Origin of the sequence: Paraburkholderia domus, from assembly GCF_905220705.1 — a bacterium.
GTDB classification, from domain to species: domain Bacteria; phylum Pseudomonadota; class Gammaproteobacteria; order Burkholderiales; family Burkholderiaceae; genus Paraburkholderia; species Paraburkholderia domus.
On the sequence record NZ_CAJNAT010000003.1, the window covers coordinates 1 to 461,373 of the forward strand.

The following is a 461,373-nucleotide window of genomic DNA, read 5'->3' on the forward strand; positions in this document are numbered from 1 at the left end:
AGGATCAAACTCTTCAGTTCAAACCTGTTACTGTTTTTCGGTCTCTTCCGAGACCGGTCGCTCACTCAACGTACTGACGAATGATCCTCCTGCCGAAGTGAATCCACCCCAACAGGAAAACCTTCCTTTAATACTAGTGTGAGACTTGATACTTTCGCCTCCAGCAGACCCCGAAGGATCCACCGGCGCGTCTTGCATCAAGCGCCCACACTTATCGGCTGTTAATTTTTAAAGATCGATTACGCATTCACTACCGAACCAGCGCCCGCTTCAACCACCCGGCACCGCTTCGTTCTGCGTCGCTGCATCAGCAGCAGAGAAACGAGATTATGAAGAACTTTCGCTACGTCGTCAACAGGTTTTTTAACTTTCTCAACCCGCCCACTTCGCTGAAAGCCTTGCCACTGCTGGCTCTCCCGCCTCCCGTGCCCCGGTGTCCGAAGCACGAAAGAGCGAGATTCTAGCGAGCCGGACCGTGCCTTGCAAGCGTTATCTGGAATTTATTTCAAGGGGCCTTTTCTATGCGCCCCGGTTCATCGACAACCGGCACTTTCACATCGGGGGCCAAAGCGCCCGCTGCCGGAGCGCCGATCGTCCAATCGTGCAGCACGGTATAGGCAACCGCCAGCAACGTCGGGCCGATAAATACGCCAAGGAAGCCGAAAGCAAACGCGCCGCCCAGGATACCCAGCATCACCAGAATCAGCGGCATGTCACTGCTCTTGCCGATCAGGATCGGCTTGATGACATTGTCGGACATGCCGACGACCAACACGCCCCATACGACCAGAAAGATTGCCCAACCCGTTGCGCCGCCGTGATACAGCCAGATCGCCGCGGGCAACCAGACAACAACCGGGCCGCCCGGTATCACCGACAGGAAGAACGTCGCCAGCCCAAGCAATGCCGGCGCCGGGACACCCGCAATCCAGCAACCGAAGCCGGCAAGAATGCCTTGCACAAGCGCCGTGCCGAGAATCCCGTAAACCACGCCCTTCACCGTGCTGCCCGCCAGCGTCAGCAAGTAATCGGCGCGTTCGCCAGCGATGCGCCGCATACCGGCCCTCAGCCAGGCCGCCGCGCCCTCCCCTCCGGTATAAAAGAAGAACGCGAGCACGATACTCAGCGCCAACAAACCCAGACCGTGCGTAACGGCAATCGCAGCCGCCAAAATCCACTTGCCGGCCGGCGCCGCAAGCGCACGCATTTGCGCGATCAGTTCAGAGTTGCTACTCGTTACATTCGTCCAGAACGTCTCGATATTCGAGCCAATCAGGGGGATTCGCCCCACCCACGGCGGCAAATCCGGCAAGCCGGCCTCAAAGAGCCTTTGCACCAACGCGACGATGTCGTGAACGTGCGCACCGAAAGCGAAGCCCGCATAGACGAACGGGCCAAGCACCACAACCAGAATGATGAGCACGATCAACGTCGCGGCCAGCTTTCGCCGGCCCCCGACTGCCGTGGTAAGTCGCCGGTACAAGCCCCACGAGCTGTAGCTCAGAATGGCGCCCCACAGCAGAGCGGTCGTGAAAGGCGCTAGCACCAGCAGGGAGCCGCCCACCAATATGATCAGCGCGAACACTGCCGCAAGACGTTCAATCAGTTGGTCCGATTTCACCATGAATCTCCTGTTGTGCCAGACCACAGCGACGAATAGACATACGGTTTGCCAGGCGCCCACTGAAGGCTGTCAGTATAGAAGCGAGTCAGGGCCCCCGGGCATGTCTTATATCATTCGGCCAGGACGCCACGCAACGCATCTGGCGGCACCGGCAACAGGCTTATTTTTAATGCAAAAACGTCCCAACCCATCGGGCATACTCAGCCAAATAATATGGCGGCATAGAAAAGACTAGAATATAAGGTTCTGTGCACCCCAACTTCCGGATTTATGCGCTCGCGAATCGCCAAACGTCTCCCCCCCGATGCCGACAAGCTTGTCGGTCTCTCGCTCGCGCTTTTCGCGTCGGGCAGCCGCACCGAAGACCGCTTCTGGGAAGCGAAGCTCGATGCGCTGCTGGCCAAGATCGTCCGCAACGCCAACCAGACTACGCTGGACGCCGCGCTCGATCATCTGCAGCAGAATCATCCAGATGCATACGGCGCTCTCGCCGACATGGCGGAAACACACAGCGAGTCGTTCATCGTCGAACATGAAGGCGTGCCTTACGAAGCGCTGCTGATTGCCGCGCCCGTGCTGGCCTGGACTCGCTACATGATTCCTTCCGGCTCGCTCAAAGCGGACGCGGCCGACGCGTTGCGCGCGCACCTGCAGGCGCACGTGCTCGCGGCCAATACGCGTGTCGCCATGGCGCCGTTCCTGTACAGCATCGATCAGCTACCGCGTCACCACGTCGAAACCTGGCGCATTGCCCAGCAACTCGCTCAAGCAGCGATGGCTGGCGGCAGCGTCAAACTCAACTTTGGCGAACTGCCGGAAACTTCGCCAATCCTGGCCGACCCGCGCTTTCTGCTGGCTGTGGTCGCGGCACCGGTGGGCGAACCGGCGTTTCGCTGGCAGGAAGAAGAAAACGGCAGCCGGATCGAGCGTGGCCAATGCCTCGAACAATGGGCAACGCAAGGCGGCGCCAATCTGTCGCTGGTGCTGCCCGGATGCGAATTCGAGTGTCTGCTGCCGGACGCCTATTATTCGGCCTGCCGCGACGCCGACGAACGCGTGCGCCCTCACACGGTACGTACCGCCGTGCGCTATCTGTTCGACACAATCGGCGCGGCGCCACAGGAGTTGCGCGCGGTTGTCGCGGGCTTCGGCGAGCGTCGTATCGACGAATACCGCGTCGGCTTCACGCGCCGGGGCAGCAATGATGTGATCTACGGCGTCGTGTGGCCACTTTACGGCCGCGAGAACGGCGAGCCCGGCATCGATGAAGAACCGCAGGAGACCGCTGCGTCAGACGACCCACTCGAAGAAATCGTCGCGTTGCTCAAGGAAACCGGTGTGACAGACGTGCGCCGCCACGCGGGCCGCTTCGAGCCGGAATATTGCGATGACTGCGGCGTCCCGCTCTACGCGGACCCGCTTGGCGAAATCGTCCACGCCGAAATGCCGGAGGACGCGGAACCCGCGCAACCGCATTTCCACTGACCCACCGGCGCCGGCGTCATTGCGCCGCACTGTCGACATCAGGAAGCCCCGCCGCGCGCGGGGCTTTTTTACGTCATTCCTCCTATGCCTTTTGGACAGGCCGTCAAAACGAAGGGAATTTGTCATCATAGTGCCGGTGGTGCATCGTAGTGCGCCCGGCATCCTCGCCGGGCCGCACGCATCGCGCCGCTTCGCCCGATTCATCTGGAGACATGGCATGCGATTCTCAATACTCAACTCAGACGCGGAACGACGCGACGGACTCAAAGCACTGCTGCGGCAGATCGACCGGTTAGCGCGCTTTAGCGAAGCACAGGATTGGCGTCAGGTTGAGCGTACGCTCAAGCGCCTACAGCCCGACCTCCTCGTGATCGATTGGCAGGACTGGATGTCGGTTGACGATACCCGCCGTCTGCTCAGCCACTATCCGGACCTGCGCATTGCAGTGCTGACCGACGAGGTTTCACCAACTGCCGTGCGGGACCTCATGGACGAAGGTGTGCTCGGGGTAGTTCCGCGCGAAACCGACCCGTGCCTGATCGTGCGCGCTTTCGAGATGGTTTTGCTGGGCGGTCACTATGTGCCGCCCGGAGCGTTGGCACTCGATCCGCCGCTACCGCCGGATTCCGCGATCCGCCCGTTCGATGAAAAGAGTCCGCCACCGCGCCGGACCAAACTGTCCAACGGTCTGTCGCCCCGTCAGGAGCAAATCATGCGCTGCGTCCACATGGGCAGCACCAACAAGATGATCGCGCGCACGCTCGGCATCAGTGAAGGCACCGTCAAGATCCATCTGACCAGCATATTCCAGCAACTCGGAGCGCCCAATCGCGCCGCCGCGGTCGCGCTCTACAACGGCTGGATGTCGGCTCATTTGCAAGTATTGCGCAACGATGGCGAAGGTTCGGTTCGTCCGGTAATGGGGCAAGCCGGCGCGGTGCCATTGCGGCGGCGCTTCCAGTATCCGTTGCCCGCGAACGACACGGCCGACACACAGCCAATGGCAGCCGAACCGAGCACGCCTTATGGTGACGCGCCTGACGGGCCGGCGGCGGACCAGGTCACGCAAGGTTCGGCGTAACGTCAGCCGGCGCGCGCGCCAGAATCGGAACGCGCACGTTCTGACTGCGTTCGCGCCGGCTGGCATGGAATCCGCTCACACCTTTTCTCGTCCAACGAGTAATATGAGATACATGGGTTTCCTCTACACACCGCTTCCGTTCTGGGTTGCTGTCGGTGGCTGGATCGCCACTGCGATAGTGGTCGCGCTCGCGCTGTGGAAAAATCCTTTCAAACGACTTCAGGACGGCACACTCCAGCATGTCTGGCTCGCGATCATCGTCGCGGTGTCGGTGCTGTGGGCGAGCAATGCGTGGCTCGACGACGGCACAGTCATGCATCTGCTCGGCGCCACGCTGGTCGTCACATTATTCGATTGGGCGCTGGCACTGATCGCCATGGCAATAGTCACCGGTCTCGCCGCGGTCGTCTTCGATGCCCCCTGGCAGGGTATTGCACTGACTTTCCTCGTATTCGGTGCGTTTCCTGTCGGTATCTCGACCTTGATTCAGCGCGCAAGTGTCGCGTGGTTGCCGCGTAACCTCTTCATGTTTATCTTCGGCCAGGGTTTTGTCTCACCCGCCATTGCCGTGTCGCTCACGGCGGCCGCAGCGCTCGGCGTTCACATCGCGCTCGCCGACGGTTCGATGACCGTGGTGCCGGCAGGCTACGCGTTCAGCGTGCTTCTACTAGCCACCGGCGAGGCCTGGTTCACGGGTATGTCGACGGCATTGATCGCGGTTTACCGTCCGGCATGGGTCACCACTTATGACGTGCGCCGATATCGATTGGGCGGCCCTCGCACCTGACACGGGCGCGGTATCGAGCACGTATCTGCGGCAATCGGCCGCCTCGGCACATAAAGCGACCGAGTCCACGCACCACGACAGGACAAAATATTTGTGTCAGGATTGAACTCATCCCGCTCGCCGTGCATCTTACGTGCCTCATGTCTTATTAGCGTCTAACGAACTAGATGGATCGCACCAACGTACCGCACCGATTGCTGCGGTTAGTCGGCCGGTTAGCAAGATTTGCAGCGGGTCTCTCGCTCATTTGCACTGCTCCCGCATACGCCGATCAACTCGAACAGCACAACGATCTCGTCAACAAATTTGTCAATGAAATGCATGCAGATCCGCTAGTCGCGGACTGCGCTGCTCATGGCGATTTTGTTGCAGGCACATCGACCGCCTTCGACCATGTCGAATTTCCACCCAGTTCCTTTGACAGCGCGCATGCGTCAGTCACCCCATGGAATGACTCGTTCGACGAGGGCAAGCAACGCGTCAAGGTGGACAACATCGTTACCGTCGAGGGCCTCGGTATCCGCCAGAGCGGCGGCGGAGATCCAGCCGATCTCAAGTTCCGCTGCGGCTACGTGGGCGCCCAAATGCTGGCGTTCAGTTGGAACGATCCGGTGCCGCCGGCACGTGCGCATAGCGCCGGGTCTACGGGGTCGGGAGCGTCCTCGGGCAAGCATAAGAGTGTGAAGGGCAAGCACTCCGCTAGCGGCAAAACTACGAAGAAAGCGACCGGCAAGTCCTCGAAGGCAAGCTCGGGGAAATCTTCGCGAGCGACTTCCAGCAAGTCTTCGGGCAAGTCCTCGAGCAAATCGACCACGAAGAAGTCCCCGGCGAAAAAGACTCAATAACAGGCAAGACTCACGGCCGTTTCGACTCACCCGCGCAACGGGTGATGCTGGCACCAAAAAAAAACGGGGCACACACTTTCAAAAGTGTGTGCCCCGTTTTTTATGCAGCGTCCGGTTAGGCGAACGTCTCCACGTGCCGCAAAATCGCCTGCAGCATGGCAGCGCCCAGCGACGCGCTACGTTCGCCGTTCCAACCCACCCGCTCGTCTGGCAGATTGGCGTTATCCTTGAACGGCATCTCCAGCGTCAACGACAGACAGCCGAATTCATTGCCGATGTACTTTGAAGCCAGCTTGAGCGCGTCCTCACGATACTTGCTCGCGGCGTAGCCATACTTGTCCTGGAAGTCTGGACTCGCATGCTTGAAGGCTTCGATGAACGCTTTCTGCTCTTCTCCTTGCCGCTCGGTGAAACCCGGCAGCATTTCGGAGCCGGCCACGAACACATACGGCAGCGCCTCGTCGCCGTGGATATCGAAAAAGAGGTCGCAACCGGTCGTGCGAATTGCGTCGCGCACCACCAGCACTTCAGGGCTGCGCGCGGCGTCCGGCTCCATCCATTCGCGGTTCAGGTTCGCGCCCGTCGCGTTGGTGCGCAGATTGCCGTGCACGCTGCCGTCCGGATTCATGTTCGGCACGATGTAGAACATCGCGTGATCGTAGAGCTTGCGCGCCACCGGATCGCCCGCCCAATCGCCCCAGCCCACGAGACGCTTGACGAGACCCTCGATAAACCATTCGGCCATCGTCTCGCCCGGATGCTGGCGCGCGATCAACCAGATCTTCTTTTTGGGCGTATCGCCGGTTTGCGGTGTGCCGAGCGTCAGCAGCGACATCGGCCGGCCTTCGACGGTCTTGCCCAGCTCCGTGAGCGTGGCCTGCGGCATCTGCTGAACCGCGCCGAGAAACTCCGAGTGACGTTCCTCACTATACGGCTCGAAATACGCGTAGTAGATGCGATCGAAATCCGGCGTGTGGTCGATCGTCAACACGCGGCCGTCGTAAGAAGTCGGCACGCGGAACCAATTCACCCGGTCATAGCTTGCTACCGCCTGGTAGTCGCGCCAACCCTCGGCGAACGCGCACGCTGCGGCGTTTTCGAAAGTCATCACGCAGCGCTCGCCTGCCGCGCCGGACAGTCTGAAATAGAACCACTGCGCGAACTCGGCGCGGCTGTCAGGCCGCACGCGCAGACGGATGTTGCCAGCGTCTTCGCAGGCCAGCACTTCGATCGCGCCCGCGTCGAAATTGCTCGTAATCGATAACGTCATAATGTTCTTCCCTGCTTGTGCGCGCGGCAATCGCCTAGTCAGCGATGCGGCGGCGGAATACGTAAGTGGAATCGTTCGAGGCTTCGGCGTCGAACGCGTAGCCTTCGGAGTCGAAGTCCTTCAACTGCTCGGGCTTGTCGAAGCGGTTTTCGACCGCATAGCGCGCCATCAGACCGCGCGCACGCTTTGCGTGGAAACTGATGATCTTGTAACGACCGCCCTTCCAGTCTTCAAACACCGGCGTGACGATCGGCGCTTCGAGCAGCTTGGGCTTGACTGACTTGAAGTACTCGCCCGAAGCGCAGTTGACCAGCACGCGCGACGCAGCAGCGTTCTTCTTCAGTTGCGCGTTCAAAGCCCGCGTGATCCGTTCACCCCAGAACGCATACAGATCCTTGCCGCGCGTATTGGCAAACCGCGTGCCCATTTCCAGCCGGTACGGTTGCAGCAAATCAAGCGGGCGCAGCAATCCGTAGAGACCGGAAAGCACGCGTACGTGATTCTGCGCATAATCCAGATCGGCCGACGACAGCGTCCTGGCGTTGAAGCCTTCGTACACATCGCCGTTGAACGCGAGCACCGCCTGCTTGGCGTTGTGCGTGCCAAAGCTGGGCGACCATTCTGCGTAACGCTGAAAATTAAGGTGCGCGAGCTGATCGGAAATGCTCATCAACGAACCGATCTGCTGCGGTGACAAAAGGCGCAGTCCGCCGATCAGTTCAGCCGCATCGTCGACGAAATCGGGGATCGTGTGCTTTTTGACATGCGGAGGGGTTTCGTAGTCGAGCGATTTCGCCGGCGACAGAACGATTATCATAGAGGCTTGCAGGCACGCCGTGCCTGGCGGTCAAAGACGAAAGCCAGATTGTAACGAATGCCCGGTTCCCATGCCTCACACGACGCTTTACGCGTCGTCCTCGATTCCAACGTGTGGATCGATATTCTCGTGTTCGACGATCCCCACACGCGGCCGATCCGCGCCGCGCTCGAAAGTGGTGCGCTGGCCGCGCTGATCGACGCGCGCTGCCTCGCCGAACTCACCTACGTGCTCGACTATCCGCAATTCGTGCATCGCAATGTCGACAAAGCGGCGGCGCTTGCCGTCGTCGCACGCCTTGCGCAATGGGTCGAACCCGCTGCGCCCGCGGAAGATGCCAGGCCGTTGCCCAAATGCAAAGACCGCGACGACCAGAAATTTCTCGAACTCGCGCACACCGCACAAGCCGACTGGCTGGTGTCGAAAGACCGCGCGGTATTGAAACTCGCCAAACGGATTGCGCGTGACTTCGGCTTCAAGATTGCACAGCCGGCACCGTTCGTCAGCGCCTGGATGGCAGACGGGTCAGCGCCCGTATGACCCCTGGCCGGATGGCCAACGTCGGACCGACTGCGCGCACGCCGCGCCGCGATTCCCTACAATCAGGCTTCGTCCTTTCGAACGACGCCCCCTGTCAATTTCGCCAACTCACCTGACCACGCTCCGGACAGCGCCATGAATGCACCGCACGACACGCCCATGAGTCCCTCGTTTCCGTCTCGCCTGCCGGACGTCGGCACGACGATTTTCACTGTGATGAGCGCGCTCGCCGCCGAAAAAGGCGCGGTGAACCTCGGCCAGGGCTTTCCCGACTTCGGCTGCGATCCCCGCATTGTCGACGCCGTCGCGAACGCAATGCGCGACGGCCACAATCAATACCCGCCAATGGCCGGCGCCGCCCCGTTGCGTCAGGCGATTTCGGACAAGATCGCCAACCTGTACGGCCGCCGTTACGACGCCACCAGCGAAATCACCGTGACGGCAGGCGCCACGCAGGCGTTACTGACCGCGATTCTCTGCGCCGTGCATCCGGGTGACGAAGTGATCGTAGTCGAGCCGAACTACGACAGCTACGTGCCGTCGATCGAACTGGCCGGCGGCAAGCCGGTATTCGTCACGCTCGACGCGCCCGACTACACGATCCCGTTCGACAAGCTCGCCGCCGCGATCACGCCGAAAACGCGGCTCCTGCTGATCAACACACCGCACAACCCGACGGGTACGGTCTGGCGCGCGGAAGACATGCGCAAGCTCGAAGAAATCGTGCGCGGCACCAACGTGCTGATTCTGTCGGACGAAGTATATGAGCACATGGTGTACGACAGCGCGCCGCACGAAAGCGTGGCGCGGTATCCAGAACTGGCGCAGCGCAGTTTCGTGGTGTCGAGCTTCGGCAAGACCTACCACGTCACCGGCTGGAAGGTCGGCTACGTAGCCGCACCCGCCGCGCTCACGGCTGAATTCCGCAAAGTGCACCAGTTCAACGTGTTCACGGTCAATACGCCGATGCAGGTCGGCCTCGCGGACTACATGAAGGATCCGGCACCGTATCTGGACCTCCCCGCGTTTTATCAGAAGAAACGCGACTTCTTCCGCGCCGGCCTCGCGAATTCACGCTTCAAGCTGCTGCCTTGCACAGGCACATACTTCCAGTGCGTCGACTATTCGGCGATCAGCGATTTGCCCGAAGCCGAATTTGCGCAATGGCTGACCGGCGAGATCGGTGTCGCGGCGATTCCGGTGTCTGCGTTCTATCACGAGCCACATGAATCGGGCGTGGTGCGTTTCTGCTTTGCCAAGCAGGAAGCTACCCTCGCCTCCGCGCTCGACCGGCTGGCGCGGCTCTAGGATGCCCCGCGCGATGCTGCGAACGAACCCACGTTCCTCGCCATCGCGCGCAGCAGCCCACGCGTGCGTTGCACGCCCGGGTTCATTTCAACCGCAACACCGCCACGCCTCAAGCCGGACGCGAGGCCGCGATATACGCCTTACGATCGTCGGTCACGCGCTGCGCGGCCGGCCGGGTGTTGATCGCCTTCACATAGCTTTTCCAGTCCACGCCGGCGTCGAGCAGCAAATCGCGGCCGTAGATCGTCTGCGTTGCCATGCCGACCAGCGGCAAGCTCACAAACCCTGCCGCGTCGGCGACACTGAAATGCTCACCGCGCAAATACGGCCCGAACTTCGCGATCCGCTTGAAGCCGGCAATGTGATGTTCGAGCAGCTTCTCGACGCGCCCCTTGGTCGCGTCAGTCACGGTGCCGCCGAAGAACGCCTCCTTGTAGAGATTGCGCGCGGTCAGTTCGAGATGCACATCCACGAACATGATCAACTCGCGCTCCTTGGCCGCTTCCCATGGGTCAGCAGAAAAAATCGCCTTGTCGGGAAAACGCGCGGCCAGATACTCGACAATGCTTTGCGATTCGCACAGATCGCCGTGCTCAGTCTGGATATAGGGCACCTTGCCGAGCGGAGAATGCTCGAGCATCGTTTCTTCCTGGCTCGGCATCACGAGCACTTCCTCGAACGGAATGCCGTGTTCGAGAAGCACGAACTTCACCTTGTTGTAATAGTTAGAAAGCGCGAAACCGCACAGCTTGATCATCGGGTGTCTCCTTCCTTCGGGTTGTTTGAGACCGCTCTCAAAAACAAGGCTGCGGCCTGCGATCAATCATCCAGTAAATTGCACGATCGTGCTATTCTAAAATAACCATGGAGTCGAGCATCACAATGACCTCTCGCAATTTCAGTATCGAGACTATCGGCATTGTCGGAACCGGTGCAATGGGTCGCGGCATCGCCCAGATTGCCGCACTGGCGGGCCTCACCGTGCGTCTTTACGACACAAACCCCGCTGCGATCGGGGCCGCGCGCGACTACCTTGCCGAGACTTTCGCCAAATTGACCGCCAAAGGCAAGCTCGACCAAGCCCGCTCGCTCGCCGCGCTGGCGAACGTGAGCGGCGCGCAGGTCATCGGCGATCTGGCTGATTGCGATCTGGTCGTCGAGGCGATCGTAGAAAAGCTCGATGTGAAGCAGGCCCTCTTTCGCGAACTCGAAACGGTGGTGAGCGGCCGTTGCGTGCTGGCGTCGAACACCTCGTCGTTGTCGATCACGGCGATTGCGGCTGGCTGCACGGATCCGTCACGCGTAGCCGGTTATCACTTCTTCAATCCGGTTCCGCTGATGAAGGTCGTCGAAGTAATCGACGGCCTGCGCAGCGATCCCGCCGCCGGCGACGCGCTGATGGATCTCGCGCGCCGCATGGGCCACACGCCGGTGCGCGCGAAAGACATGCCGGGCTTCATCGTCAATCATGCCGGTCGCGGCATGAATACAGAAGGCCTGCGCGTAGCGGGCGAAGGCGTTGCGAGCTTCGCGGACATCGACCGCATCATGCGCGAGCAGGCGGGCTTTCGCCTCGGGCCGTTCGAACTGCTCGACCTGACCGCGCTCGACGTATCGCATCCGGTGATGGAATCAATCTATCACCAGTTCTATGAAGAACCGCGCTTCACGCCCTCGCCGATTACGGGCACGCGGCTCGCGGGCGGCCTGATCGGCCGCAAAACGGGCGAAGGCTTCTACCGCTACGAAGACGGCAAACAGCAAGTGCCCGCAGAAGCGCCCGCGCCGACTGAACTGCCGCACAGCGTATGGGTCAGCAAGCGCTATCCGCAGGCCCATGAGGCCGTCGTGCAACTCATCGCCAAGGCCGGCGTCAAGCTCGACGAAGGCACCACGCCGGCAGCGGACTCGCTGATCGTCGTGACACCGTTCGGTCATGACGCGACCACCGCCGCTGTCGACGAAGCACTCGATGCAACACGCGTTGTCGCTATCGACGCCCTATTCCCGCTGGCCGCCGCGCAGCGACGCACACTCATGACGACGCCCGCCACCCGCCGCGCAGCACGCGAGACCGCGCACGCACTATTTGCCGCCGACGGCGTTCCCGTCACCGTGATCCGTGACTCGACTGGCTTCGTCGCGCAACGCGTCGTGGCGACCATCGTCAACATTGGCTGCGACATTGCGCAAAAACAGATCGCAACACCGAGCGATATCGACCTCGCCGTGACGCTCGGCCTCGGCTACCCACGCGGACCGCTCGCACTCGGCGACGCACTCGGCACGAAAACGATCCTCACCATCTTGCGCAATATTTTCAGCGTGCTCGGCGATCCGCGCTACCGTCCGTCGCCCTGGCTTGCAAGGCGAGCGCAACTTGGTTTGTCGCTGACACAAGGCGACGCTGCCGACACACAAACGGAGACACAACAATGAGCGCCGAACTCCTCACCTCGCGCCCGACCGAAAGCGAATCGACGCTGGTCCTCACGCTGTCGAACCCCGGCGCACGCAATGCGTTGCATCCGGACATGTATGCCGCGGGCATCGAAGCGCTCGATTCGGCGGAGCGCGATCCGTCGATCCGCGCCATCGTGATTACCGGAGCAGACAATTTCTTTTGTGCTGGCGGCAATCTGAACCGCTTGCTGGAAAACCGGGCGAAAGATCCGTCGGTGCAGGCGGAAAGTATCGATCTGCTCGGCGAATGGATTTCGGCGTTGCGTCTGTCGTCGAAGCCGGTGATCGCCGCCGTTGATGGCGCGGCTGCCGGCGCGGGATTTTCGCTCGCGCTCGCTTGCGATCTGATCGTCGCCGCGGAAGACGCCAAGTTCGTCATGTCGTATGCGCGCGTTGGTCTCACGCCCGATGGCGGCGGCTCATGGTTTCTCGCACAGGCATTGCCGCGCCAACTGGCGACCGAGGTGTTGATCGAAGGCAAACCGATCGGCGCCACGCGTCTCTTCGATCTCGGCGTCGTCAACAAACTGGCGAAGGCCGGCGCAGTGCGCGACACCGCAGTAGCCTGGGCTGATGAGCTCGGCAAGATTTCGCCGAACTCGGTCGCGCGCATCAAGGGGCTCATCGGCGCGGCCGGCGCACAGCCGCTCGCTGAACATCTGGTTGCCGAACGCGACGGCTTCGTCGCGTCCCTGCATCATCGCGACGGTCTCGAAGGGATTTCCGCGTTCCTCGAAAAACGCGCTCCGGTCTACAAGTGAACCTAAGTGAACGAAGGGACGATGCCTGAATACCAACTCCCCAAGCGCCGCCGCATCTTCCTGATGCGTCACGGCGACGTGACCTACTTCGACGACAGCGGTCGCGCGATCGACCCTGAAACCGTGCCGTTGAACGCGAACGGTCGCGAGCAGGCAAGCGCAGCAGGCCGCGTCTTCGCCGAACAGCACGTGCGGTTCGATCGGGTGATCGTGAGCGGCTTGCCACGCACGGTCGAAACCGCGCAGCGCGTATTGGCCGAGACCGGTCAGCAGATCGAACTTCAAATCGAGCCTGCATGGCAGGAAATTCGCGGCGGCAAGCTTGGCAACATTCCGCTGCAGGATATCGAAGCGGCATTTCTGGGCGTATTCGACGGCATCGTGCCGGAAAGCACGCGCTTTCTCGACGGCGAAACCATCGGCGCGTTGTTCGACCGCGTGTTGCCAGCGGTGGCGGCGTTGCGCGAGGACACATCGTGGGACACCGTATTGCTGGTGCTGCACGGCGGCGTGAATCGCGCAATTCTGTCGCACGCGCTCACCGCCGGCGGCCGCACTTTCTTCGGCCATCTGGCGCAGGCCACCGGTTGCATCAATGCGCTCGACGTCGGCACCGAGCCACGCGACTGGGTGCTGCGCGCGATCAACTATTCACCGCCGTCGCCGCTCCACCGCGACGTTCGCAACACCACGATGGAAATGCTCTACGCACAATTCATTCAATACAAGCGTAGCTGAACCCGAACTGGAGGAGACATATGGTGCAAGCCACACAGACCGGCGAACCAGAACACAAACCGGATTATTCGGCCTTCGAGGGCACGCGCCCGGTCAACGAGCGACAACGCTTCGACAGCGACGCGCTCGCCGCGTGGTTAGCCCAGCATGTCGACGGGTTTTCCGGACCGCTCACGCTAGAGCAATTCGCCGGCGGCCAGTCCAATCCCACCTTCAAACTCGTCACGCCATCACGCTCGTATGTGATGCGCGCCAAACCTGGGCCGGCCGCGAAGCTGCTGCCCTCGGCGCACGCCGTCGAACGCGAATACCGCGTGATGCACGCGCTTGCGGATACCGACGTACCTGTCGCGAACATGCTCGCCTTGTGTGACGACGAAAGCGTGATCGGCCGGGCGTTCTACGTGATGGAGTTCGTCGAAGGCCGCGTGCTGTGGGACCAGTCTTTGCCTGGCATGACGCCTGCGGAACGCACGGCGATTTACGACGAAATGAATCGCGTGATCGCCGCACTGCATAGCGTCGATGTCACAGCAATCGGTCTCGCCGACTACGGCAAACCGGGCAACTACTTCGCACGCCAGATCGGCCGCTGGAGCAAGCAGTACATCGCGTCCGAGACCGAGCCCATCGACGCAATGCAGCGCCTGATCGAATGGCTGCCGCAACATATGCCGGCGGAAACGGGCGAGCGCGCCTCGGTCGTGCATGGCGACTACCGGCTCGACAACCTGATCTTCCATCCCAACGAGCCGCGCGTACTTGCCGTACTCGACTGGGAGCTGTCGACGCTCGGCGACCCGCTCGCCGACTTCGCCTATCACTGCATGGCGTGGCACGTCGATCCGGCGCAATTCCGCGGCATTGCGGGTCTCGACTGGGCGGCCCTCGGCATTCCCGACGAAGCGCAGTACGTCGAGCGCTATTGCAAGCGCACCGGCTTCGAGATCCACGGCGACTGGAATTTCTATCTGGCGTACAACATGTTCCGCATCGCCGCGATCCTGCAGGGGATCATGAAGCGAGTGGTCGACGGCACTGCGGCCAGCGCTCAGGCACTCGATGCCGGCCGTCGTGCGAAGCCGATGGCCGAACTCGCCTGGCGCTACGCACAAAAGGTGCGCTGAACGAATCGATGCACTGAGTTGCGCTCCCGAACAAACGTCATTCGTCATCCGCGAGGTCATACATGAATTTCGATTACACCCCGAAGGTTCAGGCGCTGCGCGAGAAACTGCTCGCCTTTTTCGACGAGCACATCTATCCGAACGAGCAGGCGTTCTATGCCGAAATCGCGCGCAATCGCCAGAACGGCAATGCATGGCTGCCGACCGAACTGATCGAACAACTGAAACACAAGGCGCGCGACGCCGGCTTGTGGAACCTGTTCCTGCCTGAATCGGTACGCGGCGCCGGTCTGACGAATCTTGAGTACGCGCCGCTGTGCGAAATCATGGGCCGTGTGCCCTGGGCGCCGGAAGTGTTCAACTGCAACGCGCCCGACACCGGCAACATGGAAACGATCGAGCGCTATGGCAGCGAAGACAACAAGCGCGAATGGCTCGAACCGCTGCTGCAAGGGCACATCCGTTCGGCGTTTCTGATGACCGAGCCGGAAGTGGCGTCGTCGGACGCGACCAATATCCAGACGAGCATCGTGCGCGATGGCGACTCTTACGTGATCAATGGCCACAAGTGGTGGTCGTCCGGTGCTGGAGATCCGCGCTGCAAGGTCTACATCGTGATGGGCAAGACCGACCCTGAGGCGCCACGCCATGCGCAGCAGTCGATGATTCTGGTCCCCGCCGATGCTACGGGCATCACCGTGCACCGCCCTCTCACCGTATTCGGCTACGACGACGCGCCGCACGGCCATATGGAAATCACGCTCGAAAACGTGCGCGTGCCAGCCACTAACATGCTGCTCGGCGAAGGACGCGGCTTCGAAATTGCCCAGGGGCGCCTCGGACCGGGACGCATCCACCACTGCATGCGTTTGATCGGCCTCGCCGAGCGCGCGCTCGAACTCATGGCGAAACGCTCCATGCAACGCGTCGCTTTCGGCAAGACAGTTGCCGCGCAAGGTGTCACACAGGAGCGCATGGCCGAAGCGCGTTGCATGATCGAACAGGCGCGTCTGCTAACGCTGAAGACCGCGTACATGATGGACACGGTAGGCAACAAGGGCGCGCGCGGCGAGATCGCCATGATCAAGGTGGTCGCGCCGAATATGGCGTGCCAGGTGATCGACTGGGCGATCCAGGCACACGGCGGCGGTGGCGTCAGCGACGATTTTCCGCTTGCCTATGCGTATGCAGCCGCGCGGACGCTACGCTTCGCCGATGGCCCAGACGAAGTGCACCGCAACGCAATCGCGAAACTCGAACTGGCGCGCTATATGGATGCGGGTGCTGCGGCTCGCGTGGAGACGCCGATTACGCGGGTTTGAGCGTTTGATCGCTTGAGCGTGCGTTGGAGGTCCGCTTCGCGGTGGTCGATTGCGCCGCGAAGTCGAGACTGGCTCATGGCGGCACGGCCAGCAGCATCGTTCGATCTGTGCTCTAATTTTCGTCAACTGCGGCGCCCTTTGTGGCGCCGCTTTCACGAAACGAAGGAGCCAGGATGATCGACGTCTACAGCTGGGCAACCCCGAACGGCCATAAGGTTCACATCATGCTCGAGGAAACGGGCCTCGCGTATACCGTGCATGGCGTCGATATCGGCGCGGGCGACCAGTTCAAACCCGAGTTCCTCGCCATTAGCCCGAACAACAAGATTCCCGCGATCGTCGATTCGGAAGGTCCTAAAGACGCCAGCGGCAAGCCGTTCGCACTATTCGAATCGGGCGCGATTCTGATTTATCTCGCCGAGAAAACCGGCCAATTCCTGCCAACCGATCCGGCTGCGCGCTATGCGACGCTCCAATGGCTGATGTTCCAGATGGGCGGCCTCGGTCCAATGCTTGGGCAAACGCATCATTTCCGCATTTATGCGCCGGAGCCGATCGAGTATGCGATCAATCGTTACACGAACGAGACGCGTCGTCTGTACGGCGTGATGGACACGCAACTCGGCAAGACGCGGTACGTTGCCGGCAGTGACTACACGATCGCTGATATCGCCGCATTTCCTTGGACGCGCTCGTGGCAGAACCAGGGTATCGAACTGGATGCGTTTCCGAATGTGCGGCGGTGGCACGAAGAAATTGCCGCACGTCCGGCAGTGGTACGCGGCGTTGAAGTGCTGGCGTCGGCCCGCAAGCCGCTCATGGATGACAAGGCTAAAGAGATGCTGTTCGGTGCGACGCAGTACGCGAAGCGGTAGTCGTGCCGTCGTCCCGTGGCATCGACGCGTGTTCGCTTTGACATTGAAATTGACCGCAGCATTGGCATCCGTCAACGCGTCGACATAAAAAAGCGCGAGACGGCATCGCTGCCACTCGCGCTTTTTGCCAACCAGTTGCCTAAGAACGGTTAGAAATAGTGCCGCGTGATGAACTCCGCGACACATACCGGCCGCTCACTGCCCTGCCGCTCCAGCGTCACGTTCCACTCAACTTGCACACCGGCGTTGTCGATGTCGGTGACGGATTCAACCGCGAACCGTGCACGCAGTTGCGAGCCAACCAGCACCGGCGACGTGAACCGCACGCGATTCAATCCGTAATTGACGCCCATGCGCTGCTTGAGCGCAACCGTCTTTCCGAGCAGCGCCGGAATCAACGACAGCGTCATGAACCCATGCGCAACAGGACCACCGAACGGCGACTCACGCCGCGCCCGTTCGGGATCGACGTGAATCCACTGATGATCGCCGGTGGCTTCGGCGAAACGATCGACGCTCGACTGATCGACTGTCAGCCAGTCGCTAACGAGTGGTTCAGCGCCAACCAGCGCACGCAACGCCTCTGCATCAGCAAACGTTGCGGCAGGTACCGCGCTGCTGCCCGTCATGACGCGGCTCCCGGATCGCGTAGTCCGAATAGTCCCTTGGAGCGCACAGTGATCACCGTTTCGCCGTGCTGGTTGATGCCTTCCCACTGCGTCGAAACGATGCCGCGATCCGGCTTACTCTCCGAAACGCGCTTGTCGAGTACCGTGTTCGTCATCGTGATCGTGTCGCCGACACGCACCGGCTTCAACCAGCGAATCTCGTCGATACCGGGCGAGCCCATCGACGTGGAACCCGCAATCGCGTTGCGCACCAGCATGCCCATCATGACCGAACAGGTGTGCCAGCCGCTTGCGACCAGTCCGCGAAACGGCGACTTCGCGGCTGCAGCCTCATCCACGTGAAACGGCTGCGGATCGAACTTCTCCGCGAACTCGACAATCTCTTCGCGCGTAAAAGTATGCTTGCCGATTTCGGTAGTCGTGCCGACTACCATGTCCTCGTAACTCCGAACCATCGTCACACCTCTTTCTTATCCGATCCGACCAGTTGATCAGGCTTCCGCGGCGACAAATCCCGGCAGCGCAGCAAACCGCGCGAGATGGTGATCGACATCGCCCAATGTGGTTTCGATGATAGCAAGACGCTTGAACAGATGCGCTGCCGCCACCTCATTCGTGACGCCCATGCCGCCATGCAATTGAACCGCCTGCTGACCGACGAACCGGGCAGCCTGACCCACCCGCGCCTTCGCCGCCGAGACCGCGCGGCGACGTTCGTCGGCGTCTGCGCTCGTGTAACGCATGGCCGCGAGATAAGTGATTGAACGCGCCTGCTCGGCGTGAATCAACATCTCGACCATGCGATGCTGTAACGCCTGAAAACGCGCGATCGGCTGGCCGAACTGCTGGCGCGTCTTCGTGTACTCGGCCGTTGCGTGGTTCAGTGCATCGAGCGCGCCAACCGCTTCCGCACACAGCAAAACCGTGCCGTAGTCTGCGATGTGCTCGAGGGCCGCAGCGCCAGCGTGTTTGCCGGTGAGCTGGCGTGCCGGCGTGCCATCGAACTTGAGTGTCGCCGCGCGCTGGCCGTCGATCGTGCGGTAGTCGGTGACTTTGACGCCGGCCGCATCGCGAGCGACCACAAAGAGCGCGATCTCGCCGTTCAACCGCGCCGGAACGATCCAGTAATCCGCTTGCGCCCCGTGCAGCACAACTGACTTCGTGCCGGTCAACGTCTGCTGATCGCCCTGCCCGTTAGCAACGGTCTCGACCTCGAACAGGTCGTAGCGTGCGCGTGGCTCGTGAAATGCCACTGCAAGCTTGATCTCGCCCTGAGCCGCACGTTCGAGCAGCGACGCGTCTTCGCCCTCTCCGGTACCCGCAATCCGTAGTGCTTCGACACCCACCGCGGTCGCCCAATACGGCTCGATTACCAAAGCACGGCCAAGCTCCTGCATGACCACCAGCATATCGATCGGGCTGCCATTGAAGCCACCCTGCGCTTCCGGCACCGGCAAGGCGGTCAGGCCCAATTCAGTAAAAGCTGTCCAGTGCGCGTCCGACACACCGGATTCCGATTGCACGATTGCCTGGCGCGCTTCGAATCCGTAGCTCTTGTCCAGATAGCGACGCAGCGCGTCAGCGAATTGCTGTTGTTCGTCGTTGAAAGTGAAGTCCATGCGCCGCTCCTCAAAGTCCCAGAATCATCTGCGCGATGATGTTCTTTTGAATTTCATTCGAGCCGCCGTAAATCGACGTCTTGCGGAAGTTGAAGTAGTACGCGGCCAGCGGCGCCGCATCATCGTCACCAGCGAGGCTATGTTCGCGTTCGCCTTCGAGGAACGGCACGTCGAACGGTGCGGCCAGCGGTCCGATTGCTTCGACCATCAGTTCGGTCAGCGCTTGCTGCACTTCCGTGCCCTTGATCTTGAGCATCGAGGCTTCCGGTCCGGGCCCACGTCCGCCCGTTTCATTGGCGACCACGCGTTGCACGGTGACTTCGAGCGCCATCAGTTCGATCTCAAGACTCGCGACTTTCGCGGCGAACACAGGATCCTGCAGCAACGGCTTGCCGTTCTTCTTCTGATCGAGCGCGAGGCGCTTCAGGAATACGAGTTCGCGCTTCGATTGCCCAACGCGCGCAATACCGGTGCGCTCGTGCCCGAGCAAATACTTCGCATAGGTCCAGCCACGATTCTCTTCACCGACCAGATTTTCGACCGGCACTTTCACGTCTTCGAAAAAGACTTCGTTGACTTCGTGGTCCTCGTCGAGCGTGATAATCGGGCGCACGGTAATACCTGGCGTTTTCATGTCGATCAACAGGAACGAGATGCCCTCCTGCTTTTTCGCGCCGCTGTCGGTGCGCACGAGACAGAACATCATGTCGGCGTACTGGCCCAGCGTCGTCCAGGTTTTCTGACCGTTGACCACATAGTGATCGCCGACGCGCTCGGCACGCGTGCGCAGCGACGCCAGGTCAGAACCGGAACCCGGCTCGGAATAACCCTGACACCACCAGTCTGTACCGTCGAGAATGCGCGGCAGATAGTGACGCTTCTGCGCCTCATTGCCGTACTTCATCAACACGGGCGCCACCATCGAAACGCCGAACGGCAGCACGGACGGCGCGCCGATACGTGCGCACTCTTCGTCCCAGATATGCCGTTGGGTCGCGTCCCAGCCTGGGCCACCGAATTCTTTCGGCCACGCGATGACCGACCAGCCGCGCGTGCCGAGCAGCTTATGCCAGCCTGCGAAGTCTTCGCGGTTTAGCCGCTTGTGGTTGAGTACTTTGTCGCTCAGCTCGCGAGGCAAATTCGCTTCGAGCCAAGCGCGGATGTCGGCGCGGAACGCGTCGTCAGCGGGGGAATAGTCCAGATTCATGCGTCGTGTCTCCTGGCCGCAACCGCCCGCTGCCAGTGAGCCACTGCGCTATTGCAGCGGTTCCTTCAAAGCAGCCGGGACCGGCAGCGGCATCACTTCGATGCCTTCTTCGACCAAGGCTTTCGCGTCTTCCGGTGTCGTAACACCGCGAATATTGCGTGCAGGCGCTTCGTTGTAGTGAATGCGCCGTGCTTCCTCAGCGAAGCGGTCGCCCACGTTCTCAGTCTTTTCCAGTACCTCGCGCAAGGCACGCATAACGCGCGCCTGCATTTCTCCCGTATCCGCAGGGACTTTCGCTTCGGTCGCACCCGACAGATTCAGGCGCGGCGCGGACGGCAAACGGCTCACTTCATTCGCACCGCAGATCGGACATTCGACGAGCTTGCGGGACTGCTGCGACTCGAAGTCATCAGCCGAAGCGAACCAGCCTTCGAACCGATGGCCATGCGGACACTGTAAATCGAGGACCTTCATGTGGAATCAGGGCTTGCGTGCCAGTTTAGCGCAAAATGGAAATTTGTGAACGGTCGTTCGTAAATTTTTACGGGCGGCACGTTAACGCCAGGCGTCGCTGACAAATCGAACGCGGTGGGCGATTTTAACGCTTTGCGCAACGGACTGCCGAAGATGGCTTAATCGGCAAACGGCACACCGAACCCTTGGATGAAAGGGAACGCTGATCGTATGAGGCTCATAGGTTCGCGCGCTTGCCGCTGCGTTCCTTTTAGGCCACCAGAAATTCGAGCCGGCGGTTAAGCCGCGGTTCGAGTTCGAGCGCCTCTTTCGCGAGGTTGATCTGCTTGGCCGATTTCGCGACGTCGAATACGGCCGCCTTGATGTCATACCCGCCACGCGCATTTAGCCAGTCGAGGATGTCCGACAGATGCCACACCGACGCGCTGCCCTCGTGAACCGGCGGCGGGAAATCGACTGCATGGCTCAACATCAGCTTGCGCATGTTTTGCCGTGACACGCCCGCTACCTCAGCGGCATCCGTGAGGCCGACGAAGTCCGGCCCCGCCTCGACAAGGCGCGCAGACGGCACTGCCTGTTTGATATCTTTGAGTGCGCTGACCAGCGCTTCAAACGCCGACGCGCCTTCGCGAGCAAAAACCAGCGCAATGCGTCCCGGCTGCCCCACGCCGATAGTGGCGTCGTCGCATCCGGCTTCGCCCAGCCGCTCGACGATCCCGTCAAGATCGCAGTCCTCTGCAACGAGCCGGTATTTCAAGGTGAACACATATTCCATAATCTACTCCTGCCTTCATTCAGCTTCAGGCTTTTGCCCTTCGAACACTTTTACTGCCGGCGTGATGTGCAGTTGTCGACGATGCGCTTGAGGTGCTTTGCGTGATTGCCGGGATTTTTTGGCGTACTCCACACACTCGAAATGCAAAACTCGCCGCAACGACATTCCGCGTCGTTGTAAGGGCAGTACATCTTTCCCCAGGCGTGACCTTTGCCGCCGCCTTGGACGCGCCAGCCGTTTCTTTCCGCGTAAGCCAGCGCGGCCTCGACCTCTTTTTTGGAATGGATCCCACGGACCATCTATGCCCTCCAATTTAGGGCAAGCGCATCAGGTTGTCAAGTGACAACCTGATGCGCTTGCAACCACAACGGAATACATCTCACACCCTTCGTTATCCAAAATAAGTGTAATAACAAACCCCGTTGTCAGATGTCGATACTAGAGCGGCAACGGTCGTGGGGCGAGACTGTCAGATGGCATAGGACGGAACCCCGCTTTTCATACACGGGGGCACGCATTGAGTCGATATCGCGGCCACAATGACAAAGCCCCTGCCGGTCACAGACCAGCAGGGGCTTCTTGCAGATTGTCCAGTCGGCGCCTGACCCGCGCCCATTCCGAGTTCTGACCTGAGCGCGCTATTGCGGCTCGGCCATTGGCCAGGTACCCGACAACACCTTCTCCAGCCAGAACGTGCCGATGATGGTTTTCACGTCCGTCACCTTGCCCGTGCGTACCCATTCCAACATATCGGTGACGCTGGCGGTGAACAGTTCAAGGAATTCGCCGTCATCGAGTTTGCGCTCGCCGGCGGTCAGCCCACGCGCCAGATAAATATCGATGAATTCGGTCGAGTAGGAAATGATGGGATGAATGCGCGTCAGATAAACGTACTCACGCGCCGTATAGCCTGTCTCTTCTTGCAGCTCGCGTTTCGCGCAGGCCAGTGCACCTTCGTTCGGATCGAGCTTGCCCGCTGGGTATTCGACCATGACCTTACCCATCGGATAGCGGTACTGGCTTTCCAGCAACACGCGGCCGTCGTCGAATAGCGGAATCACCATCACGGCACCCGGATGCTGAACGTACTCGCGAGTGGCCTGCTTACCGTCCGGCAAGCGGACGGTATCGCACTTGAGCGTGAGGAACGGCCCTTGATGGATCGTTTTGCTCTCGAGACAGGTCTCGGTGAGCGTGGCGTCGTGATCGGGAAGTTCAGCCATATGCGACCTCAGGACAGCTTGGTGCGCGACGGCGGGACGCCGTCAGCGACGTTTGACGAGATACTGGAAGGTAAAGCCGGGGAACGCGAACACGACGAACAATGCGAACGTGATCGCGTAGAACTGCCACCCTTGTTCGAAGCGGTTACCCGCGCGCGCTTCCAGCAGAAATCCGAGCGCGCCGACCACAAAGTACAGCACGATCAATTCGGCAATCCGGATCCAGGCGCTCTTCTTCACCGCTTTCAACGGCAAGGCGGCGAAGAGACGCTGATTCAGAAATGGCAGGTTGGCGCCGACCAGCGCCAACAACACGATAAACCAACCCGCAGCCGACATCAGAGCAGCAGCGTGTGCTGGATAGCCTGCAGGCAGGCCTTCAACAGCGGATCCGGCACGATACCGAGCACCAGCACGGCAACACCGTTGAACGCAAGCAAAGCACGCGTGCTTGTGTCGGCGACAATCGGCGACTTGTCTTGCGGTTCGTCGAAGTACATCAGCTTGACGATACGCAGGTAGTAGAACGCACCGAACAGCGACGTGATCACGGCCAACACGGTAAGCCAGGTCAAACCGGCATTCATGGTTGCCTGCAGCACCGCGAGCTTGGCGTAGAAGCCGACTGCAGGCGGGATGCCGGCGAGCGAGAACATCATTACCATCATGACGAAAGCGAACACCGGGCTGCGTTGATTCAGGCCCTTGAAGTCTTCGAGCGTGTCCGCCTCGAAATCGCGGCGTGCCAGCAGCATGATGATGCCGAAGGTGCCCATCGTCGTAATCAGATAGACGATGCTGTAGTACATCGCCGAACCATACGCATTGGCCGCGCCGGTCGTCTTCTGATCCACCACGCCGGCCAGCAGGCCGAGCAGTACGAAGCCCATGTTCGAAATCGCCGAGTACGCGAGCATACGCTTGACGTTGCGTTGCACGATACCGGTGATGTTGCCGACAATTAGCGACAGCGCTGCCAGGATCACCAGCATTTGCTGCCACTCGACCGCCAGCGGCAGCAGACCCATCACGAGGAAGCGCAGGCCCCATGCGAATGCAGCCACCTTCGGACCGCCGCCGACCATCAGCGTCATTGCCGTCGGAGCGCCCTGATACACGTCGGGCACCCACATGTGGAACGGCACCGCACCCATCTTGAACGCCACGCCTGCCACGATGAAGATCACGCCGAACAGCAGCACGCTCGGATCGTAGTGGCTCGTGCCGATCGCCTTGAACACTTCGTTCAGGTCGAGCGAACCGGTCGCACCGTACAGCATCGAAATGCCGTACAGCAGGAAACCGGAAGCCAACGCACCGAGCACGTAGTACTTCATTGCAGCTTCGTTCGACTGCGCCGCGTCTCGACGCAGTGCAATCGCACCGTACAGCGACAGCGACATCAGTTCCAGACCGAGGTACAGCGTCAGGAAGTTGTTGCCGGAAATCATCACGAGTTGGCCGAGCAACGAGAACATGCCCAACAGGAAGAACTCGCCACGGAATAGTCCGCGATCCTCGAGGTACCGGCGCGAATAAACGATCGACACGGCATAGCCGAGCGTCACCACCGCTTTCATCACATTGGCGAACGAATCCACCACATACATGTGACCGAAGAAGTAGTGCACCTGCGGGTCGAACGCGTTCACCGCGAACCAGACGCCGGCAATCAGCGTCGAGAAGAACGCGATGAAATACGTGGTACGGCGACCGGCCTGGCCGACGAATGTGTCGTTGAGCCACGCGATCACAACGGCGAGCATCACCAGTGCGTCGGGCAACAGGGCAGTCATAGGGGCGTTTTGCATGATCTTTAAATTCCTCCGCTCTGCATTACTGTGGCAACGGCAGCTTGGACTGCGCGACGTGGGAGAGGAGGTTTTCCACGGATACGTGCATCACATCGGTAAAGGGCTTCGGATACAGGCCCATGAACAGCGTCAGTGCGGCGAGCACTGCCAGCATGAAGAATTCGCGACGATTGATGTCGAGCAGGCCCTTCACGTGATCGTTGGCGACCGCGCCGAAGTACACGCGCTTGTACATCCACAACGTGTAGGCCGCGCCGAGAATCAGCGTGACAGCCGCACCGCCTGCGATCCAGAAGTTGTACTGGACGGCAGCCAGAATCACCATGAACTCGCCGACGAAGCCGGAAGTACCCGGCAAGCCGCAATTGGCCATCGAGAACAGCATCACGAACGCCGCAAACTTCGGCATCACGTTGACGACACCGCCGTAATCGGCGATCTGACGCGAGTGCATACGGTCATACAGCACACCGATGCACAGGAACATCGCGCCCGACACGAAGCCGTGCGAGATCATCTGCACGATCGCGCCTTCCATGCCGAGCTGATTGAAGATGAAGAAACCGAGCGTTACGAAACCCATGTGCGCGATCGACGAATACGCGACCAGCTTCTTCATGTCGGCCTGCACCATCGCCACCAGGCCGATGTAGATCACAGCGATCAACGACAGCGTGATCACGACAGGCGCGAGGAAGTGGCTCGCGTCAGGTGCGATCGGCAGCGAGAAGCGCACGAAACCGTATGCACCCAGCTTAAGCATGATCGCGGCCAGCACGACCGAGCCGCCGGTCGGCGCTTCCACGTGGGCGTCAGGCAACCACGTATGAACCGGCCACATCGGCACCTTCACGGCGAAGGCCATGAAGAACGCTATGAACAGCAATATCTGCGGCGTCATGCCGATCTGCACGTTCTGCCACGTTGCCAGATCGAACGTTCCGGTCTGGATGTACAGGTACAGCAACGCGACCAGCATCAGCAGCGAGCCCATCAGCGTGTACAGGAAGAACTTGAACGCCGCATACACGCGGTTTGCCCCACCCCACACGCCGATGATGATGTACATCGGAATCAGCGTCGCTTCGAAGAACACGTAGAACAGCATGCCGTCCGCTGAACTGAACACGCCGACCATGATGCCGGACAGGATCAGGAACGCAGCAAGGTACTGCGCCACGTTCTTCGTGATGACTTCCCACGCGGAGATCACGACGATCACCGTGATCAAGGCGGTCAACACGACGAACCACATCGAGATACCGTCGACACCCAGGTGGTACGTGATATTGAAGCGCTCGATCCAGTTCGCCTTTTCGACGAACTGCAGATCGGCGGTACTCGAATCAAAACCAGTAATCAGCGGGATCGTCACGATGAAGCTGACGACCGAGCCGATCAGCGCGACCCAGCGCGCCGGGGCCGGGTTCCGGTCGGAACCGATAGCCAGGACCAGGAGACCTACGAGGATCGGTAACCAGATCGCGATACTGAGAATCGGATAAGCGTGCATTAGTGTCCCTCGCCTTATTTGCCGCCGAGCGTTACAAACAGGGTCAGGAGCCCCAACATGCCGATAATCATGGCGAACGCGTAGTGGTAGATGTAGCCGGATTGGAGGAAGCGGATCACGCCGGCAAACCAGCCGATAAAGCGTGCGCTGCCGTTGACGATGCCGTCGATAACCACGACGTCGCCTTCCTTCCAGAGACCACGGCCAATTGCCACGGCGCCCCGCGCGAACACGACTTCGTTGATCTTGTCCATGTAGTACTTGTTGTCGAGCAGCGTGTAGATCGGACCGAATGCGCGTTTGATGACAGCCGGCAGATCAGGACGAACCAGATACAGGAACCACGCCGTCACCACGCCCGCGAGCGCCAGCCAGACCGGCAAACCGGAGACGGAGTGCAGACCCATCGACGCCCAGCCCTGGAACTCTTCAGTCATCTCATGCAGCGCCGGATGGTTTTCGCCGATGAAGATCACCTTGTCGAACGCCACACCGTGCTGGAAGAAGTCGCCGAACAGCATCGGACCGACACCGATCGCGCCGATCACCACCGACGGGATCGCCAGCAGCACCAGCGGCAGCCACACCACCCACGGCGTTTCGTGCGGCTCGTGTGCGTGGTCGTCGTGACCATGGCCGTGTGCGTCATGGCCGTGACCGTCATGCGCATGCGCAGCCGCTTCGATGCCCATCGGCGACTCCGGATGCTTAGGATCGCGGAAGCGCTCCTTGCCGTGGAACACCAGGAAGTACATACGGAACGAATACAGCGCAGTGACGAACACGCTCGCCACGACCGCGAAGTATGCGAAACCCGACCCCGGCAGATGCGACAGCTTCACTGCGTCGATGATCGAATCTTTCGAATAGAAGCCTGAGAAGAACGGCGTACCAATCAGCGCCAACGAACCGACCAGTGACGTAATCCATGTGATCGGCATGTACTTGCGCAGGCCGCCCATGTTGCGGATGTCCTGATCGTGGTGCATGCCGATAATCACGGAACCCGCGCCGAGGAACAGCAACGCCTTGAAGAACGCGTGCGTCATCAAGTGGAAAATGGCGACCGAGTATGCTGATGCGCCGAGCGCAACCGTCATGTAACCGAGTTGCGACAGCGTCGAGTAAGCCACCACGCGCTTGATGTCGTTCTGGACGATTCCGAGGAAACCCATGAACAGCGCCGTGATCGCACCGATCACCATCACGAACGACAGCGCCGTGTCCGACAGCTCGAACAGCGGCGACATACGCGCGACCATGAAGATACCGGCCGTCACCATGGTTGCCGCGTGAATCAGCGCGGAGATCGGCGTCGGACCTTCCATCGAATCCGGCAGCCAGACGTGCAGCGGGAACTGCGCCGACTTACCCATTGCGCCGATGAAGAGGCAAATGCAGGCGACCGTCAGCAGGCCCCAGTCCGTGCCCGGGAAGCTTAATGCCGCGAGTTCGGTGCGCTTCGCGAAGACGTCGCCGTAGTTCATCGAACCGGCGAAAGCGAACAGCAGGCCGATGCCGAGCAGAAACCCGAAGTCGCCGATGCGGTTCACGATGAACGCTTTCATGTTCGCGTAGATCGCGCTCTCACGGGTGAAGTAGAAGCCGATCAGCAGGTACGACACCAGACCCACCGCTTCCCAGCCGAAGAACAGCTGCAGGAAGTTGTTGCTCATCACGAGCATCAGCATCGAGAAGGTGAACAGCGCGATGTACGAGAAGAAGCGCTGGTAGCCGTCGTCGTCGGCCATGTAGCCGATCGTGTAGATGTGCACCATGAGCGACACGAAGGTCACCACGCACATCATCATCGCCGTCAGCGAGTCGACCAGGAAGCCGATCTCGAACTTCGTCTTGCCGATCGTCATCCATTCATAAACGGTCGCGTTGAAGCTCGCGCCGTTCAGCACATCGAAAAAGACAATGGCCGAGAGGATGAAAGAGATCGCGACGCCGAGGATCGTGACCGAGTGCGCACCGGCTCGCCCTACCGCTTTCCCGAACAGCCCCGCAATCAGGGAGCCGGCCAGCGGTGCCAGCGGGATTGCCAGCAGCAGGTTTTCATTGAGTGTCGTTGACATAACCGCTTTACCTGAAATTAACCTTTGAGCTGATCGAGGTCCTCGACATTGATCGTGTCGAGGCTACGGAACAGGGTCACCAGAATTGCGAGTCCGATCGCCGCTTCAGCTGCTGCTACTGTCAGCACGAAGAAGACGAAGATCTGACCATGCACGTCGCCGAGATAATGCGAGAACGCGACGAAATTGGTGTTCACCGCCAGCAGCATCAGTTCGATCGCCATCAGGATGATGATGACGTTGCGGCGGTTCAGGAAAATGCCGACGATGCTGATCGCAAACAGGATCGCGCCGAGGACAAGGTAATGTGCAAGGGTCAACATGATTTCTATCTCCTGTCCGCTCAGCTGTTCTTAGCGGGTGCCGAGTCGGCCGCTGCTGCCGCTGCCGCGGCTTCTTCCGCCGCGACAGTTGCCGCGGTCTTTTCAGATGCCATCTTCACGATGCGCACGCGGTCCTGAGCACGCACCTTGACCTGTTCGCTGATGTTCTGGCGCTTGCTATCTTTCTTGTGACTCGTGGTCAGCGCAATCGCCGCGATGATCGCCACCAGCAGCACAAGGCCGGCGACTTCAAATGCGAAGATGTAGTCGGTGTAGATGATCTTGCCGATCACGCGAGTGTTCGACCAGCCGGCCATGCCGTTCGCTGCAGCGTTGTCGCGCAGCGCCGTGGCAGTCGCGCCGTAGCCGTGCCACAGGATCAGCGCGGTCTCGATCACGATAATCGCGCCCACCAGCGTGGCCATCGGCACGAAGCGTTTGAAGTCTTTGCGCAGCACGTCGATATTGATGTCCAGCATCATCACGACGAACAGGAACAGCACCATCACCGCGCCGACGTACACCAGCACCAGCAGGATTGCGAGGAACTCGGCCTCCAGCAGCATCCAGATCGCGGCTGCGTTGAAGAACGCCAGCACCAGAAACAGTGCGGACGAAACCGGGTTGCGCGAGGTGATCACCTTCAGCCCTGAAACCACCAGGAGTAGCGCGAAGATGTAGAACAGTACGGTCGTGAATTCCATGATTACCGGTTCATCGTTAGGCCATCGTCAGGCATTGTTCTTTGGCACGTGTGGCGGGTAAAAGCGGCCGAAACCGCCGAAACAACCGCACAGGTGCGCCGTGCCGCGGCGGTCAGGCCGCGGCGCTCGGCCCGACAACAGGCCGTGTTACTGCTGCATTTACTGCTTCAACTGAAGCGCTTCAACGATACGGTGCGTCGGCTGCCTTGCTCGCAGCGATCTCTGCTTCGTAGCGATCGCCCACGGCCAGCAGCATGTCCTTCGTGAAATACAGGTCGCCGCGCTTTTCGCCGTGATATTCGAGAATGTGCGTCTCGACGATCGAATCGACCGGGCAGCTCTCTTCGCAGAAACCGCAGAAGATGCACTTGGTCAGGTCGATGTCGTAACGCGTCGTGCGGCGCGTGTTGTCCGCACGGGTTTCCGATTCGATCGTGATGGCGAGCGCCGGGCACACCGCTTCGCACAGCTTGCAGGCGATGCAGCGCTCTTCGCCATTTTCATAGCGGCGCAGCGCATGCAGACCGCGGAAACGCGGCGAAATCGGGGTCTTCTCTTCCGGGAACTGCACGGTCACCTTGCGCTGGAACGTGTAACGTCCGGTCAGCGCGAGGCCTTTGAGCAGCTCCGTCAGGAAGAAGGTCTTGAAAAAGTTTTGGATTGCGGTCATGGGTTCATCCGCCCTTTATTTCCAGATATTCAACGGCGACATGATCCAGAAGCCGACCACGATGAGCCACACCACGCAAACCGGAATGAAAATCTTCCAGCCCAGACGCATGATCTGGTCATAGCGATAGCGCGGGAACGTGGCACGCGCCCAGATGAATACCGACAGCAGCAAGAAAACCTTGGCGACGAGCCAAACGATGCCCGGGACAAACGACAGGAAGCCGAACGGTGCGCTCCAGCCGCCGAGGAACAGTGTTGCAGCCAATGCCGAGATCACGATCATGTTGATGTACTCGGCGAGGAAGAACAGCGCAAACGCCATCCCCGAGTAATCGATCATGTGGCCCGCGACGATTTCCGACTCGCCTTCCACCACGTCGAACGGGTGACGGTTCGTTTCGGCGATGCCCGAGATGAAGTACACGACAAACATTGGCAAGAGCGGCAGCCAGTTCCACGACAAGAAGTTCAAGCCGTAGCCGGCAAAAATGCCGCGCTCCTGCGACGTCACGATGTCCGACAGATTCAGGCTGCCCGAGGTCATCAGCACGACGACGAGAGCGAAGCCCATCGAAATTTCGTACGACACCATTTGAGCGGCCGCGCGCATGGCACCGAGGAACGCGTACTTCGAGTTCGACGCCCAGCCGGCCAGGATCACGCCGTACACGCCGACTGACGAAATCGCGATCGCATACAAGAGACCCGCGTTGATGTCGCCGAGCACCGCGCCAGCCTGAAACGGAATCACCGCCCAGACCGCGAAGGCCGGCACCACCACCATGATCGGCGCGATCATGTAGATCCAGCGGCTTGCCTGAGCCGGCTGAATCACTTCTTTCAGCAACAGCTTCAGCACGTCGGCGATCGGCTGCAGCAAACCTGCCGGGCCGACGCGGTTCGGGCCGAGACGCACGTGCATCCAGCCGATCAGCTTACGCTCCCACAGAATCAGGTAAGCCACGCACAGCAGGATCACGACGGCCACCACCAGGATGCGCACCAGTGCCCACACCGTGGGCCATGCCACACCGAGAAGCTGGGTGCCGCCCGAGTTGATCGTATCGAACAAGCTCATTTACGCCTTCTCCACCACCAGTTCACCGAACAGGCTGCCCAGCGCTGCACCGGCAGGTGTAGCTGCCGATACGCGGACGACCGTCTCCGCAAGATTCGCGTCGCGCACGGCCGGCAACTGCACCGATTGCTCGCCCTGGCGTACGCGCACTGCGTCGCCTTCCTTCAAACCCAGTTTGTCGAACAGCGCAGCCGGCAGACCGGCCGAATTCGCTGCGCGCGCCGCTGCCGTCAGATGCAGCGACTCCGCGCGACGCACCAGCGCGTCAGCATGATAGATCGGCACGTCGGCGATACGCTCGAACTTGCCTTCCGCTGCCTTGCCGCGTGCAACCGTGGCACCCGTCTTGTTCGACAGACGCGACTTGATCTCGCCGTCGCCAAGCGCTGCCGTGCGCACTTCTTCTGAAGTGTCGAATTCGAAGCCCGGCACGCCCAGCAGGCTACCCAACACACGCAAGACCTTCCATGCCGGACGCGTGTCGCCGAGCGGGCGCACGACGCCGTTGAACGTCTGCACGGTACCTTCGGCATTGACGAACGTGCCGGCCGTTTCCGTGAACGGCGCAATCGGTAGCAGGACGTCAGCGTATTCAGCGCCCATCTGGAACGGCGACATCACGACGACCATTTCAGCCTGCTTCAGCGCGGCCAAAGCCTGCGCCGGATTGGCCGTGTCGAATTCAGGTTCGACGTTCAGCAACACATAGCCCTTGCGCGGTTGCTCGAACACTTCGCGAGCGTTCAAACCACCTTCGCCCGGCAATGCGTTCACAAGATGCGCGCCAACCGTGTTGGCGGCTTCCGTGAGGAAACCCAGCGTTGCACCGGTCGCGTCTGCGATCCATTGCGCCGCGGCGTGAATCGCTGCGAAGTCCGGATGACGGACCGCGCCGTTGCCGAGCAACACCAAGCGGTGTTCGCCGGTAGCGAGCGACTTCGCGACTTGTTTGTTGGCGTCCGTCGGCTGCGTGCCGGCGAAGGCTTCCGGCAGTGCCACGCCGTTTGCTTCCGAAACCGCGCCGGCGATGCCGGCCAGCGCGTCGAGCCATGCCGACGGCGCGGCAACGACACGCTGCGCTTGCGGGATCATCGCGTCGTCGTTGGTGGCTTGCACGAGCGTGAGCTTCGTGCCGCTCTTGGCGGCTTGACGCAGACGCGCGGCGAACAGCGGATGATCGCGGCGCAGATCCGAACCGATCACGAGCGCCGAATCCACGTTCGACAGATCGGCGATCGTCGTGCCGAGCCACGGCGCGCCGTTGACGGGTGCGGAGAAATCCGACTGACGCAGACGGAAGTCGACGTTAGGCGTACCGACCGCTTGCGCCAGCTGCTTCAACAGGAACAGTTCTTCGACGGTGCTGTGGGCGCTACCGAGAACGGCCAGCGCGTTCGCGCCGTGGTCGCCCTTGATGCCCTTCAGACCCTTGACCACATATTCGAGCGCGGTTTGCCAGTCGGTCTCGACCCACTTGCCGCCTTGCCTGAGCATCGGCAGCGTGAGACGTTCCGGGCTATTCAGGGCTTCGTACGAGAAGCGGTCCTTGTCCGAAATCCAGCATTCGTTGATGGATTCGTTTTCGAACGGCAGAACACGCATCACGCGGTTGTTCTTGACTTGCACCACAAGGTTCGCGCCGACGGAATCGTGCGGGCTCACCGACTTGCGGCGCGACAGTTCCCACGTGCGGGCGCTGTAACGGAACGGCTTGCTGGTCAATGCGCCAACCGGGCACAGATCGATCATGTTGCCCGACAGTTCGGAGTCAACCGTCTTGCCGACGAAGGACGTGATTTCCGAATGTTCACCGCGGCCCAGCATGCCGAGTTCCATCACGCCGGCCACTTCCTGGCCGAAACGGACGCAGCGCGTGCAGTGAATGCAACGCGACATTTCTTCCATCGAGATCAGCGGGCCGACGTTCTTGTGGAACACGACGCGCTTTTCTTCGCTATAGCGCGATGCCGACTTGCCGTAGCCCACGGCCAGATCCTGCAACTGACACTCACCGCCCTGATCGCAGATCGGGCAATCCAGCGGGTGGTTGATCAGCAGGAACTCCATCACGGCTTGCTGGCCCTTCACCGCTTTCTCGGACTTGGTGCGCACGATCATGCCCGCTGACACCGGCGTGGCGCATGCAGGCACGGCCTTCGGCATCTTTTCGACATCGACCAGACACATCCGGCAGTTGGCCGCAATCGACAGCTTCTTGTGATAGCAGAAGTGAGGAATGTACGTGTCGACCTTATGCGCAGCCTGGATCACCATGCTGCCTTCAGGCACCTCTACTTTCTTGCCGTCTATTTCAAGTTCAACCATGATGGTCAATCTTCCTTAACCTGTTACCGCTCAATCGTTCGCCCTGTTCATCGCCCGTTTCAGGCGATGAATCCCGCGGATGATGTGTTCTGGTGCGCTATTCAGCGTACTCAGGCAGCCACTGTTTCCGACGCCGCTGCCGCACCGGCGTGACCGCCGACGAGGCAATGCTTGTGCGCCACGTGATATTCGAATTCGTCCCAGTAGTGCTTGAGCATGCCGCGAACCGGCATGGCCGCTGCATCGCCGAGCGCGCAAATCGTGCGGCCCATGATGTTCTCAGCGACCGAGTTCAGCAGATCCAGATCTTCCGGACGGCCGAGCCCGTGTTCGATACGATGCACGACGCGATACAGCCAGCCGGTGCCTTCGCGGCACGGTGTGCACTGACCGCACGACTCTTCGTAATAGAAATACGACAGACGCAGCAGCGAACGCACCATGCAACGCGTCTCGTCCATCACGATGACCGCGCCGGAACCGAGCATCGAGCCCGCCTTGGCGATCGCGTCGTAGTCCATGTCCGTCTGCATCATCATGTCGCCCGGGATCACCGGTGCCGACGACCCGCCAGGAATCACGGCCTTGATCTTCTTGCCGCCGCGCATGCCGCCGGCCAGTTCCATCAGCGTCGCGAACGGTGTGCCGAGCGGAATTTCATAGTTGCCCGGACGTTCAACGTCGCCCGCGACCGAAAAGATCTTCGTGCCGCCGTTGTTCGGCTTGCCGATTTCCAGGTAATTCTGCGGACCGATCGCGAGCAGGAACGGCACCGCAGCGAACGTCTCGGTATTGTTGATCGTGGTCGGCTTGCCATACACGCCGAAGCTCGCCGGGAACGGCGGCTTGAAGCGCGGCTGGCCTTTCTTGCCTTCGAGCGATTCGAGCAGCGCAGTCTCTTCGCCGCAAATGTAGGCGCCGTAACCGTGGTGCGCATGCAGCTCGAACGAGAAGCCCGAACCCATGATGTTGTCGCCAAGGAACCCGGCGCGACGGGCTTCTTCCAACGCCTGCTCAAAGCGTTTGTAGACTTCCCAGATCTCGCCGTGAATATAGTTGTAGCCGACCGTGATGCCCATCGCGTACGCGCCGATGGCCATGCCTTCAATCAGCGAGTGCGGATTGAAGCGCAGGATGTCGCGGTCTTTGAACGTGCCCGGTTCGCCTTCGTCCGAATTGCAGACGAGATACTTCTGCCCCGGGAACTGACGCGGCATGAAGCTCCACTTCAGTCCGGTCGGAAAGCCCGCACCGCCACGGCCGCGCAGACCCGAAGCCTTGACGTCGGCGATCACCTGCTCAGGCGGAATCTTTTCTTCCAGAATGCGGCGCAGCTGGGCGTAACCGCCGCGCGCCACATAGTCTTCGAGATGCCAGTTATCGCCGTTCAGGCCGGCAAGAATCAGCGGTTTGATGTGACGATCGTGTAAAGACGTCATTTCGAAAGTTCCTCAAGCAGCTGGTCGATCTTCGCGCGGCTCATGAAGCTGCACATGCGATGGTTGTTCACCAGCATCACCGGCGCATCGCCGCACGAGCCCATGCACTCACCTTCTTTCAAGGTGAACTTGCCGTCAGCCGTGGTTTCGCCGAAGCCGATGCCGAGCTTCTGCTTCAGATATTCAGCGGCGCTGTCTGAGCCGCCCTCCGGGCCGAGCTGGCACGGCAGATTCGTGCAGAGCGTGATCTTGTATTTGCCGACCGGCGAGGTCTCGTACATCGTGTAGAAGGTAGCCACCTCCTGCACGGCGACCGCCGGCATGCCGAGATAGTCCGCAACGAACTGCATGAGTTCGGGCGACAGCCAACCATGCTCTTCCTGAGCAGTGGTCAACGCCGACATGACGGCGGACTGTTTCTGATCGGCGGGATACTTCGCGATCGCACGATCGATTTCTTTCAGGCCTTCAGCTGAGATCATTTTCAGACACGACTCTTTCAATTCCTACCGAACGAAAACCCGTCGCTCACATCATGCTGCGACAGACCCGGCGTTCCTTTGCTTGACGCGTGCTTCGGTGCAACCTGAAGACGCGCGCCGATGAATACGTCCTAGCGATCCACTTCGCCGAACACGATGTCCTGCGTACCGATGATCGTCACAGCGTCGGCGATCATGTGACCACGCGCCATTTCATCGAGCGTGGACAGGTGCGCATAGCCCGGCGCGCGAATCTTCAGGCGATACGGCTTGTTCGCGCCGTCCGAGATCAGATAGATACCGAACTCGCCCTTCGGATGTTCGACCGCCGCATACGCTTCGCCTTCCGGTACGTGGAAGCCTTCCGTGAAGAGCTTGAAGTGGTGAATCAAGTCTTCCATGTTCGACTTCATGCCGACACGCGACGGCGGCGCAACCTTGTGATTGTCGACCATCACCGGACCAGGATTCTTACGCAGCCACTCAATGCACTGTTTCACAATCCGCGTGGACTGGCGCATTTCTTCGACGCGAACCAGATACCGGTCATAACAATCGCCATTAACGCCGACCGGAATGTCGAAATCCATCTTGTCGTAAACTTCGTACGGCTGCTTCTTGCGCAGATCCCACTCGATACCCGAGCCGCGCAGCATCGCGCCGGTCATACCGAGGTTCAGCGCCCGTTCCGGGCTCACCACGCCGATACCGACCAGACGTTGCTTCCAGATCCGGTTGTCGGTGAGCAGCGTTTCGTATTCGTCGACGCACTTGGGGAAACGCGTAAAGAAATCGTCGATGAAGTCGAGCAGCGAACCTTGACGGTTTTCGTTCATCCTCGACAACGCCTTCGCATTGCGGATCTTCGACGCTTTGTATTGCGGCATTGCGTCAGGCAGATCGCGGTACACGCCACCCGGACGGTAGTAGGCCGCGTGCATCCGTGCACCGGACACCGCCTCGTACACGTCCATCAGGTCTTCGCGCTCACGGAACGCATACAGAAACACCGCCATCGCGCCCACGTCGAGCGCGTGTGCGCCGATCCACATCAGGTGGTTCAGCACCCGCGTGACTTCGTCGAACATGACGCGGATGTACTGCGCGCGAATCGGCACTTCGATGCCGAGCAGCTTTTCAATCGCCATCACGTAGCCGTGCTCGTTGACCATCATCGACACGTAGTCGAGACGGTCCATGTACGGCACGGACTGGATGAAGGTTTTGGTTTCCGCGAGCTTTTCAGTCGCGCGATGCAGGAGGCCGATGTGCGGATCGGCGCGCTGGATGACTTCGCCGTCGAGTTCGAGCACGAGGCGCAGCACACCGTGCGCAGCCGGGTGCTGAGGACCGAAGTTGAGCGTGTAGTTCTTGATCTCTGCCATGGCGTTCTCTTAGTGTTTCAGACCGCCATAGCGATCCTCGCGGATCACGCGCGGCGTGATTTCCCGCGGCTCGATCGTCACAGGCTGATAGACGACGCGCTTCTCTTCCGGGTCGTAACGCATTTCGACGTAGCCGGAAACAGGGAAATCTTTACGGAACGGGTGACCAATGAAACCGTAGTCGGTCAGGATGCGGCGCAGGTCCGGGTGACCCTCGAAGACGATGCCGTACAGGTCGAATGCTTCGCGCTCGTACCAGTTGGCCGAACTCCAGATATCGACGACCGACGCGACGATCGGCACTTCGTCGTCCGGCGCGAACACACGCAGACGCAAACGCCAGTTGTTCTGCACCGACAACAAATGCAGAACGGCCGCGAAACGCGGACCGTCGTATGCGCCATCGCCGTAGGTCTGATAGTCGACGCCGCACAGATCCATCAACTGCTCGAAACCGAGCGTGCGGTCGTCGCGCAGACGCGTTGCCACGTTAATGTAATCGCTCGCCTTCACGACGATCGTCAACTCACCGACTGCCTCGGTGGTGCTCAACAGGAGGCCGCCAAAGGCCGCCTCGAGGTTCGCTTTCAGGGTCTCGAGTTTGCTTGCCATATTGTGGGGGAGGCGTTGGCCTTATTGACGGGCGATTGTGTTGGTGCGACGAATCTTGGCCTGCAACTGGATCACGCCATACACCAGCGCTTCCGCCGTAGGCGGGCAACCCGGCACATAGACGTCGACCGGCACGATCCGATCGCAGCCGCGCACTACCGAATAGGAATAGTGGTAGTAGCCGCCGCCGTTCGCGCACGAGCCCATCGAAATCACCCAGCGCGGCTCGGCCATCTGGTCGTAGACCTTGCGCAGAGCCGGCGCCATCTTGTTGCACAGCGTGCCGGCGACGATCATCACGTCCGACTGACGCGGACTCGGACGAAACACCACGCCGAAACGGTCAAGGTCATAACGGGCAGCGCCCGCATGCATCATCTCTACCGCGCAGCACGCGAGACCGAACGTCATCGGCCACAACGAACCGGTGCGCGTCCAGTTGATCAGTTTGTCTGCCGTAGTGGTGACAAACCCTTCCTTCAAGACCCCTTCGATACTCATTTGCTTTCCACTCCAGACGGGGTGGCAAGCCTTGGCCACCCACGCAAACCGGCGATTAATCCATCATTCCCAGTCGAGGCCGCCCTTCTTCCAGATATAGGCGAAGCCCAACAGGAATTCGAGCAGGAAAATCATCATCGCCATGAAGCCAGGCCAGCCGATGTCGCGCAGGGCCACACCCCACGGGAACAGGAACGCGGTTTCAAGGTCGAAAATGATGAAGAGAATGGCGACGAGGTAGTAGCGCACATCGAACTTCATGCGCGCATCTTCGAATGCTTCGAAGCCGCACTCGTATGGTGCGTTTTTCTCGGTATCGGGCTTATTGGGACCGAGGATCTTGCCAATGCTGACCAGTGCTACGCCTAAACCGGTGCCCACAATGAGGAACAACAAGACGGGGAAATAGGCTGCGAGGTTCAAGACTATCCTCTATCGGTTGGTTCTGAATGCCGCCAAGAGCATAGCACTCCTGACGCGAAATCACTTCGGCAACGTACATGCCGCAAGCCCAACGCAAGCCGCGCGTCAGAAGTAAAAATGCCAGCCGAAGCGAAGCAAGCGGCTGGCATTTAGATAACATTTGGTGCCGACGGCGAGACTCGAACTCGCACAGCTTTCGCCACTACCCCCTCAAGATAGCGTGTCTACCAATTTCACCACGTCGGCACTAACTGCAATCCGGGAAAACAACTTATAAAACCCGCGAATCGCTTCAAGACTTAGATTGTAACTGGTCTAAACAGTTTGTTCAACGCACAAAAGCACTTTGAACGAAAATTTATTTCGGCACGTCTGTAGCGGGGACGGATGCAGCCGACGCCGGCAATATTGCCGAGCCACCTGCCGGCGCTGCCGCAGCGGAAGCCGCCACAGGTGCAGTCACAGCCGTGCCCAGCAAGCCCGCGGACGGTTTCGCGCGATACGCACCGAGGTACGTGAGCGTCAATGTCGTTACAAAAAACACGGCTGCGAGGACTGCCGTTGTACGCGACAAAAAGTTTGCCGAACCGGTCGCACCGAACAGGCTGCCCGATGCACCGCTACCGAATGCAGCGCCCATATCGGCGCCTTTGCCGTGTTGCAGCAAGACAAGGCCGATGACCCCGAGTGCCGACAACAACTGAACGACGATAATCAATGTTTTCAAATACAGCATCACACTCACCTGAGTCTTTATTTAACCGCGCCACACAAAGTATGCCGCGCGGGATTGGGTCATCCTCGCCGAGGCGCCCTGCTTAACCGGCGACGCTCGTCGCGGCCGCCGCTTTGCAGATCGCCAGGAAATCCTGGTCTTTCAACGACGCGCCGCCAATCAGGCCACCGTCGATATCCGGCTCGCGGAACAATTCTTCCGCGTTCTCCGGCTTCACACTGCCGCCGTACAACAACGGCACATCCGCCACCGCCGCGCCTTTTGCTGCCAGACGCGAACGCAGGAACGCATGCACTGCCTGCGCCTGGTCCGACGTCGCGCTCTTGCCAGTGCCGATCGCCCAGACCGGTTCATACGCGACAACGATACGTGCCGCGTCCTCAACCGACAGCTTCGCCAGCACTTCATCCAGTTGCGTGCCGACCACCTGTTCGGTCGAACCCGCTTCACGCTCTTCGAGCGTTTCGCCAACACACACGATCGGGGTCAAACCTGCTTCCAACGCCCGCTGCGTCTTCACCGCCACCAACTCTGAGCTTTCACGATGGTAAGCGCGGCGCTCCGAGTGCCCAACGATCGCGAGCGTGGCACCGAAATCCACCACCATCTGAGCAGCCACTTCGCCGGTATAGGCCCCATGTGCGAACGCCGAGACGTCCTGCACGCCCCACACGACCTTGCTGCCTTCCAGCAACGATTGAGTCTGCGCGAGATAAGGGCTCGGCACACAGACACCGACGCGCACATCAGCGGGCAATTCGCCCGCGCCTTGCGCCACTGCTTGCAACAGCGTTGTGTTCGCGGCGAGGCGCCCGTGCATCTTCCAGTTACCGACTACCAGCTTGGCTCGTTGTTTCGACATCGTCTCGTCGTCTCGTCTTTCGTTGGCGGCGGACTTGGCTTGCGCTTACAGCCCGCCTTTCGGATTCATGCGGCGTGCGCAAAACGCGCAATTTTACTGCGTGGGGTGGATCGGGTCAAACCGACCGTGTCAAGCGTCCTGACCCCAAGTCAATACGATCTTGCCAACGTGCGTGCTGCTTTCCATCAGCGCGTGCGCTTCGGCGGCCTGCGCGGCCGGAAACACGCGATGCACCACCGGCTTGATATGGCCATCTTCGAGGTGAGGCCACACGCGCTCTTTCAACTGCGCGGCGATCTTCGCCTTGAACTCGATCGGCCGGGGGCGCAACGTCGAACCCGTCACAGTCAAACGGCGACGCAGCACTTCATTCAGATTCAGCTCCGCCTTCGCGCCGCCCAGCAAGGCGATCAGCACGATGCGGCCGCCGTCGGCCAATGCGGTCAGCTCACGCGGCACATAACTGCCCGCCACCATGTCGAGGATCACGTCGACACCGCGATCATTCGTCAGCGACTTGATGACTTCGACGAAATCCTCAGTTTTGTAGTTGATCGCACGTTCGGCGCCGAGCGCCTCGCAGGCGCGGCACTTTTCGTCCGAGCCGGCCGTGGCGAACACGCGAAAACCCAGCGCGTGCGCGATCTGGATCGCCGTCACGCCGATGCCGCTCGAGCCCCCCTGCACCAGCAGCGTCTCGTTCGGGGCGCCTTCGCCCTTGCCGAGCTGCGCCCGGTCGAACACGTTGCTCCACACCGTGAAGAATGTTTCCGGCAGCGAAGCCGCCTCGACGTCCGACAATCCGGCGGGCACCGGCAAGCACTGCAACAGCGGCGCGGTCGCGTATTCCGCGTAACCGCCACCGGCGAGCAACGCACACACGCGGTCACCCACTTTCAAGCCGAACGGGTTGTTCTTCTCGTCGATGGCGCCGTCGACGATCTCGCCCGCCACCTCCAGCCCCGGCAGATCCGAAGCACCCGGCGGCGGCGCGTAGCCGCCCTTGCGCTGGAACACGTCCGGACGGTTGATGCCCGATGCTGCCACCTTGATCAGCACCTCGCCCGCTTTCGGCTGCGGCATCGGCCGCTCAGCCAGCTTGAGGACGTCCGGTGCGCCGAATTCGGTGATTTCGATCGCTTTCATCTGCGTCTACTCCAAGATTGGATTGCGTTGCCTACGAACGGAAATCGTCTGAGCTGCGACGAAGCGCTTCATGCAAACAGAGTACCCGCTTATGCCGGGTTGCACCTGCTTGCGTCTGTGCCTGTTTGCAACGCAATCCACCCTGCACCCTTCATGAAAAACGGCCGGCGCGCATTCGCGCTGCCGGCCGTCGCCCTGCTACCGCATTACTGCGGCGTCGGTTCGCCTTGCGGCGCGCCGCTCGAGGCGTCGTTCAGCAACGCCTTGGCCGACAAACGCACGCGGCCCTTTTCGTCCGTCTGGATGACCTTGACCTTCACTTGCTGGCCGTCCTTCAGGTAGTCGTTGATGTCCTTGATACGCTCGTTAGCGATTTCGGAGATGTGCAACAGACCGTCCTTGCCCGGCAGGATGTTCACGATCGCGCCGAAATCGAGCAGCTTAAGCACGGTACCTTCGTACACTTGGCCCACTTCGACTTCCAGCGTGATGTTCTCGATACGCTTCTTCGCTTCGGCCATCCCTTCGCTGCTCGTGCTGGCGATGGTGACGACGCCGTCGTCCGAAATATCGATCGTCGTGCCGGTTTCTTCGGTCAGCGCGCGGATCACCGAACCACCCTTGCCGATCACGTCGCGGATCTTTTCCGGATTGATCTTGATGGTGATCATGCGCGGCGCGTAGTCCGACAGCACCGTGTTCGCGCCAGACACCGCCGAGGTCATCTTGCCGAGGATGTGCATACGGCCTTCCTTCGCTTGCGCGAGAGCGACCTGCATGATTTCCTTGGTGATGCCCTGGATCTTGATGTCCATCTGCAGCGCGGTCACGCCTTGCTCGGTACCCGCGACCTTGAAGTCCATGTCGCCGAGGTGATCTTCGTCGCCGAGGATGTCGGTCAGCACGGCAAACTTGTTGCCTTCGAGGATCAGGCCCATCGCGATGCCGGCAACGTGCGCCTTCATCGGCACGCCTGCGTCCATCAGTGCGAGGCAGCCGCCGCACACCGAAGCCATCGACGACGAACCATTCGATTCGGTGATTTCCGAAACGACACGGATCGAATAGCCGAATTCGTCGGCGCTCGGCAGGCATGCAGCCAGCGCGCGCTTGGCCAGACGGCCGTGACCGATTTCACGGCGCTTCGGCGAACCGACGCGGCCCGTTTCGCCGGTCGCGAACGGAGGCATGTTGTAGTGGAGCATGAAGCGTTCGCGGTACTCGCCTTCGAGCGCGTCGATGTTCTGCTCGTCGCCCTTCGTGCCCAGCGTCGCGACCACCATCGCCTGCGTTTCGCCACGCGTGAACAGTGCCGAACCGTGCGTACGCGGCAGCACGCCGGTACGGATTTCGATCGGGCGCACAGTGCGCGTGTCGCGGCCGTCGATACGCGGCTCGCCGTTCAGGATCTGGGTACGGACGATCTTCGCTTCGATGTCGAACAGCACATTGCCGACGCTAGCCTTGTCCGCCGCAACCGTGCCGGCTGCCGCTGCTTCTTCTTCCAGCTTGGCCGACGTTGCTGCGTAAACTTCCTTCAGCTTGGTCGAACGGGCTTGCTTGTCGCGGAGTTGATAAGCGGCGAGCAGATCGGCTTGCGCCAGTTCCGACACGCGGGCGATCAGCGGCTCATTCTTGGCGGCCGGCTTCCAATCCCATTCCGGCTTGCCACCTTCGCGAACCATCTCGTGGATCACGTCGATCGCGACCTGCATTTGTTCGTGGCCGAACACCACTGCGCCGAGCATGATTTCTTCGGACAGTTGCTGCGCTTCCGATTCCACCATCAGCACCGCGCGCTCCGTACCGGCGACGATCAGGTCGAGTGCCGATTCCTTCATCTGCGGACGCGTCGGGTTCAACACGTATTCGTTGTTGATGTACGCCACGCGTGCTGCGCCAACCGGGCCGTTGAACGGCAGACCGGAGATCGCGAGCGCCGCCGACGCGCCGATCAGCGCGGGGATGTCAGCGGGAACTTCGGGGTTCAGCGACAGGACGTGGATCACGACCTGGACTTCGTTGTAGAAGCCTTCCGGGAACAGCGGACGCAGCGGACGGTCGATCAGGCGCGAAATCAGCGTTTCGCCTTCCGACGGACGGCCTTCACGGCGGAAGAAACCACCCGGAATCTTGCCTGCGGCGTAGGTCTTTTCGAGGTAATCGACAGTCAGCGGGAAAAAGTCCTGACCCGGCTTGGCGGTCTTGGCGCCGACCACGGTCGCCAGCACAACGGTGTCTTCGACGTCGACGATCACCGCGCCGCTCGCTTGACGAGCGATTTCGCCCGTTTCGAGACGAACCTTATGTTGTCCCCACTGAAATTCTTTGACGATCTTGTTGAACATAGTCATTGCTTTTCCTCTTCGTTATGCCGCGCGGACCAGAAGCGGCGCGGCAACGCCAGGACCGGCGCCACAGGGGAAGAGTAGTGTTATGCCATTCCAGAGAACCACGCCCTACGTTTATGTACGCGCGCGAACCGCTGGAATGACACAAAGCTCTGCCCTGAAGCCCGGCCGTATTTCTGCTTTTTTGCTACTTTTTTTACTGCTGTTTTCCTGCTAGCCGCCGCATGAATCGTCACGCTACCGCGACCGGCAGGCGGTGCACATCACATGAAGCGCACCGTGCAAAAACAAAATGCCTGTATCAGTGGAACTGACACAGGCATCTTGCTGAACGACTGGCCGATTACTTACGCAGACCCAGCTTCTCGATCAGTGCGCGGTAACGATCCGCGTCCTTACCCTTCAGGTAGTCGAGCAGCTTACGACGGCGGCTCACCATGCGCAGCAGACCGCGGCGGCTGTGGTGATCTTTCGTGTGTGCCTTGAAGTGAACGGTCAGTTCGTTGATACGGGTCGTGAGCAGCGCGACCTGAACTTCGGGGGAGCCGGTGTCGTTAGCTGCGCGTGCGAATTGCGCAACGACTTCGGACTTCTTGCTTGTTTCAACTGCGGACATGTCGATTTCCTTAAGAACTAGACAGGCGGTCACGGAAGAAAGGCCGTGCCGTGGGTTACCCGAGCGCACATGCCACATGACAACCATGTGGCATGCCTCACAACGGGACGCGTATTGTAGCACAGCCCAATCCGGCCGCGAACCCTACTGGCCGGGCGGGATCGTGGGCAGTTTGCGTTGGCCCGAGCGCCCGCTCTACCGCTTCATCTTGCACACGGTCGGCGGCATGGTGCGCTCGGGCGGCAAAGCCAGCACCGTACGGAAACCGTAGCCTGAACCTTCGTCATCGAACTTGACGCCCGGCGTGCCGACCCTATCCATCTCCATCACGTAAAGGGGCTGGATCAGCTGGTGATCATCGGCCCGCATCCACGAGGCGTGGAAGCCGTGGTCGAATTTGATGCCCTCCAACGCCCGGGCGACGGCTGTCGGGTCGGCACTGCCGGCGCGGTTCATCGCCGTGGCCAGGGCTTCGATCATCAATGACATGCGCAGCACCGGATAATCGTCCTGCGCGGCCGGGAAACGGGCTCGAAACGCCGCGTACCAGGCGTCGGAAGCCGCGCCGCCGACGTTCGGGTGCCAGTCGGCTACCGCGATCACATGTTTGACGCCGGCGTCACCCAGCGCGGCAGGCGCGCCGAGGCTGTTGCCGTAGAAGGTATAAAACCTGGTGTCCAGACCCTGCTCTCGCGCGGCCTTGACCAGCAGCGTCAGATCGTTACCCCAATTACCGGTGATAACCGCGTCCGCGCCGCTCGCGCGAATCTTGGCGATGTACGGCGCGAAATCCTTCACGCGGCCGATCGGATGAAATTCGTCGCCGACGACCGCAATATCCGGGCGCTTTGCGGCCAGCGCCGAACGCGCGAGACTGCTGACGTCGTGGCCGAAGCTGTAGTCCTGGTTCAGCAGATAAACCTTCTTTACGGCCTTGTCGCGCTGGATCACGTCAGCCAGCGCATCCATGCGCATGCCCGCGTGCGCGTCGAAACGGAAGTGCCAGAAGCTGCAATTGACGTTGGTCAGGGCGGGATCGTCGGCGGAATAATTGAGGAACAGTTCGCGATTGCCCGGCTCGCGGCTGTTCTGCTTGTCGATCGCGCCGATCAGCGCGGCCGCCACCGCCGAGCTGTTGCCTTGCATGATGTAACCGATGTGCCGGTCCGCGGCGGCGCGCAGTTGCACCAACGCCTCCTCGGCGCTGCCCTTGCTGTCCAGCACGACCAGCTCGAGCGGATGCGCGCCGTCGGCGAGCTTCACGCCCCCTTGTGCATTCACCTGTTCGACACCGAAGCGCAGATTGCGCTCCACCGCCGCGCCCGCGTTCGCGAACGGGCCGGACATGCCTTCGATCAGCGCCAGCTGGATCGGCGTACCCGTGGGCTTGTCTACTGGCTTGCCTGCCGGACCAGACGCCGCTTCTCCCGCGGCGTAAGCCGCCGCGGCCGCCGAAATCGCCGCCAGCGCCACGACTGCTGCTGCCGCCCGTTGCCACTTCGCCATCGTCATTACCCCGCTGGATTCGTCGAAGCGCGGATCATAGGGTGTTCCAGACGGAATAAGCAAGCCGGCGAATCCGTTACTGTGCTGCCGGCGACGCCTTGTACGAAGCGCAAATCTTTTGCTGCCGCCCGTGTCAAAATAATGCGGCTCGATGATAAAAACCGCTACTCAAATGCCATCGGAGGAATTCATGTTCAACCGCCACCCATCCACGGCGGCCTCGATCGAAGCGCCGCCTGTAGCACGCCTGCGCCGCGCCGCGCTCGCCTGCCTGAGTGCGCTCGCGCTCACGGCTACGCTCGCCGGCTGTGTCCAGCCATGGCAGCAATACAGCCAAGGCGCGGACGAATCGACCATCATCGCCCGCCTCGGCGCGCCGCGTGAAAGTTACGACCTGCCCAACGGCGGCAAGCGGCTGATGTGGCCAACCCAGCCGATGGGCGAAACCACCACCGCCGCCGACATCGACGCATCCGGCAAAATCGTCACCGTGCGCCAGGTGCTTCAGCCCAACGAGTTCTACCGGGCGGAAATCGGCAAGTGGACGAAGAGCGATGTGCTGGTGAACTTCGGCCGCCCAGTCGAAACATCGTACTTCCCGTTGATGAAGCGTGAGGTCTGGACGTATCGCTATCTGGAAGACAATGTCTGGTACATGATGTACAGCTTTTATTTCGACGATCAAGGCATTGTGCGGCTCACGCAGAAAACGCCTGACCCATTGCACGATCCGGATCGCCGCAGCCTGTTCTGAGTACACGCTCGAACCCATTGCGCATGAATTGACGAAGCCGCCTCTTCAGGCGGCTTTTTTTATTTATTGCGCATACCGGTGAGTTTTATTTTGCGTACAGCGCGGTCGATGCGGCGCGCCGCGACGGAGTAGCTTGAGTGCACGCGGCGCGTAAAACGTGCGCAGGAAAAGCAGGAAGCCCCAAGCTTTCAGGGCACGGGGCTTCTTGTCAATCAGGTTCGGCAGGCGCGCCGACAGCGCCCTGCTTTCCCACTACTCCGAACGTTGCGGATTCAACTTATCGAAGTTCGAATGCAGCTTGTTGAGTGCCGAGATATACGCCTTCGCGGAGGCCGCGACGATATCCGGATCGGTGCCCACGCCGTTGACAATGCGCCCGCTCCTCGACAGCCGCACGGTCACTTCGCCTTGCGCCTGCGTTCCGGTTGTGATCGCGTTCACCGAGTACAGCAGCAATTCCGACCCGCTCCCCACTTCCGTTTCGATCGCATTGAGCGTGGCATCCACGGGACCGTTGCCGCGTGCTTCCCCGGTCACTTCCTTGCCTTCGACCGAGAAAACGATCTTCGCGTGCGGCTGCTCGCCGGTTTCCGAATGCTGCGACAGCGAGAGGAACTTGTAGTGCTCCTTTTCCTGCGCTTCAGCCGACTCCTCCGTGACGATCGCAATGATGTCTTCGTCGAAGATTTCCGACTTGCGGTCGGCCAATTCCTTGAAGCGCGCAAACGCGGTATTCAACTCGCCCTCGCTATCGAGCGCGATACCCAGTTCCTGCAGACGCTGTTTGAATGCATTGCGGCCCGACAATTTGCCGAGCACGATCTTGTTCGCGCTCCAGCCCACATCTTCGGCACGCATAATTTCGTACGTGTCGCGCGCTTTCAGCACGCCGTCCTGATGAATACCGGAAGCATGCGCAAATGCGTTCGCGCCAACCACCGCCTTGTTCGGCTGCACGACGAAACCCGTGATCTGCGACACCAGTTTCGACGCGGGCACGATTTGCGTTGTATCGAGACCGACATCGAGGCCGAAGTAATCCTTGCGGGTCTTCACCGCCATCACGATTTCTTCGAGCGACGTATTCCCCGCGCGCTCGCCGAGACCGTTGATCGTGCACTCGACCTGACGCGCGCCGCCAATCTTCACACCGGCCAGCGAGTTCGCCACCGCCATGCCAAGGTCGTTATGGCAATGCACCGAGAACACGGCCTTATGCGAGTTCGGAATACGCTCGCGCAGCGTCTTCACGAGCTGGCCGTACAACTCCGGCACGCCATAGCCGACTGTATCCGCGATGTTGATAGTCGTCGCGCCCTCGGCGATCACCGCTTCCAGCACGCGGCACAGGAAATCCATGTCCGAACGGCTGCCGTCTTCAGGCGAGAACTCCACGTCGTCCGTGAACTTGCGGGCAAAACGCACCGCCAGCTTTGCCTGTTCGAACACCTGATCCGGCGTCATGCGCAGCTTCTTTTCCATATGCAGCGGCGACGTTGCGATGAACGTGTGGATGCGGAAATGATCGGCCGGCTTGAGCGCGTCAGCCGCGCGTTGAATGTCTTTGTCGTTCGCACGGGCCAGCGAGCAGATCGTGCTGTCCTTGATCAGGCCCGCGATGGTATGGATCGAATCGAAGTCGCCATTCGAGCTGGCCGCGAAGCCCGCTTCGATCACGTCCACCTTCATCCGTTCGAGCTGCTTCGCGATACGGATTTTCTCTTCCTTCGTCATCGACGCGCCGGGCGATTGCTCGCCGTCACGCAACGTGGTGTCGAATATGATCAGTTTGTCGGCCATGTCGGGTCTCCTGGGGCGTCGTTCAATTGGGGGATCGGATATTGGAATTCGGGTGTTTGCGCCACCGCTGGCGACGCTAAACCACAGACGAGGCAGACGGAAGGCGGAAATGATCAGCGATCAGCGCGCTAGCGCGTCTAGCGGTGCGCAGGCTTGTTGGGGCTCGTGTTGCAGCTCAAATGGGAACGTGCACGCATTCATCAAACGACTATAGCGGCATTCCCCTGATCGTGCAATTGGCACCGGACCTGCCTGCCACGCGCCGCCAGACCGGCCCCGCCAACAAAAAACGGCAGCCTCGGAAGGCTGCCGTTTTCTATGTCATTTCCATGCAAAAGCGGTGCGCAATTACCTGTCCCGCGCCACCGACCGAGCCGGATTCGCCCTGCCCCGCATCGCCTGGTAGCCCCAGAACACGTAGCCCGACAGACCGTACAGCACGAACAGGCCGAACAGCATCAGCGGCGGATCGGACGACACCAGCACGAACGCCACCACCACCAGCAGAATCACGCCGAACGGCACGCGGTGCCGCACGTCGAGCGCCTTGCCGCTATAGAACGGCGCGTTCGACACCATCGTCACACCGGCGTAGATGGTCAGCACGAAAGCGACCCACGGCAGCCACACCAGCTTGAGCGGCACGCGGTTGTCGGTGGCGAGCCACACGAAACCGGCGATCAGCGCAGCAGCAGCCGGACTGGGCATGCCTTGGAAGAAGCGCTTGTCGACCACGCCGATGTTCGCGTTGAAACGCGCGAGACGCAACGCCGCTCCTGAACAGTAGACGAACGCCGCGAGCCAGCCCCAGCGGCCGAGATCTTTCAGGATCCACTCGTACATCACGAGCGCCGGCGCCACACCGAACGACACCATGTCCGACAGGCTGTCGAACTGTTCGCCGAACGCGCTTTGCGTATGCGTCATGCGGGCGACCCGGCCGTCCATACCGTCCAGCACCATCGCCACGAAGATCGCGATCGCCGCGATTTCGAAGCGCACGTTCATCGCCTGTACCACGGCGAAGAAGCCGCAAAAGAGTGCGGCGGTGGTAAACGCGTTCGGCAGCAGGTAAATGCCGCGCTTCCTCAGGAACTGCTGACGCTGAGCGCGCCGGCTCTCGACTACCGGCGACTCCGCCACCATCGGCTTGTTACGGCGGAACGGACGCGGGAGCGGTCCGCCATTGCGGGGTCGACGCGGTTTGAATGCGGCCATTCGGAAAACCTCCTTGGTGCCGCTTTATAGTTCAGCGAGGATCGTGGACGACGCGGAAACCTTCTCGCCGATCGACACACGCGGACGGCTGCCAACCGGCAGATACACGTCGACACGCGAGCCAAAACGGATAAATCCGTAACGCTGGCCACGCGTGAGCGGCTCACCCGCACGAACGTAGCAGAGAATGCGCCGCGCGATCAAACCGGCGATCTGCACCGACGTCACGGTCTGGCCGCCGGCCATTTCGATCACCAGCGCATTACGCTCGTTTTCGAGCGAAGCCTTATCCACTGCCGCGTTCAGGTACGCGCCCGGGAAATATTCGACCTTCGAGATCGCGCCATCCACCGGCGAGCGTTGCGAGTGGACATTGAATACGTTCATGAACACGCTGATCTTCAGCGCTTCACGGTTGGCATATGGGTCATGTGCAGTTTCGACTGCGACGATACGGCCGTCTGCCGGGCACAGCACAGCGTTGGCTTGAGTCGGAATCGGCCGGGCCGGATCGCGGAAGAACTGCACCACGAAGGCCAGAATCAGCCAGAACAGCCATGCAAAGCCGAACCCCGCGAAGAATTGAACCAGTAGCGCTACGACGGCTGCGATGGCGATGAACGGCCAGCCTTCTCGCGCGATGATCGGATGAGGGTAATTCATGGATGGCTTCAGTATTTTTGGAGGGTAGCCCCCCTTCCTCGCGGAAGAAGGGCCCCCTAAGAACCGTACGTGCGAGTTTCCCCGCATACGGCTCAAATCTACAAACAAAGCCCGGTCTTAGGACCGGGCCGGCTTAGTTACCGCAATTTTACCTGCGTGCACCTGCTGATGGCAGTGCGGGTGAAGCAGAACCCTGTTCGAGAGAGCGTCCGTGCCACCATGCATCCGATACTCTAGATGATGGTCATGCCAGCCGGTCTCCTTTGTCAGGGCACAGCCACAATGCGAGCAAAGCCCGTCTTGCGACATATACAGCGAAACCCATTGCTTCCGATAACGCATTGAGTGTTCCATGCGCGCCTGTCGCAACTGTTCGCCGTACTGCTCCCACTCAGGATCAAAGGGATTGAATGCTCCTTTGACCTTTCTGTGTCGCTTAATTTCCGTACCGCTGATCTGGTACAGGCTAAGCAACCCCTTACCACCGTCGTCACGAGCTACAGGAACAGCGAACACCCAGTGTCGATTGCCCTCCGAGTGAAAGTATTTCTTCTTCACCCATTCGGCGCTCTTGTTCAGGTGCCGCCTCTTCGACCACCGCCAAAGCCTTCGGAAAATCAAAGACTCCATGCGGCTGTATGCCTCTTTGGCGACCACAGGACTGTGATACTGCGCCCAGCCCCGTAGCATCGGGTTCAGCAGTCGAATCAGATTCTCCTGCTTTACCGTCTTATGACCGCTGATCGTATCCGCCACCTTGCGATAGAACGTTTTCACGTTCTTCTTGCTCGGCTTGATGAGTAGCGTCCCCGAGTACTTACGGAAATTCCACCCCAGGAAATCGAAGCCTTGGTCAATGTGCGTGATCCGCGTTTTCTCCTCGGACAGTTGCAGACCTCGAACGGCAAGGAATGTTTCCACCCAAGGTCGAACTTCCTGCTCCAGCAACTCTTGCGAGTCACCGGTGATCACGAAGTCGTCCGCGTACCGCACCACATTGACTTTAAGCTTGTTGGCTTTTGCGATCCCAAACTTCGCACTAAGGTGCGCTAGCAGTTCTCGCTCCAGCCCGTTCAGCGTCACATTCGCCAGCGTCGGAGAGATGATCCCTCCTTGCGGCGTACCGGCCTCTGTCGCCTGAAGCTGCCCCTTGTAAATCAGGCCAGCTTTCAGCCATTTCCGGAGGATTTCCTTGTCCATCAGGACATGGGTCTCCAACCAGTTATGGCTAATATGGTCGAAGCATCCCTTGATATCCGCCTCCAGCACCCAACGGGCTGAGCCCTTCTGGGACATGGCGACGAATATCTGTGACATGGCGTCAGCCGTCGAGCGGTTTAACCTGAACCCATAAGAGTTCGGGTCGCTCGTCGATTCCGACACCGGCTCCAAGGCCAGCAGATACAAGGCTTGCATCGCCCTGTCCCGCATGGTCGGAATGCCCAGAGGGCGCTCCTTTCCATTGGCCTTGGGGATAAAGACTCTCCGTAAAGGCAGAGGCTTATATCCACGCCGCTTCAACCTGCCGACAGCAAGCCATCGGCTCTCAGGCGAGTCCCAAAGTTCGCGATCGACTCCAGCCGTTCGCGCACCCTGATTCTGCGTAACACGTCGTACCGCATACAGCTTTGCGGACAACGTGCGGGTCAACATCCGTTGCAGGGCTCTCCCCCTGCGCCAGTTGCCTTCCCGCGTCGCCTTCGCAATTCGAATCTGCATCCCTCTCACGTTCCGTTCAACCCGCCGCCAATCTACGGCGTACCAGTTGTCCGGCGCGTGGGAAAGCGCAGATCCGTCCTTTCGGACAGATACTCTCATGCTGCTCTCCTACTCGAAGAAGTGAATCCCGAGCGAAGAAGTGAATCCCGAGCGAAGAACAGATCGCCCCTTGCGGGAGCGATCTGCTCCCGCAAGGGGGTTAAAAACATATGCTGACGGTCCAGAAGCCCGACAGCAATCATCTTCCAGCTAAGGGTTAGTCAGCCATCTTGCGACGGTAGACCAGACGGAAGTCTGCCCGCTTTCGCGTGGGGTAATGTTCCAACCCCTATCCGACCCATTACAGACCGGCTTTCGCTTTCTCCGTCATCCCATACCTGCACAATCAACAGCGTCCCTCGCGGTTCGCCTGCCAGTCAAACTACGACCGGCAACCATACAGGCTTACCACGTTCCCGGCGTGTCACACGACTGACTTAGGTTCTGCCTATTCCCCGGCGGTCCGATGACGACGTAACCCGAATTTACAGCGGGTTATCCGACCGCACACCTGTTTGGTTGATGCCTGTCAGCAGCTTTGGCACCGTCCTACTTACGAGGTTTATCAGCAGTTCACTTGCATTAACCATATCAGCCAGCCTAGCCCCTCAACCCCGTTGCTGCTGGGAGTCTCCGGATGGTCATCTCGCAACCACCATCCGCCCGAACTTCCGGGGGGTACATTGTTAGAAGAGCTTCACACCCCACCATTGCCAGTGACGCATGTCTTCCTAGGCTACTGCTGGTCGTACAGCAGGTTCACTCCCCTCGCCAATGCAGCCAGCGAGGCCGAACAATGACACACCGAGCTTTTCGCTCGTATCGTTTAGCGACTCCGTTGCCCTGAGGCGCAGGAATTGCAAACATCACCCCGCCCTGTCGGCGGAGATGAAGCCGCTGACTGGGCGGGACCTGACGGTAATCAGGTCAATGCAATACGGTTGACGGCGGAATGCACCGTGTCCCGTGTTCACTACTAAGGTGTGCCCCTAAGGACACATCTACTGCTTAAAGTGCGGCTCACAAGGGAGCCGCCTGCGGAGGGCATGGTGAGTCCAGTCGAGACCTTCCTCAATAACCCTCTAGTCGATGCCCCGTAACGTGGGGCTGACGGACACGAGCGTGCGTGTCGCACGTAAAACCGTAGGATAGCAAAAGCCGCCCAGGGTTCAGCACCCTTGGACGGCTTTTTGCATTACCGGCTGCCGCGACGATGCGCCGCGCCAGTCAGAGGCTGTAAAGCTGGCTTCTTAGTTCTTCGACTGATCGACCAGCTTGTTCGCAGCGATCCACGGCATCATCGAACGCAGCTTGGCACCGACCGTTTCGATCTGGTGCTCAGCCGTCAGACGGCGGCGCGATTGCAGCGTCGGTGCGCCGGCCTTGTTTTCGATGATGAAGCTCTTCGCGTACTCGCCGGTCTGAATGTCCGTCAGCACAGCCTTCATCGCCTTCTTCGTTTCAGCCGTCACGATACGCGGACCCGTCACGTACTCGCCGTATTCAGCGTTGTTCGAGATCGAGTAGTTCATGTTCGCGATGCCGCCTTCGTAGATCAGGTCGACGATCAGCTTCAGTTCGTGCAGGCACTCGAAGTACGCCATTTCCGGCGCGTAGCCTGCTTCCACCAGCGTTTCGAAGCCGGCCTTGATCAGGTCGACCGTACCGCCGCACAGCACCGCTTGTTCGCCGAACAGGTCGGTTTCCGTTTCTTCGCGGAAGTTCGTTTCGATGATACCGGCACGGCCGCCGCCGTTCGCTGCTGCGTACGACAGCGCGATGTCACGTGCTGCGCCCGACTTGTCTTGCGCAACGGCGATCAGGTGGGGCACGCCGCCACCTTGCGAGTACGTACCGCGAACCGTGTGACCCGGCGCCTTCGGCGCGATCATGATGACGTCCAGATCCGCACGCGGGATCACTTGACCGTAGTGCACGTTGAAGCCGTGTGCGAAGGCCAGCGCTGCGCCTTGCTTGATGTTGGCGTGCACTTCCTTTGCGTAGACTTCAGCGATCTGCTCGTCCGGCAGCAGCATCATGACGACGTCTGCGCCCTTGACGGCTTCCGCCACTTCCTTGACTTGCAGGCCAGCGTTTTCAGCCTTGCTCCACGATGCGCCGCCCTTGCGCAGACCGACCGTGATGTTCACGCCGCTTTCCTTCAGGTTCAGCGCGTGAGCATGGCCTTGCGAGCCATAGCCGATGATGGTGACTTGCTTGCCCTTGATGAGGGAGAGGTCGGCGTCCTTGTCGTAGAAAACTTTCATGTCGGTTCCTTGGCTAAATTCGGTGAAATCAGTGAAATACAAATACTGCGAATGTTGTGTTGCTTGGCCGGGTTCTTAAAGGCACTACCCGGCTTCGATCGAGACGGCTAATAACGCAACTTAGAACCGCAACCCAGCTCGCGCGTCAAACCTTCAGAATGCGCTCGCCGCGGCCGATACCTGAACTGCCCGTACGGACGGTTTCGAGAATCGCAGTCGCGTCGATCCCTTCGATGAAGGCATCGAGCTTGTCGCTCGCGCCCGTCAGTTCGATCGTGTAGGTCTTTTCGGTGACGTCGATGATGCGGCCGCGGAAAATATCCGACATCCGTTTCATCTCCTCACGTTCCTTGCCGACCGCCCTCACCTTGATCAACATCAGCTCACGCTCGATGTGGGCGCCCTCGGTAAGGTCGACCACTTTCACCACCTCGATCAGGCGGTTCAGATGCTTCGTGATCTGTTCGATCACGTCGTCCGAGCCAATGGAGACGATGGTCATGCGCGACAGCGAACGGTCTTCGGTCGGAGCCACCGTCAAGGTTTCAATGTTGTAGCCGCGTGCCGAGAACAGACCCACCACGCGTGATAACGCGCCCGGTTCGTTTTCCAGCAGGACAGAAATAATGTGTCTCATGTTTCGCTTCTTCCAGATGTTTTGTCGATGTATGCGAGCGGTTTCGCGCCGCTTCGTCCGCCTTCGCCCTTTTTGAAGGCGCGCATGACGAAGCCAACGCTAAAAACCGTCGTTATAGATCTTCCGAACCCATGAGCATCTCAGTGATGCCCTTGCCGGCCTGGACCATCGGCCAGACGTTTTCGGTCGGGTCGGTCTGGAAGTCGAGAAACACCGTGCGATCCTTCAGGCGCAGCGCTTCTTTCAGCGCCGGTTCCACATCGGCCGTGCGTTCGATACGCATGCCGACGTGGCCGTACGCTTCGGCGAGCTTCACGAAATCCGGCAGCGCATCCATGTACGAATGCGAATAGCGCTTGCTGTATTCGATCTGCTGCCACTGGCGCACCATGCCCAGATAGCGGTTGTTCAGCGAAATGATCTTCACCGGAGTCTCGTACTGCTTGCAGGTCGAGAGTTCCTGGATACACATCTGGATCGAGCCTTCGCCCGTGATACAAAGCACGTCGTCGTCCGGGTGCGCCATCTTCACGCCCATCGCCGCCGGCAGGCCGAAGCCCATCGTGCCGAGGCCACCGGAGTTGATCCAGCGGCGCGGCTTGTTGAAGCGGTAGAACTGCGCCGCCCACATCTGGTGCTGGCCGACGTCGGAACACACGAAGGCATTGCCGTCGGTCAGTTCCCACGCCTTTTCCACCACGTACTGCGGCTTGATGATGTCGCTCTTGCGGTCGAACTTCAGGCAATCTTTGGCGCGCCAGGCTTCGATGTCCTTCCACCAGTCGGCGAGCGCCGCGGTGTCGGGGCCATGCTCGGCCGTTTGCAACTGCTCGATCAACTCCTTCAGCACTTCCTTCACGTCGCCGACGATCGGAATGTCGACCTTGACGCGCTTGGAGATGGAAGAAGGATCGATGTCGATATGGATGATCTTGCGCGGACGCGATGCGAAGTGCGCCGGGTCGCCGATCACACGGTCGTCGAAGCGCGCGCCGATCGCGATCAGCACGTCGCAGTGCTGCATCGCCATGTTGGCTTCGTACGTGCCGTGCATGCCGAGCATGCCGAGGAATTTTTTGTCGCTCGCGCGGTAGCCGCCCAGACCCATCAACGTGTTGGTGACGGGATAGCCGAGCAGATCGGCGAACTGGTTCAACTCACGCGATGCATCCGCGAGGATGATGCCGCCGCCGGTGTAGATGTACGGACGCTTGGCCGACAACAGCAAGGCCACGGCCTTGCGAATCTGGCCGGAGTGACCTTTCGTGACCGGGTTGTACGAGCGCAGCGAAACGGTCTTGAGCGGTTCGTACTGGCACGGCGTCTTCGACACGTCTTTCGGAATGTCGATCAGCACCGGGCCGGGACGGCCGGTTCGGGCAATGTAGAAAGCTTTCTTGACGGTAGCGGCGAGGTCGCGCACGTCCTTCACGAGGAAGTTGTGCTTCACGCAGGGACGCGTGATGCCGACCGTATCGCACTCCTGGAATGCATCCTGACCGATCGCGGCAGTCGGCACCTGGCCGCTGATGATCACCATCGGGATCGAATCCATGTAGGCCGTCGCGATACCGGTCACCGCATTGGTGACGCCGGGGCCGGAGGTCACGAGGCACACACCCACTTTGCCGGTGGAACGCGCATAGGCGTCAGCGGCATGGACTGCGGCTTGTTCGTGGCGCACGAGGACGTGCTGGAATTTGTCCTGCTTGTACAGCTCGTCGTAAATGTAGAGTACCGAGCCGCCGGGATAGCCCCAGATAAACTCGACGTCTTCGTCGGCCAGTGCCTTCATGAGCACGGTGGCGCCGATAGAGTCAGCTTGAGGATGGAGGGTCGTATCCGACGTGGAGAATTCCGCGCTGGGCATATTCATTTATTCACCTTTCGAATTTTCGGCAAAAAATTGATCGGGTGCTCTCTGCCGGGCTTGTGGCTCGGGTTCAAGCGGCGCGTCCAGTTGACAGGTGAGCTTCTTGGGCCACACCTCAATTGAGACAAGTCACTTATGTTGCGAACCAGCGACGATATCTGCAGATGTCCGCGCGGTCAAGCAAATATTGCCCTGGCGCCCTGCCCCTGAATCGCTCCATCGGCTAAAAGTGACCGAAAGCTTGTTATAGAGATGCAAGATACGGCGGGTTTCGCCCCAGCGACGCGAAAGTTTGTTAGCATCCGCGAGTTTTACGACATTTTTCGACCGATTACGCGCACGCACGCTGCGCCGACCCCCAAACGGATGGCATCAGACAAGGAACTCGCCGATTTTCTGGCGGGCGTCGAAAGGCGCGCATTCAAGCAGACGGTCTACGCCGTGCGGGACGACGACGCCTCGCTCGATATCGTGCAGGACGCGATGATCAAGCTCGCCGAAAAATATGGCGACCGTCCTCCCGCCGAACTTCCGCTGCTGTTTCAGCGTATTCTTCAGAATGCGATGCACGACTATTTTCGTCGTGCCAAAGTGCGCAATACTTGGGTTAGTCTATTCTCGTCGCTCGGCAACGCCGACGACGACGAGTTCGACCCACTCGAAACATTCGAGGCGCAACAAGGTTCAGCGGGCTCAGAAAGCAACGAACAGAAACTCGAACGCGAACAAGTCTTACAGTTAATCGACGACGAGATCCAAAAGTTACCGGCACGTCAACGGGAGGCGTTTCTCATGCGTTATTGGGAAGATATGGATGTCGCCGAGACTGCCGCCGCGATGGGCTGCTCCGAAGGCAGTGTGAAAACACACTGCTCGCGGGCCACCCACACGCTGGCGCAAGCGCTCAAGGCTAAAGGAATCACGCTATGAGCTCCCTAGAAACCAAAGAACTCGAGTTCGCCCGCCAGGTGCGCCGCGCGCTCGACGAAAACGCTGCCAGTATTTCGTCCGCCACGGTCGACCGGCTCGCCGTGGCGCGCCGCGCCGCGCTTGCTCGCAAGAAGCCCGAAACCGTGAGCGCGCCGGTGTTCGCGCCCGCCCTCGCCGGCGCCGGGATGCCGGCGGGTATGCCGCACGTCGACATGCCCCAGCGCCGCCGTTCGCCGCTGCGCCGCTTTGCGCTCGCCTGGCCGCTCGTCGCCCTGGTCGTCAGCCTCGTGGCCATCGCCTACTGGGAAGACCAGCAGCGCACCGCCGAACTCGCCGATATCGATGCAGCCATGCTAAGCGACGACTTGCCGCTCAATGCCTATCTCGACCACGGCTTCAACGCGTACCTATCACGCGCCCACTGAGCGGGAGATTCTTCGGGTGAGTTACAAGCGCGGCTTAGCCGTTGTTTTCGGATGCGCGATCGCGGCTCTCGTGTCGTTTGCCGCGACGTATCCGCGCTTTTATCCGAGCCCGTCGACCGCCAGCGCGCCTGCCGCCGGCGGTAACGCGACCGCCAAGGCGCCCGCGCCTACCCTCGCCGTCGATCTGCCGAGCCTGTCCGACAGTAATAGCCCGATGGCGTGGTCGCGCCTGACCTCGGCCGAGCATGTCGCGCTGGCTCCGTTCGCCAGCCAATGGGACTCCTTTAGCGACGAACGCAAGCGCAAGTGGATCAAAATCGCGTCGCGTTATCCGAAGTTATCGCCTGATGCGCAAAAGCGTCTGCATGATCGGATGACTGAATGGGTGCGCATGACGCCCGATCAACGACGCGTCGCACGCGAAAACTACCAGGTCTCAAAGGAATTGCCGCGCGAAACCCGCCAGAATGCCTGGAAGGCATATCAGCAGTTGCCGGAAGAACAGAAGGAGCGGCTCGCCGCGAGCGAGCGCAAGAGGCGGCCGAGCGTCGTGAGCGCACCGCCATCCGGCAAAACTGAGATCAAGGGCCTCGACCGCCTGGTCAACGCCCGGGAGCACGGCGCGAGCGGTGTCGCGGCGGTGAGCGCCGCGGCTGCCGCTTCGTTGCCGAGCCCGGCCGCCACACCGGCGATTCCCGCTGCGGGCAGCTTCGTGCCCGCCACGCCGCTGCCGGTTTCGCCGGCCGAGGCGCCGTCGATCTTCAACGGCTCCTGATCCGGGCCCGACTGTGTCCCAGCCACTCGCCACCTCGACACTACCCGCCGATTCGTCCGGCACCGCGCCCACCGTGCGCCGGCGCCTTGCCGCGCTGCTTTACGAAGCCGTGATCCTGTTTGGCGTCGTGTTCATCGCGGGCTATCTGTTCAGCACGTTGACGCAGCAGCGCAACGGCCTCACCCATCACAACATGCTCGCGGCGTGGATCGGCTTCGTGGTCGGCCTGTATTTCGTCTGGTTCTGGACCCACAGCGGCCAGACGTTGCCGATGAAAACGTGGCGCCTGCGCGTCGTCGGCGTTGATGGCGCGCCGCTGTCCACGGGCCGCGCGATCGTTCGTTACGTGCTGGCGTGGTTGTGGTTTTTACCGCCGCTTGCGCTGCATCCGTTGCTGGGCCTCGCCGTGCCGCAGACGCTGATAATCGCCGCGATCTGGTTCGCGCTGTGGGCCGCCACCGGCCGTCTCGACCCGCAGCGCCAATTCCTGCACGACCGTCTGGCCGGCACGCGCGTCATTAGCGTGGAGCGCTGACATCACGGGCCACCCGGTCATTCCCGGCACCCCTCGCTGTTTTCTCCTGCCAAGCCGCACCCGCTCCGTCCCTCTCCCGGCACAGTAATAAGAACTTCTTGTGACTGTCACGGCAGGGTCACGCGCGGCTGGCGCAATACGGGCACCGCAACTCGACGCGTGAGCCATGGACCCCAAAACGTCCGCGACTTCCCTGTTCCGCCAGACCGGCCCGAGCGTCGACCCTGTCGCGTTCCGCCCGGAACCCAACCCTAGTCACGGCTTGCCGTTGCCTGTGGCGTCACTGCCACTCGATTCGCACGCCGGACATCACGACGACGACCACGCCGAACCGCACCGCTATCGCACCATCTGGCTGTCCGACATCCACCTCGGCTCGAGCGGTTGTCAGGCGCCATATCTGCTCGACTTCCTGAGGCACAACGAGTCGGAATATCTGTACCTCGTGGGCGACATCATCGACGGCTGGCAATTGAAAAAAGGCTGGTACTGGCCGCAGGCGCACAACGACGTCGTGCAGAAGGTGCTGCGCAAAGCGCGCAAAGGCACCCAGGTCATCTACGTGCCGGGCAATCACGACGAAGCCGCGCGTCAGTTCTGCGACCTCGCGTTCGGCGACATTCACGTACGCGGCGAAGCATTCCACACGACGCTCGCCGGCAAGCGCCTATGGATCGTGCACGGCGATCTGTTCGACGGCGTGATCCAGCACGCGAAATGGCTCGCCTATCTCGGCGACACGCTCTACACGATGATCCTGATCCTGAACCGCTGGTTCAACCGGATCCGCAGCCGCCTCGGATTCCCGTACTGGTCGCTGTCGCAATACCTGAAGCATCAGGTGAAGAACGCGGTGAATTTCATCTCATCGTTCGAGCGCGTCATGACCGACGAAGCGCGCCGCCGCGGTTGCGACGGCGTGGTCTGCGGACACATTCACAAAGCAGAAATCCGCGACATCGACGGTGTGCTGTATTGCAACGACGGCGATTGGGTCGAAAGCCTGTCGGCACTCGTCGAGACGTATGAAGGCGAACTCAAAGTGATCTACTGGACCGTGATGCGCGCACCGGAAGTCGGCGTGCAAAAGGCCCGGGCGACCGCGTAGTCCCTCTCCACTTCTATTGGGCCGAAACCGATGAAGATCATGATCGTCACCGACGCATGGGAACCGCAGGTCAATGGCGTCGTGCGCACGCTGAAAAACACCACACGCGAACTCACCGCGCTCGGCCACCGCGTCGATCTGCTGACGCCGCTCGAATTCAAGACGATTCCGTGCCCAACCTATCCTGAGATTCGCCTGTCGCTGCTGCCGCGCCGCAAGCTGCACCAGCGGATTGGCGAATTCGCGCCCGACGCGCTGCACATCGCCACCGAAGGTCCTCTCGGCATGGCCGCACGCTCGTATGCGATCCGGCACAAGCTGCCGTTCACGACCGCTTATCACACGCGCTTTCCCGAATACGTGCAGGCTCGCTTCGGCATTCCGATCGCGGCCACCTACAAGTTCCTGCACTGGTTCCACAAGCCGTCTCTGGCGGTGATGGCGCCCACACCCGTGGTCAAGGCTGACCTCGAAAAATTCGGCTTCACCAACGTGGTGCTGTGGACCCGCGGCGTCGACCTCGACATCTTTCACCAGATGGACTCGAAGGTCCTCAACACCGCGCGGCCGATCTTTCTGTACGTGGGACGCGTGGCGGTCGAGAAGAACGTCGAAGCGTTTCTGAAGCTCGATCTGCCCGGCTCGAAGTGGGTTGCCGGCGAAGGCCCGGCGCTGGCCGAACTGAAGTCGCGCTATCCGCAAGCGAATTACCTGGGTGTGCTGACGCAAGCTGAACTGGCCAAGGTCTACGCGGCCGCCGACGTATTCGTGTTCCCGAGCCGCACCGATACCTTCGGGCTCGTGCTGCTCGAAGCGCTGGCCTGCGGCACGCCGGTCGCGGCGTATCCGGTGACCGGTCCGATCGACGTGCTCGGCGACGGCGGCGCGGGCGCCATGCACGAAGACTTGCGCGAGGCGTGCCTCGAAGCCCTGAAGATCGAACGCAGCCATGCCCGCGCATGGGCCGAACGCTTCTCCTGGGCAGCGGCATCCGAACAGTTCGCGGCCCATCTGAAGCCGTTGCCGCGCACGTCGTACAGCGAGGAAAGCGCCGCCGCGTGACGCGACGCGCCGAGCCGCTTATGCGAACCCGAAACTCCACCGCGGCACGCGCGTCGAGCGGCGCGCTGCACGCCGTCGATGCCGACACCGACAGCACCAACCGCGAGCCGTTCGACGATGTGAGCGAGCACGGCACGCCGAATCATGTCAATCACGCGAATGGTTTTCGCGGCATGAACGGCGCGAGCCTCGAGGGGCACGAGAGCGAAACCCACAACGAACCGCTCAGCCCCGACGATCCGTTCGCCCCGCTCCCCTTCAACCCGTACAAGGGCAATCGCGGCCTGACCCGCGCGTGGCACGCGATGAAAAATTCGCTTGCCGGGTTTCGCGTGGCAATTCGCGAGGAAAGCGCGTTTCGCCAGGAACTCACGCTCGCCGCGATCCTGATTCCATGCGGCGTGCTGGTGCCGGTCGATCCCGTGTCGCGCGTGCTGCTGCTCGGTTCGGTACTGCTGGTACTGATCGTCGAGTTGCTGAATTCGAGTGTCGAGGCGGCCATCGACCGGATTTCGCTCGAACGCCATGAGTTGTCGCGTCGCGCCAAGGATCTCGGCAGCGCGGCCGTGATGGTCGCGCTCGGCATGTGTCTGATGACGTGGGGGCTGATCGTCGGTCCGCTAGTCGTGCATTGGGTCAAAGCGTGGCTATGAGCGTAGCGATGGAATCCACCCCGCAGCACCGCCTGGCGCCGTTTTCCGGCGTCCCAAAGAATGAAAACCCTGAGTATCCGCTTGGTATAAGAACGGTCGGTTTATAATCGTCCGATAGCCTCACGGGAAACCGTTGGGGCGCTCAATATACCAACCGCGTCCGGGTGGATCACGCAGTAGCGGCACGCCGCCATGCGTCCAGCCCGGCGTAACCAGGGCCGGACGACATGGAAGCCAAACCTCCCCGCCGCACCCGCGAACGGATCCTCGAACTGTCGTTGAAGCTGTTCAACGAGATCGGCGAGCCGAACGTCACGACGACGACGATCGCCGAGGAAATGGAAATCAGTCCAGGCAACCTGTACTACCACTTCCGCAACAAAGACGACATCATCAACAGCATCTTCAGCCAGTTCGAACAGGAGATCGAAAAGCGTCTGCGTTTTCCCGACGACCACCGCGCGACCATCGACGAAATGTGGTCGTACCTGCAGTACATGGTCGATTTCACCTGGCGCTATCGCTTCCTGTATCGCGACCTGAACGATCTGCTGGCGCGCAATCGCACGCTGGAGACACATTTCAAGCAGATCATCAGCCACAAGGTGCGCTTTGCGAGCCAGTTCTGCGAGCAGCTCGTGGCCGACGGTGAAATGGTCGCCACGCCGGAAGAGTTGCACGTAATCGCCACCAACGTCGGCGTGATCGGCACGTACTGGCTGTCGTACCAGTTCGTGATGAACCCGCGCAAATACAACGAGCAGGAAACGATACGCGCGGAGCTGCATCAGGTGAGCGTGCAGATCGTGTCGCTGATGGCGCCTTATCTGCGCGGCCGCTCGCGGCAGATTTTCGACGACCTCGTCTCAGGCAAACTGCCCAAGCGCGAGTTCTACGACTACCTGCCGCCGAAAGAAGGCGCCGCGCCCCGCAACGAACCGAAGGACGTTTGAGTATGAAGTCGGTGTGTGTGTATTGCGGCTCCTCCGACGGAGCCAAACCGTTGTACGCCGAAGCCGCGCGCGCTTTCGGCCGCGCGCTGGTGCAGGCCGATCTCGCGCTGGTCTATGGCGGCGGCAAGGTGGGCCTGATGGGCGTGATCGCCGATACGGTGATGGCCGAAGGCGGCCGCGCAATCGGCGTGATTCCCGAGCTGCTGGTCAACAAGGAAGTCGGTCATAACGGCCTGACCGAGCTGCACGTGGTGCCCGACATGCATCATCGCAAGAAGATGATGGCCGACCTGTCCGACGCGTTCGTCGCGATGCCGGGCGGCGCGGGCACGCTCGAAGAGCTGTTCGAGGTCTATACGTGGGCACAACTCGGCTATCACCAGAAGCCGGTGGCACTGCTGAATATCGACGGCTTCTACGATCCGCTGATCGCGCTGCTCAAGCACACGGTAGAGGAAGGCTTCATGCGGCAAACCTATTTCGACATCCTGCAAATGGATGCCGATCCGGTCGTGCTGATCGACAAGCTGCAACGCTATCAGCCGCCTGTCAGCGACAAATGGGCCATCAAGCGCGACGCCGTTTGATGTTCGCCTGCCGCGCTTCTCCGGCCTGCTGAACACCTACCGCATGCTTCCTGCGGGCAACACACCCGAACGACGAGGTTGCAATGACGAAAACCGTTCTGATCACCGGTGGTAGCCGCGGCATCGGCCGAGCAACCGCGCGTTTGCTCGGCGCACGCGGCTGGTCGGTCGGCGTGAATTACGCACAGAACCTCGCGGCCGCACAGGAAACCGTTGCTGAAGTGGAACGCGCCGGCGGCCGTGCATTGCCGATTGCCGGCGACGTCGCCAGCGAAGCCGACGTGATCGGAATGTTCGACGCGCTTGAGCAGAAGTTCGGCCGGCTCGACGCGCTCGTCAACAATGCCGGGATTGTCGCGCCGTCGAGCCAGCTCGCGGATATGGATCTTGCGCGTCTGAAACGCATGTTCGATGTCAACGTGCTCGGCGCGTATCTGTGCGCACGCGAAGCCGCGCGCCGGATGTCGACCACCCGTGGCGGCGCGGGCGGCGTCATCGTGAATATTTCGTCGGCAGCTGCCCGTTTGGGTTCGCCGAACGAATACGTCGACTATGCCGGCTCGAAAGGCGCTGTCGACACCATGACGATCGGCCTCGCCAAGGAACTCGGCCCACAGGGCGTGCGCGTGAACGCGGTGCGCCCCGGCCTGATCGATACCGAGATCCACGCCAGCGGCGGCAAGCCCGAACGCGCCGCCCAGCTCGGCGCGACAACGCCGCTGGGCCGCCCCGGCAGCGCCGACGAAGTCGCCGAGTCGATCGTCTGGTTGCTGAGCGACGCCGCCTCGTACGTGACGGGCGCACTGCTCGACGTCACCGGCGGACGCTGAATACCGCTCTTCTGTTCTCGCGGCCGGCGATTTCAGGCGGCCGCCTTCCCCCTTCCCGACTCCCAATTCCCATCTATTTGATGAGGAATCAGCACAATCCGTCCGACTAGCGGCGATATTCCGCGCATTTTCTGTAATCGACCGTAATAAACTGGGACTACAATCGCGACGTTCGCATGCAATCGCATGCGACGCACAGCGAGAGCATAAGTCCGCGGCCCACGTCGCCGCGTACGGCGACCAGAGATCCTCATGTACGAAAACCCATCCGCGCCCTGGCGCACGGGGAACGTCGCGTCTGCGACGCCAGCGCCGGCCGGCTCCGCAGACGGTGCGCCTGGCACGCGCCCGGGCTCGGCACACGTTGCCGAAGGCGACGCGGACTGGCCCGCCAGCCACACTGCCAAAGCCGAAGGCACGGCGCCTGCAAGGCCCACCGCTCCTGCCGGTCCCACGCAGCCCACCACGCCGGCTCCCGCTTCGCGTGGCGCCCAGCGCTTGCGCGCGCTCACCGCTGCCCGTCCATTGATGTTGCTAGTCGCACTGGCGATCCTGTGCGCGTGGCTTTTGCCCGGCACCCTGGGCCACGAGCCGTGGAAACAGGACGAGACCTACACGTTCGGCATCATCCAGCACATGCTCGACACCGGCGATCTGGTCGTGCCGACCAACGCGGGCCAGCCCTTCGTCGAAAAACCGCCGATTTACGACTGGGTCGCCACGGGCCTTGCGTGGATGTTCGGCCGCTACCTGCCTTTGCATGACGCTGCACGCCTCGCGAGCGCGCTCTTCGCCGGACTGACCGTCTACTACACGGCACGCGTCGCCCGCCGCGCGGTGGCGGCGTCGAGCTGGCTGGACATGCGCGTGATCGGCACGCTTGCATTGTTCGCGAGCACGCTCGTCGTCATTAAGCACGTGCACGACATGATGACCGACGTCGCGCTGATGGCCGGCGCGGCGATCGGCTTCTGCGGACTGTTCGAACTGGTGCTGGTGCATCTGCGCGACGAAGCGCGCCTGCTGCCGGTCGACGCACGCCGCCGGCGCCACGCGATTTTCAGCGGCGCGGCGATGTTCGGCGCGGGCGTGGGCGTGTCGTTGCTGGCCAAGGGCCTGTTCGTGCCGCTTGTGTTCGGCGCCACCACCGTCGCGGTGCTGGTGCTGTATCCCGCATGCCGCACTCGCAGCTTTGCAGGGGCACTCGGCATCGCCGCGCTGGTCTGCGCGCCCTTCGCGCTGATCTGGCCGATCTGTTTCTATCTGCGCTCCGAAGCGCTCTTCAAGGTCTGGCTGTGGGACAACAATGTCGGCCGCTTCTTCGGTTTTTCGGTGGCGGAACTCGGCTCTGAAAACGAAAGCCGTCTGTTCGTGCTGCGCACCGTGCTGAGCGTCGGCTTTCCGGTTGTGCCGCTTGCGTTGGCCGCGCTCGCCGGCGGCGGGTGGCGCCGCTGGCGCGACCCGCGTGTCGCGCTGCCGGTGATTTTCGCGGGCACCGGCTTCGCCGTCCTGCAAAGCTCGGCAACGGTGCGCGAACTGTACATCCTGCCGTTCATCGCCCCGCTCGCACTGGTGGCGATGCAGGGCATCGAAAAGCTGCCGCGGCGTCTGCACGCGAGCTGGGACATCGCGAGCCGCGTGCTGTTCGGCAGCGCGGCCGCACTCGCGTGGATCATCTGGTCGATCATGAGCAGTCCGGCCGACACCCATGCGTCGCTGCACTGGCTCGGCCGCTGGTTGCCGCTCGACTGGGTGCTGCCGGTCAAGCCCGTACTGATCGCAGCCGCCCTGTTGATGACGCTCGGCTGGCTGTGGCTGCTGCCGGTCTTCAAATACACCGGCAAATGGCGCGGCGCGTTGAGCTGGTGTGCGGGTGCGATTCTCGCGTGGGGACTGGTGAGCACGCTGCTGCTACCGTGGCTCGACTATGCGAAGAGTTACCTCTCCGTGTTCGAAAATCTAGGCGCCAGCATGAATATCGAATGGAACGATGGCGATTGCATGGCCAGTACAGGCCTCGGCGAATCCGAAGCGCCGATGCTGTACTACTACAGCGGCATCGTGCATCAACCGACCGCAAATACCGCGACGACCGGGTGCACCTGGTTGATCGAACAGAGCCGCCGCGGCAATGCACGCACGCCTGCGGGCGATTGGCAGTTGTTCTGGTCAGGCGCGCGCCCAGGCGACACAGACGAATTGTTGCGGGTGTTCGTGCGGACTCCGGCGACGCCCGCGCGTGGCGAATAGCATGTAGCGTGCAAACAGCGCGTGGCCCGTGCTTGCTCGTGTTTTTTGCGCCTAGAACGACGAGCCGCGTTCTTTCAGGAAAGCCGTTTCTTCAGCCGTCGACTGACGCCCGAGCTGCGCATTGCGATGTGGAAAACGCCCGAAACGCTCGATGATTCTGGCGTGCCTCACCGCAGAGGAATAGTACGACGCACCGCCCGGCTCGGCCTTCAACTGTTTGAACAGGCGCAGCGACTCGTGCTGGCTGGCAAGCGTTTCATCGTGTTCGAACGGTAGATATGCGAACGCACGGTGATGCACGGTCGGCAATAAAAGGTCGGCGCCACTTGCGATCATCTGCTGCGCGATGCGCAGCGCTTTATGATCGGCAGCAAAAGCGCGCGGCGTACCGCGGTAGCAATTGCGAGAAAACTGATCCAGCACGATGACCAGCGCTAACGCGCCGAGCGGGGTTTCCGTCCAGCTGTCGAGGGCCCCTTCGCGCGCCGCATCGATGAGTGTCCCGAAGCGTTCCAGCAGCATTGCATCGAAGGCCCTGTCGCGCGAAAACCAGAGCTTGCGCGCTTGCCCGAAGGTTGGGGTGTTCGGGGCGCCGAACCAAGAGTCCAGGACTGCGCGCGCTTCTGAGCGCTCGGGCCCCGCTACCCTCTCAACCATTGCGATTGCGCATCCAGTCCGCCGTCTCAAAGAACGACGCCAGCAAACGCTCCCTCAACGGTTCGGAAAGCCCGACGTCTTCCATGGCCCATGCCATGCACCGCAGCCACTGATCCCGCTCGCTGGAAGCGATCGGAAACGGCATATGCCTCGCCCTCAACCTGGGATGGCCGAACCGGCTGATGTAATGATCGGGCCCACCCATCCATCCGCACAAGAACCAGAAAAACTTATCGCGAGAGCCGTCGAGCGATTCCGGATGCAAAGCCCGGATCCCGGCGAAATCCGCTTCGAGATCCATCAAGTCATAAAACCGATCGACCAGCTCGCGCACGCGCGCTTCGCCGCCCACCAGTTCGAAGGCCGTCGGCTGTGCGGCGGACACTTCATCGTTAAGATCGCTCATACCCAATCACAAAAAACAGGAAAGAAATTCACGCGTCCCGCAGCGACTGCAACGCGGGCCGCGCCAGCACATGCCGCAAGCTTAGCCAGCCACCCACGCCCGCGCAGGCGACTCCGGCTGCGATACCCGCGGGCAATAGCCACGGATCGAACGTCAGATAGAACTCGAACACGCGCGTCGCCAGCAACCAGCCGATCACCTGCGCACCGAGCGCCGCCATCAATCCCGCTAACGCACCAACCGCCACAAACTCGGCAATCTGCACCGCGCGCACCTGGCGATGCGACGCCCCCAGTGCGCGCAGCAGCGCGGATTCTCGCATGCGCTCATCGCGGGTGCCGGCCAGCGCTGCGTAGAGCACCAGCACGCCGGCCGCAAGCGTGAACGCGAACAGGAACTGCACCGCGCCGATCACCTGCTGCAACACGCGCTGCACCTGCGCCAGAATCGGACCGGTATCGATCGCCGTGAGATTCGGATAGGCGGCGATCAGCCCGTCGATGGTCGACTGTTGTTCCGACGGTAAATGGAAGCTCGTGATGAACGTCGCCGGGAAATCCTGCAAGGCGGCCGGTGGCATCAGCACGAAAAAGTTGACCTTGAACGAGCCCCAGTCGAGCTTGCGCACACTCGTCACCGGCGCATCGATTTGCAAGCCCGTCACATCGAAGCGCAGCATGTCGCCCGGCTTCACGTTGATCAACTTCGCGAGGCCCTGCTCGATCGAAATCTGCGGTGTCTTCGTGTCACCGTACCAAGTGCCGGCGGAGAGGCGGTTGTCATCGGGCAGCTCGGTCGTGTACGACAGATTGAATTCGCGGTCGACGAGACGCTTCGCATCGTCGCCCTTGAACGAATCCGGATTGACCGGCTTGCCGTTGATGGCGATCAGCCGGCCGCGCACCATTGGCGCGAGCTCCGTACCGGGCACGCCGTGCGTGCTCAGATAGTGCGTGACGGCTTCGCGCTGGTCGGGCTGGATGTCGATGATGAATTCGTTCGGCGCATCGGGCGGTGTGGATTTGCGCCAGCCGGCCACCAGGTCGTTGCGTGTCATCGCGATCAGCAACAGGCACATCAGGCCAATGCCGAGCGCGGTGATCTGCAACGCGCTCGCGCCGCTGCGCCGCTCCAGCGACGCCAACGCGTAGCGCCAGCCGATTCCCGCATTCACGCGCTCGCTGCGCACGACACGCGAAGCACCCCACAACGCCAGCCGCGCGATGCACGCAAACACCAGCAATCCGCCAGCGAAGCCACCCGCGACGATGCCGCCGAGCTTCAACTCACCGGCTGCGACGATCAGGAGTGCGGCGAACAGCACGATGCCAAGCGCGTAAGCGGCCCACGCGGTACGCCCCGCTTCGCCCCATTCGCGACGCAGCACGCGCACCGGCGGCACGCGCGTCAGCGGCAACAGCGGCGGCAAAGCGAAGCCGAGCAACAGCACCAGACCCGCCGCGATACCTTCGAGCGCCGGCCATGCGGTGGGGTACGGCAACACGACGTCGATCAGACTGCCGAGCCACGTCAACAACGCCATATGTCCCAGGTAACCGAGCGCTACGCCGAGCGCGCCGCCGATCAAACCCAACCCGACGAATTCAAGCGTGAATAACGCGCGTAGCGTGGCCTGACTGACACCAAGACAGCGCATCGCCGCGCAGCCGTCCAGATGCCGGCGCATATACCGATGTGCGGCCATCGCGATCGCCACCGCCGCGAGCAGCGCGGTGAGCAGCGAGACCAGCGTGAGGAAGTGACTCGCGCGGTCGAGCGTCTGGCGCACTTGCGGCTGGCCGTCCTGCAACGATTCGAGCGCGACGCCGCGCATCTTGCCGCCGTCCACCTTGTCATGCGCAAATTGCGCGAAGCGCGCCACCGCTGCATCCGTACCGGCAACCAGCAACCGATAGGTCACGCGGCTGCCGAAGGTGATGAGGCCGGTCGACTGGACCTCGTCGGCACGCAGCATCAAACGCGGCGAGAAATTGACGAACGAGAAACCACGGTCGAGTTCGCGCGTGATGACCGCGCCGATCGTGAAGCGGCGAGTGCCGACCTTCACGGTATCGCCGACGTGTAGCTTCAATGCGTCGAGCAGGGCCTGATCGACCCATACCGTACCCGGTGCCGGAATCGATTGTGCGGGATGGTCAGCCACGCCCGGCGCCGGAGCAATCCGCAACGCGCCGCGCAACGGATAACCGGGCGACACCGCCTTGATGGCGGCCAGCCGCGAGACCGGTTGGGTGCCGGTCGAATTGATCATGCTGGGGAAGATTGCCGTGCTGGCGGTATTCAGACCGAGCGCGCTCGCTTGCTGCGCGAACTGCGGATCGACCGGATGATCAGCACGAACGATGAAATCCGCGGCGATCATGCGCCGCGCATCACGCTCGAGCCCCTGATGCAAGCGGTCAGCCAGAAAGCCGACACTCGACAACGCCGCGACGGCGAGCACCAGCGCCAACAGCAGCATCGTCAATTCGCCGGCGCGCCAGTCGCGCGCAGTCATGCGGATGGCCTGGCGCAACAGATCCAACCTGCCCAACCGGCGCGCTGCATTGGCGCGCGCCGTGACCCTTCGCCCCGTATCGCTCAATCGTGCCTGCTCCTGGCAAACCGCGACACCATGTGCGTCGCCATCCCGCGAAAACCGCCCTGCACCCCGCGCCACAGCCGCGGCAACGCCCAGGCGGCCAGCATCAGGAAGCCCACCATCAACACCAGGAACAGGACGGGCACAAACAGCGCGAGCAACATGCCGCCGAACACGAGACCGTCTTCCGCGGTCGAGGTCACGACATTCGACACCGGTTCCGGCGACAGATTGATCAGCGCGCGCGTGCCCGCTTTCGCCAGATGCGCGGTGCCCGCCAGCGTACCGCCTGCGAGGGCCGCGACCGTCAGCAGCGCAGGATCGGCATGGCCGAGCGCGCCGGCTGCCAGCACGGCGCCGGCGGGAATACGGATAAAGGTATGAACCGCGTCCCATAACGAATCGAACGCGGGGATTTTGTCGGCGAGAAATTCAGTGACCGTCAGCACGCCCGCCACGCCGATCACCCAGGGTGAAGACAGTGCGGACAACGTATCGGGTAGATGGATGAGGCCAAGACGTGCGAACACGCCGGCCAGCAGGACTGTCAGATAGAGGCGCAGGCCGCTGCCCCATGAGAGGCCCGCAGCAAGCGAAAGTGATTCAAGCATGGCCGCCTCCAGGCGCGCTGTGCGTGCCGGGCGCTTCGACGGGCTGGAAAGGGAGTCGCCGTACCGAAGTCGTCAGACCCGCGCCAAGCCGGCCGCGCCAAAGAGGCCGCGGGCAATTTCAGGTTGGATTCTGATCTCATTATAGCCACGTTAATTCGCAGAACGCAGAGCGGTTAACAAATGACGGACTTTAATGGCGCGCGGTTCGAGCGCATGCGGACACGATAATCGGGCCCGACAACAGGGTTCAATGACCCGACGACAGCTTCAACCCGATCAAACCAATCACGATCAGCGCCGCGCTCGCCACCCGCGCGGCCGTCAGGGCCTCGCCCATCATGACGATGCCGAAGATGAACGCGCCGACCGCGCCGATCCCCGTCCAGACGGCGTAGGCCGTGCCAAGCGGCAACTGGCGCATCGCCATCGCAAGCAGAACGAAGCTGCCGAGCGCGGTCACGATCGTGAACACGGAGGGCCAGAGCCGGGTGAAACCTTCGGAGGTTTTGAGACCGGCCGCCCACGCGACTTCGAGCAAACCGGCAATCAGCAGAAGAATCCAGGACATGAGACAGCTCCATGGTCAGATGGGGCCGTCCCCGTTCGTAGCGGATGCGTAAGGTCGTCCTTACGGACTGTAATTATACCAAATTAGCATCAAACCGCGCCGACCAGCCGGTAGCCAACGCCCGTTTCCGTGACGATATGCTCCGGTTGCGCCGGGTCCCGTTCCAGTTTCCCGCGCAGATGCGCCATATAGATACGCAGATAGTGATGGCTCTCGACATGCGATGGCCCCCACACGTCGCGCAGCAATTGCCGGTGCGTCAGCACACGGCCGGCGTGGCGCACCAGCGTCGCCAGCAGGCGGTATTCAATCGGTGTGAGATGGACCGCGACGCCGTCGCGGCTCACCTGGCGCAAGGCCAGATCGACCGTCACCGCGCCGAAGCGCACCAGCGGCGATTCATTCGCGCCCCCCTGATTGCGGCGCCGCATATGCGCCCGGATCCGCGCCAGTAGTTCGGAAACACCGAACGGCTTGGTGAGGTAATCGTCCGCGCCGGCATCGAGCGCGGCGACTTTCTCGGTTTCCTGGGTACGAGCCGACAGCACGATGACCGGCAATTCGCTCCAGCCACGCAGCTCGCGAATCACGTCGAGACCGTCGGTGTCGGGCAAGCCAAGGTCGACGATGACGAGATCGGGCTTGCGCGTCGCGGCTTCGACGAGACCTTGCTTGCCGGTCTCGGCGTCGTGCACGACGATGCCCTCGCCTTCCAGCGCGGTTCGCACAAAACGGCGAATCTGCTTTTCGTCTTCAATCAGGACGACGGTGATGCTCGGGTCACTCATGGCTGGGCTTGGAAAGCGGGTTAAGAGTTGAATCGAGGTCGGACAATGCGTCGGCGCCTTCGTTTTCCAGCACATCCGGTGCTTCGGGCGGCGTTTCCACCGGCAAGGTGAACCAGAAGCGCGCGCCTTCGACGCGGCCGTCCGCGGACATCCGATTGAGCGCGCCGATTGTACCCCCGTGCGCTTCGACGATTGCGCGGCAGATCGCGAGGCCGAGACCGATGCCCGGCTTGGCCGACTCTTTCTCGCCGCGCGTGAATTTCTCGAACACACGCGCTTCCATGCCGGCCGGCAGACCCGGTCCGTTGTCGTCGACGGCGACGCGTACGAACGACTTGCCGTCCGCGTCGAGACGTTGCGCGCTAATCGTCAAGGGTGTTTCCGGCGAAGTATATTTGGCCGCGTTCTCAAACAGGTTCGAGAAGAGCCGCTCCATCAGCACGGCATCGAGGTGCAGCAGCGGCAAATCCGCGGGCAGCTTCACCTGCACCGGATGATTCGCCAGCACGCGTTTGCATGCTCGCAGCGCGGCGCCCACCGTTTCTTCGAGGAGCGTCCACTGCTGGTTCAGTTGCAGGCTGCCTGCCTGCAAGCGCGCCATGTCGAGCAGATTGGTCACGATGCCTGTCATGCGCAGCGCTTCTTCGTGGATCGCGTCGACCAGATCGTCACGGGGTTGCGCACCGGGATGCGCCTCACGCGATTGCGCCAGCATCGACGAGAAGCCGACGATCGTCGTCAAGGGCGTGCGCAGGTCGTGCGAAATCGCCGACAGCAACGAATTGCGCAAGCGCTCAGATTCCATATTGACGAGCGCATCGCGCGCAATGTCGACGTAGTGCACACGCTCGAGAGCCAGCGCGATTTGCGCCGCGAACGCATCGAGCATGCGTTGCTGCTCCGGCACATCCAGCTCGCGCTCGTCGCGCATCACGACCGCCAGCACGCCGCGCGTGCGCATCGGCGCCTTCAGCGGCAGGTACAGCGCGGCGGCGGCCGGCAGCGTATCGGTACCGTGCCCGGCGGGCTTCTGCTGATCGTAGACCCATTGGCCGACGTCGATATCGAGCATCTCGCCTTCGAGCGTGATCGTCGCGTCGGGGTCTTCGATCTTCTGCTTCACCTGATCGACGCTGTCCGGCAACAGGACCGCGACGCGCGCGCCGAACACTTCGCTCACATGCCGGCTGCCAATGCCGACGATCTGTTCGGTGGTGAGCGCCGCCGCCAGTTCGCGCGCCATGGCGTACATCGCCCCGGTGCGTTGCTCGCGGCGCCGCGCCACGCTCGCCTCGCGGCGCAGGCTCGAGGTGAGATGGCTGATGACAAGCGAGGTCAGCAGCATGCCGAAGAAGGTCAGCACGTACTGCGTATCGGACACCGACAGCGACATGCGCGGCGGCACGAAGAAAAAGTCGAACGCGGCCACGCTCATGAACGACAGCACGACGCCCGGTCCGCGCCCCAGCTTCACGGCCGTGAAGATCACGCCGAGCAGGTACAGCATGACGAGGTTGGTCAGATCGATATGGTCGATCAACTGGCTCGACAACAGCGTAATGGCCGCGCAGATCGCCAACGCGAAGCCATAGGCGCGCGGCGGTGAACGGCGTTCGCGCGCGGTGCTCAACGCCTCGCGCCACGCGTTGGCAGTCGTGCTAAGCAAGCGGCGATGCTCGGCGCCGTCACGTTCCGACGACGCGCGGATCAGCGTGAGGTCGAGATCGCCCGCGCGTTCGGCGATGCGCTCGCCGAGCGGGCGGCGCAACCAGCGCTTGAAACCGGTGCGGGCCGAAGCGCCGGCGACCAGCTTCGAGACGTTGCGAGCCTGCGCGTAACCGATCAGTGCGGCGACCGCATCGGTTCCGGCGAGCGTCGCGGTTTCAGCGCCGAGTTCGGCGGCGAGCTTCAAGGCATTCAGCGTGCGTTCGCGGCGCGCGTCAGGCAAGCGCTGCAGCGCCGGCGTTTCCACATAGACGGCGATCCAGTCGGCCTTCAGGCTGGCCGCGAGACGCGCTGCCGCGCGCACCAGCATCGGCGCTTCCGGGCCAGGGCCGACGCACACCAGCAAGCGCTCACGCGCCTGCCAGATCCGCTGGATCGAACGATCGGCACGATATTCCCGCATCTGCGCATCGACACGGTCCGCGGTACGGCGCAACGCCAGCTCGCGCAACGCAATCAGGTTGCCTTTGCGAAAGAAGTTGCGCACCGCGCGCTCGGCCTGCTGCGGCAAATACACCTTGCCGTCGCGCATCCGGTCGAGCAGCTCCTCGGCGGGCAGGTCGACCAATGTGACTTCGTCGGCGCGATCGAACACGCGGTCGGGCACCGTCTCCCAGACACGGATGCCGGTAATCTGGCCGACCACGTCGTTCAGGCTTTCGAGGTGCTGGACGTTGACCGTGGTGTAGACGTCGATGCCCGCGTCGAGCAGTTCGTAGACATCCTGCCAGCGCTTCAGATGCCGTGCGCCCTGCACATTCGAATGCGCGAGTTCGTCGACGAGAATCAGTTCCGGCTTGCGGGCGAGCGCGGCGTCGAGATCGAACTCGCCGAGCTGGCGCCCGCGATACTCGATCACCGCGAGCGGCAACACGTCGAGGCCTTCGAGCAGCGCCGCCGTTTCGCTGCGGCCATGCGTTTCGGCGATGCCGATCACCACGTCCGCGCCTTCATCGGCACGGCGCCGCGCGGCCTGCAACATCGCATAGGTCTTGCCGACGCCCGCCGACGCGCCGAAGAAAATCTTCAGCCTGCCGCGCTGACGTTTTTCTTCGTCGCGTTGCAGCTTGTCGAGCAGTTCGTCAGGATCGGGGCGGTTCATGCTCATTGGTTTTCATAGTAAAGCGAGCGGCGGTGCTTGCATGGTGGCACGGCAGGGGCAGCGCTGCAAATGGCGAAGGCGGCACCCCATGGACGCCGCCTCCTCTAACCACAGCCATCAACGGCGCCCGTCGATGCCCAGCGACGCTCAACCGTGTTTCATCTCATCCAGTGCGAGATTCAGTTGCAGCACGTTCACGCGCGGCTCACCCAGAATGCCGAACTGACGGCCGCTCGTATAACGATCGACCAGCGCCTGCACATCGTTCGTGGCGAGCTTACGCGCTTTAGCGACGCGTTCGATCTGATACGCGGCGGCCGCCGGGCTGATCTCAGGATCGAGACCGCTGCCCGAGGACGTCACCAGATCGACCGGCACCGGCTGCGACATGTCCGTGCCGGCCGCCTTCAACGCGTCGATGCGGCCTTTGATTTCGTCGGTCAGCGCCGGGTTGGTCGGGCCGAGGTTCGAACCGCCCGAATTGGTCGCGTTATACGGCATCGGGCTGGTGGCCGACAACCGGCCCCAGAAGTACTGCGGCGCATCGAACTGCTGGCCGATCAGCTTCGAGCCGACCACTTTGCCGTCCTGCTCGAGCAGGCTGCCGTTGGCCTGGTTGTTGAAGGCCGCCTGACCGACTGCAGTCATCACGGCGGGATAAGCAAGTCCGGTGACGGCGGTCAGTACCGCGAAGATCACGATCAGCGGACGGAACAGATTTTTCATGACAGGTAACTCCTTTTAAGCTGCCGCTTCTCAAACCCAGCCGAACGCGGCCAGCACCATATCGATCAGCTTGATGCCGATGAACGGCACGATGATCCCGCCCAGACCGTAGACCAGCAGATTGCGGCGCAACAGGATCGCCGCGCCCAGCGCCCGGTACTTCACGCCTTTGAGGGCCAGCGGAATCAGCAGCACGATGATCAGCGCGTTGAAAATCACCGCCGACATGATTGCCGAGGCCGGCGTGGCCAGATGCATCACATTCAGCGCGTTCAGTGCCGGATAGGTGGTCGCGAACGCAGCCGGGATGATCGCGAAGTACTTGGCGACGTCGTTGGCGATCGAGAACGTGGTGAGCGAGCCGCGCGTCATCAGCATCTGCTTGCCGATTTCGACGATCTCGATCAGCTTGGTCGGATTCGAATCGAGGTCGACCATGTTGCCGGCTTCTTTCGCGGCCTGCGTGCCGGTGTTCATCGCCACCGCGACGTCGGCCTGGGCGAGTGCCGGGGCGTCGTTGGTACCGTCGCCGGTCATCGCCACCAGACGGCCTTCGGCCTGGTGCGCGCGGATCGTGGCGAGCTTCGCTTCCGGCGTGGCTTCGGCGAGGAAATCGTCGACGCCTGCCTCTGCTGCGATCGCTGCTGCCGTCAGCCGGTTGTCGCCGGTGACCATGATGGTCTTGATGCCCATCTTGCGCAGTTCGGCGAAGCGTTCCTTGATACCGCCCTTCACCACGTCCTTCAGTTCGATCACGCCGAGCACGCGTGCGCCCTGCGCGCCTTTCTCGGCGACCACCAGCGGTGTGCTGCCGCGACGGGCAACTTCGGCCACTGCCGTGCTCACTTCGTTCGGGAAACGGCCGCCATTCGCTTCAACGTAGTTCTTCACTGCGTCAGCCGCGCCCTTGCGGATTTCGCGTCCCGGAAGATCCACGCCGCTCATCCGGGTTTGCGCCGTGAAGGCGAGGAATTCAGCGTGCAGCGAGGCCATATCGCGTTGACGGATATTGAAACGCTGCTTGGCCAGCACGACGATGCTGCGGCCTTCCGGCGTTTCGTCGGCAAGCGACGAAAGCTGAGCGGCATCGGCGAGTGCTTCTTCCGTCAAGCCCGGCGCCGGCACGAATTGCGATGCCTGGCGGTTACCGAGCGTGATCGTGCCGGTCTTGTCGAGCAGCAACACGTCGACGTCACCGGCCGCTTCCACCGCACGGCCCGAAGTCGCGATCACATTCGCCTGCATCATCCGGCTCATACCGGCCACACCGATCGCCGACAACAGCCCGCCGATGGTGGTCGGAATCAGACACACCAGCAATGCGACCAGCGCGGTAATCGTGACCACGTGGCCCGCTTTTGCCGCTTCGACCGAAAACATCGAGAACGGCAGCAGCGTCGCGGTAGCCAGCAACATCACGATGGTCAGCGCGACCAGCAGAATCGTCAGGGCGATTTCGTTCGGCGTCTTCTGACGCTTGGCGCCTTCGACCATCGCGATCATGCGGTCGAGGAAGGCTTCGCCCGGATTGGCCGTGACGCGTACGACGATCCAGTCCGACAGCACACGCGTGCCGCCCGTCACCGACGAAAAATCGCCGCCCGACTCGCGGATCACCGGTGCGGATTCGCCCGTGATCGCCGATTCGTCCACGGACGCAACACCGTCGATCACTTCACCGTCGGCCGGAATCACGTCGCCCGTTTCGACCAGCACAACATCGCCTTTACGCAGATCGGACGCCGTCAGAATGCGGATCGGCGACTTCGGATGCGGCTCGTTGAGCTTCTTGGCCATCACGTCTTTCTTCGCGCTGCGCAGCGACGCTGCCTGGGCCTTGGAACGGCCTTCGGCGAGCGCTTCCGCGAAGTTCGCGAACAGCACCGTGAACCACAGCCACAAGGTGACCGCGAGAATGAAGCCCGCGGGCGCCTCGGCCTGACCGCCGAGCGCGGCGATCCACAGAATGGTCGTCAGAATACTGCCGACGTACACGCAGAACATCACCGGATTGCGGAACTGCGTGCGCGGCGTGAGCTTCTTGAAGGAGTCCACGATCGCCGGGCGCACCAGCGCCGGGTCGAACATGGACCTGGTTGCATTATGTTCAGTCATTGAATCCTCGAATTTCCCGTTTGCGCCTATTCACTCGTTGGTCGCCTGTGTCATCCCTACGGGCCGCCTCAATGGGCGCCCATCATCATCAGATGTTCGACACCAGGTCCGAGCGCGAGCGCGGGCACATAAGTCAGCGCACCGACCAGCAGCACCGTGCCGAGCAAAAGCACGACGAACAGCGGGCCGTGAGTCGGCAGCGTGCCGCCGGTCACACCGATGCGCTTCTTCGAAGCCAGCGAACCGGCAATCGCCAGCACCGGGATGATCGTGCCGAAGCGGCCAAACCACATCGCGATCGCCGTGAGCCAGTTGTAGAACGGGGTGCTCACCGTCAGACCAGCAAACGCACTACCGTTGTTATTCGCGGCCGAGCTGAACGCGTAGAGGATTTCGGAGAAGCCGTGTGCACCGGGGTTTGCGATGCCCGCTTTGCCCGCATCGGTCAGCACCGCGATCGACGTGCCCACCAGCACCAGCAGCGGTGTGAGCAGCACCACGATCGAGACCATCTTCATCTCGTACGCTTCGATCTTCTTGCCGACGTATTCAGGCGTGCGGCCGATCATCAGGCCTGCCACGAACACGGCCAGCAGTGCGAACACAAGCATGCCGTACATACCGGAACCCACGCCGCCGAAGATCACTTCACCGAGTTGCATCAGCAGCATCGGATAGAGGCCGCCGATCGGCGTCAGCGAGTCGTGCGTATTTGCTACCGCGCCGCACGAAGCCGCCGTGGTCGCCACCGTGAAGATGCCCGACTGCGCGATACCAAAGCGCGTTTCCTTGCCTTCCGCGTTACCGCCCGACTGCAACGCATTCGCCGATTGATCGACGTGCAACGCGGCGATCGCCGGGTTGCCGCCTTGCTCCGCGCTGATCTCACCGAACACACAAACGGCAAACGCAATCGTCATAGCCGCGAGCACGGCCACGCCTTGTTTGCGGTCCGAGATCATCCGACCGAACACCAGCGCCAATGCCGCCGGAATGATCAGGATCGAGAAGATCTGCAGGAAGTTCGAGAACGGCGTCGGGTTTTCATACGGATGCGCCGAGTTGCCGTTAAAGAAGCCGCCACCGTTGGTGCCGAGCATCTTGATCGCTTCCTGCGATGCGACCGGGCCCATGGCAATGGTTTGCGTCTTCACCGGCGTATCGACGGTGACCGCATTGCCCTTGGCATCCTTCACCGGGTTGCCTTGCGCATCGAGCTTCGGTGCGGCATAGGTCGTGGTTTGCAGCGTCGGCACGTCCTGATACGACTTGAAGTTCTGGATCACGCCCTGGCTCATCAGGATCGCAGCGATGATCGCCGACATCGGCAGCAACACGTAAAGCGTCACACGTGTCAGGTCGACCCAGAAGTTGCCGATGGTTTGCGCGGTGTGACGCGCGAAACCACGAATCAGCGCGATCACCACGACGATGCCGGTAGCGGCCGAGAAGAAGTTCTGGACGGTGAAGCCGAGCATCTGCGCCAGATAGCCGACGGTCTGCTCAGGCGTGTAATCCTGCCAGTTCGTGTTGGTCACGAAGCTGACTGCCGTATTGAACGCACCGTCGACCGTCATCGGGCCGAACTGCTGCGGATTGCCCGGCAGCCAGCCTTGCACGCGCAACAGCACGTAAAGGAACAGCGCGCCGAGCGCGTTGAACGCGATCGTGGCGATCGCATAGTGCTTCCAACCCATTTCCGTCGACGGATCGACGCCCGCGATGCGATACAGCAAACGCTCGAGCGGGCCGCCGAAGCGGACCACGCGAGACGTGCCGTCCATCACATTGGTCAAATAACGGGACATCGGCACCGCGGCTGCCAGCAGCACGACGATGAAAAGGCCCGCCTGCAGGACATTGTTCGAGTTCATTCAATGTCCTCCGCGCGCAACAGCGCATAGACCAGGTACACAAACAACAGCGCGGTAGCCGCGCCCGACAACCAGAGGATCCAGTTCATGACCGAGCCCCCTGCCCACGCCGGAACTGCATCAGCTTCTCGCAGCCGGCAATCAACGCAAAGGTCAGTGCGAAAAACAGCACCATCCCCCCGACATACAGCACATCCATTTTTATTCCCCATTCACGGACTTTGGATAGGTGGAACGTTATGCCGATCCGCGTAAAGGGCTGGTCAAAGATCTGAGATGGGGTGTAAAAAACGCGTAAACGGAAAAGGCCGTTCCACCCTGAGATGGAACGGCCTTGTGCCGATGGGGTATAGGTTTGCGGTGTTTCACGCCGGCCTGGCTGCCACGCACAGGAAGCGACATGGCGCTGTGGCGTTTACACCTGCACGACGCTCCGTCCTGCGCTCATGGCATGAGCGTTTATGGCAGCAACACCGTCGAGCCCGTGGTGCGGCGCCCTTCGAGGTCCGCGTGCGCCTTCCCGACATCAGCCAACGCGTAGCGCTGATTGATACTGGTCTTCACCTTGCCCGACACCAGCACGTCGAACAACTCCGAGGACATCGCCTCGTAGTCGCTGCGCTTGGCGATATAGGTGAAGAGTGTCGGGCGCGTAAAGAACAGCGAACCGCGTCCGGCGAATTCCGACGAATCGATCGGCGGCAGCGGTCCCGATGCATTGCCGAAGCTCACGAACATACCGAGCGGCGCGAGACAGTCGAGCGAGCCCGTAAACGTGTCTTTGCCGATCGAGTCATACACCACCGGCACACCCGCACCGTTTGTGATCTCGCGCACGCGCTTGGTGAAGTTCTCGCGCGTATAAACGATCGCATGGTCGCAGCCGTGCGCCTTGGCGATCTCGGCTTTCTCATCGGAACCGACCGTGCCGATCACCGTTGCGCCGAGCGCCTTCGCCCACTGGCAAACCAGCAGCCCGACGCCGCCGGCCGCGGCCTGGATCAGGATCGTGTCGCCGGCTTTCACCGGATACGTGCGGCGCAGCAGATACTGCGCGGTCAGCCCTTGCAGCATGACGGACGCGGCCTGCTCGTCGGTCAATGCATCGGGCACCTTGACGACTTGCGCCGCCGCCAGCACACGCTCCTGGGTGTATGCGCCAGGCGGGCGCGCCACGTACGCCACGCGATCGCCCGCTTTGAGACCAGTCACGCCTGTGCCGACCGCGGTGACTTCACCCGCCGCTTCCATACCGAGGCCGCCCGGCAGCGGCAGCGGGTATAGGCCCGTGCGGAAATACACGTCGATATAGTTCAGGCCGACCGCAGTCTGCTTGATGCGAATCTCGCCCGCAGCCGGCTCGCCCACTTCGACGTCGACCCATTTCATGACCTCGGGGCCGCCGGTTTTATCGAATCGGATTGCTTTGACCATCATGCCTCCTTGTTATGGTTTCGCTTGATCGTGAAGCTACCACCTGTTCCTTCAGACCTGCTGCGTGAAGCGCAAGGTCAGCACGTCGAGAATCATTCGCGCGGTCGAAATGTTCGTGGCGCACGGGATGTTGTGAACGTCGCAGGCACGCACCAGCGCGTTGATATCCGGCTCGTGCGGCTGCGGCGTCATCGGGTCGCGCAGAAAGATCACCATGTCTACCCGCCCTTCCGCGAGCTGCGCGCCGATCTGCAGATCGCCGCCATGCGGGCCGGACAACATGCGTTCGACCGTGAGGCCATGCGCGTCGCCAATGCGCGTACCGGTCGTGCCGGTCGCGACGATCTCGCAGCGCCTGAGCGTATCGACATATTCGCCGGCCAGTTTGACGATGTCGTCTTTCTTGTGATCGTGCGCTATCAGTGCAATGCGGGTGCTCATGACGTAAGACTCCTGAAACCGTTGTGATTGTCGTTGTTGTGGTGAGGGTGAGGGTGATGCCGGTGCCGGCGCATCAAAACGCGCCCGTTCAGAACGTACCGGGGTAAGCGCCGCCGTCGATCAGCCAGTTCTGGCCGGTGATGTAGCCGGCATGCACGCTGCACAGGAACGCACAGGCGCGGCCGAATTCATCGCGATTGCCGAAACGGCCGGCGGGGATCGTCTTCATACGCTGCTTGCGCGCGTCGTCGACGGAAATGTTTTGCGCCTTGGCTTGCGCCGAGAAGGTGGTGGCGATGCGATCGGTGTCGAACAGACCCGGCAGCAGGTTGTTGATCGTCACGCCCGAGGCGGCCACCTTGCTGCGCGCCAGTCCCGCCACGAAGCCGGTCAGCCCCGAGCGCGCACCGTTAGACAGGCCGAGCACGTCGATCGGCGCCTTGACCGCCGAACTCGTGATGTTGACGATACGGCCATAGCCACGCTCGCTCATGCCGTCGATGGTCGCGCGGATCAGTTCGATCGGCGTCAGCATGTTGCTCTCCAGCGCACGAATCCAGTCTTCGTGCGTGAAGTTGCGGAAGTCGCCCGGCGGCGGGCCGCCCGCGTTGTTGACCAGAATGTCCGGCTGCGGACAGTTGGCGAGCGCCGCGGCACGGCCTTCCGGTGTAGTGATGTCGCACGCCACCGTCTTCACTTCGACGCCGTATTGCTTGCGGATCTCGGCGGCGGTCGCCTCCAGCGTCTGGGCCGTGCGCGCGACGATCGTCAGGTTGACGCCTTCGGCTGCCAGCGCTTCCGCGCAGCCGCGCCCCAAGCCCTTGCTGGCCGCGCAAACCAGCGCGGTGCGTCCTGCGATTCCCATGTCCATGTGTGTCTCCTTGTGGCGTAGTCGCGGCGCGGGGGGGCCCCGCGGATGCCCAATCGTTGCGAAGTTTCCCCCGATTCTAGAAGAATCGGTGCCGGACTGTGCCGGGCCACTGCAATCTCCGGTATCTTCCGGCGCCACTCTTTCGGTAAACTTGCGCCGTGGCGCGCCCGCCGGCCCGTTTCAGGCCGTGCGGAGCGCCAAACCGATCCCTCTAGCCGCCGCTTGCGCCCCCGCCATGACCCAGGACAGCCGTTTTCCCAATCTTTTCATCCTCGATCACCCGCTGATCCAGCACAAGCTGTCGCATATGCGGGACCGGGACACCTCAACCCGCACGTTCCGCGAACTGCTGCGCGAGATCACGCTGCTGATGGGCTACGAAATCACCCGCAATCTGCCGATGACCACGCGCCGCATCACCACGCCGCTGGTCGACATCGACGCGCCGGTGATCGCCGGCAAGAAACTGGCGATCGTGCCGGTGCTGCGTGCCGGCATCGGCATGTCGGACGGCCTGCTGGAGCTGGTGCCGTCGGCGCGCGTGGGCCACATCGGCGTGTATCGCGCCGAGGACCATCGCCCGGTCGAGTATCTGGTGCGCCTGCCGGATCTGGAAGACCGCGTGTTCATTCTGTGCGATCCGATGGTCGCGACCGGTTACTCGGCCGTGCACGCGGTGGACGTGCTCAAGCGCCGCAACGTAGCCGGCGAGAACATCATGTTCCTCGCGCTGGTGGCCGCGCCGGAAGGCGTGCAGGTGTTCCAGGACGCGCATCCGGACGTCAAGCTGTACGTCGCGTCGCTCGATTCGCACCTGAACGAGCACGCGTACATCGTGCCGGGTCTCGGCGATGCCGGCGACCGCCTGTTCGGCACGAAAAACTGACCGCGGGCTGAAGAAACCAGCGGCGGCGCGCGCAAAACGCCGCCACCGTGCAGTTTCAGAGCAGTTTCCGGCTACGCTCACCTCTGCCGCGGCCCCGCGGCGTGATAAAATTCGAATCCGCTCAAAGAGCGGCTCAACTTGCACGACCGCCCGGCGCATCGCGCCTTTACGCGGGGTCTGCCGGGACCGGCGCGGTCGGGGCGCTACTAGCTGCCCACCGACCGCACCGCCCCGCTCCAACCGCGCTGCCGACCTTCGGTCCCGCTAGCCGGGCCTGGCTGGGTGTGATCAAGCTGAAAAAGGTCTGACACCGAGCGGTCTGGCGCCGAGCGGTTCGACATCGAGGCGCAAGTTCGTCATCACGAGCGCAAGCGCCCGGCATCGCAACGACAATTGCACTATGCGTGCGCCCCACTGGCGCGCGCGATGGAGAAAGGTATGGCGGGTCATTCGAAATGGGCCAACATCAAGCATAAGAAAGCAGCGGCCGACGCCAAGCGCGGCAAGGTCTGGACGCGGCTCATCAAGGAAATTCAGGTCGCGGCCCGCATGGGCGGCGGCGACATCGACTCGAACCCGCGTTTGCGGCTCGCCGTCGAAAAGGCATATGACGCCAACATGCCGAAAGATAACGTCAACCGTGCGATCCAGCGCGGTGTGGGCGGTGTCGATGGCGCAAATTACGAAGAAATCCGCTACGAAGGCTACGGCATCGGCGGCGCGGCCGTGATCGTGGACACCATGACCGACAACCGCACCCGTACGGTGGCGGACGTGCGTCACGCGTTCTCGAAGAATGGCGGCAACATGGGCACGGACGGCTCGGTGTCGTTCATGTTCGATCACGTCGGCCAGTTCCTGTTCGCGCCCGGCACGCCGGAAGACAAGCTGATGGAAGCCGCGCTCGAAGCCGGCGCTGACGACGTCGTCACGAATGAAGACGGCAGTATCGAAGTGCTGTGCCCGCCGAACGACTTCCCGAAGGTGAAGGCCGCGCTTGAAACCGCGGGTTTCAAGGCCGAGCTCGCCGAGGTGACAATGAAACCTCAGACGGAAGTCGAATTCACGGGCGACGACGCCGTGAAAATGCAGAAGCTGCTCGACGCACTGGAAAATCTGGACGACGTGCAGGAAGTCTATACAAACGCCGCGATCGCCGACGAATGAGTGTGCCCGGCGGCGCCTCACGCGTGGATTTGCATTGAACCACGCCCGCGCCGCCGCCTGGCCCTCGCGTTGCTGCTGAGCGGGCGTTGGTCGGGTCCTGGTTCGGGCCCTTCCACACCGCCTCCACTCGGGTTCGCTATGTGCCCTGCGCCGCCGTCTGGCTGCGGGCACATTGCAAACCTCGCTGTTATTCCACGGCTGAGCGTGATGCTTCAGCCGTTTATGGTTTTTAAGTCTCGGGGATTCACATGAAGTTACTCGTCGTCGGTTCCGGCGGTCGCGAACATGCGCTCGCATGGAAGCTCGCGCAATCGCCGCGGGTCCAGCTCGTCTACGTTGCTCCCGGCAACGGCGGCACCGCCCAGGACGAGCGTCTGCGCAACATCGACATCACTGATCCGGCCGAACTCGCCGATTTCGTCGAGAAAGAACAGATCGCCTTCACGCTGGTCGGGCCGGAAGGGCCGCTCGCCGCGGGCATCGTCAATCTGTTCCGCTCGCGTGGTCTGAAGATTTTCGGGCCGAGCAAGGAAGCCGCGCAGCTCGAAAGCTCGAAAGATTTTGCCAAGGCGTTCATGAAGCGCCATGCGATCCCGACTGCCGAATACGAAACCTTCGCCGACGTCGCCGCCGCGCACGCGTATCTGGACGCCAAGGGCGCGCCGATCGTGATCAAGGCCGATGGCCTCGCCGCGGGCAAGGGGGTCGTGGTTGCGCAAACGCTGGAAGAGGCGCATGCCGCAGTCGACATGATGCTGTCGGACAACAAGCTGGGCGACGCCGGCGCGCGCGTCGTGATCGAGGAATTCCTCGTCGGCGAAGAAGCCAGCTTCATCGTGATGGTGGACGGCAAGCATGTGTTGGCGCTCGCCTCGAGCCAGGACCACAAGCGTCTGCTCGACGCCGATCAGGGTCCGAACACCGGCGGCATGGGCGCCTACTCGCCCGCACCGATCGTCACGCCGCAACTGCATGCGCGCGTGATGCGCGAAATCATCCAGCCGACCGTGCGTGGCATGGAGAAAGAAGGCATCCGCTTCACCGGCTTCCTGTACGCCGGCCTGATGATCGACGCGCAAGGCAACCCGAAGACGCTCGAATTCAACTGCCGGATGGGCGACCCGGAGACGCAACCGATCATGGCGCGCCTGAAAGGCGACTTTTCGAAGGTCGTCGAACAGGCAATCGCCGGCACGCTCGATACGATCGAACTCGAATGGGACCGTCGTACGGCGCTCGGCGTGGTGCTCGCCGCGTACAACTATCCGGAGACGCCGCGCAAGGGTGACCGGATCAGCGATATTCCGGCAGAAACCGTGGATTCGGTTACTTTCCACGCCGGCACGACGCTAGCGGACGGCAAGCTGACCACCTCGGGCGGCCGCGTTTTGTGCGTGGTCGGCCTGGCGGATTCGGTACGCAGCGCGCAATCGGTCGCGTACGAGACGATCAACCAGATCTCGTTCGACGGCATGCAATATCGCCGCGACATCGGCTACCGTGCACTGAACCGCAAGCACGACGCCAAGAACGAAGGCAAGCACTAAGCCCGCCCACTCGCCCGCGTGTGGCGCCAACGGCGCTACACTGCGGGTTTTCGCGACCGTTGCGGCGCCCACCGTACCATGTGGGCTTACCCCGGTTGACCGGCATTTCATCCGGCGCGAATGACCGTACCGCCGTGCCTTCCCAGGAACACCCTGGGTGATGGCTCGGCCCTCGCCCTTCAAGAAGAACCCGCGGCACGACGAGCGTGCCGCCCTCAGCATCTGCATTCATGACCGATTCGAGCTATGACGCACAGGCCGTGCGCAACTGGCTGCAAGGCCTGCAAACGCATATCGCGGACACGCTCGGCGCGTTCGACGGTAAGCCGTTCGCGACCGACGCATGGCAGCGCGCCCCCGGCGAGAAGCTGCGCGGCGGCGGCTGCACGCGGATTCTGGAAGGCGGCAACTTCTTCGAACGGGCTGGCATCGGCTTCTCGGACGTTTCGGGCGATACGTTGCCCGGTTCGGCGAGCGCCGCGCGTCCGCAACTGGCTGGCCGTGGTTTTGAAGCAATGGGCGTTTCGCTCGTGCTGCACCCGCACAATCCGCACTGCCCGACCGTGCATATGAACGTGCGGTTGCTGATCGCAACCAAGGCCGGCGAAGAGCCCGTGTTCTGGTTCGGCGGCGGCATGGATCTGACGCCTTACTATGGCTACGAGGAAGACGCGCAGCATTTCCATCGTGTGTGCCGCGACGCGCTGCAGCCTTATGGCGCGGACCTCTACCCGAGTTTCAAGCGCTGGTGCGACGAGTACTTCTTCCTCAAGCACCGCAACGAACCGCGTGGCATCGGCGGGATTTTCTTCGACGATTTCTCGGCGCCGGGCTTCGATCAATCGTTCGCGATGCTCAAAAGCGTCGGCGAGGGATTCCTCAAAGCGTACCTGCCGATCATCGAAAAGCGCCGCAACATTCCGTACGGCGAAGCCGAGCGGGACTTCCAGGCATACCGGCGCGGCCGCTACGTCGAGTTCAATCTGGTCTTCGACCGTGGCACACTGTTTGGGCTGCAGAGCGGCGGACGCACCGAATCGATTCTGATGTCGATGCCGCCTGTGGTGAACTGGCGCTACAACTGGCAGCCCGAACCGGGCACGCCGGAAGCGCGTCTTTATAGCGATTTTCTCGTGCCGCGCGAGTGGGTGTGAGGCTTTAAGCCCGCAGCCACTGCACGTGACCACGACAAAGGATCCTCACCTGAAGCCGAACGCTCATCCTGTCGCCCTGCCTCGCCGGATCGGACTGCTCGGCGGCACCTTCGATCCGATCCACGACGGCCACCTCGCGCTCGCGCGGCGTTTTGCCGACGTGCTGAACCTGACTGAGCTGGTGCTGCTGCCGGCCGGCCAGCCGTGGCAGAAAACGGACGTGTCGGCGGCTGAACACAGGCTGGCGATGACCCGCGCCGCCGCCGGCGCGTTAGTACTGCCGGGCGTGACCGTGCGGGTGGCGACCGACGAAATTGAACACGAAGGTCCGACGTACACCGTCAACACGCTGCAGTTGTGGCGTGAACGCGAAGGTCAGGATGCGTCGATTGCACTTCTGATCGGCGCGGATCAACTGGTGCATCTCGACACCTGGCGCGACTGGCGGCGCCTGTTCGACTTTGCTCACATCTGTGCGGCCACGCGCCCCGGATTCGACCTCGCGTCGATTCCGCCCGTGGTTGCCAAAGAAATCGACGCGCGCCGTGCCCGCGCCGACGTTCTGCAAGCCACCCCCTGCGGCCACTTGCTGATCGATACGACGCTTGCGTTCAACGTCTCGGCCACCGACATTCGCGCGCATCTGCGCGAACAGGTGACCCAGCGGCTTGCCCTCGCGGGCGGCGAACAGCAAGACCAGGCCGCGAGCCATGTCCCCACTGCGGTGTGGGACTATATTCTTCAACATCATCTGTACCACCGGTAACCCCATGGATATTCGCAAACTGCAACGCGTGATCGTCGACGCTCTCGAAGACGTCAAAGCGCAAGACATCAAGGTGTTCAACACCAGCCACCTGACCGCGCTGTTCGATCGCGTGATCGTCGCCTCCGGCACCTCGAACCGCCAGACCAAGGCGCTCGCTTCGAGCGTGCGCGAGAGCGTCAAGGAGAACGGCGGCGACATCATCAGTACCGAAGGCGAGGACATCGGCGAATGGGTGCTGGTCGATTGCGGCGACGCGATCGTGCACATCCTGCAACCGGCGCTGCGCCAGTACTACAACCTCGAAGAAATCTGGGGCGACAAGCCGGTGCGCATCAAGCTGTCGACGCCGAATCCGTTTGGCGGCGCCAGCGCGAGCGAGCTGGATGATGAGGACGAAGAGGAAGAAGCGCCGGTTGCCAAAAAGCCCGCACGCAAGACGCCGGTACGCCGCAAGTAAGCGCGCTTTGCCAGGCATAACGCTTAGTCTGCGATTGCATCCGCGACACCATCCGCGATGAAACTTCACATCCTCGCCGTCGGCCACAAGATGCCGGACTGGATCGCCACTGGCTTCGATGAATACGCGAAGCGCATGCCGCCCGAGCTGCGTATCGAGCTGCGCGAGATCAAGCCCGAGCAGCGTTCGTCGGGGCGTCCAGCGGAAAGCGTGATGGCTGCCGAGCGGCAGAAAATCGAAGCCGCGTTGCCGAAGAACGCGCGCATCGTCGCGCTCGACGAACGCGGCAAGGATTGGACCACGATGCAGCTCGCCGGCGCCCTGCCCGGCTGGCAGCAGGACGGCCGCGACGTGGCGTTTCTGATCGGCGGCGCCGACGGGCTCGATCCCGATCTGAAAGCGCGCGCCGATATGCTGCTGCGTGTCTCCAGCCTGACGCTGCCGCACGCAATGGTCCGCGTGCTGCTCGCCGAGCAGCTTTACCGCGCGTGGACCATCACGCAAAATCACCCCTATCACCGCGTGTGAGCGAACGATGCTGCTGACAGATCGTGCGTTGTTTGGTCTCGTTGGCCGCGCTGATTGACGCGCTTGCAGGCGCGTTTATCGATGCGCTTGTCGATGCGCTTATCGACGCGCTCTTCGTCCTGTCCTTCGACACGCTGATCGACGCTAGACTGACGAGCTCATCGCGCGTTCCTCGCGCATTGACGCAATCCGCCTCATCGAGACCTGTTCATGCCAACGCCTGCCGCTTCACTGCATCCATTCGTATACCTCGCTTCCCAGAGCCCACGCCGCCAGGAGCTGTTGCAACAGCTCGGCGTGCGTTTCGAATTGCTGCTGCCGCGTCCCGATGAAGATGCCGAAGCACTTGAAGTCGAGCTGCCCGGCGAGCGAGCGCGTGACTACGTGCAGCGTGTGTGCATCGCCAAGGCGCATGCCGCGCGCGCGCGTCTCGTGGCAGGCGGTCATGCCGCACGGCCGATCCTGGTTGCCGACACCACCGTCACGATCGACGACGCGATCCTCGGCAAACCCGTCGACGCCGACGACGCCGTCGCGATGCTCACGCGTCTCGCGGGGCGCGATCACGAAGTGTTGACGGCCATCGCGGTGATCGACGCGGAAGGCACGTTGCTGCCTGCTGCGCTATCCGTATCGAAGGTGCGTTTTGCTGCACTGCACGCGGACGCCGTGCGCCGCTATGCCGCAAGCGGCGAGCCGCTCGGCAAGGCGGGCGCGTATGGCGTGCAAGGACGCGCCGCGGAGTTTATCGAGCATATCGACGGGTCCTATTCAGGTATCATGGGTTTGCCACTTTTTGAAACCGCTGCCCTCCTGCGTGCAGCGCGCATCGACTTCTAAAATAACACTATGAATGAAGAAATCCTGATCAATGTCACGCCGCAGGAAACGCGCGTCGCGCTGGTCCAGCAAGGCGCCGTCCAGGAACTTCACGTCGAACGAACGCTGTCGCGGGGACGCGTCGGCAATGTCTATCTCGGCAAAGTCGTCCGCGTGTTGCCGGGCATGCAATCCGCCTTCATCGATATCGGTCTGGAGCGCGCCGCGTTCCTGCATGTAGCGGATATCTGGCATCCGCGCATTGCGGGCGAACCGCAACATCAGACGCCGCATCAGCCGATCGAAAAGATCGTCTTCGAAGGCCAGACGCTGATGGTACAAGTCGTGAAGGATCCGATCGGCACCAAAGGCGCGAGGCTCTCCACGCAAGTGAGTATCGCCGGGCGCACGCTTGTGTATCTGCCGCAGGAACCGCATATCGGCATCTCGCAGAAGATCGAGAGCGAAGCCGAACGCGAAGCCGTGCGCGCGCGTTTGACCGCTGTGCTGCCCGCCGATGAAAAAGGCGGCTACATCGTCCGCACCATCGCTGAAGATGCGACCAGCGAAGAGTTGGCCGGGGACGTTGCGTATCTGCGCAAGACGTGGGCGACGATCATCTCGCAAGGTCAGCGCATGCCGCCGACCAGCCTGCTGTATCAGGACCTGAATCTCTCGCAACGGGTGCTACGCGATTTCGTGAATGACGAGACCTCGCGTATTCAGGTCGACTCGCGCGAGACCTATCAGATGCTCGCCGACTTCGCGGCGGAGTTCACGCCGGCGGTGTCGTCGAAGCTGCATCACTACACTGGCGAACGGCCGCTCTTCGATCTGTACAACATCGAGTCGGAAATCCAGCGTGCATTGTCACGCCGGGTCGAGCTGAAGTCGGGCGGGTATCTGGTGATCGATCAGACCGAAGCAATGACGACGATCGACGTGAATACCGGCGGTTACGTCGGCGCGCGCAACTTCGACGATACGATCTTCAAGACCAACCTCGAAGCCGCGCACACGATCGCGCGGCAATTGCGGCTACGCAATCTGGGCGGTGTGATCATCATCGACTTCATCGATATGGAGAACGTCGAGCATCGCGACCAGGTGCTCGGCGAGTTGAAGAAGGCGTTGTCACGAGATCGTACGCGCGTGACCGTGAATGGTTTTTCGCAGCTTGGGCTCGTGGAGATGACGCGCAAGCGCACGCGCGAATCGTTGGCGCATGTGCTGTGCGAGCCCTGCCCGGTTTGCCAGGGTAAGGGGCAGGTCAAGACGCCGCGTACGGTGTGCTATGACGTGCTGCGCGAGATTCTGCGCGAGTCGCGACAGTTCAATCCGCGCGAGTTTCGCGTGGTGGCGTCGCAGCAGGTGATCGATCTGTTTCTTGAGGAAGAGTCGCAGCATCTGGCCATGCTGATGGATTTCATCGGCAAGCCGGTGTCGTTGCAGGTGGAGTCGAATTTGAGCCAGGAGCAGTACGATATTGTGCTGATGTGAATGGACCCAAGCCTTATACGACAAGGCTCTCACGAAGACCGACCCACGATGGTCGGTTTTTTTGTTAACGCGGGCGGCGCGATGGCCACAAGTGAGGGCGGCGGCGATCTGCTTGGCATGGTTGAGGCCGTGGCCGGTGCCGCGCTCGGCATTGACTTCGGTGCGATGACCGGTGATTGCGCCGATACGTCTACACCACTCGGCGACGCACAACCGTTCGAGTATGGCGACGATGCGCTGTCGAGCGACTCGATGGACCTTGCCGGCAACCTAACGCCCAACATGGGGCCCACTGGAAGCTGGTACACGAATCCGGGTAGTGGCCAGATGCGTACGTATGGTCAGGATGGTTTTCCGGTCGTCGACTTTGATTTCGATCACGACCATGGCCAAGGCATCCCACACGCGCATAACTGGGAGAACGGCGGCGGCCCCTTTCCACTTCGCGGTCCCGGCGTGCAGTTTTCGCCGCTACCCTGATGGTCCCGCTCAACCACTAGCCAACAATGACACCTTTACCGATCCTTGCCTTCATGGAAATCAGACATAGCTATCATGATGCAGAACTGGTCGGCTGCGCGTATTCGCGCACCGATTCCTCCCTTCTGCTCAGTTTCGAATGCACTGACGGCACGACGCCAAAACTGCTGTTTTCCGGAGTCACGGCCGTGCGTGCCAACGACTTCGGCCGACAGAACGTGGTATCGCGGCTGCTGATATCGCCGTCGCATGTGTTCACTCCTGACGAGATTCGCATCTATGTAAATTGGGCGAATAGCCAGCACGACTATCGAGCCTCGATGACAAACGAAAGTGCCCAGACGATCGCCGCGAGCGTTGCCGAAGCAAAGTCCATTCTGTTCGTATTGGAGCCGTCAGTTGGCGCCGAGGTGGTCGCGCTGTGCAGGGGCGTTCAGGAGACTGACTGAGCCCAACGCCGTGAGAGCAGCGACCCACTCATGACAATTACAGAATCACTAGAACCGTTCGGTCATTTCCACGATTGGTATCTGGATACTGTTGCGGTTGGACCGAACCACGAACCCCGCACGCTGACTCTCGGCCTGTACCTCAACGATAAGCGCGCGACAGTCACTTTCGAAGGCGTGACGTGCGTTTGCCTTGAAAACTGGGGATTGTTGAACATCGTCTACGCGATCCAGTTACTGCAGCCGGACGACAAAGACTACACACGGGCACGAAACGTTCTGGCAAAGGGAGAGCGCCTAAGCGATCGAAGCGGGGTTCATTTGGTCTACGTGTACTCCACCCTAGGCGCAGAAATTGTGATTGAGTTCGCCTCGCTGCAGATCGAGTCCAGCTGACGCGACGGTAGGCGCCGCAGAACACGACCGCCGCCGCAAGCACGTACCCGATGTTTGATCGTCCCCGCTTGCGCGAGTCGGCACCCTCTTCTCTTCCCGCAGCCGCGAGGACTACCCACGTCCCAGAAGACCTCTACCGGCCCTCAATTTCCCCGTTGACGCCACTAGAGCCAGAAGCGTATAACCATCCCACTGGATGTTAATTGGATGGCGCGCGAACGCCAAACGGAATAGAAATGGCCAATCTCAAACTCATCGACACCTCCCGCCCCAAAGGCGGTGAGACCGAAAAAATCACCGTCAACCTCGGCCCGGTCGACCTGGGCCAGATCGACTTACTCGTCGAAGAGGGTTTTTACTCGAACCGCACCGACCTGATTCGCACCGCGATCCGCAACCAGCTCGCGGTACACGCACAGGTCGTTACAGAAACGGTGACCCGGCGCGCGCTGGTGCTCGGCTTGCAACACTTCTCAAGGCAGGACCTCGAAGCCGCTCAAGCCGCGAACGAACGACTGGACATTCAAGCGCTCGGCCTCGCCAGCATCGCCGCCGATGTACCACCGGAACTCGCAGCGGCCACGATCGCATCGGTGGCGGTACTCGGCGCATTTCATGCGTCGCCCGCGGTCAAGGCAGCGCTCGCCGGCCGCATCAGGTAGCCGCGCCTCGCGTGGCTAATCCAATGGTTAAACGTGCGGATGAGCATGCGGATGAACATGTGGTTGAACCCATGAAGCTCATCGCCTGACCCAGCCACGCCCTATGCAGGTCAACGTATCAGTCTACGATCATGAAAATGAATGAAGATTTCCTGAAATCGATGAAAGAAGCCTTCGACCTGTTGCGTACGAAGGGGCCGAAGGAAGCGACCGCCGCGGTTCAGCGCGCGCTCGCGGGCGGCAAAGCCAAAGCAGGCAACGCCCAAACTCCGCACACGCCGCAGAGTGTCAACGAATGGGCACAAGCGTGGACACAGGCGCAAAGTCAGGCGCAATCACACGCCAACACCACGCCGCCCGCCCCTGCCGAGCGCACTTTCGACGCCGACACACCCGGCACCTTCAGCACCCACACCCTCAGCAACAGCGCGGGCCAACGCCAATACAAGCTCTACGTCCCCGCCGTCTACAACAACAAACCGTTGCCGCTGATCGTGATGCTGCACGGCTGCACGCAAAACGCCGACGACTTCGCCGCCGGCACGCGCATGAACGAAATGGCCGAGCGTCATGGCTTCATCGTCGTGTATCCGAATCAGTCACAAGCGGCCAATCATTCGGGATGCTGGAACTGGTTCAAGCCTGGCGACCAGCAGCGCGACCAGGGTGAACCGTCGTTGATCGCGGGCATCACGCGTGAGGTGATCGCGCGCTATCGCGTCGATCCAGCGCGGGTGTACGTGGCGGGCCTATCGGCGGGCGGCGCCATGGCGGACGTCATGCTGAAGACCTCGCCCGACCTGTACGCGGCAGCCTGCGTGCATTCCGGCCTCGCCTACGGAAGCGCGAAGGGTCTGCCGTCGGCGCTCGCCGCAATGAAGGGCGGCAAAGCGCATCGCAACCGCTCACACGTCGAACCGCTACGCCCGCTCATCGTGTTTCATGGCGATGCGGACACGACCGTGCATCCCTCGAACGCCACCGCGCTCATAGCGGGCTTCAACGCCGGCGTCACGACAGTCAGCGTGCCGCCACACCCAACAGGCACGGGGAGCGGCCAGCGCGGCTGCACGGTGCAACGACTTGTCGCGGCGAATGGCGTCGAAGCGGAGGTCTGGTCGATTCACGGCGCGGGCCACGCGTGGGCAGGCGGCAGCCAGCGCGGCTCGTACACGGATCCATCTGGCCCTGACGCGGCGGCCGAAATGCTGCGCTTCTTCTTCGCCCATCCGCGTGCGTCAGGTGCACACTGAACACCTTTCGACTGATGAATGATCGCGACGAAAATGCTGTACATCCTGCCGCAAAGGTATAAAGTGGCTCATGTTGCAGCGCAGCAAAAACACTGCGCCGCGCCGACCTGCCGTCTCACCTGAGACCTTGCCTCCGAAATCCTTTGGACGCCTGCGCCGGGTCACTTTGGAGATACCATGCACAGCCCCGCGATCGAACAAAACGCCGCCTTCGGCCAACGCACTTTCAACATCTTCACCGCCCTGCAACTCGATGGGCTGGCATGTCTGCAAAAACTCGGCGAGCTCAATCTCGCGGCACTGAAGGCCACCGTCACCGAAAGCAAAAACGCATTGTCGGCCGGCCAGCTCAACGCCGCGCCGTTCGCCGGCGCGGCCGAATTGCAGCAGCAACTGGTCCAGCGCACCTTGTCGTACGCACAGCACGTCAAGGAAATCGACGCGCAATTCACCGCGGCGTTGAACAAGGCCGGCGAATCGCTGCGTGAAGAGTTCGGTGCCAGCGTGGCTCAGTTCGGTTCGGGCTTCAGCCAGACCACGCCGTTCAGCTCGGATAGCGCATTCGGCGCAATGCAATCCGTGATGGCGTCGATGATTCATTCCGGCAACGTGCTGCAGGACAGCATCAAGCGTGCATCCAACATGGCCGGCACCGCGATCACCACGGCGGACAACGCCGCGCGCTGAGTCCCGCGCAAAAACGCGACCAGACAAAAAGGGGCCAATCGGCCCCTTTTTTTCAGTGTATTTGGATGACGCGCCGCGGCGGCTGAAGGACTGTGACTTTTCAGGTGGCAGCAGCGTTTGCAGACGTCAATCGGATCGCCAAGCGGTGCCCAAAGGCTTCAGTAAATTGCGCAACGCAGCGATGGTGATGGGTCGCGAGAACCAGAATCCTTGCGCCTCGTCGCAGCCGAGCGCTTCCAGTTGCGCTGCCTGTTCGGCTGTCTCCACGCCTTCGGCCGTCACGCGAAGCTTCAATGCATGCGCCATGGCAATAATGGCGCCGACGAGCGCCGCGCATTGCGGATCGGTACTCATGCGCATCACAAACGAGCGATCGATTTTCAGGCGGTTCAGCGGAAACCGCGTGAGATAAGCGAGACTCGAATAGCCCGTGCCGAAGTCGTCCACCGCGACTTCAACGCCTAATTCGCGCAATGCATGCAGCGTCTGCAATGCCTGCTCGGTATCGCCCAGCAGCACACCCTCGGTGATTTCCACTTCAAGGTACGAAGGGTCGAGCGCGGCATCTTCGAGCGCTCCACGAATCGTCTCGAACAGATTCTGCCGCTGGAACTGCTGCGGGGATACGTTCACCGCGATCCGTGGCAAGGTACCGGTGAGCCGCAGCAATTTGCCGGCGTCGCGGCACGCGGTACGGATCACCCACTCGCCGATCTGCTCGATCAGACCCGACTCTTCAGCGACCGGTACGAATTCGACCGGACTGATCAAACCACGCTGTGGATGATTCCAGCGCAGCAGCGTCTCCACCTGCGAGATGCGTCCATCGGCGAGCGTCACCTGCGGTTGATAAACAAGATGCAACTGCTGACGTTCGAGCGCTTCGCGCAGCATCGCCTCCAGTTCGAAGCGGCGCGCCGCCTGGCCTTCGAGTGCGGTGGAAAAGCGTCGCACTGCATGGCCGCTCACCGCCGAAGCCGCCGACAACGCCACGCCCGCGCGGCGCATCAGCGTCGGCGCATCCGCACCGTCGGCAGGATAGGCGACCATGCCGATACTCGCCGTAATGTTCAGTGCAGTGCCCGCGTAGTCGATCGATTCGGCGATGCGGCCCAGTGCCTCAGCAGCGAAAGCATCGGCCCCCGCGCCGGTTTCATTGATCAGCAACGCGAATTGCGTGCCGCCGATCGAGGCGATCGTACCGTCGTTCGGGAACAGACCGCGCAGCCGCTCACCGACAATCTGCAACACCAGTTCGGCCGCATGCAAACCGAGCGCATCGCGCAGTTTGCGCAAATGGTCAAGTTCGGCGATCAGCACGGTAAACCCATTGCCGCTGCGCTGACAGCGCGCGATCGTGAGCTCGAGGCGTTCGGTGAAAAGCGTCTGATTGGGCAGGCGGGTCACGCCGTCGTGATGCGAGACGTACCACAAGCGCGCCTCGGATTGTGCATAGCGCGTCATGTCGATGGCGATGCCGACATAGCGGGCAAACCCCGTGGCAACGCCGTCGGGATTGGCCGGCTCGGCAGCGAGCGGCGCCAACGCGAACACCACGCGAATTGGGTTACTGTTGCGCCGCACGTAGGTCCATTCGCCTTCATAGCGCGAGCTTACTGCCGACAGCGGCGGCAATTCGGCGCGTCGCCTCGCGAGTTCGGCTGGGTCGTGCAAGGATTCAAAGGTGCGCCGGCCGATCAATTCTTCGGCGGTGAAGCCGGTCAGCTTTTCGAAAGCGGCGTTGACGGAGTCGAACGTGCCGTCGGCTGTGCAGATGAACATGCCATATGGCGCCGCCGCAAGCGCGGCGTCGCGAGGGCGCGCTTCGGCGTAGGGGTGATCTTGCATCGCGCCGGCCTTTGAATTTCCTGGGTATTGAAAGCGAGTGAGCGTTTTTCCTGACGCATACGGCGCGACCGGCGAAGCCGGCAGATTCGGTCCGATCCGCCGGGTAACCGTGCGTATGATAGCGGCTTTCCTGCCGCACCCCACGCCGCCGTGGCGCGTGTTCCGCGTCGCAATCGTTTCACTCGGTGTATTCCCCGATTCCTGCGGCGGTGCGCCCGTCATCGCGCACATCATAAAGCGTTCGCTATTGCCGGGATACTCCGTGCCCCATGACTCAGTGCGCACGGGCTTTCGATGCATTCGCAAAGGGATTCGCCGGATTGACGACCGTTATATCCGTGGATATATTTTGCTCGCGATCCTTCAATAAAGAACTGCCGCCTCGCTGCATGGATCCGCTCGAAACAGGGTCTCGCTTTTCATGTCCAGGGAAATCATCGACTCGCACCTTCTCAAGGTGCTGCACACGCTTCTGACCGAATCGAGCGTGTCGCGCACGGCAACGTTACTTGGACAATCGCAGCCGACTGTCAGCGTGGCGCTGCGCAAACTGCGCGACATGACCGGCGATCCGTTGCTGGTGCGCAGCGGCAGCCGGATGGTTCTCACCGCGCATGCACTCACGCTGATCGAACCCGCGGCGCAAGCGCTGAACAATATCGCGGCCATTCTGCACCCCACCACGTCGTTCACCCCCGCCACCACCAGCCAGACCTTTCGCATCGGCTCGCCGGATTATCTCGATGCGTTTTTCGTCCCCGCAGTTGTCGATGCGTTTCATCGCGAAGCGCCCAGTGCGAAGCTCGAATTCAGGCATCTGATGATGGTGGACGGCGGTTACGAACACGGTCTGGAAAGCGGCTTTCTCGATCTGGTGATCGGCAATTGGCGCACGCCGCCGGAGCATCTGCATTTACAGCCGCTGTGCAAGGACGAACTGGTATGCCTCATGCGCAACGGCCACCCGATCAAACCGGGACGGCTTAGCAAGCCCGTCTACGAAGAAGCGGAACACCTGGCCGTGATGACCTACAACACGACGTCGTGGGGCACCGTCGATGTCGAACTCGCCCGCAACGGCCTGTCGCGCACCGTTACGACGACGCTGCCCTACTTCGGCATGGCGCCCTACGTTCTGGCGCGCTCCAATCTGCTGTTCACCACCACACGCGCACTCGCCACCCACTACACCAAGCTGCTGCCACTGCGCATCGAACCGGTTCCCGGCGAGCCGCAGGCACTCACCTACTATCAACTCTGGCACGATCGCACGCATCGCAGCGTTGCGGCGATATGGTTGCGCCGGCTGATTGCCAACGTCGCCAAAAATCTGGTTTCCTAAACGTTCGTTACCGGCACGCGCCTTCTTCAAACAGATAAAAAAACGCCGCAAGCAGAGCTTGCGGCGCGAATGCGATCATCGGATGTGTTGCAGGTGACAGGCCCTTTAAAACACCAAGCGATCACAAAGTGAGGTCGGTCAGACGGAAGATTGTTGTGGGTTAGCTAATGGCCCCCTCTGTCATGGCCTTGATCAGCGCGGCTTTGCCTTCGACCGCAGCGCCGAGTAATGCGAAGCCCAACGGGCGTTCACTGGTGGCTTGTCGGCACACGGCGCGCGCTGCGTGTTTCGCCGCGTCGCCGTCTGTTTCGAGCGACCACGCGCCCTCGCCCTCGGGTGTCACGACGACGGCGGGACTCGCGGGTGTCTTCACGGTAATCGGCATCACCGGGAAGGCGACGCGCGTCGGCTGCCCGGCCAGGGTGCGCGCGAGGGCCCGCGCGGCGTGCATGATCGGCAGGACATACGGCTGGACTTTGCCGTCGATCGCGGCACAGTCGCCGAGTGCATAGATATCCGGCGCACTCGTGCGGCACCACGCATCGGTTCGAATGCCCTGATCGATTTCAAGACCCGCAGCCGTGGCAAGCGCAGTACGCGGCGCAAGGCCGACCGCCGACACGACCAGATCCGCGTCGATTGGCTCGCCTTCGGCGAACGTCAGCCGGTAACCGTTCGATAAGCGGTCGATACGATTCACACTGCGTCCAGGATGAAAACGGATGCCGCCATCATCAAGCGCGCGAGCGAAGATCTCGCCCACGTCTTGCGGGAGCAAGCGAGCCAGCGGCGTCGCAGCAGGATCGATCAGACTGACCGCATACCCGGCGGCCGCGAGATCGTTGGCGAACTCGCAGCCGATCAGACCTGCGCCCAGAATTGCCACTGAGCGGCAACGCGTGAGCGCCAGCCTGAAGCGCGCGTAATCGCCGAGATCGTTGATCGACATCACGTCGCCTGCGCCGTCACCCGCCACCTTCAGGCGGCGTGGATCCGCGCCCGTGGCCAGCACCAGCTTGCTATAGCCAAGCAATGCGTTGTCGACAACAAGCGTGTGCTCGGCCGGCAAAATGCGCTCGACGTGCTGATGCACGCGAATCCACGCGCCCAGTTGCGCCGCCATCGCGATGGCGTCGAAACTCGCCAACGTCTGCGGCTCCTTCTTCATCGCCAGCGCATTCGACAACATCGGCTTCGAATAAAAACTGCCGTCGTCGCGGCTGATCATGACGATCGGCACCGTGCTGTCGAGCTTGCGCAATTCGCGCGCGACCGTATAGCCCGCCATGCCCGTGCCGACGATCACCACCGGCTGTCCCTTGTCCTCATGCAGAGCGGCCGTCATGCAATCACCTGCATTTCAAAGTCGTGTTTGCCGGTCGCGCAGTCCGGGCACAGCCAGTCGTCCGGTACGTCTTCCCAGCGCGTGCCCGGCGAAATACCCGCTTCCGGCAGACCCAGTGCTTCGTCATAGCGAAAGCCGCAGATCACGCATTCCCATACTTTCATGGCTTCTCTCCCGAATCACGAATCACGAATCGCACCGCAAACTAGCGCACATAGGCCTGGCCGAGGCCGATCTCGGCCAACGCTCGACGGTAGGCGCCAGACGAACGGTCGGCGAGAATCGGCGCTTCGGCCGCACGGTCGATCGGCAAATCTTCCGGGCGCTGTTGTTCGACGATCGCGCGATCTTCTTCGAACACCTGACGGTTGAATGTGTAGACGTCCTCGAGCGGCAAATCCTTGTCGAAGTTGCGTACGATCGGTACGAACAGACGCGTCTTACGCGCGGACACCGGACTCGCGGCATTCAGAATCGACAGGCGGCCGTTTTCGGGAAAGTGCACGGTCAGGCGCGCAAAGAACGGCACGTCCACTTCGAAGAAGCGGTGCCACAAATAGCCTTCAGGCGCGCGATGCTGCATCGACTTCGGGAAGTTGCTGACCGTGCTCACGTACTCCGCGTGCATGCCGCGTTCGCGCCGCTCGACCGAATACTGCGGCACCACCGGGTTATGCCGGTCGGCAAAACTGTCATGGTGAATCCACGCGAAATGCGCGACGTCGATGAAGCCTTCGGTCTGACGTCCCGCCGAAGCGTTGATGTCGATCGAGGGCGGCAAGATCTGCTGGAAGTCGGGATCGTCCCAGCCAGGAAACGCGGGCAACGGTTCTGTGCCGCCGCCAAGCGAGACCCACACGAGGCCATAGGCTTCCTGCGTCGCATACGTGACGAGATGCAAGCGGTCGGGAATCGGGCCGTCCGTTTGCGACGGAATGTGCTTGCACTTGCCGTCGTTACCGTACGCGAGGCCATGATACGGGCACACGATGTTGCCGTTATCGACCCATCCCTGGCTGAGCGGCGCGCCGCGATGCGGACAGATATCGCGTGCGCTCACCAGTTGACCGTTCGAGCGGAACACGACCAGAGGCTCGTCGAGCAGCGTCACGCTGATGGGTTTATCGGTCACGTCGGCGGCGAACGCCACCGGATGCCAGTAGCGGCTGAGAATTTCCCAGTCGTGGCTATCGAAAGTGCAATTGCGGGGTAACGCGGGGGAACGTTGGAATGTCAGCGGCGTAGCGGTGGCAGTAGCGGTGGCGGAACTCATGCATGTCTCCAAAACCTGGTGGGGGTTCGTCGCGCTCATGTCCTGTCTTGAGCGCGTGGAGAGGACGATAGCGGGATGAGGTCCGCCGACCCATCCCCTGAAGTGCATCTAGTCTATGTACGAAAAAGCATAGGCTGCCGCCGCACTGCCGGATTAATCCGCCTCGAAACGCCTACGATGCGCGCGGCAGTGCGGCTTCGATAAACACCGCGCACAGCGCTTCCATGCCTTTCGCGTCTTCTTGGTCGAAGCGTGCGACGACCGGGCTATCCACGTCCCACACGCCGATCAGCGTGCCGTCCGGTGCGACCAGCGGCACGACGATTTCCGATTGCGACGCCGAATCACAGGCGATATGACCGGGGAATTCGTGTACGTCGCGCACCACTTGCGTCTGACGGGTTTGAGCCGCCGTGCCGCACACGCCCTTGCCGAGCGCGATACGCACGCAAGCGGGCTTGCCTTGGAACGGCCCGACCACCAGTTCGCGGCCGTCGTGGAAATAGAACCCGGCCCAGTTCAGATCGCTCAGCGAATGGAACACGAACGCGGAAAAATTCGCGGCGTTGGCGATCCAATCGGTTTCGCCGGCGAGCAGCGCGCGCGCCTGGGCGACCAATTCTTCGTATTGCGCGGCTTTGGGGAGATGCGAGGCAGAGGAGACTTCGAACATGACGGCGTCCGTAACGAAAGCGGAAAGAGGAACAGCGAGGCGTGCAGTGTAAATCAAGCCGCCGTTTCCTTCACGGCACGCCCTGCTGCGCATGCTGCCCTCTTTTCGTCCGATCACGTGCCGACTGTTGGCTTTACCCAGACGTTAAGCCTGTGGGCAATGCCATGCGTCTATCGTTATTCGACGCCGATGATCACGCTTGAAGCCTTGAAGATCGCCATCGCCGCTTTGCCGCTCGCGAGGCCGAGGCGGTCGACGCTTTCATTGGTGATGATCGCAGCGATCTGCGCGCCGCCAGCGCTGATGGTCACTTCCGAATTCACTGCGCCCTTGGTCACCCCCGATACCGTACCGGCGATGCAGTTGCGTGCCGACACCTGGCTCTTCGCCACGTCGACCATCACGATCACCGACGACGCCTTGACCAGCGCGAATGCCTTCTTGCCGGCAGCAAGACCGAGCGACGTCGCGCTGCCGTGCGTGATGATCGCGACGATCTCGAGACCGTCCTGGGTGCGCAACGTTACTTCGTCGTTCACGGCACCGTGTTTGACTTCGGCGACTTCGCCGGCGAATTGATTGCGTGCGCTGGTTTGCATGTTGCTCTCCTGGTGGTGAAGCCTCGTGAAAGACCATTCGAGGCGATGTGTCGAGAGTAACGAAACGTCCGGTCTTTAGGCCTGCTTGTGCGTGAAGTGCGGTTTGGCACAGCCGCTATTGACGATTCGAACTCCAATGAAACCACATAACTGTTGTGTAGATACACTCATAACGCCGTGAAGTCACAACGCGGGCAATTGGCTTCATGCGTCCAGCATGGCGTGAAAAGTGGCGCTCATGTCCGCGAGGAGCCTGTAAGCGTGGGAACGCCCCCGCTCGTTCGTCCCGTGCAAGTGCAGCAGATATCCACCTCCCTGCCCGTCGCGCGACACCGTATCATCGTGCCCTTGGACCATCACTATCGAACTCCATGCCCGTCGCCGTTCTGCCCCGCTCTGCTACACGCTTCGCCGCCCGATTGCCGCACGTGCGCCGTGCCGCCATGCTATGCGCCGCCCTCGCAGCCGCCGCTACCCTCGCCGCCTGCAGCAACCCGTCGCCGATACGCGATACCCACACGAGCGTCGACACGGTCACGCTATTCCCGATCGCCAATTACGACCAGAACGTCGACCACTGGCTCGAACCGGACAGCCCCGGCTACGATCAGCCGTTCCTGAGCCCGGCGGATCAGCAGGCGCACTTCAGCGCCCTCTACGCGCGCTATTTCGGTACCGGCACGACCGCACCGTCGCCATGGAATTCCGCTTACGTGGCGATGCGTGTCTATCGCCAGCAAGGTGCGGACATTGTCGCGCTGCAGCAGCGCCGTATCGACAAGTTCGACAACACCGGCAAGAGCGGTGCGGCGATCGGCTACGGCGAGAATTTCCGGCCGCACGACAAGGCGTGGATCGACGCTATCGCGCAAAACATGGACGTCGAACAGTTCACGCAGGCGGCCGTCTACAAGCCCGAACGCCGCGCGATCGCCACCAGCAACCTGATGGTGCGCGAACTGCCGACCACGGACCCGTCGTTCTACGATCACCACCTGGCCGGCGAAGGCTATCCGTTCGACAATCTGCAGATCTCGGCGGTACGCCCTGGCACGCCACTGTATGTTCTGGGCAGCAGCGTCGACGGTGCGTGGCGCTACGTGCAGACGCCCGACGTGCAAGGCTGGGTGCGCAGCGACGGCGTCGGCATGACCGGCGACACCTTCGTCGACACGTGGCGCGCCGCCACCGCGAAGTCGCTGGGCGCGGTAACGGTGGCCTCGGCGCCGGTGCGCGACAGCCGCGGCGTGTTCCGTTTCGACGCGCCCGCCGGCACGCTGCTGCCGCTCGCCCCGGATAACGCCACGCGGCCCGCAACAGAGGCAATTAAAGCTGCGAGCGAAGCTTCCAACGCCCGCGCCTCGCGCAAACTCTTCGTCCCGGCGCGCGATGTGGACGGCCAGGCGATCATCCGCACCGCGCAACTGAGCGATGCGCAGATCGCCCCGATGCCGCTCGCCGCCACCCCGCGGCATCTGGCGATGCTAATGAAAACGCTGATCGGGCGGCCGTACGGCTGGGGCAATAGCGGCCTCTACAACGACTGTTCGTCGGAACTGCAAAGCATCTTCGCGACGTTTGGCGTCTGGCTGCCGCGCCATTCGTCGACGCAGATGAGCGCCGGCCGCATGATCGATCTGTCCGCGTCGACGCCGGCGCAACGGCTCGACTACCTCGCCCAGCATGGCGAACCGTTTCGCACGCTGATCTACATTGGCGGCCATGTGATGCTATACATCGGCAACACGACCCGCAACGGCATCACGGTGCCGGTGGTCTACCAGGACGTGTGGGGCTTACGCCCGGCCGACAATAGCCGGCGCGCGGTGATTGGCGGTTCGGTGATCCTGCCGCTGTTCGAACACATCCCGGAAGACGCGGCGTTGCAATCGCTCGCGGCGACCCCGACGTTCCAGATCAGCATCCTCGGTGCACCGGGCGGCGCAGCAGCGACGCCGTCGGCCCCCTCCACACCCGCCGCGCCGCCGGACGACGACAATCCGGCCGGTTGACCTACAGTCGGAAGCAGAAAACCCGGCCGGTTGAACCTGTGCGGCGACCACGCGCCGCACAGGCGTGCCCACGCCGACACCCGCACCTCACGGCGCCGCACGGGCGTGCTTAAAAATATTTTTTCCGGAGTGTCGATTCAAAGGCGATGCACTCGTCGTAACGTTGAAGGCCTGGCTCACGCAGTCGGTCTTTCAACTCACGAACCTGTTACTTCAAGGAGTCGCCGTCATGTCCAGCCCCGCTGTCAAACCGATCCCGGACGGGATGCACTCGCTGATCCCGTATCTGATTTGCGCTAACGCCGCAGACGCCATCGCGTTCTACATCAAGGCTTTCAACGCCGTCGAGCAGTATCGCCTGCCCGGACCCGGCGGCAAGGTCATGCACGCCTGCCTGAAGATCGGCGACTCCATGCTGATGCTGACCGACGAATGGCCTGATCACAACGCGCTGGGCCCGAACGCGCTGAAAGGCACGCCGGTCACGATTCACCACTATGTGGAAGATGTCGACGCCAGTTTCAAGCAGGCCGTCGAAGCCGGCGCGACCGTCGTCATGCCGCTTGCCGATATGTTCTGGGGCGACCGCTACGGCCAGTTGAAGGACCCGTTCGGCCACAGCTGGTCGCTCGCCACCCACAAGCGCGACCTGACCCCGGAACAGATTCAGCAAGGTATGCAGAATATGGAGTGCGGCCAGCAATAGGCCACGCACGCCATTCAGCACGAGGAGGACGTATGCAAAAGATTTCGCCATGCCTTTGGTTCGACGGTAACGCGGAAGAAGCCGCACGCTTCTACACGTCGGTGTTCCCCGATTCGCGCATCACCACCACGATGCACTACACGGATGCCGGCCCTGGGCGGAAGGGGGACGTGCTGTTCGTCACCTTCGAGCTGGAAGGTCAGGAGTTCGCGGCCTTGAACGGCGGCCCGCAATACAGCTTCACGCCGGCTATTTCGCTGTTCGTGCACTGCGCGTCGCAACAGGAGGTCGACGGCTATTGGACGAAGCTCCTGGACGGCGGCAAGGCGATGCAATGCGGCTGGCTTCAGGACAAGTTCGGCGTGTCGTGGCAGATCGTGCCGGACGCACTTCCCCAGATGCTGCGCGACCCGGACGCGGCGAAAGCGAGCCGCGTGATGCAAGCCATGATGAAAATGGTCAAGCTCGATATCGCGGTGCTCGAACAGGCTTACCGGGGCGGCTGACGCAATCTTTGATAGGATCGGTCTCGACCCATAAACGGCGAGACATGAACGGTGCGCGTCAACCATCAGGCTTTCTTCTGCTCGCTGTTCGTCGCGCGTCTCGCCGATCAGGTCCTGTTGTTCCTCGTGCCACTCGTCGTGTTTCAGACGACACACCAGGTGTCGTGGTCTGGTCTCGCGTTCTTTATCGAAACGCTGCCACGCTACCTGGTCTTTCCCTTCTTCGGCGCATTGTGCGACCGTATCTCGCCGCTCAAGCTGATGCGGGTGAGCCAGACCGTGCGGGCGCTGGTGTGCTTCGGCGGCGTGCTGGCTTATGCGCTGTTTGGCGGCATCGGCTGGCTGATCGCGCTCTCGGCATTGTGCGGTGTACTGACGAGCCAGGGGCTGGTCGCGCGCGAAGTGATGCTGCCGCAAATTTTCAGCACGCAGCAGTTCCAGCGCGTGCTCGCCTACTCGCAGCTGGCGGACCAGTTGGGCTTCGTACTCGGCCCGATGCTGGCCGCACTGCTGCTCGGCTTGTGGCGCTGGGAGTGGGTGGTCGGCGCAACCGGCGCGCTGTTTCTGCTTGCCGATGCAGCGTTGCTGCTATGGCAACGCACCAGCGGGTTCCGCGCCGGTGACCCACGTCCCGTTGCACCAGGCCACTGGACGATGCCCATGCGCATCGCACTTCGCCATGTTCTCGTTCTGCCCGGCCTGAAAAAAGTGGTGCTGCTCGCCGCCGCCGAAAATCTGGTGATCGGCGTGACCCTTGCGACATCAGCAGCAATGGTGACCGGTTTTCACGCGCAATCGAACCGCTACTATGCCGGCCTGCAGACTGCCGGCGCCGTGGCCACAGTGCTGATTCTTTTGACGATCGCGCGTAACACCTGGCCTGCGCAAACACTCGGCCGGGTCGCGTTCATTTCAATCTGTGCCGGTGGCGTGATCGCCGGTGCGAGTGCGGCGCCTTGGGGCTATGCGCTCGGCTTTCTGCTGATTGTCGGCTTCGACAAGATGTTCAATGTCTACATCCGCAGCGCACGGCAGAAAATCATTCCGCCCGAGGACTACGGCAAGACGACCGGCGTGGTGATCCTGTTGAACAACATGACTCAACCGCTCGCCGGTTTGCTGGTCGGCGTGTTTTCGGCGCGGGCACAAACCGGCTGGCTGATCGTGATTCTCTCGGTGGCGATGGGGTGCATCGGCGCGGCGGTATCGATCGGCTCCAAGCTGGTTCGGCGCAAACGCGCATTGGCGCTTGGGGAATGAGCTCGCGTGCTGCGTCTGAACGCCATGAAAGTGCTATCCGGCACGTCGCACCGGGAGCCTCAGGTTTTTTCAGTGGCAGAAAAAACCTGAATGGCCTCGCACACCACATCGAACTTCAGCAGTTGCGTAGGTCCAAACGCATTGCTGATAGCGACATCCGCAGCATCTCTGCCACGCGCCATCAAAACCCGCCCCGTCCGGGGCACATTATTCCGCGGATCGAATGTCTGCCAGCACCCGCCAACATACGCCTCGAACCACGCAGCGAAATCCATCGTCGCATAAGGCGGCGGCGTGCCGACATCGCTGATATATCCCGTGCAATACCGCGCCGGTATATTCATCGCCCGGCACAGCGTTACGGCCAGGTGCGCGAAATCCCGGCATACCCCTTTCCTCTCCTGCCACGCCTGCCAGGCGGTCTTGGTTGGCCGGGCGAAATCGTAGCCAAACACAATGTGGTCATGCACGTAGTTGCAAATCGCGTCCACCCGCCCGCGACCGAGCGGCATCTTGCCGAACGTCTGCCACGCAAATTCGGATAGCAAATCCGTTTCGCAATAACGGCTGCCCAACAGAAATACCAGCGAATCGTCAGGTAACGCCTCCACCGCATGCTGCTCGGTAAACGGCGGCCGCATCTCGGGCTCTGACGACACCTCGAGCACCGCGCTCGTCGACAACGCAAACCGTCCCTGCGGCGCCACGACCCGGCTGCATAAATTGCCAAAGCCGTCGCGATACTGCCTGATCGGCACCGGTGGATCGACCGCCAGCAAATCCGCGCTCAGCACTTCCTTCGCATGCGAAAAGTGCGTGTTCAACATCAACATCATCGGCGTCGGTTGCACGCACTCATAGACCAGCTCGTAGCCAACGCGCAATTTCATCACGACACCCTCTTCCAGTTGAAACGTTCAATTGACGCGTCCGGCGAGCAACCTGCGTTGCCGCTCCGGCTCACACATTCGATTTTTACAGGCCCGTTCATCCGGCTCACGCCTCACTCACCTTCGGTCACCTTCGGTCACACTCACATCGACCTGCAAACCGCGAAACGAATGCGGCGCGCCGTGCCATGTACCCCACAACGGCAATGCCTGGTAGTAGTTCCACGCCACCGCCACCCGGATCAGATGGCGATTGCCGACTATGCTATTGGTCGGATCAAAATCGACCCAGCCGGCGCCCGGCAAATAGATCTGCAGCCATGCATGCGTCGCACCGCCGCCTTGCGTCGCGTCGTGCTCGGGCACGAACAGATAACCGCTGACAAAGCGTGCCGCGAGACCGAGCGAGCGCACCGCATCCATCATCAGCACCGCGAAATCGCGGCAACTGCCGCTGCGGTTGCGCAAGGTGTCACCGGGACGGTTCACGCCCTTCTCCGTGCGGCGCACATAGAAAAACGTGCTTTTTATTTCAAGCGTCATCGCGCGCAGTAGCGCCATCGTGCCGCCTGTGCCGTTCTTGCCGCTCGCACCGCCGCCGCCCTGCACAGGAATGAAGCGGCGCGCCCATTCGTCCACGTCGCTGTCGGGATACTGGCGGCTGCGCGCGTTCACGAGATCGGACGCTTCCTCGTTGGTATACGCGAACGGCCAGTTCACCGCGTACGGTTCGAGCGCGTAGTCGGGCATCGGCGTTTCGAAATGTTCGAGCGTCGCTTCACTGTCGAAACGCAATTCGCTCGCCTTGCCCACGAAACTCGCGACCGCCACCGAGTTGTCGAACACGTCGTGCAGCCAGTGCAGCCGCGACGGCGTCGGCGTAATCGCCAACTGGGTCGTGACGAGGCGCAAGTCGTGGCTGGCGCGCGGGCGGAACATCATCCGGTGCTCGCCGAACCGCACGGGTTCCGAGTAACGGTAGACGCTGACGTGACGCACCGTGAAGCGCTTTGGCTCAGTCATCTGACAGGCCGATGGATGCAACCGGGTTCGTCCTGAGCATCACGTTCACGCTGGTAAAACTGCTGCCGCAGCGGGCGTTGAGCGCCCGGCACGGTTTGATCCTGAATGAGCCACGGCCAAAGTTCAGCGTGGTGGGATGCTGTCATCGACAAGCTTTCGATTTCAGCATACACCCGCCATATTGGTTGAAATCACTCATTTGACGGCAGCGCGGTTGCATGCGGAAGTTATCGACAGAATCTTCTGTTCGCAAATCTGGCTAAAACCGTCCCCATATGGAGTGATGCCCTGTCACACATGGCCTTGCGGGCGGCGCGTAGGGAAAATTCCGCCTCCTGCGCTCCCGCAACCCTCCGTTCCCGCGCTTTTCCCCCAGGCTGCGGCGCGGGGAAACCACCGTTCCCCCACAGAAGAGCTGACCTGCATAATCGAGATAGTTCAGTGTGGATTGGCGATAGATATAATCCGCCGTTTCAGCAATCCCACGAAGAGCCTTCATGCGAGTCGCCGTCATTAGCGCCTACTATAAAGAGCCGCTTCAGGTCTTGAGAAGATGTCACGAAAGCGTTCTTGCGCAGCCTGGTAACGTGACCCACTTTATGATCGCCGATGGATTCCCTGTCTCCGACGTTGATAGCTGGGCAGGTGTGGTCCACATCAAGATTCCCAATCACGCCGACTACGGAGATACACCTCGCGGTGTAGGTGCCGCGTGCGCGGCCGCGAATGGATTTGACGCGATCTGTTTTCTTGACGCCGACAACTGGTATGAGCCAAACCATGTCGAAACGATGCGCATGATCGTCGATGAAACGGGTGCGCAGGTAGTCACGGCGACTAGAAAGATTCTCACTGTCGACGGCCGTATGCTCGGCATCTGTAAAGAATCGAACAGCGTCGATTTCAACGACACCAACTGTTATTTCCTCACGCGCCCGACCTTTCCCGCATGCGCGGCGTGGCTATTCAAGGACGCGCGCGAAAGCATCAGCGGCGACAGGATATTCTGGAACGCCGTGCAAGCCGGTGGCTACGTGCGGTTCCACTCAATCGAGCCGACCGTCAACTACGTGAGCACGCTCGCATTTCACTATGAGATGTTCGGAGAAATTCCGCCAGACGACTCAAAGGTTATTGCAAAACTGCCGGGCCATCAGCATTTTCAGATGTTTAGTTACGCGCAATATAAGGCGATGGGCGGAGAAAGCGGCCGGTAATGGCTGTCGTGTGCACACAAAATTATCTGTTGCACCGTGCGCACTGCGGTCGTGCCGCTTCAGCTATTCCGGGAAATTGCCAGGCATCCGGCAGGCACGGGTCTGCGCGCCGCCGGACGGTTGTGATAGGGGACAGTCACGAAGCCTCAGCCCGGCTCGCCCCCCCCAATGCAACGGCCAAACGTCAGCCGGTAACGCTACACAGCACTCTGGCCAATTACTCTTCTAACGGCCTGTCGATTGGGTGCGGTGTGAAGCTCATATATTGTTTGATCTCCGGCTGCCCCACCGCAATCAGATTAAGCACGCCACCACCAAACCGACGAACAAATTCGTCGTCAATCCTGAAATCGAATTCGTCCAGCAGGACCGGCATTTCGATTGCTCCAGCCAAAACTGGAGCCAACCTCGCTGGTGAGACAGACTGCAAAATCAACTGTTGACGATCTTCGTCGTAAGTTACTACTACGGAACACGGCGGAAACTTAGTCATCGATACCCTCTGCACTCTTGATCGATCTATAACGCCCTCTGCTTGCACAGCGCGGTTGCCCGCACGCCGCCCATGTGGAAAGCAATCGCATTGCACATTTCCATTCGAGCCTCATACTGCAAGAAGCATCCGCGCCGGAGATTTACGGCGACGCGCGGCCCACGCCGCCCGACGATCGTGATAGGGGACAGTTGCACTTCGCCATCGAACATCAGCGGCGCCGCTTACGCCCCCCTCGGAGTGCCATAACCAAACGTCGATCGGATGGCACTTACCCTCTGGTAGTTACTCTTCCGACGACTAATCGATTGGGTCCGGCGTAACGGTCATGTATTGCTTGATTTCAGGCTGACCCAGTGCGATTGCATTGAGCATTGCGACTCCGAGCCGACGCGCGAACTCATCGTCAAGCCTGAAATCGAAGTCGTCTAACAGAATCGGCACTGTGAATTTTCCAGCCAGAAGCGGGGCTAGCTTGGCAGGTTCAACTAACTGCACATTCAAACGCTGACTGTCTTGGTCGTAGTTCAGAACTACGGAACGGGGTGGATCAATAGCCATCAATACCCTCTGCACTCTTGATAATCTAGAAATACCTGCTGTTTGCACAGCGCGATGCCGCGCGCGCCGCCCCTATGGAAAGCAATCGCATTGCACATTTCGATTTGAGCGTCATGCTGCGTACGGCATTCGCTCTGGAGATTTACGGCGGCGCGCGGCCCGCGCCGCCCGACGATCGTGACAGGGGACGGTTGCATTTCGCTACCGAACATCAGCGGCGCCGCTTCCGTCCCCCCTCGGAGGGCCGTAACCAAACGTCGATCAGATAACACTTACCCCCGGTTGCTACTCTTCTGACGACTTGTCGATCGGTCCTTCCGTGAACGTCATGTACTGTTTGATGTCAGGCTGCCCCAGCGCAATCGTATTCAGCATCCCGACTCCAAGCTGTCGCGCAAATTCATCGTCCAGTTTGAAATCTTGTTCATCAGCCATCACCACGCCCATTCTCCCTGCAACGAGCGGGGCAAGCCTAGTTGGATCAATGGTATGCACTATTAGCTGCTGCAGATCTTCGTTGTAGGTCAGAACCACAGAATACGGCGGATGTTTAGCCATCAGAGCCCCTACACTCTTAATAAATTTGGAATACCGTCTGCTTAAACGGTGGGGCTTCTCGCTCGCTGCCCGCCCGAAAATCGATCGCATTGCACATTTCGATTAGAGCGTCATACTGCGCGAAGCATTCGCTCTAGAGATTTCCGACGGCGCGCGGCCCGCGCCGCCGAACGGCGTTGATAAGAGGACGGTTTGCGCTTTTCCCACCGGCCTCATCGGGCTGGTTCCTGTCCCGCGGCACCATGACCAAAAGGTCGGTCGGTCATGGCGCTCAACATCCGATTAATTACTCTTCTGACGACTAGTCAATTGGGTCCTCGGTAACGCTCATGTATTTCCTGATGTCCGGTTGCCCCAGTGCAATCAGACTAAGCATCGCGGCGCCAAGCCGTCGCGCGAACGCGTCGTCAAGCCTGAAATTGTGTTCGTCCAGCAGGATCGGCACCTCGAGCGTCCCGGCCACGACCGGGCCCAATCTGGCTCGATCAATAGCTTGCACAGCAAACTCTTGACGATCTTCGATGTAGGTCAGAACCACGGAATACGGCGGATGATTAGTCATCGATACCCTCTGTACTTTTGATAGATCTGTAATGCCCTATGCTTGCACAGCGCGGCTGCTCGCACACCGCCCATGTGGAAAGCAATCGCATTGCACATTTCGATTTGAGCGTCATACTGCGCGAGGCATTCACGCTGGGGAGCTCCGGCGGCACGCGGGCCGCGCCGCCGGAAGTTGGTGATAAGCGGACAGTTTGCACTTTTCCCGTGGGCCACATTGGGGTCGTTTGCGCCCCTTCAGTGCAATGACCAAACGTCAGTCAGTCATACCACTTAACCGCTGGTCAATTACTCTCCTGACGGTCAATCGACAGGTCGTTGTGTCACGCTCATGTATTGCTTGATGTCCGGCTGACCAAGCGCAATCAGATTCAACATGGTAGCTCCAAGCCCTTGCGCGAATTCGTCATCAAGCCTGAAATCGAATTCGTCTAGCAGAATCGGTACTTCGAATTGTCCGGCTATGAGCGGAGCAAACTTAGCTCGGTCAACAGCTTGCAAGGCAAACTGTTGACGATCCTCGAGGTAGGTCAGAACCACACAATACGGCGGATGATTAGCCATCAATAACCTCTGCACTTTTGATAATCTTCGAATGCCTGCTGTTTGCACAGCGCGATGCCGCGCGCGCCGCCCCTATGGAAAGCAATCGCATTGCACATTTCCATTTGAACTTCGTACCGCGCGAAGCATTCACTCTCGTGACCCTCCCTGCCCCCACACTTAACCATTCCGCCGCCACCGCTCGCGGCTCCGAAGAGCGCGCCGTAAAGCATTGACCTCTTCGCGGAGCCAGTCAGATCCGGCACAAGGGCAGGATAAGGAACCTGCGACTGATCGCTCAGCAGCAACTCAGTTGTCTCGCCCCACTTCGGAAGTGTATCGCTCAGTTCACTACCAAACAGCTTCCCCGTGAACGTGGCTTTCCACGCCATGTAGCATTCAACGCAGAGTCCTGGTATGAAGGCATCGGCGTCAGACTGAAGTCCGGTGAGGTTAGCGGGTGGCGAAACCGGCTCATTACCCAGCTCCCAGTTGGTGAGCCACACCCCAAGTTCAGCATCGCTGATCGGCTTCCACCAGGCGCCGTTCGTTGACACTTGCGCCGTACGCGAGGACACCGTGCCGTTCGCGGCATAACGATAGTCGACGCTTAGTACGCGGGCGAGTCCGCCATTAGCAATACCTGCCGGTTCGTCATACTTGAAATTAGACACGCGACCGCGCTCGTCGTAAGCGATGCTCGCCTTACCGCTGTTGCCCGCTATCTGTGTTGCACGATTCGCGGCGTTACGCTCAAGCGTTCGCATCGCCCAACCTGACACGGCATCCTGCGTCGTTGCGATGTTGCCCTTTGCGTCATACGTGTAGGTCCAGTCTTCAATCTTCTTGCCATCCTGGGTGACAGTGGCTGACAGAAGGCGACCCACATCGTCGTAGCGTGCGCCGACTGTCATTTGACTACCCGTCCCGACCGCTTGCAGTCCCTGTTCGCCCGTCAGGTCGGTCGTTGCGCGTTCCGCATAGCCCGTGACGTTGCTTCGCGAGTCATAAACGAATGCGCGGACTTTGCCCGGTGTAGCGACCAGATGCGGACGCAACGAATTGGCATCGCTGTATTCAATCGTCGTTACCGCTTTCTTCCCGGCAACGGTCGCAGTTGCCTTCGTTGGCCGGTTGACGCTGTCCCAGGTGTACTGGACACCTCCATCGGGCGTCTGCCTCTGCTTCAGATTCCCTGCCGCATCCCACGTTCTCGATACCGCGCCGGCTGGCGTAGTAATTGTTCGAGGACGCAACGTGTCTCCGACATCAAACGAATACGTGCTGGTGCCGGACATATCGCTGAGCGTCGTCGTGCCGGAACCGTAGCTGAGCGACACATTACGTGTCGTGTCGGGATGGGTGACCGAGATTGCACGTCCGGTGGAATCATAGGTCCACGTTGCAACCCGCGAACCGGACTCGTCCTTTACGCCTGTCAAGGCGTTTGGAAAGCGGGCGTCCTCGTACAGATACTGACGAACGTGGCCATATGGTGCAGTTACCGAAGCAAGATTGCCCTTTCCGTCGTAAGCGTAGTCCGTGGGCATTCCCAAGGGATCTACCAGCGTAACGACGCGGTCGCTATTGTCATATACCAAACGAATTGAAGTCGCTGTTGCCAGTACTACGTTATCGACTGGCCACCAGGCGATCGATGACAGCCGCTGCCTGCCGTCATATGTAACCTTGCGGATCACACCCGTGCGGGTTGTTTCGGAATAGAACTTGCCGCTGGTATCCGAGTAGGCTTCCGTCGTGCCAAGCAGTTCGTCCTTCAGGTAGAAGTACCCGTCGCCAGCCTTCGTCAGGGAAAGACCAGCGGTTCCTGGCACGGCCCACGCTCCGCCAATCCACTTGAATGTCAGCGGTTGCCCGTTACCCCGATAAGCAGCGATTTTCGGCGTGCTCGCGTTAACCGCCGACAGATCAAGCCTTCGCTGCCAGTTGTTGACCCAGTAGCCGCCCATCGCCGTCTGCGTTTTATCGTAGGGCTTCGAAAGATAGGTACGGCTAAAGACAAGTGGAGACGTGTCACCGCTCGCGAAGTCAGCTTCGGAAACCATTACGTTGCCGTTCGCTGGGAACACTGGGTCTGCCACAGGACAGGAGTCGTCAGATGGATTGTCGGTCCCGTTGCACCAGGGAATAATCAGATCGGCCCTGCCCACGCAGTCGTAAGTGCCGAGGCCGATAGGGGTATTGCTTGAAACGTCGAGAGGGCACGACGGGGTTCCCCGGATCGCATGTGACTTCGGATAGAGCGCAAGACACTCCTCGTCAGTTCCCGCGCGCGCCCCGAAAGCGACCATCAACAACATGAATGCGGCCAGTAGACGGGCCAGGTTGCCTGCTGGCCCGCAAGACGGTTTGTTTATTCTCGTACGCAGCCATTTTGTCTTCTCCTCGATACTCAGCACGTCTTCTCGCATCGCCTCTTCCCAAGGTCAAAAGCAGAAGTAAACGCGCCTTCAACCGGCCTTACAACGATTCCGCAACGATCTGTAACGTTTCATGCAATTGCCCTGTTGCCACTACAAACGTCGCCTTCACTCCCCTACGTAATCCGTAGGGAATTACGCAAGAGCCCGTCAGTCATCAACGCGTCGCAATGAAAAACCCAGAACGTCAGACGCTGGATATCCGTACGTGAAAGTGATTGGACGTTGGCACGCAAATCAAGGCAGGTCGGAAGGGAAAAGACGGGGCGCGTAACACGCCGCACGAAAGGGAGATGAGTAGCGCAAGAAAGCGCTACGAGAAGAATCGCAGTACAAAGTGCGATTTCACAATATCAGACCCATGAAGAACGGGCTAAATCTCACTGGCGAAACACCCGAACGGCGACCACAAAGTTATCCCCAGTTTTTGTTGGCAAATCTGTGCATAACTATCCGGCAAAATCGGCAAGCTCTTGATGCGCTTGCTGTTTTTACCGTTACGTCGAACTTGGGCAAGCGAAGCACCTGCCCGCGTCGTGCGGTGGTTGCGGCTAACTTGTCGCGGAGTTGTGGATCAAGCGCGACTGGGACTGCACCTCGCCGACGAATCTCCGCCGCCGCCCGCCGACGTCAAGCGCATCAAGCCCATCAATCACGCACCACGCCCGCACCATGCCCGCGCCCGGCTTCCTGTGAAGCCGGCGCGGCGCGCTCTTCCTCACGCCATTGCTGCCGCGAACGCACCATTCTGCGCACGGCGAGGCGCGCCATCTTCACCCAACCCGACGGACGCGGGTCGGCAAGCATGCTGAGCGCTCGCGCGTAGTCGAGCGTTAGGCCGGGCGTCCACGCCATCGTCGCTGCGCGTTTGCGCAGTTGTGCGGCCACCCACAGTTCCGGCGTCGTGATCACGCGCAAAAACGGCCGCCAGCCGCCGAGGCTGCCCCACACGCGCGCAGACGCGCCTTCGATCGCCGCTTCCAGCGCGCGCGATACGCTGCTCGAACAATTGCGGTGCGTCAGGTTGTAGGTCGTATCCTGGCGATAGGTGTCCCAGAAGTGCCGCAGGCGCACCGGATCGTAATTGCGAATGCGCACCTGAACCGTCGACGGACACCATGCTTTCGATTCGGTTGGATAATTTGGCTGGAACACACCGGGCACGTCGTTCTCGCGCGTCGCACGCAGCAGCCGCGCGAAGTCGTCGGGCGAACGATCGATTTCGACGCCCGGATACAAGCTGATATAGACACCCTCAGGCGATTCGAGCGCGGCATGGCCGGTCGAAATCACGCCGTTACGATCCACCGCCGCGATGTAGCGATCGACGATCAACTGCCGCCGCGCTTCACCTTTAGACGAACCCACCGGCGTCCACACGTGAACGGTCAACGCGTCTTCATCGGCGGCGGGCGGGCCGTCCCATTCGACCGCGCTCAACCGACCGGGAGAGACAGCACTCGCGGCGGGGTTGGCGGCATTAGCACTTGCCTCATCCGAAGCCACCGCGGGATTCGTCGCGAGACGCCGCACGCGCATACTCAGCAAAATCATGTTCCAGCCGCCGAATATCAGGCCGAGGCCGAGACAGTACGGCACAGTGCCCACATAGTGCGTCGGATACGGCTGATAGAAGAAAACCGCCAGCGCGATTTCAATGCCGCCGCCGATCATCGCGAGCCGCCACGTGCGATACCGGACGACCTTCGCGGAGACGATCTGCAGCAGACCGTCGGCCAAAAAGAGCGTGCCGAAGATCATCGACAGAATGAAATTGCCGTGGTGATGGCCGGCGAGAATCAGCGCCGCCGCAAAGCAGAATGCGAGGCCCTTCACATAGCGCAGCGTGCGTTGCCCGCCCATGCCGGTCCAGGCGACGGCCAGCGTGGCGAGCCCTTCGAGCAGCAGCAATAACGCAAACGGTGTGATCGGGAAATAGAGCGCGCTGTCGAGCGCGTCGATGAACACCACCACACCGAGCACCAGACTCACCCAGCCGATCAACTGCAACGAGCGCCAACGCGTGCGCAGGTAATCGGTACCTAGCAGGATCATAACCAGCCGAACCATCGCAAGCCCTCCGTGATCGATGCGCCTTTCTGAACGCAATCTTATACACATTCACGGCGTCGGCGCAGCAGGATCCGGTGTAGCTTTGTTTGCGCGTGGTGCTGCATTCACGCAGCATCGCTTCGTGAATGCATGGCGCATCGACGCCACGCGATCGCAGCAAGATCCTCAGACGTACTTGTGGCGCTCGTGCCGATGCGCCTTCGACGGGCGTGTGCCGCGCTTGCTCGTGCTCGCGGCTGCATGCGATTCATCTTGCGGCGTGACGCGCGGGTTAGCGTATGAGCCGTGCTGCAAAACAGCGGGGCTTTGCATGGTTGCCGCGCCTTGTGGCGCAGCCGATGAGGTCTGTGCAGCGGGCAACGGCCCCGTTGCCGCGTCGATGACCTTCTGCAATTCGTCCTGCGCGTATGCGGGCAGCGGCGCGGGCGGATACGCCGCGTCGGCAGCCATGGCGGTGGAGGCGGCGCAAGCAACACCGAGGGAGATCATCAAGTGGGCGATTTTCATGTCGAATCCTGGTCAGGATGACGCGGCCTGCATGATTGGAAGCGTGGCGCGCGTCGATGGATCGGAAGGCTCCTGACGGCTTGCACCGTCAGCACAAACAGTGTGACGGCCGGGACATGAAGGGTAAATTTTATCAAGCCGGATTCAGATAACCATAATCCGGCTTAATAAGCGCCGGCGCGAAGCATTCTCGACGCACCGGCTTGCAGCGGATAAACGCAGCTCAAGCGAACGTCATTCAGGCAGCTGCGGCTTGCGGCATCGCCACGCCCTGCTCCCCGCCCAGCGCGTCGAGCAGATCGCACAGCATGCGGTCGAGTTCGGCCGTCATCAGCGTGACGTCGGAGTCGAAGCGCTCGTCGTCGTTCTGCGCGGTGGGATCGCTCGCTTCCTTGACGACGTCGAGCGGCGCGATGCGCTTGATCGTCAGCGAGGGCGTCAGCACGAACGACACACGATCGTTCCACGTCATCGCGAGCCGCATGCATTGCTTGCCGGCTTCGATATGACGGCGCATATCTTCGGCATCCAAAGTATGTCCGACGTAGCGCACCGTCGCGTTGCCTTCCGTCGGCGAACGCAATTCGGTGTCCTGGTCGAGCGTGAAGCCAGCCGGGCCTTCACCGGAAAGCAGCCACTCGGTCATCGCCGCAACCGGCGATTGCGTGACGCGTACGGTGCCAAGCGGCAGTTGATCGATCGACTTCACCAGCAGGCCGCGCACTTCGTCGGCAACCGCTTGCGAGCCCGCATCGATCACGAGCCAGCCATTCCTGGTATCGATCCACACGCGCGTGTCGCGACGGATGCTGAAGGCGCGCGGCAGCAGTTCGTCGGTCACCTGCTCCTTGAGTTCGCGCATCTGCTTGCGGCCGGGTTTGAAGCCCTGCTGCTCTTCAAGTTCGAGCGCGCGAGCCTTGGTCACTTGCGTGACGACCGAAGCCGGCAGCAATTTCTTTTCGGCGCGAAACACCAGCAACATCTGGCCATTGAGCGAATACACCAGCGAGTCGTTGTCGCGCGGCGATGCCCAGCCGTGACTTTGCATCTCGACGCTATTGCCCGGCGCGAACGCGTGCGGCGCGAGCCATTTCTCCATTTGTTCAGGGGTGACGGACCACGGAGCGGGAAGACGGTGCAACTGAAGGTTTTTGAACCACATGGGCGGGGTCTTGTACGGGCAAAGCGCGTCATTCTATATGACGATGGAGATGGCGAGGTCGGGCGCGTACCTCCACACTCTGCGCCGAAACGGTCGCATCGCGCGGTCCCGGCGGCCCACTGCAGGTGTCGAAGGAATTTCGCGCTACGATGCCCGTAGTGGTTTGCCGCATCAGTCTTAGGACGCGCTTTACGTTCAAATCAGCTAGACTTTTTGAAAGACGCGCGACATAGACGGAGGTGGCCATGGCCGATGAAACCGCACCCTGGCAGGTGGTGGAGTACGAGGGTTTCGAAATTCACGTGGCACCCTTCCCGAAAAACCCGCCCGACGAAACGAAGCCGTCAGCCGCGCCTGATAACCGCTACACGTACGTCGGTTACGTGTGCCATCCAGGCGCCGATCCGGCCATCCCCGGGCACGCGGTGCCGTTCCATGCGGACGGCGAAGAAAGCTTCGCCGGCAAGGACGAAGCACTTTACGAGGGAGTTCATGTGGGACGCAGCATCGTCGACGGCACGCACCCGGATTTGACGGTGCTGCCATTGGTGACGGGCGGCGTGTAACGCGCGCACGTCGGCTCGCGCGAGGCGCTTGCCGAATTTGCACCGCTACTCGCTGGGAAGCGCAGTGCAGATGTGCGCGCAAGCGCGCACATCTGCCTCAGCTGAACGCACGCTTGATGCGTGATTTGAGTAGCGCGCGCCGCAAGCGGCCGGTCCGCTCGGGTTCGCCGACCGCCTGAGCGCCCTCCACCGCAGTGCCGCGTCGCAGAAAATAACGATCGAAGGTCGCTTGCGTCATGCCCCACTTGTTCAGGAACTGACGGCGCCCATCGTTCTTGACAACCTTGCCGGTGCTCTTCTGCTGGAAGTGATAAACCAGACTGTCGCCAACGCCGAGGAACACCCGGCAACCGGCGTCCCACAACTTCATCGAAAAGTCGTTGTCGCTGCTCATGCCAGGGCTCAATTCGCTGCTATAGCCGCCGACTTTGTACCACCAGTCGCGATGCACGAGCGTTGGCGGCCACGTGGCGCCACGCCAGTCGGCGCGCACGAGTTTCGGCGTGGCGGCCACCAGCTCGTCGGCGCGGAAATTTTCCACGTCGCGACCGAAGTTCTGCACGACGACGCACGGGTTGCCGGAGTCGACCGGCTCGATCATCGTGCCGGACAGCATGAACAGATTGTCGGCCGGCATCTGCGCGAGGCGTTTGACGAGTGCATCGTCCCAGCCGGGACAGCAGTACATGTCGTCGTTCATGTAGACGATGTAGTCCTGCGTGGCGCGCGCCGCCGCGATATTGACCGCATGACAGATGCCGATGTTACCGGGCGAAGCGGTGTGTTCGATGCCCTCGTCGCGCACCCAGGCCAGCGTGCCGTCCGAACCGTCGTTCACGTGCACGATGATCTGATGCGCATGTGTGGAATGACGCCGCAGGCTCTCGATCACGAGCCGCAGGTAAGGCAGGTTGTTCCAGGTCGGGATAATGATTGAGAACATCGATTCGGTCCGTTGAGCTTGGCGTCGGGGAAGCGTCGGGGAAGCGTTGGCGGTGCAAGTGCCGGTGGGCGCTGTAAGAACCCGGAGCCGCACCGGCCGCCCAAACAGCGTCGCCAATAAGTTTTGCCGGGGATTGTACCGCCGCAGCCGACTCCTACGACAAATAGCACGGTCCGCAAGCCATGACGGCTATCTCGGAGCACGATTTTCCGTGCAAGGCCGCACGGTTTGCCGCGCTCCGCCGAGAGACAGCTAACTGTGTGCTCCGGCAAGCATTTTGCAAGGAGACGCGCGGTTATAATCGCGATCGCTCTACCGTCTTAAAAAATTCACCCAAGGATCCGGCCATAGCAACTCCGCCACCGGAACGGTAGTGTTTTTACATATTGTTGCCCTATGATTTTTGCTCCCAGTCTGGTCTGGCTCAGCACAGTCCTGCTATTTTTCGCGCCCGCAGTCAATCTCGTGTGGCGTGGCGGCACGGGCTACTGCTTTTTCGCGATTCTCGCGCTAGCGCTCGGCGCCGCCGTGGCCAACCGGCACACGCCGGGCTACTTCTCCGGTCTGCGCACCTACCGCTGGTTCACGATCGGCATGCTGGCGTTCGTCGTGGCAATCGCCGTCCAGCAGGCGGTGCTCGGTTATTGGATACCGCGTCAGTTTGACGCGTTGTCGCGCTTCGTGTTCGCCCTGCCGGTCTTTCTGCTGCTGCGGCAATTGCCGTCCCGGCATCTGCGCGTGATCGGCTGGGGGTGTGCTGCCGGCGCGCTGGCCGTGGGCATCTGGGCGCTCGTCGATCAACCCGCCGGCGGCTGGACGGATGCGAATCGTCTAAACAATTCCTATACGAATGCGATTCCGTTCGGGGACACCGCGTTGTTGCTCAGCTTTCTCTCGGTCTTCACCTTGGGCTGGGACAAGCCGCGTGACTGGCGCGTGTTGGGTCTCCGGCTGCTGGCCATGGTTGGCGGCGGCTACGCGTCGTATCTGTCGGGCAGTCGCGGCGGCTGGCTGGCCGTACCCGTGTTCGTCATCCTGCTGGGCATGCAGTATCAGTGGCACGCGCACAAGAAGCGCCTCCTGATCTCTACGCTGGCGATTGTGATCGGCGCGGGTGCGCTGCTGTCGACCGAGCGGATTCAGAAGCGCCTCGACGCAGTGACAACCGATGTTTCGATGCTGCATCAGGGCGACGACTACACGTCGTTGGGCCTGCGTTTGCAGTTGTGGAATGCATCGCGGCTGATCTTTACGCGTCATCCGGTGTACGGCATCGGCAAGGGGCGTCTGGTAGACGAACTGGGTCTGCTGGCCAAACGTGGTGAAGTGAAAAACGAGATCGTCAACGAGCGCGCCCATAGCGACTTTTTCTCGACCCTCGCTGAGATGGGCGCAATCGGCGTGATGTGCCTGCTGCTGTTCTACTACGGCATCTCCGTGTACTTCTGGCGACACCGGCTGTCGAATGATCCGGTGATTCGCGCGGCGTCCTATGCCGGTCTCGCGGTCGCGACCAGCACGGTGATTTTCGGCCTGACCATCGACGTCCTCGTGCCGATCATGGTCACGGTGCTGCTCGCGCTGCTGGTCGCTACGTTTTTAGCGGTAATCGACGCGCGCAAGCGTGAACTGGCGACGGCGCAACCGGCAGTCTCACGCGCGGGCATCCAAACCACGCCCGGCGTCAAGGCCTGATCTCAACGCGTGAACATCTCGTAGAGCGCGGCGACATGCGCGTCGACGCTTGGGTCGTAGACGAGGCTGCGCAGCGGCTCGGCGATGCGCGCGTCGCCACCCCGCACGCGCTCCACCGCAGCCTGAATCGCGCGCTCGAAACTCCCCGCCGACTGCCGCGAAAACTCGATCTTCGCCGTTCCGGTGACCGTCTCAGCCGATCCGACGTTGTCGGCGATCACAAGCGGCGTACCGCACATTACCGACTCGACCCCCACCAGACCGAACGGTTCGTACGCCGACGCCACCACGGTGAAATCGGCTGCAGCAAACAATTTCTCGATTTCCTTGCAGTACCCGACATAGCGAATCGTGTCGCTGGTTTTCGGCACTGGGCGGCCGGCCACCACCAGGCAAACCGGCAGCGTGGTCTGAGCAAAAAACGCCTCCAGCAAAGGATAGCCTTTGCGTTCGTGACTGGTCGACGAAAATACGAAGATCACGCGGTCTTCGGGCAGATCGAAATGCCGCCGCACCGCCGCTCGCTCGGCATCGTTCAGCGGCTGGAAGCGTGCCGTGTCCACCGGCGGATAGAGCACGTCGATACGCTCGGACTGCACGCCGTAAAAGCGTTGCAATTCGCGGCTCATCAATTGCGAATGCGCGACGATCGAACGCGCCTGCGAATAGACGCGGCGCTCCATGTCGATCTGCCATTGGTCGCTGCGGCGCGCGGCGCGTCCGGCGGCCTCGAGCGAGCCCGGATGCGTGCCGCCGCACAACGCGACGTCGGCATGCGTCGAGTGATTGATCGAGAAGACGCATGCCGGACGGTGCCGTTTCAGGCGTTGCTTCAGACGCCAGTCGAACGCCAGATTGCGAAGCTTGCGTGGCACCCAGCGGACATTGAGCGGTTGAGCGTCGATCCATGCTGCCTCGGGCAGCGAGCGATCGATCTCGCGGGCAAACAGCGTGGGACGCAGGCCCATCCGATGCAAGCCGGCAATCACGTCGCGCGTGTAGCGTTCGGCGCCGCCGCTATTTTTCAGCGCCTGGGCGGTCAGGGCGATGTCGGTAACAGGACGCCGGGTCGGGTCGGACAAGGAACGGTTCTCTGTGAGGCGCCCGCGCGGCAAAGGATCGTGCGGTCTGGATTTCGGGACAGCGGCAATTGTAAAGGATGGGCCCGGGACGCTACATGACGGGGCCCTCCCGTCACCGATTAGAATCTAGCCGAACCGCGCCCTACCCTTTTCCATGACCTGTCGGTTGCCACAGAAAGTGAAAACTGAGTCAGGTATGCGAAAAATTGCTGCCACGGATAATGAAAAGATCCGACCGTTCCCAAAAGAACAGACGCCTGGCGGGAATGGGCTAGAATTTCTCAGTCGCCGGAAAACTGCAAGAATTATGTAAGAAAGCGGCAAATATCCATCAAAAACCGGCCATGTCGAAAGTCTCCATCGTTGTGCCCTGCTTCAACCAGGAAGAATTCATCGCAGAAGCCCTTGAGTCTGTGTTGCGCCAGTCCTATGACGACTGGGAATGCATCATCGTGAATGACGGGTCTACTGACGGCTCTGGGGCCATCATCGAGCGGTACACAAAGACGGACCGCAGGTTCCGCGCCTTCACCAAGGAAAACGGCGGCGTCGCGGCAGCACGAAACTTCGGCTTCGCGCAGGCAAGCGGCGCGCTTTTCATGCCGCTCGATGGTGACGACAAGCTGCACCCTGATTTTCTGCGACGCGCCGTCGGGTACTTCACCGCGCAGCCCGATACCGACCTTGTCCATTGCAAGACAAAGCGATTCGGCGCAACCGGCAAGGTGTGGCGCTTGCCGGAATACAGCTACGAAAAGCTGCTGTGGCAAAACATGATCGTCAATACGGCCATGTACCGGCGCGAGGCATTTCTGCGCGTGGGCGGGTATTCGTTGGAAATGATCCACGGTTTCGAGGATTGGGAATTCTACGTGCGGCTTCTAAGCCCTCAATCCAAGGTCTGCTTTATTGATGCGCCGCTGTTCCTCTATCGCGTGAAGAACAGTTCGCGATCGACTGAACAGATGGAGTCAGGAAAGATCGAAGAGTCGCAACGCCTCATCTACGCGCGCAACAGCCCGATCTATGCGCAGTACACCGCGAACCCGATCAGTATTTTCGGGAAACGCATGAAAGACTTCGCGCCCTCCTACACAGCGCGCTACAGGCGACAGGCCCGCTATATTCATGCGGCGTACTGGGCCGTGATTGCGGGCCTGCTTGGGGTCGGCATTCTGCTTGTGTGGTAGTCAGAAGAGGCCGCCCTACACGGGCACGGGTGCGATGGCAGCTACTGCGACGGCTTATTTCCTCGCGCCGCGGGTCGTGTTACTTGCCATGCAGCGTAGTGTGGACTCACTGCATCGATTTGCCCTCGTCGACGGCGTCCTCATCCCCACGAATTTTCACGTTCTGCGGCATGACTAGCGAGCCCTCCCACTTTTCGCGTCACCCTGGCCGGGTGACGGTAACAGTGCCGGTAAAACAGTCCCTTCAGATCAATGGCCCTCTTTTCAAGACTTATGGCGTGTGACATGACCGATAGCCCGTCGACAAACCTTGCCTCCACAGCGTCGGACACCCGGCGCCCGCTGGTCTCGATCCTGCTGATCGCCTACAACCAGGAAAAGCAGATCGCCGACGCCGTGCGCAGCGCTCTCGCACAAACCTATGCACCGCTCGAAATCATCATCTCGGACGACGCCTCCAGCGACGCCACGTTCGCCGCGATCGAAGCCGCGATCGCCGGCTACCGCGGACCGCACACGGTGATCGCGCGCCGCAACGCGGTCAATCAGGGCATCAGTGCACATCTGTCGCAACTCGCGCAAATGGCTCAGGGAGACCTGCTTTTCGTTGCCGCAGGCGACGACATGTCCGCGCCTAACCGCTGCGAGCGGGTGGTCGACTTCTGGCTCTCGCGCGATCGCCGCCCCGACCTGATCGCCACCGACCTCGCGGACATGGACGAAGCCGGCAACGTCCACGAACGGATGGCGCCAACCGAACTCGACACCTATCGCAGTTTCGACGACTGGCTCGCCGGCCGTCCGTGGCTCATCGGCGCCGCGCACACATGGTCGCGGCGGCTGTTCGAACGCTTCGGACCCATGCTGCGAGGCGCCGCCGCGGAAGATCAGATCATGGTGCTGCGCGCGATCCTGTCAGGCGGGGCCGCGAGTCTGCGCGAGCCATTGGTGCGCTACCGGCGCGGCGGACTGTCGCGCAAACGCCGCTATGGATCGGTGGGTGAGTTGATTGCGCGCATGCGCCAAAGTAATCGCTATGGCCTGGCGGAACTCGCGCAGTTGCAGCGCGACGCCGAGATCGGCGGTGTGGGCGAGCGCATGCGTGCGGCGATGGCGCCCAAGCTCGCGCGCGAGCAATTCATTCACGCGATGTTCGAAGCCGGCGGCCTCGGAGAACGTATTGGGCTGCTTGTACGCAACCCAAAAGTGAAGCTCGGGTTGCGCATCCGCATGTTTTTGTACGCGACGTGTCCAGCGGTCTACGCGCCGGGAATCTGGCTCAAACGAATCGTGCGGAAAAACGGCCGCTGAAATGGCTAGAGCCGCGGAGGCACCCACGTTTGTCAGGGATTCGGGTACGAGGCGCGTGGGAGATGCCGGGATTGTCTGCTGACAGCAGCCGGTAGACGCCTGTCGTGGCGCAGCCCGGCCGCTTATGTCGACATGCGTGGAATTTGGCGAGATCCGGTCGGATTCGGGCAGGTTGAGCCGAATCGGATCCGATCAACCCGAACCCAGACTGAATCAAACTGAATTCGGGCAAATCAGGCCAAATCAGGCCGGTCAAGCCTGATCAGGCTGCGTCCTGCTGGAACTGGATGCGATGCAGATGCGCGTACAGCCCGCCTTGCGTCAGCAACTCGCGATGGCTGCCGCGCTCGACAATACGCCCTGCTTCCATCACCAGAATCCGGTCGGCGCGTTCGATGGTCGACAAACGGTGCGCGATCACGAGCGTAGTACGGCCCTTCATCAAGGTCTCCAGCGCCGCCTGCACGTGGCGTTCGGACTCGGAATCCAGCGCCGAGGTGGCTTCGTCGAGGATCAGGATCGGCGCGTCCTTGTAGATCGCTCGGGCGATAGCCAGACGCTGGCGTTGGCCGCCCGAGAGCATCATGCCGTTGTCGCCAACGAGCGTCTCGATGCCATTGGGCATCGCCTCGACGGTATCCCACAGGTTCGCCGCGCGCAGCGCCGCCTTGACCTTGTCCGGATCGGCCGTCTGCCCATAAGCGACGTTGTTGGCCACCGTGTCGTTGAACAGCACCACGTCCTGGCTCACCATCGCGATCTGGCTGCGCAGCGCATGCAGGCCGTATTCCGGCAGCGCGACGCCGTCGACCAGAATCTCGCCGCCGGTCGGATCGAAGAAGCGCGGCAGCAAATTCACCAGTGTGGTCTTGCCGCTGCCCGACGGGCCCGCCAGCGCGACCATTTCGCCCGGCGCCACTTTGAACGACACATGGTCGAGCGTGTGGCGGTTGTGCGTGGCGTTGCTGCCGTAGGTGAACGATACGTCGCGGAATTCCACTTCGCCGCGTGCCCGCTCGAGTGGCTTGCCGCCGCCCTCCGGCTCCGAAGGCTCGTCGATCAGGCCGAAAATCAGTTCACACGCCGTCATGCCGCGTTGCAGCGGCTGGTTCACGTCCATCAGATGCTTCAGCGGCGAGATGATCAGCAGCATCGACGTGACGAACGCCACAAAGCCGCCGACGGTGGTTTGATCCGACGACGACTGCACCACCGCGATCGTGATCACCACAGCGAGTGCAATCGACGCGAGGAACTGCGTCAACGGTTGCGCGAGGCCGCCGGAGACGGTCATGCGCATGGCATAGCCACGCAGACGCTTGCTCATCGCCGTGAACCGGTCCGTCTCGTACTTCTCGCCGTTGTGCACCTTGACGACCTTGTAGCCACCCACCGTCTCTTCGACGATGTACGATAGTTCGTTGGTCAGCAATTGATGCTCGCGGTTCAGGCGCCGCAACCGGCGGTTGATCTTGCCCACCAGCCAGCCGATCCCCGGCAGCAGCACCGCGACGATCAGCGTCAGGCGCCAGTTCAGATAGAACAGATAGCCGAGCAGGAAGATGACGGTCAGCGAATCGCGCACCAGCGTGACCATCACGCTCAACAGCACGTTGAGAATCTGGTTCACCTCGAAGACGATCGCGTTGATCACCGTGCTCGCGGTTTCGCGCTGGAAGAACGCCACGCTCGAGTGAATCATGCGCTCGAACATTTTCAGGCGCAGGTCGAGCAGGATCTTGTTCGACACGTAGGCGAGCAGATAGCCGGATGCGTATTGCGACACGCCGCGAACCAGCGCAAGGCCGATGACCGCGACCGGCACGAACCACTTGGCGTTGTCGCTCGCATGTGCGCCGAAACCCTTGTCCAGCAGCGGCTTGAGCAACGCGGGGATCGCCGCGTCAGTGCTGGCGCTCACAGCCATGGCAACGACCGCGCCGATCACCACCCACAGCAGCGGCTTGATATAAGGCCACAAGCGTCGAAAGACGACGGCAGGCGACGAGGCCTCTCCTGAACCGATGGGTTTGCTTAACGTTGGCTTCGCGCTCAAGGAATCCTCTGAGAATGCGGGACAGCATCCGCGCGGCGGGCGGAATGCCTGACACGCAAAATATCAAAAAAACAGCATTGTAAACGGTTGGGGATCATGGCCGGGGGTTATGGATCGGCCGGGTTATGTGGCCGGGCTGTATACTTGCGCGACCCATTCCGCCACCCTGCACCCTCCACGCAATTCAGGTATGCAAGAAACCACCCTCGGCGTCGCCATCATCACCAAAAACGCGGCGGCGCGGCTGGCCGAATGCCTGCAGGCCGTGGCCTTCGCCGATCAGATCGTCGTGATCGACGGCGGCAGCACCGACGGTACCATTGACATCGCTCGGGCGCACGGCGCGCGCGTACTCGAGCAAACCGACTGGCCGGGCTTCGGCCCGCAAAAAAACCGCGCCGTGGACGCGCTCACCACCCGTTGGATTCTCTCGCTCGACGCCGACGAGATCGTCTCGCCGGAACTGGCGGTGGCGATCCGCACGGCACTGGCCGCTCCCACCGCCGACGTATATGCGGTGGACAGGTTGTCGAGCTTTTGCGGCCACTGGATTCACCACAGCGGCTGGTATCCAGACTGGATTCCGCGCCTGTTCAAACGTGGCGCAGCGCGTTTCTCCGACGACCTCGTGCACGAGCGCCTGGTGTTCGACACGCCTTCACAGCGCCTGACCGGCAAGCTGATGCACTACTCGTACGAGGACTTCGAAGGCGTGTTGCGCAAGCTCGACGCATATTCGACAGCGGGCGCACTGCAGCGCCATGCGGCAGGCAAGCGCGGCAGTTTCGGCAAAGCGCTCGGGCGTGGCGCGTGGGCCTTCGTGCGGACCTACGTGCTGCGGCGTGGATTTCTCGACGGCCGCGCCGGATTCATGATCGCGGTGTTTAACGCGGAGACGGTGTACTACCGGTTTTTGAAGTTAGCGCGACTCGGGGAGAAGACGCAGTAGTAGCGGCGGGGTTCGTTGACTTGCCCGCGCCGCCCGCGCGGGCAAACCAGACATCAATAAACGATCTCGATCGAGCTTCCGGCAAACTCGCCGCGCAATGCCGCGAGCAGTTCATCGGTCGGCTTTACGCGCCACGCGTCGCCCAGGCGCATTTCGCCTTGCGCATTCTCGCTGCGATAGACCACCTGGACCGCGAGGCCGTTCGGAATCTGCACAGCCTGACGCTGGCCACCGCCGCCATAGCCGCCGCCGTTGCGGCCACCTCCACCACCGCCTCCATTGCCCCCACGCGACAACGCTGCCGGCGCCGGTGCAGCCTGTGGCTCGTCCTTACCCGCGCTATGCGCTTCAAGCACGCGCCGCAATGCCGACGCGTCCGCATTACCGTTCATCTGCACTTTCACGGCTTCCGCATAGCGACAGCGGGCGCGGCCAAGATCCATCACCGTATCGACCGTGAAGCGGATGCCGCCCGTGAACGCGTCGTTACGCGCCGAGCCTTGCACCACCAGCAGCTCGTCTTCCTTAAACAACTGCTTGTGCGCTTCAAAGGTCTCGTTGAAGACGGTCACTTCGCATTGACCAGTGCCGTCGTCGAGCAACGCGATCAGCATCTTGCCGCGCTGGGTCATCTGCGTGCGCAGCGACGCGATCACGCCCGCGACCAGCTTGTCGCGCCCTTCCTTCAGTTCGCCGATCTTCTGGCGCACGAAACGGCGCACTTCGTCCTTATACGCATCGAACAGATGGCCCGACAGGTAGAAGCCGAGCGCAGCCTTCTCTTCCTGCAGCTTCTTCTTTTCCGGCCATTCCGGCTCGTCGACCAGCTCGTGCCCTTGCGACGGCGCATCGCCCATGTCGAACAGGCCTGCCTGCATCGCGTTGGCGCTCGCCTGCTCGGCGGCTTCCATCGCCAGCGAGACGGAGGCGATCAGCTGCGCGCGGTTCGCGTGCAGCGTGTCGAACGCTCCGGCGCGAATCAAGGCTTCCACCGTCCGACGATTGACGATCCGGCGGTCGACCCGGTTGCAGAAGTCGAAGATGTCGATGAACGGACCTTCTTCGCGTGCGCGCAGGATTTCTTCGATTGCGTTCTGACCGCTGCCCTTGATCGCGCCGAGACCGTAGCGTATCGTTTTCGACCGCTTGCCGTCCGCTTCCGCGACCGGTTCGAAGCGATATGCGGACAGATTGACGTCGGGCGGCAGCACGGCCATCTTGTTCGTGAGGCAGTCCTCGAACAGGATCTTGACCTTGTCCGTGTCGTCCATGGCGAGCGACATATTCGCCGCCATGAATTCGGCCGGATGGTGCGCCTTCAGCCATGCCGTGAAGTACGCGAGCAAGGCATACGCGGCCGCGTGCGACTTGTTGAAGCCGTAGCCCGCGAACTTCTCCATCAAGTCGAAGATTTCGTCGGCTTTCTCGGCAGTCAGGCCATTCTTTGCGGCACCTTCGCGGAACAACGCGCGGTGCTCGGCCATTTCCTCGGCCTTCTTCTTACCCATCGCGCGACGCAGCAAGTCAGCACCGCCGAGCGAGTAACCGCCGATGATCTGCGCCATCTGCATCACCTGCTCCTGATAGACCATGATGCCGTAGGTCTCTTTCAGGATGGGCTCCACGCGCGGATCGGGATACTCGACCACTTCGCGGCCGTGCTTACGTGCACAGAAGCTCGGGATCAGGTCCATCGGGCCCGGACGGTACAACGCCACCAGCGCGATGATGTCCTCGAAGCGGTCAGGCTGGGCGTCTTTCAGCATGCCTTGCATGCCGCGGCTTTCCAGCTGGAACACGGCGACCGTATTCGCTTTCTTCAGGATCGTGAACGACGGCGCATCGTCGAGCGGGACTTGCGCGAGCGACCAGTCTTTCTTCGACGGATCGAGACGGCGGATATAGCGCTCGGCCCAGTCGAGAATCGTCAGCGTGGTCAGCCCCAAGAAGTCGAACTTCACGAGGCCGACGGCTTCGACGTCGTCCTTGTCGTACTGGCTCACGACGCCGCTTTCGTCGCCCTGCGTATAGAGCGGGCAGAAATCGGTCAACTTGCCGGGCGCGATCAGCACGCCGCCAGCGTGCATACCGACGTTACGCGTCAGGCCTTCCACGCGCTGCGCGAGTTCGAGCAGCTGATGCACTTCGTCTTCGTTGTCGAAGCGCTCCTGCAGCAGCGGCTCTTCCTTCATCGCGTCGGCGATGGTGACGTGTTTGCCCGGCTTGAACGGAATCAGCTTGGCGATACCGTCGGTAAACATGTAGCCGAGATCGAGCACGCGGCCGATATCCCGCACTGCGGCCTTCGCCGCCATCGTGCCGAAGGTGGCGATCTGCGACACAGCGTCCGCGCCGTATTTCTCCTTCACGTACTGAATCACACGGTCGCGGCCGTGCTGACAGAAGTCGATGTCGAAGTCGGGCATCGATACCCGTTCCGGATTCAGGAAACGTTCGAACAGCAGGTTGTAGCGCAGCGGATCAAGGTCAGTCACGCCAAGCGCATACGCGACCAGCGAACCCGCACCCGAGCCCCGGCCCGGACCGACCGGCACGCCGTTGTTCTTGGCCCAATTAATGAAGTCTGCAACGATCAGGAAGTAGCCCGGGAAGCCCATCTTGATGATCGTGCCGCATTCGAATTCGAGGCGCTGGTAATACGTTTCGCGCTGGGCCCCGCGCTCCGCTTCGTCCGGATACAGTTGTTCGAGACGCTTTTCGAGGCCCTCTTTCGACAATTGCACGAGGTAGTCGTCGAGCGACATACCGTCGGGCGTCGGGAAGAGCGGCAGCCTGGGCTTGCCGAGTTCGAGCGTCAGGTTGCAGCGCTTGGCGATTTCGACACTATTGGCGAGCGCCGACGGAATGTCAGCGAACAGCCCCGCCATCTCTTCTTGCGTGCGGAAATACTGCTCGGACGTAAAGCGTTTCGCACGGCGCGGATTCGCCAGAATGTCGCCTTCGGAAATACACACGCGCGCTTCGTGCGCGGTGAAATCGTCTGGCGTCGTGAACTGCATCGGGTGAGTGGCCACCACCGGCAATTTCAGCGACGCCGCAAGCGCAACCGCCTGCTGCACGTACTGCTCGCCACCGGGTTGACCACACCGTTGCAGTTCGATATAGAAACCGCCCGGGAACACCTTCGCCCAATGCAACGCATTGCGTTTGGCCGCTTCTTCATTCCCGGCGGCGAGCGCAAGGCCAATGTCGCCCTGTTGCGCACCCGATAGCGCGAGCAGGCCTTCACCCAGCCCGGATTCGAGCCAGCCGGCTTCGACTTCCGCGCGACCGCGATACTGGTTGGTGAGTGACGCCTTGCTGAGCAGCTCGCACAGATTCAGATAGCCGCGCCGGTCTTTGACCAGCAGCAGCAGACGCGAGGGCTTGTCGCGGTCGTCCGGATTGGTGATCCAGACGTCGCAGCCGGCAATGGGTTTGACCCCTTTGCCACGGGCTTCCTTGTAGAAACGGACGAGGCCGAACGCGTTGCCGAGGTCGGTAAGGGCGAGCGCACCCTGACCGTCTTTGGCCGCGGCCTTGACGATGTCGTCAAGACGCACGATGCCATCGGCAATCGAGAATTCGGAGTGGACGCGGAGATGAACGAAGCGGGGATCTGACATGGGCGACATTGTAACTCCACCCTTCCAGAGTTTTCAGGCCAAAGCCGCGCGTTAGCCGTCCGGCTTAGGAGCACAACGCGGGAACGCCATACGCCGGTGTTTTGCGGGCGATTTGCGCTGCCGCAAGAGACTGGCCATTCGGCCGAGTCCGACGAAACGCCAGCTTGAGGGATAATAGTGGTTTCGCCCTATTCGACGTGGCCGCACCGCATGGAGCCTGATGCGCGCAGTTCAATGCGCCCCATTTTCCACGCCGCGGGCACTTCTTACCGCTGGACACACATGAGTATCGTCAATCTCGCCGCGTATCATTTCGCGACAATCGAAGACACCGCCGCATGGCGCCCGCTCGTCACCGAGCGCTGCAACACGCTCGGCCTGCGCGGCACCGTCCTGCTGGCGCCGGAAGGCATCAACCTGTTCGTTGCGGGCACTCGCGAAGCCACGGACGCGTTCATCGACTACATCCGTCACGACGCGCTTTTCGAAGGCAAGTTTGCCAATCTGCAGTTCAAGGAAAGCCTGTCGGACAAGCAGCCGTTCACCCGCATGCTGGTCAAGCTCAAGCGCGAGATCATCACGATGAAAAAGCCGGCGATCCGGCCGGAGCTTGGCCGCGCGCCGTTCGTCGACGCCCCCACGCTGAAAAGCTGGCTCGACCGCGGCCATGACGACGAAGGCCGCCCCGTCGTCATGCTCGACACACGCAATGCATTCGAAGTAGACGTCGGCACGTTCGACGACGCGCTCGACTACCGTATTACGAAATTCAGCGAGTTTCCAGAAGTAATCGAGCAAAACCGCGCCGATCTCGAAGGCAAGACGGTGGTGTCGTTCTGCACCGGCGGGATTCGTTGCGAGAAGGCTGCGATTCACATGAAGGAAGTCGGTATCGAGAACGTGTACCAACTCGAAGGTGGCATCCTGAAGTATTTCGAGGAAGTCGGCGGCGCGCACTATCACGGCGACTGCTTCGTGTTCGACTACCGCACTGCGCTCAACCCGCAACTGGAGCCGACCGCGACCGTGCAATGTTTCGGCTGCCGCGCGGTGGTGACGCCGGAAGCGCAGCAATCGCCGATGTACGTGGCGGGCAAGACATGTCCCGAATGCCATCCTGACAGCAAAGCGGCCTGCGCCGCGTGACGAGAGCAATCTCACCCATTTAATCCATGACCTATCGTGGACGCTTCGCGCCGTCGCCCACCGGGCCACTGCATTCCGGCTCACTGGTGAGCGCGCTCGCAAGCTGGCTGGATGCGCGCGCGCATGGCGGTACGTGGCTTGTGCGGATCGAAGACATTGACGGACCTCGCACCGTTCCTGGCGCGGCCGAAGACATTCTGACGACCCTCGACCGTTTCGGCATGCATGCCGACGAGCCGCCCGTCTGGCAAAGCCGACGTTTTGCGCGCTATCAGACGGCGTTCGAGCAATTGAAGGCTGCCGGCTTGCTCTATCCATGCGGCTGCACGCGCAAGGAGATTGCCGACTCGCTGCTGCATATGCACGCGCGCAACACCACACTCGCCTACCCCGGCACCTGCCGCAACGGCCTGCATGGCAAACCGGCGCGCGCATGGCGCCTGCGCGTGCCCGACGGCGACGCTGCAGTGATCACATTCGAAGACCGCTGGCAGGGCAAACAGACGCAAAACCTGGCCACCGAAGTCGGCGACTTCGTGCTGAGGCGCGCCGACGACCAGTGGGCATACCAACTGGCGGTGGTGGTCGACGATACGGACGCGGGGATTACGCACATCGTGCGAGGCGCGGACCTGATGGATTCAACGGCCCGCCAGATCTACCTGCAGCGTTGCCTGGGCGTACCCACGCCGGAGTATTTGCACGTACCGGTGGTCACGAACGATCAGGGCGAAAAGCTCAGCAAGCAAAACGGCGCAACGGCGCTCGACCATGCCAAACCACTCGAAGCGCTGAGCGCAGCGGCACGGCACTTGGGACTTGAGATGAGCGGCGACAAACACGTGACGCTAGAAGGTTTCTATGCCGCCGCAACGACGGCATGGGCAGAACGCATGGGCGTCCGAGTGCAACCCAACTAGCGCCCAAAAGCGTCGAAGGCAAATCAGACAAGTCGACACCAGAGAAGCGCCGGCGGAGAGCCGGGAGCCGAAAGCGAAGAACTGTAGCCGTAGCTGTAGCCGTAGCCGTAGCCGTAGCCGTAGCCGTAGCCGTAGCCGTAGCCGTAGCCGTAGCCGTAGCCGTAGCCGTCCGCACGATAGCACCACCAAGGCGCTCGAGGTGTTTGCTCGATGGTCAAGCGGAGGGGGTTTGATGAAGTACCGCTACGGCGCGCGCAGCGCCGCTGGAAGAATGACTGCTTTGTCACCAGGGTGGAATGTGCGAGAACACAGATTCCAGATGCACCACTACCGTGACTGTGCGAGGGACCCGCTTAAGAATTAGCGGTTTGAGCCGCTTTCTTTTGCCTACTTTTCTTTGCGGCATGCAAAGAAAAGTAGGTGCCCGCCCCGCACAGGGGCGACGCTAATAAACCACTAACAAAACAAGGAAAGGCCAAAAATCCAGATCAAGGAAAGGCCAACACCACAGGCACCCAACCAAAACCCCTAAAAAAAATCACGACGACGTCGAAGACTTCCTAGGCATCCCAAACCCACCCAGCAACGCAGCCAACGGCTGTTTAGAAGAAGACTTCTGCGGAGCAGCAGCAGACGACGCAGCCGCCTCCTCACCCTTCCTCACAGAAGCCGCCGAAGGCTCATAAGGCTTGAGGAAGAAATCATCCACAGGCTGCGCGCGATGATGATGCGGCCGATCGAACGAACCCGAAGACGATGCCCCCGAGCGCCGGCGGCCGCCTCGCTCCTCACGGCCCTCTGCACGGCCATCAACGCGCTCACGCCGCGGCGGACGCTCTTCATGGTGATGCCGCACCGGCGCATCCACAACCAGACGTTGCACATCCAAAGGCCGCTTGATCAGCTTCTCGATATCGGCAAGCTGTTTCCGCTCGTTCGGGCTACAAAGCGACAAAGCATCACCGGAAGCGCCGGCGCGCCCAGTACGCCCAATCCGGTGCACATAATCTTCCGCATTGAACGGCAGATCGAAATTGATCACGGCGGGCAGTTCGGCGATATCCAAACCACGCGCGGCAACGTCAGTCGCCACCAAAGCCTCGATCTCGCCACGCTTGAACGCATCCAGTGCCTGCATCCGTTCATTCTGCGTCCGGTCACCGTGAATCGCAGTCGCGACCACGCCGTCGCGCTCCAGGCTCCGCGCCAGACGGCTTGCGCCAATCTTGCTGTTGCAGAACACGATCACCTGCTTGAGGCCGCGGTCACGAATCAACTTGACGACGGCGCCGGTCTTGTCACCCTCGGCGACCTCATAAACGATCTGCGTCACATTGGTCGCGGTCGAATTGCTGCGTGCAACTTCAATCGTCTGTGGGTCGCGCAGATACGTAGCGGCAAGCTTCTTGATTTCGCCCGAGAACGTGGCCGAAAACAGCAGCGTCTGACGTTCTTTCGGCAGCAGGTTCAGGATGCGCTGCAAATCCGGCAGGAAGCCCATGTCGAGCATCCTGTCGGCTTCGTCGAGCACGAGGATCTGCACCTGACCGAGGTTGGCAGTTTTCTGTTGCACGTGATCGAGCAGACGGCCCGGCGTGGCGATCAGAATTTCGACGCCGCGGCGCAGCTGCTCGGACTGCGGATTCATATCGACACCGCCAAACACCACGGCGCTGCGCAGCGCCGTGTGCTTTGCATACGACTGCACGTTCGCCGCCACCTGGTCAGCCAGTTCGCGGGTCGGCGTGAGGATCAGCGCGCGCACCGGATGGCGGGCGGGCGATGCGCTCGTGCTGGCCTGCGGCAGCAAGCGCTGGATGATCGGCAGCGAGAAACTCGCGGTCTTACCGGTGCCGGTTTGCGCGGCGCCCATCATGTCACGGCCGGCCAGCACGACGGGAATCGCCTGCTCCTGGATCGGCGTAGGGATGGTGTAGCCCGATTCTTTGACGGCTTTCAGAATGTCGGGCGCGAGGCCGAATTGATCAAAAGTCGCAGTGCTGGGCGTGACGGCTGTGTCGGACATGGTGGCTTTCGCTAAAAATGCGCTTGGCGCGGTGCGCGCGGCAGCGGTCGGAACCGCAGAGGGCATCAGGATGAAGGCGGAGCCACGGCGTTCCGCACGGGACCCGTCAGTACTACGGGAAAAATGCGGCCGGCTCCGGCCGGCGGAAACACCCGCCGGAAAGGCCGGTATTGTAGCACTTCAGCAAAAACACTCATGGCGCATCCGTCGGCTTTCTGCTTACGCGGGCAAAAGCCGGTGGGCTGCGGTTGGGTGCGGGCGTCGTCAAATCGTCGCAAAGCGCCCGCATGCCTCGCTGGCAGCGTAGTTCGCCTCCGCGACAGTTGCGTGACAACGGCCGCTTCCCCGCGCCGCCGCCGGAGCTCGGAAACGGTTCGGGGACCGGGCCGCCGAGGCGCAGAGGTGTGGGGCCACATCAAACGCCTCATCCGCTCCCTCGCACCCTGTCACCACGTCTCGCGCATCACCATCAAACGCATTTCGGTCATATCCTCGATCGCGTAACGTATGCCCTCGCGCCCCAGCCCGGAATCCTTCACGCCGCCATACGGCATGTTGTCCACCCGGAACGACGGCACGTCGTTGATCACCACGCCGCCCACTTCGAGCACATCCCACGCTAGGTGCGCGTGGGCGAGCGAATCGGTGAAGACGCCGGCTTGCAGGCCGAAGTCGCTATCGTTGACGGTCGCCAGCGCGGCGTCGAAATCGTCGAAACGCTCCAGAATCGCCACCGGGCCGAAGGCTTCCTTGCGATAGAGATCAGTGTCGCGCTTCACACCTTCGAGCAGCGTGGCCTCGAACATCGCGCCCTCCACCTTGCCGCCCGCGACGATCTTCGCTCCCGCCTGCACGGCGCTGTCCATCCAGCCTGCGAGGCGTTTGGACTCCGATTCGGAGATCATCGGTCCGACAAACGTCTTTTCGTCCTTCGGATCGCCCATGATCAGCGACTTCGTTTTGGCGATCAGCTTCTCGCGCAGCGCGTCGTAGACCTTCGCATGCACCAGAATCCGTTGCACGCCGATGCAACTCTGCCCCGACTGATAGAACGCACCGAACGCCAGCCGGTCGACCACATAGTCGAGCTTCTCGCCCTGATCGCCGTCGACGATCGCGGCCGCATTGCCGCCCAACTCCAGAATCACCTTCTTCTTGCCGGCCTTTTTCTTCAGTTCCCAGCCCACGGCGGGCGAACCGGTGAAGGAAAGCAGTTTGAAACGCTCATCGGTGGTGAACAGATCGGCGCCGTCGCGATGCGCCGGAAGAATCGAGAATGCGCCTTTGGGCAAATCGGTTTCAGCCAGAATCTCGCCCATGATGAGCGCGCCGACCGGCGTGCGGCTGGCCGGCTTCAACACGAACGGCACGCCCGCGGCAATTGCCGGCGCGACCTTGTGCGCGGTCAGGTTCAGCGGAAAGTTGAACGGCGAGATGAATGAACATGGACCGATCGGCACACGCTTCACATAGCCGTGATAGCCCTTGGCACGCGGCGAAATTTCCAGATTGATGATCTCTCCGTCGATGCGCACCGACTCTTCCGCCGCCACCTTGAACGTATCGATCAGACGCGTGACCTCGCCTTTCGAGTCATTGATCGGCTTGCCGGCTTCGATACACAGCGCGAGCGCCAGTTCGTCATATCGTTCGCGAAAACGCTTCACGCAGTGTTCGAGCACGGCCTGGCGCTTGAACGGCGGAAATGCACGCAACGCCGGCATCGCGTCGACCGCATAGCCGATCGCTTTGTCGATGGCTGTCGCGTCTGCCATCGCAACGCGAGTCGCCACTTCGCCGCTGAATTTATCCGTGACTTCAAGATCGGTGTTGGCGGCAACCGCAACGTTGGCGAGGTAGTACGGGTAAGTCTTGTTCAACATGACACGTTCTCCTTGATCCAAAGCCTGACAGAAGCAATGCAATCAGCAAGGGCTATGCCCCATTGCCGCTCTTAGCCCCCGCCATTCAAAGTTGTGCGCTCAGCCGCTTGATCTCGCGATTGAGGACGCGCTCGTTGTCCGAGTAGTCGATCGGCAGATCGATCACATGCACACCCGGCGTCGCGAAACACTCGCGCAGCAGCGGTGCGAATTCCGCGGCCGATTCAATGCGATGACCCTTCGCGCCGTAACTCTCTGCATACGCGACGAAATCCGGGTTGCGCAGCGTCATGCCGTAGTCCGGGAAGTTCATGTTTTCCTGCTTCCAGCGGATCATGCCGAATGCGTCGTCGCGCAAAATCAGCACCACCAGATCGAGCTTCAGACGCACGGCCGTTTCCAGCTCCTGCGAATTCATCATGAAGCCGCCGTCGCCGCACACCGCCATGACCTTGCGGTCCGGGTGCACGATCTTGGTCGCGATCGCCGACGGCAATCCGGCGCCCATCGACGCCAACGCGTTATCGAGCAGCAGCGAGTTCGGTTCGTGCGCGCGGTAGTAGCGCGCGAACCAGATCTTGTACATGCCGTTGTCCAGACACACGATGCCGTCCACCGGCGTGGTCTCATAGACGTCGTTGACAATCCGCACCGGGTACATCGGAAAACGGTCGTCATGCTGGCCTTTGACCAGGTGCGCTTCGAAGTGCTCCTTGATCTCCTTGAAGCGCGTGAAGTCCCAGTGCTCCTGACGCTCCTTGAGACTTTCCTTGAGCTGCCACACCGCGTTGGCGATATCGCCGACCACTTCGATCTGCGGGAAATACACCGTGTCGACTTCCGCGCCGAGGAAGTTGACGTGAATCACCGTCTTCTCGCCGGCGTCGCCGCTGCGCATGAAGAACGGCGGCTTCTCGATCACGTCGTGGCCGACATTGATGATGCAGTCCGCGTGGTCGATCGCGCGATGCACGAAGTCGCCGTCTGACAAAGTGGCGTTGCCTAGCCACATCGGGTGCGATTCATCGATCACGCCCTTGCCCATCTGCGTCGTGAAAAACGGAATGCCGATCTGGTCGACGAATTCGCGCAACATCTTGGTCGTGGTCTTGCGGTTGCCGCCCGCGCCGATCATCAACAGTGGATGCTTCGCTTTCGTGATCGCCTCGACCGCGCGCGCCACGGCCTTTTCCTCGGCGACGGGACGGCGGCTAAAGCTCTTCGGAATCGGATGGCCGTCGCCCTCTTCATGCGCGACGTCTTCAGGCAATTCGAGGTGCGTGGCGCCCGGCCGCTCTTCCTCTGCCTGACGGACTGCTTCGCGCACGGCGGCCGGAATGTTGGCGATCGACACGATCTGCCGCGTGTACTTGGTGAGCGGCTCCATCATCCGTACCACGTCGACGATCTGAAAATGCCCCTGTTTGCTCGACTTGATCGGCTTTTGGCCGGTCACCATCAGCATCGGCATGCCGCCCAACTGGGCATACGCAGCGGCGGTCACGAAATTGGTCGCGCCCGGGCCGAGGGTGGCCAGACACACACCGGTGCGTCCGGTCAGACGCCCATACGTGGCGGCCATGAAGCCGGCCGCCTGTTCGTGACGCGTGAGGATCAGGCGAATTTTCGAGCGGCGCAGCGATTCGAGCAGATCGAGATTTTCTTCACCGGGGATGCCGAACACGTACTCGACACCTTCAGCTTCCAGCGATTTGACGAACAGATCCGATGCTTTCATGGAGGGTCTCGCTTGATGAAACGGACGTGGGCCACGAGCCCACCCGTTGAGGTCCGGTCACGGATGATCGAAGACGACGACAAAGACGGCCAACACGACGCGAGCGGCGCGCGGCATGGCTAGACAACATAGTGGATGCCACGCGGGACAGCTTACTACTCGAATGGAAAGGATGCGCGCAGGCGGGCAGCGCCGCAAGGCAGCGGTAAAGATAAGGTGGGACAGGCGGCGGTATGTTTGAAGAAAGCCGCCGCATGATGCTCAGCGATTGATGGTGACGCAGTCGGACAGCATCGGCGGGGCATTTTCCCCGTCCGTCGCGTCGTACAGGTCGGCGCGGGGACCTTTGGTCCACCACGTGTAGCTGCCGGCTTGATATTTCGCGCCAGAGGCCGACATCGTGTTGACGAACAGCAGTTGCTGGCCCTTGACAGGCACAAGCGCAAAGCTCTGGCCGTTCGCCGTGTTCCAGTAGGTCACTTGCAAAATCTTGCCGGTCGCGCAGGTGTATTTGTGCGTCTGGCGATTCTTGGCCTGAATCTCGGCGAGCGGCAACGGCGCGGCCCATGCATTGCCGTACAGCGCCGCAAGACCCGCTGCCACAGTGACTGCAACAAACCATTTCTTCATTGGATGCCTCGATCGTTGTTGCACATCAGGCACGAGCGGTGCGCCTTGCGCTGCCGCTGTAGTTGCGGCTGTGTTGCGCGTCCGGATCGCTCGTGGACCCATCAAGAACCGGCCGCGGATTGCTTATGGATCGATCACGTCGGCGCACGCGTCGGTCGGCGCGGCGGCCACGTGCCCGACCAGCGGCACGATCTTCAACCCGGCCGACGCGATTCGGCACGGCGCAGCGGCGAGGCCACACCCTGTCAACCCGGCACACAGCGCGAGCAGCGCGCCGATTGCGCCGACACGGCCGAGCCTTCCAAGCCGCATGTTCTTGCGGGACTCCAGGGTCATCCTTACCTCTACTTCAACGAACTTCAATGAATCGGGTGTCGCGCGCGGCACGCTTGCGAGGCGCGCGAGTATTACGTTGCACATATCGATGCGCGTCACTACGGCCAGACGCTCTCCAACCTGCGTTACTTCGTGGAAACCGGCCGCACCGCCGCCGCGGCCTGCTTCGCGCGCGAACGTGCCTGCTCGATGTTCTCGCCGGTGGCCAGCGCCACACCCATGCGGCGCTTGACGAAACTCTCCGGCTTGCCGAACAGACGCAGATCCGCATTCGGTACGGCCAACGCCGCCGCGACACCTTCGAAAGCAATGCCCACTTCGTCCATGCCACCGTAAATCACCGCCGACGCGCCCGGCGCCCGCAGTGACGTATCCACCGGCAAGCCGAGAATCGCGCGCGCATGCAACTCGAACTCCGAGAAGCGTTGCGAGCACAGCGTGACCAGACCCGTATCGTGCGGACGCGGACTCACTTCCGAGAACCATACGTCATCGCCGCGCACGAAAAGTTCCACGCCGAAGAGGCCCCTGCCACCCAATGCCGCAGTGACCTTGTGCGCCACTTCGCGCGAGCGTTCCAGCGCGAGCGGGCTCATCGGCTGCGGCTGCCACGATTCGACGTAATCACCGGCCACCTGCACATGGCCGATCGGGTCGCAGAAATACGTGCTGACATCACCGCTCGCCGGGTCGATTGCACGCACGGTCAGCTGGGTGATTTCGTATTCGAAGTCGATAAAGCCTTCGACGATCACGCGGCCGTGATTCACGCGCCCGCCCGCCATCGCATATTGCCAGGCGGTTTCGACATCCGCATCGCTCTTCAACACCGACTGTCCCTTGCCCGACGACGACATCACCGGCTTCACGACGCATGGATAGCCGACCTTGGCGATGCCCGCGCGCAGTTCGTCGAGCGAATCGGCGAACGCATATGGCGAGGTCGGCAGGCCGAGTTCTTCAGCGGCCAGACGGCGAATGCCTTCGCGGTTCATCGTGAGTTGGGTGGCGCGCGCGGTCGGGATGACTTCGGCGAGGCCGTCGGTTTCGATCGCGGCGAGCGCGTCGGTTGCGATCGCCTCGATCTCGGGGACGATCAGGTGCGGGCGCTCCTGTTCGACCAGCGCGCGCAAGGCGGCGCGATCGGTCATGTCGATCACATGCGAGCGATGCGCAACCTGATGGCCCGGCGCGTTCGGATAACGGTCGACGGCGATCACTTCGACGCCCAGCCGTTGCAGCGCGATGATCACTTCCTTGCCGAGCTCGCCGGCGCCAAGCAACATGACGCGCGTGGCAGATTCAGAAAGGGGCGTGCCGATCCGTTGGCCGATCTGCATGGGGTCTCCAGATAAAAGTCGGATGAGGGTGGGATTGGGTAGAACGCGATGTTAACATGCGCACCCCGATACGCACCCGGTGCGCCAACGTCGCCGGCCCCGCGCCGCGCCTTGCTCACCGGGTCCGCGTTGCTATGTGTGCGTAAGGCGCGCCAAGGGCGCTGCGGCGCCAACCGCGGCCCACGCTGCGACGCACGTGTTTAAGTCCGCAGCACGCCGTTGCACTCGCGTGCTGCGAGCTTAGTGCGTTACCCTTACGCCTTCGCCAGTTTGAAGAGGAACGACGTCATGCTCCAAAGCTCCTCCGCGCGATGTGTTGCGCGCTTTATCCCTTATGCGCGCACGGCCATCGCCGCGTTGGGCGTCGCCGCGCTTTTCAGCGCGTGCGCCATGCCGAAGCATCCCGACTCGGAAGCCGCACCGCCCGATCCGTTCAACCCGGCCGCCACCCAGTTGCTCGACGACACCAGCTGGGTACTCACCGGCTGGAAGCAGGCCGACGGCACGGTGCGAGCCATTCCGCCGGCGGACCAGGGCACGCCGATCACCCTCGTGCTCTCCACCGACAAAGGCCAGCGCCACGCCAGCGGCTTTTCCGGGTGCAATCGCTACATGGGCTCGTATGCGCTGAAAGACGGCAAGCTGAGCTTCGGCACCCTGGGCGGCACGCGCATGGCATGCATGACGCCGGGCGGACAGATCGAAGGCGCCTATCTCAACGCGCTGACGCACATCGACCGCACCGGCGTGCAAATGCGCGCACCGCAGCAGATGCAACTGGTGCTCGATAACGGCGACACGCTCACATTCGACAGCAGCGCCAAATAAGCGCGCGCCACGCGCCGCGTGGCGACATGCCGCGTGGCAATATGCACGCTTGCTGCTGATTCATCGCAACCCTATCCTCGGATGCCTTGGCCACTGTTGGCCGCATTGCGAGGTGAAATCAAGATGAACGGCGATCGGAAATCTATCGGCCCAGCGCTCTCCATGCCGACGTACCAGGCCGCAATGACTTTGCCGATGGCGAGCACCGCGTATTTCGTGCTTCGCTATTACGCTCCGTGGGGAGACGGAGGTGCCGATGGCTGGCAAGTGCCGGTCAACTTACCCACGGTTTCGATTGAGGGCACACCGGCGCCGGTCACGATGTCAACGTGGTTTTCCTACATGAAAGATTATCTGCAGGGACAAATCACCGAGGGCTTCGACCAGCATGCGCAGTACTATGTCGCCGAAGTCTATGCCAGTACCGGGAAAGACTCGCAGATCGTATTCTCTGGGACGTTTCAACAAGCGGCCTATTACAGTGCGACGGCCTATATCGTGTATCCGTACCAGGACAAGGGGCAGATAGAAGTACTCGATCTGGATCTGACCGCTTCTCCAGCGGGGAGCAACCCCTATATAGTCGGCAACCCTAGCGTCTTTGCTTATCCTCCATCGTCACCGGGCTCGTCAGCGCCCTTGGCCCCGCCTGTGCTCTCTCTATTCGCGGATGGCAATCCACCCGCAAGGCCGGAATTCCGTTCGAAGGTGAATGCCAGAACCGGCGAAATCAGTTTGTTCCGGCCGGACCAGCAAACCTCCGTCAGCCAGATTGTCGACGAACTGGCGCCCGATGGATGCAGCAAGGCTTACCTGTACGCAACCAAAGCGGCTGAGCAGCAGGTACTGATCCTGCGCATCAAGGTGCCGACCACATTCGTTCACAATTCGAACCCGGATACGGTTTTCGGCGAATACCAATGCAGGGAGATCACGGTCGGAGCGCACACCGTCGATACCGCGATATTGGACTTCTGGACTGTCAGTAGCCGGATGCTTACCGACTACATCGATGCAGACGGTTACGCCTATGTATTTTTCGCGCCCGTCTCCTACACACAATCGAAAGTGACCGAGCAAGGCACGCCGGCCACGCGTCCGCCTGTCATGGCCTGGGGGCGATACACTGGCTATCTGCTGGGTGATCCGGACTATGCAGTCATCATCCGATACCGCGCGCCAGCGGATGCTTGGGTGGGAAACCCGCAAAATGCATTCTGCTTTGCCACGCCCGAGGAAGAGCAGCCGGTTACCGCAGCGCAATTGCAGGAATATCTGCCTGAGATCTTTGGCGATACGCTCGCCAATTTCGAGCAAGGTCAAATTGGCGCGGTGAATAAGGATCGTGATTGGCCCGCGCAGGAATGAGCGCCGACACACCGGCCTTCGCACGCCGCAATTGATGCTCGTCAGGACTGCCACTGCCTGGCTTGCAAGCAAGGCAGTCGCAGCGGCCGCGCTACGTCGATCGCGAATCATGTGCCAGCGGGCTGCCAATTGCGTCTTACCTTGCTCGCGCTTGCCTTCAAAGCGTTTTGCCTCGCCGGTTTCAGTTTAGAATCGTCGGCTTGCGTTCTTACGCGTCCGTCATTCGTTGATGTCTAGCATGCACATGGTAGTTTTCGGCTGGTTCGGCGGGTCGGCCGTCTGGTTCATTCCTCTTTTATGGCGTCTCGTGAAGTCGGTGCTGCCGGGTGGCGCAGGGTTGCGCGGCCCAGGCACGATCCGCCTATGGCTCGGCTTCGTCTGCGTGCTGGTGGCAAGCTGCACGCTCGAAGCGTCGCTGATCGGCGCGGCGGGCGTGGACGATTTCGGTCACGCGCTGGCTGGGGGCTTCGGTCATCTGCTCGGGCATATCGGTACGCCGCTCGCCGCGCTCGTCCTGCTGCTGATCAGCCTGCCCTGGCTGATCGACTTCGGCTGGCGCGACGTCGCGGTATGGGCCGACGCCGCGTTCGGCCTCGGCCTGTCGCGCGGCCTCGCTAAACGCGACGAGCAGGCACGCCGGCATCGCAGCGTCGATGACGGTTTGCCGTCGCACGTCTCGCCGTCCACCAACACGATGGCGCCCAAAACCAACGGACGTTATGCACGCCCGACAGTCTGGCGCCCACCCGCGAGCGGGCGCGCCACCGCTGTCGGCGCGGCTCCCGCCGCAGCAGCAGCCAGGGATGCAGCCGTACGCGGCGCAGGGGCAAACTGGCGCGCCGCCACTTTGAAACCGCGCAGCCCCGCAGGACCGATCGAACCGACCGTGCGCCCGGCCGCCGCAACGGCGCCGCACCAGGGGACGCGTCAAACGCCAGCGCAGACACAAGCGCCGAAGCCGGGCAAAGCGGCATGGATGCCGGCCGAACCAGTCGCGCCAGCCGGCTGGCTGCGCGATCCGTCGACCGCGCCGCGCACGCCTGCCCAGGCAGCCGGCGCGGGCGTGGCGGGATTGGCGGCAGCCGCCGCGCAAGCCTCGCATGCGACGACAGCCGTACGCATGGCCACGGGTTCGGCTAGCGGTGCGGCGTCGCATGCTGCAAGCGGCCCGAGCCGGCCATCGTCCATGCCGGGCGCCGCCAACTTTCGCTCAGCCAACAACCGGGCGACACCGGCCCGACAACCGGTCACGGCCACCTCGGGCGCAAACGCCGCACCGGCAACCGACGTGCATCGCCCGTCCCTCCGTTCATCAGCGCCCAGCTATACGCGGCCCATGGCGACCAGCGCGGACGTTACGCCGCCCGCCAGCGTGCAGGAAACGCTGCGCAGCATCGCGGAAAACGCCGCGCGCTGGACCGACATCGCCGGTGTCAGCCTCGCGCGCAGCAGCGGCGCGGAAAATACGATGGTCACGACAACTCCGCTGGGCACCGAGCCGCGGGTCGAGACTGATCAATCGGGTGTGGCTTCGCCGCGTGCCAGCGAAGTTGAAATTGCCTGGCTGCCGAACGTGAGCGCACCTTCGCTGGAAGTAGCCGAGGCTGCGCCGGACCCTGCGCCGCCGCAATCGCCAGTCGAAACGCCGCGAGTCGAAGCCGCATTTGAGGCGCCGATCGAGGAAGACAACGAGCCCGTCGTGCAATGGCCGATTGAGCCGCCGATCATCCGGACACCGTTGGCCGCGGCGCCCACATCGGCACCGGCATTGGCATTGGCATTGGCACCGGCACCGGCACCGGCGCCGGCATCGGCATCGGCATCGGCATCGGCATCGGCACCGGCACCGGCACCGGCACCGGCGGAAGTATCTGCGCAAGCAGAAGCACCAGCACCAGCACCAGCACCAGCACCAGCACCAGCACCAGCACCAGCACCAGCCGCGCAGTATGCGGCACCGGTGCCCACCCCCACGCCGTTTCAGATCTTCGCAGCCCAGCTGGAGGCGAGCAGCGCGCAAACGGACGTGTCGCCGTCCGTTGAAGACGAACTTGAGCAATTCGCAAATCAGAGCGACAGCAACGCAAACACACCCGCTGAACGCGTGCAGCCGATCGGTCAGGCCGCGGTGCCGTCGCAGGTGTCTGCATCGGACGTCGCCAACGTCGCCGTTCCCGCAGAAGCTGCGCATGCCGAAACTTTGCTCACTGAGCAGAGGCAGCCGTTTGATCAGCCTGCAGCGTATTCACCCCTAGCAGCGTCGACCGGAGCTACTACGGCTGATACAGCGGTCGTAGCGCACGTTAGCGAAATGCGCGCCGAAGAAGTGCCGTCGTCAAGCGCGACTGCCGCGTCGTCGCAAGACGCGGCGACGCGCGTCGCGCAGATCACAGCCATGCCAGCGCACACCGCGACGCCAGAGCCGGTGCATCACGCCACGCCGCCGTGGCACGTCGCGAGCACGAGTGAAGCACCCACGCCGGTCAAAGCAGCAACGATGGACGCCCCTGCCCTATCGGACGTATCGGACGTATCGGACGTATCGGACGTATCGGACGTATCGGACTTATCGGACGATTTGAATCCGTCAGCCGCCTCGGACGCTTCGACCGTCGTCGCCGCTGTGGCGCCGCAAAGCGCCGCATCGCACGCATCGAACGTGGTTCGCTTCCCGAGCTTCGCGGTTCAGGCCGCGCCGGCGGCCTCTGCCGCCATCGTCGACGAAGCCGCCAACGGGCCGGCTCACTCGCCGGGCCTGCCGGCAGCGCCGGCCGCACCGAGCATTTCGACCACCCAAACCGCACCGTCTGCAACCTACCTCGCGTCCGAACCCTCGACCGAACCCGCCGAACCCGCAGTCCAGCGCACGCCGGTGCGCGGCCAGGGCCCGGTCAACGGTTTCGAATTCCGCGCGCCGGCGGCGTCGATGGTCGAGTTGCCGACGCTCGATCTGCTCGCGCGCGCGGACACCGACGTCGAACCCGTTTCAGAAGAAAAGCTCATCGAAACCGGCCTCCTGATCGAGCAGCGTCTGCAGGAATTCAAGGTGCCGGTGACCGTGGTCGGCCATTCGGCGGGCCCGGTCATCACGCGCTTCGAAGTCGAACCCGCACTCGGCGTGCGCGGCAGTCAGATCGTCGGCCTGATGAAGGACTTGTCGCGCGGTCTCGGCCTCACGTCGATCCGCGTGGTCGAGACGATTCCCGGCAAGACCTGCATGGGCCTCGAACTGCCGAATGCCAAGCGCCAGACGATCCGCCTGTCCGAAATACTCGAAGCCAGCGTCTACCAGAACTCCCATTCGCAATTGACGCTCGCGATGGGCAAGGACATCACCGGCCATCCAGTGGTCGCCGATCTGGCGAAGGCGCCGCACATGCTGGTCGCGGGCACGACGGGTTCGGGTAAGTCCGTGGCGATCAATGCCATGATCTGCTCGCTGCTCTTCAAGGCAACGCCTGAAGAAGTGCGGCTCATCATGATCGACCCGAAGATGCTGGAACTGTCGGTGTACGAAGGCATTCCGCATCTGCTCGCGCCGGTCGTCACCGATATGAAGCTGGCGGCCAACGCGCTGAACTGGTGTGTCGGCGAAATGGAAAAGCGCTATCGGCTCATGTCCGCGGTCGGCGTGCGCAACCTGGCCGGCTTCAACCAGAAGATCCGCGATACGGAAGCCAAGGGCAAGAAGCTCGGCAACCCGTTCTCGCTGACGCCGGAAGCGCCCGAACCGCTCGCGCCGCTGCCGCTGATCGTGGTGGTGATCGACGAGCTGGCCGACCTGATGATGGTCGCGGGCAAGAAGATCGAAGAGCTGATCGCACGCCTCGCGCAGAAGGCACGCGCCGCCGGCATTCACCTGATTCTGGCGACACAGCGCCCGTCCGTGGACGTGATCACCGGCCTCATCAAGGCGAACATTCCGACGCGCGTGGCGTTCCAGGTATCGTCGAAAATCGACTCGCGCACGATTCTCGATCAGATGGGCGCCGAATCGCTGCTCGGCCAGGGCGACATGCTGTTCCTGCCGCCAGGCACGGGTTACCCGCAGCGTGTGCACGGCGCGTTTGTCGCCGATGAGGAAGTGCATCGGATCGTCGAGTATCTGAAGCAGTTCGGCGAACCGCAATACGAGGAAGGCATTCTCGACGGTCCGGCCACCGAAGGCGCGTCGCCCGATCTGTTCGGCGATTCGCCAGATGCCGAAGCCGATCCGCTTTATGACGAAGCGGTGGCCTTCGTGGTGCGCACGCGGCGTGCGTCGATCTCGTCGGTGCAGCGGCAATTGCGCATCGGCTATAACCGCGCGGCGCGGCTTGTCGAGCAGATGGAGACGGCGGGTTTGGTGTCTGCGATGGGCATCAACGGCAGCCGTGAAGTATTGGCGCCGGGGCCGGCGGAGTGAGTAGGCGGTGTTGAACTCTTGCGGGTAAAACACGGCTCGTACCGTTGCACAGTGACTGGTTCGAGCGGTTCCAGACCGCCTTAGACAAGAAGGCGCAATTGCTCGCGCCTTCTTCGTTTGATCCACTATAGGAACGTTCTACGGCGTGCTAGTCAATGATTTTGAAATCCGGGGCCGGTTGCACAATGTCACGGGCTAAGGCTGCCCGCGCAAATTCATTGACTCCAGGTGCCCCAGAGAAAACTGCGATCTCCTTAGAATCGTCACCATATGCTATCCAATCACCGGACGACGGCAAAACCACATAAGCCCATGTATTAAATGCGAGAGCATCGGCAGGGCTACCGCCCGGATCCGCTTGCAGCATCGTGCAGTAGTCGGCTTCGCTATCAGTCGGCTGAAAGATGATTGCCGGAAACTTCGAAAAATGATGGAAGAAATATCCAACCGGATCAGGACGCAAACCTACAAACGCAAAGCTGTCCCCAGTCGGATTGGTGAAGCGAAACAGGTCTCTGACAAATTGGTAGAAGTGGTGCGTGGTAACGATCGCCGAATCAAAATAGACAATCTCATGTTGCGGGGCGCACCGGAGCATGCTTACGCCCGCGGTGGCGCGTACCCACAACTCATGAAACTCAGCCGTATCGTCGACAAAAATCTGCTTTCTCATTTCACTTCAACCTTATCTTGGTTGTCTTGGCGCCGTTGATATAAACGTCAGCAGTCGGATAACCTGCGTTCGACTCGTCTCGAACAGTGTATGTTTTATCACCTTTCGTGAAAATGTCAGCCTTCCCGTCTTTACTCAATGTCTTTACGTAGCCGCTGTCGAGCAGATTCGCCTCGAACTCCGCTTTTTCAACGTCGGTCTTGATGTTGCGGATGCTATTGCGTGCGGTGATATCAGTGTATTCCGACGTAATCCGCCCCGGCGGAATCCCATCCACCTCCGTTTCCGCAGCAGGCTTACACATCTGCTTGATACGGTCCCAGTTCTCCGCCGCTTTCCTTGCTCCTTGACCGATGCCGTATTTGACAGCCGGATTATTGATGAGCCGCCAGACGAGCACGATTCCCCGTGCCGCGCCATCGATCAACCCTGCCGAGAAATGGCAACCACCACAGACAGTCGAAGCCGAAAGCGAAGAAGCACCGAGAAGCTGACGTGCGCCCTGAAGATTTGCCGGGGGCGCTATAGGCGAGTCCCCGTAGTTGTAGTTATCAATCCACTGATTGATTTCCTCATCGCCAACCGGGATATCCGTGCCGTCGTTCAAGTCGAGCAGACTGCCGTTTCTGGCAACCGTACCCGTACGTGACACGACCTGACCATCGGGCGAATACGTGAACCTGACTTTTAGAATCCGCCGGATACCGCCGTTCGCAGGACTTGCATACTCCTGGAACTTGAAGAGGTCGATACGTCCGCGCTGGTCATAGCGCAGGAAATAGTCGCCCGTTGGGTTATAGCCATACTGGATGCGGTGCGCCGCGTCGCGCGAGATAGCTTCGGAGGCGACAGGCTGATCCTCGACGGTGGCGATCGAAAACACGTTGCCAGTCGCATCGCGAGTTACGCGCCATTTTCCCGTCACTTTTCCGTCTGACGTCTGCTGGACAAATGCAACGCGGTTCGTCGCGTCGTACGTGATCCCGTAAGCCATCGTGACAGCACCTTCAGCCTTCGGCGCATCGAACCCGCTGGCCCCGGTCGCATCGCTGGTGGGCGTCTCGCCGATACCCGTCGTGTTTCCGCGAGCGTCGTAGACGAATGACTGAATCAGGTTCGGCGAAGCAATCATCGACGGACGCAAGCTCGTCGCATCGGCATAGCGAATCGTCGATATCGAAGTCCTCGACACGCTCTTAACGGTCGTCTTGATCGGACGCCCAGTTTCGTCGTAGCTGTACTCCGACGTTCCGCCGCTTGCGTCCGTATCTTTCAGCAGATTGCCCGACGCGTCCCATGCGCTGCTCGCATTACCCGCCGCCGACGTGCTAGTGGTTGGCCGCAGCACGCCGCCAATCGACGACATGTTCAACGTGGTGGTGCGCTTGCTACCGGTAATAACCGTAGAGCCGGCGTTATAGGCAAATTGCACATTGCGTGCAGAGTCAGGATGGTCGACCGCCACTGCCCGACCTTGCGAGTCATAAGTCCACGCCGCGACACGCGTGCCGACTTCGTTGATCTCGCCCGTCAGCGCATTCTTGAACCGGGAATCTTCATAGGCGTAGCGGTGTGTATAGTCATCCGGCCACGTAACGGAAACGAGATTGCCATTCGCGTCGTAACCGTACTGCGTCATTCGCCCCAAAGGATCGTTCAGGCGAGACAGACGACGCTTGTCGTCATAGTCGAGTCGAAGCGTAATGTCCTTGTTCGCGTCCGTGCCGGCAGCATGCTGAGTGATGGCGGTTAACAGACCCGATGCATCGTAGGTTGCCGTGCGGATAAACCGGGTCTTCGTCTCCTCCGACAGCAGGACCCCTTGCGCCGAGTACGACTCGACTGTCTCCGTCTGAAGATCAGTAAGCGTCCAGCCGGACGCGTTCTGCGCAAGCGCGAGACCAGTAAAGCCAGCCGTGCGCCAAGTGCCCGCCGACCAGTTGAACGTGACAGGCTCACCATTCGCGCGATACGCAATAACCTTGGATGAACCGCCGCTGTTCGCATTCGCAAGGTCAAGACTGCGCTGCCAGCTATGGAACCAGACCGGTCCCATCGAGATCGCATTCTTCGCAAGTGGTTTGGAGCGATAGGTGCGCGTGAACGACATCGGCATATCGTCGCCGCTGACGAAATCCGCTTCCGTCAGCGTGACCGCGCCATTGCCGGGATAAACCGGATCGGCTACCGGACAGCTTTGTTCTGGCTCATCCGTCGCAGGAACGGAACACCATTGGTCGATCTGCGCGATGTCGTTGATGCACGCATAGTTCCCCATGCCACCGGGTGTATTGCTGACCACGTCGAGGCGGCAGGACTTGGTACCGGGCGTTGCGCCCGAATTTGAGTACAGCGTGAAGCAGTCGGTCGCGTTTGCACCAAACGCCACCAGTAACAACATGAATGCGGCGAGGAAGCGGCACAGCATGCTGGCCGAGCCACTCTGGCATGTCCGGAATTTCATTTTTCTCCCTTTAGTTGTTCGTTTCGCCGATGAAGGCGAAAGCATTTTTAAGGAGAGTAAAATATTTTTATATACGACAATTCCGAAAAATCTGATTGCGTTGCAGTCGATCTGTGGTTCTTGGCAGGAACGAAGAGACGGCGTCGCATTGACCGTGCATGACCGAGCCACCACCACAGAGATGAGCGTGGCGATGAGAAAAAGGCGTGGATCGCTTCACGCCTTTGTTTCTCACAGGGACGCAAAGCCCCCTCAACGCTACAGCGACTACCGCATGGTTATGCGCTATGCGTCAGCATTGGTTAGCGGTGCGACAGACATGCTTGCGCTCGTTGCAGCATGTGCTATTGCTGCACTAGCAAGCAGGCCTGCGGCATGCTTCGCGGTGATACGGCTTTCAGGTACACCTTTAGCATCAAGCGCGATGACCTGATACAACTCGCGATCACGCACAAGATCACTTTTATATCCTTCGACCGTCTCTACCAGGAGTTCCAGCAATGCGCGCTGGCTTTGCCGTTCGTCGCGTGTCACGGTCGGGCATCGATAGATTGTGCTTGCCAGATTAACCAGCCGATTAAGCTGGCCAAGTTGCTGATCGCATAAGTGGAAAGTTGAAAGCGCGAGCTTCTCGTACTGAAGTGCGTCGACCGGGGGACGTGACGCAGTTTGAAGCTGTTTAGTGATTTTTGTCATGGTGCGATTTCCGGTTCGTTCCTGAATCGCCCGACACTTGCTAACAGATAGGGTGAGCGGGCACGTAGAGGGGTTAGCAGACCGGGCGTAAGACCAAGACCGGCGAGCCTTGCGGCTCCCCCTCCACGGCCCGCCCATAGAAGGCGCGCACGTTTGAGCACCACCCACTTTCGCGGGCAGTGCGGTCTTACGCTGCAGGCTGCTAAACCCGCGCCGTTTTGTCTAACGGCAGGAACAATTTACCCCATCTATTTTTCGAGACGGTCAACCGGGCAAGCTAAACGCGCGGATTATAACTAATCTTTACATTCCCCCCGACACAGTCCCAGAAGGTCATCACGCCGGGAGCGCGTACATTCAAATCACCCGCCCGCAACCCCACCTCACGAAGGCGACACCAACTTGAAATCCACCGGCGAATCGATCTCAATCCGCTTCGGATTAGCTTCGAGCAATCCGCTCTGCTGATCGCGCTTGAACACATACACCGTGCCGCTGTTCTGATTGCCGACAATCAGCCAATTGCCGGTCGGGTCGATCGCGAATTCGCGTGGCGACTTGCCGAGGCTCGACTGGTGCCCGACCTTCTTCAGATGACCGTTCGCCTGATCGACCGAGAAGATCACGATCTCGTTCGCATCGCCGCGATTGGTGGCGTACAGGAAGCGCCCGTCCGGCGACAGGTGAATGGCCGCAGCGCCTACCGCGCCCTTGAAGCCCGGTTCGTTCAGCGAGATCGTTTGCACCTGCGTGAGCTTGCCGTCGGCGTAGTTGAAGGTGCTGACCGTGGCAGCCAGTTCGCTCGTCAGATACGCATGCTTGCCGTCCGCGCCGAACACCAGGTGACGCGGGCCCGTGCCTGCTTTCTCCTGGGTGTAGCGCCAGTCGGTCGGGCCGAACAGGCCGCGGCTGCCATCCGGCGTGTAGCGGTACGAGTAAAGCTTGTCGGCACCGAGGTCTTGTGCAAACAGGTAGTGGCCGTCAGGCGAGAACACGGTGGAGTGGACGTGCGAGTTGTCCTGACGTCCCTTCACCGGACCACCGCCTTCATGGTGCACGGTGAGCACCGACGCGCCCACCTGGCCATCCGCCTGCAATGGGAACACCGCGAAGCTGCCGCCCGGATCGGCCGCCACCGAGTAGTTCGCGGTCAGCAGATATTTGCCGTCCGGCGACAGGCTCAGATAGCACGGGTCATTACCGTTCGACGAGACGTTGTTGAGAAAGGTCAACTGGCCGCTCGCGGCGTCGAAGCGAAACGCGCTGATGCCGCCGCGTTGCGTGGCCGGGCCGTTGTCGCCGGGCAATTCGTTGACCGCGTAGACGAAGCGGCGGTCACGGCTCACCACCAGGAACGACGGGTTGACCGTCTGCGCAACCGACACACGGGTCGCTTCGCCGGTCTTCGTGTCGAAGCGGTAGACGTAGATCCCCTCGCTCTTACCGCCGGTGTAAGTGCCGACCAGCATGTCATAGACGCCGTCGGCAGGGACCGGGCCGGAATCTTGCGCAAATGCATGCGAAGCAACAATCGAGACCATGAGCACGAAACCTTTTATTATCGAGCGGGCGGAGCGCAGAGGAACTGGCCGTCCGCCGCGCCATGAGGTGGATTGAGCAGCAGAAGGTGAAGGAGAGCCTGGTACCGCGCGCACGGCGACCCGGTGACTACGAAGCATATGACCTCCTGGACATCGGTTATTCGGTTGATTCGGTTGTAACGGTGTCTCTGGTCTGCCGCGCTATCGGTCGAATTGTTTTATCGAGGCAAGTATAAAAGCGTTGCGTCGGATCATGCATCGAATCCGGTCGGGCCGCGATCGGTCGGGCCGCGATCGGTCGGGCCGCGATCGGTCGGGCCGCGTCCGGCCAGCCGGATTCGGCCGGTGTGCCCCGCTGGCCGGCATATCGATGCATGTGTAGCAATTGTCCCGCCTGGCGGGCCGTCTGTTCAATCGCGTCTCACACTACGGAGTCTTCATGAACGTCACACTCAGCCTGGGCCCGCTCGTTTCGTTGATCGCCGGTATTCTGATTCTCGTCATGCCGCGCCTGTTGAACTACATCGTCGCGCTCTATCTGATCATCATCGGCATCATTGGGATCTTCGGCATGGGGTCGTCGCACTTCTAGGCGGCTGCAGTCAGCAATACGAGCAGCAAGGGACGCACGACCGGGCGCGGTGCCGGCCCGGCAACGTGTCGCACGAGCGGAGTGCCAGTGGTGGGAACGGCACGCGCGCTAATGGCGGCGGCAGTGCAACACGTGGCACATTGAAGCGGTGAAACTGCGCGACAAAGCGAAACGGCGCAACGAAGCAACGCGGCGGTGCGTGCGTAACAGATGCGCCCTAGATGCAAGACAACCGCGGAGAATCGCGAGCAATCGCGCGCCGCAAACCCGCGCAATGGGCAGTCAGCCGTTCGAAAGCTGATCCAGGCGCAAACGCCCCTGCAACGACAATCCGCCGACGGCATAATGACCGTCACCTTCCTGATGACGCCGGAAGCAGGCCCGTTCGATCAGAAAGGCCGCCGCGGCCAGCATGCCGTTGCGGCTCAGACCCAGCTGGCCATAATCGAGCGGCAACATCGAATCGTCGGCCAGTTCGCTAGCGGCGGAGAGAATCGTGATGCAATCTGATTTCGACGGGTTCAGCATCGCTTGGGTCCTCGAAAACGGCGTCTGCATGCGCCATGGGCAAGGCCGACGCATGATCCGGCGAGCGCCGCGCATCGGCATGAAAAACGATTGTAGGCAGTGATTTGACAATTACCAAATCGCGTTTTACCGCATTGCGCGCTGAACCAAAGCGCATCGCGCGAGTCCGGTAACAACAATGACCCCAAGCGCGGCGGACTTCGCCTCGCGTAAAACTGACACACTCCTCCATGCCCGCACTCATCGAAGACTACGCGCTCATCGGCGACGGCCACACGGCTGCGCTCATCTCCCTCGACGGTTCCGTCGACTGGCTTTGCTGGCCGCGCTTCGACTCCGGTGCCTGCTTCGCCGCCCTGCTCGGCACGCCCGACAACGGCCGCTGGCTGATTTCGCCGGTCTCGGATACGCCACCCAAAATCACGCGCCGCTATCGCGGCGAAACGCTGATCGTCGAAACCGATTTCGAAACGCCCGAAGGCGCGGTCACGCTGATCGACTTCATGCCGCCCGGCAACGGCTGGTCGGAGATGGTGCGGATCGTGGTCGGCAAACGCGGCACGGTGCGGATGCGGATGGAACTGGTGCTGCGCTTCGATTACGGTTTTTCGATTCCGTGGGTCGATCGCCTGAAGCACGACAGCGGCATCAAGGCAATCGTCGGCCCAGACACTGCGGTGCTACGCACGCCGGTCGACTTGCGTGGCGAGGACATGAAGACCGTTGCCGAGTTCACCGTGAGCGAAGGCGAGCGCGTGCCGTTTTCGCTGGCCTATGCGGCCTCGCACCTGCGCATACCGCCTGGCCGCGATCCGCACACGTCGCTGGCACGCACCGAGAACCATTGGCTCGAATGGTCGGCGCGCAGCACCGTCGAAGGCAAATGGGCCGCGCAGATCCGCCGCTCGCTGATTACGCTGAAGGCGCTTGCGTACGAGCCGACCGGCGGCATTGTCGCGGCACCCACCACGTCTCTGCCGGAGCAGTTGGGCGGCACGCGCAACTGGGACTACCGCTACTGCTGGCTGCGCGACGCCACCATCACGCTGCTCGCGATGATGCGCGGCGGCTACTACGACGAAGCCCGCGCATGGCGCACCTGGCTCGGCCGCGTGATGGCCGGCGCACCGGACCAGTTACAGATCATGTACGGAATCGCCGGCGAGCGACGTTTGCCCGAGTTTGAAATCGACTGGCTGCCGGGCTACCAGGATGCCAAGCCCGTGCGGATCGGCAACAACGCGGTTGGACAGCGCCAGCTCGATGTTTACGGCGAAGTAATGAACGCGCTGCATCTCGCGCGCGTCGGCGGCCTGCAGGCGGACGACACCGCATGGAATGTGCAGCGCGCGTTGCTCAGCCACCTCGACACGATCTGGCAAGAGCCGGACGAAGGTATCTGGGAAACCCGTGGCGGCCGCAAGCACTTCACCTTCTCGAAGGTGATGGCGTGGGTCGCCTACGACCGCGCCATTCGGTCGGCCGAAATGTTCAAGCTGGACGGCCCACTCGATGAATGGCGCGCAACCCGCGCGACAATCCACGCGGAAGTTTGTGCCAAGGCATGGAATCCGGCGCTCAACGCGTTCTCCCAGGCCTACGGCACCGATCAGCTCGACGCGAGCGTGCTGCTGATGCCACTGGTCGGGTTTCTCCCTCCGGCGGATCCGCGCGTCAAGGGCACGGTGGCGGCAATTGAAAGGGACCTGATGCACGACGGCTTCGTGATGCGCTACCGCACCACTGAATACGACGACGGCCTGCCGCCCGGCGAAGGCACCTTCCTCGCGTGCTCGTTCTGGATGGTGGACAACCTGGCATTGCAGGGCCGCATGGATGAAGCCATTGCCATGTACGAGAGGCTGCTCGGCCTCTGCAATGACGTCGGTCTGCTCGCGGAAGAGTATGATCCGGTCGCGAAGCGCCTGGTCGGCAACTTCCCGCAGGCGTTTTCACATGTTGCGCTGGTGCACACCGGCCTGAACCTGATGAAGCACGAACAGGCGATGGCCCAGGCGACCGGGCAGCCGCCGCATAACGGCACCACGGCAGAAGAACTTAATGCTGCGGCAACCCCCGATAGCGGTGCGGCAACATCGCCAGTACCATGATTTGATGACAGTTTGCGCGCAGCCCGCGCGCAAATTGCTGCATTGCACAAGTACGCTTTGTTCAGTATGATCGAGCAGACTGTTGGCCGAAAATCAATGTGCCTACAACCAATACGGCCTGCCGCAACGCCACACGCGTGTTTGCCAAGCCCCATGCGAACCGCCTAAAACGGAGCACCCATGCTCTACCAACTGCACGAATTCCAACGGGCGATGTTAAGCCCCCTCACCGCCTGGGCCCAGGCCGCGTCGAAATCGTTCGCGAATCCCGCCAGCCCTTTGGCCTACGTGCCCGGTGCCACAAGACTCTCAGCCGGTTACGAACTGCTCTACCGGCTTGGCAAAGATTACGAAAAGCCTGAGTTCAACCTTCATCAGATTGTCAAAGACGGTCATAACATTCCGATCATCGAACAAACGATCATCGAAAAACCGTTTTGCCGCCTGATGCGCTTCAAGCGTTTCGCAGATGACAGCGACGCTGTTACCCAATTGAAAGATGAGCCGATCGTGCTGGTGTGCGCACCGTTGTCAGGCCACCACGCTACACTCCTGCGCGATACCGTGCGCACGTTGCTGCAAGACCACAAGGTCTACCTGACCGACTGGATCGATGCACGCATGGTGCCGCTCGAAGAAGGCGAGTTTCACCTCGACGATTACATTGCCTACATTCAGGAATTCATCCGCCACATCGGTGCAAAGAATCTGCACGTGATCTCGGTATGTCAGCCCACCGTTCCGGTGCTCGCTGCCATTTCGCTTTTGGCGAGCCGCGGTGAAGACACGCCGCGCACCATGACGATGATGGGCGGCCCGATCGACGCGCGCAAGAGCCCGACCTCGGTCAACTCGCTCGCCACGCAGCACTCGTATGAATGGTTCGAGAACAACGTGATCTTCACGGTACCGCCGAACTATCCGGGCGTGGGCCGTAAGGTTTACCCGGGCTTCCTGCAACACACCGGCTTCGTCGCGATGAATCCGGAGCGTCACGCAGCCTCGCACTGGGACTACTACCAGAGCCTCCTGCGCGGCGACGAAGACGACGCGGAAGCACATCGCCGCTTCTACGACGAGTACAACGCCGTGCTCGACATGGACGCCGACTATTACCTCGACACGATCCGTGTGGTGTTCCAGGAATTCAGTCTGGCCGAAGGCACGTGGGACGTCGCAGGCGAACGGGTGCGTCCGCAGGACATCAAGAAGACCGCGCTCTTCACCATCGAAGGCGAGCTGGACGATATCTCCGGCGACGGTCAGACGTTCGCGGCACAAGAACTGTGCAGCGGCATTCCGGAGAAGAACAAGCGTCACTTCACCGCGGAAAAATGCGGCCACTACGGCATTTTCTCGGGCCGCCGCTGGCGCACCATCATCTATCCGCAACTGCGTGACTTCATCCTCGAGCACAACACGGCGCCGAAGGTAGCGAAGGAAAAAGTCGAAGCCTGAACGGCGCACGCCTGGATATAAACAACGGCCTCTTCTCCAGAGGCCGTTGTCGTTTTTGATGCTGCGTATGCCGTTGATGCGCCACCGCGCTGCAGCTTACTTCCGCAACAGATACGCAAGCAGCAACTCAGTGTTCATCTGGATGACTTCACTGCGCTCGCTCGCACTGCTGAAATCGCGACCGAGTGTCGCTTCGAGCGTGAAGCGGTTCGACACAATGTAGTAGCCCATACCTGACAGCGTCACGTAAAAGCGCAGCGGGTCGACGTTGGTACGAAACAGCCCGGCGCGTTGACCACGCTCCAGAATGCCGCCGAGTGTGGCGACGATCGGCGAGATCATTTCGCGGATGCGCGTCGACTTCTGCATGTAGCGTGCCTCATGCAGATTCTCGTTGTTGACGAGACGCAGCAACTCGGGATGATCGCGGTAGTAATCCCAAACAAAATGCGCGAGACGTGTCACTGCCTCGACCGGCGCAATGCCGTTCAGTTCGAGCGCTCGTTCCGCTTCATTGAGCGCGCTGAATGCGTGCTCGAGTACAGCCGTGAAAAGCTGCTCCTTGCTACCGAAGTAGTAATAGAGCATGCGTTCATTAGTCTCCGCGCGGCGGGCGATCTGATCGACGCGCGCGCCGAACAACCCTCCATTTGCAAACTCTTCGGCCGCCGCAAGCAGAATGCGGCGCCGCGTGCCTTCAGGATCTCTTTTGATTTTCGGCTGATTCATGGTGGCATCGTCTTCGTGAGCCGCGTTATCCGGATCGCGCCGCCGGCCTCTCCTCGGGCCTTGCACCGACAGCACTGAACGGGCTGGTTGGGGGAACACCCTTCTGCGGTCTTTCGAAAAAGCGCTTCGATTATGGCACATGGATTGCGGATGGCAATTGGGGAAATCGGCGATAATGTGCTATTTAGTTCAAGCCCAGCGCTTGCGCTTAGTTACCTCGATTCGTGCCGCCATTCACGCCTCTATTCGTGGCTGTATTTGCCTATATTGGCGCGTGTTTGCGCGCTTTCGCAGCGTTTTTGTGTTGCCCCGGCCTGCCGCGTGTTTTCCCTAATCCACGCTCGGCGAGCTGTGCAACCACGAGGCAAGCCCCAACGTCGTGACCGTGACCGATTCCAGAACACTCGCAGATCGCATCGAAGATCTGCTGCCCCAAACGCAATGCACGAAGTGCGGCTATCCCGCATGCCGTCCGTACGCCGAAGCTGTCGCCAGCGGCGAGGCCAACTACAACCAGTGTCCGCCGGGTGGCGCTGAAGGCATCGCGCGCCTCGCGGCGCTGCTCGGCCAACCCGTCATTCCGCTCAATTCGGCCAACGGTATCGAGCGGCCGCGTCCGCTGGCGGTTATCGACGAACAAGTTTGCATCGGCTGCACGTTGTGCATGCAAGCGTGTCCAGTCGATGCAATAGTTGGCGCACCGAAACAGATGCACACGGTGATCGCCGAGCTCTGTACCGGTTGCGACCTGTGTGTACCGCCCTGCCCGGTCGACTGTATCGCGATGCCGCCGGTCACGGGTGAAGCAACCGGCTGGGGCGCATGGAGCCAAGCCCAAGCCGACGCCGCGCGCGAGCGCCATAACCGGCGCGAGGCCCGCCTTGCGCGCGAACGCGAAGCTGCCGAGGCGCGTGCTGCAGCGCGGCGAGCGGTCAGCAGCACACCCGCTCAGGCGACGGAAACGGGTGCCACGGCAACGCCTGCCGCGCCCATAGCGAACGACGCCGAAGCGAAAAAACGCGCGATCATCCAGGCCGCGCTCGAGCGTGCGCGTCAGAAGAAAGATGAGTTGGCCGCCAAGGGCCAAGGCCCGCAAAACACCGAACGCGTCAGCGCCGACGTACAGGCGCAGATTGACGCCGCCGAAGCACGTCGCCGCCGTCTCGGACTTGCCGCGGACAACACCGATACGCCGCCGACGAAACGCTAACTTTTAACTTTAACCTTACGCTGCGCATGAACGCGAACAAACGCCGCGCCATCTACGAGACGCTTCAGAGTCTCAACCCGCATCCCACGACCGAGCTCGAGTACACCACACCGTTCGAACTGCTGATTGCCGTGCTGCTGTCGGCGCAAGCCACCGACGTGTCGGTGAACAAGGCGATGCGCAAGATGTTCCCGGTCGCGAACACGCCGCAGAAGGTGTTCGATCTCGGCGAAGAAGGGGTTGCCGGCTACATCAGGACGATTGGCCTGTATCGGACCAAGGCGAAGAATGTGATCGCAACCTGCCGCATTCTGCTCGACCAGTACGGCGGCGAAGTGCCGGAGGATCGCGAGGCGCTCGAAAGCTTGCCGGGGGTCGGCCGTAAAACGGCGAACGTGATCCTGAACACGGCGTTCGGTCACCCGACCATTGCCGTCGATACACATATCTTTCGGGTTGCGAATCGAACCGGGCTTGCACCAGGCAAAGACGTCCGCGCTGTCGAAGCGGCGCTGGAGAAATTCACGCCCGCCGAGTTCAAGCAGGATGCCCACCACTGGCTGATTCTGCACGGCCGTTACGTATGCAAAGCGCGCCGGCCGGAGTGCTGGCATTGCGTGATCGAGCCACTGTGCGAATTCCGGCCCAAGACGCCACCGCCAGATCTTTGAGAGCGGCGCGCCGCCAGCAAGCCACGTTGCCCCGGCGTAAAATGACGCCCTGCACGCACGCCTCAAGCGCCCCACACTAACCTCACCGCTCTCACGATGTTCAATCCCAGCCGCGACGAAGTCCGCCAATTTTTCACCGACACCTGGCGCAAGCAGCGTCAAGGCGAGATTCTGACGCCGCTCGAAGCGATCGCGGCCGACTGGATCGTCGAGCATCCGGAATATCACGCCGATCTAACCAGCACGGAAGCCGCTCAGGCTCAGGACTACTCGCCTGAACGCGGCCAGACCAACCCGTTCCTGCATCTGTCGATGCATCTGGCCATCACCGAACAGTTGTCGATCGACCAGCCGCCGGGTATCCGCGCAGCCCACGAGCGGCTCGCAGCCCGTCTCGGCTCGACCCACGAGGCGCAGCACGCGATCATGGACTGCCTCGGCGAAACCATCTGGGAAGCGCAACGCACCGGCACTCCGCCGGATACAGACGCCTACTTGCAGCGTATCGAGCAGCGCGCCACGCGCGACTGAAGGACGGCTCAAAGCCAGTCAGCGAGTTCAAGAGTTTTAAAGGTGCCGAACGGGTGCCAAACGCCCCGCCGCGATCGCGCCTGAGCCTCTCCGAGCCGCCGCACCGCGCGAATCACGGCGCCCAAAGCAAAACACCCCGCCGTTCGGTGGGGTGTTTTTCAATCTGCAAGCAAAGCCCAACGCGACGCTGTTACTTCTTCTGTACCAGACCGCCGTCCAGCGATTCGATGTAGGCCGCGATGTCTTTCATATCGCTTGGCGACAGGCTTTGCACCTGCGCCTGCATGATCGCGTTGTTGCGACCGAGGTGCGGGTTGCCGTTGCCCATCTGGTACTGGCGCAGCGCCCAGTAGACGTAGTCGGAATGCTGACCGGCGAGCTTCGGATATTCCGGGCTCACCGGATTGTTCAGGTTGGCGCCGTGGCAAGCCGCGCAGTTGTGGTTGCCGGCCAGCACCTTGCCGTTGCCGGCGTCTGCGGCGTGCGCGACGTTCGCTGCAACCAGACCGATGACTGCCGCCGACGCGCATGCAGCCTTGAACACCGTGTGGAGTGCCTGTTGGGGCTTATTCATGAATTCTCCTATCCCGCAATATATTTAGCCGAGTGACCGGTTGGGTGACCGCAGCCGATCACTTGTCGGGATTGCTCTTCGAAGAGGCATTTTGCGCCGCGTAGTAGGCAGCGATGTCGGCGATGTCCTGATCCGACAGCGACGTGGTGATCGCGCGCATCGTTTCGAAATGGCGGTCGCCCTTCTTGTAAGCGTGCATGGCGTTCTCGAGGTACGCCTGATTCTGGCCGCCGAGCATGGGCACGCGGTAGACCTCAGGGTAAGCCGTGCGGTATTCAGGGATGCCGTGGCAGCCAATACACATCGCGACCTTGCCTTGGCCCGCCTTCGCGTTGCCGACGACATCCGCTGCCTGCGCACTGGCCGCATAGCCCGCGAGCACCGACAGCGCTGCGATCACGACGTGTTTGCCGACGAATTTATTCATAGCATGTAACCTGGCTTGAGGGGAAACGGGCGCCCAAAAAGGCAACGGCCCGCGCCGTTATTCTTATAGGGTAGCCACGCAGGCCAAAAAAATCGGGCTAATTGTACCGCGACGCCGCGCCGAACGTCCACCGCGCGGGGCCAGCGGCGTATCCGGCCACCGCAAAGCCACGGCTAGCGCCATTTTGCGCCGCCGCGGCTGTTCCGCATGGCTTCGTGCCACCTGCCGCAATCCGCGCGCCTTGCCCGCGACGCCCGGCGCGCCCGCCCACCGGGCACGCCGGACGAGTTGAGGCTGCTCGCAAGCGCCGCATACCCACGCGAACCGGCGTCCGACACCGCGGGTGAAACCATACGCGAGCCTGTTTCAGGCCAACAGGCCTTCTGACTTATACTGGGTTTTTTCCCAAAAAAGAGCATCTCGCCATGCGTTTTGAAGGCTCATCGCAGTACGTCGCCACTGACGACCTCAAGCTCGCGGTCAACGCCGCGATGACGCTGAAGCGCCCGTTGCTGATCAAGGGCGAACCCGGCACCGGCAAAACGATGCTCGCCGAAGAAGTCGCCGCCGCGCTCGGCATGCCCTTGTTGCAGTGGCATATCAAGTCCACCACCAAGGCCCAGCAAGGCCTGTACGAGTACGACGCGGTCTCGCGCCTGCGCGATTCGCAACTCGGCGACGAGCGCGTCAAGGACATCCGCAACTACATCGTGAAGGGCGTGTTGTGGCAGGCGTTCGAGTCGGACGAGCAAACGGTGCTCCTGATCGACGAGATCGACAAGGCCGACATCGAATTCCCGAACGACCTGCTACGCGAACTCGACCGCATGGAGTTCTACGTGTACGAGACGCACGAGCTGATCCGCGCCAAACAGCGCCCGCTCGTGATCATCACGTCGAACAACGAGAAGGAACTGCCCGACGCGTTCCTGCGCCGCTGCTTTTTCCACTACATCAAATTCCCGGACCCGGTGACGATGCAGCAGATCGTCGAAGTGCACTACCCCGGCATCAAGAAGGAACTGCTCGCCGCGGCGATGCAGAGCTTCTTCGAGTTGCGCAACGTCGCCGGTCTGAAGAAGAAACCATCCACATCGGAACTGCTCGACTGGCTGAAGCTGCTGCTCGCCGAGGACATTCCGCCCGAAGCGCTGCGCTCGTCCGACCAGAAGCAGATCATCCCGCCGCTGCACGGCGCCTTGCTGAAGAACGAACAGGACGTGAGCCTATTCGAGCGGCTGATCTTCATGAACCGCAACAACCGTTGATGAAGGCGCCGCGCCGCACCACCGCCGCCGCCCAGGATACAGCATGCTGATCGACTTCTTCTACTCGCTGCGCGCCGCCAAACTGCCGGTGTCGGTAAAGGAATACCTGACGCTGCTCGAGGCGCTGAAAGCCAATGTGATCGCGCCGTCGCTCGACGAGTTCTACTATCTCGCGCGCATCACGCTGGTCAAAGACGAGCAGTATTTCGACAAGTTCGACCGGGCGTTCGGCGCGTATTTCAACGGCGTCGCGCAAGCCTCGGAGCTTGCCTTCGACGTCCCGCTCGACTGGCTGAAGAAGAAGCTGCAGCGCGATCTGTCGCCCGAAGAAAAAGCGCAGATCGAAGCGATGGGCGGCCTCGACAAACTGATGGAGCGCCTGAAGGAACTGTTCGACGAGCAGAAGGAGCGTCACGAAGGCGGCAACAAATGGATCGGCACGGGCGGCACCTCGCCGTTCGGTAACGGCGGTTATAACCCTGAGGGTGTACGGATCGGCGGCGACGCGGCGGGCAATCGCACGGCGGTAAAAGTGTGGGAAGCGCGCGCCTATCGCGATTACGACGACCAGGTCGAAATCGGCACGCGCAACATCAAGGTCGCATTGCGCCGCTTGCGCCGTTTCGCTCGCGAAGGCGCAGCCGAAGAACTCGATCTGCCCGACACGATCCGCAGCACCGCCGCCAACGCCGGCTGGCTCGACCTGAAGATGGTGCCGGAGCGGCACAACAAGGTGAAAGTGTTGATGCTGCTCGACGTGGGCGGCTCGATGGACGATCACATCAAGCGCACCGAAGAGCTCTTTTCCGCCGCCAAGGCCGAATTCAAGCATCTCGAGTTTTATTACTTCCACAACTGTGTGTACGACTTCCTGTGGAAGAACAACCGCCGCCGTCACGCCGAACGCATGCCGACGTGGGACGTGTTGCACAAGTTCACGCCCGACTACAAGCTGATCTTCGTCGGCGATGCGACCATGAGCCCGTACGAAGTGCTGCAACCGGGCGGGTCGGTCGAATACAACAACCCAGAAGCCGGCGCCGTGTGGCTGCGCCGTCTAGCCGATCATTTCCCGCACCACGCGTGGCTCAATCCGGAGCCGGAAGGTTTGTGGGCGTACCGGCAGTCGGTTAGCGCGATCCGCGAAGTGCTCGGCCACCGCATGTATCCGCTCACCCTCGCCGGACTCGAAACGGCGATGCGCATGCTGAGCAAATAATCAGGTCACGTTTTCACCCAACTATAAGAAAGCTGCAGCATGAATCCGTCTTCATCGCCCGAATTGTCTCCTCCCAACACACCTATCGGGCGGCTCAGACCGTTTGCCGATACGTCGTTATCCGCCATTGTCGCCGGCTTCGTCGCGATGATGACGGGCTATACGAGCTCGCTTGTGCTGATGTTCCAGGCAGGTCAGGCCGCGCATCTCACCGATGCGCAGATTTCGTCGTGGATCTGGGCGCTGTCGATCGGCATGGCCGTCTGTACGATCGGCCTCTCGCTGCGCTTTCGCGCGCCGATCGTGATTGCGTGGTCGACGCCCGGCGCGGCGCTGCTGGTGTCCTCGCTGCCGCATGTGGCCTACCCTGAGGCGATCGGCGCTTTTATCGTCTGCGCGGCGCTGCTGACGGTGGTCGGCCTGACCGGCTGGTTCGACGCGCTGATGAAAAAAATCCCGGCAGGCATCGCCTCGGCATTGCTGGCGGGGATTCTGTTCGAGATCGGCATCGAGATTTTCCGCGCAGCGCAGTTCCGGACCGCGCTCGTGCTGACGATGTTCTTCACCTATCTGGTCTTCAAACGCCTCGCGCCGCGCTATGCGATCGTGACGACGCTGATTGTCGGCACCGCTGCCGCGGGCGGCCTCGGCTTGCTCGACTTCAGCCGCTTTCATGTCGCGCTCGCGCATCCCGTGTTCACCATGCCGGCGTTTTCGGTCGCGGCGAGCATCAGCATCGGCATTCCGTTGTTTGTCGTTGCGATGGCGTCGCAGAACGTGCCGGGGATCGCCGTGCTGCGTGCGGACGGCTACACCACGCCCTCCGCGCCGCTGATTTCGACGACTGGCATCGCCTCGCTGCTGCTCGCGCCGTTCGGCTCGCACGGCATCAATCTTGCGGCAATCACGGCAGCGATCTGTACCGGTCCCGAAGCGCACGAAAACCGCGACAAGCGGTACACCGCTGCGGTCTGGTGCGGGATTTTCTATCTGATCGCCGGGATTTTCGGCGCAACCATCGCGGCGCTGTTCGCCGCCCTGCCGAAGGCGCTGGTGGTCTCGGTCGCGGCGCTCGCGCTGTTCGGCTCGATCATGAGCGGCCTGGCCAACGCGATGCAGGACCTGAAACAACGCGAAGCAGCACTGGTGACGTTCATGGTGACGGCCTCAGGCCTCACCCTGCTGTCGATCGGCTCTGCGTTCTGGGGACTGGTGGCGGGCGTGCTGACCCAGCTGGTGCTAAACGCCCGGCGCGCCTGAACCGCCGGCGAAAATTCGTCAACGGCGAACCCGTGCCGGCAGTCGGGGCCAGAAGTCGGCGCCGGCAATTGACACCGGAAATCAGTCACCCAAAATCCCCGTGAACGGATCGCCGGGCGCAAGTGTCAATACTGCATCAGGCGATCCGCCATAGAATAGAAGCATCCGGCAGCGCTTTCCGCCAAAATTCTCCAGCAACATGGCGGACAGACGCTGCAGCGTGACCCGCGGCCGCCGGAACCGTTTTTGCCCTTTCCGTCCGGTGGCGATCTCATTTCTCCTGAACCACGGCGCACGCGCGCCATGAAGGCTCGAACATGACAACCGCACTCGATCAACTCAAGCAATACACCACCGTCGTCGCCGATACCGGCGACTTCCAGCAGCTTGCCCAGTACAAGCCGCAGGACGCGACCACCAATCCGTCGCTGATTCTGAAGGCCGTCCAGAAAGACGACTACCGGCCGCTGCTCGAAAAGACCGTGAAAGCCCACGCGTCGAAGCCGGTAGCCGCAATCATCGACCAGTTGCTGATCGCGTTCGGCACCGAAATTCTCAAGATCATCCCGGGCCGTGTGTCGACCGAAGTGGATGCACGCCTGTCGTTCGACACCGAAGCGTCGATCGCCAAAGGCCGTGAACTGATCGCGCTATACAAAGACCATGGCATCGGCCGCGAACGCGTGCTGATCAAGCTGGCCTCCACGTGGGAAGGCGTCCGCGCCGCCGAAGTGCTGCAAAAAGAAGGCATCCACTGCAACATGACGCTGCTGTTCTCGCTCGCGCAAGCTGCTGCCTGTGCCGAAGCGGGCGCGCAACTGATCTCGCCGTTCGTCGGCCGTATCTACGACTGGTACAAGAAGAACGCCGGCAGTGCCTGGGACGAAGCGAAAGACGGCGGCGCCAACGATCCGGGCGTCAAATCGGTGCGCCGCATTTACGCGTACTACAAGAAGTTCGGCTACAAGACCGAAGTGATGGGCGCGAGCTTCCGCACGCCCGGCCAGATTCTGGAACTGGCTGGCTGCGACCTGCTGACCATCAGCCCGGACCTGCTGCAAAAGCTGCAGGAGAGCACCGACAAGGTCGAGCGCAAGCTGTCGCCTGAAATGGGCAACGGCGCGGACATCGAACGCGTGCCGGTCGACGAATCGTCGTTCCGTTTCCTCGTCAACGACGAAGCGATGGCAACGGAAAAGCTCGCCGAAGGCATCCGCGCGTTCGCTGCGGACGCTGTCAAGCTGGAAAAACTGATCGAAGCACTGCGTTGAGCTTCGCCTTCGCCGCTTGAGTGCGCGGTCGCGCATGTGGTCGCGTGTAGTCAAGTACGCGGCCCTGAGCCCCCGGTTCAGGGCCGCGTGCCGTTTACAGCCGCGCTTCTGATACGTGCCTGCCCCGCAGGCGCCTACGAAAGAATGTCACAATCGCTGCCCCAACAGACGACTACAATCGTCTGCACGCCCGCTCCCTCGTGGCCGTTTGCCGAAGGAACGCGGCGCCGCTAACCCATATTCCGGGAGACGACTATGTACGTTCAGCCTTACGTATTTTTCAACGGCCGCTGTGAGGAAGCGCTCAAGTATTACGGCGAGAAGCTCGGCGCCGAAGTCACATTCCAGATGCGCTACAAGGACGCACCGCCCGACGCGCAAGGCCAAATCCGCCCCGGCACCGAAGAAAAGATCATGCACGCAGCCGTCAAGCTCGGCTCGACGATCTGGATGGCGTCCGACGGCAACTGCGACCCCGCCGCAGGCCCGATGAACGGTTTCCACCTGTCGCTGACGGCCGACGACGCCGCATCGGCCGAAAAATACTTCAATGCGCTTGCCGATGGTGGACAGGTCATGATGCCGTTTCAGGCCACATTCTGGAGCAAAGGCTTCGGCATGGTGGTGGACCGCTTCGGTCTCGGCTGGATGGTGACGGTGCCGGAAGAGTAAGCCCAGCAAGCGCGACCGGTCCGGTTGCCGCAGTCGGCGCTGAAGTCGCAGTTGCAGCAGCGGCCGGTCGGGAACGAGCGTTCCGCCCTAAGCCTTCAGCAACGTGCGCGAATGCCGCTCGATGTTCCAGTTCGGCTCGGTCTCCAGCAGCAAAGCGCGCAAGCGGTCCACCTGTTCAGCAAGCCGCTGCCCGAGCCAATACGGCCCTTGCAAGTCGTGCGGCAACGCAAGCGACGCGTCGCGATGCACCTGTGCAAGCGGCGACGCGGCCGGAATGCCGAAGTGGGTCGCGCGGCCAAAACGCAGGCCACGCGCCATCGCCAGCAGAATGCCGCGCACGGCGTGCACCTCGACGCCGCACGCCTGCGCATACGCCAAGCGCGCTGCAGCATCGGCGCGCATCAGCGGACCGGTTGCCAGCAATTCCAGCGAACTGAGCACCGATCGATGCAGCCGCTGGATTTCTTCGAGCTTGGCCTGCGGCACATCGATCTCCTTCGCCACCGAAGGCATCAGCGAGCGCAACTGAACCAGCCGCTTGTTAATCGCGAGGAAGCGTTTGACCTGCTCCTCTTCGCTGATCGTCTCGCCTTCCAGCAAACGCGTATAGATCTGAGCGCAGGCGCGCAGATTGTCGGCGATCCCATAGCGCCACGAATAGGTCGCATGCAACGGCAAAGCGAACGAAAACGCCAGCGCGATCACGATGCCGATCAGCACATTCAGCGTGCGCCACAGGCCGACGTCGATCAGATTGTCGCCATGGCCCGCGACGATGCACATCGTGATCGCCGTCAGCAGACCGATGTACCCCGACGAGCCGATTGCGAACCATGCACAGATCGCCGCGACGATCGACATCAGCACATAGGTGAGCGGCAGCGAGCCGGTCAGGTTCTGCAACAGGATCAGCGCAAGGCCGATCGCCGCGCCGAGCAGCGTTCCCGCCGCCCGGTCGGCGGCCTTCTTGCGGATATTGCCGTGATGCTGCAAGCCGCCGATCACCACCAGCAGGGTCACCGACGACCAGATGCCGTGAGGGATGTCGATACCGGTGGTCGCGAGAATCGACACCAGCATGGCGAGGCCGACGCGCAAGCTATGCAGCACCTTCGCATGGCGATAGCGGTAGTACGGCGACGTGATCGCACGCACTATGCGGCTGATAGCCGAGCGGCGGCCCTTCACGGTATGGGAATCGGCAGAAGCCATGGCTGCGCGACGGACGCTTTGGAGGACGGTTCCGCTATCCTGCCCTGGACTGCCCCAGAAACACAAACGCCCGCAAACTTTAGTTTGCGGGCGTTGCCTTTCCAAGCGGGATGGGCCGGCTGACTTAGCCTTCGACCACGTCCAGATAATCTTCCGGACGGGTGCGGTCTTCGGCGCGCTGCATGCCGAACATACGCACCAGGAGGCTCACCACCACCGAGACCACCAGATTGACGATCAGCGACCACACCGCCGCGTAGCCCGGGATCGCCATGCCGAACAGGTGGATCGTGAAGATCGAGCCCGCCAGCTTCAGCGAAATCGCCATCCACGTGCCAGTGGCGATGCCGACCGCCCAGCCGATCAGGAGGCCGCGATAGTCGAGCACGCGCGTGTAGAGACCCAGCACGATAGCCGGCAGCGTCTGGATGATCCAGATGCCGCCCAGCAGTTGCAGCTGGATCGCATACGTCAACGGCAAGCCGAGAATGAACGCGACCGCGCCGACCTTGACGATCAGCGAGACCAGCTTCGCGACGTTGGTCTCCTGCTCATGCGACATGTTGCGGTTCACGAACTCCTTGTGGATGTTGCGCGTGTACAGGTTCGCTGCCGCAATCGACATGATCGCCGCCGGCACCAGCGCGCCGATACCGATCGCCGCGAACGCCACGCCGACGAACCACGACGGGAAGAAGTGCAGGAACAGCGCCGGCACTGCGAAGTTCGGGCCGAACGCCTTGAAGTACGGCGCGAATTCCGGCATGTCCTTCACGCCCGAAGCCAGAGCCATGAAGCCCAGCAGCGCGAGCAGGCCGAGCACCAGCGAGTAAGCCGGCAGCATTGCCATGTTGCGGCGGATCGTGTTACCCGACTTCGACGACAGCACCGCGGTGATCGAGTGCGGATACAGGAACAGCGCGAGCGCCGAACCCACCGCAAGCGTCGCGTACGCGCTGTAGCCGTTCAGGCTCGACACGTCCGGCGCCTTCAGCAGCAGCTTGGCCGGCGGCACGACGCTGAAGATATGGCCGAAGCCGCCCAGTTGCGGCGGAATCACGATGATCGCGGCAAAGATCACGATGTAGATCAGCACGTCCTTGACGACCGCGATCATCGCCGGCGCGCGCAGGCCCGACGTGTACGTGTAGGCCGCCAGAATCGCGAAGGCGATGATCAGCGGCAGATCGCCGACGAAGCCCTTGGTGTCGAAACCCAACGCGCCGATCACCACTTCGATACCGACCAGTTGCAGCGCGATGTACGGCATCGTAGCGACGATGCCGGTCACGGCGATCGCCAGCGCGAGCATGCGGCTGCCATAACGAGCGGAGACGAAGTCGGCCGAAGTCACGTAACCCTGACGTTTGGCGATGCTCCACAGTTTCGGGAACACGACGAACGCGAACGGATAGATCAGGATCGTGTACGGCAGCGCGAAGAAACCCGTTGCGCCCGCACCGAACACCAGCGCCGGCACAGCGATGAAGGTGTAGGCGGTGTACAGATCGCCGCCCAGCAGGAACCACGTGACGACGGTGCCGAAGCGCCGGCCGCCGAGGCCCCACTCTTCCAGATGGGCCAAGTCGCCCTTGCGCCAGTGGGCCGCGATAAAACCGAGAATGGTGACGCCGATGAAAAACAGGACGAAGACGAATGTTGCGGTGGCGTTCATTATTTTGCGCCCCCTTGCGAGCTGCCCGTCGAGCGGGTCTTGGTCTTGAAGTACACGAGCGCCGTGATGATCGCGCTGATCAGCACCCACAGGAGCTGATACCAGTAGAAGAACGGAAAATCGAACAACTGCGGTTCGACCTTGTTATATGACGGCACCCAGATCATTGCGATCCAGGGCAACAGCAGCAACCAGAGCCAGTGCTTGCTGGCTTTGTTCGCGTCGGCGTCGTGAGCCATGACGTCTCCTCTTCCCTATTATTGAAATGTTGGCCCGTGTTTTGACGGGTGGTGGATCCCACAGCGGCTGGCCGCCCCGCGGTTAGCCGCCCCGCGAGGGGTCGCCTCGCTGATGCCCACGGGCGCCCCGAAAGCTTCGAAAGAGTATAGGAGCCGCGAACGTGCGGTCAAGCAGGAACGACCCGAGGCGGGACAATGCTCTTGAGGCTGGCAGGACGGCGCTTTGACGCGGCGGGGGCAATGCTTCGACGAAGAGCAGGACCGCTCGCTGCGGCCGTAGGCCTGGGGCCGGGTGACCTATGCCTCACGCGCGCGCCCTTAAGCGGGAAGCGGACCCGCTGTGCGATGCGCGATGGGTTGGGGGCCATGAAGACCGTCGCGTGAGCGCAACGGCAACGGCCATTTTGGTCTTGCAGCAGTCGAGCCGGCTTGCCCGGCCCGACCGCTTCACTCGTCAGATCGTGAACGAACCGCCGTTCTGCCCGGTCGATTCCTGCAGACCCTTGATCCACTTGCGCGCCGGCAAACCGAGTTCAGCTTCAATTAGCTTCGCGCGTGCTTGCAGTGCCGTGAACGGCACGTCGAGCGCCGGGCCCGAGAAGGCGATCGCGATGCGGTTGCCATCGTGCACTTCCGGCAGCGCGACCACGCGGCCATCGAACGCTTCGTTGAGCCGCTTCATGTTGCGCACGAAGCTCGGATGATCGCCGAACAGGTTGATCGTCACCACGCCCACCTCGGTCAGACATGCGCGCACCGCGCGGTAAAAGCCGACGCTGTCGAGCACCGGGCCACGCGCGGTCGCATCGTAGACGTCGATTTGCAGCGCGCCGATCGTGCCGTGGTTGGCGCGGTCGTTGACGAAGTCCCATGCGTCCATTTCGTGCACGGTCAGGCGTGCATCGTCGTGCGGCAGTTCGAACATCGTGCGCGCGGCCACGACCACGGCCGGGTTCACTTCGACCGCCTCGACTTTCGCACGCTTCAGGAAGCGGTACGCGAATTTGGTCAGTGCCGCGGCGCCCAGACCGAGCTGAACGATACGCTTGGGCGTTTCGATAAACAGCAGCCAGGCCATCATCTGCTGCGCGTATTCGAGTTCGACGTGATCCGGCTTGCGCAGACGCATCGCGCCTTGCACCCATTCCGTGCCGAAATGCAGGAAGCGTACGCCGCCTTCTTCCGAGAACGTGACCGGCGCGAAACGCGGCTTGCGCGGTGCTTCGATTTGCGGTGCGTCGTGCAGGTCGTCGTCGTGTAGCGCGCGCTTTTTGCTGCGCACTACTTTCTGTTTGTTCAGCGTGTTGTTGCCGGTTTCAGCATCTTTGTTGCGGAAAGCACGTGCTTCAGCCGAGGCGCGCTTGATCAATTTCGTCATGTAAGGATGTCGCGCCAGAGACGCAATTTTTGGTCGAACGAGAGCATAGCATTCGCCGGACTCGACGAAGGCAATACGAGGGTGACGTAGCCGGCTTCGCCGATCACCGGCGCAAAGCGGCCCGCCGTCTTGCCGTTGAAGCAGACTTTGGCAAGCTTCGGCGCGTGGGCACGCAGCGAAGCGAAATCGTTGGGGCTGGCATTGCGGATGGCGGCGTCGAGACTGCCCTCGCGCTCGCATGCGGCGAGCACGTCCCACACGCCGATACCATGCGATAGCACGCGGCCCAGGCGATCTTCGTAAGAGAGTTCGGGGAGTAGCGGTTCGTCGAGCACCGTGCCGAGTAATCGCCAGAACTGATTGCGCGGATGCGCGTAATACTGCGTCACCGCGAGCGACGCCTCGCCGGGGAAGCTGCCGAGAATCAGCGTATGCGTATTCGCCGCGACGACGGGAGGGAAGCCGCGCAGCATCAGCGCTTTACCTTACTGTCCGATTCCGGAGCTTGCCCGGATTCATGCGCGCCCCGTTCGGAGAGGTGTTCTTGCTCCGCACGCGGCACACCATGGGCGCGCGACGCCGTATGCTCGAGCGGCCGGCCATGTTCCCGCACATGCGTGCGCTGCGGCGCGTGCGCGGACGCCGGGTGCGCAGATGGCATGCGCGCCGAAGCCGCCAGACGCGCCCACAGCGCGGGCAACATGCATTCAGTCACCATCAGCGGCGCACCGTGGCGCTCGAACACCGAGCGGCGCGCAACCAGCACGTGCGGCGGCATGCCATCGATTTCACGCGCCGCCAACCGGTACAGCGGATGGCGTGCAGTCAACCTGCGGCTGACCAGCGAGGATCGTGCGACGCTGCTATCGCTGTAAAGCAACTCGGCGAGCGGCCGCGTGCGTAGCCGGCGCGTGGCCTGCCACACGCCGACGCTTGCGGCCAGCGGCGCGACGCTATGCGCCGCGACAAACGGCACGCCGTCGACCGACAACACCACTTCCCGAACCCACACCGGCGCGCGCGGCACGAGGCCAAGCGCGGCGTGTTCGTCGGCCCAGGGCAGCGCGACGGCTTCGCGCGTCACACGCACGGCCACCGCGCCGAGCGTGCGCAGATGCGCGGTCAGTGATCCACCGCGGGTCAACCAGTCTTTCTGGGCGGCGCTCAAACCGGGTAAGGGCGTGACGCGCCAGTGGGCGTCGGCGGCATCGAAACGGATAGGCATGGTGTCGGATTATAACGGCGCCGTTGTCAGAGGATCGCGAGTCCCTCAGCTGCCTTCCCTTCAGGAAGTTCCATTGACAGCCATTCGGAAGCTAATCCGCTTCAATCGGATGTCGAATTCAGAGTGTTCCGATTCTCCGTGGCCAGCAACGCGCGATACAACCTTTGTGCTTTACAAAGTCGGCGGCCCGTCCGCGATCGAAGCGCGGGCCATGTGATCGGATATTGAAGGAGAAAAAAGAAACATGAGAACATTCCTGGGCGCTACCGTATGCGCAATGTCTGTGGTGATGGTGGCGGGTTGCGCAGCGCCGCTGAACCGCGATAAAGAGACATCGCTGAACAAGGCGGTCGGCATCGAAGTGACACCGGTTGCCAACGGCGTCTCCGTCAAGCTGCCCGAAGCCGCGCTGTTCGAGTTCGGCAAATCCGAAGTGCGCGGCGATGCAGCGGCGGTCATCAATCGTTCAGCCGTTCTGCTCAAGCGCAGCAAGAAACCTGTGTTGGTCGAGGGTTACACCGACAATGTCGGCACGCTCGACTATAACCAGCAGCTTTCCGAAGCACGCGCCACGGCGGTAGGTTATGCGCTCGTGGCGCGCGGCGTGGCGCTGGAGCGGATCCGGACGAAAGGCAACGCGTACAACAACCCCGTTGCCAGCAACGATACGGCCGAAGGGCGCGCGCTGAACCGGCGCACGGAAATCGTCGTGCGCGGCGAAACGATGGATACGCTGATGGGACGGAAATAGGCGTTAGCCACCCGACGCCAGAGTCAATAAAACGCCCGCGTCATGCGGGCGTTTTTACGTGTGCTTCCTTATAGGGGTGACTTCCCGGCTTCCGCGCCATTCGCGCGAACAACTATCGCGCGCCTGGCATCGCCGCCAATTGGGCCGTAACGCGCTCGACCACCGGCTCCCACGCCCCCGGACTCGGCTGCCTGAACAGATCGACAGAGTCATACCAAGGCTGCATCTCCTCATTGCCCCAACACCAGTGCGACACGTGATCGAGCATCGCCAGCACGGGGCGCCCCAATGCGCCGCCCAAATGCAAAGGCGCGCTATCGATGGTCACCACGGTATCGAGCGCGCTCACGTGCGCGGCCACGTGCGCGGCCACGTCGTCGAAACCGGCGTGGTAGTGCGCAGTCAGATCGCACACGCGATACCCCTGAGCACTCAAAGCCGCCACATCAGCGTGACGACCCGGCGTCAGCGGATGGAACACCACATTGGGTAGCGCGAGCACCGGAGCCAGCGCCGCAAGTGGAATCGACCGCTTCGCGTCGCGGCGATGGGTCGGGCTGCCCGACCAAACGAGGCCGACATGCAATCGCGCAGCCTCTCCACCACATGCGCTGACCCGCTCGCGCCATGCGGCCACGCGGCTTGCGTCGGCAGACAGATAGGCCGCACCACGCACCTGGTCAGGCCGCGAGCCAAGCACCGACGGCAGGCTCATCATCGGCAGGCCAAAGTGCGGCTTGCCGAGCGGTCCATCCTCGATGGACACACAATCCGCATATGAGCGCGCAAGCAGCGGCTGTAGCGCCCGGCGCACCGCAAGCACCAACCGGCCGCCCTCGTCGCGTACGCGCGCCGCCAGTTCGGGCACAAAACGCACCATCTGGATATCGTCGCCGTTGCCTTGTTCGCTATGCACGATCAAGGTCTTGCCGGCGAGCGGCTCGCCCGTCCAGCGCGGACACAACCGCTCCATCACGGTCACGACGTTGTTCGGTTCGCGGTCCTCACGCGTCAGACGCGCCGCGAAGTGCGGCCATGCGCTCGACCAGTCGCCGCGGCGCAACTTCAGATCGGCCAGATCGACGGCCGCTTGCGGCGCCGACGGATCGAGTGCGAGGGCTGCATGCAGCGCCGCTTCGCTGTCGGCAAAACGCGCCTGCTCGGCTAGATACATACCGATCGCGGCCAGCACATGGGCGTTGCCGGGCGCGGAGGCATCGACAGCGCGCATGGTCGCCTCCGCCGCGGCGGCGTCGTTGCACTGCCATTGCGCATGGCTCAGTTGCCAGGCGATCTCGGCATCGCCGGGATGGTGCGCCAGCACCTCGCGACAAACGCGTGCGACCGTGGACCAATCGCGGATTTCCCGGAACGCCAGCACGAGTTGCAACGGCAACGCCGGGTGGATCGCCGGATCGAGCGCATAAGCCCGCAATAGCGCCGCGCGACGCTCGGCTCTCGCGCTCTCATCAGGCAACGCCGCAAGCGCGATCGCCAACCACCAGGGGGCGCGGGCGTCTTGTGGCGCGTGCGGCTCATACGCGCGCAACATGTGCGCCGCGGCCGAATGCGCGCCACAGCGATCGATCAACCAGACGATCCATTCGACCGTCGCAGCCCACGGCTGCGCTGCTACCACGAGTTCACTATTGCGCTGCGCGGCGTCAGCGCGCCCGAGTGCGTCGGCGAACAGTGCCACGCGTGCATGACGCGCGCCGCTCCCTGCCGCCGGCGCTTGCGATGCACTGTGATATGCCGCTTCGAAACGCCCTGCGCTCGCGCACAGGTCTGCGTGCAATTGCGGCGCGCCCCCCTCTGCGACGAGTTCGAGGGCTCGTCGCTCGGCGGCGTCGAAGCCTTGTTCGCGCAAGATCGACCACAGAAGACACACGGGATCAGCAGGTTTCACCAGGTTGGAATCGGACATGGGAATACAAAGAGTTGTCGCACGCAGGGGCGCGATCGCAAAAATAAGACTCGGTGCATAAATGGCTTAAAGATTGCAAATAATCCCTTAAGCATCCGAGTTTCGATCGAGCCAGCATAAGACAAATACGTGTTTTCACATCTCACAAATCCATCTCGATTTAGTTTTGTTGAATAGATTTGCTTAGTTAACCATAATTATTTTCCGGTCGACTTCTGGCGACGCTCCAAATCGCCCGGATCAACAAAAAACCAAAAAGGAGTAAGGATTGAATACTACGAACTCGAAAGAAACTTCTGACCGCATCGCACATCTGGCCGCCATCGTATTGCGGCGTCCGGGCGCCTTGTATCAGGAGAAGGAACTGGCCGGTTCAGCGCTCGCACAACATCACACATCGAAGCAGACCAGCACGGCGATCGGCAGTCTCGCGGCAAAAGTACTGGCTGACCATCATTCCTGCATCGAGGCAAAGGAACTGGCTGGCTCCGTGCTATCGCAGGTGCGTCATTTGCATGGGCAAGCGCCCGCGCACTAGGCGCTCGCCGTTGTCCAACTGACAAAGCCGGCGCGACCTCCGCGCCGGGCAGCCCGGCGAACAGAAGAACGCACAAACGGGCAAAAAAATGCGCTGCCGAAGCAGCGCATTTTTTAACGACAAGCGTCAAAACGACGCCGATCCAAACTCAACTCAAACTCGAAAGCTCAACCCGCACGCGCCAGCAACAAAGCGTTAGTACGCTTCACGAAGCTCGCCGGATCTTCCAGCGCGCCACCCTCAGCAAGCAGCGCCTGATCGAACAGCAGATGACACCAGTCGTCGAAACTTGCGCTATCCGCGTGCAAGCCCTTCACCAGCGCATGCTCAGGATTCACTTCGAGAATCGGATGGAACGACGGCGCGTCCTGGCCTGCCGCCTTCAGCATGCGTTGCAGATAGCCGCTCATTTCGCCATCGTCAGCCACGAGGCAAGACGGCGAGTCAGTCAGGCGGAACGTCAGGCGCACGTCCTTGGCCTTGTCCTTCAGCGCTTCTTTCATCTTCTCGACGAGCGGCTTGAACTCTTCGCCGACCTTCTCCTGCGCCTGCTTTTCCTCATCATTCAACGCACCCAGATCGAGATCGCCGCGCGCGACGCTTTGCAGCGGCTTGCCGTCGAATTCGTTCAGGAACGACAGCATCCATTCATCGACGCGATCGGTCAGCAGCAGCACTTCCACGCCCTTCTTGCGGAACACTTCGAGATGCGGGCTGTGGGTCGCGGCCTGCCAGGTGTCGGCGGTCACGTAGTAGATCTTGGTCTGCTCGGGCTTCATACGCGAAACGTAGTCGGCGAGCGAAACCGTTTGCTCCGGCGATTCCGTATGGGTCGACGCAAAGCGCACGAGCTTGGCGATACGCTCGCGATTCGCGAAGTCTTCGCCGATGCCTTCCTTCAGCACCTGGCCGAATTCCTTCCAGAAGCCAGCGTACTTTTCCTTATCGGCGTCGTTCTCCGAATTGGCCAGTTCTTCGAGCATCGACAGTGAGCGCTTGGTCACGCCTTCGCGGATCGCCTTCACATCGCGGCTTTCTTGCAGGATTTCGCGCGAAACGTTCAACGGCAGATCAGCCGAATCGACCACGCCCTTCACGAAACGCAGATACCCCGGCAGCAGTTGTTCGGCGTCGTCCATGATGAACACACGCTTCACATACAGCTTCAGACCGGCGCGATGATCGCGGTTGAACATGTCGAACGGCGCTTGCGTCGGCACATACAGCAGTTGCGTGTATTCGCTGCGGCCCTCGACGCGGTTATGCGTCCATGTCAGCGGATCCTGATGATCGTGCGAGAGGTGCTGGTAGAACTGCTTGTACTGTTCTTCTGTGATGTCGTTCTTCGAACGGGTCCACAGCGCGCTCGCCTGGTTGACGGTCTCGTCCTCGTCCTTCGTGACCATCTCGCTCTTTTCGGCGTCCCACTCCTCCTTCGCCATCAGGATGGGCAGCGCGACGTGGTCCGAGTACTTCTGGATGATCGACTTCAGACGATGCGACGACAGCAATTCGTCTTCATCGGCACGCAGATGCAGCGTGATGGTGGTGCCGCGCGCAGCGCGTTCGATCTGCTCCACCGCGAAATCGCCCTCGCCCGCGCTTTCCCAGCGCACGCCTTCTGAAGCCGGCAAGCCGGCGCGGCGCGTTTCGACCGTGATCTTGTCCGCGACGATAAAGCCGGAGTAAAAGCCCACGCCGAACTGGCCGATCAGCGCCGCATCTTTCTGCTGGTCGCCGGAGAGCTTGCCGAAGAATTCCTTGGTGCCCGAGCGCGCGATCGTGCCGAGGTTGGCGATCGCTTCGTCGCGGCTCATGCCGATGCCGTTGTCGTCGAGCGTGATGGTGCGCGCGGCCTTGTCGTACGACACGCGAATCCGCAGGTTCGGATCGTTTTCGTACAGCGCGCTGTTTTCGATCGCTTCGAAGCGCAGCTTGTCGGCCGCGTCGGACGCGTTCGAAATCAGCTCGCGCAGAAAGATTTCCTTGTTGCTGTACAACGAATGGATCATCAGGTGCAGAAGTTGTTTAACTTCTGCCTGAAAGCTCATGGTTTCTTGTGCCATGGTCGGACTTCCTCTCTGTTACGAATGGGGTTCTAGTCAGGCGTGGCGCACGGCCGCGTCGCCGGGTCGTCCGCCTAAGTTGGGGCAAGCCGGCGCGGTTTCAAGAGGCGCGCCGCGCGACGCTGTCCAGATAGCGGCACAGAAACGTCGACAGCTCAGGATCGGCACAGTTGGCGATATTAAAACGCATCCATGTGCTCGGCGACTGCTGCGGAGAAAACAGGCTCCCAGGCGACAGCAGGAAACCGTCTTCGTGCCCGGCGGCCGCGAACGCGCTCGCGTCGACGCCGGTGTCGGCCCACAGGAACATGCCCGCTGCGGGTGTCAGGAACAGCTTCATACCCGTCTTCTCCAGCATCCGCACGGACTTCTCGCGCACGCCGTCGAGCCGCGCGCGCAGCCGCTCGACATGCCGGCGGTAGTGGCCCTCGGTGAGAATCTTGTAAAGCACGCGCTCGTTCAGTTCGGGGCTCGTCATGCCGACCAGCATTTTCTGATCGCTGACGGCCGTGGCCACCTCCGGCGCACACGCGATAAAACCCACGCGCAGATTGGGCGCGAGCGTTTTCGAAAAACTGCCGAGGTAAATCACGCGCTTCAACTGGTCGAGGCTCGCGAGCCGCGTGCCGGGATAGCTCGGCGGGCACAGATCGCCATAAATATCATCTTCGACGACGATGAAGTCGTACGCTTCGGCAAGCCGCAGGATACGGAACGCCTGCGCGGCCGTGAGTGACGTGCCGGTCGGATTCTGCAGCACCGAATTGATCACCAGCATTTTCGGCCGCCAGGTCTCAACCAGCGCCTCGAGCGCGTCGAGGTCCGGTCCGTCCGACGTGTACGGCATGCCGATGAGGCGCGCGCCCTGCGATGCAAAACGCCCGAACATCTGGAACCAGGCCGGATCGCCGACGATTACCGCATCGCCCGGCTTCACGTAGATCCGCGAAATCAGGTCAATTGCCTGGGTAATGCCGGAGACCATCACGATCTGATCCGGCGAAGCGCCGATTTCCAGCTCCTCAAGCCGCGTCTGCAACTGCTGGCGCAGCGGCAAAAAGCCCTGCGGCGTGCCAATTCCAAGCATCTGAGCACCGCTTTGCCGGCCGAGCGTGCGCAGCGCGTTGGTGATCAGATCACCGTCGAGCCAGCGCCCCGGCAGGTAGCCCAGGCCCGGACTGCGCTCGGGGCGCGCCCCCGTATAAAGCATATTGCGAAGCAGCCAGACAACGTCGATCGCGGCGGGCGCGGGCGCGGCGGCGGCGATCGTACGGATCTCGGGCGCCGACACCCCGCCGAGCCGTTCGCGCACATAGAAGCCGGAGCCGCGCCGCGACTCCAGATAGCCCTGCGCCACCAGCCGTTCGTAAGCCTCGACCACCGTGAAGCGCGACACACCCTTGTCCAGCGCCAGCTTGCGGATCGACGGCATGCGCATGCCGGGGCGAAACACGCGCTCCTCGATGCGGCGGCGCGCCCACTGGACGAGCTGCTCGACCAGCGTCAGCGACGCCGTATCGTGCGGGGTAGGAATCTGGGCAAGCGGGACGGACATAACGGGCTCCAACTGTACCGAACGGTATCGAATCGATTGTACCGTTACTGTGCCGGTCGCCGCCGCTACATTTAAGGCTACATTTAAGATAAGCAACGGATGATGAAGCGGCTCGGGTTGCACCGCGCCGCAGGCGAACGGCCTCGGGCAAAACCAGCCCAAACGCCATCCGTCTGGCCCGCCGACCCGGCAAACGGTTATGCTTACGACCCCGGCAACGCTGCTGCCGCACCCGGCGCGCGTTCCGGCTTACCGCAGAAACCGTTTTCCCGATCCGCCATGACTGCTCATTCGCTCCGTCTCGATCACCTCGTGATTTCCGCCCGTACCCTCGACGAGGGCACGCAGTACGTCGCCGACACACTCGGCGTCGCACCGGCCGGCGGCGGCGCGCATCCGCTGATGCGCACGCACAATCGCCTGCTGAACCTGTGGGGCGGCGTGTATCTGGAGGTAATCGCAATCGACCCGCAAGCGGCTGTTGCGACCGATGGTGCGGCACCGCGCGCCCGCCTGTTTGCCCTCGACGACCCGGCGACGCACGCGCGGCTCGAAAAAGGGCCCTACCTGTCGCACTGGGTCGCCCGGGTCGATCGGCCGAAGCGGCTTTCCGATTGGCAAACACAATATCCGCAGCGCACCGCACCGATCGTGCCAATGACGCGGGGCGATTTCAGCTGGGGGCTATCGGTGCCTGACGACGGCGCCTTCCCTGCCTGGCAAGGCGCAGGCGACGGCGTGCTGCCATCGCTGATCCAGTGGGACACGCCGCGGCATCCGTCGGCGGCCTTGCCGGAAACGGACATCGCACTGAAAGCTTTGAAAGCAACCCATCCGCAAGCCGACGCAATCGCGGCGCAATTGCATTGGTTGGGCGCGGCGCACCTGATCGCGCTCGAGCCCACGGAAGGCGCAGCGGCGCTCATCGCCGAGTTTGAAACACCCAATGGTCTACGGACCCTTAATTAAGCAGCGCGCGCGGGTCGACGACTCGCGCGATAATCGAAGTTTTGACCAGTTCCAGAGATACCAGCAGAGGAGACCATGGACCAAAGCGACTTGAAAGCCCCCACGTGGCAACTGTCCGAACGCGCACGCAAGCTCACGAGCTCGGCGATCCGCGAGATCCTGAAAGTCACGGAACGGCCCGAAGTCATTTCGTTCGCGGGCGGCCTGCCCTCGCCGGCCACATTCCCGGCCGAACGCATGCGCGAAGCAGCCGACCGCATTCTGCGCGACGCACCCGGCGCGGCACTGCAATACAGCGCGACCGAAGGCTATCTGCCGCTGCGTGAATGGATCGCGCAGCGCTACTCGGTGAACGGTGCGCAGATCCGCCCTTCGCAGGTACTGATCACGACCGGTTCGCAGCAAGCGCTCGACCTGCTAGGCAAAGTGCTGGTATGCCCGGACAGCCCGGTACTGGTTGAAACACCGACCTACCTCGGCGCGCTGCAATCGTTCTCGATGTACGAGCCGCGCTACGTGCAGGTGCCGACCGACGAGCAAGGGTTGATCCCCGAAGCGCTCACGCCCGAACTGACGGCGGGCGCGCGCCTGTTATACGCACAACCGAACTTCCAGAATCCGACGGGCCGACGCCTGCCGATCGAACGCCGCCGTGCGCTGGCAGCGTTTGCGAAGACCGCACCGTTCCCGGTGATCGAAGACGATCCCTACGGCGCGCTCGACTACGCAGGTGAACCGCTGCCCACCATGCTGTCCATGGCGCCGGATCACATCGTCCATCTCGGCTCGTTCTCGAAAGTGCTGGCGCCGGGCCTGCGGGTCGGCTACATCATCGCGCCCGAAGAACTGATCTTCAAACTCGTGCAGGCCAAGCAAGCCACTGATCTGCACACGCCGAGCTTCACGCAGCGCATCGTGTACGAAGTGATCAAGGACGGCTTCCTCGACACGCACGTGCCGACCATTCGCGAACTGTACCGCGATCAATGCGCGGCGATGCTCGCCTCGCTCGAACGCTACATGCCGGAAGGCGTAAGCTGGAACCGTCCGGAAGGCGGCATGTTCGTGTGGGTGAATCTGCCCGCGCAGATCGACAGCATGAAGCTGCTCGAAGAAGCCGTCGCGCAGAATGTCGCGTTCGTGCCAGGCGGTCCGTTCTTCGCGAACGAAGCCCAGCACAACACGCTGCGCCTGTCGTTCGTCACGGTGCCGCCGGCGAAGATCGACGAAGGCGTGTCACGTCTCGCGGCACTGATCCGCACGAAGCTCTAAGCTGTCCCGACCCGATCCGAACCACCGAATTCCCTACTGATCAAGGACGAAACATGGCTCAAACCAACGTGTACGACAAGCTCAAGGAACTGGGCATCGAACTGCCGAGCGCGGGCGCACCGGCAGCCGCTTATGTGATGAGCGCGCAAAGCGGCAACACGGTGTACCTGTCGGGCCACATCGCGAAGAAGGACGGCAAGGTCTGGACCGGCAAGCTCGGCGCCACGCTCACCACCGAAGAAGGCAAGGCCGCCGCGCGCTCGATCGCGATCGACCTGCTCGCGACGCTGCATGCGCATGTGGGCGATCTGAACCGCGTCACGCGCATCGTCAAGCTGATGAGCCTTGTCAACTCGACGCTCGAGTTCACCGAACAGCATCTGGTCACCAACGGTGCCTCCGAACTGGTCGCTGACGTGTTCGGCGAGCGCGGCAAGCATGCGCGCTCGGCATTCGGCGTGGCGCAGATTCCGCTCGGCGCATGTGTCGAGATCGAGATGATCGCCGAAGTCGAATAACGCATTCCAACAGGTTCGGCTGCCGGTTCGCCCGGCGGCTCGTCCTGAGCGTACTGAACGCGTCGCGAGGTGTCTGCCACCTGCGGCGCGTTTTGCATTTGTGGCGAGGTAGATCGTTCCTTTGTCACCAGGTAGAATCCCTGAACCCTACCAATCTGCTGGATTCGCCGGACCGCGCCCGATGCCCGCCAACACCGTTCGTTTCAAACAGATCGACGTGTTCACGTCGGTGCCCGTCAAAGGTAATCCGCTTGCAGCCGTGTTCGATGCCGAACCCGATGCCGCGGCGCTCGCCGCTTCCAGCCACGCTTGAGCGTAAAACGTCGCATCGTATGCATGTTTAATGCCCTATGCATAATAAGAGGCCTGGCACACCTGAATTCCGGATCCCGATGAAATATTCAACAACGACTGCCGGGCCGTGGCCCCAAGGCCGGCCGCATCGGTTGCGAATTCAGCCGGCCGGGACGGTCTGTTGCGCGCGCGTATACCCGATGCGCGGACCCTTCCTTAATCCAGTGGCATTCAGTAATATCGAAACGTACCCGGTGACCTGCGGACGATCACGCACGACGCCACGCTCCCTTCCCCTGCGCAGCAGTTCCGGCACCTTGGTCACCATGCAGCCACCTATGAAATCAGCGCAGTCAATGCTCGCGCAGTCGCCAAAGGCCGGCGCCAGGGAACGAGCCTCTCAATGAGCCAGTTCCGCTTCTCCGACCCGCGCGAAGCCAAACCCCGCCGCGACCCCGCTCTGTCGCGCCGCCGCGCTTTGCTCGCCATTCCCGCGCTCGGCGTGCTGGTGCTGATCCTGCTTTGGACTGTCATCTTCGCGCGCCTGTCGGTTGAAAAAGAAGCCACCAGTCGTGAAGCGATGGCCTCTGCCGCGATTCTCTCCGCTGCGCTGGAGCAGCACACGGTCAAGGCGATTCACCAGGTTGACCAGATCACCCGCTTCGTCAAATACGAGTTCGAGAAAACGCCGAATCATTTCGATCTGGCCAGCACGGTCGAAAAAGGCGTGGTACAGAGCGAGACGCTGGTGCAGGTGTCGCTGATCGACGAGCACGGCACGCTGATCGCCAACACGGCCGAGCTCAATCCCAAACATATCGATCTGTCGGACCGCGAACACTTCAAGGTCCACGAACATGAAAACGACGACCAGTTGTATATCAGCAAGCCGGTGCTCGGCCGCGTCTCCGGCCACTGGACCTTGCAGATGACGCGGCGTCTGAATCATCCCGACGGCTCGTTCGCGGGCGTCGTGGTGGTCTCCGAAGACCCGAGCTATTTCACCAGCGACTTCTATAACAACGCGGCCATCGGCCGCGAAGGCGTGATCGCGGTCATCTCCGACAACGGCACGGTGCTGGCGCGCCGCACGGGCAGCGTCGACACTGCCAGCGGCTCATTCTCGGCGAGCGGCTCGTATCCGACCTCGGAGCATGTCTCGGGCACCTACGTCGATTCGATCGATAACGTCACGCGCATCGTTTCGTATCGGCATATCGACGGCTATCCGCTCGGCGTGATAGTGGGTCTGTCGCAAGCCGAAGAATTCGCCGACTACAACCACACGCGCAATGTCTATCTGCTGATGGCGGGCTTCATTTCGCTCGCGATGCTGAGCTTCTTCGCGGTGGCCACCGGTTTGATCGGCAAGCTGCTCGGCCGCGAGCGCGAGATGACGCACCTCGTCGAATACGATCTGCTGACCGGTTTGCGCAATCGCTATGCGACGCTGCAAACACTGCGGCACGACGTGGCACAGCCTGCCAATCTCGGGCACCTCGCGATTCTCTTCATCGACCTCGACAACTTCAAGACCGTCAACGACACGCTAGGTCACAACGCCGGCGACATCGTGCTGCAGATGACGGCCTCGCGCCTCGCCGCTGCGGTTGGCGACGACGGCACGTTGAGCCGCATTGGCGGCGATGAGTTCGTCGTAGTGATCAAGGGCGACGACGTCGAGAAGCGCGCTGTCACACTCGCCGAAGCTGCTGCCGACGCGTTCGCCAAGCCTTTCGAAGTGCGCGGTAGTTCGTTCGTGTTGCATGCGAGCATCGGCATCGCGCTCTACTCAGTCGCCAACGAGAGCGAGATCGACCTGCTGAAAAAAGCCGACCTCGCCATGTACAGCGCGAAGGACGCGGGCAAGAACTGTTACCAGTTCTATTCGCCGCAGCTGTCGCACCGCGCGGACCATTTGATGAAGTGGGAACAGCAGTTGCGCGTGGCGCTCGCCGAAGGCCAACTGTTTCTCACCTATCAGCCGAAGATCGATCTGACGCGCCGTTGCATCACCGGCTTTGAAGCGCTGGTGCGCTGGAATCATCCGCAACACGGCCTGATCCCGGCCAACGAATTCATTCCCGTCGCCGAATCCACCGGACTGATCGTGCCGATCGGCGACTTCGTGATCGAGACCGCCTGCCGTCAACTGGCGTTGTGGCAGCAACAGGGCTACGACACGCTATCGCTCGCGGTGAACATCTCCGCGGTGCAGTTCTGGCGCGGCGATCTGTACGAAACCGTCTCGCACGCAATCGAAGAAAGCGGCATCTCCGCGCGCCGTCTCGAACTCGAAATCACCGAGACGGCGATGATGGAATATCCCGAACTCGTCTCGGAGAAGATCTTCGCGTTGAAGCGCCTCGGTGTGCGAATCGCGCTCGACGATTTCGGCACAGGCTATTCGTCGCTCTCTTACCTGAACCGCTTCTCGGTCGACACGCTGAAGGTGGACCGTTCGTTCATCCAGGCGATTCCCGGCGACCGCAGCGTGTGCGTGATGGTCACCGCGATCGTCAATCTGGCGCGCTCGCTCGGACTCACGGTGGTGGTCGAGGGCACCGAGACCGAAGAGCAGATCGCGTGGCTCGCCGCGCTGGGCCATATCGAGGCGCAGGGTTTCCTGTTCTCGCGTCCGGTGCCCGTCGACGCGATTCCGGCACTTCTCGAACGCTTTGGCGTATGCGGCATGAAGGGTCACCGCGCCACGCGTGAAACCGACAGCACCAGCAGCGTGTCAAGCGCCAGCACGAGCGCCAATAGCTGATACGGTCCGGCAGTGGCGCGCCTGTCACGCACGGGCGCGCCGCATACAGCGCATAAGCGCCGCCCCCGCGCATATCCAACCGCGGCATCACAAAACCAGCTACATTCACGCTGTACTGCGTCACTGCGCGATGCCGGCTGCCGGCCGCGCCAACACACACAATGATGATCTCAGAGGGCGGGCCGCCCGCGTGCCGGGGCCCGCGGCACCATGCAGACGATCACGGGCCAGGAAGCCGCCAGAAGAGGAAAACGGGAACCGCTATGGACGCTGTTTCGGGTTGTGTTCGGCCTGTCGGCGTTGTCGTGGGGTGGCCTCGCGCTGATGGCGCAACTTGAAAATCACTATGTAGAGCGCGAGGGACGGCTCTCGCGCGTGGCATTTTCCGATCTGATCGCGCTGGCCTGGATGGTGCCCGGGCCGGTGGGCTGCAATGTCGCCGTACAACTGGGGCATGCGCTGCGCGGACGCGCCGGTGCCTGGGTGGCGGGCATCGCGAGCGTGCTGCCCTTTTTTACGCTGATGACGCTGTTTGCGATCTTCTATCGCACGCCGCTCGTGCGCGCCGCCGCTTCGCAAACTTTGCTCAATCACTTCAGCGTAGTGCTGGCAACACTGATCGCGATCACCTGGTACAAGCAGACGCGCGCGCTGGTGCGCGGCAAGCTAGAATGGACCGCGGCCGTGCTCGGTTGCGTGGCGCTCTTCTATGCGCACAGTCCCGCGGCCTACGTGGTCATGCTCGGCACGGCCTTCGGCGCCGGCTGGCTGGTCAGCCCGGATCGCAATACGCGCATCGTCGTGTCGATCGGTCGCGGCGACTGGCAGATGCTGGCGGGCTTGTGCGTGCTGCTGGTGTTGTTCGTCCTGCCGTTGCCGCATCGCTATGAACTGGCGTTGCTATGGCCGCGGCTGGCCGGTGCAGGCATGACCTTGTTCGGTGGCGGCTTCTCTGCGTTACCGGTGCTCAAGACGCTGTTCGTCACACCGGCGATCGGTGTGTCGGATAACGACTTCACCTTGGCGTTTTCGCTATCCCCGTTGTCGCCGGGACCGCTGCTGAATGTGGTGCCGTTCTTCGGCTATCTGGTGGATGGCTGGGCAGGTGCGCTGATCGCCACACTCGCGCTTTTTGTGCCGTCGGGCTGCCTCGTGGTGCTGGCGCAGCGGCATCTGCATCAGTTGAAGGCCAATCCGCGTTTCGAGCACGGCATGCGGATCTTGCGGGCAGTCACCACTGCCTTTCTTGCGGTCGCCGTACTACGCATTGCCGGGCATGTGCCGTTCAAACCGGTGTATCTGTTGACGGCCCTGTTCTCCGGCATGTGCTTCGCGAAGCTCAAGGTGCCGGTGTATGTGGTGTACGGGACCGTGGCGATCGTGTGTGGGCTGTGGCTGGCCTACGGCGCCATGCCGTAGGCGTTAGTAACTCTCGCTTGATCGCCAGGCTTTTCAGAACCCGCGCGACAGCACCGCCACACCGATCGTCACCACGCCCAGCACGATATTCACCAGTACCAGACGCCGGATCGTGCCGACTGCCTGGGCGCCGTCCGGCCACTTCTGCGCCTGCACCGCGCGGCGAATACGCGGGAACACGGCGAAGCGAATGTGCCCGAAGATCAGCATCATCACAATGCCGAGGCCGGCCATGGCATGCAAGGGCCACGTGGCGTGACCGCCGCCGAATTGCATCAGCAGGAAGCCGCCGGTGACGAGAATCACCAGCACGGCTGCGGCGACCCAATTGAAGAAGCGGCCGAACACCGATTCCCACAAAGGCAAGCGCAGCTGTGGCGAGAGATCGGCAATGGCCGGGCGCAGGCAGAAATGCGCGAATACCATCCCGCCCACCCACACCGCGACCGCGAGCAAATGCAAAAAGAGCACGAGTTCGATAGCTTTGTTCATGTTGTTTTCCTCTCCCGACGACGCCATACCGCTTTGACGAATGATATTAATTGCGGCTATTGAGCGCATTCGACCGCGCGCTATGCGTGCAGTTCCATGGACTCACGACGTCTTGACATTCTTTGTAGTTCTTATTGCAACGCGCCCGATTACGCGACGGCGCTGCACCCCGGATTTTTGCAACGCGCGGCGTGCGCGTTAAAGCGCACGCCGCGTTCATGCCTGGCTCTACCCTACTTCTATTTCTTATTACGCAGCAACGGGACGCATACCGTCAAGCTTCATCTTGCTCTCAGGCGCACGCCCCTTGCGCGCCCGCTTGCCAATATGCGGCGTGAGCGTGACACCGCTCAGCTTCTCTTCATCGACACGGCCACCGCGACGCGTACCGATCAACACCACGCCCGCTTTGTTGATGGACAGCGCCTGCACCAGCGTTTCGTTGTCGTCGAGCGCCATCAGCGTGACGCCGCGTCCGCCGCCCGAAAGCGTCTTCATCTCGTCGAGGCCGAACACCAGCAGGCGTCCGCCCGAGGACAGACACGCGATATGCGTCGCATCCGGCAGCATCGGCATCGGCGCGAGCGGCGCGGCGCCCGCGTCGATCGTCATGAACGACTTGCCGGCCTTCACGCGGCTCACCATGTCGCCGACCTTGGCGACAAAGCCGAAGCCGTTGCTCGATGCAAGCAGCAATGCCTGATCGGCGGAAGCCGCGTAGTAATGCATCAGATGGCTGCCCGACTCGAGTTCGATCAGCGACGTGACCGGCACACCGTCACCCCGCCCACCCGGCAGCGTGGCAACCGCCACCGAATAGACTCGGCCATTGCTGCCCCACGCGACCAGCGTATCCGGCGTGCGGCACTGGAACGCAGCGTAGAGTCCGTCGCCGGCCTTGAACGTGAAGCCGGCCACATCCAGGCCATGGCCCTTCAGCGCGCGTACCCAGCCCTTCTGCGACACCACCACCGTAACAGGCTCGTCGACCACGCGTGCTTCGAACGTGGCGCGCTTTTCCTGCTGGATCAGCGTGCGGCGCTCGTCGCCGTATTGCTTTGCGTCGCCTTCGATTTCCTTGATGAGCAGACGCTTCATCGCCGATTCGCTGCCGAGTAATTCTTCGAGCTTGGCCTTCTCGTCGCGCAGTTCGGCCAGTTCCTTCTCGATCTTGATCTTCTCGAGCCGCGCCAACTGACGCAAACGGATTTCGAGAATGTCTTCGGTCTGCCGGTCCGACAAGCCGAACGCGGCCATCAGCGCGGCCTTCGGTTCGTCCGACTCGCGGATGATGCGGATGACTTCGTCGATATTCAAAAAGACGATCATCCGGCCTTCGAGAATATGAATCCGGTCGTCGACCTTGCTCAACCGATGACGTGTGCGGCGTGTAACCGTCGCGAAGCGGAACGCGATCCACTCGTGGATGATTTCGCTCAAGCCCTTCTGACGCGGCCGGCCATCGCCGCCCACCATCACCATATTGAGCGACGCGTTCGATTCGAGGCTCGTATGCGCGAGCAACGTGTTGACGAAATCGGTCTGATCGATGCGGCTCGACTTCGGCTCGAACACGAGACGCACCGGCGCGTCTCTGCCCGACTCGTCGCGCACCGCGTCGAGCAGTGCAAGCATGGTCTGCTTGGTCTGCAACTGTTCAGGCGTGAGCGCCTTCTTGCCGAGCTTGATCTTCGGGTTGGTCTGCTCTTCGATTTCTTCGAGCACCTTCTGCGCGGCCGTGTTCGGCGGCAGTTCGGTGATCACGAGTTGCCACTGGCCGCGTGCGAGCTCTTCGATCTTCCAGCGGGCGCGCACCTTCAGGCTGCCACGACCGCTTTCGTAGGCCGCGGAAATCTCGGCGTCGCTCGAAATGATCTGGCCGCCGCCCGGAAAGTCCGGCCCGGCGATGTGTTGCATCAACTCGGCGTGCTCGATCTTCGGATTACGGATCATCGCGACCGCCGCTGCCGCCACTTCACGCAGGTTGTGTGACGGGATTTCCGTGGCCAGCCCCACCGCAATGCCGGATGCGCCGTTCAGCAACACGAACGGCAAACGTCCGGGCAGGAGCCTCGGCTCATCGAACTCGCCGTCGTAGTTCTTCATGAAGTCGACCGTGCCCTGGTCGATCTCATCGAGCAGCAGCTTCGCGATCGGCGTCAGGCGCGCTTCGGTGTACCGCATCGCCGCTGCGCCGTCGCCGTCGCGCGAGCCGAAGTTGCCCTGGCCGTCGATCAGCGGATAGCGCATCGAGAAGTCTTGCGCGAGACGCACGAGTGCGTCGTACGCCGACTGGTCACCGTGCGGGTGGTACTTACCCAGCACGTCGCCGACCACGCGCGCCGACTTCACGGGCTTGGCGTTATCGCCGAGGCCCATGTCGTTCATGGCGTACAGGATGCGGCGCTGCACCGGCTTCTGGCCGTCGCACACATCGGGCAGCGCGCGGCCCTTGACCACGCTCACTGCGTAGTCGAGGTACTGGCGTTCCGCATAATTGCCGAGCGTCAGGAAGTCGCCTTCCGGGGGCGGCGGCTCGGTGAAAAGGTCGAGAGTGTTATCGTCGTCCATCTAGATTCCGTATCCGTGTTTGGCGTGAAGTTTCATGCGAAGGCAGAGCGTTGTTAAGAACGCTCGCTCAGATATCCGCTTCCACTTCGTTGCCCTTTTCTTCCAGCCAGCTGCGCCGCGACGCCGCTTCACCCTTGCCCATCAGCATCGTCATGCGCGCCACCGTGGCGTCATAGTCGAGTTCGCCGAGTGCCACGGGCGTCAGCCGTCGTGTATCGGGGTTCATCGTGGTGTCCCACAGCTGCTCCGCGCTCATTTCACCGAGGCCTTTGAAGCGGCTGATGGACCACTGTGTCTCGCGTACGCCGTCCTTGCGCAGCTTGTCGAGGATCGCCTCGAGTTCGCCTGCGTCGAGTGCGTAGAGTTTTTGCGCCGGCTTCTTGCCGCGCGCGGGTGCATCGACCCGGAACAACGGCGGACGCGCCACGCACACATGCCCGCGCTCGATCAACTGCGGGAAATGCTTGAAGAAGAGCGTGAGCAACAGCACCTGGATGTGCGAACCGTCGACGTCAGCGTCCGACAAGATGCAAATCTTGCCGTAGCGCAGATTCGACAGATCGACCTTGTCGTCAGGGCTATGCGGATCGACGCCGATCGCCACCGAAATGTCGTGCACTTCGTTGTTGGCGAACAGGCGGTCGCGCTCGGTTTCCCACGTGTTCAGCACCTTGCCGCGCAGCGGCAGGATCGCCTGGTATTCCTTGTCGCGGCCCATCTTCGCCGAGCCGCCCGCCGAGTCACCCTCGACGAGGAACAGTTCGTTGCGGCCGATTTCCGTCGATTCGCAATCGGTCAGCTTGCCCGGCAGAACGGCCACGCCCGAACTCTTGCGCTTCTCGACCTTCTGGCCGGCGCGGGTACGTGCCTGGGCCTGTTTGATGACGAGGTCGGCGAGTTTCTTGCCGTGCTCGACGTGCTGATTCAGCCACAGCTCCAGGGCCGGCCGCGAGAACGACGACACCAGTTTCACCGCATCACGGCTATTCAGGCGCTCCTTGATCTGACCTTGGAATTGCGGATCGAGCACCTTCGCCGACAAAACGAACGACACGCGCGCGAACACGTCTTCCGCCAGCAGCTTCACGCCCTTCGGCTGCAGATTATGCAACTCGACAAAGCTCTTCACTGCCTGGAACAGACCGTCACGCAAACCGGACTCGTGCGTACCACCGGCAGGCGTCGGAATCAGATTGACGTACGACTCGCGCATGAGCGTGCCTTCTTCGCTCCACGCGACGACCCACGTAGCGCCCTCACCTTCAGCAAACGTCTCTTCGCTGGTGCGCGCGTTTTCGACATAGCGCTCGCCTTCGAACAGCGGAATCAGCAGATCGCTGCCGTTCATACCTTCGAGCAGGTAGCCGCGCAAACCGTCTTCGTATTTCCAGCTTTGCGTTTCGCCGGTTTTCTCGTTGATCAGCGTGACTTCGACGCCGGGCAACAGCACCGCTTTCGAGCGCAGCAGACGTTGCAATTCGCCGAGCGGCAGGTTCGGCGAATCGAAATACTTCGGATTTGCCCACGCGGTGACGCGCGTACCGGACTTCTTGTCGCCTTTGGCCGCGGGGCGTACTTCAAGCTGCTTCGCGACGTCGCCGTTGGCGAAACTCAGATCGGCGATTTTGCCGTCGCGCCACACGGTGACGTCGAGGCGGGTGGACAGCGCGTTGGTGACCGACACGCCGACGCCGTGCAGGCCGCCCGAGAACGTGTAGGCGCCGCCGGCGGCTTTATCGAACTTGCCGCCCGCGTGCAGACGCGTGAAAACGATCTCGACAACCGGCACGCCTTCTTCCGGATGCATGCCGAACGGAATGCCACGGCCGTCGTCTTCGACCGAGACCGAATGGTCCGCGTGCAGCGTGACCGTGATTTGCCGGCCGTGGCCGCCAAGGGCCTCGTCCGACGCGTTGTCGATAACTTCCTGAATGATATGCAGCGGATTTTCGGTGCGGGTGTACATCCCGGGCCGTTGCTTGACCGGCTCCAGGCCCTTCAACACCTTGATCGACGCTTCGCTATACGCGGCGTTTGGCTTTTTCGTAGACATGGTTGACTCGGGTGCGTCGGTTCATCGTTGTCCACAGGTCCTGTGGACAGGTCCGTGGACAATGCGTTGAGTTTTCAAAAAAAGCGAAACGAAACAACGGGGTTAGATGAGGTGCCCGCAGTGCGGGCAAGCTGTTTTGTCGCCTGGCTTCCCATTGGCTCACTCGACGGCGGCTCGACGCCGGTTCTACAGCCCGGCAACGGCCAGCCGGTGCGAACGCCGGGGGAAGCCTGTTCGCGGGGTATTTTACTGATTTCGATACAGGCGGCAATTCACGACGTGCGGGATTGGCCATTTGGATAAGGGCCGGCGCTCGGGTGCGGCCTATTATGAGACCGCGATGAGGCTGCGCCGCAGCCCCGGCCCTTAGCCTCGACGTGACGTCGGCGCAACCTCGGATCGCGCCGACTCCGTGCGTCACTTGCGCTTGTTCTCCAGCTCGTCCCAACGTTCCAGCGCGATCAGCAGTTCCTCGTCGATCGCGGCGTAGCGCTCGGTCAGACGCGTGCCTTCCTGAGCGTCTTTCGCGAAGACCGAACCGTCTTCGAGTTGAGCGCCGATGGTTTTCTGCTCGGCTTCGAGCGCGGCAATTTTCGCCGGCAATGCCTCGAGTTCGCGCTGATCCTTGAACGACAGTTTGGCGGAACGCTGCGTATTGCGGGCCGCGCCGGTGTCTTTCGCCGCTACTTCTTTGGCCGCTTCTTTCTGCGCTTCCTGTGCCATCTGCTGCGAGCGGTCGCGCTGAATCTGCCAGTCGGTAAAGCCGCCGACATACTCGCGCCACTTGCCCGCGCCTTCCGAAGCGATCACCGAGGTCGCGACATTATCCAGAAACGCGCGATCGTGGCTGACCAGCAGGACGGTGCCGTCGTATTCGGTCAACAGTTCTTCGAGCAATTCGAGCGTCGGGATGTCGAGATCGTTGGTCGGTTCGTCGAGCACCAGCACGTTGGCCGGCCGCGCGAACAGACGCGCCAGCAGCAGGCGATTACGCTCGCCGCCCGACAGCGACTTGACCGGCGAACGCGCGCGTTCCGGCGCGAACAGGAAGTCACCCAGATAGCTCATCACGTGCTTCTTCTGGCCGTTGACTTCGACCCACTCGCTGCCCGGGCTGATCGTATCGGCGAGGCTCTTGTCCAGATCGAGCTGAGCGCGCATCTGGTCGAAGTACGCGACCTGCAGATTGGTGCCGATACGCACCGTGCCTTCGTCCGGCGGCAACTCGCCGAGGATCATCTTCAGCAGCGTGGTCTTGCCCGCACCGTTCGGACCGACGAAGCCGATCTTGTCGCCACGCATCACCGTGGCCGTGAAGTTGTCGACCACCGTGCGCGAACCGTAGCGCTTGGTGACATCAGTCAGTTCGGCGACGATCTTGCCGGACTTCTCACCTTGGCCCACGTCGAGCTTCACGTTGCCCTGCACGTTGCGGCGCTCGGCGCGTTCGTTGCGCATCTGCACGAGCCGCGCGATCCGGCCGACACTACGCGTACGGCGCGCTTCCACGCCCTTGCGAATCCACACTTCTTCCTGTGCGAGCAGCTTGTCGAACTTGGCCGCTTCGACTTGCTCGACCTCGAGCTGCTGCGCCTTCCTAGTCTGGTAGGCGCTGAAATTGCCCGGATACGACAGCAGGCGCCCGCGATCCAGTTCGACGATGCGCGTGGCGACACGGTCGAGAAACGCACGGTCGTGGGTAATGAAAAGCAGGCCCGCGCGCAGCGACACCAGCAGTTCCTCGAGCCAGCGAATGCCGTCGAAGTCCAGGTGGTTGGTCGGCTCGTCGAGCAGCAGCACATCCGGTTGCACGACCAGCGCGCGCGCCAGCGCGACGCGTTTTTGCATTCCGCCCGACAGCGAACCGACCCGCGCCTCGCCATTCAGACCGATCTGCTGCAGCGTGGTGGCCACGCGCGTACTCCAGTTCCAGGCGTCCGAATGGTCGAGCGCCGATTGCAGCGTGTTCATGCGCGACATCAGCGCGTCGTGCTCCGGGCCTTCCGGTTCGTCGGCAAGCTGATTGGCGACCGCGTCGTATTGATCCAGCAGCTCGCGGGCGTGGGTCAGGCCGGCGGCGACCGCTTCGAACACCGTGTCGTCCGTATCGAACTCCGGCTCCTGCGGCACGTAGACCGAAGTCAAGCCCTGCTGACGCGTGACGAGGCCGTCGTCAGGCTTGGTCAGATCGGCGACGATTTTCAGCAGCGACGACTTGCCCGCGCCGTTACGGCCGATCAGCCCAACGCGCTCGCCCGCTTCGAGAGAGAAATCCGCGTGATCGAGCAACGCGACGTGACCGAACGCCAGTTGGGCCCCGGTAATGGTGTAAAGCGACATGGAGAATTGGAGAAGACAGCGATGAGTCGGAACTGCTCATTGTACCGGGCGCACGGGCGGGTGCCTGTCTGCCGGAAGAGATAGGCTGAATGGCCGGCTTGCAAAATGGATACTGAGTGCGAAAACGCGGCCGGGCGGTGCGTGCACACGCCCGGCCGGCCGTTCATCCGTGCGACACGCTTACTTCACGTGCACCGTGATGGTCTTGCTCATCTCCGGGCCATACGAACGATGCGCGCCGTCGCCGAATTGCAGCGTCAGGGTGTGGTCACCCGGCGGCAGCGTCAGATCGGTTTCGGTCTGGCCTTTGCCGAAGTGAAGCGATTTGTCGTTAGCGGGGATGACTTCGCCCTTGGGAAGCGGCTTGCCGTCGATCAGCAGATGATGGTGGCCCGTGCCTTCCGTCATCGTGCCGGCTGGCGCGATCGTCATTCCTTCGACGCCAAACACCACGTGCACCGGATTGCTGACGGTTGCGCCGTCCGCCGGCTGCACGAAAGACACCCCGGCGGCCTGTGCCGCGCCCGATACGGCGAGCAGCCCGGCCAGTACCGTACCGGCCAACCATTTGTTTTTAAACATCGTTTTTCTCCTTTTTGGGAAACGAGAGTCATGCGCGGGCCATGCAGACGGCGATGGCGGCTCCAGCCGTCTGAGGCCGATCGTCGCAATGCATGCCAGGCGCCCGGCGCGCCTGTCCAAAAGATGAGCTACGGATCGAAGCATACACGCTGTGTATGACGGGGTCCGTTACGCGGATCCGGACGCGTCTCAGGCGCTTTGCGGCGATGCCACATCGGCAATTTGCGGCCCGTTTGTCAAATTCCGGTAATATTGCGGGTCGCCGCCGTGCCCAAAAAAGGGGCAGACTGGGCGGATCAATGCACTGAACCAAAGAAGAGTACGTCGTGAGCGAAGTAATTGAAGTGATTGAATATAAGAGCTGGGTCTGCCTGATTTGCGGCTGGATCTACAACGAAGAAGAAGGCCTTCCCGAAGAAGGTATCGCCCCGGGCACGCGCTTCGCCGCGATTCCGGACGACTGGCGCTGCCCGCTGTGCGATGTAGGCAAGGCGGAGTTTGCGGTGGTGGAATTCTGAGTTAGCTCGATTGAGCCGGGGGTGCGCTGGTTGATGTAGCGCGCCGGGCGGTTCGCGCGGCCCAGTGGGTGATGCCTGCTGGGCCGTTTGCTTTGTGGGACGGGCTTTGCAGCCCTCCTCGCAGCTGGGCGTGTTTGATATACTCTGCGCTCGCTGGCGAATTTGGACTCGCCGGATCCTGCTTGGGGTTGTGAGTCGGCGGGATTGCAGCGATTATTTCAGTTTGGTCCTCTCCCTGTAGTTCAATGGATAGAACAAGTGCCTCCTAAGCGCTAGATACAGGTTCGATTCCTGTCAGGGGGACCAACTAGTTTCCGAGTGTCGCCAAAGTTTTACTAGAAAGCCCCGTACTGCCTTGTGCTGCGGGGCTTTTTGCTGCCTTCGATATCGACGTTTGGCAGTGCACAACCCGGATTCCGCGAAGACATTGCCGAATGTCCCCCAGATACTTCCAAGACCACGAAACTCGCCCCTCCGCGCCGGCCTGAAAATCCAACGCCACTTGTCACGCAAGATGTATCACCGCCGTGACCGCGGCGGCATGCTTGCGAACGACGCGCAAACGCGCATCGCACCAGCCAGAGCAAGCCACGCCGTGCGGTTCGGCGCTTCGTGCTGACCCGGCAACGTTTGCGAAATGGCGCGCGGCAAGCATGGTGGAACCGGCGCACTGCGCCGGTTCCACCCTCGGTACACGAGAAATTGTTCACCGACGACCGTCCCCCAGATCAAGGATCGCCGAACATCCACAAAATCCATGCGGCATGCGAAAGCAACTTGCACGGCGGGGCCTAAAGTAATTCCAGCGGCCGCCGAAAATCAGGCATGGACAACGACGACCGCCTCCGCCCCGGCCACCCTCTTTATGAAGAAGCGATGGCCCTCGAATTGACCGTGCGCACTCTGCGTCACGCACAGGGCAAGAAGAATCCCGAAGACGTTCTCTATGGCTCACCTGCATGGGACGTCGTCAGCGAGCAGTTTGTGCGCGACCTTTATCGTGCGATGGGCGGCGATCCACACAAGTTGCCTTGAGCCTGGCTAATCACCCTTCGACTGCCACGGCCGCTTTAGGAAATCACGAAGGCCGCTTCGGAATCTCCAATCCCTTCGCCACCGCCGGACGCGCCACGAACGCAGCCAGCACCCGCTTCACATTCGAAAACTCGTCGATCCCGACCAGGTCCCCTGCTTCGTAGAAGCCGATCAGATTACGCACCCACGGGAAGGTCGCGATATCGGCGATCGAGTACTTGTCGCCCAGGATCCAGTCGCGCCCTTTGAGCTGCTGATCCAGCACGGCAAGTAGCCGCTTCGACTCGGCGATATAACGATCACGCGGGCGTTTGTCTTCGTATTCCTTGCCGGCGAACTTGTGGAAGAAACCCACCTGGCCGAACATCGGGCCGATGCCGCCCATCTGGAACATCACCCACTGGATCGCTTCATAACGGCCAGCGCCGTCCTGCGGAATCAATTTGCCCGTTTTGTCCGCCAGATAGATCAGAATCGCGCCCGATTCGAACAGCGGCAGCGGCTTGCCGTCAGGGCCGTTCGGATCGATGATCGCCGGAATCTTGTTGTTCGGATTCAGCGACAAAAACTCAGCGGACATCTGATCGTTCGTATCGAAGCGCACGAGATGCGGCTCATACGGCAGACCAGTCTCTTCGAGCATGATCGACACCTTCACGCCGTTGGGCGTCGGCAGCGAATACAGCTGAATCCGGTCCGGATGCTCGGCAGGCCATTTCTTCGTGATCGGGAAGGCGGAGAGATCGGTCATGGTGACGGTGTAACCCTTGTGCGTGAGTTGCGGCTGGAAATCGGAATCGGGAATCAGCGATCGGCCGGAAGACCGAAAAGAAAGACCCGAACGCGCGACCGCCAAATATAAACCGCCTCAGCACAACGCGTGCGAGCTCGCCTCAGTTCACCCTAACGCGAACGTGGCCACTCGACGCCCCGCCCTGCCGCACAACCTCAAGAAGGCACCAAGACTCACCATAAGTCCTTGGTCGCCGTGCCGGCGCGCAGGTTATACCCTTCGCGCCACAATGCCGCGCCGACCGTCAGCAGCAGCGTCTTCTGCTCGCCGTCGAGTTGCTCCCACGTCGCCGCCAGCCAACTCGCAAAACTCGCACAGGTAGTTTCGAGGTCGACAGGCGCTTTGCCCTCCAGGTACTGCCGTTCGAACATCGAAAGCACTTTTTCGGGTGTCATGGGCCGCCTCCTCCGTGTTGGATGCGCCAAGTCTAAAGGCGGCGCACAGCGCGCGGAGCGTTCGCGGCGTGGAACCCGGGTTACTCCCAGGCAAAAACGGCGCGGCGTCTCGCGCCTGGCCGCCCATTTCTGATGCCTGACAACTGAAGCAACTGAAGCCCGGCATCCCACGCCCCGTAACAACAGAAAAAGGCGCCGCAGCGCCTTTTTCCCGTCAAGCGACATCGCAAGCCGGCTTACGGCGCATTGTGCTTTGCTCTGTCCTTGGCATCCTCTTTGGCGTCGCCATAGGCCTTTTGCACTTTGCCGGCGCCTTGTTGAAGGTCGCCCTTGAGCTCCTTACCCGGATTATTGGTGACCTTACCGACCACTTCGTTGACCTTGCCCTTCACCTGCTCGCCTACACCCTTTACCTGGTCCTTATTCATGTTCGGCTCCGATATCTGGAATGCCGGCGCAACATTGCGCCAGTATCCCTAGGCCAGCAACGGGCGTGCCCGCGTCCGCCGCCACCGCGCTTCGCTCGATAAAGGCACTCGCAAAAATATTTCAAAAGAGCCCTAAAGTCCCGCCACACCGTGCCGTAAAGGTGCCATGGAGGGGCTATGGAACGCAGACTCAATACGCTGACAGGGTCGACCCAGGCGACGCTGATCGATCAGGACATCGCGCATATTGGGCGCGTAATGCGGCCGTCTTTACAAGGCGATTTGGGCGGACCGATTCTGCCGGCTACCTATTGGCGCACACGTCTGTACCAGTTGCTCGACAGCGGCAGCCTGTCCCATGCGCAACTGTGCGCGGTGGACAGCCTCCTGCTGCAACTCGACCGGTTCGAAACCGAACCCCAGCCTGCATGGAATGAACTGGCCCCGGCAGCCGCCGCGCTGTCCCAACCGCTGCACCCCGTGGCCGTCGGCCATCCTGTTTGACACGTTGCAAGCCTTGATGGCCAGCCTTCCGCGCCGGCCAGCCTGACCATTCCCCGCTAAAAAAAGGCCGCGAACCATGTCGCGGCCTGAACACGTCGCAACGCGGGGAATTCGCGTCACACCACAAGCCTACACGTCCAACTGTGACAGTCGCATTTAGGCGAAGGCGGTCTTGACCTGATCGGAAATTTTCTACTCGCGGTCAGCGAAAATAGGAAAAAGGGACGACCTTAGGTCATAATGTCCGCAAAAATTCCCAGCAAGGACATCCGTGACCCTCGCCGCACCGCTCGACCTGCTCAGACAGGCGCGCGCCCGCTTCACTCAACGCGAAATCGCCGCGCACGTCGGTAAGGACATCAAGACGGTACGCCGCTGGGAAAAAGGCGAAACACCGTGTCCGTCGATGCTCGAACCCGCACTGCGCGATCTGTTGCACAGTAGCGGCCGGACGAAAGCCGGCGCGGCGGCAGGCGACGCCCAGTTCCGCTTCATCGATCTGTTTGCCGGCATCGGCGGTATCCGCATGGGTTTCGAGGCGCACGGCGGCGACTGCGTATTCACAAGCGAGTGGAACGATTTCTCCACCAAGACCTATCGCGAGAACTACCCTGCCGGCGGCGAGCATGCGCTGATCGGCGATATCGTCTCGTTTCCCGCCGAAGAGGTGCCGAGCCACGACGTGCTGCTCGGCGGCTTTCCGTGTCAGCCGTTCTCGATTGCCGGCGTCAGCAAGAAAAACGCGCTGGGGCGGCCGCACGGTTTCGAGTGCACGACGCAGGGCACGTTGTTTTTCGACGTCGCGCGAATCATCGCGGCAAAGCGCCCCGCCGCGTTCCTGCTGGAAAACGTGAAGAATCTGCTTTCGCACGATAAAGGCCGCACCTTCGACGTGATCCTGCAGACCTTGCGCGACGAGCTCGGCTACGAAGTGCACTACCGCGTGGTCGACGGCCAGCATTTCACGCCGCAGCATCGGGAGCGCATCATCATCGTCGGCTTTCGCGGCAAGACGTCGTTCTCGTGGGACGATCTGCGCCTGCCGGAAAGCGGCCCGCGCCTCGGCTCGATCCTGCATCGCACGGACGGCAGCGAACCGGTGCTGGCGTGGGACCACGATCGTTTCTTCGACCACACCGCCAAACGCGTACAGCCGAAGTACACGCTCACGCCCAATCTCTGGACCTATCTGCAAAACTACGCGGCGAAGCATCGCGCAGCGGGGAACGGCTTTGGCTTCGGCATGGCTTATCCCGACAGCGTCACGCGCACGCTCTCCGCGCGTTATCACAAGGACGGCTCGGAGATTCTCGTCTATCAGGGCGAGCAGTCGCGGCCGCGGCGCCTCACGCCGCGCGAATGTGCCCGGCTGATGGGCTTTCCGGATACCTTCAGGATTCCGGTCAGCGACACACAGGCTTACCGGCAATTCGGCAACAGTGTCGTCATGCCCGTAATGCGGGAAATGGCGCGCATCATGCTGCCGCATGTGCAAACCCTGCTCGCCGAGGAAACGCACAATGGATCGAAGCAAGCCCTTTCGCTCTACTCCTGAGCGGCCTGACCCGTTACTCAGGCGCTGACGATGGTCGATATCGTCGACAGCGCAACGCGCAGCCGGATGATGTCCGGCATTCGCGGCCGCAACACGAAACCGGAAATCCTGATCCGCAGCCTGCTGCATGGCCAGGGCTTTCGTTTCCGTCTGGACGCGCGCGATCTGCCGGGGCGCCCAGACATCGTGCTGCCGCGCTACCACGCCGTCGTACTCGTGCACGGGTGCTTCTGGCACGGCCACGACTGCCATCTTTTCAAATGGCCGCAAACACGGCCCGAGTTCTGGCGCGACAAGATCGGCCGCAATCGCAGCAACGACGACAAGGTTCGAGCGGCATTGCTCGCGAGCGGCTGGCGCGTCGGGGTGGTGTGGGAATGCGCGTTGCGAGGTGCGAATCGCGATATCGACGGCGTGTTACAGCGGTTGGTCGAGTGGCTGAAGAGCGATGCGCCAAGCTTCGAGGAACGCAGCTGAAAGCTGCTTGTAGCCTGCCCGGCTCGAGCGAATAGTGGCGCCGCTGGTGATACACTCGATTGGCTAACTCGGGGTATTTTTTGCGTGCCGGCGCGGCCACAATCCGCCAGCACCCTGCAACAGTCCAATTGCAGGCCTGCAGCAAAAAGACACACCCCCGACTATCCCAGAACCACTCAAGAAGGGAGGCACACAATGGCTGATTTCCGTCTCTGGTCCGACGATTTCCCCACCAACGGCTTTATGCCGAAAGCCCACGAATACCACGACAAGGCCTTCGGCGTGGATGGCGAGAACATCTCGCCCGCGTTGCAGTGGGATGCGCCGCCGGCCGACACTCAAAGCTTCGCACTCACCGTTCACGATCCCGACGCGCCCACCGGCAGTGGCTTCTGGCACTGGGTCGTCGTCAACATTCCGGCTGACGTCCGCTCACTGCCGCGCAACGCCGGCAGGGCCGATGGCTCGCTGCTGCCGCAAGGCGCGCTGCAGGTGCGCAACGACTACGGCACGGTCGGCTTCGGCGGCGCCGCGCCGCCGCGTGGCGACAGGACGCATCGCTACATCTTCCGCCTGCATGCGCTGAAGGTGCCGCACCTGCCGATCAATGCGGACACCACCAATGCGGTGGCGCGTTTCATGACACATCTGAACGAGCTCGACTCGACCACCCACACTGGTCTGTACGAACTCAAATAACGCATGAGACGCGATGCCGGGGCGCTGTAGCAACAGCCCCGGCATCGTCGCTGCATGCCGTCTTGTCTTTCCGGGGCGGCACGCAGCGCGCGTGGTTCATCGCTGGATCGACGCGCCGCCCCACTCCAATTCCAAAAGAACGATGCACGCACAACCATCGCGCAAGGACAGTTCGATGCCGGCCGATGCCGCCTCAGCCCCACTCACTGCCGGCACATCGCTCGCGGACAGCCCCGAACAAGGCTTGCCGATTCCGCAACGCTACTGGGCGATGCTGGTTATCGCCCTCGCCCTCACGCTGGCAGTGCTCGACAGTGCGATCGCCAACGTAGCGCTGCCGACCATCGCCCGCAATCTGCATGCAAGTGCAGCCGGCTCGATCTGGGTCGTCAACGCTTACCAGCTCGCCATCACCATTTCGCTGCTGCCGCTCGCGTCGCTCGGCGATCGCATCGGCTACCGGCGCATCTATCTGGCCGGGCTGATCCTGTTCACGGTGGCGTCGTTCGGTTGCGCGCTGTCCACCTCGCTGTCGACGCTAGCGCTCGCCCGTGTGGTCCAGGGCTTCGGCGCGGCGGGCGTCATGAGCGTGAACACCGCGCTCGTGCGCATGATCTACCCGCCCGCGCAGCTCGGGCGCGGCGTTGCCATCAACGCGATGGTCGTTGCGGTATCGTCCGCGGTCGGGCCGACGGTCGCCTCAGGGGTGCTCGCCGTCGCCTCGTGGCCGTGGCTGTTCGCGATCAATGTGCCGATCGGGATTGCGGCGATCGTCGGCGGCTTCAAGGCGCTGCCGATGAATCCTGGCCACGAGTCTCCGTATGATTATCTGAGCGCGGTAATGAACGCGCTTGTATTCGGCCTGCTGATTTTCGCCGTCGACGGTCTCGGTCACGGCGAGCGCTTCGGCTTGGTTGCCGCGGAAGCACTCGGCGCGGTGGTGATCGGCTACTTCTTCGTGCGCCGTCAATTGACCCAGCCCGCACCGCTGCTGCCGATCGATTTGCTGAGGATTCCGGTGTTCGCCTTGTCGATCGGCACCTCGGTCTGTTCGTTCTGCGCGCAGATGCTGGCCTTCGTGTCGTTGCCGTTTCTGTTGCAGGACACGCTCGGCTTCTCGCAGGTCGATACCGGTTTGCTGATGACGCCGTGGCCGGCGGTGATCATCATCGCCGCGCCAATTGCCGGTGTGCTGTCAGACAAGGTGTCGTCCGGATGGCTTGGCGGCGTCGGACTCGTGGCGATGACAGCGGGCCTGCTGCTGCTCGCCACCCTCGGCGCACATCCCGAGCCCATGCAGATCGCGTGGCGCATGGCGCTGTGCGGCGCGGGCTTCGGGATTTTCCAGTCGCCCAACAACCGGACGATGTTGTCCGCCGCCCCGCGCGAGCGCAGCGGCGGCGCGAGCGGCATGCTCGGCACCGCGCGCCTCACCGGACAGACGCTCGGCGCGGCGTTGGTCGCGCTGATCTTCGGCATCGCGCCGCAGCATGGGCCGACCATCGTGCTGTATGTGGCTGCGTGCTTTTCAGCGGTCGCCGCCGTGGTCAGCACGCTGCGAGTGATGCAGCGCGTGAACGTGCAAACTGCGTGAGCGCGAGGCAGGCTTCAGCGCTTGCCGATCTGAGTGGGTTGTTGCCGGACTACGTTGCAAGCCTAAGCGCGCTACCGGCGTGAGCAGGTTATCCGCTTGAACCCGGATACAACAAGGGCGCGAAATCGCATGCTGCGGTCCGCGCCCTTTTTTAATGCTTCGGTCTTATCCAAACAATTCGACGTGATCAGCGCGCGCGGTCATTGAAGGAATCCATGCCGCCGTCGATGATGCGGCTACGACGACGATGCCGTCACGTCAGCGAGCTTTACCGCTTTGGCCGTCACTGAAGCGGCGGTCGCGACGTTGCGCAGATCGCCAAGAAACGTATCGCGCCAGACCGACAGATTGTTCTCGCGCATCGGCGCCATCATGTCCGCATGACGCGCCTGACGCTCGGCGAGCGACATCGATAGCGCGCGCTCCAGCGCCTCGGCCATCTGCGACAGATCGAACGGATTGACGACCAGCGCACCCGGCAGTTGCTCGGCCGCGCCGGCAAATTGCGACAACACGAGTACGCCCGGATCCGCCGGATCCTGCGATGCGACGTACTCCTTCGCGACCAGGTTCATCCCGTCGCGCAGCGGCGTCACATAGCCGACCTGCGATTGACGGAACAGCGCCATTAGCAGATTGCGCTCGTACTTGCGGTTCAGATACTGGATCGGCGTCCAGTCCAGTTGCGCGAACCGGCCGTTGATGCGGCCCGCTTCACCCTCCAGCGTCTGACGAATGCGCTGGTAGGTCGCCACGTCCGCGCGTGTCGGCGGCGCGATCTGCACCAGCGATACGCGTCCATGCCATCCCGGTGCATTCAGCAGCAGCCGTTCGAACGCCTGAAAGCGCTCCACCAAACCCTTCGAATAATCGAGCCGGTCGACGCTCATGATCAGCTTGCGTCCGCGCATGCCGTCACGCAGGCTGCGCACCGGCTTGCGGTCGGTGAACTGCTCGGCGGCCTTGGCGATCGCATCGGGATAGATTCCGATCGGGTACGCACCCACTTTCAGGAAGCGGTTGTAGGCGTGCACCATGCCGTCTTCGCTCGAGGTGCCGTGCTGGCCGCGCTCGATAAAGTCGACGAACGACTGCCGGTCCGCCTCGGTCTGGAAACCGATCACGTCGTAGCTGCACATCGCCTTGACCAATTCCTCGTGCGGCGGAATCGTACGAAGTACTTCCGGAACCGGAAAGGGAATATGCAGGAAGAAGCCGATTGGATTCTTCACGCCGAGCTCACGCAGACAACGCGCGAACGGCAGCAGGTGATAGTCGTGTACCCAGACGATGTCATCGGGCTTGAGCAGCTCCTTGAGCTGTTTGGCGAGCGTCGCATTGACGCGCTGATAGCCCGCGTATTCCTGGCGGTCGTAGCGCGACAGGTCGTTGCGATAGTGGAACGTCGGCCACAGTGTCGCGTTGGAGAAGCCGCGATAGTACTGGTCATAGTCGCGCTTGGTGAGGCCCACCGTCGCGTACGTCACATTGCCCTGCTTTTCGATCACCGGAGCGGACGGCTCACTGACCGTCTCGCCGCTCCAGCCGAACCAGACTCCGCCGGTTTCCTTCAACGCGTCCAGCACGCCGATCGCGAGGCCGCCTGCTGCGGGGCGGCCTTCCTGGATCGGCGCCACACGATTCGATACCACGATCAGTCTGCTCATTGGTGCTCCACCTAGTCAGTTGTTTCGTTGCATACGGATATGTGCCAAAAAGGTGCACGCAAATCGCGTGCCGCTTTTTGAGATGTCGGAAATAAAAATGTATGCAAATGTGACAAACGAGCAGAATCGCGCGATATCGAAGCACCGCGAAGAAGTTTTTTCTGCTTTGTATGACGAAACCGGAACCCTTCTTACCGGCTGTCAGACGGGTTCAAGCGTCCTGCTCCGAGCCGAGATCGCGCTGGTACTCCAGCCCTTCCTGACGCACGCCGCCCTGGTTGTGCTCGCCGTCTGGCGGCGCATTGGGCGCGATGCGATTCTGCGCTGCCGGATCCGGCGACTCCGCCGGGTCGCTCTTGCTGGTGGCCGGCCGGGAATCGCGCTTCGAGTGGCGCGCGGAACGTCGCAGTGCTGGATGTCTCATGATCGATGCCTCCAAGGGGAAGGCCGCCGCCATCGAGAGCGGCATCAATACAGTCTAGGGGTCACGGCGGTAAATTGCCGGTAAAAGATGCGCCGGCTTTGTAACAAATACATAAATTCGCCGCACCGAACTGCGGTTCAGCGCACAGAACATGTCAGAGTTGCATGCGTAGGGATTGCGAAGGCTGATGCTGCCTGGCTTGTGGCGTTTGCGTGGGCTGTGGTGGCGGATCGCCGATCGGCGGAGCAGCCGGTTCGATCGGATCCGGAGTCGGACTCGGAGTCGTGTCTGGCTCGCCAGGATCTGGCGAAGGCGGCTCGATTGGCTCGGGACGGTGAGCGTGCTTCGGGAGGGGAAGCGCGGGAGCGGTGGCGTATTCAGGCATGTTAGTTGTCCTCGTTTTGCGTTCCATTAAGTCGCAGCAAGGCCTATGCCGAATCGAAGGCGGGCGCAAAGACAAGCAGACGGTTTGGTGGACTACGCTTCGGCGCGCGTAGCGCCGCCGGAAGAATGACTGCTTTGTCACAGACGCCGAATGTGCGAGAACACAGATTCCAGATGTACCACTGTCCCTTGCAAGCCAGGGGACCCGCTTAAGAACTAGCGGTGTGAAGCGGCTTTCTTTGCTTACTTTCTTTGCCGCGGCAAAGAAAGTAAGTGCGTGCCCCGCACAGGGGCGACGCTAATAAACCAATACCAATTCAAGGAAAGGCCAACACCGCAAGCAAAAAACCCCACTTCAAGCGCCAGCGCCCCCCAACACACGCGATTCATCGGCAGCATCACCATCCTCACGCGCATCATTCCCATACTCAACGAGCCGGTTATAAAGCGTCTTCAGACTAATACCAAGAATCTCAGCAGCACGCGTCTTCACGCCACCACACTGCTCGAGCGTAGCCAGAATCAACTGCCGATCCGCTTCGGCAAGCGAAGTGCCAAACGGAATCGTGATCGCCGTACCAGCCGCAGGCTTCGACAACGTAATCTGCAACGGCACCGTCGCCGTGCTATCCGAATCCGACCCGGACATGATATGCGCGCGCTGCACATAATTCTTCAGCTCGCGGACATTGCCGGGCCACGGATACGACATCAACATGTCCTTCACCGAGGCCGGGAAATGCTTCTTCGTGCTATGGCGCTCGTTAAGTTCATCAAGGAACGCTTGCGCGAGCAACTCAACGTCTTTGCCCCGGTCGCGCAGCGGCGGCAGGCTGATCGGAAACACGTTCAGACGGTGGTACAAGTCGAGCCTCAACTTGCCTTCCAGCACCGCCTGCTCAGGATCGCGGTTGGTCGCCGCGATCAGGCGCACGTCCGTTTCGATTTCCTTTGTCGTACCGACCCGCATGAACATGCCGGTTTCCAGCACACGCAGCAATTTCACCTGCAACTCGATCGGCATTTCGGTGATTTCATCGAGGAACAGCGTGCCGCCGTTCGCGCGCTCGAAATAGCCTTTGTGCTGACGGTCCGCGCCAGTGAACGAGCCACGCTCGTGGCCAAACATCTCCGATTCGATCAGGTTCGGCGAGATCGCGCCGCAGTTCACCGCGAGGAACGCATGTTTGCGACGTAAGCTGAGTTGATGCAGCGTCTGGGCGGCGACTTCCTTGCCGGTGCCCGATTCGCCCACCAGCATGACCGAGGCCGCCGTCGGCGCAACGCGGCCGATCTGGTCGTAGACCTCCTGCATGACCGGCGAATTGCCGAGCATCAAACCAAAGCGGCCCATGCGGCGCAGCTCGCCGCGCAAGGTGCCGATTTCCGCCTTCAAGTCACCGGCGCGCGGCAGGCGCGACAGGATCGCCTTCACGCGCTGCATGTTAATCGGCTTCACCAGGTAGTCTGTGGCGCCCATCTTCAACGCATTGACCGCCGACTCCACTGTGGCGTGGCCAGTAATCACGATCACCTCCACGCCTGAGCGCGGATCAAGATCTTCAAACAGATCGACTCCACTGCCGTCGGGCAGCTTCAGGTCAGTAAAGACGACGTCCGGCATCTGCCGGACCAGTTGAATGCGCGCTTCGCGCAAATCGCCCGCAGTGGCGGTAGTCAGACCGTCTTCCCCGATGATGGCGGAAAGCGCCTCGCGGGTACCGGCATCGTCATCGACAATCAGTACGTGTGGCATCGCGTCTCGAAAACCCGAAAGCGTGAGTGGGAGAACATACAAAACCGCATGCTGAAAAAGCGGGTCGGCGGCTTGCCACTGCGCCGCGTGTGTGCCCAGATGTGAGCGCACGCTAACGTTTTTGCAACAGCGCCAAGCCACCTATTTGATTCAAAATAGCAACAATCTACCGGGATATTACCTAATATAGCGCTGCATTGTTGTCGATTCACCTATTATACGGCTTTATCGGGATAAATTTGTAATAAACGCCAGGTGCCGCTCGTCAAAGGGGAACGCTGGCGTGGCGCCATACGCGAGGTCACAATTGCAGCCCTCAGCTGCGCGGAAACGGCCATGCGCCGTCTTTGCCGTTCGGATGTGCCGAACCGTTTGCGCCATGTGCCGTGTCTGGCGTAGACGGGCCGCTGCTCGCCGCCGTCACGCTCCCGGACGGCGTCGCCACCGTGCCGCCTTCGCCTTCCCACCGGCTCAGTTCACGCACCGCCGGAACCTGCGCGGCACGGTTTCGCTGCACGTAACGCACAGCCAGAAAGCCGCCAAGGGCCATTAGCGCGCCGAAGATACCAATTTTGGGTCGTCCCATCGTGCACTCCTTGTTGTCGTCAAGCGGATCGGTGTCGAGCGTCGCGCGTTAGCGCGCGCTCAAAGCGCCAAGCAGGAAGCCGACGCCCGCGGCGATGCCGATCGAGCGCCACGGGTTGCGCCGCACGTAGCGCTCGGTATGGACTGTCGCGGTCCGGTAACGCCGCTGCGCGTTCTGCTGCGCATCGCCGAGCGCCGATTGCAGCGTTTCGACATGCGCGCCCAACCGGTCGCGCAGTGCGTCGATGCCTTCGCCCGGCACGTTGGCGGCAAGCCGCATCATCTCTTCCGAGTCCGTCAGCAGCACTCTCAGATCTTCGACAATTTTTTGGCCGCCAAGTGCAAGCTGTTGCGTGGTGTCAGTCATCATTCACTCCTGTGTCTGAAATCGGCGTTTGAGTCATATTTCCGGCGCGTCGCGAACAATCGGAGAACCGCATCCGCCGCCGGCGCGCTTTGAACAGAGTCGCTCAAAAGCACATGCATGTCGGACGGATCACGCAAACGTCATACCCGGTAAATTTGCCGCCCTCATCCAATGCCGGCACGGATTCAGGCACTTTCGACCGACCTTGCGCCGGGGCTATTTCATCGAGCGTCACATGGATTGCCGGAAGCGGCGTCAAAGTGGTTAAATCGAATTTTTATGAGATAGTGGCCGCATGGGTCTGTCTCGCGCCAGGATCTGCGCGCCGCAACACCAAACCATTTGCACAGGACTCCCCGTTTATGGCGTCAATCGACCTCGACTCGCCCACCGTCTCAGCCGGCGGCAATGCTTCGGCACAGGCGAAGCAGCGCGTCGCGGACGGCATCGCGGGACTGAAATCGTACGGGCTGCTATACGGCTCATCGCCGGTGATGCTCGATCTGTATGAACAGATCGAACGCGTCGCCAGCACCGACGCAACCGCGTTGATCATCGGCGAATCCGGCACCGGCAAGGAACTGATTGCCCGCACGATCCACGACCGAAGCAGCCGTAAGGACGCACCGTTTGTCGCCGTGAACTGCGGCGCGATTCCCGACGAACTCATCGAAGCCGAATTGTTCGGTCACGAGAAAGGCAGCTTCACCGGCTCGGTCCAAGGCCGTATCGGCTACTTCGAACATGCGAACGGCGGCACGCTGTTTCTCGACGAAATCACGGAAATGGCGCCGGTGCGCCAGGTGAAGCTCCTGCGCGCGCTCGAGACCGGCACGTTTTTTCGGGTCGGCGGCAACGAACTGATTCACGGCGACGTGCGCGTGATCGCGGCGACCAATCGTGACCCCGCGGTAGCAGTGAAGGAAAATGGTCTGCGCGAAGACCTGATGTACCGGCTCGCGGTTTTTCCGTTGCGCGCGCCGCCGCTGCGCGAACGTGAGGGCGATCGCGAACTGCTCGCGCAACACTTTCTCGCCTTGCTGAATCAGCAGGAAGGTACGAGCAAGAGCTTCAGCAAACGGTCGATCGAAACAGTGCGGACCTGGTCGTGGCCGGGCAACGTGCGCGAATTGAAGAACGCGGTGTATCGCGCATTCATTCTCGCGGAGAAGACGGTCGAGCTGCCGCATCCGCATCTCGCGTCGCGCGTGAAAAAGCCCGTAACGCAAGGCGACGCGATGAGCGTGTGGATCGGCACCCCGCTCGCGGATGCGCAAAAGCAGATCATTCTCGGCACACTCAAATATTGCGGCGGCGACAAGCGGCGCGCGGCCAAAGCGCTCGGCGTGAGTCTGAAAACGCTGTACAACCGCTTGAGCATATACGGCGGCGATGACGGGGCGGACGAAGAAACCGAGCAGTAAGCGGTGCCAGGCGCTCACGCGGTTCGTTCGGGTACGAGCGTGTTTTCTGTGTGCTCGCCATCTACTTTTGGCACTCTCCTCGTGCGCTTGCTGTCCACGCCCCGCGCTGCAGAAACGGCCGTTTCTGCATCCTTGTCATCTCATAATTAATCCCTTCGCACCACCAATCAAATCGGCACCTTCTCACCAGAAACCGATTTGACTCGCACCATCTTTTGCAATTGCTTGCACTTTCCCACTGCCAATTACAAATGGCATCCTGCAAAATGCGGCAGCGCATGGTGCAACGATGAGAAAGACGTGCTTTTCGTTCACACACGTGTTGCGCGTGTGAACGAAAAGTACTTGCAGGAGCAGAGACAGGGAAATGCAAAAAAGTATGGTGTGGGCCGAATGGGCAAAACGAACAGCCAAAGCGTCTAAAGCGGCCAAACCCGGACGTCCGAATACAACGGCGCTTGTCGCGTTGGCAGTGGCGATCTCGTCGGCGTTGAGCGGATGTAGCTCGCTCTATTCGGAAGGCGCCACCGCCGGCGCCGGTATCGCAGGCGCCGCGCTCGCGGCCAAAGTCACCAGTAATGCGGCAGTCGCTACCGGCATCGGCCTCGGCGCAGTGGCCGCAGCCCGCGCTGGCGTACAGTATTCGCAGCGCGTGGTCCACAAGGATACGCAGGACGGTATCGCCAGAATCGCCGGGCCCCTCGACGTCGGCGCAATCGCACCTTGGAGCGTGACTCACTCGGTGCCGATCGAAGACGATGAACACGGCCGCGTCACCGTGAGCCGCACGATCAGCGCCGGCACGCTCGATTGCAAGGAAATCGTGTTCTCGGTCGATCAGACCGCCACCCGGAATGTGCCGGCAAGCAGTGCGTTCTACGTCGCGTCGATCTGCCGTGACGGCGACAACTGGAAATGGGCGTCGGCCGAACCCGCTACCGAACGCTGGGGCGCGCTGCAATGAGGACGCTGTCGCTTCCGCGCCCCCGGAATAACCGCGCGCTGTCCGAGCTGCGGTTCGTCGATGGCATGTGCACCACACGGAACCCATCGGCGCTTCCCGGCAGCCGGCTGCGGCTCGTGCTGGCTGGAGCGCTATGCATCGGCGCCAGTCTGCTGACGAGCGGCTGCTCGTCGGTCGGCGCGGCGAGCGGTGCCGCGGCCGGTGTCGCGTCGGGCCTCGTGACCGCCAACCCGGCGGTCGGCATCGGCATCGGTATCGCCGTGCAGGCCGCGACCGACGAAGCGGTCGGCCGCTACATGCGCAACATGCACACCGATCAGCAGGACATGATCGCCGCGTTGGCGGGTGCGATGCCGGTCGGCGAGACTCGGCCGTGGGCGGTCAAGCACACGCTGCCGATTGAGAATGGCCACGGCCAGGTGCGCGTGACGCGCGCGTTCAGCTCGGCGCTCGCGCTGTGCAAGGATTTCGTGTTCTCAGTTCAGGACGGCGACGGCCCGGACGCGCACGAAGACTGGTATACAGCGAGCGCGTGCCGGCAGGACAAGGGCTGGAAATGGGCGTCCGCGGAACCGGCGGTCGAGCGCTGGGGCAATCTGCAATAAAAAAAGCGGCAGGGTCTCCCCTGCCGCTTTTTGCTTGAAGCGTCTTAATCAACTCGACCGGGTTTAAGACTCCACGTCTTCCAGACTGAAAATTTCCGTCTGGTCGTTGTACGAGAAAATCTCGCCATAACGGCCCCAGTTGATCACCGCGTCGAGCGTCTCTTCCGCGGCGCTGTCCGACAGAAAATCCTCCAGCTCCTGCTCGAAGCGCACACGCGGCGCACGATGCCCCGGCCGTTCGTTCAACACTTTCTTGATCCGCGCGGCGAGCGGCACGTGGCGCAGCAGGTGCTCGGCGAACATCATCTTGCGCTCCTGGGTGCCGAATTCCGAAAACACGCGTGCCGGCGGCGTCAGGAAAATATCGCCTTCGCGTATGTCGGCGAAACCCAGATGCTGCAGCACTTCGGCGACCGGGAACAGATCGTCCACCTCCAGATGCAGCGAGCGGGCGATTTCCGGCATGTCCGCGCGGCCGTGGTACGGCGCGGCGGCCAGCGTTTCGATCAGACCGGCCATCAGGTTGGTCGACACATGCGGCAGCCAGCTGTGGAGCTCGAGGCCCTTCTTGGTCGCTTCATCGGTTTGCCGCGCGGTCATCTTCGCGTAGATGTCGTCGACCAGCCGGCGGAATGCCGGGTCAAGACGGTTACGCGGATGCTTGAACGGCACCTTGATTTCGGCGATCACACGGCCCGGATTCGACGACAACACCAGAATCCGGTCGCACATGAACACCGCTTCCTCGATGTTGTGCGTGACGATCAGCACGGCCTTGATCGGCATGCGGCCTTGCGTCCACAGATCGAGCAGGTCGGTACGCAGCGTTTCGGCGGTCAGCACGTCGAGCGCGGAGAACGGCTCGTCCATCAGAAGCAGCGTGGGGTCGACCACCAGCGCGCGTGCAAAGCCGACGCGCTGGCGCATGCCGCCCGACAACTCACGCGGGTAAGCGTTTTCGAAACCGTCGAGACCGATCAGGTCGATCGCGGCGAGCGCGCGCGTGCGGCGCTCGCTCGCGCCGACACCCTGCGCTTCGAGACCCGCTTCCACGTTTTGCAGCACGGTCAGCCACGGGAACAGCGCGAAGGTCTGGAACACCATCGCCACGCCCTTGGCCGGGCCGTCGAGCGGCTTGCCCATATACGTGACTTCGCCGGCGGTCGGCTCGATCAGACCGGCGATGATGCGCAACAGCGTCGACTTGCCCGAGCCCGAACGGCCGAGCAAACCGACAATCTCGCCTTCGCGCAACGACAGATTCGCGTCGTCGAGGACGAGCAGCTCGCCCTGCGACTTGTTGAACCCACGGCACACGTCCTTGACGCGCAGAATCTCCTCACCGAGGCGCGGCGGCATCGGCGGGGTCTGGAGCGGCGCAGCGGTCATAGCAGCTTTAGGATTTTGCATCGCGTTTAGCCTTTATTTCTCAATCGAGCCGGAGCTTCGCTTCGGCGTAGGCGTACATCGGACGCCACAGCAGGCGGTTGAACAGGGTCACAAAGAGGGACATCACGGCGATGCCCACGATGATCTTCGGATAGTCGCCCGCGGCGGTGGTCTGTGCGATATAGGCGCCGAGGCCATGCGCGGCAACCTTGGTGTCGCCCCACTGGACGAATTCCGCGACGATACTTGCGTTCCACGCGCCGCCCGAGGCAGTGATGGCACCCGTCACGTAGTACGGAAAAATGCCCGGCAACATGGCCTGACGCCACCATTGCCAGCCGCGGATATGAAAGTTCTTGGCCGCTTCCCGGTAATCGTTCGGATACGAACTCGCCCCGGCAATCACGTTGAACAGGATATACCACTGGGTTCCGAGCACGATCAGCGGCGACAACCAGATATCCGGGTTCAGATGAAAGCGCACGATGACGATCACGAACACCGGAAACAGCAGGTTCGCCGGGAACGCGGCGAGGAACTGCGCGAGCGGTTGGATTTTCTCCGACAGCGCAGGCCGCAGGCCAATCAGCACGCCAATCGGCACCCAGATTACCGAAGCGATTGCGATCAACAACACCACGCGCAACAGCGTAATGAGCCCGAGTACGAACACGTGGCCAACCTCGTCGAGCGAGACGCCGGTACGGACATAGGTGAACACGCGGTACACCACATAAACCGTGGTGATCAGCACCAGCACGGCCCAGACGATGTCGCCGATGCGCGACGACTTTTCGCGCTGCGGAATCTGGAAACGCGGAGCGGAAAACGCCGGCAACTGGAAACGCACGCGCGCGGCCTTGGCGAACATCCAGCCGAGCGGCACCAGCAGACGGTGAATCAGATGGGTGCGGCGAATCAGGTCGAGCAGCCAGGATTCAGGCGCATTGCCCGAGCTGGTGGTTTCCATGCGGAATTTGTCGGCCCACGCGACCAGCGGGCGGAACAGCAATTGGTCGTAGGCAAGAATCACGACCGTCATGGCGAGGATCACCCAGCCGATCGCGTGAAGGTTCTTGTCCGAGATTGCCTGCGCCAGAAACGCGCCGATACCCGGCAGCGTGATGGTGTTGTTGCCGACCGTGATGGCTTCCGACGCGACCACGAAGAACCAGCCGCCGGACATGGACATCATCATGTTCCAGATGAGACCCGGCATCGAGAACGGCACTTCCAGCTTCCAGAAACGTTGCCATGAAGTCAAATGAAAGCCGCGCGAGACTTCGTCCAGGTCGCGCGGCACGGTGCGCAGCGACTGGTAGAAGCTGAACGTCATGTTCCAGGCCTGGCTGGTGAAGATCGCGAAGATCGCCGCCAGCTCGGCGCCGAGCACGCGGCCCGGGAACAGCGCGAGGAAGAACGTGACCGTAAACGAAATGTAGCCGAGCACCGGCACCGACTGCAGGATGTCGAGAATCGGCACGAGCACCATGCCGGCGCGGCGGCTCTTGGCAGCCAGCGTGCCGTACACGAGCGTGAAGATCAGCGAGGCGACCATCGCCGCCAGCATGCGCAGCGTGGTGCGCATGGCGTACTCGGGCAAATTCGACGGGTCGAGCGAAATCGCCTGAGTCTTGAGCGTCGACATCGGCGCCAGCGTCTCGTGAAAGCCGATCGCAGCCATCGCAATGATGCAGATAATCAGCGGAAAGGCGACGAAGTCCCAGCGATTGGGCAACACTCGCCATGCCGACGCGTTGGCGGTGCGCTGCAGGTTGAAGCTGAAATCCATCAGACGCTCTCCCTATTCATATAAGCATTCAAACGCACGAAAGGGGCCGCAGCTTCGGCACGGCAGTCTGAAGATCGGTCCAGAAAACGGAAATCAGGCATGGCAAAACGCGTGTGCGCGGTAAATCGTTAGCGTTGGAGACACGTAGACCGGTGACGGACGTGTCCTTGGGCAAGCTGCCCAGGACCGGTACCGCGAAGCCGGGCTCCTCTGTCGCCGCGGGCGCCGCCCGAGGGCTGGCGAGCTTTCCTTGTTTTGGACGGCACGACACTACACCATCCTATGTTTCAGGCACAACCTTTCACGCCAAATAGCAGCAAATCGCAGCGTACGCCGCGGCAACGGCCTTTGGCCCGCGGCGAGCGTCGACCAGACCCGGTGCAGCTGGCCGTCTAATGCCGTGCGCCAGCCACTTTCCAAACCATCGCGATTGTGGCCGGAATCACATTTCCCGCCCCCTGGAAAACCCGCGCAGCTATTCAGAAAGCTGATGCGCTGCCGTTAAAGACCTGATGGGCGAAGCGAACGCACTGCACCTTCCCGCAATAACGGTGGCGTCAGGCCCCATGACGGTTAAAATCAGGAGACGACACGCCTCCTTACGGTCACGCCGGGCCACAGCATGGCCCACACCGTGTGGCGTATCGCCGGCCGCTTTCACAGAGGCGAAACAGCGCCAGCGCGCTTCCACGAATGAGCTAGTTGCATGTCACAGCCAGACGGATCAGAGGGTCGATGAACAGGACAACCTTGCGCCAGGCAACCGGGCCGATCAGCTTCGCGCTGATCGTGCTCGTTTGCTGGTTCGTGGCCGGCATGGTCGCGGACCGGATGGTACAGCAAGAGCTGGACGCGGCCTTGCGCACGCAGCGCCAGATGTCCACGTCGATCGTCGACAACATGGCGGAAGTGATCGCCAGCGACCTCGCGATGTCTCGGGCCATCCCCGCAACCATGGCCGAAATGGACGTGGTCCAGCACGCGCTGGTGCAATCCCAGAATTATGCCGCGAACGGGGAGGCGACGGAACCCGCTCTGCGCGCCACGTTGTTAAAAGACCCGCAGATGACCGCCGTAAGCAACTTCCTGCACGACGCGCAAGGCTTCTCCGGGCTCGACCAGATCTGGCTCGTCAACGCCAACGGCACCTGCGTTGCATCGAGCAACTCCGTCAATAACCCGCTCGCCGCGGAACGCTCCTTCGTCGGCGTCGACATGCGCACGCGCACCTACCTGACGAATGCGCTTCTTGGGGCGTTTTCGGAAGCCTATGGCGTCGGCCGATCGAGCGGCGAGCCGGGCATCTTCATCGCAGCGCCGGTGTACGCCGACGGCCTGCTGGTCGGGGCAGTCGTGGCCAAGGTGGGCATCGGGCGGCTGCGCCATTGGGTCGCGCACGCCGGCACCTTCGTCGCCGATGACCACGGCGTCATCATCATGGCGCACGACAGCCAACTCGAAGGCCACGCGCTGCCGAACTCGCACGTCACGCAGATGAGCGCTAACGAGCGCATGACTATCTATCGCCGCGAGATCCTCCCCGACATACAGATTCAGGTCGACGCGCAGGTGCGTGAGCAGGCGCCCTGGGTGCCCGCAACCGTCGCCGGCCAGCTGTTTGGCATGAGCGAGCAGCCGGCGCCATCGCTGTATCAGGCACGCAGCGGCTTGAACTCGGGACTGTCGGCGCATCTGGTCGATCCGCTCGCGGCGTGGCCCGAACTGCTGCGCAATCACAAGCGCGATCATCTGCTGGTGTTTCTGACGCTGGCCGGCACGGCCGCGCTCGCGTGGGTCATCACGGTGTCGTACGTGCGCGAGCGGCGCCACCATCGCGCCACGCGCGATCTTGCCGAACAATTGCAATCGGCCAACACCTTGCTTTCGGCCGAGGCGCGCCACGATGCGCTGACCGGCGCGCTGTCGCGACGCTACTTCCTCGACCTGCTGCGCCACGAGATCGAACGCGCGCATGCGAGCAACGAGCCGCTATGCATGGCGATCGCCGACCTCGACCACTTCAAGCAGATCAACGATCGCTTCGGCCACGCTGCCGGCGACCGTGCGCTCGAACATTTCGTCGACACTTGCCGCGCCGAACTGCGCGGCGCCGACGCGATCGGCCGGCTGGGCGGCGAAGAGTTCGGCTTGCTGCTGCCGGCCACGGATCTGGCGGGGGGCCGCGAAGTCGTCGAACGCTTGCGCCTGCGCCTGAAGGCGATTCCTTCGCCGAAGTTGCCGGCCTCGGTGGGCCTGAGCGTGAGCATCGGCATCACCGAACTCTCGTCCGACGACCTGCCCGAACGGATCATGAGCCGCGCCGACACGGCGCTTTACGCCGCGAAGACGGGCGGCCGCGACCGCACCGAAGCGCTTCCACCGGACGACACCGCGCCGCCCGCGCGGACGGTAGCCAACGCCTGGTGATGCCCGGCAGCACGCCGGTCGCCACCGAAACTCAAGGCACGCCGCCGGTGCCGTTAGCGCCTCGATGCGTGCGGTAGCTGATGCAAAGCAAGTCGCCGCCTCGGGCGTCCCGTAACGAAGCAGGTATCATCAACCCTGACATTGAGGTTGCCGCTACCGCTCTAACGGGAGATTCGCATGAAGGGAAATTTGGTCATCGTCTGTCGCGATCAGGATGCTGACGCATTCGACCATCTGCTGGCCGAGTACGGCGCGTTCCAGACGCGCTTGTCGTCGACCACGTGGTATCTGAAACTGGATGTTGCGCCGGAACTGATTCAGGAAGAGATACTCGCGCGGCTCGGCAAGTACACCACGCACTACATCTTCGAAGCCGAAACGGTGACGTGGAATACAGTGGATAGTGACGCGGCGAATGCGTTGAACACGCTGTTTACAGATTAGCGCGACGGTTGCCGGACGCGCATTCCGGACGGCGCATCTAACATCGCCTTGCGGACGCCGCATTCCGAACATTGCGTTCGGACATCGCATGCGGCATGTATATAGCGGGGCAGGCGCCTGCCGCCGTTGCCCCGCTCAACCTACCAGGCGCTTTCCGAGACCGCCGTGACACGCGGCACCACTTCGAACGGAAAGCTCATCAAGACCCGCAAGCCACGCCCGCCGTGGTTGCCGATCTCCCACTCCCCGCCCGCACGCCGCACCAGACGCTCGACGATCGCGAGCCCCAACCCGCTGTGACCATTGCCACCGCGTGCCGGGTCGAGCCGAACGAACGGCCGGCTGGCATTGATCAGGTCCTGCGCGGCGATACCACTGCCGTTGTCGCTCACCGAAAGCGTGAAACCTTGCGCCGTGCGCGCTGTGGCCACAACGATCGGCGGCGCGCCATAGGCATGTGCGTTGTCCAACAGGTTCGACAGGATCCGGTCGAGCGTAGCCGCGGGCAGCAGGAAACCCGGCCCCGCGTTGAGCTCGGTCTGCACAGTGGGCGCACCCGCCGCCACCGCGCGATAGCTGCGCACCACGCGCTCGCACTGCGCGTCCACTTCGACCGCTTCGCTGCGATCGGCGCCGTCGTGTGCGAACATCAGAAACTGTTCGACGATATGCGTCATCGAATCGACGTCGCGCACGACGCCGTCACGCATCTTCACTTCTTCCATCATTTCGGCGCGCAGCCGCAAGCGTGCCAGCGGTGTTTTCAGGTCATGCGCGACGCCGGCCAGCATCACGGCCCGGTCGTTTTCAGTACGCGCCACTTCCTGAACCATCTGGTTGAAACCGTGCGTCAACTGCCGCAGTTCGCGCGGACCGCGCTCGGGCACCGGCGGCACCGGCAAGCCGCGGCCGAAGCGCGCCACCGCCTGGGCAAGCGAGCGCAACGGCTGCTGAAGCGCCCACGCGGCAAAGAGCGCCGCCATCACCGCGAACGAGAAAATAATCGCGAGCCACAGCACCGTGCGGTCGAGCGAACGCGGCGGGCGCAACGGCTGCACCGGCACCACGATCCAGCTGGCATCCGCGGTGCTGCGCACCCACAGCGTGGGCGGCCGGCCGGGCGGACCGACCCGCACCTGAGTGCCGGCCGGCATGCGATCACGCACGTCTTCGATAAAACGTTCGAGCGGCGCCGGCAAACCGGTGGCTTCGGGCGGCACGTCGGTGCTCGCCGGATCGACCAGCCTCACACGCGACGGCAAGGGCTGATCCGGCGTGCGGGCGACGTGCTGGCGCACCGCGTCGACGAGGAAGGTGGCTTCCTCGACTGCGTAGCGCGTTTGCAACTGGCTGCGCTCGAGCCGCATGAGCGCGTACCACGCGAAATGCGACAGCAGCAGCACCGCAATGACGAGCAGCGCTAACCGCCCGAACAGCGAATCAATGGGCCGGCGCATGCTGTTCGCCATCCGGCACGAACACGTAGCCGCGCCCGCGCACCGTTTGAATGAAGCGCGGCGTGGACGGGTCGGTTTCGAGAATGCGACGCAAACGCCACACCTGCACGTCGATGCCGCGGTCGGTGCCGTCGTATTCCGGGCCGTGCAGCAGTTCGAGCAGGCGCTCACGTGTGAGCGTGCGCATGGGGTGATTGACGAAAATCTTCAGAAGCGCGAATTCGCTGCCCGACAGCGTGAGCGGCTTGTCTTCGAGATGCAGCGTGCGCGACTGGAAATCCAGCGTGAAGCGGCCGAAGTTGAACGGCTCGCGCTGCTCTGGCGCCGCCGCCGACGGCAGTGTGCGGCGCCGCCGCAGCACCGCCTGCACGCGCGCCAACAGCTCGCGGGGATTGAACGGCTTGCCGAGATAGTCGTCCGCGCCGAGTTCCAGCCCGACAATCCGGTCGACGTCGTCAGCACGTGCGGTGAGCATGATCACAGGGATGTCGTCGCCCGACGCGCGCAGCTTACGCAGCGCGGTCAGCCCGTCTACGCCCGGCATCATCAGATCGAGCACGATCAGATCCGGACGCTCGCGCTCGAGCCTGCGCTCGAGCGTGCCCGCGTCGTGCAGCACCGAGACTTCGATGCCCTGACGGGCCAGATAGTCGCGCAGGAGATCGCGCAATTCGACGTCGTCGTCGACAACAAGTATTTGAGTAGCCATGGATTGAAGTTTAACGCGCAGCAGGAAGGGTTTTCGATTTCAGACGGCCCTCAAGGGTTACCGGGTGTTACGGTGAAAGGCGTACGTAATGACCCGTAATAGCCGCATCAAGCCACGTAACACAGCGCGAGGCGCAGTTCTCTACGCTGTGACTTACCGAATGCAGGCCGTCTTCCAGTACCGGTTGCATCGTCGGCTATTCCATTACAGGGAGTCTTACATGTCCACCAAAAAAATGTCGCGCGTTCTCGCCGTTGCCGCCACTGCCCTCGCCATCGGCGCAGGCGCTGCCTATGCCGCACAACCCGCCGGTCAAGGCGGCCCCGGCGGCTGGCATGGCCACTTCATGAAGGAACTGACGCAGCTGCATGACCAGCTGAAGCTGAACGCGGATCAGGAAAAGCAATGGCAGGCCGCGCTCGACACCATGAAGCAGAACCATGAGGCCATGCGCGCCAACCATGAACAGATCAAGGATCAGTTCAAGGCCGCGCAGCAGCAGCCGATCCTGGATCTGAACGCCATGGCATCGGCGCACCAGCAAGTCGAGCAGAAGGACGCGCAACTGCGTCAGCAAACCACGGACGCATGGCTCAAGTTCTATAACGGTTTGAACGACCAGCAGAAGACCACCGTCAGCACGGCGCTGAAGCAGCGTTTTGCGAAGATGGAAGCGCGTCACGAGAAGATGCGCGATCACTGGGAACATAAAAAGGGCGCAGCGTCGGCGCCGGCTGCCAATCAGTAAGCGGCACAACGAAGGCGGAAGGCGGCTTACGCTGCCGCCTTCCGGATGCAAAAACGCCACGGAAGATTTTCCGTGGCGTTTTTTTGCATGCAGCTCGCTGCTTCGAGCCAAGGTTTCGTTGCGCTCGCAACCATCAACCACCGGTCGATGAACGAACGGCCGGTGGTTGGCGCTTATCCGCGCTTACCCGCGCTTACCCATTGAGCGGACCGAGATCGAACAGCAGCACTTCGGCGTTCTCGCCCTTTTCGAGCGTCACCGTGTCGGTTTCGCTGAGCTTGGCAGCATCGCCAGCCTGAAGCGCTTCGCCGTTCACGGTCAGCGCGCCACGCGCCACGTGCACATACGCCAGCCGGCCTTTCGGCAGCGCGAACGTAGCCTGTTCCGCGCCATCGATCAGCGCAGCGTAGATCGAAGCATCCGCATGAATCGTGACGGAACCGTCCCGGCCGTCGGGCGAGGCGACCACGCGCAGACGCCCGCGCTTGTCGGCATCGTCGAAGCGTTTTTCCTCGTAGCCGGGCTGGTCGCCCGCGCGCTGCGGGATCACCCAGATCTGCAACAGGTGCGCCGGCTCGTCCTGCGATGCGTTGAACTCGCTGTGCTGCACCCCCGTGCCGGCGCTCATGCGCTGCACGTCACCGGGACGGATGGTCGAGCCATTGCCCATGCTGTCGCGGTGCGCGAGCGCGCCTTCGAGCACATACGTGACGATTTCCATGTCGCGATGGCCGTGTGTGCCAAAGCCCTGGCCGCCGGCGATGCGGTCTTCGTTGATCACCCGCAGCGGTCCAAAATGCACGTGTTGCGGGTCGCGGTAGTCAGCAAACGAGAAGCTGTGATACGAGTCGAGCCAGCCGTGATTGGCGTGGCCGCGTTCGTCGGAACGGCGAATCTCGATCATGAGGGTCTCCCGGTGGGTAAATAACGATGCACAGAATGTATGGGCGCAAAGCATGCTAAACAATCGGCAACGGCGCACCGGATCGTTTCATAAATCCGCGCAATCGTGCGCCGGCGGGGCGCGCGGCACGGCCAGACCGGCCACCGGCGGCCTTCCTCGCAAAACCGGCCGCTGGCCTGTCGATCATTAACGCGAATGAGCGCACGCAAGAACAACCCGCCCGCGACCCGACAACGTCGCGCATACACAACGCATGAGCCCGCCCATCGGCAGCCAGCGACGTCCTGCACTGGCGCCCTGCCCCTGTTCGGGTAAAATACCGCCCTTTTCAAGACGCGTAGGCGCTCAAGGCGCGCCGTCGGGCCCGGCCAGCCGGCCGCGACGGCACAGCCGCCTGCTTCGCCCCCTCGCCAATCCCGCTCGATCCGTCGAAAAGACAACGGCGGGACCAAAGCGGGATCGAAGCGGAAGCGAAGTGAAACCCATGCGCGGCGCGACAATTTTGACCGCCTAGAATAGCGACGGCCGGCCACGAGCCGGCGGTCGTCGAGATCGGCACACCACGACGATCAGTTTGATCCAGGAGAAACATGAAGAAGGCCGCACTGTGCGTGGCGCTTGCCGTCATAGCCACCGGCGCCATGGCGAAAGAGTGGAAAACCGTGCGTATCGGGGTAGACGCCAGCTACCCGCCGTTCGAATCGACGGCAGCCAGCGGCCAGGTCGTCGGCTTCGACGTCGATTTGACGAAAGCGCTGTGCGCGAAAATGAACGTCAAGTGCGTGTGGGTCGAGCAGGACCTGGACGGGATCATCCCGGCGCTGAAGGGCAAGAAGTTCGACGCGATCGTGTCGTCGCTGACCGTCACGGACAAGCGCCGCGAGCAGATCGACTTCTCCGACAAGCTGTTCGACGCACCGGCCCGCATGATCGCCAAAGCCGGCTCGCCCCTGCTGCCCACGGCTGAATCGCTGAAAGGCAAACGCGTCGGCGTCGAGCAAGGCTCGACTCAGGAGGCTTACGCCAAAGCGTACTGGGAGCCCAAAGGCGTGATCGTAGTGCCCTACCAGAATCAGGATCAGGTGTACGCCGACGTCGCTTCGGGGCGTCTCGACGCCGCATTGCAGGACGAACTGCAAGCCGATGCCGGGTTCCTGAAGACGCCGCGCGGCAAAGGCTTCGGCTGGGCCGGCCCGGAAGTGAAAGACTCAAAGACAATCGGTGAAGGCACGGCCATCGGCCTGCGCAAGGATGACGTCGAGCTGAAAGCGATGTTCAACCAGGCGTTGGCGCAAGTGCATCAGGACGGTACGTTCAAGAAGCTCGAAAAGCAGTACTTCGACCTCGATATTTATCCTGGTCGCTGAGCTGGGCACCTGCGCCGGTCACTGAGCCGTCAGCTGAGCGGGCCTCCAGCCCCGGCAGCCGGCCAGGTAAGCAGCAACACGCAGTACCCGCGAAACTCGGGGCTCGCCCGCATGGGCTTTCCCAAGGCTTCGTACTACAGTCGGCAATAGCTTCAAAAAACAGCTTCAACCCCGATTCAGAACGAGAGTCGAAAAGCGCGCTGCAAGACCGGCAACGGTCATGCAGTCATGATTTGCACAGCGGTGCGCTGTGCGCCGCGGGAATCGGCGAGCCCAGGCTCGCGGCAAACGCGGTGCAGAGCTGGCCGCGTCTTTCGCGGTGCGTCACCCACGCATCGTCAAGGACCCCATATGTTCCTTCAAGGCTACGGCCCGCTGCTTCTCAACGGCACCTGGCAAACCGTCAAACTGGCGGTGTTGTCGCTGGCGTTCGCTTTCGTGCTGGGCCTGCTCGGCGCGGCGGCGAAACTGTCGAAGAACCGCTTCTCCTATAGTGTCGGCACCGTCTACACGACGCTCGTGCGCGGTGTGCCCGACCTGGTACTGATGCTGTTGCTGTTCTACAGCATCCAGATATGGCTGAACAACCTGACCGACCTGCTCGGCTGGGACCAGATCGACATCGACCCGTTCGTGGCCGGTGTCGCGGTGCTTGGCTTCATCTACGGCGCGTACTTCACCGAAACCTTCCGCGGCGCGTTCCTCGCGGTGCCGCGCGGCCAGCTCGAAGCCGGCGCGGCTTACGGCATGACCGGCTGGCAGGTGTTCTCGCGGGTGATGTTCCCGCAGATGATGCGCTTCGCGCTGCCTGGCATTGGCAACAACTGGCAGGTCATGGTGAAAGCCACGGCGCTGGTGTCGATCATCGGTCTGGCGGACGTCGTCAAAGCCTCGCAGGATGCCGGCAAGGGCACGCTGCGGTTCTTCTTCTTCACCCTGCTCGCAGGGGCGATCTATCTCGTCATCACCACAGTGTCCAACTTCGTGCTGATGTACCTCGAAAAGCGTTACTCGACTGGCGTGCGAAAGGCGGATCTATGATCGAGATCATTCAGGAATACTGGCGCAACTATCTATATAGCGACGGCTACCGACTCACCGGCGTCGTGATCACGCTATGGCTGCTGGTCGTGTCGATCGGGCTCGGCTTCTGCCTGTCGATTCCCCTCGCGGTCGCGCGGGTGTCGAAGAAGAAGTGGCTCGCCAGCCTGGTGTGGCTGTATACGTATGTGTTCCGCGGCACGCCGCTCTACGTGCAACTGCTGCTGTGCTACACCGGCTTGTATAGCCTCGAAATCATCCGCAATAACGAACTGACCAACGCGTTCTTCCGCGACGGCATGCATTGCACGCTGCTCGCGTTCACGCTGAACACGTGCGCGTACACCACCGAGATTTTCGCGGGCGCGATCAAGGCTACGCCCTATGGCGAAATCGAAGCGGCGCGCGCGTATGGCATGTCGTCGTTCACGCTGTACCGGCGGGTTATTTTGCCGTCGGCACTGCGCCGCGCGTTGCCGTACTACAGCAATGAAGTGATCCTGATGCTGCACGCCACCACCGTGGCGTTCACGGCGACCGTGCCGGACATTCTCAAGATCGCGCGCGACGTGAACTCCGCGACGTATCAGTCGTTCAATGCGTTCGGCCTCGCCGCCCTGCTCTATCTGTGCATTTCTTTTGCGCTCGTGTGGCTGTTCCGCCGCGCCGAGCGCCGCTGGCTCGCTTACCTGCGGCCGCAAGGCAAGTAATAAAAAAAGGGCACCGCGCCCCAAGCAAGTAAGCCCGCCAAGGATTCTGATGAACACCAAGAAGCAAAAGCTCTTCGTCGACGAGCTTCACAAACAGTACGGCGATAACGAAGTCCTCAAGGGCGTGTCGCTGAAGGCCAACGCCGGTGACGTAATCAGCGTGATCGGCTCGTCCGGTTCGGGCAAGAGCACGATGCTTCGTTGCATCAACTTTCTCGAGCAGCCGAACGCCGGGCGCATCTTCGTCGACGGCGAAGAAGTCCGCACGCAACTCGCCAAGAACGGCGCCTTGCGCGTCTCCGATCCAAAGCAATTGCAGCGCGTGCGCACCAAGCTGTCGATGGTGTTTCAGCACTTCAACCTGTGGACGCACATGAACGTGCTCGAGAACATCATCGAGGCGCCGGTCAACGTACTAGGTCTGAAGCGCAAGGAAGCCGAAGAACGCGCACGTGAGTATCTGGAGAAAGTGGGCCTCGCGCCGCGTCTGGAAAAGCAGTACCCGTCGCATCTGTCGGGCGGCCAGCAGCAGCGCGTGGCAATCGCGCGCGCGTTGGCCATGCACCCGGACGTGATGCTGTTCGACGAACCGACTTCCGCGCTCGACCCCGAACTGGTCGGCGAAGTGCTCAAAGTCATGCAGACGCTCGCAGAAGAAGGCCGCACGATGATCGTCGTGACCCATGAAATGGCGTTCGCGCGCAACGTGTCGAATCACGTGATGTTCCTGCATCAAGGCCGCGTCGAGGAAGAAGGTCATCCGGACGAAGTCTTCAGGAACACAAAGAGCGAACGGCTCAAGCAGTTCCTGTCCGGCAGCCTCAAATGAAACCCTCGTACAGCCCGGTATTTGGGCTGTAGTCAAAGTAACATTACAAGGTTCTTACGAGCGCCTTTTTTACTTCGCTCACCTGTGCATTCCGGCCGTTCTGGCCTCGAAAACGGGCCCACTACTGGCCCGAACCACCCTCATTTCGCCCTACTCTGCCGCATTTGAAGCGTCAATAGTGGCAATCCTTGACGTGGCCTGTCCCAATCCGTGATTCCCTTACGGCGTAAGGGTTTCCCGCCATTTTGGGGACATCGCAACGATTCCTTGCACACATTCGTATTGCAATTTGGAGACACCGGCCCAAGCCGGTACTAATTTCTTCTCCCACCCAAGTGTATTTTTGATAAATTAGTAACCAAAGTAGCAAAACGAAGTTCATTAAAAGTAGTTTCACTTCAAAGCAACAGAGGAGAACCGGTCGGCGAGGGATCGGCATGGCGCGAAGAATAGCCCGCTGAGGCTATCCGTCACGGCAGGAGACCCAATCCACCCGCTAATCTCCCTGGTACCGATTTCTGTTCGGCGCGCTGCGTCCGAACACCATTCGCAGTACTGGGTTTCACTTTTTGACAGGGTATGGAGGAGAAGATGAAGAAAGCTTTGCTCGCCGCTGCGCTGATGACAGCCGGTGTAGTTGCGCACGCCCAAAGCAGCGTGACGCTGTACGGCCGCCTGGACGCTGGCCTGGAATACATGTCGGGCGTTCCGCAAGGCGTCGGTGCAAACGGCCAGGCAACTGGCAGCACGAACCGTTTCAAAGCAGAAAGCGGCGACTGGGGTACCAGCCTGTGGGGCATGAAGGGCGTTGAGGACATTGGTGGCGGCAACAAGGTCCTGTTCCAGTTGGAAGGCTCCTTCAATACCATGACGGGCGCAGGCCCTGGCGGCGGCGGTCTCTTCAATCGCTGGGCAACGGTCGGTTTGGCGAACGATCAATACGGTACGTTCACCATGGGCCGCATGCTCTTCATCTCGAACGGCGTGTGGGACTTCGACCCGTTCGGTCAATCGAACTGGTCGTCGGCATCGCTGGTGCGTGGCCGCAACTGGCCGCAATCGAGCAACAACTTCGCGTACCAGTCGCCGAAGATCGCAGGCTTTGACTTCTACGGCCAATACGCCCTGTCGAACGCAACGAACTGGAACGGTAACGGCACGACCGCTCAAGGTCGCGAAGCTGGCGCACAGGTCACCTACACGAACTCGCTGTTCCAGGTTCGCGGTCTGTACGACGAAATCCGCAACCCGGGTAACGGTATTCTGTACGGCCCGGCTGCTGCCACGCCGGCCAATGCGGCTAACATCTCCACCGGCGTGTTCGCGGCATCGCGCGAATACTCGGCTCTCGTGAACGTCTTCCTTGGCCAGTTCAAGGTTCAGGCCGCTTACCAGGCTATCCGCTCGGCAGGTGCAACGGGTGTTCTGCCGGGTCAGCCGACCACCCTCGATCACGAATGGGGCGGCGTGACGTGGCAAGCAACGCCGGCTGCAGCACTGATCGCAGCGGTGTACCACGTCAACGGCAACAATGGCGCGGGCAATGCGACGATCTACACGATTGGCGGTTCGTACAACCTGTCCAAGCGCACGCTGCTGGATATCCAGCTTGCTACGGCACGTAACAGCAAGAATGCTAACTTCGGCCTGAACGCAGACAATTCCGGCACGTCCACCGTAACGGACAACCCGCTGCCGGGTCACCAGCAATCGGGCGTGTACGCAGGTATTCAACACTCGTTCTAATCGAACGGGATCCCCCAAGGGGATGTCCTTCGGGGCGCCCCCCACGGGGACGTCCTTCGGGACGTAGTCGCAAGTTCTCCAAGAGAATCTTTTTCACGCTGCTGCGAGAGGCGCGTATCGGTGCGATGTCCGAAAGGGTATCGCACCGTTTTTTATTTGAGCGCACGGTTTTGCCACCGCCCCGCCGCACCGTTGCGGTGCGTGCAAGGCACCTGGGACGCGATAAGCAATACCGCCGCTTGAACCCTGTGCTTTAAATTTGCGAAGTCTGGCCGTTCAAACCGCCGCTTCGTTTTCCTCGCCCGTGCGAATCCGGATCACACGCTCCACGTCCGCGACGAAAATCTTGCCGTCGCCGATCTTGCCGGTCCGTGCCGCGCCGATGATTGCGTCGATCACCTGATCGCACTGGTTGTCTGCGACAACGACTTCGATCTTCACTTTCGGCAGAAAGTCGACCACATACTCTGCACCACGATAGAGCTCGGTGTGGCCTTTTTGCCGACCGAAGCCTTTAACTTCAGTCACGGTTAGACCTGTGAGGCCGACTTCAGCGAGCGCCTCGCGCACTTCGTCGAGTTTGAACGGTTTGATGACTGCAGTGATGCGCTTCATGGCGGACCTCGTCTCGTGATTGGAAGTTCGAAAGGGAAAACGGATGATTTTTATTCTACGCCGCGCCGGATGCATTGCGGCAAACTGCTGTCCGACGATCCGGCGCGCGCTACAGGTCTGCTATGGAGTAAGTCCGCAGCAACCGTTCGCGTCAGCTCACTCCACCGGCTCGGTGTAGCGCGACGTAATCGGATAACGCCAGTCGCGGCCGAACGCGCGATGCGTGACGCGAATACCGATCGGCGCCTGACGGCGTTTGTACTCGTTGATCTTGATGAGGCGCGTGACGCGTTTCACGTCTTCGACCGCGTAGCCCGCCGCGATGATTTCCGCGAGCGAGCGATCCTCTTCCATGTACATGCGCATGATCGCATCGAGCACTTCGTAAGGCGGCAAGCTGTCCTGATCGGTCTGGTTCTCGCGCAGTTCGGCCGACGGTGCACGCGTCAGAATGCGCTCGGGGATCACGTCCTGCTTGCCGAAGGTGGTGGCCTGATTGCGGTAATGGCACAGCTTGTAGACCAGGGTCTTGGCAATGTCCTTGATCACGGCAAAGCCGCCGGCCATGTCGCCGTATAACGTGCAGTAGCCCACCGCCATCTCGCTCTTGTTGCCGGTGGTCAGCACGATCGAGCCAAACTTGTTCGACAGGGCCATCAGCAACGTGCCGCGGATACGAGCCTGAATATTTTCTTCGGTGGCGTCTTCGGCGCGGCCTGCGAACTCTTCGGCAAGCGAACCGCGGAACGCGTCGAACATCGGCGCGATCGCGATTTCGTCGTAACGCACGCCGACGCGGCGCGCCATCTCGGCGGCGTCGGTGGTTGAAATGTCCGCGGTATAGCGCGACGGCATCATCACCGCGCGCACGCGATCCGCGCCCAGCGCATCGCACGCGACGGCCAGCACCAGCGCCGAATCCACACCGCCCGACAGGCCGATCAGCGCGCCCGGGAAACCGTTCTTGTTGATATAGTCGCGCACGCCCATCACAAGCGCTGCGTACACCTGCGCCTCGAGCGAGAGTTCCGGCGCGATCGCCGTGGGCACCGGTTTGCCACTGTCGAACTCGACAATCGCGTTGCCTTCCTCGAACTGCGCCATCTTGGCGACCAGTTCGCCCTTTTCATCGAGTACGAACGAGCCGCCGTCGAAAATCAGTTCGTCCTGCCCGCCGACCATGTTCACGTAGACCACGGCCAGGCCGGTCTCGCGAATCCGCGCACGCAGAATGTCAAAGCGCACCGCTTCCTTGTTCAGGTGATACGGCGAGCCGTTCGGAATCAGCAGCACCTGCGCGCCCGCCGCCTTCGCCATTTGCGCAGCCGATGCGTGCCACGCGTCCTCGCAAATCACCACGCCGTATTTCACACCGTCCAGTTCGAACACAAACGGCTGCGGGTCGGAAGCGAAATAGCGCTTCTCGTCGAACACCTCGGCATTGGGCAAATCCTGCTTGCGATAAGTACCGGCCACTTCCCCGTCCACGATCAGCGAAGCCGCGTTGAACGTATCGACCGGCGGGACGCCGCGCTCGATCGGCGCGTTTGCATTACCATGGCCGTTTGCCGCGCTGTGCGTCAAGTCACGCAGCGGATGGCCGACGATCACATGCAGGCCGGCGAAGGGTCTCAGTTGCGTGGCCAGGTCGGCGAGCGCTGCCGCGCTCGCTGCGTAGAACGCGGGACGCAGCAACAGATCTTCAGGCGGATAGCCGGATAGCGCGAGTTCAGGGGCGATCAGCAGCTTCGCACCATCGTTGTGCGCGGCGCGCGCGGCAGCGACAATCTTCGCGACATTGCCGGCGAAGTCGCCGACGGTGACATTGATTTGAGCAAGAGCGATTCGGGTCTTCATGGCAGGATCGACAGGCAAGCCAGGCGGCTTGCGAGTACCGTGGCTGGTTAGCTCGACGGCAACGGACAAATCGGATAAACGAACGACGCATCGCTACAAGCCTGCGTCGCTCATTGGGAACAGTCACACAGATTGAACCAGGAACGCTTTGATTATCGCACGGGCATTCTGGCGTCGCCCTCCGAGGTGGATGCCGCGGAATGGAATGCCCTCCTCGCGCAGCAAACGCAACCCACGCCGTTTCTGCGGCACGAGTTTTTGAGCGCGCTGCATGCGACCCGATGTGCGGTCGCCGATACCGGCTGGGCGCCGCAATTCGTCACGCTGACCGACCCGCGCACGGACAAGCTCGCGGCGGCCGCGCCCGTCTACCTGAAGGGCCACTCGTACGGCGAATATGTCTTCGATTGGGCGTGGGCCGATGCGTACAAACGCAACGGTCTGCCGTACTACCCGAAGCTGCTGTGCGCGGTGCCGTTCACACCGGTGCAAGGCAACCGCCTGTTATCGGCGGATACGCATGCGCTCAGGCATCTGGCGGCGACGCTGATGGCGTTCGCCGAGCAAGCCGACGTGTCGTCGCTGCACGTGCTGTTTCCGACCGAAACGGAAGGCGCTGCGTTGACCGACATGGGCATGATGCAGCGCGAAGGCGTGCAGTTCCACTGGTTGAACGACGGCTATCGCGACTTCGACGATTTCCTCTCCACGCTCGAACAGAAGAAACGCAAGAACATCCGCGCCGAGCGCCGCAAGGTGCAGGAAGCCGGCGTGACGATGCGCCGGATTCGCGGCGAAGATATCCAGGACGCCGACTGGCGATTCTTCAGCAAGTGCTATCGGCAGACCTACCGCGAACACTTTTCGAGTCCGTATCTGAACCTCGATTTCTTCCGGATGATCGGCGCCTCGATGCCGGAAAATCTGCTGCTGGTGATTGCCGAATACGAAGGCAAGCCAATCGCCAGCTCGCTCGTGGTTTACCAGCGCGACGCGAAAACCGGCGGCACCTTGTACGGCCGCTACTGGGGCGCGCTCGAACATGTGCCCTGCCTGCACTTTGAAACTGCGTACTACCAGCCGCTCGAATTCTGCATCGAGGAGAAGCTGGGTGCGTTCGAAGGCGGCGCGCAGGGCGAGCACAAGATGGCGCGTGGGTTCTTGCCGACCGTGACGCGTTCGGCACATTGGCTCGCGCATCCGGCCTTCGCCGATGCGGTCGGCCACTTCCTCGACAACGAAAAGAACAGCATCCACGCGTATGTGGACGAGCTGCGCGAACACAATCCGTTCAAAGGCTGAAGCGCACCCATGGCGTGGTTTCTGTATCTGCTCGAATGCTCGGACGGCAGCGTCTATACCGGCATTGCCACCGATGTGCAGGCGCGCTTCGACAAACACGTGAGCGGCGCGGGCGCACGCTATACGCGTTCGCGCAAGCCGGTGCGGGTGCTCGTGTCGTTTGAGTTGGCGGACCGTTCGAGTGCGTCGCGTGCGGAGTATTGGGTTAAGCGCTTGCCGCCTGCCGAAAAGCGGGTGCTGGCTGCGGGGTTGCGTACGCTCGAATCGGTGCTGCCGCTGCCCGAGCCCGAACCCGAACCCGAATCAGAATCCATTGCCGCAGACGAAACGGACATATAGATCCGCTCCCCCTATCCCCTCGCCTCGCGCATCCGCTCAGTCAGCAGCCGATGCATCAGCGCGATTTCCCCCACTGCGTCCGCCTCCAGTGATGAGAGCCGGTCTCGCGCAGGCAGATCGCGGCGTATCGGTCGCAACGTCCGATTCAACGCCGCCTCGATGTCGGCATTGGTGGAGGCAATCCACGCGCCGAGTTGATCGTCCATGCTGCGCCGGTTCGTACTCAAGCGCAGTTGGGTCGCGGTTCCCGCCATTTTTCGCAACACGCTCAGGACCGTCAGCGTCACCGTGTCGACCATCGAGTCCTCGAGCTTTTCGAGTCGAATCCGGCCGATTGCTTCCTCCGCATTATTGCTGCCCAATCCAGCGGCTCGACGCAAGCGCTCCATGTCCTTCTCGCTTCGTTCGGGTGACGCCAGTGCCGCTCTCAGATACCCGAGGTTAGCCCGCACCGCCTCGTTCAGATAGGCGCGGTAGTCGACCTTCTCCCGCGTCGGCCACAGATAGAACGTTGCCAGCAGCGCCAATACACAGCCGAGCACATTGTTGCCGAGCCGCGTCAGCGCGTAGGCGAATTCGCTGGCGCCCGGCGTCGCGAAGTCAGCAACGAGTACAAAGGTCGGCGTCAGGAACAGAACGAACAGGCTGTAACTGACGGGACGCAGCGCCATAGTGGCCACCACCAGTGGAAACACCGCCAATGAAATGCCGAGTGGCGAATGGATCGCATAGCCGATCGCGGCCGCCAGCACACCCCCGACGATGCTCCCGGCAGCGCGCTCGATACTCCGTGGCCAGGTCGCGGCGATGGACGGTTGCAGGATCAGCAGCGTCGCCATGGTTGCCCAGTAGCCGAAAGGAAGTCCGAGCGCCCGTATGACCAGAAAGCCCGCCGTCGTCGTGACGCCCACACGGGCTGCGTGGCGCAAGCCGACTGACTGAACCGAGAGGTTCGCCTTGAGGGTCGACCACATCCGCGTCAGCAGTCTGGCTGCACTGTCCGACCACCCAAGCGGCTGGGCATGCGCCGGCGCGAAATCAACCAGTTCGAAGTCGGACTTGAGTGTCACGGGTTCCATCAGCGCGGATTCGAGTCGTCTCGCGAGCCGCCGCAAACGAAGCTGCAAGCCAGCGAGACGGTTCCATTGCGCTTCGTTGGTGGCCGCGCCGATTCTTCGCAGAACTTCGCCCATCCCGGTCAGCAGTCGAGCCGCGCGTCTGACGCGACGTGCGTCTTCCGGGGCTTTTTCACAAGCCCCGGTGACGGCAATCAGATACGCAAAAAGCGCTTCACTTTCGGTCAGCAGGGCAAGGAGATTGTCGTAGGTTTCCCGGCCTGCCGTTCTCGAATCCGGCACGTTCGCCAGTGCCTTGCGCGAGCGCTCAAGCGTTGCCCGCGCATCGGCGCGAAATTTCGCGGCATGCGTGGCCCACTGTCCAGGCGCAGCGTGCTGCTCGAGCAGACGCGCGCTGTCGAATGCGATGTCAGCCAGACGCAGATACACCGCACGCAGCGAAGCGCGGCTCGTGCCGAACGGATGAATGCGCCAGACGGTCAGGCTCAGCACGACGGCAAACAGGCACCCAGCCAGATAGATGCCGAGAAACGCCGCGCCTTCCCGAAAGTCGCGCATGGGCCGGTCGACCATCACGACGCAGGCTGTAGCCGCGAGAATCGTCACCTGCGATGTCGCGGCACCCCAGATCCTGCCGAACGCGCCAAGCGTGGTGAATGCCAGAATGGCGAGCGCCGCGAACACCGTCCCCTCACCTGAAGCGAAGGCGGTCACGGCACCGCACACGGTCGACAGCAGCGCAAAGCCCATCATCGAGGCGAAGCGCGCGCGATTCGAGCCGGCCGCGTCTGCGAGACAGGTCCAGAAAGCGCCGATCGCGGCCCATGCGAAGGCCGGGTCGTGCAGCAGATTGCCGAGCACCAGCATGGCGGTGGACGCGCAAGCAGCTCTCAGCCCTTCCGACAGGTTGGCCTCGCTCGTCGAAAACGACACCATCCATACCGGCCGGCCGCGGTAAATCGCGGTGACGAGCGCATACAGGCTCGCGTACAGGCGGCTCGACCAGCGTGGCGACGAAGGGTTGGACTTGCGGTTCAACATCCGGACGGTGGGCTCACAAAAACGCGCGTTGGCGCTGCATCAGCGCATTAGTACGCCGACAGCAGGAAACCTGCTGCGGCCGCCGAATGATAAGGGTTAACGCTTAGATGTAAAAATGCATTCGGTTCATCCAGTCGATGCGCTGTGTCTATGCGCTGGAACCCCAGGCCAGACGGGCGCCGTCGGCACTACGCATTGAACAGGACGTGGGATCGGCGAAAACGCCATCCATGAAAAAACCGCGTGGCCCTTGCAGGCTCACGCGGTCTTTTTACCAACCAGCGGTGTAACGCAGCTTACTTCTTGTAGTTCGCCACGCCTTCGCTGATTTCCTTGTGCGCGGCTTCGATGCCCGCCCAGCCTTCGACCTTCACCCACTTGCCCTTCTCGAGCGCCTTGTATTGCTCGAAGAAGTGCTTGATCTGGTCCTTCAAGTACGCCGGTACGTCGTCGATCGACTTCAGATCAGCGGTCATCGGGCAGACCTTGTCGTGCGCGACGGCGACGAGCTTCGCATCGACGCCCGATTCATCGGTCATTTGCAGCATGCCGAGTGCGCGTGCGCGAACCACCGAGCCGGCCAGCAGCGGGAACGGCGTGAGCACCAGCACGTCGACCGGGTCGCCGTCGCCCGACAGCGTTTGCGGAATGTAGCCGTAGTTCGCCGGATAGCGCATGCCCGTGCCGATGAAACGGTCGACGTGGAGCAGGCCCGTTTCCTTGTCAGCTTCGTACTTCACCGGATCACTTTGCGCCGGGATTTCGATGATGACGTTGAAATCTTGCGGAAGGTCTTTGCCTGCGGGGACGTTATTGAAGCTCATGAGCGCTCTCTGATCAGATGGAATTCGGAACACGGCGTGCGACATGCGGCGCGTGAGCTCGAGCGGCGTGAATCGTGAAACTCGCCAGGACGAGGCGCTGCAGCCGGACAGTGCGGATTACGCCATTATAGCCAATCGGCCGATGGCACCTCTCGTTGGATCGGCGCGATAATCGTCTGGCGTCGCTCGATTGTGCCTCTCGTTTGTGAACACCACGTATCCGAACCTCGGCTTGAACCTCGGTTGCGTGACACCTCAAGGAGCCTGCATGGAAGAAGCCCGACACTTCATCAACGGCGAATGGGTTGCCGCATCAGGCGGCGAGACCATCGCGGTGGTCGACCCTTCGGACGGCCAGCCGTTCACTCAACTGGCCCGCGGCACCGCAGCGGATATCGACGCCGCGGTCCACGCCGCCCGCCGTGCCTTCGAAGGCGCGTGGGGTCAGGCAAGCGCCGCCGAACGCGGCCGTGTGCTGTACCGGCTCTCGATGCTGGTCGCCGCGCGTCAGGAAGAACTCGCCCAACTGGAAGCCCGCGACACCGGCAAGCCGCTCAAGCAGGCGCGCGCCGACTCGGCGGCGCTGGCCCGCTATTTCGAGTTTTACGCCGGCGCGGCGGACAAGCTGCACGGCGAAACGCTCCCCTATCAGGCCGGCTACACGGTGCTGACGATCCGCGAGCCGCACGGCGTAACCGGTCACATCGTGCCGTGGAACTACCCGATGCAGATCTTCGGCCGCAGCGTCGGCGCGGCGCTCGCCACCGGCAATGCGTGCGTCGTCAAACCGGCGGAAGACGCGTGCCTGTCGGTATTGCGCGTCGCCGAACTGGCGGCCGAGGCAGGTTTGCCGGCGGGCGCGCTGAATATCGTCACGGGTCTTGGGCATGAAGCGGGCGCGGCCCTTGCGCGTCATCCCGGCATCGACCACATCTCCTTCACCGGCTCGCCCGAAACCGGCAAGCTCGTGACGCAGATGGCCGCTGAAAACCACGTCCCGGTCACGCTGGAACTGGGCGGCAAATCGCCGCAAATCGTGTTCGCCGACGCGGATCTCGACGCAGCGCTGCCGGTGCTGGTGTCGGCGATCGTGCAGAACGCCGGGCAAACCTGCTCGGCGGGCAGTCGCGTGTTGATCGACCGGGCGATTTACGAGCCACTGCTCGACCGGCTGAGCGGCGCGTTCCACGCGCTGCGGGTCGGACCGTCGCATGCCGATCTCGACTGCGGCCCGCTGATCAGCGCGAAGCAGCAACAACGCGTGTGGGACTTCCTCTCCGACGCGCAACACGACGGCATCCCGATGGCAGCCCATGGCGAAGTGATCCCCGAGGCGCCGGAAAGCGGCTTCTACCAAGCGCCCACGCTGCTGCGCGACGTGCCCGCGAACCACCGTCTGGCGCGCGACGAAGTGTTCGGTCCCGTCCTCGCCGCGATGTCGTTTACCGACGAAGACGAAGCGCTGTCGCTCGCCAACGGCACACAGTACGGTTTGGTCGCGGGTATCTGGACGCGTGACGGGGCCCGGCAGATGCGCCTCGCGCGGCGCCTGCGCTCCGGCCAGGTGTTCATCAACAACTACGGCGCGGGCGGCGGTGTCGAATTGCCGTTCGGCGGCGTGAAGCATTCAGGCCATGGACGTGAAAAGGGTTTCGAAGCGCTGTATGGCTTCACGGTGTTGAAGACGATCGCCATTCGTCACGGTTAGTCAGGCACTCGCGTTCGCAGCAAACGGAAACACGCGGAAGCAGGCGTATCACCATCCATAACAAACAGCGGAGACATCATGCGGTTGACAGGTAAAACGGCCATCGTCACGGGTGGCGGCTCGGGTTTCGGCGAAGGCATCGCGAAGACCTACGCGCGCGAAGGCGCGAACGTCGTGGTCAACGATCTGAACGGCCCTGCGGCCGAACGTGTAGCGAGCGAAATCGCGCTTGCCGGCGGCAAGGCAATCGCGGTGGCCGGCAACGTCGCGCAACGCGAGGACTGGCAAAAGCTGCGCGAGGCTGCTCTCGAAGATTTCGGCAGCGTGCAGATCGTCGTCAACAATGCCGGCACGACGCATCGCAACAAGCCTGTGCTCGACGTGACGGAAGCGGAGTTCGACCGCGTCTACGCGGTGAACGTCAAAAGCATCTATTGGAGCGTGCAGGAATTCGTGCCGTATTTCCGCCAGCAAGGCGGTGGCGTTTTCATCAATATCGCGTCGACGGCCGGCGTCCGACCACGGCCGGGCCTCGTCTGGTACAACGGCAGCAAGGGTGCGGTGATCATCGCCAGCAAGTCGCTTGCCGTCGAACTGGGCCCGGACCGCATTCGGGTGAACTGTGTGAACCCGGTGATCGGCGAGACGGGACTGTTGTCGGAGTTCATGGGCGTTGAAGATACGCCGGAGAATCGCAAACGCTTTCTGGCCGGCATTCCGCTCGGGCGCTTCTCGACGCCGCAGGACATCGCGAACGCAGCGCTGTATCTCGCCTCGGACGAGGCGGAGTTCATCACCGGCGTCTGCCTCGAAGTGGACGGCGGGCGCTGCGTGTAAACGCCATGCGAACCAAACCTTCCAGCGCGGCTAGAATCGCGATCGACGGCGGTACTTCATTTCCATAAGAAAAGAGGAGACACCATGGCTAGTCCTGCAGATCCGCTCCACCATCCCGGCGCGGGGGCGCCACCTTCCACTTTTGAAGAGGCAACCTATCGCAAGGTCACCTGGCGGCTCGCGCCGTTCCTGATGCTCTGCTACGTGGTCGCGTATCTCGACCGCGTCAACGTCGGCTTCGCCAAGCTGCAAATGACCACCGATCTCGGCTTGAGCGACGCGGTCTACGGCTTCGGTGCGGGGATTTTCTTCCTCGGCTATTTCATCTTCGAAGTTCCGAGCAACGTGATCCTGCACAAAGTGGGTGCGCGGGTGTGGATCGCACGGATCATGGTGTCGTGGGGCGTGATCTCGATGCTGACCATGTTCATCACCACCCCGACCATGTTCTACGTGATGCGCTTCCTGCTCGGCCTCGCCGAAGCAGGCTTCTTCCCCGGCATCATTCTGTACCTCACGTACTGGTATCCGTCGCATCGTCGCGGCCGCATGACCACCTTGTTCATGACGGCGATCGCGTTGTCCGGTGTGATCGGCGGCCCGGTGTCGGGCTACATCCTGAAGAGCTTCAACGGCATGAACGGCTGGCATGGCTGGCAGTGGCTGTTCCTGCTCGAAGGGCTTCCCTCGGTGGTCGTCGGGATCATGGTGTTTCTGATGCTGGACGACCGTATTTCGAAGGCCAAATGGCTCACCGCGAACGAGAAGGAATTGCTCGAACGTCAGGTATCAGCCGAAGAAGCCACCAAGCACGACATGCCGATTCGCCAGGTGCTCACGAGCGGCCGCGTGCTAATGCTGAGCCTCACGTACTTCTCGTTCGTGATGGGCCTCTATGGCGTGAGCTTCTGGCTGCCGACCATCATCAAGGCGACTGGCGTGACGGACTCGTTCATGATCGGCCTGCTGTCCGCCATTCCGTTTGCGGCAGCGGTCGTCGCGATGGTGTTCGTGTCGCGCAGCGCGGACCGCAAGCGTGAGCGGCGCTGGCATATCGCGTTGCCGGCCTTCGCAGGGGCGATCGGCCTCGTGCTCTCCGTGGTGTGGGCTCACAACACCGTGCTGGCGATGGCCTCGCTCACGCTCGCGACCATGGGCATCCTGACCACTCTGCCGCTGTTCTGGAGTTTGCCGACGGCGATCCTCGCCGGCACGGGTGCGGCAGCCGGCATCGCGATGATCAATTCGATCGGCAATCTCGCGGGCTTTCTCAGTCCGTACGCGGTCGGCTGGTTGAAGCAGGCGACTGCCGCGAACGACTCCGGCATGTATATGCTGGCGGCGTTTATGATCCTCGGCGGTTTGTTGGCGGTGAGTGTGCCGGCGAAGATGGTCAACAAGTAGCGCGACTTCCCGGCAATCATCGCGAATGACGTGACGCAGGAACCGCCGTCAAGAATCCTGCGTTACGCGTGACGCGCCACGTTTCAAAGAAAAAGCCCCGGCATCTTCCAACGCTGGGGCTTTTTCTTTTGCGTCTACTGCGGCGCGTCTGAACCACACGCCACGGCGATCAATGCATCAAACAATATTCATCGCCAACGCACTCTCGCGATAATGCTCGCTCGCCTTGGCGGAATCGCCGATCTGCTCATGCAAACGCGCCAACGCGCGATGCGAACGAATTTTCAGCGTCTCGTTGTCGGCCAGTTTTAGCGCGCGCTCGAGGAACGATTGCGCCTTGCCCCACAACTGCTGATGCAAGCACAAGCGGCCCAATGCAAACATCAGATCGGCATCCTCCGGGCGATCCTTCTGCCACCCTTCGGCCTTCTGGATCAACGGCAACGCGTCGCCCCCGGTCGTGTCCGGATAACGGCGCAGCAGACGCGCGTCCCAGTTCTGTGCCAGCGCTTCTTCGACGATCTTCCGCGCCTCCTGCGGACGATTCAGCGTGACCAGCAGCTCGGCCGCGAGATCTGCGAGACGCGGCGAATGACGCTCAGTGGCCGACAGCGAATTCCACAACTCCAGCAGCGCATCGGCATTGTGGCGCCGGTCGCGCAGCAGGTTTTCCGCCGCGAGCTGACGCAAACGCACCGCTACCGCCGGATGGATTGCTTCGCGTTTTTCCAGCGTCTTGACGAGCTTGAGCACTTCGCCCCAGTTCTTCAACTGCTGTTGTGCGCGCAACATGATCTGCTGCGCGTGAATCCGCCGTGCGCCCTGCGACTGCATTTCGGTGAGCGCGGTGAGCGCGCCGTCCGCGTCGCGGCCATCGGCACGCATGTCGGCGGTGGCCATCAGGCGTGCATCCTGCCAGTCGGCTTCATCGATCTGGGCGAGCCATTCGTCGCGCCGCGCATATTCATGCATGCGATGCGCCGCGGTGGCTGCGATCAAACCGGCCGCGCCCTTGTTGTCGCCATTCGTGAGCGAATCTTTCGCGGCTTTTTCAGCGCGCGAGAAACGCCCGGCGTACAGATTGCCGATCGCGTCACGCAATGCAGCGTGCGCCTTCGCGACACGCGAGCGCGCGCGATAGGCCGCCACACGCTGCGGCATGCGCCAGATATTGCGCACGATGCGCAGCAGCGCGTACAGCAGGATGAACAGCACCACCAGTCCGACCACGAACAGATTCAGCGAGATATCGACGCGATACGGCGGATAGATCAGCAGCACCTGCCCCATGTCGAAGCGTCCGACCACCGCCAGCACCACCGCGATGGCGAACAACAACGCGAGCCATAGAAGTCCCCGGATTGCCATGATTAGCCTCGGCTCCGGTATTGATTGACGGCTTGCAGGCTGGTGTTCAGATTCGGCAGTTCAACCGCGGCCGAACCTGCATCCACCTGCTTGACCAGATCGATCACAGTCTGTGTTTTCTTCGACGTGTTGTCGAAATAGCGCGTGAGCGCAGCCTGCGCCGCCTGCAAGTCGGACTTCAGCGTGGTCTGGTTGCGCGAGAGCAGCGCGAGCCGCGCCGACAGCAAACGCAGCTTCAGATTCTCGCGCACGAAGTAGCCTTGATCGGGCGTGACGAGCATCGCGTCGGCGTTGTCGATGCGGCGCACCTGCACGAGGCTGGTGAGCTGCTGGCCAATGCCGGTTGTGACTTCACGCCACCACACTTTCCAGCGCGGCTCGCCGGTGGCCGCGGCCACCTTCGCCGTGTCAGCCCAGGTAGCGGCCTTCGGCGTGGCGTGGGCAATCGGTGCTTCGCCGGAGAGCGGCAGGCCGTCGACCTGGTCGATCGCGTTGTCGAGCTTGATCGCCATGCCGGTCAGATCCGTGGACGGCGCAGCCTTCAGCTTGTCGATGTCTTGTGCGATGGCCTTGCGCACCGTGACTGCCTGCGGGTTATCCGATGCAGCGAGACGCGTGTCCGCGCTTTGCAGCGCAAACAACGCCAGTTGCGTGTTGCCGGTGAGCTGCAACTGCTGGCTCGCGGCCGACAGCATCTGCCCGACTTCAGCCATCGTCCAGTCGTCGCGATTGCGGGCGAGATCGGTGTATTGCTGCTGCAGCGCCTGTTGCGCGGTCTGCGCGTCAGCGAGCTTGCCTTCGAGTTGCGCGACCTGCGCGTCCGATTGATGAACCGTGGCCAGCGCCTGATCGGTCTTGACGCGCAACTCGTTGGTCTGCGCGTCGTTGGCTTGCTGGCGTTGCGCGAGTTGCTGCTCAGTGCGCTCCACCTTGCGATTGAGCGCATAGCCGCCCACGCCCGCCGCACAAGCGATGATCACGACGACAAACCACAGCAGCGGTCCGCTCGCGCTGCGGCGCTTTTGCGCTTCGTAGGGCGTGAAGGGTGGATTCGGCGGCAACGCAGTGGTTGCGGCCGGCTGGGGTGAAGCGTTCGTGGATGCGTTCGTTTCAGTCATGCGTGATTTAGCCGGTGAATGAGCCGGGTTGGACGGTACCGGTTGAACAACAGTCGGGACGGCGGCAAGCAAGGCGCGGGCAATGCGATCATCGCCCGCGCCGGACACCGTAATGCTATCAAAACCCAATGCCCGCGCGGTCTGCGCGATACGGGGATGCGGCGTGACCAGGTTGGCGTGCTTCAGTTGCGCGATTTCGTCGGCGGTCAGATGCTCTTGTGCGAGTTCGTGCAGATTGCGCACGCCTTCCGAACTGGTGAGCAACCAGGCGTGCGGCTCGCCAGCAAGCAGCGCGTGCACGCGCGCCCAGCCGCCGATGGACGGTTCCGGCACGAGGCGGCGATAGGCCGCGACCGTTTCGACTTCGGCACCGGCCTCGCGCAAGCGGTCGGCAAGCCATTCGCGGCCGCCGTCGCCGCGCACGATCAGTACGCGCTTGCCTTCGAGACTCGCCGCGCCGAGCGACGTATCAATCGCCGCGAACAAGCCTTCGGAATCGAAGCGCGCCGCATCGTCGTCGGCTACCGACGGCGGACTGATGACGTTGTACGCCGGCGCCGTGACGCCGTGGCGCACCAGCGCCTGCACACTGCCCGGCCCGACTACGCCGATCGGCAGCGCGTGCGGCCAGATTGCATCGCTCCTGGCAAACGCGTGATCGACCGCATTGGGCGAGACGAACACCACCAGTGCATAGCGTTCCAGAGAAGCCAGCGCCGTGCGCAACGGTGCGTCGTCGGTAACCGGCGCGATGTCGATCAGCGGAAAGTCGAGCACGGCGATACCCGCCGCCCCGAGTTGCGCGATCAATTCGTTCGACTGACCGACCGGTCGTGTAATCACAACCGTGAACGCCGCCTTGCCGACGGATGTGGATGCGTTGCCCGGGATATCGGCCGCCATCACTCGCCGGTCGCCGCGCTGTCCGCCGCGTCGCCACCGGAACCTGCGGCGGGACCGCTGGCCGTGCTCAGCGCACGGACGATTTCCATCGCACCTTGCTGTTCGAGCGCGCTCGCCACTTCCTGGCCGAGCGCAACAGCACGTTCGACGGTAGGCGCCGGCGCCGATGCCTGCGCGCTCAGGACACGCTGGCCGTCGGGCGTAGCAACGATGCCACGCAGATGCAACGCGCCGTCGCGCCAGGTCGCATAGGCCGCGAGCGGCACTTCGCAACTGCCGCCCAGCGCGCGCGATACCATCCGCTCCGCTTCGACGGCCGCTGCCGTATGTTCGTGATGCAGCGGGGCGAGCCATGCCGCGAGGTCGGCGCGATCGGCGCGAATCTCGATGCCGAGTGCGCCCTGACCGGCCGCGGGCAAGCTGTCTTCGGGATCGAGCAGCGCGCGGATGCGCTCGCCGAGACCCAAACGCTTCAAACCGGCGGCCGCCAGAATGATCGCTGCATAGTCGCCGCGATCGAGTTTCGACAGACGGGTATCCAGATTGCCGCGCAACGGCCGCACCACGAGGTGCGGGTAACGCATGCGCAGCATGGCCTCGCGGCGCAGGCTCGAGGTGCCGACCACGGCGCCGGCTGGCAGCGCAGCAAGCGAGTCGTAATCGTTGGACACCAGTGCGTCGCGCGGATCTTCGCGTTCCATGATGGTGGAAAGCGCAAAGCCCGCGGGCAATTCCATGGGCACGTCTTTCAGGGAATGCACGGCCAGATCGGCACGGCCGTCTGCCAGCGCCGCTTCCAGTTCCTTGACGAAGAGCCCCTTACCACCAACCTTCGACAAAGTGCGATCGAGAATTTGATCCCCACGTGTCGTCATTCCAAGGATTTTTACGTCACAAGATGGATATAATTTGTGCAGCGCACATCGCACATGCTCCGCCTGCCACATGGCAAGGCGGCTTTCTCGCGACGCAATCACAAGCGTGTGGGGTGGCGCAAATAACGTCTCGGTGTTCATTAGCTTGCTGATCGAATGACGGGATGTAATAACAATCAATGTTAGCACGCGACCCCGTGTCTCAAGGCACAGCGGAGCGCCGTGCTGGCGCGGTATCGATGGAGGAGACGGGCCTCGCGCAGCGCGCGCCTGCCCCATCCCAGCCTGTTCAAGCACGGTCGTTCGCGCACCGGAGCGCGGCATGCGGGATGATGCAATGCGGCGCAACGTGTCCGGCGTGCATGCAAATGCGCGCGGCCACCCCTCTCTCCGGCGTAGTGCCATCGGCGCATACCGCTTTTTGCTGGTTCCGTGCAGTTCACGTTGCAACTCATAGTGCAGTTCCGCAGTAGCAGTTCATCACTCAACAGACCCTGGCTTCCCCGAGGAAACCCATCGTGACGTCTTCCGGATCGGCGCGCCCTGCCCGCCGCAACACTGCATCGCCCAACGCTTCCGCGGCTGACGCCGCTTCTGCCGCAGCAACGGCTGCCCAGTCCACGCCGGCCAAACGCGCCGGTAAAGCTGTCATGGCAAGCCAGGCCGCTAACGTCGCCAAAACCACCAAGTCGGCCAAAGCCTCCGCGCCCGCCAAGGCGGTGAAGGCCGTTAAGGCAAATAAGGCGACGCAAGCCGCGAACACCGCCCAGGCGCTGAAACCGGCCAAAGCCAAGTCCCCGAAGATCAAGGTCGCCGTGAGCGAAACCGCGTCGCAAGCCGCTAAAGCGCCGACGCTGCAAGCCGTTTCGCAGGATACGGTCGCGCCCGCGTCGAAAAGCAGCGGCCGCACGCGTGAGGACAAAGACCATCCGCTGTTTCAGGACATCCGTTACCTGGGACGCCTGCTCGGCGACGTGCTGCGCGAACAGGAAGGCGACGCGGTGTTCGACGTGGTGGAGACGATCCGCCAGACCGCCGTGCGCTTTCGCCGCGAGGACGACAGCGCTGCGGCACAAACGCTCGACAAGAAACTGCGTTCGCTGAGCCCGGAGCAAACGGTCAGCGTGGTACGCGCGTTCAGCTACTTTTCGCATCTTGCGAACATCGCCGAAGACCGCCACCGCAATCGCCGTCACCGGATTCACGCGCTGGCCGGCTCGACTTCGCAACCGGGCACCATGGCGCACGCGCTCGAACGGCTCGTCGAGGCGGGCGCCGCCGCGACGCCGGTGCTGCAACAGTTCTTCAACGACGCGCTGATCGTGCCGGTCCTGACCGCTCACCCTACCGAGGTGCAGCGCAAGAGCATTCTCGACGCGCAGCACGACGTCGCGCGTCTTCTGGCCGAACGCGATCAACAGTTGACCAACCGCGAACGCGCGCATAACGAGGCGATGCTGCGTGCGAGCGTCACGTCGCTGTGGCAAACGCGGATGCTGCGCGACTCGCGCCTGACGGTCGGCGATGAAATCGAAAACGCGCTGTCGTACTATCGCGCCACCTTTCTCGAAGAAATCCCGGCGCTCTACGCCGATATCGAAGAAGCGCTCACCGAGCACGGTATCGACGCGCGTCTGCCGCCGTTCTTCCAGATGGGCAGCTGGATCGGCGGCGACCGCGACGGCAATCCGAACGTCACGGCCGAAACGCTCGAGCACGCGATCACCCGCCAGGCCGCGGTGATCTTCGAACACTATATGGAGCAGGTGCACAAGTTGGGCGCCGAGTTGTCGGTGTCGAACCTGCTGGCCGGCGCAAGCGACGCGCTGAAAGAACTCGCGGCCATCTCGCCCGACCAGTCGCCGCACCGTACCGACGAACCGTATCGGCGCGCCTTGATCGGCATGTACACGCGACTCGCGGCGAGCGCGCGCGTACGTCTGGGTGAAGGCAGCGTGCCGGTGCGTAGCGCGGGCCGCGGCGCGGCGCCGATACGCGCCAAGCCGTACGACGACTCCGCCGAATTCGTGCGCGATTTGCACGTGCTGATCGATTCGCTCGCCGAGCATCATGGGGCGCCGCTCGCGGCACCCCGTCTGTCGCCGCTCGCGCGCGCCGCCGAAGTGTTCGGCTTCCACCTGGCGAGCATCGACTTGCGCCAAAGCTCCGACATCCATGAAGCGGTAATCGCCGAGCTGCTGAAACGCGCGGGCGTCGAAGAAAACTACGCAGCGCTCTCCGAAGAAGACAAGCTCACGGTGCTGCTGGCCGAACTGGCGCAGCCGCGCTCGTTGCGTCTGCCGTACGGCGAGTACTCCGATCTCGTGAAGAGCGAACTCGGCGTGCTCGAAGAGGCTCGCGTCACACGCGAAAAGTTCGGCGCGCGCGCGGTGCGCAACTACATCATTTCGCACACGGAGACCGTTAGCGATCTGGTCGAAGTGATGTTGCTGCAGAAGGAAACCGGCCTGCTGCACGGCCGTCTGGGCGACGCGCACGATCCGGCGCGAGCGGGGCTGATGGTGATCCCGCTGTTCGAAACGATCCCTGACTTGCGCAACGCGCCGCACATCATGCGTGATCTGATCGCGCTGCCGGGTGTCGGCGCGCTGATCGAACATCAGGGCAATGAGCAGGAAGTGATGCTGGGCTATTCGGACAGCAACAAGGACGGTGGTTTCCTGACGTCGAACTGGGAGCTGTACCGCGCCGAGCTTGCCCTGGTGTCGCTGTTCAATGAACGCGGCGTGACCCTGCGCCTGTTCCATGGACGGGGGGGCACGGTAGGCCGTGGCGGTGGTCCGACCTATCAGGCGATTCTGTCGCAGCCGCCGGGCACCGTCGACGGTCAGATCCGTTTGACCGAGCAAGGCGAAGTGATCGCGAGCAAGTTCGGCAATCCGGAAATCGGCCGGCGCAATCTGGAAACGGTGGTGGCCGCGACGCTCGAAGCCTCGTTGCTGCCGCACGGCATTGCACCCGCACAACTGCCCGCCTTCGAAGAGACGATGCAGCAATTGTCCGACGCGGCGATGGCGTCGTATCGCGCGCTGGTCTACGAAACGCCGGGCTTCAAGGAGTATTTCTTCGAATCGACGCCGATCTCGGAGATCGCCGAGCTGAACATTGGCAGCCGTCCGGCTTCGCGCAAATTGCAGGACCCGAAACAACGCAAGATCGAAGATCTGCGCGCGATTCCGTGGGGCTTCTCATGGGGTCAATGCCGTTTGCTGCTGACCGGCTGGTACGGTTTCGGCAGCGCGGTGGCCGCGCATCTGGACAGCGCGCCGAGCGATGCCGAGCGCGCCCGCCGCCTTGCGCTGCTCAAGAAGATGCACAAGACGTGGCCGTTCTTCTCGAACCTGCTCTCCAACATGGACATGGTGCTGGCGAAGACCGACCTCGCGGTGGCCTCGCGCTATGCGCAACTCGTGTCGGACAAGAAGCTGCGCAAGCATGTGTTCGAGCGGATCGTCGCGGAATGGGAGCGTACGTCGAAGGTGTTGTCGGAGATCACCGGCAAGAGCGAACGGCTCGCGGAGAATCCGCTGCTCGCGCGTTCGATCAAGAACCGCTTCCCGTATCTCGATCCGTTGAATCACTTGCAGGTCGAGTTGCTCAAGCGCCACCGCGCGGGCGATACCAACGCGCGCGTACGGCGCGGGATTCATTTGAGCATCAACGGGATTGCGGCGGGGCTGCGTAATACGGGCTGATCGAGCTGCATCTCAACCGGGCGGGTGATACCGCCCGGCTTAACCGGCGGTGGCTGCTGAGCCGTACGAAAAACGAAGCCGAACACGGATCATTTCGCCGTGTTCGGCTTCGGCATTTCCGGCGCTGGAATGTTGAATTTGAGGGGAGGTTCGCGCCGGGCCTGCTCGCGCGCTTCACGCTCGGCGCGTTCGGACTGCAGGCGCGCGTCAAGGTCGCGGCGCGCTTGATTCGACATATTCACATTGGAACCGGGCGCCGTGATACCGAAGCCTTTCGTCACGCTGGATTCATTCGGCTTAACCGGATCGGACGACAGTGCGCGCGGCAAGGTCGTGCCGTTTTCGCGATAATAATCTCGATTTTCTTGCGCCGGCGCGCTGCCAGGCAGCACGGTTGCTGCCACAACAAGTAAAAAACGCTGCACCCGTGACGCCTCCAGATTATTTAGTAATCCAGAGGTTACCACGGTGCATGCCTCTTTATTGAGACCGACACGGCCTTTGGCGCACGTGCGTCGTCAAGCCGCGCCTGCAGCTGTCGCTCCCGCGCCGGCTTATTGCGCCTCGACCATCAGCGCGTCGAGCTTGAACGAGCCGTCTTCCTGCACGTCGAAATACTGGCGTACCTCATCGGGCGAGCTGCTCCACAGCGAGCGAATCGCCACCACGCGCGGCTCCGGCGTGCGCATGCGCGCCACCCACGAGCTGAACTCGATCTCGATACGCCAGCGCTCGCGAATCGTCGCGGTAAAACCCGCTGCTTCGAAGAGCGCGATCCATTCGTCAGCGCGGTAGTCGCGAATGTGCGAGCCGTCGCGCAGCAATTCCACCGCCTGAATATGCGTGTCGAGCAGCGGATGATCGGCGCCGGCGATGTCGATGAACAGCACCTTGCCGCCCGGCTTCAACACGCGCCGCACTTCGGCCAATGCATGCGGCACATCGTGCCAGTGATGCGCGCTCATCCGGCTGATGACCCAGTCGAACGAATCGTCTTCGAACGGCAGCGTTTCGGCGGCGCCCTGTTGGGTACGGATGTTGGTGAGGCCGCGGTCCTTCGCGGCGCCAACGACCGTCTCCAGCATTTGCGGCGCGATGTCGTATGCCACCACTTCCTTTGCGTGCGGCGCCACCGCGAAACTCGCGTGACCTGCACCGCAGCCCATATCGAGCACCGTCGCGTCCGGCGTCGCGGCGATCGATTCGGCCAGCGTCCGCAGATCGGCGCCGGTGGCATGCGTCTGACTCGTCAAATACGCGGCGGCGGTCGAGCCGAAGGCGTCGGCGACTTGATCGTGGTGCTTCATGGAAGGCTCCGGTTATTCAGGCGGGGTTGGGCCGGGTTGGGCCGGGTTGGCCTGGACGGCGTTGCGCCGTTCCAGCCGTTACAATAGAGCCCGTCGTGTACCAGTACAAGTTAAGCAATTATTCTGGTATCAATAACACCACCCCGCCCCCCTCCAAGCGCTGCCCAATCAGAATGACCACGCCGTCCTCTGCCGACAACCCGCCGCCGCTCGATGCCACGCCCGCCCGCGCGCTCGGCGATTTCATCCGCGCTCACCGCGAACGGCTCACGCCGCAAGCGCTCGGCCTGCCGCCCGGCCCGCGCCGCCGCACGCCCGGCTTGCGGCGCGAGGAAGTCGCGCAGCTATGCGGCGTGAGTCCGACCTGGTACACGTGGATCGAGCAGGGCCGCCCGGTCTCCGCCTCTGCTGAGGCGTTGGCGCGGATTGCTGTCGCACTTCAATTGTCGCGCGCCGAGCGGGCTTATCTGTTCGAGCTGGCCGCGCAGCGCGACCCGGCCGAGCCCGATCCGGCCGCCGCCGACGCGCCCGCCACCCTGCTCGAAACGGTGCAGCTCGTGAACGCTCCGGCTTACGTGCTTGACCGGCAGTGGAACGCGCTCGCCTGGAACGCGCGCGCCGCCGACCTGTTCGTCGGCTGGCTGGATGGCAACCATGACCGCAATCTGCTGCGCTACACCTTCACCGAACCCGCGGCACGCGAGCTGATCGTCGACTGGGAAACGCGCGCGCGGCGCCTCGCCGCCGAATTCCGCGCCGACTCGATCCGTCATCTGAACGACGCCCCCACGCGCGGGCTGATCGACTCGCTCACCACGGCGAGCGATGCGTTCGCGCGCTTCTGGGCGTCGCAGGACGTCGGTGGCCGCGAAGGCGGCAGGCGCGAATTCAACCATCCGCGCGACGGCCGCATCGTCTACGACCAGATCACCTTCAAACCCGCGCATCGCGAGGATCTGAAGCTGGTGGTGCTGGTGCAGGAATAGCTGCGCGTTCCTGTACAGCCGCGGGCGGCCCGCGCCGAAGAGGCCGGCCGCCAGTGTTAAAATCCCTGTCTTTCGCTCGCTTCGCGGCTCAGCCCTCTGCACGCATGTGCAGTCCGCCATGCCGCCAGCCTCCTCACCTCGTTCAAAGCCCAACACCATGACGTCCCAACTGCACAAAAAAGGCGAAGCCTGGTCGGCTCGCTTCTCGGAGCCGATGTCGGAGCTCGTCAAACGCTACACGTCGTCGGTTTTCTTCGACAAGCGTCTGGCGCTCGTCGATATCGAAGGGTCGCTCGCGCACGCCTCGATGCTGGCCGCGCAGAAGATCATCGCCGACGACGACCTCGCCGCGATCCAACGCGGCATGGCGCAGATCAAGGGTGAAATCGAGCGAGGCGAGTTCGAGTGGCAACTCGATCTGGAAGACGTCCACCTGAACATCGAGGCGCGCCTGACCGCGCTGATCGGCGACGCCGGCAAGCGCCTGCACACGGGCCGCTCGCGTAACGACCAGGTCGCGACCGACATCCGCCTGTGGCTGCGCGGCGAAATCGACCGCATCGGCGGCCTGCTGACGGAATTGCGCACGGCCTTGCTCGACATGGCGGAGAAGAACGCGTCGACCATCATGCCGGGCTTCACGCATTTGCAGGTGGCGCAGCCGGTCACGTTCGGCCATCACCTGATGGCTTACGTCGAAATGTTCTCTCGCGACGCCGAACGCATGGTCGATTGCCGCAAGCGCGTGAATCGTCTGCCGCTGGGTGCAGCCGCGCTGGCCGGCACCAGCTATCCGATCGACCGTCATGCTGTGGCGAAGACGCTGGGCTTCGACGGCATCTGCGCGAACTCGCTGGACGCGGTGTCCGATCGTGATTTCGCCATCGAATTCACGGCAGCCTCCGCGCTGGTGATGACGCACGTGTCGCGCTTCTCCGAAGAACTCGTGCTGTGGATGAGCCCGCGCGTCGGCTTCATCGATCTGGCCGACCGTTTCTGCACGGGCTCGTCGATCATGCCGCAGAAGAAGAACCCGGACGTGCCGGAACTCGCGCGCGGCAAGACGGGCCGCGTGAACGGCCATCTGATCGCCCTGCTGACGTTGATGAAAGGCCAGCCGCTCGCGTACAACAAGGACAATCAGGAAGACAAGGAGCCGCTGTTCGACACGGTCGATACGGTGGCGGACACGCTGCGCATCTTCGCTGAAATGGTCGCTGGCATCTCGGTGAAGCCGCAAGCCATGCGCGACGCCGCGTTGCAAGGTTTCTCCACGGCAACCGACCTCGCCGACTACCTGGTCAAGCGCGGCCTGCCGTTCCGCGACGCGCACGAAGCCGTGGCGCTGGCGGTTCGCGTGTGCGCCGATCGCGGCTGCGATCTGGCGGACCTGACGCTGGAAGAAATGCGTAAGGAACTGCCGAACGTCGCGCATCTGATCGGCGAGGACGTGTTCTCGTATCTGACGCTCGAAGGTTCGGTGGCAAGCCGCAACCATCCGGGCGGCACGGCGCCCGAGCAGGTGCTCGCCGCGGTCAAGGCTGCACGGGAAGCGTTGAAGTAAGGTAGTGCCCGGCGCGCGTTAGCGCGTCCGGCAACGTGTGCGTTACCGCAGGCGTCATTGCTGGTAATAAGCGGCACGCGAAAAGAAAGGCGAACTCTTCGACGGGTTCGCCTTTTTCGTTTTCGTGGCCGGATTGATTGATTGCGCAAGGCATCGCGCACCAAAAGAAAGCCCGCGCGAAGCGGGCTAAATGAAAGACTTCCACCGATGCCTCTCGAAAGAGGCCATCGAAGTGTAGGCGTGTTTTGGCCGCGGACCAATCCGGTCATATTTCGGCCTATTACAAGCGTGCAATCGGTCGGCGCGCAAGCGGAACCGCCGATGCACCGCCAGTCACCCCCGCACCTGCACCGCGCTTTACAACGCCGCCGTCTCCGATACCGGCTCAAGAAAGCCCGCAGCGCGCAGATAGCCGACGTAGAGCCTGACCAGCGCATCGTAGTCGACGGTCAGATCCACGCCGTATCTTGCCAGCGCCGTCACCGTGCCGATCTGTTCGATCGGCAACGGCGCGGCGGACAGGTCACCGGTATAAAAGTCGCGAATCAGCGCCAGGCCGTTCGACGGCTCGAGATCCGCCAACCGCCGTTGCCACTCGGCCGCTGTCTGCGGATCGGCGCGCAAACCGCAGGCAGCAAGCGCCGCGAACCACTGCCGCTGGGTGAGCGCGAGTGGGTTGTTCAGATTCACCACCCATATTCCGCTACGCGGATGCAACGCCACCGCCGTCACCGCGCTCGCGAGCAGATCGACCGGCAGCATCTCGACCTCCCGCGCCGTTTCCGGATATGCGCCCAGCTGCAGGCAGCCCTTGTTGAACAGCCAGAAATGGTTGTGCGCGAAGTTGCTGAAGCCAGTGCGGCTGTCGCCGGTGATATTGCCCGGCCGCGCGACGACCGCCGGTAAGCCGAAGCGGCGCGCGCACGCCGCGACCCGTTGTTCGCCGACCCACTTCGTCAGCAGATAGCCGTTGTCCAGCAGCGGACGCGCGTTGCTCACGTGCTCGTCGATGCGCTCGGCGCCCGCCAGCATCTCGCCGACCGACAGCGTCGAGATGAAACAGAACGGCTTTTGCCGCTGCGTCAGCGCGAGCCGCAGCAAGGTTTCGGTGCCGCCGACGTTCGCGCGCTTCATCTCCTCATAGCTATGCAGGTGATGCACGAATGCGCCGCAATGCAGGATCGCGTCGACCTCCGCGGCGAGTTGCAGCCAGCGCACCGAGTCAAGTCCAAGCTGCGGCGCAGCAAGATCGGTGGGGATCACCTCGACTCGGCTGAAGTCGATCGCAAGGCCCGCCGCGCGTGCCTTGTCCTGCAACACGGCGAGCCCCGCCGCCGCGCTCGCACAGCGTTGCAGGCACACTACCTTGTCCAGCCGGACGCATAGCGCGTGCAGGAGGTAAATGCCGAGGAAGCCGCTCGCGCCGGTCAACAGCATCGTGCGGATCGACGCTGCTTCAGCGCCGCCAGCCAACGCCGGCGCGGCGTGTTCGATAGCGAACGGCTCTGCCGCATCCGCGAGCGCGCGCTCGATCATGTCCTCGTGACCGCCATCCGCAAGCGCCGCGATGGTGGGAGAGCGATAGAACGCAGCCATCTGGAACTCGATGCCGAGCGAATCGCGCAATTGCCCCTGCATTCGCACGGCCAGAATCGAGTTGCCGCCGAGCCGGAAAAAGCTGTCGTCGCGGCCGATGCCGGAGGCACGCAGCAGCCTCTGCCAGATCTCAGCGATGCGTTGCTCAACGCCCTCGCGCGGCGGCGTGCCGCTTGCACGCGACGGTGCCGGCAAGGCCTTGCGATCGTGTTTGCCGTTCGGCGAAGCAGGGAGCGCGTCGAGCCTGATAAAACACGCGGGCACCATGTAGTCGGGAAGCGCCTGCGCAACATGACGGCGCAGCGCGTCCTCGTCAAGCGCGGCGCCGCTCGCGCCCGGCCCGGCAACGTAATACGCGGCCAGATAGCGCGCCTCGCCCTCGCCCCACACGCGGCATGCAGCATGCGCGACGCCCGGCGCGGCCGCGATGCAATTCTCGATCTCGCCGAGTTCGATGCGAAAACCGCGCAGCTTGATCTGCGCGTCGTTGCGGCCGAAGTATTCGATCGTGCCATCGGCAAGAAAACGGCCGAGGTCGCCGGTGCGATACATCAACGCGTATGGCGCATCCCGAAACGGATCGACCACGAAGCGCTCCATCGTCATGGCCGACTGATTGATATAGCCACGCGCCAGATTTTCACCGCCGATGTAGATTTCCCCGACCGTACCGAGTGGCGCCAGTTGCCGCTGGGCATTCAGCAGATAGAGCCGGTAGCCCGGCAGCGGCTTGCCGATGATACGGCTCGGCCCGCCCGGCAGCACTTGCCCGCACGAGGCCATCACCGTGATCTCGGTCGGTCCGTACAGACTGAACAGTTGCGTGTGTTCGCTCCACCAGGCAGCGCTCGGTTCGTCCAGCGTATCGCCGCCGAAGCCGAGCAGTTGCAGATCGGGCAGTGGCTCGCGCGGCAAGCTCTGCACCACCACGGGTGCAAGCGAGGTGTGCGTGACGCGCTCCGCCTTCAGCAACCTGTGCAGGAGCAGCGGATCGCGGCGCGCCTCCTCCGGCAGCACGATAAGCGTGCCGCCGTGCAGCAGCGCGAGGAACAGATCGAGCACGCTCGCGTCGAAATTGGTGGATGCCGCCAGGGTGCTGACAGCGCCCGGCGCATAGCCGAGCGCGCGGCTCGCGCCGGCCACCATCCGCACGACGCTATGGTGTTCGACCAGTACCCCCTTCGGCTTGCCGGTCGAGCCCGACGTGTGGATCACATAGGCGAGCGCCTCGGGGCCGACAACTTGCGGCCGGCGCACCTGCCCGACCTGCTTGCCGGCCTGCTTGCCGGCCTCCTTCTCGACGTCAGTCTCCGCCAGAGCCCCCGTCCCCGCCTGAGTGTGCGGCGTCCCCTTCGCCAGCACCGCCGGGTCGATCTTGCGCAATTCGCCGAGGCCCGCGGCCTCCAGCGCGCGACGGCTCGGCTCATCGGCGAGCACCGTATCGACCGAGCAGTTTTCGACGAAATAGCGCAAGCGCTCGGCGGGATAGGCCGGGTCGAGCGGCACATACGCGCAACCCGCTTTGAGCACGCCCAGCACGCTCGCCACCAGCAGGACGCTCTTCTGCATGCTCAAGCCGATGCGTGCACCGGGCGGCACACAGGCTGACACGCCACGGGCGATGGCATCGCTGAGCGCATCGAGTTCGCGATAACTGAGCTGCTGCTCGCCGCAGCGCACGGCAACGCGCGACGCGTGCGCCGCCACCACCTCGGCGAAACGCGCGGGGATCGACTGCGGTGCATCCGCCAGAGGGTCGCCGCAGGCGAAACTCAGACACTGCGCATGTTGCGCGTCGCTCAGCCAGGCGAGCTCGCCGACCGCCGCATCAGGCTGGTGAGCCGCGGCGTCGCACAGCGTCATGAACACCTCGGCCATCCGCTCGACCGAGGCCGCGTGCAGCACCGAGCTGTCGTATTCGAAGCGCCCGTCCAGACCGCCATCGGGCCGCAAATAGAAAATCGCCGACAGGTCCGCTTTCGAGGTCAGCGGAGGACGTTCCTCGGCGTGATAATCCGCCTCGCCGATGGGGCCATTCAGTTCGATGCCGTTCTGCAAACTGAAAATCGCGTTCAGCGCACCAAGCTCGCTGTTATCGGTGTCGTAAGGCGTGGCGAGCAGATGATCGCGATCGTCGAGCATCTGGCGTTGCACCGCCTGCGCCAGCTCGCCGAAGCCTTGCCGCGTGTCGATGCGTTGCACCAGCACCACCATCGAGACGAACATGCCGTAGATCCCCTCGGTCCCCGGGACATCGCGGCCCGCATACGGATACGCGCATGCCAGTTGCTGCTGGCCGCTTACGCGCCATAGCCATACAAGGTACAGCGCAAACAGCACGGGCGGCAAAGTCATGTCGTGCGCCTCGGCAATCTGCTTCAGGCGCCGCATCTGGGCGGACCGCACATGCAGCGCCAAAGAGCGGTTCGCGTTGGGCTCGCGCTGCAGTGCGTCGAACGGCAATTCGGTGCGCAAGGCAACGGCGTCGAGTTTGCGCATCCAGTAGTCGCGCGCGGCAGCAAAGCGCGGCGACGACGCCACTTGCGGCGCCCAATGCCCGTAGTCGAACCACGAGAGCCGCGCGCCTGAAACCGGTTTGCCTTCGTAGCGCGACGTCAGTTCGTCCAGCAACAGCTTGAACGACCAGCCGTCGAAAATCGCGTGATGAATGCAGAGCAGCAAGGTGGTGCGGTTCTCTTGCGGGGACAAGAGCAGTTGTGCGCGCCACAACGGCGCACAGTCGAGCGGCAAACGCAGCGCGCGCATGGCATCGGCGCGCGCGTCGATTGCACCGGCATCGCAGCTTTCTAGCGGAATGCTCGAATCCGTCGGCATAGCGGCCGTGCCAGGCAGCACCAGCAATTGTCCACCGCGTTCAACGAAGCTCGCGTTGAAGATCGGGTTGTGCGCGAGCACGGCGACGAGCGCCTGGTGCAAGCGCAACGGATTCGCTGCGCCGCCGAAGTCCACCCGCATCACGATGTTGTACGCGTTATCGCCAGGCTTGCCGAGCGCGCGGGTGTGCATCATCCGCACGAGCCGGCTTGCCACGGGCGCGGGCATGGGCGCGCCAGGTTGCACGACGAGCGGCGGCAGCGCGGCACCTTGCTCGACACTCTGCCGCGCCCTTGCGCAGAAGGCGTCGAACTGCGGATGCTCGAACAGCGTCTTCAGCTTGACCGGCGCGGACAAGCTCGCGCTGACACGGTTGCATACGAGCGTGGCGAGCAGCGAGTGCCCGCCCAACTGGAAGAAGTGGCTGTGCTCGCCGACACTCTCGAGCGGCACGCCCAGCACCTCCGACCAGATCGCTTGAACCGCCAGCTCGAAGGCGTCGAAAGCGCGGCTCGCGGGGTCAGCCGGACCGGCTTGCGGTGCCGGCAATTTGCTGCGGTCGATCTTGCCGTTCAGCGTCAGCGGCAGCGCCTCGATCTGCAGCAGGAACGCCGGCACCATGTAATGCGCGAGACGTTGCGCAAGCCGGCTTCGCAGCACCGCCGGCTCCAGCGCCGCACCCACGTACCAGGCCACCAGCGCCGTGCCGCCCTGCCGCTCGCACGTGCCGACATAGGCGCTGCGGACCTCCGGCTGCTCGACGATGCTGGCCTCGATCTCGCCGAGTTCGATGCGGTAGCCACGAATCTTCACCTGAAAATCGCTGCGGCCAAGAAACTCGATCGCGCCATCCGGCTGGAAACGGCCGAGATCGCCGGAACGGTAGAGACGACCGGGGCCGAACGGATTCACCCTGAACTTCTGCCCGGTCAGTTCGGGCCGCAGCAGATAGCCGCGCGAAACAGCCGCGCCACCGATGCAGATCTCGCCGATCCCCCCGAGCGGCACCGCTTCACCCTCCTCGTCGAGCAAATGGATCTGGTAGCCGGGCAGCGGATGGCCCAGTTGATTGGCCGGCTTGTCGCCGTCGAAGGTGTTTTCGGTCGCCATCACGGTGGTCTCGGTCGGCCCGTAGATGTTCGACAGGCGCAGCATGCCGGACCAGAAGCGGATCGTCTCGTCATCACTTGCTTCACCGCCACACAAAACCGTCTCCAGATACGGCAGCGCGCGTCGTGGCAGCAGCTTGAGAATCGCCGGCGGCAAGAACGCATGCGTGATGCGTTCGGCGTTGAGAAAACCGAACAGCGCATCGGCGTCGGTGCGCACCGCTTCGGGCGCGACGATCAGGTGGCCGCCGTGCGTCAACGGATTGAAGATCTCCAGCACACTTGCGTCGAAATTGACGGATGCGAACTGTAGCCAGCGCGTGCTTGCATCACGCCGATAGCGGCCCGTCAGCGAGGCGATCAGGTGCGCAAGCATGCCACGCTCGATGACGACACCCTTCGGTTTGCCCGTTGTGCCGGAGGTGTAAATCACGTAAGCGGTGCGCTGTGGATCTGCCGGCGCAACGTGCGCCGTGATCGCCCCGGCCGCAGGGCCTTTCAACAGATCCTCGATCCGGTGCAGCGCGCAATCGGCCAGCGCGCTCAAACGCTCGTGCGTCGCCGCATCGACAATCACCGTTCGCAGTTGCGCATCCTTGACGATGTAGCGCAAGCGCTCATCGGGCATCTGCGGATCGAGCGGCAAATAGCCAGCGCCAATGGCGTGCACGCCGAGCATTGCCGGCACGATGCGCGCACCGCGCGAGATGCAAATGCCGATCAACGTGTCCCGCCCAGCCGGTGCGGCCGGCTCGAGCGCGGCGAGGGCCGCGCCCACACGCTGTGCGGCGAGCGCCAGTTGCGCGTACGTGAAAGCGGCGTCCGGGCCGCTAACCGCCGGCCGCGCGCCGTGCTCGAGCGCTGTCTGCGCAAACAGATTGAGCACGTCGCGCGCGGGGGCCGCGAGCGGGCCGCCGTCGGACCATGCAGCGCAACGCTGCCGCAGTACCGGCGTATAGAGATCGATCGCCTCGAGCTTCTGCTCGAGACTTTCGCCGACGCGCGCGAGCAGCGCCGTCAAATGCTCGAACGCGAGTCGCAAACCGTCGAGTTCCTGGGGATAGCGGCTATGCACGTGCAACTCGATCTCCTCGCGCACATCCAGATAGACGCCCATGTCCTCGTGCGCGAAACGGCGTGAGTATGGCGCCAGCAACGCCGCGGGCAGCGTGTCGAGCGCGAGCGCGTCATAGGGCAAGCTGTCGGTCTCGCACACGACATTGGTCGCACGCACGAAACCGGGCTCGCGCCGCTCGATGTCGTGCAGCACTTCGAAGGCCGGAAGCTCGGTGTGAAAATCAGCCATCTCGGCGCGCGCCGCCGCGTGCCGTAGAAACTGCCGCAGCGTCATCGTGTCGTCGAAGTCGGTTCTCAGGAAGCGCCGCCGTTCGTCGAAACCGATCGTCTCGTCGCGCCGGCAGCGGCCACGCTGGTGATGCGCGGTGAGCACCGCGCGGCTGCCGGTCATGCGGCGCAGCAACACGTGAACAAACAGTTTGATCAGCACGTCGAGCTCGACGCCAAGCGCTCTCGCCTCATGGCGCAATGCAGCGCCCGTTTGCCCGTCGAGCCGCACCGTAAAGCTGCTGTCAGCGAGCGCGTTCTGCCGGCGCGGCGCATGCCATTCGAACGAGGTGTCGCCCACCTGGCCTATCCAGAAATCCAGGTCGTTCTGCAAACGGTCGCTCGCAAGGAGTTCACGTTCGGCGTCGAGCAGGCCTTGCTGATCGATGCCGAGTGGCGCGCCGGGCGATTCGCCGCGATAGGCCCGCGAAAGCGCCTTGAACAACGGTGTCAGCGAAAAACGGTCGAGCAAGACGGGATGGCAGGCGAACACGAGATAACTGTGCCCGCCGGCGCCAAGCAGCGTGAACGCCCACGGCAGTCCGGCGTCCATGCGGAAGGCACGCGCGCATAGGCCGTCGATCAACGACAGCACGGCTGCTTCGTCGCGCGCGTCACGCCTGTCGAGATCGATGATGTCCAGTGCCGCGCGCACATCACGGCGGATGACCCAGCGCATGCCCTGTTCGGCTTCGACGAGCCGGTAGGCGAGTGGCCGGCAATGCTGCACCAGTTGCGCTACGGCGGCGGACAGACGCTCGACATCTGGACGGCCGTCGATCCGGTAGACGGCGCAGAGATTAGGACCGGCGGCGGCATGCGCCAACGTGCGGGATTGCGTGCGCGTCAACGCAAAAGAAGAGTGTTCCAAACGATACCTCGTTGTCGGGATGGACAGGTCCGATCGGCTCGCGTGGCGCCGGTAGCACGCGACTCGTGATCGCGCTGCGGCGCTTCGCCCGATGTTCCGGCCCACGCTATTGACGTGAGGCTGTTGCAACCATAGGAAAACTCTTAGAACTCCTGTTGTGTGCAGATTGACGTGGCAAACCTTGATTAAACACGGTTTATGTCAGCCGGATCCCATCAGACTGAATGCGCTCATGTATGCAGCAGAAAGGCAATGGAAAGATCTCCGGACTTGCCGTGTCAACGAGCCGAATCAGAGAACGCTGGATCGACATACAGGGTCAACGCCAATTGCATCCTGGCGTTTTTTGACTACCATCAAGTTAGATCCTGTCTCAGTGCTACCTCGACGATGTTCACCCGCACACGTCACCTTCGCCGCTTGACTGGACGCTTCGCTTCGCGCGTTAGCGCATCTCTATTGCATGCACATAGCGCGACGTCGGCGTTGACGCTCGCATCGGCTTTGGCGCTCGCATCGGCTTTGGCGCTCGCAGCCGTCGCAGGCTGCACCATCACACCGCCGCAACGCCCGCTTATCATCACGCCGGCGGCGGCCGTCAACAGTGCAACGCTCGACCAGTACCGCAGCGCGGTCGCTCAACGCATCATCGAACGCAGCCCTTCGTATGTGTTGCACGGCACGCCGCAAGCGATGCTGCGCTCGCTGGTCGTGGTGTCGTTCACGGTGGATCGCGATGGGCAGGTGGTGGCGTCGTCGGTGTATCGCACCAATGGCGACGACGAAGCCGAAAGCACCGCGCTCGCCACCTTGCGGCGCGCCGCGCCGCTGCCGCAACCGCCCGGTAAATTGCTGAACGGCCGTGGCCAGCTCGAACTGTTCGAAGACTGGCTATTCAACGACGACGGCAAATTCCAGTTGCGCGAGTTCGCCTCGCCGCAAGCGCAGACCATCAACTGAACGCGGCGCCGGAACGACAAGACGCGCGGCAAGCCGAGCGACCTGTCTTATACCGCCTTGCTGCACCGCGGCCGCGCTCGTTATAATTTTTCGATTCCCTACGCCGGATCCCTCCGGCACGACTCACGCCGCCCGCTCACCCGTTGGCGCGGCGCGAGTCCGATTGCAGCGCCGCCGCGCCATCCGCGCGGGTCGCCTGCCTGATTCGATGCACGATCGACGACGCGCTGCCTGACGGCTGCCGGCTGCCGTTGTAAGCTGTCGCATCGTCGCCCGCGCCGCGCATGGCTTCAACCGCCTGCGAGACGCACCGAAGCGCACGAACTTAAACAAAGATGCCGCCTGACCACGCGCCGCCCGCACATAAAAAGTACGGCGCTCGACGGCATCACGACATTTGGAGACCCTGCATGTCCACTTCGCCGATTTCCGCGGCCCAGCCCAATGCGTCCGGGCAGAACAGCAGCGCGCGGATCATCTTCGCGAGCTTCATCGGCACCGCGATCGAGTTCTACGATTTCTACGTCTATGCGACCGCCGCGGCGCTCGTCATCGGACCGGTGTTTTTCCCGCACGGCTCGGCGACCGCCCAGGCCTTGTCGGCTTTCGTCACGTTCGGCATCGCGTTCGTCGCGCGGCCGATCGGTTCGTTCCTGTTCGGCCACTTCGGCGACCGGATCGGCCGCAAATCGACGCTCGTCGCTTCGCTGCTGGTGATGGGTGTGTCGACCACGCTGATCGGGTTCGTGCCGGGTTACGACTCGATCGGCAGCCTCGCACCGATCCTGCTGTGCGTGCTGCGCTTCGGCCAAGGTATCGGCCTTGGCGGCGAATGGGGCGGCGCGGCGCTGCTCGCCACCGAGAATGCGCCGGCCGGCAAGCGCGGCTGGTTCGGAATGTTCCCGCAACTTGGACCGTCGATCGGTTTTCTGGCGTCCAACGGTCTGTTCTTCGCTTTGGCGTTGTCTTTGAGCGACGAACAATTCCGCAGCTGGGGCTGGCGCGTGCCGTTTCTCGTCAGCTCGGTGCTGGTCGCGCTCGGCTTGTATGTGCGCTTGAAAATCGCCGAGACGCCGGCCTTCCAGGCGGCCATTGAACGCAAAGAACGCGTGAAGGTACCGATCGCCACGCTGTTCTCGCAGCACTGGGTGCCGACCCTTCTCGGCGCGCTGGCGATGGTGGTCTGCTACACGCTGTTCTACAACGCCACGACGTTTTCGCTGTCGTACGGCGTGTCGGTGCTGCATATCCCGCGGCAGACGTTCCTTGGCCTGCTGTGCATCGCCGTCGTGTTCATGGCGCTCGCCACGCCGCTGTCCGCCTGGGCGAGCGACCGTTACGGCCGCAAGCCGGTGCTGATCGTCGGCATCATCGCAGCGATCCTGTCGGGCTTCACGATGGCGCCGTTGCTCGGCAGCGGACAGACGCCGCTGGTGCTGCTGTTCCTTGTCATCGAACTGTTCCTGATGGGCGTGACCTTCGCGCCGATGGGCGCGCTGCTGCCGGAATTGTTTCCGACCAACGTGCGCTATACCGGTGCAGGCGTGTCGTACAACCTCGGCGGGATTCTCGGTGCGTCAGTCGCGCCGTATATCGCGCAGGTGCTGGCCGCGCATGGCGGGCTGCCGTGGGTGGGCGCTTATGTGTCGATTGCGGCGGCCGTCAGCATGATCGGTGTGCTGTGCATGCGCGAGACGCGCGATGCGCGCTTGATGTAAGCGAGCGCGCTGTATAGATGGCCTGATTGCTTCCTTACCCTGATGCCGCCAGGCGCGCATTGACGCGCGCTGCGGCAGCATCGACTGGTCCCCGCCTTTCCCTCCGCCTTTCCGCACTTTGCTGGTAAATCCCCTGCCTTGCGCGTCTTTTTGGCTTGCCTATACTCGGATCCAATAACCCTATGGTGAGCAGGGAGGCTTTGATGAGTATTCATCTCCACAACGCAGACATCGTGATGATCATCGCGCTGGCGTTGCTGTGTTCACTACTGCTGGCGTTGCGCTTTCGTCCGGCGACGTGGAAGGGCATCGTCGTGGAAGCGCTGGCAGCCAATGTGGCTGCCATCACGGCGGTGATCGCTTTCGAAATGCTGCTTGCCTGAGCGGTCAAACACTGCGACGCCTGGTTGGGCGCGGCGGCTGGATGAAGCCTGACGCAATCCGACGCTGTTGAGCGGCTGCCCGTGCCTATGCAGGCAAGTGACAGCCGTCAGGGTCTCGCGCCGCGTCCAGGCCGACCACGCGCCGCAAGGCGTTACCGGTAGTAGTAGCCGTGATGATAGTAACCACCGCCGTAGTAATAGCCAGGCGCCGGCGCCACGATGCAACCTCCGAGCGCCGTTGCCAGCAGCGTGCCTGCGATCAGGGTCAGGATTAAGCGTTTCATATTGTTCTCCTTCGAGTCAGATTCATTCGAGCCGAAACCCCGAATAACTCGATTGAACACGACCCCGCCTCGCGCGAACGTTGCCATTTGTAAGGGAAAATCTCTGGGGTGTTACACGTTTGAGCCCTGCAACTGGCTGTGTCCGAAGCAAGGCGGCGACAAAGTCACATCAGACAAAAACACCGCCTATACTGCTTTGAGCATGCGCGTTTGGCGCAAGCCCTGCCAGTGGCGGGTACGTGGGTCGGAGCGCTGATTGTGCGTATTGGGCAAGCACTTCCATGCGCGGTGATTAAGCCGGGGCCACGACGAAGAGAGCACGCGTAACCAATTAGGTACTCAACGAAAAGCGACAGATTTAACAGATGTGTAATGCGCGACGCCGATCTGAACGCAGGGAGACCGGCTGCAGGACGCGAGTGACCGGCACACGAATCTGCCGGCACTCGCGCGGCATCCTTCGATGAATGCACCGTTGAACTCGACCGCCGGCCGGTGGTCTCTTTAGAACTGAGTCGGTCACTTGGTGTGGCCGCTCAGTGCATGAGTCAGTTTGTTCATTGCAGCGATTCCTCTCCGCCCGTAGTTCCCCGACGCGGGCGTTTTTTGAGGCGTTCCGTGGCAGCGCTCGTTTGATTGGGCGACTGCGCGTCGCGCCTCTTTTCTTTTAGCCAAACGATTGCGCGAAAGCGCAGCGAAGCCGCGCTCAGGCGGCTGCCGATCCGTGCTGCATGGTGGCGGCGCGCGGATCACGATGCACGTAATCGATCGCCTCCAGTGCCTCAGCGGTCGACGGCACTGACTGGCCGTCGCCGATCGAGATCGAGCGGAACGGCGCCTCGATGCCGCAATGCGACGGCGAAGTCGCTACAAAAATCATCACAGTGCGCTTCAGCAATGCATGCGCCAGATGAACGAAACCCGTATCGGTACCGACCACCAGTGCGCACGCGTCGATCATCTGCGCGATTTCGGTCACGCTCAGCTTCGGCAGGACGGTCGAACCCGGCACCTGCGACGCAATTTGCTCCGCCTCGGCGCGCTCGCCTTCCGAGCCCCACGGCAACACCACGTGAAAACCACGTTGCGCCAACTCACGGCCGACCGTTACCCAATGGGTCAGCGGCCACTTTTTGTCGTCTTTGGAGGTGGCGTGAAAGAGCGCCGCGACCGGCGCGCTGTCAGCCGCGAACGGTGCGGTGGCCGGCTCGGGCAGGCGCAGGTTGTAGACGGCCGGGCCCTCGACCTCGTAACCCAGCGCCTCGCCAGCGCTGATACGCATGCCGTGCCACGCATTGCATTGCGGACGCGGGCCGAAACGCCCGGTGTAGGCAAATGCTGCGCCCCGCTCCCCCAGATCCTGGGATTGATAGCCAATACGCTTCGACGAACGCGCCAGAAAGGCGATGATCGCGCTCTTGTACACGCCGTGAATATCGATGATGAAGTCGTAGCGGTAGGCGCGCAATTCAGCGATCGACGCCGCGATCGCCTTGAAATCGCCCCAGCGGCGTGCCTTTTTGAAGCGGCGCAATGGCGCGCAAAGCACGCGGTCTACGCTCTCGCTCCAATGCACCATTTCGGCGAATGCTTCGTCGGCCGCCCAGTCCACCTGGACGCCGGGAAACGCGCGTTTGATGTCCGCGGCAACTGGCAACGCCTGCACGATATCGCCGAGTGACGTGACCTTGACGATAAGGACTCGCTTCATTGAGGACCTATTAGTTGTTCATACGTCAAACTATTTTAGCCGACGATTGGAATAATCCAGGTTGAACACCGCATTGCGCCATACTTTCATTAATACAGCGCGTTACATTGCACGCCTTACAGATAACCCTTTTACTATATTTCAAAATACTTTCATACAGTTCCATCAATGCGGCACGCTTTATAATTCACCCTTTGCGTCAGCACATCCTCATGTCCCGGGCATTCCTTCCCCTCTCTTCCAGCATCGTGCGTCGCGCCAGACGCCTGTGGCGGCAATACGGCGTGTTCTGGCTCGGCGCCATCGCGGTCGGTCTGGTGGCGGTGCTGTATGCAAGACTGATCGATTGGGGCTACGGCGAATTCCGCACGATGCAGCAACAGCACGTATGGGCGCCGTTGATCGTCACGCCCGCAGTCGCGGCGCTCGCCGTCTGGCTCACGCGCAAGTTCTTCCGCGGCGCCGAGGGCAGCGGCATTCCGCAAGTCATCGCCACCCTGCATGCCAAGCCCGGTGAATACGGCGCGCGGCTGCTGTCGTTCCGGATTCTGTTCGGCAAGATCGCGGTGTCGTTTCTGGCGATTCTCGGCGGCTTCACGATCGGCCGCGAAGGACCGACCGTGCAGGTCGGCGCAGCGCTGATGTTCAATTTGCGGCGGCTGTATCCACGCTCGAACGCGCTGATCGAACGGCAGCTGGTGCTCGCGGGCGCGGCAGCTGGGTTGTCGGCGGCGTTCAATACGCCGCTGGCCGGGATCGTGTTCGCGATCGAGGAACTTACGCGCAGCTTCGAAGCCCGTGCGAGCGGCGTGCTGATTACGGCAATCATCATCGCCGGCGTGATCGCGCTCGGACTGAACGGCAACTACACCTATTTCGGCACCATCCAGATCGGTGCGCACTTCCCCAATCTGCTGGCGGTAGCCGTCCTGCTCACGGCGATCGTCACCGGTATTGCGGGCGGCGTGTTCGGCTGGCTGCTGCTGAACACCGCGCGCTGGATTCCGGCGCCGCTGCGTCAGTTGCACGGCGAGCGGCCCGTCGTGTTCGCCGCGCTGTGCGGCTTCGTGATTGCGGTGGTCGGCCTCATCTCCGGCGGCACGACCTTCGGCAGCGGCTATGCGGAAGCACGCGGGCTGCTCGACGGGCACGAGCACCTGTCCGTGTTCTATCCGTTTCTGAAGATGATCTCGATGGTCGGCTCGTATCTGCCGGGCATCCCGGGCGGCATCTTCGCGCCCTCGCTGTCGATCGGCGCGGGCTTCGGCAATCTGCTGCACATGGTGTTCGACTCGATGCAATTGCCGATGCTGATCGCCCTCGCGATGGTGGGCTATCTGGCCGCCGTTACGCAGTCGCCGATTACATCGTTCGTGATCGTGATGGAGATGATCGATGGCCATGCACTGGTGATTTCGCTGATGGCCACCGCGTTGATTGCGAGCCGTGTGGCGCGCCTGTTCGCACCGCCGTTGTATGAGTCGCTGGCAGAGCGCTATATGGCGCCGCTGCCGCAACCGGCACCCGCACCGGTGCCGGAAGTCCCCGAAGTCGAAGCGCCCGAGCCAGTAGCCGTCGATGAGGTCAACGGCGATGCCGCCGCTGAAGACGGCACTGGCACCCCGCGTCAGTAAACGACCACTGCCGGCGCGCGCATCACCACCGGCCGCGCCGGCACCACCACACACCCGGCCAGCATGACCGCCAGTGCGGCGATCAGAAGCAGATTCTTTTTCATCACTTGTTCCCTGGAAGACGCAGGCGGGCGCCAGGCCGGAAGTGTGCGCGGCGCCTGCGTTGTCAATCTGGAGAGAGCGGCACGAGCGACCTGATGCGCGCCGCACTGCACACGGCTGTTGCTTTTGAACTTACGCCCAGTGACCTTCGACCCAGCGATAGTTCGGGCCGTGTTCGACCCAGTGGCCTGGCACCCAGTGGTAGCCGACGCGCTCGGCCTGCCAATGACCCGCGACCCACACATAGCGGCCGTGGTCCCAACGCCAGTGACCGTGATCCCACACATAGCCGACGCGCGGCGCCGGCACGGCTTCGTAACGCACGGCAGGCGGTGCGGACGGCGCGATCACGACGATTTCCTCAGCCGACGCAGATGCCACAGCGGATGCGCCAGCAGCGATCAGAACAGCGTTGGCGATCAGCAAGCGAAAGGTCTTGTTCATGTTTTCCCTCTGTAGTTGGACACCGGATGCGGCGTTATCCGTTTAATGCGCGAGGGGACGAAAGCGCTGACGGCGCCCTTGTAACGGCGCACGCTGAAGTGCAACGGATTATTTCGACGCACGGAAAACGCGCGTGAGAAGCCCTGTGCGAGCGCACTCGAACGCAGAAGCAGAAGGGGGATGACGACGAGAAGAACGACGGTGCTCGCGCGCCCCGCTTCGTCACGTCATACCGACACAACGAAACAAAGCGCGCAGCACGTCATGTAGGACTCACTGCGGAACAGAACAGGCGGTGGGCAATCAGGCCTGCGGTATTTCGATCTTGACCTCGAGCACTTCGAGGTCGTCCTGGCGCTCGAGGCTCACGCGAATATCGTCATGGGAAATCTTCACGTACTTCGAAATCACGGCCACCAGTTCGCGTTGCAACGCAGGCAGGTAATCGGCAGGCGCGTGGCCGCCGGCGCGCTCGTGCGCGATGATCAACTGCAGGCGTTCCTTCGCTACCGACGCGGACTTCTTCTTCTCGCCCAGCAAAAACGAAAGAATCGACATTACGTGCGCCCCCCCTTACTTGGTGCCGAAGAGGCGCTGCAGCAGCCCTGGCTTCTGGTAATCGGTAAAGCGGAGCGACTTCTGCTCGCCGAGGAAACGCGACACGACATCCTTATAAGCTTCGGCAACATCCGTACCGTCCAGGTGCACCGCCGGCAGACCCTGGTTCGACGCGTGCAGCACCGCTTCCGACTCCGGAATCACGCCGATCAGATCGATGCGCAGAATTTCCTGGATGTCGGTGAGCGACAGCATTTCGCCTTCGCTCACGCGCTTCGGGTTATAGCGGGTGATCAGCAGGTGTTCCTTGATCGGCTCCTTGCTTTCGATTGCGCGCTTGGTCTTGGACGACAGAATGCCCAGGATACGGTCCGAGTCGCGCACCGAGGAGACTTCCGGATTCGTCACGATCAGCGCTTCGTCGGCGAAATGCATGGCGAGCAGTGCGCCCGATTCGATACCGGCCGGCGAATCGCAGACGATGAATTCGAAATCCATCGCGATCAGGTCGTTGATGACCTTCTCGACGCCTTCCATGGTCAATGCGTCTTTGTCACGCGTTTGCGAGGCCGGCAGGATGAACAGGTTCTCGCACTTCTTATCCTTGATCAGCGCCTGGTTGAGGTTGGCTTCGCCCTGGATCACGTTGATCAGGTCGTACACCACACGGCGCTCACAGCCCATGATGAGGTCGAGGTTACGCAGGCCGACGTCGAAGTCGATCACGGCGGTTTTGCTGCCTCGCAATGCGAGGGCCGATGCAAAACTCGCGCTCGTGGTCGTCTTGCCCACGCCACCCTTGCCCGAAGTCACCACAATGATTTTTGCCATTACCCTTACCCTGTGTTCGTCAAATTCGTCAATTATGTGCGGCCATATTTGCCGTGGAACGCCGCGTGCCGTGTACGTTCACGGCAGCGCGCGCTTCACGTCGATCAGGTGAGCCGCAGCGGTTCGATCATCAACTTTTCTTCTTCGAGCCAGATCTGCACCGGCTTGCCGAGCACGTCGGCCGGCAGCGGGTTCTCAGTCGTACGGTAGATGCCCGCGATCGAGATCAGTTCCGGTTCGAGACACGTGCAGAAAATGCGCGCGTCGTGATTGCCCTGCACGCCGGCCAGCGCCCGGCCGCGCAGCGGCGCGTAAATATGGATGTTGCCTTCCGCGATCACTTCCGCGCCGTAGCTCACCAGACCGAGCACGACCAGATCGCCCTTTGCGTAGATGCGCTGACCCGAGCGCAGCGGCTTGTCGACCACCGTGGTCTGCGACGAAGTGGCGAGGCGCACGGGCTCGACGGCAGGCGCTGGCTCGACTGCGGCAGCCGCGGCCGGTGTGCCGGTTGCGGTTGTGAACAGATCGGCCGGGGGCGTGGCCGTCGCGGAGGTGGCCACGGGTGCCGTAGCGCCAGCACTGGCGCCCTCTTCGTCTGCGGACTTCGCGGCGGCGCCGCGGCGGTCGCGTGCTTCGAGCAGGGGCAGCGCGGATTCGGCCGCCCACGCCTGCTGCGCATTGGCCACGACGCCGACCGGGCGCATACGCACGCTGTCGAGCAGTTGCGCGATGTCGGCGAGCGGCACGCGTTCGCTCTCGGCGAGACGGCGCACGTCGATCGCGACGACGTCGTTAGCGAAAAATTCGGGGGTCGCCTCGAAGCGCCGGGTCAGTTCAGCACGCATCGCGTCGAGGTCGGTTGTCTTGACCACAAACAGGAGCGTGTCGACAGAGCCGCTGCGGAGTTCGAAAAAGGGCGATTTCTTGGGCGACATAGCGTTCGGCAAAAAATTTTGCGTATTTTACAGGCGTCCAGGCGGGGAGCGAGTTTTTTTGCCGGGAGAACGCCCCCGTGCGGCCTGAATACCCGTGACGTTGCCACGCCTCGGCTATTCAGGCCGCGCTTAGACCGCTCATTTGGCCATGAATTCGGCCATGAACGCTGTAGCGACGCGGATGGGATGTGAGCGGCAGACAGACGCGCCGCTCGCGAGATCACTGCTGAAATACCTGCGACGTGGTCGGCACGTGGCGCACCAGCAGGCTTTCGGCCTGCTCCGGCGCACGTACGACGCGCCGATGTTCGCCGGTCGGACCGAAGCCGAGCGCCTCGTAAAAGCGCATCGCATTGCGGTTGGCGTCGGCGACCCACGCGTAGATTTCCATGGCGCCCTCGGCGGCGAGCCAGGCGCTGGCAGTGTCGACCAACAGCTCGCCGCCTCGCAGATGACGCACAGCCGGCGCCACCCACAGCTCGCAAACGAACGCGCGGCGCGCCGCGCTGTCGTCGAAATAGGCTTCGATCAATCCTGCCGGATGGCCCTCGGTATAGAGGATGAAACTCGTGGCGATAAACGAAACAGCGTGTTCGGCGGCGGTGGCGTCGAACGTGGCGGCATCCGCCGACAGCGCGTCCTCTAGCGTTTCGCCGAAGGCATAGGGTGCCTCCCGCAGCGACGCAGTACGGAGTTCGCGGAAAACGGCGCCCTGATCAGCGGCGATACGGCGAACGGTCAATGACGGACTCATGCAGACGGAAACCCCTTGAAACCCTAAGGCATAGCTTTAACCGAACCGGCGCGCGAGTCAAATCCTTATTTACTGGATCGGACCGCAGCACAGGCCAAAGAACCAGGAGCCGCGCGCCAATGGCGCCGCAATTCGCGCGCCCACCGCCTTGAACAGCCGGTTCGCGAGGCGCGCTGGCCACTGTGTTCAAGGCGCTTCGTAGTCGCCCGTGCCGTCGGGCCACGGCGTGAGCAGCTCGTAGCCCTCTTCGGTCACGGCGATCATGTGCTCCCATTGCGCCGACAGCGAACGGTCCTTGGTGACCACGGTCCAGCCGTCACGCTGCACGGCTGTCCCGGCGCGGCCCGCGTTGACCATCGGCTCGATGGTGAAGACCATGCCCGGCTTCAGACGCACGCCCTGCCCCGGTTGACCATAGTGCAGCACTTGCGGGTCTTCGTGGTAGACCTTGCCAATGCCGTGCCCGCAGTAGTCGCGCACGATAGAGAAGCCGTCGCGCTGCGCAACCTTCTGGATCGCGTGGCCGACGTCGCCGAGCGTCGCACCCGGCTTCACCTCACGGATGCCGGCAAGCATCGCCTCATAGGTCGTGTCGATCAGCTGGCGCGCCACCGTGCTCGGCTGGCCGACGCAATACATGCGGCTGGTGTCGCCGAAATAGCCATCTCTGATGATCGCGACGTCGATATTGACGATATCGCCGTCTTTCAGGATTTCAGTGCGGTTGGGAATGCCGTGGCACACCACCTGATTGACGGACGTGCAGACGGTTTTCGGAAATCCCAGATAGCCGACATTTGCCGGAATCGACTTTTGCGTATTGACAATGTAGTCGTTGCACAGCGCGTCGAGCTCGTCGGTGGAGACACCGGCCTTGACGTGCTCGCCAATCATCGCCAGTACGTCGGCCGCGAGGCGGCCGGAAATGCGCAGCTTGGCGATGTCGTCGGGAGTCTTGTAGGTAATGGCCATGAATTCGGTCGAGGTGCGATGTTGACGATCGTCCAATTGTACAGAGGATCGCCGGACGGCCTCCGCGAGCCGGGCCGAGCCTGCTCGCCAGATGCTTTCCGCATGCCGCCGATCCACTGTGAAAAAGCCGGCAACCCGGCATCGGCCCGGTTCAGGTTGCGAGCGCACACAGAAATCTTTTGTGGGGTTTGCATCTGGCAGCGTATTCACTCCGTAAAGGCGTTGAGGACTCGCTTTCTTCCGCGTCATCGTTTAGTTCTTCTCAGAAGAACGGGGCCTCCTTTTGCGTCCGCGATTTGCGTTTGTGCATCGCGTGAGTAGCCGTTGTCCGCGCGTATGCGCCGCGAGTCCGTGGCATTGGCAGCGAACCATCTGAGGAGCATAGCCATGTCGGAATCCAGCAATAACTCAGCAGACCTTATCGACGTATTTGACCGCCGGGTTGAACGGCGCCTGCAACGCAGACAGTTTTTCCGCAACGCTGGCGGGCTGGGACTAGGTTTGGTCGGCGGCACGCTGATTAGTGCCTGCGGTGGCGGCTCCGGATCGATCGCGTCAGCCCAGAGCGCGCCGACCGACCCGGAAATACTGAACTTCGCGCTCAATCTGGAGTATCTCGAATCGCAGTTCTACACGTATGCGACAACGGGTTCGGGCCTCGCGGCCGGCGTGACAGCCGGTGTGGGCACGATGGGCACGGTAATCCCGGGGCAGCAAGTGCCGTTCCAGGATCCGGTCGTTAAGGCCTATGCGAACGAGATCGCCAACGACGAGCGCGAGCACGTCAACTTCCTGCGCAGCGCGTTGGGCTCAGCAGCAGTCGCGATGCCCTCGATCGACATCGGCGGCACCGATCCGAACGGGGCGTTCTCGAATGCGGCGCGCGCAGCAGGGCTTGTTGGCGCGGGCGTGGCATTCAATCCGTATGCGAACGACAACAACTTCCTGCTCGGCGCGTTCATCTTCGAAGACGTCGGCGTAACGGCCTATAAAGGCGCCTCCCCGCTCATCACCAACAAGACCTTCCTCGAAGCGGCTGCCGGCATTCTTGCGGCCGAGGCCTATCACGCGGGGCTCGTGCGCACGGTGCTGTTTGCAAAAGGCGTCGACACGGCGAGCATCTACACGGCGGCCAACGCGATCTCCGCCGCGCGCGACAGCCTCGACAACAACGGCCACGACGATCAGGGCATCACCGGCGCGACGCCCGGCTCGTCGAACATCGTGCCGCTCGACAGCAACGGGCTCGCCTTCAGCCGCGGCTATGGCAACGTGCTCAATATCGTCTATCTGACCAGTACGGTGGCGACCAAGGGCGGCTTCTTCCCGAACGGCGTGAACGGTGTGCTCAACATGAGCGCCTGAAGCACGCGACGTGCCGTGCCCGCTGCACCGGCAACGGGTCGCCGCGATGACGATCGCGCTCGCCCGTTGGCCGGCCTTCATCTGCATTGCCTCGAACGCTTGAAGACGGACAGGAGCAGTCATGAACGAAGCGATGAGTCAGGCCGCCGTGCCACAGACCCTCACGGAGCAAACCTGTTTCGATATCCGCGAGACGCTGGCGGGACGGCGCCGCGGCTTGCGGGCGATGCTGCCCTTCGCCGGGCCGGCGGTGGTGGCCTCGATCGCGTACATGGACCCGGGCAACTTCGCCACCAACATTCAGGCGGGCGCCGGCTACGGTTATACGCTGCTGTGGGTGGTCGCTGTGGCGAATATCGTGGCGATGCTGTTTCAGTCTTTGTCCGCCAAACTTGGGCTCGTAACCGGCAGCAACCTCGCCGAGCTATGCCGCTCGGCACTGCCGCACCGTTGCGTGCTCGCGATGTGGGGCATCAGCGAAATCGCGGCGATGGCGACCGATCTGGCGGAGTTCGTCGGCGGCGCGATCGGCGTTTCGTTACTGACGCATCTACCGATGATGCCCAGCATGCTGATCACCGCGGCCGTCACTTATGGTTTGCTGCAGTTCGAGAAGCGCGGTTTCCGTCCGCTCGAGTTGGCGATCGCCGCGCTGGTCGGCGTGATCGGCCTGTCGTATCTCGCCGAGTTGCTGATTGCACCGGTGCATTGGCCATCGGTCGTCAAGCATACGTTCACACCGAGCCTACCCGACAGCAATGCGTTGACGATTTCAGTCGGCATCATCGGCGCAACGGTGATGCCGCATGTGATATTCCTGCATTCCGGACTCACGCAGAATCGCGTGAAGCCGCGCAATGAAGGCGAATGCACCAAGTTGCTGCGCTTTTCGAATATCGAAGTGGTGGTCGCGCTCGGCGTCGCCGGGCTCATCAACATGGCGATGGTGATCATGGCGTCGAGCGCGTTTCATGCCGGTCATGCCGAGATCGCCAGCATCGAAACCGCATGGCGCACGCTCACGCCGCTGCTGGGCGGAGCTGCAGCCGGCCTCTTTCTTGCGGCATTGATCGCATCCGGCATATCGAGTTCGGTAGTCGGCACGATGGCTGGGCAGATGATCATGCAGGGCTTCGTCGGCTTTCACATCCCTGTCTGGGCGCGGCGGCTGATTACGATGGTGCCGGCCTTTGTGGTCGTCGCCTGCGGCGTGGATGCGACGCGCGCGCTGGTACTGAGTCAGGTGGTGCTAAGTATCGCCTTGCCGGTGCCGATGATCGCGCTCGTGTGGTTTACATCACGCGGCGATTTGATGGGTCGCTATAGGAATCGTCGCACGACCACGATCGCGGCAGTGGTCGGCACGATCGTCGTACTAGCGCTCAATCTTGTTCTGCTGGTCCAGATCGCCGCCTTTTCGTCTTGATCGCGCGCCACCTTCGCGAGGTAGTCGTCCGCACGCCTGTCAGCCGCCCCTCACTGCGTCATGCCTAGCAACTGCTTGCGCAACGTCGGCGCGCGCGTCGACGGGTCGAGCCAGATGCCAAAAAATGCGCGGGCGAATGCGGGATCGTCGAACTCGCCGGTCATACGATCGCCCGCATAAAACCGCACGCCCTTGTCCGGCAAGTAGACCGCGCTTAACTGGTCACCGGGGCCGACATCGACGAACGCCTGCATCATATCCGCACGCCAGCGTTCCAACGTATCCGCCGGAATCGGCGTGCTCGCAAGACGCTCGATCTCGTTCATACCCGCCTCGACGAATCGCTCGCGCTTGATGCCGCGAGCGTAAATGATGTGCAGCGCGAAGCGTTCGTCATAATCGACGGGCACGCGTTCGCTCCACATCTGCGCGCGATAGAGCTTGAAGCCGAACACCCTGAAATCGCCCTCGCCCACGAGTTTCGCCGACTGCACGTCGCCGCGCCAATCGGCACAGGCGGCAGTCGCCCACAACACCAGTACGATAGTCGCGAGCGCGCGCACGTCAGTCCGCCGGGGTGAGTACGAACTGCATCACGTCCGTGCGTCCTTCGTCGAAACCGGCTTCGCAGTACGCCAGATACAGACGCCACGTCCGCACGAAAATCTCATCGAAGCCTTGTGTGTGAATCGTATCGAGCCGGGCTTCGAACGCGCTGCGCCAGCGGCGCAGTGTCTCCGCGTAATCGCGACCGAACGCCAACGACGTGCGCGCCGCGAGCTTGCCACGCCGCGCGGCGTCGATGAATCGCTGCGGGCTCGGCAACATGCCGCCCGGAAAAATGAATTCGCGGATGAAGTCACTGGTCGCGCGATAGGCCGCGAAATGCGAGTCGTCGATCGTGATGGTTTGCACGAGCGCGCGTGCGCCAGGCTGCAGACGTTCGCGCAAAGTGCGGAAGTACGTCGGCCAGAATTTTTCGCCGACGGCTTCGAACATTTCGATCGATACGATGCCGTCGTACTGGTCTGTCAGCGTCCGGTAGTCGCGCAATTCGAGGTGCACCCAGTCGCTCAGGCCTGCTTCGCTCACACGCTTCTGGGCGAATTCAAGCTGCGCAGGAGAGATCGTCACACCGTGTACGTGAATGCCCTGGCGCGCTGCATGCATCGCAAAACCGCCCCATCCGCAGCCGATTTCCAGAATGCACATGCCCTCACACAAACCCAGCGTATCGATGATGCGCTGATACTTCGCATGCTGCGCGTCTTCGAGCGATTGATAGAAATTGCCGTCGAATACCGCGCTCGAATACGTGAACGTCGAGTCCAGCCACTGCGAGTAGAACGCGTTGCCGATGTCGTAGTGCGCGTGAATATTGCGCCGGCTGCCCGAACGTGTATTGGGCCTGAGCTTATGACGCAGCCCATACCAGAGTTGCGCGAGCCAGCCGCCGTAGACGGTGCGTTGCAGCGCGCGTTCGTTGCGGATTGCGACGCGCAGCAAGGCGGCCAGATCGGGCGTATCGACCCAGAACGAGCGCCATGCGTCCGCAAAACCGATATCGCCTTTGCGCAGAATCGCGCCGCAGGCACGCCAGTCGCGCAGCTCCAGACGCGCGCCCGGCGCCGCGTGCGGATCGCCGAACACGCGCTGCTGACCGTCTGGCGTGATCAGCACCAGGTGCCCAACCTGAATCCGTTCGAGCAGAGATAGAAACAGACGGCCTGACGCGGGGACGGTTCGGTGCCCGCTCAGGGTTCTTGAAAGCGCCATGGCTGAATCTCCTCAATCGGACGAAATGGAGCGCGCAGCGGCGGACGGTTGGCCGGCTGCGGCGTGGTCGATGGGTGCGTCGTCGGTGCGCCCCGGCGCGGGGTTTTTGCCGTAGAACGGTGCTTTTTTAACGGCGAGGCGCAGCGCCTGCCAGTGAATTCTTGCGACGACGCCAACGGTCAGTAGCGGTTGACGGATCAGCGCGGCGAGCGCTGTCGAGCGCGTTAAGGGTTTTAAACGGCCACCCAGCGCCGTACGGATCAGAAGCCCGTCCACGTCTTTGTAGTCGATCGAGACAGACGCACTGTTCGGCGTCTCCCTGACGCGAAATTCGTAGCGCCCCTCAATGCGGCAAAACGGCGACACGTGCAGCACTTTGCGGCATGTGAGTTCTGTATCGGCAGTGATTGGCGCGTTGCCCGCGGCGCTCAGCAGATAGCTATGGCGATCGCCGAAGGTATTGCGCACCTCGGCCAGGAGCGCACGCAGACGACCGTCGCGGTCGTGGCAAAACCAGAGACTGACCGGATTGAACGCATAGCCGAACACGCGTGGGAATGCTTGCAGCCAGATCTTTCCGTCCGCTTCTTCAATACCCGCCGCCGATAGTTGCGCGCGCATCCATGTGGCGAGATCGCTGCCATCGCACGGACCGTGGTCGCGTTTGTGAAGGCTGAGCGGACGCCAGTGGTCGATGCCGAACCATCCGCTATCGAGCAACGCCAGACGATCCAGATCGCAGCGCACGTAGAACACCGGATACGTGAAACGATGGGGCTTCGGCCGCAGACGCTCGTGCATCACCTGGCCCGTCAAAAGCCAGGCGGCCGGGTTGGCATCGGTTTCGATGCGTGCGGGATTCATAGCTTGGCCCACGTCGGCGACGCGTCGAAATCGGCGGCGACGCGCAGTGCCGATTTCAGACCGTCCTCGTGAAAACCGTAGCCCGTCCAGGCGCCCGCGAACCAGGTGCGGCGCTTGCCTTGCAGCGACGGCAGACGGTGCTGGGCGTCGATAGCGGCCAGATCGAACAGCGGATGGTCATAGACGAAGCGGCGCAACTCGGTGCCCGGCGCGGGCTGCGTCACCGGATTGAGCGTGACGACGAGCGGCGTCCTGAACGGCAGCGGCTGGAGTTGATTGACCAGATAGCTGACGCACACCGGATGCGTGCCGTCGACGCTGCGGCTCCCCAGATAATTCCACGCCGACCACACGCGCTGACGACGCGGCAGCAGGTTCGTATCCGTATGCAACACGGCGACGTTCGGCTGACAACGCACCGCGCTCAGTAGGCTGCGCTCGTCCTGATCGGCGTCATTGCCCAGCAGACGCAGCGAAGTCGGCGCGTGAGTGGCGAGCACCAGCGCGTCGAAACGCTCTGTGCCCTTGTCCGTGAAGACATCGACGCCGTCGGCATCGCGCCGTACGCCTCTAACCGCAGTACCGACGCGAACATCGTCGAGCGTGCCGACGATGCGACGCACATACTCACGCCCTCCCCCGACCACCGTCTTCCACTGCGGCCGGCGGTTCACTTGCAGCAGCGCGTGGTTCAGGCAGAAACGCAGGAAAGTGGTGGCCGGGAAGGCGAGGATATCGGCGGTCGCGCTCGACCAGATCGCCGCGGCCATCGGCAGCAGGTAGTGGCGTTGAAACGCGCCACCATAGCCACCGGCCGTCAGCAGTTCGCCCATCGACGCGCGCGTTTCCATCGCGAGTTCGAGGTTGCTCTGCGCACTGCTGTTGAAACGCATGATGTCGCGCAGCATGCCGATGAAGGTCGGTGAGAACAGGTTGCGGCGTTGCGCGAACACCGTGTTCAGGCTGGTGCCGGCCCATTCGAGGCGGCCTGCGTCGAGCGAAACCGAGAAGGTCATTTCGCTCGGATGCGACTCGACGCCGAGTTCGGCGAACAGCGCGATCAGGTTCGGATAGGTGCGATCGTTGAAGACAAGGAAGCCGGTATCGACCGGATGCGTGTGACCCTCGAGGGTGACGTCGACGGTGTTGGTGTGGCCGCCCACATAGCCGGCCGACTCGAACAGGGTGACCTGATGGTTTCGCGCCAGCAGGTAGGCGCTCGCCAAACCCGAGATACCGGCGCCGATAACCGCGACCCGCGATCCGCGCGGCAGGCGTGAGGTCGGTGCGGGGTGGGTCATGGGCGCGTCTCCTGGTCTGGTGGACGCGCTTTAATGGATGGGTTGTGGCGGGGGCTGCGCGTCCTTGAGGGGATTTACGCAGCAGGGGCTGAAATGGATGCAAATTCGGCGGATTTGGGGGGCGGGTCGGATGGGGTATGTCAAAAGAGCCCAGTGAACCCGCCGCTGCGATCGTGGCCGCCGTATTCGCCAAACTGGCCGATCGCGCCTGGCTCCGGGCGGCGCACAGGCCCTCGGCGGTGCGCCAAGTGACCTAATATAAAGGTCTGAAGTAACTCGCGGGTTCGATGACATTGGAGAGCAGATGAAGACGCCCGGACTCGTCAAGTTCTCCGACTTCGAACTCGACGTCGACCGCTATCAGCTGCGCCGAGCCGGCCGGGAGGTGCGTCTCGAACACAAGCCGATGGAACTGCTTATCCTTCTGGCGGAGCGAGGGGGAGAACTCGTCGCACGCGCAGAGATCGTGCGGGCCTTGTGGGGAGCGAATTCTTTTCGTGACACCGAGAACGGCTTGAACACCGTGGTGCGGAAAATCCGCATCGCCCTGGACGAAGATCCGGCGAACCCGCAGTACGTCAAGACAGTCAAGGGTAAAGGCTACCGGCTGGATGGGATCGTGGCGCCACCGGCCGCCGAATCCCAATCAGGTCCAACGACCGCCGTTCGCGTGATCGTGCTGCCTTTTGCGAACATGACCGGCGACCCTGCGCAGGACAGCTTCTGCGATGCGCTGGCGGCTGAAACGTCCGCCACGCTCGGCGCGCTCAGGCCCGGACAATTTATGGTTATCGCGAGGACCACGGCCGCCCGATACCGCCGCACAGAAAAAAGCATTGCCGAGATTGCGCGTGAACTCGGGGTGGACTATGTCCTCGAGGGTTCCTTGACCCAGGAAGGTGAGCGCTTCCGAATCCTTGCCCAGCTGATCCGTTGCGCCGACCAGGTGCAGGTCTGGGGCCATGCGCACGAGCCGATGTCGCGCGGCGCGCTCGACATCCAGAAGGAAATCGGCGCGGCGCTGGTCGCCGAAGTGGCGCCGACCCTAACCGAACAGCAGCAGATGATGCTGGCCAGGCGGCTGCCCGTCGAACCGGCCGCGCACGACGCCTATCTGCGTGGCCGGTACTTCTGGTACCGGCGCGTGCACTTCGATGCGGCGTTTGCCGCGCACCATGCCATCGGCGGCGAAGATTTTTTTCGAAGCCGGGCCTACTTCGAGAGCGCAGTCGAACTCGATCCGACCTACGCGCTCGGCTATGTCGGCCTGTCGAACTTTCATGGCTCGACGGTCGTGCACGGTCTTTATCCACCCGAGCAAGGCTGGCCCCTCGCCCGCGTTGCAGCCGAACGTGCGTTGGAACTGGATCCGGGTCTGCCCGAGGCCCATCACGCGATGGCGGCGGTTCACTACTTCTACGACTGGGACTGGCGAAAAGCTGAAGCAGAGTTTCTGGAAGCGCTGCGCCTGAACCCTAGCTATCCCGAGGCCCGCAGGCTGTACGCGAGACTTTTGCTGGCTGTCGGACGCGAGCCGGAGGGACATGCGCAAATGAAGCGCGCCGAGCTGATCGATCCGCTCGCTTTCAAGGGCTCGCGGGCCTTCGGTCTTGTGTTGTCGGGCCGTCACGACGAAGTGATGAAAGAGTACTTTTCCGGCGAACGAAGCGAGCGCTCGCCGCTCATCTATCAGTTGTTGGCCACGGCGTTCGAGATAAAAGGCCGGTTCAAGGAAGCGGTGGAAGCCACGACAGAAGCACTCGTCTCGTGCGGCGGACACACCCGCGCACAGGCGATCCGCGCCCAGTGGGAAAGCGGTGGCCACGACGCGGTCTTGCGCTGGCTTCTGGAAGATCTGCTCGTTAGGCATCGCATGGGTTACACGTCGCCGCTGCTGCTTGCCGAGATCTACGCCAGACTCGCCAGACCGTCCGAAATGTTCCATTGGCTCGAGGCTGCGCTTGCCGATCGCTCGTCGCGTCTGTGCGAACTGCGCAGCAATCCCTGGTTTCAGCGCTATCTTTCGGCCGGGCAGTTCAGAAACGTGATAAAGCGGGCCGGCTTCTGAACGCCATGATGTTTGGTGAATCCGGCGGTCCAGCGGTCCGGCGACCGCGGGGCAATGCCGGATCCGTCGTTCAGTTTCCACCTTTGAATAGCGCATTCATGCGCGCCGCTTCACCGTCGTGCTGCGACTGGATCAGCTCGTTGTAGACCTGCTGGCGGGTTTTGCCGGTCGGCGAGCCCATTTCACTGCTCGTCGACGGCGTGCCGCCTACCGCGGTGGTGGCCAGATCCTGGGAAGGCTGTGCTTGAGTTGAAGCATCTTGCGCGTAAGCGCTGCCAACGACGAAGACGATGGCAGCGGCGGCAACAATTCGAAGGGCTTTCATTTTGCTTTACTCCGGAAAGTTAAGTCAGGAGAGGCCTCTAAGGAGCGGCCAGGGCGTGATTCCCTGAGTCCATGCACCAGGAGCCTGAAAGGCGTTTCAATGCGAGACGCCTGATGACATGCTGCTTTCGCGCGGCCGTTTCGCCCATGGAGGCTGAATGAAGAAATCCTTAATTTTCGCGGCGAGGTGCCTGGGCACGATGGGCGATTTACGAACGATTTCAGGGGATCGGTCATGACCAGCAGTTTGCTCCCGATGCGCACCGAACCCATGCGCGCCCGCCAGCGCTGGACGATTCTCGTCACCAGCACCAGCGGCGCGCTCGAGACCTTCGACGTCGTCATTTACGGCTTTTTCGCGCAAGAGATCGGCCGGGCGTTCTTTCCGGCCAGCGCGGCGCTGTCGACCGTGACTTTGTCGTTTGCGGTATTTGCGCTGGGCTTTCTCGCGAGGCCGTTAGGCGGCCTCTTCTTCGGCCATCTGGGCGATCGATACGGCCGGCGCCGGGTTTTTGCGTGGTCGGCGATTGTCGCTGCGCTCTCGACACTGCTCATCGCGAGCTTGCCGACGTACCGCATGTGGGGCGTGGCGGCGCCTTTTCTGCTGCTGACGCTGCGGCTCACGCAAGGATTCTGCGTCGGCGGAGAACTGCCGGGCGCGATCGTCTATGCGGTGGAAACGGAGCGCATGAAACCGGGCTTTTCGTGCGGCATTGTTTTCTTTGCGGTCAACATGGCTTTGCTGCTCGCCGTCGGCATTAACCTCGTGGAGCAACGGACGCTTACGCCGGCGCAGATCGACACGTTCGGATGGCGCATCGGCTTTCTTGCTGGCGGCGTTATCGGACTGCTTAGCTTCGTGCTGCGTCGGACGTTGCCGGAGACTGACGCCTACGCGCGGGCGGGCGATGCTCGTGAGCAAAAGCCGCTCTCCGTTCTGCTTCGCAATTATCGACGGCCGGTCGCAGTGGGGATGGTTGCGTCGATGCTGGTCGGACTCAGCAATGGTCTGCTTGTTACGCATGCAGCTGCGTGGCTTCGGCTGCTTCACTATGAACCGCAACGGATTGCCGCCGCCCAGACGCTGCATGTGGTGGCGATCTCTGCATGCATGCTGCTGATTGCACGTATGGGCGACGTGGTGCCACGACGTTATGTGTTCCGGGCCGGCGCTGTGTTATCTGCGCTGTTTGCGCCGGTTTTTTATCTGACGCTGGCCCGTCATCAGGCTGATCTGCGCGTGGTCTTTTTGATGGCCGCGGTTGTCGCTTCGTTTGCGAACGGAACGTTTGCCTGCGCGATTGCGGAATTGTTTCCGGTCGGCGTGCGCTATAGCGGTGTGGCGTTGGCGATCAACGTCGGGCTGGCTATGACGATGGGTGTGGCGCCGCTTGCCGCCAATATGCTCATTGCGAGGACGGGTTCGATGGAGGCGCCGGTGTTTTTGCTTGTGTTCGGCGCTGTGCTCGCGTTTGTTGCTTCGTTTGGGATGAAGCGGAGTTGGGGTGGGAGGGAGGTTGCGCAGAGTGATGAAGCTGGCGATGCGGGGAGCGTGGTGGTCAAGTGAGTCTTTGGGGGATTTACGTGACGGGGCTGGAATGGATGCGAAGGTGACGCACTTTAGGGCGTGAGGAAGTTGCTGATTTGCCTGAGTAGCTGATCTCCAGTTGAGTGCGGTGATTTATACTTTTGGGTGCCGCCTGGACAAAGGTGGCCGGGTTTGACAGCCCGAATCACCTACCCGCACATGGCCGCGCGATAGCGGCTCAATCATGTCACGGGAGTCTCTTATGTCTTCTTCGAATACCCCTTCTTCGTTTTCCAAACCCCGCACGCGCGATGAGTTCATCGAAGGCCTGCTCGATGCAGCGGCTAGCGCGGGAGATTTCTATGTGCAGCAGTTTGGACGGCTGGCGGCCATTGCGCAGTCGATTCGGATTGGCCGTTGGTCGGCTAAGGACAATGAGCAGTTGATCGAAGCGCTGGAAGGGATTGCTTGTCAATCGGAGCAACGAGCGAAGGTTGATGTGGATTTGTATCGGGGGATGCTGGCTGGGCAGTTGATGGCGCGACGATCAAGGAGCGAAGGTGCCAAGGTCCCCGCTTGTGCCCTGCTGCCCGCTAACGATACGAAACATTAAGGACGGCCGCGGCTTCGGCCGCTCTATAGTTGATGACGGCCTGCAGTAGTCCGGAACTGAGGCAGGCCGCTTCATGTTTTATTGCCCACGTCGGACCACGAACTAAAGCCTCTTTCTCGACGATCGCCGACCGGCGAAGGTTGTTCATAGGTTGATTTCAGCAGATCGGCATCGGACCGAGTCCGGCCATGAAGAGACACCCACCTCTCTGCCATGAATGACCGCTGACACGACGAAACCGGCCCCTCGCTCCCGACTTCGGTGCGATCCCCGGTAGGCTGAATTACCGAGTGTTGTCCTTGATGGGCGCTTTTGCCCGCATCATGCAAAATAGCCGCATAAAATGCGGAGGATGGATCGTGGGCGTCAACTTCGACCTGAACGATTTGCAGGCGTTTCGAGCCGTCGTGGAGTTGGGCAGCTTCCGCAAAGCAGCGGAGGCAGTCAACATTTCGCAGCCGGCGCTCAGCCGGCGCATCGAGAAGCTCGAAGCGGCGCTCGGCGTGCGGCTTTTCGAGCGAACCACGCGCAGCGTGACGCTCACCACCGTAGGACGCGTGTTCGCCCCAAGCGCAGAACAACTTCTGGACGACCTCGATGTCGCGTTGCTCGGCATCCGCGACGTCTCCACGAGCCGCCTGGGTCATGTGACCATCGCATGCGTGCCGTCGGTTGCCTACTATTTCCTGCCGAGCGTGGTTGCCGCTTATCACAGCCGCTATCCGCGGATCCGGGTCAAGCTGCTCGACTCGAGCGCCAATGAAGTGCTCGGCTCGGTAATCAGCGGCGAAGCCGATTTCGGCGTGAGCTTCATGGGCAGCCAGGAGCCCGAAGTCGAATTCAAGGTCCTGCTGCAGGAACGGTTCGTCGCCGCATGCCGCCGCGATCATCCCCTTGCTCAGAAAAAGCGCGTGACCTGGAACGAGCTTTATGAACACGAATATGTATCCGTCGACAAGACTTCTGGCAACCGCCTGCTGCTCGATCAGGCGCTGACCACCGTGGCGCCGAGGAAGCCTAGCGTCTGCGAGACCCACCATGTCACCACCATGCTTGGCCTGATCGAAGCAGGACTCGGTGTGGCCGCCGTGCCCTCAATGGCGATGCCCATGCGCGACCATCCGATTCTGACAAGCGTGCCGCTCGTCGATCCGGTCGTGACGAGACGTGTCGGGATCGTCAGCCGCCGGGGGCGTCCGCTCGCGCCGGCCGCGCAGCAGTTCTATCAGATGATTCTCGACACGAAGCGCAGCGGCATGGCCCGCGCGGCGAAGAAGACTTCGAAATGACACTGCCAAGGCTATTCAGGCTGCTGTACGTCCAGGTCCTGCTTGGAATGGGGCTGGGCATGACCGTCGGCCACTTCTGGCCACAGGTCGGCGCGTCGCTAAAACCGCTCAGCGATGCGTTCGTCGCGCTGGTACGCATGATGATCGCGCCGATCGTCTTCTGCACGATCGTCACCGGCATCACGTCGCTTGCGAGCGGCTCGAAGATCGGCCGGACCATCCTGAAGGCGCTGGCTCTGTTCTACTTTCTCACCATCGTTGCGCTCGTTCTGGGGCTCGCGACCGCGTTCGCGCTGCACCCGGGCGCGGGACTGCACATCGACGCGCATCATCTGGACACGGCCATCCTCGCGCAGTATTCGACGCGCACGCAGTCGCACGGACTCGTCGAATTCGCGCTGCATGTGATTCCGGAGACGCTTGTCGGCGCTTTCGAGAAAGGCGAGGTGCTACCGGTCTTGCTGCTCGCCCTTCTGTTTGGCTTCGCATTGAACGCCAACCAAAGCGCCGGGCGCCGGGTACAGGAATTCATCGACGGCATCGCGCACGTGCTGTTTCGCATCCTCGCGATGATCATGCGGCTTGCGCCCGTCGGCGCATTCGGCGCGATGGCGTTCACGGTGGGCCGCTTCGGCATTCGTTCGATTGGCTCGCTCGGCATGCTGATGGTGTCGTTCTATGCGGCGTGCCTGCTGTTCGTCGTCTGCGCGCTCGCTCCACTTGCACGCCTGCATGGCTTCTCACTCTGGCGGCTGCTGCGCTACATCCGCGAGGAACTCGTCATCGTGCTCGCGACGTCGTCGACCGAACCCGTGCTGCCGCGCCTCATCGTCAAGCTCGAAGCGCTTGGCTGCGACAAGGGTATCGTCGGACTGGTGCTGCCGGCCGGCTATTCTTTCAATCTCGACGGCACGGCGATCTACCTGACGCTCGCCTCGATGTTCATCGCGCAAGCGTGCGATGTACACCTCTCGGGCGCCCAGATCGCGACGATGCTTGTGGTCATGCTGATCACGTCGAAGGGCGCGGCGGGCGTGTCGGGCAGCGGACTGGTTGCGCTCGTCGCGACGCTCGCCGTCATTCCCGATCTGCCGGTTGCAGGCGTCGCGCTACTGGTCGGCATCGATCGCTTCATGTCCGAGGCGCGGGCCCTGACGAGCGTGATCAGCAACGCCTGCGCGGTGATCTTCGTATCGATGTGGGAGCGCGCCTGCGACCCAACGCGTCTGAGGGATGCATTGAGCCTGGCGCATGAACCCGAAGAAGCTTTCGATCAGCCCGCCGACCTGCCGGGCTGAATCGTTGCCGCCGTCTCAATGCGTGGCGACGGAATCGAGCCCGGTCGATGTCACCTCCGGCTGCACGGCGGGCGACGCGAGATAGTCGAGCAGCGCTTTCGCCTCCTTCGGATGCTGCGCGCCGACCGGGATGCCGGCCGCAAAGCGCGTGACGGACTGCATCGACTCCGGAATCTTGCCGACGTACGCCGCGCCCTTCACCGGGAGCAACTCGCTCACCTGCTGAAATCCCACTTCGTAGTCGCCGGTTGCAACCACCGACGCCACCGGGATCTTCGGGATCATCTTCGCCTTGGTCTTCACCTGTTCCTCGATGCCTAGCCGCTTGAACAACTCGCGCTCGATATAAACACCGCTCGCGCTATCCGAGTAAGCGATCGACCGGGCATGCAGCAAGGTTGCCTTGAGCGCCGCCTCGGACCCGATGTCGGGCTTCGGCGCGCCGTCGCGCACCACCATGCCGATCCGCGAATCCGCAAGCTCGACGCGCGAATCGGGAATCACCTTGCCCTGCTTGATCAGGTCGTCGAGGGCGTAGCCGACCATGATCACCACGTCGGCAGGCTCGCCGCGCTGGAGCCGGTTCGGAATGGCCTCCGGCGACTTGCCCATCGACGGGCCGAGCGCGGTATCGAGCGTATTGCCGGTGGACGCCGCGAACTTCGGGCCGAGCAGCTTGTAGGCGGCGGTAAAGCCGCCCGAACTCATCACATGCAGATCTGCGGCCTGCACATTCGCCGCAGCGGCGCAGGTGCCGAGCAGCGCCGCAGTGCAGAGTTTCAGAAGAAAGGATTTCATGGGGCGATAGAATGTCAGTCTAATGTTCGAGGAGACGTGCGATGCTTCAGGGAGCCGCATGCAGCGGAACGCGACGGCGCCGGTACAGTGCGAGTGTTGCACCGAGCCCGCACACCGCGGCGAAGCTCATCCAGTAGCCTGGCGCGGCTTTGTCACCCGTCATATGAATGAGCGCGGTCGAGATGACGAGCGTAAAACCTCCGAAGACCGCCGTCGCGAGGCTGTAGGCGAGAGAGAATCCGGCGACGCGCACCTCGACTGGCATCACCTCGGTGAGCGCGACGACCATCGCGCCGTTGTAAATGCCGTACATGAACGAGAGCCAGAGCAGCACAAGCAGCATGTTGACGAAGCTCGGTGCGTGGGCCAGCAGCGACAGCGCCGGGTAGGCGGTCGCAATTGCCAGGATCGTCATCGCAAGAAGGAGCGGACGGCGTCCGATTCTATCCGACAGCGCACCACCGATCGGCAGCCAGATAAAATTGGAGACACCCACGCACAGCGTGACGAGCAGGCTGTCGGCAGTGCTCAGATGCAGGACCGTCTTGCCAAAGGTCGGCGCATACACCGTAATCAGATAGAAGCTCGTGGTGGTCATTGCGACCAGCAGCACGCCCGCGCTCACGACATTCCAGTTCTGCACGAGCGTCGTAAAGACTTCTTTCATGCTCGGGCGATGCTGGCGCTGTTTGAATTCCTGCGTTTCCTCGAGATTGCGCCGCAGGATGAAGATGAAAGGCACGATCATGCAGCCGACGAAGAACGGCACGCGCCATCCCCACGCAGCGATCGCCGCCGTGTCGAGCCACTGATTGAGCGCGAAACCGAGCGCGGCAGCGATGACGATCGCCACTTGCTGGCTCGCCGACTGCCAGCTCGTGAAGAAGCCCTTGCGGCCCGGCGTCGCCATCTCGGCGAGATAAACCGATACGCCGCCCAGTTCCGCACCCGCGGAGAAGCCCTGCAGCAGACGGCCAATGAGAACCAGGCCCGGGGCGAAGAGTCCGATCGTCGCATAGCCGGGCACGAACGCGATCAGGATGGTGCCGCTCGCCATGATCGACAGCGTGACGATCAGGCCCTTGCGGCGGCCGACATCGTCGATGTACGCGCCGAGGATGATCGCACCGAGCGGCCGCATCAGGAAGCCCGCGCCGAACACTGCGAACGTCATCATCAGTGAAGCGAACTCGCTCCCCGCCGGGAAAAAGACCGCGGCAATCTGCGTGGCATAGAAGCCGAACAGGAAGAAGTCGAACTGCTCCAGGAAGTTGCCTGCCGTCACGCGTAGCACGGCGGATGCCTTCGATTGCCCGGGGGCCAGCGGGGGTGAGGAGGGATGCATCGAGTTGTCTCCAGAAATTTTGAACTTGCGGTGTTCGGGCGATTTGTTGTTTGTCGAATATTCGCCCGAACCACACGAAACGATAAGTGCTATTTTCGAAACGATTGATGTCCGTTGGTTATCAGTGTCGGGGAAGCGCTCAAGCTACAAAGCGGCACTGGGACGCGGGCGTTCGGGTGTCCATGTTGCGCCCCCGGTTCAGGTGATCGTCGATTTCCGCCGCGCATCCGAGCATGCGGGGATAAAGGAAGATCGTGAACGCGGCGATTTCCAGATCAGTCTCGGTCAATTCACCACGTTGCAGCGGCTGCCACAGCATCTTCAGCAGCAGCGCTGCGATCACCGCATCGACGTTGACGCAATATACGTTGCGGGACACGCCGGTATCGAACAACGCCTGCACAAGTTCGCGATAGAACGCATGGAACACGTTGTATTCCCCGCGCTTCTCGCACAGGTCCGCGATGAACACTTCGCGCGGGTCGTGGTTGACCGGCCTGTCCTTGAAGACGGGATGGTTCACGCCCGGCAGCTTCGCGATGTCGAGGCTGCCGGCATGCTTCTGCCGGGCCTTGTACTGTGCATACCGCTCGACCGAGCGCTCGGCCAGCGAGCGCAGGTCCACGCCATGTGCAGGGTCGGACGGATCGGCGAGGCCGCTGTCCCCGAACGCTTCGATCAGGAACGCGATGCCCTCATAGCCGTTGCCGCCATGCGTATAGCCGGTATGCGTGAGAAAGCCGACCAGCGCCTTGTTCAGTTGCACTCGCGCTGGACTTTCCGGACCGTCGGCCGATACCGCGCCTTTTGCACCCTGCGCCGAGATGGCTCCCGGACCGTTGGTGAGCAGCAGACCTACGAGCGTCTTGAAAGCGAACAGATCGTCGGGCCCGGGCTCGAGGTTGAGCAGCGCGGCAAAGCAGATTTCCGTGAGGCTGTGTTCGTTCAGCAAAGCTTGCGTGGTAAAGCCGCAGAAGCCGTCTCGACGGTGTCGCGAGGCGTCCGCCGATGCGCCGATCAGCGTCCCGAACAGCATGGTCCACCAGGGCAGGCTCTCGGCCGTAACGCGCGAGATGCGCTTTCGCATCAGCGGTCCCCATGCGAGCGTCGTGGTGATTGCGGCCAGCACCGCGTCGGCCGTCGGGTGATCAGGCTGAGACGCGAGCCAGCGGACGAGGACCGACTGGGCCCCACGCTCGGCGAGTCCCGCGAGCATCGCCTCAGCGCGCGGATCGCTTGAGTCGGCGAAAAACGGCTCGCTGCCGCCCGCGTCGATCCGGGCGATGTCGAAGTTCTCATCGAGCGCGCTCGTAAGGCCGGCTGCCGAGAAGCGATCGATCATCCATTTCGCGGCATCCCGAGCCGCTCGCTGGCGATTCGGCCCGATGATCGAAGCCGCGGCGGCCAGGATCGCGTTGGGCGCGTTTCCGGCCTCGCGAGCGGCTTGCGCAGCCGCGAGTTCCGGTGTTCCGTGCAGATTGACGAACGCGGCGATCGCGACATCGATGAGCTTCTCGTCGTTCTCGCCGCCGAACTCGTGAAGCAGGGCAAGACTGACGTTCGCTTCGAGCGAATGCGTCGCCGCGTCGAGCATCGAGGCGCCATGCAGGCTGCTGACCTGCGTTTTCGCATCCATCTGCGATGCCCCCGACGCATCCTTCAACGCCTGACGTGGCGCAATCGCACCGACTTGTCGATTGACCTGCAAGACCTGCTCGTCGTAGGGCGCGACTGCTCCCACTACTGGGATCGCAAGGTGGGGCGGAAGCTGGATCCCCTGGTCGGAGCCGAACCACGGCTTGAGCGCAAGGCTGCCTTCGGGCTCGAAGTCAGGCATCGTCGCGTTGGCGCGCATGACGGCGGTCAGGGCCGCCGGGATATGCGCGATGTTCGTGACGACCGCGCCCGCGGCGGAGCAGCACGGATCGTCAGGCGTGAAGAGGCGGTCCACGCCGAACTTCTCCATGAACCAGCGCTCCTTGGCTTGCGCGTCGTCGGAACCGCCCGCCATCGCGCCCGCATGGCCGACCGCTCGCGTGAGGTGGCTCTTCCACCGGCCCACCACACAGGCGACCACCGGTTTCGTGAAGGCCGCATCAGCCTCGTAGTAGCCGCCCGGTTCGCAATAGAGCACAGCGGCCTTGCTGCGCGCATCGTTGGCGAGTGCGAACGCAAATTCCGGCGCGGCATAGTGGATGTAGACGTCCTTTCCGCTCGAGATGACGGTCGACGTGCCCCAGCCGCTCATCCGCAGGTACTGCGCGATCGTCGTGCTGAAGCCGCCGGAGTTCGAGAAGATGGCGATCGACCCCTTGCGCAATGAATCGTCCGGACTATCGCCGCCGAGTGCTCCGCCGATTCTCACGCGATTCCATGAGTCAGCGACGCCGAGCCCGTTCGCTCCGAAGATGTCGATGCCCGCCTGCTGAGCCATCGCGCGGATTTCGCGGGCGTCGTGCACGGCGATCTTCTCGGTGATGATGAAAATCTTCTTCAGATCGGGATTGACGCGGATCAGTTCGGCGACGCCGTCGCGGGCCGCCGATGGCGGTAGATAGACCACGCCGCAGTTGAACCGGTGCCCCGCTTCCAGACCCTCGCGGACGTTGTTGTAAACCGGAATATCGCCGATAGATGTGGCGAGCACCTGGCCGCCCTTGCCCGGCGCCGTGCCGAAGACAATATTGCCGCCCGAGAATGCATGACTGACGGGCGTCACGTCCGAAGACTCACCGCCCAGGATGTTAAGTACGCACACGCGATCGTCGCGCGTGGCGATCTGCGCGAGCGAGTTGACGCCAACGAAATACTTGAACTGGTTGCTGGTTTGCTTGCACATGTCGCTCTCCTCAGGCTTGACCCGTTTCGGTTTCGGTCGCGGGCGCGCCGATCCGTGCTGCGATCTCGGCTCGGCCGCCGGCGCGCATCCACGCATCCGCCTGCCGTGCGTACTGGATGACCTCACTGATGTCGGAATCGAATCCGAACAGCCGGTACGGCAGGCCGAGCGAGTCGCATGTATCCCTCAGCGCGGCCATCCCTCGCACGAGGTTCGGCCCTCCGCGGCCGAGCACCACGTAAAGCGGCGTCGGCCCATGCTCGCTGAAGTGTTCGCGAAGAGCATCGGCCATCGCTCGCAGCGTCTCGAAGATGTCGGTGTTATTCGACTTGCCGCCGATGATGAAAAGCACATTCGATTGCTTGAGCCAGTGCCTGAAGCAGATTCGGGCCACTTCCTTCATCTTCGCGTAAGGCGGATTGCCGCCGAAATCCGACGAGATGATCGCGGCGTCGCCGAGCATTTCAGTCACGAGCGAATTGGCGCCGCCTCCGAAGGTCGGCGCGAGGATTGTCCCCTTGTCGTTGATCACGTACACGTCGCTCTGCCCCTGGTGGGTGCGAAGCTGATTGATCTCCTGTTCGAAATCGGAGTAATCCGCGGAGAACAGGTGAGGCGGCAATCCGAGACGCGCCCAGCGCGGATCGTCGCGATCGAAGCCGCACTTGAAGTCGCAGGCAACCGGCGTGAGGCGTCCGTTCTTGTCCTCGCGCATGCGGATCGGATTCAGTTCCAGCGTAGTCATGCCGAAGTCGTGAAAGAGCTCCCAGAGTTTCGGCAACTGCTGAACCAGCGGCGAGATGATCTCCTTCGGCGCACCGATCTCGCTAAGCGCATTCGCGACGACGAACGCCTTCAGGCCGGTCAGCGCATCGAACGGCACCATCGCCACATGCTTCGGATCGACCTCTTCGATGTCCATGCCGCCCATGTGCGAAAGCGTCATGGTCGGCGCGCGAAAGCGGGTGGAATCAGTGATCGAGAAGTAGACCTCGTGTTTGGCCGGGACGCCAGCTTCGAACGTCACGCCGTTCGCCTTCGCTTTCAGGTGCCCGACCGTGTGCTCGGCGAAGTACAGCCGTTCCTTTTCGGCCAGCGCTGTCTTCAGATCGGTCGCGCGGCCCAGCAGGCCCGCCTTGCCCTTCTTGCCGACTCCGCCCTTGAAGACCGGCTTGATGAAGATCTGACGATGACGATCGATCATCGTCTTGATTTCCTCCTCGCTGGCGCTCGGACCGAGGATCTCACTCGCTGGGAATCCGACGAATTGCAACAGGCGTGCGCCGTGTAACATACCGGTGATTTGCATGGAAATGTCTCCTGAAGGTCATTGCGATAGAAAAGAAAACAGGCCGCTCGTTGCTGACGCGCTTCGGTCGTAAGCGACAGGTGTGAAACGCGGCCGTAACGCCGTTGGAGTTCGGCTTGGCGGGGCTCTGGCGTGCTTTATGTTGTCCGATGCCTGAACCGGCTGGACCGCGGAAAACTGCACGGCCCAACAAGGCAGGTCGCAGGAATGTCTTGCAGCGCGTTAGCAGCGCAAGTTCCGCCGTACATTGTGCATAGTCGTGTCTCCGATTCGTTTTACTTTCGTTCCAATGTCGCTGGAATCTTGAGTACAGATACTCACGCAAAAGGATCTACGCGATAAGTGCATTTTTTTGAAGCATTGATGTTCGGGTGTTATCAATGCAGTTGGATGAACGTGGCATCGCCGCCACGTTCCTCTCCGCAGCCTGTCGGGGCAGACGTGTCAGCGGTCCAAGCTCTGAGATGACTTCAGTTGATGGTCCGTTGTCGGCGAATGAAGGGACATTCGGTATTTGCCGGAGACCGTCCGTTCAGGGTAACGATGCGAGCCGGTCGTCGTTGGGCTCAGTGCGGCCAGATGCAGAGCTATGCAACTACCTCGGAAATTGCCCGTAAGCGGACGATTCCGGCCATGCGAGACTGATTGTTCTGGTGAACGATTGCGAGTAGTGTCGACAGAATCGGAGGATGCAAAATCGGATCCGGAATACCGGAATCAGCGTCATCCAAGACCTTGACTCAGTTTCGGTCCACACGACGTACTTGTCCTGGAAAGGTGGAAGCTATGGAGCAAGAGCGACAGAACTGGACCGGTCCGCACCTGGGAACGTGGAAGCTGCAGTCCTTCACGACTGAAGACCTGGCCACGGGCCAGAAGACCGATTTGTTCGGCGCTCACCCAAGCGGTTATCTCAGCTATGGTCCCGACGGCCGGATGTACGCAATTCTGGTCAAGGAAGGGCGAAAGGCGCCAACCGATTTGGTTCCAACCGAGGCGGAGCGCGTCGATCTCTACAGCGGGTTTAGCTCATACGCGGGGACCTACAGCATAGAGGGCGACAGGGTCAGTCATGATATTGATGCATCGTGGAATCAGTCGTGGACAGGAGTGACCCAGGTGCGTCAGTTCAGAATCGACGGCAAGTACTTGCACATCAAGACGCTGCCGGACAAGAACCCGATAACTGGCAGGGAAAGCATTTCCGTGCTGGTCTGGGTCAAGGTCGAGTAGAGTGGATCCACGCCGAGACTTCTCAACCCACACTAGACACAGCCGAGGGGCGACCACTCCCCCGCGCGCCTTGCGCATGTTAGTGCGAGCGCATCCAGCGCGATCAAGTCACTGTTTTCCACGTGACAGAAGTGCAAGCGCATTTCCCGATGAATTAGCCTCGTCAGCACCCGGGACGCAGCGCGGCGCGCAACACCGCACTGCGTCCCGGGCACATGCTCGCTCAATCCCCGCCCCCATAGAGCGCATTCAAGCGATCCAATGTGCCGTCCTTCTGGGCCCGCAGCAATTCCTGATAGACCTCCGCGCGAGTCTTGCCGAGGTGCGCACCGCTTTCACTGCCACCGACGGACGTGCCGCCCACGGCATCCGACGTCATCGCGGCGTTGCTGTCGGATGCCGTACTGGATGTATCAGTGTTGTCACCCGCATAGGCGAGTGTGGCGCATAAGGCCAATGCGGCAATAGGGATCAAAGTCAGAGTCTTCATCGTATTCTCCAGCATGGTGCGTGGATATAACCTCAACGCTGGCCGAAGTAACGCGGCATGCGCGGGGAGTTCGTGCGGTTCCACGAGAGGCATCAAGCCTCGTTGCGGGGACGCGGCACGCTCCTGCAATACCTGGGCGGACTTTCCTTTATTCCCGAGCTACCGTTTTTTGGGCGGGGCACTATGACCACCCCATAGAGGAATCGCTCGTTTCCGGTAACTTCTTGCGCACAGACTTGCGCGACCCTGGTTGCGTATGCCCTTCGCATGAGGCAGCACGCGGCCAGTTGGAGACGTTCGACGGCAACACTTGAATCGCTGACAAGCTTGACCTCACCTCAAGTGGAACCTGGGCCGAATCGCAGATCATCGAACCAGGCAACGGCACGGAAGAATTAAAACAGCGCGTGAAGATGCAACGTGCATTAGCGAGCTAATTACTTTTTTTCGACGATGCTGTTGCACCGTACAATCTGGCGAAAAAAGGCGGCAATCTGGCTGCCCCAAACAGCTCGAATTATATTTCTGACGGGACATGCCGATGAGCCGCGACGAAATGAACGGCGCGTTGAAAGCGCGTTTTGTTCCCGCACTTCGCCAGCTAGGGTTCAAAGGTTCTTTGCCTCATTTTCGACGGCAACGGGATAATCGAATCGATCTGTTGACGGTGCAGTTCGATCGCCACGGAGGAGGATTCGTTGTGGAGCTATCTCAGTGCGCTGTGGAGGGTATCACCACCCACTGGAGGAAATTCATTTCCGCGACCACGGTCACGGCGCACGATCTACATCCCAATCAGCGTCATAGACTCGGGTCGCTTGGGCCGAATACTGATCACTGGTTCAGATTCGACGACGGCACGTCACCGATGGCAGTTGCAGACTCACTATGCGCTTACATCGACGAGGCTGAGCGTTGGTGGGCTACCAGGTAAAGCCTCCTTTTGCGGCGGCTACGACTGCTCGGTCGCCTGCTGTGGAGGGCCGGGCGGCGATCTTCGGCCAGTTTTAGTCATTCGATACCTTCGCGAAGATCGCCGACGATCGGAGGGTATGACGCTCAGAAATGACTGCAAGTCACGACAGCACCGAACGCATGATGTCTCCCTCACCGCTCGTGCTCGAATGACGGTGGCACGCGTTTTTTCAACAGGCTGCTAGTTAAGTCCATGAAGAAAATCGGGGACCGCACTTCCAATCGAGGCAAGATATCCCGCCATAGCACCGGCAACTTTTCGCACGGCAGGCCGTGCTGTCATCCGTTCACGCCAAGCCAGCAGGTTGGGCGTCTCTCCTGTTATCGGCGCACCCTTGCGCGCGCCGAACAACTGCGCCATGTAAAACGCAATGTCGGCATAGGAATAGGTCTCGGCCAGAAATTCTCGATTGGCAAGAACTCGTTCCATGCGTCGATAATATTGCAACGCTTCGTTGCGCGCAGTCTGCGCCGCAGGATCATCCGGCGCATCTTCAAGTCCCATCAGTCGGACAATGTGGGGAAAATAGATTTCAGCGCAGCAGTGTTCGAGCTGACGCGCCATGGCGCGCGCCTCTGGATGCGCCGGCCATAAGGCGGGATTGGGCTTCAGGTCTTCAAAATACTCAAATATTTGCGTGGAATCGAAAATCTCCAGGTTGCCGTCTATGAGTACCGGCACCTGATGCTTCGGATTGACGCGCAATACGTCTGGATGTTTGGGGGCATAACCGAGCAGCTGGTCAAACGGAGCCATCACCAGTTCGAAGTCGATACCCTTCTCGTGCGCCGCAATCTCGACCTTGGCGCCGAACATGCTTAGGGGTCCGGAAATTATTTTCATTTGTCTCTCTTCAATTGATCTTGTGTCCCGGCAAACTCACGATCGAACAGATCGATCAACACGTCGCGTTTGTGGGGATGAAGGGTGTATTGGCGTAGTTCAATGACCTTGAGTTGCTTGTCGTCAATGCTCTTGTCCATGTTTGATCTTCGCATTGATCGAGCAGAGGAGGCATGTGGCAGATAATAAGTCCGTTAACATGACACCTTATGTCATGTATTTGAGGTCAGGTGTCATTTATGAAAGCTAGCCGCCTTTTGTCGATCATGATGATGCTGCAAGCGCGCGGGCGTATGACCGCACCGGCTTTGGCTGAAGCACTGGAGGTTTCCGAGCGCACGATCTTGCGCGATATCGATCAGCTCTCCACTGCTGGCGTGCCCATCTGGGCGGATCGAGGTCGCAACGGGGGATTTCAATTGCGCGAGGGTTGGAGTACCGATCTCACAGGGCTCACGGAGCACGAAGCGCACGCGCTGTTTCTGGCAGGTTTGCCTGGGCCTGCGACAGAACTGGGCTTGAACGGCATGGCAACCTCTGCGCGGCTAAAGATGATTGCCAGTCTGCCTCCGGACTCACGCGAGCAGGCTGATCGTGTCGCTAGCCGGCTGCACATTGACACTGTGGATTGGTACCGTGCTCAAGAAACGCCGTTATTTCTGCGTGAAGTCGCCGATGCCGTGTGGAGCTCGTACCGTATCGAAGTGAAGTATGAGAGTTGGCATGGTTTATCCCGCCGCGAACTTGAGTCGCTCGGTTTGGTGCTCAAGGGAGGTACCTGGTACCTGATTGCCAAGGTGGTGGGCAGGCCCGGCGCACTGACCTTTCGGCTAGCGAATATTAGTGAATTCAAGTCCTCCCGCCGCCGTTTCAAGCGTCCTGCGCGATTTGACCTGGCGAAGCACTGGCGCGACGCCATAGACCGCTACGAGACCGATCTTTGTCGGTTGACAGCACATATCGCCGTGTCGGCGCGCGGCGAGAATTGGTTGGTCAACGCGCGTATTAAAACCGCTCCAGTTTTGCAGGGTGCCGGTAGTGCGGAGGTGCCATCAGGATGGAAAGAGTTTTTGATGCCCATTGAATCCATCGAGCACGGCGCGCGGAAGCTGCTGGGATACGGTTCAAATTTGAAGATCGTAGGGCCGCGGGAACTTAAGAATAAATTTATGGAAGAGCTGTCACAGTTGAAAGCGCTCTATAGGAGGGGCGCGTAATTTTGGTGAGAGATGAAGCTAGGAAAGGTCGAACTGAGTCGGTCGTCATCCAGCTGTGTTCGGCCACGAACGTTCGCTTACGCAAAACATTTGCCGCGCTCACCCGCAATCGCCAGATCCTAAATTAGCGGCACAGTCTCCCGAACAACACAACTTAACCGCCCAAAAAGCAAAACCCCCGCAGAACTTTCGTTCTGCGGGGGTTTTTAAATTTGGCGGAAAGGGTGAGATTCGAACTCACGGTACCCCTAAAGGTACACTGGATTTCGAGTCCAGCGCATTCGACCACTCTGCCACCTTTCCGGGTCTTCCAACTCACAGCAACGGGGCCACTTGGTTGCTTCTGAGTCAGATCCAAGCGGGTCGTTGCTTGGGAGAGAAAGATTATAGAACAGATGAATCCGATTTCCAAGCCCCTCGTCAAAAAAATTTCAAAGAGACTTGGCCATCGGTAGCAGCATCAAGCCGCCGGCGCTTCCAGCCGCTCCACTCCACCGAGGTAAGGACGCAGCGCCACCGGCACCGTCACCGAACCATCCGCGTTCTGGAAATTCTCCAATACCGCCACGAGCGTACGGCCAACCGCCAGCCCCGAACCGTTCAGCGTATGCACCAGCTCCGGCTTGCCTTGCGCATTCCGGAAACGCGCCTGCATCCGGCGCGCCTGGAACGACTCCGTATTCGAGCAGCTCGAAATCTCGCGATACGTATTCTGCGCAGGCACCCACACTTCCAGGTCATACGTCTTCGCAGCCGAGAAGCCCATATCGCCCGTGCACAGCGTAATCACGCGGTACGGCAATTCAAGCTTCTGCAGAATCGCCTCGGCATGACCGACCATCTGCTCCAGCGCGTCATACGACGCTTCCGGCGCGACGATCTGCACCATTTCCACCTTGTCGAACTGATGCTGGCGGATCAGGCCACGCGTGTCGCGGCCATACGAGCCCGCTTCCGAGCGGAAGCACGGCGAATGCGCGGTCAGCTTGATCGGCAACGTGTCCGCTTCGACGATGCTGTCGCGCACCGTGTTCGTCAGCGAAATTTCCGACGTCGAAATCAGATACTGGGTAACCGTGTTCTCGTCACCGCCCTTCTCGACGCGGAACATGTCGTCGGCGAATTTCGGAAGCTGGCCCGTGCCGTACAGAATCTCCGGATTCACGATGTACGGCGTGTACACCTCGGTATAACCGTGGTGCAGCGTATGCGTGTCGATCATGAACTGCGCCAGCGCGCGATGCAGCCGCGCAATCTGGCCGCGCAGCAACGTGAAACGCGCGCCCGACAGTTTCGCGCCGGTCTCGAAATCGAGGCCGAGCGGGGTGCCGACGTCGACGTGATCCTTCACCTCGAAATCGAACTGACGCGGCGTACCCCAGCGGCGCACTTCGACATTCCCGGTTTCGTCCTTACCCATCGGCACGCTCTCGTGCGGCAGGTTCGGCACGCCGAGCAGCAGGTCGGACAAACGCTTCTGGATATCGTCCAGCTTGGCCGCCGACGCCTTCATCTCGTCGCCGATCCCGCCCACTTCGGCCATCAGCGCCGACGTATCCTCGCCCCGCCCCTTCATCCCGCCGATCTGCTTCGACAGGGTGTTGCGGCGCGCCTGCATCTCTTCGGTACGGGTCTGGGTGTCGCGGCGTTCCGCTTCGAGCGCGGTGAAAGCCGCCACGTCGAGGGTATAGCCGCGGTCGGCGAGGCGCTTGGCGACGCCGTCGAGGTCTTTGCGCAGCAGCTGAATGTCGAGCATGGGATGGGGCGGGTGTTCGTTGTATGAAGCAGGGATTTTAGCGCACCGGCGCGGGCGGCCGGTGCGTTAGATGGTCAAGGCGTGCGGAATGGCGACACGGCCTCTGAAACGGCCGCGGCAGCACAAACGAAAAGGCTCAACTCTTTTTAGGCTTGTTCTCGCTGCGCCACTGCGCATCAAGCTCGGCCAGACGCGCCATCTTGTCGCCGATCTTGCCTTCGAGACCACGCGGCGTCGGCTCGTACCAATGCGGGTCGCGCATGTTGTCCGGCAGATAGGTCTCGCCGGCCGCATAGGCATCGGGTTCGTCGTGCGCGTAGCGATATTCGTGACCGTAGCCGAGTTCCTTCATCAGCTTGGTCGGCGCGTTGCGCAGATGCACCGGCACGCCGCGCGACTGGTCCTTGCTCACGAAACGGCGCGCCTCGTTGTACGCGTTGTACCCGGCGTTCGACTTCGGCGCGACCGCCAGATAGATGATCGCCTGCGCCAGCGCCAGCTCGCCTTCGGGTGTGCCGAGGCGTTCGTAGGTTTCGGAAGCGTCGAGCGCGATGCGGGCCGCGCGCGGGTCGGCGAGGCCGATGTCTTCCCACGCCATGCGCACGATGCGCCGTGCGAGATAGCGCGGGTCCGCGCCGCCGTCGAGCATGCGGCAGAACCAGTACAGCGCGCCGTCCGGGCTGCTGCCGCGCACCGATTTATGCAGTGCGCTGATCTGGTCGTAGAATGCGTCGCCGCCTTTGTCGAAGCGGCGCAGGTTCTCGGCGAGCGCACTGCCGAGCAAGGCGCCGTCGATTTCAGTGCTCTTCTGCTGGGCCGCCGCTCGCGCGACGATTTCCAGGTTGTTCAGCAGCTTGCGGCCGTCGCCGTCGGCGGAACCGATCAGGGCGTCGCGGGCTTCGTCAGTGAACGTGAGGCCGCCGAGTTCTTTCTGCGCGCGGTCGAGCAGTTCGCGCTGCTCTTCGTCGGTGAGGCTTTTCAGCACATAGACGGCGGCTCGCGAGAGCAACGCGCTATTCACCTCGAACGACGGATTCTCGGTCGTCGCGCCGACAAACACGAACAGCCCCGACTCGACGTGCGGCAAGAACGCGTCCTGCTGGCTCTTGTTGAAGCGATGCACTTCGTCGACGAACACAAGCGTCTGATGCCCGTTCGCGCGATGAATCTGCGCGGTCTCGACGGCTTCGCGGATATCCTTCACGCCCGAGAGCACCGCCGACAACGCGATGAACTCGGCATGAAACGCGTCGGCCATGAGCCGCGCGAGCGTGGTTTTGCCGACGCCGGGCGGGCCCCAGAGGATCATCGAATGGGCTTCGCCGGATTCGAATGCGACCCGCAGCGGCTTGTTCGGGCCGAGCAGGTGCTTCTGGCCGATCACTTCGTCGATATTGCGGGGCCGCAGGCGTTCGGCGAGCGGAACATTGGCACGGGTTTCTTCAAACATGACGTTTTGGGGATAATCTCGGCTTTTCCGGACGCGGTCCGTGTGAAGGCGGCGTGCTGCCGGATGAACAAAGCCGGCACGCAGGGGTGCGGGCGGCGTCCTGCATTATGACAGTGACGGCGCTCGGGCGATGAGCGCGCCGATCAGCCCGTAATCTCGCCGACAGCCTGACAGGCTAACATCGCGCGCGGTCTGGCCGGCAACACTGGCGCCGCACTCAGACGCGAACGTACAAGCAACACCAAGAGGAACACGATTAGATGGCACAAGATCCACTCGCCGGCGACGCCGGCTCCACCTACGCACCGCTCACGCCGGTGCCCGACGCGCGCCGCGCATTCCGCACCGGCGACGCTTTCGCGCTCTGGTTCTCGCTCGGCATCGGCCTGCTGGTCGCGCAGGCGGGCGCACTGCTGGTGCCGGGGCTGTCGCTGCCGCATGCGTTGCTGGCGATCGTGATCGGCAGCGTGATCGGCGTGGTGCTGCTCGCGCTGGTCGGCATCATCGGTACGGATACGGGCCTCGCGGCGATGTCCTCGCTGCGCCCGACGCTCGGCGTGCGCGGCGCATCGGTGCCGGCGGTAATGAACGCGATCCAACTGGTCGGCTGGGGCTCGTTCGAAGTGATCGTGATGCGCGATTCCGCCGATGCGCTCGCCAAACAGGCCTTCGGTGTCTCGATGCCGCTGATCTGGACCGTGATCTTCGGCTTGCTCGCGACGCTGCTGGCGATCAGCGGCCCGCTGTCGTTCGTGCGGCGTTTTCTGCGCACGTGGGGCATCTGGCTGCTGCTGGCGGGCGCCGCGTGGCTCTCGTGGAATCTGCTGGCCAAGCATGATCTCGCCGCGCTGATGCGCCGTCCTGGCACCGGCGAGATGTCGTTCGGCGGCGCAATCGATCTGGTGGTCGCGATGCCGCTCTCGTGGCTGCCGCTGATCTCCGACTACACGCGTTTCGGCCGACGTCCAGGCGAGACCTTCCGCGGCACGCTGCTCGGCTATGGCATTGCGAACATCTGGTTTTATGCACTCGGCGCGATCTACGGTCTCGCGGCCGGCGGCGGCGATGCGCTGCTGACCGGCGCGCTGGCCCAAGCGGGCGGTGGCCTCGCCCTGCTGCTGATCCTGATCGACGAAGTGGACAACGCGTTCGCCGACATCCACTCCGCTGCGGTCTCGACCGGCACGTTCTGGACGCGCGGCAGCGTGCCGTTGTTGTCGGCGGCATTTGGCGCGTTGTGCACGGCAATCGCGTTGCTCGTGCCGATGGCGAAGTATCAGAACTTCCTGCTGCTGATCGGCTCGGTGTTCGCGCCGCTGTTCGGGGTGGTGCTCGTGGATCACTTCATCGTGCGCAAGCGTCGCATTGAAGCGGCTGTGCTCGGCGATCTGCGCGGCCGTTACGGCTTCTCGGGCGGCTGGCATCTGAGCGCGTTTATCGCGTGGGCAATCGGGATCGTCTCGTATCAGGCGATCAATCAATGGCTGCCGAATCTGGGCGCTACGTTGCCCTCGCTGGCGATCGGTGCGGTGTGCTATCTGGCGTTGGTGTCGGCTCGAAAGACTGCCTACGCGTAATCTGCGCGAGCATCATCGCAATGTAGAAAAGGCCTGCAATTCAATTGCAGGCCTTTTCTTTTCATACGTCGTGAACCTTAATCAGTTCAACCCGCAGTTCAACCCGCAGTTCAACCCGCAGTTCAACCCGCAGTTCAACGCGTCGAAGCCCGATACTCGACGCCCGGCAACACGCACAGCAATTCGAACGCGAGATTCGCGCCGAGCAGCGCGGTCGTGCCGAACGGATCGTACGGCGGCGCTACTTCAACCAGGTCGCAGCCGACGATGTTCAACCCATGCGAGCCGCGAATGATTTCCAGCGCCTGCGGCACCGTCAAACCGGCGATTTCCGGCGTGCCCGTACCCGGCGCGAACGCCGGATCGATACCGTCGATATCGAACGTGATGTACACCGGACCGTCGCCCATGCGTTCCCGCACCCGCGCCATCAAGGGCACCAGCGACTGGTTCCAGCACGCCTCGGCCTGCACGACTTCGAAGCCCTGATCGCGGCACCAGTCGAAATCCTCGGCTGCGTAACCCGTGCCACGCAAACCGATCTGCACAACGCGGTCGCAATCGAGCAAGCCCTCTTCCACCGCGCGGCGGAACGGCGTGCCATGCGCGATCTTCTCGCCCATCATCGTGTCGTTGACGTCGGCGTGCGCATCCACGTGAATCAGGCCGACCTTGCCGTGCTTGCGATGAATCGCTCGCAGAATCGGCAGCGCGATCGTGTGGTCGCCGCCAAGCGTGATCGGCTTGCAGTTGTGCTGGAGGATTTCGTCGTACGCGGCTTCAATGCGTTTGATCGAATCGTGCAGGTTGTACGGATTGATCGCGACGTCGCCGAGATCGGCCACGCGCAGCGAATCGAACGGCGCGGCGCGCGTGGCCATGTTGTAAGGGCGCAGCAGCACCGATTCGCTGCGGATCTGGCGCGGCCCGAAGCGCGCGCCCGTGCGGTTCGAGGTGCCGAGATCGAACGGCACGCCGACGAAGCAGGCGTCGAACCCTTCAGCCGAGCCGACGTTCGGCAGCCGCATCATCGTCGCAATGCCGCCGCAACGGGGCATTGCGTTTCCGGACAGCGGTTGCGGTCGTTCACCGGCATCGGGGGAAATGAAGGAAGAAGTATTCATCGTGTCTCGGCAATGAAAAGGGGACTGTAAGAAAAGAGGTGCAACCGGCCGAGGGATCAATAAAAAAACGCACCTCGCCAAGCGAATCTGGATTCTTGAGCACTTTCCCGCAAGTTAAAATACGAACAGAATAAACTTCACATTGATTCATAGCGATGTATCCTGACGTATGTTCTCCCAACTCACCGATCTCGACCTGCGGCTGATCCGCGTCTTCCTCGCCATCGTCGACGCCGGTGGCGTCTCGCCGGCCCAGGCCACGCTCAACGTCGGCCAGTCGACGATCAGCACGCAACTCGCCACGCTGGAAACGCGCCTCGGCTACCGGCTATGCGAGCGCGGCCGTGGCGGCTTCAGCCTGACCGCGCGCGGCGAGCAATTTATCGACGCAGCCCGCGCCCTGCTGTCCGCCGTCGACACCTTCGGCATGCAGGCGCGCAATGTCGGCCGCAAGCTGGTCGGCACACTCGATATCGGCATGATCGGCCATACGCCGGTGTCGGCGAGCGCGCGTATCAGCGACGCAATCAGCCGGTTTCGGGCGCGCGATCAATCGGTGCGGTTTTCGATGCTGGTGCGCTCGCCGGGCGAGCTGGAAGAGCTGCTGCTGAATGGGCGGATTCAGATCGGCATCGGCTATTTCTGGCATCGCGTGCCGTCGCTCGAATACACCGAGGTGTTCGCCGAAGATCAGTTCGCTTATTGCGCCAAGGGGCATCCGCTGTTCGCTCAGGCGGGCGAGGTGTCGCCTGCTGACGCCGCAGCTTACGAATGGGCATGGCGCAGTTATCCGCTCCCCGAAGCCGAAAGTTCAACCACGCCGCAGAACGTGACCGCCGTGGCGGACAACATGGAAGCGGTCGCGATGCTGGTGCTCTCGGGGCATCATCTCGGCTATTTGCCAGGGCATTTCGCAGCGCCCTTCGTGAAGCAAGGTCTGCTCGCGGCGGTAAATCCGGCACAGATGCGTTACCGCGTGGCGTTTCATATGGTCACGCGGGCGCGTCAGCATCGAACGGATATCGTCGAAGCGTTTATCGACGATATGAAGGCCGCGCATCCGATGCAGGTGCTGGAAGCGGATGAGTAGCGGTGGTCAGCAATTGAAAAGGCCGCGCTCGATGGCGCGGCCTGTCTGCAAATCAAACTACTACAGCAATCAACTTAGCCGTTGATCACATCCGCGCCCTTCGGCACGGTGAACTTGAACGCATCGGCCGGCAGCGGCGGGTTCTTCTGGATATTCGAGAACGTCAGCAGCGTCACGTTGCCGAACACGTCGTGCAGCTCCATCGCTTCAAGATTGCCATCCTTGAAACCGATACCCACACGCTGAAACTGCGTGTCTTTCGCCTTAGGCGTCAGTTCGAGCCAGTCGATGCCGGCCTTCACGCCCGCGTCACGCAGCGTGAAGTTCTTGTCCAGATCGTTGCTGCCGAACAGGATCGCGGCCGGGCTCGCGCCGAGCGCGCCGCCGAGACTGCGTACCGTTACCTGATTCAGATCCTTGTCATACACATAGAGCTTGTCGCCATCGGCTTGCAGCAGTTGCGAATAGGGCTTCTCGTATTGCCAGATGAACTTGCCGGGACGCGCGAACGTGAACGTGCCGCTCGACGTGCCGGTCTTGCCCGCCGTGGACAGCACGCCGCTTGCACCCTGCGCCTTGCTCGGCGCACGCACTTCCTGCTGCACAAAGGTACCGCGCGCGGAATGAACTTGCGCGACGAACGCCTTCAGTTGCTCAGTGCCGCTCGCGAATGCCTGCGACGCGACAAGCATCGACGCACCGATCGCCACGCTGCCGACGCCACGTACGATCGTGCGAGCGAGGTGGCCGAAGCGGCTGGGTTGGGCACTCTGTCGTGCGTGCTGCTGCGCGAATGGCTGCATGGTGTTTTCTCCCTTGATTGAATTTGTTGAGCGGTCACGGCGGCGGGCTTTGGGGGCTGCGGCCGCGTGACCGTGGCGGTTAGCTTGAACCGCGAAGCCGAGGGACGCGCCCTCGGCCTCGGGTAACAGCTTAAGCAAGAAGCCTTAAACAGGACTTATGCGCGGACCTCATACGCTGCGCTTTGCGGCCGGGCCGGCGAAATAGCCATATGGTTGGCCTATTCCGCTTCCCGCGCTGGCGCAAGAATCTCGCGATTGCCGTTCGACGACATCGCCGACACCACGCCGGAGTTCTCCATCTGCTCGAGCAGGCGCGCCGCGCGGTTATAGCCGATGCGCAAATGCCGCTGCACCAGCGAGATCGACGCGCGACGGTTCTTCAGCACCACGTCGACCGCCTGGTCGTATAACGGGTCTGCCTCGCCGTCGCCCGAACCGCTTCCCCCGGCGCCCGCGGAGCCTTCGTCGCCCTCACCCCTTACGCCGCCTTCGAGAATGCCCTCGATATAGTTCGGCTCGCCCTGCTCCTTGAGCTTGTCGACGACGCGATGCACTTCCTCGTCCGATACGAACGCGCCGTGCACACGCACCGGCAAACCGCTGCCCGGCGGCAGATAGAGCATGTCGCCCATGCCGAGCAGCGATTCCGCGCCCTGCTGGTCGAGAATCGTGCGCGAGTCGATCTTCGACGACACCTGGAACGCCATCCGCGTCGGCACGTTGGCCTTGATCAGGCCGGTAATCACGTCGACCGACGGACGCTGCGTCGCCAGAATCAGATGGATGCCCGCCGCGCGCGCTTTCTGCGCAATCCGCGCGATCAGCTCTTCGACCTTCTTGCCGACCACCATCATCAGATCGGCCAATTCGTCGATCACGACGACGATGTTCGGCAGGCGCGACAGCGGTTCCGGGTCGTCCGGCGTGAGGCTGAACGGATTCGGCAGCTTCTCTTCGCGCTTGGCGGCTTCGTCGATCTTGTTGTTGTAGCCGGCGAGGTTACGCACGCCGAGCTTGCTCATCAGCTTGTAGCGGCGCTCCATTTCGGCGACCGCCCAATTGAGCGCGTGCCCCGCCTGGCGCATGTCCGTGACCACCGGACACAGCAAATGCGGAATACCTTCGTAGACGCTCATTTCGAGCATCTTCGGATCGATCAGGATCATGCGGACCTGGTCGGCGCTCGCCTTGTAGAGCAGCGACAGGATCATCGCGTTGATACCCACCGACTTGCCCGAGCCGGTCGTACCGGCCACCAACAAGTGCGGCATTTTCGCGAGGTCGGCGCACACCGGCTTGCCGCCGATATCCTTGCCCAGACCCATGGTGAGCGGCGAAGCCGCATCCGCATAAACCGCTGAGCCGAGAATCTCCGAGAGACTCACGGTCTGACGGCGCTGGTTCGGCAACTCCAGCGCCATGAAATTCTTGCCCGGAATCGTTTCGACCACGCGAATCGACACCAGTGACAGCGAACGCGCCAGATCTTTCGCCAGACCCACGATCTGGCTGCCTTTCACGCCGGTGGCCGGCTCGATTTCGTAACGCGTGACAACCGGGCCCGGATAGGCGGCGACCACGCTTACTTCGACGCCGAAGTCCTTGAGCTTTTTCTCGATCAGGCGCGAGGTGAATTCGAGCGTATCGGCGGAAATGGTTTCCTGCGCGGCCGGCGCCGCGTCGAGCAGCGAGATCGGCGGCAAGGTGGAGTCGCCCGGCAGGTCCGTGAACAGCGGCACTTGCCGCTCTTTCTCGACGCGCTCCGATTTGGCGGGCGTGACGACCGGCGGCACGATCATGACCGGCTCGTGCTCCTCGATCCGCACGCGCCCCTTTTCGACCTTGCCTTCGCGCTTCACGGCGGCGGCTTCACCCAATTTACGGTCGCGGCCCGCCTCGCGGCGCAGCTTGGCGAACGTGACCGCCGAAATGATCGATTCGCCGACCTTTTCCGACACCGACAGCCACGAAAAACGGAAATACAGCGACAAACCAATGCCGAGCACGATCAGCAGGGCCAACGTACCGCCCGTGAAACCGAGCGCATGCGATACCCCGCGCGCGACAGCTTCGCCGATCACGCCGCCCGGCGCACGCGGCAGCTGCACTTTCAGCGACCACATGCGCAACGCTTCGATGCCGTCGCAGGCGAGCAACACCAGCATGAACGCGAACGCGTCCGCGAGCCAGCCGGCATCGCGCGGTGCGTCTTCCTCCGGTTCCTCATTACGCGTGATACGGCGGTAATTGGCGGAGATGTGGCGGCCGAGCAGCACGATCCACCAGTAGGCGGACAGCCCGAACAGCAGCAGCAGGATATCGGAGGTCCACGCGCCGACGCGGCCCGCCCAGTTGGCAATGTGATCGACCTGCGCGGCATGCGTCCAGCTCGGATCGTGCCGGCTGTAGCTGACGAGCGCCATGAGCAGGAACACGCCGAGCGCGACCTGCAAGATCCAGCGGATTTCGGTGAAAAGGCGCGACATGCGGTGCGGCAATGCCTGCGCGCTCGCGGAATAGGGAGCTTTTGCCATTGATCCTGTTGCTTGTGTGGCCGATTTGCTGCCAGAGTCGCGGCCCGAAGCGGCGCCTAGGGCGGCTCCGGACCCGGTCCCGGCTGCCGGGTCCATCGATGCGGTCTATTGTAAACGCAGTGCCTCACGCAAGGCTGTAAATGACGGTAACTTAGCCGAATGGCCTCACGAAAGGCTGCCGGGGCCCGCGGCGACGCTATCGCCACGATCGGAAAGCTTCATGGAGCAGGCTGGCGTGCCGCCCTTTATAATGCCGCTCTGATACCCATCTATAGTTTCAGCTCAAGTCGCGCCGCCTCGCATGAGCGAGCCGGGCGCCGTAAAAGGATTCGATCATGCCCGCAACTTCCACGAAACACGCCAAAGTTCTGATTCTCGGTTCCGGTCCCGCCGGCTACACGGCGGCGGTCTACGCGGCACGCGCCAACCTGTCGCCGGTGCTCGTCACGGGTCTGGCCCAAGGCGGCCAACTGATGACCACGACCGACGTCGAAAACTGGCCTGCGGACGCCCATGGCGTGCAAGGCCCGGAACTGATGGGGCGCTTTCTGGAGCACGCCGAGCGCTTCAACACGGAAATCATTTTCGACCACATCCATACGGCCAAGCTGGATGAGAAGCCGATCCGCCTGATCGGCGACTCGGGTGAATACACCTGCGACTCGCTGATCATCTCGACCGGCGCGTCGGCGCAGTATCTCGGCCTGCCGTCCGAAGAATTGTTCATGGGCAAAGGCGTGTCGGCTTGCGCCACCTGCGACGGCTTCTTCTACAAGCAGCAACATGTGGCCGTGATCGGCGGCGGCAATACCGCAGTCGAGGAAGCCCTCTATCTTTCCGGCATCGCCAAGAAGGTGACGGTGATCCATCGCCGCGACAAGTTCCGCGCCGAGCCGATCCTGATCGACCGCTTGCTGGCGAAGGAAAAAGAAGGCGTAGTCGAGATCAAGTGGAACAGTACGCTCGATGAAGTGACCGGCGACCAATCCGGCGTGACCGGCCTGCGCATCAAGAACACGAAAAACGGCGAAACCACGGACATCGCGCTGCAAGGCATATTCGTCGCGATCGGCCACAAGCCGAACACGGACATTTTCGAAGGCCAGCTGGAGATGAAGAACGGCTACATCATCACCAAGGGCGGTCTGAACGGTTTTGCAACGGCGACTAGCTTGCCGGGCGTGTTCGCGGCGGGCGACGTGCAAGACCACGTCTATCGTCAGGCGATCACCAGCGCGGGCACGGGCTGTATGGCCGCGCTCGACGCGCAACGCTATCTGGAAACCATCGAAGAGATTGGCGAGCACGTGATGAGCGCGGAAGCCGACCGTTAATCGTCCCGCGAATCTGCGAGAGTAAGCGTAACGGTAAAATGGCGGCTGGGCATGCCCGGCCGCTTGCTTGACAGAAGGCCGCGGCTGAGAAGCCGGCGGCCTTTTTTGCGTCGTGTTCGCGTCGTTCCGGCGCCCTTGCGTGTACGCTTGCCCCGCCAGACAGTCAGACGTTGCGATGCGCCACGGCACGTTTCGTGCGCTGCAACCGTCGTCGCGCGATCGATCTACTTTTCTGTGTATTACCGATATGCCGAAGAATCAGCCCCACCCCAGCGAACCGAAGCGCGCCCGTGCCGTTGCCAGGCCCGCGCCCGAGACAGCCGCGCCCGTCGTCAAACCGAAGATCGAGCCGGCCGCGGGTCTAGCCGGCCTCGGCGCGTTGCGCGACGCGTTAAAGGGCGATACGCAACGCCGTGAGCGCGAACGTGCGGCAGCAGTGGCAGCGCAGCGCGAAGCGTCGGCCGATGCCGATCTGTTTCGCCGCGAGATCGGCGCGGTTGCGCCGCTGGCGGTCCCGCAGCGCGCCAGCTTGCCGCGCAATCCCCCGTCGCCGCTGCCGGTGCAAACCAAACTCGACGAAGAAGCCGTGCTGCACGAGGCGATCTCCGATGAGTTCGACCCCGAGGTGCTGCTCGAAACCGACGAAACGCTCTCCTATTGCCGGCCCGGCGTGAGTCAGGAAGTCGTACGCAAACTGCGGCGTGGCGATTGGGTCGTACAGGCGCAAATCGATCTGCATGGCATGCGTCGCGAGGAAGCGCGCGAGGCGCTGGCCGAGTTCATCCGTGAATCGGTGAAACGTGGCCTGCGGTGCTTGCGCGTGATTCACGGCAAGGGCCTCGGATCGATCGGCAAAGAACCCGTACTGAAGGGCAAGGTGCGCGCGTGGCTCGTGCAGAAGTCCGAGGTGATCGCCTTCTGTCAGGCGCGTCCGCATGACGGCGGCGCGGGTGCGGTGGTCGTGCTGTTGCAGCCGGGCGCAATGCCGGCTCACCCCAATTCCTGACGGAGTCCCGGTGATCCATCCGAGGCTGACGCTGGCGCTGACCATCATGGAGGCGCTGGCTATTTTCGCGTACGCGATTTCTGGCTTTATCGAAGCGCGAACCCGGCGGCTCGACGCGGTGGGGACCTTCCTTGTAGCAATCGCCACGGCGTTCGGCGGCGGCACCTTGCGCGACGTGCTGCTCGAGCGGCGGCCTTTCTACTGGGTCGAGCATCAGGGGTATCTGATTGCGATCTTCGTCATGTCGTTGTTCGCGCCGACACTATTGAAGATGACCTCGCGCCTGCTCTCCGAGCGGGTCTTGCTGGTTGCCGATGCGATCGGGCTGGGTTTGTTCAGCATTGCCGGCACGTCAATCGCGCACGACGCGCAGATGCCGTGGTTCACCTCGGTGATGATGGGAGTGCTGACAGGGGTATTCGGCGGTGTGATTCGCGACGTGCTGTGCAACGAGGTACCGCTGATTTTGCGCGATTCGCGGCCGTATGCGACCTGCGCTTTTGTGGGGTGTTGGCTGTACGTGCTGCTGGACTACATAAACGTCGATACGATTTATAGCGTGTTGATCGCCACCGCCTTTATCCTGCTCGCGAGACTGGTGACCTTCAGGTACAACGTCCGCCTGCCTCATTAAGCCTGTTTCACCAAGCCTGCCTCGCTAAAAGCGCGCCGCCCTGAACAAGACGGCGCGCGATCTGACGCTGCCTTACTTGTTAGTCGCCAACGCCCCCGCACTCTTCGAGCCGCCAAACAGCGCCGTCAGGTACTGGGAGTTGTTGTTCATCGTCGCCATCAACGTGTTGAGCGCGGTGAACTGATTCTGGTACTGCTTCGTCAACGCCGCGCTGTAGTTGGCGAGCGTGGTCTGCTGCGTCGTGATGCTCTTCAGATCGGCATTCAGCGCAGTGTTACGGCTGTCGATGATGCCGCCCGTCTTCACGAAGTCGGTAATGCTCTTGTTCAACTTGACGCCGAGGCCGTTGGTCGAGTTGAACAATGCGGCGACCTGCGCCGGGCTGCTGGTGAGCGACGTAGCCAGCTTCTTGTTATCGATCACCAGCGTGCCGTCCGCCGGATCGCCCTTCAGCGAAATGCCGATCGACGCGAGCCCCACCGCTGAAGCCCCCGTGCCGACGCCGCCGCCGATAATCGACGCCAACGTATTCTTGATCGTCATCAGCGTCGAGTCGCCGAGCAGCGCGCCGCCGGTCTTCGACGACTTGTCGTACGAGGACAGCGAGTTGATGGTCGTGACGACGGTGTTGTAGAGATTCGCGAAATTGGTGATGGCCGTGTTCTGCGCGGTCGTATCCGACGCGATCGTCAGCGTCTGCGTGGTGCCGACGGCGGCGCTCGACAGATTCAGCGTGACGCCGGAAATCGCCGATGTGACCGCGTTCGCGGAACTGCTCGCCTCAATCCCGCCGACGGTGAATAGCGCGTCCTGAGCGGCCTCGCTTTGCCGCCAGGCCTTGTTGGTATCCGACGACACGATCGTGGACGCCGTGCCATTCGCGCCAGGTGTGGACGTCACGCCGAGACTCGACAAACCCGCGTCATTCTGCACGCCGCTGGTGGAGACGTTGATCGTGTTGGTCGAGCCAGTGGTGGTCGAGCGCAGCACCAGGTGAGCGCCGCCCGTGCCGGTCACGATCGTGGCCGTGACGCCCGGATTGTTGCCCGCTTTGTTAATCGCGTTGGCAATGCCGGTCAACGTGTTGTTGGTGCTGTCGATCGTGACGTCCATCGACTTGCCGCCGACCGCGATGCTCAACTTGCCTGTGCCCAACTGGGCGGTGGCGTCGAACGCCGCCGACGACAGGCTCTGCGATGCAGCGATTTGCGTCACGTCGATCGTGTAGCTGCCGGCGACCGCGCCGGGACCGGCCTTCGGGTCCATGCCCTTGCCGCTCGCAGTGGCCGCGAAGGTCGACAGGGTGGTTCCGTCCGAGAGGTTCTTGATCGCCGCCTGCAACGCGTTCAACGCGGAGCTCAGGGCGCCGTAGGCGGACAGGACGGTGGTATCGCTCGTCTGTTTGGCCTTCAGCGCCGCCGTCTGGCCGGCCGTCTTCGCATTCACCAGGGCCGACACCAGCGATGCGACGTCCATCGTCGAGTTACCGGTGGAACCGCTGATAATCGATTGCGCCGCCTGCTGCACCTGGCTCTGCGCGTTAGCCGTTGCGCTGTTCACGGACGTAGTGGTGATGGTTGACATGCGAAGGCTCCGTGCGTCGAGTTATTCGTTATTCATTGCGTGACGCCCCGGTGGTGTTTCTTCATGCGGCGGCAACCCGGTTACGTCGCGGTTACGTCAGTTTTCTTACAAATTTTTCAAATGTTACACTATCTTTCTTGAAAGGTTTGTGACGTTTTGTCGTAACAAATCACGGCGCATAAGCTTTTGTAGCGTCCGATCATTATCGAAAGCGGATGAACGCCATGGCGCGTTGCGCAACGCGGTCTTCCGCTAAAATTTTTTGCGGCTGTCGATTTCCGTCGCCGTCGTTCGTCGTCAGGTAAACGGCCCCCCGGCCGTCATCGCGCCACAGCGCCCCTAGCAACCGCCATAGGTGAACCACGATGACCCTGAAGCTCTATGCCCACCCCTTCTCTTCTTACTGCCAGAAGGTCCTGACCGCGCTTTACGAAAACGGCACACCGTTCGAGCTGCGCCTGCTGGCGCACGACGACGCGCAGGTCATGGCGGAATTCGCCGCGCTCTGGCCGATCAAGCGCTTTCCTGTGCTGGTCGACGGCGAACGGACCGTGACGGAGGCGAGCATCATCATCGAATATCTCGGCTTGTATCACCCGGGACCGGTGCCGCTCGTGCCGCCCGACGCCCGCGCCGCGCTGGAAGTGCGCAGCATGGATCGCTTCTTCGACAACTACATCTCCACGCCGCAGCAAAAGATTGTGTACGACAGTCTGCGCGCCGAGCCGGAGCGTGACCCGCGCGCCGTGGCCGAAGCCCGCGCCATGCTCGACACGGCCTACGGCTGGCTCGACAAGGTCATGGCCGGGCGCGAATGGGCGGCCGGCGATACGTTCAGCCTCGCCGATTGCGGCGCCGCGCCGTTCTTGTTCTATGCCGACTGGACCCATCGGATCGGCCCGGCGTTTGAGCACGTCCTCGCCTACCGGAAACGGCTGCTGGCCCGCCCGTCGTTCGCGCGCGCGGTCGACGAAGCGCGCCCGTATCGCCCGCTGTTCCCGCTCGGCGCGCCCGACCGGGATTGAAAACACGAACCCGGCACGGACTCGACATAACCACGCGAGCGCACCAACACTATTTCCAAGCGATACACTTCACTTCGAAACCCACTTCCGCCCATCACTCAAAAGGCAAAACATGGACCGTTTCGAAGCGATGGAGATATTTACGCGTGTGGTCGAAGCGAACAGCTTCACCAAAGTATCCGAATCGCTCGACCTGCCCCGCGCCAAAGTCAGCCGCACCATTCAGGCGCTGGAAGAACACGTCGGTGTGCGGCTCCTGAACCGGTCGACGCGGCAGGTTAGCGTCACCGAAGACGGCGCGCTGTTCTACGAGCGCTGCGTGCGCATCCTCGCGGAAGTCACCGATGCCGAATCGTCGCTGTCGAACAAGCGCGAGAGTCCGTCCGGCACGATTCGCGTCGATACGTCCGGCACACTCGCCCGCGCACTACTGCTTCCCGCGCTCGACGATTTCTACAGCCTGTATCCGGAGATCGACGTGCGGCTCGGCCTCGCGGATCGCAACATCGATCTGATTCAGGACGGGGTGGATTGCGTGATCCGCATGGGTACGCCGGAAGAGTCGAGTCTCGTTGCGCGGCGCATCGGCCACGCGCGCATCGTCACCTGCGCGTCGCCCGCCTATCTGGAGAAATACGGCACGCCGACCACGCTCGACGAGCTCAGCGAGCATCGCGCAGTCAACTACGTTTCCGCACGCAGCGGCAAAACCTTCCCGTTCGAGTACGAGGTGGACGGCGAGATCGTCAAGGTCACGCTCAAAAGCGTGCTCGCGGTGAACGACGGCAGCGTCTATATCGGCGCAAGCGCGCTTGGCCACGGAATCATCCAGCCGTCGCGCTACATGGTCGCCGATCTGATCGCGCAAGGCGCGCTCAAGGAAATTCTGACGAATTACACGAGCCCCGGCACGCCGCTTTCCATTCTTTACGCACATCGCCGCAATCTGAGTTCGCGCTTGCGCGCGTTCACCGAATGGGTCACCGAACTCGTGCGCAACAATCCCGACTTGCGCCTGCCCGACGCCTGACTTCGGGCCGCCTGGACACAATGGGCGGCGCTTTCCAACCGACTGCGAGCAGCCTCGATCGGATAGCAAAAAGCCCCATGCGTCTCACGACGCATGGGGCTTTCTTCACATTCAACTCGAATCACTCAGCGAATAACCCGCCTCAGGCAATCCGTTCTTCGTTGGACGGATCGAACAGCACCGCCTTCGATGCGTCGAACAACAATGTCGTCGTCGACAAGGGCTGCGGATTCGAAGCCGGGTGCACGCGGCTCACAATGCGCTTGCCGTTGACCTGCGCGAACACCAGCGTGTCCGGTCCGGTCGGCTCGATCACGTCGACATTCACGTCGATCGACTGCAGGTTCGCGTGGTCACCATGCGCACCGCGTGCGTCGGTGATCCGCTCAGGGCGCAGGCCGAGAATCACTTCGCGCCCAATGTGCGACTTCACCTTCGCAGAGTCGAACGGCAGGTTCAACACATTGCGCGTCGCACCCGTATCCAGTTCGATGCCGACGCCCGAACCCTGCTCCACCAGCTTGCCCTGGATAAAGTTCATCGGCGGCGCGCCGATAAAGCCGGCCACGAACAGATTTGCCGGCGAGTCGTAGATCTCTTGCGGCGCGCCGAACTGCTGGACGACGCCGTCTTTCATCACCGCGATGCGGTCGCCGAGCGTCATCGCTTCGATCTGATCGTGCGTCACGTAGACGATCGTCGTGCCGAGGCGTTGATGCAACAGCTTGATTTCCGAACGCATTTCGATCCGCAGCTTCGCGTCGAGGTTCGACAGCGGCTCGTCGAACAGGAACATCACCGGATCGCGCGCGAGCGCACGGCCCATGGCCACGCGCTGACGCTGGCCGCCGGAGAGCTGACCCGGCTTGCGGTCCAGCAAGTGCGTGATCTGCAGCGTGTTCGACACGCGGTCGACGATCTGCGCCTGCTCCTGCTTTGGCACCTTGCGGATACCCAGGCCGAACGAGATGTTCTCGCGCACCGTCATCGACGGATACAGCGCATACGACTGGAACACCATCGCGATATCGCGATCTTTCGGCGAGAGGTTGTTCACCGTCTTGCCGTCGATCTGGATCTCGCCCTTGGTCACGGTTTCGAGGCCGGCGATCATGTTGAGCAGCGTCGACTTCCCGCAGCCCGAGCCGCCGACGAGAATCAGGAACTGGCCGTCTTCGATGTCGATGTTGACACCCTTCAGGACCGGCACCCCGTTCGGGTAAGTCTTGTACACGTCACGGATGGAAAGGCTTGCCATGCTGTGAATCCTCTTGTCTCTGGTACTGCTGGAAAACGTCTTGTCGGATGACGGCGGCGCACTATCAAAGAAGCCCCGCCGCATGCGAATGCTTTAACCCTTGACTGCGCCCGCCGTCAGACCGCGCACGAAATAGCGGCCGGCAACGATATAGACGAGCAGCGTCGGCAGTGCGGCGATGATCGCGCCGGCCATGTCCACGTTGTATTCCTTCACGCCGGTCGAGGTGTTCACGAGGTTGTTCAGCGCCACCGTGATCGGCATCGAATCGACACCGGAGAACACAATCCCGAACAGGAAGTCATTCCAGATCTGCGTGAATTGCCAGATCAGGCACACCATGAAAATCGGCAGCGACACCGGCATCAGAATCTTCGTGAAGATCGTGAAGAAACCGGCACCGTCGATCCGCGCGGCCTTCACGAGCTCAGCCGGAATGCTCACGTAGAAGTTGCGGAAGAACATTGTGGTGAAGGCGATACCGTAGATCACGTGCACCACCACCAGACCGGTTATCGAGTTCGACAGGCCGAGCATGCCTTCGAAACGCGCCATCGGCAGCAGGATCGCCTGGAACGGAATGAAGCAGCCGACCAGGATCATCGTGAAGATCGGATCCGCACCGCGGAAACGCCAGTGCGTGAGGACATAACCGTTGAACGCGCCGATGATCGACGAGATCAGCACGGCCGGAATCACCATCCGCACCGAGTTCATGAAGAACGGTTGCATGCCGTCGCAGCGCACACCGGTACACGCACCGCTCCACGCCTTGATCCATGGGTCGATGGTCCAGTGAGTCGGCGGCGTGAGCAGGTTACCGGTACGCAGCTGGTCGATGTCCTTGAACGACGTGGACAGCATCACGTACAGCGGAAACAGGAAATACAGGGCAAACAGAATCAAGGCCGCATAAATGACGGCACGGCTGATCGTCATCTTAGGCTGCATTGCGGGTGCTCCTCGATTCCAGATACATCAGCGGCACGAGCACGGCCACAACGGTGGCGAGCATCATCATCGACGATGCCGCGCCGACGCCCAGCTGCCCGCGATTGAACGAAAACGTGTACATGAAAATAGCCGGCAGCGATGAAGACGTACCCGGACCGCCTGCCGTCAACGCGACGACCAGGTCGAAGGTCTTGATCGTGATGTGGGAAAGAATCAGCAACACGGAGAAGAACACCGGGCGCATGCTCGGAATCACGATCTTGCGGTAGATGGTGGGCAAACCAGCGCCGTCCATCTGCGCAGCCTTGAAGATTTCACCGTCGACACCGCGCAAGCCAGCGAGAAACAGCGCCATCACGAAACCGGTGGATTGCCACACCGCTGCGATCACGATGCAGAAAATCGCCTTGTCGGGGTCACCGAGCCAACTGAACGAGAAGCTCGTCCAGCCCCAGTCATGAAACACCTTCTCGAGACCGACGCTCGGCGTCATGATCCATTGCCATGCCGTACCCGTCACGATGAACGACAGCGCCATCGGGTACAGGAACACGGCGCGCAGCGCACCTTCATTGCGGATCTGCTGATCGAGCAGAATCGCGAGGAACAGACCGAGGCCGACACAGATACCAATAAACGGAATGCCGAACCAGCCGAGGTTGGCAGCCGAGGTCCAGAACACGTCGTTATCGAACAGTTCGCGATAACGATCCAGACCGACAAAATCATAACGTGGCATCAGTCGCGAATTCGACAGCGACAGAAAGCCGGTAATGGCGATGAAGCCATACACGAAGACCAGGCTGATCACGACGCTGGGTGCGAGCACCAGCTTCGGAATCCAGCGATCGGCCAGGGCCGCCATCGGCGACGTGCGGCGGGTCACGGAAGCCGTGGTTTTCCCGTTTCCGCTGATAGAAGCAGTCACTACTCGACTCCTGCTGAAACTGTACCGCCGGGGCGCTCACGTAGGGAAACCGCGAGACCGGAACGGCATAGGTGTGACTCGATGAAACCAGGGGCGAAGTGTCTCGCCCTAAGCAACGCACCTGCTGCAAGCTATCTGAAGCGCGCGCCCGGCGCCCACGAGGGGAACCGCCAGGCGCACCACTTCGCTTACGTCACTTACTTGGTCTTCGCAGCCTTCGCGAGCGCGGCAACCGCGGTCTTCGAATCTTGCTGCGAGTTCATGAACTTCGTGACCACGTCCGAGATCGCACCGGCTGCTGCATCCGGTTGCGCCATGCCGTGTGCCAGCGAAGGCACATAGCCGCCCGACTTGATCGCCACTTGTTCATCCGCGTACGACTTCTTCGCGCAGTCGTCGAACTTGGCCATCGACACGCCCAGACGAACCGGGATCGAGCCCTTGTTCAGGCTGAACTGTTCCTGGAAGTCCGGCGACATGATCGTCTTGGCCAGTGCCAATTGACCCGGCGTTGCAGTCTTCTGGCCCTTCTGCTGGAAGAACACGAACGAGTCGACGTTGAACGTGTAGGCCTTTTCCGTGCCCGGAACCGCAGCGCAGATGTAGTCCGAACCCGCCTTCTTGCCGGCGTTGGCGAATTCACCCTTCGCCCAGTCGCCCATGAACTGCATGCCGGCCTTGCCGTTGATCACCATGGCCGTGGCCAGGTTCCAGTCACGACCCGTACGGCCTGCGTCGAAGTAACCCTGGATCTTGCGGACCGTGTCAAACACGCCGACCATCTGGTCCGACGTCAGCGTCTTCTCGTCGAGGTCGACCAGCGCCTTCTTGTAGAAGCCCGCGCCTTGCGACAGCACGACGTCTTCCCACAGCGTCAGGTCTTGCCACGGCTGACCGCCCATCGCGATCGGCTGGATGCCCGCGGCCTTCATCTTGTCGGCCACCGCGAAGAACTCAGGCCACGTGGTCGGCACCTTGCCGCCTGCCTTGTCCAGCGCTGCCTTGTTGATGTACAGCCAGTTCACGCGGTGCACCGAGAAAGGTGCAGCAACGTAATGACCGTCTGCGTGCATGATCTTGTCGATTTCCGGCGGCAGGTTCTTCTTCCAGTCGCCTGCTGCCGCGTCGATCGGCACCAGCACACCTTGCGAAGCCCAGTCCTGGATCAGCGGACCCTTGATCTGCGCAGCGCTCGGCGCATTGCCCGAGATCACCTGCGTCTTGAGTGCCGTCATGGCAGCCGCGCCTGCGCCGCCAGCAACCGCGAAGTCCTTCCACGTGTAACCCTGCTTCGTCATGTCGTCCTTGAGGACGCCGACGGCTTTCGATTCGCCGCCCGAAGTCCACCAGTGCAACACTTCGATCGACTCGGCAGCTTGCACAGCCGAGACGCCACACATCAGACCTGCGGCGCACAAAGCGCCCATGATCGCGCGAAATTTCATTGCTTATCTCCTCCAGACACCTGAACAAAAAACAAATGGCCCCTGATGTCGCCAGGGTGCTGTGGTTGGTTCAAACAGGCAAAACACTGGGCGATCGAGCACGGTCGGGCGCATGCTTAAGGCATGAACCGGCGGACCGATATCCGGCCGCTGGAAGCTCAAGAGATGAGTGGTTCGGGATGCAACTGACTGTCTCCTCTTTTGATTTTTGCCTGCCCGCGTCGCGCGCGGCAGACTCGAGGTGCCTCACACGTTAACCCTGACGCCAGACCCGCCTTCCGGCTTTCCGTAAGGACCGCCGGAGGCATGCTGGCACGTGCTCGCACGCAATGTCCGTTAACATGCAGGGGACGCCTGCCGATTCGGGAAAACGCGCATCTTGCCTCACAGCGCACGCTTTTTTCATCGAATTAGCGCTACCTCTTGATTTGGATTGTAGTTAAACTACAATTCAGTGTCAAAAAATATTTTATCGGACTACGGTCGCCCTTTTCGGTCCCCACGGCGGCCCCAGGATATCGACGGAGACTCATGCAAACCGATTCAAGCTTCACCTTCGTTCTCTTCGGCGGAACCGGCGATCTGTCGATGCGCAAGATCCTGCCGGCACTGTTTGAAGCGCACCGTGCAGGTGGCATGCTGGCCGACAGCGGCAAGATCGTCGCGGTGGCGCGGCATGTGGCCGATCGTGCCGACTACCTCGAATGGGTCAATGAGCACGTCAAACCGCACGTGTCCAAGAACGGTGTCGATGAAACAGCATGGGCGAGCTTCCTCGACCGTATCGAGTTCGTGAAGATCGACCTCGGCAATCCCGAAGACTTCGCGCTGCTGCGCGACGCCGTGAGCGACATGCCCGGCATTCGCGTGTTCTATCTGGCAACGGGTCCGTCGCTGTTCGTGCCGATCTGCCGCGCGCTGGCGTCGGTGGGGCTCAACGAAAATTCGCGCATCGTGCTGGAAAAGCCGCTCGGCTACGACCTCAAGTCGTCCAACGCAATTAATGATGCAGTCGGTGAAATCTTCGCTGAAGAACAGATCTACCGGATCGATCACTACCTGGGTAAAGAGCCGGTGCAGAACCTGCTCGCGCTGCGCTTCGGCAATGTGCTGTTCGAGCCGTTGTGGCGCCGTGAATGGGTGGAAAGCATTCAGATCACGATTGCAGAAGAGCTCGGCGTGGAAGCGCGCGGCGACTTCTACGACAACACCGGCGCCTTGCGCGACATGGTGCAGAACCATTTGCTGCAACTGCTTTCCATCGTGGCGATGGAACCGCCGCATTCGATGGATTCCGACTCGGTACGTGACGAAAAACTGCGCGTGTTGCGCGCGTTGAAGCCGATCGATCCGCGCGATATCAGCAAGATAGCGGTGCGCGGCCAGTATCATGCGGGCGTGATCCGCGGCAACGCGGTGCCGGCGTATGCTACCGAGCCGGGCGTCAAGCCGGACAGCACGACCGAAACCTTCGTTGCGGTGAAGGTGGAAATCGAAAACTGGCGCTGGGCCGGTGTGCCGTTCTTCCTGCGCACGGGCAAGCGTCTCGCGGACCGTGTTGCCGAGATCGTGGTGAATTTTCGTGCGGTGCCGCATTCGGCATTGGGCGCGTCAGCGTTGCGCGGCGGCGCGAACCGTCTCGTGATCCGTTTGCAGCCGAACGAGACCATTCGCCTCTACTGTCTCGCGAAGCAGCCGGGTGAAGGCATGAATCTCGCCAGCGTCCACCTCGACCTCGCGTTCGACCGGTTCTTCCGCGAAGGGCAGATGGAGGCGTATCAGCGCCTGTTGCTCGACGTCATCAATGGCCGCCTCGCGCTGTTTGTGCGGCGCGATGAGCAGGAAGCAGCATGGCGCTGGGTCGAACCGATCCTCGACGAATGGGCAGCGTCGCACAAGCCGCCCAAGCCGTATGCAGCAGGCACGTGGGGACCGGCCGCGGCGAGCGCGATGTTGGCTCAGCATGACACCTGCTGGCTCGAAGAAGAGAATTGAATCAACTGAATCACGGCGCCGCGCCTTGCCCCGATCGCGATCGAAGCACAGCGCAGCGCCTGCAAGACCCACCGACGAACTGAACGGAATGGCGCCGGTATCACGAAGGCGCCTGCAAGTCATCCCGCTTGCAGGCATCGCGTGAAAGCAGTACGGCACGTTCCGCAGATCTAACAAGAAAGCAGCACGGAGGAGAAGTGATCGAGCTTCACGCTTTCGACGATCAACGCGCCCAATCCGACGCGTTGGCGAAAGCGGTTGGCGACGCGTTACATGCGTCGCTCGCCGCACAGGCGGCCACGGCCGCAGGGGGCACGCCCAATACCGGCACGCGCCCGGCAATGCTTGCAGTGTCCGGCGGCACCAGTCCGCGTCCGTTCCTGCAGACCTTGTCCTCGCAATCCTTCGACTGGGCGCGCATTGCCGTGACGCTGGTCGACGACCGCTGGGTGCCGGAAACGGACAGCGCGAGCAATTCGCAGCTGGTGCATGACACGCTGTTGCAGAACGCTGCGAAGAACGCCGCTTTCTGGCCGCTGGTCGACACGGCGCAAGACCTTAACGCGCACGTTGCCGCGCTGAACGCCGACTCGCGCTTTAGCGTCGTGCCGGACGTCGCGATTCTCGGCATGGGCGAAGACGGCCACACCGCATCGATTTTCGCGGACGCGCCCGAATGGGACTACGCGATCACTACCGCCGAGCGTTTCGTGGCCGTGCATCCCGGTAGTGCGCCGCATGCTCGCGTGAGCTGGTCGCTCTCCGCCTTGAAAGAAGTGAAGCACCTGTTTTTGCTGATCGCAGGACCGCGAAAGATGGACGTGCTGAATGCCGCCGCCGCTTCGCTACAAAAAAATGCCATCTCGCAGTTGGCAAACGACAAGGGAGTGAGACTCGATGTCTACTGGTGTGCAAACTAAGGCGGTTCCGGTCGCGGGCCAGCACGCCGATGGACCGAGGCTGCTCGCCGACATCGGCGGCACCAATGCGCGCTTCGCGCTCGAATACAGCCCGGGCGAGATCGGCTCGGTGCAGGTCTATCCGTGCGCCGACTATCCGGGCGTTGCCGAAGTCATCAAGAAGTATCTGAAGGACACCAAGATCGGCCGCGTGAATCACGCGGCGATTGCGATTGCAAACCCGGTCGACGGCGATCAGGTCAGCATGACCAATCACGACTGGAGCTTTTCGATCGAAGCCACGCGCCGCGCGCTCGGCTTCGACACCCTGCTGGTGGTGAACGACTTTACCGCGCTGGCCATGGCCCTGCCCGGCTTGACCGACGCGCAGCGCGTGCAGGTAGGCGGCGGCTCGCGTCGCCCGAACAGTGTGATCGGCTTGCTCGGCCCAGGTACCGGCATGGGCGTATCCGGCCTGATTCCCGCCGACGATCGCTGGATCGCGCTCGGCAGCGAAGGCGGCCACGCCACCTTCGCACCGGCCGACGAACGCGAAGACATCGTGCTGCAATACGCCCGCAAGAAGTGGTCGCACGTCTCGTTCGAGCGTGTGGCGGCGGGCCCCGGCATCGAAGTGATTTACCGTGCGCTTGCGGGCCGCGACAAGAAGCGTGTGGCGTCGAGCGTCGACACGATCGAGATCGTCAAGCGCGCGATGGAAGGCGAGCCGCTGGCGGCCGAATCCGTCGATGTGTTCTGCGGGATTCTCGGCACCTTCGCGGGCAATATCGCGGTGACGCTCGGAGCATTGGGCGGCATCTACATTGGCGGCGGTGTCGTGCCGCGGCTCGGCGAATTCTTCGCGCGCTCGTCGTTTCGCAAACGGTTCGAGGCGAAGGGCCGCTTCGAGGCGTATTTGCAGAACGTGCCGACCTACGTGATTACCGCGGAATACCCGGCGTTTCTGGGTGTTTCGGCGATTCTCGCGGAGCAGTTGTCGAACCGCGCGGGCGGTAGTTCATCGGCCGTGTTCGAGCGGATTCGTCAGATGCGCGATGCGTTGACGCCGGCCGAGCGCCGCGTGGCCGATCTCGCGTTGAATCATCCGCGTTCGATCATCAACGATCCGATCGTGGACATCGCGCGCAAGGCCGATGTGAGTCAGCCGACGGTGATCCGCTTTTGCCGCTCGCTCGGCTGCCAGGGTTTGTCGGATTTCAAGCTGAAGCTGGCGACGGGTTTGACCGGCACGATTCCGGTGAGTCATAGCCAGGTGCATCTGGGCGATACCGCGACGGACTTTGGCGCGAAGGTGCTCGACAATACGATTTCCGCGATTCTTCAGTTACGTGAGCATTTGAATTTCGACCAGGTCGAGCGTGCGATCGATCTGCTGAACGGCGCACGGCGGATCGAGTTTTATGGGCTCGGCAACTCGAATATTGTCGCGCAGGACGCGCATTACAAGTTTTTCCGGTTTGGCATTCCTACGATTGCCTACGGCGATCTGTATATGCAGGCGGCGTCTGCTGCTTTGCTCGGCAAGGGTGATGTGATCGTGGCCGTGTCCAAGTCGGGGCGTGCGCCTGAGCTACTGCGCGTGCTGGATGTCGCCATGCAGGCGGGGGCTAAGGTGATTGCCATCACGTCCAGTAATACGCCGCTGGCCAAGCGGGCTACTGTCGCTTTGGAAACCGATCACATTGAGATTCGCGAGTCGCAGTTGTCGATGATTTCGCGGATCTTGCATCTTGTCATGATCGATATTCTTGCCGTTGGTGTCGCGATTCGGCGCGCTGTGCCTAGCGCGGATGTGGCTGAGACTGTCGCCAAGGCGCGACAGGGCGCCGATGATGATGCTAGTGCTGTGCTTGATTGGTTGAGTCATGGAGCGGCTTCGTCGGCACGCGACTAGTTTTTTGGGGCCTTCGCGGCGGCTTTTGTTGGTGGGTTGCCGTGTTGGTCTTTTGATCTGGTTTTTTTGCCTTTGGCGGCGGCATTGGCTGTTTGCCTACGGTTTTTGGCCTTTCCTTGATCTGACTTTTTGGCCTCTCCTTGATTTCTTAGTGGTCTATTAGCGTTGCCCCTGTGCGGGGCGGCACCTACTTCTCTTTGCTGCTGCAAAGAGAAGTAGGCAAGAGAAAGCAGCTCACACCGCTAATTCTTAAGCGGTTCCCCCGCTCAGCCACGGTAGTGGTGCATCTGGAATCTGCGTTCTCGCACATTCGAAGTTCGTGACACAGCAGTCATGCTTCCGGCGGCGCTGCGCGCGCCGACACGGTACTTCATCAAACCGTGTACTGCTGCCTGCGCTCAGCGGTATTTTGTCAAACCGTGTGCTATTGCTGACGTCAGTGGTACTCATCAAACCGAACGTTGTTGCCGCCGCTGCGGGTGCTTCATCGACCGTGCGCCGTTGCAGGCACGCAGCGGATATCCGGCAAATCGCCAGCTATCGTCACGCTCACCGCTGCGTTATCAGACCAATAACTGCTTTCGGCGTCAGAGTGCACTAGCGTGGCCGTTCGCCGTTTGCCGTTCGCCGTTCGCCGTTCGCCGTTCGCCGCGGCCGGAGCCTTTCGCAAAACCATTCGATTTTTTTAGCGCATCGCCGAGGCGAAGCCGACGGCTCCCCACGCTCAAACGAAGCCGTGGGTTTGCATGATTAACCCTTCCGGCGAGCACGTAGTGCGAGGCGGGAAGCATGACGCCCTTGTCACTAGCGCTGAATGTGCGAGAACACGGATTCCAGATGCACCACAGTCCCCTCCAAGCCAGGGCACCCGCTTAAGAATTAGCGGTGTGAGCCGCTTTCTTTTGCCTACTTTTCTTTGCGGCATGCAAAGAAAAGTAGGTGCCGCCCCGCACAGGGGCAACACTAATAGACCACTAGGAAATCAAGGAAAGGCCAACATCGTAGGCAAACAGCCAATGCCGCCGACCCGGCAATTCTCAGCTATTGCCAACCGTCTCCGACAAACGCTTGAGCGTAGCCACCCGCGCACCAATAATATCGATACGGCTGCGTTCATCGATCACCGGCGTAGTGGCATCGAGATACGTAGTCCATGCCTTTTGTGCACGCGCAAGCGTCGGACGCGAGCGCGCCGGCATCTTCGACTGCAAGCGGCGGTAATAACGGTTCAGATCGAACATCGCGTGTTCGCATTGCGCGTCCGCGGTACATGCGCGCGGACGGCGCGGCGGGTCGCCGCCGGCGCTGATTCTGGCCACCGCGCTGCGCAGCGAGAGTGCGCGGTCACGCACCGGCTGCAACTGCAGATCGGCCTCGGCCAGCACATACATCGAGCCGTGTGTGGTCTCGAACACGGCCGCCAGCAACGGCTTCTCGGCATCGCGCGAAGCCTGCCAGCTCGCCTGGCTTTTTTCCCACGGTTTGCGTTGCGCCTGCGGCAACTTCGTCAAAAGCTGCTGCCACGCGCCGTCCATCGCGGCCTTCCAGCCGATCCGCGCGTTGTCCATGCACTGCACCTGCCCCGTCGTCGACGACATGTCGCTGCGCGCAAGACAGGTGCGCATCGACGCGTCGATCGGATCAGCGGCGGCAACTTCGGCATGCGCCTGTAGCGGCGCGACACCGAACACCGCCGCTGACACTACCGACGACAAAGCCAGCGCGCCAAACGCGCGCCGCCAGCCGTCAGCGCCCAACCGGGGCTTCACTACCCGCATCGTCAGGCGCGCACGCAATCGACGAAGTATTCGATGCGCCCGTTGATGGTTTCGCCGACAAGCCCGTGGATATCCGTGTGGAAACCCGGGAAGCGCTCGTTGAACTCGCGCGCGAAACGCAGATAGTTGACGATGGTCTTGTTGAAGCGCTCGCCCGGAATCAGCAACGGAATGCCCGGCGGATACGGCGTCAACAGAATCGACGTGACACGGCCTTCGAGTTCGTCGATCGCTACCCGGTCGATCTCGCGGTGCGCGAGCTTGGCGAACGCATCCGACGGCTTCATCGCCGGTTCCATGCTCGACAGGTACATCTCGGTCGTCAGGCGCGCAATGTCGTTCGCGCGGTAGACACTGTGGATCTGCCCGCACAGATCGCGCAGACCGACACGCTCGTACATCGGATGATGCGCGACGAATTCAGGCAGCACGCGCCACAGCGGCTGATTGTTGTCGTAGTCGTCCTTGAACTGCTGGAGTTCGGTGACCATCGAGTTCCAACGGCCCTTGGTGATACCAATCGTGAACATGATGAAGAACGAATACAGGCCGGTCTTTTCGACGATGATGCCGTGCTCGGCGAGGTACTTCGTGACGATCGCAGCCGGAATGCCGGACTCGCCGAAGCCGCCGTCCATATCCAGACCCGGCGTGACGATGGTCGCCTTGATCGGATCCAGCATGTTGAAACCATCGGCGAGCGGGCCGAAGCCGTGCCACGCATCGTTCGGGCGCAGCATCCAGTCTTCGCGTGAGCCGATGCCCTCTTCCGCGAATGTCTCCGGACCCCACACCTTGAAGAACCAGTCGTCGCCGTATTCGTCGTCGACCTTGCGCATCGCGCGGCGGAAGTCGAGCGCTTCAGCAATCGACTCTTCGACCAGCGCGGTGCCGCCCGGCGCCTCCATCATCGCCGCCGCCACGTCGCACGAGGCGATGATCGCGTACTGCGGGCTCGTCGACGTGTGCATCAGATACGCTTCGTTGAAGCGGTGCTTGTCGAAACGGCTGTTCTTCGAATCCTGCACGACGATCTGCGAGGCCTGCGAAATGCCGGCCAGCAGCTTGTGCGTGGAGTGCGTCGCGAACACCATCGCGCCGATGCGCGGACGGCCCGCGCCGATCGCATGCATGTCCTGGTAGAACTCGTGGAACTCGGCGTGCGGCAGCCAGGCTTCGTCGAAATGCAGCGTATCGAGCCAGTCGCCGAGCATTTCCTTGATCATCTCGACGTTGTAAATCACGCCGTCATAGGTGCTCTGCGTGATGGTCAGAATGCGCGGCTTCAGGTCCGGATTCTTAGCCATCGCTTCGCGGGCGAACGGATTCGCCAGGATCTTCTTGCGGATGTTTTCCGGTTCGAATTCGCTGCGCGGAATCGGGCCGATGATGCCGAAGTTATTGCGCGTCGGCGTGAGGAACACCGGAATCGCGCCGGTCATGGTGATCGCGTGCAGGATCGACTTGTGGCAGTTGCGGTCCACCAACACGATGTCGCCCGGCGCAACCGTGCCGTGCCAGACGATCTTGTTCGAGGTCGACGTGCCGTTGGTCACGAAGAACACGTGGTCGGCGCTGAAAATACGCGCAGCATTGCGCTCGGATGCCGCAATCGGACCGGTGTGGTCGAGCAGCTGACCGAGTTCGTCGACGGCATTACAGACGTCCGCGCGCAGCATGTTCTCGCCGAAGAACTGGTGGAACATCTGGCCTAGCGGGCTCTTCAGGAACGCCACGCCACCCGAGTGCCCCGGGCAATGCCACGAATAGGACCCTTCGTCCGCGTACTGCACCAGCTCCTTGAAGAACGGCGGCGCGAGCGAATCCAGGTACACCTTGGTTTCGCGGATGATGTGGCGCGCAACGAACTCCGGCGTGTCCTCGAACATGTGGATGAAGCCGTGCAGTTCGCGCAGGATGTCGTTCGGCAGGTGGCGCGAGGTACGCGTTTCGCCGTACAGGAAGATCGGAATATCCGCGTTGCGGCGGCGCACTTCGGTCACGAACGCGCGCAGCGCGACGATCGCGGCTGCCAGTTCCGGCGTCTCGCCTTCCACCACGACGTTATCGACGTACGGCAGCAGCTCGTCGTCGTCGATCGACAGGATGAAACACGACGCGCGGCTCGACTGCTGCGCGAACGAAGTCAGATCGCCGTAGCTCGTCAACCCGAGCACTTCCACGCCTTCTTTCTCGATGGCCTCGGCCAAAGCACGGATGCCGGAACCCGAGATGTTCTCGGAGCGAAAATCTTCGTCGATGACGACGACGGGAAAACGAAACTTCATGGGCGATTCTCCAAAAAGAACGACCGCTGCATTTGACTAAGCAGCGGTCACCCGAATAGCTGGTGGGTCAGTACGCTGCCGACGTCACGTCTTGGGCAACGTGACGCCGTGCTGACCTTGATATTTGCCGCCGCGATCCGCGTACGACGTTTCACAAATCTCGTCGCTTTCGAAAAACAGCACCTGGGCGACGCCTTCGTTCGCGTAGATTTTCGCAGGCAAAGGTGTCGTATTCGAGAATTCGAGCGTGACGTGCCCTTCCCATTCCGGCTCGAACGGCGTGACGTTGACAATGATCCCGCAACGCGCATACGTGGATTTGCCCAGACACACGGTCAGGACGCTGCGCGGAATGCGGAAATACTCAACCGTGCGGGCCAGCGCGAACGAATTCGGCGGGATGATGCAGACGTCGCCCTTGAAGTCGACAAACGACTTCTCGTCGAAGTTCTTCGGATCGACGATCGTCGAGTTGATATTGGTGAAAATCTTGAATTCGTCGGCGCAGCGGATGTCGTAGCCGTAGCTCGACGTGCCGTAGCTGACAATCTTCCGGCCGTCTTCGGAAACGCGGACCTGATCGGGTGCAAACGGCTCGATCATGTTGTGCGACTCGGCCATGCGCCGGATCCACTTGTCGGATTTGATAGTCATAGGTGAACGCTGCTCGACTTGAGTGACAGGTGTGTGACGGGCAACAACCCGGTGGGTTCCGGGCCGGCCACCGCCAACGAAAGGCGCTTATTTTACGCGATCACGAGATTGCTGCTGCGGGCGGGGTCTGAGAGCAGTCCGTAGCGCCCCAAAAGGCTTACTGCAACGTCATTGAAACGGCCAAACGCTTGCGGCGGATCAGACCCGCCGCCTGCGTTGGATTCACTGGCGAATCAGCCCGCATGCGAGCGCGGGGCCTGCGCCATGCAGCGGATACGCATAAGGGTCGCTCGCGTCGTGATGCAATAGCACGGCGCGTTGCAACACCGAGCGGATACCGTCGAGCGACACGTCTGGCGCAACGATGAAGCCAGTGGCGACGCCGTTCGCATCCGCATGGATGTTGCCAAGATCGCCTTCGACCCGGGCGCCTGCTTTCAGCCGTTCGGCAGCCGGCGAGAACACCTGGCCGGCGCTGGAGCCGTCGGCGGCATTGCAGTCGCCGCGCTCGTGCACTTGCAATGCGTGGTCGCTATTAGGCGGCAAACCCGCGAGATTGTAGGTGACCTGCACGCCGTCCGAACGCTCGATGAACGTCACGAGGCCGCGCGCCTGATTGCCCACGGTGGGCAACAACTGCGCGTCGGCACGCTTTTCCTGTGGTCTCAGGAACGTGCTACAGCCGCATAACAACACGCTGCTGGCAGCCAGTACGATGAACGCATGCACCGCCTGCCCGTCGATTCGTTTTCCCATGCGATCCTCTTGCAGGCCTGGCGGCCGCCCCTGCGGCCGCTGAGCCGAACTTGTGAAGTCGACATGATACCGCGAGACCAGGCGCAAATTAGCGCCTTGGCCTCGCTTTGGCCCCTCATCCGAACGGCTACTCAGGTGTTCTGGACGACGATGCTGGGAAACTTGGAGGTCATGTCGCGGGCCCGCTCGGCGATATGGACCGCAACCTTGCGCGCGATCGACCGATAGATCTCCGCGATACGCCCTTCCGGATCGGCCACGACGGTGGGTTTGCCCGAGTCGGCCTGCTCACGGATAGCGATGTCGAGCGGCAGGCTGCCGAGCACGTCGACGCCATACTCCTTGCCCATCCGCTCGCCGCCGCCGGCGCCGAAGATATGCTCTTCGTGGCCGCAATTCGAACAGATATGCATACCCATGTTCTCGACGATGCCGAGGATCGGAATACCGACCTTCTCGAACATCTTCAGGCCCTTCTTGGCGTCGAGCAGCGCGATGTCCTGCGGCGTCGTAACGATCACGGCGCCCGTCACCGGCACGCGTTGCGACAAGGTCAGTTGAATGTCGCCGGTGCCCGGCGGCATGTCGACGATCAGGTAGTCGAGATCTTGCCAGTTGGTCTGCCGCAACAGCTGTTCGAGCGCTGAAGTGGCCATCGGGCCGCGCCACACCATCGGGTTGTCCTGCTCGATCAGAAAGCCGATCGAGTTGGCTTGCAAGCCATGACCGGTCATCGGGTTCATCGACTTTTCGTCGGGTGATTCAGGACGGCCGGTAATGCCAAGCATCATCGGCAACGAGGGGCCGTAGATGTCCGCATCGAGAATGCCGACCGACGCGCCGTCGCTCGCCAGTGCCAGCGCGAGGTTGACGGCGGTCGTGCTCTTGCCGACCCCGCCCTTGCCCGATGCCACCGCGACGATGTTTTTAACGTTCGGCAACAGTTTGACACCGCGCTGCACGGTGTGCGCCGCGATGTTCTGGGACACCTCGACACGTGCGTTTGCCAAGCCGGGAACGGCTTTCAGCGCATCGGTGAATTGCGTGCGGATCGCTTCAAATTGCCGTTTGGCCGGATAGCCGAGTACCACCTCGAGGCTAACCGTGTCACCCTCCACCGCCACGTTCTTGATGTTCTTGGCAGCCGCGTACGACTTGCCCGTGTTGGGGTCAGTGACGGCCGCGAGGGCAGCGTCGACCAAAGCCCGATCGATACTCATTGACACTCCGTGGGGAACACTTGCGGCGCGGCGGAATCGAAGTTTCGGCCACGCGCCGGAATTTGAAAAAAATTGTTAGACAGCATTGCTAAAACCAGGCTTGCCGTGCACCCTTCGGGCGGGCGGACCGCCATGGGGTCGCATCGCTGCGCACTTCAGTCATCATTGTAGTGGCTGGCGTCAAGCCTTGCCGGAAGACCCTTCTCCACTGTCGGACCGGGACCGGGGAAGACGCAGGATTCTCATATTATCGAGTAGTGCGCTTTACGGCCGTCACGTCCGGCGGATAGATTTACCGCTTCCACCCGCTTCACTCAAGAGGAATCAAAAAATGAATGCAAAAATCATGACTCGCCTTGCCGTTTTTGCCGTTGCCGGTTCGTTGCTGGCAGGCTGCGCAAGCCAACAAGGTACTGACACGGCAGTCGGCACGGGCGTGGGCGCAGCCACCGGCGCGGCGATCGGCGCGATCTTCGGCGGCGGCAAGGGCGCGGCGATCGGCGCGGGCGCCGGCGCAGCGGTCGGGGGCATCACCGGCTACAACTGGCAAGCCATTCACAACAAGCTGTCGGGCGCCACCAAGGGCACCGGCACGCAGATCACCGAGCAGCCGGACGGCTCGCTCAAGCTGAACATTCCGAGCTCGGTCACGTTCGACACGAACAGCTATGCGGTCAAGCCGTCGTTCGCACCGGTGCTGGATCAACTGACGCAGACCATGCAGCAAAACCCGGAACTGATCGCCCAGGTGATCGGCTACACGGATAGCACGGGTCAGCCGGCCTACAACCAGACGCTGTCGGTCAACCGCGCGCAAAGCGTGACGGGCTATCTGGGGCAACGCGGCGTTGCGCCGCAACGCCTGTCGGCACAAGGCATGGGCCAGAACCAGCCGGTCGCCGACAACAACACCGAAGCCGGCCGTGCAGCAAACCGCCGTGTGGAAATCTACCTGCGCGCTACGGCTCAGCACGCTACGCAGTAACAGCACAGCCTGAAAGAGGACCAAGCAGCCGGGCGCCGGGCTTTTGCCACTGGCGTCCGGTACGCCGTAAAGAGCGGAGGAACGAGAATCTCGCACGAGAACGAAAAAAATTTCGAACTCTGCCGAAAATCCGCGGTCTGTCTTTACGGTACGTGGCTGGCGAAGCCGCCGCGTCACCATTCTCCTCTTGTCGTTGTTGCTCCGGGGTTAATAGCCCCGGTTTTTTTTGGGCGCTCGCTTTTCGCTCCGAAGGAAGTCCCCTTGGGGAATTGGCGGACAAACCTGCCCACGCCGGCAACCGCCCAGCCGCGGCCCAGGCGGCCCAGCCCGCGCCGGGCGCCTGCCCTGCTAGAATCAACGTTTCGTCCCACCGCAGGCTCCCACCATCCTTATGTCAGCACCCGCAACCGATCTCTCCGCAGGCGCGCCGTCAGGCCGTCGCCAGGTTCTCGTCACGTCGGCCCTTCCGTATGCGAATGGGCAAATTCATATTGGCCATCTGGTCGAATATATCCAGACGGACATCTGGGTCCGGACGTTGCGAATGCACGGGCACGAGGTCTACTACGTGGGCGCCGACGACACGCACGGCACGCCAGTCATGCTGCGCGCGGAGAAGGAAGGTCTGACGCCGAAACAACTGATCGACCGCGTCTGGCAAGAGCACAAACGCGATTTCGACAGCTTCGGAATTTCGTTCGACAATTACTACTCGACCGATTCCGAAGAAAATCGCGTGTTGAGCGAATCGGTCTACCTTGCGCTCAAAGACGCCGGCCTGATCGAAGCGCGCGACATCGAACAGGCATACGACCCCGTCAAGGAAATGTTCCTGCCGGACCGCTTCATCAAGGGCGAATGCCCGAAGTGCGGCGCGAAGGATCAATACGGCGACAGTTGCGAAGTATGCGGTTCGACTTACCTGCCGACCGATCTGGTCAATCCGTATTCGGTCGTCTCGGGCGCCACGCCGATTCGCAAGACCTCGACGCACTACTTCTTCCGCCTGTCCGATCCGCGTTGCGAGAACTTCCTGCGGGCGTGGGTAGGCGGTCTGGCGCAGCCGGAAGCCACCAACAAGATGCGCGAATGGCTCGGCGACGCTGGCGAAGCCAAGCTCGCCGACTGGGATATCTCGCGCGACGCACCTTATTTCGGCTTCGAAATTCCGGGCGCGCCGGGCAAGTATTTCTACGTGTGGCTGGATGCGCCGGTCGGCTACTACGCGAGCTTCAAGAACCTCGCTGAAAAGCGCGGCCTCGATTTCGACGCGTGGGTTCGCAAGGGCTCGACCGCCGAGCAGTATCACTTCATCGGCAAAGACATTCTGTATTTCCACACGCTGTTCTGGCCGGCCATGCTCGAATTCTCGGGCCACCGCACGCCGACCAACGTGTTCGCGCACGGCTTCCTGACGGTGGACGGCGCAAAGATGTCGAAGTCGCGCGGCACCTTCATCACCGCGCAAAGCGTGATCGACACGGGCCTCAATCCGGAATGGCTGCGCTACTACTTCGCCGCCAAGCTGAACAGCACGATGGAAGACCTCGACCTGAACCTCGACGACTTCCAGGCGCGCGTGAACAGCGATCTGGTCGGCAAGTACGTGAACATCGCGAGCCGCGCAGCCGGCTTCCTGATCAAACGTTTCGACGGCCGCGTGCAGGACAGCGCGATGCAGCACCCGCTGCTCGCCACGCTGCGCGCCGCCGTGCCGCAAATCGCCGCGAACTACGAAGCACGTGAATACAACCGCGCGCTGCGTCAGACCATGGAACTGGCCGACGCGGTCAATGCGTACGTCGACACCGCCAAGCCGTGGGATCAGGCAAAAGACCCGGCGAACGCGGTCGCGCTGCATGAAACCTGCACCGTAAGTATCGAGGCGTTCCGTCTGCTGTCGCTGGCGCTCAAGCCGGTGTTGCCGAAGCTGGCGGAAGCCGTCGAAGCCTTCCTCGGCATCGAGCCGCTGGTATGGGCCGACGTGAATGTGCCGTTGAGCTCCACGCGCCCGATCAACGCGTACAAACATCTGATGACGCGCGTCGATCCAAAGCAGATCGAGGCGCTTATCGCAGCAAATCGCGACTCGCTGCAAGCCACGCCGGAACCTGCTGCGCCGGCAGATGCAAAGGCCAAGTCGAAGGCCGCAAAAGCAGCCGCCGCCGACAAGGACGAAACGCCCGGCATCATCTCGATCGACGACTTCGCCAAGATCGATCTGCGCATTGCGAAGATCGTCGACTGCAAGGCGGTGGAAGGTTCGGACAAGCTGCTGCAACTGACGCTCGACGTTGGCGAAGAGAAGACGCGCAACGTGTTCTCGGGCATCAAGTCGGCCTATCAGCCGGAGCAACTGGTCGGCAAGCTGACGGTGATGGTCGCGAACCTCGCACCGCGCAAGATGAAGTTCGGCATGTCCGAGGGGATGGTGCTGGCAGCGTCGGCTACCGACGAGAAAGCCGAGCCGGGCCTGTACGTGCTGGAGCCGGATAGCGGCGCAAAACCAGGCATGCGGGTGAAATAAACCACGCGCAGTTTGTGGCTCTCTAAAAAAGCACGTCTTCGGATGTGCTTTTTTCTTTGGTGCATCGCATGCCCACTGCAGCGCAGTGGCAGTCATCACAGCGACGCGAGCTATACGCAGATATGTCATCACCCTCTTTTCAATATGCAAGACTGGTCTGAACCGGTCCAGTGCCCCGTCACTGCCCCGGACGTTGCCCACAACCCGAGGACCATATCATGCGAGTTGACGGATATAACGCAAGCGCACCGCTCCCACTCACCGAGGAAAATTCACGTTCGTCCTCTCCGGACATCGCACAAACTGCGAAGCAAAATACGCCTAACACAGCCACGCAGGCGCCGCCGCCCTCCCCACGCATCCCGACTTCGGTGCTCGCGGATCGCGTGCAGCATCTCCTTGCCCCCTTGGCCAATGAAACTGCACGTTCACATCTGTCACCGGAAAGCAGGCAGATCACGTCGCCAGATTCCACAAACGATCAACCGTCGCAGCGGATCAGGACACCACGTGGAGGGCGGCTCCCTCCAAGGGGGATAGCCGGTCTTCCGCCGGGGGCTACACAGGTCCCGTATCGGGGGGCGTTCATCAACATGGGGCCAAGCATCGTACCCGACGGTACACCGGAAACTCGGCAAGCCAATGCTGCCATCGATAGCCTTTATCGCCCCGCCTCCTCTTCACAACGCATCACCGCGGAAAGCCTGGCTCGCGTGAGAGAACCGGGCGCACAGGGGCCATCGCCTGTGTATGGCTTCGGCACGACGATGGCTGTGATGGCATCCGCCGCCAGTACACCACGTGGCAACAGCAACCTGTACGACGCGGCTGCCACTCTCCAGCACATCCACGACAACGGGGGCGCGGGAAGGGACGTGGTGCTCGCGTCGATCGAAGGCTATCACCGCGGCGGCATGTGGAACGGCGACGAGAGAGATTTGCCGTCGTACATCAGACATCCCGGCGCCACAGGACTGCGAAATGGCGATGCTGTGGTGGATGACCTCGCTCACCATTTTTCCACGCCCTACAACCCCCATGGCGAAGTCATGGGACATCCCGAGACGTTTGCACTGATCGGCTTCGGTGACCACGCCGATAGCGTCCCGGGGCATGGCGACTGGCGGCCGGTTCAGACGGTTGCTGTGCAGCGACTCCATACAACCGGCGATTACCGCAACGACAGCTATGCGCTCTACCACCCCTACGAAGGCGCCTTCCGCTACGATAACTTCAATCAGTTAGCCTATGCCGTGTCCAGCTACCAATTAAGCTACTACGAAACGCCGGGTACCGGATCTGTGAGCACCTCCTACTATGCAATGCAAAACGTGCTGCAACATCCAATGGCTACGCAGCGCCTGGGTGAAGCAGGCGGGAGCTACGGGATCCCGCCTCTACCTGTGCAGCCGGGCGGCTCGACTGACAACCCGCCGATACTCGGCGCTGACATGTCCTGGATTGCCCATGTGGCTGTGCCATCCCTCACACCACCGCGTGCGAGCTTGCCGCCACCGCCCGACTTCGACCAGCCGGGCCCGTCGGGCTACCAGCCGCCACCGCGCGACGAACTCAAGCGCAGTGCCAACACCGAAACCGAGCGCCAGCCAATGGCGCTCTACCGCCCGTCCATCGTCACGCCGGCAGACCTGAAGAAGCTCGGTGGCTTCAGCGCCGAACAGACGCCGCTCAGCAAGGTCAACCTCGACATGCACAACTTCGACATCGCGGCCAATCCCTCGGTGATCGACGGCGCCGGCTATCTCGGCACATTCCGCAAGCCGGAGACAGCCCAGCAGAATCCGGCACTCGTCGACGCAAAAACCGGCTACGTCTACGCGGTCGCGCCGACGCCCAACATGGTCGATGTCAATGCCACGCTCGGCGCAAATGCCCGCAGCACCGGTACCGGCGAAGTCGCCGCGATGGGCCGCATCGATTACACACAGATTCGCGGCTGGCAGAAAATGGAGAACGGCAAACTCGGCAAATTCACGGCCAACCCCGATTACCGCTGGGACGTCTACGACCAAACCCGCATCGCAGGCGCCCAACCGCAACTGGCACGCTTTAGCGCGGACAATCCGGCTTGGGGCGACAGCGCGCGCCGACCGTACACCACTGCACAGACCGATCACGGAAAAACGGTCTATGCACCGAGGCAAGACCCAAACCTGGTTCAAGCGAATTTCTACAACCACGCGCTGGAAAAAATCGCTTACCTGAACGACCAGCAGGCCAAGGGTCAGGACTATCGCGGGCCGGTCGAGCTCGTCGCCCACAACGGCGCGTACGGCACGCTACAGGCCAACGTCCATACGCCGGCCGGGCAGGTCTTCTCACCCAACGGCCCCGATCACACCGACGTCACGGTAACAAACAGCGCAACCGACGTGAACGGCTATCACACATTCCGGATGGGCGACGACGGCCGGTTTCACACCAGGGTGCTCGGCGAAGACGAAGTCTTGCGCGTGGGCAGCAACGGCTATCTGTATCTCGACTACGCGCCCAAAGATCCGCAGAGCAAGAATGGTGTGTTCCGCTACATGGACAATCGCCTGATTCACGAAGAAGACCACAAGGTGCTCACCTATTCCCACGAAGGCTATGCGTACGTGAGCAGCACGTCCTATGACAGCAGCTATTCGCAGTGGAAGCTGACCGACGGCAGCAACGAGTCCTATTCGCCGCCGAAAAGCATCAACTTGTACTACGACGACACCTCAGGCAGCGCGCGAACCCAGTACGAGTTCGATAAGGATCCGGATTCCGCGTTACCGGCCGGCGTCGCTTACTTTGCGACACATATACCCAACGCCTCCTCAGCCTATGAAGACACCCGCTCGTTCATGCGCCAGGCCACACTCGATCAGCAGCAGCAGACCGCGGACTGGCTCAATCGCAACCAGGCGGCGCTGCTGTTCAAGGACGGGTTTTATCTCACCGCGACCGGCGATCACACCCTGGAGGTACGCAATCTGCAAGGCGATACCGTCACAACAGTTCGGACCGATGCACCGCCGCAAGCTGACGCGCCCGATATCAAGGCCCGTCATCTGGTATCCGATCAGACATGGGCTCGCCTGCAAAGCGAACAAGATCGCCGGGAAAAGTTTGAAGCACAAAGCAAGACCGCGTATGCCACGCAATAAAGCGGGATGATCGAGTCATGAGAACGCCGCGCCCGTGCATCGTCTGGCGCGGCGTTCCCAACATCACCACCGGATCCGGTCGAAACGCCGTGTGTAAAGCAGTTCCATGCCGTCGAACGTCCCGCCATAAGCCGCGACAGACCAATACCGTGTCAGATTGATGGTCGCCTTGATCGCATTGCTCGCCGACTGCAGACCTTGCTCGTAGCCGACCACGAGCCACTCGTTGATCGCCTTCGACACCATCACCACTTGCGGATCGGTCAGCCCGACTTCGCTTCGGCCGATCGAAAATTCGTCCAGCCCGAAAGTCTGCGCGATCCGCTTGCCGCTCGCGCTGCCGAGCAACGCAAGCGCCGTCGTCATGGTGCTTTGCTGACCCAAGTTATTGCCCTGATCCGTCCCGTGCCCGAACAGCAGCCACGAGAGCTTTTCGTTATCCGGCACGTTCGGCTCGGAAATCAGCTTCGCCACCGGGAACTGAACCGTGCCCGTGACCTGCACGCCCGCCTCGACCTGCTGGTTGCGGCGCATTGCCAGGATGTTAATGCCCGGATTGGCAACCGGACCGTTGAACGTGAAGAAGCCGTTCTCGATGTTGAGCTTGCGGCCGAACGCGGTATAGGTCGATCCCTGCGTCACCCGGACATTGCCGACCGCGCGTAACGGCAAGTTCGGCGCGCTCATCGCGGTGATCGTGCCGCTCAGGCCGAGGTCCGCGCCCATGCCGCGGAAACGGAAGCTGTTGCCGAGGCTGAGGTCGATATTGGCGCGTGGCGCAAACGGACCGATCGGCTTATTGGTGCCTGCCACTGGCGGCGGCCGCTCGCCCGCCACCGTGCCGTCCGGACGCACCACCACCACGTCGTCGCCGAGTTTCGGCGCGGATTGCTCAGGCATATCGAACAGCGCGCGATCGACCACGAATTTGCCGTTGATCGCCATGCCGCCCTCTGCACCGGCGTTAGCCACGCTCGCGCTGCCCGACAGCGACAGATTGCGGTCCGGCGCCGCGAACAACTCGAGCTTATCCGCGACGATGCTCGCGGACAGATCCGGCTGGGCGCCATCCAGACGCACACGGCCGGTTGCGCGCAGCGTGCCGCTCGCGCCGTGAAACTCGACCTGCTGGAAATCGACCAGATTTTGCGAGAGCGCGATGCGCACCACACCGTCCTTCAACTGCACGCCCTGATCGACCATCGTCGCCGACAAACCGTCGCCGAGCAGCGAACCCGTCAGGTTCGGCTTGGCGACCGTGCCGCCGAGCGCAAGCTTGAGCGCGAGGTGGCCGTCGAGCAGATAGCTCGGGCCGAACAGGCCGCCGGTCGTTTTCAGCGACGGCACGTTCGCATTCACGTTGCCGCTGACCGCGCCCTCTTCGTTGACGCTCAGGAAGCCATCTCGCATCACGAGCGTGGTGTGCGCGTCGGCGTCGACCACGCCGATCCGGCTGGCCTGGGCGTGGACAGTCGCATTCAGCCGGTTGCCACCACTGAACTCAGCGCGCGCGCTCATATCCGTGATTCCCAGCGAGGCCAAACCTCGACCGATTTCGACCGTGACATCGCCGCCGCGACGCTTCAACTGGATATGACCGCTTGCCGTGCTGCCGAGCGCAAAATCCCAATCGCCGTCGAACACGAGATCGGTTTTGACGGCCGGCGGCTCGCCGGTGATTTGCCGCCGCAGATCCTGCAGGCGCGCGAGCGAAATGTCGGTCAAGCTGCCCGTGGACTGGATCTTGCCGTGGTCGAACGCGAACGATTTCAGGCTCAGCACCGCGCCTTCGAGCGTGAGGCGGGTCGCGCCGAGTGTCAGGCGGTTCGGCCCGGCGCTCACGGCAAGCGGCGACTCGAGATTCAGCGCGGGTATGCCGCGGTTCTGGAGGCGGGTCACCGTGCCGTCCCAGCGCGTGCCATCGCGTGCTTCGGTCAGCTTGCCGTTGGCGGCCAGCGTCAGATCGAGCGGACGATCCTGCAGTTTGCCGGTGGCCGCCGCCTCCAGCGCGTGGTTGGCGCGCGTGCCGGACAGGCGCGCCGTGAGCGTGGTGAGATCGACGCCGCCAGCGCTGAGATTGCGCGCGTCAGTCGTGAAGACGAGCGCGCCGTTTGCGCCGTCGCGCAGTTCGGCGTGACCTTCCGCATGGCCGATGCGGTTACTGCTGAACACCACACTGTCTGCCTTGTAGTTCAGCACCACATTCGGATGCGCGAACGAGCCGGTGACGTCGCCATCCGCAGCGATGAGACCGGCGAGGCCGAAACCGAGGCGCTCCAGTTCCGGCGCATCGACGCGAAACTTCAGCCGGTCGCCGCGCGCGCCGAAGCTGCCCTGCAAGTCCACCTGATTGCCCGCCACCGATAGATTCGCGCGGCTCGGCAGAATCCGCGAGCCGGCTAGCTGGACCACGCCACCGCCCGTCAACGGCAAACCGTCGTAGACGCTCGGGCCGAGTTTGAATTCGGCCTTGGTGGTAAAGACCGGACCGAGCATGCCGGCCGCGGTGAGCGTGCCGGTCACACGTGCCTCGATCTTGTGGGCCGGTGGCGCAGCACGCCTGGGCGGCGGGGAATTGCGTTGAGCCACTTCGGTCCGCACCGCGGCCTTGGCGGTGTTCTTTACTGCGGCGGCGGCTTTGTCGCCAGGGGCCGCGCTTTTCGCACCGGCCGTGCTGCCCGCTTCTGCCACCCCTTGGGCGGCATTCTTGCTCCCGGCTTTGCTCGCCGCAGGCGCCGGGCCCGTTGCCGGCGTGCGCGCCGGCATCTGCGAAGCCAGGGTCAACGGATCGAAATCGGTCAGTTGCGCTTTCAGGTTGTAGGTGGAATTCGCGTCGTGCTTGAGCACGCCAGACAAATCGATGCGGCCTTTGCCCGACGTGACGCGAACATCGTTGAAGCTCATTCGCGCGGGGTCGAAGATCACCTTGCCTTGCGCGCGTAATCCTGCTTTCGGGTCGGCGAGATCGAGGGTCAGGCTTTGCGTGTCGTCGTTCAGCCGGATACCGATCGGACCAGCAAGCTGGGTGGGCCGCACGGTCGCTTCGAGCGCGTTCAGGTCGAGCCCGGCGACTTGCAGATCGAACTGGCCGCGCTTGCCGATCAGCGCGCCGCCGCCGGTGAGCGTTGCGCTCTTCACGAGCCGCACCTTCAGGTTCGAGATGCGCTGCGCCTGGGCGTCCAGGTGCACGTCGGTTTGCGCATCGATCAAAGGCAGCAGGTTCTGATCGATCGCGCCTGGTTTGGCGTTGACGATCGAGACACGACCGGCGACGGCGAAACCCGCAGCAGCGTCAGCGTGGACGCCGCCTTTGCCGTTTTTGACAGCGTGCGACTCGGCAATGCGGGCAGCGTCGCTGGCACCGGCGGTGTTTGCGGCACCGGAAGTACCGGCGGAACTCGCCGTATTCACCATGCCCGCACCACCCATCCCGCTGGCCCCACTAGCCGCCCCCGCCGCGCTCTGCCCCACCGGCTGCAGTTCGGCGCGCACCGCCAGATCCGCCAACGGTGCGCCGGGCGCAAAGGCCTGCGGATTGATGTGGTCGAAAGTCAGCGTGGCGCGTTGCAACGGCACGTCGCCGAACGGCGTGGCCTCGACCCGGGCATGGCCGGCAAGCTTCATGCCGCTGGCATCGAGTTCGGCGACGAGATTCTCCAGCGAGCCGCTCAGATGGCCACCCACCTGCACGGCCTCGTTGTTGACCTTGCCGGAATAGCCGAGATCGCCGGTCAGCGGAAACGGCCGTACCCCGTCCAGCTTCGCCGCCGCCGTCACTGCGCCGAACGGTGTGTCCAGCCGCTCGATCGCGGCTTCGTGGTGGCGGCCGTCGCTGCGGCCATGAAACATGAAACTGGAAAACTCGGTCGTCGACCCGCCCTCGCGCAACAACAGTTTGTCGACCTGCACATCGCGCACTTCGAGTTGCATCGGCAAGCGCAAGTCTTGCGGCAGTTTCAGCGGTCCGCTGCTGCTCGACGACGAAGAGCCGACGCGGGCGTCGATCGTACCGATATGCAGATAGTCGATCGTGAAGCGCCAAGGCTTGTGGGTCAGCCCCCAGCGGCCGGCCACGCGGTCGATCTGGATATCGGTGCCGCTGCCGTCGAGACTGCGCCAGCGCACCTGCCGCAGTTGCACGCCCTTCGAGAGCGCGCCGCTCTCCAGGGTGCCGGTCAGCTTGCCGCCGAGCAGTTTGACTGCCGCCTGCCACGCGTAAGCAGTCCCACGCTCAGTCGTCAGCGCGCCGTACAGCAGGCCGATCGCCAAAGCGGCCAGCAAAACCAGCACGGCGACCACCCACGCGAACGCTTTCAGCAACAATCGACCGCGACGGCGCTGCGGTTGCGGCGCGTCGGGCGGTGGCGGCTGTCCTGGCAAATGAGCGCCGGGCGGCTGCATGGGTGGCTGGGCGGAAGCGTCCGTGGTCATGCGGGGATCATGTAAAAGCAGGTTTCCATCAGAAGGCAATGCCGAGCGTCAAATACGGCCGCACGCTCCTGTTGCGGATCCCGTAAGCGACGTCGACATTGACCGGCCCGACCGGGCTGCGCCAGCGTGCCCCGACACCGACGCCGGGATAAAAGACTTTTTCGCTCCAGGTATCAGTGGCGGTACCGACGTCGAAGAACGCGGCTGCGCCCCAGTCGTGAGTGAACCAGTGCTGATATTCGGCCGCCGCCGTCACGAGATATTTGGTGGGCAGCACTGAACCGCCGACGTCATTACCAATGCTCTGATAGCTGTAGCCACGTATCGAATTCGACCCGCCCGCGCGGAATAGCAACGAAGCCGGGATACCGCTCGAACTGCCGCTCGTGAACACGCCGCCGAGTTCGGCACGGATCAGCACGAGGTCTTCCTTGCCAATCGGCAGGTACTGTTGGCCGCGGGCGTAGCCGCGGGCGAACGTCTGATCCGTCAGCACGCCTTTGACCGCAAAGCCCGCTTCGACGTGAATCAGATTGCCCGAGCGCGGGAACAGCGGATCGTCGGTATTGCGGCGGGTCCACGACCATGACGGCACCAGCGCGCGGCTGGTGGTCGGCGCGGCCGTATTCTGGTCGAGCCGGTCCTGGTAATAAAGGATCGCGTAGTTGTAGTCGATGAATTGCGACGTCCGGGCCCGCTGCACGCCGCCGCGGATACTGTAGATGCGTGTATCGGACACATCGGTCGTCGTGTAGGACGCCAGCACGCTATTGGTCCACGCGCGCGACCCCGGCGGCATCGCGAGCTGAATTTGCCCGTACTGCTGGGTCTGGTCGAGACGGCCCTCGACCGTGAACGGCCACGCTTTGCCGAACGTGTCGAGATACGAATACGACCCCTGGATCAACGGGCCGTTATCGGTCGAATACCCGACCCCGCCGCGGATACTGTTGTACGGATATTCCGACACCTTCACGTGCATCGGCGTCTCGACCGGTTTGGCCGGATCGCTATCCACGTCGATCGCAACACTCGCGTAGTACGGCGTGTTCTGCAACTGCCGTTGCAATTCGGCGACGCGCTGCACGTCGTAGATATCGCCGGCCGAAATCGGATTCACGTTGTCGACGATCTGTTCTGGATAGCGCCGCGTGCCGGATACGTCGAGCTTGCCCATCGTGAAGGTCGGGCCGCTGTCGAACGTAACCGACAATTTCGCTTCGTGCGTGCGCGGGTCGATCCGCGCCTCGGAGTGGTAGATTTTCGCGCCCAGGTAACGGCGTGCCTGCAACGCCTTGAGCGACGCGTTTTTCGCGTCGTCCCAGTCGCCTTGCGAAAACGGATCGCCTTCATGCAGCGAAAACGCGAAGCGCGTGGCATTTTCCTGTGCCGGGTCTTCAGTCAGCACCGGGCCGCGAAACGACAGCGAAATCGACGTGATGAGGGTTTGCGGGCCGGGATCGACGCTCACTGTTACTTGCTTCTTGTCGTCGACGGTTCGCACGTCGGTACGCACGACCGGCGTGAAATAGCCCTGCGTGGCGGCCAGATCGCGCACCTGCTGTGGGGTGGCGGTAATCAGAAATTCAAACTGGTCGTCGCTGATGTCGGGGCGTTTGGCGAACCGCGCCACATCCAGGTGCGCTTCGAGCAGCTTGCGCAGCGAGCGCGGCGTGGCTTCGATATCGACCTTGTAGCTGGCGGATGCGCGCTTCGCTGCATGCGCGTCGACCGCGGCAAGCATGAGCATGACGATGCCGAACGCCAGCCACGCGCGCAGCCAGCGCCGAATGGGCGTCAGATGCCCGCGCTCGTCACCGGTTTTGCCGCGCCGCACACGCGGCTCTTCGATCGCACACCCCGCCAAACGGGACCTCCGGCCGTGGTTGATGAATTCTGTCGTTCAGGCTCGCCGCGGCGGCCGAAGCTCGCTATTTGACCACATCGGCGAAGCCGCGCCATCTCTTAAAAGAGGCGCATGCCGCGTGACGCGCGGCGAGCCCTTCGGCCCGCACACCGCGCCCCATGCGGCATGCGTAATAAATGACGCAGGGATGCACAGCCCGAATCCGACACCGCCCCGCCGGCCACGTGCCCGCCTTTGACGCATCGCAGCAGCGCGGGTTCCGGGCGTTTTTGCATGCCGGCCGCTCGCGCCGGTCTCCGTTTTTCGACCACGCGCGGCGCATGCGGTAAAATTATGGAATAGGAGCGATGCCACGCGGGTTCCCGCCCGGCAGCCGCCATTCCCCAAACCACGGACGTCTAGCCATGTATCAATCGGACATCACCCAGTTCCTGAACCAGCTCAAGCAACAAAAACCGAATCTGGAAGCTGAGCAGCGCCGTGGCCGGTCGCTGCTGTGGGACAAACAGCCGATCGACCTCGAAGAACGCGCCGAGCAGAAAGCCTCGCGCGTAGAGCAGACGCCTTACTCGTACTATCAAAACTTCTAAGCGCGTGAGTCACGCCGACGAGGCAAAGGGCGCCACGCCGGCGCCCGACGCCGCGCTTGCCGCGCCCGCCACCGATTCGACGCCGGACACTGTCGACGGCATTGCTTTCGCACGCCTGTACGGCGAGCCGCTCTTCAAGCTCCCGACGGATCTGTACATTCCGCCAGACGCGCTCGAGGTGTTTCTCGAAACGTTCGAAGGCCCGCTGGATCTGTTGCTGTATCTGATCCGCAAGCAGAACTTCAACGTGCTCGACATCCCGATGGCGGACGTCACGGTTCAATACCTCGGCTACGTCGACCAGCTGCGTCAGACCAACCTCGAACTTGCGTCCGAGTATCTGCTGATGGCCGCCATGCTGATCGAGATCAAGTCGCGCATGCTGCTGCCGGTGAAAAAGGCCGACAGCGGCGAAGAAGCCGAAGATCCGCGTGCCGAACTGGTGCGCCGCCTGCTCGAATACGAGCAGATGAAACTCGCCGCACAGCGTATCGACCATCTGCCGCAGCTTGGCCGCGATTTCCTGCGCGCCGAGGTGTACATCGAGCAAAGCATCACGCCGCGCTTTCCGGACGTGGATAGCGAAGACCTGCGCGCCGCGTGGGCCGACGTGATCAAGCGCGCCAAGCTCGTCCAGCATCACAAGATTTCGCGCGAGGAATTGTCAGTGCGCGAGCACATGAGCACGATCCTGCGGCGACTGCAGAACGCACGCTTCGTAGAGTTCTCCGATCTGTTCGACACGAGCAAGGGTGTGCCGGTGGTCGTGGTGAACTTCATCGCCATGCTCGAGTTGTGCCGTGAGTCGCTCGTCGAAATCACTCAGGCTGAGCCGTTCGCACCGATCTATGTGCGCCTCGCCTATCTGCCGGCCTGAAGCCGCCAAACGGGGCTTGTGTGCACCATTGCTGCCGCAGCCACCCCTTTTCGGTGGGTGCGCCCCGGGAACAAATCCACTACAATCCGCCGCTCCGAACCTGTCATTACCGGTGAGGCCGCGGGCCACGCGAAAATCTGAGTTTTTGCGCCAACCGAGGTTCACGCCGCGCGAGGAAATCCCTGTCCGATCATGAAAGTCATCAGCTCGATCCATGAATTGCGCGACCAGTTGCGCGGCCAGAATCGCACCGCCTTTGTGCCGACCATGGGTAATCTGCACGAGGGCCATCTGTCGCTAATGCGCCTCGCGCGCCAGCACGGCGATCCGGTGGTGGCGAGCATCTTCGTCAACCGCCTGCAGTTCGGCCCGAACGAAGATTTCGACAAGTACCCGCGCACGATGGAAGCGGACATCGAAAAGCTGCAGAAAGAAGGCGTCTACGTGCTGTTCGCGCCGACGGAACGGGATCTGTACCCGGAGCCGCAGGAATACCGCGTGCATCCGCCGCACGATCTGGGCGACATCCTCGAAGGCGAATTCCGGCCGGGGTTCTTCCAGGGCGTGTGCACCGTGGTGATGAAGCTGATGTCGTGCGTGCAGCCGCGCGTTGCCGTGTTCGGCAAGAAGGATTACCAACAGCTGATGATCGTGCGCAGCATGTGCCACCAGTTCGCGCTGCCGACCGAAATCATCGCCGCCGAAACCGTGCGTGACACCGACGGCCTCGCGCTCAGCTCGCGCAACCGCTTTCTGCAGGCAGCCGAGCGCGCCGAAGCGCCGGTGCTGGCCGCCGAGCTCAATCGCGTGCGCGATGCGGTCCTCTCCGGCGATCGCGACTTCGCAAAACTCGAACAAGCGGCGATGGCGGCACTGGCTGCGCGCGGCTGGCAGCCTGACTACATCGCCGTGCGCAAGCGCTCAAACCTGCTGCCGCAGGGCCCGCAAGACGCGAACGCGGAATTGGTCGTACTGGCCGCCGCCAAGCTCGGCACCACCCGTCTCATCGACAACCTCGAAATCTGAAGCCGGCTTAGACTGCGCAAATACGCTTAAGAAGCACAAGGGATTGGTCATGCAACGAAACATGCTGAAGTCGAAAATCCATCGCGTCGCGGTCACGCACTGCGAGCTGCACTACGAAGGCTCGTGCGCGATCGACGAAGACCTGCTGGAAGCCGCGAACATCGTCGAAAACGAACGGATCGACATCTGGAACATCAATAACGGCGAGCGTTTCTCGACATACGCGATTAAGGGCGAACGCGGCAGCGGCATGATTTCGCTGAACGGCTCGGCTGCGCGGCGCGCGCAGTTGGGCGATCTGGTAATCATCGCGGCGTTCGCCGTGGTCGACGAAGCGGAACTGAAGGCAGGCTGGAAACCGGATCTGGTGTTTGTCGACGACAACAACAAGATCAAAGGCAGCCGCGATCACGTGCCGACCCAGAACTGGACCTAAGCCGGCCTTTCGCCGCACGGTTCATGCGGCGGGCGGCCACGCCGCCTGCTGATTCACCTCAGTCCTTCTTGCTGGCGCCGTTGGTCCATTGGATGATCGGCTGCCACTGCTCCAGATCCTTCTCCACGCGGCTTTTCGCGACGTCCCACAGGGTCAGGCCGTGCGCCGCCAGTTGCACGTAATTCTGCGTGTCGCGCAGATAGCCCAGCACCGGCAGCTTCAACCCTTCGACAAAGCGATGCAGCTGCTCTGCAGAGCGGGTACGCGAGTCGACGCGCATGCCCACCACACCGATCTCGATCGCGCCTTTCCTGACCGCCTTCTCCTTCGCCAGCCGCTCGAGAAAATCCTGGGTGGCGAGAATATCGAACATCGACGGCTGCAAGGGCACGATCACCTTGTCGGCCAGATCCAGCGCGATGCCGAGTCGGTTGCCGTGCAACCCGGCCGGCGTGTCGATGACCGCATGTTCCAGACCTCTGGGTGGTTTGGCGGGGTTTTCAAGGTCGACTTCCCATGTCTCGATGGGCGGCAGCGCAGGCGGCCGCAGCGACAGCCACGCGTGCGCGGACTGCTGTTTGTCGAGGTCCGCCAGCGCGACCCATTCCCCCAACGACGCGAAATAGCCGGCCAGATTGGTGGACAGCGTGCTTTTGCCCACGCCGCCCTTCGGATTCGCCACCACGATCACCGTCATGAATTCTCCCGGAAAGAAGGCTGGACGCCGCCAGCCGGTTTACCGCGCAGTTTGCTCTGACTTGCGCCGATGGGTCCTGATCCGTGCCGGTTTCAGGTTCACCCGCCGATCCAGCCGTTGATAATATCGACAAATGCGCCGGGGCCGAAGCCCCCAAACGGCTATTGACCGCCCTACACCACTGATTTTTCCATCGAGGACCCCAATCTCATGAGCAAACTCCGTCCGGAATACACCGCCGAGCGCCTGCATGAACGTCAGAAGGGCAAGCTGCCCGGCTTGCTGGGCGTGCATGTTCTGGCGCTGGAGCAAGGCGCCCTGACCGCGGAATTGACCGTGCGCGACGAATTGTTGGCGCCGAATGGCTTTTTGCATGCCGCCACCGTAATCGGCCTCGCCGATACCGCCTGCGGCTACGCATGCCTCGCGCATCTGCCCGAGATGGCGCGTAATTTCACGACCGTCGAACTGAAAAGCAATTTTCTCGGCACGGCGACGGAAGGCACGATCCGCGCGGTCGCCAAAGCCGTGCATCTGGGCCGCAGCACGCAGGTGTGGGACGCCACCGTCACCGATCCGAACGGCAAGGCGATGGCGCTGTTTCGCTGCACGCAGATCGTGTTGTATTGAATGACTGACGCGGGGGCGCGGCGCAGAGCCTGAATCACCCGGGCTTAGCGCCATAAAAAAGCACGCGGCCTCACGGCGCGTGCTTTTTTGTTGTCCGGAAAGGCCGAGTCCCGAAGCGCTTTGGTGCGTGGGTGCTTTGCCGGTTTGAGGTTTTACCGGTGTACCAGATCTTGCAACCGCTCGAACGTATCAGGCGGCCACTGCGCGTGGCGCTTTCGCCGCGCTCAGCGCCAGCGCGCCACCGCCGAGCAGCGACTGCACCGCCAAGGTCACCGCCCAGAAGGCCGGATATTCCCAGCCGCCGTTCGGCGACGCGAAACCCCAGCCGTTATGCAGATGCGCCGACATCGCGCCGAGCATGAACGGCAACAGCACAAGCGCGACCCAACGGACCTGCACGCCTAGCAGGAGTGCGATGCCGCCGATCAGTTCGACGAACGCGGTCACGTAGCCGAGCCAACCCGGCAAGCCAAGCGAGACGAAAAACTGCGCCGTTCCCGGCAGTGTGAAAACAAAGATCTTTTGCAGACTGTGCGCGAGGTACAAGACGCCCAAGGCAAGGCGAAGTAGCAAAGCGGCCAGATCGGCGGAGCGGTTCGAGTTCATGACGAGTCCTTTACGAGAGAAACGGCCCGCATCGGCCGTCGATGTAAGGACTGTATTCGAACCGTATAAGGCGAAAAACCCCTTTTCAGGCTTTGATTACTTCCCAATAGGATTTAATCACCCGCCATCCAGTTGATTTTTATTAACCCATTGCGGCAAAAAGCTTTGAGAGATCAAGGTGCTCGGCGAGTGTGTCGGCGAGGCGTTCCAGCGAAGCCTCGCGCAGCGCAGGGTAGTCAATTTTCTCGGCGTCGCTTAAGCCCGCCCACGCCAGCAGTGCGGCGCACGCGGCCGGCGTGTCGAACAGGCCGTGCACGTAGGTGGCGAGGATTTGGCCATCGGCCGAGATTGCGCCGTCCGGATGAGCGTCTAGCGCTTCGCTCAATTGCAGCGCGGGTGAACCCAACGCCGGGCCTTGCGTCTCGCCCATGTGAATCTCATAGCCGGCGACCTCAGGCGATCCGGGTAACGCGAGGTGCCCTGTCACGTTCTTGAGCGTTTTTTCGCGCGTCAGCACCGTCGAATAATCGAGCCAACCGAGGCCCGCACTCGTTCCAGGCGCGCCCTCCACACCGTGCGGGTCGGCCACTTCGCGTCCGAGCATCTGCATGCCGCCGCAAATCCCGATTACACGGCCGCCGTAGCGCAGATGCCGCTGCAGTACCGCATCCCAGCCTTGCGCGCGCAGGAACGCCAGATCGCCAGGCACATTCTTTGAACCCGGCAGGATGATCAGATCGGCCGGCGGAGGCGGCGTACCGCTTCGCACGTAATGAAAATCGACCTGCGGATGCGCGCGCAACGCGTCGAAATCAGTGTGATTGCTGATGTGAGGCAACACTGGCACGACCACGCGCAACATCCGGCCTGAATCGCTGCTTTGCGCGGCGCGCAGTTCGGGCGGCAGCATGTCTTCGGCGTCGAGCGTCAGACCGTGCAGGTAGGGCACCACGCCGAGCACCGGCTTGCCGGCCTTCGCTTCGAGCCAGTCGAGCCCTGGTTTGAGCAAACTGACATCGCCGCGAAAGCGGTTGATGATGAAGCCGCGCACACGCGCCTGCTCGCTGTCCGACAGACACGCGAGCGTGCCGGTCAAATGCGCGAACACCCCGCCGCGGTCAATGTCGGCCACCAGCACGACCGGACAGTCGACCGCTTCGGCGAAACCCATGTTGGCGATATCTCGGTCGCGCAGATTGATCTCGGCGGGACTGCCCGCGCCTTCCACAAAAATCGCGTCGTACGTCGCTTGCAGACGCGCATACGATTCCAGCACGGCCTCGAAGGCGACCGGCTTGTAGTTGTGATAGGCGCGTGCGTCGAGATTCATGCGCGCCTTGCCGTGGATGATCACCTGCGCGCCGCGATCGCTGGTCGGCTTGAGCAACACGGGGTTCAGATCGGTGTGCGCGGCGATGCCCGCGGCCACCGCCTGCAGGGCCTGCGCGCGACCGATCTCGCCGCCGTCGACCGTCACCGCGCTATTGAGCGCCATGTTCTGCGGCTTGAACGGCGCGACCCGCACGCCGGCGCGGCGCGCCAGGCGGCACAAACCCGCGACGAGCGTGCTCTTGCCCGCATCGGACGTGGTGCCCTGAATCATCAGCGTGCCGCGCGGCACAGGTACGGCGTCATGCGGGTTCGAAGTGGTGGTCACGGAATATCGGGTTCGGCGGTGAATAAGTAATAAGCGCAGGTAACAAGCGCGGGCAATGAACGCGGCATTATCCCATCGTGCCGGCGCGCGCTGCACGCCGGTACAATCACGCGATGATTCCCCGCGACCTCACCTTCGTTCTCGGCGGCGCCCGTTCGGGCAAGAGCGTGCACGCCGAACAACTGGCGAACGACAGCGCCCTCCCCGTCACGTACATCGCCACCGCGCGCGTGGCCGACGACGCCGAATTCAGCGCGCGCATCGCGCATCATCGTGAGCGGCGTCCGGCGCATTGGCAATTGCATGAAGCGGACCTCGATCTCGCCGGTGCCGTGACGCAAATCGACGCGCCCGGGCATTGCATTCTGATCGACTGCCTGACGCTGTGGCTCGCCAACCTGCTGTGCCCACCTGACGGCGACGGCTTGCCGGTCGATCACTATCACGCACACTTCGCCGCGCTGGAAGCGGCGTTCGTCAACACTAAAGGCAAGATCATCGTGGTCAGCAATGAAATTGGCCTGGGCGTGGTGCCACTCGGCGCGGAAACACGCCTCTATGTCGACGAACTCGGGCGGCTCAATCAGCGCATCGCCGCGTTGAGCACCCAGGTCACGATGATGGTCGCAGGCTTGCCGCTCGCCTTGAAAACAGCGGGCAGCGCGTGATGCTGTCGCTTCCTTTGATCGTGACCCTGGCAACGGCGGGCGTCGCCGTCGACCGTTGGCTCGGTGAGCCGCGCACCGCGCACCCGCTGGTCGGCTTCGGCAAATGGGCGATGCGTCTCGAAACGCGCTACAACACCGGCCGGCGTTTGCGGCTCAAGGGGCTGCTCGCGTGGTCGCTGGCGGTCATGCCGCCGGTGCTGATCGCCTGGTTTCTCGTCTCCGTGCTGCCGTTTTTTGCGGCCTGCGCGGTGCATGTCGTGTTGCTGTGGTTCGCCCTCGGCGCGCGCAGTCTGCACGATCACATTGCGCCGATCGCCGAAGCACTGACGCGACGCGACCTGGCGCAAGCGCGTCTGCTGACCTCCCGCATCGTGTCGCGCGAAACCGCTCATGCCGACGAAGCGGCGCTGTCGCGCGCCGCCGTCGAATCGGCGCTGGAGAACGGCAACGACGCGATTTTCGGCGCACTGTTCTGGTTTGCAATCGCGGGCGGTCCGGGCGCGCTGGGGTTTCGTCTGGCCAACACGCTCGATGCCATGTGGGGCTACCGCACGTCGCGTTATTTACGCTTCGGCTGGGCCGCCGCGCGCATCGACGATGTCCTCAACTGGATTCCCGCGCGCCTCACCGCCGCGAGCTATGCCTTGCTCGGCGACACGCGCACCGCGCTGCATTGCTGGCGCGAACAGGCACCGCGGTGGGATAGTCCGAACGCCGGACCGGTCATGGCGTCGGGCGCGGGCAGCCTGAATGTGTTGATCGGCGGGCCCGCGGTGTATCACGGCGCGCTTGAACACCGGCCGACGCTAGGCTTCGGACACCCCGCAAAGGCCACGCATGTCACGGCGGCATTGATGCTGGTGGAACGCACGGTCATTCTCTGGCTGGCGATGTTGATCGTGCTGGCGTTGCTCAGCGTGCCCTTCCATGGTTGATCGAACCGCTGGTCACAGGGCCGATACCGGCACCGAATTCAACACCGTGGTCCACGGCGGCAATCTGCACGAAGCGGCTGAGCGTTACGGCATTCCATACGCGCAATGGCTCGACCTGTCGACGGGTATCAATCCGCATGGATATCCTGTGCCTCCGATTCCCGCCGATGCCTGGCGCCGCCTGCCCGACGACGGCGACGGTTTTGCGGCCTGCGCCGCCCGTTACTATGGCGCGCCCGATGCCGCGCATGTTCTGCCCGTAGCGGGAAGCCAGGCGGCGATTCGCGCGCTGCCCTCGCTGCTGCCACGTGGTCAGGTTGGCATCGCGCCGCTCACCTACAGCGAATATGTGCCCGCTTTCGAGAGGGCAGGACACGAAGTCGTGCCACTGGATGCAACTTGGGACACCTTGCCCGATGCGTTCACCCATGTTGTCGTAGTGAATCCTAACAATCCGACCGCCGAACATCTGAGCGCCGGCAAGCTGCTTCACTGGCATGCACAACTCGCCGCGCGCGGCGGCACGCTGCTGATCGATGAGGCCTTCGCCGATACGATGCCGTCGGCGTCGCTCGCGGCAAGCACCCATCGCGCCGGGCTGATCGTGTTGCGTTCGCCGGGCAAATTCTTTGGACTCGCCGGCGTGCGCGCGGGCTTTGTGCTCGGTGCGCCGGCCTGGCTCGACGCATTGCGTCGTACGCTCGGGGCGTGGACGGTCAGCGGACCGGCGCGCCATGCCGTCAAAGCCGCCTTCGAAGACGAATTGTGGCAACAGCAGATGCGTACGCGGCTCGATGCCGAAAGCGCCCGTCTGGTGAGTCTGTTGCATGCACAAGGTCTCGCCACACACAGCACACCGCTCTTCGCCTGGACCGACGATGTACGCGCCGCCGCTCTGCATGAAGCATTGGCGCGACGCGGCGTGTGGACACGGCTCTTCACGGCATCAGGCAGCGTGCGTTTCGGGCTGCCTGCGAGCGACGCGGAATGGGCGCGCCTCGAAGAGAGTTTGCGCGAGGCTACTCGATGATTCGATTCCGACGCTTCGCCATCACCGCAGCACTTTTCGCGAGCGCGGTGCATGCGTACGCCGCGATCACCGTCACCGACGACACCGGCGCAACAGTCACCTTGCCTGCGCCCGCACAACGCGTCATCAGTCTCGCGCCGCATGTCACCGAACTGCTGTATGCCGCAGGTGGTGGCACGAAACTGGTCGGTGCCGTGTCCTACAGCGACTATCCGGCTGAAGCGAAGCAGCTACCGCGCGTCGGCGACAATAAGGCGCTCGACCTCGAACGGATCGTAGCGTTGAAGCCCGATCTGATCGTCGCATGGCGGCATGGCAACGCGCAGCGCCAACTCGATCGCCTGCGCGAGATGCACGTGCCGCTGTTCTTTAGCGAACCGCGTCGTCTCGACGATGTTGCCGTGTCGCTGACGAAGCTCGGGCAATTGCTCGGCACGTCGCCTGCCGCCGACGCAGCGGCGGCGGCATATCGGCAGGACATCGCACGATTGCGCACGCAGTATGCGAGCCGGCCGCCTGTCAGCGTGTTCTATCAGGTGTGGGATCAACCGTTAATGACGCTCAACGGCGAACATATGGTCAGCGATGTGATTGCGCTATGCGGCGGCCGCAATGTGTTTGCAAAACTCGAGCCGCTGGTGCCGACCGTCTCGACGGAAGCCGTGCTTGCAGCGAATCCGGAAGCGATCTTCACCGCCGCGCCCGGCGCGACCAAACCAGACACGACCCTGCCGCAACTCGATACATGGCGCGCGTGGCCGAGTCTGAAGGCGGTGGCGAACAACAATCTGTTCGCCATCGACGGCGATCTGATCAACCGGCCGGCACCGCGTATTGCGCAAGGGGCGAAGCAAATGTGCGAGGACCTGGAGGTAGCGCGCTCGCACAGGAAGAATGGCGAGCAATGATGCAGCTGCAAAAATCGTGAATCAGGAAGTATCGCATTAGCGCGAGACAACGTCTGCCCGCTTGAACGGCCACTGCTCGAATTCGGAAAGCCGCAAGCGATAACGCGCGACATTGCCTAGATAGAGGTGGTCGAGATCGGACTGGATCGCGTCGACAAACGAAGACATATCGCCTACCGCCACCAGATTCTGTGCGAGCGTTTCGATCTCGTTGCGTGTGCCAGCAAGGCCGCCGCGAATCACCTCCTGCACCACCTGTATCAACGCATTGCGATACTTGAGGCGAAACGCGTCCGGCTCTCCGACCGATTGTCGGATTGCCAGATAACGCTGACACGAGCGCTCGTACGCCCAGATAAAGACATCGCGCAACAACTCGACGCGATTGGCCTCGTACACACCGAGCGTACCGTCGACGTAGGCTTTTTCGGGAACGTCGATAAATGACAGCGGACACAGATTCTGCCGGATCAGGGGGATATTCGCGGTGAGACGCGAGACCCGTTTGTTGACGTCTTCGAACGGCTGCAGATACGGCAGGTGCACCATGCTGAAGAAAGCCTGCTCGAAGGGGTCGTCGATCTGGGCGGCCTTGTTCAACACCGCCTCGAAGCATTCTGCGATCTGCTGCGGCACGGCGAGCGGGAAAAATACGGTGCCGCTGATCTCCACTTCGCGCACGCGCAAACGGCCGCTAGCGAACGGGTCAGACATCAGATTGTCGGAGAGAATCGCGTGAAGGTTCAGTACGGTGAATCGATTGAAGCCCACTTCGTCCGCGCTCTCAACGATCATTTCGATCGCGGCCTTGTGGTTGAGGATCATCTGCGTTTCCTGAGCGTCCTTGCCCTCCGCAATGTGCCCTTGCTCGATCAGCCGTACGGTGTCGAGCCGCGTGTAGGTATTGCCCTCGAGTCGCGACGACGCCCACGACAAATCGATCAGAAGCCGGCTCATGATGTCGCGCGCGTAAGTGCCGGCAGGCCGGCCATCCGCCGACGTGCGGCCCCACTCGTGCAGACGGGCACGCTGCGCTTGCGATAAATACGCGTCCTGATTCGGACGATAGCGTTCGAGAAACGCGCGGTTATAGCCGACCGGCCGGCGCTCGTGCAGTGGCCGATTTACTTCTGCGCGCACCTCGAGACCCGCACTCGACACGGGCACATAGGCCTCACCGGAAGTGCCTGCGCCAGTGATAGCCTTTGCGGGGAAAACAGCCGCGCCGGAAGCGGATGCCTGCTTGTAGGCCACTGCGCGGCCAGCACCTTCCGAGATGATCCGGCCAGCCTCGAGCAACACGTCGAGACGGCGTTGCAGTGTGCGGCGCTGCATGGGATGGCGGCGCGCGGCAAGTGCCGCAGCGAGCGCACGAACGCCCCGCCCGTCAGCGCTTGCAGCGATAAGCTGCTCGATCAGATCCAATTCCTGCTTGATGCCATTGCTGTTCATACGCGCCACCCATGGAGCCCATGTGTCGCGATAAATTCATATCGTGACACTTTTCCGACCATTGTGGCACAAATCAAGCTAATCGCGACACTTTTTACGTCACAATTTGTCGCAATTTCAGTTTCGCGACAAATCCTCAAAAAAAGTGTCACGAATAAAACCAAGACTGACGCATTCCGGAGAGGCGGCAAGCATCAACCCCTCACGCATTCCACCTCACCAACGCCCACTGCTGCGCCTCGTCATCCCGGCGCAACCACACAACCGCCGCCATCTCCAGTGACCACCGCAGACAGCGCTCCAGCGGCACGTCCAGCACCAGCGAAGCGATCACCCGCATGACACCGGCATGCGTGACGACATACGCCGGCGACAACTCGCGCGTCTGCGCGAACGCATCGAACCACGCCCGCACCCGCGCAACGAATTGCGCGACACTCTCGCCACCATGCGCACGCGCGTGTTCGAAGTTGGCCGCCCAGTCGTCCAACAACTCGCGATCGATCGCGTCCCAGCGCTGCTGCTCCCAGTCACCGAAGTCCATCTCCTTCAGCCGATCGTCATGACTGAGCGCACAGCCGAAATCGTTCGCCATGACCGCCGCAAGCGTTGCACAACGTGTCAGCGGACTCGACATCAACACACGCGGCGGCGGTACCTGCAAGGTTGCCAGTTTCAGTGCAAGGACACTCGCCGATATCTCGGCGTCCTCGGCGAGCGCGACGTCGCTGTGGCCATAGCACACGCCCGAATCGAGCGCGACGGCCGGATGACGAATCAGGACGATATCCATGCGAGCCCCACAAGGTAGATGCTCAACTCGAAGATCTGTTGCGCGAAGCCGAGGCAGTCGCCGGTGTAGCCACCGATGCGTCTGACGAAATAGCGACCCAATGCAAAGCGCAGTGCCATCAGTACACCGAACGTCACGCAGGCGAAGCGCCAATTCGGCGAATCCAGCCAGTTTGGCCAGAGCAACAACGGCAAACCGAACACCGCGGCGCACAGCAACGCGGGACCACTCAAGCGCTGCGCGACCGGTTTGGCTTTACCTTCGGCACGGACATAGTCGAGCGTGGCCAGATAGCTGATTGCGAACACGCGGCTCGCCGCATGCGCTGCAATCATCAGACTTGCGGCGCGCATCGGCGGTAGTGCGGCGAGCGTTTGCCACTTCAATGCCAGCGCGATCACAAGCGCGATGGCGCCGAAAGCACCGATGCGCGAATCATGCATGATGCGCAACACGTCCTCGCGCGTATAGGCGCCACCGAACGCATCGACGCAATCGGCGAGGCCGTCCTCGTGAAACGCGCCGGTAACGAGAAGCGACGCAGCCATAGACAGCAGCACCGCTACACCCGCTTGAAATACATGCAACGCCGCGAGATAAACCAGCGCGCTCAATCCGCCGACCAATAGGCCGACGAGCGGAAAATAACGCGCTGCCGCATTCAGATAGTGCGGCTCATAACCGACCCAACGCGGCACCGGCACGCGCGTGAAATAGCCAAGCGCCGTGAAGAAATAGCGCAACTCTGCGAGCGGGTTCATGCGTGAGCCTGACGCGCGTTTCTGTATGACGGCGCCTTGTATAACAGCACCTCGTATGACGGCTCAAGCATCGCGATTCGCAACGCCCGCCGATTCGAAGCTCGCCATTTCGTTGACGAACGCCACCGCCGCGCGCAGCAGTGGCACGGCGAGTGCCGCGCCAGTGCCTTCACCGAGACGCATATCGAGCGAAAGCAACGGCAGCGCGCCGAAATGATCGAGCATGCGCCGATGCCCCGCCTCGTTCGACGCATGCGCGAACACACAATACTCGCGCACGTTCGGTGCGAACGCATCGGCCACCAACAATGCCGAGGTCGCGATGAAACCGTCGACAAGAATCGTCATGTGGGCCTGCGCGGCGGCGAGATAGGCGCCCGTCATCATGGCAATTTCGAAGCCGCCGAAAGTGGCAAGCACGTCGAGCGGATCGTTGGAACCAGCGTGACGCGCGAGCGCCGACGCGAGTACGTTGCGCTTTTTCGCGAGACCCGCGTTGTCGAGACCGGTCCCGCGCCCAACGCACTCGTCGATCGGCACGCCACACAGGCGGCTCATCAGACACGCGGCCGACGACGTATTCGCAATCCCCATTTCGCCGAAGCCGATCACATTGGTGCCGAGCGACGCGTGATACCGCACGCGAGCCGCGCCCGCCTGCATCGCGGCGAGCGCCTGTTCGTGCGTCATCGCGGATTCGCGCGCGAAGTTGCGCGTGCCGGCCGCAACTGGAATATCGATGAGACCGTCAGTCGACGGCAGCGGCGTCGCAATGCCTGAGTTGACCACTTCCAGCTCAACACTCGACACCCGGCTCAAGGCATTGATCGCCGCGCCACCCGCAAGAAAGTTGGCGACCATTTGCGCGGTCACCGCTTGCGGATAAGGGCTCACGCCTTCCTGCGCAATGCCGTGGTCGCCGGCGAACACGATCATTGCCGGACGATCGACGGTGGGGTGTTTCGTACGCTGGATCAAGCCCATCTGGCGCGCGAGCGTCTCGAGACGCCCAAGACTGCCGGGCGGCTTGGTCTTGGTATCGATGATGTGTTGCAGTTCGGCACGCAGCGTTTGATCAAGCGGTTCGACTTCGGTCAATCCCGACAAACCTGGCAAAGAGGTCATAGACATTTCTAGAAGAGAGAGTGTTTTTATAAAGCGCTTAGCCTGCCGGCGCGTCATCAGCGGCGGCCGATTCGTGACGCGAGCGCGGCGCGGGAATCAGCGCCTCATGCTCGCCGTCGCGAATCAGAATCAGCGGATAGCCGAACGCGCGGCTCGTCAGCGTAGGCGTCAGCACGTCATGCACCGGTCCAGCATACGCGCCGCCGTTGCCGTCGAGCAGCAGCGCATGTGTCGCGAAGCGGCGCGCGAGGTTCAGGTCGTGGCACGAAAACATCACTGTACGCCGAGGCTCGCGCGTCCAGGCGGTCAGCGCTTCGAGGCAGTCGATCTGGTGGTGAAGATCCAGATGCGAGAGCGGTTCGTCGAGCAACAACAACGGCGCCTCCTGGCACAATACCGCCGCCAGCGCGACGCGTTGACGTTCACCGCCCGAAAGCGACAGCACGTCGCGCGCAGCGAATGCGGCGAGGCCCAATACATCCAGCGCAGCATGCGCGGCCGCGCGATCGGCCTCGCCCTCCCAACCCCAGCCGGTCAGATGCGGAAAGCGGTTCAGCATCACGATATCGAGCACGCTAGCGCTGAAGGCGTCCGCTGCGCTTTGCGGCATCAGCGCGCGACGCTGCGCGAGCGGTAACGGCTGCCAGTCGGCGAGACGCACGCCATCGAGTTCGACATGACCCGCCGACGGTTGCGCCAGACCGGCGAGGGTGGATAGCAATGTCGTCTTACCCGCACCGTTAGGCCCGGCGATACACCAGATCTCACCCGCGTAGAACGTATGCGTGAACGCGTCGAGCAAGGTGCGCATGCCCGCACGCAAGGTGAGGCGTTGCGCGCTGAGCGCTGAATGTGGGACGTTGTGTGCGTTCATCATCGGCGCCTGCGCAACAGCATCCACAGAAACACCGGCACGCCGACGATCGACGTGATGACGCCCACCGGCAATTGCGCCGGTGCAATCACGGTACGCGCAATCAGATCCGCGCCCATTACCGCGACACCGCCGCCGAGCGCCGCAGCCGGCAGCAACATACGCTGATCGTTGCCGAACGCGAGCCGCAGCATGTGAGGCACGACGAGCCCGACAAAACCGATGGTGCCTGCCGTGGTCACCGCCGCGGCCGCCGCCAGCGACGCCGCCAGATACACGCGCAAGCGCAGCGGCATCACGGCGACGCCAAGCGCCTGCGCGGCGGCATCGCCTCGTAGCAGCACATTCAGACGCGGCGCAGCGGGCACCATTGCCACCAGCACGACGACGAGCGCGGCGAGCGCCGTCCATGGCATCGCGCCGCCATTCAGATCGCCGGTCAGCCAGAACAGCATGCCGCGCAGACGACTGTCCGGCGCGAGGTTGAGCAGCAGCGTAATGACGGCCCCCCAGCCGGCCGCGATCACCGCGCCGGTCAGCAGCAAACGCGGCGACGTATCCTGCGGTTCGCCCCGCCACAACTCGCGGCGCGCGAGGCCGAGCACCAGCAGGATCGACACGAAGGCGCCGGCGAACGCACTGGCATCGACGATCCACCACGCGCAACCGGCGATCATCGCGACCAGCGCGAACGCCGCCGCGCCGCCCGACACACCTAACACGTAGGGTTCGGCCAACGGATTGCGCAACAGCACTTGTAGCAGCGCACCCGCCAGCGCAAGCAACGCGCCGCATGCGAAGCCGGCCACCGCGCGCGGCAAGCGCAGCTTACGCACGATTTCGCCGGCAAGATCGGCGGACTCGACATGCGCCGCGTGCGACGGCAACAGCGCCGCCAGGACGCGCGCAGGCGCGAGCGAGACGCTGCCCAGTGCGAGCGACGCCATCAGCACAGCCAGCGCGATTCCTGCGAGCGCGAGCCAGATCGCGGCCGCGCGCTTCACACTCATCACACGCAGCGTGGCCGTGGGCATCGGACTCGAACTGCGGTTCATTAGCGCTTTCTCATGCTGGTACGTTCGTCGCTGCTGCCAACCAACCGGGACATACACACCACGCCGTGGCGAGTTATACGAGTAGGCCGTTTCATAGTCCTTGTTCAACAGATTCTGGATTGCGCAGCAACGTACCATGCCTTCTTAGCAGGGCCCACAAAGGCGAGCAACGCTGCACGAGCGATGGGGACAGCATGGGATGATATTCCTGTGGAGAGCGTGCGCGGCCCGCTTCCCCGCAGGCCGATGCGTAACGAGGTGCCCACGTTGTTTTACGTTTGCGCGGGGACGATCCGTTCCCTCTTGCCGCTATCCAGGCTGCCAGCACATCAATCCCGCCTTCCCACGCGTGACGCGCAGTGGCACACTCGCATGTTCAGCTTCAAGCACGCAATCAGGATCGACCTGCATGACGAATGCGGTCGCTTATCGTTGCGGGGGCAACGCAGGTTCGCGCGTTCAGGCGAACGGCACGCCTGCCTGACGTTTAACCGCGGTTTAACTGCAGTTCAACTGCGCGCACTGTCGATTGATAAGCGCGCGCGGGCACCAAAGAGCGGCCAGTTTAGGAGCGGCCTTCGGGTCCGTCAAGAATGGTTAATCCATGCGCAAACTGTTCTGTTAAGTGCAGGTTATTGTCCGATGCGAGAGTTGTTTTTCATCATATGGTCGATAAAAGCCTGCACAAAGCGATGTTGTTACGTCTCGAAACGAGACAATTGTCGGAACCTGCGACATTCCGCGCTAAAATGCGATGTCTTTAGAGGACGCAGCAGATGCTCACCGAACTCGAAACACTTTCACAGAATATCGGCAAGCTGATCGCGATCAGCCAACGCCACAATGAAGCGCGGCTCGCGCTCGAAGATCAGCTCGCCCAAACGCGTGCGGAAGCAGAAGCCACGCGCACTGAACTCGCGTTGATGCGCGAGGAGCGCGATGCACTGCAGGCGGAACGCGACGCGCTCTCGGCAAAGATCGACGACGCCCAGGTGCGCCTGAATGCGATCCTCGAAAAACTGCCGCGGGCTCGCGCGCACAACGAGCCAGACAATCAGCTCGATCTGCTCGAGGCCGCGCCGCATGAGGTCGAAGCGGAGAGCGACGTCACCCGCCATGGAGAAAATGCATGACCACCAAGCAGATCGAAGTATCGATTCTCGGCGTGCCCTATCGCCTCGCCTGCTCGCCGGAAACTGAAGGCGCGCTGCTTGAGGCGGTTGCACGCGTCGACGCCGAGATGTCGAAGATCCGCAACAACAGCAACGTGCGCGGCACCGATCGCATTGCCGTCATGGCCGCGCTGTCGCTGGCATCGGAACTGCTTAAGCTGCAAACAAGCGTGCGACACGGAGAAGCATTTCCCGCAGAAGAAATCCGGCGTACAATGCATCAAATGAACGAACAACTGGGTACTGTGATTCAGCAGTACAGCATGCAGTAACTGCCCAGCAGTCTCGAACAGTTTCAAGCAACCGGTCCAGAGATCGGCTGCGAATTCAAGCGGAATGCATGAGCAAAGACTCGGCAAACGTTTGAGTTCAAATGGTTTGACCTCCCTGCCTGGTTCGCCAAGGTCATATATTCCTTGAACCAATGCCATGTGCACGGTTGTGGAAATTTGTAGCACGGGTGTGCGCGTCACTCTGTCTGATGTACCCGAAGTGCTGCTAACTGCGACCAATTCTGAACCCCCGGTTCAGGATGCCGGCCTAGCGGCTAAGGCGGGGACCTTATTCAAAACGGCATCGGACTTCGGTTCGATGCCGTTTTTCTTTGGGCCTCGATTTTTCTTGCTGTATCAACCCCTTAACGTTCAATTCGATTCATGCGCTACTGGCTAATGAAGTCCGAACCGGACGAAGCAAGCATCGACCATCTCGCCCAGGCACCGCAACACACGTTGCCGTGGACTGGCGTACGCAACTATCAGGCGCGCAATTTCATGCGCGACATGATGCAGGTCGGCGACGGTGTGCTGTTCTATCACTCGAGTTGTCCTGAGCCAGGCATTGCGGGGCTCGCGGAAGTATCGTCAACCGCTTATCCGGACCCGACTCAGTTCGACAAGAAGAGCCCCTACTACGACCCGAAGTCGTCGCAGGAAACGCCGCGCTGGCTGCTCGTCGATGTGGTGTTCAAGAAGAAGGTCCCGTTGATCCCGCTTGCCGCCCTGCGCGAACACGAGGAACTGAAGGACATGCGCGTGCTCGTCAAAGGCAACCGCCTGTCGATCACGCCGGTCACTGAAGCCGAATGGCGCTTCATCACCAAACGTCTTGTTTGACGTTGCATACGCACATGCGACGCGCTGTTGCTGCAATCGTGTGCAAATCTGTGCTCGGATGACGGCAAACGTTGAGCAAACGTCAAATTAGGGAACCAAGCTCAGGTTACAGGCGCCTAACGGACTCGCAAACGGTGTGCCATCGCATGGCGTTCGCTCCAATCGTGCATAACCTGTTCCAGCAAGGAGTCCAAGAATGACGAAAAACACCGCACGTGCACTCGCTCTCGCTCTCGTATGCGCTGCCCCTGCCGCGCTCGCGCTGACGCCGGCCATGGCCCGCGCGCAGGGCGTGACGCAGTATCAGCCCGCGGGTGTGCTGTCGTTGAATGCACAGGCAAGCGCTGAAGTGCCGCAAGACGTCGTCGATATCACGCTGTTCTACGAGCAGGAAGCGAACGATCCGTCCGCACTCACCTCCACGCTGAATCAGCGTGCCGACGCAGCGCTGCAAAAAGCCAAGGGTGTGAACGGTGTAACGGCTCGTACCGGTTCCTTCTCGATCTACCCGTCCACCGATCGTGACGGTCGCATTTCCGCATGGCGCGGACGTACCGAAGTTGTGCTCGAATCGCACGACTTCGCAGCGGCGTCGAAGCTCGCGGGCCAGATGGCATCGATCATGCAGGTCGGCAACGTGCAGTTCTCGCTGTCGCCTGAAGCGCAGCGTGCCGCGGAGCAGAAGCTCACTGGCGAGGCCATCAAGTCATTCCGTGAGCAAGCGGCTTCGTCGGCGCAGGCGTTCGGCTACAACAGTTATTCGATTCGTGAAGTCAACGTCGGGCACAACGGCGTCATGCCGCGTCCGATGATGATGATGAGCGCACGCGCAATGGGCGCCGATGCGAAGGCATCCGCGCCGGTGCCGCTCGAAGGCGGCACGTCGACTGTGACGGTCAATGTGTCGGGCTCGGTGCAGATGAAGTAACGCGTTTTACGCTAGACGTACTGCTGCAAAAGAAAAAGCCACGGCATGCTGTGGCTTTTTTCATTGGCTTTTCACTACGATAAAACGTAGCGTTCAGTTAGCGCTAACCGCCGGTGCCGGTTCACGCCGCGCACGGCGATAGGACCACACCAGCATCCCAATGCCCACGAGGATCATCGGCAGCGAGAGCCATTGGCCCATTGAGAGACCCATGGCGAGCAGGCCAAGGAAGTCGTCCGGCTCACGCGCGAATTCCACCGTGAAGCGGGCCAGGCCGTAGCCGATCAGGAACACAGCGGAAATTGCGCCCATCGGCTTCGGTTTGCGCGAGAAGAAGAACAGCACGAAGAACAGCGCCACACCTTCGAGCGCAATCTCATACAACTCCGACGGGTGACGCGGCAACATGTGATATTGCGCGAACACTTCGTTCAGATGCCATTGCGCGGCCAGTTGCGGATGCGCGGTGAGCCACGCGGCGTCGTCCGGCGCGGCGCCTGGAAACAGCATCGCCCACGGCGCCGACGGATCGGTCACACGGCCCCACAACTCGCCGTTGATAAAGTTACCGAGGCGCCCTGCCGCGAGCCCCGTGGGCACCATCGGCGCGACGAAATCGGTCACCTGCAGCCACGAACGTTTGCGCTGATAGGCGAACAGCACCATCGCCAGCGTCACACCGAGGAAGCCGCCGTGAAACGACATGCCACCTTCCCACACCTTGAAGATGTCGAGCGGATGCGCGAAGTAAAAGCTCGCCTTGTAGAACAGCACGTAGCCGAGCCGGCCGCCAAAAATCGTACCGAGCACGCCGTAGAACAGCATGTCGTCGATGTCTTTCGCGGTCCAGCCTTGCGCGGCGACGTAAGGCAAACGCAACCGCAGCCGCCCGACAACGATCGCCGCGATGAACGCGACGAGGTACATCAGTCCATACCAGCGCACAGCGAGCGGCCCCAGATGAATGGCAACGGGGTCGAAATTCGGGTGAATAAGCATCGTGTTGTTATGGGCAGTTCAGGTTCAGAAGCGGATTTCTAGTCGATTTTCAAGTAACAGCCGGCGGTTTTGCGCACCATGCGGCGCATGCGTTGGACGGTTCGGCTTGCAATGCGTTCGCGACAGCGTCGAGTCTAAACACGAGGTGCCGCGAACTGCGCCTCGATGGTGGCCGCATGGACTCGCACGATCTCGATGAAGCCAGCCAACACCGGACTCACCTCCGCCGTGCGCCAGACCAGCCCCGTCTCGATCGCCGGCACGGATTCGGAGAGCGGCCGGTACACGACGCCGGTGCGGCGCAGGTTACGCAAGGATTGCGGCACCAGTGCGACACCTATTCCGGCCGACACGAGGCTCACGATCGTCTGCATCTGGATCGCCTCCTGGCCGACCCGGGGTGCGAGGCCAGCCTTGCCGTAGCAATCCATAATGATGTCATAAAAGCTTGGCGCCAAACGTCTTGGGAAAATCACGAGCGGCTCGTCGGCGACGTCGCGCAGGCTAATCGGCGTGTCCAGCCACTCGGCACGCAAGTCTTCCTGGGACCGCGTGGCGCCGCCCACGCGCGCCGCCGTTTCCATCGACATCGCGATCACCAGCGGCTCGCGGGCGATCGGCAACCACGAGAGCTGGGTGGCATGGCGCGACGGCAGCGGCGCGATCACGAGGCCCGCATCGATGCGCCCGGCCACGAGTTCGTCGACCTGCACGTCGCTGGTGGCTTCGGTCAATTCGAGGCGCACCCGTGGATAGCGTGCGCCGAAATCGCGCAGTAGCAGCGGCAGCAGGCCGTAATCGGCCGTTGAGACGAAGGCCAGCGACAACGCCCCCGTCTCGCCCCGCGCGAGGCTCTGCGCCAGCGGCCGCAACCCCTCGGCACTCGCCAGCAAGCGCCGCACTTCCGGCAGCAGGTCGGCACCCACAGATGTCAGTTCGACCGAGCGCTTGGTGCGCGCGAACAGCGCTACGCCGAGCGTCTCCTCCAGCGCGCGAATGGCCTGCGACAACGGCGGCTGCGTCATGGAAAGGCGTGCAGCCGCCCGTCCGAAGTGCTTTTCTTCGGCGACGGTCACGAAATAGCGCAACTGGCGCAGGTCAGGGATAGCGGGCAACATGATTAATACATTTTACGACCTAATCGAGCCTGAATAATATATTGGACACACGCTTAGCAAAACTGCATCCTTGCGCGACGCGTCGGAACTAAACTGGACTGGACTGAAGCGCCGTCGTACCTGCCGGCAAGCGCATTGGCGACGTCGGCGTAGCGCCTGCCGCACCCACTGGGCGGCAAACACGCAGCACGGATCAAAACAAAACAGACTGGAGTTCCCCATGGCATACAACCGTCGTTCGAAGAACATCACGCAAGGCGTGGCGCGCTCACCGAACCGCTCGATGTACTACGCACTCGGCTACGAAAAGGCCGATTTCGACAAGCCGATGATCGGCATCGCCAACGGCCACTCGACCATCACGCCGTGTAACGCCGGCCTGCAGCGTCTGGCCGACGCGGCTGTCGCCGCGGTTAAAGGCGCCGACGCGAATCCGCAGATCTTCGGCACGCCGACGATTTCGGACGGCATGTCGATGGGCACTGAAGGCATGAAGTATTCGCTCGTGTCGCGCGAAGTCATCGCCGACTGTATCGAGACCTGCGTGCAAGGTCAGTGGATGGACGGCGTGGTCGTAATCGGCGGCTGCGACAAGAACATGCCGGGCGGCATGATCGGCATGTTGCGCACGAACGTGCCAAGCATCTACGTGTATGGCGGCACGATCCGTCCAGGCAACTGGAAGGGCACCGACCTGACCATCGTGTCGTCGTTCGAAGCAGTGGGCGAGTTCACGGCCGGCCGGATGTCGCAGGAAGATTTCGAAGGGGTCGAAAAGAACGCGTGCCCGTCCACGGGTTCGTGCGGCGGCATGTACACCGCCAATACGATGAGCTCGTCGTTCGAAGCGCTCGGCATGTCGCTGCTGTATTCGTCGACGATGGCCAATCCGGATCAGGAAAAGGTCGACTCGGCAGCCGAATCGGCACGCGTGCTGGTTGAAGCGGTCAAGAAGGATCTGAAGCCGCGCGACATCGTCACCAAAAAGTCGATCGAAAACGCGGTGGCCGTACTCATGGCCACGGGTGGCTCGACCAATGCCGTGCTGCACTTCCTCGCGATTGCACACGCGGCCGAAGTGGAATGGAGCATCGAAGACTTCGAGCGCATGCGCAAGAAGGTGCCGGTGATCTGCAACCTGAAGCCGTCGGGCCAGTTCGTGGCGACCGATCTGCACAAGGCCGGCGGCATTCCGCAAGTCATGAAGATTCTGCTGGACGCAGGTCTCTTGCACGGCGATTGCATCACGATCACCGGCAAGACGATCGCTGAAGAACTGAAGGACGTGCCGAGCAAGCCGCGTGCCGATCAGCAAGTGATCTTCCCGATCGAGCAGGCGCTGTACAAGGAAGGCCACCTGGCGATCCTGAAGGGCAACCTGGCCGTTGACGGCGCGGTCGCCAAGATCACCGGCCTGAAGAACCCGGTCATCACCGGCCCGGCCCGCGTGTTCGACGACGAGCAAAGTGCGCTGGAAGCCATTCTCGCCGACAAGATCGTCGCTGGCGACGTGGTCGTGCTGCGTTACCTCGGCCCGAAGGGCGGCCCTGGCATGCCGGAAATGCTCGCGCCGACGTCGGCGATCATCGGCAAGGGTCTTGGCGAAACCGTCGGCCTCATTACCGACGGGCGCTTCTCGGGCGGCACATGGGGCATGGTGGTCGGTCACGTCGCGCCGGAAGCGTTCGTGGGCGGCACGATCGCGTTCGTGCAGGAAGGCGATTCGATTACGATCGACGCGCACAAGCTGCTCCTGCAACTGAACATCGACGACGCCGAACTGCAACGCCGCCGCGCCGCATGGCAGCAACCGAAGCCGCGTTACACACGCGGCGTGCTGGCGAAGTACTCCGCATTGGCACTGCCGGCCAACAAGGGCGCAGTGACGGGCTAAGGGTGTAGATTCCGGCGAACAACCGATCCTGTGGATCGTCCTGTTCGCCGGAGCATTGCAATAACCTTATGCTGGTCGTTACATATATAACTGCTTCTCGCGGTTCTCAAGATCGGCGTACCTTTTCTGCTGCTCGATAGCCCGATTCCAGAGGGCATCGGAAATCCTGAGGTTTGGCGTTGACGGCCCGCTATACAGCGATTCGTAGTTCACGCGGTTGGTGCCCGGCTCCACGCTCGCCCGCCAGACGGGCGTGCCGCCTATGCTGCGGATCTCCAGCTGGTTCGGCGCCGTCGAGACCGCGTACAAACCGTCCCGGAAAAGCCACGCAGCGTTGTTCGCGGTGAGCCAGGCGTTGATATGACTCACATCCTCCGGCTTGAGCTGAGTCTTCGATTGAAGAAAAGCGTCGCCGCTGCCCGAATAAGTCGTGCCAGGCAAGTCGGTCACGAACCGCGTGCTGCCTTTGGGCAGCGCTGAATCCTGATCCTGATAGAACTGGTAAAGCTGCTGTCGCGTACCGGAGGAATTATCCGGGAACAGGCTGCTTGGCGGTGGAGGCAGAACCGTGTTTCCCTGTCCGTTCTCCAGTCGCCAGGACTGCCGTGCGGCAAGCTCGCCGTTAGTTGCCTGCGGTGGCGCGACGTAAGGTGTGAACGCGGAGATTCCTTCGGTCAGCCATTTATGATCTTGGGCATGCTGCAGACCACCCGTATCGGGATCGTAGGCAAACACGCCGTTCATATCTGCCGGGTCCGACGGAATGCCGCCAATATAGGCATTGCCCTTCTCGTCGATACGCAAAACCTTGCTGTAGTCGCGCGCGGAATGAATGCGGCCATCGTCCCCCATCGAAAACTTATATTCGGAAGTGCTGGAATACGCCGAATCCACGGACGGATAGCTGTTGTCGTTGTAGAAGCTCAGCTTCGTCTCACCCTTGCCATCCTGATTATTGAAGAACGGCTTGATAAAGACAGCCCCGCGATAGTCTTCCCCTTTCGCCTGCTGGTTATCCAGATACTGTATTTTGTCGCGCGCCCGCTGGTAGAACTCGGCTGAAGCCATGACTGGATTCTCCTTTGGAACGTTGCGCGATTTTCCGCCACTGTTAGCCTCCGACACAAACGATTTGTGATCGTCGTCCTTCCATATCGGGTCGTTCGGGGAGAAATGCGCTAGCTGCGGTTGTGCACCCGCTGTCCGGGTGTGATCGAAGATGTCCGACCGATAGTCGCGGTTGGCCACATAGGAACCGAGCTCGCCGTTCTCGAATTTGCGCCAGCCGCGCACCTGAGCATTATCGATGCGGCCCATCGCGGCCACTTCGCCTGCGCCCGACATGCGATCGCCTTTACCAAGGCTCGCATCGACATCGACCATTTTCGGGCTCGGCGCGACGTAGTATACGTAGCCGCTCTTTTGCGCGCCGGACGACAGCCGCTCGGTCGCGCTCAACCTGTCGCGAAACGTACCAAGATAGCCGGCGCCGTCTACGGCCCCCGGTCTCGCAGCTAACTGGAAGTTGTGCACATTCAGGTTGACGTTCTGCATTCTGGTGTCCTGCAGGTTGAATCCGTTCGCCTGTTTCATCTGCTCAGGCGTAACGTTCGATGGTCGATAGAATGCGTACGGTTGTGGGTCCGACATGGCATCCAGACCGCGCTTAAGCTCGTCATGCGATGGCCGACCAGGCTGGTCGAAATTCGGTGGCGGCAGGCTCACAGACGGAAGCGACAATGCATGCGCGCCCTGGAGCTCGTGAACCTCGTAGGCATCGTCCAAAGCGTGGAACGACGCATTGCCAAGAGCAGAGCGCTGCGGGGCCGTCGCTTCGTAAGGCTGCCACGTACTCTCAGCATCGTAGGGGAACATATTCAAGCCGGAGACGCCCCCATGCTGGGGATAACCGTGCTCAATCAGATTATTCATCGCGGTGCTCATGTGCTGGAAATTCTGATAATCGAACGTCCCGTAGTTGGGGTCGTATATCTGGTATCGGTCGTTCTCATAGTTTTCCGAAGGATTGAGCCGTTGCACTATGATCAGATGACTTTCAACCATGGGAACGCCGTCGACGATACCGACGCCAGGAGGGTTACGGTAGTTGACTTCTACGGGCATCATCGTAGTTTGATAGCTTCCAAGACTATCGCCCGACGTGTGACGCTCTCCAAACTCGTATGCCAACTGGTTGCGCAAATCGTCACCAGCCTTAAGGTCGTATTCACCGGGTCGCGCAACAAACCCAGGCACGTCGTCCGGGAGATTGTCCTGGTTGCGCTCCTGCATCCGGTTGAGTTCGGCGAGTGTCTGCTGCCTCGTTTGCGGATCGGCAAGACGATCACGCGTAAAGCTATTCACGTCCGCCAGATTCGACGCCCGCCCCGTCGCTATGTTGTAGAAGCCGGAAGTTACAAGGCCGGCACAATGATTCGGCAAGGCATGCGGGTCTTCTGCTGCCTGCTGCATGGCCGAGAAGCCGAGACCGTTATTTCCTGTCGAAGGACCAGCATACGCATCGAACGTTGGAGTCTTGTTGGGTTGGCTGGCCGTCGGCGGCGGGGGTGTCCTGCGAACTCGCTGCGATGCGTCTGAACTTTGCGCCTGGAGGTCTGCGTCGCTGGTTTCCCCCGCAGCCAGGACGGCGGCGGCTTCCTTTGCCGGCCCCTCTCCTGATCGAGCTTGCAGACCAGCGCGCAAGGCTGCTAGCCGCTCCGCTGTCGAGAAAGTGGACTTTGGCGCGGGTTCTCCAACCCGTGTCTGCGGGCCTGCGCTGCCTGCTTCGGCGCCGTCTGCCGCTGACGGTCCGAATGCGGGTCCTTGTTCTGGCGGCGTCCTCCCGTCTGCCGCGTTAGCATCGCGCCGTGCGGTTGTCGGCAGAGGATTCATCGAGCTGTCCAGGTCGTCAGGAAAAACTGGGGATCGAGCACTGCTAATACCGGAAGTCGTCATCATTGCACCTTGCGAAATCAAACATGAGGGTTGTCTGCGTGCGAAGGGTTGGCACAAGGGCCAATGACGATGAAACCAAGATTGCCCGCAATGCGGGTCGTACCATGCGATAGTCGCTGAATCGCGCTTCCGTGGGAAAATCGCGCGGGCAGCAGAGGGCAGCACGGAAAACCGTGCTGCCCTTTCCTTTTATAATGCGTGCACCACGAGTCGGGCACCTGCACCGACGGAGACCATAATGAAATCAATGTCGTATGCAGCGCTCGCAGCGGTCGGCGTGCTGAGCGCCACGTTAAGCGCCGGCAGCCCGGCGGCGCACGCAGAGGCCGCCGCCGGCCTCGCGCTTGCCCAGCAGAAGAACTGCATGAGCTGCCACTCGGTGACGCGTCCGTTCATGGGACCGGCGCTGCATGACGTCGCCGCGAAATATGCTGGCCGCGAAGACGCCGCCACCTATCTGAAGCACAAAATTCTGGATGGCAGCACGGGGGTGTGGGGTTCGGTGCCGATGCCCGCGAATACGCAGCTCACGCCCGATCAGGCGGCTACGCTGGCGAGCTGGGTGATGACGCTCAAATGATGACGTTCAAATGAACGCAGCTTGGTGAAAATGGGGAGAGCGCCCGACGCAGGCGCGCGCCCTGCCATGATCAAGCGCTGCCCGAGCGCCGCGCGATCTCCTGATCAACCGCTTCCTTTACCCAGCCGGTCAATTCGGTCTCCAGAGCCAGCGCCACTTCACGCGTGATCTGGTTGACGAGCCATGAAGTGTGATCCTGCAACGCGTCGCGGCAGCGTGCTTCGATGATGCCCCGCCCCTCGCCCGTCAGAAAGCCCGCGAACCGTCCACGAAGACGTTCTGCAATGACATCCGCATCGAGATTCGGGTGTGGCCGTGCAAGTACTTCGTGAGCGATATCCGGCGGCACGATCGCGCCTGCCTCGATCGGCGCATGCGGCTCAGCCCGATCGAAGACGCCCGCTGACGGCATAACGACCGGCTCATGCGCGTGCCGGTGATCGGCAGCGTGATGTGCCCTGGCGCGTTTTTTTGGATGAGCGGGTTCTGGCGGATGCGCGTGCTCTGCCGCATGCACGGGCTCCGATGCGGACGCCGGCACCTCCGGCGCGCGCAACGTTTCCGGTGCAGATACCGCTTCTGGCGCAAGCATCGGCTCGTGCCTCGGTTCCGGCGCGAAGGCCGGTTCTTGCGCGGCCCCAGGATCGGACACCGGCCGCGTAGCCGGCGCCGCCGCGCCGCTCGGCGCATGGCGTACCTGGGCAAGATTGCCCGGTACGAGAATCTCGTGCAGAACTGGGATCGAACTATCGTCAGGATCGGGCACGTGCGCTCTCCGTGTTTGAGTCCAAGCTGAAGCAGCCCGCGTACGCGTCGAATCCATACGACAAAACACCACGCGACGCGGTTGGAAAGAAACCTAGCTGCCTTGCTTGTAGTTGTTCAAAGCATAGCCGCGATCACGATAGAAACGATAGCGTTCGCGGCCCGCCGCGAGTTCGTCGTGTGCGTTACCGACCACTTCCAGCAATCTTTCGAAGCGCGCGAATTGCGCGGGCACCGTGGCGCCGAGATTGAGCAGTACCTGATGGTGCGGCACATCGTCGAGGCTCGAAGCCAGCACGATCGGCGTTTGCGCGGCAAGCGGCGTGCCCGCCATGCAATGCGGCACGAAATCGAGTGGCGAGAAGGTCCACAACATTTCGTCGAAAGCCCGCAGGCGCTCGGGCTCGGCCAGCACGATGGTCGGCTGGCCCGCCTGATACGCCTTGCGGATCAGGCGGCACGCATACAGCAGCGAATCGCCGACGTTCGAGTGAAAATCGATTCTCGTCATCGGCGGCTCCACTTTGCGTCTGCAGCTACGCCCGCAACCTTACTGCAACGCGTCATTGCGCAACGCGACCGTCCGCGGCCCTGTCGATCAGGAACTGCGCGAGCAACGGCACCGGTCGGCCGGTGGCGCCCTTGGCAGCGCCGCTCTTCCAGGCGACGCCGGCGATGTCCAGGTGCGCCCACGGATACGCCTCGGTGAAGCGCGACAGGAAGCACGCCGCCGTCACACTGCCAGCCGGACGGCCGCCGATATTCGCGAGGTCCGCGAAATTCGACTTGAGCTGCTCCTGATACTCGTCGTCAAGCGGCATGCGCCATGTCGGGTCGGAAGCTTCACGCGATGCATCGAGCAGTTCGCCCGCCAGCGCGTCGTCTTTCGAGAACAGGCCGCTGTTGTGATGACCCAGCGCGATGATGCAGGCGCCCGTCAGCGTGGCGATGTCGATCACCGCTGCCGGCTTGAAGCGCTCGGCATAGGTCAGCGCGTCGCACAGGATCAGCCGGCCTTCGGCATCCGTGTTCAGCACTTCGATCGTCAGGCCCTTCATGCTCGTGACGATGTCGCCCGGCTTGGTGGCGGTGGCCGACGGCATGTTCTCGACGGCCGGGATGATGCCGACCACGTTCATTTTCAGGCCCATTTCGGCGACGGCGCGCAACGTGCCCAGCACCGAACCGGCGCCGCACATGTCGTACTTCATCTCGTCCATGCCTTCGCCCGGCTTCAGCGAAATGCCGCCAGTATCGAACGTCACGCCCTTGCCGACCAGCACCACCGGCGCGGCTTTCGCGGCGCCACCCTGGTATTGCAGCACGATGAACTGAGCCGGTTCGACCGAGCCGGCCGTGACCGACAGGAACGAGCCCATCTTCAGCGCTTCGCACTGCTTTTCGCCGAGCACTTCGACCTTCAGCTTCCAGTCTTTGGCGAGCTTCTTCGCCGTGTTGGCAAGGTAAGTCGGCGTGCAGACGTTGCTTGGCAGGTTGCCGAGGTCGCGCGTCAGGTCCATGCCGTTGGCGAGTGCGGCGCCTTGCTTTGCAGCAAGCTTGGCGGTCTTCTCGTCACCGGTATTGACGCTGAACACGATGCGCTTCAAGGCGCGCGGCCCGTTCTCCGGCTTGCTCTTCATCTGCGTGAAGCGGTAGGTCAGCTCGCGCAGCGCGAGGATCGCGGTGCGCACGCCCCAATCCGCAGAGCGCTCGAGGATCGGCAGTTGAGCGAGCGTGAAGGTGACCTGGACGATCTTGGTGCCGAGCAGTGCGCGCCACGCAGCCCGCACGGCTTCGCCGTAGGCTTTCTGACTGAAAGCATCCTGCTTGCCGAGGCCGACCAGCAGCACGCGCGAGGCGCCGATGCCGGAGACTTCGTGCAGGAACAGCGTGGTGCCGGCCTTGCCGTCCATGTCGCCGGCCTTGATGATGCGGGTCAGGAGGCCCTTGGTGGCCACGTCGATCTCCAGCGCAGCGCCCGAGAGCGTTTGCGACTCGAACACACCGATTACGATGCAATCGGATTTCCCGGTCAGGAAACCGTTTGACGAGCCTTTGGTCCAATCACAGGCTTTTATGCTAAAGTCCATCGCGCTTGTCCTCGGATAAAATCTGGGCTTAGGATGAAAGCCGCAATTATCCGCTATTTTTCCCGCGGCGGTTGCATCAGAGGCGTGACGGGAACCAATCCGTGCGCTACTGAGAGCACCCCCTCTCATCATCAATAATGATCTTCGAACGCTCCCTCCAGCGCGAACTCGCGTATACGGCTGGTGCCGTGTTCATGGTTCTCCTCACGCTCGTGCTGACGACGATGATGATCCGCATCGTCGGCTTCGCCGCTTCGGGCGAGATCGACCCGCGCGACGTGCTGGTCCTGATCGGCCTGACCGTGATCGGCTACATAGCCATCATGCTCGTCGCGACCCTGTTCGTGTCGATCCTGTTCGTCCTGACCCGCTGGTACAAAGACTCCGAGATGGTCGTCTGGCTCGCCTCGGGCGTCAGTCTGACCCGCTTCATCAAGCCGATCGGTATTTTCGCCACGCCGATCATCATTCTCATCATGTTCTTCGTGTTCGTCGGCTGGCCGTGGTCGAACCAGCAGAGCAAGCTGATCCGCGCGCGCTTCCAGCAGCGCGACGAAGTCTCGCTGCTCGCGCCGGGTCAATTCCGTGAGTCGGCCACCAACCACCGCGTGTTCTTCATCGAGAAGATGTCGCCCGACCAGGCTCGCGTCGAGAACGTGTTCGTGACCAGCACCGAAAACGGCAAGGTCAACGTGGTCGTGTCAAAAACCGGCCACACCGAAACACACAAGAACGGCGACCGCTTCGTCGTGCTGGAAAACGGCCGCCGCTATGACGGCGAACCGGGACATCCGGATTTCCGCATCATGGAATTCGAACGCTATGGCCTGAAGATCCAGAGCCAGCCGGTCGTCAATACGCCGACTACCACCGGCTTGCCTACGCTTACGCTCCTGCGCAACCCCACTGACGACAATCTCGCCGAATTCGCCTGGCGCGCGGGCCTGCCGCTGATCGCGATCAACCTGATGCTGCTGGCGATTCCGCTTGCGCACCAGAACCCGCGGCGCAGCCGCACGATCAATCTGGTGATGGCCGTCCTGATCTATCTGACGTACTCGAATCTGCTGAACGTGGTGCAGTCATGGATCGAGCAGGGCAAGATGTCGTTCGGAGTTGGGCTGGTTGGCCTGCACATCATTGTGGCGGTAATCGTCGCATTCATCTTCTGGCTGCGCGTGCGCAACCGGCCGCTATTCACGCGGGCGATGTTCAACCGTTCGCAGGGGGCCTGACCGATGCGCATCTATGAAAGGTACTTCGCGCGTCAGATCTATCTCACGTTCGTCTTTATTCTGTTCGCGTTTTCGGGTCTGTTCTTCTTCTTCGACCTGATCAACGAACTGAACTCTGTCGGCCACGGCAACTACAAGTTCCAGTACGCGGTGCTGCGCGTCGCGCTGCAAACACCGTCGCGCTTCTACGAAATCATTCCGGTCGCTGCGTTGATCAGCGCGATCTACGTGTTCGCGCAAATGGCGGCGAACTCCGAGTACACGATTTTTCGCGTGTCCGGCCTCGCCACCAATCAGGCACTGCGCTCGCTCATGAAGATCGGCATTCCGCTGGTGTTCCTGACTTACCTGATCGGCGAAGTGGTCGGCCCGTACACGGATCAGTTGTCGGAACGCGTGCGGCTCGAGGCATTGGGGTCGTCGGTATCGACCAACTTCGAGTCGGGCGTCTGGGTGAAAGACACGCTCACCGCGCGAGCGGACGGCGAGCAGGTGACGCGCTTCGTGAACGTCGGCGAATTGAAGCCCGACGCGACGATCAGCAACGTGCGTATTTACGAATTCGATTCGAAGTTCCGCCTCTCGAATGTACGTACCGCTCAAAGCGGCACGTACAAGCCGCCAGGTCATTGGCAGCTGACTGGCGTGACGGACACGCAACTGATCGACGTGCCCCCTCCCCCGGGCACGCCGACCGACGCGTTGAATCCGGTGTACCGTGCGAACCAGGTGGCGTTGCCGGAGTATTCGTTGCGCTCGGAACTGACGCCACAGATCTTGTCGGTGCTGCTGGTATCGCCGGATCGGATGTCGATGTTCAATCTGTTCCGCTACATTCAGCACTTGACCGAGAATCATCAGGACACGCAGCGATATGAAATCGCGCTGTGGCGCAAGCTGCTGTATCCGTTTGCGGTGTTCGTGATGCTGGTGCTGTCACTGCCGTTTGCGTATCTGCATACGCGCGCCGGCGTGGTGGGTGTGAAGGTTTTCGGCGGGATTATGCTGGGGATGAGTTTCCAGCTGTTCAACACGCTGTTCTCGCATATCGGCACGTTGAATACATGGCCCGCGCCGTTGACCGCGGCTACGCCTGGGCTCGTTTATCTCGTGCTCGGCCTGGTCGGGTTGAAGTGGGTTGATCGCCATTAGGAGCCTGGTTTATGGCTACACATGGGATTGTTCTGTTTGGGCATGGCGCAAGGGATGTGCGGTGGCGTGAGCCGTTTGAGAGGCTAGCTGAGAAGGTTCGCGCTGCGCGCGGCTCTGATGCTGACGCTGGGCCGGTTTTGTTGGCTTTTCTTGAGTTGATGGAGCCGGATTTGCCTACAGCTGTGGGGGTTCTTGTCTCCGACGGGTGCTCTGTTGTGACTGTTGTGCCTGTGTTTTTTGGGCAAGGCGGGCATATTCGCAGAGATCTGCCGGAGGTTATCGCGCGGTGTCGTGGGTTGCATCCTTCTGTCGAGATTAAGTGCGCTGTCGCGGTTGGTGAGGATGAGGGTGTGTTGGACGCTGTTGCTGAGTATTGCCTTCGGCAGGTTTGATTTCTGTTTTTTGCCCTCGCGATGCTTTGGTTTTATACCTGCGGTGTTGGTCTTTTCTTCTTTTCTCTGTCTGCGCGACGCTCTTTGTCTGCGTGCCTACGGCGTTGGCCTTTCCTTGATTTCTTAGTGGTCTATTAGCGTTGCCCCTGTGCGGGGCGGCACCTACTTCTCTTTGCTGCTGCAAAGAGAAGTAGGCAAGAGAAAGCAGCTCAAACCGCCAATTCTTAAGCGGGTCCCCCGCACAGCCACGGTAGTGGTGCATCTGGAATCTGTGTTCTCGCACATTCCGCGTGAGCGACAAGGCAGTCATACTTCCCGCCTCGCACTCCGTGCTCGCCGGAAGGGTTCGTCATGCAAACCCGCGGCGTCGTGTGGGCCATCGGCTTCGCCTCGGCGACGCGCTGAAAATACCGGGTTTTTGAATTGACGCTTAGTGAATCAACCAGCTACTCTCGTGAGTCAGACCTTCGTTGAGTCAATTCCCCGTTCTTTCCGGAATGACGAAGTGCTGACTAAAAAGCCGCTCGGATTCGCGTAGTCCTTCGTCCGTAAAGATCACGGACTTCGTCTTGTTGACGGAGTCTTCAATGAAGCCTCTTTCATGGAGTCGGTTCAGCACATCCCAGTCGAAGCCCTTCCATGCGCGGTATCGGTCATGCAGGGTCAGGTAGAGAAGGGCCAGGGCGACTTCGTCAATTGCATCAGTATCGATATTCATAGTGTTCCCACTGCAGCCTGCCGGACCCACACACAAAACCGTTCGAGGCTGGCCAGTGTCTCATCAGCTGCCTTGCTCCAGACAAACGGTTTGCGTGACCGCCGTCTGCTCATCGTTGCCTTCTCGTATCAAGTGCCAGACAAAACACTTTAGTACGTGATCGGCATCATTCAATGAATTTTTAACTCAAGACGCTGGCGATCGCAAGTGCGCCCTAACGCCGGAAGCCCCTATTAATCTAATAGCGCAACCGTGAGCGTAACGATAGCTAGTTGCCGGCAGGATTTCCGCTGCGTGCCGACAACAACGCATGGTTTGGTGAAGTACCGCGTCGGCGCGCGCAGCGCCGCCGGAAGAATGACTGCTTTGTCACTGACGCGGAATGTGCGAGAACACAGATTCCAGATGCACCACTACCGTGGCTGTGCGAGGGACCCGCTTAAGAATTGGCGGTGTGAGCTGCTTTCTCTTGCCTACTTCTCTTTGCAGCAGCAAAGAGAAGTAGGTGCCGCCCCGCACAGGGGCAACGCTAATAGACCAATATCAATTCAAGGAAAGGCCAACACCCTAGGCAAACAACCAATGCCGCCGCCAAAGGCAAAAACAAACCAAACCCTAAGCCGCGACCAAAAGCCCACCCGCGGAGCGAACCACCTGCTGCCGGGCAGCAAAAGCCTCCCCAATCATAAGAAGACTAGGCTGTGAAGCATCAAGCCACTGCTGAGCTTCACCGCAGGCAAGCTCCGAAAGCGTGAGAGTGAGCATGCGCTCCCGAGGCGTACTACACGCTTCGACAATCGCCACGGGAGTCGCCCCATCGCGCCCAGCATCAATCAACTCCTGTGCTATTTCAGGCCCGCTATCGCGGCCCATATAGAACACGAGCGAATCAGCATTCACCCGTTCACGAATCGCCTCAGTATCAGCCGCCCGGCTATGCGTAGCCAACGCAACGCTGCGAGACACACCGCGAAGCGTCAATGAACGCTTTAACGTCGCCGCACTAGCTAGCGCAGCCGTAATCCCTGGCACCACCTCATACTCGATCCCCGCAGCCTCCAGCGCCCGCATCTCCTCATCGGCACGCCCGAACAACATCGGATCGCCACCCTTCAACCGCACCACTACATCGTGCTCAAGCGCCGCATCCACAATCTGCTTGTTGATGAACTGCTGCGCCGTCGAAAGCTGCCCACAGCGCTTGCCCACCGCAATCCGCCGCGCACGAGCAGGCGCGTAGTCCAGCATCGCCGGCTCGACAAGCGCGTCATGCAACACCACATCCGCCATGCCGAGCAGCCGCGCGCCCCGAACCGTGATGAGATCCGCGGCCCCTGGCCCTGCACCGATCAGATACACCTTACCCATTCGCCTCAACCCCATTCGTCCGGTTCGTGCAAAACCCAAAGCGCGAGCGCGCGTCAGTCACCCATTCAGCAACTCAAGCCGAAAACGCCCGAATCATCCCTGCAGCGACGGTGTGATGCGTCGCTTCGTCGATCAGCACGAATGCGCCCGTGCCCTGATGCGAGTCGTACACGTCGCATACCAGCGGCTTCTGCAACGTCAGCGCCACGCGGCCGATGTCGTTCATCGTCAGCTCTTTGCGATCGGTCGCCTGCGACAGCGTATGCACGTCAAGCACTTCCCTGATCGAACCGATCCGCGCGAACACCGTGTTGGTGGTCTGCTTCAGCAAGTACTTGCGCTGCGTCGACAGCGGCGTGTCGTCGAACCAGCACAGGTCAGCCTCCAGCTTCTTTGCCGGTTCCGGCGCCGCTTCGCGCAATACGAAGGTGTCGCCACGCGAGACGTCGACGTCTTCCGCCAAACGGATCGTCACGGTTTGACCGGCAAACGCGCGGTCCACTGCCGCCGTTCCGCCCGTCACCGGCGCAATGATCTCAGCAACCGTTGCTTCGCGGTTCGCCGGCAGCACGACGATAGTGTCGCCGACCTTCACCTCACCCGCTTCGATTCGGCCCATATAGCCGCGGAAATCGTCGGCCTGGCTGCCATCCTGACGTGCGACCCATTGCACCGGGAAGCGCAGCGCCTGGCCCGTCGGAACATCGACCGGCAACGCTTCGAGCAAATCGAGCAGCGGCTCGCCTGCGTACCACGGCATGCTTTCGCTAGCGGTTACGATGTTGTCGCCCTTGAGCGCCGACACCGGCACGAAGCGCACGTCTTCCAGACCCAGTTGACGCGCGAGTTCGACGTACGCATCGCGAATCTCGTTGAAGCGCGTTTCGCTGTAGTCGACGAGGTCCATCTTGTTGATCGCGACGATGGCATGCTGCAAGCCGAGCAGCTTCACGATCGCGCTATGACGCTTGGTTTGCGGCAGCAGCTGCGCCACGCCATCGACGAAGGTCACGCGGGTCGCGTCGACCAGGATGATCGCTGCGTGCGCGGTCGATGCGCCCGTCACCATGTTGCGCGTGTACTGCTCGTGACCCGGCGTGTCGGCGATGATGAACTTGCGCTTCGCCGTTGCGAAATAGCGGTAAGCCACGTCGATCGTAATGCCCTGTTCACGTTCGGCTTCGAGACCGTCAGTCAGCAGCGACAGATCGATTTCGTCGCCAACGGTACGCTTATTCTTCGCGCGCGACAGTGCCGAGAGCTGATCGGAGAGGACTGCCTTGCTGTCGTACAGCAGGCGGCCGATCAACGTGCTCTTGCCGTCGTCGACGCTGCCCGCCGTGATGAATCGCAGCACGCCGAGGTCTTCTGGTTGGTGAATATTCATGATGTTCCTTGCTCTCTATCGACTGGAGTTAGCGCTTTAGCGCTTACTCCAGTCCTATGCAAAGCGGTCAACCGGAGTTAGTGCAAAGCTCTTACTCCGGTCCCATGCTTAGAAATAACCTTGCTTCTTACGCTGTTCCATCGCGGCTTCGGAAACCTGATCGTCCATCCGTGTCGCGCCACGTTCCGTGATTTCGGTCACGGCCGTTTCGGCGATGATCTTCTCGAGATCGTCGGCATCGCTTTCCACCGGGCACGTACAGCTGATATCGCCCACCGTGCGGAAGCGCACCAGCGCGGTTTCGCTGGTCTCGCCTTCGCGCATCGGCGTGAGCGGCGTGACCGGCACGAGCAGGCCGTTGCGGCGCACGATCTCGCGTTGATGCGCGTAATAGATCGACGGCAGTTCGAGCTGTTCGCGGGCGATGTATTGCCACACGTCGAGTTCGGTCCAGTTCGAGATCGGGAACACACGCAGGTGTTCGCCGTTATGCAGACGCGCGTTATACAGGCTCCACAGTTCCGGGCGCTGTGCCTTCGGATCCCATTGGCCGAATTCGTCGCGGAACGAGAAGATCCGTTCTTTCGCGCGGGCCTTTTCTTCGTCGCGGCGCGCGCCGCCGATCAGCGCGGTGTACTCATGTTCAGCGATCGTTTCCAGCAGCGTCACGGCTTGCGCAGCGTTGCGCGAATCCAGTTCGCGGCGCAGGCGAACGGTGCCGCGCTTGATCGAATCTTCAACGTGACCCACCACCAGTTCCGCGCCAATCTCTTTCGCGCGGCGATCGCGGAAGTCGATCACTTCGTCGTAGTTATGGCCGGTGTCGATATGCACGAGTGGGAACGGCAGCACGGTCTTGCGATTCGCGCCGATACCAAAGGCCTTCAGCGCAAGGTGCAGCACCACGACCGAATCCTTGCCGCCCGAAAACAGCAGCGCGGGCTTGCTGCATTCGGCGACCAGTTCGCGCAGGATATGAATCGACTCAGCTTCGAGCCAATCAAGGTGATCCATCCGGTTCGCCGTGTTGGTAAGCGGTGCATTCACAGTGGAATCGAGCGTGGTGCTCATGTTTGGTCCTTCGTTGATTCGCGTCGCAAGCGGTTGCTTGCGTCGCGGAAGTATTCAAATCGGTATCTGCGGCGTTCAGATCAAAAACCAAGTCCTGAACCGCCTGAATGCTTTATGCCGAAGCGTTTTCGCTGCTGCTGACGGGGATCGGCGTGATCGTCGTGATGTGCAGGCCACATTCCTTCGTATCACGCGACTCCCACCACCAGCGCCCTGCCCGACTGTCTTCACCGGGACGGATCGCGCGAGTACAAGGTTCGCAGCCGATGCTCGGGTAACCGCGCGCATGCAGCGGATTGACCGGCACGTCCAACGCTTTCAGGTAGTCCCAGACTTCAGCTTCGGTCCAGTCCGTCAGAGGATTGAACTTGGCAATGTTACGCGCCGCATCGTGTTCTTCCTCGTGCAGTTCGGCACGCGTCACCGACTGCTCGCGGCGTTGGCCCGTCACCCAAGCGCTGACATCCGACAGCGCCCGGTTCAACGGCTCGACCTTGCGGATTTCACAGCAGCGCTTACGCAGATCGACGCTTTCATAGAACGCGTTCAGACCGTGAGAGCCGACATATTCTTCAACCGCTGCAGCTTGCGGATGAAACTGCTCGATGTCGTAACCGTAGCGCTCTTTCACGCGATCGAGCATGCCGAGCGTTTCCGCATGCAGACGGCCCGTGTTCAGCGAGAAAATGCCGATCTTCACGCCACGCGACAGAATCGCGTGCGTGAGCAGCATGTCTTCCGCCGCGAGGCTGCTGGCGAGCTTCACGTTCGCGTGACGCGCGGCGATTGAATCGAGCAGCGCATCGAGGCGCTCAACCTTCGCAGCGAGTTCCGGCGTGAGCGATTGTGCGCCGCTCATGCCGAGGCCTTTGCCAGTTCGCCCGCTTCACGGCGGCGGAACAGCGGCGACGAGTTCACTGCGCCCTGATAGTTGAAGCTGAATTCGTCGAACGCCTTGAGCGCATCGTCGAAGTCTCTGTCTTCACGCAGTGCGTAAGCGTCGAAGCCGCAGCGGAACATGAACGTCAGTTGATCGCGCAGCACGTCGCCGATCGCGCGCAGTTCGCCCTTGTAGCCATAGCGCTCGCGCAACAGGCGGCCGATGCTATAACCACGGCCGTCGCGGAACACCGGGAAGTCCACGCCGATCAGCGCGATCGTGCCGAAGTCGCCGACGATATCCGCCGGTTCGCTATCCGGCGCAAGCCACACGCCGATTTCAGCGGTGCTGCGCGAAGCGATCAGCGCATCGCGCTCAGCCTGCCACAGCGCGAGCGGCACCAGCACTTTGCCGGCCGGCAATGCATCGACTGCGGGCAGCGTGCCGTCTTCAGCGGCGCGCACCACCGTCCAGTCATCGTTGACGATCGCGCGGTTCTTGATGATAGAAGCCATCTGTTCTGTATCCTTTTTCGCGGTTACGCGTGAGCCGGTTGACGCGAAGCGTACACACGTTCCTTGAACGGGGTGATGCCAATGCGGTTGTACGTTTCGACGAAGCGCTCGCCTTCGTGGCGGTTTTCCACGAACGTATCGATCACCTTGCTGATCACGTCCGGCATTTCTTCCGCCGAGAACGACGGGCCGATCACGCGGCCGAGATGCGCGCCCGTGGCGCCCGTACCCTGCTCGCCGCCGAGCGTCACCTGATACCACTCCGAGCCGTCCTTATCGACGCCCAGAATGCCGATGTTGCCGACGTGGTGGTGACCGCAAGCATTGATACAACCCGAGATGTTCAGCGACACGTCGCCGAGGTCGTACACGTAGTCGAGATCGTTGAAACGCTCCTGAATCGCCAGCGCGATCGGAATCGACTTCGCGTTCGCGAGCGAGCAGAAATCGCCACCCGGGCACGCGATGATGTCGGTCAGCAAACCGATGTTCGGCGTCGCGAAACCTTGCGCCTTGGCTTTTTCCCACAGCGTGAACAGGTCGCGCTTCTTCACGTTCGCGAGAATCAGGTTCTGTTCGTGCGACACGCGGATTTCGCCGAGCGAGTATTCGTCGGCCCAATCGGCGACCGCTTCCATCTGCGCGTCGGTGGCGTCGCCCGGGGCGATCGTGGTCGGCTTCAGCGATAAGGTCACCGAGGCGTAACCCGACACTTTGTGCGGACGCACATTGCGTTCGACCCAGCGAGCGAACGCGCGGCTTTCCAGCAAATGGTTCTCAAAAGAAGCATCCGTATCCGCCAGCTTTTCGTACACCGGCGGCTGGAAGTATTGCGACACGCGATCCACTTCGGCTTGCGTCAGCGTCGACGGACCGTCCTTCAGGTGTTGCCATTCTTCTTCGACCTGCGCCGAGAATTTCTCCGGGCTCAAGGCCTTCACGAGAATCTTGATGCGCGCTTTGTACATGTTGTCGCGGCGGCCATAGCGGTTGTACACGCGCAGCACGGCTTCGCAGTACGTCAGCAGGTGTTGCCACGGCAAATCACGGCGGATGATCGCGCCGATGATCGGCGTACGGCCCATGCCGCCACCGGCCAGAATGTCGGCCACCAGCTCGCCCTGCTCGTTCTTCTTCAGATACACGCCCATGTCGTGAATCTGCACGGCAGCGCGGTCTTCCTTCGAACCCGACACGGCGATCTTGAACTTACGCGGCAGCCAGGCGAATTCCGGGTGGAACGTCGACCACTGGCGCAGGATTTCTGCCCACGGACGCGGGTCGACCACCTCATCCGGCGCCACGCCGGCGAACTGGTCGGCCGTGATGTTACGGATACAGTTACCCGAGGTCTGGATGCCGTGCATCTGCACGGCAGCGAGCTTGCGCAGGATTTCCGGCGTTTCTTCGAGCTTGATCCAGTTGTACTGGATGTTCGAGCGCGTCGAAAAGTGGCCGTAGCCGCGGTCGTGTTCGCGCGCGATCTGGGCCAGCACACGCATCTGGTCGCTGCGCAGGTTGCCGTAAGGAATCGCGATGCGGTGCATGTACGCGTGGCGCTGCAGGTACAGGCCGTTCTGCAGGCGCAGCGGACGGAACTCCTCTTCGCTCAATTCGCCCGACAGACGGCGGCGAACCTGATCGGCATATTGCGCAACCCGCTCATCGACGATGGTCTGGTCGTACTGATCGTATTGGTACATTCGGGGACCCCAATTTTTGCGTGACACACGACGTTCCGGTTACGTCGCGGCTTGGATACCTCTCCTTTGTCAATGGAAGCAAACGAGCGTTTAGGCCCATCGCTCATTTGCTTATGACAAAGACAGATATCCATATTGAAAAAGATGGACAGATCGTAATAAACTCGCCTTATATTTCAAACGACTAAAAAATTCTTTTGATATGCGGAGAGGTTATATATGAACCTGCACCAATTCCGCTTCGTCCGCGAGGCTGTGCGGCAGAATTTCAACCTGACCGAAGCGGCCAAAGCCCTGTTTACAAGCCAGCCGGGCGTTTCCAAGGCGATCATCGAGCTGGAAGACGAGCTGGGCGTCGAAATCTTCACGCGGCACGGCAAGCGCGTGCGCTCGCTGACGGAGCCGGGGCGCATCATTCTTCAGTCGGTTGAGAAGATTCTGCAGGAAGTCGAGAGTCTCAAGCGGGTCGGTAAAGATTACGCAGCTCAGGATCAGGGCAATCTGGTGATCGCCGCCACCCACACCCAGGCACGCTACTCACTTCCGGCCGCCATCGCCGAATTCAAGAAGCGCTTCCCCAAAGTTCACCTTTCAATTCTGCAAGGCAGCCCGACCCAGGTCGCGGAGATGGTGATCCACGACCAGGCCGATCTGGCCATCGCCACCGAGGCGATCTCCAACTATAAGGAGCTGGTCTCGCTGCCCTGCTTCCAGTGGCATCACGTCGCCGTGATGCAGCCGGATCATCCACTGCTCGACCGCAAACTTTTGTCGTTGGACGATCTGTCCCAATATCCGCTGATCACCTACGACAACGCGTTCGCCGGCCGCACCAAGATCAACGAGGCGTTCCGTCTGCGTGGCTTGCATCCGGACATCGTGCTGGAGGCAATCGACGCCGACGTGATCAAAACCTACGTCGAACTGGGTCTGGGCGTCGGCATCATGGCGGATATCGCGTTCAATGCCGAGCGCGACCGCCATTTGCGCGCGATGCCGGTCGGCCATCTGTTCGGCAGCAACGTGACGCGGGTGGCGCTGAAACAGGGCGCCTATCTGCGCAGCTATGTGTATACGCTCGTCGAACTGCTGTCGCCGAGCATGAACCGCAAGCTGATCGAACAGGCGCTCAAGGGCGAACACGAAACCTACGAACTTTGATATCACCACGCTTCCCGCTACGGAGACCCTTCGATGACGTCGTATAAGAAAAAAATCAGCGGCATGGCCGCTCTCGGCGCGCTCTTGCTCGCCACCTCAGCACAGGCCGACATCAAGGTCGGCATCGATTTGTCGAGCACCGGCCCCGCCGCCGTGATCGGCATTACGAGCAAGAACGCGATGCTGATGTGGCCGGCCACGATCGCCGGCCGGAAAGCCGACTACATCTTCCTCGACGACGCCTCCGACCCGGGCAACGCGGTGCGCAACATCCGCAAGCTGATCAATGAAGACCATGTCGACGTGATCGTCGGTCCGAACATCACGCCGGCCGCGATGGCCGCGCTCGATCCAGTCGCCGAAAGCCAAACGCCGATGATCACGCTGATCGGCTCGGCGAGCGTGGTCGAGCCGCAGGAAGGCAAGAAGGTGTGGGCCTACAAGATGGCGCAGACCGACAGTGCGATGGCCGACGTGATGACGCGCTACATGTCGAACCACAACGTGAAGACGGTGGGCTTCATCGGTTTCGCGGATGGCTACGGCGAAAGCTGGCTCAACGAATTCAGCAAGTTCGCGGCGCTGCGTCATATTCAACTGGTCGCCACCGAGCGCTATAACCGCACCGACGCCAGCGTCACCGGCCAGATCCTGAAGCTGATGGCCGCCAAGCCCGACGCGATTCTGATCGCCGGCGCCGGCACGCCGACCGTGCTGCCCCAACGCACGCTGATCGAGCGCGGCTTCAAGGGCCCGATCTACCAGACGCACGGCATCGCGACGCCCGAATTCATCAAGCTGGGCGGCAAGGACGTGGAAGGCACGCTGTTCCCGACGCAGCCGGTCGTGGTGGCGCGCACGCTGCCGGCCGATCATCCGGCGAAGAAGGCCGCGCTTGCGTTCACCAACGAATACGAAGCGAAGTACGGCCCGGGCAGTGTGACCCAGTTTGCGGGCGACGCCGCAGGCGTGTATCCGCGTTTGCAGGACGCCGTGGCACGCGCGTTGAAAACGGCGCAACCGGGCACACCGGCGTTCCGCGTGGCTTTGCGTGACGAACTGGAACACGCGCATGAACTGGTCGTGCCGAACGGTGTCGTCAACACCAGCCCGAAGGACCACGTCGGTCTGGATCAACGTGCCAGCGTGATGGGCATCATCAGGAACGGCAAGTTCGTTTACCTGAGTCAGTGAGCATGGCGGGCGCGCGGCACGCTCCGTCGCTATCGAGCCGCGCGCACCGCTTCACCCACCACGATCCGTGATGAATCACATTTGAGTCAATGCGCACGTTCTTTGACCGGACATACCGTTCGAGCGGCGCGCGCCACGCAAGCTGCGTGTACCATGCTGACGGCCAGCTTGCAGTGAACGCGAGCTCGGGCTAATTTGCCGATTCCGTGCGAGCGCTGCGCGCCTTGAAACCACAAGGCCACCATCGCGTATCGCCAGTTCGTGAAGTCCGTCAGACCACGCATGCTAAAAACCAGAAAACGCATCATCATCGCCGCCGCTGTGGTTATCGTGATCCTCGCCATCGCGATTGCCCAAGCCATCGGAAAGCGCAGCGCTCCCACTGCGGCCACCGACACAGTCCCATCCGTCGTCGAATTCGCACCGGACGATCTCACCACCGTCAGTCGCCGTACCCTCTCCGAAACGCTGCCGCTGACCGGTTCGCTACGCGCGGTCACCCAAGCCGCAGTCAAATCGAAAGTGGCCGGCTCCGCGCTCAACGTCATGGTGCGCGAAGGCGATTCGGTCAAGACGGGCCAGATCCTCGCGAAGATCGATGCCCGCGACTACGTGGCCCGGGCCGAACAGACTCGCGGCCAGATGGCGGCCATGGCCGGCCAGCTCGACATCGCCAAACAGACGCTCGACAACAACCGCGTGCTGGTCGAGAAAGGCTTCATTTCGAAGAACGCCTTCGACACCGCGCAAAGCCAGTATCAAATCGCCCGCGCGAATCTCGATGCGGCGAAGGCGGCGCTGGCGTCGTCGAATCTGTCGTTGGACGATACCGTCGTACGCTCGCCGCTCGATGGACAGATCGCCTCGCGCTCGGTCGAACCGGGTGAGAAACTCGCGGTCGATACCAAGCTGTTCGACGTGGTCGATCTGCGCACGCTCGAACTGGAAGCGCCGGTGCCGGTCGGCGAGATCGGGCGCGTTCGCATCGGCCAGCCGATCCAGATCGCTTTCGACGGTATCGACACCCCCATCCAGGGCGCGATCACGCGCATCAATCCGGCCGCGCAAGCCGGCTCACGTTCGATCATGGTGTATGTGCAGGTCGCAAACCCATCAGGCACGTTGCGGGTCGGCATGTTCGGCACCGGCACGATCTCGGTCGGCAGCCGCCAGAACGTGCTGGTCGTCCCAGCCACCGCCATCCGTACAGACGGCACGCGGCACAGCGTCTATGCGCTTGTCGACGGCAAGCTGGTCGAGCAACCGGTACAAACCGGCGCGACCGGCGATGCCGACGGCGATACATGGACCGAGATCGTCGGCGGGCCGTTGGCCCTCGGCCAGCAGATCGTGAAGAACAATCTCGGCTCATTGCGGATCGGCAGCACCGTGCATGTGGTGCAGCCCGCTCAGCCTGCTCAACCCGGGCAGACTGCCCAGCAAGCGGCCAGCGTGCCGGGCGCAAGCAGCGCACGCTGACCGGAGCCCTCGCCTATGTGGTTCACCCGCATCAGCATCGGCAATCCGGTGCTCGCCACGATGATGATGATGGCGCTGCTCGTCATCGGTCTGTTTTCGTATCAGCGGCTCAAAGTCGATCAGTTCCCGGACATCGCCTTCCCCGTCGTGGTCGTGCAAACCGCGTATCCGGGCGCGTCGCCGGAATCGGTCGAATCGGACGTCACGCGCAAGATCGAGGAAGCGGTCAACACGATCAGCGGCATCGACGAAATCACTTCACGTTCGTACGACGCGCAGTCGGTCGTGATCGTGCAATTCGATCTTTCGGTCGATGCGGTGCAAGCCGCCCAGGACGTGCGCGACAAGATCGCACTGATCCGCCCCGATCTGCGCGACGGCGTGAAGGACCCGCGTGTGCTGCGCTATGACCCGTCGGATATGCCGATCATCACGGTGGCCATCTCGAACGCGCCGGGCGCGTCGTTGTCCACGCGCGATCTCACCACGGTCGCCGATCAGATCGTGCGCAAGCGGCTTGAAACAGTGCGCGGCGTCGGCTCGGTCTCGCTGGTGGGCGGCGTGAAACGGCAAGTACAGATCGACGTGAATCCGGAGAAGCTGCAGGCGCTTTCTATCGGCGTCGATCAGGTCATTCGCGCGGTGCAGAACGAGAATCAGGAGATTCCGGCCGGGCCGCTCACGTCGAGCAATGTCGAGCAGACCGTGCAGGTCAAAGGCCGCTTCGAGAAACCGGACGACTTCAAACGCATCATCGTCGCGCGGCGCGGCGCACAGTCTGCGATTCCTACTGCTTCATCGGCGACGCAGCCGATCACGCTCGATCAGGTCGCCGACGTGGCGGACGGTCAGCAGGAACCCGACAGCATGGCCTTGCTCAACGGCCAGCGCGCGTTGTTCCTGTCGATCATCAAGGCGCAGGGTGAAAACACCGTCGATGTCGCGCATGGCGTGCGTGACGCCGTCGCCCTGCTGCAACCGCAATTGCCACCCGGCGTCAAACTCGACATCACCGACGATTCGTCGATCAACATCGAAGAAAGCGTCAACGAAGTGAAGCGCACCTTGCTCGAAGGCGCGCTGCTGACGGTGCTGATCGTGTTCCTGTTCCTTGGTTCGTGGCGCAGCACGGTAATCACCGGCCTCACACTGCCGATCGCGCTGATCGGCACCTTCGCGGTGATGTACGCGTGCGGCTTCACGATCAACGTGATCACGCTGATGGCGCTGTCCCTATGCGTCGGCTTGCTGATCGACGACGCGATCGTGGTGCGCGAGAACATCGTGCGGCACGTGCAACTCGGCGCCGACCACCGCACGGCCGCGCTCGACGGCACCAAGGAAATCGCGCTCGCCGTGCTTGCGACCACCTTCTCGATCGTCGCGGTGTTTCTGCCGGTGGGCTTCATGGGCGGCATCATCGGCCGCTTCTTCCATCAGTTCGGCATCACGGTAGCCGCCGCCGTTCTGATCTCTATGTTCGTGTCGTTCACGCTCGATCCGATGCTGTCCTCCATCTGGCCGGACCCTGATCTGCATGACGCGGACACGGGCCGCAAAGGCTATCGTTATGGACGCGTCATCGAACGTTCCCTGCATCTGTTCGACAAGCAGATCGACCAGCTCACCGCGTTCTATCAGCGCCTGCTCGGCTGGTCGTTGAAGCATCGCGCGATCACGTTGGTCGTCGCTGCGTCCACGTTCTTCGGCAGCCTGTTTCTGGTGCCGTTCGTCGGCACCGAGTTTGTGCCGAATGCGGACTTCTCCGAAACGCAGATCGGTTTGAACACGCCGGTGGGCACATCGCTCGAAGCCACCTCGGAGAAAGTGAAGCAGGTGCAGGCGATTCTCGCCACCTACCCCGAAGTGCGCTTCAGTTACGCGACGGTCAACTCCGGCAACACGCAAGGTAAGAACACCGCGCTGATTACGGTGCGCCTGAAAGACCGGCGCGACCGGACACGCGGCATGGTCGAATTGAACCAGGTGTTTCGCGCGCGGCTCGCTTCGGTAGCGGGCGTATCAATCACCGAAATCGGCGTGCCCGACGGCGCCGGCAGCACGAAGGCGATCCAGTTGAGCTTGCAGGGCGACAACATCGACGAACTGCGCCGGCTTTCTGATGCGGTTCAAGCACGGATGGCGAAGATTCCAGGCCTTGTCGACCTCGATTCGAGTCTCAAGGCGGACAAGCCGATCGTCGCGATCAATGTGAAACGCGAACTGGCGTCCGACCTCGGCGTGGGCGTGGCCGATATCGGCACGGCATTGCGGCCTCTGCTCTCGGGCGACGCCATCAGCACATGGCGCGCGCCCGACGACCAGGACTACGACGTCAGTGTGCGCTTGCCGCGCTCGCAGCGCCAGGACGTCGACGATCTGGCGAAGCTGATGATCGCCACCAATCGCACCGACGCGAACGGTGCGCCGGTGCTGGTGCCGCTGCGGCAGATCGCGGACATCGTCAAGACGACCGGTCCCGACGTGTTGAACCGGCGCGACCTGCGGCGCGAGGTGATGCTGTCGGCGAACGTGAACGGCCGCTCGCCCGGCGAAGTGGCCTCGGACGTCGCGAAGGCGCTCGACGCAATGCATCTGCCGGCGGGCTACCACTATCGATTCGAAGGCTCGACCAAGAGCATGAACGAATCGTTCGTGTACGCGGTGGAGGCATTGGCGCTCGCGGTGATCTTCATCTACATGATTCTCGCGTCGCAGTTCGCGAGCTTCGCCCAGCCGCTCGCCATCATGGCGTCGTTGCCGCTCACCTTGATTGGCGTGCTGATTGCGCTGCTGCTGTTCGGCAGTACGTTGAACATGTTCTCGATCATCGGCTTCGTCATGCTGATGGGCCTGGTGACGAAGAACGCGATTTTGCTGATCGACTTCGCGAATCAGGCTCGGCGCGGCACCCTGCTCGATGCGTCCGGCAAGGGCCGCGTGATGGAGCGGCGTGAAGCACTGCTCGAAGCGGCGCGGGTGCGTCTGCGGCCGATTCTGATGACCACGCTGGCGATGATCTTCGGCATGCTGCCGCTGGCGGCGGCGCTCGGCGAAGGCGGGGAGCAACGCGGACCGCTCGGGCAGACGGTGATCGGCGGTGTGATTACATCGTCGATTCTGACGCTGGTGGTGGTGCCGGTGGTGTACACGGTGCTGGAGGATTGGGCGGATTGGGTGCGGAGCAAGTTCAGCAAAGTCAGCGCCGTCAAACAGGAGCAATAGCCGCGATTGATCATGCGGACGCCGCACATCCGACGGTCGCCGTTCTTCCCGATGTTCCAATCAAGAAGAGCCTCATTACGTTCCGGACCGGCTCAAACGCTGCCCGATATGCCTAGGAACGCATTCCGAAAAGCTGACAACGTCCGGTCGGATCCATCGGCGAAGTCGTCCAGCATCTGAACGACGGCACGAGCCAGCATGTCGCGTCGCAGCGTGTCGTACACGGCATCGTCCGAGAGGATTGCCGAGACGGCATCGAACGTTACGGGCGAAGCAATCTGTCGCGATTCGCGACCTAGCAGCGCCGACGCCGCAAGACCGACATCGAAATCATGCAACTCGAGCAGGTCTGCACCGTTCACCCAGATGCGATCCGTATTGCCCGCGTCGCAGTAGTTGCGAAGAATCAGAAGCAGGTCCGATGCGTCGGTATTCTTGGAGGCACGCCGGTCGTGCCATGCGAGAATTTTTAGAAGCGCAAGGCACGGCAGGCTCACAACCGGCACCACCAGGCGTTCACCAATGTCTATCTCGACAGACGTATCGACGGCCTCCCGGAACCCGAGAACATTCATCACAACGTCGCCCCGCGGCGGCCAGGTGACCGAACCTTCAGGGGCCTCGAGATCGCCGAACGGAACCAGATCCAACGGCACCGGTCGACCGACGTCCGGATCATCAAAAACCAGGGTGTGCTGCGCCTTGATACTCGCCCGGAAGAGTCCTGTCTGCTCGAGCCCGGCAATCAAGGCGCCATATGCATCCCAGCTGATCGCACAGACCGCAACGTCGACATCGCGCGTGGCACGCTCCGCACGAATGCCGTGCACATGCCAAAGCACTAGATCCCGTGCAGTTGCGCCTGCCACAACAAACTTCACGCCAAGCTGATGCGCGGTCTCCTGGACGTGGGCAAGCAGCGCCGCGGTGACTGGGTGTACGGGCCGCTCTTCGGCAACCTTAAGGCTGGGTAATGTACTGCTCATAGATTTGCGTGGCGGTGGAAAGATTGCGGCTGTCGCCTGAGGCGACGAGGTCCGCGTAGATGAGGAACGGGTGAACTAGCGGCTGGCGGCCAGGTTCCGTCCAGCCACGCTCGAGAGACTCCGGCCAGAATGATTCAAGAATCTCGACATCGCCACGCGGATCGGGGCGCAGCCGGGCGTTCAGCATGAACTGACTGTCAAGCGGGGCACGGCTGTAGAGGGTGACTTTCGCGGCCTTCAGTTCATGCGTCAGGATGTCAGCCGCCGACTCGCCACCGAGTCGAGCGTCGAAACTTGCGAAGTCGAACATGCGCCACCAGTCAGGCGTCGTGCTCGCGAAGCGCCGCGCACCCAGTTTGAATCGCAGGCGGGTCTGATAGAGGCTGGCCCACTCGAAGACAAATTTCTGCCAGTCCGGAAAGATGCGCTCGCCGCTGCTCTTCAGCGCGACAAGCCCACGGAACTGCAGATCGTCGATGACCTGGTTTGCCGTGCTCAATGCCACGCCAGAGGCCTGGGCGATAGTTCTATACGGCTGCGAGACGAGGCCAGGCTGTGTCGCTATAGCGAACATCACCTGCAGTCCTTTGCGCGTGGTGGCACGTCCTGTCTGCGGCTTTTGCGCATGCTGCGGTTTTGGCCGGCCGCAGATCATGATCATACCTTCAGGCTCGCTCAGAAACGCGTTGCCCGCCGCGTCCAGAAACGGCACGTTCTGCTCAATCAAACGGCCGGCGAGTTCCGGCTCGACATGGGGCGCGATTAGCATGAGCGGGCGTTGAGCCGAACGTGCTCCCGTTGCACGAGGATGATTTTGCGCGAGAAGAATATTTGCGATATCCACTGCACTTGCCCGTGTTGTGATGAATACGGGCATTTCGAATTTCCGGCCGGAGAGGTTGAATTCGATTGCAGAGTCGCCGTACGGAACGAGCGTGCGAACCGGCTTCGCCTTGTAAACGCCCGTCGAGCGTCCGAATGCGTCGCACGCTTCTCCAAGAATCTGCGTTTCAAGAAACGAATTGGCGGAGCGCGGCATGGTTTGCTCGTGTACGATTTTTATTAATGTATCATAAAATCGTACATACGCAAAAAATCGTACAAACTTTCAGCTCGCTACTCGTGGGAATGCGCGGGGGTACTGCACGCGCAATGCCGGCACGGCTCACCAACCGCCGACCGGCAGGCGGCGCGGCGGATTGCTGCTAAAGTGCATACCTTCAATTCGCCGTTTCCCCCATCATGCGCACCACCCGAGCCATCCACGCCGTCGAACGGCTGAAAACCCGCAGCGGCAACCCGCAGTTCGCCGCGATCAGCCTGTCCGGCGGCCTGTTTTATCTGGTCGACAAATCGAGCGGCACGGACAAGAAAGTCTCCGATCCGCTGACGCTCGACGACTTCGTCAAATTCGTCGACGGTTTCGGACCGCCGAAACCGCGCAAGGCGAGCAAGCTCGATATTGCGTTCGAAGCGCAGCTCAAGAAGAGCAAGGGCAGCTAGGCAGCGCCCCACCCCATTTGACGATCGAAGATATCCGCCCCATGACCAGGACAAGCGCCAGGTCCGTCAGCATCGCGCCGGACCACAATCAACCCACCCTGTCGAAGGGCCAGAAAGCGTTCAACACGCTGATCAAACAGATCGAAAAGCGGCGTGCCAGTTTGAGCGCGTGGGAGGAGTTCGCGCCCGCTTTCCAGCAAAAGTACGTGAATGAACTGCTGCCGCTGACGCAAAAGATGCAACATTTGCGTGCACGGATGGCACACCTTCTCGACGAGCAGAGCAACCAGAAACGTATCACGCAGACCGAGCGGCGCACCCTTTCAGCGGTGATTGTCGATCTGGCAGCGAGGTGTCTCGGGGAAGAAGATAGCGACGAGTTGAAAGCGCTGTACAACCGGCACAGCGGGTCCGACTACGACGACGAAAGAGCGTCCGAGTTAGACGAAATGAAATCGATGTTGGAGACGGTACTAGGCGTCGAACTGGACGACATCGACATGAACTCGCCCGATGAAGTTCTGGATCGCCTGCAGGCCCATATCGAACAGGACGACGCTGCGCAAGCAGCGGAACATCAGGCGCGCCAGGCACAAAATGCCCCAAAAAAGAAGACGGCGAAGCAGATGGCAGCCGAGACGCGCCGCGAGGAAGAAGAAGCACAACTAAGCCGCTCGATTCGCGAGGTGTATCGTAAGCTGGCCAGCGCGTTGCATCCCGATCGCGAAAGCGATCCAGAGGAGCGCAAACGGAAAACCGCGCTGATGCAACGAGTCAACGAGGCCTACAGCAAGAGCAACCTGCTGCGTTTGCTCGAGTTGCAGCTGGAATTGGAACACATCGATCAGAACGCGCTCGATAACCTGAGCGAAGACCGGCTCAAGCATTACAACAAGATACTGAAGGAGCAGGTAGGCGAACTCGACGACGAAATTATGTTTGTCGAGATGGCGTTCAAGGAACGCTACGGGCTCGACCCGATGGCCCCCATCACGCCGAAGAAGGTCATGCACGGGCTGACAGAGGACGTTTTTATGCTGCAGGAACAGATCGGATCGCTCGAGTACGATCTGGTGGAATTCCAGGACCTCGGCACGCTCAAAGCCTGGTTGAAAATCAGGCGGCGTTGAAATTGAATGGCTCCCTTCGCTGCCTGGCGTGCGCGTCATGGGTCCACGATCAACCGGGTTCTATCTCACGCCACTGGCCATTCGCCGCGCTGCTTGCCAACACGGCATCAATGAAGCGCAAACCCGCTACACCGTCATCCACCGTGGTGAGCAGCAGGCTTTCGACAGGCAACGGTTGACCCGCATTCAACGCTTCGATCTGCAACGCCGCATCTTTGTACAACTGCGCGAACGCTTCCAGATAACCCTCAGGATGCCCCTGCGGCACGCGCGTCGCGTGCGCGGCGAGCGCGCTTTTCACGCGTCCGCGCGTCAAGCGCTCGGCCGTTCCGCCTAACGGCGTGAACCACAATTCGTTCGGATTCTCCTGATCGAAAGCGAGGCTTGCTTTCGTCCCATACACCCGCAGACGTAGCGCATTCTCCGCGCCGCTCGCCACCTGGCTCGCCCATAGCATGCCGCGCGCGCCATTCGGATAGCGCAGCATCGCCTGCACGTGGTCGTCGATACGGCGTCCCGGCACGAAGGTGTGCAACTCGGCGGATAGCGCCAGAGGCAACATCCCCGTAACGAACGAGGCCAGATGATACGCATGCGTGCCGATGTCGCCGAGACAGCCGGCGGGACCCGCTAACGACGGATCCGTGCGCCAGCCCGCCTGTTTGTTCGTGCCGCTCGTTTCTATCGGTTCAGCCAGCCAGTCTTGCGCATATTCGACTTGCACCACGCGTATTTCGCCGAGCTCACCTCTTTCGACAAGCTCGCGAGCATGGCGCACCAGCGGATAACCAGAGTACGTATGAGTCAGCGCGAACAGCTTGTTCTTCTCGCGCGCAAGCTTCGCCAGCGCCTCACCTTCCGCCAAGGAAATCGCCAGCGGCTTGTCGCACACCACATGCGTGCCCGCCTCGAGAAAAGCCGTTGCCACCGGCGCATGCAGATGATTCGGCGTGACGATCGCAACTGCGTCGATACCGTCGTCGCGAGCGGCTTCGGCGCGCGCCATCTCGCGCCAGTCTGTATAGCTGCGCGCAATACCGGCCTCGGTGGCACTCGCTTGCGCACGCTGCGGATCGGACGACAATGCGCCCGCCACTAGTTCGAACCGATCGTCGAGCCGCGCCGCGATCCGATGCACGGCGCCGATAAACGCGCCCTGACCGCCGCCGACCATACCGAGCCTGAGTCTTCGTTGTGGCATCGCACCTACTCCTTTGCGATCTGCTTTAACCGCTTCACGGGCTGGCCGCGGCCAACATGCCCCCGACTCACCTGAAGATCGCGATCAAATACCAAGCACACGCTTCAATTGCGCCGCATCCACACCGCTGCCAGCGAAATCATCGAACGCATGCTCAGCCACGCGAATGATGTGCCGGCGGATGAACTCCGCGCCTTCACGGGCGCCGTCCTGCGGATGCTTCAGCGCGCACTCCCATTCCAGCACCGCCCAGCCCGGAAAATCGTATTGCGCCATCTTCGAGAAGATCGCGCCGAAATCGATCTGCCCGTCGCCGAGCGATCGAAAACGCCCCGCGCGCTCGACCCAGCCGCTATAGCCGCCGTACACACCTTGTTTGCCGTTCGGACGAAACTCCGCGTCCTTTACGTGGAATGCCTTGATGCGCTCGTGATAGATGTCGATGAAGGCGAGGTAGTCGAGTTGCTGCAACACGAAATGGCTCGGATCGTAGAGGATGTTCGCGCGCGGGTGCTGTCTCACCACATCCAGAAAGCGCTCGAAGGTCACACCGTCGTGCAGATCCTCGCCCGGATGCAGTTCGTAGCACACGTCGACGCCGGCTTCGTCGAACGCATCGAGAATCGGCGTCCAGCGGCGCGCGAGTTCGTCAAAGGCAGTCTCTATCAAACCTGCCGGACGCTGCGGCCACGGATAAAGATACGGCCACGCCAGCGCACCGGAGAACGACACGTGGGTATTCAACCCCAAACGTTGCGACGCCTTTGCCGCCAGCTTCATCTGATCAACCGCCCACTGCGTGCGCGCCGCAGGATTGCCGCGCACATGCTGCCCGGCAAAGCCGTCGAACAACGCGTCATAGGCCGGATGCACGGCGACGAGTTGCCCTTGCAAGTGCGTCGACAGTTCGGTGATCGTCACTCCAGCGTCTTCTGCGATCTCACGCAACGCGTCGCAATAACTCTGGCTTGCCGCCGCCTGTTCGAGATCGATCAGGCGCGCATCGCACGGCACCTGAATTCCCTTGAAGCCGAGGCTCGCGGCCCAGCCTGCCAGATGCGCGAGGTTGTCGAACGGTACCTCGTCGCCCATGAACTGGGCGAGAAAAATCGCCGGCCCTTTGATGGTTTTCATCGTACGGTTCCTCGAACTATGGCGCGCTTGTCATGCCCCTGCGAAAGACACACGGCAAGCGTGCTCCGGACGCCCAGGGTCAGAACGGCGAGTCAGGAAAATAGAACTGCTGCGCGTTTTCCTTCGTGATCAGTACCGACGGGATGATCGTGGTCGGCGGCAGCTTGTCGCCCTTCAGACGCGCTTCGGCGGTGAGCTTGATCGCGTCGTAGATGAATTTCGGCGAGTACGACACGTCCGCCTTGATCATCGGTGCGCCGTCCATCACGTTCTTCACCATGCCCTTCGAACCCGCGCCGCCGAACACGATCTTGATGTCGCTACGCTTGGCCTGCTCGATCGCCTTGAGGACACCCACGGCCATATCGTCGTCCGCTGCCCAGACCGCGTCGATGTGCTTGAAGCGCGTGAGGTAGTCCTGCATCACCTTGAACGCGTCGTCGCGATTCCAGTTTGCATACTTGGCATCGAGGATCTTCATATCCGGATAGTTCTTGATCACGTTCGTGAATGCGGTCCAGCGTTCGTTGTCGAGCGTGGTCGGAATGCCGCGCAGCGCGACGATGTCGCCCTTGCCGTCGAGCGCTTTCGCCAGATACTCGGCGGGAATCTTGCCGAACGCGGTGTTGTCACCCGCAACGTAGGCGTCCTGTGCGCTGGTATCCGTCAGACCGCGATCCACCACCGTCACATACACACCCTTCTTCTTCACCTGCGCGACCGGCTGCGTGAGTGAAGCCGATTCATACGGGAAAATCACCAACGCGTTGATCTTGTTCACCGTCACCAGATCCTGCAACTGGTTCGCCTGTTCGGGTGCGCCGGCCGCAGTCTTCACGATCACTTTCAGATCGGGATGCGCTTTCTCCAGATCGGTTTTCGCCTTGTTCGCCCACCAGACGATGCCACCCGTAAAGCCGTGGTCGGCTGTCGGAATCGCGACGCCCAGCGTGACTTTTTCATCGGCACGCGTGACGCTTGCCGTGCCCAGTATCCCCAACGCCAGCATGCCGGCGCCGACCGCTCGAATGACCTGCTTCATGGTTGTGTCTCCTGTGTCGATCCATGCCACATAATTGTGTCGATCAGAGTTAGTGCTTTGGCACTTACTCTGATCCCATGCAACATCGCTGCGTTATGAGGCCTTCATGCGCCCCGATTCTCGAACTTGCCGTTGTATCCCTTGAAGCTCAACGCCCACCACCTACCGCCGTCCGCGTTGCACGAACGCGACGAAGATAATCACCACGCCCTGCACCGCCGCGTTCAGATACACGCTGATGATGCTGGTCAGATTCAGAATATTGGCGATCACCGAAAGCAGAATCGCGCCTATCACCGTGCCGACAACACGCCCTTCGCCGCCCTTGAGCGCAGTGCCGCCCACCACCACCGATGCAATCGCTTCAAGCTCCCAAAGCAAGCCGGTGGTCGGCGTGGCTGAACCGAGCCGCGGCACGTACAGCACCGTCGCCACACCGACGCAGATACCGAGCAACACATACGTAATGATCTTCACGGTATCGACGCGAATCGCTGCGTAACGCGCGACCTGCTCGTTGGAACCGATCGCTTGCACGTGACGGCCGAACGCGGTGCGATTGAGAATCAGCGCGCCGCCCGCCGCAACAACCAGGAATACCCAGATCGGGACCGGCACACCGAAGAGGCTCGCGTAGTAAACGGGGCCGTACAGGTCGGACAACGAGTTATCCAAAGTCAGTGCGCCGCCATCCGCGAGCCACGTCAGCACTGCGCGAAAAATGCCGAGCGTGCCCAACGTGACGATGAACGGCTCGATGCGTCCTTTGGTAATCAGCAGACCGTGCGCGCAGCCAAACAAACCGCCGAGCAGGAGTGCGAACACAATGCCGAGCGTCACTATCAGCAAAGGCGCGAACGTATGGCCGCCGACACCCGCAGCAAGTCCGTTCATCAGCCAGATCATGCTGCCCGCGATCAGCGCCGCCATCGACCCGACCGACAGATCGATGCCGCCCGAAATGATCACGAAGGTCATGCCGACCGCGATGATGCCGATGAACGACGTACGCGTGAGCACGTTCATCATGTTGTCGAGCGTCGCGAAATCGCGGTTGAGCAACGTGCCGACGATGCACAGCAGGATCAGTCCAACGAGCGGCCCAAGCGCATACAGACGATGCGCGAAACGCAACGCGCGGCCGGATTGGACGGCTTCAGTGGGTGCCGGTCGCATGGGCGATCAACTCCTCTTCGGTCAAATGCTCGAGTGTGAGCGTGGTTTGCAGGCGTCCCGCGCGCATCACGGCGACGCGGTGGCACAAGCCGATCAGCTCGATCAGTTCGGATGAAATGACGATCACCGCGCGGCCCTGCGCGGCGAGACGATGGATCAGGAAATAGATGTCGCGTTTCGCGCCGACATCGACGCCGCGAGTCGGCTCGTCGAGCACGATCACGTTCGGATCGGGCTGCAGGAACTTGGCGAGCGCAAGCTTCTGCTGATTGCCGCCGGAGAGCATGCGCGCGCGGCTCGACAGATCGCCCGTGCGGATACCGAAGTCGCTCACGGCTTTCGTCAATGCCGCGCGGCCCGCTTTCATATCGAGCAACGGATGCGCGTAGCGTTCGAGTGTCATTAGCGTGACGTTGTCCTGCAAGCTCAGATTCACGTGCAGGCCTTTGCCTTTGCGGTCTTCGCTCAGATATGTGAGGCCGTGGCGCATGGCGTCGCGTGGGCTCCTCAGGTCGGCACGGCGGCCGGCGATTTCGATGCGGCCCGCTGTGCGTTTGCGCAAGCCGATGATCGCTTCGAATGCTTCGGTGCGGCCTGCGCCGACAAGACCGGCAAAACCCAGCACTTCACCGGCACGCACGTCGAAGCTCAGGTCTTCCACCCAGTCCGGCACGGCGAGGCCCTCTACTTTCAACGCAATCGGCGCGTCGGCAGGAACGGTGATCTTGTCGGGAAACATATCGGACACGTCGCGCCCGACCATCAGATTCGCCATCTGCTGCCGGGCAAGCCCCGCGGTTTCGCTGCGCGCGACGAAGCGGCCGTCGCGCATCACGATCACTTCGTCGGTGATGCGCTCGACTTCATCCAGCTTGTGCGAGATGTAGACGATCGTCACGCCATCGGCTTTCAGCTTCGCCATCAGCGTGAAAAGGCGCTCAGTTTCCGACGGCGTAAGCGTGGCAGTCGGTTCGTCCATGATGAGCAGACGCGCGCGGCGCGACAGCGCCTTGGCGATCTCCACCATCTGCTTTTCCGCGACGATCAACTCGCGCACTTTCGTATCCGGCGCTTTCTCGAGACCGACCTGCGCAAGATAGCGCGCGGCATCGGCACGCATCGCAGCATCGTCGACGAACCAGCCGCGCTTTTTTTCATGGCCGAGATACATATTCTGCGCAATCGTCAGATGCTCGGCGAGATTGAACTCCTGGTGAATCAGCACGATGCCGGCCGCTTCCGCATCGCGTGAGCCGATGAACTGCTGCGCGTGGCCGTCGACCAGCAAGGTGCCCGAAGTCGCCGTTTCGTAGCCGGCGAGAATTTTCATCAGCGTCGATTTGCCTGCGCCGTTTTCACCGAGCAAACCGTAGATGCGCCCCGGCGCCAACTCGAAGCTCACCCCGTGCAGCACGCGCACCGGCCCGAAGTCTTTGCGGATATCGTCGAAGCGAATGGCGAGGCTCATGACTTACGCGCTCCTGCGAATCACGAGCCGATGCGGCAGCAGCACGCCCGGCACGTTCATCAACGGATTCGCGAGCCGTTGCAGCAGGAGGCGCGCGGCGGTTTCGCCGAGTTCGCGCATCGGCTGGGCGATGGTGGTCAGCGGCGGATCGATTTGCGCGGCAAGCGAAATATCGTCGAAGCCGACCACCGCGACATCGTCCGGCACATGCTTGCCGACATTGCGCAAACCGTGGATCACGCCGATCGCCAGCGTGTCGGAGACGGCGAAGATCGCGCTCGGCGCGTCAGGCTGCTGCATGAGCACAGCCGCTGCCGATGCGCCCGCTTCATAGTCGAGGCTGTTCAGGTTCATGCGCCAACGCTCGTCGGGCGTGATACCCGCTTCGGTCAACGCGTCCAGATAGCCTTGCTGACGCTGGCGGGCGTACAGATAGTCGACATCCGAGTTGATCAGCCCGACGCGCCGATGGCCGCGCGCGAGCAGATGCCGCACCGCATCGCCCGCCGCCCGATAGTTGTCGATGCCGACGTACGGCACCCCCATCTCCGGATCGAACTCACAGCACGCGACCCACGGCAGCGCGCTGGATGCCTCGCCGAGCGCCTGCTGGATGGTGGCCGGGTCGAGGCAGATCGCGCCATCCGCGCGACGGCGGCGCAGCAGATCGAAATAGCTGCGCTCGCGTCCCGGATCGGCGCCCGTGTCGCATAGCAGCATGAAATAGCCGTGCTGGCGCGCGACGCTGTCGATGCCGCGCACGATCTCCGCGTAGAAGGGGTTGCCGACGTCGGGCACCATCGTCAGCAGCAGGCGGCTTTCGGCGGTGCGCAGGTTGCGCGCGAGTTCGTTGACGCGATAGCCGCTGGCGTCGACCGCCGCCAATACCTTGTCGCGCGTGGCGGGCCGCACGTTCTCGTGGCCGTTCAGCACGCGCGACACCGTCGCCACCGAAACGCCCGCCTGCTCCGCCACCTGGGCAATCGAAAGGCCCTCGACCGGCCGCGGCGGCTGAGCCTCCGGCTGCGGGCGCGCCTTCGACGACGTTGCAGGGGCCGCTTTGGACAACGACTTGGCCAAGTGAGTGCACCTCGAAAATGTAATCGATTACATTTTTGGGTGATCGCAGCGGGAATCGCAAGGACGGATCGCTAGGGATTAACACGGAGTCGAGCGGGCGCGACGGGAGCCGCTTCAAGGCGCGGCCCGGCAGCGCACTGCCCGTAACGGCCTTGGTTCGCGCCGCCATTTGGTACAATCCTGCAGTTACCCTGCCGCGACCTGCTGTGTGCCGAGTTGTACCCCGGGGCTGTACCCGGAGGCCGCCGGTCAGTGGCAAAGAATCGCAAACTCGCCAAACCACACTGCCGAATCCACCATGAACATCGAGCAAGCGCGTTTCAACATGATCGAACAGCAGATCCGCCCCTGGGAAGTGCTCGACCAGGACGTGCTGAATCTGCTCTCGATCGTCAAGCGTGAAAACTTCGTCCCCACCGTTTACCGCGATCTGGCCTTCGTCGACTTCGAAGTGCCGCTGCCGGCCGGCCAGCACATGCTGGCGCCGCGCGTCGAAGCACGCGTGCTGCAGGAACTGACGGTGAAGAAACACGAAAGCGTGCTCGAAATCGGCGCCGGCTCGGGTTACATGGCCGCCTTGCTCGCGCATCGCGCGCAGCACGTGCTGACGGTAGATATCGAACCGGAACTGGCAGAACTGGCGAAGAACAACCTGATCGCCAACGGCGTGCTGAACGCCGAAGTCGCCACCGGCGACGCCTCGCGCGGCTGGGCGAACGCTGCACCGTACGACGTGATCTGCGTATCCGGCGGCCTGCCGGTACTGCCGCAGGACATCCTCGAACATCTGAAGATCGGCGGCCGTCTGGCGGCTTTCGTAGGCACCGCGCCGGTCATGAAGGCACAGGTCATCACCCGTATCGACGAGAAGCAGTACCGTATCGCCGACGTGTTCGAAACCTATGTCGAGCCGCTGATCAACGCCGTGCAGCCGCCGCGCTTCAAGTTTTAATTCGCACGTTTATCCGTACGGCGGCATGCCGCCGTCCTCTGAACTGGATCTCCTGTTGATGCAAAATCTGACCGCTCCCGCGCTTGCCGAATGGCTCGCCGATCAATCGCGTCCCGCGCCCGTGCTGCTTGACGTGCGCGAACCGTGGGAAATCCAGACGGCGTCGATCGCCGGCGCCGTATCGATTCCGATGCGTGAGATTCCCGCGCGCAGCGAAGAGCTCGACGACGACGCGCAAATCGTCTGCGTGTGCCATCACGGCGCGCGCAGCGCCCAGGTCGCGATGTTCCTCGAATCGCGCGGCCACACCAACGTCTTCAATCTGCAAGGCGGGATCGACGCGTGGTCGCGTCAGGTCGACCCGTCCGTTCCCACCTATTGATTGCACGGTCGCGATGATCCGCCAGCGGGTGTCGGTCCTCGCGGCCGCTCTTGCGCTTCATTGCGCGACTCTCGCGCTTTTTCCGATCACCGCACACGCCGTCGGCCTCTCCCAGCTTTACGACGAAGCACTCTCGAACGACGCGCAGCTGCAAAGCGCGCGCGCGGCGCTTGCCGCCAATAGCGAAGAGCTGCCGCTCGCCCGCGCCAAACTGCTGCCGCAAGTCTCGGCGTCGCTCACCGCGAACCGCCAGAGCACCGATTTCGGCGGCGGCTTTCCTGCCTCCTACGGCAATAGCAACGGCTACACGATTTCGCTCACGCAGCCGCTGATCCACGTCGATAGCTGGTACGGCTATGCGCAGGGCAAGCTCGCCGTGGACTCGGCACAGGCGTCGTTTGGAGAGGCGCGGCAGGGCCTGATCGTGCGGCTTGGCCAGGCTTACTTCGACGCGCTCGCGTCACAGGACAGCCTCGCGATTGTGCGCTCGCAGAAAGCGTCGATTGCGCAGCAGCTCGAATCGGCCAAGCGTTCATTCGAAGTCGGCAACACGACGATCACCGATACCAACGAAGCCCAAGCCAAATACGATCAGGCGATCTCACAAGAAATTGCCGCGCAGAACGATCTTGCGGTGAAGCTGGCCGCATTGCAGCAGATTATCGGACACTCCGTCGAGCGTGTGGATGGACTCGCCGTCGGCGCGCCGCTGCCGCCGCCCGTGCCCGCCGACATCAATCTGTGGGTCGACGCGGCCACTGATGGGAACTACCAGGTCGTGCTCAAGCAGATCGCGCTGGACAGTGCGCAACGCGAGACGTCGAAGGCCAAGGCCGGCCATCTGCCGACCGTCGATCTGGTGGCGAGCCGCTCGCGCAGCAGTCTCGGCGCGGCCGGTGCGGGTAATTTCGGCGGCAATTTTGGTGGCGGCTTCGGCAGCGGCGCGAACACGCCCGCGCCCGGCACGCCGGCGCTCGCCGCGGAACTGGGCAACCTGGGGTCGTCGTATACAAACAGCACGATCGGCGTGCAGGTCACGATTCCCATCTTTGCAGGCGGTGCGACGCAAAGCCGTGTACGTCAGACGCGCGCGCTCGAAGACCAGGCCGCCGCCGATCTCGATACGGCTCGGCGCAACGCCGCACTATCTGCGCGACAGGCGTTTCTCGGCGTGGTGAGCGGGCTCGCGCAGGTGCGCGCGCTGCAGACTGCCGAGCGATCGGCCAACACGTCGCTCGAATCGAACCTGCTCGGCTATCAGGTCGGCGTGCGGATCAATATCGACGTGCTCAATGCGCAGGACCAGCTGTTTTCGGCGCGTCGCGATCTGGCGAAGGCGCGTTATGACACGCTGATCAATAGCCTCAAGCTGAAGGCTTCCACCGCCAATCTCACCGATCAAGACGTGCTGCAGTTGAGCGCGCTGCTGTCGCCGGTCGACGATGGTTCGTTGACCGCGCTTCCGCATGTGCCGACGGTGCCGCATCCGGGTGTCGCGGCCAAAGGAGCTGCAGGGAAGCTCGGGCGACGGGCACTGCCGAACGCGGCGGTAGTGCAGTAAGGCTGGCCAACCTCGACCTTCCTGACACATCCCTTTCATTGAGATTCTTCCGGTCTGCGTTGCAGATTTTTCGTACGGTTTCCTGAGCTTTGCACGGGCACCATGCTCCGACCATTTTTGGAGGAGCAGTGTGATGAGACTTCTAAAGACCGCGATGCTGTTTGCAACGCTGTCGCCGCTCGCGAGCTATGCAACGTTAGGCGGTGCGCCGAGCACCGGCACTTCCTCTCCAACGATGCTGCGCGCTGCACCGCAGTCAGCCTCCGCGTCTAACACGGGCGTGGCTCACAAATCCGCCACGGCTCCCTACACCGTGCGCGAGTCACGCGACGCCGACGGCGTCACCATCCGCGAATACGTGCTGCCCAGTAGTGTCGTGTTCGCAGTCACCTGGGAAGGGCCGATACGGCCGGATATGACGGCACTGCTCGGCAGCTATTTCCCCAACTTCGTTGCTGCAGGCGAGAGCCGCGCGCGCGGCACCGGTCCACTGATCGAAGGCAACGATGACTTCCGCATCGAGTCGGCCGGCCGCTTGGGACATTTCTTCGGCATGGCGTATCTGCCGCGCCTGATGCCGGCGAACGTCCGCCCTGGCGAACTGAAGTAATGCGACGCATCGATTCCGCGGAAAACAACAAGATGACGACAATCAACAAGACATTCTGGGGCGCACTGGTAGCCCTTGGCCTGACACTGTCCGCGTGTGGCGGTGGAAGTGACGGAAACGGCAGCAAAAACAGCGGCTCCATCCCCTGGTCCGCCGATCCCGACTGGATCAAGAAACCGGATGGCTCGGGCAATGCAGGTAATTCTGGCAATACATCCAGCAATGGCAGCAACACGGTGCCGATTCGCGTCGACAACTCGATGGGCAGCATCAACATGCTTTCCGCGACGATCACCGTGTGCGTCCCAGGCGCGCAAGGCACGAGCCAGTGCACGACGGTCGATCGCATGCTGGTGGATACCGGCTCGGTAGGCGTACGCATCATGGCCAGCGCATTGCCGACGCTCGGCTCTCAATTGCTCACGCAAGTCGGCGCCGTCGACGACGCGAGCGGCGTCGCACCGATCGCCGAATGCATGCCGTTCGGTTCCGGCACGACCTGGGGCTCGGTGAAACGCGCCGATGTCAAAATCGGCAGTCGCACGGCAAGCAATATCCCCATCCAGTTGATCGGCGACGGTGGGTACACCATCCCGTCGGATTGCGTCGCGCACGGCGGCCCGGACCTCAGCAGCGTCGAAAGACTCGGCGCCAACGGCATTCTCGGCATCGGCTACGGGACGTATGACTCGAAAGACGCGTTGACCACCGCGCTGCCGGGGAACTACTACTATTGCACGGGCGCCAACGCTTGCTTCAACACGCGCATGCTGATGAACAAGGAGGTAATGAACCCGGTCGCGGCTTTCTCGAGCGATAACAATGGCACGATCATCCGCTTACCCAAGCTGCCTGCCGGAGGCTTGGCAAGTGTCACCGGTGAACTGGTATTCGGTATCGGCACGCAGTCGAACAACGCGTTGCCGTCGAATGTGAATGTTCTGACGTTGGATGAGTACGGCGAATTTACGACTCAATATCAAGGTCGGGTGTTCAACTGGAGCGCAATCGACAGCGGCACCAACGGGTTCGCATTCCAGGACGATTCGATTCCCACTACGTCGGGCTGGTACACGCCGCTCACCGCGCTGAGCCTTGCAGCCACGATGGAGTCCACCAACGGCAAGGGAACGCCCGTCAATATGCCCTTCTCGATCGACAATGCCATCCGCATGTCGGCGAACGGGTACGCCGCTTACGAGAACGTCGGCTGGTATCAGTCCAACTCGAAAATGTTCATGTGGGGTCTGCCTTTCTTCTACGGGCGCAGTGTGTACACGACGGTGGGCAACGGCACGATTGGCAAGCAGAGCGGACCGTTTGTCGCGTTCTGACGAGCGCGGACGGGCAGGCGGTGTCGTGAAATACCGCCTGCTCGAGGTCGTTTCTGACTTCTCGTTAGGACATTTCAGCATCTCTCATTAATCGCCCGCAGGCACCATGCTCCGACCTGTTTTTTGGAGCGATGTGATGAAATTTGCAAAGATCGTGCTGGCCGCGTCGGCTTTTTTGCCGCTCGCGTCGTACGCGGCGTTGGGTGGTGCACCGGGTGCGGGTTCGGCCCCTCGGTCGTTGCTCCAATCTGCAGCGTCTGCTTCCTCTTCCCCATCCGCCGCGGCTTATACCGTGCGTGAATCGCGTGATGCCGACGGCGTCCGGATCCGTGAATACGTGCTGCCCAGCAATGTTGTGTTTGCCGTCACGTGGCAAGGGCCGGTGAGGCCCGACATGGTCGCGCTCCTCGGCAGCTACTTTCCGAACGCCGTCTCGGCCGGTGCGGGCCGCGCGCGCGGCACCGGCCCGTTGATCGAACGCAATGGCGACTTTCAGATCGAGTCCGCAGGCCGGGCGGGAAACTTCTTCGGTAAGGCAGTTTTGCCGCGCCTGATCCCTGCCAATGTCCGTGCTGACGATCTGCAGTAACGCGGCGCATCGATTTCACGGAACTCAAAAAATATGAAGACCATCAATAAAAAACTTTGCTTCGCGCTGCTAACGGCCAGTTTGGCGCTCTCAGCCTGCGGTGGTGGCGGTGGCGGTGGCGACGACGGTAACTCGAACGCGACCAAGGATAACGAAAAACCAGCAACGCCGACGCCGAGTCCAACGCCCTCACCAGCGCCGACTCCGACTCCGACTCCGACTCCAACTCCGGCTCCGGCTCCGACCCCGACTCCGGCTCCGACCCCGACCCCGACTCCGACTCCGGCTCCGACCCCGACCCCGACTCCGACTCCGACTCCGACTCCGGCTCCGACCCCGACTCCGACTCCGACTCCGACTCCGGCTCCGACTCCGACTCCGACTCCGACTCCGGCTCCGACTCCGACTCCGACTCCGACTCCGAGCCCGACTCCAACGCCAATCGCCGACGTCAACACCGTCCCAATCGTCGTCGATCGCACGATGCCTGGCGCCGTGGTCAACATGCCGTACGTGACCGTCACTCTATGCATCCCCGGCCTGCAAGGTGCGAACCAATGCGCAACCATTGATCACATGCTGCTCGACACCGGTTCGGCCGGCGTGCGTGTGATGGCCAGCGCGCTGGGTTCTGCACTCGCAGGCGGGTTGCCGGCACAAACTGGCGCCGCTAACGACCCGACCGGTGGCTCGCCCATCGCCCAATGCGCGACGTTCGGGTCCGGTTACACGTGGGGTTCGATCAAACGTGCTGACGTGACAATCGGCAGTAAGACGGCAGGCAATCTGCCGATCCAGGTGATCGGCGACGCTGCGTATCCGACCACACCGTCGGATTGCGCTTCACGCGGCATCTCGAACGTCGGTAGTACGGTAGCCACACTCGGTGCCAATGGCGTGATCGGAATTAGCCCTGCGCTGACCGACTTTCCGCTAGCAGCACAATCTGCGTTGTCGGCTACCTACTACTATTGTCCGTCCACGGGATCATGCACCAACGCGCGGGTGCCGCTCGACACGCAAGTCATGAATCCGGTCGCCAACTTCACGTCGGACAACAACGGCACGATCATCCGCCTGCCCGCATTGCCAGCAGGCGGCCAGGTAACGGCTATCGGTGAACTGGTATTCGGTATCGGCACCCGGCAAAACAACGCGCTGCCGTCGACGGCAAATATTCTGAAGGTGGACAACAGCGGCGCCTTCAGCACTGTATATCAGGGGCGAACGCTCACCAGCTACGTCGATAGCGGCACTAATGTGCTCCGGTTCCCGGATACAACGACGCCGACCCTAGGCGTCTTTTACGTGCCGCCGACTACTCTCAAACTGTCCGCCACGTGGTATTCCGCTGACTACTCCACCGTCAGGAAAACCGGTACTGTCCTTACGGTGCCGTTCTCGATCGCCAATTCGTCAAACCTGCTGGCGAGCCAATATGCCGCTTATGACAACCTCGGCGCATACTGGGCCGAGTGGGCCTTCCTCTGGGGTTTGCCGTTTTTCTACGGCCGAGACGTGTACACCGCGCTCAGCACTGCCCAAGTCGGGACGCAAACCGGGCCGTTTATCGCCTTCTGATTTTTCTCGACAGCACACGAGTGACATATAAGGCCGGCGCCGGAAGGCGTCGGCCTTATATCTTTTCGCGCGCCCCAGGCGCGCCATCACGCGACGCCAACTCCACCCCGCCCACCAATCCAAGATTGCGCACGTCGATCACATGCCGCGGGGGAATCAGCACACCAGTCGAACCCGCGACCGGTTCGACAATCACAGCAGCATTCGTCGACGCGTCGTGCAGCGTGACAAGCCACTCCAGTTCGTCAGCGAGATGCACAGCGCATGCACAAAGGGGCGGCGGTCATGCACCGCCTACGCCCGCTGGCCGATGGATGCGCTTCGTTGCGGCGCGACGCGCACCTGAACGAGGCGCACGTCCTGCTCCTGCACCAATTTCGCGCTGCAATACGCATAACCGACGTGGCGCATCACCACGTCACAGCACGCAATGCGCGGACTTCAAGTCGAAATTGCCGCATGGCATGTGCCTTGCAGTATACAAGCGGCAAGTCATGCGGGATAAGCCCTGCTGGCTGAAATCGACGCCCATAAACAGTCACCATCAATGGCAAGGGGAAATACATGAAACGTCGCAGTCTGTTGAAGTTCGGCTCCATGTCGGGCGCATTGGCGCTTGCAGGTCAGGTTCCGTTTGCTCAGGCGCAATCGGGCAGCGGTCCGATCAAAGTAGGCGTTCTACATTCCTTGTCAGGCACGATGGCGATCTCGGAGACATCGCTCAAAGACACCGCGCTGATGACCATCGCGGACATCAACAAGAACGGCGGCGTCATGGGCCGCCAACTGCAGCCGGTGGTCGTGGACCCGGCGTCGAACTGGCCGCTATTCGCCGAAAAAGCGCGCCAGCTGATCACCCAGGAAAAGTGCGCCGTCGTGTTCGGCTGCTGGACCTCGGTGTCGCGCAAATCGGTACTGCCGGTGTTCGAAGAACTGAACGGCCTGCTGTTCTACCCGGTGCAGTACGAAGGCGAAGAAATGTCGCGCAACGTGTTCTACACGGGCGCCGCGCCGAATCAACAAGCGATTCCGGCAACCGAATATCTGATGAGCACGGAAGGCGGCGGCGCCAAGCGCTTCTTCCTGCTGGGCACCGACTATGTGTACCCCCGCACGACCAACAAGATCCTGCGCGCGTTCCTCAAGTCCAAAGGCGTGCAGGAAGCCGATATCCAGGAGGTCTACACGCCGTTCGGCCACAGCGACTATCAGACCATCGTCGCGAACATCAAGACCTTCTCGCAGGGCGGCAAGACCGCGGTGATCTCGACCGTCAACGGCGACTCGAACGTGCCGTTCTACAAGGAACTTGGCAACCAGGGGCTGAAGGCGTCCGACGTGCCGGTCGTCGCGTTCTCGGTCGGCGAAGAAGAACTGCGCGGCATCGATACGAAGCCGCTGGTCGGCAATCTCGCGGCATGGAACTACTTCATGTCGCTGCGCAACCCGACCAACGAAAAGTTCAAGAAGCAATGGGCGGAATGGGTCAAGGACAACAACCTGCCGGGCGGCACCAAGCGCGTGACGAATGACCCGATGGAAGCGACTTTCGTCGGCATCCATATGTGGAAACAGGCCGTCGAGAAAGCGAAGAGCGCGGACGTCGATAAGGTGCGCGTGGCGATGATCGGTCAGACGTTTGCGGCACCGTCGGGCTTCACGCTCGAAATGGACGGCAATCACCATCTGCACAAGCCGGTGATGATCGGCGAAGTGCGTGCCGACGGTCAGTTCAACGTAGTGTGGCGCACCAAGACCGCGATTCGCGCGCAGCCGTGGAGCCCGTTCATCGCCGGCAATTCGAGCAAGCCGGATGTGGTCAGTTCGATTCCCGCATTCCTGAAGCGCTCGCGGGTTGCCTGACAGGACGGATCGCGACGACGGTGCGGTCAGCCGCCGCCACGATCCGACGTGATCTCTCGATGGGTGTGCCGGCCGCGTCGTGCGGTTGGACCGTGAATCTGACGTTTGCGTCTGGACCGTCTCGGTCCCGGCCTTCCCGGCCGAACTCACGAACCGGTTGCCGTAGTTGTTGCAACTGCGGCAGCCAAAGCAGACCCGCGGCGCAGTATCAGCGCGCAGCAATTCGGCGGCACGGCAGCGGCATTGAAACGATGCGCCGGATCGCCGCCCTGCCCGTTTTTCTTCAAAGGCCATCATGGCGTTTTCATTTACGAAATTCGCACGACGCAGCATCGGCGGCCTCGCGCTCACGCTTATCTTTGGCGCGCCGCTTGCCGCCTTCGCGCTCGCCCCGGCCGATGTCGCGCCGCTCGCCGGCGACGACTTCGATGCGAAATCCGCGGCAATCGACAAGCTGATTGCCAACCACGACAAAGAATCCCTCGCGGTGCTCAAAGCCCTGTCCGAGGACAGCGCGCTCGCCACCGATTCCGGCGCCGTGCTGCTGCAAGACGGCGACACGGCACGCGACGCCGTCACCGGCAAAACCGTCGCCGCGGGCGACGCGCAACCGGTCACACTGAACAACCTGCTGCGCTCGAAAGTGGCAGGCGCACTCTCGGGCCTGCAACTCGATTCGCCCGACCTCGCCACACGCGACGCCGCCATCACCGCGCTGCTGCAAAACCCCGATCCGTCGATCAAACCGCTCGTCGATGCGGCGCGCGCGAAGGAAACCGACCCGGCGCTCAAGAAGCGCCTCGACACGCTGTGGGCGATGACCGCCTTGCACGACGCCGACCCGGCCAAGCGTCTCGAAGCCGTGCAACTGGTCGCCGCGCGCCACGATCTCGACATGAACGAACTCCTGCGTCCGCTCGTCGCGAAGAAGCCGGACGGCACCTTCAACGAAGCCGACGAGCGCGTGCGCTCCGCCGCGCAAAGCGGCATCGACGAACTCGATTCGATCCAGCGCCGCAGCCAGATCGCGGGCACGCTGTTCGCGGGCCTGTCACTCGGCAGCGTGCTGCTGCTTGCCGCCCTCGGTCTCGCGATCACGTATGGGCTGATCGGCGTGATCAACATGGCGCACGGTGAGTTCCTGATGATTGGCGCCTACGCCACCTACGTCGTGCAGAACCTGTTCCAGCGCTTTGCCCCCGGCGCGTTCGACTGGTATCCGCTGCTTGCCGTGCCGGCGTCATTTGCCGCCGCCGGACTGGTCGGCATCGTGCTCGAACGGCTGGTATTGAAACACCTTTACGGACGTCCGCTCGAAACTCTCCTGACCACCTTCGGCGTCAGCCTGATCCTGATTCAGGCGACGCGCATGCTGTTCGGCGCGCAGAACGTCCAGGTGATCAATCCTGCGTGGATGAGCGGCGGCGTCACCGTGCTGCCGAATCTGATCCTGCCGTACAACCGGCTGGCGATTCTGGCGTTTTCACTGATCGTCGTGGGGATTGCGTGGGCTGTCCTGACTAAAACGCGCCTCGGCCTGTTCGTGCGAGCCGTCACGCAAAACCGGCGGATGGCCGCATGCGTCGGCGTGAAGACCGCGCGTGTCGATTCGTATGCGTTCGCGTTCGGTGCGGGCATCGCCGGCCTGGGGGGCTGTGCGCTGTCGCAGATCGGCAATGTGGGTCCGGATCTCGGCCAGAGCTACATCATCGATTCGTTCATGGCCGTGGTGCTCGGCGGCGTCGGACAACTCGCCGGCACGGTGATCGGCGGCTTCGGGCTCGGACTCGTCAGCAAGGCGATCGAACCGTTCTGGGGCGCTGTGCTCGCCAAGATCGCGGTGCTCGTGCTGATCGTGCTGTTCATCCAGAAGCGTCCGCAGGGCATGTTCGCCCTCAAGGGCCGTAGCGCGGAGGCATGAGATGACATCTGCTACTTCATCGGCTCACGTCCGTGCGACGAGCGGTGCCGCCGCGTCCGGACGCGAAGTGCAGTCCGGCTTCGCACTCGGCTTGCCGCCGCGTCCCGCATTACTATCGCGCCGCGCATGGCTCGCGCTGATCGCCCTGATCATCGTGTTCGGTCTCGGCGTACCGTTCGCCACGCTAGTGGTCCCGGAGACGAGCGCGCTCCATCTGTCCGCCTATGCGATGACGATCACCGGCAAGTTCATGTGCTACGCGATTGCCGCGCTGGCACTCGATCTCGTGTGGGGCTATTGCGGCATTCTGAGCCTGGGACACGCGTTGTTCTTTGCGTTGGGCGGATACGCGATTGGCATGTACCTGATGCGATCGATTGGCCACGAAGGCAAATACGGCAGCGACCTGCCCGACTTCATGGTGTTTCTCGACTGGCACCAGTTGCCGTGGTATTGGCAAGGTACGCAGCATCTCGGTTATGCACTGTTGCTGGTGGTATTGGTGCCGGCGGTGGTCGCGTGGGTATTTGGCTTCTTCACGTTCCGCTCGCGGGTGAAGGGCGTGTATCTGTCGATCATCACGCAGGCGATGACGTTTGCCGCCATGCTGCTGTTCTACCGCAACGAAACGGGATTCGGCGGCAATAACGGCTTCACCGACTTCAAGCGCATCGGCGGCTTTCCGATTACGCATCCGGGCACGCGCACAGCCCTCCTGCTGATCACATTTGCAGTGTTGATTCTGGCCTTTATCGGCGCGCGGGCAATCGTCACGTCGAAGCTCGGGCGCGTGGTCACGGCGGTGCGCGACGGCGAGACGCGCTTGATGTTCCTCGGCTACAGCCCGCTCGCGTACAAGCTGTTCGTGTGGACCGTATCCGCGATTTTGTGCGGGATTGCAGGTGCGTTGTATGTGCCGCAGGTCGGCATCATCAACCCGGGCGAGATGTCGCCGGGCAACTCGATCGAGATGGCGATCTGGGTCGCGGTGGGTGGACGCGGCACGTTGATCGGACCGATCATCGGCGCGTTTGCGGTGAATGGTGCGAAGAGCTTTTTTACGGCGAACTTCCCTGAATACTGGCTGTTCTTTCTTGGCCTGATTTTCGTGCTGGTCCCGCTGTTGTTGCCGAACGGCATCATGGGACTGATCGAAATGGTCACGCGCAGGAGGAACCGCTCATGAACGAAAACCCGATGGTTCCTGATCTTGCACTACCTGAAGAGCCTGCTGAACGGTCGTTGAGTGGCGTCGCGAGCATGGGGCACGCGGTGGTGCCGGGTGAGATCGATATTTCGCACGGGACGATTCTGTACCTTGAAGACGTGACCGTGAGTTTCGATGGATTTCGCGCGTTGAATGCGTTGAGTTTGTCGATCGACGCGGGTGAGTTGCGTTGCATCATCGGGCCGAACGGCGCGGGCAAGACGACGATGATGGATGTCATCACCGGGAAGACCGAGCCGGATTCCGGCAAAGTTTTTCTGGGGCAGTCGATCGATTTGACGCGGATGAATGAGCCTTCTATTGCTCGTGCGGGTATTGGGCGAAAGTTTCAGAAGCCTACTGTGTTTGAGCAACATCCTGTTTGGGAAAACCTTGAGTTGGCCATGAAAGCTGACAAGGGATGGTTGGCTTCTTTACGGGCGCGATTGGATCGTGAGGCGCAAGCGCGAATTGAAGAGACGTTAGCTTTGATTGGTCTTGAGAGCGAGGCTCGCCGTCTTGCCGGCGAACTGTCGCATGGGCAGAAGCAGCGGCTTGAAATCGGGATGTTGCTGATGCAGCAACCGGCGCTGCTTTTGCTCGATGAGCCTGCGGCTGGAATGACCGATGACGAGACCATGCAGTTGGCTGCGTTGCTCAATCACCTGCGTGGGACGTGTTCGATGATGGTTGTTGAGCATGATATGGAGTTTGTTGCGGCTTTGTCGGGTGATAAGGGAAAGGTGACGGTGATGGCCGAAGGCCGCGTGCTTGCGCATGGCACTTTGGATGAGGTCAAGCGGGATGAGACGGTGATCGAGTCTTATCTCGGGAGGTGATCTTTTAGGGTTTTGCCTGCGCGGCGCTTGTTGACTGTTTGCCTGCGGCGTTGGGAGTTTGTTGATTTTTTGCCTGCGGACGCTTTTTGGTTGTGTGCCTATGGTGTTGGCCTTTCCTTGATTTGTTAGTGGTCTATTAGCGTTGCCCCTGTGCGGGGCGGCACTTACTTTCTTTGCCGCCGCAAAGAAAGATAAGCAAAGAAAGCGGCTCAACCCGCTAATTCTTAAGCGGGTCCCCCGCGCAGTCGCGGTAGTGGTGCATCTGGAATCCGTGTCCTCGCACATTCCGCGTCAGTGACAAAGGGCTCGTCAGCGCCCACTCCGCACTGCGTGCGTCGCGGATGGGTTCGCCTGGGAAGCCACGGGTTTCGCTCGTGTTCGGTGGGGGCCATCGGCTTTGCCTCGGCGAGCGGCCTGACTACTCGGTGACAAGTCGCATCAGCAAATGCAGCAACGGCAGGCAGGTGTGAACAGGAATCGGTATCGAATGAAGCGCTCGACAGCCAGCATGCGTAAACAGGAGTAGATGCCAAATGACCCAATTGTTTATGAAGTGCTCTTCGGCGCGCGCAGCGCCGTCGGAAGAATGACTGCCTTGTCACTCGCGCTGAATGTGCGAGGGCACAGATTCCAGATGCACCACTATCGCAACTGTGGGGGGGACCCGCTTAAGAGCTGGCGGTGTGAGCCGCTTTCTTTGCTTATCTTTCTTTGCGGCGGCAAAGAAAGTAAGTGCCGCCCCGCACAGGGGCAACGCTAATAGACCACTAACAAATCAAGGAAAGGCCAAAGAGTCAGATCAAGGAAAGGCCAACGCCATAGGCACTCCGACAAAAAGCACCGCGCAGACAGCGCAAACAGACCGCGCCGCAGGCAAAAAAACACCGCTTCAGAGGAACATCCAAATGTTAGAAGTAGAAAACCTGAACCAGTACTACGGCGGCAGCCACATCCTCAGAGATGTGAAACTCACCGTCCCTGACGGCAAGCTAACCGTCCTGTTAGGCCGCAACGGCGTAGGCAAAACAACCCTACTTAGATGCCTGATGGGCGTCGTCCAAACCAGGAGCGGCTCAATTGCCTGGCGTGGAACGCCAATAACAAAACTGCCGACCTACTCGCGAGTAGAACAAGGCCTCGCCTACGTCCCGCAAGGCCGCGACATCTTCCCGCGCTTAACCGTCGAAGAAAACCTGTTGGTCGGCGCCGCCAGCAAAAAAGCCCCAAAGAAAATTCCAGACCGTATCTACGAACTCTTCCCGGTCCTGAAGGACATGCGCACCCGCCGCGGCGGCGATCTCTCCGGCGGTCAGCAACAACAACTCGCGATCGGCCGGGCACTAATGAGCGATCCGCAATTGCTCATCCTCGATGAACCCACCGAAGGCATTCAGCCTTCGATCATTCAGGACATCGGCCGCACGCTGCGCCAACTGGTCGAAGAAATGGGCATGACCGTGCTGCTCGTCGAACAGTACTACGACTTCGCCAAAGAAATCGCCGATCGCTATTGGGTCATGAGCCGCGGTGAAATCGTCGCGGGCGGCGAAGGCGCCAACATGGATACGGACGGCGTGCGCGCGCTGATTGCCGTCTGACGGGCACAAGCAGCACGGCATGCTATTCTCGCCACATCCTGTGGCAACGCGGCTAGTCGTTGCCTAACGCGCGCCGGCACGCGCCGCATTAGCGCGTCTGATACCGCGTCCCCTACTGCGCCGCGCCCCCCGTCCATTCGCACTTCCATCCGTATGTCGCTCCACGAAAACCACGCCGCACTCGCCACTGCGCAAAATACCGCGCACTCGCAATGGCGCGCGCGCCTCGAACTCGGCTTCGTCAAAGAGGGCGAGCGGACCACGCTCAAGCATCGGCGGCATGATGGTCCGTTGCGCGTGCAACGGCCGCTCTATCCAGAAGGCCATGCGATCTGCCACGCAGTGATCGTGCATCCGCCGGGTGGGATCGCGGGCGGCGATCAACTCGACATCGACGTGGAAGTCGGGGGCAGCGCCCATGCCGTCATCACCACGCCCGGCGCGACCAAATGGTACAAGTCCAATGGCGGTGCGGCACGGCAGAATATTGCGGTGCGTGTCGGCCCTCAGGCGAAGCTCGACTGGCTGCCGCAAAACAATATCGTTTTCGATCACGCCAACGCAATGCTGGATTTTTCGCTGACGCTTGGCGAAGGGGCTACCGCAATTGGGTGGGATGCGACTCAGCTTGGGCGGCAAGCGGCTGGTGAGCGCTGGTCGGACGGGCATTTGCGGGCTGTCTCGCGGATCGTTGACGCGAATGGCGAGGCACTGTGGCTCGAACGCGCAAGTCTTGCGGCGGCGGATTCATTGCGGGATGCGGCGCAAGGGCTCGCCGGGTTTCCCGCTTATGGGACGCTGTGGGCCGTGGGGGCGGCCTGCGATGATGCACTCGCTGAAGGGCTCACTTCCCAACTGCCGTTTGATGATTCGTTGCGGGCAGCAGCTTCCTGCGTCACCGATGGGGTTTTGCTCGTGCGGGCGGTTTCGCGGTCTATGGAGACGCTGCAGCGAGCTTTGACTCAATGCTGGCTCCAGCTGAGGCCTGTTGTGCATGGCGTTGAGGCTGTGCCGCTGCGGATCTGGTCGACGTGAGTCGCGCCTTGGCCAGTTCGCTCGCGGTATTCGCCTCATCGGCCGCGAAATGCGCCCCCGCATGCAAGCGGTGACCGCGCAGCACTGACTACCACTAGCGGCAATCACACCGCAGCAAAGAAAATGGCGCGATTGTTCGCGTCCTTTTCATGTGCCGATTAGATGGAATAGTGGCGACTAACGAAGTTGGCTCTGCGTCTTTTCATATTCGTCAGCGTCGATTATCACGAAAGAAAAGTAGGTGTCGCGACCTTTCTCCGTGCGCATCTCTTGCATGAACTTCAGCGCGGCCTCATTGCACCGCTGCCGAAAGTCATCCCACGCTCGTTTGACCCTTGGCGAAAAATCCATAATACCGTCAAGGTGAGGGTATGTGGACCCCGAAGTGATGGTGAATGTATCAACACCAATTATTGCAACATTAGCGTTCTCGCAGTCGGCAGGAATACCCCGTGCAGCCTCACCCTCGACATAAATCTCCGTACCAGGTTCGCCTATCGACGCTGAACGATACTTCTCAAGAATTTTTTCGCGGATAGTCATGTTGACCTCAGAGCGGCGATCTCCAATAGGATCAATACGCTTCTACATTTTCACAATCTATATCGCCCACACCATTTCTAACCATTTAGTGCCCGTCCCCACGTATGTACACTGTGCCAAGATCGTCTCGTCTAGTGGCCCTGCCATCACCATTCTGCACCGCCGCCCAAACGCCAAGGCCTCCGGACAGAAAGGGAAAAGACGCGATTGTGAACTGCACCCGAAAGCGAACGGGTGTCCAATGTAGGGGGCAGTTCATTGCCCGCGCCTCTTTATCCTTGCGCTAAATCTTGAACTGGCTATTCACCGCCGCTCGCGCGTTGGCAAGTTACCGCAAGCGTTGCTGGGAATTTTCATATTGTTCCTCGTCAAAAACTACAAACGAGAAGTAAGTGTCCGCACCTTTTTCGCGGATCAACTCACGTAGACAATTATGAGCGAAGCGCTTTCTGGACTCTCTGAATGCCTCCCACGGCATGACGCTTGTCGGAGATGCGTCGCCGATAGCGTCGAGGTAAAGCTCCTTTTCATTCGAGGTTATTCGTGCACCATCGATGCCGATGATCGCAAGCCCGAGCCGGTCGCAATGATCAACAAAAAGCAGCGCGTCGGAAGAGGTAAGAAACACCTCGCCGCCGGGCGAAACCTCCGCTCGAGCCAGATACGGGGCGTAGATATCGATACTGGTCATCGTACTTCCTCTAGAATTTGGACTTCCAGCCGGTGTCGTACCGGTCTGATACCTGCACAATCTTGCCGTCAACGTCGTTGCGCACAACGTAGTGCCCATCGTCGCGAATATACGCTGTGGCAGGATCGTCGCGTCGGGCACCGTTGCCATTCGGTATAAATCTATTGTCGCGGGTGGGTACTGTCCTCGATGGATGCGCGATTGTTGCCTCAACGTCCTCCTGAGTCCATCCGCGCTTCTTCATTTGTCCAACGATCTTGTTCTCGTATACGCTCGAAATCTGATTTGCAGTCGGCTTGCATAGCTTCGAAATCGCATCGACACCCGTGCGTATCGTTCCGGCGACACCGATAATCCCGAACGGATCGTCATTGCCGGAGGAGATAGCCCACGCCCAACCCAACGCAGGATTGAACATACATTCGATACATATCGGTTGTAGCCCCGGTTCCGGCAACGCACCGAGCATGGCGCGGACCCATTCAAGCCGATTGGCGGGTGGCCCGGCCGGGTTCACACCGCTTTCGAGGTTGGTAACCCACTGGCCTATCTCGTCGCTACTAATCGCCTTGGCGACACCCATCGGCGTCGATCCACCTTGGTTCTGCGCGACCGTACCCGTGCGCGACATAACCCGACCATCAGCGGAGTAGCCATAGTTGACCGTCAGAAACAGGTACAGGCTCCCATTCAATGCAGTGGGGTACTCGTTATAAGTGAACTGCGTTACCTGCCCTCGCGCGTTATAGGTGACAAGCGCTTCTCGATTGTCTCCGGCGAGATAGGTAGCGCGGTGCGCGGCGTCCCTGCGCATCGTGCCCAGCGTCCAACCCGATACTCTATTGTTGGCAAGGCGCAGATTGCCCGTCTCGTCATAGAAATACAGCCAGTCAGCGGCCTTACTTCCGTTGAAATATTCAAGAGCCGCTACCACACGATTTGACGAGTCGTAGCCAACACCTACTGTCCGTTGCTGCCCAGACGGTTTAGCATCGAACGCGCTTTCTCCGGTTAGATCATCAGTGGCGAATTCGCTGAATCCGGTCACGTTGCCCTGCGCGTCATAGACAAAGGCACGCACCTTTCCGGGCGACGCGATCATCGATGGAATCAAACTCGTCGCGTCGGCATATCGTACGGAAGTGACTGTCGTACTGGACGCATTCCGCACTACCAGCCGAACGGCACGGCCTGTCTCGTCATAACTGTATTCGTTAGTGCCGCCGGTCGAATTTGTGTCCGTTAGCAGGTTACCGGATGCATCCCAAGTCGTACTAGTCGTGCGGGCAGAGGAGCTAGTCCCCGTAGGTCGCAGCACGCCTCCGATGGAAGACAAGTTCACCGTCGTTGTACGCTGGCTGTCCGTGACGGTGGTTTTGCCGTTGCCGTAACCGAACTGCACGTTACGCGCGGTATCCGGGTGACTTGCCGCAGTGGCGCGGCCTTGTGCGTCATAAGTCCAGGTGGCGATGCGGGTGCCGGTTTCATCGATCTCACCGGTTATCGCGTTCCTGAACCGCGTATCGTCATAGACATACCGGCGCATGTTGCCGTCAGGCCAGATCACGGAGACAAGGTTATTGTTCGCGTCATACGCGTATTGCGTCATGCCGCCCAGCGGATCGTTTAAGCGCGAAATGCGGCGTTTGTCGTCGTAGTCAAACCGCAGCGTTAGATCGGCGCCCGCGCTGGTGTTGTCTGCATGCTGGGTGATCACGGTCAGCAGCCCGATGCCGTCATAGGTCAGCGTTCGGGTGAAGCCGGTTCGTGTCCTCTCGGACAACAGGACACCTTGCAGCGAATACGATTCGACTATGCCGGTAGTCGGGTCTGAAAGGGTCCAGTTCATCCCGCCTTGCGACAGCGCCATCCCGCCATATGTCGACGTGCGCCAGAATCCGCTCGACCATCTGAACGTGATCGGCTCACCGTTCGCCCGGTATGCAAGAATCTTTGACGAACTCCCGCTATTAGCATTCGTCAGGTCTAGCTGGCGCTGCCAGCTATGGAACCAGACCGGCCCCATAGCGCCGATATTTTTCGCGAGCGGCGTTGAACGATAGGTTCGCGTGAAAACCAGCGGTATATCGTCACCACTAACGAAGTCACTGTCAGTCTGCGTAACGGCACCGCTGCCCGGATAGACCGGGTCGGCAACCGGACAGGATTGCTCAGGCTGTGGATCAGTCGTCCCCGCGCACCATTGCTTGATGAGATCTACGTCGTTAAGACACGAGTAGCCGCCGGGACCGCCAGGCGAGTTACTTGCCACGTCAAGGGCACACCATTTAGTGCCTTGTATAGCACCGGACTTTTCGTATCGGCTGGTGCAGTCAGACGTATAGTCAGCTCTTGCGCTGAACGCCACCAGTAGCAGAATGAATGTCGCCAGTAGACGCGTCAGGTTGACGACCGGCCCATGAGAGGGGTTTCTTGGTTTCATGAATCTCCCTGCTGTAATACGTCGTTAGAAATGCGTAATAATTCGACGTTGCATCAGGGATGCGTGAAGCCCGAATAAGACAATTCGGAAAATTTCAATCGCGCAACACATCTTCACAAACAAGCTTAGATCGGAAGCTTCAGAGCAGGTATAGCGCTAGTCGGCGCACAGACGTCACCCGCATCGCGGGCATTTAACGGAGCCGGCTCGCACCGTTAGCTCATAAGTGGGTCACTCGCTCCGTCATGGCAGTGGTGCATCTGGAATCCGTGCCCTCGCACATTTGACGTGACTGACAGGCCCTCATACTTCCGGCGGCGCTACGCGCACTGTGGTGGCACCCCATTCAAGTGGAGGCTGTCTTTCGCTATCGCAAGCTACAGATGCACCAATTTGATGCGTGCAGTGGCCCAACAACGGTGCGTCTTACAGCCCCTCGCCCCGCCCGCCCACGCTGCACCGCCATGGCACATACCTTGCGTCGAAATCTCCCACGATGTTGCCGCGTCCTGACGGCAGCCGACCGCTTCTCGCCACCACCGCTCACACAACATGAACCGATCGACCCTTCGCCCAGCGCGTCGCGCCTGGCTCGCCGCACTGTTGCTCTCGCCCGTCCTCGCAATCCATACGCCCGCCGCTCACGCGGATACGCTCGACAACATCGCCAAAGCCGGTGTGCTCAAAGTCGCCGTGCCGGAAGACTATCCGCCGTTCGGATCGGTCGGCGCGGATATGAAGCCGCAAGGCTATGACATCGATGCCGCCGCAATGCTCGCGAAATCGATGAACGTCAAGCTCGAACTCGTGCCGGTCAATAGCGCGAACCGCATTCCGTATCTGCAAACAGGCAAGGTCGATCTGGTGATCTCCTCGCTCGGCAAGACACCTGAACGCGACAAGGTCATCGATTTTTCGACGGCCTATGCGCCGTACTACCAAGGCGTGTTCGGGCCCGCGGACATCAAGGTCACCGGTTCCGCCGATCTCACCGGCAAAACGGTCGGCGCCACGCGCGGCGCGCTCGAAGAAATCGCTCTCACGCAAATGGCGCCGAATGCCACCATCAAGCGTTTCGAAGACAACAACGCGACCATCGCCGCGTTTCTCTCGGGTCAGGTGCAGTTGATCGCCGCCGGCAATATCGTCGCCGCCGCGATCAATGCGAAGAATCCGCCGCGCCGTCCGGAACCTAAGTTCGTTATAAAGGATTCACCATGTTTCGTCGGCATGAACAAGAATGAAAGCCGGCTGCTGGCGAAGGTCAACGCCGCCATCGCCCAAGCGAAGGCGGACGGCACGCTCAACACGATGTCGAAGAAGTGGTTCGGCGCGCCCTTGCCGGCCAACCTGTAAGCGGGTCGTTAATTCAGCTTGATATCTTTGTAAGCTGATCTGGCAGTAAGCTTGTCGCGGTTCGTTTCGTGTCGCATTTCGAGCGACCGCGATGGCGCACAACGAAGCGCGACTCCAATCGCATCCGACGCCTGTCCTGGCTGGGACGGGCGTAACCCAACCCGACATCCGATGAAGCTGACACCTCGCGAGAAGGACAAGCTGCTGATCTTCACCGCCGCGCTGCTTGCCGAACGGCGCCGCGCTCGCGGCCTCAAACTGAATTACCCGGAAGCGATCGCGTTCATCAGTGCCGCGCTGATGGAAGCTGCCCGTGACGGCAAGACCGTTGCCGAGGTCATGCACTACGGCACCACGCTGCTGACGCGCGCCGATGTGATGGAAGGCGTGCCGGAGATGATCCCCGACATCCAGGTCGAAGCCACCTTCCCTGACGGCACCAAGCTCGTCACCGTTCATCACCCGATCCCCTAATCACGCAAGGCAGCCCCATGATTCCCGGCGAACTTCTCATCGACGACGGCGAACACGAACTCAACGCGGGCCGCGCCACCATCACGGTGGTCGTGTCGAATACCGGCGACCGTCCGGTGCAGATCGGCTCGCACTATCACTTCTATGAAGTGAACGAGGCGCTCTCCTTCGATCGTGAAGCGGCGCGCGGCTTCCGGCTCAACATCGCAGCGGGCACCGCCGTGCGCTTCGAGCCTGGCCAGGAACGCACCGTCGAACTGGTCGAACTGGCGGGCGACCGTGTCGTCTACGGCTTCAACGGCAAGGTGATGGGCAAGCTCTGATGCGCGACCCGCGCAAGCTTGCTTTGACCACTCTGCTCATTTCCGGATCCACACCATGACCTTACGCATTGGCCGCCGCGCATACGCGGAAATGTTCGGCCCCACGACCGGCGACCGCGTACGCCTCGCCGACACCGAGTTGCTGATCGAAGTCGAACGCGACTTCACGACCTATGGCGAAGAGGTGAAATTCGGCGGCGGCAAAGTGATTCGCGACGGCATGGGCCAGTCGCAACGCGTGCATGCCGACGTCGTCGATACGGTTGTGACGAATGCGGTGATTCTCGATCACTGGGGCATCGTCAAGGCCGACATCGGCATCAAGAACGGCCGCATCGCCGCAATCGGCAAAGCGGGCAATCCCGACATCCAGCCGAACGTGACGATCGCGATCGGCGCGTCCACCGAGGTAATCGCGGGCGAAGGGCTGATCGTGACGGCCGGTGGCATCGATACGCACATTCACTTCATCAGCCCACAGCAGATTGAAGAAGCACTCGCGAGCGGTGTGACGACGATGCTCGGCGGTGGCACCGGTCCGGCAACGGGCACGAACGCGACGACTTGCACCCCGGGTCCGTGGCATCTCGAACGCATGCTGCAAGCGGCCGATGGTTATCCGATGAATATCGGCTTTCTCGGCAAGGGCAATGTGAGCCTGCCGCAACCCGCACTCGAGCAAATCGCCGCAGGCGCGATCGGTTTAAAGCTGCACGAGGACTGGGGCTCGACGCCGGCGGCGATCGACAACTGTCTCTCTGTTGCCGACGATACCGACACGCAGGTCGCGATCCACACGGATACATTGAACGAAGCGGGTTTTGTTGAAGCGACGGTGGCCGCGTTCAAGGGCCGTACGATCCACACTTATCACACGGAAGGCGCAGGCGGCGGCCACGCACCGGACATCATCAAGGTCTGCGGCGAAGCGAACGTGCTGCCCTCCTCCACCAATCCGACGCGCCCGTACACCGTCAACACGCTCGAAGAGCATCTCGACATGCTGATGGTGTGCCACCACCTGGACCCGTCGATTGCGGAAGACATCGCCTTTGCCGAGTCGCGTATCCGTCGCGAAACCATCGCCGCTGAAGATATCTTGCACGACCTCGGCGCGTTGTCGATGTTGTCGTCGGATTCGCAGGCGATGGGGCGCGTGGGAGAAGTCATCATCCGCACGTGGCAGACCGCGCACAAGATGAAGGTGCAACGCGGCGCGCTGCCTGAAGACAACGCGCGGCACGACAACTTTCGCGCGAAGCGTTACGTCGCCAAGTACACGATCAACCCGGCGATCACGCACGGTATCTCGCATGAAGTCGGCTCGATCGAGCCGGGCAAGTGGGCGGACCTGGTGTTCTGGGAGCCGGCGTTTTTCGGCATCAAGCCGTCGTTGATTCTGAAGGGCGGCATGATCGCGATGGCGCAGATGGGTGACCCGAACGCGTCGATTCCGACCCCGCAACCGGTCCACTACCGCGAGATGTTCGCCACGCGCGGTGGTGCGCTCGGACGCACTTCCCTGACCTTCGTTTCCCAGATGGCTGCCGATGCGGGCGTCGGCGAACGCTATGGACTGAACAAGCGTATCGTTGCCGTGAAGAACTGCCGCAACATTACGAAGGCCGATATGATTCACAATGCGTGGCGTCCGGCGATCAGCGTCGATCCGGAAACTTATCAGGTGATCGCCGACGGTCAGTTGCTGACCTGCGAACCTGCAACGGTACTGCCGATGGCGCAACGCTACTTCCTGTTCTAAATCATGCGCACTATCGACAAACTGATTGCGCCGCATCTGAAGCTGGCACCTGTGCTGGTAAAGCGCGCGCCGACCCTAACGCTCGCTTTCGACGACCGTCGTAAGAGCCGTCTCGCCGCAACGCTCGATAATGGCGAGGAAATTGCGTTGCTGCTGCCGCGCGGCACCGTGCTGCGCGACGGCGATGTTCTGGTCGCCGACGATGGCGGCCTGGTGCGCGTGGTCGCCGCACCGGAAGCGGTGTTGTATGTCCGCGCGAAAGACGCGTTGACGCTGACGCGTGCCGCTTATCACCTCGGTAATCGTCATACGCCTGTTGAAGTCGGCGCCGATTACCTCAAGCTCGAATACGATCCTGTTCTTGCCGACATGCTGAAGCGCATCGGCGCAAGCGTGGATCAGGTGTCGATGCCGTTCCAGCCGGAATCCGGCGCGTATGGCGGCGGTCACAAGCATGGTCACGACGAGACCTTCGCGGAAGACTATGCGCTCGCCCAGCAGGTATTCGACGAGCATCATGGGCATGAGCATTCGCACGATCATGAGCATGGGCATGACCACTCGGATCATGAGCACGGTCATAGCCATGCGCAGGGTCATAGTCACGACCATTCGCACGATCACAAGGACGACGATCACGTCCACGACGAATCGTGCGGCCACGGACATCATCACCACCATGCGCATCGCTGAACTCACGGCATTGCTGCATCTTGCGTCACCGGCACTACCGATCGGCGCATTCAGCTACTCGCAGGGTCTCGAAGCCGCGATCGAAGCGCAACTCATCACCGACGCCGATTCCGCGCGCGACTGGATCGCAAGCGGTTTGACCGATGTGCTCGCGCGTGGCGAGCTGCCGTTTCTCGCCCATCAGATGGAACGCTGGCGTGCGCACGATGCAGACGGCCTAAGGGAAGCGAACAGCGAATTCCTGGCAAGCCGTGAGTCCGCTGAACTTAGACGCGAGACGGAACAAATGGGCTGGTCGCTGCGACAGTTGTGCGTCTCGCTGGAATGGGGCGACGCCGAACGGCGCACGACGCTGGCATCGCTCAAGCCGTTGGCCCAACCCACGGCTTTCGCGTTTGCCGCTTTCGCACACGACGCAGCGCCCGACGCAGCGCTCGCCGCTTACGCCTTCAGCTGGGTGGAAAACCAGGCCGCCGCCGCATTGAAGGCGGTACCACTCGGTCAACTCGCCGGCCAGCGCATCATCGTCGCGTTGCGCGAGCCGATCGACGCCGCCGTCACGCGAGCATTGGCCACGTCACCCGAAAACATCAACACCCTCGCGCCACAGTTGGGCATTTTGTCGGCGCGTCACGAGTCGCAGTATTCGCGGCTTTTTCGCTCATAGAAAGATCCATCATGAACGCACCTCATCACCCCGCTCACTCACCCGTCCGCACGAAGAAACTGCCGCCGCTGCGCGTGGGTGTCGGCGGCCCGGTCGGCTCGGGTAAAACCACGTTGCTCGAAATGCTCTGCAAGGCGATGCGCGAACAGTACGACCTCGTCGCGATCACCAACGACATCTATACGAAGGAAGACCAGCGTCTGTTGACGGTGGCAGGCGCGTTGCCAGCCGAACGGATCATGGGCGTCGAAACGGGCGGCTGCCCGCACACGGCGATTCGCGAAGACGCGTCGATCAACCTCGAAGCCGTCGACCGTATGCTGACGCGTTTTCCCGATGCGGACATCGTGTTCATCGAATCAGGCGGCGATAACCTGGCGGCAACGTTCAGCCCGGAATTGTCGGACCTGACGATCTACGTGATCGACGTGGCCGGCGGCGAGAAGATTCCGCGCAAAGGCGGCCCGGGGATTACGAAGTCGGATCTGCTGGTCATCAACAAGACGGACCTCGCGCCGATGGTCGGCGCGAATCTGGAAGTGATGGCCTCAGACGCGAAGAAGATGCGCGGCGAGCGGCCTTTCGTGATGTGCAATCTGAAGGCGCTCGACGGACTGGATGTGGTGGTGAAGTTTATCGAGACGAAGGGGCTGTTGAAGGTCTAAGCCCGCGGGGGCGCTTTAAAGCCTTGAAGTCGGGGCGCTTTCGCGCCTCCGCTCACTCCGGCAACAACGCCATCAACACATCCACGGTCCGCGCCGTCGCGCCACGGTGGCGCGCGGCAAACGCCGAGGCCGCGCCGCCCATCGCCAGCCGCCGTGCCTTGTCGCCGAACAGTTCGCGCAGCGCGCGCGCCAGATCAGCCGGATCTTGCACCTGCACCGCCGCACCCGCCGCGACCGCATCCGCCGTGGCTTGCGTGAAGTTGAACACATGCGGCCCGATCAGCACCGGTACACCGACCGCACACGCTTCGATCAGATTCTGCCCGCCCAGCGGCAGCAAACTCCCGCCGATAAACGCCAGATCCGAAGCGGCATAGTAAGCGCCCAACTCGCCCATCGAATCGCCGAGCAGCACATTCACATCTGTAGCCAAATCAGGCACGCCGCCGCCCGCACCGGAAGCCGCCGACGCTACAGCCGCGCTCAGCGCCCACGCCGAACGCCGCTCGAGACGCAAACCAGCCTTCTCGACCAACGCCGCCACTTCGTTAAACCGTTGCGGATGACGCGGCACCAGGATCAGCAACGCATCGTCGATGCCAAGCGCCGCGAACGCCTGCAGCACCAGTTCCTCTTCGCCTTCACGCGTACTCGCCGCGACCCACACGGGCCGCGTGCCGATTGCCGCACGCCACGCATGACCACGCGCCGCCAGTTCCGGCGGCGTGCTCATATCGAACTTCAGATTGCCGAGCACCGCGACGTTACGCGCACCGAGTGCCGTGAGCCGCTCCGCATCTGACGGACTCTGCGCCAGCACCCGCGCAAATCCGCCGAACACGTCTCTCGTCGCATGGCCGAACTTGGCCGCGCGCTTATACGAGCGTGCCGACATCCGCGCGTTGGTCAGCACGAGCGGCACATCCGCGCGACGGCATTCGTCGATCAGCGTCGGCCACACTTCAGTTTCCATCACCAGACCGAGCGACGGCCGCCACGTCCGCAAAAACCGCCGCACCGCGTGCGGCATGTCGTACGGCAGATAGCTGCGCAACACGCGGTCGCCAAAAATCTGCTCGCCGGTGGCGCGGCCACTCGGCGTCATATGCGTCAAAAGAATTCGCGCGTCGGGACGCGCCTTCATCAGCGCGTCGATCAGCGGTTGCGCGGCACGCGTCTCACCCACCGACACCGCATGCACCCAGATCAGCGGCGCATTGTCTTCCGGCAGCCGCCCGCGCGAGTGACCGAAACGCTCGGCGATATGCTCGCGATAGCCACGCTCCTTGCGCGAGCGGATCAGCAAGCGCAGCACGGCAAGCGGCGCGACGATCCACCAGAGCGCGTTATAAATCGCCCTCAGCATCGGGACTCCGCACACCCGGGCGCGAATCCGAATGCAAACGCGGGCTGCGCAGCGCGAGCGAAAAAGACAGCGGCGCTCAAACCAGCGCCCTGCCCTTCAGGCGCTCGAGAATGCCGAGCGGTGCGCAATCCGGCTGCGCCATCGCCTTGACCGGCAGGAAGAAGGTCTGCTCCAGCATGAACTGGCCGGACATCACCGCATGCGAAGTCTGGTCGGAGAAACACACCCACACGCTGCCCGGCGGAAACGGCATGGTCTCCTGCGGGCTCGACTTCTGATACTCGAGATCGGCCTTCATGCCGTCGTGCAGATTCAGCATCAGATGGTCATATTCGCTGCGCGGCGACTTGGTCACGTGCAGCAGATTCAGCAGCCACGCCGAGCCCGGCATCTGCGGTTTGATGCGCGGCAGGAAGCGCTTGGCCATATCCTCGAACGGTTCGCCGACACGCCATACGCGCGGTGCACCATGCGGATTGACGTTGGTGAACACGCGCAAAATGCGCTCGCCATAGTTCGGCCGAGATGGAAATGCATCGACGTGCAAACGGCTATCGTCTTTGCGCCAGGACGTCTCGCGCCCTTCCACCTGATGCAGCCGCAGGCTCGTCGGCGCGACGCGGAGCTTGCCGTTGTATTCGGGAAAAAGCCCATCGACCAGCGTGCGCGCATTGGACTGATAACGCGCGATCAACGCGCGCACCGCCGATTGCGTGACGGCGTCGCCGGCTACGCCATGCAGCGCACCGCCATTCGGCTCGAGACTGATGTTCTTGCGGCTCGGATCGGCCAGTGCGGGGTCGAGCAGCGCCTGTTCGCCGCCTTCGATCGCAAAGCGCAGATTCGGGAAATACACCACTTTGCCGCGTTCGACGCCGGCCAGCAGCATCTCGCGCGGCACGGACAGATTGCGTCCGTGCCAGTCGGCGTTCGCTACTTCGATGATCTGGGTTTCGTTCATGGTCGCCCTTGAAAACGGATGGAGCGTAAGGCGAAGCACACCGCATTACAGCGCTACAACATTAGAGCAGGCCGAACCCGGCCAACGCGGATTTCACTTCTTGCAGCGTAGGCGGCTTGCCGGCCGTGCCGAGATTGACGACGTTCGGCGACCAGTAGCCGCCGGTGCGCCACGCGGTGGCGAAATTGTACAACTCGACCGTCGGCCGCTTCAGCGCCGCCGCAATGTGAACTAGACCTGTGTCAACGCCGACTGTCGCCGCGGCGCCTTCGATCAGGCCAACCACCGCCGGCAACGACAATTTGGGCGGCACGATGGCCGCACCGCCGAATTCCTTCGCCAGACGCTCGCTGGTGACGCGCTCTTCCTCGCTGCCCCACGGCAGCACGATCGACGCGCCGCGCCGCACCAAAGACTGGCCGAGTTCGATCCACGCGGTATCCGGCCACTGCTTGTCGGCGCGCGAGGTGGCATGCACGAACACCACGTAAGGCACCGGCAGGTTCAGATTCGCCTGCGACAAAGCCAGCGCCGCGCGTCCGATGTCAATGCCGAAGTCGATCTCGTCGGTAGGGTGCGGCTGCGGGTCGTTCAGCGCCGCGGCCACCAGTTGGCGCGTGCGCTCGACCACATGGGTGCGCGGCTCGATCGGCACCCGCTTGTCGTAGAAGAAGCGCACCGGCCATTCGAAGCCCGCGCCGTCGGTACGGTTTGCGAGGCCGACCAGTGGTCCGCGCGCCATGCTCGCGACCCACGCAGTCTTGATGAGCCCCTGGCAGTCGATCACGAGGTCGTAGTTCTCTGCCACGAGCGCGCGGCGAAACGCGCCGATCTCGCGCCAGTTGTCGACCGACAGGATGCGCTTACGCCAGCGCCGCAGCGATACGGGAATTGCCCGGCGCACGCCGCTGACAAGCTCCACGAGCCCGACGAAGCTTTCTTCGACGAGCCAGTCGATCTGGGCGTCGGGGTGGCGGCGTCGAATGTCGGCGATCACCGGCATGTTGTGAACGACGTCGCCCAATGACGACACCCTCACGATCAGTATCTTTTGCACGCTCAAGTGTGGGAAAACCGGCTATCCGGCCCGAAGTGCGTTGAGAGAGCCCCCAACCTGTCGCTTCGCGCCAGGCCCCCCGAGGGGGGTGATCCCCCAAGGGGACTTCCTGCGGGGCGGAAAACTTGGGACGGCCCAGCGTTTTAGTAAGAGGACCGCAATTCTAGCGCGCCACGGGTAAATGGCATGAAAAAACGCGGCGCGGTAAGTGAAACCCGCGCCGCGTTCGACGGCAGCCGCGATTCACGAAGAACCGCGCCGCCGCTGGAGCTTTCAGAACGGCAGCTTCGCGTCAGGCTTCTCCGCCATGATCACGCGGCGGAAGTCTTCCTGGATGCGCTTAAGCGCTTCGTCGCTATCGGCTTCGAAACGCATCACCACCACCGGCGTGGTGTTCGACGAACGCGCGAGGCCAAAGCCGTCCGGGTACTCGACACGCAGGCCGTCGATCTTCACGACGTCGTCCGCGCCGGTGAACTTCGCGTTTTGCTGCAAACGCGCGATCAGTTCGAAGTTTTCGCCTTCTTCGAGCTTCAATTGCAGTTCCGGCGTGGAATTCGAGTTCGGCAGCGAGTTCAGCAGCTTGCTCGGATCCGCCACGCGCGTGAGGATTTCGAGCAGGCGCGCACCCGTGTACAGGCCGTCGTCGAAACCGTACCAGCGGTCCTTGAAGAACACGTGGCCGCTCATTTCGCCCGCCAGCGGCGCGCCGGTTTCGCGGAGCTTCGCCTTGACCAGCGAGTGGCCGGTCTTCCACATCAGCGGTTCGCCGCCTTTATCTTTGACCCACTTGGCGAGATTGCGCGTGCACTTCACGTCGTAAATGATCTGCGCGCCTTTGTTGCGCGACAGCACCTCTTCGGCGAACAGCATCAGCTGGCGGTCCGGATAGATGATCTGGCCGTCTTTGGTGACAACGCCGAGACGGTCGCCGTCGCCGTCGAATGCGAAACCGATTTCAGCGTCCGTTTCCTTCAGCGCGCGGATCACGTCCTGGAGGTTTTCCGGGTGAGCCGGGTCCGGGTGATGGTTCGGGAAGGTGCCGTCGATCTCGGTGAACAGTTCGACCAGTTCGCAGCCGAGCTTCCTGAAGAGCTTCGGGGCGAGCCCGCCTGCTACGCCGTTGCCCGTGTCGACCACGATCTTGATCGGGCGTGCGAGCTTGATGTCGCTGGCGATGCGATCCAGATACGCGTCAGCAATGTCGTACTCGGTGTACGTGCCGCTGCCTTCGGCGAAATTTTCGTCGACGATGCGCTGATGCAGCGCGAGGATCTGCTCGCCGTAAATGGCCGCGCCGCGCAGGACCATCTTGAAGCCGTTATAGTCCGGCGGATTGTGGCTGCCCGTCACGACGATGCACGAATCGACACGGCGTTCGCCGCCGTCGAGCTTCAACGGCACGCTGGCCGCAAAGTAGCCGACGGGAGTCGGCACCATGCCGACGTTGACCACATCGACACCGGCCGCACGCAGACCGTCCGACAGTGCCTGGATCAACTCGGGACCCGAGAGGCGGCCGTCACGCGCGACCACCACGGCGTCGCCGCCTTGCGCCCGCACTTCGCTGCCGAAGGCGAGGCCGATCGAACGCGCTGCGTCGGCGTCGAGCGTCTTGCCGATTACACCGCGAATGTCATACGCCTTGAAAATAGATTTGGAGATCATGTTGGCTCACTTGCGTGCAATGGAAAATTTTGACCGGCGTATCGCCGAAGGATCGGTAAAACTATCCGTTAATCCGAGCGATGCGCCCTTGCCGGAAGCGATCCGGTTCCAACTTATAATTGCGCCTTTCGGACATGCCCTAATAGACGCCCATTCTAATGCTTAGACGCCCTGCTTTTGCAATGTTGCCGCGACAGTCGGCCAGGTGGGCTGTTACACATTGCGCCCTGGCGCACGCTGCGTCCCTCGTACAACACGTGCAACGCGTGCAACCGCATAGGCGAGTGTCCACCGGATGCTGACGCTCAAACGCTTCGCCAATCCCGACGTCACGCGCGCCTTCACCAATATCGTCTGGCTCGGGCTGGAGCGGCTCACACAGATCGGCGTGGCGATCGTGATCAGCGGCATGCTGGCGCGCTACTTCGGGCCTGACACCTTTGGCAAATGGCAGTACGCGAACACGCTGCTGCTGGTGCTTTCGCCGATCACCTGGGTGTGCGGCGCGGAGATTCTGGTTCCCACCATCGTCAGCCGGCCGCCAACCCAGTTGGGCACGGTGCTCGGCAGCGCCTTCGCGCTGCGCTTTTCCGTTTCCGTCGCAGCGCTGCTGATCACGTGGCTCGGCATCGCTTTGCACGTCTTCGACCCGCTCGTGGGCGCCATGCTCGCCGGCCTCGCGGTGACGATGCTGTTTCGCGAACCGTTCGTCGGCGTGATCAATGCGTGGCTGCAAAGCATGACGTACAGCAAGCCGCAGTTGCTCACCAGCATGAGCACCGCCGTGCTGAAGGCCGGCTTCGTCTATCTGCTGGTGCGCGCGATGGCGACGCCCGCGCGCTTTGGCTGGCTGTGGGCCGCCGAATCGGCGGTGATCGGCGCGGTTCTGCTGGCCTATTACGTCCGCCGGCATGGCGGCAAGCTCGGCTGGCACCTCGACCGTTCGCTCTTCAAGCACTTCGCGACCGCGGGCACAGTGTTCTGGCTCGGCCTGATCTGTATGTATCTGTTCCTGAAACTGGACAGACTGATGCTCGAGCGGGCGATTTCCTTCGCCGACCTCGGGCGCTATTCCGCTGCGCAGCAGTTGAACGAAAACTGGATCACGCTCGCGCTGATGCTCGCACAGACGATCGCGCCCGCCTTTGTCTACCGCGTGCAGGACGCAGCGCTTTTGCGCCGCAACGTGTGGCGGCTCACCGCCATGACCGCCGCGCTGATGGTGAGCGGCGCGATCGTGCTGGATCTGCTGGCGGGTTTCATCATTCGCCGCGTGTTCGGGCCGGACTTCGAAGGCGCCATCGAGATTTTCCGCTGGGCCGTGTGGCTTTCCGTGCCGGCAGGGATTGAAGCGATCGGCAATCTGATCGTGTTGAAATATCAAGCCAAATTCGTCTTGCTTTCGAAGTGGCTGCTGGCGCTGGCGGTTGCGTTTGTGATCAATCTGCTGGCGATTCCGCGACTTGGCGCTTACGGTGCGCTGGTGGGTCTCGCCGCCGGTTATCTCGCCGCCGCGTCGGTTAATCTTTATTACATTCGTTTCAAATTGCGCCCATGACGAATTCATCCGCCACAGCGCTTTCCCTCGACGACGTCGCCGTCCTGATGCCCGCGTACAACGGCCAGGCCGACGTCGATCTCACGCTGACCTCCTTCAGCGAAAGCGCGCTAGTGCACGTACTCATCGTCGACGACGGCAGCACGCCGCCAATCGTCGCGCCGACGATCCCGAACATGAAGATCGAGGTGCTGCGTATGCAGCAGAACGGCGGCATCGAGCGCGCGCTGCAAACCGGCATCGACGCCCTCGCGCAGCGCGGCTTTCGCTACGCGGCGCGCATCGACGCGGGCGATCGCAGCGTGCCGCAACGGCTCGCCAAACAACGCGTGTTCATGGAATTGCATCCGAAAGTGGCCGGCCTTGGCATGTGGACGCAGGTCGTCACGCGTGAAGGCAAACCGCTTTTCATGCTGACGCCGCCCGCCGAACCGAATGAAATCCGGCGTCAGCGCTTCTTCCGCCTATGCCTCGCGCATCCTTCGATGATGCTGCGCATCGACGCCGTCCGCGCGGTCGGCAACTATCGCGCGGCGTATCCTTCCGCCGAAGACCTCGATCTGTTCACGCGCCTGATGGAGCGCTACGACTGCGCCAATCTGCCGGAGCTCGGGCTCTATTACGAGCTGAACGAAGGCGGTATTAGCGCGACCAAACGGCGCCGCCAGGTCAGCTCGACGCTGCGGCTGCAACTGCGCTACTTCAACGCGGCCAATCTGTACGACTGGCTGGGTCTCGCTAAAAATTTGCTACATCTCGTGACACCTTACCGGGCATTGCAGCGGATCAAACGCACGCTGCTCGCGCCGCGCGCGAGCCATTAATTCCGCTGCCCCGTCATCCACTCCGTCATTCACTGTCGAGCCCGTTCCCGCATGAAGCCTGCCTTGAAATCGACGCCCGCGCTACGCATTACACTCGTCTGTAACACCGCTTGGGCAATCTATACGTATCGGCAAGGGCTGATCCGCATGCTGGTCGGACGCGGCGTCGACGTGACGGTGATCGCACCGCGCGACCGCACGTTCGAACTGCTCACTGCGATGGGGTGCCGCTGCATCGAATTGCCGGTGGCGTCCAAAGGCACCAATCCGCGCGACGACCTGCGCACGCTTTTGTCGTTGTATCGTTTGTATAGAAGCATCCGCCCGCACGTCGTGTTCCACTACACGATCAAGCCGAACATCTATGGCTCCGTCGCCGCGAAACTGGCGGGCGTGCAGTCGGTGGCGGTGACGACCGGACTCGGCTACGTTTTCATTCAGCATAGCCGCGCCGCGCAAGTCGCCAAAAAGCTGTACCGTTTTGCGTTCCGTTTCCCGCGCGAAATCTGGTTTCTGAATCGTGACGACCAGGCCGCGTTTGTCGAGCAGAATTTGTTGGTGCATCCTGAGCGTGCGCGTCTTTTGCATGGCGAAGGCGTCGATCTTGAACAGTTCGCCTTTGCGCCGCTGCCGGAGCGGGCGGAATTCAAGTTCGTACTGATCGGGCGGCTCTTGTGGGACAAAGGTGTCGGTGAATATGTCGAAGCCGCGCGACGTTTGCGTGAACGTTACCCGCAGGCGCGATTCCAATTGCTCGGGCCGGTTGGCGTCGACAACCCGAGCGCAATCACACGCGAAGATGTGAGCGCGTGGGAGCAGGAAGGCATCATCGAGTATCTTGGAGAGGCGCACGACGTGCGGCCGCTTATCGCCGACGCCGACTGCGTTGTCTTGCCGTCGTATCGCGAAGGCGTGCCGCGTACGCTGATGGAAGCATCGGCAATGGGCCGCCCAATCGTTGCGACCAATGTACCCGGCTGCCGCGAAGTGGTGGCGGACGGCGTCAACGGATTGCTGTGCGAAGTGCGCAATGCAGAGAGTCTCGCGGCGAAGCTCGCGCAAATGCTCGACATGAGCGGCCCCGAGCGCCGCGCAATGGCTGAACGCGGCCGGCAGAAAGTCGCGCAAGAGTTCGACGAACGTGTCGTCGTCGAAACGTATAAAGACCTGGTACAGAAAATGACGGGCGTTTTACTTTAACGGAGCAACAGCATGACCACGAAGGGTACGATTCTGGTAACGGGCGGAGCAGGATTTATCGGCTCGCACACATGCGTCGAACTGCTAAACGGCGGTTACGACGTCGTGGTAATCGACAATCTCGTGAACAGCAACCGCGAATCGCTGCGGCGCGTGGAGAAAATCACCGGGAAGACCGTGGCCTTCTACGAAGCCGACGCGCGCGATGAAGCGGCGCTCAACCGTATTTTCGACGCACACCCGATCACCGGTGCGATTCACTTTGCGGCGCTGAAGGCGGTGGGCGAATCGGTCGCCAAGCCGATCGAGTACTACAGCAATAACGTCGGCAGTTTGCTGGCGCTGCTCGGCGTGATGCGCGATCGAAACGTCAAGCAGTTCGTGTTCAGTTCTTCGGCGACCGTGTATGGCGTGCCGGAAAGCTCGCCGATCGATGAATCGTTTCCGCTCTCGGCGACCAATCCTTATGGGCAATCGAAACTGATTGCCGAACAGGTGTTGCGTGATCTGGAAGTGGCGGATTCTTCCTGGCGGATTGCGACGCTGCGCTATTTCAATCCGGTTGGCGCGCATGAGAGCGGGTTGATTGGGGAGGATCCGGCGGGTATTCCGAATAACCTGATGCCTTATGTTGCGCAGGTTGCTGTCGGCAAGCTCGAAAAACTGCGCGTGTTTGGGGGTGACTATGAGACGCCGGATGGCACCGGGGTGCGGGACTATATCCACGTTGTGGACCTGGCGCGTGGGCATCTGGCCGCACTGGACGCGCTGGTTAAGCGCGATGCCAGTTTTGTCGTGAATCTCGGGACGGGTCAGGGGTATAGCGTTATCGACGTGGTGAAGGCGTTTGAGAAGGCTTCGGGGCAGCCTGTGCCGTATGAGATCGTGGCGCGGCGGCCAGGTGATGTGGCTTCGTGTTTCGCGGATCCGGCGGCGGCTTTGGAGGTACTTGGCTGGCGCGCAGAGTTTGGGATCGAGAGGATGTGTGCGGATCACTGGCGGTGGCAGGCGGCGAATCCGCAGGGCTTCGCTTAAGTAAATTACAGCTCGACAGCAGCATGATCGACGAAAGGTCACCATGCTGTTGGTCGAGCAATTCGCGGCGGCGGCACTCAACGTGGCCGACAATGACTATGTCATGCGACATCACGCCGCCATTATCTCCGCCACTCCCGGCATCGGCACGACGAGCCGCTTTCATCACACACATCGGAGCGTTTCCTAACCGCACGTTGTGTGCTGTACCGAACGGAATAGCGGTATTCCTACAGATACGCTACGACTAAACATTGCTCGACCAAGGGCCGAGCAGGCGCAGTGCTTCTTTGCATTAAAGGTCATGTCAATCATGATGCAAAAATGCAGGAGACAGTAAGCCGAATTATGACGATTTATCTATCGAATTGGTCGTCAAATAACTTCGCGACGTGATAGCTGGACAGTGTTGCCGAAAAACGTTTCGTATTGCCAATAACTGCCTCGTGACGATTTAGTAATACCTATTTGCTTGTCTTTTGAGTCGGCCAAGACATCGGCACTTTACGACTTTCCTGCTGATGGACGTGGAATCGCAAAGCGATACGGAAATAATTAGGCTTCGATTCCTCATGTATCTCGACGCGTCGCATGCGCGGAATACATTTTCCATATTGTATGGAGAGACTTTTATGCCGATTTTTTGTTGAATCAACCGGTACGACTTGCAATACCGAAACACTGATGTATCCGTCAACACACTTCGACCCGGGGGCAGCGATGGCTTTAGTCGGCAAGGTATCGGAATCGGTGTCAAAGGAAGTCGCCCCTTTCGATACCCGCCACGCCAGTCGTTCGTACGCCGAACGTGCGGATCTGAGCGGTCGCACCTTTTCAGCTTCTCATATGGATGGCACGACGGAATTCAGTCGCAGCGAAGAATCGTTTCCTTCGGACTCTTCAACGGAAACAGCGGCAAGTCCTATGGCTTGTCTCACCTTGTCTGCGGCGAACGATCCTGGCTTGCCGGTCAGGAAAAGCGACTTTACGAAGCGCGCCTTGGATATCGTTGGCGCGTCCGCCTTGCTCCTCACGCTATGCCCGATTTTCCTCGTGATCGGGTGCGTCGTGCTGAGCGACGGCGGGCCAGCTTTTTTTGGTCATACCCGGGTTGGAAAAGGCGGACGGCCGTTTCGCTGCTTAAAGTTCCGCTCCATGGTACCGAAAGCCGACGTCGTTCTCGCTCAACTCCTTGCCACCGACGCCAGCGCGCGTGAGGAATGGAATCGCGATTTCAAGCTTAAGAACGATGTGCGCATCACGTCCGTCGGCCGGTTTCTGCGCACGACGAGCCTCGATGAACTGCCTCAACTCTGGAATATCCTTCGCGGCGACATGAGCCTGGTCGGCCCTCGCCCGATCGTCAACGAGGAGCTGGAACGGTATGGCGCCGACGCCTACTACTACCTGTCGGTCAGACCCGGATTGACAGGATTGTGGCAAGTCAGCGGACGAAACAATATTGACTATCCATCGAGAGTCGCACTGGACGTCACTTACGTGAAAGAACGTTCAACGCTGCTCGACATCGGCATTCTGCTGAGAACATTCAAAGTAGTCTTCGACGGCAGAGGCGCGTACTGAACAGCATGCACTCCAGCCGAAACCAAGTAATCCGTACTGCAGCGTGCCTATGAAATAGTTCACGTCGTCGAATCGACTGCTATGAGAACACTTTCGCTGGAGACGCGTTGTTGAACTGCGGACTCAGACGACAGGGACTGCAGGCGGACTCGGCAATGAAGGGGCTTTCGCGATGGAATCCGCCTGTCCGTGCGGTACCTGCGCAATGACCGGGAAATCCAGAAGTTTGAGGAGTTTATGACAGTGAATCATGCGAATTGGTCAACATCGAACTTCGAGCCGGCGCATCAGCAACCTGCGTCGACAGGCCACTCTATGAGCGCCTTCTATCACGGGCGTTGGGTCATCATCGGTTCGACACTTCTGTGTCTGCTAGCAGGCATTGGCTACGCGACGTTCAAGCAGCCTGTGTTTCGCTCCGATATCCTGATTGAGGTCGAGCAGACTCCGGAACTACCAAAGAGTGCGTTAGGCGACGTGTCGTCGATGTTCGACTTGAAGACCGATGTGTCATCTGAGATCGAGGTACTGAAGTCGAGGCTGGTCACATCGCAAGCGGTCAACAACCTGAAGCTCTATATCGACGCTGAACCGCGGTATATCCCGGTCGTTGGCTGGTGGCTCTCCGAGCGTTCGGACGACTTGTCGACCCCACTGCCCGGCGGCTATGTGAGCGGCAAGGAAAGTATCGACGTCGCGACGTTAAACGTCCCGCAGCGGCTGTATAGCAAGACTCTCAAGCTGACGCTGGGACAGGGCGGAGCCTACACGCTTTCGGGCGGATTCCTGTTCGGGGACAAGTTTCAGCTTCAGGGCCATGTCGGCCAGATGCTTCGCGAGCAGACGTCGTATGGCCCGGTCGAGCTGCTGGTGCAGCACGTGGACGGGAAGCCGGGTGCAACCTTCAATTTAAGCCGCTATTCGGAAGCCGGCACGATCGAGTGGTTGCAGAACACCGTTGCGGTTCTGGAGAGAGGCAAACAGTCCAATATCATCGGCGCGACACTCGACGGTACCGATCCGAGAGAGGACAGCCAGATTCTGAATGAAATCGGTCGCGCATATATCGAACAGAACGGGCAGCGCAAATCCGCAGAGGCGAACAAGGCGATCCGCTTTCTGGACACGCAACTGCCGGTGCTGAAAGCGCAACTGGAAGCGGCCGAAGCCCGACTCAACGCTTTCCGGGCGGAGCACGGCACGCTTGATACGAGTCAGTACGGCACGGCCCTGCTGCAACAATCGGTAGCGGATCAGGTGAAGGTGTTCGACCTGAAGCAGCGCCGCAGCGAATTAATGTCGCGCTTCACCGAGGGGTATCCCGAGGTGCAGGCCGTCGACCGCCAGTTGCAGGACGCACAGGCGGCGCTAGCAGCGGTGCTGGGAGCCACCCAGGCGTTGCCGGCACTCGAACAGAGCGTTTTGCAACTACAGCGTGACGTGCAGGTCAGCTCCGACCTGTACAGGATTCAGCTCGGTACCCGTCAGCAACTCACGCTCGTGGGCGCGGGTAAGGTAAGTAATGTTCGGCTGATCGATACCGCGATGCCGACGGAGGAGCCCATTCAGCCGCGCGTCGGCGTCGTGATTGGCGGCTCAATAATCTCCGGTCTGCTGATCGGCGCGGGTCTTGTGTTCTTCCGGCGGCGCGTGCGCGGCCGTGTGGACGACCCGCAGGAAATTGAAGCGTCGATCGGTCTGCCCGTGTACGCGACGGTGCCGCCGCACGGCCGTCTGCCTGATTACACGCGTCGCAACGCGCTGGTGAAGCCGGCCGCACCTCTCATGCTCACCGATGGCTCGATCAATTGTCCCACCATCGAAAGCCTGCGCAGCTTCTACGCAATACTGCAATTCAGGCTCCCGGAAGCGCGTAACCGGGCTGTGCTGATCACCGGTCCGACCGCGGGCATCGGCAAATCGTTCGTTTCTGCGAATCTTGCAACGCTGGCCGGTGCGTCGAATAAACGCGTGCTGCTGATCGACGCCGATCTGCGTAAGGGCGTTTTGCATCAGTACTTGAAGGTCGAGTGCGGTCACGGGCTGTCAGAAGTTGTGGCGGGCACCCACCACATCAACGCGGTATTAAAGCGCAACGTGTTGCCGGGGCTCGACTTTCTGTCCACGGGTGAAGCGCCGTCCGGTCCGAGTGAGATGCTGTTGCGCCCCGAATTGTCGAACCTGATCGACGAGGTCAGCTCGCAATACGACATGGTGGTGATCGATGGCCCCCCGCTGTTGATGGTCCCCGATGCGATCATGCTGGGGCAGGCCGCCGGCGCGGTCTTCATGGTGGCTCGCCATGGCGTGACCACGTTGCCCGATATCCGTGAGAGCGCTCGCAGATTGGCGCAGGCAGGTGTGCCGATCCGCGGCGTGGTGCTCAACGACTTCAAGGCATTGCCGGGCAAATATGGTTACGCCGGTTATGCGGGTTACGCGGATAGCACGCTGGGTGATTACAGACGCGGTCGCTTTACAGAGCAGCCTGCGCAACAATGATCTCGCAGTGAGCTATCTATGCGCGGCAGCAGCACGCCACCTCCGCTCACGATAGTTCCATGGGGAAACCATGTCGAATATGACAGTGGTGATCTGTAATTACAACTACGGCGAGTATCTACGCTGTGCGATCGATTCCGCGCTGACGCAAACGGTCGGCGCGGCCCAGGTGCTCGTCGTCGACGACGGATCGACGGACGATTCACACGACATCATCCAATCGTACGGCGAGCGCATCACCGCGATCTTTCAGGAAAACGGCGGCCAGGTGGCCGCCTACAATCGCGCGCTCGAGCAGATCGATAGTCCTTATGTGATTTTTCTGGACGCTGACGACCTGCTGTATGCGGACACGGTGAGTCGCGTGATCGCAGCGTTCGCATCCGGTGACTACGTCAAAGTGCAATTCAAGCTGGATGTGGTGACCCACGAAGGCGACAAGACGGGCGTCACCGTACCGCAAACCACGGCGGTCGCCGACTGCGGCAAGCTGCTGCGCGCGGGTTGGCTCTATCCATCGCCACCTGGTTCAGGCAACGCTTACCGGGTTGCGGCGCTGAAGCGGATCTTTCCCATTCCCGTCACATCCGACAATCGCCATGGCGCAGATTTCTATGCGATCTACGGTATTGCGCTCCTCGGCCACGTTTGTATGCTCGATCTCCCGCTAGGCGGATATCGGGTTCACCGGTCTGCAGCAAGCATCGCGAACGGAGCGAGCGGGGCGAACGGTTCTACGGCGCAGCTCGCATTTTCCAACTCGGAAGGTCCGCTGGCCCTCGCAAGAAAGGCTGCACTCCGCTGGTCGACGCTGCGCGTCGTCGCGCAAGAGAGGCTCGGAGAAACACTCCCCGTAGCGTTTTTCGACTTCTCAACTGAAAAGGCACACTTTGCCGACCGCCTGTATCAGGCGTCGCTCGCGCGCCGATGGCGCTGGTTCGTGCTCGAATCCGGGAGCTATTTCCATACCGTGCTTGCGAATCCGTTCTGGAGCATGCGCAAGAAATTAGCTGTGTCCTGTCTGACAGGACTTTGTCTGATTCCGTTGACATCGGTCAGCGATCGCGCGGTGCGCTACATCGCCAATCCGCTGACAAGAGCGGGCCGTGTCGGCAAATTGCAGCCGGACGCCCGTTGAGCCGAATGGCGGCGAGTGATGTGGTTTGCCGCGTTGGGCAGGCAGTCTCAGGAGAAAACGTAATGCAGAACAAGATTGGCGAGCCGGCTGAACGGTCCAGCTGGGCTGGCCCGGCGCAAGAGTATGTCCGCATATCGATGCGCGGACAACTTGCATTCAACGGTTACTGGTGGGAAGACCCGGCGCGCGTGATGCTGTTCTTCATCTTGCCGCTCTACGCGTTGATTTCGATAGAATTGTTGGGCGATCAGAAAGCAATCGGACAACTGTATTTCAACGGTTTCTATGCATTGGTCGCCGCACTGTTCCTCATTACCATCCTGGCGGCGTCCTACTTCGGCCGAACCGTGACCCCAAGGGCCGGTCAGGAACCGGTCGAGATATCGCGATGGGTGCTCGATGCGCTCTTTGTGCTCTCATTGATTGGCTACCTGACCATGATGAGTGGCGTGATCGCCCACCCGGCGCTCATCCTGTCGTTCTTCAGCGGCGACGCAAGCGCATACGACCTGATCGCGGCGAAAGGTCGGATTGCCGGGATAAGCACACTGACGCAGGTGGCCGTCGCTTACGTGCCCTTGTACTTCTATGTGTTCCGGCAACCCGAGCGGGGCATCACACGGTACAAGATCTACCTGCTCGTCCTCCTCGGGTTGGCGCTGCTAAGAAGCTTTATTTTTGCCGAGCGCCTTGCGCTGATCGAGCTCGTGATTCCGCTCGTGTTAATGCTTGTGAAATTCCGGCGCTCGCATCGGACACCTTCCAGGATTCTGAAGCTCGGGCCCTATGCCGCCATCGTGCCGCTGATCGGGTTCTTCATCGCCAATGAATACAACCGCTCGTGGGAAACCTACTATATCAACGTCTATAGCAACATCTTCGAATTCGCGCTCGAGCGGCTTGCGCTGTACTACTCGACTGCGCTCAACAATGGCGCCGGGGTTCTAAAGATTCTCGGTTGGGGCGTAGGCGAACCCGTGTTCACCCTCGATTGGTTGTTCAGGTTTCCGATACTCGGCGACCTTCTTTTGGCACACCCCGATTTCAATGCGGACTACGTCGCCTTTCTGAGCAACAACGCCGACCCGGAATTCAATAATCCGTCCGGTATCTTCGTGCATTTCTACGAATGGGGCTGGTTTGCACTGTTCGTCGCTGCTTTCATCGGCTGGGTGTTCAACAGGAGCTATTCAGGATGGCGCAGCTCTAACGGGTTCTGGTGCTGCGCGCATCCGGTCTTGATGGTGTCGTTGTTCGAGATCCTGCGTGTTCCAATTCTGTTTAGCGGCAGAAACTTTGTTTCGGTCGCGATGCTGATCATCGTGTTCCGTTTCTTTAGAACGAGACCTGTCAGGCCCACTCGCACAGTAGCGTCACAATACTGACACACATGGGGCGCGCTTTATGCTCAGTCTATTCATTGCCGTTTCGTCTGAAAGACGGAGTGTGCGCTAAAGAAAGGCCGCATGACCAAGAAAATCGAACGCGTCCTGTCGGCCATTGCGATCGCGTCGTGTTGTGCGACGCTCGCTTACGCGCAACCGGACACGATCCATCCGTCCAGTGACGGCAGCGATCAAGCCGATATCATTCAGACCGCGCTCGACGCGCTGCGTGACGGCCAACGGCTGGTGATCGCGCCGGGTACTTACGTCGTAAGCCATTCGTTGGTTGTCAAGGCGCAGAGCGTGGTGGTGTCCGGGTATGGCGCCACGCTGGTTGCGACCCACCCTAACGATCAATCACTCGTCGTCAACGGGACGAACGCGACGGTCGCTGGTCTGACGCTGCGCGGCACGGGTAGTAAACGGCTCGAAACCGAAAGTTCCGCGAAAATCGTGGTGCGCGGCACAGGCATCCAGATTCTCGATACCAGGATCGAGGGCGGCGCGAGCGCGGGTATTTTCGTGTCTGGTGCGACTAGCGTCGCGCTAGCGGGAAATTGGGTTAGCGCGACGCTAGCCGACGGGATACACATCACGGGCGGATCGCAGAACGTTCTGGTGTCGGGTAATACCGTGATTGGCACGGGCGATGACATGATCGCAATCGTCAGCTACCAGACGGACGGCGCCTTATGCAGGAACATACTCGTCACCGGCAACAGGGTGTCGGGCAATTACTGGGGCAGAGGTCTGTCGGTGGTTGGTGGTTCCAACGTGACGCTGTCGGACAACACAGTGCAGGGCGTGCAGAAAGCGGCCGGCATCCTGGTCGCGCAGGAAGATGGTTACCGGACCTATAACGCGACGAATGTTGTGATCCACAATAACATCGTGTCAGACATAGAGAATTCGACGAGTCCCGACAACAAATGGCCAGCAGCGCAGCACGCGGGGATCGACATCAACACCGGCGCGGGCTCAGTTTCGCGCGTGTTGGTAACGGACAATAAAGTCTTGCGGGCGAACTACGGTGGCTTTCGCGCGCTTGGCAACGTCTGTCAGTACCGCATCACCAACAGCGCGTTCGCTTCGATAAGAGGCTCGCCGATTTCGATGCAGAGTAGAAATTGTGCGCCGAGCCAGATCGTCTCCAGCGTCAACACACTTGACGGCAAGGTATTCACGCAACCGGTAGGCACCTCCGCCACTGGCGAGCCCCCTATAACCGGTGCCGATGCGGCGCTCCTGCCGCGCGTCAACACGAGTGTTCGCGCAGCACGACAAACGCACTGAACCTCGGGTGAGTTGCGGGGCCAGAGTTGGAACGAACGTCCAACGCAAATATGCCCTTTCAATTCCGCCGATCGTCCGGGCTATCCCGCCAGATTTATTGGCTCGCCCCCTTCGCCGTCTATGCTGCACTGCGTCAGCGAAGGCAACGCGATAACCATCGCGGACCTTTGATCGTCTCCATTACCGCTTTTGTTTGCTGACCGCGCGAGCGAGGGCAATGCATCGCCATTGGCTTCTCGATTCGAGTGGAGGTCTGCCGTACCCCGGCGGGCCCTGCGATACTTACGTGAGGGAAATGATGACGACATTCCAGGCATACCAGCGTGGTAACCGTCTTCTCGAGGCGCTCCCAACGCATGAATGGGAAGTGCTGGCTCCTCATCTCGAACTCGTCGAATTAAGTCCGGGGCAACTGCTGTCGCAATCCGGCGAACTCATACGAACCGTCTATTTTCCGGCCACTGCGATCGTTTCCCTGCTGCAGACCATGGAAAACGGAAGTTCGGTGGAAATCGCCGCGATCGGCAGGGATGGCACGACAGGCGTGCCGATCCTGACGGGCGGAGATACCATGCCAGCCAGCGTTCAGGCTCAATGCCGGGGCTTTGCTTACCGAGTAAGCGCAAAAAAACTGCGCGAAGCGTTGGGCACTTGCCCTTCTCTACGTTCGCTGATGCTGTTGTACATGCAAGCCCTTCTCACCCAGGTCGCACAGACGGCGGCGTGCAACCGGCTGCATCGACTGGACGAGCAATTGTGCCGGTGGCTGCTGATCGACATCGATCGTTCGGGCACGTGTGATTTGCAAGTGACCCAGCAACTGATTGCGGATATGCTCGGCGTGCGTCGTGAAGGGGTGACTGAGGCGTCCGGCAAGCTTTGCGAAGCCGACCTCATCCATCACAGTCGTGGCCATGTCCGGATCGTCGATCGAACAGGGCTCGAGGCGCGGTCATGCGAATGCTACGAGATCGTCAGACGCGAATTCGACCGGCTATTGCCACGCATCACGGCGATGGAAGTTACACGCTGAGGAATTATCTATCCGCGTCCGAATGGACACCTTGGCGGGCATCCAGAATGACGGCGCCGGGTTGCCGCTTCCGTCCCTGCGCCACGCATATTATCGAGCACAGGTCGCAGACCATGTGCTCAAAACAACCTGCCTGTAAACCGCTTTAGGTCTGCCGACGCACCAATTCCGACGGTAGGACGTCACGGGGGAGCATCCGCAGTGCGCGCCAGCGCGAGCCATTCAGCGCAACGGATCGAACATATCTCGCCGTTCATTCTTGCCAACTTCGTTAGCGCGTCGTGAACGACATCCATGGTGTTCGGCTGCACGCAATCGTTCAAATCGAACCTGACGATGTCGTTATATCCGGAAGGCTGCAATTGACTACCGGCGGCGCATGGAGCGAAAGAAGAAGGCGCGTCTCGAGATAGGTGGACTGGCGCGATCTTTCGCGTCACGGCTGGAGTCTATTGCCACGTCCGGTGTCATACCCTACACGTACTGCTTCAGAGGCATCCGTTTTTCGACCTGGTCGCAATTCTAGTACCATATGATGTTTGCCGCGACAACCGCAGCGTCACGCCATCGCCCCTGCCTCTATGTGTCCTTCACGTTCGGCACGTTGCGCTACAGGCCACGTGCGGTGGTTCCCGGTAATCGCGCAGGAGGTGAATCGTTATAAATTTTCAATCTCGCCTCAATTGAAAGGACCCGGTAAATGTTGAGCGTTTTGACACATTTCTTATGCTTCACATTCGGCGTGATCATCGGCGTTTTCGTATGTGCATTATGTGTCGCACGTTCCAGAACGCCACGAGAGGATAAATAATTTTTTCTTCGGGACGCGCAAGGAGGCGGCTATCTCGAGCGCAGGGACGCAACAGGACGAGAATTCCCCGTTCAAAACCGCGACCCTGGCCCGCCCGTGCAGTGCGCCCGTTCGTCAATTCAGCTGATCTGTCCGTTCCTGCCCGTGCGGCGGCTGACGACCTGATTCACCACGGACCCGGCGATGCTTCTGGATAGCGTGCGTTCGCGCACAGTGCGGCTGAATGCGACTCGCTATCGTCGTGGAAACGCATGAGGTGCTGAAAAATCGGTTACGGTATCCGGCAACGCCGTTCAATTTCCTCGCTGTTCGCATGTTGGGCATGCTCTCTCCCGATTCAACGGCCTGATGTAAGACGCTGTAATCGTTTCGTAGTGCCGAGATAGTTGATTCAAGGTATTTTACGGGGGCACTTGTATTATCGGCAGACGAAATACCGTTCCAATTTGAGGAATACGTCGATGGACCACTTGCCTTTCCTTTCGATTACAGTCCAACCGGACAGTGAACGTCTTTATCTATTTGCCCGCGAAATGCCGAAGGCGATGCGCGATTGCTAGGCGAAAATTGCTGCCGTCACCGTGTTGATGGTTACGCTCGCAAGTGCCTACGTGGTTTTTTGCAACGCAAATGTGTACGACCAACGCGCTCGTCCGTGTGGATCTGTCCGACCTCAATGAACTTGGGGTTTCGCCGCTGGATCGGCAAAGCCTGCCGCCAGCCCCGTCCTTGTCCAATGAGAAAGTAGCGATGCAAAGCCGTTCGGTTGCGGAGCCGGTCATTCAGCGCTTCGATTGCGACGTATCGACTGCTCCCAGGCCGCTTCTTATTCGGGGTGCAATCGCGGAGAAATTTGCTGTGAATGCCGACCACGATAAGAGCAGCGGTGGTCTCGTCGAGATCACCTACTCCGTCGACCTTGCTCGCGACGCCGAGCTTGCGCAAACGATCCACGTCGACACGGTGGAAAGCGGCAAACAGCCGCTAAGATGGGGTCCGCAAGGCGTACGTAGAGCGCCTCTCGATCATATTGGCTTTATACAATCAGTGCTTCTTCCCTTGCTCGCCACTTTCGAACCACGTGGTTCGCTATATGTCGAACCCGCTTGTTCGTCGTCGCGGCAGCGCTTGCTATGGCGCGCCTGGACACTCGGAGAGGCTTGAGAGAAACCGCTATGAAAAGGACGGAGAATACTCGAGTACTGGTGTTCGTGTACGCCGGATACATCATGAGGTACATCTACCTCATTGTTGTCATTCCCTTCTACGGACGCGTACTCGGTCTCACCGAATACGGTCGCGTACTGGCGGCGATGTCGCTGATGAATGTGATCTGGATGCTGGTGAGCTACGGCTTTACCGTTGTCGGAATGCGAGACGTGTCCAAGGCGCACGTGCGCAGCGAATTCAACGAGATTTTTTCCTTGCATGTGAGCGCCCGTGTGCTGATGGGGTTGCTCGGCGGGATAGTGGGTCTGATCGCCACGTTCTGCTCGCCGGTTCTTTCAGAACGTCCGACTATCGGCATCCTCGCGACAATACTTGGCATCGTGTCCGGGTCGAATCTGGGCTGGCTTTTCCAGGGGCGCCATCGGTTTCGCACGCCGATCATCCTCGAGGTCGTCGGATTCGCGATGAGTCTCGTTTTGGTGCTCTCGATCGTCCGCAGTCCTTTGGATTCGTCATGGGTGTTGGGAAGTCTGCTGATCGCAGGCGTGTCCACTTCGATAATTGCATATGGGCTGACAATCTACGACATGGGACTACCGCGAATCCGGCCGACCGGCGTCAGTCAGTTGATTCGTAGCTCCACCATGCTGTTCTGTTACTCCACGGGATCAGTCATTCTGATGTCGTTTTCCACCTATCTGCTTACGCTTCTGTCGACGCCGACACAAGTCGGCTACTTCGGTGCCGCGGAGCGCTTTGCCACCATTGGACTGAGCCTCATGGGGCCGGCAGCGCAGGTTTTCGTTCCGACCATCTCGCGGCAGCTTGCGCAAGGCGACCATGATGGCGCGCGAGCGACGACTCGTCGGGGCGGTGCATTGCTGATCGGCTACGGACTGCTCGCACTTTGCGGCGCGCTCGTGCTGTCGCCATTGCTATTGCCACTGATTCTCGGCGAAGCGTTCGCGCCGAGCGCTCCTGTATTGCAGTGCTTTGCGTGGATGTTTCCCTTTGCCGCATTCAATCAGTTCATCAGCTTTTACGTGTTCGTTCCGCTAGAAAAGGACCGCTCGCTCGCTCTGGCCGGGGTGACGACCGGGATCGCCAACCTCGCCGCGGCGCTCTATCTTGCACCTCGGCACGGTGCGATGGGCATGGCGTTGGCGCGGGTGATCAGTGAGGCAACGCTCTCGATGATGCTGCTCGGCCTTGCAGCGCGCTTTGGCCTGTTGACAGACTTCAGGCGGGAGTCTGCTCGCGCGTTTGCGAAAGTGTGTTTTGCGTGCGGTGTCGGCGCGGGGGCGCGAAATACTGACGATGAAGGTTGACGAAAACAAAAAACGTGCGGTCTTACGTTAAGCCACAAAAGTGCTCAAGAATGGCATGGACGTACCGCTGGGATTGACTCACGCAAGACAGGGTCGCGCAGCGGCCGCAACTTAGGGCCGCCGCGACGACGTTCCTGCCGTTTCACCAAGGTTGCGGTTAACTCGCGCGCAAAACGGCAGTGCACAACGCTTCAACGTCCTCAGCATCGAGAATTCTTTCGCGGAGAAATTGCTCGAAGTGACTGATCACCGCCTCACGCCCCGAGCGCGAGAAGAGCGCGTGATCCACCCGCTCCAGCACCTTCGCCCTCACGTTCGTCAGCTTCCCGAGTTCGCTGCCGTTGGGGCCGAAATAAATCGTCAGTTCCTCGAGCCCTGCGTCGAGCGCGCCGTATACCAGCGACGTCTGCACACCTTTGTGCTCGAGGCCCGTCACGAGCCGACGGATCGCGCCGGTCGAGGTCGTTAAGCCGATGCAGCGTTCGAACGGGCCGCTTATGCGTGCAACGGCGCGCGTACACCAGCGACGCGCGAGCTCGCGGAAGATCGTCATGCCGTTCGTCTGGCCCTTCAGCAATCCGTACCACTTGCGCAGGTCGCGTATTGCGCGCCAGTAGACAAGGCTGGATTCGACAGCGCGGGCTCCCGGTAGCATTTGCGCGCGGCGCCACACGAAGAACGGCATATTGACCGACATGCAGCCCACTACGCCGGGATGCGCCAAGGCTGTATGAATGCTGACGTATGCACCCGAGCAGACGCCGAACATGACGACTTTCGGGTAGCCGGCCGCCAATAGCCAGTCGACGCCGACCTTCGCGTCTGTCACGCCGTGACGGGAGTAGACGACGCCGAGCGTCTGCGAATCGTCGCGGCGCTCGCTATCGCCAAGGCCGCCCAGGTCCATACGTAACGAGGCGATACCCTGCGCGGCGAGCCGGCGCGCCATCAGTACGGCCAGACGTCCTTCGCCGACGCGATGAACACCGCCGGTGTTGACGAACAGCACAGCAGGGGCGCCCTGGAGTGCGCGGCGCGGCTGGCAGAAGACGCCGACGTAGCGCGCACCGCCGAATACCACAGGCGTCTCATGGCCGCCCGCGAAATCGATTCTTGTGTCGGCGGCGGGTGCAAGCACGTTGGGCGCGGGCAGGGCTTGCATGGCGGGAGGCAAACCCAGCCACACAAGCACGCTGTTAAATGCATTCCTGGGCGGTACGCTAAACCAAGGATCGACCAGAAACTTGTCATACTCGGAAAAGATCTGTACGTCCGCCTCGGCACCCTGACGATGGTAAGACTCGAGCAGCCGGTTTATATGTGGGTTGTCGCAGGTATCGTGGAGCAGCACTCGCCGCGCGACATGTCGGCCGTTTTTCTCAAGGTCGACAGTGGCCAGTTGTTCGAGCGAGTCCGGATATAGCTGAAAACCATAGGCGCCGACAGCGCGCCCGTCGTCATCAGATTGCGCGAACTGGAGGCCGGTGGGCGTGCTGAGCCAGCTCTTATGCTGCATGCCCAGTTCCCGGATATAACGCTTGCCGGTTATGACGGGCGCCACCATCACCAGGCTATCGACGCCGCCCATTTCTTCCGCTGCGATGGCCGCCAGTGTCGCCCCAAGGCGTACACCGCAAAAGATAAGGCGTTCGACACCGGTCGTGGCCCGCAGATACGCTGCCGCTGCCTTGATGCTGTCGATCCACGCGCGAAAGAGGTCAGGGTCCTCCTCAATGCCTTTCGAGTCGCCAGTGCCAGGATAGTCGAAGCGCAGCGCGGGAATGCCAGCGCCCGCCGCCAGTGCTTCGGCAAGCTCGCTCCAACCACGGTAAGCGCACAGGGCCTCGTAGCCGAAAGGATTGCACAACACTGCGCCTATCGTGGCCTGATGGCCTGCCGGCCGGTGCAGCCAACCCAGGCAGCCATCGAACGTTACCGGCGTCGTTGTCGGAGTACTTGTCATGGTTTGTCGGCGCACTGGCGCGTGGTTTCCTCCTGGTCCCTATCTCCTCCGGCACGAACTTGCCCGATCGTGTTCTCGAGGGAATCGATACTCCGAAAGAGGTCATAGGTAATCAACTCATCTGGTATCTCTATGCCAAACACATCTTCGATAGCCATCATTACGCGGACCGAGCCAAGCGATGACAAGCCGGCAGCGTAGAGATCATCGCTATCGCCGAGGGTTTCGATTGGAACGTCCAGGCATGCCGTTTCTGAGAGAATGCGGCGCAAGTCGGCTTTCATCTTTTTTCCCAAAAATTCGAACATTCTTCATAGGATCGATGTGCTAATGCTGTGTGCTGCAATTTCGCCTGGAAGCTTCGGTCTCTAAACGTTAGTCGACAGTCTGGTCGCGCATGTACTGTGCGGCGAGGACTTTCCTGTCAATTTTGCCGTTCACGTTAAGGGGTAACGTGTCGACGACAACAATCCTTTCAGGTACGGCATAGGCCGGCAAGTGCAGCCGGCACGCCTGCAGAATTCGCTCGATATCGACGCGAGGATTCGTCACGAAGGCGGTGAGGCCGATAGCACTGCCGACTTCGTTGAGCGGCCATGGGATGACCGCGCATAGCGCAGCATGGCTGCACGCCTCGACGACATGTTCGACTTCCTCCAGTTCGATCCGGTTACCGCGAATCTTGACCTGAGTATCGAGTCGTCCCTGGAACACGATTCCGTGCCGCATGGATTCTCGCGCAGCGTCAGCGCTTCGATACCAACGTCGTGCGCGCCGGCCCGGAAAGGTCGCCTCAACAAACCGACTGTTGCCGGCTTCACTGGGTAGCAGATAGCCAGTTGCAAGCTGCGGGCCACCGATCAATAACTCACCCGTCTGCCCGGCGGCGACTGGTTCGAGGTCGGTATCCACTATCACCAGCTCCATGCCCGGAACCGCCCAGCCGACCGGTATGGACACTTGTCGCGGATCGTCAAGGAACTCGGCGGTGATCTCGAAGGAAGTGCAGGATACGGTCGTTTCCGTCGGCCCGTAAATATTCCTGAGCCGGCTGTTCGGTGCGGCCCGCATCCATGCCAGCGCCAGTGAGCTGGACAAGGGCTCGCCGCCGAACACCGAGACGCGAAGACTCGGAAATACACCGGGCCTCAATTTACGCAGTTGGCCCATGAAGCCGGCCACCGAAGGCACGCTATTCCAGTGTGTAATCTCGTGAGTCTTGATGAAGCCAGCGTTATAGACAGGATCGACGGTTTCAGGAATGTACAGGCAGCCGCCGTTCGCCCAGCAGACAAACATGTCGTGCACGGACGGGTCGAAGCTCAACTCGCAGAATTGCACGTAGCGCGCTCCGGGCCATTTCTCGTGTTCATCTTCCAGTTCCAATTGGCCTCGCACGTATGCATCGGCGTTCGCGTGTGAGATCGGCACGCCCTTGGGAACGCCAGTGGAGCCGGAAGTAAAGAGGATGTAGGCCAGATCCTGCGGCGTGCCCTCATGTTGCACATACGACGTGTCCGGCAGCCGCAATAGTCCATCGGCAACAGACGGTAGGTGCGAATCGTCCGCATTCTGGTCGAGCAGGAAAATTAGCGGCAACTCATCCAGCAAGGAGAGCACTTCATCGAGCGCAGCCACACAGCGGCGATCGACAAGCATCAGTGGCGCACCGGATTGCTCAATGATTGCCGCGATCCGCGCGGCCGGCCACTTTGGGATAAGCGGCACATATGCCATACCGGCGTCCAGAATGCCCAACAAGCCGACGTAGGCGTCGACACTGCGATAAGTGAACAGCAAACAACGGTTCGCGCCCCCAGTCGGGGCGGCCGCTCTCAGTCCTGCCGACACGCGGCGAGCCTGAGATGCAATCTCACCGTACTTGTAAAGGTGCTCGTCGACCCATAGCGCAGGACTTTCGGGCTGGCTAGCTGCGGTATCAAAGAAGAACGTATGCAGCATTTGAACGCCTCGATCTATCAAGGGTTGCGTTGGGTAACGTTCAGAATCTTCGGCTTCCAGACGATGTCAATGTCAGGCATTCGTGAAGCCACCAGTTAGCCCTGGCCTTCCAGCTATTTCGAGCAGTATGTGCAGACGGTTGGCGCGTGTTTGGGTCATGCGGCTCGGCTACCGCGCTCTCAGCGATGGACTTGCCCAGCATTGCCCCCGGCTTTACAGACAACCCACGCCAACCAAACGGTCCGGCGAATGGTGTTCGCACGAAGCTTAAAATTCAAAATTTCCGCCCTCTGTGCGATACCGCCCACAGACTTCGATTTAGGACAAATGCGGAGCACGGAGAACGCGTAAAACCTGCGGAGACTCCTGAGTTTTGCATGTGCTCCTGAAAACCGACGAATTTTTTTTAACACGACCTCCGTCATATACGGTTATTCACGCGATATTTCACGCGGACATTCGAACGTTCGGCGCCGCACAGACGCCGGACCTCCCTGCACGGAACATGACAGTTGCATCATCCGCCATTGCAAACTGTCGACGCTCGAAGCCGCCGATTGTTGCGACCTTCCGCTCTGGCGCGTGAATACCTCGAGGCTATCGTCGGATCTGATGTACAGGGTTGACGGAGGAAGCGAACAACGGTGCAGCGGCAACGTTGGGCAGCCTGGATGACCTGATCCAGCGCGGTGCCCGTCAGATCATCCAGCAGACGAGCGAGGTGGAATTGGCAACATTGCTCGAACTACGAGAACGTGAAGACACCTGGCGAGAAACGCCTGGTGGAACGCAACGATTATCTGCCCGCGCCCGAGGTCTTCACGACTATCGGGAATCAAAGAATTCCTGGCATGAAATGTCGCTGGACCTGAAATGAAAAACGAGCGTGGACAGAATTTTCTGAAGCGCGTCGACCTGATTTTTGGTGGCGCCTTTTTGTACGTGCTAGGGGCGTTTCGCAAAAGGCGGCGCCTGCCGACCGAGTGCGTGACGGCAGGCGTGTTTGCCTTCGCTGCGATCGGCGACTCGATTTTGTCGTCGATAATTATTTCTGAGTTGAGGAAAGTAAAAAAAATCTCCAGAGTGGTGGTATTTGCATCACGAAGCAACGCTCGCATCTATGAATTGTTCGATGGACTCGACGAAATTGTCATCGTCCCTTTGACCAGCCCGTTGAATGCGCTCAGGGAAATAAGAAAGCACGAAGTTGATGTCTTGATCGATACCTCGCAATGGCCGAGGATTTCGGCAATATTGGCGGCTTTTGCCAGGACGAAATTCACAATTGGCTTCAAGACCAGGCGTCAATTCCGCCACTATGCTTACGATACAAGCATCGAACATTGCGACGGCCTTCATGAGCTGGATAACTTCAGAAGATTGTTGCACCCTCTGGGAATTGAGTCGACGGAATATCCGAGAATAACCAGAGAGATCCGGCCCACTGGTTTGCCATTCGTCATTGACGATAGATATGTTGTTTTTCATCCATGGGCCGCTGGAACAAATTTTGAAATGCGCGAATGGCCCATGGAGTGCTGGCGCAACCTTGCACGTATATTGATTGACAACGGCTATGCCATTGCCATAACCGGGGGCCCGGAAGACGCCACACGGGCTCAGCAACTGGTTGACCTGATTGGCAGCCCAAAGGTCGTAAGCGTGGCAGCCAAGGTGAGCTTAACGGCGGTGGTTGGAATCGTAAGGCAGGCAGAGTGCATCGTTTGCGTCAACACCGGAATCATGCATTTGTCTGCCATGCTGGATACCCCGATGATCAGTCTGCACGGTCCTACGAATCCGTTTCGGTGGGGCCCTGTCAATAAAGAGCGTGGAGTCATTGCGGTGCCCAAGCGAGAAGGTGGAATGTTCCTGAATCTTGGGTTCGAATACCCCAGAAATGCAAAGTACGTGATGGGAAACATAAGCGTCGCTTCTGTCGCCGACGTTTTGAGTGAAGTTTATTCAATCAATCTAGGCCGCCATGACAAGAAACCCGCCGGTGAAGCTCTCGCCTCCTGATTTCGACTGCGCTCAATTAATGGTTGTGGGCGATGTCATGCTCGACTGGTACTGGCATGGCTCGACCTCCAGGATCTCGCCGGAGGCGCCCGTTCCTGTCGTCCATGTGCAAACCGAAGAGACGCGTGTCGGCGGCGCGGGAAACGTCGCGCTGAACGCGGCGGCACTCGGAGCTCATGTTCGTCTCCTTGGCCTCGCCGGGCAGGACGCGCACGCCGATCGAATTGAAGAGTTGCTGCGCGAAGGCGGTGTCGACGCCTTCCTCCAACGCGTCGTGGGCAGCAAGACGATTACGAAGCTTCGCATTCTTTCTCGCCATCAGCAGATGATCAGGGCGGACTTTGAGGACCATTTCCCCGCACGGAATGGCGATGAGTTGATATTCGTCTTTGAACGGCAGTTGAGCGAAGTGGATGCCGTCGTCTTGTCCGATTACGCCAAAGGCTCACTGCACGATTCAAAGAACCTGATTTCCGCCGCCCGGCGTGCAGGAAAACCCGTGATCGTCGATCCGAAAGGGACAGACTTCGACCGTTATCGCGGCGCCACCGTCATTACGCCCAACTTTTCCGAGTTCGAGGCGGTCGTCGGGTCTTGCGAGAGCGACGCCGCTATCGAACGCAAGGGCGCCGCCCTTTGCGACGCGATTGATCTCGAAGCGGTGCTCGTGACCCGCAGCGAGAAAGGCATGACGTTAATTGCTCGCGGCCATGCCCCGTTGCATTTGCCGACGCGTGCGCGTGAGGTGTTCGACGTGACGGGGGCGGGAGACACCGTCGTTGCCACGCTGAGTGCCGCGCTCGGTGCCGGTATGCCGCTGGACGAAGCCGTTGTGCTTTCCAATGTCGCGGCGGGCATCGTCGTGGCTAAATTGGGAACCGCAACGGTGCGCCGCCCTGAGCTTCAGCAGGCACTACAGCATGACTTGCATTCCGCGCGTCGACGAAACATTCTCGCGCGAATTTCCCTGCTACCTTGGCGAGTGAAGCCCCGCTCCGAAAAGCCAAGTAGTGTGAGCACCTGACTCAGCGAGTCTGTGAGCGGTACGTCGACGAACTTGCACGGTACGGACACCTTGTGCCGGCTGACAGCCTCTTCTCGATGCCAACCTCGCCTAGCATACCGGAGCGATATCTGATGAAACAGTCCGTGGAGACGTCCAACGCGCGGCGGGGAGAAGCTGCTGTTGACGCCGCGCTGCCGGCGGACGCTAGCTCGGCGCAATACGCTCAATGGCACGGTCCCGCTGCCGGGTTTGCAATCAATGGCAAGTTTGCGTCTCAACGCATAACAGGGGTGCAGCGTGTTGGTTATGAACTCGCGATTGCGTTCCAGCGCCTGTTTCCTGAGGATGCCGAACTGCCTGTGTTGATTCCTGTCAACGCGCGGTCCGACGTTGTCTTGCCGAAGGCAAAAATGGTCGGCCGGTGGTTGAAGGGTTCTCTGTGGGAACAACTGGCACTGCCTTTCGCGGCGGGCGGCCGAACGCTTCTCAGCCTTTGCAACATGGGCCCGTTATTCGTTCGTCGGCAGGTCGTGATGATGCATGACGTTGCGATCTACGATCTGCCGGAAAATTACTCGTGGAAGTACAGGCTTTGGTATCGCTTCGCGCTTTCGCTCCTGAAGCGCAACGCCAGACACATCGTGACGGTGTCGGAATTCTCAAAGACACGCATCATGGAGCGCCTTGGCGTCGACGCATCACGCATTTCGGTGGTCTGGAATGGCGTGGACCACTTTGAAAAGATCACACCGGACACGGCGATTCTGTCACGGTTGAATCTGCAGAACGATGGCTACGTACTCGCTGTCGGAAGTCTCTCGGTAGGAAAGAACCTTTCACGCATAGTTGCCGCAATGGAGCGCCTCAGCGATCGCCATGACTGGAAGTTTGTTGTCGTTGGTGGATGCGATTTGCGGGTCTTCAATCCACGAGCGAAGGCGAGTTACGACGTGTCGCAAAACATCATCGCCGCGGGATTCGTATCGGACGGTGAATTGCGAGCGCTGTATGAAAATGCAGCCTGTTTTGTGTTCCCCTCGCTATACGAGGGCTTCGGATTGCCGCCGCTTGAAGCGATGTCTTGTGGGTGTCCTGTCATCGTGTCGCGTGAAGCCTCGCTTCCGGAGGTATGCGGCGATGCGGCGATGTACTGTGATGCGCATTCGGTCGACGACATCGCGGACAAGGTCAGGCAGATGATGGAGGACGCCGCGTTGCGCGAAACCTGGCGCGAACGCGGAAGGAAACATGCTCGCGGATTCCGGTGGGAGCGGTCTGCACGTCAATTGCTCGATGTTCTGGAGCGTGAGCTCGCGGACCGTCCAGCTTTTATGGCACCCGTGCCGGGCAGCGAACAAAAATCGATCAGTTGAGGTAGGACGTCCTCTTAACGCTTCCCAGAATCGCAGGTTGCCGGGTGTTTCAACACTCGTGGCCAGAATGGGTCAATCAGTGCGGACGTAACACCACGAACCCAATGAGATGCCGAGGGACACGTGCGTAACCTGAAGACCACCATCAAAAGTTTCGCTAGCGCCGTCGGACGACTTTCCGTCGTTTCGGCCATCGTCGACCGACCATCCGTTCACGGGCTGCTCGAGAAGATCCCAGGGTCGCATATTCTCTACGGGAATGGCTGGGACAGACTCCATCCATTCGATCGCCGCTACGGCACCGATACCAGCGGATACGTCCCTGCCGAGGAACTGCTCGCGAACGAGTCCTTCCGCGACGACGCATTTCCATATGCCGGGTCGCAACCGAGCGTACTGCGCCTCGCTCTAGCAGCGCTGCCTCCCGTCGACTCCTGCACTTTCCTGGACCTCGGTTGTGGCAAGGGCCGTGCGCTTCTTGTTGCGTCGGAGTTCCCCTTCCGGGACATCTGCGGCGTCGAGCTATCGCCACCTCTGGCCGAGATCGCCCGCCGCAACGCCGCCATCATCGCCCAACGCTATCCGCAACGGACTGCCGTGCGGCTCGCGGTAGGCGATGCCAGCACCTTCCCTCTGCCCGCCGGCGACCTCGTACTCTTTTTATACAACCCATTTGGAGCCGAACTCATCGCCAAGGTTGTTGCAGGTGTGGAGGCGGCACTGGCTGCCGATCACCGCAGCGTCTATATCGTCTACTACAACCCGGTGTTCGGCCACTGCTTCGACGCCTCGCCGCTGCTGCGCCGCCGCTTTGCCCGCGTGCTTCCATACGCCGCCGAGGAACTTGGCTATGGACCGGACAAGGACGACGCACTGGTGATCTGGCAAGGTGGCGCTGCCCCGTCCCCGATCGCCCCCGCAGACGCACGGATCGTGGTGGCCTCAAGCGGTACGCGCGCATTGCTTGCCGCCCCTCAGCCGACCGCGAGTTAGTTATTTCATACGGCATCCTATCTATGTCGCTCTTTCACGACCGACAGAAATTCAACTCGCGCCCATGAATCGACACTTCAGATGAATGTGTAGATCCTTGCGATGCCATCCCCACACCGCAAACCGGGACGCTACCAGTACGAACGATCGTTCCTGGTTGATCAGGTCGGCTAAGCGGGACGGAACAGATGCTTCAAGTTGATCTGCTCTCGCAACGGTTGCCAGAAGAAGTGTCCCTCCGTCACAAGCGTCTTCGGCCCCACTTGCGCTTCGTTAGAAACATTCATCGATAAGCATGACAAACCATTGTATGGGCGGGTTAACCATGGCGTCGAACACGGCACCAATGAAGGTAAGCGCTCGTTGAAAACGTCGCGAGATATTGTACAAATTCCATTGGTAAGACAATTTAAAACGGTCGTTTCTACGCGTTTTTACGCTTCCCTAGATATCTTCTGTCACTAATTGACTTGGACGAGGGAAATATTTCATATATCGCTCGAGAGAAGGATAGATTGTCTTCTGACGATTAGATGCAAGAAGCTATCGCTTTTTTCCGCCAATTCTGGCCTGTTTCAAGATTGAAACGTTTCTTTGCGAATATAATTCGTCCCTGTGGAATCTTATGTAGAAAGATCTACCGCACACTTCGATGCCGTTCCATTTGAAGCGCGCGGGGCGAGTGCCCTTGTCTCTTGCTCGCACGATCGGTCGCGTGGCGCTACTTGTAGCGTGCGCGGTGGTAGCGTGCGTGCTCGCGACGGGTCGCTGCGGCAAATAGGTGAACGAGTTGTGCCGGCGCGCCCGGAATGAGCAACTCGGCGGCAGTACCGCTGCGTGACCGGCAACGGTTGGTAGCGTTCGCAGTGAGCAAAATTTCTCGCCAAAAGATCGTAGTCCTTAGTGCCTGTGACTGAACCTGCAGGCACGCCATCCCTGTACTTCCCGTACTTTTTTGGCAACGACAAAGGATCAGTATGCTTTCAATATCATTAATTCGTAGTACGAATAAATCAATAGATTCTCCCGGAAGATAGCTTCCGCGTGAGAAGTCCTCGAAGATACGCGCCGAGAATTGCGGTCGCTGACTCAGGCAGCGGGTGGACATCGTTCATCGCTCGCTTCGCCGAAGCGCGCACTGCACCGCGCGCGTAGATTTCGACTGGCGCCACCGTCGCACAGATGCCGGATAAGCAGGCGTAGATCCACGGCTGTGCCGTGTTATCGGTTCTGGCAACAATGTGCTTCGGGCTCAGACTCGGCGGTTCGCTGACGTTCAAGAGCACGCTTGCCGCGATGTAGCACGGAGCTTAAGTCATCGATTCGGCGTGAATGTTCAATTCACGAATGGCAATAACAGTTTGGACACCTATCCACTCACTAGCAAAAGCTATGGAGTCTGGCGTCATGCCTGTTGCTGACGGCATCGCCTGAGGAATTTCGTCGCAAGCATACGTTTCATCCCCCTAACCCATACGTCGCTTCTGGGCGACCTTGTTTAATTTTTTAGAGATTTGTTATGACAGTTAGTTTACCGGTTAAGACCTTGTCCGCCCTTCTCGTTTCGTGCGCCTTTCTTGCTGCATGCGGCGGCGGCGGCTCCGATGGTTCCGATCCCACCGCTACGGCGAACAGATTGCGCCGGCCGGGATCGTCGACGACACCTTCGACGCCCGCATCTTCGCCGTCGGCTGCTTCATCGACAACGCCGACCTCCAGTGTAATCTCGATCACGCAAGCACCGTACAACGCGGACCCCACCGGCAATACGGATAGCACGAACGCTATCCAGAATGCGTTGACTGCTGCAGCGGCGAATGGCAGTAGCGTGAGCATTCCGGCAGGGACGTTTGTCTATTCGAACACGCTCAACGCGAATGGCATTGCAGTCACGGGCGCCGGCAAAGCTTCGATCCTGAAGGCAACCAACGTCGCCAACGAGGCTTTTCATCTGACTGGCACTGGCGGATCGCTATCCAATTTTGCGATGACGAGCCCGGCCACGACGCGTTCGAATGGCGCGTGGGAGACCGCCATGGTATGGATCGACGGTGCCACGAATTTCAATGTTCAGGGCATCACGATTACTGGTTCTGCCAGCGCCGGCATTTTTAACAACGGTGGCCAAGGCGGCACGATCCAGAACAACACGGTGCAGAACACCCTGGCCGATAGCATTACGAATACGAACGGCGCGAACGGCACCGTCATCAGCGGAAATCTGGTCACCGGCTCGGGCGATGATGGCATCTCGATCGTCAGCTATTCGAACGCACCTATCGTCCAGAACATCACCGTCAAGAACAACACGGTCAAGGGTCAGGTCTGGGGCCGCGGGCTGTCAGTGGTGGGCGGCAACAATGTCACCTACACCGGCAACGTCGTGGACAACACCGATTCATATGCCGACTTGTACATATCGGCGGAATCTGAATACAACACGTTGGGCGTATCCAACGTAACCGTCAGCGGCAATACGTTTCTCCATGGTGGCGCGTCTCAAGGCACTGTGACGGTCTACAACTCGCAAGGGTCTACCTACAACATCAGCGGTGTGAACATGAGCGGCAACCAGATTGTCAATCCGGGCTTTGTTGGTTTCCAGTTCGTAGGCAACGGCATCGAGACCGGCACAGTCCAGAACAGCACCTTGTATTCGGCGCTCGGGTCACCGGCCTTGCAGAATAACGGCAATTCAAAATCGAATTTCCCGGTCACTGGCACGACCATGGCGGCGGTGTCCGCTTATAGCACCCCGGCCGCAGCAGGTGGTGCAGGCGCCACGAATTAAGATCGCCAGCCGATCAACCCCGCTCCGGCGGGGTTTTTTTTTCGCCTGTTCTCTTCTAGGCAGCCACCTGAAACACAGCCACGGCATCGCGCAATGCGACAGCGTGCTCTTCCAGCGATTTCGCAGCCGCAGCCGCCTCTTCGACCAGTGCGGCATTGTGCTGCGTGACTTCATCGATCTGCGAAACGGCCTTGTTGACCTGTTCGATGCCATCGCTCTGCTCATGCGCGGATGCTTCAATCTCGTTCATCACGCCCGTGACACGTTGAACCGCGTCCATGGCTTCGTGAATCGTCTTCTGCGCGTCGGACACGAGCGATGCCCCCTGTTCTACCTTGGCGGCCGATTCGCCGATCAATTCCTTGATCTCCTTCGCCGCCGAGCCGGAGCGTTGCGCGAGGCTACGTACTTCCGAGGCAACGACCGCAAAGCCGCGCCCCTGTTCCCCCGCTCGGGCTGCCTCGACGGCCGCGTTCAAGGCGAGGATGTTAGTCTGAAACGCTATCCCCTCGATCATGCCGATGATCTCGGCCACCTTCCGCGACGACTCGGTGATCCCATCCATCGTCTCAGTGACACGCGACACCACTGCGCCACCACGCGTCACCGTATCCAACGCACCCTGCGCCAGCCGGTTCGCCTGCTTCGCGTTATCTGCGTTCTGCTTCACCGTGGCCGAGAGCTGCTCCATGCTCGCCGCGGTCTGCTGAAGCGCCGCCGCTTGCTGCTCGGTGCGCGATGACAGGTCCGCGTTACCCGAGGCGATCTCGTTTGCACCTTGCGTAAGCGCCGCTGTGCTGCCGCGCACCTTCGCCACCGTCTCCACGAGGCCGTCGCGCATCTTCGTCAACGCGTTCAGTAACTGGCCCATCTCGTTGCGCGATCTGCTTTTGATTGCGATCGTCAGATCGCCTGCGGCAATACGCTCGAAGTGTTTGATGGTCGCATTGACCGGCTTGATCACAGCCGCCGACAAGCCGATGCGCGCCATCACACCGATCACGATGGCAATCGCACCAATCCCCGCGAACAGCAGCGTCGCCAGCTGAAAGCGCTGGGCTGCCGTCTCGGCCTGCTTACGCTGGCTGTCCATCTGCAAGCTCTGGAGCGCATCGATGGCCTTCGAATAGGCCGCGTAAAAGGCATTCGCCGTTTCGCCCTGGATGTTGCGGAAGGTGTTGAAGTCGAAGTCCGTCAGCGCCTTGAATTCAGGCTCGATCGCCTTGTCCACCAGCGCGCTGCGCGCCTGCTCGACGTTCTGCGCGAGCTTCTTCTCGTCCTCGCTCGCGAACGGGCCGGCCATGTAACTGCCGAAGTCTTTGTTCGACTCGACCAGCACCTTGTGCGCGGCCGGCAACAGCTCGTCCGTTTGCTTGCCGACGCTAAAGAGCGTCTGATAGGAGCCAAGCGCGAGCTGCACTTGCAACAGCTTCTCTGAACTTGCCTTCAGATGCGACAGCGCCACGGCGCTGTGCTGCGTTTCGTCGAGGCTGCTATTCGCGAGCTTCAGCGCGCCGTAGCCGACGCCGATCACGGTCAGCAGGAAAGCGACGAATACGCTGATCACTAGCGTCAGGCCGCCGCGAATGGTGATGTTGTTAAGCATTGGGTCTCCGGAACGTCCTATTGGTCGGCGGCGAACCCCACGATGCGTCGGCGGCCATCTTTTTCGCCGGCAACTTACACTTCGCCGCATCCAGGTTAACGGCCTTCCAGAGACCTCGTTAAATAGGTGGAATCCATGACGGGCATGGCTTTGCGGGCGATTAAAGCTTCACTATCTGGGATTTTTCGCAGAAGTGGCGCAAACGCTGCTTTTCAGGACGGCATGCGTTTCGTTTGTATAATTCGGCGTCTTCGCTCAGGCCCACTTTCATGCTTAGTTTTGCGCTCGGCTTTCTCGTTTCACTGCTGATCACACTGTTGATCGTGCGCTATGCGCATCTGCATGAAAAATTCTCGACCGATACCGATCTGGCCGGCGTGCAGAAATTCCATGTGCGCCCGGTGCCGCGCATTGGCGGCGCTGGGATTCTGGTCGGGCTGATCGTGTCTGCGGTGCAGTTGCATCATGCGTATCCTGCGGTGTCGGGCGGCATTCTGGGGTTGATCGCGTGCGGCATGCCGGCGTTCGGTTCGGGATTGGTCGAGGATCTGACCAAGCGTGTGTCGCCGCTCGCGCGGCTCGCCTGCACGATGGCGGCCGCCGCCCTCGCCTATTTTCTGCTGGATATCGCTGTCACGCGCATCAGCGTGCCGCCGCTCGACTTTTTGCTCTCGTATGCGGTGATCTCCTGTGCGGTCACGGTGCTGGCCGTCGCGGCGCTCGCCAATGCGATCAATATCATCGACGGCTTCAATGGCCTCGCATCGATGGTCGCGTTCATGATGTTCGCGTCGCTCGCTTATGTGGCATTCCAGGTGTCCGATCCGATCGTGCTGTCGGCATCGTTCATGATGATGGGCGCGGTGCTTGGCTTCTTCATCTGGAATTTTCCGGCGGGGCTCATTTTTCTTGGGGACGGGGGCGCGTATTTCATCGGCTTCATGCTCGCCGAGCTGTCGATCATGCTAGTGATGCGCAACCGCGATGTGTCGGCGTGGTATCCGGTGCTGCTTTTCATGTACCCGATCTTCGAGACCTGCTTTTCGATCTACCGGAAGAAGTTTATTCGCGGGATGTCGCCGGGGATTCCCGACGGCGTGCATCTGCATATGCTGGTTTATAAGCGGTTGATGCGCTGGGCCGTGGGGGCGAGGACGGCGCGGGAGTTGACGCGGCGGAATTCGCTGACGTCGCCGTATCTGTGGTTGCTGTGTCTAATCGCGGTCGTGCCGGCGACGTTGTTCTGGCGGCATACGCTGCATCTGTTCTGTTTTGTGGTGGTGTTTGCGGCGACTTATGTTTGGCTATATGTGAGTATTGTGCGGTTTAAGTCGCCGCGGTGGATGGTGGTGAGGAAGGGGAGGCGGTAACCGAAGGATGCGGCCAGCAAGCTACCCGCCACCACATCGCAGTAGACAGGTCCGCGCTGAAAGGTTCGAAAGCCTGAGGTGATGAGAGGTGGAGCAGAACTAACCGGTGGACTACCGGAGTGCCATCGCTAAGCGTATGTCAGCAAGCGCCAAACTTGGCG

399 protein-coding genes, 3 tRNA genes, 1 other RNA gene and 3 pseudogenes are annotated in these 461,373 nt (G+C 61.6%); 194 read left to right on the top strand and 212 right to left on the bottom strand.

Annotated features, from left to right (window positions below):
• Nucleotides 1-505 precede the first annotated feature (505 nt).
• The gene (locus tag KHO31_RS07815; protein ID WP_236071137.1) at nt 506-1,621 is read right to left on the bottom strand and encodes an AI-2E family transporter; all 1,116 of its coding nucleotides are present in this window, start codon (nt 1,619-1,621) and stop codon (nt 506-508) included.
• Between the two features lie 273 nt (nt 1,622-1,894).
• Here KHO31_RS07815 and KHO31_RS07820 point away from each other — a divergent pair, with 273 nt between their 5' ends.
• The 4 genes from KHO31_RS07820 to KHO31_RS07835 all read left to right on the top strand — a co-directional run bounded on the left by KHO31_RS07820 (nt 1,895) and on the right by KHO31_RS07835 (nt 5,822).
• Entirely contained in the window at nt 1,895-3,109 is a 1,215-nt protein-coding gene (locus KHO31_RS07820) for a DUF2863 family protein (protein WP_201075202.1), read from the top strand.
• A 217-nt stretch (nt 3,110-3,326) separates the two neighbouring features.
• Complete coding sequence (locus KHO31_RS07825; protein WP_201084899.1) at nt 3,327-4,190, top strand: response regulator transcription factor; 864 nt, start codon at nt 3,327-3,329, stop codon at nt 4,188-4,190.
• Between the two features lie 112 nt (nt 4,191-4,302).
• A complete protein-coding gene (locus tag KHO31_RS07830) occupies nt 4,303-4,977 on the top strand; it encodes an energy-coupling factor ABC transporter permease (protein WP_201075200.1) in 675 nt (224 codons plus the stop codon).
• Between the two features lie 167 nt (nt 4,978-5,144).
• Nucleotides 5,145-5,822 carry a BspC domain-containing protein gene (locus tag KHO31_RS07835; RefSeq protein ID WP_201084898.1) on the top strand — a complete coding sequence of 226 codons (678 nt, stop codon included), beginning with the start codon at nt 5,145-5,147 and terminating at the stop codon, nt 5,820-5,822.
• Nucleotides 5,823-5,937: 115 nt separating this feature from the next.
• Here KHO31_RS07835 and KHO31_RS07840 read toward each other — a convergent pair whose 3' ends face one another.
• Together KHO31_RS07840 and yaaA are read right to left on the bottom strand one after the other, a co-directional pair.
• Nucleotides 5,938-7,092, bottom strand: coding sequence for a M14 family metallopeptidase (locus KHO31_RS07840; RefSeq protein WP_211623011.1), 1,155 nt, complete (start codon nt 7,090-7,092; stop codon nt 5,938-5,940).
• Between the two features lie 34 nt (nt 7,093-7,126).
• On the bottom strand, nt 7,127-7,909 hold the full coding sequence (gene yaaA, locus KHO31_RS07845; protein ID WP_201075193.1) for a peroxide stress protein YaaA: 783 nt from the start codon (nt 7,907-7,909) through the stop codon (nt 7,127-7,129).
• 57 nt (nt 7,910-7,966) lie between these two features.
• Between yaaA and KHO31_RS07850 the strand changes: the two genes are divergently transcribed.
• Nucleotides 7,967-8,449 carry a putative toxin-antitoxin system toxin component, PIN family gene (locus tag KHO31_RS07850; protein ID WP_201075191.1) on the top strand — a complete coding sequence of 161 codons (483 nt, stop codon included), beginning with the start codon at nt 7,967-7,969 and terminating at the stop codon, nt 8,447-8,449.
• 135 nt (nt 8,450-8,584) lie between these two features.
• On the top strand, nt 8,585-9,757 hold the full coding sequence (locus KHO31_RS07855) for a pyridoxal phosphate-dependent aminotransferase (protein WP_201075189.1): 1,173 nt from the start codon (nt 8,585-8,587) through the stop codon (nt 9,755-9,757).
• A 109-nt stretch (nt 9,758-9,866) separates the two neighbouring features.
• Here the strand turns inward: KHO31_RS07855 and KHO31_RS07860 are convergent, their stop codons facing one another.
• Nucleotides 9,867-10,514: a glutathione S-transferase family protein gene (locus KHO31_RS07860; RefSeq protein WP_201075188.1), complete on the bottom strand. Its 648-nt coding sequence runs from the start codon at nt 10,512-10,514 to the stop codon at nt 9,867-9,869.
• 125 nt (nt 10,515-10,639) lie between these two features.
• On the opposite strand from KHO31_RS07860, the gene KHO31_RS07865 reads away from it, so the two are divergent.
• From KHO31_RS07865 to KHO31_RS07890, 6 genes are all read left to right on the top strand, one after another.
• A complete protein-coding gene (locus tag KHO31_RS07865) occupies nt 10,640-12,196 on the top strand; it encodes a 3-hydroxyacyl-CoA dehydrogenase (RefSeq protein WP_201075186.1) in 1,557 nt (518 codons plus the stop codon).
• Nucleotides 12,193-12,981, top strand: coding sequence for an oxepin-CoA hydrolase, alternative type (locus tag KHO31_RS07870; RefSeq protein WP_211623013.1), 789 nt, complete (start codon nt 12,193-12,195; stop codon nt 12,979-12,981). The genes KHO31_RS07865 and KHO31_RS07870 overlap by 4 nt, the downstream gene beginning before the upstream one ends.
• A 21-nt stretch (nt 12,982-13,002) precedes the next feature.
• Nucleotides 13,003-13,719: a histidine phosphatase family protein gene (locus KHO31_RS07875; RefSeq protein WP_201075183.1), complete on the top strand. Its 717-nt coding sequence runs from the start codon at nt 13,003-13,005 to the stop codon at nt 13,717-13,719.
• Nucleotides 13,720-13,739: 20 nt separating this feature from the next.
• The gene (locus KHO31_RS07880) at nt 13,740-14,846 is read left to right on the top strand and encodes a phosphotransferase (protein WP_201075182.1); all 1,107 of its coding nucleotides are present in this window, start codon (nt 13,740-13,742) and stop codon (nt 14,844-14,846) included.
• Between the two features lie 62 nt (nt 14,847-14,908).
• The gene (locus KHO31_RS07885; RefSeq protein ID WP_201075181.1) at nt 14,909-16,168 is read left to right on the top strand and encodes an acyl-CoA dehydrogenase family protein; all 1,260 of its coding nucleotides are present in this window, start codon (nt 14,909-14,911) and stop codon (nt 16,166-16,168) included.
• Between the two features lie 173 nt (nt 16,169-16,341).
• Complete coding sequence (locus tag KHO31_RS07890; RefSeq protein ID WP_201075180.1) at nt 16,342-17,043, top strand: glutathione binding-like protein; 702 nt, start codon at nt 16,342-16,344, stop codon at nt 17,041-17,043.
• 149 nt (nt 17,044-17,192) lie between these two features.
• Here KHO31_RS07890 and KHO31_RS07895 read toward each other — a convergent pair whose 3' ends face one another.
• The 30 genes from KHO31_RS07895 to KHO31_RS08040 form a co-directional block, all read right to left on the bottom strand.
• Entirely contained in the window at nt 17,193-17,672 is a 480-nt protein-coding gene (locus tag KHO31_RS07895; protein ID WP_201075178.1) for a MaoC family dehydratase, read from the bottom strand.
• Nucleotides 17,669-18,127 (bottom strand): MaoC family dehydratase, encoded by a 459-nt coding sequence (locus KHO31_RS07900; protein ID WP_201075170.1) that lies wholly within the window; start codon nt 18,125-18,127, stop codon nt 17,669-17,671. Before KHO31_RS07900 ends, KHO31_RS07895 begins: the two co-directional genes overlap by 4 nt.
• 36 nt (nt 18,128-18,163) lie before the next feature.
• Entirely contained in the window at nt 18,164-19,291 is a 1,128-nt protein-coding gene (locus KHO31_RS07905; protein ID WP_201075168.1) for an acyl-CoA dehydrogenase family protein, read from the bottom strand.
• 10 nt (nt 19,292-19,301) lie between these two features.
• The gene (locus tag KHO31_RS07910; RefSeq protein ID WP_201084894.1) at nt 19,302-20,498 is read right to left on the bottom strand and encodes an acyl-CoA dehydrogenase family protein; all 1,197 of its coding nucleotides are present in this window, start codon (nt 20,496-20,498) and stop codon (nt 19,302-19,304) included.
• A 48-nt stretch (nt 20,499-20,546) separates the two neighbouring features.
• A complete protein-coding gene (locus tag KHO31_RS07915) occupies nt 20,547-20,972 on the bottom strand; it encodes a DUF1178 family protein (protein WP_093639658.1) in 426 nt (141 codons plus the stop codon).
• Nucleotides 20,973-21,222: 250 nt separating this feature from the next.
• The gene (locus tag KHO31_RS07920) at nt 21,223-21,747 is read right to left on the bottom strand and encodes a helix-turn-helix transcriptional regulator (protein WP_201075159.1); all 525 of its coding nucleotides are present in this window, start codon (nt 21,745-21,747) and stop codon (nt 21,223-21,225) included.
• 50 nt (nt 21,748-21,797) lie between these two features.
• Nucleotides 21,798-22,046 (bottom strand): hypothetical protein, encoded by a 249-nt coding sequence (locus KHO31_RS07925; protein ID WP_201075157.1) that lies wholly within the window; start codon nt 22,044-22,046, stop codon nt 21,798-21,800.
• A 339-nt stretch (nt 22,047-22,385) separates the two neighbouring features.
• Nucleotides 22,386-22,970: an NUDIX domain-containing protein gene (locus KHO31_RS07930; protein ID WP_201075156.1), complete on the bottom strand. Its 585-nt coding sequence runs from the start codon at nt 22,968-22,970 to the stop codon at nt 22,386-22,388.
• 42 nt (nt 22,971-23,012) lie between these two features.
• Nucleotides 23,013-23,309 carry a DUF2818 family protein gene (locus KHO31_RS07935; protein ID WP_201075155.1) on the bottom strand — a complete coding sequence of 99 codons (297 nt, stop codon included), beginning with the start codon at nt 23,307-23,309 and terminating at the stop codon, nt 23,013-23,015.
• Nucleotides 23,309-24,781 (bottom strand): NADH-quinone oxidoreductase subunit NuoN, encoded by a 1,473-nt coding sequence (gene nuoN / locus KHO31_RS07940; protein ID WP_201075154.1) that lies wholly within the window; start codon nt 24,779-24,781, stop codon nt 23,309-23,311. The genes KHO31_RS07935 and nuoN overlap by 1 nt, the downstream gene beginning before the upstream one ends.
• A 25-nt stretch (nt 24,782-24,806) precedes the next feature.
• On the bottom strand, nt 24,807-26,297 hold the full coding sequence (locus KHO31_RS07945) for an NADH-quinone oxidoreductase subunit M (RefSeq protein WP_201075152.1): 1,491 nt from the start codon (nt 26,295-26,297) through the stop codon (nt 24,807-24,809).
• A gap of 14 nt (nt 26,298-26,311) precedes the next feature.
• Entirely contained in the window at nt 26,312-28,378 is a 2,067-nt protein-coding gene (nuoL, locus tag KHO31_RS07950) for an NADH-quinone oxidoreductase subunit L (protein ID WP_201075150.1), read from the bottom strand.
• A gap of 17 nt (nt 28,379-28,395) precedes the next feature.
• Nucleotides 28,396-28,701 carry an NADH-quinone oxidoreductase subunit NuoK gene (gene nuoK, locus KHO31_RS07955; RefSeq protein ID WP_006052894.1) on the bottom strand — a complete coding sequence of 102 codons (306 nt, stop codon included), beginning with the start codon at nt 28,699-28,701 and terminating at the stop codon, nt 28,396-28,398.
• A 20-nt stretch (nt 28,702-28,721) separates the two neighbouring features.
• Nucleotides 28,722-29,405 (bottom strand): NADH-quinone oxidoreductase subunit J, encoded by a 684-nt coding sequence (locus KHO31_RS07960; RefSeq protein ID WP_211623015.1) that lies wholly within the window; start codon nt 29,403-29,405, stop codon nt 28,722-28,724.
• A gap of 181 nt (nt 29,406-29,586) precedes the next feature.
• Nucleotides 29,587-30,075, bottom strand: a complete 489-nt coding sequence (nuoI, locus tag KHO31_RS07965; RefSeq protein WP_054034957.1) for an NADH-quinone oxidoreductase subunit NuoI — start codon at nt 30,073-30,075, stop codon at nt 29,587-29,589.
• Nucleotides 30,076-30,090: 15 nt separating this feature from the next.
• A complete protein-coding gene (nuoH, locus tag KHO31_RS07970; protein ID WP_172168824.1) occupies nt 30,091-31,155 on the bottom strand; it encodes an NADH-quinone oxidoreductase subunit NuoH in 1,065 nt (354 codons plus the stop codon).
• Nucleotides 31,156-33,480: an NADH-quinone oxidoreductase subunit NuoG gene (gene nuoG, locus KHO31_RS07975; protein WP_201084892.1), complete on the bottom strand. Its 2,325-nt coding sequence runs from the start codon at nt 33,478-33,480 to the stop codon at nt 31,156-31,158.
• A gap of 110 nt (nt 33,481-33,590) precedes the next feature.
• Entirely contained in the window at nt 33,591-34,919 is a 1,329-nt protein-coding gene (nuoF, locus tag KHO31_RS07980) for an NADH-quinone oxidoreductase subunit NuoF (RefSeq protein ID WP_201075141.1), read from the bottom strand.
• A complete protein-coding gene (nuoE, locus tag KHO31_RS07985; protein ID WP_201075140.1) occupies nt 34,916-35,401 on the bottom strand; it encodes an NADH-quinone oxidoreductase subunit NuoE in 486 nt (161 codons plus the stop codon). The genes nuoF and nuoE overlap by 4 nt, the downstream gene beginning before the upstream one ends.
• A gap of 131 nt (nt 35,402-35,532) precedes the next feature.
• The gene (locus tag KHO31_RS07990) at nt 35,533-36,786 is read right to left on the bottom strand and encodes an NADH-quinone oxidoreductase subunit D (protein WP_097391877.1); all 1,254 of its coding nucleotides are present in this window, start codon (nt 36,784-36,786) and stop codon (nt 35,533-35,535) included.
• A 9-nt stretch (nt 36,787-36,795) separates the two neighbouring features.
• Nucleotides 36,796-37,398, bottom strand: coding sequence for an NADH-quinone oxidoreductase subunit C (locus tag KHO31_RS07995; protein WP_201075139.1), 603 nt, complete (start codon nt 37,396-37,398; stop codon nt 36,796-36,798).
• A gap of 21 nt (nt 37,399-37,419) precedes the next feature.
• A complete protein-coding gene (locus KHO31_RS08000; protein ID WP_006052903.1) occupies nt 37,420-37,899 on the bottom strand; it encodes a NuoB/complex I 20 kDa subunit family protein in 480 nt (159 codons plus the stop codon).
• Nucleotides 37,900-37,962: 63 nt separating this feature from the next.
• Nucleotides 37,963-38,322, bottom strand: a complete 360-nt coding sequence (locus KHO31_RS08005) for an NADH-quinone oxidoreductase subunit A (RefSeq protein ID WP_007175615.1) — start codon at nt 38,320-38,322, stop codon at nt 37,963-37,965.
• Between the two features lie 161 nt (nt 38,323-38,483).
• A tRNA-Leu gene (locus KHO31_RS08010) sits at nt 38,484-38,568 on the bottom strand.
• Between the two features lie 112 nt (nt 38,569-38,680).
• Nucleotides 38,681-39,058, bottom strand: a complete 378-nt coding sequence (secG, locus tag KHO31_RS08015) for a preprotein translocase subunit SecG (protein ID WP_211623017.1) — start codon at nt 39,056-39,058, stop codon at nt 38,681-38,683.
• A gap of 82 nt (nt 39,059-39,140) precedes the next feature.
• On the bottom strand, nt 39,141-39,920 hold the full coding sequence (gene tpiA, locus KHO31_RS08020) for a triose-phosphate isomerase (RefSeq protein WP_201075138.1): 780 nt from the start codon (nt 39,918-39,920) through the stop codon (nt 39,141-39,143).
• A gap of 129 nt (nt 39,921-40,049) precedes the next feature.
• Nucleotides 40,050-41,066, bottom strand: coding sequence for an NAD(P)H-quinone oxidoreductase (locus KHO31_RS08025; protein WP_201075137.1), 1,017 nt, complete (start codon nt 41,064-41,066; stop codon nt 40,050-40,052).
• 206 nt (nt 41,067-41,272) lie between these two features.
• A complete protein-coding gene (gene pnp, locus KHO31_RS08030; protein WP_201075136.1) occupies nt 41,273-43,420 on the bottom strand; it encodes a polyribonucleotide nucleotidyltransferase in 2,148 nt (715 codons plus the stop codon).
• A 340-nt stretch (nt 43,421-43,760) separates the two neighbouring features.
• Nucleotides 43,761-44,033 carry a 30S ribosomal protein S15 gene (gene rpsO, locus KHO31_RS08035; RefSeq protein ID WP_011487489.1) on the bottom strand — a complete coding sequence of 91 codons (273 nt, stop codon included), beginning with the start codon at nt 44,031-44,033 and terminating at the stop codon, nt 43,761-43,763.
• 195 nt (nt 44,034-44,228) lie between these two features.
• Complete coding sequence (locus KHO31_RS08040) at nt 44,229-45,545, bottom strand: branched-chain amino acid ABC transporter substrate-binding protein (protein ID WP_211623221.1); 1,317 nt, start codon at nt 45,543-45,545, stop codon at nt 44,229-44,231.
• A 184-nt stretch (nt 45,546-45,729) separates the two neighbouring features.
• Here KHO31_RS08040 and KHO31_RS08045 point away from each other — a divergent pair, with 184 nt between their 5' ends.
• A complete protein-coding gene (locus KHO31_RS08045) occupies nt 45,730-46,293 on the top strand; it encodes a hypothetical protein (RefSeq protein ID WP_201075135.1) in 564 nt (187 codons plus the stop codon).
• Nucleotides 46,294-46,545: 252 nt separating this feature from the next.
• Here KHO31_RS08045 and KHO31_RS08050 read toward each other — a convergent pair whose 3' ends face one another.
• From KHO31_RS08050 to KHO31_RS08080, 7 genes are all read right to left on the bottom strand, one after another.
• Nucleotides 46,546-48,093: a 2-isopropylmalate synthase gene (locus KHO31_RS08050; protein ID WP_201075133.1), complete on the bottom strand. Its 1,548-nt coding sequence runs from the start codon at nt 48,091-48,093 to the stop codon at nt 46,546-46,548.
• 348 nt (nt 48,094-48,441) lie between these two features.
• Complete coding sequence (pssA, locus tag KHO31_RS08055; RefSeq protein ID WP_201075132.1) at nt 48,442-49,311, bottom strand: CDP-diacylglycerol--serine O-phosphatidyltransferase; 870 nt, start codon at nt 49,309-49,311, stop codon at nt 48,442-48,444.
• A 24-nt stretch (nt 49,312-49,335) separates the two neighbouring features.
• Nucleotides 49,336-49,974 carry a phosphatidylserine decarboxylase gene (locus KHO31_RS08060; protein WP_201075130.1) on the bottom strand — a complete coding sequence of 213 codons (639 nt, stop codon included), beginning with the start codon at nt 49,972-49,974 and terminating at the stop codon, nt 49,336-49,338.
• 117 nt (nt 49,975-50,091) lie between these two features.
• Nucleotides 50,092-51,792, bottom strand: a complete 1,701-nt coding sequence (ltrA, locus tag KHO31_RS08065) for a group II intron reverse transcriptase/maturase (RefSeq protein WP_171925029.1) — start codon at nt 51,790-51,792, stop codon at nt 50,092-50,094.
• Between the two features lie 1,190 nt (nt 51,793-52,982).
• Entirely contained in the window at nt 52,983-53,999 is a 1,017-nt protein-coding gene (ilvC, locus tag KHO31_RS08070) for a ketol-acid reductoisomerase (protein WP_012432364.1), read from the bottom strand.
• Nucleotides 54,000-54,144: 145 nt separating this feature from the next.
• Nucleotides 54,145-54,636, bottom strand: a complete 492-nt coding sequence (gene ilvN / locus KHO31_RS08075; protein ID WP_011487482.1) for an acetolactate synthase small subunit — start codon at nt 54,634-54,636, stop codon at nt 54,145-54,147.
• A 112-nt stretch (nt 54,637-54,748) separates the two neighbouring features.
• Nucleotides 54,749-56,512, bottom strand: a complete 1,764-nt coding sequence (locus KHO31_RS08080) for an acetolactate synthase 3 catalytic subunit (RefSeq protein WP_120303682.1) — start codon at nt 56,510-56,512, stop codon at nt 54,749-54,751.
• A gap of 363 nt (nt 56,513-56,875) precedes the next feature.
• On the opposite strand from KHO31_RS08080, the gene KHO31_RS08085 reads away from it, so the two are divergent.
• From KHO31_RS08085 to KHO31_RS08135, 11 genes are all read left to right on the top strand, one after another.
• Nucleotides 56,876-57,439, top strand: a complete 564-nt coding sequence (locus KHO31_RS08085; protein ID WP_063495282.1) for an RNA polymerase sigma factor — start codon at nt 56,876-56,878, stop codon at nt 57,437-57,439.
• A complete protein-coding gene (locus KHO31_RS08090; RefSeq protein ID WP_201075129.1) occupies nt 57,436-57,864 on the top strand; it encodes a DUF3619 family protein in 429 nt (142 codons plus the stop codon). Before KHO31_RS08085 ends, KHO31_RS08090 begins: the two co-directional genes overlap by 4 nt.
• 16 nt (nt 57,865-57,880) lie before the next feature.
• The gene (locus KHO31_RS08095) at nt 57,881-58,639 is read left to right on the top strand and encodes a DUF3106 domain-containing protein (protein WP_201075128.1); all 759 of its coding nucleotides are present in this window, start codon (nt 57,881-57,883) and stop codon (nt 58,637-58,639) included.
• Between the two features lie 13 nt (nt 58,640-58,652).
• Nucleotides 58,653-59,174 (top strand): RDD family protein, encoded by a 522-nt coding sequence (locus tag KHO31_RS08100; RefSeq protein ID WP_201075127.1) that lies wholly within the window; start codon nt 58,653-58,655, stop codon nt 59,172-59,174.
• Nucleotides 59,175-59,340: 166 nt separating this feature from the next.
• Nucleotides 59,341-60,282, top strand: a complete 942-nt coding sequence (locus tag KHO31_RS08105) for a UDP-2,3-diacylglucosamine diphosphatase (RefSeq protein WP_201075126.1) — start codon at nt 59,341-59,343, stop codon at nt 60,280-60,282.
• A gap of 30 nt (nt 60,283-60,312) precedes the next feature.
• Nucleotides 60,313-61,344 carry a glycosyltransferase family 4 protein gene (locus KHO31_RS08110; protein ID WP_201075125.1) on the top strand — a complete coding sequence of 344 codons (1,032 nt, stop codon included), beginning with the start codon at nt 60,313-60,315 and terminating at the stop codon, nt 61,342-61,344.
• 20 nt (nt 61,345-61,364) lie between these two features.
• Complete coding sequence (locus KHO31_RS08115) at nt 61,365-61,997, top strand: diacylglycerol kinase (protein ID WP_201075124.1); 633 nt, start codon at nt 61,365-61,367, stop codon at nt 61,995-61,997.
• 227 nt (nt 61,998-62,224) lie between these two features.
• Nucleotides 62,225-62,950: a TetR/AcrR family transcriptional regulator gene (locus KHO31_RS08120; RefSeq protein WP_054034977.1), complete on the top strand. Its 726-nt coding sequence runs from the start codon at nt 62,225-62,227 to the stop codon at nt 62,948-62,950.
• Nucleotides 62,951-62,952: 2 nt separating this feature from the next.
• Nucleotides 62,953-63,537, top strand: coding sequence for an LOG family protein (locus tag KHO31_RS08125; RefSeq protein ID WP_201075122.1), 585 nt, complete (start codon nt 62,953-62,955; stop codon nt 63,535-63,537).
• A gap of 83 nt (nt 63,538-63,620) precedes the next feature.
• Nucleotides 63,621-64,367 (top strand): SDR family oxidoreductase, encoded by a 747-nt coding sequence (locus KHO31_RS08130; protein WP_201075120.1) that lies wholly within the window; start codon nt 63,621-63,623, stop codon nt 64,365-64,367.
• A gap of 252 nt (nt 64,368-64,619) precedes the next feature.
• Entirely contained in the window at nt 64,620-66,617 is a 1,998-nt protein-coding gene (locus KHO31_RS08135; RefSeq protein WP_211623019.1) for an ArnT family glycosyltransferase, read from the top strand.
• 51 nt (nt 66,618-66,668) lie between these two features.
• Here KHO31_RS08135 and KHO31_RS08140 read toward each other — a convergent pair whose 3' ends face one another.
• The 15 genes from KHO31_RS08140 to KHO31_RS08210 form a co-directional block, all read right to left on the bottom strand.
• Nucleotides 66,669-67,274, bottom strand: coding sequence for a DUF924 family protein (locus tag KHO31_RS08140; protein ID WP_211623021.1), 606 nt, complete (start codon nt 67,272-67,274; stop codon nt 66,669-66,671).
• Nucleotides 67,267-67,680 (bottom strand): group II truncated hemoglobin, encoded by a 414-nt coding sequence (locus tag KHO31_RS08145; RefSeq protein WP_074284935.1) that lies wholly within the window; start codon nt 67,678-67,680, stop codon nt 67,267-67,269. Before KHO31_RS08145 ends, KHO31_RS08140 begins: the two co-directional genes overlap by 8 nt.
• A 28-nt stretch (nt 67,681-67,708) precedes the next feature.
• The gene (locus KHO31_RS08150; protein WP_211623023.1) at nt 67,709-70,285 is read right to left on the bottom strand and encodes an ABC transporter permease; all 2,577 of its coding nucleotides are present in this window, start codon (nt 70,283-70,285) and stop codon (nt 67,709-67,711) included.
• The gene (locus KHO31_RS08155; protein ID WP_172313269.1) at nt 70,282-70,893 is read right to left on the bottom strand and encodes a DUF4126 domain-containing protein; all 612 of its coding nucleotides are present in this window, start codon (nt 70,891-70,893) and stop codon (nt 70,282-70,284) included. Before KHO31_RS08155 ends, KHO31_RS08150 begins: the two co-directional genes overlap by 4 nt.
• Nucleotides 70,894-71,140: 247 nt before the next feature.
• Nucleotides 71,141-71,461, bottom strand: coding sequence for a quaternary ammonium compound efflux SMR transporter SugE (gene sugE, locus KHO31_RS08160; RefSeq protein WP_201075111.1), 321 nt, complete (start codon nt 71,459-71,461; stop codon nt 71,141-71,143).
• Nucleotides 71,462-71,550: 89 nt separating this feature from the next.
• Nucleotides 71,551-72,249 carry a two-component system response regulator KdpE gene (gene kdpE, locus KHO31_RS08165; RefSeq protein ID WP_063495267.1) on the bottom strand — a complete coding sequence of 233 codons (699 nt, stop codon included), beginning with the start codon at nt 72,247-72,249 and terminating at the stop codon, nt 71,551-71,553.
• Nucleotides 72,242-75,076, bottom strand: a complete 2,835-nt coding sequence (locus KHO31_RS08170) for a DUF4118 domain-containing protein (RefSeq protein WP_211623222.1) — start codon at nt 75,074-75,076, stop codon at nt 72,242-72,244. Before KHO31_RS08170 ends, kdpE begins: the two co-directional genes overlap by 8 nt.
• Before the next feature lie 147 nt (nt 75,077-75,223).
• Entirely contained in the window at nt 75,224-75,802 is a 579-nt protein-coding gene (gene kdpC / locus KHO31_RS08175) for a potassium-transporting ATPase subunit KdpC (RefSeq protein ID WP_211623025.1), read from the bottom strand.
• A gap of 30 nt (nt 75,803-75,832) precedes the next feature.
• Nucleotides 75,833-77,917 carry a potassium-transporting ATPase subunit KdpB gene (gene kdpB / locus KHO31_RS08180; RefSeq protein WP_201075108.1) on the bottom strand — a complete coding sequence of 695 codons (2,085 nt, stop codon included), beginning with the start codon at nt 77,915-77,917 and terminating at the stop codon, nt 75,833-75,835.
• Between the two features lie 68 nt (nt 77,918-77,985).
• Complete coding sequence (gene kdpA / locus KHO31_RS08185) at nt 77,986-79,791, bottom strand: potassium-transporting ATPase subunit KdpA (protein ID WP_201075106.1); 1,806 nt, start codon at nt 79,789-79,791, stop codon at nt 77,986-77,988.
• Complete coding sequence (gene kdpF, locus KHO31_RS08190) at nt 79,788-79,880, bottom strand: K(+)-transporting ATPase subunit F (protein ID WP_011487462.1); 93 nt, start codon at nt 79,878-79,880, stop codon at nt 79,788-79,790. Before kdpF ends, kdpA begins: the two co-directional genes overlap by 4 nt.
• Nucleotides 79,877-79,990: a hypothetical protein gene (locus tag KHO31_RS08195; protein WP_054035137.1), complete on the bottom strand. Its 114-nt coding sequence runs from the start codon at nt 79,988-79,990 to the stop codon at nt 79,877-79,879. The genes kdpF and KHO31_RS08195 overlap by 4 nt, the downstream gene beginning before the upstream one ends.
• Before the next feature lie 260 nt (nt 79,991-80,250).
• Nucleotides 80,251-81,225, bottom strand: coding sequence for a quinone oxidoreductase family protein (locus KHO31_RS08200; RefSeq protein ID WP_211623027.1), 975 nt, complete (start codon nt 81,223-81,225; stop codon nt 80,251-80,253).
• Between the two features lie 51 nt (nt 81,226-81,276).
• Nucleotides 81,277-81,666: a methylglyoxal synthase gene (locus tag KHO31_RS08205; protein ID WP_201084887.1), complete on the bottom strand. Its 390-nt coding sequence runs from the start codon at nt 81,664-81,666 to the stop codon at nt 81,277-81,279.
• Between the two features lie 88 nt (nt 81,667-81,754).
• Nucleotides 81,755-82,537 (bottom strand): SDR family oxidoreductase, encoded by a 783-nt coding sequence (locus KHO31_RS08210; protein ID WP_211623029.1) that lies wholly within the window; start codon nt 82,535-82,537, stop codon nt 81,755-81,757.
• A gap of 235 nt (nt 82,538-82,772) precedes the next feature.
• Between KHO31_RS08210 and upp the strand changes: the two genes are divergently transcribed.
• The 15 genes from upp (at nt 82,773) to KHO31_RS08285 (ending at nt 95,291) form a co-directional block, all read left to right on the top strand.
• Nucleotides 82,773-83,423 (top strand): uracil phosphoribosyltransferase, encoded by a 651-nt coding sequence (upp, locus tag KHO31_RS08215; RefSeq protein WP_120303672.1) that lies wholly within the window; start codon nt 82,773-82,775, stop codon nt 83,421-83,423.
• A 438-nt stretch (nt 83,424-83,861) separates the two neighbouring features.
• Nucleotides 83,862-84,590, top strand: a complete 729-nt coding sequence (locus KHO31_RS08220; protein ID WP_201084885.1) for a YebC/PmpR family DNA-binding transcriptional regulator — start codon at nt 83,862-83,864, stop codon at nt 84,588-84,590.
• A gap of 248 nt (nt 84,591-84,838) precedes the next feature.
• The gene (gene purD / locus KHO31_RS08225) at nt 84,839-86,137 is read left to right on the top strand and encodes a phosphoribosylamine--glycine ligase (RefSeq protein WP_201075100.1); all 1,299 of its coding nucleotides are present in this window, start codon (nt 84,839-84,841) and stop codon (nt 86,135-86,137) included.
• Between the two features lie 230 nt (nt 86,138-86,367).
• Entirely contained in the window at nt 86,368-87,291 is a 924-nt protein-coding gene (gene hemF, locus KHO31_RS08230) for an oxygen-dependent coproporphyrinogen oxidase (RefSeq protein ID WP_201075099.1), read from the top strand.
• A gap of 25 nt (nt 87,292-87,316) precedes the next feature.
• Nucleotides 87,317-88,057 carry a nicotinate-nucleotide adenylyltransferase gene (locus tag KHO31_RS08235; protein WP_407945928.1) on the top strand — a complete coding sequence of 247 codons (741 nt, stop codon included), beginning with the start codon at nt 87,317-87,319 and terminating at the stop codon, nt 88,055-88,057.
• Between the two features lie 4 nt (nt 88,058-88,061).
• Nucleotides 88,062-88,517 carry a ribosome silencing factor gene (rsfS, locus tag KHO31_RS08240; RefSeq protein WP_211623031.1) on the top strand — a complete coding sequence of 152 codons (456 nt, stop codon included), beginning with the start codon at nt 88,062-88,064 and terminating at the stop codon, nt 88,515-88,517.
• A 57-nt stretch (nt 88,518-88,574) separates the two neighbouring features.
• Nucleotides 88,575-89,045 (top strand): 23S rRNA (pseudouridine(1915)-N(3))-methyltransferase RlmH, encoded by a 471-nt coding sequence (rlmH, locus tag KHO31_RS08245; RefSeq protein ID WP_093639533.1) that lies wholly within the window; start codon nt 88,575-88,577, stop codon nt 89,043-89,045.
• A gap of 210 nt (nt 89,046-89,255) precedes the next feature.
• Nucleotides 89,256-89,885 carry a Maf family protein gene (locus tag KHO31_RS08250; protein ID WP_201084884.1) on the top strand — a complete coding sequence of 210 codons (630 nt, stop codon included), beginning with the start codon at nt 89,256-89,258 and terminating at the stop codon, nt 89,883-89,885.
• Nucleotides 89,886-89,894: 9 nt separating this feature from the next.
• The gene (rng, locus tag KHO31_RS08255) at nt 89,895-91,364 is read left to right on the top strand and encodes a ribonuclease G (RefSeq protein WP_201075087.1); all 1,470 of its coding nucleotides are present in this window, start codon (nt 89,895-89,897) and stop codon (nt 91,362-91,364) included.
• 81 nt (nt 91,365-91,445) lie between these two features.
• The gene (locus KHO31_RS08260) at nt 91,446-91,844 is read left to right on the top strand and encodes a hypothetical protein (protein WP_236061145.1); all 399 of its coding nucleotides are present in this window, start codon (nt 91,446-91,448) and stop codon (nt 91,842-91,844) included.
• A 53-nt stretch (nt 91,845-91,897) separates the two neighbouring features.
• Nucleotides 91,898-92,293, top strand: a complete 396-nt coding sequence (locus KHO31_RS08265; protein ID WP_201075086.1) for a hypothetical protein — start codon at nt 91,898-91,900, stop codon at nt 92,291-92,293.
• Nucleotides 92,294-92,323: 30 nt separating this feature from the next.
• Nucleotides 92,324-92,689 carry a hypothetical protein gene (locus tag KHO31_RS08270; protein ID WP_236061157.1) on the top strand — a complete coding sequence of 122 codons (366 nt, stop codon included), beginning with the start codon at nt 92,324-92,326 and terminating at the stop codon, nt 92,687-92,689.
• Nucleotides 92,690-92,925: 236 nt separating this feature from the next.
• On the top strand, nt 92,926-93,351 hold the full coding sequence (locus KHO31_RS08275) for a CopG family transcriptional regulator (protein WP_201084883.1): 426 nt from the start codon (nt 92,926-92,928) through the stop codon (nt 93,349-93,351).
• Between the two features lie 131 nt (nt 93,352-93,482).
• A complete protein-coding gene (locus KHO31_RS08280) occupies nt 93,483-94,604 on the top strand; it encodes an extracellular catalytic domain type 1 short-chain-length polyhydroxyalkanoate depolymerase (RefSeq protein WP_211620828.1) in 1,122 nt (373 codons plus the stop codon).
• Nucleotides 94,605-94,781: 177 nt separating this feature from the next.
• Entirely contained in the window at nt 94,782-95,291 is a 510-nt protein-coding gene (locus tag KHO31_RS08285; RefSeq protein WP_201075083.1) for a phasin family protein, read from the top strand.
• A gap of 126 nt (nt 95,292-95,417) precedes the next feature.
• Here KHO31_RS08285 and KHO31_RS08290 read toward each other — a convergent pair whose 3' ends face one another.
• A complete protein-coding gene (locus KHO31_RS08290; RefSeq protein ID WP_211623032.1) occupies nt 95,418-97,139 on the bottom strand; it encodes a putative bifunctional diguanylate cyclase/phosphodiesterase in 1,722 nt (573 codons plus the stop codon).
• A gap of 421 nt (nt 97,140-97,560) precedes the next feature.
• Here KHO31_RS08290 and KHO31_RS08295 point away from each other — a divergent pair, with 421 nt between their 5' ends.
• Nucleotides 97,561-98,481, top strand: a complete 921-nt coding sequence (locus KHO31_RS08295) for a LysR family transcriptional regulator (protein WP_211623034.1) — start codon at nt 97,561-97,563, stop codon at nt 98,479-98,481.
• A gap of 160 nt (nt 98,482-98,641) precedes the next feature.
• Here the strand turns inward: KHO31_RS08295 and KHO31_RS08300 are convergent, their stop codons facing one another.
• The 5 genes from KHO31_RS08300 to KHO31_RS08320 form a co-directional block, all read right to left on the bottom strand.
• Nucleotides 98,642-99,826, bottom strand: a complete 1,185-nt coding sequence (locus KHO31_RS08300; RefSeq protein WP_201075080.1) for an NAD(P)/FAD-dependent oxidoreductase — start codon at nt 99,824-99,826, stop codon at nt 98,642-98,644.
• Complete coding sequence (locus tag KHO31_RS08305; RefSeq protein WP_201075078.1) at nt 99,823-99,990, bottom strand: rubredoxin; 168 nt, start codon at nt 99,988-99,990, stop codon at nt 99,823-99,825. The genes KHO31_RS08300 and KHO31_RS08305 overlap by 4 nt, the downstream gene beginning before the upstream one ends.
• A gap of 41 nt (nt 99,991-100,031) precedes the next feature.
• Nucleotides 100,032-101,099 carry an aromatic ring-hydroxylating oxygenase subunit alpha gene (locus tag KHO31_RS08310; protein WP_211623036.1) on the bottom strand — a complete coding sequence of 356 codons (1,068 nt, stop codon included), beginning with the start codon at nt 101,097-101,099 and terminating at the stop codon, nt 100,032-100,034.
• 172 nt (nt 101,100-101,271) lie between these two features.
• Entirely contained in the window at nt 101,272-101,772 is a 501-nt protein-coding gene (locus tag KHO31_RS08315) for a GAF domain-containing protein (protein WP_201075074.1), read from the bottom strand.
• Nucleotides 101,773-101,948: 176 nt separating this feature from the next.
• A complete protein-coding gene (locus KHO31_RS08320) occupies nt 101,949-102,371 on the bottom strand; it encodes a TOBE domain-containing protein (protein WP_211623038.1) in 423 nt (140 codons plus the stop codon).
• Between the two features lie 371 nt (nt 102,372-102,742).
• On the opposite strand from KHO31_RS08320, the gene KHO31_RS08325 reads away from it, so the two are divergent.
• The 4 genes from KHO31_RS08325 (at nt 102,743) to KHO31_RS08340 (ending at nt 106,855) form a co-directional block, all read left to right on the top strand.
• Nucleotides 102,743-104,383: an SH3 domain-containing C40 family peptidase gene (locus KHO31_RS08325; protein ID WP_211623040.1), complete on the top strand. Its 1,641-nt coding sequence runs from the start codon at nt 102,743-102,745 to the stop codon at nt 104,381-104,383.
• Between the two features lie 229 nt (nt 104,384-104,612).
• The gene (locus KHO31_RS08330) at nt 104,613-105,089 is read left to right on the top strand and encodes a VOC family protein (protein WP_201075068.1); all 477 of its coding nucleotides are present in this window, start codon (nt 104,613-104,615) and stop codon (nt 105,087-105,089) included.
• 32 nt (nt 105,090-105,121) lie between these two features.
• Complete coding sequence (locus KHO31_RS08335; RefSeq protein WP_201075066.1) at nt 105,122-105,595, top strand: VOC family protein; 474 nt, start codon at nt 105,122-105,124, stop codon at nt 105,593-105,595.
• Between the two features lie 51 nt (nt 105,596-105,646).
• Nucleotides 105,647-106,855, top strand: a complete 1,209-nt coding sequence (locus KHO31_RS08340) for an MFS transporter (RefSeq protein WP_201075064.1) — start codon at nt 105,647-105,649, stop codon at nt 106,853-106,855.
• A 59-nt stretch (nt 106,856-106,914) separates the two neighbouring features.
• Here KHO31_RS08340 and KHO31_RS08345 read toward each other — a convergent pair whose 3' ends face one another.
• Complete coding sequence (locus tag KHO31_RS08345) at nt 106,915-107,745, bottom strand: transglutaminase-like domain-containing protein (protein ID WP_211623042.1); 831 nt, start codon at nt 107,743-107,745, stop codon at nt 106,915-106,917.
• Nucleotides 107,746-107,862: 117 nt separating this feature from the next.
• Nucleotides 107,863-108,768 (bottom strand): transglutaminase family protein, encoded by a 906-nt coding sequence (locus KHO31_RS08350; RefSeq protein WP_211623043.1) that lies wholly within the window; start codon nt 108,766-108,768, stop codon nt 107,863-107,865.
• A gap of 497 nt (nt 108,769-109,265) precedes the next feature.
• Between KHO31_RS08350 and KHO31_RS08355 the strand changes: the two genes are divergently transcribed.
• Nucleotides 109,266-109,985: a glycosyltransferase gene (locus tag KHO31_RS08355; protein WP_211623045.1), complete on the top strand. Its 720-nt coding sequence runs from the start codon at nt 109,266-109,268 to the stop codon at nt 109,983-109,985.
• Between the two features lie 217 nt (nt 109,986-110,202).
• Here KHO31_RS08355 and KHO31_RS08360 read toward each other — a convergent pair whose 3' ends face one another.
• The 9 genes from KHO31_RS08360 to KHO31_RS08400 form a co-directional block, all read right to left on the bottom strand.
• Complete coding sequence (locus KHO31_RS08360) at nt 110,203-110,478, bottom strand: hypothetical protein (RefSeq protein ID WP_201108079.1); 276 nt, start codon at nt 110,476-110,478, stop codon at nt 110,203-110,205.
• 300 nt (nt 110,479-110,778) lie between these two features.
• Nucleotides 110,779-111,039 (bottom strand): hypothetical protein, encoded by a 261-nt coding sequence (locus KHO31_RS08365; protein ID WP_201075059.1) that lies wholly within the window; start codon nt 111,037-111,039, stop codon nt 110,779-110,781.
• A 285-nt stretch (nt 111,040-111,324) separates the two neighbouring features.
• A complete protein-coding gene (locus tag KHO31_RS08370; RefSeq protein ID WP_201075057.1) occupies nt 111,325-111,597 on the bottom strand; it encodes a hypothetical protein in 273 nt (90 codons plus the stop codon).
• A 301-nt stretch (nt 111,598-111,898) separates the two neighbouring features.
• Nucleotides 111,899-112,159 carry a hypothetical protein gene (locus KHO31_RS08375; RefSeq protein ID WP_211623047.1) on the bottom strand — a complete coding sequence of 87 codons (261 nt, stop codon included), beginning with the start codon at nt 112,157-112,159 and terminating at the stop codon, nt 111,899-111,901.
• Nucleotides 112,160-112,461: 302 nt separating this feature from the next.
• Nucleotides 112,462-112,722: a hypothetical protein gene (locus tag KHO31_RS08380; protein ID WP_211623049.1), complete on the bottom strand. Its 261-nt coding sequence runs from the start codon at nt 112,720-112,722 to the stop codon at nt 112,462-112,464.
• A complete protein-coding gene (locus KHO31_RS08385) occupies nt 112,722-115,133 on the bottom strand; it encodes a DUF6531 domain-containing protein (RefSeq protein ID WP_211623051.1) in 2,412 nt (803 codons plus the stop codon). Before KHO31_RS08385 ends, KHO31_RS08380 begins: the two co-directional genes overlap by 1 nt.
• 657 nt (nt 115,134-115,790) lie before the next feature.
• On the bottom strand, nt 115,791-117,212 hold the full coding sequence (locus tag KHO31_RS08390; protein WP_211623052.1) for an HdeD family acid-resistance protein: 1,422 nt from the start codon (nt 117,210-117,212) through the stop codon (nt 115,791-115,793).
• Nucleotides 117,213-117,380: 168 nt separating this feature from the next.
• A complete protein-coding gene (locus KHO31_RS08395) occupies nt 117,381-117,722 on the bottom strand; it encodes a hypothetical protein (protein ID WP_211623053.1) in 342 nt (113 codons plus the stop codon).
• 238 nt (nt 117,723-117,960) lie between these two features.
• Entirely contained in the window at nt 117,961-118,884 is a 924-nt protein-coding gene (locus KHO31_RS08400) for a recombination-associated protein RdgC (RefSeq protein ID WP_211623054.1), read from the bottom strand.
• A 245-nt stretch (nt 118,885-119,129) separates the two neighbouring features.
• Here KHO31_RS08400 and KHO31_RS08405 point away from each other — a divergent pair, with 245 nt between their 5' ends.
• Nucleotides 119,130-119,450 (top strand): hypothetical protein, encoded by a 321-nt coding sequence (locus KHO31_RS08405; RefSeq protein WP_201075048.1) that lies wholly within the window; start codon nt 119,130-119,132, stop codon nt 119,448-119,450.
• A gap of 97 nt (nt 119,451-119,547) precedes the next feature.
• On the opposite strand, the gene KHO31_RS08410 is transcribed toward KHO31_RS08405, so the two are convergent.
• Nucleotides 119,548-120,393, bottom strand: coding sequence for a glycosyltransferase family 2 protein (locus KHO31_RS08410; RefSeq protein WP_201075045.1), 846 nt, complete (start codon nt 120,391-120,393; stop codon nt 119,548-119,550).
• A 396-nt stretch (nt 120,394-120,789) separates the two neighbouring features.
• Between KHO31_RS08410 and KHO31_RS08415 the strand changes: the two genes are divergently transcribed.
• Nucleotides 120,790-122,088, top strand: coding sequence for an O-antigen ligase family protein (locus tag KHO31_RS08415; RefSeq protein ID WP_201075043.1), 1,299 nt, complete (start codon nt 120,790-120,792; stop codon nt 122,086-122,088).
• A gap of 2 nt (nt 122,089-122,090) precedes the next feature.
• Here the strand turns inward: KHO31_RS08415 and KHO31_RS08420 are convergent, their stop codons facing one another.
• Nucleotides 122,091-123,170: a glycosyltransferase family 4 protein gene (locus KHO31_RS08420; RefSeq protein ID WP_201075042.1), complete on the bottom strand. Its 1,080-nt coding sequence runs from the start codon at nt 123,168-123,170 to the stop codon at nt 122,091-122,093.
• 344 nt (nt 123,171-123,514) lie between these two features.
• On the opposite strand from KHO31_RS08420, the gene KHO31_RS08425 reads away from it, so the two are divergent.
• Together KHO31_RS08425 and KHO31_RS08430 are read left to right on the top strand one after the other, a co-directional pair.
• Nucleotides 123,515-124,360, top strand: coding sequence for a glycosyltransferase family 2 protein (locus KHO31_RS08425; protein WP_211623055.1), 846 nt, complete (start codon nt 123,515-123,517; stop codon nt 124,358-124,360).
• Between the two features lie 285 nt (nt 124,361-124,645).
• Nucleotides 124,646-125,671: a glycosyltransferase gene (locus tag KHO31_RS08430; protein WP_201075040.1), complete on the top strand. Its 1,026-nt coding sequence runs from the start codon at nt 124,646-124,648 to the stop codon at nt 125,669-125,671.
• Nucleotides 125,672-125,933: 262 nt separating this feature from the next.
• Here the strand turns inward: KHO31_RS08430 and msbA are convergent, their stop codons facing one another.
• A complete protein-coding gene (msbA, locus tag KHO31_RS08435; protein ID WP_201075039.1) occupies nt 125,934-127,727 on the bottom strand; it encodes a lipid A export permease/ATP-binding protein MsbA in 1,794 nt (597 codons plus the stop codon).
• Between the two features lie 190 nt (nt 127,728-127,917).
• Between msbA and KHO31_RS08440 the strand changes: the two genes are divergently transcribed.
• Nucleotides 127,918-128,676: a glycosyltransferase family 2 protein gene (locus KHO31_RS08440; RefSeq protein WP_201084880.1), complete on the top strand. Its 759-nt coding sequence runs from the start codon at nt 127,918-127,920 to the stop codon at nt 128,674-128,676.
• Between the two features lie 53 nt (nt 128,677-128,729).
• On the opposite strand, the gene dnaE is transcribed toward KHO31_RS08440, so the two are convergent.
• Complete coding sequence (dnaE, locus tag KHO31_RS08445) at nt 128,730-132,311, bottom strand: DNA polymerase III subunit alpha (protein ID WP_211623056.1); 3,582 nt, start codon at nt 132,309-132,311, stop codon at nt 128,730-128,732.
• A 273-nt stretch (nt 132,312-132,584) separates the two neighbouring features.
• Between dnaE and KHO31_RS08450 the strand changes: the two genes are divergently transcribed.
• Together KHO31_RS08450 and gluQRS are read left to right on the top strand one after the other, a co-directional pair.
• Nucleotides 132,585-133,448: a sulfurtransferase gene (locus KHO31_RS08450; RefSeq protein WP_201075035.1), complete on the top strand. Its 864-nt coding sequence runs from the start codon at nt 132,585-132,587 to the stop codon at nt 133,446-133,448.
• A gap of 26 nt (nt 133,449-133,474) precedes the next feature.
• Nucleotides 133,475-134,368, top strand: coding sequence for a tRNA glutamyl-Q(34) synthetase GluQRS (gene gluQRS, locus KHO31_RS08455; protein WP_201075033.1), 894 nt, complete (start codon nt 133,475-133,477; stop codon nt 134,366-134,368).
• A 23-nt stretch (nt 134,369-134,391) separates the two neighbouring features.
• Here gluQRS and KHO31_RS08460 read toward each other — a convergent pair whose 3' ends face one another.
• The 7 genes from KHO31_RS08460 to purT form a co-directional block, all read right to left on the bottom strand.
• Nucleotides 134,392-134,586, bottom strand: coding sequence for a hypothetical protein (locus KHO31_RS08460; protein ID WP_201139205.1), 195 nt, complete (start codon nt 134,584-134,586; stop codon nt 134,392-134,394).
• A 320-nt stretch (nt 134,587-134,906) separates the two neighbouring features.
• Nucleotides 134,907-136,394: a DEAD/DEAH box helicase gene (locus tag KHO31_RS08465; RefSeq protein ID WP_201075031.1), complete on the bottom strand. Its 1,488-nt coding sequence runs from the start codon at nt 136,392-136,394 to the stop codon at nt 134,907-134,909.
• A gap of 446 nt (nt 136,395-136,840) precedes the next feature.
• Nucleotides 136,841-138,277, bottom strand: coding sequence for an aldehyde dehydrogenase family protein (locus KHO31_RS08470; protein ID WP_201075028.1), 1,437 nt, complete (start codon nt 138,275-138,277; stop codon nt 136,841-136,843).
• An 85-nt stretch (nt 138,278-138,362) separates the two neighbouring features.
• Entirely contained in the window at nt 138,363-140,015 is a 1,653-nt protein-coding gene (locus tag KHO31_RS08475; protein ID WP_201075027.1) for an acetolactate synthase large subunit, read from the bottom strand.
• A 261-nt stretch (nt 140,016-140,276) separates the two neighbouring features.
• Nucleotides 140,277-140,645 carry an MliC family protein gene (locus KHO31_RS08480; protein WP_201075025.1) on the bottom strand — a complete coding sequence of 123 codons (369 nt, stop codon included), beginning with the start codon at nt 140,643-140,645 and terminating at the stop codon, nt 140,277-140,279.
• A gap of 123 nt (nt 140,646-140,768) precedes the next feature.
• Nucleotides 140,769-140,981 (bottom strand): DUF6726 family protein, encoded by a 213-nt coding sequence (locus KHO31_RS08485; protein WP_201075024.1) that lies wholly within the window; start codon nt 140,979-140,981, stop codon nt 140,769-140,771.
• Nucleotides 140,982-141,106: 125 nt separating this feature from the next.
• On the bottom strand, nt 141,107-142,321 hold the full coding sequence (purT, locus tag KHO31_RS08490; protein WP_201075023.1) for a formate-dependent phosphoribosylglycinamide formyltransferase: 1,215 nt from the start codon (nt 142,319-142,321) through the stop codon (nt 141,107-141,109).
• 288 nt (nt 142,322-142,609) lie between these two features.
• Between purT and KHO31_RS08495 the strand changes: the two genes are divergently transcribed.
• From KHO31_RS08495 to KHO31_RS08505, 3 genes are all read left to right on the top strand, one after another.
• Nucleotides 142,610-143,149 carry an META domain-containing protein gene (locus KHO31_RS08495; RefSeq protein ID WP_201075022.1) on the top strand — a complete coding sequence of 180 codons (540 nt, stop codon included), beginning with the start codon at nt 142,610-142,612 and terminating at the stop codon, nt 143,147-143,149.
• A 123-nt stretch (nt 143,150-143,272) separates the two neighbouring features.
• Nucleotides 143,273-144,517 (top strand): hypothetical protein, encoded by a 1,245-nt coding sequence (locus KHO31_RS08500; RefSeq protein ID WP_211623057.1) that lies wholly within the window; start codon nt 143,273-143,275, stop codon nt 144,515-144,517.
• A gap of 238 nt (nt 144,518-144,755) precedes the next feature.
• The gene (locus KHO31_RS08505; protein WP_211623059.1) at nt 144,756-148,922 is read left to right on the top strand and encodes a DNA translocase FtsK; all 4,167 of its coding nucleotides are present in this window, start codon (nt 144,756-144,758) and stop codon (nt 148,920-148,922) included.
• Nucleotides 148,923-149,070: 148 nt separating this feature from the next.
• On the opposite strand, the gene KHO31_RS08510 is transcribed toward KHO31_RS08505, so the two are convergent.
• The 4 genes from KHO31_RS08510 to KHO31_RS08525 all read right to left on the bottom strand — a co-directional run bounded on the left by KHO31_RS08510 (nt 149,071) and on the right by KHO31_RS08525 (nt 154,434).
• Nucleotides 149,071-149,595: a hypothetical protein gene (locus KHO31_RS08510; RefSeq protein ID WP_201075019.1), complete on the bottom strand. Its 525-nt coding sequence runs from the start codon at nt 149,593-149,595 to the stop codon at nt 149,071-149,073.
• Between the two features lies 1 nt (nt 149,596).
• On the bottom strand, nt 149,597-152,236 hold the full coding sequence (locus KHO31_RS08515; protein WP_236061159.1) for a DUF6531 domain-containing protein: 2,640 nt from the start codon (nt 152,234-152,236) through the stop codon (nt 149,597-149,599).
• Nucleotides 152,237-152,344: 108 nt separating this feature from the next.
• Entirely contained in the window at nt 152,345-152,755 is a 411-nt protein-coding gene (locus tag KHO31_RS08520; protein ID WP_169486670.1) for a hypothetical protein, read from the bottom strand.
• A gap of 383 nt (nt 152,756-153,138) precedes the next feature.
• Nucleotides 153,139-154,434: a lactonase family protein gene (locus KHO31_RS08525; protein ID WP_201075017.1), complete on the bottom strand. Its 1,296-nt coding sequence runs from the start codon at nt 154,432-154,434 to the stop codon at nt 153,139-153,141.
• A gap of 301 nt (nt 154,435-154,735) precedes the next feature.
• Here KHO31_RS08525 and KHO31_RS08530 point away from each other — a divergent pair, with 301 nt between their 5' ends.
• Nucleotides 154,736-154,888, top strand: a complete 153-nt coding sequence (locus KHO31_RS08530; RefSeq protein WP_154559008.1) for a DUF3096 domain-containing protein — start codon at nt 154,736-154,738, stop codon at nt 154,886-154,888.
• Nucleotides 154,889-155,170: 282 nt separating this feature from the next.
• Here KHO31_RS08530 and KHO31_RS08535 read toward each other — a convergent pair whose 3' ends face one another.
• Nucleotides 155,171-155,416 (bottom strand): hypothetical protein, encoded by a 246-nt coding sequence (locus tag KHO31_RS08535; protein WP_201075015.1) that lies wholly within the window; start codon nt 155,414-155,416, stop codon nt 155,171-155,173.
• 230 nt (nt 155,417-155,646) lie between these two features.
• On the opposite strand from KHO31_RS08535, the gene KHO31_RS08540 reads away from it, so the two are divergent.
• A complete protein-coding gene (locus KHO31_RS08540; protein WP_201075012.1) occupies nt 155,647-157,527 on the top strand; it encodes a glycoside hydrolase family 15 protein in 1,881 nt (626 codons plus the stop codon).
• A gap of 180 nt (nt 157,528-157,707) precedes the next feature.
• Nucleotides 157,708-158,985: a polyhydroxyalkanoate depolymerase gene (locus KHO31_RS08545; protein ID WP_201075010.1), complete on the top strand. Its 1,278-nt coding sequence runs from the start codon at nt 157,708-157,710 to the stop codon at nt 158,983-158,985.
• A 96-nt stretch (nt 158,986-159,081) separates the two neighbouring features.
• Here the strand turns inward: KHO31_RS08545 and KHO31_RS08550 are convergent, their stop codons facing one another.
• Nucleotides 159,082-159,714, bottom strand: coding sequence for a TetR/AcrR family transcriptional regulator (locus tag KHO31_RS08550; RefSeq protein WP_201075008.1), 633 nt, complete (start codon nt 159,712-159,714; stop codon nt 159,082-159,084).
• Nucleotides 159,715-160,099: 385 nt separating this feature from the next.
• On the opposite strand from KHO31_RS08550, the gene rsxB reads away from it, so the two are divergent.
• The 3 genes from rsxB (at nt 160,100) to KHO31_RS08565 (ending at nt 162,126) form a co-directional block, all read left to right on the top strand.
• Entirely contained in the window at nt 160,100-160,924 is an 825-nt protein-coding gene (rsxB, locus tag KHO31_RS08555; RefSeq protein ID WP_201075007.1) for an electron transport complex subunit RsxB, read from the top strand.
• A 26-nt stretch (nt 160,925-160,950) separates the two neighbouring features.
• A complete protein-coding gene (gene nth / locus KHO31_RS08560) occupies nt 160,951-161,595 on the top strand; it encodes an endonuclease III (RefSeq protein WP_097391796.1) in 645 nt (214 codons plus the stop codon).
• A gap of 96 nt (nt 161,596-161,691) precedes the next feature.
• A complete protein-coding gene (locus KHO31_RS08565) occupies nt 161,692-162,126 on the top strand; it encodes a DUF1841 family protein (RefSeq protein WP_054035021.1) in 435 nt (144 codons plus the stop codon).
• 190 nt (nt 162,127-162,316) lie between these two features.
• On the opposite strand, the gene KHO31_RS08570 is transcribed toward KHO31_RS08565, so the two are convergent.
• Together KHO31_RS08570 and KHO31_RS08575 are read right to left on the bottom strand one after the other, a co-directional pair.
• Entirely contained in the window at nt 162,317-162,700 is a 384-nt protein-coding gene (locus KHO31_RS08570) for a c-type cytochrome (RefSeq protein ID WP_201075006.1), read from the bottom strand.
• A gap of 58 nt (nt 162,701-162,758) precedes the next feature.
• Entirely contained in the window at nt 162,759-163,127 is a 369-nt protein-coding gene (locus KHO31_RS08575; RefSeq protein ID WP_201075005.1) for a c-type cytochrome, read from the bottom strand.
• Between the two features lie 425 nt (nt 163,128-163,552).
• Between KHO31_RS08575 and KHO31_RS08580 the strand changes: the two genes are divergently transcribed.
• From KHO31_RS08580 to KHO31_RS08600, 5 genes are all read left to right on the top strand, one after another.
• Nucleotides 163,553-164,395, top strand: a complete 843-nt coding sequence (locus tag KHO31_RS08580; protein ID WP_012432267.1) for an AAA family ATPase — start codon at nt 163,553-163,555, stop codon at nt 164,393-164,395.
• Between the two features lie 43 nt (nt 164,396-164,438).
• Nucleotides 164,439-165,614 (top strand): vWA domain-containing protein, encoded by a 1,176-nt coding sequence (locus KHO31_RS08585; RefSeq protein ID WP_201075004.1) that lies wholly within the window; start codon nt 164,439-164,441, stop codon nt 165,612-165,614.
• A 39-nt stretch (nt 165,615-165,653) separates the two neighbouring features.
• Complete coding sequence (locus KHO31_RS08590) at nt 165,654-166,874, top strand: benzoate/H(+) symporter BenE family transporter (RefSeq protein WP_201075003.1); 1,221 nt, start codon at nt 165,654-165,656, stop codon at nt 166,872-166,874.
• A gap of 317 nt (nt 166,875-167,191) precedes the next feature.
• A complete protein-coding gene (gene tal / locus KHO31_RS08595) occupies nt 167,192-168,145 on the top strand; it encodes a transaldolase (RefSeq protein ID WP_201075002.1) in 954 nt (317 codons plus the stop codon).
• A 255-nt stretch (nt 168,146-168,400) separates the two neighbouring features.
• Complete coding sequence (locus tag KHO31_RS08600; RefSeq protein WP_201075001.1) at nt 168,401-168,817, top strand: VOC family protein; 417 nt, start codon at nt 168,401-168,403, stop codon at nt 168,815-168,817.
• Nucleotides 168,818-168,904: 87 nt separating this feature from the next.
• Here the strand turns inward: KHO31_RS08600 and KHO31_RS08605 are convergent, their stop codons facing one another.
• The 6 genes from KHO31_RS08605 to KHO31_RS08630 all read right to left on the bottom strand — a co-directional run bounded on the left by KHO31_RS08605 (nt 168,905) and on the right by KHO31_RS08630 (nt 174,546).
• Complete coding sequence (locus KHO31_RS08605) at nt 168,905-170,029, bottom strand: FUSC family protein (protein ID WP_201074999.1); 1,125 nt, start codon at nt 170,027-170,029, stop codon at nt 168,905-168,907.
• Between the two features lie 124 nt (nt 170,030-170,153).
• Complete coding sequence (gene mctP, locus KHO31_RS08610) at nt 170,154-171,704, bottom strand: monocarboxylate uptake permease MctP (protein WP_201074997.1); 1,551 nt, start codon at nt 171,702-171,704, stop codon at nt 170,154-170,156.
• The gene (locus KHO31_RS08615) at nt 171,704-171,943 is read right to left on the bottom strand and encodes a DUF3311 domain-containing protein (RefSeq protein ID WP_201074995.1); all 240 of its coding nucleotides are present in this window, start codon (nt 171,941-171,943) and stop codon (nt 171,704-171,706) included. The genes mctP and KHO31_RS08615 overlap by 1 nt, the downstream gene beginning before the upstream one ends.
• A gap of 454 nt (nt 171,944-172,397) precedes the next feature.
• Nucleotides 172,398-173,321, bottom strand: coding sequence for a class I SAM-dependent methyltransferase (locus KHO31_RS08620; RefSeq protein WP_211623060.1), 924 nt, complete (start codon nt 173,319-173,321; stop codon nt 172,398-172,400).
• Nucleotides 173,318-173,794, bottom strand: a complete 477-nt coding sequence (locus KHO31_RS08625; protein WP_201074991.1) for a DNA-deoxyinosine glycosylase — start codon at nt 173,792-173,794, stop codon at nt 173,318-173,320. The genes KHO31_RS08620 and KHO31_RS08625 overlap by 4 nt, the downstream gene beginning before the upstream one ends.
• Nucleotides 173,794-174,546, bottom strand: a complete 753-nt coding sequence (locus KHO31_RS08630; RefSeq protein ID WP_201074990.1) for a chorismate--pyruvate lyase family protein — start codon at nt 174,544-174,546, stop codon at nt 173,794-173,796. Before KHO31_RS08630 ends, KHO31_RS08625 begins: the two co-directional genes overlap by 1 nt.
• Nucleotides 174,547-174,790: 244 nt before the next feature.
• On the opposite strand from KHO31_RS08630, the gene KHO31_RS08635 reads away from it, so the two are divergent.
• Nucleotides 174,791-175,297 (top strand): OmpA family protein, encoded by a 507-nt coding sequence (locus tag KHO31_RS08635; RefSeq protein WP_211623062.1) that lies wholly within the window; start codon nt 174,791-174,793, stop codon nt 175,295-175,297.
• A 112-nt stretch (nt 175,298-175,409) separates the two neighbouring features.
• Here KHO31_RS08635 and KHO31_RS08640 read toward each other — a convergent pair whose 3' ends face one another.
• Nucleotides 175,410-177,224: a tetratricopeptide repeat protein gene (locus tag KHO31_RS08640; RefSeq protein ID WP_211623063.1), complete on the bottom strand. Its 1,815-nt coding sequence runs from the start codon at nt 177,222-177,224 to the stop codon at nt 175,410-175,412.
• A 268-nt stretch (nt 177,225-177,492) separates the two neighbouring features.
• Between KHO31_RS08640 and KHO31_RS08645 the strand changes: the two genes are divergently transcribed.
• Complete coding sequence (locus KHO31_RS08645) at nt 177,493-177,762, top strand: hypothetical protein (RefSeq protein WP_201074984.1); 270 nt, start codon at nt 177,493-177,495, stop codon at nt 177,760-177,762.
• 167 nt (nt 177,763-177,929) lie between these two features.
• On the opposite strand, the gene htpG is transcribed toward KHO31_RS08645, so the two are convergent.
• Both htpG and KHO31_RS08655 read right to left on the bottom strand, forming a co-directional pair.
• A complete protein-coding gene (gene htpG / locus KHO31_RS08650; RefSeq protein WP_201074983.1) occupies nt 177,930-179,828 on the bottom strand; it encodes a molecular chaperone HtpG in 1,899 nt (632 codons plus the stop codon).
• A gap of 100 nt (nt 179,829-179,928) precedes the next feature.
• Nucleotides 179,929-181,383 carry an aminotransferase-like domain-containing protein gene (locus KHO31_RS08655; protein WP_201074982.1) on the bottom strand — a complete coding sequence of 485 codons (1,455 nt, stop codon included), beginning with the start codon at nt 181,381-181,383 and terminating at the stop codon, nt 179,929-179,931.
• 279 nt (nt 181,384-181,662) lie between these two features.
• Here KHO31_RS08655 and KHO31_RS08660 point away from each other — a divergent pair, with 279 nt between their 5' ends.
• From KHO31_RS08660 to KHO31_RS08685, 6 genes and pseudogenes are all read left to right on the top strand, one after another.
• Nucleotides 181,663-182,352: a VOC family protein gene (locus KHO31_RS08660; RefSeq protein ID WP_201084875.1), complete on the top strand. Its 690-nt coding sequence runs from the start codon at nt 181,663-181,665 to the stop codon at nt 182,350-182,352.
• A 75-nt stretch (nt 182,353-182,427) separates the two neighbouring features.
• Nucleotides 182,428-183,624 carry an aminotransferase-like domain-containing protein gene (locus KHO31_RS08665; protein ID WP_201074980.1) on the top strand — a complete coding sequence of 399 codons (1,197 nt, stop codon included), beginning with the start codon at nt 182,428-182,430 and terminating at the stop codon, nt 183,622-183,624.
• A 53-nt stretch (nt 183,625-183,677) separates the two neighbouring features.
• A complete protein-coding gene (locus KHO31_RS08670) occupies nt 183,678-184,142 on the top strand; it encodes a RidA family protein (protein WP_201074979.1) in 465 nt (154 codons plus the stop codon).
• 181 nt (nt 184,143-184,323) lie between these two features.
• A pseudogene (locus KHO31_RS08675) lies at nt 184,324-184,437 on the top strand (PhzF family phenazine biosynthesis protein); the annotation flags it as partial.
• A 402-nt stretch (nt 184,438-184,839) separates the two neighbouring features.
• Nucleotides 184,840-187,206 (top strand): bifunctional diguanylate cyclase/phosphodiesterase, encoded by a 2,367-nt coding sequence (locus tag KHO31_RS08680; protein WP_201074978.1) that lies wholly within the window; start codon nt 184,840-184,842, stop codon nt 187,204-187,206.
• Nucleotides 187,207-187,416: 210 nt separating this feature from the next.
• Nucleotides 187,417-188,625 (top strand): chromate transporter, encoded by a 1,209-nt coding sequence (locus KHO31_RS08685; protein WP_201074977.1) that lies wholly within the window; start codon nt 187,417-187,419, stop codon nt 188,623-188,625.
• Nucleotides 188,626-188,658: 33 nt separating this feature from the next.
• On the opposite strand, the gene KHO31_RS08690 is transcribed toward KHO31_RS08685, so the two are convergent.
• The 3 genes from KHO31_RS08690 to KHO31_RS08700 all read right to left on the bottom strand — a co-directional run bounded on the left by KHO31_RS08690 (nt 188,659) and on the right by KHO31_RS08700 (nt 193,741).
• Nucleotides 188,659-189,117, bottom strand: a complete 459-nt coding sequence (locus tag KHO31_RS08690; protein ID WP_211623064.1) for a CopD family protein — start codon at nt 189,115-189,117, stop codon at nt 188,659-188,661.
• Nucleotides 189,118-189,366: 249 nt separating this feature from the next.
• Nucleotides 189,367-191,688: a DNA topoisomerase IV subunit A gene (gene parC / locus KHO31_RS08695; RefSeq protein ID WP_201074975.1), complete on the bottom strand. Its 2,322-nt coding sequence runs from the start codon at nt 191,686-191,688 to the stop codon at nt 189,367-189,369.
• A gap of 67 nt (nt 191,689-191,755) precedes the next feature.
• Nucleotides 191,756-193,741, bottom strand: a complete 1,986-nt coding sequence (locus KHO31_RS08700; protein ID WP_201074973.1) for a DNA topoisomerase IV subunit B — start codon at nt 193,739-193,741, stop codon at nt 191,756-191,758.
• Nucleotides 193,742-193,795: 54 nt separating this feature from the next.
• Between KHO31_RS08700 and KHO31_RS08705 the strand changes: the two genes are divergently transcribed.
• A complete protein-coding gene (locus tag KHO31_RS08705) occupies nt 193,796-194,044 on the top strand; it encodes a hypothetical protein (protein WP_211623065.1) in 249 nt (82 codons plus the stop codon).
• 114 nt (nt 194,045-194,158) lie between these two features.
• Here KHO31_RS08705 and KHO31_RS08710 read toward each other — a convergent pair whose 3' ends face one another.
• Both KHO31_RS08710 and KHO31_RS08715 read right to left on the bottom strand, forming a co-directional pair.
• On the bottom strand, nt 194,159-196,081 hold the full coding sequence (locus tag KHO31_RS08710; RefSeq protein WP_201074971.1) for an ATP-binding cassette domain-containing protein: 1,923 nt from the start codon (nt 196,079-196,081) through the stop codon (nt 194,159-194,161).
• A gap of 180 nt (nt 196,082-196,261) precedes the next feature.
• A complete protein-coding gene (locus KHO31_RS08715) occupies nt 196,262-196,663 on the bottom strand; it encodes a DUF4399 domain-containing protein (RefSeq protein ID WP_201074969.1) in 402 nt (133 codons plus the stop codon).
• A gap of 326 nt (nt 196,664-196,989) precedes the next feature.
• On the opposite strand from KHO31_RS08715, the gene KHO31_RS08720 reads away from it, so the two are divergent.
• The 3 genes from KHO31_RS08720 to KHO31_RS08730 all read left to right on the top strand — a co-directional run bounded on the left by KHO31_RS08720 (nt 196,990) and on the right by KHO31_RS08730 (nt 198,216).
• A complete protein-coding gene (locus KHO31_RS08720) occupies nt 196,990-197,181 on the top strand; it encodes a rubredoxin (protein ID WP_169486637.1) in 192 nt (63 codons plus the stop codon).
• Nucleotides 197,182-197,412: 231 nt separating this feature from the next.
• A tRNA-Arg gene (locus tag KHO31_RS08725) sits at nt 197,413-197,487 on the top strand.
• Between the two features lie 519 nt (nt 197,488-198,006).
• Nucleotides 198,007-198,216, top strand: coding sequence for a hypothetical protein (locus KHO31_RS08730; protein WP_201074967.1), 210 nt, complete (start codon nt 198,007-198,009; stop codon nt 198,214-198,216).
• Between the two features lie 43 nt (nt 198,217-198,259).
• On the opposite strand, the gene KHO31_RS08735 is transcribed toward KHO31_RS08730, so the two are convergent.
• The 3 genes from KHO31_RS08735 to KHO31_RS08745 form a co-directional block, all read right to left on the bottom strand.
• Nucleotides 198,260-198,967: a glutathione S-transferase N-terminal domain-containing protein gene (locus KHO31_RS08735; RefSeq protein WP_201074965.1), complete on the bottom strand. Its 708-nt coding sequence runs from the start codon at nt 198,965-198,967 to the stop codon at nt 198,260-198,262.
• 215 nt (nt 198,968-199,182) lie between these two features.
• A complete protein-coding gene (locus KHO31_RS08740; RefSeq protein ID WP_201074963.1) occupies nt 199,183-199,404 on the bottom strand; it encodes a hypothetical protein in 222 nt (73 codons plus the stop codon).
• Nucleotides 199,405-199,640: 236 nt separating this feature from the next.
• Entirely contained in the window at nt 199,641-199,832 is a 192-nt protein-coding gene (locus KHO31_RS08745; protein ID WP_201074961.1) for a CsbD family protein, read from the bottom strand.
• Between the two features lie 177 nt (nt 199,833-200,009).
• Between KHO31_RS08745 and KHO31_RS08750 the strand changes: the two genes are divergently transcribed.
• The 5 genes from KHO31_RS08750 (at nt 200,010) to KHO31_RS08770 (ending at nt 204,661) form a co-directional block, all read left to right on the top strand.
• Nucleotides 200,010-200,336, top strand: coding sequence for a hypothetical protein (locus KHO31_RS08750; protein ID WP_201074959.1), 327 nt, complete (start codon nt 200,010-200,012; stop codon nt 200,334-200,336).
• A gap of 271 nt (nt 200,337-200,607) precedes the next feature.
• Complete coding sequence (dcm, locus tag KHO31_RS08755; RefSeq protein ID WP_201074956.1) at nt 200,608-201,891, top strand: DNA (cytosine-5-)-methyltransferase; 1,284 nt, start codon at nt 200,608-200,610, stop codon at nt 201,889-201,891.
• Nucleotides 201,892-201,921: 30 nt separating this feature from the next.
• A complete protein-coding gene (locus KHO31_RS08760) occupies nt 201,922-202,368 on the top strand; it encodes a very short patch repair endonuclease (RefSeq protein ID WP_201074955.1) in 447 nt (148 codons plus the stop codon).
• A 195-nt stretch (nt 202,369-202,563) separates the two neighbouring features.
• Entirely contained in the window at nt 202,564-203,067 is a 504-nt protein-coding gene (locus KHO31_RS08765; protein WP_201074954.1) for a YbhB/YbcL family Raf kinase inhibitor-like protein, read from the top strand.
• Nucleotides 203,068-203,209: 142 nt separating this feature from the next.
• Nucleotides 203,210-204,661, top strand: a complete 1,452-nt coding sequence (locus tag KHO31_RS08770) for an MFS transporter (RefSeq protein WP_201074952.1) — start codon at nt 203,210-203,212, stop codon at nt 204,659-204,661.
• A 236-nt stretch (nt 204,662-204,897) separates the two neighbouring features.
• Here KHO31_RS08770 and otsA read toward each other — a convergent pair whose 3' ends face one another.
• The 6 genes from otsA to KHO31_RS08795 all read right to left on the bottom strand — a co-directional run bounded on the left by otsA (nt 204,898) and on the right by KHO31_RS08795 (nt 209,844).
• On the bottom strand, nt 204,898-206,328 hold the full coding sequence (otsA, locus tag KHO31_RS08775; RefSeq protein WP_201074950.1) for an alpha,alpha-trehalose-phosphate synthase (UDP-forming): 1,431 nt from the start codon (nt 206,326-206,328) through the stop codon (nt 204,898-204,900).
• Nucleotides 206,329-206,539: 211 nt separating this feature from the next.
• Nucleotides 206,540-206,752, bottom strand: a complete 213-nt coding sequence (locus tag KHO31_RS08780) for a hypothetical protein (protein WP_201084872.1) — start codon at nt 206,750-206,752, stop codon at nt 206,540-206,542.
• Between the two features lie 154 nt (nt 206,753-206,906).
• A complete protein-coding gene (locus KHO31_RS39185; protein WP_236061168.1) occupies nt 206,907-207,137 on the bottom strand; it encodes a hypothetical protein in 231 nt (76 codons plus the stop codon).
• A gap of 354 nt (nt 207,138-207,491) precedes the next feature.
• A complete protein-coding gene (locus tag KHO31_RS08785; protein ID WP_201074947.1) occupies nt 207,492-208,892 on the bottom strand; it encodes a sigma-54-dependent transcriptional regulator in 1,401 nt (466 codons plus the stop codon).
• Nucleotides 208,893-209,208: 316 nt separating this feature from the next.
• Nucleotides 209,209-209,478, bottom strand: a complete 270-nt coding sequence (locus tag KHO31_RS08790) for a hypothetical protein (RefSeq protein ID WP_201074945.1) — start codon at nt 209,476-209,478, stop codon at nt 209,209-209,211.
• Nucleotides 209,479-209,526: 48 nt separating this feature from the next.
• Nucleotides 209,527-209,844, bottom strand: a complete 318-nt coding sequence (locus KHO31_RS08795) for a DUF883 family protein (RefSeq protein ID WP_201074944.1) — start codon at nt 209,842-209,844, stop codon at nt 209,527-209,529.
• Nucleotides 209,845-210,206: 362 nt separating this feature from the next.
• On the opposite strand from KHO31_RS08795, the gene KHO31_RS08800 reads away from it, so the two are divergent.
• The 3 genes from KHO31_RS08800 (at nt 210,207) to KHO31_RS08810 (ending at nt 212,837) form a co-directional block, all read left to right on the top strand.
• Nucleotides 210,207-211,268 (top strand): sigma-54 interaction domain-containing protein, encoded by a 1,062-nt coding sequence (locus tag KHO31_RS08800; RefSeq protein ID WP_201074943.1) that lies wholly within the window; start codon nt 210,207-210,209, stop codon nt 211,266-211,268.
• Between the two features lie 367 nt (nt 211,269-211,635).
• Complete coding sequence (locus KHO31_RS08805; RefSeq protein ID WP_211623066.1) at nt 211,636-212,232, top strand: hypothetical protein; 597 nt, start codon at nt 211,636-211,638, stop codon at nt 212,230-212,232.
• A gap of 65 nt (nt 212,233-212,297) precedes the next feature.
• Entirely contained in the window at nt 212,298-212,837 is a 540-nt protein-coding gene (locus tag KHO31_RS08810; protein ID WP_211623067.1) for a hypothetical protein, read from the top strand.
• A 63-nt stretch (nt 212,838-212,900) separates the two neighbouring features.
• On the opposite strand, the gene KHO31_RS08815 is transcribed toward KHO31_RS08810, so the two are convergent.
• Together KHO31_RS08815 and KHO31_RS08820 are read right to left on the bottom strand one after the other, a co-directional pair.
• Nucleotides 212,901-214,247 (bottom strand): ABC transporter ATP-binding protein, encoded by a 1,347-nt coding sequence (locus tag KHO31_RS08815; protein ID WP_201074940.1) that lies wholly within the window; start codon nt 214,245-214,247, stop codon nt 212,901-212,903.
• A 19-nt stretch (nt 214,248-214,266) separates the two neighbouring features.
• Complete coding sequence (locus KHO31_RS08820; protein WP_201074938.1) at nt 214,267-216,018, bottom strand: ABC transporter permease; 1,752 nt, start codon at nt 216,016-216,018, stop codon at nt 214,267-214,269.
• A gap of 735 nt (nt 216,019-216,753) precedes the next feature.
• Here KHO31_RS08820 and KHO31_RS08825 point away from each other — a divergent pair.
• Nucleotides 216,754-218,445, top strand: a complete 1,692-nt coding sequence (locus KHO31_RS08825) for a sensor domain-containing diguanylate cyclase (protein WP_201074937.1) — start codon at nt 216,754-216,756, stop codon at nt 218,443-218,445.
• Between the two features lie 177 nt (nt 218,446-218,622).
• A complete protein-coding gene (locus KHO31_RS08830; protein ID WP_201074934.1) occupies nt 218,623-218,889 on the top strand; it encodes a double-stranded DNA-specific endonuclease in 267 nt (88 codons plus the stop codon).
• A gap of 140 nt (nt 218,890-219,029) precedes the next feature.
• On the opposite strand, the gene KHO31_RS08835 is transcribed toward KHO31_RS08830, so the two are convergent.
• Nucleotides 219,030-220,346 (bottom strand): ATP-binding protein, encoded by a 1,317-nt coding sequence (locus KHO31_RS08835; protein WP_201074932.1) that lies wholly within the window; start codon nt 220,344-220,346, stop codon nt 219,030-219,032.
• The gene (locus tag KHO31_RS08840) at nt 220,330-221,055 is read right to left on the bottom strand and encodes a response regulator (protein WP_054035058.1); all 726 of its coding nucleotides are present in this window, start codon (nt 221,053-221,055) and stop codon (nt 220,330-220,332) included. Before KHO31_RS08840 ends, KHO31_RS08835 begins: the two co-directional genes overlap by 17 nt.
• A 220-nt stretch (nt 221,056-221,275) precedes the next feature.
• Between KHO31_RS08840 and KHO31_RS08845 the strand changes: the two genes are divergently transcribed.
• The gene (locus tag KHO31_RS08845; RefSeq protein ID WP_201074930.1) at nt 221,276-221,803 is read left to right on the top strand and encodes a periplasmic heavy metal sensor; all 528 of its coding nucleotides are present in this window, start codon (nt 221,276-221,278) and stop codon (nt 221,801-221,803) included.
• 193 nt (nt 221,804-221,996) lie between these two features.
• On the opposite strand, the gene KHO31_RS08850 is transcribed toward KHO31_RS08845, so the two are convergent.
• Nucleotides 221,997-222,707: a pirin family protein gene (locus tag KHO31_RS08850; protein ID WP_201074928.1), complete on the bottom strand. Its 711-nt coding sequence runs from the start codon at nt 222,705-222,707 to the stop codon at nt 221,997-221,999.
• A gap of 590 nt (nt 222,708-223,297) precedes the next feature.
• On the opposite strand from KHO31_RS08850, the gene KHO31_RS08855 reads away from it, so the two are divergent.
• The 5 genes from KHO31_RS08855 to KHO31_RS08875 all read left to right on the top strand — a co-directional run bounded on the left by KHO31_RS08855 (nt 223,298) and on the right by KHO31_RS08875 (nt 228,400).
• Complete coding sequence (locus KHO31_RS08855; protein WP_211623068.1) at nt 223,298-224,074, top strand: ABC transporter substrate-binding protein; 777 nt, start codon at nt 223,298-223,300, stop codon at nt 224,072-224,074.
• Between the two features lie 351 nt (nt 224,075-224,425).
• Nucleotides 224,426-225,115 carry an ABC transporter permease gene (locus KHO31_RS08860; protein ID WP_201074924.1) on the top strand — a complete coding sequence of 230 codons (690 nt, stop codon included), beginning with the start codon at nt 224,426-224,428 and terminating at the stop codon, nt 225,113-225,115.
• Nucleotides 225,112-225,825 carry an ABC transporter permease gene (locus KHO31_RS08865; RefSeq protein ID WP_211623069.1) on the top strand — a complete coding sequence of 238 codons (714 nt, stop codon included), beginning with the start codon at nt 225,112-225,114 and terminating at the stop codon, nt 225,823-225,825. Before KHO31_RS08860 ends, KHO31_RS08865 begins: the two co-directional genes overlap by 4 nt.
• Before the next feature lie 49 nt (nt 225,826-225,874).
• A complete protein-coding gene (locus KHO31_RS08870) occupies nt 225,875-226,654 on the top strand; it encodes an ABC transporter ATP-binding protein (RefSeq protein WP_201074920.1) in 780 nt (259 codons plus the stop codon).
• A gap of 591 nt (nt 226,655-227,245) precedes the next feature.
• Complete coding sequence (locus KHO31_RS08875) at nt 227,246-228,400, top strand: porin (RefSeq protein WP_201074919.1); 1,155 nt, start codon at nt 227,246-227,248, stop codon at nt 228,398-228,400.
• A 276-nt stretch (nt 228,401-228,676) separates the two neighbouring features.
• On the opposite strand, the gene glnK is transcribed toward KHO31_RS08875, so the two are convergent.
• Both glnK and KHO31_RS08885 read right to left on the bottom strand, forming a co-directional pair.
• Nucleotides 228,677-229,015, bottom strand: a complete 339-nt coding sequence (glnK, locus tag KHO31_RS08880) for a P-II family nitrogen regulator (RefSeq protein WP_006048444.1) — start codon at nt 229,013-229,015, stop codon at nt 228,677-228,679.
• A gap of 156 nt (nt 229,016-229,171) precedes the next feature.
• A complete protein-coding gene (locus tag KHO31_RS08885; protein ID WP_201074917.1) occupies nt 229,172-230,872 on the bottom strand; it encodes an NAD+ synthase in 1,701 nt (566 codons plus the stop codon).
• Between the two features lie 132 nt (nt 230,873-231,004).
• Here KHO31_RS08885 and KHO31_RS08890 point away from each other — a divergent pair, with 132 nt between their 5' ends.
• Together KHO31_RS08890 and KHO31_RS08895 are read left to right on the top strand one after the other, a co-directional pair.
• Nucleotides 231,005-232,174 (top strand): GNAT family N-acetyltransferase, encoded by a 1,170-nt coding sequence (locus KHO31_RS08890; RefSeq protein WP_201074915.1) that lies wholly within the window; start codon nt 231,005-231,007, stop codon nt 232,172-232,174.
• Between the two features lie 9 nt (nt 232,175-232,183).
• Complete coding sequence (locus tag KHO31_RS08895; protein WP_211623071.1) at nt 232,184-232,513, top strand: GIY-YIG nuclease family protein; 330 nt, start codon at nt 232,184-232,186, stop codon at nt 232,511-232,513.
• A gap of 11 nt (nt 232,514-232,524) precedes the next feature.
• Here KHO31_RS08895 and KHO31_RS08900 read toward each other — a convergent pair whose 3' ends face one another.
• Together KHO31_RS08900 and ppa are read right to left on the bottom strand one after the other, a co-directional pair.
• Nucleotides 232,525-234,630 (bottom strand): FUSC family protein, encoded by a 2,106-nt coding sequence (locus KHO31_RS08900; RefSeq protein ID WP_201074911.1) that lies wholly within the window; start codon nt 234,628-234,630, stop codon nt 232,525-232,527.
• Between the two features lie 296 nt (nt 234,631-234,926).
• Nucleotides 234,927-235,454 carry an inorganic diphosphatase gene (gene ppa / locus KHO31_RS08905; RefSeq protein ID WP_201074909.1) on the bottom strand — a complete coding sequence of 176 codons (528 nt, stop codon included), beginning with the start codon at nt 235,452-235,454 and terminating at the stop codon, nt 234,927-234,929.
• Nucleotides 235,455-235,722: 268 nt separating this feature from the next.
• Here ppa and KHO31_RS08910 point away from each other — a divergent pair, with 268 nt between their 5' ends.
• From KHO31_RS08910 to KHO31_RS08920, 3 genes are all read left to right on the top strand, one after another.
• Nucleotides 235,723-237,162: an aldehyde dehydrogenase family protein gene (locus tag KHO31_RS08910; RefSeq protein ID WP_211623073.1), complete on the top strand. Its 1,440-nt coding sequence runs from the start codon at nt 235,723-235,725 to the stop codon at nt 237,160-237,162.
• A gap of 78 nt (nt 237,163-237,240) precedes the next feature.
• Complete coding sequence (locus KHO31_RS08915) at nt 237,241-237,999, top strand: SDR family oxidoreductase (RefSeq protein ID WP_201074907.1); 759 nt, start codon at nt 237,241-237,243, stop codon at nt 237,997-237,999.
• Nucleotides 238,000-238,083: 84 nt separating this feature from the next.
• Nucleotides 238,084-239,403: an MFS transporter gene (locus KHO31_RS08920; RefSeq protein WP_211623075.1), complete on the top strand. Its 1,320-nt coding sequence runs from the start codon at nt 238,084-238,086 to the stop codon at nt 239,401-239,403.
• Nucleotides 239,404-239,580: 177 nt separating this feature from the next.
• On the opposite strand, the gene KHO31_RS08925 is transcribed toward KHO31_RS08920, so the two are convergent.
• Genes KHO31_RS08925 through hemC form a run of 3 tightly spaced genes read right to left on the bottom strand, consistent with a single transcriptional unit; the run spans nt 239,581 to nt 243,808 of the window.
• On the bottom strand, nt 239,581-240,771 hold the full coding sequence (locus tag KHO31_RS08925; protein ID WP_201074905.1) for a heme biosynthesis protein HemY: 1,191 nt from the start codon (nt 240,769-240,771) through the stop codon (nt 239,581-239,583).
• Between the two features lie 2 nt (nt 240,772-240,773).
• On the bottom strand, nt 240,774-242,792 hold the full coding sequence (gene hemDX / locus KHO31_RS08930; protein WP_211623077.1) for a fused uroporphyrinogen-III synthase HemD/membrane protein HemX: 2,019 nt from the start codon (nt 242,790-242,792) through the stop codon (nt 240,774-240,776).
• Complete coding sequence (gene hemC, locus KHO31_RS08935) at nt 242,792-243,808, bottom strand: hydroxymethylbilane synthase (RefSeq protein WP_201074901.1); 1,017 nt, start codon at nt 243,806-243,808, stop codon at nt 242,792-242,794. The genes hemDX and hemC overlap by 1 nt, the downstream gene beginning before the upstream one ends.
• Nucleotides 243,809-244,185: 377 nt before the next feature.
• On the opposite strand from hemC, the gene ppc reads away from it, so the two are divergent.
• Nucleotides 244,186-247,383, top strand: a complete 3,198-nt coding sequence (gene ppc / locus KHO31_RS08940) for a phosphoenolpyruvate carboxylase (protein WP_201139198.1) — start codon at nt 244,186-244,188, stop codon at nt 247,381-247,383.
• Nucleotides 247,384-247,472: 89 nt separating this feature from the next.
• On the opposite strand, the gene KHO31_RS08945 is transcribed toward ppc, so the two are convergent.
• Both KHO31_RS08945 and KHO31_RS08950 read right to left on the bottom strand, forming a co-directional pair.
• Entirely contained in the window at nt 247,473-247,808 is a 336-nt protein-coding gene (locus KHO31_RS08945) for a hypothetical protein (protein ID WP_201074898.1), read from the bottom strand.
• A gap of 129 nt (nt 247,809-247,937) precedes the next feature.
• Nucleotides 247,938-248,690, bottom strand: a complete 753-nt coding sequence (locus KHO31_RS08950; RefSeq protein ID WP_201084869.1) for a class I SAM-dependent methyltransferase — start codon at nt 248,688-248,690, stop codon at nt 247,938-247,940.
• Between the two features lie 173 nt (nt 248,691-248,863).
• On the opposite strand from KHO31_RS08950, the gene KHO31_RS08955 reads away from it, so the two are divergent.
• A complete protein-coding gene (locus KHO31_RS08955) occupies nt 248,864-249,676 on the top strand; it encodes a helix-turn-helix transcriptional regulator (protein ID WP_201074896.1) in 813 nt (270 codons plus the stop codon).
• Between the two features lie 157 nt (nt 249,677-249,833).
• Complete coding sequence (argH, locus tag KHO31_RS08960) at nt 249,834-251,240, top strand: argininosuccinate lyase (RefSeq protein WP_201074895.1); 1,407 nt, start codon at nt 249,834-249,836, stop codon at nt 251,238-251,240.
• Between the two features lie 357 nt (nt 251,241-251,597).
• Here the strand turns inward: argH and KHO31_RS08965 are convergent, their stop codons facing one another.
• Nucleotides 251,598-258,995: a non-ribosomal peptide synthetase gene (locus tag KHO31_RS08965; RefSeq protein ID WP_201074894.1), complete on the bottom strand. Its 7,398-nt coding sequence runs from the start codon at nt 258,993-258,995 to the stop codon at nt 251,598-251,600.
• Between the two features lie 390 nt (nt 258,996-259,385).
• On the opposite strand from KHO31_RS08965, the gene KHO31_RS08970 reads away from it, so the two are divergent.
• The 3 genes from KHO31_RS08970 (at nt 259,386) to KHO31_RS08980 (ending at nt 262,056) form a co-directional block, all read left to right on the top strand.
• Nucleotides 259,386-259,955 (top strand): energy transducer TonB family protein, encoded by a 570-nt coding sequence (locus KHO31_RS08970; RefSeq protein ID WP_201140811.1) that lies wholly within the window; start codon nt 259,386-259,388, stop codon nt 259,953-259,955.
• A 410-nt stretch (nt 259,956-260,365) separates the two neighbouring features.
• Nucleotides 260,366-261,673, top strand: coding sequence for an MFS transporter (locus KHO31_RS08975; RefSeq protein WP_201074891.1), 1,308 nt, complete (start codon nt 260,366-260,368; stop codon nt 261,671-261,673).
• Nucleotides 261,674-261,876: 203 nt separating this feature from the next.
• The gene (locus KHO31_RS08980; protein WP_201074889.1) at nt 261,877-262,056 is read left to right on the top strand and encodes a hypothetical protein; all 180 of its coding nucleotides are present in this window, start codon (nt 261,877-261,879) and stop codon (nt 262,054-262,056) included.
• Between the two features lie 152 nt (nt 262,057-262,208).
• Here the strand turns inward: KHO31_RS08980 and KHO31_RS39690 are convergent, their stop codons facing one another.
• Both KHO31_RS39690 and waaC (KHO31_RS08985) read right to left on the bottom strand, forming a co-directional pair.
• On the bottom strand, nt 262,209-262,340 hold the full coding sequence (locus KHO31_RS39690; RefSeq protein WP_255246783.1) for a hypothetical protein: 132 nt from the start codon (nt 262,338-262,340) through the stop codon (nt 262,209-262,211).
• Between the two features lie 706 nt (nt 262,341-263,046).
• The gene (gene waaC / locus KHO31_RS08985) at nt 263,047-264,051 is read right to left on the bottom strand and encodes a lipopolysaccharide heptosyltransferase I (RefSeq protein ID WP_201074887.1); all 1,005 of its coding nucleotides are present in this window, start codon (nt 264,049-264,051) and stop codon (nt 263,047-263,049) included.
• A 212-nt stretch (nt 264,052-264,263) separates the two neighbouring features.
• Between waaC (KHO31_RS08985) and KHO31_RS08990 the strand changes: the two genes are divergently transcribed.
• On the top strand, nt 264,264-265,685 hold the full coding sequence (locus tag KHO31_RS08990; RefSeq protein WP_201074885.1) for a chloride channel protein: 1,422 nt from the start codon (nt 264,264-264,266) through the stop codon (nt 265,683-265,685).
• A gap of 234 nt (nt 265,686-265,919) precedes the next feature.
• Here the strand turns inward: KHO31_RS08990 and KHO31_RS08995 are convergent, their stop codons facing one another.
• From KHO31_RS08995 to map, 6 genes are all read right to left on the bottom strand, one after another.
• Nucleotides 265,920-266,231: a YXWGXW repeat-containing protein gene (locus KHO31_RS08995; protein ID WP_115782153.1), complete on the bottom strand. Its 312-nt coding sequence runs from the start codon at nt 266,229-266,231 to the stop codon at nt 265,920-265,922.
• Between the two features lie 303 nt (nt 266,232-266,534).
• The gene (minE, locus tag KHO31_RS09000) at nt 266,535-266,789 is read right to left on the bottom strand and encodes a cell division topological specificity factor MinE (RefSeq protein WP_012432104.1); all 255 of its coding nucleotides are present in this window, start codon (nt 266,787-266,789) and stop codon (nt 266,535-266,537) included.
• A 15-nt stretch (nt 266,790-266,804) separates the two neighbouring features.
• A complete protein-coding gene (gene minD / locus KHO31_RS09005; RefSeq protein WP_063495093.1) occupies nt 266,805-267,620 on the bottom strand; it encodes a septum site-determining protein MinD in 816 nt (271 codons plus the stop codon).
• A gap of 104 nt (nt 267,621-267,724) precedes the next feature.
• Nucleotides 267,725-268,558: a septum site-determining protein MinC gene (gene minC, locus KHO31_RS09010; RefSeq protein WP_211623079.1), complete on the bottom strand. Its 834-nt coding sequence runs from the start codon at nt 268,556-268,558 to the stop codon at nt 267,725-267,727.
• 220 nt (nt 268,559-268,778) lie between these two features.
• Nucleotides 268,779-269,312 (bottom strand): GNAT family N-acetyltransferase, encoded by a 534-nt coding sequence (locus tag KHO31_RS09015; RefSeq protein ID WP_201074881.1) that lies wholly within the window; start codon nt 269,310-269,312, stop codon nt 268,779-268,781.
• 186 nt (nt 269,313-269,498) lie between these two features.
• On the bottom strand, nt 269,499-270,284 hold the full coding sequence (gene map / locus KHO31_RS09020) for a type I methionyl aminopeptidase (RefSeq protein WP_211623081.1): 786 nt from the start codon (nt 270,282-270,284) through the stop codon (nt 269,499-269,501).
• 387 nt (nt 270,285-270,671) lie between these two features.
• On the opposite strand from map, the gene KHO31_RS09025 reads away from it, so the two are divergent.
• Together KHO31_RS09025 and KHO31_RS09030 are read left to right on the top strand one after the other, a co-directional pair.
• Nucleotides 270,672-271,649, top strand: a complete 978-nt coding sequence (locus KHO31_RS09025; RefSeq protein WP_211623083.1) for a ferritin-like domain-containing protein — start codon at nt 270,672-270,674, stop codon at nt 271,647-271,649.
• Between the two features lie 121 nt (nt 271,650-271,770).
• Complete coding sequence (locus KHO31_RS09030) at nt 271,771-273,075, top strand: Nramp family divalent metal transporter (RefSeq protein WP_201074875.1); 1,305 nt, start codon at nt 271,771-271,773, stop codon at nt 273,073-273,075.
• Nucleotides 273,076-273,125: 50 nt separating this feature from the next.
• Here the strand turns inward: KHO31_RS09030 and KHO31_RS09035 are convergent, their stop codons facing one another.
• From KHO31_RS09035 to KHO31_RS09050, 4 genes are read right to left on the bottom strand one after another with little or no spacing between them, the layout of a single operon-like run.
• The gene (locus KHO31_RS09035; RefSeq protein WP_211623085.1) at nt 273,126-273,638 is read right to left on the bottom strand and encodes a chalcone isomerase family protein; all 513 of its coding nucleotides are present in this window, start codon (nt 273,636-273,638) and stop codon (nt 273,126-273,128) included.
• A 1-nt stretch (nt 273,639) separates the two neighbouring features.
• On the bottom strand, nt 273,640-274,851 hold the full coding sequence (locus KHO31_RS09040; protein ID WP_211623087.1) for an SAM-dependent methyltransferase: 1,212 nt from the start codon (nt 274,849-274,851) through the stop codon (nt 273,640-273,642).
• Nucleotides 274,852-274,863: 12 nt separating this feature from the next.
• On the bottom strand, nt 274,864-275,715 hold the full coding sequence (locus tag KHO31_RS09045; protein WP_201140813.1) for a DUF1365 domain-containing protein: 852 nt from the start codon (nt 275,713-275,715) through the stop codon (nt 274,864-274,866).
• A complete protein-coding gene (locus tag KHO31_RS09050) occupies nt 275,712-277,016 on the bottom strand; it encodes an NAD(P)/FAD-dependent oxidoreductase (protein ID WP_201074866.1) in 1,305 nt (434 codons plus the stop codon). The genes KHO31_RS09045 and KHO31_RS09050 overlap by 4 nt, the downstream gene beginning before the upstream one ends.
• A gap of 304 nt (nt 277,017-277,320) precedes the next feature.
• Here KHO31_RS09050 and KHO31_RS09055 point away from each other — a divergent pair, with 304 nt between their 5' ends.
• Nucleotides 277,321-279,084 carry a winged helix-turn-helix domain-containing tetratricopeptide repeat protein gene (locus KHO31_RS09055; RefSeq protein WP_201084866.1) on the top strand — a complete coding sequence of 588 codons (1,764 nt, stop codon included), beginning with the start codon at nt 277,321-277,323 and terminating at the stop codon, nt 279,082-279,084.
• A 70-nt stretch (nt 279,085-279,154) separates the two neighbouring features.
• Here KHO31_RS09055 and KHO31_RS09060 read toward each other — a convergent pair whose 3' ends face one another.
• The gene (locus KHO31_RS09060) at nt 279,155-279,409 is read right to left on the bottom strand and encodes a DUF4148 domain-containing protein (RefSeq protein ID WP_201084865.1); all 255 of its coding nucleotides are present in this window, start codon (nt 279,407-279,409) and stop codon (nt 279,155-279,157) included.
• Nucleotides 279,410-279,643: 234 nt separating this feature from the next.
• Between KHO31_RS09060 and KHO31_RS09065 the strand changes: the two genes are divergently transcribed.
• The 4 genes from KHO31_RS09065 to dctA all read left to right on the top strand — a co-directional run bounded on the left by KHO31_RS09065 (nt 279,644) and on the right by dctA (nt 284,136).
• Entirely contained in the window at nt 279,644-280,975 is a 1,332-nt protein-coding gene (locus KHO31_RS09065; protein ID WP_211623089.1) for an MFS transporter, read from the top strand.
• Between the two features lie 223 nt (nt 280,976-281,198).
• On the top strand, nt 281,199-281,549 hold the full coding sequence (locus KHO31_RS09070) for a hypothetical protein (protein WP_201074861.1): 351 nt from the start codon (nt 281,199-281,201) through the stop codon (nt 281,547-281,549).
• Between the two features lie 359 nt (nt 281,550-281,908).
• Entirely contained in the window at nt 281,909-282,838 is a 930-nt protein-coding gene (locus tag KHO31_RS09075; RefSeq protein WP_201140821.1) for a LysR family transcriptional regulator, read from the top strand.
• A complete protein-coding gene (gene dctA, locus KHO31_RS09080) occupies nt 282,835-284,136 on the top strand; it encodes a C4-dicarboxylate transporter DctA (protein WP_211623091.1) in 1,302 nt (433 codons plus the stop codon). Before KHO31_RS09075 ends, dctA begins: the two co-directional genes overlap by 4 nt.
• Before the next feature lie 15 nt (nt 284,137-284,151).
• Here dctA and KHO31_RS09085 read toward each other — a convergent pair whose 3' ends face one another.
• From KHO31_RS09085 to KHO31_RS09100, 4 genes are all read right to left on the bottom strand, one after another.
• Nucleotides 284,152-284,934, bottom strand: coding sequence for a substrate-binding domain-containing protein (locus KHO31_RS09085; RefSeq protein WP_201074858.1), 783 nt, complete (start codon nt 284,932-284,934; stop codon nt 284,152-284,154).
• Nucleotides 284,935-284,980: 46 nt separating this feature from the next.
• Nucleotides 284,981-286,279 carry an MFS transporter gene (gene tcuC, locus KHO31_RS09090; protein WP_211623093.1) on the bottom strand — a complete coding sequence of 433 codons (1,299 nt, stop codon included), beginning with the start codon at nt 286,277-286,279 and terminating at the stop codon, nt 284,981-284,983.
• A gap of 139 nt (nt 286,280-286,418) precedes the next feature.
• Nucleotides 286,419-289,118, bottom strand: a complete 2,700-nt coding sequence (locus tag KHO31_RS09095; RefSeq protein WP_201084862.1) for a CoA-binding protein — start codon at nt 289,116-289,118, stop codon at nt 286,419-286,421.
• 10 nt (nt 289,119-289,128) lie between these two features.
• A complete protein-coding gene (locus KHO31_RS09100; RefSeq protein WP_097393038.1) occupies nt 289,129-290,427 on the bottom strand; it encodes an ATP-grasp domain-containing protein in 1,299 nt (432 codons plus the stop codon).
• A 786-nt stretch (nt 290,428-291,213) separates the two neighbouring features.
• Here KHO31_RS09100 and KHO31_RS09105 point away from each other — a divergent pair.
• Nucleotides 291,214-291,660, top strand: a complete 447-nt coding sequence (locus KHO31_RS09105) for a lipocalin-like domain-containing protein (protein ID WP_201084861.1) — start codon at nt 291,214-291,216, stop codon at nt 291,658-291,660.
• 223 nt (nt 291,661-291,883) lie between these two features.
• Here KHO31_RS09105 and KHO31_RS09110 read toward each other — a convergent pair whose 3' ends face one another.
• Nucleotides 291,884-292,150, bottom strand: coding sequence for a DUF4148 domain-containing protein (locus KHO31_RS09110; RefSeq protein ID WP_201074854.1), 267 nt, complete (start codon nt 292,148-292,150; stop codon nt 291,884-291,886).
• Between the two features lie 541 nt (nt 292,151-292,691).
• Here KHO31_RS09110 and KHO31_RS09115 point away from each other — a divergent pair.
• Nucleotides 292,692-293,084, top strand: a complete 393-nt coding sequence (locus KHO31_RS09115) for a DUF4304 domain-containing protein (protein ID WP_201074853.1) — start codon at nt 292,692-292,694, stop codon at nt 293,082-293,084.
• A 222-nt stretch (nt 293,085-293,306) separates the two neighbouring features.
• Here KHO31_RS09115 and KHO31_RS09120 read toward each other — a convergent pair whose 3' ends face one another.
• Both KHO31_RS09120 and KHO31_RS09125 read right to left on the bottom strand, forming a co-directional pair.
• Nucleotides 293,307-293,969, bottom strand: a complete 663-nt coding sequence (locus KHO31_RS09120; RefSeq protein ID WP_201074852.1) for a glutathione S-transferase family protein — start codon at nt 293,967-293,969, stop codon at nt 293,307-293,309.
• Nucleotides 293,966-294,109 carry a hypothetical protein gene (locus tag KHO31_RS09125; RefSeq protein ID WP_201075222.1) on the bottom strand — a complete coding sequence of 48 codons (144 nt, stop codon included), beginning with the start codon at nt 294,107-294,109 and terminating at the stop codon, nt 293,966-293,968. Before KHO31_RS09125 ends, KHO31_RS09120 begins: the two co-directional genes overlap by 4 nt.
• Nucleotides 294,110-294,208: 99 nt before the next feature.
• Here KHO31_RS09125 and KHO31_RS09130 point away from each other — a divergent pair, with 99 nt between their 5' ends.
• Entirely contained in the window at nt 294,209-295,186 is a 978-nt protein-coding gene (locus KHO31_RS09130; protein ID WP_211623094.1) for a helix-turn-helix transcriptional regulator, read from the top strand.
• A gap of 213 nt (nt 295,187-295,399) precedes the next feature.
• On the opposite strand, the gene KHO31_RS09135 is transcribed toward KHO31_RS09130, so the two are convergent.
• The 3 genes from KHO31_RS09135 to KHO31_RS09145 form a co-directional block, all read right to left on the bottom strand.
• A tRNA-Ser gene (locus KHO31_RS09135) sits at nt 295,400-295,489 on the bottom strand.
• Nucleotides 295,490-295,646: 157 nt separating this feature from the next.
• Complete coding sequence (gene serS / locus KHO31_RS09140; RefSeq protein WP_201074848.1) at nt 295,647-296,942, bottom strand: serine--tRNA ligase; 1,296 nt, start codon at nt 296,940-296,942, stop codon at nt 295,647-295,649.
• A gap of 136 nt (nt 296,943-297,078) precedes the next feature.
• Nucleotides 297,079-298,392, bottom strand: a complete 1,314-nt coding sequence (locus KHO31_RS09145) for a replication-associated recombination protein A (RefSeq protein WP_201074846.1) — start codon at nt 298,390-298,392, stop codon at nt 297,079-297,081.
• 260 nt (nt 298,393-298,652) lie between these two features.
• On the opposite strand from KHO31_RS09145, the gene cytX reads away from it, so the two are divergent.
• A complete protein-coding gene (cytX, locus tag KHO31_RS09150; RefSeq protein WP_201074844.1) occupies nt 298,653-299,969 on the top strand; it encodes a putative hydroxymethylpyrimidine transporter CytX in 1,317 nt (438 codons plus the stop codon).
• Between the two features lie 134 nt (nt 299,970-300,103).
• Here cytX and speB read toward each other — a convergent pair whose 3' ends face one another.
• Nucleotides 300,104-301,093, bottom strand: coding sequence for an agmatinase (gene speB, locus KHO31_RS09155; protein WP_211620847.1), 990 nt, complete (start codon nt 301,091-301,093; stop codon nt 300,104-300,106).
• Between the two features lie 169 nt (nt 301,094-301,262).
• Here speB and KHO31_RS09160 point away from each other — a divergent pair, with 169 nt between their 5' ends.
• Nucleotides 301,263-302,183 (top strand): LysR family transcriptional regulator, encoded by a 921-nt coding sequence (locus KHO31_RS09160; protein ID WP_211623096.1) that lies wholly within the window; start codon nt 301,263-301,265, stop codon nt 302,181-302,183.
• Between the two features lie 74 nt (nt 302,184-302,257).
• Here KHO31_RS09160 and lolA read toward each other — a convergent pair whose 3' ends face one another.
• Entirely contained in the window at nt 302,258-302,986 is a 729-nt protein-coding gene (lolA, locus tag KHO31_RS09165) for an outer membrane lipoprotein chaperone LolA (RefSeq protein ID WP_201074838.1), read from the bottom strand.
• A gap of 218 nt (nt 302,987-303,204) precedes the next feature.
• On the bottom strand, nt 303,205-305,520 hold the full coding sequence (locus KHO31_RS09170) for a DNA translocase FtsK (protein WP_211623098.1): 2,316 nt from the start codon (nt 305,518-305,520) through the stop codon (nt 303,205-303,207).
• A 335-nt stretch (nt 305,521-305,855) separates the two neighbouring features.
• Here KHO31_RS09170 and trxB point away from each other — a divergent pair, with 335 nt between their 5' ends.
• The 3 genes from trxB to KHO31_RS09185 all read left to right on the top strand — a co-directional run bounded on the left by trxB (nt 305,856) and on the right by KHO31_RS09185 (nt 308,494).
• Nucleotides 305,856-306,854 carry a thioredoxin-disulfide reductase gene (gene trxB, locus KHO31_RS09175; protein ID WP_211620850.1) on the top strand — a complete coding sequence of 333 codons (999 nt, stop codon included), beginning with the start codon at nt 305,856-305,858 and terminating at the stop codon, nt 306,852-306,854.
• 247 nt (nt 306,855-307,101) lie between these two features.
• Complete coding sequence (locus tag KHO31_RS09180; protein WP_201074834.1) at nt 307,102-307,860, top strand: Smr/MutS family protein; 759 nt, start codon at nt 307,102-307,104, stop codon at nt 307,858-307,860.
• 13 nt (nt 307,861-307,873) lie between these two features.
• Nucleotides 307,874-308,494 carry a trimeric intracellular cation channel family protein gene (locus KHO31_RS09185; protein WP_201075206.1) on the top strand — a complete coding sequence of 207 codons (621 nt, stop codon included), beginning with the start codon at nt 307,874-307,876 and terminating at the stop codon, nt 308,492-308,494.
• A 72-nt stretch (nt 308,495-308,566) separates the two neighbouring features.
• On the opposite strand, the gene fliD is transcribed toward KHO31_RS09185, so the two are convergent.
• Nucleotides 308,567-310,078 (bottom strand): flagellar filament capping protein FliD, encoded by a 1,512-nt coding sequence (fliD, locus tag KHO31_RS09190; RefSeq protein ID WP_211623100.1) that lies wholly within the window; start codon nt 310,076-310,078, stop codon nt 308,567-308,569.
• 365 nt (nt 310,079-310,443) lie between these two features.
• Here fliD and KHO31_RS09195 point away from each other — a divergent pair, with 365 nt between their 5' ends.
• On the top strand, nt 310,444-311,103 hold the full coding sequence (locus KHO31_RS09195; RefSeq protein WP_211623102.1) for a glutathione S-transferase family protein: 660 nt from the start codon (nt 310,444-310,446) through the stop codon (nt 311,101-311,103).
• A 112-nt stretch (nt 311,104-311,215) separates the two neighbouring features.
• Nucleotides 311,216-312,133 carry a LysR family transcriptional regulator gene (locus KHO31_RS09200; RefSeq protein WP_201084425.1) on the top strand — a complete coding sequence of 306 codons (918 nt, stop codon included), beginning with the start codon at nt 311,216-311,218 and terminating at the stop codon, nt 312,131-312,133.
• A gap of 142 nt (nt 312,134-312,275) precedes the next feature.
• Here the strand turns inward: KHO31_RS09200 and KHO31_RS09205 are convergent, their stop codons facing one another.
• The 4 genes from KHO31_RS09205 to KHO31_RS09220 all read right to left on the bottom strand — a co-directional run bounded on the left by KHO31_RS09205 (nt 312,276) and on the right by KHO31_RS09220 (nt 316,718).
• Nucleotides 312,276-313,391: an ABC transporter ATP-binding protein gene (locus KHO31_RS09205; protein WP_201084424.1), complete on the bottom strand. Its 1,116-nt coding sequence runs from the start codon at nt 313,389-313,391 to the stop codon at nt 312,276-312,278.
• 93 nt (nt 313,392-313,484) lie between these two features.
• Nucleotides 313,485-314,342, bottom strand: coding sequence for a carbohydrate ABC transporter permease (locus KHO31_RS09210; RefSeq protein ID WP_201084423.1), 858 nt, complete (start codon nt 314,340-314,342; stop codon nt 313,485-313,487).
• Nucleotides 314,332-315,273: a carbohydrate ABC transporter permease gene (locus KHO31_RS09215; RefSeq protein WP_201084422.1), complete on the bottom strand. Its 942-nt coding sequence runs from the start codon at nt 315,271-315,273 to the stop codon at nt 314,332-314,334. Before KHO31_RS09215 ends, KHO31_RS09210 begins: the two co-directional genes overlap by 11 nt.
• A gap of 197 nt (nt 315,274-315,470) precedes the next feature.
• The gene (locus KHO31_RS09220; RefSeq protein WP_201084421.1) at nt 315,471-316,718 is read right to left on the bottom strand and encodes an ABC transporter substrate-binding protein; all 1,248 of its coding nucleotides are present in this window, start codon (nt 316,716-316,718) and stop codon (nt 315,471-315,473) included.
• Nucleotides 316,719-317,249: 531 nt separating this feature from the next.
• On the opposite strand from KHO31_RS09220, the gene zwf reads away from it, so the two are divergent.
• The 3 genes from zwf (at nt 317,250) to KHO31_RS09235 (ending at nt 321,527) form a co-directional block, all read left to right on the top strand.
• The gene (zwf, locus tag KHO31_RS09225) at nt 317,250-318,713 is read left to right on the top strand and encodes a glucose-6-phosphate dehydrogenase (protein WP_201084420.1); all 1,464 of its coding nucleotides are present in this window, start codon (nt 317,250-317,252) and stop codon (nt 318,711-318,713) included.
• A gap of 197 nt (nt 318,714-318,910) precedes the next feature.
• A complete protein-coding gene (pgl, locus tag KHO31_RS09230; RefSeq protein WP_201084419.1) occupies nt 318,911-319,633 on the top strand; it encodes a 6-phosphogluconolactonase in 723 nt (240 codons plus the stop codon).
• Nucleotides 319,611-321,527: a bifunctional transcriptional regulator/glucokinase gene (locus tag KHO31_RS09235; RefSeq protein ID WP_201084418.1), complete on the top strand. Its 1,917-nt coding sequence runs from the start codon at nt 319,611-319,613 to the stop codon at nt 321,525-321,527. Before pgl ends, KHO31_RS09235 begins: the two co-directional genes overlap by 23 nt.
• A 1,037-nt stretch (nt 321,528-322,564) precedes the next feature.
• On the opposite strand, the gene KHO31_RS09240 is transcribed toward KHO31_RS09235, so the two are convergent.
• From KHO31_RS09240 to apbC, 5 genes are all read right to left on the bottom strand, one after another.
• Nucleotides 322,565-323,305 (bottom strand): lysozyme inhibitor LprI family protein, encoded by a 741-nt coding sequence (locus KHO31_RS09240; RefSeq protein ID WP_211623104.1) that lies wholly within the window; start codon nt 323,303-323,305, stop codon nt 322,565-322,567.
• 2 nt (nt 323,306-323,307) lie between these two features.
• Nucleotides 323,308-325,593, bottom strand: coding sequence for an arginine/lysine/ornithine decarboxylase (locus KHO31_RS09245; RefSeq protein ID WP_201081847.1), 2,286 nt, complete (start codon nt 325,591-325,593; stop codon nt 323,308-323,310).
• 84 nt (nt 325,594-325,677) lie between these two features.
• Complete coding sequence (gene dcd, locus KHO31_RS09250) at nt 325,678-326,247, bottom strand: dCTP deaminase (RefSeq protein WP_028200499.1); 570 nt, start codon at nt 326,245-326,247, stop codon at nt 325,678-325,680.
• 222 nt (nt 326,248-326,469) lie between these two features.
• Nucleotides 326,470-327,003 (bottom strand): superoxide dismutase family protein, encoded by a 534-nt coding sequence (locus tag KHO31_RS09255; RefSeq protein WP_201081846.1) that lies wholly within the window; start codon nt 327,001-327,003, stop codon nt 326,470-326,472.
• Nucleotides 327,004-327,134: 131 nt separating this feature from the next.
• Nucleotides 327,135-328,223: an iron-sulfur cluster carrier protein ApbC gene (gene apbC / locus KHO31_RS09260; protein WP_201081845.1), complete on the bottom strand. Its 1,089-nt coding sequence runs from the start codon at nt 328,221-328,223 to the stop codon at nt 327,135-327,137.
• A gap of 331 nt (nt 328,224-328,554) precedes the next feature.
• Between apbC and KHO31_RS09265 the strand changes: the two genes are divergently transcribed.
• The 3 genes from KHO31_RS09265 (at nt 328,555) to KHO31_RS09275 (ending at nt 334,890) form a co-directional block, all read left to right on the top strand.
• Entirely contained in the window at nt 328,555-329,208 is a 654-nt protein-coding gene (locus tag KHO31_RS09265; RefSeq protein WP_054035104.1) for an OmpA family protein, read from the top strand.
• A gap of 391 nt (nt 329,209-329,599) precedes the next feature.
• On the top strand, nt 329,600-331,735 hold the full coding sequence (metG, locus tag KHO31_RS09270; RefSeq protein WP_211623106.1) for a methionine--tRNA ligase: 2,136 nt from the start codon (nt 329,600-329,602) through the stop codon (nt 331,733-331,735).
• A 713-nt stretch (nt 331,736-332,448) separates the two neighbouring features.
• Entirely contained in the window at nt 332,449-334,890 is a 2,442-nt protein-coding gene (locus KHO31_RS09275; RefSeq protein ID WP_211623107.1) for an enterotoxin A family protein, read from the top strand.
• 63 nt (nt 334,891-334,953) lie between these two features.
• Here the strand turns inward: KHO31_RS09275 and KHO31_RS09280 are convergent, their stop codons facing one another.
• Nucleotides 334,954-339,321 carry a translocation/assembly module TamB domain-containing protein gene (locus KHO31_RS09280; RefSeq protein WP_201084855.1) on the bottom strand — a complete coding sequence of 1,456 codons (4,368 nt, stop codon included), beginning with the start codon at nt 339,319-339,321 and terminating at the stop codon, nt 334,954-334,956.
• A 28-nt stretch (nt 339,322-339,349) separates the two neighbouring features.
• A complete protein-coding gene (locus tag KHO31_RS09285) occupies nt 339,350-341,188 on the bottom strand; it encodes an autotransporter assembly complex protein TamA (RefSeq protein WP_211623108.1) in 1,839 nt (612 codons plus the stop codon).
• A 404-nt stretch (nt 341,189-341,592) separates the two neighbouring features.
• On the opposite strand from KHO31_RS09285, the gene KHO31_RS09290 reads away from it, so the two are divergent.
• The 4 genes from KHO31_RS09290 to panD all read left to right on the top strand — a co-directional run bounded on the left by KHO31_RS09290 (nt 341,593) and on the right by panD (nt 344,117).
• A complete protein-coding gene (locus KHO31_RS09290) occupies nt 341,593-341,778 on the top strand; it encodes a DUF3460 family protein (protein ID WP_054035105.1) in 186 nt (61 codons plus the stop codon).
• A 4-nt stretch (nt 341,779-341,782) separates the two neighbouring features.
• The gene (locus KHO31_RS09295; protein WP_201081824.1) at nt 341,783-342,655 is read left to right on the top strand and encodes a segregation and condensation protein A; all 873 of its coding nucleotides are present in this window, start codon (nt 341,783-341,785) and stop codon (nt 342,653-342,655) included.
• Nucleotides 342,656-342,847: 192 nt separating this feature from the next.
• On the top strand, nt 342,848-343,681 hold the full coding sequence (panC, locus tag KHO31_RS09300) for a pantoate--beta-alanine ligase (protein ID WP_201081822.1): 834 nt from the start codon (nt 342,848-342,850) through the stop codon (nt 343,679-343,681).
• Between the two features lie 49 nt (nt 343,682-343,730).
• On the top strand, nt 343,731-344,117 hold the full coding sequence (gene panD / locus KHO31_RS09305) for an aspartate 1-decarboxylase (protein ID WP_012432059.1): 387 nt from the start codon (nt 343,731-343,733) through the stop codon (nt 344,115-344,117).
• 58 nt (nt 344,118-344,175) lie between these two features.
• Here the strand turns inward: panD and KHO31_RS09310 are convergent, their stop codons facing one another.
• A complete protein-coding gene (locus KHO31_RS09310; RefSeq protein ID WP_201081820.1) occupies nt 344,176-344,814 on the bottom strand; it encodes a ParA family protein in 639 nt (212 codons plus the stop codon).
• A 210-nt stretch (nt 344,815-345,024) separates the two neighbouring features.
• On the opposite strand from KHO31_RS09310, the gene KHO31_RS09315 reads away from it, so the two are divergent.
• Nucleotides 345,025-345,444 carry a PaaI family thioesterase gene (locus KHO31_RS09315; RefSeq protein WP_211623109.1) on the top strand — a complete coding sequence of 140 codons (420 nt, stop codon included), beginning with the start codon at nt 345,025-345,027 and terminating at the stop codon, nt 345,442-345,444.
• A gap of 189 nt (nt 345,445-345,633) precedes the next feature.
• Here KHO31_RS09315 and KHO31_RS09320 read toward each other — a convergent pair whose 3' ends face one another.
• Nucleotides 345,634-346,050 (bottom strand): DoxX family protein, encoded by a 417-nt coding sequence (locus KHO31_RS09320; RefSeq protein ID WP_211623110.1) that lies wholly within the window; start codon nt 346,048-346,050, stop codon nt 345,634-345,636.
• Nucleotides 346,051-346,192: 142 nt separating this feature from the next.
• Nucleotides 346,193-347,653: a cobyric acid synthase gene (locus KHO31_RS09325; RefSeq protein ID WP_236071145.1), complete on the bottom strand. Its 1,461-nt coding sequence runs from the start codon at nt 347,651-347,653 to the stop codon at nt 346,193-346,195.
• Nucleotides 347,654-347,820: 167 nt separating this feature from the next.
• On the opposite strand from KHO31_RS09325, the gene cobU reads away from it, so the two are divergent.
• From cobU to KHO31_RS09345, 4 genes are read left to right on the top strand one after another with little or no spacing between them, the layout of a single operon-like run.
• A complete protein-coding gene (cobU, locus tag KHO31_RS09330) occupies nt 347,821-348,375 on the top strand; it encodes a bifunctional adenosylcobinamide kinase/adenosylcobinamide-phosphate guanylyltransferase (RefSeq protein WP_201081814.1) in 555 nt (184 codons plus the stop codon).
• On the top strand, nt 348,375-349,310 hold the full coding sequence (gene cbiB, locus KHO31_RS09335; protein ID WP_201081812.1) for an adenosylcobinamide-phosphate synthase CbiB: 936 nt from the start codon (nt 348,375-348,377) through the stop codon (nt 349,308-349,310). The genes cobU and cbiB overlap by 1 nt, the downstream gene beginning before the upstream one ends.
• On the top strand, nt 349,303-350,340 hold the full coding sequence (cobD, locus tag KHO31_RS09340) for a threonine-phosphate decarboxylase CobD (RefSeq protein WP_201081810.1): 1,038 nt from the start codon (nt 349,303-349,305) through the stop codon (nt 350,338-350,340). The genes cbiB and cobD overlap by 8 nt, the downstream gene beginning before the upstream one ends.
• Nucleotides 350,337-351,248: a cobalamin-binding protein gene (locus tag KHO31_RS09345; protein WP_201081808.1), complete on the top strand. Its 912-nt coding sequence runs from the start codon at nt 350,337-350,339 to the stop codon at nt 351,246-351,248. Before cobD ends, KHO31_RS09345 begins: the two co-directional genes overlap by 4 nt.
• A gap of 36 nt (nt 351,249-351,284) precedes the next feature.
• On the opposite strand, the gene KHO31_RS09350 is transcribed toward KHO31_RS09345, so the two are convergent.
• The 6 genes from KHO31_RS09350 to KHO31_RS09375 all read right to left on the bottom strand — a co-directional run bounded on the left by KHO31_RS09350 (nt 351,285) and on the right by KHO31_RS09375 (nt 357,308).
• Entirely contained in the window at nt 351,285-352,700 is a 1,416-nt protein-coding gene (locus tag KHO31_RS09350; protein ID WP_201081806.1) for a Fic family protein, read from the bottom strand.
• A 202-nt stretch (nt 352,701-352,902) separates the two neighbouring features.
• Nucleotides 352,903-353,493 carry an alpha-ribazole phosphatase gene (gene cobC / locus KHO31_RS09355; protein WP_201081804.1) on the bottom strand — a complete coding sequence of 197 codons (591 nt, stop codon included), beginning with the start codon at nt 353,491-353,493 and terminating at the stop codon, nt 352,903-352,905.
• A complete protein-coding gene (locus tag KHO31_RS09360) occupies nt 353,478-354,254 on the bottom strand; it encodes an adenosylcobinamide-GDP ribazoletransferase (RefSeq protein ID WP_201081802.1) in 777 nt (258 codons plus the stop codon). Before KHO31_RS09360 ends, cobC begins: the two co-directional genes overlap by 16 nt.
• 63 nt (nt 354,255-354,317) lie before the next feature.
• A complete protein-coding gene (gene cobT, locus KHO31_RS09365; protein WP_201081800.1) occupies nt 354,318-355,379 on the bottom strand; it encodes a nicotinate-nucleotide--dimethylbenzimidazole phosphoribosyltransferase in 1,062 nt (353 codons plus the stop codon).
• 37 nt (nt 355,380-355,416) lie between these two features.
• Nucleotides 355,417-356,256 carry an ABC transporter ATP-binding protein gene (locus KHO31_RS09370; protein ID WP_201123023.1) on the bottom strand — a complete coding sequence of 280 codons (840 nt, stop codon included), beginning with the start codon at nt 356,254-356,256 and terminating at the stop codon, nt 355,417-355,419.
• Nucleotides 356,253-357,308 carry a FecCD family ABC transporter permease gene (locus KHO31_RS09375; protein WP_201081796.1) on the bottom strand — a complete coding sequence of 352 codons (1,056 nt, stop codon included), beginning with the start codon at nt 357,306-357,308 and terminating at the stop codon, nt 356,253-356,255. Before KHO31_RS09375 ends, KHO31_RS09370 begins: the two co-directional genes overlap by 4 nt.
• Before the next feature lie 776 nt (nt 357,309-358,084).
• On the opposite strand from KHO31_RS09375, the gene KHO31_RS09380 reads away from it, so the two are divergent.
• The 5 genes from KHO31_RS09380 to KHO31_RS09400 all read left to right on the top strand — a co-directional run bounded on the left by KHO31_RS09380 (nt 358,085) and on the right by KHO31_RS09400 (nt 360,523).
• On the top strand, nt 358,085-358,441 hold the full coding sequence (locus KHO31_RS09380; RefSeq protein ID WP_201081794.1) for an ATPase: 357 nt from the start codon (nt 358,085-358,087) through the stop codon (nt 358,439-358,441).
• Nucleotides 358,438-358,752 carry a cell division protein ZapA gene (locus tag KHO31_RS09385; RefSeq protein ID WP_064269037.1) on the top strand — a complete coding sequence of 105 codons (315 nt, stop codon included), beginning with the start codon at nt 358,438-358,440 and terminating at the stop codon, nt 358,750-358,752. Before KHO31_RS09380 ends, KHO31_RS09385 begins: the two co-directional genes overlap by 4 nt.
• Before the next feature lie 109 nt (nt 358,753-358,861).
• Nucleotides 358,862-359,043, top strand: a non-coding RNA gene (ssrS, locus tag KHO31_RS09390) — 6S RNA.
• 93 nt (nt 359,044-359,136) lie between these two features.
• Nucleotides 359,137-359,595 (top strand): EVE domain-containing protein, encoded by a 459-nt coding sequence (locus KHO31_RS09395; protein WP_201081793.1) that lies wholly within the window; start codon nt 359,137-359,139, stop codon nt 359,593-359,595.
• A 196-nt stretch (nt 359,596-359,791) separates the two neighbouring features.
• On the top strand, nt 359,792-360,523 hold the full coding sequence (locus KHO31_RS09400) for an SIMPL domain-containing protein (RefSeq protein WP_201081786.1): 732 nt from the start codon (nt 359,792-359,794) through the stop codon (nt 360,521-360,523).
• A gap of 93 nt (nt 360,524-360,616) precedes the next feature.
• Here KHO31_RS09400 and lgt read toward each other — a convergent pair whose 3' ends face one another.
• Both lgt and KHO31_RS09410 read right to left on the bottom strand, forming a co-directional pair.
• A complete protein-coding gene (lgt, locus tag KHO31_RS09405) occupies nt 360,617-361,522 on the bottom strand; it encodes a prolipoprotein diacylglyceryl transferase (protein WP_211623111.1) in 906 nt (301 codons plus the stop codon).
• 134 nt (nt 361,523-361,656) lie between these two features.
• Entirely contained in the window at nt 361,657-362,640 is a 984-nt protein-coding gene (locus KHO31_RS09410; protein WP_211623112.1) for a LysR family transcriptional regulator, read from the bottom strand.
• 220 nt (nt 362,641-362,860) lie between these two features.
• Between KHO31_RS09410 and ilvD the strand changes: the two genes are divergently transcribed.
• Nucleotides 362,861-364,534 (top strand): dihydroxy-acid dehydratase, encoded by a 1,674-nt coding sequence (gene ilvD, locus KHO31_RS09415; RefSeq protein ID WP_201084850.1) that lies wholly within the window; start codon nt 362,861-362,863, stop codon nt 364,532-364,534.
• A gap of 78 nt (nt 364,535-364,612) precedes the next feature.
• On the opposite strand, the gene KHO31_RS09420 is transcribed toward ilvD, so the two are convergent.
• The gene (locus KHO31_RS09420; protein ID WP_211623114.1) at nt 364,613-367,492 is read right to left on the bottom strand and encodes an enterotoxin A family protein; all 2,880 of its coding nucleotides are present in this window, start codon (nt 367,490-367,492) and stop codon (nt 364,613-364,615) included.
• A 235-nt stretch (nt 367,493-367,727) separates the two neighbouring features.
• Here KHO31_RS09420 and KHO31_RS09425 point away from each other — a divergent pair, with 235 nt between their 5' ends.
• Nucleotides 367,728-368,069 (top strand): c-type cytochrome, encoded by a 342-nt coding sequence (locus tag KHO31_RS09425; RefSeq protein ID WP_201081776.1) that lies wholly within the window; start codon nt 367,728-367,730, stop codon nt 368,067-368,069.
• A gap of 70 nt (nt 368,070-368,139) precedes the next feature.
• On the opposite strand, the gene KHO31_RS09430 is transcribed toward KHO31_RS09425, so the two are convergent.
• From KHO31_RS09430 to KHO31_RS09440, 3 genes are all read right to left on the bottom strand, one after another.
• On the bottom strand, nt 368,140-368,835 hold the full coding sequence (locus KHO31_RS09430; protein ID WP_201141189.1) for a DUF2486 family protein: 696 nt from the start codon (nt 368,833-368,835) through the stop codon (nt 368,140-368,142).
• Between the two features lie 93 nt (nt 368,836-368,928).
• Nucleotides 368,929-369,345: a DNA polymerase III subunit chi gene (locus tag KHO31_RS09435; RefSeq protein WP_201081772.1), complete on the bottom strand. Its 417-nt coding sequence runs from the start codon at nt 369,343-369,345 to the stop codon at nt 368,929-368,931.
• Between the two features lie 52 nt (nt 369,346-369,397).
• Complete coding sequence (locus KHO31_RS09440) at nt 369,398-370,924, bottom strand: leucyl aminopeptidase (RefSeq protein WP_211623116.1); 1,527 nt, start codon at nt 370,922-370,924, stop codon at nt 369,398-369,400.
• Between the two features lie 137 nt (nt 370,925-371,061).
• Here KHO31_RS09440 and lptF point away from each other — a divergent pair, with 137 nt between their 5' ends.
• The 3 genes from lptF to KHO31_RS09455 are packed head-to-tail and all read left to right on the top strand — an operon-like array spanning nt 371,062 to nt 373,703.
• Nucleotides 371,062-372,159 (top strand): LPS export ABC transporter permease LptF, encoded by a 1,098-nt coding sequence (gene lptF, locus KHO31_RS09445; RefSeq protein WP_201081767.1) that lies wholly within the window; start codon nt 371,062-371,064, stop codon nt 372,157-372,159.
• 3 nt (nt 372,160-372,162) lie between these two features.
• Nucleotides 372,163-373,311, top strand: a complete 1,149-nt coding sequence (lptG, locus tag KHO31_RS09450) for an LPS export ABC transporter permease LptG (RefSeq protein WP_201081765.1) — start codon at nt 372,163-372,165, stop codon at nt 373,309-373,311.
• A gap of 11 nt (nt 373,312-373,322) precedes the next feature.
• A complete protein-coding gene (locus KHO31_RS09455; protein ID WP_201081763.1) occupies nt 373,323-373,703 on the top strand; it encodes a sirohydrochlorin chelatase in 381 nt (126 codons plus the stop codon).
• A gap of 475 nt (nt 373,704-374,178) precedes the next feature.
• Here KHO31_RS09455 and KHO31_RS09460 read toward each other — a convergent pair whose 3' ends face one another.
• From KHO31_RS09460 to KHO31_RS09490, 7 genes are all read right to left on the bottom strand, one after another.
• Nucleotides 374,179-374,421, bottom strand: coding sequence for a DUF6429 family protein (locus tag KHO31_RS09460; protein ID WP_201123021.1), 243 nt, complete (start codon nt 374,419-374,421; stop codon nt 374,179-374,181).
• Nucleotides 374,422-375,036: 615 nt separating this feature from the next.
• Nucleotides 375,037-375,789: a uroporphyrinogen-III C-methyltransferase gene (cobA, locus tag KHO31_RS09465; protein WP_201084848.1), complete on the bottom strand. Its 753-nt coding sequence runs from the start codon at nt 375,787-375,789 to the stop codon at nt 375,037-375,039.
• Between the two features lie 73 nt (nt 375,790-375,862).
• Nucleotides 375,863-377,176 (bottom strand): sulfate adenylyltransferase subunit 1, encoded by a 1,314-nt coding sequence (locus tag KHO31_RS09470; RefSeq protein WP_201084847.1) that lies wholly within the window; start codon nt 377,174-377,176, stop codon nt 375,863-375,865.
• A 108-nt stretch (nt 377,177-377,284) separates the two neighbouring features.
• Nucleotides 377,285-378,247: a sulfate adenylyltransferase subunit CysD gene (gene cysD / locus KHO31_RS09475; RefSeq protein ID WP_054042851.1), complete on the bottom strand. Its 963-nt coding sequence runs from the start codon at nt 378,245-378,247 to the stop codon at nt 377,285-377,287.
• Nucleotides 378,248-378,359: 112 nt separating this feature from the next.
• The gene (locus tag KHO31_RS09480; RefSeq protein ID WP_201081755.1) at nt 378,360-379,106 is read right to left on the bottom strand and encodes a phosphoadenylyl-sulfate reductase; all 747 of its coding nucleotides are present in this window, start codon (nt 379,104-379,106) and stop codon (nt 378,360-378,362) included.
• Entirely contained in the window at nt 379,103-379,642 is a 540-nt protein-coding gene (locus KHO31_RS09485; RefSeq protein ID WP_201081753.1) for a DUF934 domain-containing protein, read from the bottom strand. Before KHO31_RS09485 ends, KHO31_RS09480 begins: the two co-directional genes overlap by 4 nt.
• 23 nt (nt 379,643-379,665) lie before the next feature.
• Nucleotides 379,666-381,345 (bottom strand): nitrite/sulfite reductase, encoded by a 1,680-nt coding sequence (locus KHO31_RS09490; RefSeq protein ID WP_201081751.1) that lies wholly within the window; start codon nt 381,343-381,345, stop codon nt 379,666-379,668.
• Nucleotides 381,346-381,564: 219 nt separating this feature from the next.
• On the opposite strand from KHO31_RS09490, the gene KHO31_RS09495 reads away from it, so the two are divergent.
• The 4 genes from KHO31_RS09495 to KHO31_RS09510 all read left to right on the top strand — a co-directional run bounded on the left by KHO31_RS09495 (nt 381,565) and on the right by KHO31_RS09510 (nt 388,404).
• A complete protein-coding gene (locus KHO31_RS09495; protein WP_201081749.1) occupies nt 381,565-382,506 on the top strand; it encodes a CysB family HTH-type transcriptional regulator in 942 nt (313 codons plus the stop codon).
• 33 nt (nt 382,507-382,539) lie between these two features.
• Entirely contained in the window at nt 382,540-383,700 is a 1,161-nt protein-coding gene (locus KHO31_RS09500) for an ABC transporter substrate-binding protein (RefSeq protein ID WP_211623117.1), read from the top strand.
• Nucleotides 383,701-383,982: 282 nt separating this feature from the next.
• On the top strand, nt 383,983-385,179 hold the full coding sequence (locus KHO31_RS09505) for an efflux RND transporter periplasmic adaptor subunit (RefSeq protein WP_211623118.1): 1,197 nt from the start codon (nt 383,983-383,985) through the stop codon (nt 385,177-385,179).
• Nucleotides 385,180-385,194: 15 nt separating this feature from the next.
• Entirely contained in the window at nt 385,195-388,404 is a 3,210-nt protein-coding gene (locus KHO31_RS09510) for an efflux RND transporter permease subunit (protein WP_211623119.1), read from the top strand.
• 92 nt (nt 388,405-388,496) lie between these two features.
• Here KHO31_RS09510 and KHO31_RS09515 read toward each other — a convergent pair whose 3' ends face one another.
• Both KHO31_RS09515 and KHO31_RS09520 read right to left on the bottom strand, forming a co-directional pair.
• Nucleotides 388,497-389,390 (bottom strand): nucleotidyl transferase AbiEii/AbiGii toxin family protein, encoded by an 894-nt coding sequence (locus KHO31_RS09515; RefSeq protein WP_201141183.1) that lies wholly within the window; start codon nt 389,388-389,390, stop codon nt 388,497-388,499.
• Entirely contained in the window at nt 389,365-390,429 is a 1,065-nt protein-coding gene (locus tag KHO31_RS09520; protein ID WP_211623120.1) for a type IV toxin-antitoxin system AbiEi family antitoxin, read from the bottom strand. The genes KHO31_RS09515 and KHO31_RS09520 overlap by 26 nt, the downstream gene beginning before the upstream one ends.
• 203 nt (nt 390,430-390,632) lie before the next feature.
• On the opposite strand from KHO31_RS09520, the gene KHO31_RS09525 reads away from it, so the two are divergent.
• Both KHO31_RS09525 and KHO31_RS09530 read left to right on the top strand, forming a co-directional pair.
• Complete coding sequence (locus tag KHO31_RS09525) at nt 390,633-390,893, top strand: hypothetical protein (protein ID WP_028200557.1); 261 nt, start codon at nt 390,633-390,635, stop codon at nt 390,891-390,893.
• A gap of 41 nt (nt 390,894-390,934) precedes the next feature.
• Nucleotides 390,935-392,023, top strand: coding sequence for a J domain-containing protein (locus KHO31_RS09530; RefSeq protein WP_201141179.1), 1,089 nt, complete (start codon nt 390,935-390,937; stop codon nt 392,021-392,023).
• 49 nt (nt 392,024-392,072) lie between these two features.
• Here KHO31_RS09530 and KHO31_RS09535 read toward each other — a convergent pair whose 3' ends face one another.
• The 6 genes from KHO31_RS09535 to KHO31_RS09560 all read right to left on the bottom strand — a co-directional run bounded on the left by KHO31_RS09535 (nt 392,073) and on the right by KHO31_RS09560 (nt 399,124).
• Nucleotides 392,073-393,224 (bottom strand): Gfo/Idh/MocA family protein, encoded by a 1,152-nt coding sequence (locus KHO31_RS09535; RefSeq protein ID WP_211623121.1) that lies wholly within the window; start codon nt 393,222-393,224, stop codon nt 392,073-392,075.
• A gap of 84 nt (nt 393,225-393,308) precedes the next feature.
• Entirely contained in the window at nt 393,309-394,358 is a 1,050-nt protein-coding gene (locus tag KHO31_RS09540; protein ID WP_201123007.1) for a sugar phosphate isomerase/epimerase family protein, read from the bottom strand.
• Nucleotides 394,359-394,437: 79 nt separating this feature from the next.
• Complete coding sequence (locus tag KHO31_RS09545) at nt 394,438-395,400, bottom strand: substrate-binding domain-containing protein (RefSeq protein WP_201081734.1); 963 nt, start codon at nt 395,398-395,400, stop codon at nt 394,438-394,440.
• Between the two features lie 162 nt (nt 395,401-395,562).
• Complete coding sequence (locus KHO31_RS09550; protein WP_201081732.1) at nt 395,563-396,576, bottom strand: ABC transporter permease; 1,014 nt, start codon at nt 396,574-396,576, stop codon at nt 395,563-395,565.
• Nucleotides 396,557-398,044: a sugar ABC transporter ATP-binding protein gene (locus KHO31_RS09555; protein WP_211623123.1), complete on the bottom strand. Its 1,488-nt coding sequence runs from the start codon at nt 398,042-398,044 to the stop codon at nt 396,557-396,559. Before KHO31_RS09555 ends, KHO31_RS09550 begins: the two co-directional genes overlap by 20 nt.
• A gap of 3 nt (nt 398,045-398,047) precedes the next feature.
• Entirely contained in the window at nt 398,048-399,124 is a 1,077-nt protein-coding gene (locus KHO31_RS09560) for a LacI family DNA-binding transcriptional regulator (RefSeq protein ID WP_211623124.1), read from the bottom strand.
• Between the two features lie 298 nt (nt 399,125-399,422).
• On the opposite strand from KHO31_RS09560, the gene KHO31_RS09565 reads away from it, so the two are divergent.
• The 7 genes from KHO31_RS09565 to KHO31_RS09595 all read left to right on the top strand — a co-directional run bounded on the left by KHO31_RS09565 (nt 399,423) and on the right by KHO31_RS09595 (nt 406,133).
• On the top strand, nt 399,423-400,076 hold the full coding sequence (locus tag KHO31_RS09565) for a protein-L-isoaspartate O-methyltransferase family protein (RefSeq protein ID WP_201139013.1): 654 nt from the start codon (nt 399,423-399,425) through the stop codon (nt 400,074-400,076).
• 58 nt (nt 400,077-400,134) lie between these two features.
• The gene (locus tag KHO31_RS09570) at nt 400,135-400,458 is read left to right on the top strand and encodes a rhodanese-like domain-containing protein (RefSeq protein ID WP_028200548.1); all 324 of its coding nucleotides are present in this window, start codon (nt 400,135-400,137) and stop codon (nt 400,456-400,458) included.
• A gap of 13 nt (nt 400,459-400,471) precedes the next feature.
• The gene (locus KHO31_RS09575; RefSeq protein ID WP_211623126.1) at nt 400,472-402,019 is read left to right on the top strand and encodes a TolC family outer membrane protein; all 1,548 of its coding nucleotides are present in this window, start codon (nt 400,472-400,474) and stop codon (nt 402,017-402,019) included.
• A gap of 133 nt (nt 402,020-402,152) precedes the next feature.
• Nucleotides 402,153-402,629 (top strand): DUF2844 domain-containing protein, encoded by a 477-nt coding sequence (locus KHO31_RS09580; protein WP_201081724.1) that lies wholly within the window; start codon nt 402,153-402,155, stop codon nt 402,627-402,629.
• A 32-nt stretch (nt 402,630-402,661) separates the two neighbouring features.
• Entirely contained in the window at nt 402,662-403,963 is a 1,302-nt protein-coding gene (locus KHO31_RS09585; protein ID WP_211620564.1) for a DUF3443 domain-containing protein, read from the top strand.
• A gap of 136 nt (nt 403,964-404,099) precedes the next feature.
• Nucleotides 404,100-404,552: a DUF2844 domain-containing protein gene (locus KHO31_RS09590; protein ID WP_211623128.1), complete on the top strand. Its 453-nt coding sequence runs from the start codon at nt 404,100-404,102 to the stop codon at nt 404,550-404,552.
• Nucleotides 404,553-404,585: 33 nt separating this feature from the next.
• Complete coding sequence (locus tag KHO31_RS09595) at nt 404,586-406,133, top strand: DUF3443 domain-containing protein (RefSeq protein ID WP_211623130.1); 1,548 nt, start codon at nt 404,586-404,588, stop codon at nt 406,131-406,133.
• A 55-nt stretch (nt 406,134-406,188) separates the two neighbouring features.
• Here KHO31_RS09595 and KHO31_RS09600 read toward each other — a convergent pair whose 3' ends face one another.
• On the bottom strand, nt 406,189-406,392 hold the full coding sequence (locus KHO31_RS09600; RefSeq protein WP_201081852.1) for a hypothetical protein: 204 nt from the start codon (nt 406,390-406,392) through the stop codon (nt 406,189-406,191).
• Between the two features lie 305 nt (nt 406,393-406,697).
• On the opposite strand from KHO31_RS09600, the gene urtA reads away from it, so the two are divergent.
• The 6 genes from urtA to KHO31_RS09630 all read left to right on the top strand — a co-directional run bounded on the left by urtA (nt 406,698) and on the right by KHO31_RS09630 (nt 414,596).
• On the top strand, nt 406,698-407,996 hold the full coding sequence (gene urtA, locus KHO31_RS09605) for an urea ABC transporter substrate-binding protein (RefSeq protein ID WP_201081717.1): 1,299 nt from the start codon (nt 406,698-406,700) through the stop codon (nt 407,994-407,996).
• Nucleotides 407,997-408,291: 295 nt separating this feature from the next.
• A complete protein-coding gene (urtB, locus tag KHO31_RS09610) occupies nt 408,292-409,917 on the top strand; it encodes an urea ABC transporter permease subunit UrtB (protein ID WP_211623132.1) in 1,626 nt (541 codons plus the stop codon).
• A gap of 1 nt (nt 409,918) precedes the next feature.
• Nucleotides 409,919-411,103, top strand: a complete 1,185-nt coding sequence (gene urtC / locus KHO31_RS09615) for an urea ABC transporter permease subunit UrtC (RefSeq protein WP_201081713.1) — start codon at nt 409,919-409,921, stop codon at nt 411,101-411,103.
• Entirely contained in the window at nt 411,100-411,963 is an 864-nt protein-coding gene (urtD, locus tag KHO31_RS09620; RefSeq protein ID WP_201081711.1) for an urea ABC transporter ATP-binding protein UrtD, read from the top strand. The genes urtC and urtD overlap by 4 nt, the downstream gene beginning before the upstream one ends.
• 905 nt (nt 411,964-412,868) lie before the next feature.
• Nucleotides 412,869-413,561, top strand: a complete 693-nt coding sequence (urtE, locus tag KHO31_RS09625) for an urea ABC transporter ATP-binding subunit UrtE (RefSeq protein ID WP_211623225.1) — start codon at nt 412,869-412,871, stop codon at nt 413,559-413,561.
• A 153-nt stretch (nt 413,562-413,714) separates the two neighbouring features.
• Nucleotides 413,715-414,596 carry an urease accessory protein UreD gene (locus KHO31_RS09630; protein WP_211623134.1) on the top strand — a complete coding sequence of 294 codons (882 nt, stop codon included), beginning with the start codon at nt 413,715-413,717 and terminating at the stop codon, nt 414,594-414,596.
• A gap of 177 nt (nt 414,597-414,773) precedes the next feature.
• On the opposite strand, the gene KHO31_RS09635 is transcribed toward KHO31_RS09630, so the two are convergent.
• The 3 genes from KHO31_RS09635 to KHO31_RS09645 all read right to left on the bottom strand — a co-directional run bounded on the left by KHO31_RS09635 (nt 414,774) and on the right by KHO31_RS09645 (nt 418,273).
• Complete coding sequence (locus KHO31_RS09635) at nt 414,774-415,139, bottom strand: hypothetical protein (protein WP_201084837.1); 366 nt, start codon at nt 415,137-415,139, stop codon at nt 414,774-414,776.
• A gap of 328 nt (nt 415,140-415,467) precedes the next feature.
• Nucleotides 415,468-415,830, bottom strand: coding sequence for a hypothetical protein (locus KHO31_RS09640; protein ID WP_201080354.1), 363 nt, complete (start codon nt 415,828-415,830; stop codon nt 415,468-415,470).
• 10 nt (nt 415,831-415,840) lie between these two features.
• Nucleotides 415,841-418,273 (bottom strand): colicin E5-related ribonuclease, encoded by a 2,433-nt coding sequence (locus KHO31_RS09645; protein WP_211623135.1) that lies wholly within the window; start codon nt 418,271-418,273, stop codon nt 415,841-415,843.
• 552 nt (nt 418,274-418,825) lie between these two features.
• Between KHO31_RS09645 and KHO31_RS09650 the strand changes: the two genes are divergently transcribed.
• From KHO31_RS09650 to ureG, 7 genes are all read left to right on the top strand, one after another.
• The gene (locus tag KHO31_RS09650; protein WP_201123000.1) at nt 418,826-419,629 is read left to right on the top strand and encodes a transporter substrate-binding domain-containing protein; all 804 of its coding nucleotides are present in this window, start codon (nt 418,826-418,828) and stop codon (nt 419,627-419,629) included.
• Nucleotides 419,630-419,800: 171 nt separating this feature from the next.
• Nucleotides 419,801-420,103, top strand: coding sequence for an urease subunit gamma (gene ureA / locus KHO31_RS09655; RefSeq protein ID WP_074286085.1), 303 nt, complete (start codon nt 419,801-419,803; stop codon nt 420,101-420,103).
• A 17-nt stretch (nt 420,104-420,120) separates the two neighbouring features.
• Nucleotides 420,121-420,426 (top strand): urease subunit beta, encoded by a 306-nt coding sequence (locus KHO31_RS09660; protein ID WP_201122998.1) that lies wholly within the window; start codon nt 420,121-420,123, stop codon nt 420,424-420,426.
• Between the two features lie 55 nt (nt 420,427-420,481).
• On the top strand, nt 420,482-422,188 hold the full coding sequence (ureC, locus tag KHO31_RS09665) for an urease subunit alpha (protein ID WP_201080362.1): 1,707 nt from the start codon (nt 420,482-420,484) through the stop codon (nt 422,186-422,188).
• A gap of 3 nt (nt 422,189-422,191) precedes the next feature.
• Nucleotides 422,192-422,881, top strand: a complete 690-nt coding sequence (gene ureE, locus KHO31_RS09670; protein WP_201122996.1) for an urease accessory protein UreE — start codon at nt 422,192-422,194, stop codon at nt 422,879-422,881.
• Nucleotides 422,868-423,548 (top strand): urease accessory protein UreF, encoded by a 681-nt coding sequence (locus KHO31_RS09675; RefSeq protein WP_201080366.1) that lies wholly within the window; start codon nt 422,868-422,870, stop codon nt 423,546-423,548. The genes ureE and KHO31_RS09675 overlap by 14 nt, the downstream gene beginning before the upstream one ends.
• An 11-nt stretch (nt 423,549-423,559) precedes the next feature.
• Nucleotides 423,560-424,213, top strand: a complete 654-nt coding sequence (ureG, locus tag KHO31_RS09680) for an urease accessory protein UreG (protein WP_201080368.1) — start codon at nt 423,560-423,562, stop codon at nt 424,211-424,213.
• A gap of 52 nt (nt 424,214-424,265) precedes the next feature.
• Here the strand turns inward: ureG and waaA are convergent, their stop codons facing one another.
• The 4 genes from waaA to KHO31_RS09700 all read right to left on the bottom strand — a co-directional run bounded on the left by waaA (nt 424,266) and on the right by KHO31_RS09700 (nt 429,265).
• Nucleotides 424,266-425,579 carry a lipid IV(A) 3-deoxy-D-manno-octulosonic acid transferase gene (gene waaA / locus KHO31_RS09685; protein WP_211623137.1) on the bottom strand — a complete coding sequence of 438 codons (1,314 nt, stop codon included), beginning with the start codon at nt 425,577-425,579 and terminating at the stop codon, nt 424,266-424,268.
• Nucleotides 425,580-425,655: 76 nt separating this feature from the next.
• Nucleotides 425,656-426,540, bottom strand: a complete 885-nt coding sequence (locus tag KHO31_RS09690; protein WP_201080372.1) for a Kdo hydroxylase family protein — start codon at nt 426,538-426,540, stop codon at nt 425,656-425,658.
• A gap of 61 nt (nt 426,541-426,601) precedes the next feature.
• Nucleotides 426,602-427,603, bottom strand: coding sequence for a lipopolysaccharide heptosyltransferase I (gene waaC, locus KHO31_RS09695; RefSeq protein ID WP_321207549.1), 1,002 nt, complete (start codon nt 427,601-427,603; stop codon nt 426,602-426,604).
• A gap of 267 nt (nt 427,604-427,870) precedes the next feature.
• Entirely contained in the window at nt 427,871-429,265 is a 1,395-nt protein-coding gene (locus KHO31_RS09700) for a phosphomannomutase/phosphoglucomutase (RefSeq protein WP_211623139.1), read from the bottom strand.
• Nucleotides 429,266-429,560: 295 nt separating this feature from the next.
• Between KHO31_RS09700 and KHO31_RS09705 the strand changes: the two genes are divergently transcribed.
• From KHO31_RS09705 to KHO31_RS09765, 13 genes and pseudogenes are all read left to right on the top strand, one after another.
• A complete protein-coding gene (locus KHO31_RS09705) occupies nt 429,561-430,823 on the top strand; it encodes an oligosaccharide flippase family protein (protein WP_201080378.1) in 1,263 nt (420 codons plus the stop codon).
• Complete coding sequence (locus KHO31_RS09710) at nt 430,820-431,647, top strand: glycosyltransferase (protein ID WP_201080381.1); 828 nt, start codon at nt 430,820-430,822, stop codon at nt 431,645-431,647. Before KHO31_RS09705 ends, KHO31_RS09710 begins: the two co-directional genes overlap by 4 nt.
• Nucleotides 431,648-431,698: 51 nt before the next feature.
• On the top strand, nt 431,699-432,847 hold the full coding sequence (locus KHO31_RS09715) for a glycosyltransferase family 4 protein (protein WP_211623141.1): 1,149 nt from the start codon (nt 431,699-431,701) through the stop codon (nt 432,845-432,847).
• 12 nt (nt 432,848-432,859) lie between these two features.
• Entirely contained in the window at nt 432,860-433,882 is a 1,023-nt protein-coding gene (galE, locus tag KHO31_RS09720) for a UDP-glucose 4-epimerase GalE (protein ID WP_201080385.1), read from the top strand.
• Nucleotides 433,883-433,919: 37 nt separating this feature from the next.
• Nucleotides 433,920-433,994, top strand: a pseudogene (locus KHO31_RS39975) (ABC transporter ATP-binding protein); the annotation flags it as partial.
• Nucleotides 433,995-434,602: 608 nt separating this feature from the next.
• Nucleotides 434,603-435,466, top strand: a complete 864-nt coding sequence (locus tag KHO31_RS09730; RefSeq protein ID WP_201108569.1) for a sugar transferase — start codon at nt 434,603-434,605, stop codon at nt 435,464-435,466.
• A gap of 315 nt (nt 435,467-435,781) precedes the next feature.
• Entirely contained in the window at nt 435,782-437,968 is a 2,187-nt protein-coding gene (locus KHO31_RS09735; protein ID WP_201084831.1) for a polysaccharide biosynthesis tyrosine autokinase, read from the top strand.
• Between the two features lie 70 nt (nt 437,969-438,038).
• Nucleotides 438,039-439,106 (top strand): glycosyltransferase family 2 protein, encoded by a 1,068-nt coding sequence (locus tag KHO31_RS09740; protein WP_201084830.1) that lies wholly within the window; start codon nt 438,039-438,041, stop codon nt 439,104-439,106.
• Nucleotides 439,107-439,111: 5 nt separating this feature from the next.
• Complete coding sequence (locus KHO31_RS09745; RefSeq protein WP_328822715.1) at nt 439,112-440,491, top strand: oligosaccharide repeat unit polymerase; 1,380 nt, start codon at nt 439,112-439,114, stop codon at nt 440,489-440,491.
• A gap of 81 nt (nt 440,492-440,572) precedes the next feature.
• Nucleotides 440,573-441,784, top strand: coding sequence for a right-handed parallel beta-helix repeat-containing protein (locus KHO31_RS09750; protein ID WP_201139005.1), 1,212 nt, complete (start codon nt 440,573-440,575; stop codon nt 441,782-441,784).
• 298 nt (nt 441,785-442,082) lie between these two features.
• Nucleotides 442,083-442,817, top strand: coding sequence for a Crp/Fnr family transcriptional regulator (locus tag KHO31_RS09755; RefSeq protein WP_201108571.1), 735 nt, complete (start codon nt 442,083-442,085; stop codon nt 442,815-442,817).
• A gap of 1,468 nt (nt 442,818-444,285) precedes the next feature.
• Nucleotides 444,286-444,792 carry a hypothetical protein gene (locus KHO31_RS09760; protein WP_211623143.1) on the top strand — a complete coding sequence of 169 codons (507 nt, stop codon included), beginning with the start codon at nt 444,286-444,288 and terminating at the stop codon, nt 444,790-444,792.
• Between the two features lie 11 nt (nt 444,793-444,803).
• Nucleotides 444,804-446,126, top strand: a complete 1,323-nt coding sequence (locus KHO31_RS09765) for a lipopolysaccharide biosynthesis protein (protein ID WP_201084827.1) — start codon at nt 444,804-444,806, stop codon at nt 446,124-446,126.
• Nucleotides 446,127-446,283: 157 nt separating this feature from the next.
• Here the strand turns inward: KHO31_RS09765 and KHO31_RS09770 are convergent, their stop codons facing one another.
• The 3 genes from KHO31_RS09770 to KHO31_RS09780 form a co-directional block, all read right to left on the bottom strand.
• A complete protein-coding gene (locus KHO31_RS09770) occupies nt 446,284-448,089 on the bottom strand; it encodes a serine aminopeptidase domain-containing protein (protein WP_211623146.1) in 1,806 nt (601 codons plus the stop codon).
• The gene (locus KHO31_RS09775; protein ID WP_201080401.1) at nt 448,086-448,373 is read right to left on the bottom strand and encodes an acyl carrier protein; all 288 of its coding nucleotides are present in this window, start codon (nt 448,371-448,373) and stop codon (nt 448,086-448,088) included. Before KHO31_RS09775 ends, KHO31_RS09770 begins: the two co-directional genes overlap by 4 nt.
• Before the next feature lie 91 nt (nt 448,374-448,464).
• Nucleotides 448,465-450,051: an amino acid adenylation domain-containing protein gene (locus tag KHO31_RS09780; protein ID WP_211623148.1), complete on the bottom strand. Its 1,587-nt coding sequence runs from the start codon at nt 450,049-450,051 to the stop codon at nt 448,465-448,467.
• Between the two features lie 622 nt (nt 450,052-450,673).
• On the opposite strand from KHO31_RS09780, the gene KHO31_RS09785 reads away from it, so the two are divergent.
• The 5 genes from KHO31_RS09785 (at nt 450,674) to KHO31_RS09805 (ending at nt 455,445) form a co-directional block, all read left to right on the top strand.
• Entirely contained in the window at nt 450,674-450,928 is a 255-nt protein-coding gene (locus tag KHO31_RS09785) for a hypothetical protein (protein WP_201139004.1), read from the top strand.
• Nucleotides 450,925-452,073 carry a glycosyltransferase family 9 protein gene (locus KHO31_RS09790; protein ID WP_201080406.1) on the top strand — a complete coding sequence of 383 codons (1,149 nt, stop codon included), beginning with the start codon at nt 450,925-450,927 and terminating at the stop codon, nt 452,071-452,073. Before KHO31_RS09785 ends, KHO31_RS09790 begins: the two co-directional genes overlap by 4 nt.
• Nucleotides 452,036-453,097 carry a D-glycero-beta-D-manno-heptose-7-phosphate kinase gene (gene rfaE1, locus KHO31_RS09795; RefSeq protein WP_201139002.1) on the top strand — a complete coding sequence of 354 codons (1,062 nt, stop codon included), beginning with the start codon at nt 452,036-452,038 and terminating at the stop codon, nt 453,095-453,097. Before KHO31_RS09790 ends, rfaE1 begins: the two co-directional genes overlap by 38 nt.
• 113 nt (nt 453,098-453,210) lie before the next feature.
• The gene (locus tag KHO31_RS09800) at nt 453,211-454,452 is read left to right on the top strand and encodes a glycosyltransferase family 4 protein (RefSeq protein WP_211620580.1); all 1,242 of its coding nucleotides are present in this window, start codon (nt 453,211-453,213) and stop codon (nt 454,450-454,452) included.
• Between the two features lie 123 nt (nt 454,453-454,575).
• Entirely contained in the window at nt 454,576-455,445 is an 870-nt protein-coding gene (locus tag KHO31_RS09805; protein ID WP_201080412.1) for a class I SAM-dependent methyltransferase, read from the top strand.
• A 120-nt stretch (nt 455,446-455,565) separates the two neighbouring features.
• Here the strand turns inward: KHO31_RS09805 and KHO31_RS39980 are convergent.
• Nucleotides 455,566-455,708 (bottom strand): annotated as a pseudogene (locus tag KHO31_RS39980) (IS5/IS1182 family transposase); the annotation flags it as partial.
• A gap of 1,243 nt (nt 455,709-456,951) precedes the next feature.
• The gene (locus tag KHO31_RS39195) at nt 456,952-457,281 is read right to left on the bottom strand and encodes a hypothetical protein (RefSeq protein WP_236071154.1); all 330 of its coding nucleotides are present in this window, start codon (nt 457,279-457,281) and stop codon (nt 456,952-456,954) included.
• On the opposite strand from KHO31_RS39195, the gene KHO31_RS09810 reads away from it, so the two are divergent.
• Entirely contained in the window at nt 457,244-458,236 is a 993-nt protein-coding gene (locus KHO31_RS09810; protein WP_236071151.1) for a right-handed parallel beta-helix repeat-containing protein, read from the top strand. The two genes, KHO31_RS39195 and KHO31_RS09810, sit on opposite strands and share 38 nt — an antisense overlap.
• 55 nt (nt 458,237-458,291) lie before the next feature.
• On the opposite strand, the gene KHO31_RS09815 is transcribed toward KHO31_RS09810, so the two are convergent.
• Nucleotides 458,292-459,842 (bottom strand): methyl-accepting chemotaxis protein, encoded by a 1,551-nt coding sequence (locus KHO31_RS09815; protein ID WP_211623152.1) that lies wholly within the window; start codon nt 459,840-459,842, stop codon nt 458,292-458,294.
• Between the two features lie 269 nt (nt 459,843-460,111).
• Between KHO31_RS09815 and KHO31_RS09820 the strand changes: the two genes are divergently transcribed.
• Nucleotides 460,112-461,212 carry an MraY family glycosyltransferase gene (locus KHO31_RS09820; RefSeq protein ID WP_211623153.1) on the top strand — a complete coding sequence of 367 codons (1,101 nt, stop codon included), beginning with the start codon at nt 460,112-460,114 and terminating at the stop codon, nt 461,210-461,212.
• Nucleotides 461,213-461,373: the final 161 nt, after the last annotated feature.

What these genes read in the sequence shown, in the direction of transcription:
- KHO31_RS07930 (WP_201075156.1), bottom strand. Translation starts at nt 22,970, where the DNA reads ATGGCTGAACTTCCCGATCACGACGCCACGCTCACCGAGACCTGTCTC.
- KHO31_RS09065 (WP_211623089.1), top strand. Translation starts at nt 279,644, where the DNA reads ATGACCAGCAGTTTGCTCCCGATGCGCACCGAACCCATGCGCGCCCGC.
- KHO31_RS09775 (WP_201080401.1), bottom strand. Translation starts at nt 448,373, where the DNA reads ATGAAAGCCGACTTGCGCCGCATTCTCTCAGAAACGGCATGCCTGGAC.
- metG (WP_211623106.1), top strand. Translation starts at nt 329,600, where the DNA reads ATGTCAGCACCCGCAACCGATCTCTCCGCAGGCGCGCCGTCAGGCCGT.
- KHO31_RS09325 (WP_236071145.1), bottom strand. Translation starts at nt 347,653, where the DNA reads ATGATTCAGGGCACCACGTCCGATGCGGGCAAGAGCACGCTCGTCGCG.
- KHO31_RS09580 (WP_201081724.1), top strand. Translation starts at nt 402,153, where the DNA reads ATGAGACTTCTAAAGACCGCGATGCTGTTTGCAACGCTGTCGCCGCTC.
- cobD (WP_201081810.1), top strand. Translation starts at nt 349,303, where the DNA reads ATGGTTGATCGAACCGCTGGTCACAGGGCCGATACCGGCACCGAATTC.
- ltrA (WP_171925029.1), bottom strand. Translation starts at nt 51,792, where the DNA reads ATGAGAGTATCTGTCCGAAAGGACGGATCTGCGCTTTCCCACGCGCCG.
- KHO31_RS08040 (WP_211623221.1), bottom strand. Translation starts at nt 45,545, where the DNA reads ATGACGATGGCGAAGTGGCAACGGGCGGCAGCAGCAGTCGTGGCGCTG.
- KHO31_RS09635 (WP_201084837.1), bottom strand. Translation starts at nt 415,139, where the DNA reads ATGACTATCCGCGAAAAAATTCTTGAGAAGTATCGTTCAGCGTCGATA.
- hemF (WP_201075099.1), top strand. Translation starts at nt 86,368, where the DNA reads ATGACCGATTCGAGCTATGACGCACAGGCCGTGCGCAACTGGCTGCAA.
- KHO31_RS08735 (WP_201074965.1), bottom strand. Translation starts at nt 198,967, where the DNA reads ATGACCGATCTCTCCGCCTTCCCGATCACGAAGAAATGGCCTGCCGAG.
- KHO31_RS08870 (WP_201074920.1), top strand. Translation starts at nt 225,875, where the DNA reads ATGAACACCAAGAAGCAAAAGCTCTTCGTCGACGAGCTTCACAAACAG.
- KHO31_RS09650 (WP_201123000.1), top strand. Translation starts at nt 418,826, where the DNA reads ATGAACCGATCGACCCTTCGCCCAGCGCGTCGCGCCTGGCTCGCCGCA.
- KHO31_RS07835 (WP_201084898.1), top strand. Translation starts at nt 5,145, where the DNA reads ATGGATCGCACCAACGTACCGCACCGATTGCTGCGGTTAGTCGGCCGG.
- KHO31_RS09745 (WP_328822715.1), top strand. Translation starts at nt 439,112, where the DNA reads ATGGCGGCGAGTGATGTGGTTTGCCGCGTTGGGCAGGCAGTCTCAGGA.
- KHO31_RS08370 (WP_201075057.1), bottom strand. Translation starts at nt 111,597, where the DNA reads ATGGCTAAACATCCGCCGTATTCTGTGGTTCTGACCTACAACGAAGAT.
- KHO31_RS08405 (WP_201075048.1), top strand. Translation starts at nt 119,130, where the DNA reads ATGGCCGATGAAACCGCACCCTGGCAGGTGGTGGAGTACGAGGGTTTC.
- KHO31_RS08860 (WP_201074924.1), top strand. Translation starts at nt 224,426, where the DNA reads ATGTTCCTTCAAGGCTACGGCCCGCTGCTTCTCAACGGCACCTGGCAA.
- KHO31_RS09555 (WP_211623123.1), bottom strand. Translation starts at nt 398,044, where the DNA reads ATGAGCCTCGCCATTCGCTTCGACGATATCCGCAAAGACTTCGGGCCG.
- ilvC (WP_012432364.1), bottom strand. Translation starts at nt 53,999, where the DNA reads ATGAAAGTTTTCTACGACAAGGACGCCGACCTCTCCCTCATCAAGGGC.
- urtC (WP_201081713.1), top strand. Translation starts at nt 409,919, where the DNA reads ATGACATCTGCTACTTCATCGGCTCACGTCCGTGCGACGAGCGGTGCC.
- hemDX (WP_211623077.1), bottom strand. Translation starts at nt 242,792, where the DNA reads ATGGCGGCCGATATCCCGGGCAACGCATCCACATCCGTCGGCAAGGCG.
- KHO31_RS08110 (WP_201075125.1), top strand. Translation starts at nt 60,313, where the DNA reads ATGAAGATCATGATCGTCACCGACGCATGGGAACCGCAGGTCAATGGC.
- KHO31_RS08820 (WP_201074938.1), bottom strand. Translation starts at nt 216,018, where the DNA reads ATGGATTTCAGCTTCAACCTGCAGCGCACCGCCAACGCGTCGGCATGG.
- KHO31_RS08295 (WP_211623034.1), top strand. Translation starts at nt 97,561, where the DNA reads ATGTCCAGGGAAATCATCGACTCGCACCTTCTCAAGGTGCTGCACACG.
- KHO31_RS07900 (WP_201075170.1), bottom strand. Translation starts at nt 18,127, where the DNA reads ATGGTTCGGAGTTACGAGGACATGGTAGTCGGCACGACTACCGAAATC.
- KHO31_RS08625 (WP_201074991.1), bottom strand. Translation starts at nt 173,794, where the DNA reads ATGCTGCGCGGCTTCCCTCCCGTCGTCGCGGCGAATACGCATACGCTG.
- KHO31_RS08155 (WP_172313269.1), bottom strand. Translation starts at nt 70,893, where the DNA reads ATGCTTGAATCACTTTCGCTTGCTGCGGGCCTCTCATGGGGCAGCGGC.
- KHO31_RS07895 (WP_201075178.1), bottom strand. Translation starts at nt 17,672, where the DNA reads ATGACGGGCAGCAGCGCGGTACCTGCCGCAACGTTTGCTGATGCAGAG.
- urtA (WP_201081717.1), top strand. Translation starts at nt 406,698, where the DNA reads ATGAAACGTCGCAGTCTGTTGAAGTTCGGCTCCATGTCGGGCGCATTG.
- pssA (WP_201075132.1), bottom strand. Translation starts at nt 49,311, where the DNA reads ATGGCCGCATTCAAACCGCGTCGACCCCGCAATGGCGGACCGCTCCCG.
- purT (WP_201075023.1), bottom strand. Translation starts at nt 142,321, where the DNA reads ATGCAGATCGGCCAACGGATCGGCACGCCCCTTTCTGAATCTGCCACG.
- KHO31_RS09015 (WP_201074881.1), bottom strand. Translation starts at nt 269,312, where the DNA reads ATGAGTCCGTCATTGACCGTTCGCCGTATCGCCGCTGATCAGGGCGCC.
- KHO31_RS08620 (WP_211623060.1), bottom strand. Translation starts at nt 173,321, where the DNA reads ATGACGAAATTGATCAAGCGCGCCTCGGCTGAAGCACGTGCTTTCCGC.
- KHO31_RS08285 (WP_201075083.1), top strand. Translation starts at nt 94,782, where the DNA reads ATGCACAGCCCCGCGATCGAACAAAACGCCGCCTTCGGCCAACGCACT.
- KHO31_RS09110 (WP_201074854.1), bottom strand. Translation starts at nt 292,150, where the DNA reads ATGAAGACTCTGACTTTGATCCCTATTGCCGCATTGGCCTTATGCGCC.
- KHO31_RS08480 (WP_201075025.1), bottom strand. Translation starts at nt 140,645, where the DNA reads ATGAAGAAATGGTTTGTTGCAGTCACTGTGGCAGCGGGTCTTGCGGCG.
- KHO31_RS09245 (WP_201081847.1), bottom strand. Translation starts at nt 325,593, where the DNA reads ATGAAGTTTCGTTTTCCCGTCGTCGTCATCGACGAAGATTTTCGCTCC.
- KHO31_RS09435 (WP_201081772.1), bottom strand. Translation starts at nt 369,345, where the DNA reads ATGACGAGAATCGATTTTCACTCGAACGTCGGCGATTCGCTGCTGTAT.
- KHO31_RS08080 (WP_120303682.1), bottom strand. Translation starts at nt 56,512, where the DNA reads ATGAATATGCCCAGCGCGGAATTCTCCACGTCGGATACGACCCTCCAT.
- KHO31_RS09050 (WP_201074866.1), bottom strand. Translation starts at nt 277,016, where the DNA reads ATGACCCACCCCGCACCGACCTCACGCCTGCCGCGCGGATCGCGGGTC.
- tal (WP_201075002.1), top strand. Translation starts at nt 167,192, where the DNA reads ATGACAACCGCACTCGATCAACTCAAGCAATACACCACCGTCGTCGCC.
- KHO31_RS07920 (WP_201075159.1), bottom strand. Translation starts at nt 21,747, where the DNA reads ATGGAATATGTGTTCACCTTGAAATACCGGCTCGTTGCAGAGGACTGC.
- KHO31_RS08330 (WP_201075068.1), top strand. Translation starts at nt 104,613, where the DNA reads ATGTCCAGCCCCGCTGTCAAACCGATCCCGGACGGGATGCACTCGCTG.
- KHO31_RS08090 (WP_201075129.1), top strand. Translation starts at nt 57,436, where the DNA reads ATGAGCTCCCTAGAAACCAAAGAACTCGAGTTCGCCCGCCAGGTGCGC.
- cobA (WP_201084848.1), bottom strand. Translation starts at nt 375,789, where the DNA reads ATGGGTAAGGTGTATCTGATCGGTGCAGGGCCAGGGGCCGCGGATCTC.
- argH (WP_201074895.1), top strand. Translation starts at nt 249,834, where the DNA reads ATGACGTCCCAACTGCACAAAAAAGGCGAAGCCTGGTCGGCTCGCTTC.
- KHO31_RS07830 (WP_201075200.1), top strand. Translation starts at nt 4,303, where the DNA reads ATGGGTTTCCTCTACACACCGCTTCCGTTCTGGGTTGCTGTCGGTGGC.
- KHO31_RS08105 (WP_201075126.1), top strand. Translation starts at nt 59,341, where the DNA reads ATGGACCCCAAAACGTCCGCGACTTCCCTGTTCCGCCAGACCGGCCCG.
- KHO31_RS09045 (WP_201140813.1), bottom strand. Translation starts at nt 275,715, where the DNA reads ATGAATCCCGCACGCATCGAAACCGATGCCAACCCGGCCGCCTGGCTT.
- KHO31_RS09240 (WP_211623104.1), bottom strand. Translation starts at nt 323,305, where the DNA reads ATGCGGGTAGTGAAGCCCCGGTTGGGCGCTGACGGCTGGCGGCGCGCG.
- KHO31_RS08120 (WP_054034977.1), top strand. Translation starts at nt 62,225, where the DNA reads ATGGAAGCCAAACCTCCCCGCCGCACCCGCGAACGGATCCTCGAACTG.
- KHO31_RS09345 (WP_201081808.1), top strand. Translation starts at nt 350,337, where the DNA reads ATGATTCGATTCCGACGCTTCGCCATCACCGCAGCACTTTTCGCGAGC.
- KHO31_RS08810 (WP_211623067.1), top strand. Translation starts at nt 212,298, where the DNA reads ATGTGCACCACACGGAACCCATCGGCGCTTCCCGGCAGCCGGCTGCGG.
- KHO31_RS09205 (WP_201084424.1), bottom strand. Translation starts at nt 313,391, where the DNA reads ATGGCAAGCCTTTCCATCCGTGACGTGTACAAGACTTACCCGAACGGG.
- KHO31_RS08115 (WP_201075124.1), top strand. Translation starts at nt 61,365, where the DNA reads ATGCGAACCCGAAACTCCACCGCGGCACGCGCGTCGAGCGGCGCGCTG.
- KHO31_RS09520 (WP_211623120.1), bottom strand. Translation starts at nt 390,429, where the DNA reads ATGCCGCGCTCCGCCAATTCGTTTCTTGAAACGCAGATTCTTGGAGAA.
- kdpB (WP_201075108.1), bottom strand. Translation starts at nt 77,917, where the DNA reads ATGACTGAACATAATGCAACCAGGTCCATGTTCGACCCGGCGCTGGTG.
- KHO31_RS09505 (WP_211623118.1), top strand. Translation starts at nt 383,983, where the DNA reads ATGCTAAAAACCAGAAAACGCATCATCATCGCCGCCGCTGTGGTTATC.
- KHO31_RS08885 (WP_201074917.1), bottom strand. Translation starts at nt 230,872, where the DNA reads ATGAAGACCCGAATCGCTCTTGCTCAAATCAATGTCACCGTCGGCGAC.
- KHO31_RS08195 (WP_054035137.1), bottom strand. Translation starts at nt 79,990, where the DNA reads ATGGATGTGCTGTATGTCGGGGGGATGGTGCTGTTTTTCGCACTGACC.
- KHO31_RS08950 (WP_201084869.1), bottom strand. Translation starts at nt 248,690, where the DNA reads ATGAAGCACCACGATCAAGTCGCCGACGCCTTCGGCTCGACCGCCGCC.
- KHO31_RS09085 (WP_201074858.1), bottom strand. Translation starts at nt 284,934, where the DNA reads ATGAAATCCTTTCTTCTGAAACTCTGCACTGCGGCGCTGCTCGGCACC.
- KHO31_RS08990 (WP_201074885.1), top strand. Translation starts at nt 264,264, where the DNA reads ATGTCCCGGGCATTCCTTCCCCTCTCTTCCAGCATCGTGCGTCGCGCC.
- KHO31_RS08210 (WP_211623029.1), bottom strand. Translation starts at nt 82,537, where the DNA reads ATGGACATGGGAATCGCAGGACGCACCGCGCTGGTTTGCGCGGCCAGC.
- KHO31_RS08980 (WP_201074889.1), top strand. Translation starts at nt 261,877, where the DNA reads ATGAGTATTCATCTCCACAACGCAGACATCGTGATGATCATCGCGCTG.
- KHO31_RS09715 (WP_211623141.1), top strand. Translation starts at nt 431,699, where the DNA reads ATGAAGCCTGCCTTGAAATCGACGCCCGCGCTACGCATTACACTCGTC.
- KHO31_RS08895 (WP_211623071.1), top strand. Translation starts at nt 232,184, where the DNA reads ATGGCGTGGTTTCTGTATCTGCTCGAATGCTCGGACGGCAGCGTCTAT.
- KHO31_RS07855 (WP_201075189.1), top strand. Translation starts at nt 8,585, where the DNA reads ATGAATGCACCGCACGACACGCCCATGAGTCCCTCGTTTCCGTCTCGC.
- KHO31_RS08715 (WP_201074969.1), bottom strand. Translation starts at nt 196,663, where the DNA reads ATGTTTAAAAACAAATGGTTGGCCGGTACGGTACTGGCCGGGCTGCTC.
- KHO31_RS08320 (WP_211623038.1), bottom strand. Translation starts at nt 102,371, where the DNA reads ATGCAAACCAGCGCACGCAATCAATTCGCCGGCGAAGTCGCCGAAGTC.
- KHO31_RS08145 (WP_074284935.1), bottom strand. Translation starts at nt 67,680, where the DNA reads ATGAGCGATCTTAACGATGAAGTGTCCGCCGCACAGCCGACGGCCTTC.
- KHO31_RS09100 (WP_097393038.1), bottom strand. Translation starts at nt 290,427, where the DNA reads ATGCAAATCACCGGTATGTTACACGGCGCACGCCTGTTGCAATTCGTC.
- KHO31_RS09585 (WP_211620564.1), top strand. Translation starts at nt 402,662, where the DNA reads ATGACGACAATCAACAAGACATTCTGGGGCGCACTGGTAGCCCTTGGC.
- KHO31_RS08390 (WP_211623052.1), bottom strand. Translation starts at nt 117,212, where the DNA reads ATGGTTCGGCTGGTTATGATCCTGCTAGGTACCGATTACCTGCGCACG.
- KHO31_RS09660 (WP_201122998.1), top strand. Translation starts at nt 420,121, where the DNA reads ATGATTCCCGGCGAACTTCTCATCGACGACGGCGAACACGAACTCAAC.
- KHO31_RS09395 (WP_201081793.1), top strand. Translation starts at nt 359,137, where the DNA reads ATGCGCTACTGGCTAATGAAGTCCGAACCGGACGAAGCAAGCATCGAC.
- KHO31_RS09515 (WP_201141183.1), bottom strand. Translation starts at nt 389,390, where the DNA reads ATGAGCAGTACATTACCCAGCCTTAAGGTTGCCGAAGAGCGGCCCGTA.
- urtB (WP_211623132.1), top strand. Translation starts at nt 408,292, where the DNA reads ATGGCGTTTTCATTTACGAAATTCGCACGACGCAGCATCGGCGGCCTC.
- KHO31_RS08170 (WP_211623222.1), bottom strand. Translation starts at nt 75,076, where the DNA reads ATGAACCGCCCCGATCCTGACGAACTGCTCGACAAGCTGCAACGCGAC.
- KHO31_RS07880 (WP_201075182.1), top strand. Translation starts at nt 13,740, where the DNA reads ATGGTGCAAGCCACACAGACCGGCGAACCAGAACACAAACCGGATTAT.
- KHO31_RS08525 (WP_201075017.1), bottom strand. Translation starts at nt 154,434, where the DNA reads ATGCTTCGTAGTCACCGGGTCGCCGTGCGCGCGGTACCAGGCTCTCCT.
- upp (WP_120303672.1), top strand. Translation starts at nt 82,773, where the DNA reads ATGACCCAGGACAGCCGTTTTCCCAATCTTTTCATCCTCGATCACCCG.
- waaC (WP_201074887.1), bottom strand. Translation starts at nt 264,051, where the DNA reads ATGAAGCGAGTCCTTATCGTCAAGGTCACGTCACTCGGCGATATCGTG.
- KHO31_RS08815 (WP_201074940.1), bottom strand. Translation starts at nt 214,247, where the DNA reads ATGCAAAATCCTAAAGCTGCTATGACCGCTGCGCCGCTCCAGACCCCG.
- ureE (WP_201122996.1), top strand. Translation starts at nt 422,192, where the DNA reads ATGCGCACTATCGACAAACTGATTGCGCCGCATCTGAAGCTGGCACCT.
- KHO31_RS08635 (WP_211623062.1), top strand. Translation starts at nt 174,791, where the DNA reads ATGAGAACATTCCTGGGCGCTACCGTATGCGCAATGTCTGTGGTGATG.
- KHO31_RS09320 (WP_211623110.1), bottom strand. Translation starts at nt 346,050, where the DNA reads ATGAACTCGAACCGCTCCGCCGATCTGGCCGCTTTGCTACTTCGCCTT.
- ureA (WP_074286085.1), top strand. Translation starts at nt 419,801, where the DNA reads ATGAAGCTGACACCTCGCGAGAAGGACAAGCTGCTGATCTTCACCGCC.
- KHO31_RS08665 (WP_201074980.1), top strand. Translation starts at nt 182,428, where the DNA reads ATGGACCAAAGCGACTTGAAAGCCCCCACGTGGCAACTGTCCGAACGC.
- gluQRS (WP_201075033.1), top strand. Translation starts at nt 133,475, where the DNA reads ATGACCTATCGTGGACGCTTCGCGCCGTCGCCCACCGGGCCACTGCAT.
- pnp (WP_201075136.1), bottom strand. Translation starts at nt 43,420, where the DNA reads ATGACTATGTTCAACAAGATCGTCAAAGAATTTCAGTGGGGACAACAT.
- nuoK (WP_006052894.1), bottom strand. Translation starts at nt 28,701, where the DNA reads ATGTTGACCCTTGCACATTACCTTGTCCTCGGCGCGATCCTGTTTGCG.
- KHO31_RS08835 (WP_201074932.1), bottom strand. Translation starts at nt 220,346, where the DNA reads ATGCGCCGGCCCATTGATTCGCTGTTCGGGCGGTTAGCGCTGCTCGTC.
- KHO31_RS07905 (WP_201075168.1), bottom strand. Translation starts at nt 19,291, where the DNA reads ATGGACTTCACTTTCAACGACGAACAACAGCAATTCGCTGACGCGCTG.
- KHO31_RS07860 (WP_201075188.1), bottom strand. Translation starts at nt 10,514, where the DNA reads ATGATCAAGCTGTGCGGTTTCGCGCTTTCTAACTATTACAACAAGGTG.
- KHO31_RS07925 (WP_201075157.1), bottom strand. Translation starts at nt 22,046, where the DNA reads ATGGTCCGTGGGATCCATTCCAAAAAAGAGGTCGAGGCCGCGCTGGCT.
- KHO31_RS08955 (WP_201074896.1), top strand. Translation starts at nt 248,864, where the DNA reads ATGACCACGCCGTCCTCTGCCGACAACCCGCCGCCGCTCGATGCCACG.
- KHO31_RS08380 (WP_211623049.1), bottom strand. Translation starts at nt 112,722, where the DNA reads ATGGCTAATCATCCGCCGTATTGTGTGGTTCTGACCTACCTCGAGGAT.
- KHO31_RS09375 (WP_201081796.1), bottom strand. Translation starts at nt 357,308, where the DNA reads ATGAACCGCAGTTCGAGTCCGATGCCCACGGCCACGCTGCGTGTGATG.
- KHO31_RS08920 (WP_211623075.1), top strand. Translation starts at nt 238,084, where the DNA reads ATGGCTAGTCCTGCAGATCCGCTCCACCATCCCGGCGCGGGGGCGCCA.
- KHO31_RS08430 (WP_201075040.1), top strand. Translation starts at nt 124,646, where the DNA reads ATGACCGATAGCCCGTCGACAAACCTTGCCTCCACAGCGTCGGACACC.
- KHO31_RS09425 (WP_201081776.1), top strand. Translation starts at nt 367,728, where the DNA reads ATGAAATCAATGTCGTATGCAGCGCTCGCAGCGGTCGGCGTGCTGAGC.
- KHO31_RS09030 (WP_201074875.1), top strand. Translation starts at nt 271,771, where the DNA reads ATGAACGAAGCGATGAGTCAGGCCGCCGTGCCACAGACCCTCACGGAG.
- KHO31_RS08590 (WP_201075003.1), top strand. Translation starts at nt 165,654, where the DNA reads ATGAATCCGTCTTCATCGCCCGAATTGTCTCCTCCCAACACACCTATC.
- KHO31_RS08465 (WP_201075031.1), bottom strand. Translation starts at nt 136,394, where the DNA reads ATGTCCGACACAGCCGTCACGCCCAGCACTGCGACTTTTGATCAATTC.
- KHO31_RS09780 (WP_211623148.1), bottom strand. Translation starts at nt 450,051, where the DNA reads ATGCTGCATACGTTCTTCTTTGATACCGCAGCTAGCCAGCCCGAAAGT.
- KHO31_RS09645 (WP_211623135.1), bottom strand. Translation starts at nt 418,273, where the DNA reads ATGAAACCAAGAAACCCCTCTCATGGGCCGGTCGTCAACCTGACGCGT.
- yaaA (WP_201075193.1), bottom strand. Translation starts at nt 7,909, where the DNA reads ATGATAATCGTTCTGTCGCCGGCGAAATCGCTCGACTACGAAACCCCT.
- KHO31_RS09480 (WP_201081755.1), bottom strand. Translation starts at nt 379,106, where the DNA reads ATGAGCGGCGCACAATCGCTCACGCCGGAACTCGCTGCGAAGGTTGAG.
- KHO31_RS08365 (WP_201075059.1), bottom strand. Translation starts at nt 111,039, where the DNA reads ATGGCTATTGATCCACCCCGTTCCGTAGTTCTGAACTACGACCAAGAC.
- KHO31_RS08440 (WP_201084880.1), top strand. Translation starts at nt 127,918, where the DNA reads ATGCAAGAAACCACCCTCGGCGTCGCCATCATCACCAAAAACGCGGCG.
- KHO31_RS09550 (WP_201081732.1), bottom strand. Translation starts at nt 396,576, where the DNA reads ATGCGACCGGCACCCACTGAAGCCGTCCAATCCGGCCGCGCGTTGCGT.
- KHO31_RS08280 (WP_211620828.1), top strand. Translation starts at nt 93,483, where the DNA reads ATGAAAATGAATGAAGATTTCCTGAAATCGATGAAAGAAGCCTTCGAC.
- KHO31_RS09360 (WP_201081802.1), bottom strand. Translation starts at nt 354,254, where the DNA reads ATGAACCCGCTCGCAGAGTTGCGCTATTTCTTCACGGCGCTTGGCTAT.
- KHO31_RS07840 (WP_211623011.1), bottom strand. Translation starts at nt 7,092, where the DNA reads ATGACGTTATCGATTACGAGCAATTTCGACGCGGGCGCGATCGAAGTG.
- KHO31_RS08760 (WP_201074955.1), top strand. Translation starts at nt 201,922, where the DNA reads ATGGTCGATATCGTCGACAGCGCAACGCGCAGCCGGATGATGTCCGGC.
- KHO31_RS08130 (WP_201075120.1), top strand. Translation starts at nt 63,621, where the DNA reads ATGACGAAAACCGTTCTGATCACCGGTGGTAGCCGCGGCATCGGCCGA.
- KHO31_RS07820 (WP_201075202.1), top strand. Translation starts at nt 1,895, where the DNA reads ATGCGCTCGCGAATCGCCAAACGTCTCCCCCCCGATGCCGACAAGCTT.
- tpiA (WP_201075138.1), bottom strand. Translation starts at nt 39,920, where the DNA reads ATGTCGAAACAACGAGCCAAGCTGGTAGTCGGTAACTGGAAGATGCAC.
- KHO31_RS09235 (WP_201084418.1), top strand. Translation starts at nt 319,611, where the DNA reads ATGTCTACTGGTGTGCAAACTAAGGCGGTTCCGGTCGCGGGCCAGCAC.
- panD (WP_012432059.1), top strand. Translation starts at nt 343,731, where the DNA reads ATGCAACGAAACATGCTGAAGTCGAAAATCCATCGCGTCGCGGTCACG.
- urtD (WP_201081711.1), top strand. Translation starts at nt 411,100, where the DNA reads ATGAACGAAAACCCGATGGTTCCTGATCTTGCACTACCTGAAGAGCCT.
- KHO31_RS08060 (WP_201075130.1), bottom strand. Translation starts at nt 49,974, where the DNA reads ATGAATTACCCTCATCCGATCATCGCGCGAGAAGGCTGGCCGTTCATC.
- KHO31_RS08205 (WP_201084887.1), bottom strand. Translation starts at nt 81,666, where the DNA reads ATGAGCACCCGCATTGCACTGATAGCGCACGATCACAAGAAAGACGAC.
- KHO31_RS09675 (WP_201080366.1), top strand. Translation starts at nt 422,868, where the DNA reads ATGCGCATCGCTGAACTCACGGCATTGCTGCATCTTGCGTCACCGGCA.
- KHO31_RS08495 (WP_201075022.1), top strand. Translation starts at nt 142,610, where the DNA reads ATGCTCCAAAGCTCCTCCGCGCGATGTGTTGCGCGCTTTATCCCTTAT.
- KHO31_RS09690 (WP_201080372.1), bottom strand. Translation starts at nt 426,540, where the DNA reads ATGAACGAAACCCAGATCATCGAAGTAGCGAACGCCGACTGGCACGGA.
- KHO31_RS09380 (WP_201081794.1), top strand. Translation starts at nt 358,085, where the DNA reads ATGCTCACCGAACTCGAAACACTTTCACAGAATATCGGCAAGCTGATC.
- waaA (WP_211623137.1), bottom strand. Translation starts at nt 425,579, where the DNA reads ATGCTGAGGGCGATTTATAACGCGCTCTGGTGGATCGTCGCGCCGCTT.
- trxB (WP_211620850.1), top strand. Translation starts at nt 305,856, where the DNA reads ATGCCCGCAACTTCCACGAAACACGCCAAAGTTCTGATTCTCGGTTCC.
- otsA (WP_201074950.1), bottom strand. Translation starts at nt 206,328, where the DNA reads ATGAGCAGACTGATCGTGGTATCGAATCGTGTGGCGCCGATCCAGGAA.
- KHO31_RS08510 (WP_201075019.1), bottom strand. Translation starts at nt 149,595, where the DNA reads ATGAGAAAGCAGATTTTTGTCGACGATACGGCTGAGTTTCATGAGTTG.
- KHO31_RS09265 (WP_054035104.1), top strand. Translation starts at nt 328,555, where the DNA reads ATGAATGCAAAAATCATGACTCGCCTTGCCGTTTTTGCCGTTGCCGGT.
- KHO31_RS08545 (WP_201075010.1), top strand. Translation starts at nt 157,708, where the DNA reads ATGCTCTACCAACTGCACGAATTCCAACGGGCGATGTTAAGCCCCCTC.
- KHO31_RS08385 (WP_211623051.1), bottom strand. Translation starts at nt 115,133, where the DNA reads ATGCGAGAAGACGTGCTGAGTATCGAGGAGAAGACAAAATGGCTGCGT.
- KHO31_RS08350 (WP_211623043.1), bottom strand. Translation starts at nt 108,768, where the DNA reads ATGACTGAGCCAAAGCGCTTCACGGTGCGTCACGTCAGCGTCTACCGT.
- ilvD (WP_201084850.1), top strand. Translation starts at nt 362,861, where the DNA reads ATGGCATACAACCGTCGTTCGAAGAACATCACGCAAGGCGTGGCGCGC.
- KHO31_RS08840 (WP_054035058.1), bottom strand. Translation starts at nt 221,055, where the DNA reads ATGGCTACTCAAATACTTGTTGTCGACGACGACGTCGAATTGCGCGAT.
- KHO31_RS08290 (WP_211623032.1), bottom strand. Translation starts at nt 97,139, where the DNA reads ATGCAAGATCACCCCTACGCCGAAGCGCGCCCTCGCGACGCCGCGCTT.
- KHO31_RS09120 (WP_201074852.1), bottom strand. Translation starts at nt 293,969, where the DNA reads ATGAAAATAATTTCCGGACCCCTAAGCATGTTCGGCGCCAAGGTCGAG.
- KHO31_RS08780 (WP_201084872.1), bottom strand. Translation starts at nt 206,752, where the DNA reads ATGAGACATCCAGCACTGCGACGTTCCGCGCGCCACTCGAAGCGCGAT.
- dcd (WP_028200499.1), bottom strand. Translation starts at nt 326,247, where the DNA reads ATGACTATCAAATCCGACAAGTGGATCCGGCGCATGGCCGAGTCGCAC.
- KHO31_RS08690 (WP_211623064.1), bottom strand. Translation starts at nt 189,117, where the DNA reads ATGAACAAAGCTATCGAACTCGTGCTCTTTTTGCATTTGCTCGCGGTC.
- KHO31_RS09385 (WP_064269037.1), top strand. Translation starts at nt 358,438, where the DNA reads ATGACCACCAAGCAGATCGAAGTATCGATTCTCGGCGTGCCCTATCGC.
- KHO31_RS08970 (WP_201140811.1), top strand. Translation starts at nt 259,386, where the DNA reads ATGTTCACCCGCACACGTCACCTTCGCCGCTTGACTGGACGCTTCGCT.
- KHO31_RS07915 (WP_093639658.1), bottom strand. Translation starts at nt 20,972, where the DNA reads ATGAAGGTCCTCGATTTACAGTGTCCGCATGGCCATCGGTTCGAAGGC.
- KHO31_RS08310 (WP_211623036.1), bottom strand. Translation starts at nt 101,099, where the DNA reads ATGAGTTCCGCCACCGCTACTGCCACCGCTACGCCGCTGACATTCCAA.
- KHO31_RS08400 (WP_211623054.1), bottom strand. Translation starts at nt 118,884, where the DNA reads ATGTGGTTCAAAAACCTTCAGTTGCACCGTCTTCCCGCTCCGTGGTCC.
- KHO31_RS08910 (WP_211623073.1), top strand. Translation starts at nt 235,723, where the DNA reads ATGGAAGAAGCCCGACACTTCATCAACGGCGAATGGGTTGCCGCATCA.
- KHO31_RS08615 (WP_201074995.1), bottom strand. Translation starts at nt 171,943, where the DNA reads ATGGCTCACGACGCCGACGCGAACAAAGCCAGCAAGCACTGGCTCTGG.
- ureC (WP_201080362.1), top strand. Translation starts at nt 420,482, where the DNA reads ATGACCTTACGCATTGGCCGCCGCGCATACGCGGAAATGTTCGGCCCC.
- KHO31_RS09590 (WP_211623128.1), top strand. Translation starts at nt 404,100, where the DNA reads ATGAAATTTGCAAAGATCGTGCTGGCCGCGTCGGCTTTTTTGCCGCTC.
- apbC (WP_201081845.1), bottom strand. Translation starts at nt 328,223, where the DNA reads ATGAGTATCGATCGGGCTTTGGTCGACGCTGCCCTCGCGGCCGTCACT.
- KHO31_RS39690 (WP_255246783.1), bottom strand. Translation starts at nt 262,340, where the DNA reads ATGAAACGCTTAATCCTGACCCTGATCGCAGGCACGCTGCTGGCAACG.
- rlmH (WP_093639533.1), top strand. Translation starts at nt 88,575, where the DNA reads ATGAAACTTCACATCCTCGCCGTCGGCCACAAGATGCCGGACTGGATC.
- KHO31_RS09210 (WP_201084423.1), bottom strand. Translation starts at nt 314,342, where the DNA reads ATGCAGCCTAAGATGACGATCAGCCGTGCCGTCATTTATGCGGCCTTG.
- KHO31_RS08550 (WP_201075008.1), bottom strand. Translation starts at nt 159,714, where the DNA reads ATGAATCAGCCGAAAATCAAAAGAGATCCTGAAGGCACGCGGCGCCGC.
- KHO31_RS09820 (WP_211623153.1), top strand. Translation starts at nt 460,112, where the DNA reads ATGCTTAGTTTTGCGCTCGGCTTTCTCGTTTCACTGCTGATCACACTG.
- nth (WP_097391796.1), top strand. Translation starts at nt 160,951, where the DNA reads ATGAACGCGAACAAACGCCGCGCCATCTACGAGACGCTTCAGAGTCTC.
- KHO31_RS08300 (WP_201075080.1), bottom strand. Translation starts at nt 99,826, where the DNA reads ATGACGGCCGCTCTGCATGAGGACAAGGGACAGCCGGTGGTGATCGTC.
- urtE (WP_211623225.1), top strand. Translation starts at nt 412,869, where the DNA reads ATGTTAGAAGTAGAAAACCTGAACCAGTACTACGGCGGCAGCCACATC.
- KHO31_RS08000 (WP_006052903.1), bottom strand. Translation starts at nt 37,899, where the DNA reads ATGAGTATCGAAGGGGTCTTGAAGGAAGGGTTTGTCACCACTACGGCA.
- KHO31_RS09220 (WP_201084421.1), bottom strand. Translation starts at nt 316,718, where the DNA reads ATGAAATTTCGCGCGATCATGGGCGCTTTGTGCGCCGCAGGTCTGATG.
- KHO31_RS08915 (WP_201074907.1), top strand. Translation starts at nt 237,241, where the DNA reads ATGCGGTTGACAGGTAAAACGGCCATCGTCACGGGTGGCGGCTCGGGT.
- KHO31_RS09530 (WP_201141179.1), top strand. Translation starts at nt 390,935, where the DNA reads ATGACCAGGACAAGCGCCAGGTCCGTCAGCATCGCGCCGGACCACAAT.
- KHO31_RS09490 (WP_201081751.1), bottom strand. Translation starts at nt 381,345, where the DNA reads ATGTACCAATACGATCAGTACGACCAGACCATCGTCGATGAGCGGGTT.
- KHO31_RS08605 (WP_201074999.1), bottom strand. Translation starts at nt 170,029, where the DNA reads ATGGCTTCTGCCGATTCCCATACCGTGAAGGGCCGCCGCTCGGCTATC.
- KHO31_RS08770 (WP_201074952.1), top strand. Translation starts at nt 203,210, where the DNA reads ATGCACGCACAACCATCGCGCAAGGACAGTTCGATGCCGGCCGATGCC.
- KHO31_RS09310 (WP_201081820.1), bottom strand. Translation starts at nt 344,814, where the DNA reads ATGACGGTGATCGTGGTGGCGAATCCGAAGGGCGGCGTGGGCAAAAGC.
- KHO31_RS08785 (WP_201074947.1), bottom strand. Translation starts at nt 208,892, where the DNA reads ATGCCACACGTACTGATTGTCGATGACGATGCCGGTACCCGCGAGGCG.
- KHO31_RS09145 (WP_201074846.1), bottom strand. Translation starts at nt 298,392, where the DNA reads ATGTTTGAAGAAACCCGTGCCAATGTTCCGCTCGCCGAACGCCTGCGG.
- cobT (WP_201081800.1), bottom strand. Translation starts at nt 355,379, where the DNA reads ATGACCTCTTTGCCAGGTTTGTCGGGATTGACCGAAGTCGAACCGCTT.
- mctP (WP_201074997.1), bottom strand. Translation starts at nt 171,704, where the DNA reads ATGAACGCCACCGCAACATTCGTCTTCGTCCTGTTTTTCATCGGCGTC.
- KHO31_RS09815 (WP_211623152.1), bottom strand. Translation starts at nt 459,842, where the DNA reads ATGCTTAACAACATCACCATTCGCGGCGGCCTGACGCTAGTGATCAGC.
- KHO31_RS09765 (WP_201084827.1), top strand. Translation starts at nt 444,804, where the DNA reads ATGAAAAGGACGGAGAATACTCGAGTACTGGTGTTCGTGTACGCCGGA.
- serS (WP_201074848.1), bottom strand. Translation starts at nt 296,942, where the DNA reads ATGCTCGACATTCAGCTGCTGCGCAAAGACCTCGACGGCGTCGCCAAG.
- sugE (WP_201075111.1), bottom strand. Translation starts at nt 71,461, where the DNA reads ATGTCCTGGATTCTTCTGCTGATTGCCGGTTTGCTCGAAGTCGCGTGG.
- KHO31_RS08660 (WP_201084875.1), top strand. Translation starts at nt 181,663, where the DNA reads ATGACTGCTCATTCGCTCCGTCTCGATCACCTCGTGATTTCCGCCCGT.
- lptG (WP_201081765.1), top strand. Translation starts at nt 372,163, where the DNA reads ATGCGCATCTATGAAAGGTACTTCGCGCGTCAGATCTATCTCACGTTC.
- rng (WP_201075087.1), top strand. Translation starts at nt 89,895, where the DNA reads ATGAATGAAGAAATCCTGATCAATGTCACGCCGCAGGAAACGCGCGTC.
- KHO31_RS08655 (WP_201074982.1), bottom strand. Translation starts at nt 181,383, where the DNA reads ATGTCCGTCCCGCTTGCCCAGATTCCTACCCCGCACGATACGGCGTCG.
- nuoN (WP_201075154.1), bottom strand. Translation starts at nt 24,781, where the DNA reads ATGCAAAACGCCCCTATGACTGCCCTGTTGCCCGACGCACTGGTGATG.
- KHO31_RS39195 (WP_236071154.1), bottom strand. Translation starts at nt 457,281, where the DNA reads ATGCTCACGCTACTGCCATTCGCCGCTGCAGCAGTCAACGCATTCTGG.
- KHO31_RS09125 (WP_201075222.1), bottom strand. Translation starts at nt 294,109, where the DNA reads ATGGACAAGAGCATTGACGACAAGCAACTCAAGGTCATTGAACTACGC.
- KHO31_RS07960 (WP_211623015.1), bottom strand. Translation starts at nt 29,405, where the DNA reads ATGGAATTCACGACCGTACTGTTCTACATCTTCGCGCTACTCCTGGTG.
- nuoH (WP_172168824.1), bottom strand. Translation starts at nt 31,155, where the DNA reads ATGAGCTTGTTCGATACGATCAACTCGGGCGGCACCCAGCTTCTCGGT.
- KHO31_RS09410 (WP_211623112.1), bottom strand. Translation starts at nt 362,640, where the DNA reads ATGTTGCCCGCTATCCCTGACCTGCGCCAGTTGCGCTATTTCGTGACC.
- KHO31_RS08680 (WP_201074978.1), top strand. Translation starts at nt 184,840, where the DNA reads ATGAGCCAGTTCCGCTTCTCCGACCCGCGCGAAGCCAAACCCCGCCGC.
- KHO31_RS08270 (WP_236061157.1), top strand. Translation starts at nt 92,324, where the DNA reads ATGACAATTACAGAATCACTAGAACCGTTCGGTCATTTCCACGATTGG.
- KHO31_RS08640 (WP_211623063.1), bottom strand. Translation starts at nt 177,224, where the DNA reads ATGTCCGATTCCAACCTGGTGAAACCTGCTGATCCCGTGTGTCTTCTG.
- lptF (WP_201081767.1), top strand. Translation starts at nt 371,062, where the DNA reads ATGATCTTCGAACGCTCCCTCCAGCGCGAACTCGCGTATACGGCTGGT.
- KHO31_RS07875 (WP_201075183.1), top strand. Translation starts at nt 13,003, where the DNA reads ATGCCTGAATACCAACTCCCCAAGCGCCGCCGCATCTTCCTGATGCGT.
- KHO31_RS09630 (WP_211623134.1), top strand. Translation starts at nt 413,715, where the DNA reads ATGTCGCTCCACGAAAACCACGCCGCACTCGCCACTGCGCAAAATACC.
- KHO31_RS08710 (WP_201074971.1), bottom strand. Translation starts at nt 196,081, where the DNA reads ATGTCGCTTTACACCATTACCGGGGCCCAACTGGCGTTCGGTCACGTC.
- minD (WP_063495093.1), bottom strand. Translation starts at nt 267,620, where the DNA reads ATGGCAAAAATCATTGTGGTGACTTCGGGCAAGGGTGGCGTGGGCAAG.
- KHO31_RS09070 (WP_201074861.1), top strand. Translation starts at nt 281,199, where the DNA reads ATGTCTTCTTCGAATACCCCTTCTTCGTTTTCCAAACCCCGCACGCGC.
- KHO31_RS08580 (WP_012432267.1), top strand. Translation starts at nt 163,553, where the DNA reads ATGCGTTTTGAAGGCTCATCGCAGTACGTCGCCACTGACGACCTCAAG.
- KHO31_RS09700 (WP_211623139.1), bottom strand. Translation starts at nt 429,265, where the DNA reads ATGATCTCCAAATCTATTTTCAAGGCGTATGACATTCGCGGTGTAATC.
- KHO31_RS09730 (WP_201108569.1), top strand. Translation starts at nt 434,603, where the DNA reads ATGGCTTTAGTCGGCAAGGTATCGGAATCGGTGTCAAAGGAAGTCGCC.
- KHO31_RS08630 (WP_201074990.1), bottom strand. Translation starts at nt 174,546, where the DNA reads ATGCCTATCCGTTTCGATGCCGCCGACGCCCACTGGCGCGTCACGCCC.
- KHO31_RS08575 (WP_201075005.1), bottom strand. Translation starts at nt 163,127, where the DNA reads ATGAATAAATTCGTCGGCAAACACGTCGTGATCGCAGCGCTGTCGGTG.
- KHO31_RS09485 (WP_201081753.1), bottom strand. Translation starts at nt 379,642, where the DNA reads ATGGCTTCTATCATCAAGAACCGCGCGATCGTCAACGATGACTGGACG.
- minC (WP_211623079.1), bottom strand. Translation starts at nt 268,558, where the DNA reads ATGTCGCCCAAGAAATCGCCCTTTTTCGAACTCCGCAGCGGCTCTGTC.
- rsfS (WP_211623031.1), top strand. Translation starts at nt 88,062, where the DNA reads ATGGATATTCGCAAACTGCAACGCGTGATCGTCGACGCTCTCGAAGAC.
- KHO31_RS07865 (WP_201075186.1), top strand. Translation starts at nt 10,640, where the DNA reads ATGACCTCTCGCAATTTCAGTATCGAGACTATCGGCATTGTCGGAACC.
- KHO31_RS08360 (WP_201108079.1), bottom strand. Translation starts at nt 110,478, where the DNA reads ATGACTAAGTTTCCGCCGTGTTCCGTAGTAGTAACTTACGACGAAGAT.
- rfaE1 (WP_201139002.1), top strand. Translation starts at nt 452,036, where the DNA reads ATGACAAGAAACCCGCCGGTGAAGCTCTCGCCTCCTGATTTCGACTGC.
- lolA (WP_201074838.1), bottom strand. Translation starts at nt 302,986, where the DNA reads ATGCAGCCATTCGCGCAGCAGCACGCACGACAGAGTGCCCAACCCAGC.
- KHO31_RS09255 (WP_201081846.1), bottom strand. Translation starts at nt 327,003, where the DNA reads ATGGGAAAACGAATCGACGGGCAGGCGGTGCATGCGTTCATCGTACTG.
- KHO31_RS08600 (WP_201075001.1), top strand. Translation starts at nt 168,401, where the DNA reads ATGTACGTTCAGCCTTACGTATTTTTCAACGGCCGCTGTGAGGAAGCG.
- KHO31_RS09460 (WP_201123021.1), bottom strand. Translation starts at nt 374,421, where the DNA reads ATGAATATCGATACTGATGCAATTGACGAAGTCGCCCTGGCCCTTCTC.
- cysD (WP_054042851.1), bottom strand. Translation starts at nt 378,247, where the DNA reads ATGAGCACCACGCTCGATTCCACTGTGAATGCACCGCTTACCAACACG.
- KHO31_RS09170 (WP_211623098.1), bottom strand. Translation starts at nt 305,520, where the DNA reads ATGGCAAAAGCTCCCTATTCCGCGAGCGCGCAGGCATTGCCGCACCGC.
- KHO31_RS08875 (WP_201074919.1), top strand. Translation starts at nt 227,246, where the DNA reads ATGAAGAAAGCTTTGCTCGCCGCTGCGCTGATGACAGCCGGTGTAGTT.
- KHO31_RS08025 (WP_201075137.1), bottom strand. Translation starts at nt 41,066, where the DNA reads ATGAAAGCGATCGAAATCACCGAATTCGGCGCACCGGACGTCCTCAAG.
- KHO31_RS08475 (WP_201075027.1), bottom strand. Translation starts at nt 140,015, where the DNA reads ATGAAAGCATCGGATCTGTTCGTCAAATCGCTGGAAGCTGAAGGTGTC.
- KHO31_RS08485 (WP_201075024.1), bottom strand. Translation starts at nt 140,981, where the DNA reads ATGACCCTGGAGTCCCGCAAGAACATGCGGCTTGGAAGGCTCGGCCGT.
- KHO31_RS08740 (WP_201074963.1), bottom strand. Translation starts at nt 199,404, where the DNA reads ATGACACCCGAAAAAGTGCTTTCGATGTTCGAACGGCAGTACCTGGAG.
- kdpA (WP_201075106.1), bottom strand. Translation starts at nt 79,791, where the DNA reads ATGAACTCGAACAATGTCCTGCAGGCGGGCCTTTTCATCGTCGTGCTG.
- KHO31_RS09440 (WP_211623116.1), bottom strand. Translation starts at nt 370,924, where the DNA reads ATGGACTTTAGCATAAAAGCCTGTGATTGGACCAAAGGCTCGTCAAAC.
- nuoI (WP_054034957.1), bottom strand. Translation starts at nt 30,075, where the DNA reads ATGACCGCAATCCAAAACTTTTTCAAGACCTTCTTCCTGACGGAGCTG.
- KHO31_RS09535 (WP_211623121.1), bottom strand. Translation starts at nt 393,224, where the DNA reads ATGCCACAACGAAGACTCAGGCTCGGTATGGTCGGCGGCGGTCAGGGC.
- KHO31_RS09350 (WP_201081806.1), bottom strand. Translation starts at nt 352,700, where the DNA reads ATGAACAGCAATGGCATCAAGCAGGAATTGGATCTGATCGAGCAGCTT.
- KHO31_RS09060 (WP_201084865.1), bottom strand. Translation starts at nt 279,409, where the DNA reads ATGAAAGCCCTTCGAATTGTTGCCGCCGCTGCCATCGTCTTCGTCGTT.
- KHO31_RS08325 (WP_211623040.1), top strand. Translation starts at nt 102,743, where the DNA reads ATGCCCGTCGCCGTTCTGCCCCGCTCTGCTACACGCTTCGCCGCCCGA.
- KHO31_RS09565 (WP_201139013.1), top strand. Translation starts at nt 399,423, where the DNA reads ATGAACATCGAGCAAGCGCGTTTCAACATGATCGAACAGCAGATCCGC.
- KHO31_RS08900 (WP_201074911.1), bottom strand. Translation starts at nt 234,630, where the DNA reads ATGTTGAACCGCAAGTCCAACCCTTCGTCGCCACGCTGGTCGAGCCGC.
- KHO31_RS09055 (WP_201084866.1), top strand. Translation starts at nt 277,321, where the DNA reads ATGAAGACGCCCGGACTCGTCAAGTTCTCCGACTTCGAACTCGACGTC.
- KHO31_RS09750 (WP_201139005.1), top strand. Translation starts at nt 440,573, where the DNA reads ATGACCAAGAAAATCGAACGCGTCCTGTCGGCCATTGCGATCGCGTCG.
- KHO31_RS08790 (WP_201074945.1), bottom strand. Translation starts at nt 209,478, where the DNA reads ATGGGACGACCCAAAATTGGTATCTTCGGCGCGCTAATGGCCCTTGGC.
- KHO31_RS09290 (WP_054035105.1), top strand. Translation starts at nt 341,593, where the DNA reads ATGTATCAATCGGACATCACCCAGTTCCTGAACCAGCTCAAGCAACAA.
- KHO31_RS09770 (WP_211623146.1), bottom strand. Translation starts at nt 448,089, where the DNA reads ATGACAAGTACTCCGACAACGACGCCGGTAACGTTCGATGGCTGCCTG.
- KHO31_RS07995 (WP_201075139.1), bottom strand. Translation starts at nt 37,398, where the DNA reads ATGGCAAGCAAACTCGAGACCCTGAAAGCGAACCTCGAGGCGGCCTTT.
- panC (WP_201081822.1), top strand. Translation starts at nt 342,848, where the DNA reads ATGAAAGTCATCAGCTCGATCCATGAATTGCGCGACCAGTTGCGCGGC.
- KHO31_RS07935 (WP_201075155.1), bottom strand. Translation starts at nt 23,309, where the DNA reads ATGTCGGCTGCGGGTTGGTTTATCGTGTTGTTGGCGCTGGTCGGCGCC.
- KHO31_RS09755 (WP_201108571.1), top strand. Translation starts at nt 442,083, where the DNA reads ATGACGACATTCCAGGCATACCAGCGTGGTAACCGTCTTCTCGAGGCG.
- KHO31_RS07825 (WP_201084899.1), top strand. Translation starts at nt 3,327, where the DNA reads ATGCGATTCTCAATACTCAACTCAGACGCGGAACGACGCGACGGACTC.
- KHO31_RS08395 (WP_211623053.1), bottom strand. Translation starts at nt 117,722, where the DNA reads ATGAAAATCGCCCACTTGATGATCTCCCTCGGTGTTGCTTGCGCCGCC.
- KHO31_RS08925 (WP_201074905.1), bottom strand. Translation starts at nt 240,771, where the DNA reads ATGGCAATCCGGGGACTTCTATGGCTCGCGTTGTTGTTCGCCATCGCG.
- KHO31_RS09640 (WP_201080354.1), bottom strand. Translation starts at nt 415,830, where the DNA reads ATGACCAGTATCGATATCTACGCCCCGTATCTGGCTCGAGCGGAGGTT.
- KHO31_RS08315 (WP_201075074.1), bottom strand. Translation starts at nt 101,772, where the DNA reads ATGTTCGAAGTCTCCTCTGCCTCGCATCTCCCCAAAGCCGCGCAATAC.
- KHO31_RS08250 (WP_201084884.1), top strand. Translation starts at nt 89,256, where the DNA reads ATGCCAACGCCTGCCGCTTCACTGCATCCATTCGTATACCTCGCTTCC.
- KHO31_RS09160 (WP_211623096.1), top strand. Translation starts at nt 301,263, where the DNA reads ATGTTCTCCCAACTCACCGATCTCGACCTGCGGCTGATCCGCGTCTTC.
- KHO31_RS09790 (WP_201080406.1), top strand. Translation starts at nt 450,925, where the DNA reads ATGAAAAACGAGCGTGGACAGAATTTTCTGAAGCGCGTCGACCTGATT.
- KHO31_RS09500 (WP_211623117.1), top strand. Translation starts at nt 382,540, where the DNA reads ATGACGTCGTATAAGAAAAAAATCAGCGGCATGGCCGCTCTCGGCGCG.
- KHO31_RS08045 (WP_201075135.1), top strand. Translation starts at nt 45,730, where the DNA reads ATGTTCAACCGCCACCCATCCACGGCGGCCTCGATCGAAGCGCCGCCT.
- KHO31_RS09510 (WP_211623119.1), top strand. Translation starts at nt 385,195, where the DNA reads ATGTGGTTCACCCGCATCAGCATCGGCAATCCGGTGCTCGCCACGATG.
- KHO31_RS09540 (WP_201123007.1), bottom strand. Translation starts at nt 394,358, where the DNA reads ATGAAAACCATCAAAGGGCCGGCGATTTTTCTCGCCCAGTTCATGGGC.
- KHO31_RS09115 (WP_201074853.1), top strand. Translation starts at nt 292,692, where the DNA reads ATGAGCCGCGACGAAATGAACGGCGCGTTGAAAGCGCGTTTTGTTCCC.
- nuoL (WP_201075150.1), bottom strand. Translation starts at nt 28,378, where the DNA reads ATGTCAACGACACTCAATGAAAACCTGCTGCTGGCAATCCCGCTGGCA.
- purD (WP_201075100.1), top strand. Translation starts at nt 84,839, where the DNA reads ATGAAGTTACTCGTCGTCGGTTCCGGCGGTCGCGAACATGCGCTCGCA.
- nuoF (WP_201075141.1), bottom strand. Translation starts at nt 34,919, where the DNA reads ATGACGTCTTTACACGATCGTCACATCAAACCGCTGATTCTTGCCGGC.
- KHO31_RS08135 (WP_211623019.1), top strand. Translation starts at nt 64,620, where the DNA reads ATGTACGAAAACCCATCCGCGCCCTGGCGCACGGGGAACGTCGCGTCT.
- speB (WP_211620847.1), bottom strand. Translation starts at nt 301,093, where the DNA reads ATGAATACTTCTTCCTTCATTTCCCCCGATGCCGGTGAACGACCGCAA.
- KHO31_RS08425 (WP_211623055.1), top strand. Translation starts at nt 123,515, where the DNA reads ATGTCGAAAGTCTCCATCGTTGTGCCCTGCTTCAACCAGGAAGAATTC.
- KHO31_RS08410 (WP_201075045.1), bottom strand. Translation starts at nt 120,393, where the DNA reads ATGTTCTCAATCATTATCCCGACCTGGAACAACCTGCCTTACCTGCGG.
- KHO31_RS09705 (WP_201080378.1), top strand. Translation starts at nt 429,561, where the DNA reads ATGCTGACGCTCAAACGCTTCGCCAATCCCGACGTCACGCGCGCCTTC.
- KHO31_RS09280 (WP_201084855.1), bottom strand. Translation starts at nt 339,321, where the DNA reads ATGACCACGGACGCTTCCGCCCAGCCACCCATGCAGCCGCCCGGCGCT.
- KHO31_RS09735 (WP_201084831.1), top strand. Translation starts at nt 435,782, where the DNA reads ATGAGCGCCTTCTATCACGGGCGTTGGGTCATCATCGGTTCGACACTT.
- KHO31_RS08565 (WP_054035021.1), top strand. Translation starts at nt 161,692, where the DNA reads ATGTTCAATCCCAGCCGCGACGAAGTCCGCCAATTTTTCACCGACACC.
- kdpC (WP_211623025.1), bottom strand. Translation starts at nt 75,802, where the DNA reads ATGAAAAATCTGTTCCGTCCGCTGATCGTGATCTTCGCGGTACTGACC.
- KHO31_RS08670 (WP_201074979.1), top strand. Translation starts at nt 183,678, where the DNA reads ATGGCTCAAACCAACGTGTACGACAAGCTCAAGGAACTGGGCATCGAA.
- KHO31_RS09575 (WP_211623126.1), top strand. Translation starts at nt 400,472, where the DNA reads ATGATCCGCCAGCGGGTGTCGGTCCTCGCGGCCGCTCTTGCGCTTCAT.
- cobU (WP_201081814.1), top strand. Translation starts at nt 347,821, where the DNA reads ATGATTCCCCGCGACCTCACCTTCGTTCTCGGCGGCGCCCGTTCGGGC.
- KHO31_RS07870 (WP_211623013.1), top strand. Translation starts at nt 12,193, where the DNA reads ATGAGCGCCGAACTCCTCACCTCGCGCCCGACCGAAAGCGAATCGACG.
- KHO31_RS08800 (WP_201074943.1), top strand. Translation starts at nt 210,207, where the DNA reads ATGGCGTCAATCGACCTCGACTCGCCCACCGTCTCAGCCGGCGGCAAT.
- KHO31_RS09420 (WP_211623114.1), bottom strand. Translation starts at nt 367,492, where the DNA reads ATGATGACGACTTCCGGTATTAGCAGTGCTCGATCCCCAGTTTTTCCT.
- ureG (WP_201080368.1), top strand. Translation starts at nt 423,560, where the DNA reads ATGAACGCACCTCATCACCCCGCTCACTCACCCGTCCGCACGAAGAAA.
- KHO31_RS08415 (WP_201075043.1), top strand. Translation starts at nt 120,790, where the DNA reads ATGATTTTTGCTCCCAGTCTGGTCTGGCTCAGCACAGTCCTGCTATTT.
- KHO31_RS07885 (WP_201075181.1), top strand. Translation starts at nt 14,909, where the DNA reads ATGAATTTCGATTACACCCCGAAGGTTCAGGCGCTGCGCGAGAAACTG.
- KHO31_RS09195 (WP_211623102.1), top strand. Translation starts at nt 310,444, where the DNA reads ATGACCCTGAAGCTCTATGCCCACCCCTTCTCTTCTTACTGCCAGAAG.
- KHO31_RS08200 (WP_211623027.1), bottom strand. Translation starts at nt 81,225, where the DNA reads ATGGTCAAAGCAATCCGATTCGATAAAACCGGCGGCCCCGAGGTCATG.
- KHO31_RS08335 (WP_201075066.1), top strand. Translation starts at nt 105,122, where the DNA reads ATGCAAAAGATTTCGCCATGCCTTTGGTTCGACGGTAACGCGGAAGAA.
- lgt (WP_211623111.1), bottom strand. Translation starts at nt 361,522, where the DNA reads ATGCTTATTCACCCGAATTTCGACCCCGTTGCCATTCATCTGGGGCCG.
- KHO31_RS08765 (WP_201074954.1), top strand. Translation starts at nt 202,564, where the DNA reads ATGGCTGATTTCCGTCTCTGGTCCGACGATTTCCCCACCAACGGCTTT.
- KHO31_RS09200 (WP_201084425.1), top strand. Translation starts at nt 311,216, where the DNA reads ATGGACCGTTTCGAAGCGATGGAGATATTTACGCGTGTGGTCGAAGCG.
- KHO31_RS07850 (WP_201075191.1), top strand. Translation starts at nt 7,967, where the DNA reads ATGCCCGGTTCCCATGCCTCACACGACGCTTTACGCGTCGTCCTCGAT.
- KHO31_RS09315 (WP_211623109.1), top strand. Translation starts at nt 345,025, where the DNA reads ATGAGCAAACTCCGTCCGGAATACACCGCCGAGCGCCTGCATGAACGT.
- kdpF (WP_011487462.1), bottom strand. Translation starts at nt 79,880, where the DNA reads ATGAACTGGATCCTCTGGTTGTCGGGCGCGGCTACCGCGCTGTTGTTT.
- KHO31_RS07890 (WP_201075180.1), top strand. Translation starts at nt 16,342, where the DNA reads ATGATCGACGTCTACAGCTGGGCAACCCCGAACGGCCATAAGGTTCAC.
- map (WP_211623081.1), bottom strand. Translation starts at nt 270,284, where the DNA reads ATGGCCATTACCTACAAGACTCCCGACGACATCGCCAAGCTGCGCATT.
- dctA (WP_211623091.1), top strand. Translation starts at nt 282,835, where the DNA reads ATGACACTGCCAAGGCTATTCAGGCTGCTGTACGTCCAGGTCCTGCTT.
- KHO31_RS09470 (WP_201084847.1), bottom strand. Translation starts at nt 377,176, where the DNA reads ATGAATATTCACCAACCAGAAGACCTCGGCGTGCTGCGATTCATCACG.
- ilvN (WP_011487482.1), bottom strand. Translation starts at nt 54,636, where the DNA reads ATGAGACACATTATTTCTGTCCTGCTGGAAAACGAACCGGGCGCGTTA.
- KHO31_RS08125 (WP_201075122.1), top strand. Translation starts at nt 62,953, where the DNA reads ATGAAGTCGGTGTGTGTGTATTGCGGCTCCTCCGACGGAGCCAAACCG.
- KHO31_RS08975 (WP_201074891.1), top strand. Translation starts at nt 260,366, where the DNA reads ATGTCCACTTCGCCGATTTCCGCGGCCCAGCCCAATGCGTCCGGGCAG.
- KHO31_RS08830 (WP_201074934.1), top strand. Translation starts at nt 218,623, where the DNA reads ATGAAGGGAAATTTGGTCATCGTCTGTCGCGATCAGGATGCTGACGCA.
- KHO31_RS09180 (WP_201074834.1), top strand. Translation starts at nt 307,102, where the DNA reads ATGCCGAAGAATCAGCCCCACCCCAGCGAACCGAAGCGCGCCCGTGCC.
- KHO31_RS08260 (WP_236061145.1), top strand. Translation starts at nt 91,446, where the DNA reads ATGGCCACAAGTGAGGGCGGCGGCGATCTGCTTGGCATGGTTGAGGCC.
- KHO31_RS08585 (WP_201075004.1), top strand. Translation starts at nt 164,439, where the DNA reads ATGCTGATCGACTTCTTCTACTCGCTGCGCGCCGCCAAACTGCCGGTG.
- ppa (WP_201074909.1), bottom strand. Translation starts at nt 235,454, where the DNA reads ATGAGCTTCAATAACGTCCCCGCAGGCAAAGACCTTCCGCAAGATTTC.
- KHO31_RS09545 (WP_201081734.1), bottom strand. Translation starts at nt 395,400, where the DNA reads ATGAAGCAGGTCATTCGAGCGGTCGGCGCCGGCATGCTGGCGTTGGGG.
- KHO31_RS08305 (WP_201075078.1), bottom strand. Translation starts at nt 99,990, where the DNA reads ATGAAAGTATGGGAATGCGTGATCTGCGGCTTTCGCTATGACGAAGCA.
- kdpE (WP_063495267.1), bottom strand. Translation starts at nt 72,249, where the DNA reads ATGAGTGACCCGAGCATCACCGTCGTCCTGATTGAAGACGAAAAGCAG.
- KHO31_RS39185 (WP_236061168.1), bottom strand. Translation starts at nt 207,137, where the DNA reads ATGCCTGAATACGCCACCGCTCCCGCGCTTCCCCTCCCGAAGCACGCT.
- cytX (WP_201074844.1), top strand. Translation starts at nt 298,653, where the DNA reads ATGGCACAAGATCCACTCGCCGGCGACGCCGGCTCCACCTACGCACCG.
- KHO31_RS08450 (WP_201075035.1), top strand. Translation starts at nt 132,585, where the DNA reads ATGAGTATCGTCAATCTCGCCGCGTATCATTTCGCGACAATCGAAGAC.
- KHO31_RS08375 (WP_211623047.1), bottom strand. Translation starts at nt 112,159, where the DNA reads ATGACTAATCATCCGCCGTATTCCGTGGTTCTGACCTACATCGAAGAT.
- KHO31_RS09710 (WP_201080381.1), top strand. Translation starts at nt 430,820, where the DNA reads ATGACGAATTCATCCGCCACAGCGCTTTCCCTCGACGACGTCGCCGTC.
- dnaE (WP_211623056.1), bottom strand. Translation starts at nt 132,311, where the DNA reads ATGTCGCCCATGTCAGATCCCCGCTTCGTTCATCTCCGCGTCCACTCC.
- KHO31_RS08700 (WP_201074973.1), bottom strand. Translation starts at nt 193,741, where the DNA reads ATGTCTACGAAAAAGCCAAACGCCGCGTATAGCGAAGCGTCGATCAAG.
- KHO31_RS08355 (WP_211623045.1), top strand. Translation starts at nt 109,266, where the DNA reads ATGCGAGTCGCCGTCATTAGCGCCTACTATAAAGAGCCGCTTCAGGTC.
- KHO31_RS08850 (WP_201074928.1), bottom strand. Translation starts at nt 222,707, where the DNA reads ATGATCGAGATTCGCCGTTCCGACGAACGCGGCCACGCCAATCACGGC.
- KHO31_RS09495 (WP_201081749.1), top strand. Translation starts at nt 381,565, where the DNA reads ATGAACCTGCACCAATTCCGCTTCGTCCGCGAGGCTGTGCGGCAGAAT.
- fliD (WP_211623100.1), bottom strand. Translation starts at nt 310,078, where the DNA reads ATGTCAACCATCACCACTACGTCCGTGAACAGCGCAACGGCTAACGCG.
- KHO31_RS09525 (WP_028200557.1), top strand. Translation starts at nt 390,633, where the DNA reads ATGCGCACCACCCGAGCCATCCACGCCGTCGAACGGCTGAAAACCCGC.
- glnK (WP_006048444.1), bottom strand. Translation starts at nt 229,015, where the DNA reads ATGAAGCGCATCACTGCAGTCATCAAACCGTTCAAACTCGACGAAGTG.
- KHO31_RS08520 (WP_169486670.1), bottom strand. Translation starts at nt 152,755, where the DNA reads ATGACAAAAATCACTAAACAGCTTCAAACTGCGTCACGTCCCCCGGTC.
- hemC (WP_201074901.1), bottom strand. Translation starts at nt 243,808, where the DNA reads ATGAACACCGAGACGTTATTTGCGCCACCCCACACGCTTGTGATTGCG.
- KHO31_RS08730 (WP_201074967.1), top strand. Translation starts at nt 198,007, where the DNA reads ATGGACAACGACGACCGCCTCCGCCCCGGCCACCCTCTTTATGAAGAA.
- KHO31_RS08140 (WP_211623021.1), bottom strand. Translation starts at nt 67,274, where the DNA reads ATGGTTGAGAGGGTAGCGGGGCCCGAGCGCTCAGAAGCGCGCGCAGTC.
- KHO31_RS09095 (WP_201084862.1), bottom strand. Translation starts at nt 289,118, where the DNA reads ATGTGCAAGCAAACCAGCAACCAGTTCAAGTATTTCGTTGGCGTCAAC.
- KHO31_RS08500 (WP_211623057.1), top strand. Translation starts at nt 143,273, where the DNA reads ATGAACGGCGATCGGAAATCTATCGGCCCAGCGCTCTCCATGCCGACG.
- nuoE (WP_201075140.1), bottom strand. Translation starts at nt 35,401, where the DNA reads ATGATCTCAGCTGAAGGCCTGAAAGAAATCGATCGTGCGATCGCGAAG.
- KHO31_RS08795 (WP_201074944.1), bottom strand. Translation starts at nt 209,844, where the DNA reads ATGACTGACACCACGCAACAGCTTGCACTTGGCGGCCAAAAAATTGTC.
- KHO31_RS08745 (WP_201074961.1), bottom strand. Translation starts at nt 199,832, where the DNA reads ATGAATAAGGACCAGGTAAAGGGTGTAGGCGAGCAGGTGAAGGGCAAG.
- KHO31_RS07945 (WP_201075152.1), bottom strand. Translation starts at nt 26,297, where the DNA reads ATGCACGCTTATCCGATTCTCAGTATCGCGATCTGGTTACCGATCCTC.
- htpG (WP_201074983.1), bottom strand. Translation starts at nt 179,828, where the DNA reads ATGGCACAAGAAACCATGAGCTTTCAGGCAGAAGTTAAACAACTTCTG.
- KHO31_RS09595 (WP_211623130.1), top strand. Translation starts at nt 404,586, where the DNA reads ATGAAGACCATCAATAAAAAACTTTGCTTCGCGCTGCTAACGGCCAGT.
- KHO31_RS09370 (WP_201123023.1), bottom strand. Translation starts at nt 356,256, where the DNA reads ATGATGAACGCACACAACGTCCCACATTCAGCGCTCAGCGCGCAACGC.
- cobC (WP_201081804.1), bottom strand. Translation starts at nt 353,493, where the DNA reads ATGGATATCGTCCTGATTCGTCATCCGGCCGTCGCGCTCGATTCGGGC.
- parC (WP_201074975.1), bottom strand. Translation starts at nt 191,688, where the DNA reads ATGGACGACGATAACACTCTCGACCTTTTCACCGAGCCGCCGCCCCCG.
- KHO31_RS08345 (WP_211623042.1), bottom strand. Translation starts at nt 107,745, where the DNA reads ATGAAATTGCGCGTTGGCTACGAGCTGGTCTATGAGTGCGTGCAACCG.
- tcuC (WP_211623093.1), bottom strand. Translation starts at nt 286,279, where the DNA reads ATGCATCCCTCCTCACCCCCGCTGGCCCCCGGGCAATCGAAGGCATCC.
- KHO31_RS08995 (WP_115782153.1), bottom strand. Translation starts at nt 266,231, where the DNA reads ATGAACAAGACCTTTCGCTTGCTGATCGCCAACGCTGTTCTGATCGCT.
- KHO31_RS09400 (WP_201081786.1), top strand. Translation starts at nt 359,792, where the DNA reads ATGACGAAAAACACCGCACGTGCACTCGCTCTCGCTCTCGTATGCGCT.
- secG (WP_211623017.1), bottom strand. Translation starts at nt 39,058, where the DNA reads ATGCTGTATTTGAAAACATTGATTATCGTCGTTCAGTTGTTGTCGGCA.
- KHO31_RS08535 (WP_201075015.1), bottom strand. Translation starts at nt 155,416, where the DNA reads ATGCTGAACCCGTCGAAATCAGATTGCATCACGATTCTCTCCGCCGCT.
- KHO31_RS09025 (WP_211623083.1), top strand. Translation starts at nt 270,672, where the DNA reads ATGTCGGAATCCAGCAATAACTCAGCAGACCTTATCGACGTATTTGAC.
- KHO31_RS08050 (WP_201075133.1), bottom strand. Translation starts at nt 48,093, where the DNA reads ATGGCCGACAAACTGATCATATTCGACACCACGTTGCGTGACGGCGAG.
- KHO31_RS08530 (WP_154559008.1), top strand. Translation starts at nt 154,736, where the DNA reads ATGAACGTCACACTCAGCCTGGGCCCGCTCGTTTCGTTGATCGCCGGT.
- rpsO (WP_011487489.1), bottom strand. Translation starts at nt 44,033, where the DNA reads ATGTCCGCAGTTGAAACAAGCAAGAAGTCCGAAGTCGTTGCGCAATTC.
- KHO31_RS08265 (WP_201075086.1), top strand. Translation starts at nt 91,898, where the DNA reads ATGGAAATCAGACATAGCTATCATGATGCAGAACTGGTCGGCTGCGCG.
- KHO31_RS08845 (WP_201074930.1), top strand. Translation starts at nt 221,276, where the DNA reads ATGTCCACCAAAAAAATGTCGCGCGTTCTCGCCGTTGCCGCCACTGCC.
- KHO31_RS07990 (WP_097391877.1), bottom strand. Translation starts at nt 36,786, where the DNA reads ATGGCAGAGATCAAGAACTACACGCTCAACTTCGGTCCTCAGCACCCG.
- KHO31_RS08685 (WP_201074977.1), top strand. Translation starts at nt 187,417, where the DNA reads ATGCAGACGATCACGGGCCAGGAAGCCGCCAGAAGAGGAAAACGGGAA.
- galE (WP_201080385.1), top strand. Translation starts at nt 432,860, where the DNA reads ATGACCACGAAGGGTACGATTCTGGTAACGGGCGGAGCAGGATTTATC.
- KHO31_RS08220 (WP_201084885.1), top strand. Translation starts at nt 83,862, where the DNA reads ATGGCGGGTCATTCGAAATGGGCCAACATCAAGCATAAGAAAGCAGCG.
- KHO31_RS08570 (WP_201075006.1), bottom strand. Translation starts at nt 162,700, where the DNA reads ATGAATAAGCCCCAACAGGCACTCCACACGGTGTTCAAGGCTGCATGC.
- KHO31_RS08750 (WP_201074959.1), top strand. Translation starts at nt 200,010, where the DNA reads ATGGAACGCAGACTCAATACGCTGACAGGGTCGACCCAGGCGACGCTG.
- KHO31_RS09455 (WP_201081763.1), top strand. Translation starts at nt 373,323, where the DNA reads ATGGCTACACATGGGATTGTTCTGTTTGGGCATGGCGCAAGGGATGTG.
- cbiB (WP_201081812.1), top strand. Translation starts at nt 348,375, where the DNA reads ATGCTGTCGCTTCCTTTGATCGTGACCCTGGCAACGGCGGGCGTCGCC.
- KHO31_RS08470 (WP_201075028.1), bottom strand. Translation starts at nt 138,277, where the DNA reads ATGTTGAACAAGACTTACCCGTACTACCTCGCCAACGTTGCGGTTGCC.
- KHO31_RS07910 (WP_201084894.1), bottom strand. Translation starts at nt 20,498, where the DNA reads ATGAATCTGGACTATTCCCCCGCTGACGACGCGTTCCGCGCCGACATC.
- KHO31_RS09040 (WP_211623087.1), bottom strand. Translation starts at nt 274,851, where the DNA reads ATGGCGCTTTCAAGAACCCTGAGCGGGCACCGAACCGTCCCCGCGTCA.
- KHO31_RS08275 (WP_201084883.1), top strand. Translation starts at nt 92,926, where the DNA reads ATGGCCAATCTCAAACTCATCGACACCTCCCGCCCCAAAGGCGGTGAG.
- KHO31_RS08855 (WP_211623068.1), top strand. Translation starts at nt 223,298, where the DNA reads ATGAAGAAGGCCGCACTGTGCGTGGCGCTTGCCGTCATAGCCACCGGC.
- KHO31_RS09570 (WP_028200548.1), top strand. Translation starts at nt 400,135, where the DNA reads ATGCAAAATCTGACCGCTCCCGCGCTTGCCGAATGGCTCGCCGATCAA.
- KHO31_RS08805 (WP_211623066.1), top strand. Translation starts at nt 211,636, where the DNA reads ATGCAAAAAAGTATGGTGTGGGCCGAATGGGCAAAACGAACAGCCAAA.
- nuoG (WP_201084892.1), bottom strand. Translation starts at nt 33,480, where the DNA reads ATGGTTGAACTTGAAATAGACGGCAAGAAAGTAGAGGTGCCTGAAGGC.
- KHO31_RS08865 (WP_211623069.1), top strand. Translation starts at nt 225,112, where the DNA reads ATGATCGAGATCATTCAGGAATACTGGCGCAACTATCTATATAGCGAC.
- KHO31_RS08085 (WP_063495282.1), top strand. Translation starts at nt 56,876, where the DNA reads ATGGCATCAGACAAGGAACTCGCCGATTTTCTGGCGGGCGTCGAAAGG.
- zwf (WP_201084420.1), top strand. Translation starts at nt 317,250, where the DNA reads ATGCAAACCGATTCAAGCTTCACCTTCGTTCTCTTCGGCGGAACCGGC.
- KHO31_RS09130 (WP_211623094.1), top strand. Translation starts at nt 294,209, where the DNA reads ATGAAAGCTAGCCGCCTTTTGTCGATCATGATGATGCTGCAAGCGCGC.
- KHO31_RS09105 (WP_201084861.1), top strand. Translation starts at nt 291,214, where the DNA reads ATGGAGCAAGAGCGACAGAACTGGACCGGTCCGCACCTGGGAACGTGG.
- KHO31_RS09740 (WP_201084830.1), top strand. Translation starts at nt 438,039, where the DNA reads ATGTCGAATATGACAGTGGTGATCTGTAATTACAACTACGGCGAGTAT.
- KHO31_RS08825 (WP_201074937.1), top strand. Translation starts at nt 216,754, where the DNA reads ATGAACAGGACAACCTTGCGCCAGGCAACCGGGCCGATCAGCTTCGCG.
- minE (WP_012432104.1), bottom strand. Translation starts at nt 266,789, where the DNA reads ATGTCGATTCTTTCGTTTTTGCTGGGCGAGAAGAAGAAGTCCGCGTCG.
- KHO31_RS08540 (WP_201075012.1), top strand. Translation starts at nt 155,647, where the DNA reads ATGCCCGCACTCATCGAAGACTACGCGCTCATCGGCGACGGCCACACG.
- KHO31_RS08505 (WP_211623059.1), top strand. Translation starts at nt 144,756, where the DNA reads ATGCACATGGTAGTTTTCGGCTGGTTCGGCGGGTCGGCCGTCTGGTTC.
- KHO31_RS09800 (WP_211620580.1), top strand. Translation starts at nt 453,211, where the DNA reads ATGAAACAGTCCGTGGAGACGTCCAACGCGCGGCGGGGAGAAGCTGCT.